Origin of the sequence: Perspicuibacillus lycopersici, from assembly GCF_025660475.1 — a bacterium.
Classification (GTDB): domain Bacteria; phylum Bacillota; class Bacilli; order Bacillales; family Caldibacillaceae; genus Perspicuibacillus; species Perspicuibacillus lycopersici.
The window spans coordinates 1-461,373 of record NZ_JAOUSF010000002.1; the positions used below are offsets into that span (position 1 = coordinate 1).

Here is a 461,373-nt window from a genome sequence, read left to right on the forward strand (position 1 = left end):
ACGTGTTACTCACCCGTCCGCCGCTAATAAATCAGAAGCAAGCTTCTAATTTATTCGCTCGACTTGCATGTATTAGGCACGCCGCCAGCGTTCGTCCTGAGCCAGGATCAAACTCTCCAAAAAGTGTTTGATTAGCTCAAAAATGTTTTAAAAATAGTTTAATTAAACGCTTCGTCTTGTTCAGTTTTCAAGGTTCAATTTACTTTTTTTGTCACAAACGCGACTTTTATAATTTATCACGTTCATCACAAAATGTCAACTACTTTTTCAAAAATATTTTTTCTTTTTTCAATATCTCGTAGCGACATATATTAATATAACAAGATTTTTATTATATGTCAATCATTTTTTAAAACTTTTTTTATATGAGAATTGGTATTACTCATATCTATTTTCAACCTGTCATATAATATATCATTAAGTAAATATGTTTGCAATATAATTTTTAACATTGTTTATGGAATGATTCATACGAATGAATCATTCCATTTAACTTCCCTTTTTTTTATGTATCGAAAAAATGTACAAACCAATTAAAACAACGAATCCACCAAGCAATTGTGTCCAAACTAGTTTTTCCTTTAATAAAATATATGCTAATAAGGATGCACCTACTGGTTCAAATAATATTGCCATCGATATCACATTTGTGCTTACCCATTTTAATGTCCAATTAAACAAGGAATGACCAAGTAAAGTTGGTACGATTGCCAATAACAGAAAGTAAATCCAGTCTTCCAATGGATATGGAAATAATGACTCTTCCTGCATGATGGCATATATAAACAAAGTAATCGAACTAATGGAATAGACTATAAACGTGTACGTTATCGATGATATTCTTTGTCTTACCGATTGTCCAAATAGTAAATATCCAGTAATGAGGGCACAAGCAATTAATGCAAGTAAATCTCCCCATAAGCTTTTTGTATTTAATGCAAAATCCCCCCAACTAATGATGACACTTCCAACTATAGTAATGACTGCACTAATAATTGTTTTTATCGATAGGCTTTCTTTATAAAAATAGTATGTACCTATAAATGCAAAAAGTGGTTGTAGCGTTACTAGTACTGTCGAGCTTGCGACGGAAGTGTAATTTAAAGACTCAAACCATAAAATAAAATGAAACGCTAGAAATACTCCTGCTATAATGGAGTATATCCAATCCTTTATAGTGATTTGTTTTATTTCATGAACATATTTTATAAGAAATATTGGTAACAAGATGAGAACTGAAAAAAACAATCGATAAAAGGCAATTACTCCTGAAGGTGCACTAGATAATTTTACAAATATGGCTGAAGTTGAAACAGAAATAACCCCAATAATAATTAGTAGGTATGGATTAATTTTTGGCTGAGACATTTTGTAACTCCTTAATCATAAAGTTCTTTCCTTTATCTTTAGTGGTTTCAATTAAATCAATTATATATCGATAAGAACTGATTATAAATAAAAAACTATTTTCATATTGATTGTTGCTATTTATAAAATGCAACAGAATGAATACTATTCGCGCTTCTGTTTTTCATAGTCAACGTATACTCATTCTATTAAGCGGTTCATTTCATATTTCATATTTCTTATGTCATGAAATAACAAACATTCTTTTAGAAAATAGCCATAAAAGAGAAATTCCATTTAGAAAGGAATGAATAGAACATTATCAATTATTTAGATTTGGATATTATTATTAAACTCGGTATTACTGCAGCATTAGGATTAATCATTGGATTAGAGAGAGAAATCAAGCGTAAACCGCTCGGATTAAAAACATGTCTTGTCATCTCGATTGTCTCCTGCTTGCTTACCATCATTTCTATTGAAACAGCTTATGATGCAACAGGTTCTGATAAAGGTGTTAATATTACGATGGATCCGCTCCGGCTAACTGCACAAATTGTTTCAGGGATTGGTTTTTTAGGAGCTGGGGTAATTTTAAGAAGAGGGAATGAAAGTATCTCTGGTTTGACAACTGCTGCAATCATTTGGGGCGCTGCAGGAATTGGAATTGCTGTTGGTGCAGGATTTTACTTCGAGGCAATTTTAGTTGTGATTTTTATCATGTTAAGTGTTGAATTGATTCCATTTATTATGAAATATATCGGACCACGTCAACTAAGAGAAAAGGAACTTTCATTAAAGCTATATATAAATGAAAATAATCACATCAAGTCGATAATAGATGTTATTGAAGAAAAGAAAATAACAATTAATCATATGCGGATAAAGGATATGAAGGAAGGTAATCACCTTATTCAATTAAAAGTGTCTGTTACTTCAAAGCAAAATCCTACAGATGTTTATTATTTAATATATTCTTTAGATGGGGTTACTCAAGTGGAAATTGAAAGCCTTGATTAATTATTTTAAAAATAATAACCGAAACAAACACATTACCAATTATATAGAAAAGGAGAAAGCATCTTAAGATCGGGCTTTCTCCTTCTACTAATTGCTATTCTATTAATACAATTGCATCAAAACCTGCATTTTTTGCTCGTCCTGCGAGCGCTGTCGCATTATCTCTTGATGAGAAGGCGCCAATTTGCACCTTATACAAATTACCATCCTTATTTACATAGACAGAAAAACCCGCATTTCTTGCTCGTTCTGCTAATGCATTGGCATTGCCTAAATTACTAAAGGCACCGATTTGTACCTTATATGTTGCGGATCCGCCATCAACCGGTTCCTCGCGTGGAGGATCTGTTGGCTTCTTTTGTAAGTTAAAAGCTTTCGCTAAGCCATTCACATGACCTCTTGCTATACTATTAATAAAGGAGGAATTTTTCAATTTATTTGCATCTGCCACTGTGTCAATAAATCCATTTTCCGTTAAAACGGCATCCATATGCGACTCACGTAATACATGGAAATTCGCTTGCTTCTGCCCTCTGTTTGTTAAATTTACTAATTTTAATATTTCATCATGAATATGATCTTGTATAGTTCTTGTACGCGTTGGAACACTTGTATAAACATAACTTTCAAAGCCTGTTCCGCCACCCGCATTAATATGAACCGAAATATAGAAATCAGCTCCCCAGCTGTTTGCTGCATTCGTACGTTCAGTTAAGCTTACTGTTTGATCTCCTGTTCGTGACATCCGTATGGAAACATTTTCATATTCTTCTAAAAATGTTTTCATTTTTTGCGCGATTTGTAATGTAAGGTTCTTTTCTTGTAGTCCATTTGCTACTGCACCTGCGTCTAAACCACCATGACCAGGATCAATAAAAATTTTAACCATTCTCTTCCACCTCTCTACATTATTTTGAAATATTTATCCAAAACTAGGGCACATGTAATATTTCATAGAAGATGATGATAAGTTTTGGAGAAGGGGCTTCCCTTCTAAAAACTGACGAAGGCTCCCTACTTTATATATATGAAAGTTATTGGAGTTTGGTTAATACACATTTTATAAAAAAAGACAGCCACTTTTTTGGACTATCTTTTATATGTAATATCCTTGATCGACTTTAGTTACGGCTATTCTTTATTTACCCGCAGGAAGTATTTGATAAACCTTCATAGAACTGATAATTCCATTAGCTTAAAAAAGTAATTTTATTCTTGAAATAACGGTTGCTCGATTATATAATATTCTTGTCAATTACCACTACCATGGGGGATTAGCTCAGCTGGGAGAGCGTTTGGCTGGCAGCCAAAAGGTCAGGGGTTCGAGCCCCCTATTCTCCATTACCAGAACCCTTGATAATCAAGGGTTTTTCTTTTTGGAAAATAATAGAAACACCCCTGCAACAATACAGACTTCTACAGGGGTGATTTTATCGTCAATACGACTAAAATTTCTAGAATTTATTTACTTTTACTTACTTCCTCATCCTTTTCTAATAAAACAATTAATCCCGGTAACAAAATTCCTCGAATAAGGAAAGTATCTAGTAAAATTCCGACTGCGACTATAAAACCAAATACAAATAGCAGTTCAACTGGTTGCGTCATCAACACAGCAAAGGTTGCTGCTAAAATAACACCTGCTGAGGAAATGACACCGCCTGTGTTAGCAACTGCAATTTCCACCGCTTCCTTAACCGAGTGAATTCTTCTTTCCTCCTGGAACCTAGAAATAAGCATGATGTTATAGTCAATTCCAAGAGCGACTAAAAATACAAACGCATATAATGGGACACGATCACTGATGGAACGAATATCAAAGAGTAAATCACTGAAAAAAGTACCAAGTCCTAATGCTGCGACAAAGGAAATCAAGATAGTTCCCATCATATAGATTGGCATTTTCCATGATTTCGTCAGGACAATCAGCATGATAAATATTAGGATCGTTTCAAGAACAACAATAACAATGACATCCCGATCATTAATATTTCTATCATCGACTTTTGTAGCTGTCTCACCAGCAAAATAAAGCTTTCCGTCCACATTACTTTCCATTATGATTTCGTTCGATTTCCCGATCATGGATTCCAGCGCATCCATTGTTTCAGTAGCATACGGATTACCTGCAAATGTCAGGCTGAAATTGATTACCTTTTGATCTTCGGTTATACCGTTCACTCGGACATTATTAACTAGTTCCTGATCTGCCAAAGTATTTTTCAATTCTTCCATTTGTTCAGATGTTAATCCCTCTGTTGCTTCAAATAAAACGGAGGTCGGTGCAAGATCACCTTTTTCAAACTTATCCTCTAAAATTTCATATCCTGCTCGGGACGGCATATCTTCTGGAAATGATTTCATCGTATCAAATTCATATTTTAGGTTGAACAAATTGCTGGCGGATACTAATAAAATAATGCTAATAACTGCGACCGAGATGCCCGGTCTTCTCGCAACTAATTGACCAACCTTACCCCAAAACTTCTGCCTATGAACCTTTTGTTCACCGACATTAGGGATTCTTGGCCAAAACGATTTTCTTCCGAATAAAGTAAACAGGGCAGGTATTAGTGTAATCGATGCAATCATAATGATAATCATCGTAGTTGCGAAGGTTGGTGCAAAATTACGATAGTCACCTGACTTAGCAAAAAATAGTACGAGCATAGCAGCTAAAACGGTACCGCCAGAGAAAAAGACTGGCATACCCGTTTCCTTCATTGCGATGCGCATAGCCTCATATTTACTTGTATATATTTTCAGTTCCTCACGATAACGGGAGAAAATAAATAATGAATAATCAATGACAGCGGCAAATAAAAGAATCGACATAATAGAGACTGTCTGACTACTTATCACCAATCCTACCTTGGCCATCATTCCAAGTACTTGTGTCACAACTTCATATACAAATACCGCCCCTAGAAGTGGGATAAGCGCTAATAATGGGGAACGATAGATAATTATTAATAAAACCAAAATGATACCAACCGTTGAAAAGATAAGCACTAAATCGGCACGGGAAAACAATTCCAATGTGTCGGTTGCTATTCCAGCCGGTCCTGTCACATATAATTTTAGGTTGGATGAATCTGCTACAATTTCATGAATTTTATCAATTGATTTTTGCATTTCCTTTGTTTCTAAGGATGCATCAAATGTTAATGGAATTATTGCGGTTGTTTTATCGTCCGAGAAAAATTCTACTGTTGCCTCAGGTGGGAGCTGAGATATTGGTACAATCTGATTCAGTCCATTAATTTCTTTACCTTCAACTAATTCTAAAACATTAGCCAGTTCTGAGGTGGTAACCTCATTTTTATCCGACTGAAATACTAAAATTGCGGGAACACCTTCATTATCCTCAAAATATTTATCTACCTTTACTTGAGCAACAACAGATTTAACATCCTCTGGAAGTGAATCAATTTTCGAAACTTGATAATCACGAACACTAGGGGCAAACATCGCTAATGCCATTGTAATAAGCAACCAAGCTACTAAGGTGATCCACATACCTTTTTTAGTTGTCACCAGATTTGTGATAGATTGTAACAGTGTTTTCATACGTTACTCCTTTCTTACTAACAAAAGTAACACTTATGTCACTTTAGAGAGAATTAATGACACTTGTGCCACTTTTAATTATCTTTCAAAGTAACATAAGTGTCAATTAATCGTTATTTAATATTCCGTGACAAATAACTTCTTTTATCGATTGAATCCATTCTATTGGTGGAATTCCAAAATGGTTCGGAATCATGATGGATTGAAAAATCATCCCTAGTATTAATGAGTCCGGTATGGATTCTTTTAGCTTCGCTTCCTTCCGCCCTTGGTCAATAAAGGATTGGAGAAGTTTGTACATATCAATATGAAGATTTTCTAACTGAACGATACTCTCTTTAACCTTACTGTTACCGCTCGTTGGAATTCGGCGACCGATAGTAATCATTTGTGGAATAGTGGAATTTTTAAAAATGGCATCCAATAAAAATGTTAATTTTTCATTAAAGGTTTGATAGTTTTCAATTGCTTGTAGCTCTTTAAGAAAAAACTTCATTTCATATTGCATATAACTCGTAATTAGTTCTTCGCGATTGTCGAAATATTTATAGATGGCACCTCTAGATATATCTAGTTGTTCTGCCAGAAGACCAAAATTAAATCGTTCATACCCGTGCTGAAGTAAAATTTGTTTAGTTGCATGGTACAATTCATCTGTTGAAAATTTACGTTCACGTGCCATATAATTATACCTCCTATCCACAATTATATAGTAAGGGAATAGACAAGGAAATATTAGATTTGTCCAATTTGAATAGGTAAAACAACTAGATATACAAGCTAAATATTATTAAATAATTTAAAACACCCTGTAATTTAGGTACCTTCCTACCAATTACAGGGCGTTTCTCTATTCGTTTTCTTCTTAATATTCTTTGATCATTAATGTGTTTTGTAATGCTTGTAATTCATGCTGAATGCTTGTATAAGCTTCCATTTCTGGTATCGGCTTTTTCTCTGGAAATCGCCTCCGGTTAACCGCATTCGCCATCGTTTCACAAGCATAAAGAATTTGAGCTAAAGCTTTATCCGTAAAAATTGGCCGTTGGTCATTCTCCGCACAATTTTCTAATAAAAAACCTAAATGTTGAATCGAAAATACTACTGGCCAGTAGTAATCCAACGCTTTGTTATTTACTGGAATTTCACCTGTTGCTGTATCATAGAGTGTTTTTAAGTTAATTAAATTCGTTCGCATTTTCATTCGTTCTCTACTATTTACTGCTTGGAAATTTTTCCCCTGATCAGAAAATAACACAACAATAAATTGCGCTTGGCTGCGAATCGTTTTAGCAATCACATGTGGAAGACGGCTAGATGCCGATTGTCTACCAATCAAAAATACGCCAATTAGCCCGATCGCACTACCAATAAGAACATCTGTCAGTCTAGCAGATGCAAAATAAGCAAAGCTAAATTCCCCAGGGATTGTGCTTTCCGTTATTAACAATGCATTTGGTGTGAAAAACATTGCGGCAAGCCCATAATTTTTCACAATAAATAATTCTGTAATAAAGGTTAAAAGTAGAATAAATAACGCAATAATATATCCAGATGGGTTTAAAGCAAGTATAATGCTTGCAATAAGAATTCCAATAATCGTGCCAAAGCTCCTTTGAATCGAACGATGCAAAGTGGCTACAATAGTCGGACCCGACAATACAGCTACACAAGATAGGGGAACCCAATACGACCTTGTTAAATCTAATTGATAAGCAATAATAGCTGCAATAATTGTAATAATCCCAAACCGAATCGCGGAAATAAATACGATCGAGTTTTTATCAAAGGCTCCCATGAAAATGTTTGTAACGGATGGCTTTGCTATTTGAATCACTTGATTAATTTTAGATTGTGGTTCATTCAATATAGCGTCCGCATCATAGATTTTGGAAAATAGTAGTGCAACGGTTGGTTGGACAGACTCAGGTTGGATTATTTTCTTCCAGGCTTCATTACTTGTTTTTTCTCCTAATGAATTTGCAATATTCCTCAAGGATTCTCCAATTTCAGCAGGTAAATGTTCTGTCGCATTTTTGAAATGCTCCATCACATGTAAAAAGATTCCATTTGCATGTGTTTTTAAAACAAACAGTCTACTAAACTGATTCGTAACTCTCCATGGAATATATCCAGCAGCGAGCGTTTCATCTGCTTCATTTAAAACCGACATCACCCGATGCCTTGCTTGTTGGTAATTATCCGTTCCGACAGAATCAGTAAAGTTTGCCAGTTCGAAATATACTCTTCTTACGATCCCGATTTCTGGACCATGTGGATTTATTAACCAACCTAGCATTGCAATTATCCATGAAAGGCAACCGCCTAGAAAAACGAGCCCGCCACGGACAAATGCTAGCTCGGGAGCAACTGGCATCCCAGTTGTTAACGCAAAAACTAATACAAAAAAGATGGCAGATGGTCCGATGATTTTTAATGCACCAAAAATAAAGAGTGCAATCGCCCCTATTATCCCCATAAAAAAAGCAGTCATCAATGGGTATGGTGCTAACAAAGTACCTAAAATTGTTACTAAGGTAAGACCCAGTATAACAAAAAATAGTTTTTTCGCTCTTTGGGCATAAGGAATATTAAATACGTAAAGATAGGTAAAGCCACCTATCCCTGCTAATAAACCATAGTCAAGATGACCCAATAATATTCCGATGATTATTGGCAGTGATGCTGCTAATCCAGCACAAAATGCCTTCAACCATGGAAATGGTTTCCGATTTACCGTAACTGCTTGCTTAATAATGGAAGGGGGATTTGGAGAGAGCTGCTCTTTGTTTGTTGTATTGTTTTGATTTTCTCTCATATAAAATAGTTCCTTTCCATGCCAAATAAATTTTTCCTCTTGTTAACAATATACCATAATATAGGACATGGAATTAATATAGCACTTATGGTTCGTAAACGTAGGAAGCAGATAGACACTTAGTAATACGATTCATACTATTACTTCGCAAATCTATCTAATTTTGTATCAAACCGCCACCAACAATAACTTAACCATAGCTACTCTTTTCTAAATAAATAAATACCCGTAAGCATTATCAATGCCATAACGAAACCAACGGTAAATGTCGGTATCGGAATTCGTGAAGCAAATAATGTTCCCATTGTCCCTGTGAACGCTGCTATCAAATAGGGTATCGCTGACTTTACTTTGTCTCCGCCAGATTTAGCATAGAACCAAGCATCCCATACACAGTATGCATAGAAGCACGGATAAAATAAGGAATACTGAAAATCAACTGTAGACAGTGCTTCGCGGTGGTAGCCATTTAAATCCAAATAAAGCGCATGATTGATTCTTCCAAAAATATTATCAAAATGCTCAATAACTATAAAAACGATTCCTCTAAAAATGTTGCCATTATAAAACTGTCCACAGCCTGGCATAAAAAGCGAAAAAAAGGCAGCAATTGTTCTCATCATTTCACCTAATAGTTTTTTTATTAGGTTCGACTTATATTGTAAATTTTATTCCAATTAAGGGAATTATTGTATTTTAATTCATTTCTTTCTAGATATTTTTTGTCTTATTTTTTATTATCACCTAAAATCAGGAAAAAAGTCTTCCTCTTTTCACTGTTTTTACCCAAAATCCTCCATGAATGGTTTTCGGTTCAAACGAAATGATAAATGCATTTGGGTCAACCTCTTTAATTAATTGATAAAGTTTAATTTCATATTTTCGTGGGGTTAATATTTGCATTGCCATCCGATTGCCTTCTAAACCATTCGCTTCCCATGTCGTGACCCCGTAGCCTTTTTCTCGCAATGTTTTTGGTAAATTTTTATCATATTCCTTTGTTATTACATTTACAGTAATATAACCAAGTGCCAGCTTATCCTCGATTTTTGTACCGACAATTACACCTATCCCATATCCAAGCGCATAAGCTAGTAAATTTTGAATTTCATTTAAATTATCTAGAACCAACCCAAGACCGACAACATAAATAACGACTTCAATCATGCTAATACATGCAGCCAAATATCGTTGGCCTTTTAACGTTAAAATCATCCGAATCGTAAAAAATGTAACATATACTATATTGATGATAAGGATAATTGCCACCATTACCATACTATTTCCTAACAAAAAAATCCCTCCAATAGTTTACTACTTCATTCTCTGCATTTTCATAACTTTTGTATCATTCCATTATCGGAAAATAACGATGGAAAGTAAAAAATTATGCCTATTTTCTTAATAGGATTACCAAAACAATCGGGGAAAATCATTTAACCACTGCAATCAAAATATTTACTGACCCACTAACAAAAAAAGACGTGGAATTCACGTCTTTTATGCTTTGCTTATTATGTTTATTATAAACAATGCATTTTTTTCTCTGCTTCATCCCATGGAACGGAAAAGCTTTGTCCTTTTGCACAAAACATTGAAGAAGATGTGTAATTAGGATCTGCATCCTTTTGATAACCGATCCTATCTATTACCTCCGCTTCATTATGACAATCAAAATAGCCCGCAAAGCTTAAACGAAGAGTTCCTTTTCCTTGCGTGAAAGAAGCTAGTATCGAATGATAATTTAAAAACGTAGCTACTGGCACAATACCGGTTAATATCGCTTTATTACCATCAATTTTCGGCGAATCATACTTCCCATATGCTGCTTGAATATCGGTTAATACTCGCCCCATTTGCTCTAAATCAACCTTTATTTTATACGAATAATATGGCTCCAATAGTCTATTATTTGCTTTTTCTAACCCTTGGCGTAATGCCCGAAAGGTAGCTTCCCGAAAATCTCCGCCATGTGTATGCTTATTATGTGACCGGCCTGTAAGAAGAGTAAATTTCACATCTGTAAGCGGAGAGCCTGTTAGTAAACCATGATGTGGCCTTTCAAAAATATGCTGACCAATTAAGCTTTGCAGTCCGACCGGTAAATCATCTGTATGGCATTCGCTCGTAAAATGGATTCCACTATTTCGTTTCGCCGGCTCCATTTTCAAATGTACCTCTGCATAATGTCTAAGTGGTTCAAAATGTCCATAGCCAATAACACTAGTATCCATTGTTTCTTTATATAAAATTTTCGGCTGCTCAAACGATATTTGCAATTGGAATCGTTCTTCCACCATTTGCTTTAATACTTCTAGTTGAATAGTTCCCATCACATGTATATGAATTTCTTGTAGCTGCTCATTCCATGTCACATTTAGTGATGGATCCTCTGCATCAAGGATGTTAAATATTCTCAATGCTTCTTTCATAGGAACCGCTGATTCAAATACTACCTTCGAGGTGAGGGTCGGTATCATAGCAAAGGTAGCACTTGTCTCTATACTACCAACGCCATCTCCAACGGTAGCATTTGAAAGTCCTGTCACCGCAAATAATTCCCCTGCTACCACTTCTTCAACAGTCTGATGTTTATTACCATTATATAGGCGGATTTGGGTTACTTTTTCTATCACTTGATTCCCACTACTACCATAGTTCAATTCTTCTCGCACCTTTAATTTACCACTTAATGCTTTTATAAAGGTTACTCTCGTTCCAGATTGATCAAAGCGAATTTTATAGACCTTCCCGGAAAATGACATATCGCTCCGATAAGCAGTTTTTGTTAAGCAATCAAATGAATCTAGAAAGTTTTGAATTCCTTGATTATGGAGGGCTGAGCCTGAAGTAATCGGATAGAGCTGACAGCTAGCAATTAGCTGTTGCATCGCCTGCAACCATTTTTCTTTTTCATATCCATCGGTCAAATAATGCTCCAATAAATCCTCTTGTTGCTCTGCTAGAAATTCGATTAAATCTTCTTTCATCACACCATCAATAAGTGCACCTGTTATATCCATTACATTTTCGGTTAAATTTTCTTTAATCTCTTCTATAACCTTTAATTTATCTGCACCTGTTCGATCCATTTTATTAATAAAGAAAAAAGTAGGAATTTGATGTTTTCGTAAAAGTTCCCAGACAGTTTCCGTATGCCCTTCAATCCCCTCCACTGCACTTATGACAAGAATGGCATAATCCATTACTTGAATAGCTCGTTCCATTTCAGGGGAAAAATCAACATGCCCTGGTGTATCTATTAAAAAATAATTGCTACTCCCGAAAGTAAACATTGCTTGGTCACTAAAAACCGTAATCCCACGCTGCTTTTCAATTGTATGACTATCTAAAAAAGTATTTTGATGGTCCACTCTGCCAACTTGTTTAATCGTATGTGTGTGATATAGTAGTTGCTCGGAAAATGTCGTTTTTCCTGCATCTACATGTGCTAAAATACCAATTGTCTTATTCATTCGTAACTCTCCTAACATACGAAATCTTTAGTTACATTATAACAGAATGAGGCGATCCCAATTAACCTATCAAAATCATTCTTTCCATGTAAAAAAGAACCCTATAAAGTAGCCCTTTTTTCAAAGTGCCTACTCTATAGGGTACATTTTAGAAATCTACAGTCTTTTTTCTAAATCTCTTTCATATTTATTTAAGCTTTTCTTATTCTTCTGATGAAAAGAACACTAATTGCCATAGCTAAAAGAATTACTCCAAGTACGAGCATATTATAGCTATTTGTTGCTGTATCCGGTAACTGATTGTTTGCTTTTGATTCTTCTGCAGCATCATTAGGAGCTAACGTGTCACTATCTTCTGGATCTACTGCATCATCCTCTGGTGCATCTGGTTGCTCAGGTGTTTCAGAATTATCTTCTGGTGTGCTTGGTACTTCAGGCGTTTCTGGTTCTTCACTAGGGGCACCTGGCTCTTCCGGTGTTCCTGGTTCTTCTCCAGGGGTACCTGGCTCTTCGTCATCCCCGGTCACTTCCGATATACGTCCTACTGTATTACTATAATCAATTGGTTCATCTCCAAATGTTCTAACAAAATCTACCGTAGCTTGTAAATCATCGGGACCTTGAACTGGATTTTCTCCAAACTCTAATAAACGATATTTATCTGTACTATGTGGGTACATATAGTTATTCACTGTAACGGTATAAGTAGCATTTGGATCTACTTCACTACCATCTGGTAAAAACATATCTACAACTTCACCAAATTCTCCTAAAGAGCTATCCCAAGTGTAGCTAAATCCACCGATAAGTACATCTGGACCATAACTACTAAACTGTGTATTTAATACTTGTCTTAATTCGTCGCCAGTAAGCTCAATTTTTACTAATGTATTACCAAATGGTTGAACATTAAAAAGCTCACTCCATGTAATATCTCCAGCATTAACGTTATCACGAATTCCTCCACCATTCATTAATGCAAAATCACTATCCATTGCTGCAATCATACCATCTGCAATAAGGTTACCTAACGGATTATCCCCGATTTCACCTTTTTGCGCATAGCCACCGACAAGCTCAGTTGCCGCTACACCAATTTTTTCACTTAATCTAGGTCCTACTAACTCTTTATAGTGGTTAAGTAATGTTTCTACTTCAGGATCAGGTGTTTTATCTTCTTGTACAACATCGACAATTTCAGCAGATTTGCGAACAATATCACCAGTTTCTGGATCAATCTCTAAATCTACATCAGCAAAAGCTTTCCCATACTCCCAAGCTTGGACAATTAGTTTGTTATCTACTACTGCATTAATTTTTACATGATTATGTGCAGCAAAGATTACATCCACTGCGTCATTTATTTCGTAAGCAATATCTGCAATATCACCAGTTGCGGTATCACCGGATTGATTTCCAGGTACGTGGGCTAGCACAACAATTGCTTCTACTCCTTGTTCTTGTAATTCTGGAACATAACGATTAATCGCTTCTGCTTCATCTGTAAATTCAAGATTTTCATTTCCTGCTGCAATAATCATTGATGGTGTTTCAACCGTTGCTACTCCAATAAAGCCGATTTTCACACCAGCAATTTCCTGAATTGCATACGGATCAAGTACTAATTCACCAGTATCTGCATATTCAACGTTTGCAGCTACCATTGGGAAATTTATCCCATCATAATTTTCTGTTCCATTTTCGTGGTCGCCACCTTCGATTAAGCGCATCATTTCATCAACACCTTCATCGAACTCATGGTTCCCTACAGTACCTACGTCAAATCCAATAGCTTCCATAATATCAACGGTTGGCTCATCCTGTAATAATGCAGAAACTGGAGAGCTTCCTCCAACCATGTCACCAACATGTACGATTAACGTATTCGGATTAGTTGCTTCACGTTCTTTTAAATATGCAGCTAAATAATCAATTTTTCCATATGTTAATCCATCAATTTCAGTTGAAACATCAATTTTTCCGTGTAAATCGTTAACACTTAGTAATTGAACATGTATATTACCATTCTCATCAGTTATTTCAGATACAGCTGTTACTTCTTCTGACAACACAGATTCCTGGTCAGAACCACCAATCTCTTGCGCGTTTACAGTAGGTACATAGTTTGCTAGAAAACTAGTTACTACTAAACTTAAAACTAATAATACGGAAAATAGTTTTTTTACTAAGTTAGTCTTCATGTTTCTCCTCCATTGTTATATTTCTCATACTTTTCAAACTTACCTTAATATAAATACTCGGTCAATACATTTTTCGTAAAATAGGACTAATTACTTAAAAAAAATATATATATTTGTAATTTATACATTCAAATACGAACAATTATTTATTTTACCAACAAAATATTAAGATATTGTAAAGAGGCAGTAAAGGATTTATGAAGTTGTTTCGTAGTTTGGAATGAAAAATTTACAATAAAAAACTCCCAAACATACATATTGTTTGAGAGTTTTGTTATCTCGTTACTTTTTTAGAGGGTATAATTTTCCTGTTAATGAGTCTTTTCTTATTTTTCGCTCACTTTCCGGTTGATGAGCTTTGTCTAACGGATTTCCTCTCGTTTTTTTGCTCACTTTCGTGTTGATGAGCTTTGTCTAACGGATTTCCTCTCGTTTTCTTGCTCACTTTCGTGTTGATAAGCTTTATCAACAGGTTTTTCTCTCGTTTTTTTACTCACTTTCCGGTTGACGAGCTCTGTCTAACGGATTTCCTCTTATTTCCTTACTCACTTTCCGGTTGACGAGCTCTGTCTAACGGATTTCCTCTCGTTTTCTTGCTCACTTTCGTGTTGGTGAGCTTTGTCTAACGGATTTCCTCTCGTTTTTTTGCTCACTTTCCGGTTGATGAGCTTTGTCTAACGGATTTCCTCTCGTTTTTTGGCTCACTTTCCGGTTGATGAGCTTTGTCTAACGGATTTCCTCTCGTTTTTTCGCTCACTTTCCGGTTGATGAGTCTTGTCTAACGGATTTTCTCTCGTTTTTTGGCTCACTTTCCGGTTGATGAGCTTTGTCTAACGGATTTCCTCTTATTTCCTTACTCACTTTCCGGTTGATGAGCTTTGTCTAACGGATTTCCTCTCGTTTTCTTGCTCACTTTCGTGCTGGTGCACTTAATCAACAAGATTTTCTTTCATATTCTTGTTATACTCCTTTATTTTGACCCCACAATAAACAAGATCGAGCAATCACCATTAAACAGGACGGTGCTTCATAAAATTATTGTAAGCAAAGCCACGAACTTGCTCTTCTGAATAATATTTTAATAGATGGTTAATTAAATTTTGTGTTTGTGATGCATTCTCTAGATCAATTACTTTTTGCGAGATTCCATCGAAATCAGAGCCTAAGCCAATTTGGTGAATACCACCAAGAGAACATAAATGGTCAATATGGCGTACTAAATCATCGATTAAGGCATCTCCTTTTTCTTTAATAAACGGCGGATTGTAAACAACATGGATGAGTCCACCTTTTTCAAACATTGCCTTTGCTTGTTCATCTTTTAAATTTCTTGGATGATCGCAAAGTGCACGAGCATTCGAATGGCTTGCAATTGGATACTTCGATAATTCCATTACCTCCCAAAAGCCTTTCTCGGAAAGGTGAGATACGTCAGTAAACACTTTGTTTTCATTATTTAGCTTAACGATTTCTTTTCCTAACAACGTTAATCCTCCACCACGTGGTTCTCCAGCACCATCGGCAGCAAGATTTGCATTATTCCATGTTAACCCGACAGACAATACACCTAATTGAAAAAGTGTACGTAATTTCGATAAGTCATTTCCTACTGCATCTACTCCTTCTAACGTAAGAAATGCACCAATCTCCCCATCCTGTAATGTGTCAAAATCAGACCATTGCTTTATTTGCTTCATTTCAGGATTTTTTCCGAGTACCTCTTCATAAAAATAATCTACTTGATCTAGAGCCTCTTGGAATTTTTGATCAGACTTCATTTCTGGCTCAATAAAAATAGCAAATGCCTGTACCTTTACATTACCTTCTTGTAAACGTAATTTATTCGTATCTAATTCTTGGGAATCTGCAAATCGTAAATTTCCCTTTTTATTCGATAGTTTCCATAATGCATCACAGTGTAAATCAATTACATTCATCTCGTCTTACCTCCTAATTTTTTCTTTATGTATTTTAATATTCTAACATTTCTTGAACGTGGATTGTGAAAAATATTGATTTTTCTCATCCTATATACTTGAATTCTATTTTTCAAAGGTCCATTTTATATCCACCAAAAAAATCAGCAAATTTATGTTAATCCAGAATAGAATGGCAAACACTAACAATGAAGAAATACTAGAGTAAATACAGATATGGTTGGTGGCATTCCTTGCGAGTTTTCTTTTTTAAATATTTTGAGCGATATCCATATTTAATTCGATTATTATTCATTGTCATTGGAATATTATTGTTTTTTGGTATGATCATTCATTTCATTGAACCGAAGCAATTCCCTACAATTTTTGACGGCATTTGGTGGGCTATTATTACAACCTCTACCATCGGTTATGGCGATTTTGTACCAAAAACCATTATTGGCAGGCTCGTCGGTATCCTTTTAGTTTTAGTTGGGGTAGGGTTTGTCACTTCCTATTTTGTCACCCTAGCAACCATGACTGTAAAAAAGGAAAATAGTATTCGGAAGGGGACGAAAGAGGTGAATGTAACAGATCATATCGTCATTATCGGTTGGAATGAACGATCAAAGGAAATAATCACAAGCTATCTACAATTAAAGTCGGATCTTCCCATTGTTTTAATTGACTACTCCTTACAGGAAAGTCCTTTTTCTGCCGAAAAGAATATCTTTTTTATAAAGGGAAATGCCTTTTCCGATGATATTTTAAAAAAAGCAAATATAAAAAATGCAGAGTTAGTAGTAGTTACGGCGGATGCTACGAAAAATGAAATAGATGCAGACATGTATACTATTTTAACAATAGTTGCGATTAAAGGGTTTGCTCCAAAAGTTTATTGTGTTGCAGAAATACTTACAGAGGAACAGATAGTGAATGCGAAACGTGCCGGCGCAAATGAAATTATTCCATCTAATAAGCTTGCAAGCTCTATCATGCTCCAAACTATGGTAACCCACGGCGTTTCTAATGCATTACTAGATTTTATGAGCCTCTTAAAAGGGGTAAAAGTGAGGTTCCTGCAAAATCCTAGCTTTACTAATCATACCTTTGAATCCGTCAGTATTATTTTGTTAAAGGAAAATAAAGTATTGTTAGGCGTAAATCGTGACGGAAAAACACATATTGGACCGCCACCAAGCTGGATTATATTAGCAACCGATCAATTGCTAATCATTGATCATTGAAGTTACATAATAGTACAGTTTAGTAGCTATCGAACAAAAAACCAGAACGAATCTCAACTTTTGGATGAGATAAGCTCTGGTTTTTCCATTTACATTATTTCAAGCGTTTTTCTAATTCTGCTTTTTTCTCTTCGAAGCCTGGTTTGCCTAATAGTGCAAACATATTTACTTTATATGCTTCTACTCCTGGTTGGTCAAATGGATTGACACCCATTAAATACCCGCTAATCGCTACAGCTTTTTCAAAGAAATATACTAAATAGCCGAAAGTATAGGCATCCATAGATGGAATGGACACTACTAGGTTCGGAACATTTCCATCAGTATGTGCTAACAATGTACCTTCAAAAGCTTTATTATTTACGAAATCTACTGTTTGTCCAGCTAAGTAGTTTAAGCCATCTAAATCATTTTCTTCTGCTTCAATTGTAATTTCATGACGTGCTTTACCTACTTTAATTACCGTTTCAAAAATATCACGACGACCTTCTTGTACATATTGACCTAATGAATGAAGATCGGTTGAAAAGTTTGCAGAGGAAGGATAAATTCCTTTTTGATCTTTCCCTTCACTTTCTCCAAATAATTGCTTCCACCATTCAGAGAAGTATTGTAATCCTGGCTCATAGTTAATTAGCATTTCAATCGTTTTGCCTTTATTATATAAAATATTCCGTACGGCAGCATATTGATATGCAGCATTTTCTTCTAAATTAGGTGAGCTGAAATCTTCCCGAGCTGCCGCTGCACCTGCCATCATTTGTTCAACGTCTACACCAGTTACTGCAATTGGAAGTAATCCTACTGCTGTAAGAACAGAAAAACGACCACCAACATCATCAGGAATAACAAAGGTTTCGTATCCTTCTTCGGTAGCTAATGTTTTTAATGCACCGCGTGCTTTATCTGTTGTAGCATAAATACGTTTTCTTGCTTCATCCACACCATATTTTTCAGTTAGTAGCTTTCTAAAAATACGGAATGCAAGGGCAGGTTCCGTTGTTGTACCTGATTTTGAAATAACATTAATCGACCAATCTTTTCCTTCTAATAAATCAAGAAGATCTGTCATATATGTAGAACTAATACTATTTCCAACAAAAATCACTTGTGGTGTTTTACGTTTTTCCTTTGGTAATGCATTATAAAAGCTATGGTTTAGCATTTCAATAGCAGCACGTGCTCCTAAGTAGGAACCTCCAATACCGATAACTAATAATACATCAGAATCGTTTTTAATTTTTTCTGCAGCTTTTACAATACGTGCAAATTCTGCTTTATCATAATCTACAGGTAGATCAATCCAGCCTCGGAAGTCACTTCCTGCGCCAGTTCCTTCATGAAGAACCTCATGGCTTATTTTCACTAAACTTTGCATTTGGGTAAGTTCATGTTCTCCAAAGAAAGAAAGTGCTTTTGAATAGTCAAATTGAATATGTGTCATGTAATTACCTCCATTAGCTTTTCCTATCATACACTCTATCGAATGATGTTATCGATAGCAAGTAGCTCTTGAATAGGAAACAAGAACTTTTTTTAACAATTTTATAGGGATGCGATATATATTGCTCTTACATCTTCCGCATTTAATTTTTTGAAGTTACCGAATTCACCATTCTTCATTGCACGGTCCACTAAAACATCTAGCTTGCTATCGTCGATATTATAATCTGCTAGGCGACTTGGTGCACCAATGCTATTCCAAAACGCACGGATTTTTTCAATTCCCTCTAAACCAGCCTCTTCATCTGTTTTACCTGTTGGATCAACGCCAAAGACACGAACTGCTAGTTGTTTAAAGCGTGCAGGATTTACAGATAGATTATGCTTCATCCAATTAGGGAATAGAATTGCTAAACCGCCACCGTGTGGAATATCGTAAACAGCGGAAACTGCATGTTCAATATTATGCGTTGCCCAATCTCCACGGAAGCCCATTTGTACCATGCCATTTAATGCCATTGTTCCGCAGTATAAAATGGTTTCACGATATTCATAGTTTTCTAAATCATTAACAAGTTTTGGTGCTACTTCCATTACCGTTTGTAAAATCGATTCGCATAAACGATCTTGTAATGGAGTATTTGATTCTAAATGGAAATAATGTTCAAATACATGTGACATCATATCGACTATTCCATAAATGGTTTGGTTTTTAGGTACAGTATATGTGTTTACTGGATCTAATATAGAAAACTGCGGAAAGACAAGTGGTGATCCCCAACCATATTTTTCGTTCGTTTCCCAGTTTGTTATAACCGACCCCGAGTTCATCTCTGAACCAGTAGCAGCTAACGTTAAAATAGTGCCAAATGGAAGTGCGTCCGTAGGGAAAACTTTTTTAATTACAATATCCCATGGATCTCCATCATATTTTGCTCCAGCAGCAATTGCTTTTGTGCAATCTATAACACTGCCCCCACCAACCGCAAGAATTAATTCAATACCTTCTTGCTTACAAATATCAACACCTTTACGAACGGTTGAAATTCTTGGATTAGGTTCTACACCAGATAGTTCAAAATACTCCACTTGAAGTTTGTTAAAATGTTCAATTACTTGGTCATAGAGTCCGCTTTTTTTAATACTTCCTCCACCATAAACAAGCAGCACTTTCTTTCCATATTTCGGTATTTCCGTTTGTAATTGCTCGATTTGACCTTTACCAAAAATTAATTTTGTCGGATTATAAAATGTAAAATTTTGCACAACATTCACCCTCCTTAATAGTATTATGATACCATTTTATCCCAGTATGTGAAAACTATTTCATACTATAACACATATTTAAATTCCGTAATCTTATTTCAAAAATTTAATTCCCACTTTGTATAGAATAACAAATATATCCTCATTCTATTACTGAATTAATTTTCTTGTTGGCTGTTTTCTAAAGGATTGTTGTATTTCATGAGATAGGTTTATTAACGCTGAGCAGAATGAATATATGAAGACTCACGCGGAAAAGCGAGAACAGGGAACCCCTGCAGGAGCGTAGCAGCTACAAAGAGGCTCATTGAAAAGCGGAGGCGGCTGTTTAGCTACGTACAAGCTTTAGCCAATCCGTAGGAGAGAAAGAAAACAAGACGCTAGCGAGTCGATGTTGACTTATTGTACGAAGGATTTGCGAAATTTGCTAGTAGCGAGTCAGCCGTAGCTAGCCTGACCGCTCGCCCGTATGGATGCACAGAGTGTATTCAATCTGCGATTTTTAATCTACAATCTATACGAAAACAGCCTTCTTATTAAAGGAGGCAATAGTATGAGTGGTGTACAAAGAATTGCTCTTTTATTAACAATAATTGGAGCAATCAACTGGGGGTTAATTGGTTTTTTTGATTTCAATTTAGTAGCAGCATTGTTCGGCAACTCGGCAATTGCTCGAATTATTTATGGAATTGTAGGCGTAGCAGGTCTTATCAATCTTGGTCTACTATTCAAGCCAAGCGCAGAAGTTGCCCGTACCTCCCCAAAAACCTCTAGAACATAGAAGTATGCTTTGAAGTAAAAGAGCTAAAAAACTAAAAACCTGAAGAAGCGAAAAAATTCTTCAGGTTTTTATTGTCTGTCGTTTATTATCCCCTATCTTGTGAATCATTCGTTCATTTAAAAAATAGTTGCTATCCTTTCAAATGCCCAATCAAGCTCTGCCTCTGTAATAATTAACGGAGGGGCAAAGCGAATAACATTTTCATGAGTTTCTTTACAAAGTAAACCAAGCTCTTTTAATTTTTCACAATAGTCTCTAGCTGGTTCTGTTAACTCAACTCCAACGAATAAGCCTCGGCCACGAATTTCTTTTATTTTTGGAGATTGGATAGTAAAAAGTTTATCCATAAAATATTGACCTAATTGGAACGAACGGTTAGCTAAGTCTTCCTCTATCAATACATCCAATGCAGCCATTGATACACTGCACGCTAAAGGATTTCCACCAAAAGTAGAGCCATGGGAGCCTGGATTAAACACTCCTAATACATCGGCATTAGCTACAACACAGGAAATTGGAAATACACCGCCACCAAGTGCCTTTCCTAAAATATATACATCTGGGACGACCGCTTCCCAATCGCATGCAAATAATTTTCCACTCCGACCTAAGCCAGATTGAATTTCATCTGCAATGAACAAAACATTTTGTTCTTTACAAACGACTGATGCTTCTTTCAAGTAGCCATCTGGTGGGATAATGATTCCCGCTTCTCCTTGAATTGGCTCGACAAGAAATGCTGCAGTATTAGGTGTAATTGCATTTTTTAAAGCTTCTATATCTCCGTAAGGAATTAATCGGATTCCTGGAAGTAATGGTCCAAATCCACGTTTATACTCCGCATCGGAAGATAAAGATACAGCCCCCATTGTTCGCCCGTGAAAATTTCCTACACAAGCAATTATTTCTGCTTGGTTGTCAGCTACCCCTTTTACATCATATGCCCATCTTCTTGCAGCTTTTAATGCGGTTTCTACCGCTTCTGCACCAGTATTCATCGGTAAAACCATATCTTTACCTGTTAAGTTTGCGACTTTTTCATACCATGGTCCTAATTGATCATTGTGAAACGCACGAGAAGTAAGGGTCACCTTATCGGCCTGATCCTTTAACGCTTGGATAATTTTTGGATGACGATGCCCTTGATTGACTGCAGAGTATGCGCTTAACATATCCATGTAACGATTGCCTTCTGGATCATACACCCAAATGCCTTCTGCCCTCGTCACAACGATTGGCAGTGGATGATAATTATTCGCCCCGTATTTTTCTGTCTGCTCGATTACTTGTTTCGTTTCTGTCATACATGCTCTCCCCTTTTTCCGTAACATACTATTGCAAACTTTCTATATTTTTATTGTACATGAGGAAATCATTTGATGAAAGCAATCTCTAATGAAACTGTAGGAAAAACAAAAAAACTCGCCATTAGGCGAGTCTCTTTATTTTTCAATCAACGTTTCGTTTTTCGATTGCTCAATCCATTCCGTTAATTTTGCTTTTAATGTATTGAACCCTTGATTAGAAGCATCTGATAAATGCTCCAGCTTCGATTTATTAATTTCTCGTTTTAATCGCAATTGTTTTTCTCTTTCAAGCTCTTCCACAGCTTTAATAGACAAGCTAATTTTTCCATCAGCCTCATCAATGGCTAAAACTTTAACGGAAACCTCTTCACCGACCTTAATAAAATCATTAATATTTTTTACGTATCCGTTCGTAATTTCTGAAATATGAACTAGTCCTTGCTTGTCGTCATCTAACGAAATAAATGCGCCGTATGGTTGAATACCAGTCACCTTTCCTTTAATAATGCTCCCGACTTCCACGTGATCATTCATGAAAACACTCCTAAAAATTATATATATTTTCGTTTTTTATTTAGCATTAAAATATTATAACATACGCATGGAATCTTATCAAAAAAAGTAATGAAATAATGATAATTTTCTGTAATTAATTTACAATTTACCATTTTATTAGCCGTAATATCCATGCTTTTTATTTATACATGGCTTTACGTCTTATCCACTATTTTCATTTTGGTTTTACGTATCTTTCATCCACGAGATTACTATCCTATCGAAAGCTTTCATTATATTTTCTTACTCCCAGTATACGCAAAGCGAAAACGGAAGCATAGGGGCAATTCTTAATTTCCAATTTTTTATAAAAGATTTTTTTACAACAGTGTATAAAACCGGTAAAGATGAACATAATGAAAATACAAGGCTTTCTAGTATTCCCCCCTTTTTGAAGTGGACAAACGCAACCAATTGTTTGTCCTTTTTTTCATTTTAGGCAATATTTATTACCATCAACATGATTATTGAACTGATAACTAGGAGAGTAAACAATGAAAATCACCGAGACACGCACGCAACAGCTACTAGTTAATAAAAAAACCATCGGACAATCGATAATGGTTAATGGGATTGATGTTTATTTTGAGCATTACCCACACCCTTCTGCGACAAAAACCATTTTATGTATTCATGGTTTTCTTTCATCTACCTTCAGTTTTCGCTCGTTAATTCCGCTTCTTAATAAAGATTATCAGATCCTTTCCGTTGACCTGCCACCGTTTGGAAAAAGTGGAAAGACAATGGATTATTGTTATTCCTATAAAAATTTAGCAGCAACAATTATTGAACTCGTCGATAAACTTCAATTACGATCCGTCATTTTGGCTGGACATTCCTTAGGTGGACAAATTTGTTTAAACATGATTCATCAACAACCAAAAAAATTTGAAAAAGCAATTCTCCTTGCTAGTTCAGGCTATTTACGGAAAGCAAAACAAATCGCTATCGCTTGTAGCTATTTGCCATTCTTCCATTTACTCATTAAACGAAAGCTTGCCCGTTCTGGCGGCGTCGAAGGCAATTTAGCACAAGTAGTTTATGATCCTTCACAAATCACAGAGGAAATGGTCCATGGCTACTTACAGCCATTTATTGAAAACGATGAAATATTTCGCGGATTAACGAAATTGCTTCGTGATCGGGAAGGAGATTTACCTAGCGAAGTATTACAAAACATTCGCGTACCTTGCCTATTAATTTGGGGCGACAGTGACAAAATTGTTCCCCTCTCTGTTGGTAAAAGGTTACATAACGACTTACCAAACTCAGAACTAGTTATTATGAAAAGAACGAGTCACCTTATCCCAGAGGAAAAACCAAAGGAAACTGCCAGCTATATAAAAAGATTTATTGATACAGATTTTTAATTACCCAACCTGTCACATATGGTAAAATAAATCTATTATTGGACAGGAGGGTAATGAAATGACCACTATCTTTCATGATCAAATTAATCGCCTAAATACAAATTCCGTAAAATGGGATGGATTGAAAAATGTTTTTGGTAGCGAGGACCTACTTCCTATGTGGGTCGCAGATATGGATTTTGCTTCACCTTTAGTAATCAAGAATTCCCTTATCAAACGTGCCGAGCATGGTGTTTTTGGCTATGGAATACCTCCAGAAAATGTTCCACTCACGGTAAAAAATTGGGTACTAAAACGTTATCATTGGTCCATTACAGAAGAGTGGTTATTACCAAGCTCTGGGGTAGTAACGGCCATTGCGTTTTCAATTCAAGCATTAACCGAAGAAGGAGATCAAGTATTAGTTCAATCACCTGTGTACCCTCCGTTCTTCCAAATGATTGAAAATAATAATCGAAAAATCGTCAATAATCCACTCGTACTCCGTGATGGAGCGTATGAAATTGATTTTGCTGATTTTGAAGAAAAACTCCAATCAGGCGTCAAATTATTTATCCTTTGTAACCCCCATAATCCTGTCGGTAGGGTTTGGCGAAGAGAAGAATTATTGAAAATTGGCGAGCTTTGTAAAAAGTACAATGTACATATTGTTTCCGATGAAATTCACGCAGATATTATTCATAAGCCTAACATCCATGTTCCTATTGCTTCCTTAAGTAAAGCATTTGAAGAAATAACCATCACTTGTATTGCACCGAGTAAAACGTTTAATATCCCTGGTCTTCAAGCATCCATCATGATTATCCCGAACGAAGAAATTCGCACAAAAGTACAAAATGTCCAAGGGAAAATTGGCTTCCACGGCATTAATATTTTTGGTAGCCTAGCGCTAGAAGCTGCATATTCAGGCGGCGAACAATGGTTGGACGAGTTATTACCATATTTGAAAGAAAATATTTCATATGCTCAAAAATTTATAGAAAACGAACTACCACTGGTTCAATTAATACCAACCGAAGGTACTTACTTACTTTGGATTAATTGTCGAGCAATTGGCTTATCCCATGAGGAGCTAATGGACAAATTGATTAACAAAGGGAAACTTGCACTAGAATCTGGAATAAAATACGGTTTCGGTGGAGATGGATTCGTCCGAATGAACATCGGCTGTCCACGACCTACATTAGAAGAAGGGTTACGCAGATTCAAGCACGCCCTTTCATAAATAGAAAAACACCAGGTAGATTTTTTCTACCTGGTGTTGTTATGCGAGTATATCATTTAAGCAAAACTAGTAAAGCAATCTTTTTTATTTAAATACTTCATCTTGCCGCTTCGAATTTTGAAGTTTTATTTTCTCCTCTAATTCTTTTGTTTTCAACTCTTCCTTCTTGGAGTATTTCACAATCCAAAGAAACGTTACGATACAAGCAATCAGAAAAAGAAAAAAGCTTATCGCAGCTGGTATATACTCTGATTTATCTTCAGGAAAATAAAGGTAGAGCATACCTAAAATAAAAAAATCCATTGGAAACGTCCTTTCTATATGGATAACTAATTACCCTAATTATAGCAAGTATTTTTTTACATTTCCAAAAATTATCTACGTTTATTTTTACGTATTTTGTCAGAAGATTGATTAAGAAATCGAACGAAACCTATCTTTCTCTTATAAACAAAAGCTGTGATAATGGTTATTCTGTAATGATAATTTTTTCAATTACAACATCTTCTTTTGGTTTATCTTGTGGACCTGTTGCAACATTTGCAATCGCGTCAACTACTTCTAACCCTTCCACCACTTGGCCAAATACTGTATGACGGAAATCTAACCACGGTGTTCCACCATTTTCTACATAATAATCAACAATTTCTGCAGGGTATCCAGCTTTAACTAATTGATCCTTAAAGGAAGGATTGAAATCTTTGTTTTGTACAATGAAGAATTGGCTACCATTTGTATTTGGTCCGGCATTTGCCATACTTAATGCACCACGGAAATTAAATAATTGTGGTGAGAATTCATCTTCAAAAGAACCTCCATAAATACTTTCTCCACCCATACCAGTTCCTGTTGGGTCTCCGCCTTGAATCATAAAGTCCTTAATTACTCGATGGAAAATGATTCCTTCATAGTAACCTGCTTTTGCATGCTCTACAAAATTTTCTACTGTTTTCGGTGCATATTCTGGAAATAATTTAATTTTAATGGAACCATGATTTGTTTTCATTTCAGCTAATATTTCATTTTCCTGAACTGTTGCAACAAGTTGTGGATATACATTTTCACTCATAATATTCGCTCCTTTTTCTATAAAAAAATAATGCCGACTTTGATAGCGCTTTGTATTCGATAATCTTCGGCTTGATTTCCTCTTAGATATTAAAGCATTCATGTCCCTATTGCAACTTCTAGCATGTGTTTATGAACATTTCCATTATTATTGCATATGATGTTTTATCGAGTGGGCTAATACACAGTAGTTTTGTTCTTTTTTCATTAGCCACATAGATTTCCTGATGAGTGATTTGGGCTGAATTACCAATCTTATTGATAGAGCATAAATGGAACGAAGTGAAAAACCTTTATCGATACTATTTCGGATAGCCCTCTTTGTTAGCTAATTAACAATCTTAAATGAAAGGATGTTTCATTATATGTGTGGAATTACTGGATGGGTCGATTTTCGTCGGAATTTACTATCGGAAATTGATACATTAAATGCGATGACAAATACATTGTCAAAAAGGGGTCCCGATGATTCAAATGTTTATGTGAAAAACCATATGGCATTTGGTCATAAACGTCTGGTAGTTGTTGATCCTTCTGGCGGAAGACAACCAATGACCAGAAAAATGAATGATAAATCGTATACGATGGTTTATAACGGTGAGCTATATAATACAGAAGACATTCGTAAAGAGCTATTAAAGCGTGGGCATACATTCCAAGGACATTCCGATACGGAAGTATTGTTACGTTCTTATATCGAATGGAAAGAGGACTGCTTAAAGCATCTGAACGGTATTTTTGCCTTTGCGGTGTGGGATGATGACAACGAGAAACTATTTATTGCTAGAGATCGGCTTGGGGTAAAGCCACTTTTTTATAGTAAATTAAATAACGGTATCATTTTTGGGTCTGAAATAAAAGCATTGCTTGCACATCCAGAAGTAAAACCAGAAATTGGCCTTGATGGATTAGCAGAAGTATTTGCGTTAGGACCATCTCGTACTCCTGGCCACGGTGTTTTTAAAAATATTGCAGAGCTTCGTCCTGCACATGCACTTACCTTTTCAAAGGATGGTCTAAACGTATGGCGTTATTGGCAAGTAAAAAGCATGGAGCATACAGATACATTGAATGAAACAACCGAGAAGGTTCGTGATCTCGTTCAAGATGCAATTGTTAGACAGCTTGTTTCCGATGTTCCAGTTTGTACCTTTTTATCAGGTGGTGTTGACTCTAGTGCAATTTCTGCCATCGCTGCAAAGCATTTTGAAGCGGAAGGAAAAGGTCGACTTCATACGTATTCCATAGATTATGAAGATAACGATACTTATTTCAAATCCAATGAATTTCAGCCAAATTCCGATAAAACCTATATCGATCTTATGTCAAAAACATTTAATACCGTTCATCATTCATCCATCATAACAAATGAAGAACTCATTCACTATTTAACAGAGGCAGTACATGTTCGCGACGTACCAGGAATGGCAGATATTGATTCCTCCCTTTTATGGTTCTGTAAAGAAATTAAGAAGGATTTTGTCGTAAGCTTATCTGGAGAGTGTGCAGATGAAATTTTCGGTGGGTATCCATGGTTCCATCGCAAGCATGAGCTTTCCTCTAGCAGTTTTCCTTGGATGCGCTCCCTAGATGCTAGGAATGAATTATTAGCTGATCGTTGGAGGAGCAAATTAAATTTAAACGAATATATTCAAAGTCGTTATGAAGAAACAGTTAAAGAAACCCCGCTTCTTGAAGGAGAATCGAAGGAAGAAAGCGAACGCCGTCAATTATTCTATTTAAATATGATTTGGTTTATGACGACATTATTAGATCGTAAGGACCGGATGAGTATGGGGGCAAGCTTAGAAGTTCGCGTACCGTTCGCAGATCATCGTCTCGTAGAATACGTCTGGAATATACCATGGGAGATGAAAACTGTCGGAAATCAAGAAAAGGGGATATTACGTCGAGCATTAGAAGGAATTTTACCACATGATGTGCTATATCGGAAAAAGAGTCCATATCCTAAAACCCATCATCCTGCATATACAAAAGCAGTAACAGTTTGGTTAGAGAGCCTATTACAGGATAAAAGCTCTCCACTACACGAATTCTTCAATAAGCAAATGCTTCAAGAAATTGTGGAAACAGGTGGCGAGGGCTTCAAAGCACCTTGGTTTGGTCAATTAATGACCGGTCCACAACTTCTTGCCCATTTGGCACAAATCCATGTTTGGTTTACGGACTATAATATTAATGTAGTCGAATAAAACCAATAGCTTATTGTCCAGTCCAGTTTCATACTGGACTGGATTTAGTTTTTACAGGGATAAAGTTTTCTCGGATGGCAATCATTCTGTCTCCCAGTCTTTCATTTTGAAATTTTCCCACAAATGCTTAATAATGAAGGGTAGGATAGGAGGGATTGTTATGAAAGAGAGTATTCCGATTGGTTCGATTGTTCGAGCACATAATAAAACTGGTACTTATATTGGGGAAGTTACAGCAGATAAGGACACTCATTATTTAGTGAAAATACTAGCTGTTGTAAAGCATCCTATGCAAGGTGACCTGCACCACCCGAAACAAGTGGAGGTGCCTTTTTTCCATGAAAGAAAAGCATTAGCATATCGGGAGCAAACTAATGTACCGAAAACGATGGTAAAACCTTTTGAAGGAGAAATTCCCGAATATCAAGCATCGTTACAAGCAGCGGTGAACCAAATGATTGAAGCATTGGAGTCTGATGATTCTCCTTTTGCAAGCCAGAGTTTACAATGTATGCGTTCCTTAGTAAAGGAATACAATCTATAGGAATAGGACAGAAGGGCCCCAATAGGAGCCCTTTTTTCTTCTAAAAAAATTTACGCACAATTTGCTTCCACCATCTTCCTTTTGCCACTTTTCCCCTCTGCCACCATTGATTGGAATATCCTCCATTCATTATTCGAAAATTATTTCGGAAGACTCTTATTTCGTAACCCGAAGGTCTTTTATTTCACTACCTATTGCGTTATAATGTTTAGGAAAACGAAATAATTAGAAGAAGGTGATTACAATCAAAGTGGAAAAGAGGAACTTGCTGATTATGTGGGTTGCTAACTTTTTAGTAGCCTCAAGTACCACGATGATTATGCCGTTTCTTTCTCTCTATATTGAAACGATGGGAACCTATAGTCATGAGTACGTACAACAGTGGGCAGGTTTCGTATTTGGCGTCACATTTATCACTGCTTTTTTATTTTCTCCAATATGGGGGCGAGTTGGTGATAAATATGGCTACAAACCAATTTTATTAATTACCGGTTCCGGAATATCCATTTGTATTTTCTTAATGGGCTTTATGGATTCCGTTATTGAATTATTTATTCTCCGCTTTTTAATGGGGGCAGTTACTGGTTTCATCCCAACATCACTTGCCTTAATATCAGCACAAACACCAAAGAAGAAGGCTGGCCAAGTACTTGGGACATTACAAACAGGGAATGTTACAGGTAGTCTATTTGGTCCGATTATTGGTGGGTTACTTGCTGATACATTTGGATTTCAATACACATTCATCTATACTTCTATTGCTATTTTCATCGCAACTTTATTTGTTTATTTCGGCGTAAAAGAAATAAAACAAGATAAAAAAGAGGCGCAAGAAAAGCAGTTTAATAGAAAAGAAGTGCTTTCTTTTATTTTCCATAAACGTGTGCTACTAACAATCATGATCATATCCTTACTCGTCCAGGTCGCCAATTTTTCTATCCAACCTTTATTAGCCATGTATGTTAATGAATTAACAAACACAGAAAATGTCGCCTTCTTAGCAGGGTTAGCATTTTCTGCCACTGGGTTCGGAAATTTATTGTGCACGCGCAACTGGGGTAAGCTTGGTGATCGGATTGGCCATGAGAAAGTTATAATGATGCTTTTAATTGGTGGAGCATTAATTTTCATCCCACAAGGATTTGTCACCTCACTTTGGCAATTAGTTATTTTACGATTTCTTTTCGGAATGGCAGCCGGGGGTATTATTCCTTGTATGACTGCCTATATTCGACAGGCCGCGCCAATTTCTATTCAAGGAGAAGTGCAGGGCTATAATGTTAGCTTCCGTTTTCTAGGAAATGTCATTGGACCTGCATTAGGTGGAACAATTTCCGGATTTATTGGAATATCCTCTGTGTTTTTTGTCACAAGCGCTATTTTATTTTCCGCCTTTCTTCTCCTTTGGTGGAGTGCTCGCAAAGATTCGCAAACAGTTCGACATTCCCATCTTGGACATATTGCAAAATAATCGGAAACTCTACATGATGGATGTACAATATAACTACTAGCATTTATGCTAGTAGTTTTTTATTTGGAAGGATATTCCACCCATATTAGCGAATAAATATATAGAATTCTAGGATGGAAGAAAAGAAGGAGATGAAGAAACATTGGGTACACAAAACTTATTAGATACATTAGGGATTACTATCCAACAATTAGATAAAGGATATGTACAGGCGACGATGCCTGTGGATGAACGAACAAGACAACCATTTGGCTTCCTCCATGGTGGTGCTTCTGTTGCACTTGCGGAAACAGTCGCAAGTCTTGGTGCTTACGAAATAATTAATAAAGAAAAGGAGATTTGTTTTGGTCTAGAAATAAATGCAAATCACATACGATCGAAACGGGAAGGCATTGTAACGGCAGAAGGAAACGTACTTCATCATGGCCGAACTACCCAAGTTTGGGAAGTAAAAATTAAAGATGAGGAAAATAAACTAATTTCTGTTTCCAGATGTACGATTGCCGTTGTACCGAAAAGAGAAGTGTAATATCATAAAGGAACTAAAAAGACACCCCTAAAGGACCGCATGAATGCACTAATCCTTTCAGAGGTGTTTTACTTTATTTGGATTTTAGAAACGGTAACGTTTCCTCAAAGCAAGGTATCTTTTATTTTGACTTTTCCTTTTAAATCATCACGTGCGCTTTTATCCCAAAGCTTTACTCCCGTGTAATATGCCGCACGATTAATCATATGACCACCTACAGGAGAGGTCATTAATAGAAAGACTATCGCTAAAATAAGCCTTGTATTTTGATGGCCCTCTACATAGAAAAAGAGAAATGTCCCCAGCAGGATGGAAATTACGCCTAATGTCGCACTTTTCGATGCCGCATGATTTCTTGTGTATACATCCGGAAGTCTTACTACTCCTATACTTGCAACTAAGCTAAAAAATGCGCCAATGAGAATTAATGCAATGGAAATAATTTTAATGGTTTCTGTCACGATCGAAAATAACCCCCTTTGCTAAAAACTTAGAGAAGGATGCCGTTCCAATAAAGGATAAAATTCCAAGGAGTAAAATAACATCTAAAAAAGCACTCGTTCGCATAATCATCGAAAATACCGCAATCATACTAATTAAAATCACTCCAATTGCATCTAAAGCAACTACCCGATCAGGAACGGTTGGTCCTTTAATGAGCCGATACAAGAATCCTACCATTGAAATAGAAAGAACAGCCATAACAACGTACAATATCGTATCAAACATTAACGACTCACCTCCATAATTGCTTTTTCAAACGTATTTTTAATCCCATCAATAGCTTCATGTGCATCAGGAACATGAATCGCATGGATATATAAAATTTTCTCTTTTTCATTTTCTAAAACATCCACTACTAATGTACCTGGCGTTAACGTAATTAAATTAGATAATAAGGTAATTTCCCAATCCTTCGTTAAAATTGTTTTGTACTCGAAAATTCCTGGTTGAAAATCTAATTTTGGCTGTAATACAATTTTTAAAACATTAATATTCGATAATATTAGCTCTTTAAAAAACAGAAGAACTAAATAAATAGCTGCCCATACTTTTCCAAGATAAAAGCGAGATCGGAAATAGCGTCGGACAACAAATAGCATCCCAAGCCCCATTAAATAACCAATAATAAATGTTCCAGGATCATAGCTTACCTTTAAAAACATCCAAACAAAGGCAATAAATAAGTTTAATAGTATTTGAAAAGCCATATCATTACTCCTTTAATACCGCTTCGATATAAAGCTCTGGATTCACCAGTGTTTGTACAGCTTGTGAAACATAGGAATAGACATAATCAGAACCAATTCCATAAAGGACAGAAATCGTAATGATTAATACAATTGGAAATAGGAGTGCTCGATAAGAAATACTTTCTTTCTTCGCATATTCCTTTGGCACGCCCCAAAAACCATGAATAAAAATTTTCATTACAGAGTATAAAACCAATAAGCTGGACAATAAGATGATGGTTGCTCCAATATACTCCTCTGCAGTAAATCCACCTTGAATGACTAATAATTTCCCAACAAAGCCACTAAATGGCGGAATTCCTGCTAAAGAAATGGCAGCAATGAAAAATGTCCAAGCAAGACCCGGGTAATGCTTTATTAGCCCACTAAATTGTCGTAAATTGCTCGTCCCTGTAATTTTTATCATAACACCGATTAATAAGAACAATGCTGCCTTAATTAACATGTCATGAATTAAATATAAAATAGAGCCCGTAAAAGACGTTGTGGTTGCTACTGACACACCATACAATATAACTCCAATTGCCGTAATAATATTGTATATGATTATTTTTTTGATATTCCAATACGCAATCGAACCTATGACACCAACAACTACAGTAATAATAGCAAGTATCATCAATAGCTCATACGTATAGTCTTTATCCTGGAAGAAAAACAAAGTGAAGGTCCGAATAATCGAATAAACCCCAACCTTTGTTAGTAATGCACCAAATAAAGCCATCACTGGAATCGGTGGTGCAAAGTAAGAGCCAGGTAACCAGAAATAAAGTGGGAAGATTGCACCTTTCATACCGAAAACAATTAAAAATAAGACAGCAATGACCGTAAGAATACCCGGCATCTCTTCAAGTGAGCCAATCCGCTCTGATATTTGTGCCATATTTAATGTCCCTACAACTGAATACAGATATGCTACGGAAATAACAAACAGCGCAGAAGAGATGACATTAACCGTTAAATATTTCAATGATTCCCGAAGCTGTATTTTTGTCCCACCAATAACTAACAGGACATAAGATGCCATAAGCATTACTTCAAAAAATACAAAAAGGTTAAAAATATCTCCTGTTGTAAATGCCCCAATGACCCCTACAAGTAAAAATTGGACAAGGGCATAGTAGTAATACTTCTCTCTTTCCTTGCCAATAGAAGAAAAAGAGTAAAGAATGACAGCAAATCCTATGATAGTAGTTGTTAAAACAAGCAACGCTGATAGCATATCGGATACTAATGTTATCCCAAATGGTGCTACCCAGCTCCCAACATTTAATATCTGAATTCCATCAACGAATACTTTGCGTACAACCGAAAAAGCAACACCTATATTTAACAGAGCAGAAATAGCGGAAATCCATCGCTGGGTTTTTACCTTACTTGCAAAAAATATTAAAAGTACTGCTGTCAGAAGTGGTATTAAAATGGGTAATACAATTAAATTAATCATTTCCTTCTGTTCCTCTCAATTGGTCCATATTATCTGTTCCTAGCTCCTGGTATGCCCGATAGGCTAGTACTAAAAATAATGCGGTAACTCCAAAGCTAATCACGATTGCCGTTAAGATTAATGCTTGTGGAAGTGGATCAGTAACCGGGATACCTTCCTTATTAACAAGGGGAACTGCTCCTTGTTTCAGCCCACCCATCGTAAGAATCAGTAGATGTGCGCCATGACTTAATAACCCTGACGCAACAATTATTCGTAAAATGCTTTTTGATAAAAATAAGTAGGTTGCACTTGCAAATAAAATTCCGATAATAATTGCCATTAATATTTCCATTATTCACTCTCCCCTATTGTTTGAATAATGGTCATCGTAACTCCAACCACGACCAAATAAACGCCTAAATCAAATAATGCTGCTGTATGAAGCGAGGTCTCTCCAATTAACGGTAAATGAAAATGATCATACGTATGTGTAAAAAACGGAACATTAAATACGATCGAGCCTGCAGCGGTTAGAATCGAGATTAATAACCCTATTGCTGTAACCCATTTGTAATCAAATGGGAGTAAAATGCTTACCGTTTTTATGTCAAAGGCTAATAAAAATAACACAATTGCTCCAGCTGTGACGAGACCACCAACAAATCCTCCACCAGGTCGATAATGACCTTCAAAGAAAAGGTGGATTGCAAACAGCAGGATGACAAAGAAAACGATTTTGGATGTTGTTTGTAATATTACGTCAGATGACTTCATCCCTCTTTCCTCCTTGTCATTCTTAATTTAATCAACCCATATATTCCTAAACCTGCAATTGATAATACCGAGATTTCAAATAATGTATCAAATCCACGGAAATCCACTAATATGACGTTTACCATATTTTCCCCACCAGCCGGATCATAAGTATGTTCCACATAATATTTGGAAATCGAATCAAATAATTTTGTGCTGTATGAGGAAATCGCAATTAACGCCACAATGACACCTACAGCGATAGATATTAAGGCATTGTTTAGCTTAAAGCGACGGGATTCTTCATGTCGGAATTTTTTCGGTAAATGATAGAATGCCAATAAAAATAATGCAACAGAAATAGTTTCAATTACGAGCTGTGTCAATGCTAAATCCGGTGCCCGGAAAATAACAAAGAATAACGAAACAGTATACCCTACAGCGCCTAATGCGATAATCGAGGTAAGTCGAGATTTTGCGAAAATGATGGTGACACAACCAATCACAATTAATAGTGCTAAAACAATTTCATAAATACCAATTTCTGCAGTATTCGCTCTGTTTATTGTAAAAGCATCCTTGCTCCAAATCGTATACCCTAAAATTCCAATGAAAAAGATAAAGATATACGCTAAGTAGGAACGGAGAAAACCAGTCATATGCGAACGAATAAATAAGTTAGAACCTGTTTCTAATGATGGAAGCAATGCATCATACAACTTATTAAAGGTTAACTTCTCAGGGAATAATCTGTATACCCGCTTCCATTTTGCGGCTGTAAGATATAATAAAGCCCCAATTACAATAACTCCAATAGTCATATATAGTTCTGGTGATTTCCAGCCATGCCAATGAGAAATATGAATATCATCAAAAATAAACTGTGGCATAATGGATTGTGCTGCCGGAGCAATAATAGTATCTGATAATAAATTTGGAAATAGCCCAAATATAATAACAAGAGATACTAATATTACTGGCGAAATCAACATACCTAGTGGTGCCTCATGCGCCTTCTTGCTCAATTTATCTGGTTGATATTTCCCTGCAAATGTTTTCCACACAACAATCATGCTATAAACAAAGGTAAATACACTTGCGACCCATGCAATTAACGGGAAAAGAAATCCTAATGTTTCTAAGTGGAAAATATCCATTTGTAAAACTCTAACCATTCCAGTAAAGAACATCTCTTTACTTAGAAAACCATTAAATGGTGGTATTCCTGCCATAGAAAAAGCTCCGATAAAGGCAATCGTAAAGGTTATCGGCATAATCTGCATTAAACCACCTAAACGACGTATATCCCTTGTCCCTGTTTCATGATCAATTATACCAACAACCATAAACAAGCTACCTTTAAATGTTGCATGGTTTATTAAATGAAACACTGCTGCGATAATAGCAACCATGAAGATATTATCATCTAAATAATCATAATGAAGTGCAGCTGCACCAACACCTAATAAACTCATAATTAAACCTAGCTGACTAATTGTTGAGAACGCCAATATTGCCTTTAAATCCGTTTGCTTTATCGCATTAAAGGAACCCCAGAATAGCGTAATGATCCCTATACCGCCAACTAGCCAAATCCATAGCCCACTTTGATCCAAAGCAAAAATTGGACTGACACGTGCTACTAAATAGATCCCTGCTTTTACCATTGTTGCAGAATGTAAATAAGCACTTACCGGTGTTGGTGCCTCCATTGCATCCGGTAACCAAATATGAAATGGAAACTGCGCAGATTTCGTAAATGCACCTAGTAAAATAAAAATCATTGCCGGAATAAACAGTGCATGATTCACTATGGCATCGACATTAGCAAGCATTTCCGAAATACGGAAAGTCCCTGTCATAATGTAAAGTAAAATAATTCCGCCAAGTAAGGATAACCCGCCAAATACAGTTATTAGCATTGATTTTTGTGCGCCATATCGTGACTTCTCACGATCAAACCAATACCCGATTAAGAAGAAAGAAGAGAAACTAGTAAATTCCCAAAATGTATAAAGCACAATTAAGTTATCTGAGAGTACAACCCCTAGCATTGCACCCATGAACAATAATAAATACACATAAAAGGTGTTTAATTGCTCTTTTTCCTTCGATAAGTAATAAATGGAATATAAAGTAACGAGTGATCCTATACCGGTAATTAATAAAGCAAATAGAAGACTTAAACCATCTACTTTTACCGTAAAATCAATATTTAAAGAAGGAATCCAGGAAATGGTCTCAATAACCGAGGAGCCACCGCCAACCTTTGGTAAAAATTGAAGAAAATAAAGAAATAGTACGATTGGAAGAATAAGTGTAAACCATCCCGTATGGATACTTTTAAATCCTTTGTAAAAAAACGGGATGAAAATAGCAAAAATAAATGGCGATAAAATCGCAATATGTAGCAGAGACAAAATTTACCCTCCTTATTATTTGATTTCCCTCATATGTATTGTGTTCCAGAATGATAGAAAAAACCCATAATTTCAAGCGAAGAATCAGAAGCTTTTAGCGGATTTTAACAAAGAGATGTATAAGATGATTGCCTACTTAATCAATACAAGGAAATTTGAATAATCCATAAGAAATTTCGAAATAAACAATCATTTACCCCGTATAGGTTCATTATACCGTATGTCCATTGAAATTTCATGGAAAAAGTCAGGCTACACCTTGATTTGGATTCGTTTATTAAATAAGAAGAAACACGTATTTTTTTTAAGAAAAAATAATTATTCCGAATAAAAGAAAAGAGAATAGGATATAGCTAAGAAAAGTTTATTACATTTCGCTATCACTTGTTTATTCCTTTTTTTTCTAATAAATCAATACTAATTTCTCCAATTACTTGCTAAAAGTGGTGAAAATAATGCTAATAAAAAAAGCAATTGCTTCCTTATTTATCTTTTTTTTACTATTGCTCGGAGCTTGGTTATTAAATAATAATCACGAGGAAGAGCCTACGATAAATTTGGAACAAATGAACAATGGGGAGGCCTCATACTACACCATCCCTTTATCTACAACGCCTGAGGAAGTACATGCAGAAACGATTTCAAAGGATAAAACAACGTTCAAGCCAAGAGAATATATAAAATTTCACAAAAGACTAGCTGAAGAATAGTATTAATTTTCCCCTTCTGTTGTTTTTGTAGAGATTATTGCTATTAGAAAATAGTCCGAAACTGAATACATCCGCTTTCCTGCGTGCTCATTAGTTTATTAATAAATGAAGAACCATTCTTAAAACAACCACATTCCCAATAAAAGAAAAAGGTCTCCGAAAAGGAGACCTTTTGTGTCTTTACCAAAAGAACGGACCACCGTATCCAAATCCTCCGTATGGATAAAATGGTGGATAAAATGGTCTTGGTCCAATTAGTGCACTACCTAATAATCCACCCAATACTCCGCCAACAAATGGACCAGGGCCAAAGAAGAATGGTCTTCTACCCCAAAAAAGTCTTGCGTTATGCATCCAATTACCTCCCTTTTCTCTAATCATCTTACGATTATATTAATTAGTATGCATATTAGCGGAGGTTGGAGTGGGCGATAATCTACTTATTGTCACAATATTTCTTCGTTCTAAGAAAGCTTACTTCTTTCCTAATGAATAATTATTTATAATGAGCTCGATTTCTTTTTGATTAGCTGTATCCATTGGATTCTTCGCTTTCAGCCGGCTTGTTTTCCTTTTGATGAGTTGTTTCAATAGGATTCCTCGCTTCCAATCGGCTTCATTTCCTTTTGATGAGTAATCTCAATAGGGTTCTTCGCTTCCAATCGGCTTCATTTCCTTTTGATAGGCTGTATCTATAGGATTCTTCGCTTCCAATCAACTCATTTTCCTTTTGATTAGCTGTATCTATAGGATTCTTCGCTTCCAATCAACTCCATTTCCTTTTGATTAGCTGTATCTATAGGATTCTTCGCTTCCAATCGGCTACATTTCCTTTTGATAAGCTGTATCAATAGGATTCTTCGCTTCCAATCAACTCATTTTCCTTTTGATTAGCTGTATCAATAGGATTCTTCGCTTCCAATCGGCTCCATTTCCTTTTGATAAGCTGTATCCATTGGATTCTTCGCTTCCAATCGGCTCCATTTCCTTTTGATCGGTTGTATCAATAGGATTTCCCCCTAGATATCTCTCCATTTTCTCTTGATTTAGCTGTAGCAATAGGATATTTTCTCTAAATGTTATTGACTAAATTTCGGTACTAATACAATCAGAATATAACCGACGATTGCAGATACGATTGCACCTAGAACAACCGAAAACCACATTGAGTTATCCTTTTCCATCAGCTCATTATCTTCCAAAACATACGTATTCTTATCCGATTCTTTAAAAAATAATTGTAAATTAGATGCCTTAACAGAAATCGTATTCAGCTGATTAGATGGAGAAGTAAATAACGCTGTTTCGATTTGGTCAAGCTGTGCATTCTCCTTCTGCTCAAAGGTTAGTAGTAATTGCTCCTCCGGTAACCGTGCTTTCCGATTTAAATACGAATTTTCATGAAAATACTCGGTTGGAATCGTAATTTCATTTTCTTCGTAGATATTAGGCTCCACCGGTATATAATCCTCTGCTTTACTTTCTGGAGGACGGAGGAGGATGAATAATATTAGCATCCAAAAAATGCGATTACATTTCTTCTTCAATTTGTTCATCCCCTGCTATCGGACGTTTTTTCCAAAGCAATTGTGTAACAAGCAGTAATATAGTTATTACGAGTAACAACCCGACTATTGGATAATAACTAGACTGATTGCCATCATACTGAACTGCCATGAATAGATTTGCGACAGGATGGTTAAATCCGAAATTCGGTAACACAAGATCGAGTAGTGGGATGACAAAATAAATAATCAAAATTGTACTTACGACCAAACCACTAAACGGTCCAATTCGAAATCCTCCGCGAATAATGCTGGAAATAGCAAACAACAACCCAACGGATAGTGCCGACCACTTAATTGCCTGTGTTTCATCCATTGGATAAATATTTAAACCATATATCCCAATGATTAAGCCGACAGCAATATTAAGTAATATAAACAGTGTTAACTGAACAGCAACTGGTGCATTTGCATAATAATTGCTAAAAAATCCAATTAACGCGCCACTAATCACAATAATAATTAACATGACAACAGGTGGCGTTTGAACTGCCTTCTCTTGTGGAGTTTCTCCAGTCATATTGATTGGATTTGCTAAATAATCAAAAACATAGCCATTATTTTGACCATCGACAATCGCATTATTTAAAAGATCGTATACGTCTCCCTTTACTTCTTCCGTAAAGTCAACATTTTTCGACCAATTTTCATTTAATTCATTTGCCTTATATTGTACGTCACTAACTTTTGTTTGTAATTCTGTCGTATAGCTATTAATGTTGGATTGACGATTGCCAATTGCTGCTACTTGCTCGGAAATGTTTCGAAGATTATTCAATGAATTATCATGAATATTTAGGACAATTTCTCCCTGTAAACTATCTACTAGTGGAGTTTCTTCTACTACTGGCTGATCCTCATTAACGGTACGCAAGTCCTCTGTGACGTCTGTTGTAAGCTCTTCAACTTCATCAAGGGTGGTAACAATATATTCATATTCTGAATCTACATAACCCATGTACGTTGTTAAAACGTATTGGAAAAATACTTGATACGTATTTAAATAATCAGTAGCCTTCGTTTCTGAATCGGAAATAGACGTAGTTAAGTTATCCATTGCTGCTAACTCTTCGTCACTTAATGCTAATATTTCGGAAACCTGTTCCTGTAATTCCTCTAATTCTAAAATTTCATCAATTAGCGGTGCACCGATTTCATCACTTTTTTCTACTAAATTTTTATAGGTCGCAAGATATGAGTAATAATTAATTACACCCACCATATCAGAAGTATCTAACTCCATGTTGAAAATTTCCTCAAGATGCTGCCTGCGATCCTCTGGAATTTTATCATTTGCAAGTAACTCATCCTCGAGAGAATAAACTGTTTGGACAACTGATTCAAGAATTTCCTCAAGTCTAGCTATTTCTTGAAGCTTTTCTTCTAGCTGCTCCTCTAAGTCAATAATTACTTGCTCTTTTTCCTCTACTAAAGCTTCGAGTTGTTCAATTAGTGTATTCTTTTGTTCTAATACTCCTTCTAAATTTTCTAGCTGTGCTTGCAAGTCAATAATTTGTTGATTATACTCCTCAATCTCTGCTTGTAATTCTGCTATTGTTGCTGCATTTTCTGATACAATATTTTCTAATTGTTCAATTAAAGCATTTTGATTTGTGATTTGTTCCTCTTGTGCACTCGACACCGTTTGTACTTCATTTAATAATTGGGTAATTAATGGCCAATCACCGATACTCCCTAAACCAAGGCCTTCCAAAAGGGAAGTAAGCTCCCCAAGTATGGTAGCAACAGAGCGATCATCCCCACCTTCATCCACACACTCTGGATTTTCCTCTGGATTGCATTCCCCTTCTTCATCATCTGATACTTGATTAGAAGCAACCGTCATCGAACTAGCTGTTTCTGTATTTGCTGAATTTGTTTCCGAACTAATCTCGGAATCAGGGCCAGGCTCTGGATTTGGATTCGGATCAGGTTCTGGATCTTGCCCAGGATCTGGATCCGGTCCTGGTGCTACACCATCAGGGATTTTTGCTTCCTGCATGCTTTCCTCTAAATCATCCAGCAGAAGATTATTCGATCTACTATAATAATAATTTAATAAGCAATTATGGAATTCCCCAATTACTTCAAATTGGTTTAAGATTTGTTGATCCATTGTCGTAAATAAATTCTCCGTTTTTTCCCCTGTGTCATCTAGCGCAAGCTGTACAAAATGAAACTTCTCGTCAACAACTTGTTTATCTTCATCAAAATTAGGGTATTCCCTAGTATCCTCTATTTCTCCAATCGTATCTCTGCCTTGATTTAATATATTTTCGTAAGCCTGAATGCCTTCCGCAATCGCAACCTGATTTTCCTCCTGCTTAGTTAAAATGAGTTCTCTTTGCTGTTTTTGATATTCCTTATAGTCATTCAGCATTTCTGTGAAGCTTTGTAAGTTTTCGGCTGCTTGCTCGGCCCCTTCTACACTACTTTCTGATACAGATTCCGTTCCCTGTGTAGTACTTCGTAATTGATCGAGTAAATTTTTTTGTTGTGCAATATCAGAGCCTAAGCTTTCTGAACCAGGTGTGTAAAAGGTATACATAGAATTTTGGAATGCTACTTCCTTATCCACAATTTGGTCAAACTGTTTACGAATTTGTTGTACTTCTTGTGTGACGTAACTCCAATAAATGGTAGATATTTGTGCATTCACATTATTTTTTACTCGTTCCAGTTCTCTTTGTACCTTTTCGCGGTTTTTTGCATCAAGATTGGTTTGAATTTTGTATTGAATATTTGCCTTAACTGGAACCTCTTCATCAAATGTGAGAATGTTTCTTGTGAAGTCAGATGCTATATATACTACTGCGTCATATCGGTTTTGCTGCAAGCCATTTTCAGCTGCACTTCTGTTTACTACCGTCCATTGATATTCGGAGTCATTCCCTAGTACTGTAGATAATTCTTGACCAAAATGGATAGAGCTCCCATTTTGATCATCCCCTAAATCTTCATTCACTAGTGCTATTGCTCTAGTTGCCTGTTCTACCACTCTTGTCGGATTGTCTCCAATTAATAAGAAAAATAGAAAAGGAAATAGCAAAATCGTCATAATTTTTGTTACTAATTTAATACTGCCCTTTTGTTTCGGTTTTTCCTCCAAGCATCTCACCCCGTTTCTTTGCTATATAAATTAGTTAAATCTACATATCTAATATTTTTTCTCTTTTGCCTACTCATATACTAAACTAGTGGAATTTGAATTTTTCTAGCATTCCCATTTACAACGTAATAACCAAATCCCGGCTGAATCTCTCCTTCCTTCCGCTCATATGGGAAGGTAAATAAGCTTTGGTCTGATTTTTTCATTAATAATAAACCGTTTCTTATTTGTTTTAGCTCAATCGACAGTGGATCATATCCTTTAGACACCTCATTTGGACTTCCAGCAACCATGACACTGAATCCTAAATGACTATAGCGTTTCATGATATCTGCCAATTTCCCTTGAATAATACTATCAATCGTTTGATTTAGCCTTGAAATACTATCTACTACAAAAATAATTGGTGTAAATATTAATTGATCTATTGTCTGGTTATTTACCGCTGCTAAATACTGCTTTTCTCTTTCCTCACATACAGCTTTAACTTTTTCTATCCAGGCTGTAATTTGTTCTTTTGAATCAAGATAATCAACGAGATCATTCGTTGCTAGCTGTGATAATGCTCGATCAATTCCATCAAAAATTGCAATGCTATATGGCTTCTGTTTTAACGCACGATCCAAAAGCACCTTTAATACATTTGTTTTTCCTTTTTGTCCTGGACCAAGGATTAACCAATGCTTGTTCTTTTGAATATTCAAGAAAACAGGGGTTACCGTTTCCTCATCCAAGCCAATTGGCAATAAAATATCGGTATTTTGCACTGCCGAAATCCGTTTCAATAGCTCTTTCAAATCTAATCGTTGCGGCAGCATTGGAATCGAAATTGGTGCATTACCTCCTTGATTTTGTTTTTGAAGGAGTAAAACTTTTTTCTTTACATTTTCTAAAACGATAAGATCATCTTCTCCTTTTTCTGGTAAAAATACTTGCATTAAATATGGATCATCCTTTTTCACAATTGCTCTGCCTGGTATTGGTTCAATTTCATACGGAACTCGCCCTAATACAGTATAAACCTCTGCTTTATCCATTAAATAATGAGTGATTTTTGTTTTTAAGTTATTCATTAATGATTGGCGAACAGAATTTACTCTAGTTGCTGTTATTAGTAAATATATTCCTAATGATTGCCCATCTCTTGATAATTGAATAAATTGTGTTTCGAGATCTGGATATTCATCGCGAACGATATCAAAATTATCAATCACGACATAAAACAGTGGCAGCTTTGTTTGATTAATGGAATTATAAAGTTTAATATTACTAATTTCCTTTTGTTCAAATAATTGCTTCCGTCTTTCCATTTCTCCCTTTAAAAAGTTCATAAATTTCTCGATTTTTCGTTGATCCTCCATCCGGAAATAATCACCTGTATGTGGCAATTGACGAATCGGCAATAATGCCCCGTTTCCAAAATCAAATAAATAGTAATGTACCTCTTCTGATGTCAGCTGCTCCGCCATACGTAATAATAAGGTAATAGCTGTGGTAGACTTGCCATAGCCAGATGTTCCGATAATTGCAATACTGCCGTCTTCTATCGGCTGGTAATAATAATTGGATTGTTGTTGTTTTTCTGGTTCATCCTTCAATCCAATTGGTAGCTGGAGTTTCTTATGTTCACGAATTTCTGGAGTGAATATTCGCTCTTTCAATGGCGGTAACCATGGGCTTGGAAGCTTCTCAATGTTTAATTCTTTCTGTACTTCCTCAATTTGTTTTACCACCACTTCAATTTCACTTTTTGTTTCGACACGGTTCTGCAAGGCTGGTGCTCCAACAACAGATAAAGGATTCAAGCCTAAATCCGTCACAATCGCTACTTCATCCTCCGTAGTTACTGCATCATCTAAATATGGAGCTCCACTCCAAGCGGATTGGAATAATTCATACACTTCATTATTCCCTACTTGCAAATAACCTCGACCTGTTACTGTAATATTAGCTGCGTCACTATTTTTTAATATTTCCTTACTATCATTTGCATCCTGCACTTTTAAAGCGACTTTAAAGCGTGCATTACTCCAGATTTGCTCATCAACCACACCACCTGGTTTTTGCGTTGCCAATATTAAATGAACACCTAAGCTACGCCCAATCCGTGCGGCACTTACTAATTCACGAATGAATTCTGGTTCTTCACTTTTTAATTCTGCAAATTCATCGGAAATTAAAAACAGATGTGGTAGTGGATCATTAGCTCTCCCTTTTTGATATAGATTTGTATAATCATGAATATGATTTACTTCATATTGATCAAATAGCCGCTGTCTTCTTTTTAATTCACTTTTAATTGAAGCAAGTGCACGCATACTAAAGTTTTTACTTCCCTCGATATTTGTTATCGTTCCTAATAAATGTGGTAGATTTTTAAATGGCTGTGCCATCCCGCCACCTTTATAATCAATCAATAGAAAAGCTACATCATGTGGATGGAAATGAACTGCTAATGATAAAATATAGGTTTGTAAAAACTCACTCTTCCCAGAACCAGTCGTTCCAGCTAACAGTCCATGGGGGCCATGAGCTTTTTCATGTAAGTTAAGCTCGACAATATCCTCTTTCCCCTTCAAGCCGATTGGTACAGCAAGTGATTTAGAGGATATGTTTTCCTTCCATTTTTTACCTATTGCTAAATCTTTAACATCTTTCGCATGAAAGAGCTCTAAAAATGATACCTTTGTTGGGATGGAATTATTTAATCCGAGCTGATGCTCCAAAGATAGCAATGTGCGAGCAAATCCCTCATTATTCTCTCTTGTATGTTCATCCATAATAAACGGTGTTTGGATTGCTTTTTTCTGCTGAATCAAAATATCTCCTTCACTTTCATTTACGTATCGGACTAATGTATGAATATGCTCCGATAAACTTTCCTTTGATTCCGCAGCGAAAATAGTAGATATTCCTAAACCATCAATTTTGCCTTCCAAATATTCTAATATGACATGTTCACTAATTAGTGTTCGATTCGTTACAATGAAAACAAAATGTGGGACAAAACGCTTTTTATCTTTATCCTCGTTTAGTTCTCTATCCCGCAAAAGCTCATAAATTGAGGATAATAACTGATCCCTCGTTGCTTCGTTATAGACGAAACCTTTGGCGAACATATGTGGTAGTTGAAAATGCGGGAGCCAGCGCATCCATTCCCAATCCTTATATTCCTCCTCATGGAAAATAGCAACAAAACGAACGTCATGATAGCTATGGAAAAATGCCAATTGGCCAATCAACTGATGAATCTCATTTTTTACTATTGCTGGTTTCCCAATTAATCCGACAGCTCCTGTTCGAATTTCAATCGATAATGGAACATTCTCTACTTTTTTATAAACATTTACCAGTGTATGAAAATCCTCAATCAATTCATCAGTTTCACGTGCACCTGAGTCTTCATTACCAACTGCCACATCATAAGTAGCTGGAATATTTGCTCGACCAATACGTACCGTTAGGAAATCAAAGCTATCCAAAGACCGTTCCCAAATTCTTTCACTTATTTGCGCTGTTAAATATTTCATTTGTTCAAAAGATGGATAATGATAATAGAGAATTTTCTTTTGCTCAGATGCTAATTTTTGAAGCTCTTCTCGTTTTCTTTTTAAATATGCTGAGTATAATCGAATTCTTTTTTCATTCTCGCGCTTCCTATTCCCTTGTTCCTTAAAGTATTGAACAGTGGAAGTAACAATTGTTGTCATAAACATAACAACTGATATAATCATAAATAATCCACGCGGTTGAATTAATGCAATTCCTCCCATTACCAATAGCATAATTAATGGGGGTAAAATAATTAATAACAGTCCACGCTGATTTCCTTCTCTCGCCTGATGTGGAAAGGATAGGTTGATTTTCTCATCCGGAAGCTCATACACCATTCGCGGGGTTCTTCGATAATCTGGATATTTTTTTCTCATTTCCGATGTCGGTTTTGCTGCCCTTGGCAAAATTGAAGTGTATTGTTGTGCACTTGTTATCGATAACAAATCATTCTCCATGATATGTATAGTTAAAAACTGCCAAAAAATGATATCACCATTTTCAATAAACGTTGGTTCCTTTACCGACTTTCCATTTACATATAGGCTTCTGGAAATTTCCGGGAATACCAGCCACTGGTCCTTTTCTCGAATAAGCGTAAAGGTTGTGTCCGCATCGCCTGTTATGCTAGAGCCGTTTTGTTGGATATGTGCATGTGAATTACCTTTTGAAAAAATAATCTCATCATTATTTCCGATATAATAGACTTTCTCCTTTTGTTCTGATGCAAAATAATAAAGTGTGACGAATTCCTCAGAACGTACTTTAATATCCATTGGCTCATGATTTTGAAGCTTTCCAAGAAATTGATTCCCATAATAAATAGCAAATGAGTTCGTATTTTCATCTCCGATTGCCTCAATAACACCACTTTCAAATGTAATGGAACGGATTGTAATGGTGTCATTTACTTGATTACCAATGGTTACTGGTCGATGTATACTTTGTATATTTACTTGCTGATAGGTTTCTTTATAAAACACCCAAATCGTACCCATTTGATTCCGCTCCTAATGATAAGTTTATAATTTATATAACGTTAATCCTTGCGACTAAATTTTGATGAAAATATATGGTATAATTTCGTTCTAACAATTATTATTCTTGTAAACCTGCATCTTCCCCGCCTGTTGTATCTGATGATGGCTGTTCAGTTACCGCCTCTTCTGCTTCGGTATTTATTTGTTCTTCTGATTCATTGACATTGGAATCCGATGGTACTTCTGAATCTGGGAGATTTCCACTGTTTTGCTCTTCTTCAAAAGGAGCCTGTGCTTCTTCTTGTAATCTTTTTTGCTCCTCCTCAAACTCATCAATTTCCGTTTGAATAGGTGCTATTTTTTTCTGCTTTTCTTCACCTGTTAGCGAATCATCCATTTTAATTTGTTCTCGAAGTTTTAATAGCCCAAAAATAATCAATTCCTGATCTTCAAACGATCGGGCAATATCAATTGCTTCTTCATACATCCCACGTCCGATATATATCCAATATAAAAAGATTTTCGGATCGGTTTGCAGTGTAATCATATTTAAAACATTTTTCCGCTGCTCTTCTGTTAATGCCTCTTGTCTTACATAAGATAATGCAAGCTCGTACTGAACAATATAGGGCATGCCCTCTGGATTATATCTTTCCAAGCGGTCCATCACATTGCTATACTGCTGCCGTAGAAAATAGTCATTGCTTTTGACATAGGCACTTTGTTTCGGTATTTGGAAAAATATGGCATATAAACTGTACAATAAGCTAGGGACTAAAAGAATCCCTAGTGCCAGCAATACATATCGTTGGAATTTCCATTGCTTTTTCGGAATAGTCACTAACGACTTTTCTTGTTTTTCTAAATCTAGAATCAGCTGTTGCACTATCTGTTCTAAATCAGCCATTGCTTTTGCTTGCATAATTTCATTTGCAAGCTCCGTTAGTTTCAGCGTTTGATGAAAATTTAAATATTCCTCAAATTTATATTGACCATCGATAATGGTAGCTACAATTGCCTTCAGTTGGTTAAACTGAAGCTCTTCATCCTTTTCATATGGAGGTAAGCTTTCCTTTACCCCATAGTGGTAAAAATAAGGTGTCAGACTTGCATCAAATGCAATATTTTCAGGACATATTAGCAAATGTAGCCGCTCATAAGAATGAACTTGTACTTTTTTTATTATTTGATGTGCAAAAAAACGTCTATGGATAGCCTTCTTCTGTTTAATTTTCCGAAAATCATTCATTGTTTTAGGAAAATGAATTATGATTTGGATTTCATCTTCTGTTGCGATGATGTCTTTTTGAAATACAGGATCTATCGTTTGGAGAAACTGAATTTCAAGAATGTCTTGCATTTTTACTTTTGTCCGTTGAAAAACAATGATAATTTCATTTTCTGTTTTGGATACAGTTGCTTCCAACTGCTTTTCTAAATACGATTGTTCCTTTTCCTTCATTTCAGGTGACTCCTTTGTTTTCAAGCTTCACGGACATTGCATCCTGTTATAATATTTCGATCCGGTCCCCGTTTGTAATACCAGCAGATATTAATGTTTTGTCACCGTTTAAGACAAGCTCCTTATTTTGAACTCGAATCCAATACCCTTCCGTTGGTGGGGTCGGAATATATTTAGCTTGCCAAATAATATGAATGAATTTTTTGATGGAGTGGTAGTTTGATAGTCGTAAATCAAACACTTCATTTGTATAGTTTTTTAAATCCACGGTAATTTGAATATACATTTCGTATGCACCTCGACCTAAACTGGAAAAAAGCGCCTCATCCTAGAAGATTCAGCGCTTGAAATTCCAATCACGAATGATAGATTATCCGCGAATTTGACTTGCAATTTGTTGATCTGTATCTTCTAGGATAGATGCAGAATCATGCAATTGTTTCGACACATCCGCTAATAAAACAGCCATTTTTTCAAAGGATGGTTTTAGTTCATAGTATTGCTGAATAAATGCTTCACTAGATGTACCTTCCCATACATCCTGTAAGTGGTTTGCCATTGTATCAAGGCGACCAATTAGTTCTGTCACATTTGAGCTTTCATTATTATACTGTCTCGATACCTCTCTTAGTTCCTCGGGTGTTAAGCGAATAACGCCTGCCATTTCCATTTCCTCCCTTTAATTTCAAATTATATTAATAACTCATTCTCACAATTTTTTATAAGAAATGAGAATTAAACATATTTAAGTAAAATGTTCTTACAAGAAGAGTTTTTACGTAGACTAATCAAAGCTTTTACGAAAGTCTTCCCATTGATTATTAACTTCGCGGATGAATCCTATTAATCTTTCTAGCTCCTCTAAAACAGCATTGCGAAAACTCCCCCCAAGATGAAATAAACATTCCCCAGCAATTGTCTGGATCATTACTTGAATATGATACATTTGCACCTGAACCTCTTGATTAAACTTATCCTTGGCTTCTATATTTCTGCTAAAATCTTTAATTCTATTCTCATAATCTCGAATAACGGTATTTGTTTGAGCTAATACTTTAACAAACTCTTGATAAGAATCATCCATTCCAACAATGGAGTTATAGGACATATCCAATACTCCTTTCTTAAGGAATCATCATAATCATCACATTAAATCGGGCGGAAAAGTTTTGCTAAATAATACTCTTCCTTTTCAAAATTATCTGTAGATTGCAGAATCTTTTCAGCCACTTTGTAAACCTGTTGATTCGTATCATTTAAGGAATGGATAAGTTCGTCTAATTTTCCTGGTTGGTAGCAACGATATTTATGATCGATAAAATATTTATCCTTGAATGTTTCCATTCTCGAAAACCGCGGATCACTATAAGCACCTAATGCATCATAATCAATCTTGATACGGTTTATTTCATCCTCCGCTTGATGAATCAGCTGTTGGATATTCTCATGGATTTCATCCTCTAACTGCTCTAATAATGTGCGTGCGATTTTTAAATTTGTACTAATGGTTTCATTTAACAGCTTTGCAAAACTTGTATACCTTTTTTTATCGAACACAATCTTTTGTGTCCCGGTTATTGAATCGGAAAATTGAATCGGATTCAGATTGAAAATGTCCCATAAGGAACCATCAACACCTTGAAATCCACCTTGAGAATGGCCATCAATAGACCCATTGATTGGACTTGGGATATCCACTTTCATCCCGTTCGGAAATCCAGCCTTTGTTGCATCCATATAATACAGGTTAAATGGTAAATCCCTTTGGAATTGCCATGCCTGTATGTATCGAAACCATCTTTCCAAACCAGCAATATCGTCTTCGTAAACTAACACATTAATATTGTCGAAATGATCCTGTTGTTTTAAATAATGGATATATCGCTTATCAATTGCAGTCGGATTAAAAGCAAAAATCTCAATATCTGGAAAAAGTAGACCGATTTGAATGGCTAACTTGCCACCGAGAGAATGTCCATTAATAACAATTTTAGTGCTGGGATATTTCTTTCTAACTTCTTCCACATATTGTTTTGCTAGCTCGCTATAATCAATCACTCGATGCTCCCCATTATTGGAAATTGTTTGGATAGCATCTGCTGCTTCAGAAAAATTCGTCCCCGTAAGTGTAATTGCAATTTCTCCGTTAGACCTATTAGGGTTTCCTCTTGCGATCGCATTCGCATGAAAACCATTTACCATTTCAGCATCTATAGTAAATCCTTGGATTCTGCCAGATAAGGCTATTTTCTCATTCGTAAACTGTGGGACATCTGGAAGTAAAATAATACTGTCATCATTTAAGTTCTTTCGATACGAATCTTGAATTAATTGACGCAGATTGAGCTGATCATTGATGGTGTGAATATCGGTCTCTCTTACAATTTCCTCTGCCTGATAGCTTAGCTTCATGGCAATGAATTGATGCTCTGCTGGTGTAAATGTCGTGTTAACATGAGCTCCTGAAATATCAAAATCATAATCGTTAACCTTTTGAATATTCATCCTCCCACCTTATTCCACTGTGATAATTTCGAATACACCCGCTTGCTTATCCGTCGAAAAATCCTGGTACCCAACTCCGATATTATAAATTGCGGGGGGTAATGCTTTAACTTTTTCAACTAATTGAGCACTTTCCTCTTCGCTCATATTTTCCTTGAATCCAGTTATGTCAATGGTGCTTGTTAACGAATCAAATGTCTTCCTATTTTCTTTAATATATGCACGAAATTTCTCTTGGTCTCCATTTACTTCCTTATAGGTCTTCCGGATATTCTGATTGATTTCATTTGAAATTCCAACACTCGTACGAAAGTATTTCATTTTTGCATTTGCTAAATTTGCAGGATCCGTTACACCGATTTCCGATAAATAATCAATCACTGGTTTATACTCGTTATATCTCTCCTCCATATAAAGTCTGTTAAACACATTTAGGATAAGCTGTTCCTCTTGATCTACAATCGTTAACGTATCGGGATTCCCTATTAAAACATCGGAGAATGAAGGGGTGCCTTGATATTCTATATAAATTAAAAACTCATAATCACCATTAGGATATTTTTTTGGTTCGCCAATTTTTTCAATGATTAATGCATTCTCATCTAAATGGTACTGATTAAATAATTGCTTTACGTTTCGTTCAATTTCTTCCCGATTTTCTTCTATAAAATTACTATGATTGGCTTCCACTATGCTTCTTCCTGTCCCTGAGCATCCCATCAATGCCACCCCTCCAATCATACACAGAAGTAAAATCGTGATAGCATTCTTCAATTCCTTGCCCTCCTATGAAAATCCCCTACGAAGCAACTCAATACATCCGAAAGCCTTTATTCATCTTTAAACTATTTCTCTATCTTTACCAAGTTCATTACAATGATCGAACGCCGGGACGAAGCTGCTTAACCTGAGAGTAATTAATCTTTCGTTAATTTGACTTTATAATATAATAATTATCCTTATAATCCAATATTAATAACGGAATTTTTCAAAAATGATAAATAGTACCTATATTACATACAACTATAGGGAGTTAGACTTATATTTAATATGGAATTATTTCCCATTTTTTAGTTATACTTACCTAGCACCTTTCGTTTTAATGCTTTTCGTAAGATTAATTCAATAAATTAGGCTGTTTTCTAAAGGATTATTGTTATTTCATGAGAAAAGACCAAGCTAACCGAAAACAGCCATACATTATTACTTTTGTAAGTACTCTCAAGACTACATATAATCTGGTATCGTTGGTTTTTGTGTAATCCACTGTTCAACTGTTCACTGAATTTAATTATTCTTATGTACATTTTTACTACCATCACTCTAATAATTAGTAATAAAATTGCTTAGCCAAACACTGTGTAAAAATAAAATAACTGTATACATTATTGAGACAATAGTAGAAACAGTGAAACTAATTTTTGATACTGGGATATGATGAATAAGGATCATTGTATAAATTAGAACAGATAAAATTAGTTTCATACTGATAAAGACGGATGGATGAACTTGATAAAGAAAAGCCATGATTGGATTAGCTTCCTTAATATATCCATTCTTTAATCCAAAGTACGTAATAACCCCATCTAATAAATTGACAATGGCTAAATAATGAAAGAGTTTTATCAATAGAATCACCTAAGTAGTGGAACGTTTAATTCTCCCTTCATTATTCACCAAAAAATTAGCATTTAACCTTCTAGCTGTGCTTCCTTACTGTCCATGAAAATTTGGCTTGCGTTTTTGGGCAAATGCTTGTAATGCTTCCAGACGATCCTTCGTAGGTATTGTTCTAGCATATGCATTTCCTTCAATTTCGAGGCCAGCCTGTAGTCCTACATTAAGTCCTTCATTTATTGCATATTTTGCTTGCTGTAAGGCAATTGGTCCATTTTGAAGCATTTCATTGGCAAATGCTAAGCAAGTGAACATTAGCTGTTCTTTTTCTGTTACTTTCATTAAGATGCCATACGATAGCGCTTCTTCCGCAGTAATTTTTTTCGCTGTAAAAATCAACTCTTTTGCCTTTGCTTCTCCAATAATTCGCGGGAGTCGCTGTGTCCCTCCCGCTCCCGGGATGATTGCCCAACTTGTTTCTGTCAAACCCATTACCGCATCCTTCTGTGCAATTCGAAAATCGCAAGCAAGCATTAATTCAAAGCCACCGCCAAACGCATAACCATTAACTGCTGCAATGGTTGGTTGTGGTAATTCTGCTATTTTCTGAAATACTGTCCGAATTTTGTTAACTGTGGAATGAACTTCAGCATCCGTCATCATCCCTCTCTCTTTTAAATCAGCTCCAGAGCTAAAGGCTTTACCCCCTGCACCTGTAAAAAGAACAATACGAGTTTCGGAATCCTCGTGAATCTTTTTCACCGTTTTATCTAATTCTAATAACATCTTCCTATTCACTGCATTCAATGCAGTGGGACGATTTAATGTAATAATAGCGATACCATTTTGTTTTTCCACATAAACAGTTTCCATTTTATCAACCCCGTTAACTAAATATTTCATTTTACTATTGAAATTACCCCAAAAAGCGAATATTATAGGAAAGGTGTTTTTAATTGTTCGTTTTTATTTTTAGGAGGCATACAACATGTTTAAGCTTAAAGAACATCAAACAACAGCAAAAACGGAACTATTTGCTGGGATTACAACATTTTTTACAATGGTCTACATTATCATTGTGAATCCTTCCATCCTTTCTGCAGCAGGTGTACCTTTTGAACAAGTATTCGCTGCAACTATCATTGCGACTGCAATTGGTACTCTTTGGATGGGTCTATTTGCAAATTATCCTATTGCAATTGCTCCAGGGATGGGATTGAATGCATATTTTGCCTATTCGGTAGTTGGTACTCATGGTGGGATTACATATGAGACGGCATTTTCTGCTGTGTTTGTTGCGGGGATTATTTTTCTCATTTTATCATTAACTTCATTTCGTAAAATGCTCATTGAAGCCATTCCTGACAATTTAAAATATGCGATTTCTGCTGGAATTGGTTTATTCATTGCATTTATCGGTTTAAAAAATACAAAGATTATCGTTGGAGATGAAGCAAATCTTGTAAAATTAGGTGATCTTCATTCCCCTATGGTTATGCTAGCCTTACTAGGATTAGTAATAACATTGATTTTAATGGCATTAAAAATAAATGGTGCATTATTTATTGGTATGATTGTGACGACCATTGTTGCCTTTGTGACAGGTCAATTATCCTTCGATGCTGGATTCTTTGCTCTACCTTCGTTACCAGATGGTATCATTATTTCGAATCCTTTCCATGCATTCGGAGATGTTATCCAGCACTCCTTATATACAGTTATTTTCTCCTTCTTGTTAGTAACCATTTTTGATACTACTGGAACAATGGTTGGTGTTGGAGAACAAGCTGGATTTATCCGCGGAAAGTCCATGCCAAAAGCAAAAGAAGCATTTTTATCGGATTCAATCGCGACAACAATCGGTGCGATGGTTGGGACAAGTCCCACTACAGCGTATATTGAGTCAACTTCCGGTGTTGCTGCTGGTGGTAAAACTGGATTAACCTCTGTAACGATTGCCTTTCTATTTATTATTGCATCTTTCTTTGGACCATTAGTTAGCTCTGTATCTGCTGTAGCTGCAATTACGGCACCAGCGTTAATTATTGTTGGGAGCTTAATGATCGGACATGTGGCAAAAATAAAATGGAATGAAATCGATGAAGCATTCCCTGCATTTCTCGTTATATTGTTCATGCCACTAACTTCGAGTATATCTACCGGGATTGCTTTAGGCTTTATTTCGTTACCAATCATGAAAATAGCAATGAAAAAATGGCGTGAGATTCACCCAATCGTTTATATTTTCGCGATATTATTCTTTATTCAATTAGTATTTTTACCGCATTAACATTTCATTTGGTTACTATAGCAAGAGGCTGACAAAACAAGTACAATGCCCCTTCACAACGAAACATTGGGAGGGCGGTTATAAGTACTTTAATAGTCAGCCTCTTTTTCTAACAATGAGATGAATAAAAATATTAGAGTACGCTCGATATTTTTAAAATTTAACCTTTTTTCATAGGATTGTTGTAATTTCTTTAAAATAGAAATTTTAAATTTGAACTACCGAGCAGAATGAATACACGTGAAAGCGAATTGTATTCATTCTGCCGGCTATTACAAGTATCAACAAACATATAAAAACAATCTGCTAATTTTTTCAGTTCAATGGATTTTCCATATAAGAAATTCTTGCCTCAATTTTGTTAATTTGTCCTTACCACAATCTATGATTCATTCATAAGAAAGATGATTTTTTTCTTCCGATAAAAAGAGATGCAGTTTGATTTTATACTTTATTCCAATCAATGGAATCCATCGTTTTCTTTAATACACTTACTGAATGATGAAATTTTGCTTTTTCCTCTTCATTAATATCTAATTTCACAATTTCATGAATGCCTCCTCTTGCAACAATTGCCGGAACCCCTATAAATACATCCTTCTGATCATATTCCCCATCTAAATAGGTAGAAACCGTTAATACCGAATGTTCATTATGAAGAATTGCCTTTGTTAAACGAACAAGCCCCATTGCAATTCCATAATATGTGGCACCTTTTCGTTCAATAATGTGGTATGCAGCATCTCTGACATTTAAAAAGATTTCTTCCAAGTCTTCTTTTTTATATTGCTCCTTGTTATTTATCCAATCTCTTATAGAGATTCCCGCAATATTTGCATGACTCCAAACTGGTAACTCTGTATCCCCATGCTCCCCGATTATATAAGCGTGTACATTTCGCGTATCTACATTAAAATAATTTCCTAGTAAATACCTTAGCCGTGCGGTATCCAAAATTGTACCCGAACCAATGACACGTTCTTTTGGAAGACCAGAAAATTTCCAAACAGCGTAAGAGAGAATATCAACCGGATTAGTTGCAATGAGGAAAATTCCATTAAATCCATTTTCCATTACATTTGTGACGATTGTCTGGAATATTTTCGTGTTTTTCTCCACTAAATCCAGTCTCGTTTCTCCAGGCTTTTGATTAGCTCCAGCTGTTAAAACGACAATATCCGCCTTTTTGCAATCCGAATAATCACCAAACCATATTTTTGTTCGAAATGGAGCAAACGGAAGTCCATGGTTTAGATCCATTGCATCTCCTTCTGACTTCTCTACATTTAAATCAATTAATACAAGCTCCTCTGTAACACCTTGATTTAATAAAGCAAACGCATAGCTTGACCCAACAAACCCAGTTCCAATAAGTACTACTCGATTTACGCGGTCACTCATATAATTAAATACCCCCTTGTTTCTTTAGAAAAATCGGATTACCATTGCTTGTTTGAAAATAAGATATACATCTTGCATATGTTGCAATTGTTTATCGTTTCCAATGATTATACGATACATTCATGGTATGATGAAAGAATATTTGCAGTATACGAAAGTAGGGCTTTCTTTGACAGAAATAAGGACAAATAAAATATTCGATTATTTCCAGCAAATTGGGTTAACCATTGAAACGGATTCCAATGAATTTTGGAATAAGATTGAGCAAATACACGGTAAAGACATTAAATACCAGCTTATGGATAGTATGAAAAAAAGAGGGACATCTGATGACAGGAAATTTTCAAAAACAGATAGTATTTATGAACTAAAAAATCGCACGCTCTCTTTGAGCATTGATTTTTCAAGTGCTACCGCGGATTTCACAAAGGGATTTTTAGAATGGTTTATTGAATTTCCCTTACCTGTTTCCCCGAAAAAAATATTAGAAATTGGCTGTGATAACGGGATCACAACTTGTTTTTTAGCATTGCTATTTCCTGAAGCAGCTATTATTGGTATTGATCAAAGCAAAAATGGGATTCTTTGTGCACAACAATTGGCAAATCTGCTTGGACTAACAAACATTACTTTTGTAGCAGAGGATTTCCTAGCATATTCTAAACACTCTTGCATTTGTGATTTCGATTTGATTATTAGCTTAAAAACGATGCATGAAATGATGACTGTGCAAGCTTACCACACCAATTTTTCTACTAATGCATTTATTAACAAGCTCACACTTACGAGTGATCCAATTGTCCATGCAATTAAACAATTATTAAAAAATGAGAAAAGTACGTACATTTCTTGTGAACGATTCCTTACTGTCCAAAGCTATGCTTATTGGTCGGAGTTATTAAGAAAATCACAATTGTTTATTGATTGGGAGCATGCGACAATTAATCATTCCACAGCATGGAATCAAGCGGAAAAAATGCCAATATTTATTGCAAACGGAACAAATCATGAATGCTCTACTTATAATGGATTACTTCAAATGGCCACTAAATATGATGATTCCGTTATTGATTCCTTTGAACGAGTTACCGACATTTTAGCAGAGGAATTTTTAAATAATATAACAAAAAAAGCCTTTCTTGGTGGGACACAAATAAGCTGGCAAAATAGTGGAGAAAAACTTCGATTGGAATGTTGGAAGGATACAACTTCTGCATATCTTCATAAATATAATAATTTAGGAAATAGTGAGCTTAGGAAATTTCCGCTTTCTGAAATCGACGAGATTTTTTATGAAATCGAAGAATATATTGCTGAAATTGCCTCCCCATATGAAACAAATACGGATGATTATGAAACAATAGTTGAAAGAAATTCACTATAACACTTGCATTTATCAAGCAAAAAGGGACGTGCGAATCAATGCACATCCCTTTTCTTTGTTAAACCATTGCTATTTCTATATGCTCATCTGCAACATAGTGTAATAATAAATCATTTTTATGTTTCGCAAAAAAGGACAATTGATGCATCGGTCTTGTCATTGAAACATAGAGAAGTTTTATATCAATTTCATCCAATGTAAATGCTTCATTTAGTGTAGCAATAAGAACGGCATCAAATTCAAGACCTTTCGATAAATAGGAAGGGACAATAACAAGTTTTCCCTTTTGAATTTCCTCATTCTCTTTTAACAGCTGTACCGGATAATCTAGCTTTCGCTTTAATAGCTGCATCATTGCTTTACTTTCCGACTCTGATTTCGTAATAAGTGCAATCGACTGGTATTCAGCGGCTTCCGCCCTATCCAGTGCCAATTTCACTTTTTTGACAAGATCATCTGCATCCGTAAATGAATAATAGGTTGGTAGTTGTCCATGGCGAATAACTGGTTCTACCTTCGGTAATTCCGCCGGCATTCGTCCGAGTATATCATTTGCTACATTCATAATTTCAATCGTTGTTCGATAGCTTTTCTGTAGTGTGACGTAATTAGCTTTTGGGAATATTTCTGTTTGCAATGTATGCCAATTTTCCAATCCCCGATAGGAGTGAATTCCTTGCGCTAAATCTCCAACAATCGTAAACATTTCTGTATCTAAGCCTACTTTTAACGCATACAATTGAAAATTACTATAATCCTGTGCTTCATCAATTACTACATTTTTCGCTCGTAAATCCTTATCAATTCCAAACAATATATGCTGCATGTAAAATAAGGCACCTAAATCCTCCACTTCGACTTGGTTTTTTATGAGTAATTGTTGATTGTAATGAACGAAAAATTGTATTTCAGCTTCCGAAAGTATATCGGCAGCAAAGCTACTAAATCGATCAACATCAAAAAATAATTTCTTATAATAGCCTAATAGAGTCTCCTTTGTCCATCTACTCATATAAGATTTCACTGCTGATTTTGCTTCCTTTTGAATTGCTTCAATTCGCTTTTCTTGTGTGTCCATTAAGTAAACGACACGCTCTTTTCGCTTTTCACTATTACTAATATGAAACAATGCCTGCTCAAGCTGCTCATCATATCTTTTTTCTAGCTTATATAAAATTTGTTTTTTCTTTTGGCGGATTTCCGTTTTTAACACATTTTGAATTTTCTCTAGCCGTTTATAAAATGGCAGGTAACGATAATCGCTTTTAAATAAACGCTCTAAACGTTTCCCGGTAGTAAGCTTAAACTTCTCAAGAAAAAAATCATCCGTAGGACTTAGTTCTTCACGGATTGTTCGTAAGTATCGATCGATTATTTTTTTATATGTCAATGTTCCTTTAAAATGGGACGACCAGCGGACCATCTTTTCATCCTCGTAATCATGATTTACTAGCGAAATTAATTTCTGCTCTGGTTCAACTACCTTTATTTTTTTCCCAATGCATTGTTTTACATAATCGATATAGGTTGTTTGCCGAATTTTATCGACTCCTAATTCAGGAAGCACCTCTGCAATATAACCGATAAACATATTATTCGGAGCAATAATCATCATCTGCTCGGGCTGAAATTTGTCTTTATAGTGATAAATAAAGTAGGAAATTCGGTGCAATGCTATCGTTGTTTTCCCACTACCTGCTGCACCTTGTACGATTATTGGACGATTTAAATCTGCACGGATCACACGATTTTGCTCTGCTTGAATAGTTGTAACAATTTCGGTTAACCGATTATCTGCTTTACCCGATAGTGCCTCGAGTAATAGATCATCATTTGCAGTCAAATCGACATCTACATAGTCTACTAGTTTTCCATTATCGATACGAAATTGTCTTTTCAAGGAAAGATATCCTTCTACCTCTTCTTCATAGGAGCTGTAGGACACGTTTCCTAGTCTACCATCATAATATAAGCTTGCCACCGGGGATCGCCAATCCACAATGATTGGTTCTTGAGAATCTCTTTCATAAAGGGAAGTTTTTCCAAAGTAATACACATCTTCTTGATTCTGGTCATTTTTCTTAAAATCAATCCGAGCAAAGTATGGCTTACTTTTTACTCTTTTCAATGCATCCAGTTCCTTCGTCGCCATTTCTAAAAACTTCGTGTTTGATAAGAGGCTAGTATAACTTAAACTACTGTCCAAATCCTTCAGCTCAGCCAAGGACTGCTGTAATTCCTCCTTTAATTTTTCTTGATTTTGCTCTGCCTCTTGTAAAAGAATTTCCATATATCCTTTCGTATAGGCCAGATGCTCTTCTTCTTTTTGAAACTCGGAATCATGAATCATAGACATGCATACCACCCTTTTGCTATTGGATTTTGTGATGAAATGGAATGGGGATCATAGGAGTTTTTGTTGAAATTTTAGAACACTTTATACAATATAGCATATGGCAATAGCTAGGAGCAATCTAGAACTTGAAAGTAAAGGGAAAAAGCTGGAAGTATCTATTTATTTCTTCATTTGATACTATGAAGGAAATGGAATTACAGTTTATATGGAGGAAATGGAATGCTAAAAGATACTGGGGAACGAATCATTCCTGAGCTAATGAAGCCTACAAATGGGATGCTGCTTGAACATATTGCACGTTATCAATTCGCCATTCATTATTTAAATGGGCGTGTGCTTGATATGGCTTGTGGTAGCGGCTATGGTAGCAATATTATGGCAAAGGCAGCAAAAAATCTCATTAAAGAAATAGTTGCGATTGATCTAAATGAGGAAGCGATTCAATATGCAAAAGGTGCATACTATCACCCCCTCATTTCCTTTCAAACAGGAAATGCAATTGATCCTAATCTACCAAGCAAGCTTGGTAGATTTGATGTAATTGTCTGCTTTGAAACTTTTGAGCATATTGCAGAGGAACAACAACTGATGAATAATATAAGGCAATTATTGAAGCCTGGCGGGAAGCTTATCTTATCCACTCCCTTTGGGCTGGGTAGAGGTATGCCAACAAATGAACGATTCCATATGCACCAGCTGACACAAAATGAATTTGCCAATTTATTTCAAAATTTTTCTCAGTGTGAAATATATTATCAACGTGGAGTTTTAGTGGAGCCTGCACCTGGGCGTCCAGGAAAACATTATCCTATTGGAATAGCAGTCTGTACGAAATAATTTTTTTCTGAAATTGTCGTCATGATTCGTTAGGAATCGGAAGAGCATTGGAAACATGGGAAAAAATGACGAACATATTGCCGGTTATATAGCAAGTCTCGGAAACAGAAAACCTGAATATATCGTTCATACAGAAGGCGGCATATACGAAGTAAAAGCTGTAAAATATCCGCAAAAATAATGGTTGAAAAAAAGGCTATATCCATTGGCTAGGATGCAGCCCTTTTTTCATTTACACCGGTATAAATCCTCTAGTACGTTTTCAAACTATAGAATTAATAATCTTCTATTCTTCTTTAAGCATTTTTCTTTTTTCTTGTCGTAAAAACGATAGATATAATGCCATAGATAATAAAACAGACCCAGCTGCCGTATAATAAATGCTAGTATAGCCAAACCAGTAAGCAATCTGGCCAAATACCATTGCCCCACAGCCTACTCCGATATCGAAGAAGGAGAAGAATGTAGCATTTGCCATTCCGCGGCGATGCTTTGGTGATTGATCAATTGCCCATGCTTGCATTCCCGGTTGGACGGTTCCAAATCCTAGACCATATAGAATGGCTGCTATGTATAACGCAAAGCTATTTGGTAACCAAGCGAGCAATAGCATGGCAATGAAAATGAGCAATGCTCCAGGAAGAAAAATCGCCCGATGTCCTTTTCGATCATATAAATGTCCAGCAAATGTTCTTGTTAGCATGAGTGAGAATGCATAAATAATAAAATAATATTGAATTCCCTCTATCCCTTGCTGTGCTGTATATAATGGCAGAAATGTTGCAATTCCACCGAATGTCACGGTTATAAACAGTAGCAATAATGATGGCTTTAATGCGGACTTCTCATAAAAATCTCCTTTAAGCGGAGCAGTTTTTTGCTGCTTTTCTACCTTTTGATAAGTAATTTGTGAGGATAAAATAAAGGCTGTTACCCCTAAAACAGCACAAATAAGAAATAAATGGCTGAAAGTAATTTTATCCACGAGCAGCAGTCCTAAGGAGGGACCCATCGCAAGCGCTAAATTACCTGACAAGCCATAGTAACCAAGTCCCTCGCCTCTTCGCTTTGGAGGGATAATATCCGAAGCAATCGTACCAGAAGCAGTTGTAGACAATCCCCAGCCAACTCCTTGGACGATTCGCATCGCAAATAAGAAAAATATACTTCCAGCGATACTAAAGGATGCGATAGATAGTGTAAATATCGCCAATCCAATTAAGTAAACTAACCCTCTCCCCTTTGATTCAAGTGCATGCCCTGCATATGGGCGAATTAAAAGAGCAGAAAAGGTAAATATACCTACGACAAATCCAACAAGCTGATCATTTCCCCCAAGATATGCGACAAAGAGTGGGATAGTTGGTAATGTCATTTGAAAGCCTAGGAAAACAAAAAAGTTCGCTAAACAAATGAGGACAAAATCCTTCGTCCATATTTTTTCCTTACCATAAGGAGTTACCTCTACCTTTGATTGATTTGCGTTCACAAAATATCTCCTTTCTCTCTCGATAGTTACCGAGGCTTGCTTTCCTCCGTTTGTTAGCAGCTGGTGGACAAACCATTTTCCCTTTTGTAACGCGATACGTAAAAAAGGAGTATACTATTTTACCAGTATGACTCCCTCCTACATAAAACTTTCGGGTACCGAATGAATCTCACTTTGATTACGATTATACCACGAGCAAAAACAAATGCAATAATATTATGAAAACATTTACACTTCCACCTATTTATTCACCATTTATAATTCCATTCCAAAAACCCCTTATGTTTATCCTTTAACGGAATAACATAAGAGGTATCATTATTTACACCTATATGTTGCTATTAAGCAAATGCTTTTTCTTCATTTTGGAAAAATGATTTCATTGCATGAAAGACATCGGATTTTTGCTTTAAAATAAAATAGCGGAACCGTTCGTCTTTAATATTTTTATAGGCAGACATTAGAGTGGAGTGACGATTATATTGATTTACCTCTCCATAGCAAAACATATTGGATAACTCCATTAATTCCTCCACTAATTTTAAACAGCGGATATTATCTGAGGTTAAATTATCTCCATCTGAAAAATGAAATGGGTAAATATTAAACTGGCTAGGGGAATATTTTGTATCGATAAGCTCTAATGCTTTTCGGTAAGCAGATGAACAAATGGTACCACCACTTTCCCCTTTAGAGAAAAATTCATTTTCTGTAACGACTTTTGCCTCCGTATGATGAGCAATGAATTCAATCTCTACTTTCTCGTATTTTGTTCGGAGAAATCTGGTCATCCAGAAGAAAAAGCTTCGTGCCATATATTTTTCCCAAATTCCCATCGATCCGCTCGTATCCATCATCGCAAGAATGACAGCCTTTGATTCATGCTTGATTTTTTCATTCCACGTTTTAAATTTTAAATCCTCAGGAAAAATTGGGTGAAAGCTTGGTTTTCCTTTCATGGCATTTCGTTTAAATGCTGTCATCATCGTCCGTTTTTTATCAATATTTCCCATTAATCCAGTTTTTCTAATGTCATTAAACTCGATATCTTCAATAATTAAATCATGCTCATCTTTTCTTTGTAAATTAGGTAATTCCAACTCTTTAAATAACGCTTCCTCTAATTCTGAAAAGGATACTTCTGCTTCGTAGAAATCCTCCCCTGGTTGATCTCCTGCTCCTTGACCACTACCTTGCCCCTTTTCCCCGGAGCCATCCCTTGCCACTACATCGCCAACTTGACTGTCTCCATCACCTTGACCAACATGTTTATTTTTATCATAGTTATAGCGAATTTTATATTCATCTAATGAACGAATTGGTATTTTTATGACTTCTTTTCCATTCGATAAAATGATATTTTCTTCCGTTATTAAATCCGGTAAATTCTTTTTTATAGCCTCTTGCACCTTTTCTTTATGCCTTTGCTGGTCGTCATGGCCTTTCCGATGGAGGGACCAATCTTCCTGTGATATTGTAAATTGCTGTTTATCTAATTGACTCATACGCTACACACCCCTCCGCTATATTTTTTTTACTATTTTTTGAACTTTTTTTAACGTATTTGCATACATTGTACTGTGTGCCTGATACAAAAGCAGTGTAGGTTGAAACAATAGGTATTATCACTTACTGTAAAGTACTAAAGAAATATTTTTAGAATCTTTAGATTACTAGTAAATTGAATTACTCTATACTATGCAGGAAAAGAGCAAAAATTTACTATTATTTTTTTGGGACAAGGCTTTTCGTGAAAAATAGGTATATATTGATTAATTGTTTATTATATTACGAACTGATAAGATATTTTGTATTTGTCCTGTCCAAAAGAAATAATCTTATAAAAGCATTTAGTAATAAATATAAGGCTGTCTTCTAAAGGATTGTAGTTATTTCATGTTATAGACGCTGAGCAGAATGTATAGTTAGACTCCAGGAAAACCGTAATCGAAGGTTCAGGGACCGATATATAAAAAAAAGAAATCGACCCTTTTGGTCAATTTCTAGTAATGCACCTTTTGCTCACTTACAAAAAGTCTTATTTTGAAGTTACTTGAAGTACTAAATGTTCTCCGGCTGCTACTGTTTCATGTGCTTGTTTTTCTATTGTCATGTCGTCACTGTTCGTGATAATCATTGGCGTAATAGTACTGGCTGCTTTTTCTTTAATTAAGTCTAAATCGAAGGTTATTAGGACGTCGCCTTGTTTTACTTTTTTCCCTTCTGATGTATGGGCAGTGAAGCCCTCTCCATTCATGGAAACTGTTTCTAAACCGATATGTATTAATATTTCTGCCCCGTTTGCTGCTTTTATACCGACTGCATGCTTAGTTGGGAAAACTTGAATTATTTCTCCATCAACAGGTGCTACTACTTTTCCTTCACTTGGTTCAAAGGCAATCCCATCTCCCATCATTTTCTTTGAAAATACAGGATCTGGTACCTCTTGAATTTCTAAGTATTTGCCACTTACTGGGGCAGCTAATTGGACTGTTTTTGAAACAGGGCTTTTTTTACCAAATAATTTCTTTAACATATGAAATCTCCTCTCCATTACTTACTTAGCTTCTGTAAAAAAATTTCGGTTCAATATTGAAAGCCAATTCCTTCCAAATGAATCTCAGCAAATATACTATAAACCATTTCCCATTATTATATACAGATTTTTTCGCAACAATTAATATCTTGTACATATAAATAATATGAAAGGAGGTTTATCTATGGAAAAACATACTTTATTATTTTTGGCTGCTATTCTTGCAGGGTTTGCATTATATAGAGCGCCAATTGCTGGATCTGTCTTAGCTGGCCTTGAACCAGTTACATCCCTTATTGGTTTACTTGCCATTCTTGTTTTTTCTATCGTCCTAATAATTAAAGCTATTCTTGCATTGCTAGGACGTTAGTTTGGTAAGCAAAAAAAGTGAACTATTCCATTCTATTACTTTAATACTTTATCATGAATTTGTGAATATTTTAATAAGCCCTGCACCAATTATTGGTACAGGGCTTATCTATCTGCCTAGAAAAATAATATTAACGGTTTAGTAAACTACCAACATAGCGTAATAATTCATTAGCTGAAGTTGAATTATAACCGTGCTCATCGATAAGTCTTGCCACTACTTCATTAATTTTTTTCAATTGCTGTTCATCTGGTGTTTTTGTTGATGTTGTTATTTTTACAACATCCTTTAGATCTGCAAATAACTTTTTCTGGATTGCTTCCCGGAGGCGATCATGAGAATTGTAATCAAATCGTTTCCCTTTACGCGCATATGCAGAAATGCGTATTAAAATTTCTTCGCGGAATGCTTTTTTCGCATTTTCTGAAATACCAATCTGCTCTTCAATCGAACGCATGAGTTTTTCATCTGGATTAATTTCCTCGCCTGTTAATGGATCACGAAGCTTCGACTTATTGCAGTAAGCTTCTACATTATCAAGATAATTATCCATTAATGTCTTTGCTGATTCCTCATAGGAATACACAAACGCTTTTTGAACTTCTTTTTTCGCAATATCGTCGTACTCTTTTCGAGCAAGCGAAATAAAGTTTAAATAACGTTCCTTCAGTTCTTCGGTAATCGATGGATGCTGATCCAAGCCTTCTTTTAAGGATCGCAATACATCTAATGCATTAATCGATTTTACTTCTTTTCGAATAATAGTAGAGGAAATTCTGTTAATAACATACCGCGGGTCAATCCCGCTCATTCCTTCATCTTGATATTCCTTTTTAAGCTCCTGTACATCCATGGAACTAAATCCTTCGACACTTTCTCCATCGTATAAACGCATTTTTTTAATTAAGTCAATATCTCCTCGTTTTGGCTCTTTTAATCTCGTTAAAATAGTAAACATCGCAGCAACCCGTAATGTATGTGGTGCGATATGAACATCGCTAACATCGCTTTCCCGTATCATCTTTTCATAGATTTTTTCTTCCTGAGAGACCTTTAAGTTATAAGGAACTGGCATGACAATAATACGTGAATGGAGTGCCTCATTCTTTTTATTCGAAATAAAGGAGCGATACTCGGTTTCATTTGTGTGAGCCACGATCAGCTCATCAGCTGAAATAAGTGCAAACCTTCCAGCTTTAAAATTCCCTTCCTGTGTTAAGGAAAGTAAATGCCAAAGGAATTTTTCATCACATTTTAACATTTCTTGGAATTCCATCATTCCACGATTTGCTTTATTTAGTTCTCCATCGAAGCGATAGGCACGCGGATCAGATTCCGAGCCATATTCAGCAATTGTCGAGAAATCGATACTTCCGGTTAAATCTGCAATATCCTGTGATTTTGGATCTGACGGACTAAAGGTTCCGATACCTACTCTACGATCTTCCGAGAAGAAGATTCTTTCCACCAATACATCTTCCATACGTCCGCCATATTCTTCCTCCAAACGCATGACATTTAACGGCGATAAATTACCTTCAATACGGATTCCATACTCCTGGTAAAAATCTTCACGTAAATGAGGCGGTATTAAATGGAGAGGATCTTCGTGCATTGGACACCCTTTAATTGCAAAAACGGCTCCTCGGTCCGTTCGAGAATATGCCTCTAAACCGCGTTTTAGCATCGTCACCAATGTCGATTTCCCGCCACTCACCGGACCCATTAACAATAGAATCCTTTTTCTAACATCTAAACGTTTAGCTGCCGGATGGAAATATTCCTCCACTAATCGTTCCAATGATTCCTCTAATCCAAACAGCTGATGATTAAAAAATTGATACGATTTTCCTCTTTCTGTTTCCTCTATCCCTGCATCCTTCACCATGTTGTATACTCTTGAATGTGCGGATTGTGCATACCAAGGTTTTTCCTTCAGTAACTCTAAATATTCGGCAAAGGTTCCTTCCCACTTTAGCTTCTCTTCTTCCTCACGATATTTTGCAATTTTATCTAAAATACTCATAAAGAACCTCCCTTTATTCTAAAAAAATTTACCATTCACATTGTCACAGGAAAAATAATAATCCGATAAAACAATCAATCTATACCTATACTTATATGAACAAGTACAAGAAAAAATGATATTGTTTGAAATTTTCTTCGCTTTGTTTCCCATTTTTTAAAATTAGGTTATAATAAAAAAAGTATTGGGAATTGGACATTTTTTCATAAAAAGGGGGCGTTACTGTGGGTACAGTAATTATTATCGGGGTGGCAGTTGCTTTTCTTGTTGCAATTTTCACTGCAGGCTATGAGGATAAACCAGGTACTTTTAAATAAAAACCAATAAAAAAGCGCATCCTGGAAGGGAATGCCAGCGTAGATTTCATTCTACTTAGCGGCAGTTTTTCCTTAGGTGCGCTTTTTTTGTTAATGTTTATTCATTCCTTTTTGCTTTACAAATTCATGCATATACATCCGTGTTCGTCTACTTAAAGTTCTCGCCATTTGCTCCGTCCAAGTCTCTACTCGTTCTCCAGCTGTTCTTGTATCGTAATAGTGTTTAATTGTTTCATTGTAAGTAAGCAATTGTTGTTGATAGCTTTCCTTTTCTGCTTCATAACGGTTTTCGTGATAGAGATGCTCTAATGGTAACCGCGGCTTTTGTTCATTCATTTTTGCAGGATAACCGACCACCATTCCAAATAATGGAATTACTCGCTCTCGTATTTCTAATAGCTCACATACTTTAGGTAAATCATTCCGTAGCCCACCAATATAACAAATACCTAACCCCATCGATTCTGCCGCTAAAGCTGCATTTTGGGCTGCTAATGCTGCATCAATTAAACCTACCATAAATTTTTCAGTTGATTCAATGGTTTGTAGGATATTAGCATCCTCCATTTCTCCTATTACTTCATGTCGATAAAAATCAGCACAAAATACAAATAAATGTCCATTTTTTGCAACATAGCTCTGATTTCCTGCAACAGAAGCTAATTGATCCTTTTTCGCTTGATCGGTAACACCAATGATGGAATATGCTTGGATAAAACTGGATGTAGAGGCTGATTGGGCGCATTTAACAATAGTTTCGATTTGTTCTTTTGTCAGCTTCTTGTCTTCAAAATCACGTACTGAGCGATGTGCAAGTATTGTTTCGATTGTCGCATTCATTTCTAACACCCTTTCAATTTTCAGATCATTACTGTTATTTAATCAACTAATGAAACCAATAGCAAGAAATTCGATTAATACGGTAATTTGATAACGAAAAAAAGCGGGGATATTAATGGAAATCCCCGCTTTCGCTGTCATTTGAATTATTTTAAATGAAGAAAATTTTGCTGCCTTAATGCTTCATACACAAGGATTGCAGCAGTATTTGATAAATTTAATGAACGAATGTTAGTAGTCATTGGAATCCGTAAAAACCGATCTTGGTTTTGCTCCAATAACTCTTTTGGTAATCCTGTTGTTTCCTTACCGAAAATAAAATAATACTCTTTATGAATATCGCTATAATCATAGGAGCTATAATATTTATCTCCATATGTTTCAATATAGAAAAATTCTCCGCCTGCATTTTTTTCAAAAAATTCCTCTAGTGAATCGTAATACGTAATATTGACATACTCCCAATAATCGAGACCTGCTCGCTTTAACATTTTATCGTCCGTTGAAAATCCAAGTGGCCGAATTAAATGTAAATGGGCATCTGTGCCTGCACAAGTTCTTGCGATATTCCCTGTATTTGCTGGGATTTCTGGTTGATATAAAACGACATGTATTGCCACAATCTTCCACCTCAAAAACAATAATTTTATAGACTCTTCTATTATACCGCTCTTTTCCTTCATTGGACTTATTGATCGTCAACAATGGTAAAAAATTTATAGTTAATGTTATCTGTATAGGCACTAGAATCTTCATAGGACCAATAACGCATCCGGCTATTGGTTGTGTGGGCGTTTACTAATGGCATTCCATTTGCATCTTTCGCCGTTACAATAGTCGAATGGTCGAATCTTCCATCCCCTTGAAAATCATAGCAAATAACGTCACCCAATTGCAATTCACGTGGGTCTTGCACCTCATTCGCACGTAGGCCGACCTTTGAAGTTCCTAAATACCAGCGTAAGGAGTGGGCAACCGACCAGCTATAGCTCCAATTATTGTCGCGGTACCACCAGCCTGACCCACGATTTGGATAGCCTCTCATCGGTGCACCACCCGCATGTAAACATTGAGAAATAAAACTAGTACAATCGACAGGAAATTTCTTATATTGGGGATTGTAATCATTCCACCAGCGTTCTGCATATTGAACTGCTTTTAAGCGATCATAATGATAGCTCACTCGTTCCATATCTTGTTGCCATTCCAATGGAAACGTCACTTTTTCTTGACTCTCGATGATTGGTATTTCATCATCGGTCATTAATTCCTCTTTATAAAATGTAGCTTTTCGATGTTCTAATTCTTCTTCAATATAAAATTGATCCCTTTGTTTAATTACATAAGTAAAATGAACATCGTACAAAACATCTGTTGATTGTTCGTCTTTTTCTAATCGGTTAATAATTTTGCCCGTTGCTTTTGCTTTAATTATTTCACCACTTCTTTTATGGAGCATTGTTTTCTTTTTCTCAATTTTTAAGCATCCTGAATCTTGATCAGAAATACAATGGTTTACTCGTCGCTCCAGCAATGATTGTAATTGTTGAATCATTTCCACACACTCCTCTCAAGGTAGTGTATGAAATAGTTTTTTTGCCTGTCACAAACTTACAAATTTATCCTTACTAATCCAAAATAGTGAATCATTAATTGACAGCATCCGATGCAATCGATAACGCTCGCTGGATTTCTTCAAGAACATAGTCATCTGTTTCGGTTTCCAATACTTTTCGTAAAATGGTAAGTGCCTCGCTTCCACCAATCTTTCCTAACGTCCAGGCTGCTGTGCCTCGAATGACGGGACGAGGATCTTTCTCAATAACCATTTTTAAATCTGGAATTGCCGAAGCTTCCTTAAAATGGCCAAGCGCTAAAATAGCATTGCGTTGAATTGGTTTTTTCCCACGCCAAGATCCTGCTGTATGCCCAAATCTTTCCTTAAATTCTCGGTTACTCATACTTAGTAATGGTTGAAGCAATGGTTTTGCCGTTTCTGGATCTGGTTCTAATTCCTCATGGAAATGAAAATCCATCCCTTTGTTGTACGGACAGACCATTTGGCATGTATCACATCCATACAAACGATTTCCGATAACGGAACGGTACTCTTCTGGAAGAGAATCCTTTGTTTGTGTTAAATAGGAAATACACGCCTTCGCATTAATTTGCCCACCTTGAACTAATGCACCGGTTGGACAAGCTTCCACACATTTATTACAACTACCACACATATCCTCTATTGGTGTATCTGGTTCAAAGGGTATATTGGTAATCATTTCTCCTAAATATACATAAGAACCAAATTCTGGTGTAATAATGGAACAATTTTTCCCGCTCCATCCGATACCAGCGCGCTCTGCAACTGCACGATCAGATAATTCGCCAGTATCTACCATCGATTTCACACGAGCTTCCGAATAGTTTACAGTTATGAAATCTGCCAATTTTTGTAATCGATACTTTAAGACGACATGATAATCATTTCCCCAGGAGGATTTACTGAATAATCCACGTCGCTCGCCTTTTTTCCCACGAACATGCTCTGTCATTTTTGATGGATAGGCGACAGCAATCGAAATAATCGAAGCCGGCTCGTGAAATAGGAGAGCTGGATTCGTTCTTTTTTCAATATCTGGCTCTTCAAAACCTGATTGATAATTAAGTTCCTGTTGACGAAGTAATCTGCTTTTTAATGTAAGAAAAGGGGCTGCAGTAGTAAATCCAATTTTATCGATACCGATTGTTTTGCTATAGGCAATTATCTCTTGTTTAAATTGTTGAACATCCATTTCCTATCCTCCTATCTAATGAAAATTTTAGTGTATGGTTCTATTGTATATATCATTAAATTAGGCTGTTTTTTCTAAAGGGGCGTTGTTATTTTATGAGATTGGTTAATTAAATGAAACCCTGAGCAGACTGAATACACGAAGACTCCCGCTCGCACGCAGGTAAACGATGTGTTTTCAGTCTGCTGTCTTTTTAGAAAAGCAACAATCTATACAAAAACAGCCTTGAATTATAATTAAACGTTTGAGGTTATTGTAATTAATACTTGCAAAAAAGGAATATACGATTATTCCCTTTTTATTTAGGAAATATACGTCCGCTACGGACAGCTTTTTAGCTAAAAATGTGCATACATAGTAAAAAACGCAATGCTTCGTTCTTTTTTAAACGAAACACTGCGTTGATCGCATATGTATGGAGCGGGTGATGGGAATCGAACCCACGACAACAGCTTGGAAGGCTGTAGTTTTACCACTAAACTACACCCGCAATTCATTACAATTAATAACGAAATTTACTATACCAGATTTTTTTACAATTGTCTACATTTTTTTCATCCACACCAATGTAAAAATTAATATTTTATGACTGATTTTTGCTGAATATTCCCTATCATTACGGTAATAACTGTTTTTTTCGGAATTTGTTACTATTTTTATTTTTTGTCTACATTTCTGTAACAATTTATAGTAAAATACTAACGTTAATGTTTTTTATTAAAATGCTCTTTAGGAGGGAACAATTTGGAGTTTTGTAAGAATTGTGGATCAAAATTAGAGGAACATGCTGTTTTTTGTTCTGAGTGTGGTCAATCTGTTGAAGGAGAATTACAGCAGCCAAGTGCAACCGTTGAAGGAACAACCGTAAATTCTGCTACAGCCTCTAATAATGTAAGACCAGCATCATCTATTTCTTTTAAAAGTTTTTCGAAAAAACAAAAAATAATAACATCTGTTATTGCAGGAATCGTAATTATTCTACTTATTTCATTTTTTACATTAAAGAATATTACTAATCCAGAAAAGAAACTAGAAAGATTTGAAGAAGCACTGAAAACAGAAGATAAGGATGCTCTAAAGAGCTTGCTTGATTCTGGTGACAGTCGAATTAAATTAGAGGATAAACATGTGGAAGGATTATTGACTTATGTAAAAGACAACCCTTCCGAGTTAGACTATATCATTTCAAATCTTGAAGACCAATTAGATAGCTTGCAATCCTCCAAATCTAAGAAAGCTAGTTCAGAAGACAGCTATTTTCTTAATTTAAAAGAGGACGGAAAAACCTTTTTACTCTTTGATGATTATCAAATCCAGCTAAAACCATACTACATTACTGTATCCACTGACTATGCAAATTCTGATGTATATGTTGATGGAAAAAAGGTTGGAACAACGAATGAAGATGCATATACATTAGAATTTGGTCCATACCTTCCTGCTGATTATAATTTCAAAATTGAATTAGCTAGTGACTATGCTACATTATCCAATGAGCTTGAAGTCGATTTGTATGATTACATTTATGATACAAATGAAGTATATGTCGATTTATATTTAGATGCAACTTCTGTTGATATATATACAGATTATAGTGATGCAGAAATTTTCGTTAATGGAAAAAGTGCAGGAGTAAGTGAAGATGGCTACTTCTATATCGATCCAATCACACTAGATGGTTCATTTACAGTATACGCAGAAAAAGAATTCCCTTGGGGTGTGGTTAAATCAGAAGAAGTGACAATTGAAGATTACTCCTACGATTTAGAATTAAATCCTGTGAACGATGAATTAAAAACACAAGTGTCTACTGCAATTAAAGACTACTTTACAGCTTACAATGCCGCATATAAAGGATTGGATAGCACAAAAATTGCACAAGTAAATGAAAGCTATGCAGATCAATTAATTTCTGATATTGATTATTACAAGGATTCTGAATATCAATATGTAGGAAATGGAATTACAAGTGCTACTGTATATTTAGATTCCATAGGCATTGATCAATATGATGGTGTAACAGAAGCATATGTTGAAGCAAAAGTGACACAAAACGGCGATTTACTATATGGTGATGCTTCTGAGGAAGAACGTTCGGAAGTAGCAGCTACAGACGATGAATATGTTATTAGCCTATATTTAGAATATGATGAAACAGCAAAAAATTGGTTAGTAAGCTATGCCGATGAGTATTACTATTATGATACTGATTATGTTGAAGAAGAAACATTTACTTTTGATAATTAAGGAGGGAACAAAAAATGGTATGTTCCAAATGTGGAAGTGAAAATCAATCTGGTAAATTTTGTACAAAATGTGGTGCACCACTAGCTGAAAGTGAAGTTGCAGCAACTACATTTGCTCAACAAGCAACAACACAAGCAGCACCTTCTGCTAATGCGGAAATTTTAGAAAAAGGGAAACATGTATCCAAACAATATTTTTCCTATTTCGTAAATGCACTAAAGCATCCAGCTAGCTTTAGCAATCAAATCGATAGTCGCTCAATGGTAAACGGAATTATTACTATTGTATTAGCAACTTTATTTTTATCCCTTACTGTATATTCTTTAGCGAAGGAAATTGCAGATGCTTTAATGGAGGCAGTCGGATTTTTTGGTATCGGTGATTTTGATGAACCGTCTTTCGGTAGCATGTTCCTTAAGCCTTTCTTCTTAATTCTTATCTATTTCGTATTTTTAAATGCTGTCATTTTCGGAGCTTTGAAGTTAAATAAAGTTCAAGTTTCCTTCCAAGATGTAATTGCACGCTTTGGTACATATCTTGTTGTACCAACCGTATTATTTTTATTCATTTATTTAAGTGCATTACTGGGTCTAGGCGTTGGCTTTACAGCATTTATTGTCTCTCTTGCAGGAGCTTCGATTTATATAAGTATCGCGCTAACAATTTCTAGCTATAAAGCTGCTGGAAAGATCGATAACTATTTAGTAATTCTATTAGCTTTTGCTGTTATCGTTATCGTTAACTCCTTAATTTTAAACGCATATGTTGATAAAATTGTGGAAGCTCTTGAAGCTTTCGGAAGCTTCTTTTAACAAATAGGGTTATCTAAAAAAGCAGAAATTCCTCGGAATTTCTGCTTTTTCTAATTAATCTTCTATTTTTGTAAAAGATTCCACAAACAATGCTAATGTACGAACCATTACCCCAGTAGCTCCAGCTGGTCCTAAATCATGATTTCCATTAATTACAGAAGATCCTGCAATATCTAAATGCACCCAAGGTGTTTCTTCTGCAAATTCACCGATAAAGGCTCCGCCCATAATCGCATGTCCTTCTCGTGTTGGAGAATTATTTAAATCAGCAATTCTACTATTCCTTACCTTTGCTTTATCTTTTTCTGTGATTGGCAATAACCAAATCATTTCATCTGTTTCCATAGAAGCTTCAAGAACTTGCTCATATAAGGATTCATTATTTGTCATTGCACCGGTTTTATCCGATCCAAGAGCTGTGATTACTCCACCTGTTAATGTTGCAACATCTACCAAATATTCGGCACCATGGTGTTTTGCATAGGTAATTCCGTCCGCTAAAACTAATCTTCCCTCTGCATCTGTATTGGTTACTTCAATCGTTTTTCCACTCATGGAGGTAATGACATCATCTGGTTTAAACGCATTTCCGTTCACCATGTTGTCGGTAGATGGGATTACCGCAACAACATTTTGCTCAGGTTTTAATTGTGCGATAATTTCCATTGCCCCAAGAACCGCAGCAGCACCACCCATATCGGTTTTCATGCCAACCATTCCCGTTTTCGGTTTTAATGAGTACCCACCAGTGTCATAGGTTATTCCTTTCCCAACAAGTCCAACTACATCTGTCCATTCCGGTTTTCCTTGATATTTTAATACAATCATTTTTGGTGGTTCAACAGATCCTTGGTTTACTGCCAGAATCGCCCCCATACCAAGTCTTTCCATGTCCTCTTTTTCTAAAATTTCAATTTCTAAAGAATACTTTTCTGCTAGACCTTTTGCATAGTTTGCCAAATCAGTAGATGTTAATAGATTTGGTGGTGTATTCACTAAAGTCCGTGCAGCGTTTGTAGCTTGTCCATAAATATAGCCTACCGAAAGTGCTTCCTCTAAAGAATTTTCCTCTGTACTACTGTACACAGTTAACGATTCAATAGATACTTCTGGAACATTTGGTTTTTGCTTATATCCATTAAATTCATATAAGGATAATGCAAAAGCTTCACTTAATACTTCGCAAACAACTTCCGGTTCAAAACCTTCCGCTACAAAGGTGTCGAGCATGATTCCAGCAGCAGTTATTCTAGCCTTATTTATTGTTTGAAACGCTTTTCCGAAGGCTTCTCGCAATATTTCCTTTGTTAATCCTTTTTTCTTCCCTAAGCCGACAAACAATAAACGTTTCGGGCCAACCAATCCTAACGTATGGACAACTGCTATTGACTTTTTCTTAGCAGAAATATCACCAGATTTCACTAATTCTTTTAACTGGTTTTGTAAGTTAGGACTCGTCTCCTCCAACCAATCGCCAAACTTGTTTGGATGATCATAGACACCTATCATTAAAAATTCTAAGCTTTCATTCCAATTTACTTTATTTTGTACAGTAAACATTTTAAGCACCCCCCTCCCCATTATAAAGAAATTTCTTTAGTATTTCGAATTAAATTTAAAAATGTAGTGATGAATTACTAAATATATTTCCGCGTCCTTCTTATTTATATACAAAAAAACTTGCTGTGCATATTACACAACAAGTTTAGTATTTACCATACAGTCTAGTATTTACTTTTTATTCTTTTTTATTGGAGACATATTGACTTCGGAACACTTGCATCGACTCATCCTCATTCAAAGCCTCGAGCTCCTCATTTGTAATTTTTCCGTCGCCGACCTCAACCACGAAAACCTCTACTTCTTTTTTACCCCATTGCTCGTACACATCATCTACTGTTTCAAAATACAAATCAATTTTATTACCATTTATAGCAGAACCAGTATCTGCAACTACCCCATATCCATAGCCCGGAATAAATAAAATAGTTCCGATTGGAAATACATCGGTATCTGCTGCTATAGTAGAGTATAAATCTCGTTTTACCTTGACTCCTGAATAGGTAATCCCATAGGAAGGATCTCCTGGATTTTTACCAGTAGATTCATATCCTGCTGTATACCCTGTTGCGACAACGGTAGAGCTTGGATATTCTTCCCAATTAAATGCTTTTTCTAAAGGTGGTACTTCTCCTTCAATTTCCGCACTTGATGATATTTTTGTTTGTGGTGAAAATGCTTCCTTCAAGTTTTTAAATGCTAGTCCAATTGTATTTAATGAATGCTCCCAAAAGTTCGTTCTTGTTGTATACTCATCATTTTCTCCTATAGGTGAGTCAAAAAGCATTTGTGCTTTTACTCCTGTCACCGATTGAAAGGTTGTTAAAAATGCAATCGTAAATAATAGGGTCATTGCAACTCTTTTAGACCAATTTTTTATTTTTACCATAATTTTTCACTCCTCCCGAGTCTATTTCTTTCCCAAACGGAAAAGAAATATTCATAGAAGAAGTGATTTTTTGATATATTTTTATAAAATAATAAAAATTGATAATATTTTGTTACATTAATTGAAATTTATACCAATTTATTCCATATAAAAAAGCTCATGTTTCCATGAGCTTAAAACATACGGTAACCCCTTTGGCGTAGAAGCTTCATCGTTAATCCTGATAAAATCGCCCCGATTAGACCAGATAATAATATCATAATATCTGCTGGTGCTAATGTTGTGAGATTCTCCCATAATGCGGAAAATGATTTACTCGGTTGACGAAAATACTCTACAATTTCTACATCATCAATAACAAAAATAATGACAATTGGATAAATGAATGCCATTATCCACGTCATTCGTAATAACATATTTAAAATAAAGCCAATCCCGAAAAATAATACGAGAAATAATAGTATAGAAATTAATAGATGTAAAATGGTAAAATGCATCCCGCTAGTCTCTCCCCTCTAAACCTACTCAAACTTAGTGTACTGAATGGTTAATAGAGAGTCAATCCAGAGTTTTGCTGGATACAGAATATTTATAACAATTTCCAGATAATAAGAACCGCACCATATAGGATGCGATTCGACTATTTACCAAAACAAGAAAACGCTCTATATTTTTCCTAAGGAATTATGCAGCTTCTTTTGTACCAGTACCATTACAACATGGACAAGTTTCAGATCCACCTAAAAGTAATTGAAAATAGCCCTCGCCTTGACAATATTCACAGCTGTCTGAAGTTTTATACGGAACTTTTCCCATTACATATCCCTCTTTTCCTTTGTTATTGAGCTAAATATAGCAAAAACAAATAAGATAGAAAAGTCTGAAAAAATGAAGGTGTTGTTTGATGAAAGCGTATACAGCTTTATTTTTCTATGTTTTTCTTGCACATTCTTAAAATTTCAGAAATTTTAATTATTTTAATGTTTTTCTGTTTTTTCTATTCATATGATGTGCCCTTTTTTAGCTTTGGTGGTGCATACTGGTTTATGTATGGAGAAACTGAAACAAAGCTGTTTTCTCCTCCTGTACTTTGTCGGTTTCCTTTTGAGTGCTTTTCTCTAACGAATTTTTAATTATTATCATGCTCACTTTCCTATTGATACCCGTTCTCTAACGGATTTCTTCTCCATTTCTTTCTCCCTTTCCTTGTTGATACCCGTTCTCTAACGGATTTCGTCTCCATTTCTTTCTCCCTTTCCTATTGATACTTGTTCTCTAACGGATTTCGTCACTCATTCTTTCTCCCTTTCCTGTTGATACCCGTTCTCTAATGGATTTCTTCTCCATTTCTTTCTCCCTTTCCTATTGATACCCGTTCTCTAACGGATTTCGTCACTCATTCTTTCTCACTTTCCTGTTGATACCCGTTCTCTAATGGATTTCTTCTCCATTACTTTCTCCCTTTCCTGTTGATACCAGTTCTCTAACGGATTTCGTCTCCCGTTCTTTCTCGCTTTCCAATTGATACCCGTTCTCTAACGGATTTTGTCACTCGTTCTTTCTCACTTTCCTATTGATACTTGTTCTCTAACGGATTTCGTCACTCATTCTTTCTCACTTTCCTGTTGATACCCGTTCTCTAACGGATTTCGTCACTAGTTTTTCTCCCTTTCCTATTGATACCCGTTCTCTAACGGATTTCGTCTCCATTTCTTTCTCCCTTTCCTGTTGATACCCGTTCTCTAACGGATTTCGTCTCCATTTCTTTCTCCCTTTCCTATTGATACCCGTTCTCTAACGGATTTCGTCACTCATTCTTTCTCACTTTCCTGTTGATACCCGTTCTCTAATGGATTTCTTATCCATTTCTTTCTCCCTTTCCTGTTGATACCCGTTCTCTAACGGATTTCTTCTCCATTTCTTTCTCCCTTTCCTGTTGATACCCGTTCTCTAACGGATTTCTTCTCCAGTTCTTTCTCCCTTTCCTATTGATACCCGTTCTCTAACGGATTTCGTCTCCATTTCTTTCTCCCTTTCCTATTGATACTTGTTCTCTAACGGATTTCGTCACTCATTCTTTCTCCCTTTCCTGTTGATACCCGTTCTCTAATGGATTTCTTCTCCATTTCTTTCTCCCTTTCCTGTTGATACCAGTTCTCTAACGGATTTCGTCTCCATTTCTTTCTCCCTTTCCTGTTGATACCCGTTCACTAACGGATTTCGTATCCAGTTCTTTCTCCGTTTCCTAATGATAACCGTTCTCTAACGGGTTTCGTCTCCATTTCTTTCTCCCTTTCCTGTTGATACCCGTTCTCTAATGGATTTCTTCTCCATTTCTTTCTCCCTTTCCTGTTGATACCCGTTCACTAACGGATTTCGTCTCCATTTCTTTCTCCCTTTCCTGTTGATACCCGTTCACTAACGGATTTCGTATCCATTTCTTTCTCCCTTTCCTGTTGATACCCGTTCTCTAATGGATTTCTTCTCCATTTCTTTCTCCCTTTCCTGTTGATACCAGTTCTCTAACGGATTTCGTCTCCATTTCTTTCTCCCTTTCCTGTTGATACCCGTTCTCTAACGAAAAACAAAAAAAAAGCAAGCTGCATTAAACAGCTTGCTTTCTTCCTTTTACCTTAAGCATTAAAAAATGTTAAATTTACCTTTTTTCAATACTAATGGAATTCCACCGATCATGAATAGGGCACGATTATCGATTACTTTTTTCATGAAGGATGCGCTAAATCCAGTTAATTTTTTACCGAATACTACACCAATTGCATCATGTTCACCTAAAGAACATACGGTACCTTTATTATCAAAAGTAAATTCTTTAAGATCATTTTTTCCTTGAATTAAGGATGCAATATTTTTCGCAGTAAGTACTGCTTGTTGCATTGCAATTTGCGCAGTTGGTGGGAATGGTCTGTTATTTTCTTCATTAATAACTGCAGAACAGTCACCAAGAATGAAAATATCTTCATGTGCAGGCATTCTTAAGTGGCTATCCACTGTTACACGACCTCTAATATTTTCAAAGCCTGATTTTTCGATTACTTCATTTCCGCGAACTCCAGCAGCCCAAACAACCGTACCTGCTTTAATTAATCTTGGTTCTTCATCACCTTTCGCAACTAACACACCTTCAGGAGTACATTCTTTGATGGCAGTTCCGATGTTAAATTCTACACCTTTTTTCTCTAATAATGCAGTTGCATAGCTTACTAGTCCTGGGTCAAATCCAGGTAAAGCCATAGGTGCAGCCTCTACGCAATAAATATTAACTTTTGATTGTTCAATTTCATATTCTTTACATAGTTGAGGAATACGATTAACAAGCTCTCCAAGGAATTCAATTCCGGTAAATCCAGCACCACCGACAACTATAGATAAACGTTCCTCTTGTTTGTCCGCTTCTGCACTATAAGTAGCAAATTGATATTCAATATGCTCTCTAATTTGGCGAGAACTATCTACACTTGTAATAGTGAATGCATTTTCTTTTAAGCCTTTAATTCCAAATGTTTCTGATTCTCCACCTAAAGCAACTACTAGATAATCATAAGTAACTTCTCCATTACTTAAAATTACTTTCTTTTCATCTGCTTTAATTTCTTCTACAGAATCTTGAACGAAATTTACTTTACTTCTATTAATGACATCTGCGATATTATAACGTACACGATCATGATGTAATGTACCAGCAGAAGCTTCGTGCAACCATGTTGTTTCATAATGGTAATCATTTTTATTTATTAAAGTAATTTCTGCATCATTTACACCAACTAATTTTTGTAAACGAACAGCTGTTAATAGTCCACCGTAACCGGCACCTAATATAACGACTTTTGGTTTATTCACTGTTGTCACCCTTCTAGTTTAAATATTTGTATTTGAAAAGAATACTCTTGTTTTCATTTTCTACAAGTATTCGCAAAAAATGTATGTCACTTTGTTTTGTTAACAAATAAGTTTGTCAAGAAAAACAACAACAACATATAAAACTTTGTGATAATATTCACTAAAGTTTGCAAAAGTTTTCACAATCAAAAGCACTTTTACTATATTATTTTAGCTTTTTTTTGCATTTATTTCAAGGAAAAAATTATCTCAGACGTAAAAACCTCCGAACCCAATTAGCTAATGTAATAAACCCCTTCCGGATAGGTGTATTTCTGTCGTATAAAGTAGATTTATGATAAAATGAAGTGAAAAAATTGTTGGAGGGATACCTTTGAAAGAAGATACGCAAATATATGATATAACTGTTATTGGTGGAGGTCCCACTGGATTATTTACGGCATTTTACGGCGGGTTACGCAAGGCAACCGTTAAAATAATAGAAAGCTTACCACAATTGGGGGGACAATTAACTGCCCTTTACCCAGAAAAATATATTTACGATGTAGCTGGATTTCCAAAAATTCGTGCACAGGAGCTTGTTAACAATTTAACGGAGCAAATTAAATTATTTGATCCTACCATTTGTTTAGAACAATCAGTTGAAAAACTAGAAAAGCTGGAAGATGGTTCATTTAAGTTAATAACGGATCAAGAGGTTCACTATACGAAGGCAATAATTATAACTGCTGGAAATGGTGCATTTCAACCAAGACGATTGGAGCTTGAAGAAGGAAAAAAATATGAAGGAAAAAACCTTCATTACTTTATTAATGATTTATCCTACTTCAAGGATAAAAATGTTGTTGTATTAGGTGGCGGAGATTCTGCAGTTGATTGGTCTTTAATGCTCGAGCCGATTGCGAAAAAAGTATCCATTGTTCATCGTCGGGATAAATTCCGAGCACATGAACATAGTGTTGAAAGATTACACAATTCTAGTATAGATATCAAAACCCCATTGGTTCCCGTTGGTATTGTCGGTAATGAGGAAAAAATTACGCAATTAGTTTTACAAGCACCAAAAGGGGAAGATACGGAAACAATAGATGTTGATGAAGTAGTTGTAAGCTATGGATTTGTTTCCTCCTTAGGACCTATTAAGGAATGGGGATTAGATATTCAGAAAAATTCTATTGTTGTTAACTCGAAAATGGAGACGAATATTCCTGGAATTTATGCGGCAGGAGATATTTGTACATATGACGGAAAAGTGAAGTTAATTGCTACTGGCTTTGGTGAAGGTCCAATTGCGATTAACAATGCGAAAACATTTATTGATCCAAAGGCAAGAGTACAACCATTACATAGTACGTCGATGTTTGAAGATTAATGAAACCGTTAAGAATATAACTATAAAAAAAGGATGACAATAGCCATCCTTTTTTTATGGCATTTAACATCTCTCTGGTGTTCCAGCTGCCTTTGCCGTACGGAATGATGCGCCACAGCCGCATGCTGCAATCGCATTTGGATTATCGATGGTGAATCCGCCGCCAAGTAATGATTGTTTATAGTCAATACTCGTGCCGGATAGAATTGGTGCACTTATTTTATCCACAACTAGTTTCAAGCCATGCTGTTCAAGTAAAATATCGTCCTCTTTTACTTCATGATCTAAACCCATTCCATAGGAAAGGCCAGTACATCCACCGCCTTTAACGGAGACACGTAAAAATGCATCTGTTTCGTTATTTTCCTTCATCATATCTTTAATTTGCAGTGCTGCTGCTTCTGTCAAATGTACGATTTGCTCTGACACTTTGCCAAACCTCCCTTAGTCTAACTATTTATAAATAATACGTTGCTCCTTATGATTTATACATGAGGAAATATGTCGTCATAAATGTGAGTAATGTAATTTTACGGTTCGCCAATAAATTTGTTCGTCTTAATTATAGTATATATTTATTTGAGCACGGACTCAACTATCGTGCAGCCTATTTTCTTACCATAATAACCCTACCCTTAAAGTAGTCGTTATTCCCATTGGTGAATACACTTTACAAGAGCCTATCCGTCATCTTATCTTATATTCGTTTTTTTGCTGAAATATACAATTCCAATTGTTAATTTCTTATAATTTCGATATAATTTTTATATCTGTATGTTTGCGGTTTCATAGTAGTTTAATACTTTTCAAAAATAAGATTCGTAGTGTTATCAAACTATTTATCAGACGACCAAAGGGGAATAATTCATGAGAAAGCTTGTTTTGTTAGGCGGGGGATATGGGGGCATGAAAATTATGCAAAAGCTACTCCCAGATCAACTACCTGAGGATGTTCACATTACGCTAATAGATAAGGTACCTTATCATAGTTTAAAAACAGAATTTTATGCACTAGCAGCTGGAACGTTACCTGATCAGCATGTTCGCGTTACCTTTCCAGAGCATGAGCGATTGACCATTGTGTATGGGGAGATTACACAAATGAATATTGTAGAAAAGCTAGTGAGTGTTAATGGCCAGGGTACCATTCCATTTGATGACTTAGTCATTGGTCTTGGCTGCGAGGATAAGTATCATTCTGTTCCAGGTGCTAATGAATATACCTATGGAATTCAGTCAATTGAAGCTTCCCGAAGAACGTATTCAGCTTTAAATAACTTACCTGGCTATTCAAAGGTAGCAATTGTTGGTGCTGGATTAAGTGGAGTAGAATTAGCTAGTGAATTGCATGAAAGTCGTCCAGACCTCGATATTCGTATTTATGATCGTGGTAAAAATATCCTTTCTGCATTTCCTGAAAAATTAAGTACATTTGTAACTAACTGGTTTCAAGAGCATAATATTCAAGTCATTAATGAATCGAATATTACAAAAGTCGAAGAAGGTATTTTATATAATCACGACGATCCAATTGAAGTAGATGTAATTGTTTGGACAGCAGGGATTCAACCAAACAAGCTTGTTCGTGAATTAGAGGTAGAAAAGGATGCACAGGGTCGAGTATTGCTCACACCTTATCATAATCTTCCAGCAAACGAGCATGTATATGTCGTTGGCGACTGTGCTAGCCTACCATTTGCACCAAGTGCACAGCTAGCAGAAGCACAGGCAGAACAAATCGTGCAAGTTTTATTAAGTAGGTGGAAACAGGAAGAACTACCAGAAAAAATGCCAGAAATGAAATTAAAAGGTGTGCTAGGCTCATTAGGAAGGAAACAAGGCTTTGGTTTAGTCGCCGATCATACCCTTACAGGTAGAGTACCTCGATTATTAAAATCTGGTATTTTATGGCTATATAAATTCCATAATGGATAAGAAAAAGGCTGATGCCAGCAAGCATCAGCCTTTTTCTTATGTCTTATACTGTCGGTGCCTGGTAGCCATACTTTTCCATTTCCACATAAATTGTTTTTAGGCGGGGATTTCCTTCAGCTACAATTTGATCCTCAATTAATACTACTGGATAAAACATATCCTCTTCAATAACACGTTGTGCAAATGCTTGAAGCTTTTCTTCAGCAGGAGGATTCATAATATCCACATAATTCATTGAGAAAGGCTGATTTGGATACTTTCTAGTCAGTGCAGCCTCCAGCCATTCATAGGTTTCTTTCGAGGATGGTAAATTTACACAGCTCGCACAAATTTGTTCTGCCCCATATATTGTAATTTCCACAGGTTTAAAATGGCCCAATTTCATTTCCTCCCACCAAATCATTTTACAAAATTTTAAGTTGCACATAAAATAGAGATAACAAGCAAAGATTTGACAAATAGAATTAACAAATGGATTTTTCCTTATATCCCTATTATAATAAGAATCAGAGAGAAAGGAGTGCTAAAAATGACTGGTTTAGAACTAAAAGATCAAGTACAAGAAGTATTAGATAAATTACGTCCATTCCTTCTTCGTGACGGAGGCGATTGCGAGCTTGTCGATGTGGAAGACGGCGTTGTAAAACTACGTCTACTCGGTGCATGTGGAACATGTCCAAGTTCAACAATCACATTAAAAGCAGGAATCGAACGTGCACTATTTGAAGAAGTTCCAGGTGTAGTAGAAGTAGAACAAGTATTTTAATTTCTAACATTTCATACCTGTAATTTAATATTTGTGCCACAGAACAAATAAAGAAAATGTTTTTTCATTCCTACTTTTTCAACCAATCAACTTATCGATTCGGTAGCTTGAATGTATTTTCATTGATTCAGATGAATGATAGCTTGTTGCGGATTTTCCCTCAACAAGCTTTTTATTTTCCTCCAAGAAATTACTTTTATTAAATTAACATTTAATTTCTTTGTTAACTAAGCTAACAGGCGTTTCCCCTTTTAGTACAGCAGCAATATTTTCACAACAATGTACTATCATAGCACCTCTAGTTTCCACACTCGCACTTCCAATATGCGGCAGTGCCACGACATTAGGAAATTGCAATAATGGATGATTTGGATCGATTGGCTCTTGATGAAACACATCTAACCCTGCACCAGCGATTTCTCCTTCGCGAAGAGCTTCTACTAAATCCTCTTCCACTACAACTGTGCCACGAGAGGCATTGATAAAATATGCTGTATTTTTCATCTTTCGAAAAACTTCCTTGGAAAACATACCTTTTGTTGCATCAGTCAGTGGGGTTAAACAAACTATATAATCACTTTCAACAACTAAGTCCTCAAATGATCGATAGGAGACATCTAGTGCCTTTTCTGTCTCGATTTTCCGATTTCTATTGTGATATATTACGTTCATCTGAAAGCCAAGTGCTCGTTTCGCCACTGCCTCCCCAATGCTTCCCATGCCAACAATACCAATTGTTTTATGATGAACGTCTGCACCAGCCATAAAGAATGGGCTCCAGCTTGTCCAATTACCTGTTTTCACACACTCTACTGCTTCTGCTAAACGTCTTCCGACCATTAATACAAGCGAAAATGCTAAATCTGCAGTTGTATCCGTTAAAATGTCTGGTGTATTACATACTGCTATTCCACGTTTCGTAGCTGCTTGAACATCGATATTATCGAAACCAACTGCTAAATTAGCAACCACTTTTAAATTTGGAGCAGCTTGAAAAAGCTCTTCGTCAATTTGATCAGCTAATACGGTAAATAATCCATCTGCTTTATTTGCTTCCTCCAATAAGATTTCACGAGGTACCGGTGTCTCCTCACTTTCCCACATACCTACTTCTGCTACGCTTTCAAGAATGTTAATCATTTTAGCTGGCATTTTTCTTGTCACATACACATATGGTCTTTTACTCATGAATACTCCTCCTCCAAAAAGTTTCACGACAAGTAATTCCTTGGCTCCCCTTGTCCATTTCCACTTTCTCCTGCCCATCATAAGACAGGAGATTGGTTACTTCCGTTCATTTTATAATATTACAATAATTAGTTTACCATTATAATACAATAATAGAATAAATCCGTCACTTATTTAACCAACTTACAATGGGAATGCTCATATTTCTTGTAGGAACCTCAACAACCTCATAAAATCCATATAAAAATCGCTCATAGTCTTCAGATCTTTCCAAATAACGAGCCAATACATCTGCCATTTCCCGCTTTATTTGTTCTGAATTAGTTGTATAGTATGTTTCAATACATTGTAAATAATGCAGCGGTAACAGTAACCGCGAATAATATAAGCGCCAAGCATATGCGGAAAGTGGTATAACGGATTGATATTGATGAAGAAAATTTCGTAATTGATTGTGATAAACTGGTGATTGCTGTAAATATAACTCCCGTGTCCATTCCGCTAAGTCGCGACTCGGATGATCTACTACCCAATCAAATGGATTTTTCCAAATGACTTCTCCATCCCAAGTTTTTCGAATAAACCGTTCATGGCAGATTGTACCATAATCAATTGGCTGTGGCACTTCATCAATATTAGTATCAACATAATATTGGATAGCATTTTCACAAAGACCATTATAATAGGGAAAAGAATCGACAAACAATTTTTCAAACTCATCTGCTGGGCGATTCAATACAACTGATTGCCATACATTTTCCATTTGATTAAGCCTTGCCTCCCATAATTGCTTCCACTCCCCAACTCGATTTAGTGCATTCACCTGTCTTGTTGTTTGAAAGCCACGACTATGAAATTTTGCTAATCTTCTTCCAAGCTGACGAAAGGATTGTTCCTTCCAATTTGATAATTGTAAGAGCACGAAATATTGATTATCATATTCACTAATATAGCTTTCGGTTTTAGTCGGATAAAAGCTCGGAACATATTTTTCTCCAGCACCTTGTAATTGTCGTGTCAGCTCAAAACGCTCCACAATTTCCCCTTGTTCACTTTCAAAAACCGGAATCATAATATAAATAAACTGCTGATTTCGAAAAGCTTGGTATCGATGAAAAGGAATCGGCTGTAGACCTTCGAGACCATATATGTCTTTAAAAAAATCATTCATGCAAATCACGCTCCCCCTTTTTGATTCCATGATGTATCTTCACAATTTGATTCAGTTATAATTTTTTCTTAATTGAAAAAATACTGCTATAATTAATGTTATGTTTAACCTTTAATTTATATATTCGATTGTTTTCTGTTGATATGACAGAATAAACCTTGCGGAGTAGGAAAAAATAGGAAAGCAAATTGCCATGATCGTTAGTTATTTTTAACAGGATCATTCCGCTAGATGGGCATAATCATCTGAATAAAACTATAGAAGAAAAGGTGATACGTATGACAAAAAAAGAAAGTAGTTTAAACAACTCGGAGAACACTGCAAAAAAGATGTTAATAGAAAGAGGTGTTCGCTTAGAGGATATTGCGGAACTCGTATTATTTTTACAAAAAAATTATCATCCTGGGTTACAATTGGAGGATTGCATAGAAAATGTCGAATCCGTTTTATCTAAACGGGAAGTACAAAATGCTATCCTCACTGGAATCCAATTAGATATTTTAGCAGAAAAGAAAATGCTCGAAGAACCACTCCAAACGATTATTGCAGTAGATGAAGGCTTATATGGAGTAGATGAAATTTTGGCATTCTCGATTGTGAATGTATATGGTTCTATAGGATTTACTAATTACGGGTATATCGATAAATTAAAACCAGGAATTTTAAAGGAATTAAATGATAAATCAACTGGGAAATGCAACACTTTTTTAGATGATATTGTAGGTGCCATTGCAGCTGCCGCTTCCAGTCGTCTGGCACATCGTGCGGCAAATGCTGATTAATAAGCTTATTAGCAAGGATCGGAAATCATGGATATCTCTCCATTGCTAGAGCATCTTCCTATATGCAAAAAAAGCCTTTTCCGCCAAAAATAGTTGGTAGAAAAGGTTTTTCTTTTAGTATTAATTGTAATTAAAGAAACTTCCATTCAGCGAGTGAATCTATCGAATATGTTGGTTGCTTATCATATTCTTTTAATTGCTCTTTTGTTGTAACACCTGTATGTACTAATAGCGTATCAATACCTGCTCGCATTCCGGCTAAAATGTCGGTTTGATAATAATCCCCTACCATGATCGTTTCTTCTTTTTTCGTACCAAGTACTTTCATTGCTTGTTCCGTAATTATCGATTCGGGTTTACCAATAAACACTGGATTTACTTGTGTAGAGGTGCTTACAAGTGCCGTTAATGACCCGTTCCCTGGTAGAAAACCACGCTCTGAAGGCAAGGCAATATCAGCATTCGTAGAAATAAATTTAGCCCCATTCCGAATCGCTAAGCATGCAATCGCAAATTTTTCATAATTAACTTCGCGATCAAGACCAACAATTACATATTCTGCATCTTCTTTTGCAAAGGTGAAGCCTTTTTCCTTTAAGGCATAGGTTAGCCCTTCTTCACCAAAATAATATATTTTTGCATCCGGTTTTTGCTCGTAAATATAGTTTGCAGTTGCCATACTAGTTGTAAATACTTGGTCCTTTGTAGCAGGAATATCGAAATCCATTAGTTTTTCTGCAACCTGCTCTGGGGTTCGAGTCGAATTATTTGTCACAAAAAGATACGGAATTTTTTCCCTCACTAATGTTTGGACAAATTGACTTGCCGCCTCGATTTTTTCAGTTCCTTTATACATTGTTCCATCTAAATCAATTAAATATCCGTTATACCGTCTCATCTTACACTACTCCTAGCAATTGTTGTTTTATTAGTTTCGAAAGGCAGACACTGGGCCTAATTCATTTATTAAATAGTTCCGGATTCTTTCAGGAAATTTTTCTACACTAGTCCATTCCTGTTGAACTGTTTCATAAATCTTCTTATGATCCACAGAAATATAATGCTGTACTAAATCTTTTCTTAATAAAATTATCTTTTTCAGATGGATGGCCATGTCTTCATTTATCACTTTTTCATCCAACAGGATATCAATAATGTCATCATAGCTACCTGGGTCGCGCATTATAAAGCCATCTATCATTGCATTACCCACATCTAGTACCGATTCAATCATTGTATGAACGACTCGCTCTAGTGCAAGTTTTTGAAATTCATCGTGTAAATCAGTAATTGTATGAAATGTCTGCATTTGCATATCCATAAAAGTTAATGTATCTTCAATTTTTTCCCGATCCACAAAATACATACGCCCTTCTCCCTTCAATGCTAATAATTAAATTTTCATGCTTTCAAAAGATATAAAGAAAAGGTTTTCTAAATTCCCTTCCATCTTACCATAAATTAGTCGAGCATGGACGAAATCATTAAGCAATTTATTGTCTCACCTCACTTTAATACGATAATTTTTTCATAGTTTCTCATGCTTTGGAACAAGCTATAGACAGGTAACATTCTCTTGTGGAGGTGTATCAAATGGCAAAGGAAAAATCGAATGGCTATTCAGACTTTACCAATGTGGAAGCAGGAAAAAATTATTTAGTTCCCGAGGAGATGCCAGAAGGAGCATATGGATCTGCTTTTGGAGTGGAGAAACCAGTAGAGAATAAATCAAGTAAATGGCAGGATGGTCAAAGACCCTACAGTTCCTATAATTATGGGTTCAAAGCACTGCATGAAGGAATGCCAAGACAAATGGATGACGCCCATCCTCCACACGATGATGAACAAAAATAAAGAACTCAATTTTTCATTGAGCTCTTATTCTTCGTTCGATTTATTTATCTACTTTTTTTAACACAAAATATGGACAGCCAAAATTGCAGTATTCATATAAATATTCGGTCATTGTACTAATTTTTGTATCAAATGTAGCTTTTTGGTTTTGGTCATCAAAGAATCCCTTTAATCGTAATTGACCATAACCCCAGTCACCAACGATATAGTCATAGCGAATTAATATATCACTGAATCGGTCACGAAATGCTTGCTCGTTGAACCCGCTTCTCCGTTCCTCAACTATTTCATAGCAGACATTTTGTATACAAACCATAATTCAAACCACCTTTCATTCACACATACTTAGAGAAATTATAACGCATTATTGGCAAGAACAGTAACAATTTTACAATTGCAGATAGAAAAACATTAAATATTGAACAACGTATCCTTTCCTTCATCTGTTTACCTAAAGATAAGAAAAAAGGGAGCGCTTATGGAAAACTTCCAAAAAATATCAATTATTATTTTAAGTTATTCTCATAAACTAATGCTAGTAATTGGAAAGGAGGACCAATGTTGCGTTTCACTATTATGAGCATTGCCATAATATTTCTTTTTATCGGGACCTTTCCGCTGCAAAATGCTGCTGCAGTGCAAAAGGATCAAGCAAAGCTATTGGAAGAACGGATGATTATATATAAAAACATTGAAGTAATTACTAATATTCCTTGGTATTATATCGCAGCTGTGGACCAATATGAAAGAAATATCCGCAAGGTTCGTAAAGATTTACCAGATCCTGAGGGAATATTAGGGATATATTTTCCTCCAGAAAAATGGAGTGGACCAATTAATCCGAATCAGGCTGATACCAATCCAAAATCGATTCTAATTTTTAATGGCATAGGTATGGATGGCAATGGCGATGGAAAGGCAGATTCCAATAATCCAGAAGACGCATTATATACCTTTGCCAATTATTTGCATAAATACGGGTCAGATGAAGATAACTTAGAAATCGGTCTATGGGATTATTACAAGCGTGATAAAGCAGTCGGAATAATTACTGGCTTTGCAAAGATGTATAAAGCCTTTGGTACTCTAGATTTATATGAACATCATTTTCCTCTCCCATTACGAGCAAATTACAGTTATCGGGATACTTGGGGAGACGCGAGAGGCTGGGGCGGAAGAAGAATTCATGAAGGTACCGATATTTTTGCAGATTATGGTGTCAATGTTTTTTCCACCTGTTATGGAATTGTGGAGCTGAAAGGATGGAATAAGTACGGAGGCTGGCGTATTGGCATTCGCGATATAAATAATACGTATCATTATTTTGGACATTTAAATGGCTATGCTAAAGATTTAAAGATTGGCGACATTGTCAGACCTGGACAACTTATCGGTAGTGTCGGTAGCTCCGGATATGGTCCACCCGGAACATCTGGTAAATTCCCACCACATCTTCACTATGGAATGTATAAAGATAATGGGAAAACCGAATGGTCCTTCGATCCATATCCTCATTTAAAACTTTGGGAACGACAAACAAGACAAAAAGCACGAGCAAGAAATTAATAAGTATACAATTGTACTGAAATAGAAGGCAAATGATAGCTGAAATTATCATTGCCTTTTTATTTTGGAGAAAAACTTACAATAGGTATTTTTTACATTCTATTGGAATAGCTATAGTTAGGAACAAAAAACTATTTAATCGAATTAATCACATTATTAAAAAAATAAGACTTATTCTATTAATGATTAATTTTTCTGATAAATAATCACTCCAATTCTCTCGCTCTTTTAATCTTACCTATCCTTATCGGAAAAATTAAATAAATATTAAGGAGGATTTATTCATGAGAAAGAGCTTCACCAAAATACTAATAGCATCTAGCCTCGCAGTTGGTATTTTAGCTGGTTGTTCTAGTAGTTCTTCAGGAGATGGGGATACCATTAAGATTGGAGCAAATTTAGAGCTCTCAGGCGATGTCGCATCCTATGGACAATCTATCGCCGAAGGAGTTGATCTGGCAGTGGAAGAAATAAATGCCAACGGTGGAATAGATGGAAAAACAATCGAACTAATCAAATCGGATAATAAATCCGATCCTTCAGAAGCAGCTAGTGTTGCCACTAAACTAACAAGTGAAGAACAGGTTTTAGCAATCATTGGTTCTGCTACGAGCGGAAATACATTAGCTCAGGCGCAAATTGCTAATGATACAAAAACGATTCTATTAACACCATCAGGTACAAGTCCAAATGTGACGGTCACTGAAAATGGCGATGTAAATGATTATGTCTTTCGGACCTCCTATATTGATCCTTTTCAAGGAACTGTTGCCGCAAACTTTGCTACAGGTGACTTAGGGATAAAAACTGCCGCAATATATGCTGACAGTGCCAGTGACTATGCAAAAGGACTTGCCGATGCATTTAAAGAAACATTCGAAGCTGCTGGTGGTACGATTGTCGCAGAGGAATCCTATGTTGCAAAAGATACAGATTTTCGTTCCACATTAACACGCATTCAATCAAAAAATCCAGAATTTGTATTTATTCCTGGATACTATGCAGAGGTTGGGTTAATTATTAAGCAAGCCCGAGAAATGGGAATCGAAGTGCCTTTCATGGGTGCAGACGGTTGGGATTCTCCAACATTAGTAGAGCTTGCAGGTGCTGATACACTCAACAATACCTTTATTACAAATCATTATTCTGCAGAGGATCCAGATACAACTATTCAAGACTTTGTAAAAAAATTCAAGGAAAAATATAACGGGGAATCTCCAGATGCATTTAATGCACTTGGCTATGACTCCATCTATTTCTTAGCGGACGCTATTGAGCGTGCCGGAAGCTTTGAACCTGAGAAAATAAAGGATGCATTAGCAGATACAAAGGATTTATTACTTGTTACCGGATTAATTACAGTCGATGAAAATCATAATCCTGTGAAATCCGCAACAATATTAGAATATCAAGATGGTGTTCAAGTATTTAAATCAAAAATCAACCCGTAAATTGGGCATGAAAAGTGGGAGGCGCAATCCTCCCTTTTTCAAATTTCCTTATCTATTAAAGGAGGAAAACTAGTGGAGTGGATACAACAATTTTTTAACGGGATATCACTCGGAAGTATTTATGCACTTATTGCACTTGGCTATACAATGGTCTATGGAATTATTAAATTAATTAACTTTGCACATGGCGATGTTTTTATGATAGGTGCATTTACAGGTTTTTTTGCGATTTCTGTATTAAACCTAAGCTTCTTACCTGCCCTATTATTAGCGATGATTGTTTGCGCTATTTTAGGCGTAACTATTGAGCGAATCGCCTATAAAAGATTACGAAATTCCACAAGAATCGCTGCTTTAATAACAGCCATTGGGGTCTCACTATTGATTGAATATATCTTTATCTATTTTCGCGGAGCACAGCCTGAGGCATATCCGGAAGTACTTGCAAAAGAAACATACAACATTTTTGGGGCAAAAATTAGTAGTCAATCCGTCTTAATACTTTGTGTAACGGTCATTCTTATGATTCTTTTGCAATTCATTGTGCATCGTTCCAAAATTGGCAAAGCAATGCGAGCTGTAGCATACGATCAAGATGCTGCAAAGCTAATGGGAATTAATGTCGATAATACGATATCTATTACCTTTGCAATTGGCTCCGCATTAGCTGGAGCTGCTGGAGTTATTTTCGGAATCTACTATACAAAGATAGATCCACTTATGGGGATTATCCCTGGATTAAAGGCGTTCATTGCTGCGGTACTTGGAGGAATTGGGATAATTCCTGGTGCAATGGTAGGTGGGTTCCTTTTAGGGATTGTAGAAACGGTTGTTAGTGCCAGTGGTTTTTCCTTATGGCGAGATGCTGCTGCATTTATTATTTTAATCCTCATTTTAATTTTTAGACCTTCCGGTATTTTTGGTAAAAATGCGAAAGAGAAAGTGTAGGTGAACAATAATGAAAATGATTAATAGATTTTGGAAATTTATGCTATTAGCGATTATTATCTACACCATAATTCAATTGCTTATTACGACGGAAGTTTTTAATTTATTTTATACTAATACGTTAATTACAATTGCCATCAACATCATTCTTGCCGTTAGTCTTCATCTTGTCATAGGAATAACCGGACAATTCTCCATTGGACATGCCGGTTTCCTTGCAGTTGGAGCCTATATATCTGCAATTGTTACGATGAAATTAGCTTTACCGTTCCCTCTCGCCCTTTTTGCTGCTGGAGTCATTGCAGCAGTTGCTGGTTTAATTGTTGGTATTCCAACGCTCCGGCTTAGAGGCGATTATTTGGCGATTGCCACATTAGGATTTGCAGAAATCATTAGGATCATCTTCCTTAATATTGATTACGTCGGTGGGGCAGCAGGAATGGTCGTATCGAGAACTACCAATTGGACTATTTCCTATATTTGTCTACTTATTACACTAATTGTCATTATTAATTTTACCAATTCTCGGCATGGGCGCGCCTGTGTGGCAATTCGGGAAAATGAAATTGCAGCAGATGCGATGGGGATTAATACTACTTATTATAAAGTCGTTGCTTTTGTAATTGGTTCTTTTTTTGCAGGCATTGCAGGTGGGTTATATGCCCATAACTTTTATATCATTCAACCAGCAAGTTTCGGTTTCTTAAAATCTTTTGATATATTGATCTTCGTCGTATTAGGTGGACTCGGAAGTTTATCAGGAGCAGTCTTATCGGCAATTTTGCTTACCATTGTCTCTACCTTTCTACAGGATTATGCAGAGACTAGAATGATTATTTATAGCCTTATTCTTATTCTCGTTATGCTGTATCGTCCACAAGGATTAATGGGCACTCGTGAAATAACGGATTTTTTTACATCTCGTAAAAAGAATGCGTTAAAAGGAGGGGAAAACCTTTGAGCACTAACCCTCTCTTACATATACAAAATGTAGGTATTCGATTTGGCGGCTTACGAGCGGTAGCTAATTTTACTTTAAAATTAAATCAAGGAGAGCTGATCGGGCTGATAGGCCCAAATGGAGCTGGCAAAACAACCGTCTTTAATTTATTAACCGGTGTTTACGCCCCAACCGAAGGAGAAATTTTCTTCAACGGGGAACGAATAAATGGACTTCCGCCTTATAAGGTAACACGCAAAGGGATTAGTCGTACGTTCCAAAATATTCGACTCTTTAATGAGCTGTCCGTCTTAGACAATGTGAAAATTGCCTATCATTCTCTTGCAAAGCATTCAATCTTTAGCTCGATTTTCCGCTTTCCAAAACATTTTTCTGGAGAAAAAGAAATGGAGGAAAAATCGATAGAATTTCTTAAAATTTTCCATTTGGATCATGTAAAGGAGGAAAAGGCCAAAAATTTGCCATATGGTCAACAGCGTAGATTAGAGATTGCTCGTGCATTAGCGGCAGGACCAAAGCTGCTACTTCTCGATGAGCCTGCTGCCGGAATGAATCCACAGGAAACAAAAGAACTAATGGAGCTAATTAGCTTTATTCGTAACGAATTTAATTTAACTATTTTGTTAATTGAGCATGATATGAAGCTCGTCATGGGAGTTTGTGAAAAAATCTCTGTATTGGATCATGGACAATTGATTGCACATGGAACCCCCGAGGAAATACGAAAACATCCGAAGGTCATCGAAGCATATTTAGGTGAAGAGGTGGGTGAAGAGCATGCTTAAAGTCGATGAGATCGATGTATATTATGATAATATTCATGCACTAAAGGGTGTTTCATTGGAAGTATTAGCGGGTGAAATTGTTACCTTAATTGGTGCAAATGGCGCTGGCAAGAGTACTTTATTGAAAACCTTATCTGGATTGCTACGGCCGAAAACCGGTAGGATCGATTATTTCGGACAATCAATAACCAACAAGCCTGTTCAATCAATTGTTCAATCAGGTATTTCCCATGTACCCGAGGGCCGGAGGGTTTTCGCTAATATGACGGTTGCAGAAAATCTTGATTTAGGGGCATATATTCGAAAAGATAAAAAGGCAATTGAAGAGGATAAGCAAGCAGTATACGCCCTTTTTCCAAGATTGCTTGAACGAAAAAAGCAATTAGCTGGAACACTATCCGGAGGAGAGCAGCAAATGCTCGCTATTGGTCGTGCTTTAATGGCAAAACCAAAACTACTCCTATTGGATGAGCCATCAATGGGATTGGCGCCACTATTGGTAAAACAAATATTCCAGATTATTCAAGAAATTAATCAAAATGGTACGACAATTCTATTAGTAGAGCAAAATGCAAACATGGCGCTTTCCATCGCAAACCGTGCCTATGTAATTGAAACTGGAAATGTAGTCGCTTCTGGTACAGCAAAGGAGCTTCAATCGAGTGAACGGATTAAACAAGCCTATTTAGGAGGCATGTAAGCTCGATAGTAAAAAAAAGAACTGCAGCACCAAGGCTTCAGCAATAAGCTAACCTTTGGGATGCAGTTCTTTCTCTATTCATAGCAATCACGCTTTACTCCAGCTACTCTTTTTTATCCTCTTGGTCCTCATCATTTGGTACGACAATGGAAGGTGTTAATTGTCCTCCACTACCATAAAATTGTGGAACCTCTCCTTTAATAATACCAGAGGCAAGAATTACATCACGCGGAATTATTTTCATTTCAGAAGTAAAAGGGACAATCATTTGAATACCTACCTCCATATGTAGGCGGATTTCATACCATGTACTATTTATTTCTTGTGGCTCACTAATCGTCTCATAATTATATTGAATATCCCCGATGGCATGAAAACTGACCGGGATATCTGGACCAATACCACCTAATAATACGTTATTTGTAATTCTTCCAAAGGGAACCTTAAATTTCAAGCCTTCTCCTTCCACTACTTCTAATTGATTAATTTCGCCTTCTGTTGCTAGCCCTGTTGAAAATGTGTGGTCATGCTCTAATCCATTAATATGCTTTAACACATTACTCGTAATTTTTGTGGAAATCTCAATAATTTTTTCCGTATCAAATATCGTTTGCGTACCATTTTCATAGGAAATTACTTTTGTAATATTTTCTAGACTTAATCCACCTTTACCAATTTCCTCTTCGATAGCTTTATTCATCACATATGTAGCTAAATTTACCGATTGCGATTCTGCATAGGCAATAAAGGTTGGCTTGATCCCTTTATTCACAATCCATAAGCCAATCGAGGTAGATAGTAAAAAAAAGACAAAGGTTAACAAGCAAACATAGCGAAAGGGTAGCGGTTTATGTGGCTTCATTGGTCTATATTTTCTAAACCGGCTGCGATAGCGACGAAATTTCACCAATAAAAATCCCCCCTTACAAGCTATGTTTATGCTTGAAGGGAGGGAAATAAAGCAAATTATTTAAAATTAATTATGAAAGATCGTTTTCTTAGCTATTTCCTTACATTCGTAATAATGCTTCTTTCCCTATCATTCCAACTTTAATTCCTCGTTGCTCGGCTTCATCTGTCACCGACTCTAACGCAGCATTTAATAAATCTTCCACGCTTCGGACCCCTACTGCTCTTCCTGCGATAATTTTACGATCCTTTAATTTATCATTTAATAGCCCAACATCTAATGCACCACACATAATATAGCCAATATCGCTCATAATCGCAATTAAGGTTGTTTTCGGTAATTCTACAGAAACGGCAAGAAAGGTCCGATTATCAATCACAATAGGTTTGACTTCCATCATCGTTCTCGCCCCTTTCCCTACTATTTTATGAGAAGAAGGGACATTATGTGAATAATCTACTGCTTTTCTCACAGATTACCTAATTCTATTTTAGAAATCATGTTAGTGGGAACATGTTACTTAACTTCCATTTTAATAAATCACGCATAAACTCTGGAACAACAAATTGTTTTTCACTTCGTGTGAGCTCAGGATAAAAACGGGCAAACGCGAAAATATCGATCGTAGCAACGGTATATAATTGTTTGCTGTCTATCGCTTCCCCGTTTATATAAATCTCCATAGCAGCCCCTTTTCCGTTAAATGTGATTTGATCATATATCATTTTCCCAAAAACTTTCCCACGAAAACCAAAGCCCTTTAATTGTAATGAAATATATGGATCATTAAATGTTTGTGCTAACACTTCCTTCAAAACTGCTCCTGGTAAACGGATGATACATGGATTGATTGGATGTGGACAAATTTGATGTATATCATATTCCGTAACAATGCCTTTCTCTAGTCCTGCCACTAATAAACCGGCATTAATAAAGCTACAGTCTGCTTGACACCATTCCGTTAACGCGCTACAAAGCAATTGATTCAATTCTGTATCTTGATACCAATCCGTTTCTAGTGTATAAGGTAAGTCTGCAATCGGCTTGTTTAATAATTGTTTCCCAGATTCCGCTATTGCTTTGAGCTGTTGATTTTCACCGATTGTATTTGGAAGCTGCATCGTTTCCATTAAAATCGCTTTTTTTTCAACCATTTTTCTTTTTTCTACATCATAATGTAGCTCGACCTTCCCTAAAAAATTACCATACTTTCCCGTACAGGCAAGTAAGCAATCCTCTACTAGTTCCCCATTCATTAGTACATGGTGAGTATGGCCACCTAATACTAAATGCACTCCAGGAAACTCTTTTGCGATTCGTTGATCATCCGATAATCCGAGATGGGACAGAATTATCACAATATCTGTTTGCTCCTTCACAATAGGAACCCAATGTTGTAATGCTTCAAATGGATCAGTGACTTTCCAATGAAGTGGTTCATAAAAATATTGAAAATTAATCGTAACGCCAATGAGTCCAATTTTTGTATGATTGTCCGTTTCAAAAACTTGATACGGCTTCGCCCAATTTGGTCTTGTACCATCCTCAGCAAATAGGTTTGCTACTACACAATCAAATTGTGCATTTTCATAAAGCTTGTCTAATGCTTCATGTGGCAGGGTGATTCCTTCGTTATTACCAATCGTTACAGCATCATAGCCTGCAGCATTTAACAAGTCAATATTTCCCTTTCCTAACGTTCCTTCTGTATACGGATGAACGCGATCAATATGATCGCCAATATCAAATACAAACATGCTTTCCTGACGTGCGGCATGTAGCTTCCTCTGTCTCGTAACTTCCTCGTGAATACGTGGCCAATATTGAAAATGGCTATGTACATCATTCGTATGATAAATATAGATTTTTTCAATCATTACCGTACCTCGATTTTAAAATAAGTCTAACTGTCTTGGTGCTAAACCATGATACTCTATCCCTAAAAGCTCTATCATCATTTTTGCATTATCGGCAGCATCTCCGCCTGAATTATTATTAAATAGCATATAAACATCCATGCTATCTTTTTGTAATTGCTGCAAATGATTTTTCCATTCTTCCAGCTCTTGCTCATTATAACGGTATAAATAACGAACCTCTCGCCAATCTTCCTGGCTGCGATTATGATGATTCCAACCATGAATATTTCGTCCGTGCATTCGCACTAATGTTTTTGGATGTGTTGTCTGCAATACTAACGGCACCGATCCTTCGCCCGCCTGTGGTTCATCACACACACTATGAATCCATTTTTCTTTTTTCATAAACGTCATCGTTTCTTTATAATATGCAGGAGAAAACCATGTTTGATTGCGAAATTCTAATGCACAAGGAATATCCTCCATTTGCAATTTACACCAGCGTAAATATAGAACATTTTCCTTCGTACAAGAAAACCAAGGCGGAAATTGAAAGAGTACCATTGCTAATTTATTCGCCTCAATATAGGGCTGTAATGATTGCTTAAACGCTTGAAACATTTCTATTTTTGATTGGAATGGAATACGTCCTCGCGAATGTCCGGTCATTCCTTGATATGCTTTCACTATAAATTGAAAGGTACTCGGTGTTTCACGTACCCACTTTTCGCTATTGCGAATCGGTTGTATCGCATAAAAACTGGTATCTACTTCCACAATTGGGAAGTGAGCGGCATAAACCTGTAATTTATTTCGCTCATTTGGATGATCATATAATCGATCATGATCTCCCCAGCCTGTTAAACCGATATAAATCATATAACAAGTCTCCTATTTCCATTTCTTAAATAATGTGCAAAAGGATTTTTCATCCGATAATTGTTACCAACATCATAACATATTCCGATAAATTCTCTACTATTTTGCAATATTAGAGGAACCGTACCTTTTTCACTCCTGAAATTTTTTTTAGCCGATGGATTACTTCGTTCATGACTTGGTCCGAGATGGCATTATCTATATCAATCATAGTGTATGCCCATACACCTTTACTACGATTGATCATATCTGCTATGTTTAAATGATACACAGCTAAATGCGTTGTAATTTGCCCCACCATATTAGGAATATTACGATGGGTTATTGTTAAACGTCTTTTTCCAGTATATGGCATATTAACATTTGGAAAGTTGATAGAATTACGGATATTTCCAGTCTCTAAAAATTGTTTGAGCACATTAGCTGCCATTTGTGCACAGTTTTCCTCTGCCTCTTTCGTAGAAGCTCCAATATGGGGCAATACAACTGTGTTCTCTAACGATAACAATCGATTGGTTGGGAAATCCGTAATATACTTGCCGATTTTTCTTTCCTTTAAAGCTGCTTCTAAATCATCCTCTAGTACAAGTTCCCCTCTGGAAAAATTCAAAATATGTACACCATCCTTCATTAAAGAAAAGCTCTGGTGATTAAGCATTCCCCTAGTTTCATCTGTAAGTGGAACATGTAAGGTAATATAATCACAGTTCTTGTAAATTTCCTCGATACTCTCTGCGCGTTTCACCTCACTGGATAACTGCCATGCAATATTTACAGAAATAAATGGATCATATGCCATTACCTCCATTCCTAATGCAAGCGCATCGTTTGCTACTAATCCACCAATCGCCCCTAATCCAATAACCCCTAATCGTTTCCCTTGTATTTCCGTACCAACAAATTGCTTTTTTCCTGACTCTATTAATGGCGAAATTTCTTCGCCATTTCCTACTAATTTTTTTGTCCAATTGGCAGCTTCCAGGAAATGACGAGAAGTTGCAATAACACTCATTAATGCTAATTCCTTAACAGCATTAGCATTTGCTCCTGGTGTATTGAATACCACTACTCCTAATTCACTTAGCTTCTCCACAGGGATATTATTCACCCCAGCTCCTGCTCTTGCAACAGCTTTTAATGTAGGAGAAATCGGTACATTATGTAGGGAATAGCTTCTAAGTAAAATAGCATCTGGATCCTCTGCTTCATTCAATTTATAACATTCTGTTGAAAAAACAGCTAAACCTCGTTTTGCAATAGAATTATAGGTTTGAATAAAAAGCATAATGCAGCTCCTCCTCAAGCATATTTTTCTTCAAATTGTTTCATAAACGCTACCAGCTCTAGTACAGCGTCCAATGGCATAGCATTATATAAGCTTGCGCGCATGCCACCTACTGATCGATGACCTTTTAACGCATAAAATCCTTCCTGTTCTGCTATCTGAATAAAAAGCGAATTCAATTCCTTACTTACTGTAGTAAAAGGGATATTCATTAAAGAACGATCCGCTTTTTTTACATTGGATGAAAAAAAGCTGGAGGTGTCGAGAAAATCATAAAATATTTTTGCTTTTTCGATGTTTCGTTTCGCAATTTCAGGAATCCCACCAAGCTCCTTCAACCATTCTAATACAAGCATTGTCATGTAAATGCTAAAGGTTGGTGGGGTATTATATAAGGACTCTGCCTTTGCATATGTTTCATAGTTAAGCATCGTTGGACAATCCACGCCCGTATTCCCGACTAAATCCTCTCGAATAATAACAATCGTAAGACCTGCAATTCCTAAATTCTTTTGCGCACCTGCATAAATCAGACCATATTGGCTGACGTCAAGTTCCTCTGAAAGAATATTGGATGACATATCTGCCACTACTGGGATTCCATTTTTCGGTAACTCTTCTGTACAAGTAAATCTTGTACCTTCAATTGTGTTATTTGTTGTGATATGTAAATAATTGGTGTTTTCGTTTAATTGATGTACTTGGAAGGAAGGAAAATACGTAAATTGTTGCTCCTCTGAGGATGCGATGATGTGTATGTCGCCGAATTTACTTGCTTCGGCAATTGCTTTTTTCGACCAGCTACCGGAATGGACATAGGAAGCATGCTTATTTTCTTTAAATAAATTTAGCGGGACCATTGAAAATTGTAGAGATGCACCACCTTGGATGAATAATACCTTGTAGTTATCCGGTATTTGTAGCAGCTCTCTCATTAACTCTTCTACTCGTTCTATAACCTTTTTAAAATGGATGGAACGGTGACTAATTTCCATAATCGACATACCAATATTTTGATAAGATAACAATTCCTCCTGTGCACGTATTAGTACATCCAATGGTAATTGTGCAGGACCAGCAGAGAAATTAAAGACACGCTTCATTAGACATCGCCTCATTTTTTAGAGTAGGGTAATATTCATAATATTTATAAGTATATCAATAGATAGATATTTCGTTAAGTAGAAGTTTTCCTGAAATCATTTTGGAAGGGGATACATTTTTTTAAATTTCTAAGTCTGGAAGGATATTAGCTGATTTCTAAAAATGGTATCACAAAAAAATTCTTTTCTTCAAAATAATAGAGCAAGGGTTTCCCCTTGCTCTATTTGTTCGTTATGAATTAACCTATAGAACCTTCCATTTCGAACTTAATCAAACGGTTCATTTCAACGGCATATTCCATTGGGAGTTCTTTCGTAAATGGTTCAATGAAGCCCATTACGATCATTTCTGTTGCCTCTTCTTCGGAAATACCTCTACTCATTAAATAGAATAATTGTTCTTCCGAAACTTTTGATACTTTTGCTTCATGCTCTAAAGAAATATTATCGTTAAAGATTTCATTGTAAGGAATTGTATCTGATGTAGAATTGTTATCCATAATTAATGTATCACATTCAATATTGGATCTTGCGCCACTTGCTTTACGTCCGAAGTGAACCATTCCACGATACGTTACTTTTCCGCCTTGTTTAGAAATTGATTTCGAAACAATAGTAGAAGAAGTGTTTGGTGCTAAGTGCATCATTTTCGCACCAGCATCTTGGTGTTGACCTTTACCAGCAATAGCGATGGATAACGTCATTCCACGGGAACCTTCTCCTTTTAAAATTACGGAAGGATATTTCATTGTTAGCTTCGAACCAATATTTCCGTCAATCCATTCCATTGTTGCATTTTCTTCACAAATCGCACGTTTTGTAACTAAGTTATACACGTTATTTGCCCAGTTTTGGATAGTTGTATAACGGCAATATGCATCTTTCTTGATGATGATTTCTACAACCGCACTATGAAGTGAGTTAGTTGTATACACTGGTGCTGTACATCCTTCCACATAATGAACAGATGCACCTTCATCGACAATAATTAATGTCCGTTCGAATTGTCCCATATTCTCGGAATTAATACGGAAGTAGGCTTGAAGTGGGGTATCCACTTTCACACCAGGTGGTACATAGATGAAAGATCCACCTGACCATACTGCTGAATTAAGCGCTGAAAATTTATTGTCAGAATAAGGAATTACCGTTGCCCAATGCTTACGGAAAAGCTCTTCATTTTCTCTTAAAGCTGAATCTGTATCCTTGAAGATAATCCCCATTTTTTCAAGGTCTTCTTTCATGTTGTGATAAACAACCTCAGATTCATATTGTGCAGAAACCCCTGCTAAATATTTTTGTTCTGCTTCAGGAATCCCTAATTTATCAAACGTACGTTTAATTTCTTCTGGAACCTCATCCCATGTACGACCTAATTGCTCGGAAGGCTTAACATAGTAAGTAATTTCGTCAAAATTTAATTCTGATAAATCACCACCCCATTGCGGCATTGGTTTTTTATAAAAATGATCCAATGCTTTCAGACGGAAATCTAACATCCATTGGGGTTCTTCTTTCATTTTTGAAATCTGTTCTACGATTTCTTTTGTAAGTCCACGTTCTGAACGGAAAACAGAGACGTCTTTATCATGGAAACCGTATTTATAATCGCCAATCTCAGGCATATTTTTCGCCATGCTCGATTCCTCCATTCTTTAGAAACTCTATATTAGCTGCATTATAGAGGTTACTTAAACAACTTGTTACATGCTATGCTTGTCGTGAATTCCCTTTTCTAGCCCCTTCCACGCGAGCGTTGCACACTTGATTCTTGCTGGAAATTTAGAAACACCTTGTAGTGCTTCTATATCCCCTAAATCTAAATCAGTAGTATATTCTTTCCCTTGAACGATCTGTGAAAAGGTTTTGGAAAGCTCCATTGCGGTTTTCACATCTTTTCCTTTAACAAGCTGCGTCATCATTGATGCAGAAGCCATAGAAATAGAACAGCCTTCTCCTTCAAACTTTACATCCACAATCTTCCCGTCTTCTTCCTTCATCGTTAAACGGATACGATCCCCACAGGTAGGATTATTCATGTCAATGACTAAATTGCCATCTTCTAATATTCCTTTATTTCGTGGTTTTTTATAATGATCCATGATCACTTGGCGGTATAAAGCATCTAAATTATTAAAAGACATTATGGAAAAACTCCTTTGAAATTACGAGTCCCTCTACAAAACGATCTACATCTTCTTTTGTATTATATAAATAAAAGCTAGCTCTTGCGGTTGCACTGACATTTAACCATTTCATTAATGGTTGTGCACAATGATGTCCTGCACGAACTGCTATTCCTTCTGTATCTAATACTGTTGCAACATCATGTGGATGTACTCCTTCAATATTAAAGGTTAATACACCTGCACGATTTTCTGCACTTGGCCCATAAATAGTTACTCCTTCAATGGAAGAAACTTTTTCCATCGCATAACCAACTAGTTCATGCTCATGCTTATGAATGGCATCAAGACCAATTGTTTCTAGAAAATCAATAGCAGCACCTAGACCAATGGCACCTGCAATAATTGGAGTACCCGCCTCGAATTTCCATGGTAATTCTTTCCATGTTGAGTCATACAAATTAACAAAATCAATCATTTCTCCACCAAATTCGATTGGCTCCATTTGTTCTAACAAATGTTGTTTTCCGTAAAGGACACCCATTCCAGTTGGTCCACACATTTTATGTCCGGAGAATGCATAGAAATCACAATCTAAATCCGTAACATCGACTTTCATATGTGGTGTGCTTTGCGCACCATCGACTACCATAATTGCTCCATGCTCATGGGCAATTTTTGTAATTTCTTTTATTGGATTAATCGTTCCCAATACATTCGAAATATATGTGAGAGAAACTATTTTCGTTTGATTGGTAATTGTATTGCGTACATCCTCTAATGAAATTGTTCCATCCTCTGTCAGCGGTATATATTTTAAGGTTGCCCCTGTATATTTTGCTACCTGTTGCCAAGGAATAATATTACTATGGTGTTCCATATAGGAGATGACGATCTCATCTCCTGCTTTAAGATTCACGCGACCGTAGCTTGCGGCAACAGTATTCAGTGCGGTTGTGGTACCTCTAGTAAAGATTATTTCTTGAGTAGATTTTGCATGAATAAAATTTCGGACTTTTTCTCTTGCAGCTTCATAGGCATCTGTTGCTTTTGTTCCTAGTGTATGAACCCCTCTATGCACATTGGAATTGTATTCCTGATAATACTGATTGACTGTATTAATCACACTAGTCGGCTTTTGCGACGTAGCAGCACTATCTAAGTATACTAAAGGATGATCATTTACCGATTGGTCTAAAATTGGAAATTGGCTACGGATGCTATGGATATCCATTATTTTACTTTCCTTTCGATAACCTCTGATAGCTGCTTCTTAACTCCTTCAATTGGTAATTGGTTTACTACCGGAGCTAGGAAACCATGGATAACTAAACGTTCTGCTTCCACTTTCGGAATACCTCTGCTCATTAAATAATATAATTGAATAGGGTCTACACGTCCGACTGATGCAGCATGCCCTGCCATTACATCATCTTCATCAATTAATAGAATTGGATTCGCATCTCCACGAGCTTTTTCGCTTAACATTAAAACACGGGATTCTTGTTGTGCATTTGCTTTTGTAGCACCGTGTTCGATTTTTCCGATTCCATTGAATACAGATGATGCACTATCTTTCATTACACCATGTTTCAAAATAAAGCCTTCAGAGTTTTTACCGAAATGAACCACTTTCGTCGTGAAGTTTTGTTTTTGATCTCCGCGACCAACTACTACTGATTTTGTATCACCTACGGATCCATCACCAACTAAGTTTGTTACATTTTCAGAGATGGTGTTACCATCATTCATTAGCCCTAAAGCCCATTCAATTCTTGCATCTCTACCAGCATAGCCACGACGATTCACATAAGTAGTTACGCCGTGTGCTAACGTATCAACTGCGCCAAATGTAACTCGTGCATTTGTTAAAGCAAGAACTTCCGTAATGATGTTTGCAATACCCTCTGCTTCATCCTGTAAAGAAATATAGTTTTCCACATAAGTAACCGAGCTATTATCATCTGCAACAATAAGGACATGGTTAATTAGTGGTGCGTCCGCATTAGAATGAATAAAAATCGATTGAATTGGTTCTTTTACTTCCACATTTTTTGGAATATAAAGGAATGCTCCACCATTTACTAATGCCGCATGAAAAGCAGTCAAGCGATGTTCGTCAACTTTTACTCCATCCGTCATGAAGTATTTTTGAACAAGCTCACCATGTTCTTTTACTGCAGTTAAAATATCTGTAAAAATAACACCTTGCTGCTTCAAATCTTCTGTAACAGATAGGAAGCTTGGCGTTTGATTTTGTTGAATGTAAAGATTTTTCAATCCAGCTTCCACATCAATTAGTGCTTTAACTTTCTCAGGTAACGCATCGATAGCTGCGATTGATTGATCTTCTGCTGTATGTTGTTTAAAGCTAATTAAATCCCATTTTTCAATCTTTGTTTTATCTGGATTAGGCATTGGTAGAACTTCAAATTTTTCCAATGCATTTAATCGTAAATTTTTAAACCATTCAGGCTCACCATTACTTACAGCGTAAGATTCGACAAAGCCTTTATCAAATGGATACTGTGTTTGAAGTGTCATTTTTATCCTCCTAACAATTACGCATTATGATGCTTACTCAACTTCAACTGCTTCTTCGTCTTCAATGCCAAGCTCTTGTTTAATCCAGTCATAACCTTCAGCTTCAAGTCTTGTAGCTAATTCAGGACCGCCACTCTTCACAACGCGTCCATTCATCATAACGTGTACGTAATCAGGAGTTATATAATTTAATAAGCGTTGGTAGTGAGTAATGATTAAGCAACCAAAGTCACTATTACGCATGGAGTTAATTCCTTTAGAAACAACCTTTAATGCATCGATATCAAGTCCAGAGTCAATTTCATCAAGGATAGCAATTTTTGGTTCAATCATCATTAATTGAAGAATCTCATTACGTTTTTTCTCTCCACCTGAGAATCCTTCATTTAAATAACGTTGTGCCATATTAATATCCATTTCTAGGAATTCCATTGTTTTATCCATTTTCTTAATGAATTGCATTAGTGGAATTTCATCGCCTTCTTCACGCCGTGCATTGATTGCAGAACGTAAGAAGTCCGCATTTGTTACCCCACTAATTTCACTTGGGTATTGCATTGCTAAAAATAGACCTGCCTGTGCACGTTCGTCTACTTCCATTTCTAAAACGTCTTTACCGTCTAAAAAAATACTTCCTTGCGTCACTTCATATTTTGGATGGCCCATAATTGCAGAAGATAAAGTGGATTTACCAGTTCCATTTGGTCCCATGATTGCATGGAATTCTCCACCTTTTACTTCTAGGTTTACACCTTTTAAAATTTCTTTCCCATCAATTGCAACATGAAGATCTTTAATTGTTAGTGTTGATCCTGCCATTTGAATACCTCCATATTTCCCATGTATATAGTTAATATTTAATCATTCTCAATTTATTATCATTACAATCTTATAACAAATCAAAAGTAATAGCAACAATTTAACCGTGAACGAAAATGGTTTTTCCGTAGACATTTTTCCTGCTTCTATAATGAAGGAAGCGATACCAATTAGCTATTGTTATAAAAGAAAAAACCAGTGGCTATTTTCACTGGTTTTATGCGAATCGAAAAAACTGTTTATTAGTACACATTTCTATTATTACTTTTCATCCTTCACCAGTCTTCTTATGAATTTTGACAAAGCTTGAGACAATCAAGGATAGTATGTAATTTTTCGGCAGTGACTATTCGAAAAACAGAGGTACCTTTATATTTGTGTTTTGCTTTTACGCTTATTTGTTCGGATTTTATTTATTTCTTAACGGTGTTTAGTTATTATATCATTTATCGCTAGTTATAAATTGCCCGCAAACTGAATACATTCCGTTTTCCTTTCTTAAGAAGTAATCAGTAATGTAGAAATGCTTAATTAAAAAGGACTAGGAATCGTTTCCTAGCCCTTGCGGATTATTCATTTACCGGAACGACGGATCCGCCCCATTCATCTAGAATAAATTGTTGAATTTCTTCGGAATGAAGAACATTGATTAATGCTTTAATTTCTTCTCGATCTTCGTCACCTTTTCTCACCGCAATTACATTAACATATGGTGATTCGGAATCTTCAATAGCAATGCTATCTTCTTTTGGATTTAATCCTGCGCTCAATGCATAGTTTGAGTTAATAACTACTGCATCACCTTCGCCTTGATCATAAATTTCTGGTAATAATTCTGGTGCATAATCGTATTCAAATGTTAAGTTTTTCGGATTTTCTGCAATATCATCAAGTGTTGCTGTAGTTTTATCAATACCTTCTTTTAAGGTAATCAATCCTTTTGCTTCGAAAAGTGTTAATATACGACCATGATCTGGTGTATTGCTACTCATTAAAATCGTTGCTCCATCTGGAAGCTCCTCAAGACTGGAATATTTTTTTGAATAAATTCCAATTGGTTCGATATGAATGCCCCCTGCGTTGACAAGTTCATTATCATAGTCCCCATTTGCATTTTCAGCTTCTAAGTATGGGATATGTTGAAAATAGTTAGCATCTAAGTCTTTTGAATCTAATGCCGGATTAAGCAATTCATATTTGCTAAATGTTTTAACCTCTAAATCAATACCTTGTTCTTCTAAGATTGGTTTTGCTTTTTCTAAAATTACTGCATGTGGCTCATCTGTCGCCCCAATTACAAGTGTTTTAGAATCATCCTTATTACATGCAGCTAATGTAAAACTTAAAATAAGAACAGCAAGCAAAAATGTTAATTTTTTCATTTTCTTTCTTCCTCCCTATCGTTTGTCTAATTTTGTTGTAATATAATCTCCAATAAATTGGATGATAAATACAATAAGTAAAATTACGATCGTTGCAAAAATCGTCACATCATTATCTTTTCGAGAAAATCCATCTAAATAGGCATAATCTCCAAGTCCACCTGCTCCAATAACTCCAGCAATTGCGGTATATCCTACTAATGCGATTGCTGTAACAGTAATACCGGAAACTAGTGCTGGTAATGATTCTGGTATAAGTACTTTAAATATAATTGTACTTGTTTTCGCACCCATTGCACGAGCTGCTTCAATTACTCCTTTATTTATTTCTCTTAAGCCAATTTCCACCATCCGTGCGTAAAATGGTGCTGAACCAATAATCAATGCAGGAATCGCAGCTTCTTTGCCAATAATCGATCCAACAATAATTTTTGTCACTGGTAGAAGTAAGACGATTAATAGTACAAATGGGATGGAACGAAAAATATTAACGATCGCTGCAATAATCCAATTTACCCATTGATTTTCCCACATATTTCCTTTTGCAGTAAGAAACAGTAGTAGTCCTAAAATAATTCCAATTAAGAATATCCAAAGCAGGGACAGTCCTGTCATATAAAGCGTTTCAATTGTTTTCTCCCATGCCTTTATTAAATCAACGTTTGGAAAAATGGTCTCAATCATTCGCTACCACCTCCACTCCTACCTGGTGATTACGTAAAAATTGTATCGCTGTCGTTATTTCCTGTTCCGTTCCATCCAAATGGATAAATAACGTACCGTAAGCACCGTCATGTGTTTGTGAGATATTACCTTGTAAAATATTGATTGTTGCATTACTCTCTTTTATTAATCTTGTAATAATCGGTTGTTCTGCTGCTTCTCCAATAAAGGTTAATTTCACTATCTTTCCTTGTGGGAATTTACCCAATAAATTAGCGATGGTTTCCTTTGTCTCTTCAGTTTCAATCACTTGTCCGACAAACCGCTTTGTTATTGATTCTTGCGGATTTTGGAAAATATCAAGAACCGATCCAATTTCAACAATATTTCCCTCCTCCATAACTGCCACACGATGACATATTTTTTGAATTACATGCATTTCATGGGTAATTAAAATAATTGTTAGCCCCAATTTTTTATTTATATCTACAAGTAAATCTAAAATAGCATCTGTCGTTTCGGGATCAAGTGCAGATGTCGCCTCATCACAAAGTAATACTTTTGGATTATTCGCTAGCGCTCTAGCAATACCAACCCGTTGCTTTTGGCCACCGCTTAATTGTGATGGATAACTGTCTTCTCTCCCTTCCAAGCCAACTAATTTAATTAACTCATCAACACGTTGCTTTCGTTTTGACCTTGGAACTTTGGCGATTTCTAACGGAAACGCGATATTTTCTCGAACCGTTCTCGACCAAAGTAAGTTAAAATGCTGAAAAATCATACCGATTTCTTGTCTTGCTTTTCTTAATTCTGCCCCGCGAATTTTTGCGATATCTTTTCCGACAATATTTAAAGAACCAGAGGTAGGTAGCTCTAATCCATTGAACATTCGAATTAACGTACTTTTTCCTGCACCACTATAACCAATAACCCCAAAAATTTCTCCATCGTTTATTTCAAGGTTAACATTATCTACGGCAGTTATTTTTCCAGACTTTGATTGGAAAATCTTTTTGACATTCTGTACGGAGATCATCGAATTCCCTCCTTTACCGATGATTATCTTAAGATGAAAAGCAGATACTGTTAGCTTTCCAATTTAAATAAAAATAATAAATAATAACTAAGAAATAAAAAATGCCTTTCTACACAGACGAGTAGAAAGGCACGCGATTATCTATCGATTGTCTTTCTCTCATCTCCCAAAGCTTTTCGCTTTGTGTGAATTGGCACCATTTCAATGATCACATTGATGGTTGCCGGGTTTCATCGGGCACGTCCCTCCACCTCTCTTGATAAGAGCAAGTTCTATTTAATTTATTATTTTTATCACGATTGCAAGTGTATCACCACTAAAAATAGATGTCAATAAAAATATGTGAGAATAGTATTTTCATTATTCATGTCACTCACTTTTTGACAGGTCTTTTCGGTTTAACCAAAAGATGGATTCTAATAACAGTATAGTGCGAAAGCTACTTTTAACTTGTACTTGCTGCATATAAATCGCATCCTGAAGTTTGATTTCTCCTCGTAATATGCATTGAATTATTTTTTCGTCCCCAGTTAGCAAGCATGTTTCTTTTCCAGGAAATTCTTTTTTCAGTTCCGTATTTTCTTTTGAAATGATTAGAAAAAAGCTATCTGTTCCTGTGTCGATTTTGAGTATTATTGTCTCTTTTAGAAATAGTAAGTTTCTAGATGGATGATTTTTTACGATAGATACCCAGTTTTCTGCTTCGATCAAATAGAGCCCCTCCTACTCTATCAAAATATACATATTCGGAAGTTGCATTTTTTATTCCGGTTCTTATATATAAATCTTTCGCCAACTTTGTTTTGATTTCCTGTTTATTTGAGAATGTTGTTAAATAAAGTGGCCAGCAGATGGAAGCTAAAGAAGGAGAGAGTCTACTATCACAATGTTGTTAGAAAAAAAGATACCAGCCAACATGGCGGTATCTAGTTTTTTAGTTTTTCATAGAGGTATAGGACGGATTGGAAGGCGTAAATTTTCTCTTTTACTTTTTTATCCTCGTAGATCAGTAAGCATGGGACACTTTCAACAAGGAACTCCTCGGCAATTTCTGGTAAATAATTCAAATCTGCTTTACCAAATTCAAACTTTGGTAAAATCTCTTCCACGACACTTAGCATTTTGCTAGCAACTTGACATGTTCCACACATTGGAGTAAATAAATAAAGCGCACCGCTTTCACCGCTATGAAGCCGCTGATAAAATTCAGCTTTCGTCCATTGTTCCATTGAATTCATCCTTCTGATGATTGATTATGAATAAATTCTATCATTCTTAGTGGAAAAAAGGTAGAAATACACATAGTTAGTCCAAAATGAAAAAAGGCTAGAGGAACAAATTTAATAATGTCCCTTTATTAAATCCTTCCCAAATGATAGCCTTCTTCTCCTTTGTATTTTTCCAATTATCCAGTAAGATTTCTATACACATTACATATTTGATTTTTCGATTGGACATAAAGTATTTCCAATCCAATGACTTTATGTCCAGCGAACATTTGATACTTATATCCTTAAAATAAATATTTTGGTTGAACATGAATGTTAGCTTGTACTAAGACTGATGCCACATGATATTCTGGGGCTGTTGCAACTTCCCGATAAGCCTTGTCAATATACAAGTGCTTTGCCTCCGGAAACTCCCTTTTAAATTGCTTCCTCAATTTTTCTCCCGAATCATCTGCATCTACAAGGATATACACCTCTTTGTCGTACAATACATCAATTAGCTCATCTAGCCGACTAATACTGATGGTCCCATTTGTACAAATAATATCAACCGGTTCATTCAATACTTGCAGAACTTTCCTTTTGTCCGATGTACCTTCCACAATAATTACCTTATCAATCATTTGCACCATTTTGATCACCTGTTATTATCATACAAAGAAACGAATTCCTAATTCAATTGATCCGTTTCTATATAGTATGCTAAAAATAATAGAAAATTGATGGAATAATTTTTAAAGAATTGATAAATTTTTTACGATTGTATATTATATCGGAATAAATGCTGTCATAACGGACTTTTTCAGAAAAAAAGCGCCTGCTACAACAGGCGCTTTTAATGATTAAATATTATTCTTCACTAATCGTTGCTTCGTATTGTTCTGCAGTCAATAGCTGCTCAACTTCACTTTGATCAGCTGGTTCTACAACAATCATCCATGCTTTTTCATATGGAGATTCATTAACAAATTCAGGGCTATCATTTAGCTCTTCATTCACTTCCACTACTTTTCCCGAAACAGGTGCATATAGCTCGGAAACTGTTTTTACAGATTCTACACTACCAAATGCTTCATTTACTTTAATGGTATCCCCAACCTCAGGAAGCTCCACAAATACAATATCTCCTAATTCATTTTGGGCATAATCGGTAATTCCAATACGAATGGTATTTCCCTCAACCTTAACCCACTCATGTTCCTCTGTATATCGTAATTCTTTAGGTACTGACATCCTAATCCCTCCATCAATGTACGAATGTATTTTATATGAATCAATTCGCTTTGCTTAAAGCCAATTGTTTTCAAAATCAGCTTCTTTAAATCCAACGGTAACTTTAGAGCCGTCTGTTACGAGTGGTCTTTTTAACAGCATACCATCGGTTGCTAAAATATCCAGTAGTTCCGCTTCGGTAACGGTTTTCATTTTATCCTTAATACCTAGCTCGCGATATTTTTGACCACTTGTGTTAAAAAATTTCTTTAACTCTAAGCCACTAATTTTATATAAATTTTCTAATTGCTCTCGAGTTGGCGGATTTTCTACAATATGCACTGCCTCATATGCTACATTGTGCTCGTCCAACCATTTTTTTGCGTTTCTGCAAGTGCTGCATTTTGGATACCAGTAAAAAGTAATTGCCATATCTGTCACCACCGTAAAAAAATAATACTACGAAATATTTCCTACATTTAATTTATACCATTTTAGACGGTAAGTCATTATAATTTGAGATTTTATATAAAAATCTTCCGTTATCCGCTATATTCTATAATAATTTCCGTAACCGAATAAAACACCTCTTACTTATGGAAATTCATGCAAATGCTAACTACTTTTTCAAAATCACATTAGGTTACGTGCCAAAAGAAAAATAACCACTACCTTCGTAGTGGCTATTTTTTTCTGATTCTTTATACAGTATATTTTTCCGCTTTAATAATCGCTTCTGCTGCTTCACGCTTTTTAGCAATTACGTTTACTGGATTGTGACGAGTTAGTTTACGGAGCGCCGATAGCATCATCATTAACGTATCGCCACTGGAAACCGCTATTAATGTTTCTTTAGCATCCTGCTCAATTTTATTAAAGGCTTCCTGTGTAAAGATTTCTGTATATAATAATTTTTGCTTGCTCTTTTCTAAACCATCGCGTGCGATTGCTTTTTCTGTACGGAGAACAGCAGACTCCATTGCATATACATTAGATACGATATCTGCAATATTTACTAGCACCTCTTGTTCCTGTTCTAGCTCAGTACCATATTTTTGCACTGCTAACCCTGCTGCCATTAGGGCGATCTTCTTCGCATTTTTCACTAAATATTTTTGTAATGCTAATGCTTCCTCCCCAGGTAGCTCTGGCATAAGCAGCATTAACTCTTCTTGTAATTTCTGCGCCTTTTCAAATAGCGGTAGCTCCCCTTTGAACGCTTTCCGTACATAAGTTCCAGGAACTAATAATCGGTTAATTTCATTTGTCCCTTCAAAAATTCGATTAATACGGGAATCACGGTAAGCACGTTCGATTTCATATTCTTGCATAAATCCATAGCCACCATGAATTTGTACACCTTCATCCACAACATGATCCAAAGTTTCAGAGGCAAAAACTTTATTTAATGAGCATTCAATAGCATATTCCGCAATTGATTTAGCGATTTCCTTTCCGTCCTGTGCTTGCGCGTCAGATAGTTTACTCATTCTCTCCTCGAACAAGCCGACCGTCCGATAAACAGAGCTTTCCGTTGCATATAGTTCTGATGCTAAAGTTCCAAATTTTTCTTTAGTTAAATTAAATTGCGAGATTGATTGTTTAAATTGTTTTCGCTGATTCGCATATTTTACCGTTATTTCAAAAGCAGATTTTGCTCCACCAACTGCACCAACACCTAGTTTATAACGGCCAATATTTAAAATATTAAAGGCAATGACATGGCCCCTGCCAATCTCTCCAAGTACATTTTCTACCGGTACTGCTGCATCTTCTAAAATTAATGTTCGGGTAGATGAGCTTTTAATTCCCATTTTCCTTTCCTCTGCACCTACCGAAACACCAGGGAACTCCCTTTCCACAATAAATGCGGTAAATTTATCTCCATCTATTTTGGCATAAACGACAAATACGTCCGCAAATCCTGCATTCGTAATCCATTGTTTTTCTCCATTTAACAAATAATGAGTTCCAGCGTCATTTAGCTTTGCTACCGTTTTTGCTCCTAATGCATCAGAACCTGATCCTGGCTCTGTTAGTGCATAAGCAGCAAGCTTTTCACCAGTTGCCAAAAGCGGTAAGTATTTTTGCTTTTGCTCTTCATTACCGAATAACACGATTGGTAATGATCCGATACCGACATGTGCTCCATGAGAAATCGAAAATCCACCTGCCCGTGCCATCTTTTCTGCAATTAATGCAGAAGTAATTTTATCTAAGCCTAAGCCACCATATTCCTCGGGAACATCTGTACCTAGCAAACCTAGCTCGCCAGCCTGCTTCAGTAGCTTTACAGAGTATTCAAATTCATGGTTTTCTAGTTTATCTAATATTGGCAATACTTCATTGCCAATAAAGTCTTCTGTTGTTTTGGCAATCATCAAATGTTCCTCTGTGAATTCTTCTGGTGTAAACACTTGATCTGCTCGAATGTCCTCAATTAAAAAACTACCACCTTTTACAACACTATCTAATGAATGAGCCAACGTGATTTCCTCCCTTTTTTTCCCTCTATTACGTAATATGATTATTCGTCGTATGAGCTCCTAAATTAATTCAAAAACCCCAGCAGCTCCCATACCGCCACCAATACACATAGTAACAATTCCAAACTGTACGTTTCTGCGTTTCATCTCATGAATTAATGACAGCGTCAATTTCGAGCCAGTACAACCTAACGGATGCCCTAATGCAATAGCGCCACCATTTACATTGACAATTTCTTCATTTAAACCAAGCTCGCGAATAACTTGGATTGATTGAGATGCAAATGCTTCATTTAATTCAAATAAACCAATATCAGACAGCTCCAGTCCTGCAAGCTTTAACGCCTTCGGAATTGCTGCAACAGGTCCAATCCCCATCACTTCTGGTGGTACACCAGCAATCGCAAAGGAGCGAAATTTTGCTAATGGTTGTAATCCTTCGGACGCTGCTTTTTCTCGATCCATAAGTAATACTGCAGCTGCTCCATCACTAGTCTGTGAGGCATTTCCTGCCGTGACCGTTCCACGAACCGAAAATGCCGGCCGTAATTTACTTAACACTTCCATGGTTGTATTTGGACGTACCCCTTCGTCTGTCGTAAACAATAGCTTTTTTTCTACTAATTTATTGTTCTCATTCACATAACGTTGAGTAACCTCTACTGGAACAATTTCCTCTGTAAATTTCCCTCCAGCTATTGCTGCAGCTGCCTTTTGATGACTGTGGACGGCAAATGCATCCTGGTCCTCTCTTGTTACGCCATACTTTTTCGCAACCTCTTCGGCAGTATGCCCCATTCCCATATAATATTCTGGAGCAGATTCTGCAAGCTTGGCATTTGGTCGAATCACGTGCCCCATCATCGGAACAAGGCTCATAGATTCTACCCCACCTGCAAGAATTGCCTCTGCCTGCCCAAGCATAATCCGCTCTGCACCGTAGGCAATCGACTGTAGCCCTGATGAGCAGTAGCGATTAATTGTTATCGCAGGAACTGTATAGGGAATTCCGGCTAATGCACTAATATTTCTAGCCACATTCATTCCTTGCTCCGCTTCCGGCATTGCACAACCAATGATGACATCATCTATTGGCCCGGCATAATTATTTGCCCGTTTTAATGATTCTTTTAGAACAAGTGCACCAAGATCATCTGGACGAGTATTTGCTAATGTTCCTTTTTTCGCACGTCCAACTGGTGTACGTGCCCCAGAAACGATAACCGCTTCTTTCATAGTAATCCCCCTTCGTACCGTTATTTAGCGGAAAATAGAGCGTATTAATCTAGTGGTTTCTTTATCACTTAATCTAGCATATTAATTACGTAATGGTTTACCCTTCAACAGCATGTGCTGCATCCGCATTTGTGTTTTCGGTTCTGCAATTAAACTTAAAAATGCTTCTCTTTCTAAATCTAATAAATATTGCTCATCTACTTCCGTACCAAATGGAACTCCACCACCAGATAAAACATGAGCAAGCTTCTTCGCTATTTTCAAATCATGCTCAGAAATATATCCGGATAGGAATAAATTGTGCGCGCCTAATAATAAGGTTGCATAACCCGTTTCCCCTACTACGGGTACTTTTTTCCGAATTGGAGCTTGATAGCCATTTTCATATAGTTCTAGTACTGTCTGTTTTGCATCATAAATTAAATGATCTGGATTTTTACTAATCCGATCCAGTGCATTTAAGAAGCCATTTTCTCTTCCTTCCGCTGCAGATGTAGACACCTTTGCCATTGCGATCGTTTCAAATACTTTATTGGCAACATCTTGGAGATCATACTTTACGCCTTTCGGTAGGCTATTCAAATGTTTAATATAGAGCTCCTTCGTACCGCCCCCACCTGGAATTAACCCTACGCCTGGCTCCACTAAACCGATATAGGTTTCTGGTGATGCTTGAATTCTCGCAGCAGGTAAACTTACTTCTGCACCTCCACCGAGTGTCATCTGAAAGGGAGCTACGACAACTGGTTTTTTACTATATTTAATTTTCATCATTGCCTGTTGGAATTGACGAATCACCAAATCCAGTTCAAAGAAATTATCATCCTGTGCTTCCATAAGCATTAATGCAATATTAGCTCCTACACAGAAGTTCTTCCCTTGATTACCAATCACAAGCCCTTTATAATTTTTTTCGACTTCATCAATGGATTGATTAATCATTTGAATAATATCCAATCCAATCGCATTATTTGGGGATTGAAACTCCAATAATGCTACGCCATCCCCTAAATCAAGTAAATTTGCGCCACCATTTTTTTTGATTAGCTTTTCTTTCCTTAAGCTTTTTAAATCTATTACCTTTTCGCTTTGGACAATTGGCTTATATTCTCCATTGTCATAGTAAAATTTCTTACCATTTTCCTCTTTATAGAAACTTGTATGACCGTTCGTTAGCATTTCGGCCACCCAATTGGGAACCGCTAAGCCGGATTCCTCCATCCGTTTTACCGATTTTTCTAACCCGATTGCATCCCATGATTCAAAAGGACCAAGCTCCCAGCCAAATCCCCATTTCATTGCATTATCGACTGCTACGAGATTGTCGGCAATTGTTGGAAGAAGCTCTGCCGTATAAATTAATGTTGGTGCAAAAATATTCCATAAAAATGTTCCCGCACGGTCCTCGGAAAATAGTAGCGCTTTCATTTTTGCTTTTGTACCCTTTTGCTGCTTGCTTTGTTCGGTAGCTTGCGTAGTAAGTTTTTTCCTTGGACTATATTGTAATGTTTCTGGATGTAATTCTAAGATGTCCTTTCCTTGCTTTAAATAAAATCCTTGCCCACTCTTACTTCCTAGCCAGCCATTTTCTAGCATTTTTTCGATAAAATTTGGAACGGTAAATACTTCTCGCTCCTCTCCATCCACTTGAGCACGTACATTGTTTGCTACATGAACAAAGGTATCTAACCCTACGACATCAAGTGTACGGAAGGTAGCACTCTTTGGTCTACCAATCATTGGTCCTGTTATTGAATCCACTTCCCCAACGGAATACCCGCCTTTTAGCATTTCGGAAACGGTGATTAACAACCCATATGTTCCAATTCGGTTCGCAATAAAGTTAGGAGTGTCCTTTGCTAATACAAGTCCTTTTCCGAGTACATTTTCACCAAATTCTAATATATAATCGACAATGGCTGGATCAGTTTCCGTTGTCGGTATTACTTCTAGCAATTTCAAATACCGTGGCGGATTAAAAAAATGGGTGCCTAAAAAATGCTTCTTAAAATCACTCGAGCGACCTTCAATCATTGCATTTACTGATATTCCAGAAGTATTGGAGCTCACAATAGATCCTTCTTTACGGTATTGATCCACTTTCTCAAATACTTGTTTCTTTACCGATAGATTTTCTACTACTACTTCAATAATCCAATCGACTTCCTGTAATCGTACAAGATCATCTTCGAGATTTCCAACCTCTATCCGTGCTAGATTATCCTTTGTTGTTAATGGTGCCGGCTTTTGTTTTAAAAGCTTTTGTTTCCCCATTTCAGCGATGCGGTTACGCACTGATTTATCCGCTAATGTTAAGCCCTTTGCTTCTTCTTCAGCAGTTAGCTGTTTCGGAACAATATCCAAAAGTAATGTTGGAATTCCGACATTCGCCAAGTGGGCGGCAATTCCAGATCCCATCACACCAGATCCAATAACTGCTGCCTTTTGAATTTGTTTGACCATTATTTCATCCCCCTTTGACATTTGTTTTGAATGAATACTCATTCATTTTATTGTCAAAAAAAATAGCGCTTATCATTTTGCTTATTTTTACTATATATAAATTTATATAGTTTCGCAATATATAAGTATGCTATTTATTAAATTTTTTCATTCAGCTGTTTCAGGTAGTATGTTGCTATTTGTGAGAACCCGCAGACTGCTTACACTTTGCTTTCTCAAGATTTAGCTTAACGCATAGTGCTAGCGAACTTCCACTTTCCAGGAAGTGCGCATGTATACAGTCTGCTCAGCAGTTCATAAAATATTACTCATCACGATACAAAATAACATGCCAGTTTATTTTTTAAAAATACCTTTTAATACAAAGGCTACATTTGCTGGACGTTCTGCTAATCGACGCATAAAATAACCATACCAATCGGTTCCAAATGGGACATATACTCTCATTTTATATCCTTCATTAACTAATTCGATTGGTCGTTCTGGTCGAATACCATAAAGCATTTGGAATTCAAATTGATCCCTTGAAATTCCCTTTTCCTTTATAAATTGCTTCGTAAACTCGATAATGGCGTCATCATGTGTCGCAATAGCTGTATAATTCCCATTTTCCAAATGCATTGCAATTAGCTTTTTATAATTTTCATCGACATCCTTTTTTAATGGAAAGGCAACCTCAGGAGACTCCTTATAGGCACCTTTTACTAAGCGAAGGTTTGGCTTTAATAGCTTTAGATCATTAATATCCTTTTCAGTACGGTATAAGTATGCTTGTAGTACTGTCCCGATATTTTCATATTTACTCTTTAATTCTTTAAAAATGGTAAGTGTTTTTTCACAACGATTGTAGTCCTCCATATCAATCGTGACAAATACATTATTTTCAGTCGCTTTTTGCAGAATTCGCTCCATATTGTTCATCACAACTTGATCAGATATATCTAATCCCATCGAAGTTAATTTTAATGAAACCTGGGCATCTAATTTCTCGCTACCGATTGCCCCAATAGCATCAATACAGCGATCTGCCATTTCGTTTGCTTCCTGTTCATTATCAACGAATTCCCCTAAATAATCGACTGTTACTGCTAATCCTTTATTGTTTAGTTCTTTAATCTTTTTTACTGCTTGCTCGGTTGTTTCCCCTGCAACAAACCGCGAAGCACCAAAATGTAAGCCATATTTTCTTGCGAGTTTTGTCAAAAATTTATTTTTTGACAAAAATAAAAAAAAGTTTCTCATCAAGTTCTCCATTTTATTTTCCCCCTGCAATATGTATACCTTCTATGTTTTCTGTATTGTATTACTTCCGCTTATCGAAAATAATAAATAAACCAAAAATTCATTTACTAATATATTAACACGATTCCTAGCTTTCTGAATATAAAAAAGTATTTGCTTAGAATAATTTTTCCAATAGATAAGATAGCAATTTAAAAATGGAGAAAAGATTATACATAGGGAGAATAGAATGTGGAAAGATATAGTTGAATAATTGTTATTACTCATGGCTAACAAAATAGGGAGGATTTCTATGCAACAACAGCAAAACATGAATCAAACCAATCAACCAATTATGCCCGAGCCACCGAACATTGTAACCGAAAAGGATTCACTATATTTAACCGATATGCTTTCTTGGAATTTACTTGCGATGAAAAAAGCATATTTTTTTGCAAATCAATGCCAAGACCCCGAAATAAAAGCTGCAATTAATAAAGCGGGGCAGATGCATCAAAAGCATTACCAAAAAATATTATCCCATCTTCATACAGGTGGGCAAAATCAACCTACAAATACGATGAATCACTAACATTACATAACGTTTTTAAGGAGGGTATTCATATGACGCAGCAAAATAAAATTCAAAATCCCGCAATGCAAATTCCAAAATCCCCAGCGATGAATGATCGAGATTTTATCAATGACATGCTAGCGACAGAAAAATATATGACAGCATCCTACAGCACCGCTTTAAATGAGGCTAGCCATCACTCCTTATACGAGGATGTTTTGACGATTTTTAATGAAACACAAAATTGTCAACGTGAGCTTTTTAATACAATGTTTAAAAAAGGCTGGTATGGTTTTGCACCTGCAGAGCAACAAAAATTACAAAAATCGTATCAGCAGTTCCAAGGCTATAGTAATCAATTTCCATATCCAAACGGTCAAATCCAATAATTTTTCCTTAATAAAAAAGCTCCCATTGAAGACTAACGGTAATTCGGAAGTCTGTAATAAAGGGAGCTTTCATTATAGGGCGAATTGCCCGATAAGTGCGGTAAGTAACACTACGATACCGGGTGGAAGTTTCCAAAAAACTAGCATAGCATAGGAAAATAGCGCAATGGAAAATTCTATAGGTCCAATAATTGCCGAGGTGAATACTGGATCATATAATGCAGCTAAAAGTAATCCTACAACCGTAGCATTTACACCAGTTAGCGCCGCCCGAAAAATCATATTATTTCGAATCCCATTCCAAAAGGGCAATACACCAACAACTAATAAAAAGGACGGAAAGAACATAGCAATCGTTGCAACAATACCTCCAGATATTCCTCCTGCGATAGTGCCAATATAGGAGGCAAAGGTGAATAGTGGACCTGGCACTGCTTGTGCCGCTCCATAGCCTGTTATAAATGATTCCGCAGTTATCCAGCCAGTAGATACTACTTCTTTTTCTAGCAGGGGCAATACAACATGTCCACCACCATACACAATCGAGCCAACACGATAAAACACATCTATTAAACCAAGGTGAAAATTCGGGACAAAGCGGTAAATTATTGGTATTCCAATTAATAATAGGAAAAAGAGTATCAAGCTACTTGCTCCTAGCTTTTTCCCAAATACTAATGTAATAGGTTTACTTTCCTCGAGCACCTGTGTGCGAAATAGGCAAAGCCCGATAATTGCACCGATTAAAATGACGACTAATTGAATCCAGGCGAATGGAAATACAAAAATAATAATAGCGGATAAAAAGGCAATCGAAATTCGAATGTGATCTGGTGTCAATGATTTTCCCATATTATATAAGGCATGGGCAACCACTGCCACTGCAACAATTTTTAAGCCTTGAATCCAACCTGGAACATCGGATCCATTAAAGCTTTGTATAATAGTAGCAAATAGTATTAGTGCAATAACAGAAGGCAAAGTAAAACCTAACCAAGAAATGACTCCGCCTAATAAACCACCTCGAAGCATTCCGATAGAAATACCTACTTGACTACTTGCAGGACCTGGTAGGAATTGGCACAATGCGATTAAATCTGCATAAGCACGGTCATCTAACCATTTGCGCTTACGGACATACTCTTGTTGAAAGTAGCCAAGATGTGCTATAGGACCACCAAACGATGTAATCCCTAGCCGCAAAGAAACAATAAATATTTCCAGCAACTGCATTCTTTTAATTTTCTCCTTCATTTATAGCCTCCTTTTTTTATTTTACGATTGGAAAATGGTTTGATTTCTTTTCACAGTATTTTTTTTCAAAAGCCAACGTTTCTACTTGGAATATACTATTATAAATAACTACTTTTACAGACGTATTACTTGATTATAAAGATTTTGTAAATTCGCAATAGATACTAATCACTTTTCACCAACCAATCATTTTTGCTCACATGGGAGACAAAAATATCGCGATAACTGATTTATTACTCACAATTTCCCTCTGCACCATGCTATAATTTTAATTAAAGAACATTCAAAACTTTCCAGGACACAGGCTATAGGGATTCCATCCATTCGTTCATTCCCACTAGTGTCTATATGGTTTTCATAAGGTTATAATAAAACATACATACAAGCCAAGTAGTTATAATCTAGAAAGGGGATTCGCACTTGAAGCAATCAAAATTGCAATATTGGACATTACAAATTTTATTGATAGTAGGAATCATTTTTATTTGCACAAAAATATCCTTTTTATTTGAGCCGGTTTTCATTTTTGCGTCTACATTATTTTTTCCAATCTTGATTTCCGGGTTTCTCTTCTTTATTTTCAATCCAATGGTTACCTTTGCTAGTAAGTATAAAGTTCCTCGCCCACTCGGAATTTTACTGATATACGTTTTATTTATTGGATTAATTATCGTGATTTTTGCTACGGCAGGGCCAGTTATTACGAATCAGGTAACTGAATTAGTGAAAAATATTCCTGGATATATCGATGATGCCGAAGGATTTATTAATGATTTTTCGAAGTCTTCTACATTCGAATGGATACAAAATCAGGACTACGTTGACCTTGAGGAATTAGGTGATTCCATTGCCACCTATTTATCTGACTTACCAAAAGCGATATCTAGTAGTGTATCTAGTATTGTTAGCGTCATTACAAATGTTGCATTAACTGCCGTTACCGTCCCATTTTTATTATTTTATATGTTAAAGGATGGCCATAAAATGCCTGGTGCCATCGTTCGTTTCTTACCTACCTCCTTGCGAGATGAAGGCTTAATTATTTTAAAAGATACGACAAAAACATTATCTGCCTATATTCAAGGACAAATGATTGTATCTTTATGTGTTGGGACATTATCGTTTATCGGATATTTAATTATTGGCTTACCATATGCATTAATTTTGGCCTTAGTTGTAGCAGTAACGAATATTATTCCATATGTCGGTCCATTTTTAGGGGCTGCTCCAGCAGTTATTGTTGCCTTATTCGTATCACCTATGACTGCCTTATTTACGATAATTGTTGCGATCATTGCCCAGCAGGTAGAAAGTAATGTAATTTCACCATTAGTAATTGGTAAATCTTTAGATACCCACCCTGCTACGATTATTATTGTTTTACTTGTTGCAGGAAATTTAGCTGGTGTCATTGGGATGATATTAGCAGTTCCTGTGTATGCCGTAACAAAAACATTCGTTTTAAATATTGTTCGCTTGATTCGCCTGCAAAGAAAGCATAAAAAAGAGAAGCTACCTCCAAGTGTGGTTTAAAAAAAGGTAAGACAAAACTTTCACCGCAAAAAGGGTGAAAGTTATTGTTTTGTCTTTGCATGCTAAAATGGATATGGATGAGCGTCAAAATATCTTTTCTAGCAGAATATTTGTATAATAAAAGAAAGCTGTTTTCGTATAGATTGTTGCTATTTGTAATAAAAACAATATCATGGAATAACAACAATCCTTTAGAAAAGAGCCTTAAAGAAAAATGCGTTTGGGGTGTATTCATCTTGGGCCTTTTTACAAAGAAAAAGCAAACAATAAAAGTGGAGTTTTGTACGAATAATTTTGATCGCTTTTATAATGACGATGCATTGGATGAATTAGAAGAATTTATAGATAAACATAGTATCAAGTTTCGGGAAATGGATTGTTTAAGCTTTTGTGATGAATGCGAGTGTTCCCCCTATGCATTAATTAATCATAAATTTATTGATGCAAACACACCGGAGGAATTACTGAAAAAGCTAAAAGAACAATTATAATCGATAAAAAAGACTTGCCATTTCACTCGGCAAGTCTTTCTATTAATTTTTCAATTCCTTTGGAGCTGCTTGTGCGTGACGTCCCAACCGTTCTTCCTCTTGTAAAAACTTCACGAATTGCTCCATCGCTACCATTGGAGTTATTTTTATCTTATGGATATATTGATTTTTTCTGTCCTCGGGAACGAAACGACTCTTTTTAATTCTACCAACAATATAACGAATTCCTATTTTTTCAATTTCTTTTTTGTTGAGCTTCGTTTCTTTTAATAAAGATAAGCCAATTGCTCCGATAATTGCATAGATCACTAACATGACATAAATATTTGTTGCTCTTTCCGTAAAGAACAACAAATAAATGATATTAAAAATGGAAATCCCAATAAGTGGAAATGTCCAAAACATGTATTTTGATGTTTTCTTCGCCAAAGGTAATATTAAGCGTTGGATGGCTTCCAATTCTTTTTTTATACTTTCTGGAAAACTACCTGTAATAAAGTTATCCATATCAATCATCCTTTACCATTTATTCATTCCCATGAAAGACTGCAACTTGCACTATAATCGTACGCCTTTTTTCTGCTATTTAAACCTGATATTGTTAATTATCTATGAAAGTTGGCAAGAAAATGTTTTTATTAGGTAGTGTGCTTGCTAATTTAAAACAAAAAAGACCTACCTAACATATGCAGGTAAGGTCTGGCTAACAACGTCCGTTGCCACTAAAGCCGAGAGCTACAGCTCTGTAATGACGACTTTAATGTTAAAGCTACTCCCCTTAAGGAATGGCTATTTAATTACTTTCATGATACAAAAAATAGCAGTCAATGTCAAAACATATGCATATAAAACAAAACTATCCTAGTTATCATCATTCTAGGATAGTTTTTACAATACAAACCTTTCCTTCCTAATTCGATCGAATTTCTTGTTTCATAAATAAAAGATAGGCGATGGCAAAGCAAATTAATGTAGCTGCGATTACCCCTGTAAGCTGAGGCCATATTAGTAAAATACTTTGATCTAAAGGTAATGGACTAACGACTGCTCCAGCAGTTTGCTCCGTTGTTAACGGTCCTAAGCTTCGTACCGTTGGAGATAACAATGTTGTAGTCGATTCACTAAATAAATAGTTTGGTGATAATCGATATAAATTTAATACAAATCCTTGGCGACTAATCGCTTGCTCTACACTTGTCATCGCTTCCGGATTCAGAATCGATTTGGAAATCAAGTCAATAATCATGGAATAAAATACACTGAAAAATAGCCATACTGCTATACTAGAAAGAGCAGAGGTTGCTGCTTGCCGAAAGCATACCGAAAACAAAATACCTAAATTCAACCAAAAGGCAATATAGGCAATACATAAAAATAAAAAACAAATAATTCTCGCAAACTCTTCAAAGGTTGGTGGTACACCTAATAGAATGATTCCAAATGCCATCACTAATAACCCGAGTGAAAGGAACATTACAATATTTAGTAATAAAGCAGATACGAATTTTCCATTTATGACATAATCCCTTGGAATTGGTTGTGCCATTAATCGACTTAATGTTCCTTTATTACGCTCCGAATTAATTGCATCAAATCCTAAGGCAATCCCTAATAACGGTCCTAAAAATCCGACAAATGTGATAAAGGATGGCAATGTTCCATCAGAAATCGTAAATAATTGGAGAAATAAATAGGAATCTCTAGCAATTGCCTTTGCTTCATCAGAAGCATCAATGGCATCCTGAATCGATGTAATCGCGGTATATAATGAGCCAACACAGGTTAATAGAATAAGGAACAATAAAATAATGATGCGCCAGCTCGTAATATAATCCGTAAATTCCTTCCGGACAATTGCAAAAAATACTCCTTTAGCGATTTTCTCCTTATTCATTTCTTGTTTTTTTATCGAATGAAGGTTTTCCTTCCATTTATTCTTCCACTTAGCGAGATCCATTTAACTCACGCCCTTCAAAATAACGGTGATAAATTTCGTCAAGCCCAAAATCTTTTCTGCTTATATAAAATAAAGAAGAACCAGATTCTACCACTATTTTGCTAATCGTTGCGGTCACATCCTGATCGCAATAAATATCTAATTCATTATCCACTCTATCCACTTGGTGAACAGCAGGTATGCTGCGGAGCTTATCTACTAGTTCCTTACTGACCGGCGAGGCGGATACATGAATGACAAACGTATCTTCTAAAAATAGTTGTTTCGCAAGGCTCGCTACATTTCCAAGCGCCAATAATTTCCCATCAACAAAAATTCCAACACGATCACAAATTTGCTGCACTTGATGTAAATGATGAGACGATAATAATACGGTAAGCTTCTCCTTTTCATTCAACTCTTTTATTAGTGCTAAAAAATCACGGACACCTTCTGGATCGATACCTAGGGTAGGTTCATCTAAAATAATGACGTCTGGGTTTTTCATTAATACATCTGCTAAACCTAGTCGTTGCCTCATCCCTCTTGAATACTTCCCTGCTTTTTTATGGGCAGCTTCCAGCAAATTTACTTTCCCTAATAATTCATAGGCTCGTTGCTCGGCGTCTTTTCTTGATATCCCATTCAATACCGCTGTATATAGTAGATTCTCCATACCTGTCATATGCTGGTAAAATCCAACATCATCTGGTAAATAACCTACTCTTCGTTTCACCTCGATCGGATTATGGGTGGAATCAATACCACATACACGGACACTACCAGAAGTCGGCTCACTCAGTCCAAGCATCATTAAAATCGTGGTTGTTTTTCCTGCTCCATTTGGCCCGAGTAATCCAAAAATTTCTCCTTTCGATATGGTAAGAGATAGCTGATTTACTGCATCATGCTGATCGTATCGTTTTGATATATTTTCCAGTGCGATAATTGGTTCTCCCAACATTATCTCCTCCCATATTTTCTAAAAATATAATATAGCCCACCAATAACAACTAAAATGATAATAATTGCTACTGCCCCCCATAATGTCGAGGTTTCTACTGAAATACGGAAGGCTGCATCAGATGATGTTTCTGCAGTCGATGCCGTAAATGTTGTCACATAATCTCCTGCAATTGCATCATTATCTGCTTTTATCGTTGCTTTTACCGTTTTCGACTCCCCTGGTGCAATTTCCGCAATCGAGCTATTATCGAATTCAGATTCCCAATTTGGTGGCGTATTAGCACTAATGGAAACATCCTTTAATGGGCTAGTACCTGTATTTTTTACTACTAAATCAATGACCCGATCATCCCCGGCAGTAATATCGGTACTTAAGTTGCCTGATGGAGTCGTGATTTCAATACCGTAGGTTCCAGTAATAACTGCTTCTAATGTTAGATCAGCAGCTGTACTGCTCGTAGCAGCTTTAATTGGGATTTCATACGTACCTGCCTTAATATTTTCTGGTGGTTTCACATCAACCGTAATATCCTTTGATTCATTTGTATCTAATTCAACCGATGTAATCGAATCGGATCCTGATTTGAAGGTAACATTCCAACCTTCACCTGCTGCTGAGCTTAGTGCATAATTTTGCGTATTTGCTGTACGGTTTTTTAAGGAAATCGTATAGGAAAACGAAGAATCGGCATGTCCTTGTAAATTTGTTTGCTCTGATGTTAATTCTGTTTCAAACGATCCTTGTTCAGAAACCGTAACGAGAAATGCTAAACTACTAGAGCTGCTACCATCTGATGCAACTAATTGAAAGCGGTAATCTGCTTTTTTCACTTCCAGTGGTACCGTTAGTTCTAAATTAATCGTTTCTTCACTGTTACCACGTACAGCTAGCTCCCGAATATCTTTACCATTCGCGGTTAGTGAGTAATCCCATCCCTTCGGTAAATTTTCCATAGTAAATGACATATTTTGAATCGTGGATCCACTGTTTATTACATCAATGGAGTAATCCACTGTTTCCCCTGGTGTGACAGACAAACCGGTATATGGCGTGAATAATGAAATATTTCCTGCTGCAAAAGTTTGCTTCACACCTCCTAAAGCGACCGATAAAAATACGATTGATAGAATGATGAACGCCTTCTTAATCATTTGGATAATCCCCCTTTTTATTTTTTCAAAATTGGTACGTAAAAAAAATTTATTTGGATTTGTTTTTTTGAAAAAAAGTTGTAAAATTTACGTGAAAAATCCTGTAATAGGAGGGAATCTTATGGATGACAATGAACGAAGCATTCATTTACTAAAAGAGATTACAAATGGATCTCGTCATGCATTTGACAGCTTTTATCAGCTCTATAGTTCCTTTGTTTATAACATTGCGTTTCATATTGTTAGAGATACTGGAGAGGCAGAGGATATTACACAGGATGTATTTATTGAAATACTACAAAAGTCAAAGCAATACAAGGCGACAAAAGGTAGTGTAAAAGCATGGATTGCCGTGAAGACAAAAAGTCGTGCCATTGATCGCTTACGGAAAAAACAGCCACTTCTTATTAATAGATTAGAAGGATTGCTAACAATGGAGGAAAAGGGTGCGGATTTACAATTTTTAATAGAATTAGAGCAGCATCTTGTTCGCAGTGCGCTAGAGAAAATCCCATTGGAGCAACGAGAAGTCATTATTCGTTCCTATTTTCAAGGAGAAACACATCAACAAATTGCCGCTATAATGGATAAACCGCTAGGCTCGATAAAATCGTTGATTCGCTATGGATTAAATAACCTACGGAAACAAAAAACATTGGTTCATTGGATTGAATCTAGCGGAGGTGAAAAGAAAAATGAAATTTCATAAGCATATCGACGAACCATTCATAATCGATTACTTGCTTGGAAAATTAGATGTAGATCGACAGTCACAGCTCATACTACATATTAAAGAATGTGAGCAATGTGCAAATCGTCTTCAGCAATGGCAATCTATAATAAACGTAGAAAGCAATGTGCAAAAAGTACCTTCGGATCAACTAAAGGAAAAAATATGGATGCAGCTACAGGAAAAAAGTGCACCACGACGAGAAAGTAAAAATCGAAAAATAATATTTACAATCTCGAGTGTAGCAGCAATATTACTACTTTTTTTAGGCTTATATGCAAATAAACAACCACAACATAAATCATATGAAATTGCACATAATGACGAAATTGAAAATATTGATTTTCAGCACTATCCTGACACGAAGCAATGGAATATTGTTCCTGTTTCTAATTCAAATCCTGTACATGGAAATATATGGATTAACCATCATACCCAAGAATTATTAGTAGAAGTTGAGGGGCTTGTCCAGCTATCAAATAAGGATTATCAATTATGGATCATTTATAATGATAACCAAATGATTGGAGAGGTACTTCCAATCGAAGAAGGTTCGACGAGATTATTTTTTAAAGGGGAGGAAGACGTTCCGTTAAAAATAATTAAGGCTAGTATTGAGCCGAAGGGTGGAAGTGTTTCGCCTACTGGTCCAGAAACTTTTATTGTGGAGATGGGGAATAAATAACAAACATGCTCGGAAACCATCCAGTCAAGTATTATCAGCGAAGGAGTACACACTGCTTTTTTATAGGTATGCGGTGTGTATCCTTTCTGATTAGGATTTTATATTAAACAATATAGGTTCCGTATTCCTTTAAAATTTTCAAAGCGACTATTTCGTATAGTTAAGTTCCCATGAAATACCATATTTATCTTTAACAATACCGTGTTTAGCTCCCCAAAAGGTGTCCTGTAAATTCATCATAATTTTCCCATCCTTTGATAGTTCCTCATATATTTTCACGATTTCCTCTTCACTATCAAGATCTGGACCCATTAAAATACTGTTGCCATTAACAATGTTTTCGTCAAAAACATCCGCCATATAAAGAATGACATTTTCATTAATATGTAATTCTGCATGGATGTATTTTCCTTCATGCCCTTTAAACATGTCAATACCATCACTAAGCTGTGTATTCTTTATTTCTCCACCAAAAACCTTTTGATAATATTGTATCGCCTCTTTACAATTTTTTATCCGAAAATGTGGGACAAGCTTTTTCATTTTCATTCCTCCATTCTATTTTTCATTATTTCACATCATTCCATCATTATAATCAAATCATAGCATATATACTGGACCTTTCGTTTCATAAACAGATGGGACACTCTTCTTGCCATCCTCAGCACAAAGAAACGCCTCTCCATTAGGAAAGGCGTTTCAATAAAGCTTATTCATATTCTTTTTCAAAAGTAATCGTACTTCTTACTGTGTTAATTGGACGAACTAGTTTTTCAATTTCTTCACGCTTCGATTCAAAGAACGGTGGTAATGATAATTTTTCTCCGAGTGTTTCGTACGGTTCGTCCCCCATAAATCCTGGGCCGTCTGTTGCTAGTTCAAATAAAATATGTGGAGACACTCTCGTATACAATGACTCAAAATAATAGCGATTAACATATCCAGATGTTTGTAATCCAAAGCTATGCATCCGTTCTTCCCACTCGTCTAGCACAGAGCGATCATTTACTCGGAATGCCGCATGGTGAATCGTACCAAAGCCTTGACGTCCTTGGGGAAGAATCACATTATGCTCAATGATTACCGATCCGCCATTTCCACCGTCACCAACTTCAAATAAATGTAATTGTCCTTCTCGTGCCGTTTCCTTAAAGAGCAATACTTTTTCCATTACTTCTTTAAAATAATCAAAATAGGCTACTCGCACGACAACTGGTCCTAATCCAGTAATCGCATATTCTAGTGGAATTGGTCCTTTTTCCCATGGTGTACCAGATGGAACGCCATGATCATGTTCGTCCGAAATTAATTGATATTGTTGCTCATCAAAATCTATGAAGGACAATGTTTTTCTTCCAAATATTTCTTTAATGCCTGTGTGTGTCACTTTTAATCGGTCAAAACGTTTTACCCAATATTGTAATGCAGCATCACTTGGTACGCGTAGTGAAGTTTTATATATTTCATTCGTTCCATGGGTTCCTTTTGGAATTCCAGGGAAATCAAAGAAGGTCATATCTGTACCAGCGCTGCCCTTATCATCTGCAAAAAATAAATGATACGTTTGAATATCATCCTGATTCACCGTTTTCTTTACTAGGCGCATTCCCAATACATATGTGAAAAATTCATAATTCTTTTCCGCACTACTTGTAATTGCTGTTACATGGTGCATCCCTTTTAAGTGATTCATAATAGCTCCTCCAGTCATATTTTTATCCACACAATAATCTAGATGATCGACAGACTCATTTTGTAATAAAATGCCCTGCCGTTGTTTGCTTATCCAATTGTTCTTAATTAAGATATTTTTAATTCGAGATAAATATAACACTCCCCTCCGTTTCTGTCAAGATGAATTAAGAATGAGAAGCCGCTAATTGACAAATAGTATAAAAAGTAAAAGGGCGCATTACGTTGTATTACCTGAACCTTGTTAATCATTATGTATTTTTTTGAGGAGCACAGCATTTATGAAATTAAAGCATGTACTTAAAAATTTGCCATTCGAATCGAATCTTCCAAAATATCTAGAAAACCTCGAGATTATCGGTATTGCTGATAATTCTATGGAAGTTGCAGACAATTTCTTATTTATCGCAGTAAAAGGGATTCATACAGATGGGCATGATTATATTGAAGAAGCAATTGCTAATGGAGCAGCTATCATCATTGGAGAAAAACCAATGTCATATAAAACAAGCATTCCTTACCTACAAGTAGATAACAGTCGAAAGGCAGTCGGTCAAATTGCAAAAAACTTTTACAACAATCCTGCTGCAAATAAAACAATGGTTGGCATTACCGGTACCAATGGGAAAACTACTACTAGTTATTTAATAAAGCATTTACTAGAAAACAGTGGGAAAACGTGTACCCTAATCGGTACAATTGAGAATATTATCAATGGTGAAGTTTTTCATAGCTATAATACAACACCAAGTGCACTAGTGCTGCAAAAAATATTGGCGGAAAGTAAGGATGAGGTTGTTATAATGGAGGTATCCTCTCACGGTTTATCACAGCATCGTGTCGAGGGGATAGAATTTGATTATTGCTTATTCACGAATCTCGATCATGAGCATTTAGATTATCACGAAACAATGGATAATTATTTTCAGACAAAACTTTTATTATTTGATTATCTAAAAAAGCATGGAAAAGCTATTGTGAATTCGGATAATCCATGGGGAGAAAAACTTGCTAACATTTTAAAAATGCGTCGGATTCCTGTATATTCCATCGGCAAAGCACCAGCTAATCAGATGCAAATTCGTTCCTTTAATAATTCAACCATTGAATTTTCCGATAATAATGATTTAATTCAAATGAAATCCCCTATTGCTGGTGTTCACAATATGTACAATATTTTAATGGCCTACACTTGTGCCACTCTCTTTGGGATTAATAAATCAGCGATTATGTCCTCACTCAGTAAATTCCGAGGAGTGAATGGCCGATTTGAAATGTTCAAGCATACTAATGGGGCAACCATTATTGTAGATTACGCACATACACAAGATGCAGTATTGCATTGTTTAACAACCGCAAAACAATTTAGTGCCAATCATATTACACATATTTTTGGGTTTCGAGGGGACCGGGATATAAGCAAAAGAAAAGAAATGTTGACTGTTTCTTCTATTTTAAGTGACCGATATATTTTAACATTTGATGATTTAAACAGTATGTCAGAATCAGCGATGACGCAACAATTAAATCAATTACAGACAAACTATGGAAATGAAAAAGGGAGAATAATTACCGATCGTACATTAGCCATTCAATGGGCAATGGAAAATAGTCATGCCCAGGATTGGATATTAATTACCGGCAAAGGACATGAAAAATATAAACAATTATTTCAGCTCCCAACAGAATCCGATAAAGAGACGGTATTGTATGTGATGGAACAAAATTATCGTAAACATTTTCAAGATGACGATGCACTTCTTTCCCAAGGTACAATGGAAGATGAAGATTTTGAAATATATCCCAATTAAATTCTCGTATTAGCACAAAAGAGACTAGGACAAAACGAAAAAAGATACTTTACTTGATAAAATTGATTTCCGCAATAGGTGGCGCTTTCCGTTAGCCCGGCTAGACCTCACTGCATTCCTCCGGGGTCTTTTAGCACGGGCTATTCCCGCAGGAGTTGCTTCTTCACTCCAATCAACTTTCAAAAGTATTCAATTCTTATTTTGGTATAAGAAACCTTTTCAAAAAATTACTTATGTCCCATCCTCACTTCCTTTATAAAATTCTTTCGGAATTGGTCCAAATATTCTTCTATGATAAAGAAGTGGTTCCTTATCAAAATTTTGAATAGAAAGCACCTCTCCGATAATAATCGTATGGTCTCCCGCTTCAATTGTTCGATACGTTCTACATTGTAGGACACTAGCTGTTCCTGTCAGAATCGGCAATGGAATATTGGAAAACTCCCATGTACAATGTTTAAAACGGTCAATGCCCTTTGTCGCAAATAATATACAAATATCCCGTTGGTCCTCTGCCAATATATGAATGGCAAAATGCCCTGTTTTCATAAATTCTGGATAGGAAGACACTGATTTATCAATTGACCAAAGAATCAATAATGGATCTATTGACACCGATGCAATAGAATTTACGGTTAATCCAAGAGGAATTCCCGTTTCCGTTACAGTAGTCACAATCGTAACTCCCGTCGGATAATTCCCCATCACTTCCTTAAACAGGAACTCCTTTTTCTCATTATTCAACTGAATAACCGCCCACCTTCCATTGTTTTTAACTTTCAAAGGAAATTATTTAAACTAAACCGATTGGAACATTATATTCTTTTTTTAAATAATTCATGATTACTAAATTTCCTCGGAAAAATAGAAAAAGAATTGTGCAAGCTGATAATAAATTTCTTTTTATATACATACCCTAGTACGGTATATTATTTTATTGAAACCTTTTAAGGGAGAGGTGTCTATGAGGAAGAAATTCTATTTCATTATTTTCGGACTACTAGCTATTTTCTTATTGTCTGCATGTACGGACGATGCAAGTCCAACAGATACAAATAATCATGAACATATGCATCATTCGAGTTCAGGTGAAGTGCCAGAGGGATTAAAAAAGGAGGAAAATCCAACTTATCCTGTTGGAACGAAGGCTATTATCCAAGCTAATCATATGGAGGGAATGAAAGGTGCCGTTTCTATAATCGTTGGCGCCTATCGGACAACGGTCTATACCGTATCCTATACTCCAACAACCGGTGGAGAAAAAGTAAAAAATCATAAATGGGTCATTCATGAAGAAATCAAAGACACAAGAGAAAAACCTTATCATACTGGTGAAGTAGTTATTCTTGAAGCAGATCATATGGAAGGAATGAAAAATGCAACTGCTACTATTGAATCTGCAGAACAAACAACCGTATACATGGTTGATTTCCCACTAACTACCTCTGGAGACGAAGTGAAAAATCATAAATGGGTGACGGAAAACGAGCTTTCACCATTACATTAATAGTAAATAAAAAAATATCCCACGATTTCTGCAAATAGCCTATCGGTGGGATATATTTTTTGTTCCATCGTTTCTTAATTAACACGTTGCAAAAATAATTTTGTCCGTTCATTTTTCGGATGATCAAATAATTCGTTAGGTTTCCCAGTTTCTAGTATTTCTCCTTTGTCCATAAACACAACCTTATTGGCAACCTCTTTCGCAAACCCCATTTCATGTGTGACCACAATCATCGTCATTTGCTCCTCTGCTAAATCCTTCATTACTTGAAGAACTTCTCCGGTTAATTCCGGATCTAGTGCGGAAGTTGGCTCATCAAAAAGTAATATTTCTGGTTCCATCATTAGCGCTCTCGCAATCGCCACTCGCTGTTTTTGCCCACCAGATAATTTAGCAGGATAGGCGGATGCACGATTTTCCAGCCCTACTTTTGCTAAAAGCTCCCTGCTTCGCTTTTCCAAGACCATAGATAATTCCTTCTTCACCATTTTCGGAGCAATTTCCAAATTTTCCTTCACAGTTAAATGAGGAAATAAATTAAAATGCTGAAAAACCATGCCCATTTTTGCCGTTATTTTCTTTATTTCAGGAGGCTTTGCATAAATTCCTTCATTTACTAAATAGTCACCAGCAATCGAAATACTTCCGCCATCGATGTTTTCTAAATGGACAAGGCTTCGAAGTAATGTGCTTTTTCCAGACCCAGAAGGTCCGATCATCGCAACTACATCATTTTTATTAACCCCAAAACTAATTTGTTTTAATACGTCGATATCTCCATAAGCTTTTTTAAGCTTAGCAACCTCGATTAATGACACTCCAATCACTCTTTCTTATTCAAATTTCATTCGTTTTTCTAGTTTTTTCAGTACTATTGTTAAAATGAATGTAATGATTAAATAAATGAGACCTGCAAAGAAATAAGGTACGATGCTGAAGTCACGATTTACCGCTGTTTGTGCAAAATGCAATAATTCCGGGACGGCAACAGCATATAGCAGAGACGTATCCTTTACTAATGTAATCGACTCATTCGATACCGCAGGAAGTGCGACACGGAACATTTGCGGAAGAATAATGCGTGAAAATGATTGCCACTTATTCATTCCAAGTACTTGTGCTGCTTCATATTGTCCCTTATCAATCGCTAAAAGTCCACCGCGGAAAATTTCAGCAAAATAAGCAGCATAATTTAAAACAAATCCGATGCATGCAGCCATAAAACGTGGAAGCACTAAAAATTCTCCAATGCCCGGTAGCATTGGCAGTCCAAAACAAATGACTAATAATTGTAGTAATAGTGGCGTCCCTCTTACGACAAATATATAGGCTTGTGCAATCCAAGCTAGTGGCTTAATACTGCTTCTTACCGCTAATGTTAAAAGAAAACCTAATGGTATGGAAAAAACAATGACAATGAAAAATAACAGTATTGTCACTTGTGCTCCTTCCAACATCGGTCGAAGTATTGTATTCATATAGTCAATTGACATATATTAAGTTCCTCCCAAACAAATCTAAATGAACTTTCGTAGCATTCTAATTATTCCTTGAAAACAACATAAGAGGATGACTCAATTGGGTTTGACCCGTTAGCTTTGAGACATCCTCAGGTTCTACTTTTTATTTCTTACTAGTATCGCCATTATTGTTTAATTTAGTACTTTATCGGTTCCGAACCATTTTTCTGAAATATCGGCAGCTGTTCCGTCCTCTACCATTTCATCCATTGCTTTTTGCACCTTTTCTAATAATGCTTCATTCTTTTTGCTAACACCAACTGCATACTCCTCAGGCGCTAATGATTCATCCACTACTTGGTAGGTGCCTTTTTCTTGCGCCATATAATAGTCGATAACTACTTCATCAATTACAACTGCATCAACACGTCCATTTTTTAAATCGGTTAATGCTAATACATTATCCTTGTACTCTGTAATTTCAACCTCAGAACTAATTGGATTACTATTTAATGCATCACTTGCAGAGGAAAGTCCCTGTAGTCCAACTTTTTTTCCAGCTAAATCGGATAGATTTGTAATATTCGAGTCTGCTAATGTAACAATTACTTGTGCATTTGCTAAATATGGCTTAGTAAATAGTACCTTTTCTTTTCTTTCATCTGTAATGGTATAGCCGTTCCAAATAAGATCAATACGGCCACTATTTAATTCAGTTTCCTTTGTTGACCAATCAATTGGTTGAAACTCGACCTCTACTCCCATTTTTTCTGCAGCAGCTTTCGCAAGGTCGATATCAAATCCAACAATTTCATTGCTTTCATCGCGGAATCCCATTGGTGCAAATGTATCATCAATTCCAATGACAATCTTATCTTCCGCTTGTCCAGAATTAGAGCATGCTGCTAAGAACGATAGCATAAGTACAAATAAAATCATTGCTGTTAAACGTTTCATGTAGAATTCCACCTATCTAATTATATTATTTTTGTTTTTTTGTTTTTTTGGCTTGTCGCTTTAGTTTGCTAATGAATTAAATTGTTAAATTAGTAAACTTATAGTAGCATGATTTCATTATTGTGTCAATTGTGTTTTTTAATTTATTATCACGTTATCACAGTAAAGTGTTTTTTGGTGTAGTTGGTTTTTGGAGTTTATAAACGTACACAAGCATGTTCTAGAGGCGTAATAATTTTTTGGATGGTCGATATTGGGAATTTTCATTTGTTATGTAAGATTGCTAGACTTCGGTGTAATCATCTTTGGCAGATGGATATTGCTTAGCATTATTGTTAGTATTTCGGATAGTATTCCTTTTCAAGCGAATTTTGGGGATTTTTTTGGGGGTTACTTTCCTTTTGATTCTAGCCTTCTAACGGATTTCGGCACTGTTTTGGGCTTACTTTCCTTTTGATAATACCTCTCTAACCGATATGGGCTTTGTTTTGGGCTTACTTTCCTTTTGATTCAATCTATCTAACGGATTTTTGAACCTGTTTTGGCTCACTTTCCTCTTGATAATACCTCTCTAACGGATTTTTCAGCCTATTTGGGCTCACTTTTCTTTTGATTCAATCTCTCTAACGGATTTTTGAACCTGTTTTGGCTCACTTTCCTCTTGATAATACCCCTCTATCGGATTTTTCAGCCTATTTGGGCTCACTTTCCTTTTAATAAGACCTCTCTAACGGATTTCTGCTTTGTTTTGGGCTCACTTTCCTTTTAATAAGACCTCTCTAACGGATTTCTGCTTTGTTTTGGGCTCACTTTCCTTTTGATTCAATCTCTCTAACAGATTTTTGAACCTGTTTTGGCTCACTTTCCTCTTGATAATACCTCTCTATCGGATTTTTCAGCCTATTTGGTTTCACTTTCCTTTTGATTCAATCTCTCTAACGGATTTTTGAACCTGTTTTGGCTCACTTTCCTCTTGATAATACCCCTCTATCGGATTTTTCAGCCTATTTGGTTTCACTTTCCTTTTGATAATACCTCTCTAACCGATTTGGGCTTTATTTTTGGCTCACTTTCCTCTTGATAAAATCTCTCTAACGCATTTTTCAGCCTGTTTTAGCTCACTTTCCTTTTCATAAAACCTCTCTATCGGATTTTTGAACCTGTTTTGGCTCACTTTCCTTTTCATACAATCTCTCCTAATCTCGGATTCATGCCCTATGAAAAGCATGAATCCTCTGTCTCCCATCCAATCCATAAAAGCTAAAATTATATAATCGGATAATAATGTTCATATACTGGGTTTGTGTAAAATGGTGGTCTTGGTCCTATCTTTGGCACAAATAGTAAATTTTTGTTTTCATCATAAAGCATTTGCTCTTTTTCATTCGAATGATTGATTAATAATAATTTTACTTCTGGGCTGTAGTAGTATTGCATTCCAATTCCTCCTAAATGTTCTTTCCTCTTTTTATCGTATTCATTTCCTTGATAAGCGGAGCTTGTTCTTTTTTATCCCGTTATATCCAAGCACGATAGTTGCCTAACTGACATAATGTATGTAGCAAACGTACTGATATAGGAGGTTTCTATAGAAATGTCAAATCATAATGACAACTATCCAATGTATCCTAATTACGGAAAAATTACTCAGTTTGAAGAGGTTGCAATTACGGTTCCAGAGCAAAGACAATATCGCCAGCCTGGCGTCGAGGGGATAATGGTACCTAGACCAATTATTGAAAATCCAAATTATATAGGAAGTGGGAAGCTAAAAGGAAAAGTAGCATTGATTACTGGTGGGGACAGTGGTATGGGAGCTGCTGCGGCCATTGCATTTGCTAAAGAAGGGGCAGATGTTGCAATTTCTTATTTTGACGAGCACGAGGATGCAAATCGAACAAAAAAACGTATTGAAGAATTAGGTCAACGCTGTTTACTATTACCTGGTGATCTTCGAGAAAAACAACATTGCAGTGAAATTGTCGATAAAACAATCGACGCATTTGGAACACTTCATATATTATGTAATCACGTCGGTATCCAATTCCAGCAGTTAAGCTTACTCGACATTACGGATGAACAGTTTGATGATACGTTTAAGGTGAATATCTACTCTCATTTCTATACTACGAGAAGAGCATTAAAATACTTAAAAGCAGGTAGTTCAATCATTAATACTACTTCTGTTGTTGCCTTTGAAGGAAATGATCAATTGATTGATTATACCGCCACTAAAGCAGCAAACCTTGGATTCACACGTGCACTCGCAAGAAATTTAGTAAAAAAAGGAATTCGAGTAAATGCCATTGCTCCTGGTAAAATATGGACGCCACTAATCCCTTCTAGTTTTTCTGCTGATCAAGTCACCATTGCGGGAAATCCAATGGATCGCCAAGGACAGCCATTCGAGGTTGCCCCTGCATTCGTCTATTTAGCTTCTGATGATTCGCGTTTTGTTACAGGACAAACGATTCATGTTAATGGCGGGCAAGTGTTTGCATAACCGTCCAATAATATTGTACCTAGTCTAAAAATACCTGCTGTTGTTTCACTTTCCGCCATTGTACGGTTCTATTCATGTCCAAATGGCGAATTAAGGAAAGAAAATTCATGAAAAATAATTTTATACAATGATAGTTCCCTGCTGGCGAGAAATCACCAGCTTTTTTTATTTTCTCCCTTTTCTCCTTTCCTTTTGTAAAAATTACTACATCAAGCTTCTTCACTATTTTTTCATACCAAGGAGTACATGCTATACTAACAGAGAGATTACTAAACCTGCTAGTAGCTATCTATCTTATATCATTTTCACCACTGGAGGTTTATTCATTGGAGCTACGACAATTAATATATTTTCTTGAGGCAGCAAAGTATAAAAATTTTACGAAAGCATCGGAATCGCTTCACATTTCACAGCCAGCACTTAGTAAAATGATTAAAAGTCTTGAAGAGGAACTTGGTATTACACTTATCAACCGTTCCAATAAAACGAGTGAAGTAACGGATGGCGGATTAATTGTCCTGGAATATGCCGAACGAATCCTTTCCTTAGTAGAAGAAATGCAAACAACATTAGAGGATTTAACGAGTTTAAAAAGAGGGTCGATTAGTATTGGAATTCCGCCAATTATTGGAAGTCTATACTTTCCTAAAGTAATGGCTGAATTTCATAAAGAATATCCGAATATCTCGATTAATATTACCGAATATGGTGGAGCAAAGGTTGTTAAATCGGTGGAAAAGGGAGAATTTGAGGTCGGTGTAGCTGTTCTTCCAGTCGATGAAGAAGTGTTTCATGTCTATCCAATCGTGGAAGATGAAATGAAGCTACTTATAAATATTAATCATCCACTTGCAAAACGAGACCGAATACATTTAAAAGAGTTAAAGAATGAAGAATTTATCTTTTACCACGAGGATTTTGCACTTCACGATATAATGTGGAAAAAATTTATCCAAGAAGGCTTTGAGCCAAAAATATTGTTCAAAAGTTCCCAATGGGATTTAATGTCCGAAATGGTTGGCGCAAATCTCGGAATTACGATACTGCCAGAATCAATTTGTGAACGAGTGGAAAATAAACATGTTAAAATCATTAGCCTTGAACCAGTCACTCCATGGAATTTAGGTGTGATTACGAAAAAAGACAAATACATTTCCTATGCAACAAAACGCTTTATTGAGTTTTTCACGGACTAATCATTATAACTTTTTGTTATTACATCTATAGCATTTATGTATTTTACGAATAACCAAAAGCGTAGTAGTATTTCATTTATAGTTTTACTAACAAGGAGCTATACTTTGCTCCTTCCTTAGAATAGGAAGGGATATAAATGAAATTAATTACTACTATTTTACAAATATTATTGATACATTTATTCTTTTTTATCGGTGTTGGTATTAAAAGCTATGTACCGATTCCGATTCCTGCTTCCATGATTGGTTTACTCGTTCTTTTACTCGCACTTTTTTTAAAGCTTGTGAAAATAGAATGGATCGAAAAGGGTGGAAACTGGTTACTAGCAGAATTGCTTTTATTCTTTATTCCATCCGCAGTAGGTATTGTCGATTATGAAGAGATTCTTGGGATGAAAGGAATGGAAATGATTTTATTAATTGGAATAAGCACGTTTATTGTTTTAGGTACTACTGCTTTTATTGCCGATTCCATACAAAAACATAAAGGAAGTGCTACTAAATGAATCTTATCATTTTCACTATCCTGACCTTTCTTATTTATCGATTCACAAAAAAGGCAAATAAAAAATGGAACTTTCCGCTCCTACATCCGTTATTAATTAGCCCCATGTTAATCATTATTTTAATAAAGTCACTAAATATCTCAACCGACACATATGCACATGCGTCGAAATTACTGACTTTTATGTTAGGACCGGCAACCGTTGCGTTCGCTATTCCTATTTATAAACATTTTCATTTAGTAAAAAAATATATTGCAAATATTATTGTAAGCGTAACGGCTGGAACTTTAGTCGCTATCTTTTCCTCGTTTGCACTTGCCATGGTGCTCGGATTAAATGCCGATTATATCATTAGTGTGCTTCCACGTTCCATTACGACCCCCATTGCAATTGAAGTATCAAAGGAAATCGGTGGATTGCCTACATTAACAACGATTTTTGTCATTATTACGGGAATTATTGGCGGAATTATTGGCCCATATGAGATTAAATGGCTATCGATTAAGTCCCCGATAGCTCGAGGTTTAGCGCTTGGAATGAGTGCACATGGGGTTGGAACATCAAAAGCAATGGAATATGGGGAGCAAGAAGCAACCTTTTCTACCCTTGCAATGATTTTTGCCGCATGGATTACACTTGCTTGGGCAAGCTTGCTCATTCCAGCACTAATGAATATATTCCATCTTCATTAAGGAGTCTGACCAATGCTGAAGCTTTCAATGGATTCAGCAACGATCAGGTTCCTTTTTTTTCATGATTTACTTTCCTTCATCATTCCATCAAAACAATAATTCTTTCCAAATCGAGCTACTCTATTATTCTTTCCTTCCAGCAATTTCCTCCACTAATGGGTTTAACCAGTTATGTAAATTTGTAAAATGGAACCCCTTTTCAGTCGCCTTGTCGTTTGACATATACCAAGACTGGGAAATCGCATATGGGGAATAGATATCATCGGGTCCTTCAAATACAATTTTTGCTGATTTTCCAGTAGCACTTTCCACTAAATGCATTAATTCAGCTAGCGATATTTTTCCATTTGCCGTTGCATTAAACGGACCCTCTACTGCTGTCATCCCCACCCATTTTAAAAATTGGGCAGCTTCGGTTGCATGGATAAATGACATTTCTGCTTCCATATTAACAAATTTGATTGGCTCTTCATTTGCCGTTCGCTCAATGTGAAAATGCAACCGGCGCGTATAATCATCTGTCCCCATTACAATGGGAAACCGGACTGCTACAACAGGGAAGTTCCCTCGTTGAAAGAAAACTGCCTCAGCTTGTCGTTTACCTTCTCCATAGGAAAAGTCAGTGCTGTTCCCCATCCGTATCTCATAATGATATGGATCAAAATCCGTCTCTAATTTTACTTTTCCATCGGAATTATAAGTTGAAAGTGTGGAAGTGCACACAAGCTTCCCTATTTTATCGTTAAATAGTTCGCAAAAGGCAGAAGCTTCATTAGGTGAATAGCAAATATTATCATAGACGATATCAAAGAATCGACCTTCTACTAATTTAGCAAGCGCAGTCTTATCTGTACGATCTGCAATTAAATGTTCGACTTTTTTACCGAATGGATTTCCTAGCTTACCTCTCGTAATAATTGTCACATGATGACCATCTTCCAATAACGTTTCCACTAATTTCCTTCCAAAAAATCGTGTGCCGCCGAGTACTAATATATTTTTCATTTGAGCTTCCCCTTTATAAAATTTTTAAAAAAATATTTATTTTTTAACATTTCTATTATAATGCTTATTCCCTCATGTGAACTACCATTCTAATGAAAAATATTTTATTGACGCACATGAATGAAAGCGTATACACTTAAAGTTGACATTTTTCATTACTAAAAATTCTAAATAATATAGGGTTTGAGAAAGGGAGGGTATGTGATGGACTTTGACGTTATTGTCGTAGGTGCTGGTTTAGCTGGGCTAGTGTCAACTGCTGAAATTGCGGATACGGGCAAAAAAGTACTACTCTTGGATCAAGAGCCAGAAGTGGCATTCGGAGGGCAAGCATGGTGGTCCTTTGGCGGACTGTTTCTCGTCAACTCACCGGAGCAACGACGGCTAGGAATAAAAGACTCTAAAGAGCTTGCATGGCAGGATTGGTTAGGGACCGCGGGTTTTGACCGATTGGATGACGAAGACTATTGGGGACTAAAGTGGGCGGAAGCATATGTTGATTTTGCTGCAGGGGAAAAACGCGCCTGGTTGCATAGCATGGGAGTTCGCTTTTTTCCAGTTGTTGGTTGGGCTGAGCGTGGAGGATATCTTGCCGATGGCCATGGGAACTCGGTTCCTCGATTTCATATTGTTTGGGGAACAGGTCCTGGTATTGTTGCCCCTTTTGAACGAAGAGTAAGGGAACATATGAAGGCAGGATTGGTAAATTTTTTACCAAGACACCGAGTGGAAAACCTCATAAAAACTAACGGGGTAATTACTGGGGTAGAAGGTTCCAATCTAATTCCAAGTACGATTGAAAGGGGAATGGAAAGCAGCAGGGAAATCATTGGCACATTTAACTATCAAGCACAGGCAGTATTAATCACTAGTGGTGGTATTGGCGGTAATCACGATTTAGTTCGGAAAAATTGGCCATCCCGTCTCGGTAAACCTCCAAAGCATATGCTCTCCGGTGTACCTGCCCATGTTGACGGGAAATTACTTGGAATAACAGAAGCAGCGGGCGGACGAATGGTAAATCGCGACCGAATGTGGCATTACACAGAAGGAATTAAAAATTGGAATCCAATATGGTCCAATCATGGCATCCGAATTTTACCTGGACCCTCGTCTATATGGTTAGATGCATTGGGACAGCGCTTTCCAGCACCTAATTTTCCTGGTTTTGATACGTTAGGCACATTAGCCGCCATTCAAAAAACAGGGTATGATTATTCCTGGTTTATCCTAACACATGCAATGATTGAAAAGGAATTTGCACTTTCTGGTTCGGAACAAAACCCTGATCTTACTGGGAAGAGCATAAAAAAGGTGTTAGGAAGAGCACTTTCTGGTGTTCCAGCACCTGTTCAAGCATTTATGGATAATGGAGAGGATTTTATTATAGCCGACAATTTAGCAGATCTTGTTGATGGCATGAATAAATTAACTAAAGAACCTTTACTTCATTTGCAAACTATTGAACGACAAATTAAAGCAAGGGATCGCGAAATGGAGAATACATTTACGAAGGATCTACAGATTACTGCTATCCGTGGCGCTCGTCACTATATTGGTGATAAATTAATCCGTGTCGCCTCCCCACATAAAGTATTGGACCCGAAAAATGGACCTCTTATTGCGGTTCGTTTACATATAGTTAGTCGAAAAACTTTAGGTGGCCTGCAAACCAATCTAAACGGACAAGTACTCAATGGTAATGGTGAACCAATTCCTGGTTTATTTGCTGCAGGAGAAGCCTCTGGATTTGGAGGCGGAGGTGTTCATGGATATCGGGCGTTAGAAGGAACCTTTCTTGGCGGCTGTTTATTTACTGGACGTGTAGCTGGGAGAGCGATAGCTAATAGTTTAATCTAGTTAACTATTTTTTTGTATTTCCATGAAACAACAGTTTTTGATATTTGAATTTTTATAGCCAAATAATTATTAAGGGGTAATTGAAATGAAACAAGCAGATTCTATTCGTAATAGTATAAAAACTAATTCAATTAAAGATAAGGAAGCACAACTTGTTGTTGATGGAGTACGTCACCACGGGAGATTCAAAGCAAGACCACATATCGTCGACCCGCTCGATGCTTCGTCTAGAATTCCAAGAGCTTTACGCAGGCTTCGCCTAAAGGAGTGGGTCGGATTCACTCTTCTTCATCCGGAGCTATCCTCCTCAATGATTCTGCAGGAGGCACATTATCTTGCTAGCTCAGAAATTTATGTACGCGACCGATACGGTATGGTAGAGCATAGTCGCAATGTTAGAGGTGGTTCATTACACTTATCTCCTAAGCTATTTCCAAGTACGCAGACTATTGACTGTAAAGGCTATCAAATTAGTTACAAATGGTCAGACAAACCAGAGGGACAACATCGAATCCAGGTATCTGTCAAATCCACTGTAGACCAAGAAGCAATTATTATGGATCTTGAGCTCAACGGGGCAAGGTCTACTGTACCATTGTCGGTTAGCTCCCCACTGCCAGGAGGAGCAATGTACACGCATAAAGTAGCATACCCAGCGTCTGGTAAAGTAACTGTCGGAAGTCGTAGCTACACATTTGATCCTTCCCGCGATCTAGTAGTGCTTGACGAGCATCGAACCTTCCTTCCCTACCGGACAACTTGGTTGTGGGGTACATTTGCTGTCCTAACACAAGAGGGGATAATCGGTGCGAATTTTGCCAACCGACCAGTAGTACCTGAAACTGATGAGGAATCCTGTTTATGGACACCTGGAGCTTGTGAACCTCTTGCAAATATCACGTTCACACAAATTTCCGAGGATCCCCTTTCTCCATGGCGAATCACCTCTGCCGATGGACGTTTAGACGTTACTTTCACTCCTGAGGATCGTAAAGGTGTTAAGCATCAGCTCGTTGTTGCATCCATTGACTATTGGCAGCTTGTTGGTACTTATACCGGAAATGTCTCTGGAAGAAAAGTGAATAATGTCCGCGGTGTTTGCGAATCGATGCGCGCAAGACTTTGAGCTAATTCTAATTTGGAAACATGACAAGTAATAATAACAAGCCTCCTTACTTTTTGCCTTATATTAGAATAAGAGTAAGCACATTAAATAAGAGAGCTAGAAGGCGATAACTAAAACCCTACTAGCTCTCTTCATTTATTCCTATTATTGAGCAATCTTTTTAATAATTTTCCTAATTAAAAATATATATTAAGCTAGTATCTACTGCTGTACAATATTCTTCTTTTTTAATAGGAGATTCAATTTTTCCGAACTAACTAGCATTGCTGCTACAAAAAACACGATACAAATTGGGAAAATACCAATGGTTGTGTAGGATGCGAAAAAGCCAAGTAGCGGTGGTAGGAATGTACTCCCTGTATAGGCCACAGCCATTTGAAAGCCCATTATTTTCTGAGACTGTTCCTTGCCAAAACGTTCTGGTGTTTCATGCAACATACATGGGAAAATTGGCGCTAGCCCTAATCCGATAATGATAAATCCTGCAAGCGAGAAAACAGATGGCAATGGCAGAATTAACAGGATAGAACCAGCGAATGCAATGGTTTGTCCCATCCGAATTAGTGTACGGTTGGTCATTTTAAACGTAATGAAGCCGGTTATAAATCTACCAATCGTTATTCCTGCATAATAAAAAGATACCCATTGTGCTGCTACCGCTGCTGATAATTCCCTCATATTTACTAGAAAACTACTTCCCCAAAGCCCTACGGTGGATTCTACTCCACAATAAAATAAGAAAGATAGTAATGCGAAATTAACTCCTTTTATTTGCAATGGTTTTATATGCTTAACCGTTTCTTGATTAACTGGTTCACTTGATGCATCTAATTCTTTCGTTAAATTGTTGTTATTATTGTTTTCCCCTTTCCATAAAGGCAAAGACAATAATAAAATAAGCACTAATACAAATTGAATAATCGAAATGGTAAGATACCCATTTCTCCAAGAATTCCCTCCGGAAATATACTGTGCCATGATAATTGGACCTAGAGTAGCTCCAATTCCCCAAAAGCAGTGTAACCAACTCATATGATGCGCCTTATAATGGGTCGCAACATAATTATTTAATCCTGTATCTACAGCTCCAGCACCTAATCCGAGTGGAATCGCTAATAATACTATCCAAAGCAGGGATGGTGCAAAATGGAAGCCTAATAATGCAGCAGCAGTCATAAAGCTACTAATTAATGTAAGATTACCAGTCCCAATTCGTTTCAGTAACGTTCCGCTAACTAAACTCGACACAATGGTACATCCTGCAATGGTCATCGAAAGCAATCCAGCTATTTCTAATGGAGCATGGAAACTTGATTGCATCACTGGCCACGAAGCCCCAAGCAATGAATCTGGTAACCCTAAGCTAATAAACGCTAAATAAATAATGATTAATAATAGTGTTGTCATTGTTAGACTCTCCCGTATTCTCTATTTCTTGTCTTTTTATATTTGACGGATCATAAGTTCTAGTCCAAGACTCTGTAATCCATTTAAATAATCCTGTTTCCATTCACTCAAATGAAGCTCCGGAAGATGTGCGCTAGGAACATATTTTGCACTCGTAATAGCCATTTGATCTAAAATTACCTGATCCACCTCATCTTTACAGAAAATAATCGTATGCGGATTAATAATCGATACGAAAGTTGCTATTAATCTACTAATCGCATCAATCTCATATTGCTCCCGAATGGTTATTTTTTTCGATTCCCTTCCGTTTTCTAGCGCTTCTTGAAAATTTTTGTCATTATATTGCGGAATGAAGGAAACTTCTCCTGAAAAGGATGTACTTCCACGTACTACTTCCCCATTTATTAATATCCCTGCACCTGGACCATTTTGACCAGCATATATGTATACTAATGATTGATTATCTGTTGTCCTACTATTTTTCTGATACCCAAGAACAGCTGCATTCATATCGTTCTCTACAATGACTGGGATAGAAAATCGATCCTCGATAATCCCTTTTAAATTTAAATTTTGAAATTGCTCATATCCAGGGATGTAAATAATTTTCCCCTTATCTACAGACCCTGGGACACCAATTGCGACCGATCCAATCGTTGGGTATTTTTCCACGATGCTCTCTATACACTCTGTTAATAACTGGATATCGCCATTTATTAATACACTCGGTCCATTTCCTTGTTCTTTTACTTCTCCCTTACAATTAAAAATAGCATAATTCGTTTCGGTTCTTTCCAAAAAAATCGCCAAGCCAAGCATGTATTCCGGATTATATGAATATCTTTTCGCCCTTCTCCCCCCAGTTGACTTATCTAAACCTGTTAATAAAACCTCCCCTTCCTTTTCCATCTGTGCAAGGAACTTACTTATTGTCGGAAGACTTATTGTTAATCTCTGGCTAAGTTCCAGCTTTGTAGCACTTCCAAGTTCTAATAGTGTTGTCCGAATCCCACAGAAAATAATATTTTTCATAGATTTCGGCGTTGCTATTAATTCGCTCAAAGGAATCACCACCTGAAAATCTTTTTAAATTACTTTTTAAAGTTATTAAATAAGTTCCGATGCTAATATAACATTTTTATTTTTTGAATACAACGGAAATTGGAATGGTTTTCAATATTGTCTACTATACATTAAATTTAATAAAAATTATTCAAAACCTACATTTTTATAGCCTTTTTTCATACACTTCCTTTAGAGGTGATAAAATGTGGGTAGAGTAAAATACACAGATAGTGATGTTGCCTTAATGGCAAGGATGATGCGAGCAGAGGCTGAAGGGGAAGGACGCCAAGGCATGCTAATGGTAGGAAATGTAATCGTCAATCGGCTAAAAGCCAATTGTGGAGATTTTGAAGGGCTACGATCGATTTCACAAGTAATTTTTCAAGTACAAGGTGGAAATTATTCTTTTGAAGCAGTACAAAAAGGAAATGTCTTTTACCAAGGGGCAAGAGCTGCGGAGAAAAGATTAGCGAAACAAGCATTAGATTACTGGAGAGAGCATCCATCCAAATATGCACTATGGTACTTTAATCCATACGCTCCCTGTCCGCCAACATGGTATGATCAACCATTGGCAGGACAATTTAAGCAACATTGTTATTATGAACCACAAGCAAATACATGCGAAGGTGCCTATGTTTGGTAACGTTGTCGTTTTGTAGACAAAATACTGTAATCTAGATGATTACCTTTAATTCTGATGTCCACAAACCAATTCGTTTGTGGAATATTTTTTTACAAAATCTTAAGTTTACATAATATCGATCTCGGCGTAATATATAGTGGTGAATGAATTTTTAGTAACAAGGAGTTGAATTTTTATGAGTAATCTTAACAACGATAACCCGTTACCCAGTCCCACCATGGAGAAAGTCATAAAGAACCTATTAATGAAAATGTTAAGTACTGCTAAAAGTTCAACTATACATTTTTGGTAGGACATTTTTGACTTTCTCTAACAAACGAGGAGGTTATAAAAATGTTGAAAATTTATTTATCTAATGGAGAGGGATACCTTCAAGAAAGAACAGAAATAACGAATGGTTGCTGGGTAAATTTAATTTCTCCAACGGAAAAAGAAATAACTGATTTAGCGAATAAATTACAGATTCCTATAGAGTTTTTAAAAGACCCTTTAGATGAAGAGGAACGCTCCAGAATAGAAAAAGATGATGAAAATGTGTTAATTATCGTTAATATTCCTTTAGTCTCATTGGATGAACAGAACAATACGATTTATGATACGATTCCATTAGGCATTATTTTTACCAATAACTGCTTTATTACAGTTTGTTTAAAAGATAACCCTATCTTTCATACTTTTATAGAGAACAAGCTTAAAAATTTCTTTACCTTCAAGAAAACTAGATTCGCTTTTCAAATATTATATTTAATGGCTACAACGTATTTAAAATATTTAAAGCAGATTAGTAAACATTCTGATGCAATAGAAAAGGAATTGCATCAATCCATGAAAAACAAAGAACTTTTTTCCTTATTGAATTTAGAAAAGAGCTTAGTATTTTTTAACACCTCTTTAAAGTCAAATAATTTTGTTCTACAGAAAATGTTAAGAGGACATTATTTGAAAATGTACGAGGATGATCAAGAATTATTAGAGGACGTCATTATTGAAAATCAGCAAGCAATGGAAATGGCGGATACCCATACAAATATTTTAAGCAGCATGATGGATGCCTTTGCATCCGTTATATCTAATAATGTTAATAATGTAATGAAGTTATTAACCTCTATCACCATTATCATGTCTATTCCGACAATGGTTGCTAGCTTCTATGGTATGAATGTTTCGATACCATTTCAAAATTATCCACATTCCTTTCTAATCGCAATTAGTCTTTCATTTGTTTTGTCTACCATAACCGCAATAATTTTTTGGAAAAAGAAATTCTTTTGACATACTACAATCGACCGATGTCCTATGTGACAATCGGTCTTTATTCAATATTCACGACGTTCGTAACACCTAGGTAATTGGATTATATTTTTTGCATATATTGGTTTTGATGTACTTCTAAAGTTTAAGGAGGTTGGAAGAATGTGAGTTATTGTGATCCTTTATTACCATTTTCACACCCACCATTAAAAAGTCGCCATGACCCAAATCGTGAGAAACCGATGGAGCAAAATCGTGATGAGTACAAAAGCGAAAACAGCATCCATACTAGCAAATACTCGAAAATTAATTTAACAAAGTTTGCAGATGAACTTCCAATCCCCGCTATTTTATCCCCTCTACAGAAAAATCGTAATTATACTTATTATGAAGTAAAAATGACCGAGTTTAAGCAATCGCTCCATAGTGAACTAAATGACACAACCGTTTGGGGATACGAAAATGGCTATCCTGGACCTACTATAGAGGTGGAGCAAGGAGAAAAAGTGTTTATTAAATGGATTAATGATCTTCCAGATAAACATCTTTTACCTGTTGATTATACGGTTCATGGTGCCCATCGAGACGTACCAGAAGTAAGAACAGTAGTCCATGTACATGGGGCATGTGTGGAATGGGAAAGTGATGGCTATCCAGAAGCATGGTTTACGAAAGGATATCTTCAAGTTGGTCGCTATTTTAGAAAGCCAGTATATCAATATGATAATGGAAATCGACCATCGACTTTATGGTATCATGACCATACCCTCGGTATTACTAGGCTAAATATTTATGCCGGCTTAGCAGGGTTTTATTTTATTAGAAATCAGCAGGAGCGACTACTGAATTTACCTTGTGAAAAATATGATATTCCACTTATGTTACAGGATAAGACATTTAATCCAGATGGTTCACTTTATTATCCGAGACAACCAGATAAACCAGTGTCAGAAATGGAGACCTCCATTGTTCCAGAGTTCATTGGGGAAACGATATTAGTAAATGGGAAAGTATGGCCATATTTAAAGGTAGAACCTCGTAAATATCGGTTTCGCCTATTAAATGCTGCGAACACAAGGTTCTTTCGGATAACATTGGATTCCGATCAACCGCTCTATCAAATCGCAACCGATGGAGGACTTATGGAACACCCGATAGGCGTGAAGGATATCCTGTTAGCACCAGCAGAGAGAGCTGAATGTATTTTTGATTTTTCCAATTTGTACGGAAAAAATATAATTATGAAGAATGGTGCACCTGCTCCATATCCAGGTGGAGAACCAGTCAATGAAAATACAAGTATCATTATGCAATTTAGAGTGATGCTTCCTTTAACTAGTATTGATACAAGTGTGATTCCGGCATATTTACAGCCTTATCCAAAATTAAAGGAACAAAGTGCTTCCAAAATACGATTTCTCACCTTAAACGATATGATGGACTCATTCGGTCGGGAATATATGCTTTTAAATAATAAATCCTGGGATGCCCCGATTACGGAAACACCAACATTAGGCTCCACCGAAATTTGGTATTTGATTAACTTAACAGACGATTCCCATCCTATTCACCTTCACTTAATTGATTTTCAATTATTAGATCGGAGAAATTTTGACGTAGAAAAATTTAATCAGGAGAAAATAATTCACTATACTGGAGCGGTTCAACCACCTGAACTACAGGAACAAGGCTGGAAGGATACCGTTTCTGCAAACCCAAAGCAGGTCACCAGAATCATCATGAAATTTCATTCCTATACTGGTTTATATGTATGGCATTGTCATATTTTAGAACATGAGGATTATGAAATGATGCGACCATATATCGTTATCCGATAGCGTTCTTCAAGCGTTTAGTAAACGATAGATTCGGATAGATAAATAACGAAGCTGGGTCAAAACGAAAAAAATGCTATTTTTCTTGATTGAAAATGATGTTATTACGATATGAATAAAATTGATTTCTGTTTTCGGGGACGTTTTCCGCTGGCCAGGTATGAGCCTCCTTATCAGTGCGTTCCTGCGAGTCTCAAGTCACGGTCTATTCTCGCAGGAGTCGCTCTTTCCCTACAATCAATGGTCAAAAGTACCCCATTCTAATTGTCTGATAAGAAATTTTTTCGATAAATCCATTTATGTCCCAACTTCTTCTCTATTTTTCTATAAAACAATGATAGCATACCTCGATGCTACTCCCTTGTTTCAACTTTATCTTGTTGTTCCAGCAATGGAATATCCATACCTTTTCGCGTATTGGCTAATAGGATAGATAATTGCTGGATTCCTTTATTCAACTTTTTGCAAAATCGGATAAATATAGGGAATGCTCGGTTGTTCTATTTGCTTCCAGTTTTCTGGCTTAATTATAGGAATCTCCACACCATTATATGTGGTAGCTTCTATTATTCCTTCCATTTCTATCCACGTATCCTGTTTTAAATCCTTTGCTTCAGGAAATTCACTTAAAAAGCCGACAATACTTGCATCTGCTATACAATGCGAAATTAAAAATCTAGATATAACTAGCTGATTATCTGCTAGTCCTTCCTCACGATATACAAATCCTACTACTTTAATTTTTCTTCCAATATATTCGCTTAAATTCATATTGATTTCTCCGTAGTATGGTTCATAAATGGTATCTTCCATGACAATAACTTCGCTTTCTTTTAGCTTTTGGATTTCTGAGTCATACTCTTCTGTACTTAGAATATGATAGCGTGGCTGTGCAGTCTCATGGTTTTGAATACTTGGATCGATATATTGATTGTTAGAAATGGTTGGATCATCCACTGCTTTTTCCTTTTCCGCTGCATTATTTGCTTGTGGCAATATCGTCCCCTTATTTTCCGCAATAGAGGAATTCAATACCGTTGGGGCAAATGCAAAACCTGTTAATAACGGAAACACCAAAATGAAATAACTGAGTACTTTTTTTGGTAGGGAAGCCGAATAGCCATGGTCATGTGTACAACCGGGTGGACAATGTTCATGTTGATTTTGCGGATTCTCCCAAATTCGAAATATCTGGATGATAAAAAAGACAATAAAAAGAATGGCGGCGATTTTACTAAAAATATCATATTTAGGATTAATGTATTTCATAATATCTCCACTGTAATGAAGCGAAACAAAAAATATTGCAAAGGCTGCTAATATAACCGCACGGATAAAATGCTGCAGTCTATTCATCACCATCCCTCCTTATAAAAAGTTAATGAATATCGTACTGAGAAACACAACCGAGGTAATTAAGAACAAAAGGACGAAGACAAACTTTGCTTTAAAGGCACTTATTAACATAATCGTATTTTTCAAGTCTATCATTGGACCAAATACTAAAAATGCAAGTATTGCGGAACTTGGAAATAGGTTTCTGAAGGATGCCCCAATAAATGCATCCGCCTCTGAGCACAGTGATAGGAAATAGGCTAGTCCCATCATGATGCCCGTTGAACCAACAATACCATCACCAAACACAAGTAATGATTTGGCGGATACGTAGGTTTGAATAAATGCTGCAAAAAGAGCACCGATAATTAAGTATTTTCCCATATCAAAAAACTCATCAATCGAATGCTTTAACATTCCCATTATTTTTTCCGAAAAAGATATTTTTTTCGTAGTAACACTTGCTATGGATTGAAAATCTTCTACGGAATGCTTTAGTTGGTTTGTTTTAAATAAAAAGCTAGTAATCACTGCAATCACAAATGCAATAATAAAGCCAACTCCCATTCTTAAGCCTGCCATTTTAAAATCATTTCCAAATGCCATATAGGTAGATAAAATAACGATTGGATTAATTAATGGACCTGTTAAAAGGAAGCCCACCGCTGCATAAATGGGCACACCTTTTGAAACTAACCTTCTAACAATTGGTACAATTCCACATTCACAAGCTGGAAATAGTGCACCAACAACACAGCTCATTGCTACCGCTAATATGCGGTTTTTCGGTAGTAACCGACGAATATGATCCTCTGTGACAAATATTTGGATAAATCCAGCAATGAGGACACCGATTAAAACAAATGGAATCGCTTCTATGATGATACTTAGAAATATCGTATTTAATTGCAGGAAAGAATCGGGGACATGAATCGACCAAGTATCTCCTACAATCTGTGTCATGGAAATTATATAAATAACAACAGCAATTGCTACTATACAAGTAAAGTCAATTAGATAGGATTGGATCAGACGGATCATTTGTTCCTCCTTTAGGATACGACCGATTGTATCGTTTAGTAATCTATATTTTTTTATTTCGTGTCTATTTTGTAAAAAGAATTATCTAGTAATTAGACAATCACTGGTTAAATGTTGCACGAAAACTAGTATGCAATTCGGTTATGTCGAGTTGATCCCCGATTAATATAATGGTAGGTTCCATACTACTATCATCGCCCATTTTCTCGAATTGCACTTTACCTGATGCAAACTGTAATTGAAACAGACCCTTTTTTCCTACTAACCGAATAATTCCCTTTCCTCTTAATACATTTTTCGGCAATCTTTTTAGCCATTGCTCCAATTCTTTTTGCACCATTTCGGGAAATTGGGAAATCTTGATTGCATTTATTGTAGAATGATGGTGGTTATGGTCGTGCCCATGCGAATGATCATGTCTGTCTTTCCTATTTTCTACTATTTCATCATCCATTGTTTGTACCCAATAACGCTTTTCTAGTAGTTCCTCTATTGGAATCTCGCCAAAGCTCGTTTGATATATTGGCACTTGTTGCTTTCCCATATCTTCGATTTTTTGTTCTATTTTTCCTAATGTTTTCGTATTCACTAGATCCATTTTATTTAGAACGACCATTGAAGCGGTGGATATTTGTTCTTTTAATAATTGACGAATTTCTGACGTACTAGAAAAAATACTTTGATATTCTAAAAAATGACTCGCATCTACTAAACTGATAATAGAATATAATTCAAAGACATTTAAATATTCAGGGGATAATAATGTTTCTTCTATCTCTAAAGGATTCGCAACACCTGTCCCCTCTATTAATAACACATCAACAGTATTTAATCCCATAAAATAGTTAAGGGTCTCTTTTAAGTCATCCTGAATCGTACAGCATATACAGCCATTTAATAGCTCTTTTACCTCTCGCTTATTAAACAAATGACCTTCCACATTCACTTCCCCAAGCTCGTTTAAAATAATACCTGGCCTTCTATTATTTACTTCAAACTGTTTTATCATATTTAAAAGAACTGTGGTTTTACCACTTCCTAAAAAGCCACTAATAATATAGACTGGAATTTTTCCCATTGATAGTCCTCCCTAAAAAAAATTCACCAAATTGAAATCCGTATCTACTCAGTAATATTATAAATCGTAATTATTCTTATTTACAAGATTTATATGTACTGAAGCGATTAATTATTACCCGTTCTACTTGGAAAATTTTTAACAAACAAATAGATTTCACAATAGTAATGTCCTAAATTTTTTTATAAATCGTAATCATTACTATTTACAAATCGTAATCATTACGATAATATCATATTCGATTAGGTTTTTAAAGGAGGGATAGCTGTTGATTGAAACAAAACAAATAACTTTATAGTGTTAGAGAAATCGAAAATCGGTTGAATGAATCTGTTGATAATACATTTAGGAGGAGAATATTTGATGAAATTGAAAAAATTGTACATGATTGGATTATTATTTGTACTTCTTTTATTAGCTGCCTGTGGTAATTCTGGTAATTCGGAAGGGGCAACTAGCGAGGAAAAGCTAACTATTATGACGAGCATTTATCCTTTATATGACTTTACTTCTAAAATTGCTGGAGATCGTGCGGAGGTTATTAATCTAGTACCTGCAGGAGCAGAGCCACATGACTTCGAACCGACTCCGAAGGATATGACGACATTAAGTAAATCTGATCTTTTTATCTATAATGGCAGTGGCTTTGAAACTTGGATTGATGATGTACTTAGTAGTGTGGATCAAGAAAATATGTCGGTTCTCAATGTTACAGATAATCTTGATTTATTAACATTAGCGGAAACAGGTGGAAGTATTGAGCACCACCATGACCATGGGGAAGAAGCAACTGAGGAGCATGACCATGATGAACATGCCGAGGAGTCTGATGATGATGAGCATGCAGACGAGACTGGCGAGGAGCATAGCCATGATGAACATGAACATGCACATGCGGGCGAATATGATCCCCATGTTTGGCTAGACCCAATGCAAGCAAAAAATATTGCGGAAACGATAAAAGTTGAGCTTGTTAAAGTAGACCCTGATGGTAAAGAAGTATATGAGCAGAACTACACCGCACTTGCAAGTGAATTGGATCAACTAGACGAGGAATATTCCACTGTATTAAGTAATGCCGTGCAAAAAGATCTCATTGTGTCACATGCTGCCTTTGGATACTTGACACACAGATACAATTTAAATCAGATTTCTATTTCTGGTCTTTCTCCATCTGCTGAGCCAAGTCCACAAGAGCTTTTAGAAATTATTAATTTTGCAAAAGAAAATAATGTACAATACATCTTATTTGAAACATTAGTCAATCCGAAGGTTGCTCAAACGGTGCAAGAAAAGGTTGGTGCCGAGGCATTAACACTAAATCCTTTAGAAGGGCTTACCAAGGAAGATCTTGACGCTGGCAAGGACTATTTTTCCGTCATGCGCGAAAACCTAAAAACACTTAAAATTTCTACTGGAAGTGAATCCTAATGAATGCTTGCATTAAACTGAACAGTGTATCTTTTAAATACGATCATTCCATTGTTTTGGAAAATATTAGCCTCTCCCTGCATAAGGGAGAGTTTCTTGGCCTAATTGGTCCAAATGGTTCTGGGAAATCTACATTAATCAAACTAATTTTAGGTATGCAAAAACCAATGGAGGGGGAGATTGAGCTTTTCGATCACCCGATAAAACAATTCAAGGAATGGCCAAAAATTGGCTATGTTTCTCAAAAAGCAAATACTTTTAACGGTGGATTTCCTGCAACCGTTTTTGAGGTCGTTTCCACTGGATTATATGGCAAAATGGGGATATTTAAATGGCTAGGGAAATACGAAAAAGAAAAAATTATGGAAGCAATCCATCTTGTCGGACTATCTGGCTACGAAAAGCGGAATATCGGAAAATTATCTGGTGGACAGCAACAGCGTGTATTTATTGCACGTGCTATCGTAAGTGAACCAGAGCTGTTAATTTTAGATGAACCGACGGTAGGTGTTGACGGTAAATCAGAAAGTGAATTTTATCAAACACTACAAAAATTACAAAGGGAATTACACGTATCCATACTATTAGTTTCTCACGATATTGGCGCAATTACAGCTCATGTAGACTTAGTTGCTTGTTTAAATAGAAAACTATTTTTCTATGGAAAACCAATGGAATTTGAATTGAATCAAACACAGATAATGAGTGAATTGTATGGACAAAACATCCATGTTCTAAAGCATAATCACGGAGGAATTCACTATGTTAAATGATTTCCTTCAATTCGATTTTTTACAGAACGCTCTTCTTTCTGGAATAATAATTGGCATTGTTTGTCCAATCATCGGGGTTTTCCTAGTGATTAGACGTAGTTCCTTAATCGCCGATACTTTATCACATGTAACGTTCGCTGGAGTCGCAACCGGTTTATTTTTACAGAAACAATTTAGCTTCTTCCAGGTAATTTCTCCAGTATCCATCGGTACTGCTTTTTCACTAGTCGGCGGGCTAGTAATCGACCGCTGTAAAAAAATTTTCCGCTCCTATGAGGAATTAGCATTACCAATTATCCTGGCAGTTTCGATTGGTTACTCTGTAGTATTAATAAGCTTAGCAGATGGATTTAATGCAAATGTATATAATTATTTATTTGGAAGTCTAACAGCTGTTTCAGACAAGGATTTGAAGTGGATTTTCGCTATCGCACTTATCGTTCTATTCATCATTCTACTATTATTTAAAGAATTATTTTTTCTTTCGTTTGATGAGGAAGCAGCGAGCTCCTCTGGGATTCGAGTGAAGTTCGTAAATATTGTATTTACTATCCTTGTCGCACTCGTAATAAGCATTTCATTAAATATTGTGGGAATTTTATTAATCTCATCACTTATCACATTGCCTGCCGCTTGCGCTCTACAGCTTTCCAATAGCTTTAAGCAAATGTTCCTTTATTCAATTCTAATATCTCTAGTTGCGATTTTTTCTGGTCTATTTCTCTCCTATTATTTTGATATTGCTACAGGCGGTACGATTGTTTTAGTATTATCCACTATATTACTGATTATTTTACTTATGAAACAAGCTGTAAAAAAACTGATTTCCATTGAAAGAATGAAGGTGATTAAATAATGCTTGAATTTATTTATGAGTTTCGTTACGCCTTCGCTATTAGCCTCATTGTCGGAATCATATGCCCCTTCGTTGGAACATTCATTGTAGTAAGGCGTTTATCTGTAATCGGTGAGGTTCTTTCTAATATGAGTTTATCGGGAGTTGCACTTGGCTCCTTACTAGGTTCCATCATCCCTTTTTCTTTTGTACCTACTCTACAAATTTATGGAACTTTTTTCGCAATTATTGGTGCACTTTTAGTGGAATGGTTAAGAAAAAGGTTTCCATCTTTTTCAGAAATATCGATTCCTATATTACTCGCATTCGGGATGGGGTTAAGTGTTGTATTATTTAGTGCCATGAATGGATTTAATGTAAATATCCAGGCATATTTATTTGGCAATTTACTTGCAGTAAACAAAACAGATCTTATCACAACACTTGTGATTGGGTGTGTCGTGCTGATTATTTTTCTACTATTATATAAGGAATTTTTTGCTGTTACCTTTGATGCGGAATATTCTCGATTAATTGGCATCCCAAGGAGATTAATTCAATTTCTATTGATTATAATCATTGCATTAACTATATCTGTTACGGTTCGTTCGATAGGTTCCATGCTTGTTTCCGGTTTAATGGTTTTACCTGTCGCTACTAGTTTACTTATTTCGAGAGGTTTTAAATCGTTACTATTGTTCTCTATGCTTTTTAGTGTGACTGCTATATTCATCGGGTTATTTTTTTCATATTTATTTAATTTAGCTACTGGTGGAACGATTATCCTCATTTCGGCACTATTATTTCTTTCTGTGCTGTTAATAAAAAAGTGGGGATTTCAAACTAGTATAGCTAATAGCAAATCGTATTAAGAAAAAAAGCATAAAGTTTCCAAATGGATATTATTATGCTTTTTTGTAAATTTATGATAAAAGTACTTACATAGTACTATATCAATAACCAATCGATACTTCACATCAGATTCTAATAATCGTTTGTAGGCTTCATCCATTTGATTTGAACATAAAAAGTTTCAATTACAAGACAGCATTGGAGGCTGGAACAGAAGATATTCATAAGGAAGATAAACTAGAAATTCCTAACACTAAATAAAATAACCCATAAATTTTCCTTAGCGGAAATTTTATGGGTTATGTCTTAATCAGTATTGGTAATCCACCAAATATGTATGGTGGAGACGGTGGGAGTCGAACCCACGTCCAGAAACATCGGCACTTAAGCGTCTACGAGTGTAGTCGATATATTTGTATTTCGCAATTAACTCGGCCTATCGACAGGCTTTGTTAATGCTAGTCTGGTTAATCTCTTCCTTCGCCCTCAGACGGTGAGCAACCGGCGTATCCCACTAGAGTGAGCCCCTGATCCTACCACATGGGCGATGGAGGGAGGAGCAGCTACGCGCTATTAAGCAGCGAAAGCTAAGTTATTGTTAGTTTTGCCAGTTATTATTGGCGTGGCGTTATTTACGAGCTCGCCGACTCGACTCGCAGCCTAAGCTCGACCTGCCCCTGTCGAATCCGTAGCGTCCCCATGATAGGAAGTTACGAAAAGATAGTAACAAGCTTTGCTTAGCTACTATTCAGTTGTAATTGCCGCATATCTTTCGCGACATACTTATTATAACATTTACAAACAAAATATCAAATGAATCATCTGGATGAGTTTACATTTTTTGTCTATCTCGAAATGCTCTTTCAATTTCTCGATTTGCTTCTTTTTTCTTCAAATCTTCTCGTTTATCGTATTTCTTCTTACCTCTTGCAAGAGCCAATTCCACTTTTGCAAAGCCATCCTTTAAATAAAGCTTTGTTGGTACTAATGAATACCCCGTTTCCTTTGTTTCACCAATCAATTTATTAATCTGCATCCGATGTAACAAAAGCTTTCTTGTTCTTAATGGATCATGATTAAATCGATTACCTTGCTCATATGGGCTAACATGCATATTATGTAAAAATACTTCACCTTTGTCGATTCGAGCAAAGGAATCTTTCAAATTTACTCTTCCGGCACGGATTGCTTTAATCTCTGTTCCATGTAGAACAATACCTGCCTCATACGTTTCTTCAATAAAATAATCGTGATACGCTTTTTTATTTTGGGCGACAATCTTTCCTTTACCTTTAGCCATCTATCATTCCCCCAGTAGTACTTCATTTTAGCAAAATTTCCAACAAAAAACAATGAAAGAAGGGGGTAATCCATCCCCTTCCTTACGGTAAAATTATATAATTAATTCGCAACGGATAGCATTAACTCATATATTTTACGAGTGGTATTTACATTTCTTACCGTAACCTGATGATAAATCTTTGAGCCAACAATATTTTTCATTCCGCTTTTAGTCACATTCTCTCTGGACACGGACCATATTATCGCACCTGGCACATATTTTACAGTATCAATTTCCTCTTTTATTGTCAGTTTATCAAGGATAGAATCATCATCAATCTCATCCCATAAAAATAAAACATCACTTTTTTGCTGGCCATCATTTGTCCATGACTCTGGAAGGGAAAGAATTACTTGTTTATATTCCTCGAGACTGCGGACGACTACTTTTATATTCAACCCAAAGTCCTCTGAGATGGCTTGCTCTAACATATTTCCAATTACTTTTTTGGAATTTTCTCCACTAGTAAAAATAATATTTCCTGTATTAATGTACGTTATTACATCTTTCATTTGAACTCGTTCAAATGTTTTCTTCAACAATTTCATATCGATTTTATTTTTACCGCCAACATTAATTCCCCGAAGTAATGCAACATAAACCATGTTCTCTCCCTCCCTTTCCTTTTAGCCTCAATTATCTTCTCTTTTTGCGTTTTGCTTTTGGTGCATTATCATAAAACTTTTTCTTCTTCTTCGGCTTTCTATCCTGACTTCCGTTACCATCTTTACCACGACCGGAATCCTTTCGGCTACCTCTCGTTTCTCCACTGGCAGCACCTTTTCCTGAACCATTTTTGCGAGGATTAGCATGCACTACTTTTGAAGTAGTTCTTCTCTCTACTGGACGTCTAGTACCTTTCATGCCAACTACTTCGAAATCAATCGAGCGCTCATCCTTGTTTACATTGATGACACGAACCGTGATTTCATCGCCAATACGAAATACATTGCCGGTTCGTTCCCCAATCATTGCATATTGTCTTTCATCATAACGGTAGTAGTCATCGGTTAAGTAACTAACATGGATAAGACCTTCAATCGTATTGGAAAGCTCCACAAACATACCAAAGTTTGTAACCGAGCTAATAATCCCTTCAAATTCCTGTCCAATCTTATCTTCCATATATTCCGTTTTCTTCAGCTCATCGGTTTCCCGCTCTGCCTCTACCGCACGTCGTTCCATTTTTGAGGTATGCTGGGCAATTTCAGGTAGCAATGCCTTCCATTTCGCCTGTGTTGCCTCATCAATTTTGCCTTCCACTAAATACGTACGAATCAAGCGATGGACAATCAAATCAGGGTACCGACGAATTGGCGATGTAAAATGTGTATAAAATTCTGTAGACAATCCAAAATGTCCTAAGCTTTCTTGGAAATATTTCGCCTGCTGCATTGAACGAAGCATTACCGTATTGACAACCATTTCTTCTGGTTTTCCACGGACCTCATCGAGTATTTCCTGAAGTGCACGGGGATGAACCGAATTTGCTTTCCCACGTACAATTAATCCAAAGTTAGTTACAAATTCAAAGAATCGTTGCAATTTGTCTTCCTTTGGATCCTCATGTATCCGATAAATAAACGGTAATTCCATCCAATGGAAATGTTCCGCGACGGTTTCGTTTGCAACTAGCATAAATTCTTCAATTAATTTTTCAGCAACCGAGCGTTCCCGAAGCACTACATCTTTCGGACGACCATCTTCGTCGACTAATACTTTTGCTTCTTTGAAATCAAAGTCAATTGCTCCACGATGCATCCGTTTATTCCGTAATACTTGCGCAAGCTCTTCCATTAATTCAAACATCGGAACAATCGGACGATATCTTTCAATTAATTCCTCGTCTTTTTCATTTAAAATTTTATTTACATCGGAATAGGTCATTCTTTCCGTAGTCCGAATTACACTTTGGAAAATCTCATGGTGAACAACTTCTCCACTATTGGTAATTTCCATTTCACAGGATAAGGTTAGACGGTCTACTCGTGGATTAAGGGAACATATCCCATTCGAAAGACGATGTGGGATCATCGGGATAACACGGTCGACTAAGTATACACTTGTTCCTCGTTCAAAGGCTTCCTGGTCAATTGGACTTCCCTCTGTAACATAATGGCTAACATCCGCAATATGAACGCCTAGTTTATAATTGCCGTTCGCTAATTTAGTCACAGTTACCGCATCATCTAAATCTTTCGCATCCGCTCCATCTATCGTTACAATCACTTCATTGCGAAGGTCACGGCGATTTTGTAAATCAGCTTCACTAATTTGATCTGGTGTAGCATGTGCTTGCTCCATTACTTCCTCTGGGAATTCCATTGGAAGTCCATGACTATGGATAATCGATAAAATATCTACTCCTGGATCGTTTTTATGACCAAGAATTTCTACGATTTCTCCTTCGGCACTCTTTCTTCCCTCTGGATATTCCTTTAATTTTACAACGACCTTATGTCCTTCCACTGCACCCATAGAGGCATTTTTCGGAATGAAAATATCCCCATTAAATTTTTTCTCATCTGGGATGACAAATCCAAAGCTTGCACTTTCCACATATGTACCAACGACTTGGGTAATGCCTCTTTCTAAAATTCGAACTATCGTACCTTCTTTACGGGCACCAGATGTTTCATTTGCCACTCTTGCTAGTACGATATCACCATGTAATGCGGTATTTAGTTCCCCAGGTGGGATAAAAATATCATCTAAGCCGGGCTCTTCCGGAATTACAAATGCAAATCCTTTTGCATGTCCAGAAACCCGTCCACGAATTAAACTCATTTTTTCTGGTAACCCATAGCGATTGCTCCGGGTACGTACTACGAGCCCTTTTTCTTCCATATAGACAAGTGTTTTTACGAAATCTTTAAAGTCACTAGAATCACTAATTTGTAATGCTTCTTCTAGCTCACTTACAGTTAATGGCTTATAGGCTTCTTCCTTCATATATGCTAATAACCGATTAACTAATGCTTGTTGTTCCAATTAAAACCCTCCTTTCTATTCTTTCCAACGTTCCTTTTATGTTCTATTCTTTCCAATCCAATTGATTTAAAAACTGGAGAATATCATCGTGCAGCTGTTCTTTCTCTTTATCCATCGTAATAACATGTCCTGATTGTTCATACCATTTTATCGACTTGTTAGTGGATTCCACTTCGTTATAGATAATATTGGCACTATCCGGATTAATCATCCCATCATTTCTCGCTTGGACAACAAAAACAGGTGCATAAATCATATCTATATTATTTCTTACTTCATCAATTAATTTTTGGTTTTGTTGCAGTAAGTGTTTCGGGTTTGATGCTTCGAAGGCTGTCATTTCTGTGTCGATTTGTTCCTTCGTTTTACCTTCTAATTTTTTATACCCTTTTGCGTATTCCAATAATCCTTGATACATAATTTCTTGACTGCGTAAGTACATTGGTGCACACATTGGGACAATTCCTTTTACTGGAACAGAATATCCTAATTTTAAGGAAAAAACACCACCAAGTGATAAGCCGACAGCAGCAATTTCGTCATGACCCATATTTTTTAAAACTTCATATGCATCATTAACATCTTTCCACCAGTCCTCTGGAGTGTACTTTAATAACTCCTCTGGTGCTACGCCATGCCCTCGATAAATAGGTGCATGACAGGTATAGCCATTTTTTTCTAGAAAACGTCCGAGCATTCGTACATCTGCACTATTTCCCGTAAAACCGTGCAACAATAATACTGCACGTTTTCCCCCATGAAACGTAAAGGCTTTAGGTGCAGAAACTTTCATTGTCAATCTTCCTCTCTACTATTAAGCACATCTTGTTATAGTTTGAACTAAAATAAAAAAATTACCCTATTTCAGAGTACAAAAACTGCAGTAAATTGTAAAATACATACACTTATTGCAGGTAGAAACGATAATATTATTTGTAAAGTATGTAACTATACTAATCTCCTCTGACAGAGCACGCTCCGCTTATAAACGGAAGAGTTGTCTTCATCTGTTCCATCCGCACCGCATTCAAAAAGCGTTTTCCGGTAACAAAAAAATCCTGGCCTTTTATGACCAGGATTTTTCACCAAAATTATAGTCCAAAGTACGAAATAAGAATCGTTAAAATGAAAAATAGCGTTACTAATACGATCGTAATACGTTGAAGGATTAAATCTAATCCTCTGGCTTTTTGTTTACCAAATAATTGCTCCGCACCACCTGAAATGGCACCAGATAAGCCTGCGCTTTTACCTGATTGTAATAACACGACAGCAATTAAGCCAATACTTACAATAACCAATAAGACTACTAAAAATGCGTGCATGGTTCTACCTCCTAATACGGTCGTAACAATACTAATAATGTATCATAAAAATATTAAGAAAACAATAACAGTCTTACTGGTAGATTTAATTTTCTTGTTATTTTTAGTCCATTATCCTTGAATATCGCGTTTATTATACGTAACTACCGCAATGATCATAATAGCAATAGAAAGCACGAGCAAAACGATTTCCGCAACAATATTCACATCCTCTATTGGTAGCTGAGAAATATAGCCAAACGGTGAGAGCTTTCCTACCCAATCGGGAAAATGAAATAAACCACCTAAATAAAGAACAATAAAGGAATAAAATACATATAACCACACAAAACTACTAAACCTTGGCAAAAACCCAACGAGAAGTGCAGCAATGCTAATCATACAGACAATTGCTGGAAAATGGGCAATCGCTGCGGTATAAATCATTCCAAAATCCAATCCACCTTCTACTGAAGCCGCACCTGCGGACCAAAAACCTATGGCAGCTAAAGATAACATAATAAATGCATTTACGAATGAAATAATTAAGAAGGTCACCATTAATTTTGGTCGTGAAACAGCCCGTACGATTAAATGCTCGATATGATTTTTCTTTTCCTCTCCGTATAGCTTTAGCATACTTAAAACCGGAGAAATTGTAGCAGTAATTGCAATTACGACCATTAGCATTGGAATAAATTGCTCGATGACTGAAAATTCACCTTCTGCGTCTAAAACCATTTGACTTAACATTTCACTTCCAGAAAAAAAGCTATCTAAATCTCCCATTACTGATCCATAGGATGCCCCTAAAACAAACATCCCGATTGCCCAGCCAATAATCCCATTGCGCATTAGCCGTAGTGCTAAACCTGCCGGTGATTGTAAAAACCAGCTTGCATATTTTCTGCCTGATTTGGCACGGATTAAGCCCGATCCTAAATCACGAATTGCATACAAATAATTTGCAACAACCATCAATATGAAGGATACAACGATCAATAGAAGTAATAGCCACCAATTATTTTCCCCATATACTTGTGCTTTAGTTACCCAGCCAAGCGGAGAAATCCAAGAAAGTGCTTCATTACTCACATCGCCAATGGCCCGAACCAAATAGAGAAGGAGTAAAAATGCAATGGAAAAACCAAAAGTACCGCGCGCATTCTCGGAGATTTGGGCAAAAACTGCAGTAAGTGCAGCAAAAAAGATTCCGGTTCCACCTAATAGTGCACCATATAATAACGATCCTTGCAAATCCATGCTTTCGATTCCTAATGCAAATAATCCAATCGCTGTTACAAATGCCAGAACGATATTTGTTATAGTTAATACAAGTAATGACGCATTCATATTGGATAGGCGCCCAACAGGTAAGGAGCGAAGCATTTCTACACGCCCATCTTCCTCGTCCGAGCGAGTATGACGATTAACTAATAAAATACTCATTAAACCAACAACTAATGCTGTAAATAATAACATTTCGTGAGCTGTCATTACTCCAATCGTATAATGAGAAGTATCTGCTTGCCCCGCCATTGCCACCATCGCAGGGTTCTCCATTGTGATAGCAAATGCATCACGATCTTGTTGGGTAGGATATAATTCTGCTAAGGCAGGTGGTACGATTAATGTAAAAAATACGATACCAATAATCCAAATCAAAATTCGAATACGATCTCTTTTCAAAATGAATAAGGAAAGCTTTCCAATATTATGGAACAGATGGTTACCCATTACGACGACCTCCCGATGGATCGTTTCCTTCATAATGACGCATAAATAAATCTTCCAATGTTGGCGGTGCACTTTCTAATTTCGTAATACCATACGAACTAATATATTTCATCACATCATCTAGTTTTTCTGTATCGACCTGGAACGACCACCGACGATTCTCCCCACTAATTCCATGAATTCCAGCAAACTCATGAATATTTGGCACCGGTTGTTTCGTCTCAATCACTAACTTAGTTCTCGTTAAATGTCTAAGCTCATCTAATGTTCCCGTTTCAATGATTCTACCTTGGCGAATAATTCCGACTCGGTCACAAAGCTTTTCCACTTCGGATAAAATATGACTCGATAGTAATACCGTCTTTCCTTCCGCTTTCACTTCATTTACGCATTGTTGAAAAACATTCTCCATTAATGGATCCAGCCCTGAAGTTGGTTCATCCAAAATATATAAATCTGCTTCCGAAGCAAAAGCTGCAATCAATGCAACCTTTTGACGATTTCCTTTTGAATAAGTTCGACATTTTTTTGAAGGATCTAAGTCGAATCGTTCAATCAATTCCTCTCTTCTCGAGTTTTTCGTTCCCCCCTGCAACTTGACAAACAAATCAATGACTTCGCCACCAGTTAAATTTGGCCATAAATTAACATCCCCTGGTACATATGCTAAACGCTTATGAATTTCAACTGCATCCTTCCAGACGTCTTTCCCGAAAATTTGTGCTTCCCCAGCACTAGCCTTTAACATTCCTAGCAATATACGAATGGTTGTAGATTTACCAGCACCATTTGGTCCAATAAACCCATAAATTTCTCCTTCATTTAACTCCATATTTACTCCATCTAAAGCAGTAAATGCACCAAACCTTTTCGTAATATTTTTTGTTTGAACTACCGCCATATGATCCTCTCCTTTTCGAGAACAAAGCAAAGTTTGTATATAGTTTTGAAATATTTTTAACTATATATTTCATAATATACTTGTAGAATAGGTATTACAACATAGTTTTGAAATGTTTTATTTGTTTTATTACAAAACTTTCGATAAAATGAAGTGGAGGTGGAAATAATGGACGGATTTGAAAGACGGCGGGAACAAAAGAAAAAAAATATATTAGAAGCATCGCTACAACTGTTTAAAACCTTTGGGGTAGCTAAAGTAACGATCCCAGAGATTGCGAAACAGGCGGAAGTTTCCCAAGTAACTATCTATAACTATTTTGGTAGTAAGGATCATTTAGTGCATGAAGTGATTATTTACTATGTCAATCAAATCTGGGTTGATTATGAGCAATTATTTGGTAGTGATTTACCATTTCCGGATAAAATTAAACAAATTATTTTTGAAAAAAAGGAAACAGCCTCCAATATTCATGAAGATTTTTTCCATTATTTTATAAAAGAGTATGCGGATGAGGAAAGCTATGTAGAGAAGTTTTACAGAGAAAAGGCACTCGGACGGTTTATCGAATTATTTGATGAGGGAAAAAAACAAGGGTATATTGATCCGAATTTATCGAATGAGGCAATAATCTTTTATATTCAGATGGTTTCCGAGTATTTTCAGAAGAATGAAGTAGATCCACATTTTTTATCGTTAACAGAGGATTTAACTAAAATATTTTTCTATGGAATAGTCGGTAATCAAGCGAAGAAGCAAGAAGAATGATTCCTATCATTCTTCCTATTCCTAGTAAACGTAATCGATTATTTTATTAATGAAACAAGGTCAAAAAAACGGTCAATACTCGGCACCAATTCATTATTTGCCAGCATTTCTTCATATGTATCACGGTTTACCCATTTCGCATCAACTACTTCTTCTGGTTGCAGTGTAAGATTTTTAATAGATTCATTTGCACGGAAATACCATACATCGAGATGGTGGTTCCCTCTTAGTTCCCTTCGTAAGATCTTGCCATTTTTTTGTTGGAGTACGAGGCCGAGCTCCTCTTCCGTTTCTCTTAATGCTCCTTCCAAGCTCGTCTCCCCAGATAGTACCGATCCACCAGTACATTCCCAAAGGTTTCCATAAGGTTTATTTGGATGGCGTTTTGATAAAAGAATTTCTCCACGATCATTCTGCACCCATACATGAACGACTAAATGATAGCATCCTTCTGGAACTGGAACACCACGGACATGCGTTTTTCCTATTTTGTTGCGATCCTGATCATATAAATCCCAAATTTCCATATTTTATGCTCCCTCCCATTTTTAATCGAAGCATCTCTTCCCACTCTATCTGTTTTCGACAAATTTATATAAAACCCTTTTGAAATAATTTCACAGAAAAAATATTTTCTAATAATCTTGACAATTTTTATATTCTTACATATAATTCATAAAAACATTTAAATCATTTGATTAGCGAAGATAAGGATATGAATCATTCGATACTTTCCTTTTTAGAGAACAGGGTCATCGGCTGAAAGCCCTGTAAGGAAACGTATGATTTACCACCTTGGAGCTATTATGGGGAAAAAGGTTTCCTTTAGTATCCATAATCGGGAGAACCGTTAGCTTTCTTGAGCGTAATGGATGCACCATTCATTGCGGAATTAGGGTGGAACCACGAACCGCACTCGTCCCTGCTTTGGGATAAGTGCGGTTTTTTGTTTACAAAAAAATAATAGAAAATGCGATGAAAAGGACATATGTCAGATTATTACTTTCTTTTCAGAGAATCGGGTCACCGGCTGAAAGCCCGACAAGAAATTGTCTGATTTACCACCTTGGAGCAATTATGGAGAAAAGGGCTTTCTTTAGTATCCATAATCGGGAGAACCGTTAGCTTACTTGAGCGTAATGGATGCACCATTCATTACGGAATTAGGGTGGAACCACGAACCGCACTCGTCCCTGCTTTGGGATGAGTGCGGTTTTTTAGTTTATTTACTATTAGGAGGATAAAAAAATGGCTATGAATATCGAAGCAGAAAAAAGAAATCATCGTAAATTAGGAGAGCAGTTAGAATTATTTATATCTATGGAGGAAGCACCAGGAATGCCTTTCTTCTTACCAAAGGGAATGCAGCTACGTAATGTATTGGAAAGCTTTTGGAGAAAGAAGCATCAATTATCAGGCTATCATGAAATTAAAACACCTATCATGATGAAGCAAGCACTTTGGGAACAATCAGGACATTGGGATCATTACCATGAAAACATGTACTTTTCCAATGTTGATGAACAAAACTATGCCATTAAACCAATGAATTGCCCTGGTGCTGTGTTAATTTTTAATAGTAAACGGAGAAGCTATCGGGAACTACCGATTCGCTATGCTGAACTTGGATTAGTTCATCGCCACGAACTATCTGGTTCACTCAATGGCCTACTACGTGTTCGTGCCTTTACTCAGGACGATGCCCATCTATTTGTCCGTGAAGATCAAATCGAATCGGAAATCGATCAAGTATTAGATTTACTTCACGACATTTATTCTGCATTTGGTTTTTCCTATAAAATTGAACTTTCCACTCGTCCGGAAAATTTCATGGGTGCTATCGAGGTATGGGATAAAGCAGAGGCCTCTTTAGAGACTGTATTAAAAAATAAAGGACTTGCATACCAGGTTAACGAAGGCGACGGTGCATTTTACGGACCTAAAATTGATTTCCATATTCTTGATTCATTAGACAGAAGCTGGCAGTGTGGAACAATCCAACTTGATTTCCAAATGCCGGAAAAATTCCAATGCCAATATATCGGGGAAGACAATCAGCCCCATCCGCCCATTATCATTCATCGTGCCATTTATGGTTCCATCGAGAGATTTATGGCCATTTTACTTGAACATTTCGCTGGGGACTTCCCACTTTGGTTAGCACCAGTTCAAGCAAAAGTTATGCCGATTTCCGACTCCCATGTTGCTTATGCAAATGAAGTAAAACAACAATTAAGTGATGCTGGAATTCGGGTAGAAGTGGATGACCGTGCGGAAAAAATTGGACTAAAAATAAGAGAGGCAGAACTCCAAAAAATCCCGTACATGTTGATTATCGGTGATAAAGAAATGGCAAACAAATCATTAGCCGTTCGGAAAAGAAAAGAAGGAACTAGGGACGAATGGAAGGTTGCAGAAATAGTCGATAATCTGAAAGGCGAGCTACTTCCTTTTAAATAAGGCTGTTTTCTAAAGGATTGTTCTATTTCAGAAAAAATATTATATGAATTGCTGTGCAGACGGAATACAGGTAAAACTTCCGCTCGCCCGCAGGAAAAGCGGAATGTATTCAGTCTGCCAGCTAATATTTTGATTTCCATATACTGTATGGATACCGAAATCAAATAAAAAATTGGCGGACTGTACCTTTGCCATTTTCTACTTCAATTTCTGCAAATGCACCATTAATAAACGTGATTTGAGGTGGTACATGTCCACAGTCAATATCATATACTATTGGAATTTTTAGTTCATCGAAAAGATCCTGATACACATCCTTGGCTATATAATTCTCAACAGGAATATTCGCACTACTGCGCCCGAAGAGTATCCCCGCACAGTTATCAAACCAGCCGGCATATTTCATTTGAACTAAGGAACGACGCAAATCTGCTGTATTCATTTCACAGTTTTCTAAATACCAAACAACCTGCTCACCAGGAATACATTCATTGCGGAACTTTTCTATTTCTCCATACGGTGTACCGATTAAATGGCGGATGACATCCAAGCAGCCACCGAGTAGCCGGCCAGATATGGTAACGTTTTCATCTGCTATCGTTTTCCAATTCGTTGGCTCTGTTAAATGAAATACACATGGCGACGGTTGCTCATGATTCCATGCCTTTTGAAACTTCTCTGAAGAAAATTGAATGTTTTCCTTTCCTTCTTCCGTCGACAGTACTGTTTGCCACTTGGCAGTAGTTTCATCCGAATATTCACCACGTAAATCTACTAGGTTTGTACCGTGGGCAGTAGCAATTCCTGTATTGATTGTAATTGCTAATAGGAGTAGGCTAATGTCTGAATAGCCAAGAACCCATTTACTAGGTAGCTTTGAAAAATCTATATGTTCTAGAATTTCCACAAGCAGCTCGCCACCCCAAGGAGGAATGATGATATCGATATGATCATCTGCCATCATGTTCATGAACTCTTTGGCACGTACCTTTGCAGGTGCCGATTTTGCTTTGTTTTGTGTCCACACCGTGTCACCATATACAACAGGATGCCCTTTTTCTATGAATCTAGCACTCGCCTGTTTCACCAGTTCATGTAATTCTGCTTCTACACCAGAGGATGGTGCTGTCACCCCAATCGTATCACCTTGCTTAAAGGTAGGGTAGATAATCATCTCATTCACTCCATTTCGATTATGACTCGTGTAAATTCAAATAGGAGGCTGGGACAAAATTATTTTTATGTAAGAGAATCCGAACAAAGTTAAGCAGGTAAATTCGCTCCGGAAATATACTTCGCTGTCCGCGGGCATGGCCTTAGCCTCCTCCTCCGCTACGCTTCGTGCGGGGTCTTCGGCTCATGCTTTTCCCGAAGGAGTCTACGTATATTTCCTCCGCTGTCCGAATTATTGTTCCTCTTACATTTAAACATCAATTGTTATGTCCCAGCCTCTTCCTAACTATATTCGACAAAAAACTCAAACCTCCTTTATTTATCCCAATATTTTATGTTAGTACTTTGTAAAAAAGAAACGAAAACTGCCTAGCACCACTTTATCGAAAGATTTTATTTGAATAAACAAGTATGATTGCTCATCCTTCGATAAAATTAGAACTAGGCAGATTACCATTTACATGTATGAAACGTCTAGAACTTTAAGTTACCTTTTAACAATTTTCCCCTGCTCGCAAATAGCCCATGCTTCGGTGAGAACAAAAAGCTGAACAGGAATACTAACCCCGTGGCAAATGCCATCGAGCCAGATATCGATGTATCCATAAATGCAGCAATATAATAACCAGCAATAGCAGCAATTACACCAAAGCTACCACTAAGTAGAAGCATAATGGATAATCGATCCGTCCATAAATAGGCAGATGCTGCTGGTGTTATTAACATCGCCACCACCATAATCGCACCTACCGCATCAAAGGAAGCAACGGTTGTCACAGATACTAGACACATAAACAAATAGTGCATGAACACAACAGGAATTCCTAAGCTAGCTGCAAGTGCAGGATCAAAGGTAGTAATTTTCCATTCCTTGTAAAATGCTACAATACAAAAAGTGACAAACATTACGATTAATGCTAATAATGCTGTTGCTTTCGGAACCTCACCTATTACTGGTAACGCCATTCTTTCCCAAGGAATAAATGTTATTTCTCCCATTAATGCATGCTTTACATCTAGATGTGCATTTCCTACAGATGTAGCTATTAAGATAACTCCAATTGCAAATAGCGTAGTAAATACGATGCCTAATGATGCATGTTCTTGGACCCCTAATGTATGCAGCCACTGTACCATAAAGGCAGTAAGCAATCCTGCGATAATTGCACCGACTAACATATGAATCCCACTTAATTCTTTTGTCACTAAATAGGCAGTTACAATGCCAAGTAATACAGTATGACTAATAGCATCTGCCATCATCGCCATTTTGCGGAGGATAAGAAAAACGCCAATAATTCCGCAAGATAAGCCGACAAGTGATGCAGTCATTATAATCCAGCCGGTATATGTCATTTTACTCCACCTCCTTTGTTTTCAAGCGAATATTATTGGCATGAAAGCCAACCAGTCTTTTATGCCTTTTTCGTTGAATATACTGTATAAGTAGTCCGTGTTCCTTTCCAAATAGGAGAGAAATGATAAATAGTGCAGCAGCAAATAACACAATAAACGGTCCGGTCGGCCAACTACTACCGAGCGCACTAATAAAGGTTCCAAGTGCACCTGAAATTCCACCCATTATGGCAGATAGGAGAATCATCGTTTTAAACGAATGTGTCCAATATCTAGCACTTACTGAAGGAATAATGATTAGAGCGGCAATTAAAATAACTCCTACCGCTTGAATGCCCACGACAATCGTCGTCACAAAGATTGTCATATAAATACCGTTCATCCATTTTAGTGATAGGCCAAGCCCTTTTGCAAAGTTTGGATCAAACAAATATAGCTTCCATTCTTTAAATCCAATGAATACAATTAAAATTACGACACTAGTCAAGCAAAACATGGTGACAACATCTGATTGCACCATTGCTGCTGCCTGCCCAAAAATGAAGCTATCTAAGCCACTTTGATTACCACCAGCGGTTCGATTTACAATGGTTAAAAGCATAATGCCGAATCCAAAAAATACCGATAAAATCATCCCCATCGCAGTATCCTCTTTAATTCTAGTAGAGGATTGAATGAAATGAATGAAATATGCACCTAATAATGCACTAATGCCAGCTCCGATTATCATAATGATTAAATTTTTTTCACCAAGCATCAAATAAGCGATTACCACACCAGGTAATGCCGCATGTGCTAATGAGTCACTTAGTAAGCTCTGCTTTTTCCAATACGCTAAACAGCCAATCGTTCCTGCGGCAATCCCTAAAATTGTGGTACTGAACAACACCCATTGAAGACTGCTATTTAACAGGATAGAGCCCATATCCATTCTCCTCTCCTAACCAACGAATGTCTCCTCCATATGTTTTCGCAATATTATTCCTTGTAAAAACTTCTTTTGTTTTTCCATGGGCAATTACTGTACGATTTAAAAATAATACATGATCATAATAATCCGTCACCGTTTGCAGGTCATGATGGACAACTAGAACGGTTTTACCTATAGACTTTAATTCTTGTAGCGTCTTCATAATGGCTCGTTCTGTTGCGGCATCGACACCTGCTAACGGCTCATCCATGAAATATAGATCGGCTTCTTGAACTAATGCTCTCGCTAAAAAGACGCGTTGCTGCTGTCCTCCAGATAGCTGACTAATTTGGCGGTTTGCATAATCTGCCATTCCCATTTTTTCTAATGCTTCATATGCTTTTCTTTTATGTGCACTGGATGCTCGTTTAAACCAGCCAACTTGACCATATAATCCCATTGTTACAACATCCAATGCATCGGTTGGGAAATCCCAATCAACAGAACCTCTTTGTGGTACATAGCCAATTCTTTTTTTCATTTTTTCTAAGCTCGAATGAAAAAAGCTGACAGTTCCTTGTAAGGAAGGATGGAGATTAAGCATTGTTTTCATTAACGTAGATTTTCCTGCCCCATTTGGGCCAACTATCCCTGTTAATGATCCGGAATTAATTTCAAAGCTAACGTTTTCCAAAACAGTGTTCTTCCGATATGCAGCAGCTAAATTTCCCACCTTTAGTACAATATCAGACATCTTATTCCACTCCTTTTCGTAATGCTTCATAAATAGTGTTTATATTATGGCGATACATTCCAATATAAGTACCTACCTCTGTACCTGCCTCACCCATTGCATCTGAATATAATTCTCCGCCAAGCTCAATATTTAACCCTTCGCTCTTTGCACCTTCCATTACTGCTTGGATTGTTTCTTTGTTTATGCTACTTTCAATAAACACTGCCGGCACCTTATATTGTTTAATTAATTCAATTGTTTCTTGAATATCCGATACGCCGATTTCACTTTCAGTACTTATCCCCTGTAATCCTACAACTTTTATTTGATGCATTCTCCCAAAATAGCCAAACGCATCATGTGCTGTTACTAGCACACGTTGTTCTTCAGGAATTTCTGCTAATTTCTTTGCTTCTTCTTTTAAGGAATCCAGTTCGGCAAAATATTTCTGTTCATTTTCTTCAAAGTAATCGGCATTCTCGGGGGAAAATGCTTTAAGCTCTTCTACCGCTGCATGAAGCGCTTGTTTCCAAAGATCGATATCAAACCAAATATGTGGGTCTACAGCACCTGTTTCATCATATAGTAAAGCTTCCTTTGGAATTGCCTCTCCGAGCGCAGCTACCGGTTTTGTCTTACCGATCTCTTCAAAAATTTCAACCATATTTGCTTCTAAATGGAGACCACTATAGAAAACAATATCAGCATTATCCATTGTTGTAATATCACCATGTGTGGCGTTGTATAAGTGTGGATCAACGGACGGTCCCATTAAGCTTTTCACTTCGACTTTATCGCCACCAATGATTGATATCGGCTCACCGATTTGAGCAATCGTTGTAACTACTTGGATTTTCCCATCTGCTTCACCATTTCCCTCTTGACTACTACATGCCGCTAAAAAAACAATAACCGCCATAATCAGCATTAAAGAAATTCTTTTGAACAACCTCTTCATTTTTTCATCACTCCCTATTTGTTTCCTTTGGGAAACTTTTTGATAATTTTAACTTAATATTTAATCTTGCTAATGTCAATAACTTTTTCTTAAAGTTTAATATTTTTACCAAAGGAAACTTTTTCGTCATCTTTTTTGTTAGGTAGTTTGTGGAAATATGTATGGAATTTAATCGAAGGAAGGATGGGGAAAGGCGGGATAAAAAAAAATCCCAAAGCATAAGCTTCGGGATTTTTCATCAATCAATCTTATTTAGTAAGATTGTAGAAAGTTTTCTTACCTAAGTATTGAGCAGTTTCACCTAATTGATCTTCAATACGTAGTAATTGGTTATATTTCGCTACACGATCAGTACGAGAAGGTGCACCAGTTTTGATTTGACCAGCGTTTGTAGCAACTGCAATATCTGCAATTGTGCTATCTTCAGTTTCACCAGAACGATGAGATACGACTGCTGTATAACCAGCGCGTTTTGCCATTTCGATTGCATCAAATGTTTCAGTTAATGTACCGATTTGGTTTACTTTGATTAAGATAGAGTTACCGATACCTTGTTCGATACCACGTGCTAATTTTTCAGTGTTTGTAACGAATAAATCGTCACCAACTAATTGTACTTTTTTACCAAGACGGTCTGTTAATAATTTGAAACCTTCCCAGTCGTTTTCATCTAAACCATCTTCGATAGATACGATTGGGTATTTACTGCAAAGATCTTCATAGAATGAAACCATTTCTTCAGAAGTACGAACAACACCTTCACCAGGGAAATGGTATTTACCGTCTTCTTTATTGTAAAGTTCAGAAGATGCTACGTCCATTGCAAGCATTACTTCTTCACCTGGTTTGTAACCAGCTTTTTCAATTGCTTCGATAATGATAGCAAGTGCTTCTTCATTAGATTTTAAGCTTGGTGCGAAACCACCTTCATCACCAACAGCTGTGTTGTAGCCTTTTGATTTAAGAACGGAACGTAGGTTATGGAAAATTTCAGCACCCATACGTAATGCTTCACGGAAGTTTGGAGCACCTACTGGCATAACCATGAATTCTTGAATATCTACTGTACTATCTGCATGTGCACCACCGTTTAAGATGTTCATCATTGGTACTGGTAATTGTTTTGTATTGAATCCACCAAGGTATTGGTATAGTTCAACACCTAGTAAATCAGCAGCTGCGCGAGCAACAGCCATAGATACACCTAGGATAGCATTTGCACCTAGTTTACCTTTGTTTTCTGTACCGTCTAATTCGATCATTGCACGGTCAATTGCTACTTGATCCATTACATTGAAACCAATGATTTCTGGAGCGATAATATCATTAACATTTTCAACTGCTTTTAAAACACCTTTACCCATGTAACGGTTTTTGTCTCCGTCACGAAGTTCCACTGCTTCATATTCACCTGTTGAAGCACCACTTGGAACTAGTGCACGACCAAATGCACCTGATTCAGTGTAAACTTCTACTTCTACTGTTGGGTTCCCACGGGAATCTAATACTTCACGAGCATATACTTCTGTAATTAATGGCATATGTTTTTCTCTCCTTTTAATTTTCATCATTTAATATGTGTTTTCGTTTGTTATTTTATTAGCGTTTTTCCAGTCATTTCTTTTGGTTGTTCAACATTTAGTAAATCTAGCATTGTTGGTGCTAAATCGCCTAAAATACCATCTGTTCTTAATTCAACATCTTTTTTCGTTACAATGACAGGGACAGGATTGGTGGTATGTGCAGTCATTGGTTGACCCTCTAATGTTACTACTTCATCAGAATTTCCGTGGTCAGCAGTAATTATTGCATTTCCACCTTTTTCTAAAATAAGGTCAACAATTTTACCTAAGCATTCATCTACTGTTTCAATCGCTTTAATTGTTGGCTCTAATTTACCGGAGTGCCCAACCATATCTGGATTTGCAAAGTTTAAGATAATCGCATCAAACTTATCTTCGTTAATCGCATTTAATAGTGCATCCGTTACTTCATAAGCACTCATTTCTGGTTTAAGATCATAGGTTGCCACTTTTGGAGAGTTAATTAATATCCGTTCCTCTCCAGGGAATGGATCCTCTTTCCCACCATTAAAGAAAAATGTTACATGTGGATATTTTTCCGTTTCAGCAATTCGCAACTGTTTTAAACCATTTTGTGATAATACTTCACCAAGTGTATTATCTAGATTTGTTGGTAGGAATGCCACATATCCATTAACACTTTCACTGAAATGGGTTAAGCATACGAAGTATAAATGTTTCGGATGTTTTGGACCACGATCGAATGAACGAAAATCTTCATTTGTAAAGGTATTGGAAATTTGAATTGCACGGTCTGGTCTAAAGTTATAGAAAATAACCGCATCATTATCTTGAACAGTTGCTACCGGTTCTCCGTTTTCTTGAACGATTACGGAAGGAAGTACGAATTCATCGTAGATTCCATTTTGATAGCTATCTTCTACTAATTCGATCGGATCTTTATAAGTAGGACCTTCACCATAAACCATGGAACGATAAGATTTTTCTACACGATCCCAACGTTTATCACGGTCCATAGAATAGTATCTACCAGAAATCGTTGCAAATTTACCGACACCATATTCGTTCATTTTTTCTAATGTTTCGGAAATATAGGCTTTAGCCGTTTGTGGACCTACATCTCTTCCGTCTAAAAATCCATGTACATAAACATTTTCGACTCCTTGCTCTTTTGCAAGACGAAGAAGTGCATATAAATGTTGAATATGGGAGTGAACACCACCATCAGACAATAACCCCATGATATGCAAATTCGTTCCATTTTGTTTTACATGGTTCATTGCGTTAAGGAATGTTTCATTCTTCGCAAATTCGCCTTCACGAATTGAAAGATTCACTCTTGTTAAGCTTTGGTACACAACTCTTCCTGCACCAATATTTAAATGACCAACCTCGGAGTTACCCATTTGACCATCTGGTAATCCTACAAATTCCCCATCTGCACGTAAAGTAGCATGGGGAAATTCATTCCAGAATCGATCAAAATTAGGTTTTTTTGCTTGGGCAACAGCATTTCCTTTTGTTTCGTCGCGTAATCCAAATCCATCAAGAATGATTAACGCCTTTGGAGATTTTGCCATTATTTACCTTCCTCCAATAGTTGAACAAATGATTGTGGTTCTAAGCTTGCTCCACCAACTAATGCTCCATCAATGTGGGTTTGACCCATATATTCTTTAATATTACTTGGTTTCACACTACCACCGTATTGAATTCTCACTTGTTCAGCAGTTTCATTTGAGAACATACCAGCAACAACTTCACGGATATATCCACAAACTTCATTTGCATCTGCAGCACTGGAAGATTTTCCTGTACCAATTGCCCAAATTGGTTCATAAGCAATAACTACTTTTGCAGCTTGTGCTTCTGTTAAACCTTCAAGTCCTTTTTTCACTTGTGTTTCCACTACTTGTTTCGTTTCGTTTGCTTCTCTTTGTGCTAGTGTTTCTCCAACACATACAATTGGAGTTAGTGCGTGTGCAAATGCAGCATGAACTTTTTTATTTACTGTTTCATCTGTTTCATTGAACATTTCACGTCTTTCAGAGTGGCCAATAATTACATATTGTACCCCAAGATCCGCTAATGCCTTTGGACTGATTTCACCTGTAAATGCACCGGATTCTTCAAAATGCATTGTTTGGGCACCAACACCTAGCTCTGTTCCCTTCACTTGTTGTACTAGTCGATCTAAGAACAAAGCAGGAGAACAAACAACTGATTCTACTTCATTATTTGAAGGGATTTGGCTTTTCACTTCCTCTACAAAGCTAACTGCTTCTTGTAGCGTTTTGTTCATTTTCCAATTCCCAGCGATAATTGGTTTACGCATTGACACCATCCCAACTTCTGTTTTATTTAAATGTGAAAATGGCAATATGCCATTTTCTATTTTTTACATGAGCGTTACGCTTATTTATCGTTTAATGCTGCAACACCTGGTAATACTTTACCTTCCATAAATTCTAAGGAAGCACCACCACCTGTTGAAACATGGCTCATTTTATCTGCTAAATGGAATTTCTCTGCAGCTGCAGCAGAATCGCCTCCACCAATAATGGAGAATGTATCTTTTGCATTAGCAAGTGCTTCAGCTACTGCTTTTGTTCCTTGTGCAAATGTATCTAATTCGAATACTCCCATTGGTCCATTCCAAATAACTAGTTTCGAATTATTTACTACATCTTTATAAATTTCACGAGTTTTTGGTCCAATATCAAGTGCTTCCCAATCAGCAGGTATTTCTTCGATAGAAACAACTTTTGTATTAGCTGTTTCAGAGAAGTCATCTGCTACGATTACATCTACTGGCATGTAGAAATTAACACCTTTATCTTTTGCTTTTTGAATAAATTGTAATGCTAAATCCATTTTATCTTCTTCAAGCAATGATTTACCGATTTCATGGCCTAATGCTTTTACGAAAGTATACGCAAGTCCGCCACCGATAATAAGGTTATCTACTTTATCTAATAGATTTTCGATTACACCAATTTTATCTTTAACTTTAGCTCCACCGATAATTGCAGTGAATGGACGTTCTGGATTAGTTAATGCGCCACCAAGTGCAGCCAATTCTTTTTCCATTAAGAATCCTGAAACAGCAGGTAAATAGTTTGCGATACCTTCTGTGGAAGCGTGTGCTCTATGTGCGGCACCAAACGCATCGTTCACGTAAATATCTGCAAGCTCAGCAAATGCTTTTGCTAGTTCTGGATCATTTTTTGTTTCGCCCGGATAGAAACGAACATTTTCTAATAATAGAACATCTCCATCTTCCATCGTTGCGATTTCTGCTTTCACTGTTTCGCCGTATGCTTCTTGCGCTTTGCGAACATTTTTTCCAAGCAATTCAGCTAGTCGTTCACCTGCAGCTGTCAAACGTAGTTCTTCTACTACTTGACCATTTGGACGACCTAAATGACTTGCTAAAATAACTTTCGCCCCTTGGTCGATTAAATACTGAATAGTTGGTAATGCAGCACGAATTCTAGTATCATCCGTTACTTTACCATCCTTCATTGGCACATTGAAATCTACGCGGACAAATACGCGTTTACCTTTTACATCCACATCTTTAACTGTTTTTTTATTCATTTTCACGCCTCCTTGGTATCTAACTATTCATTGGAGAATTCTTTAATATGTAAAAAAGGGGCTGGGAAGTGAATCCCCGCTCCCCTTTTTATAGGCATACTGAATTACTATTTTATTTATGGATTTTCTTCCAAACAAAATGGTAAAATCGTTTATTTCTTATAGACCTTGTTTTGCAATGTAGTTTACAAGATCTACTACACGGTTAGAATAACCAAATTCATTATCGTACCAAGAAAGAACTTTTACCATGTTTCCTTCCATAACCATAGTAGATAAAGCATCTACAGTTGAAGAAACAGTAGTACCGTTGAAGTCGCTAGATACTAATGGAAGTTCAGTGTAAGCTAAAATACCTTTTAATTCACCTTCAGCTGCTTCTTTAAGTGCTGCATTTACTTCTTCTACAGTTACTTCTTTGTCTAGTTCTGCAACTAAGTCAACTACAGAAACGTTTGGAGTTGGAACACGTACTGCCATACCGTTTAATTTACCTTTTAATTCAGGTAATACTAATGCAACAGCTTTAGCCGCACCAGTTGTAGTTGGGATCATGTTTTGTGCAGCTGCACGAGCACGACGGTAATCTTTATGTGGTAAATCTAAGATTTGTTGGTCATTTGTGTATGAGTGAATAGTAGTCATCATACCACGTTTGATACCGAATTTTTCATTTAATACTTTAGCAAATGGTGCTAAGCAATTTGTAGTACAAGAAGCGTTAGAAATTACATGATGGCTAGCTGCATCATATTTATCTTCGTTAACACCCATAACGATTGTAATATCTTCGTTACTTGCTGGTGCAGAGATAACAACTTTTTTAGCTCCTGCTTCTAAGTGTTTTGCTGCACTGTCACGGTCTGTGAAACGACCAGTAGATTCAATAACAACTTCAACACCTAATTCTGCCCAAGGAAGTTGAGCTGGATCACGTTCAGCAACAACTTTCACTTTTTGACCTGCTACTACAAGGTATTCACCGTCAACAGTAACATCTTGATCTAATGTACCGTGTACGGAATCATATTTAAGTAAGTGTGCAAGCATTTTTGCATCTGTTAAATCGTTAATTGCTACGATTTCAAAATCAGAATGTTTTAACGCTGCGCGGAATACGTTACGTCCGATACGTCCAAATCCATTTATACCAACTTTAACTGCCATGTTTATTTCCTCCTTTAGAACATTTAATAAATATATATAAAAGGGATTAACCCTTTAATATTGATTTAGTAACTACCTCATCGGTAACTAGCACAGTATGCTTTGGAGCAAACTTCATATAAGCTTTAATTGCTTTCACTTTTGTTGCTCCGCCTGCTACAGCGTAAATGTGGGAAATCTTTTCTAAATCCTCTAGCTGTAATCCAACCGTCTGTACACTATGAACAATATCGCCATTTTCATTGAAATAATAACCAAATGCCTCTGCAACAGCTTTTTCCTGAATGATTTTTTGTAAATCCTCTTCGGAAGTATTTCTTCTTTTAGCCATTGTTAACGCATCGCCAATTCCATGAATTAGGATATTTGCGGATTTAATTTTTCCGAGAACTTTCCGGATGGAAGGTTCTTGAATGAAGGAATTATATACTTCCTCACTCACTTGGTCTGGAACATATAGCACCATATGATCTGCTTGGCTCTTTTCCGCCATTTTTTCACATATCGTATTTGCTTGATTTTTTATATCTGTTCCAATTCCGCCTCTTGCAGGTACAAATAGAAGATTTTTCCCACCAAAATCTGGTGTTAGTGCATCAGCGACTGCAGCCATCGTTGTTCCACCAGTGACAGCAATAATATTCTCGTCCTTTAAATGACTTTTAATACTATTGAGGCATGCTCTTCCTAATTCGGATTTAACCCATGCTGATTCTTCACTGTCTCCAGAAACAACAATACATTGAGACACGTCTAGCAAGCTTTCTAAAGCATCTTCTAATTCCGGTAAACCCGAAATATCTCTCATAATATGTTCAAGTTTCCCTAAAATTATTTTTCCCTCTTCTGTCAAACTCATTCCAGAGTTTGCCACAGAAAGAAGATTTTGTTCCTTTAGAAATTGAATTTCACCACGTAAAACTCGTTCAGTGATATTCAAGCTTTGCGATAAGCTTCTCCTACCAACTGGTTGCATTAACTGAATGTAACGAAGAATTTGATATCTCTTTTGCATGATTTTTATGAGATCAGGCAATAATCTTTTTTGAACATCAATTATCGAATTCATCTTTTAGGTGCTCCTTCATGATAACGGCTGGTCATTTTGAGTCCACGTTGTACTTAATATGTCCCACCATCACCAAAAAAATAAACAATAAATTTGTTTATGTAGTGATCTCGTTGGTCGAAAATTGACCCGTGTAGTCATTTTGTGTCCCGCTAAATCATACAACTTCGTTACAAATTAAGTGTAACAGTATTTAGTGGGAAATTCAACCATTATCTCGATTGTTTTTCTCGTTTAAATACATTTTTAAATCACTTTTCACAATATTGCCGTATTGTATGATTTCTCCATTTATCTCTACTACCGGTATACAGAGACCATATTTTTCCGTGAGGACATCACTGCTGTCAATATCTATTTCTTGAATTTGAAATTCGAATAGCTCTTGAATTTCCAGAAGGATTTCTTTTGCATTTTCACATAAATGACAGCCTTGTCTCGTATAAAGAATTACTGCTTCTACCAATATCCTATCTTCCCTTCTACTATATGTTCGAATGATTTGGATTGTTACAAGTATTGCTATAAGTTCTGATTTTATTTTAATGGATATTTTGCTTGAAGGAAAATAATATGGATATTTTTGTACGGTATTATTTGAAAGTAGTGTGTCCTATTTGTATTTCCACTCGGAGTCAATCTCTATACAAAATCGTTATTGCTTTTTATTACCTCATCATTTATAATTAATGTTGTCATTTGTAAATATGCCCTCGTGGTGCAACGGATAGCACGTAAGATTCCGGTTCTTAAAATGGGGGTTCGATTCCCTCCGAGGGCGCTACTAAAATTGTTTCTACTTATATAAGTAGAAACAATTTTTTTGTTTGAGAGTTGTAGCAAAAGGTGATTGCTTATTTATTCTAATTTACCGGTCTATTTTAAACGGGTTTCTCGCTTACTTTTCGTTTAATGCCCTCTATCTAAAGGATTTCTCCCCTGATTCTTGCTCCTTTTCCTTTTGATGCTTGCACTCTAAAGGATTTCTGGCCCTATTCTCACTCACTTTCCTTTTGACGCTCACATTCTAAAGGAATTCTAGCCCTATTCTTGCTCGCTTTCCTTTTGATGCTCACTATCTAAGGGATTTCACCACTAATTATTGCTCGCTTTCCTTTTGATGCCCGCTCTCTATAGGATTTCTCCCCTGATTCTTGCTCCTTTTCCTTTTGATGCTCACTATCTAAGGGATTTCACCCCTAATTATTGCCCACTTTCCTTTTGATGCCCGCTCTCTATAGGATTTCTCCCCTGATTCTTGCTCCTTTTCCTTTTGACGCCAACTATCTAAAGGATTTCTACCTTGATTCCTACTCACTTTCCTTTTGATACCTTCTATCTAAAGGATTTCACCCCTAACTCTCGCTCACTTTCCTTTTGATGCCTACCCTCTAAAGGATTTCAAGCCCTATTCCTGCTCGCTTTCCTTTTGATACTCACTCTCTAAAGGATTTCTACCCTGATTCTCACTCGCTTTCCTTTTGACGCCAACTATCTAAAGGATTTCAAGCCCTATTCTTGCTCCCTTTCCTTTTGATACCTACCCTCTAAAGGATTTCTGGCCCTATTCCTGCTCGCTTTCCTTTTGATGCCTACCCTCTAAAGGATTTCTGGCCCTATTCTCGCTCGCTTTCCTTTTGATGCCCACTCTCTAAAGGATTTCTACCCTGATTCTCACTCGCTTTCCTTTTGATGCTCACTATCTAAAGGATTTCTACCCTTATTATTGCTCACTTTCCTTTCGATACCTTCTATCTAAAGGATTTCAGGCCCTATTCTCGCTCGCTTTCCTTTTGATGCCCACTCTCTAAAGAATTTCACCTCTTATTCTCGCTCCCTTTCCTTTTGACGCCCACTATCTAAAGGATTCCAAGCCCTATTCTTGCTCCCTTTCCTTTTGACGCCAACTATCTAAAGGATTTCTACCCTGATTCCTGCTCCCTTTCCTTTTGATGCCTACCCTCTAAAGGATTTCTGGCCCTATTCTCACTCGCTTTCCTTTTGATACCTACCCTCTAAAAAATTTCAAGCCCTATTCCTGCTCGCTTTCCTTTTGATTCCCGCTCTCTAAAGAATTTCTACCCAAATTCATGCTTACATTTCTATTCATACTCGCTATCATACGGTTTTTCCTGAAATCCCCGTTCACTTCCACCATATATCCTTGTCATTAGCTACTTCCTTTTGTTCCGCCAAGCTTTCTTTTTTAAACCAATGGTAATTATATACGAAACATAGTCATAAGGTTTATAATAAAATAGGAATGGGTATGATGGAAAAGAAGTTTTTTGAATTAATTTCTGTAATTCTTTATGTTTGACCTTTATTGACCATCATTGTAAAATATACATAAAATAAGAAGGCTTATTAGGGGAGCTTCTCCTATCTTGATTATTTTTAAATTAGAGGAGGAAAATACAATGAATTTAATTCCTACAGTTATTGAACAAACAAATCGCGGTGAACGTGCATATGATATTTACTCTCGTTTGTTAAAGGATCGTATTATCATGCTGGGGAGTGCTATTGACGATAATGTGGCGAACTCAATTGTTGCACAATTATTGTTCTTAGATGCAGAAAACCCTGGAAAAGATATCTCTTTATACATCAATAGCCCTGGTGGAAGCATCACAGCTGGTATGGCTATTTATGACACAATGCAATTTATCAAATCAGATGTGCAAACAATCTGTATCGGTATGGCTGCATCAATGGGTGCATTCTTACTATCCGCAGGACAAAAAGGTAAACGTTATGCATTACCAAATGCAGAAGTAATGATTCACCAACCACTTGGTGGTGCACAAGGGCAAGCAACAGAAATCGAAATTGCTGCTAAACGTATTCTTTTCTTACGTGAAAAATTAAATAAAATTCTTTCTGAAAATACTGGTCAACCAATCGATGTAATCAGCAAAGATACAGACCGTGATAACTTTATGACAGCTGAAAAAGCAAAAGAATATGGACTAATTGACCATATTATTACTCGTAACGATCTATCTAAATAAGATGCAATGAAATAACCCCACAGAAATCTGTGGGGTTCATTATTTTAATATGCAAACATTATTATATTCTATCAATCCACATTTTCGATGAATTCTGCAAGGCCAGTTAATGCCTTTTCCTCGTCTGTCCCATCTGCGATTAAGGTAACCTCAGAACCGTTTGCAATCGCCAAGCTCATGATTCCCATAATACTTTTTGCGTTTACTTTTTTATTGTCTTTTTCAATAAACACTTCTGATACGTAACGATTTGCTTCTTGGACAAATAAAGCAGCAGGACGTGCCTGTAAACCTGTTTTTATTTTTACAACCACTTTTTTTTCTACCAAGCTGAACCCCTCCCCTTCATATGTTAAATCTATAATACTTTGAATTTAAATAATTTATGATTCCGCTTTCTTAAATAAATAAAAATTTTTCTTTTAGTTATGTGATGAAACCTGACAATAATTTGTAGGTCTCATCACAATCATATCACAAAAATTGAAATATTTGTTATTATAATTTATTTAATGTTTCTCCATTGCGTAACTTTTCTGCAATTTCGTCAATTTTCCGCAAACGGTGATTGATACCTGATTTGCTAATTCCACCAGTTACCATGTCACCCAATTCCTTTAAAGTAACATCCTGATACTCTACTCGTAGTTGAGCAATTTCCCGTAATTTACCAGGAAGTGCATCCAACCCAATCGTTTGATCAATAAACTTAATATTTTCTACCTGACGTATGGCAGCACCAATTGTTTTATTCAAATTTGCTGTTTCACAATTGACTAATCGATTAACAGAGTTTCGCATATCCCGAACAATCCGGACATCCTCAAAGCGTAGTAATGCACTATGCGCACCGATGATACTTAGAAAATCGGATATTTTTTCTGCCTCTTTTAAATACGTAATCCAGCCTTTTTTTCTTTCTAGCGTTTTACTATTTAATCCATAATTATTAAGCAGTTCACTTAGTGCTTCACAATGTTCCTTATACAAACTGAAGATTTCTAGATGATAGGAGGAGGTCTCCGGATTATTTACTGATCCTCCAGCTAAAAAGGCACCTCTTAAGTACGCACGTTTACAGCATTTCTTTTTTATGAGCTCCGTAGAAATTTGATTATTAAAACCAAACCCTTCTTCTAATATGTGAAGGTCTCGTAAAATTTCTTCGCTCTTTTCCGTAAGCCGTACAATGTATACATTATTTTTCTTCAAACGCATTTTCTTTCGCACTAGTAATTCAACACTGACTTGATAATTACTTTTCAATAGTGAATAAATTCTTCGGGCAATTGCTGCATTTTCTGTTTGAATATCGATTGTTAATCGTTGGTTTGAAAATGAGATAGAACCATTCATTCGAATTAAAGCTGATAATTCTGCTTTACTGCAACAATCTTTTGTTGGTAAAGTGGTTAATTCTTTTTTAATTTCCGAGGCAAATGACAACCCCTTCACCCCCATTTTCTACATTTCATCTACGTTCTTTTCTCATAAAAAGATTCATCTAATACAAGATTATAGATGATTTCTGAAAGTTTTTTTGTATCGTGGCGAATATATCCTTCATCATACGTAACAATTGTGTCAGAGATTACCTCTAAACCTAAATGAAGAAGATTCTCTTTATCAAAAACGACTGGTGAAGCATCTTCGCCTTTGTAACGCATTTTGATAGTTTCTGGAATTTGACCATCATTAATTATGATGCTTTGAAGAAACGGATAGCCAATATGATCATAGAGCGCCTTTACATGATCACTTGCAGTGAATCCGTTCGTTTCCCCTGCTTGGGTCATCAAATTACAGATATATACTTTTTTTGCTTTTGCCAATTGTACTTCTTTGCCAAGATCTGGTACTAATAAATTTGGTAAAATACTAGTATACAAACTTCCTGGCGCAATCACAATTAAATCTGCTTTTCTAATTGCTTTAATGGTATCTGGAAGTGCGCGAATATTTTCTGGTGTTAAAAACACCCGTTTGATTTCTTGCCCATATAATGGTATTTTCGACTCGCCTTCCACTACCGTTCCATCCTTCATTTCTGCATGTAGGACAACGCTTTGATTAGCAGAAGGCAGTACACGACCTTTCACATTAAGCACTCGACTTGTCTCATGTACTGCAAGTGCAAAGTTGCCCGTTATATTAGTCATTGCAGCTAATATTAAATTTCCTAAGGAATGCCCCGAAAGCTCCCCATCTGAATCGAACCGATGCTGGAACATTTCTTCTATTAATGGCTCTACCTCAGAAAGTGCTGCTAATACGTTGCGGATATCACCTGGTGGTGGAATTCGTAGATCTTCCCGTAGCCGACCAGAGCTGCCCCCATCATCTGCTACAGTAACAATCGCTGTTATATCAACTGGATATCGTTTAATCCCGCGCAGTAAAACCGGAAGCCCGGTTCCTCCTCCGATGACAACCACACTTGGTTGATTTTGTTTAGTCATGTTTATGAATCCTTTCCAATGCAATTTCTCGATGAGAAACTTGGACATGGTAATCATTGGCAAACTTTTTCCCGATATATTCTGCTATTGCAACAGAACGGTGCTGTCCACCGGTGCAACCAATCGCGAGAACAAGCTGGCTTTTCCCCTCTCGTTTGTACAATGGAAGCATGAAATGAAGTAAGTCCGTTAGTTTTTCTAAAAACTTTGTCGTGTCATTCCATTTCATTACATAGCTATATACTTCTGCATCTAAACCTGTTTGAGAACGCATATGCTCTATATAAAATGGATTTGGAAGAAAACGAACATCAAATACTAAGTCTGCATCAATTGGGATTCCATGCTTAAATCCAAAGGAAACTACATTCACTCGAAAAAGTTTCGCTTTACTGTTGGAAAATTCACTAGCAATTTTTTCACGAAGCTCCTTCGGTTTAATGTTCGAGGTATTGTAGATGGATTGCGCTCGCCCCTTTAATTCTTCTAACAGTTTCCGCTCCATATGAATACCTTCGAGTGGTAACCCAGAGGTAGCTAACGGATGGGATCGTCTTGTTTCTTTATATCTTCTTACCAATGTCGAATCATCAGCATCGAGGAATAGAATTTGAGGAATTATCCAAGAGGTTTCTTGTAAATCATCCAATACTTGAAAGAGCTGGTCAAAAAATTCTCTGCCACGCAAATCCATTACTAACGCAACTTTATTCATTTTCGTTCCGGATTCTTTCATCAATTCGAGAAATTTAGGTAACAACATTGGCGGTAAATTATCCACACAAAAGAAACCTAAATCTTCAAAGCTATGCATCGCAACCGTTTTTCCTGCACCAGACATCCCCGTAATAATTACCATTTGTAGCTCATTTGAATTTTCCATTATCCCCCACACCCTTCATTGTCTGAATCTTATTCCATTCGCTTTATATGTCAGTCGCTTTTCGTGTTTCGTCTAATTGATAGGATAGAAGTTGGAAATCCTCTGTATAAACAAATGTTCCAAAGGCTACATCTTTTCCTTGAACGGCATGTTCAATAATAAAACGATCGCCTTTTGCCATTGGAAGCTCCGATAAATCGTCCACAGAATGCCATTTTAGTATTCCCTCTTCTGTTATTTCTCGTTGGATTCCTTCGCCTTCTTCTGTTAGAAAAGTAAACATCATCCATTCGGAAATAATTTCGTTGTCTCTTTTTATCAGAAAGGTATAGATTCCTTTTAATTGTGGTTGATTGATATGGAGTCCTGTTTCTTCACGGTATTCACGGATGACAGATTCCTTGACTGTTTCTGTTGGTTCCATTTTCCCACCTGGGATGGCCCACCAGCCACGGCGCGGTTTCTGTAATAATAAAATCTGATTTTCTTTAAGAAAAATACAATTTGTTACGCGTTGCAAGCTAATTCACCTCTGTTTCTTTATCTCTGTCGCTTGCTATAAAATACGATTATTTCATACACTTAGCTGAAAATATCTAATGTAGTTTCTAGAGTTATCGTTTTGTTTCATCACATTGTCTTTCCTCTTAATTATACTATAGGAATATGATATCTCACAATGAGACCCACTTTGTTCTTTTGCCAATTTCAGGAGTTCTTGTCGTAAACAAGTATTTAATGAATTCCTTCGCAATGTGGTAGCCAGCACTTAGTATACTCTAAAAAAAGACGCAGGATAAACGATTCCTGCGTCACCAAAAATTATATATTAAAAGGGGGTCAATTTCTTATTCTTATCATACCCCAACTTTATTTCACTTTTGTTACAGCACGATTAAAGCGAAGTTACTTTTTATTTCTTTTTGTAAACCTTTACATAATTAGAGAATTATTTGTCTATTGTTCTGCAATTGTCAAAGATCAATTGCGCAGAATTTTGCTTACCAACAATGCTGTCTAGCTTTGGTAACTTACTGTAAATTTCACACAAGTTCGCTTTCACCATACGCCACATGTTCAATAAAAAAGCCCATTTTTTCTAAAAGAAAAAATGAGCATTTTATCGAATGCAGCCTGTTAATTTACTTCTGCTGCTTTTAGTTCTTCTATTAATTCTTCGACAAAATGTTGCGCGCTTTGGGCAGCGATGCTACCGTCTCCTGTAGCTGTTACAATTTGACGAAGTGTTTTTTCGCGAATGTCTCCAGCTGCAAAAATACCCGGAACTTTTGTTTCCATTCGATCATTTGTTACAATGTAGCCTGCTTCATTCGTAATTCCTAAGTTTTCAAATGGTTTCGATAGAGGAACCATTCCTACGTATACAAATACGCCGTCAGCCTTCATTTCTTTTTCTGTACCATCTACAGTTGATACAAGTGTAACACTGCTAACTTTTCCATCGGTACCGTTAATTTGTTTTACCGTATGATTCCAAATAAAGTCAATTTTTTCATTTGCAAATGCGCGATCCTGGAGTATTTTTTGCGCACGTAGTTCATCCCGACGATGCACAATTGTTACTTTGCTCGCAAATCTTGTTAAATACGCACCCTCTTCTACAGCAGAATCGCCGCCGCCAACTACGATAAGGTCACGTTCTTTAAAGAATGCACCGTCACAAACGGCACAATAGGAAACTCCGCGGCCACCAAGCTCTGCTTCGCCAGGAACGCCTAGTTTTTTATATTCTGCGCCAGTGGCAATAATAATCGCTCTTGCTTTAAATTCCTTTGAACCTGCTTTAATTACTTTGTATTCTTTACCATCAATAATCTCTTTAATATCGCCATATGCATATTCTGCACCGAATTTCTTCGCATGCTCAAACATTTTATTTGATAAATCCGGTCCAAGAATAGATTCATAACCAGGATAATTTTCCACATCTTCTGTATTTGCCATTTGTCCACCAGGAACACCACGTTCGATCATTAATGTCGAAAGGTTTGCACGAGATGTATATACAGCAGCTGTCATACCAGCTGGACCTGCACCAATGATAACTATATCGTAAATTTTTTCTTCTGCCATCTCTTTCACTCCTCATAACTGTTGGATACTAATTAGTATGCACTTCTAAGTCTTATGCTATAAAAGTTCTGTCCATACGTCTACTGTTATGCTCAGGTAACGTACAATTTATTGAATGGTGGAAGGGGTATGATTTCCTTTCCACGGTTCTTGCCCTTCTTTTTCCGGATGCATTTGCACAAGCTTTTTCCATACTTTTTCGGCTAATGCTTCTTTATTTACATAATAAGCAGCATAGGCAAACCAATAATAAAAGGACGCATCTAGTGTATTCGATAATCCAAGCAGCGTTTTTAACCATTTATATCCTTGCTCGTATTCGCCGATAAGGGCAAAAGTAACACCTAATTTATAGCGGTGATCTATTGAAATCGGGTGTACCTTTTCTAATGTCGTGACGAAAGACTGAATATTTAATCCTTCATAGTAGGAAAATACCGTCAAATTACACATCGCATGTAGGTTTCCTGGGTTCTTTTCTAATACATCTTGGACGATGGATTTTGCCTTTTCTTTAGCACCATTATAATAATACGCCAACGCGAGATTGTTATAAGCTGGCCAAAACTCAGGATAACCCTCCATAATGGTTTGTAGCAAAAGAATCGCTTCTGTGAAATTACCCTCTGCTAATAATTGACGGGCATGATCTTGTTTTTCAATCAGTTCCTCTTCATCCAGCAACGGCTCTTGTGGAAATAAATCATCTTCTAAATCATCATCCTCGAAGGAAATTACTTCCAATAACTCTAATGTATCATTAGCAAAATCTCCGTCAGGTGCGCGGTCTAAATACAATTTTGCTGAATGAATCGCGTCTTTATACTTACCCATATATGCATAATTATTTGCCAAAAAATAGTGACATTCATACATACCTTGGTCTAATTCTTTAATAATTTTATATAAAATCTGATTAGATTCATCATATTCTTCAAGCTCTGATAGCGTTATTGCTAGCTGGCAAGCAATGACTGGCTCACTCGGTTCTAATTGTAATGCTCTATTTAAGTATTTTTTCGCTAATAGAAAATCATTTCTTTGGAAGGCTTTAACACCTTTTGTAAAATAAAATTCACCATTCGGATAAAATGTTAATACATTTCCATGGGAACCATTTTCACTAATATTTTTACTCACATAAAATCCTCCAACTATCTTGTTGTCGATCGTTCAATACCAAATTCTTATTTTATCACAAGATAGTGCTTTAGGAAACAATTCCGAACATACAAAAACGGCGCTACTAAGTAGGCCGCATTGGTTTTCGACTTATAAACCTCATAATGGAAAATATTACTAGTATAATTCGTCTCAATTTTGAATGGCAGCATTTAGCTTTTTTTGATCCATTTCCTCTTTCGTATAAATTAACCGCATCGGATTTCCGCCAACAAAGCTTCCTGCAGGGACATCTTTATGAACAAGTGTACCGGCGGAAACGATCGCACCATCGCCAATTTCAACACCTGGCAAAATAGTAGAATTGGCTCCAATCATTACTTCACTACCAATTTTCACATCCCCGAGTCGATATTCGGTAATCAAATATTCATGAGCTAAAATGGTAGTGTTGTAGCCAATTACTGTATTTTTTCCGACACTAATTTTTTCTGGAAACATAATATCAAGCATGACCATTAACGCAAAAGAGGTTTGTTCCCCTACCTGCATTTTCAATAGCTTGCGATACATCCAATTTTTCACCGACAGTAGTGGTGTATAACGCGCTAATTGAATAACAATGAAGTTTTTTACCACCTTTAAAAATGGCACGGTTTTATACACATGCCATAAGGAATTCGCTCCTTCTACTGGGTACCGTTCTGTCTTTCGCATTTTATTCAACTCCGACAATTGTCAATAACTCTTTCATATTATCGATTAGAAAATCTGGATTATGCTTTTCTATATATTCTTTTCCTTTAATCGACCATGATACACCAACTGATTTCACTCCTGCATTTTTTGCAGCTAATATATCATGATGGGAATCCCCTACCATCATAGCTTTTTCCGGCGTTGAATTTAATAATTCAAGCGCTTTATAAATCGGTTCGGGATCTGGCTTCGCATTCGTAATATCATCAAGTCCCACAATTTCAGAAAAGAACGGCTTCAAATTTGTTACCTCTAAGCCTTTTATTGCCGTATCCTTCATTTTCGTCGTTACAACTGCTAGTTTATAGCCTCTTTCATACAGGTACTTTAATGTTTCATATACTCCGTCAAATTCTTGAATCAATTCATCATGTTTTTCCAAATTATATGTTCGATAATATTCCCGCATTTCTTCTGCCTTTTCCGGTAAAACAGAGTGGAACGTGTCCTCTAATGTTGGTCCAATAAAAGGAATACAATCTTCCCGACGATATTGGTTCGGAGCATATGTATCAAACGTATGAAGAAAGGACTGAATAATTAATTCATAAGTATTTACTAATGTTCCATCTAAATCAAATAATATTGTATCAATATTTTCCTTCAAGTGAGACTTCCTTTCTTCGAATGCTTTCCGATCGATTCCATACGCGGGCAATCACAAATGTTAAAATGATTGCCGTACAAAGACGAATCAGTAATAATGGCAGCACTGGAATGCCTAGCGGAACAAATATTAAAGTATCCTCTACTACGGCATGACAAGCGATTAAAAAGATAAAAGCTAGCGTTGCATCCTTCCGCGTTACACCTTCTTCTTTTACCGCTTGGATTAATACTCCTGCCCCATATGCTAAGCCTAACACAAGACCGACTGTCATTGTTAATGCTGTATTTTCCTTCATTCCTAACATTCTAGTAATTGGATGCATCCACTTCGTAATGAAGTCTAGCCATTTTAAATCTTTTAAAAATTGGATACCGATCATTAATGGAATGACGATAATCGCCAATTGCACGACACCTAATAATGCCCTCTGTAAGCCATCCATAAAAATTGCAACTACCCCAGTCGGTGTTGTGTTACTGGTAGAAATTAATCCATATTGAGCAAGCTCTGCCCCACCATTCCAACACAAATTCACTAGCAATGCCGCAATCATCGCTAATCCGATACGAACAGTCAATATTACCCAAAGTTTCACACCTGATTTCATTGCAACACTTGATTCAATTAATAAATTATGGGAGAAGGATAGCATGATTGCAATGATAAAAACCTCTTTAACTGATAAGTCTAAGGTTAAAATCGCTCCAATCCCAGCATATAAGTTTAATAGATTTCCTAACACCAATGGAATTGCTGCATCTCCAGATAATCCAAACACATTCATTAAAGGAGCAATCTTATCAATGATCCATGGCAATACTGGTGAATGCTGCAATAGTGCAACTATTAATGTCACTGGAAAAATAACTTTTCCTAATGTCCATGTTGTCTTAAGACCAGAGAGTGCACCATTTTTTAATGAATTCATAAACATATATTGCCATCCCTCAGCTTTCCATATTTTGTCATCGGACAGTCTAGTCTAAATAATTCGGAACTTGTTTATTTCTTCTTCGGAAAATAATAAGTAAAATACTTACTAAAATAAGCGTAACGGATACTAATTGTGCAATGCGAATATCAAACAGCATTAAACTGTCCGTACGTAATCCTTCAACAAAAAATCTACCAATTGAATACCAAATCGCATACGAAAGGAAAATTTCCCCTGTCCGTAAGTTTGCTTTTCGAAGCAATAATAGAATGATGAAGCCAACAACATTCCAGATGGATTCATATAAAAATGTCGGATGATAAAAAACTCCATCAATGTACATTTGATTAATTATAAACTCTGGTAAATGAAGATTTTCCAAAAACTGTCTAGAAACTTCGTCACCATGTGCCTCTTGGTTCATAAAGTTTCCCCAACGACCGATTGCCTGCGCAATAATAATACTTGGTGCTGCAATATCTGCTAATTTCCAAAACGAGATATTTCTTTTCCGGCAAAAAATAATCGCTACTACCACGGCTCCAATAAGTGCACCATGGATTGCAATTCCACCTTCCCAAATCGCAAAAATTTTACTTGGATATACGGAATAATATTTCCATTCGAAAAGAACATAATAAATTCTTGCGCAAATAATCGAGATTGGGACTGCCCAAATAAGTAAATCGGCAAATGTTTCATCTGGCAATCCTCTACGCTTCGCCTCCCGAGTAGCTAAAATAAACGCCAACGCTATCCCTAGTGCAATAAATATTCCATACCAGCGAATAGATAGTGGTCCCAGTTCTAATGCTACTGGATTTAACGGCTGAATAGTATATAACATTCCAACGACTCCTTACAATAGTATGTATAAATTTTTTTATAATCAATACCGATAAGCTTAGATAAGCTGTAGTTCTTGCAAGATGATTGTATTTTTTAGGAAAAGGTTTGGCCACTTCTAGAAAAAGTAGTGATTAGTACTGAAATATGTGTGGGTATTTCCTAAAAAAGGAGCAGCGGTTCCGGAAAAGCACTTGATTATTACTAACCACTGCAAAGATCTCCTATTTTAAGCTTTTTCTAACTTAATCATCGTCACCTTCGCGAATTGTTTCTGATAATTTTGTTGTAAATTGTTGTGCTGCGTTTACACCCATTCGTTTTAGACGGAAGTTCATTGCAGCAACCTCGATGATAACTGCTAAGTTTCGGCCCGGACGGACTGGAACTGTTAATCTTGGGATAACGGAATCAAAAATTTTCATTTTCTCTTCATCTAGCCCTAATCGATCATATTGCTTTGCGGCATCCCAAATTTCAAGGTTAATACATAGTGTAATCCGTTTATAGGAACGAACTGCACCCGCTCCAAATAATGTCATCACATTGATAATTCCTAATCCACGAATCTCCAGTAAATGTTCGATTAAATCTGGTGCATTTCCAACTAAAGAATCTTGGTCCTCTTGGCGAATTTCAACACAATCGTCGGCAACTAGACGATGACCTCTTTTTACAAGCTCCAGTGCAGTCTCACTTTTTCCAACACCGCTTTTACCTGTAATTAAAACACCGACACCATACACATCTACAAGCACTCCATGTACTGCTGTTGTTGGTGCAAGCTTTAACTCTAAGTAATTAGTCAGTTGGCTTAATAATTTTGATGTCTTCATAGTAGAGCGCATTACAGGAACTGCTTCTCTTTCCGATGCCTCAATTAATTCTTCAGGCACTGTCATTCCTCTAGTAATGATAATTCCAGGGGTGATATCGGTACATAATCTTTCCATCCGTACCTTTTGGTCTACTTCATTTAACATTCCAAAAAATGTTAATTCTGTTTTTCCTAGCAATTGAAGACGTTCTTCTGGATAATATTCAAAAAAACCAGCCATTTCTAGACCTGGTCTCGAAATATCACTTGTTGTTATTGGACGATCAATTCCTTCTTCCCCACTAATCAACTCTAATTTGAACTTGTTTATAATATCTTTTACGGTTACTTTTGACATGCTAATCCTTACCTCACTCTCAGTCATATACATAGGATGGTTCCGGTAATATTTTTACTAATAATCAAACAATTGTAAGCGAGCTTTCATAAGTCCCATTTTATCATTTTTTCGAATGAAACCAAATAATTAATTTACTACCTTTCCGCGTTTTCATCCTACTTTACAATTTTTTTTCGTAAATATAAAGATTACCTGTCAAAATGGCAAGCATGAAACCAATGGATTTAAAGTTGGATTACTTCAAAAAAGCTTGAGAGAAAATTCCTCAAGCTTAATCTTATTACTACTCTTTATTGTAATGGTTGGACAAAGACAGATCCCGTTTTAGAGTCAGCTAATAAAAATAACCGTTTCTCCGTAGCAGTATGCTTTTCAAATTTTAATAGCTTTTGAATAATATCATTCTTTTCTTCTTTTCTATGAATATCATCCAATTCTACGTGGACATTACCAACAATAGATTTAAGCTCGCCACGAATGGCCAATTCATTGGATATACGGACATAAATACTTCCTGTAGCACTTTGAAGACGGATCGTATCCGGATTTTCGTTTGTTACCGTACTATTAATTGTGCCACCGATTGTTTGAACATGGAGATTTTCATAGGATCCCTCGACAGTTACTTTTCCGTTCAATGTTTCGACTTCTAATGTTTTGAAGATACCATTTGTAACGGTAATTTCTCCATTTGCTGTTTCTACTTCACCTTTGATACCCTCCACACCTTCAAGCTTAATTTTTCCATTTGCTGTTTTTAGGTCTACATCCTTCACTTGAAAATCCTCCACTGTGATGGAGCCATTGAACAGCTTCATTTCTAAATTTTCATATTCATGCTTAGGGACAAATATCTTTGCATTGACATTGATGAATTTATCTTTTGAACGGTAAATAAGTGTATGATTGCTTGTTTGAAAGTCAGTCTCCTTAAGAAATCTTTCCTTTCCTAATCCCGGGTCCTCTTCCCGATACACTTTTGCGTCACATTCTATTCGAACATCCTCATGGTCCCATGTGTATAGCTGCACATTACCGTTTGGAACATCGATAAAAATTTGCTTCATTTCCTCAATATTTTTTTGAAAGACATGGGTAACTTGAACAGAATGATGGAAGTCTAAATCCAAATCTTTTATTTTCTTCATTGCGGTATCAAAAAGGTTCAGTAGTTTATCCTTTGTAGATTGGCTGGAGTAGGAGCTATTGGTGTAGGTTTTCTGCTCTTCTGTATCTGATTCCGATTGCTTTTGTTCAAATTGGACAATTGGTGATAGTTCCTTTTCGATTTGCTTTTCTTTTTGTTCCTTTGCTTCATTAATATTCTCTAGTGCATCAAGTAAGGTTTCTGCTTCATCAATGGTGATTTTTCCATTTTTAACCATTTCTAAAATTCTTGCGCGTTCCTCTTTCAATATCCACACCCCTAATCATTTTTATAAAAGCTGTTTTTCGATAAGTCGCTGTACAGACAAAATCCAAAGAAGCACTGGATTTGACTGCTACTGTAATCGAAATCAGCTATCTTATATTGTAAACACCTTCTAATTTATATGTTACGCTTCATTCTATTTACACAGCTAATTATTAACTTATACGGTTTGCCGGTTCAAAGGTTTCATCGATTGAGGTATATTTTGTTTTTTAAAAAAAGACACACAAGAGTTCTGCTGTTTTCTTGTGTGTCTAGTTCTTCTAATAATTTATGATTGAACGGTTTGTTTTTCTTTTATTAGCTGTTCCATTCGTTGACGATCTCGTTCTAAAATTCGTTTTAAATAATATCCGGTATAGGATTTTTCAGATTTTGCGATTTGCTCAGGAGTACCTTTCGCAATGACGGTACCCCCGCCGACTCCACCTTCTGGTCCTAAATCAACAATGTAATCGGCTGTTTTTATTACATCTAGATTATGTTCGATCACTACTACTGTATCACCACTTTCCACAAGTCGCTGTAATACCTCCAATAGTCTAGCGATATCATCAACATGGAGACCAGTGGTTGGTTCATCTAAAATATAAAGGGTACGTCCATTGGAACGTCTATGTAGCTCAGATGCTAATTTGACACGCTGAGCCTCTCCTCCAGATAATGTCGTTGCTGGCTGCCCCATTTTCATATATCCTAAACCAACATCGTAAATCGTCTGGATTTTCCGTTTAATTTTCGGGATGTTTTCAAAAAATTCTAATGCATCCTCTACGGTCATATCGAGGACATCAGATATATTTTTTCCTTTATATTTTACTTCTAAAGTTTCCCGATTATAACGTTTGCCATGACAAACCTCACATGGAACATACACATCTGGTAGGAAATGCATTTCAATTTTTATAATACCATCGCCACGGCAAGCTTCACATCGCCCGCCTTTTACATTAAAGCTAAATCTACCTTTTTTATATCCACGAATTTTTGCTTCATTTGTTGCAGCAAACACATCGCGAATATCATCAAAAACACCAGTATATGTTGCTGGATTAGATCGAGGTGTTCTGCCAATTGGTGATTGGTCAATATCGATTACCTTTTCTAAGTAATCAATCCCTTTAATATCTTTATGTTCACCTGGCTTTACCTTTGCATGATGCAGCTTCTGTGCCAATGATTTATATAGTATTTCATTTACTAACGTACTTTTCCCTGAACCAGAAACACCTGTTACTGCAATAAAAGTACCAAGTGGAAGCTTTACGTTAATATTTTTTAAATTATTTTCTTTCCCGCCAACTACTTCAAGGAAATTCCCATTCCCTTTTTTCCGTTTTTGTGGTAACGGGATGAATTTTTTCCCCGATAAATATTGACCCGTTAATGAGTTCGGATCTTTCATTACCTCAGCCGGAGTTCCAGCAGACACGATTTGTCCGCCATGGACACCAGCTCCAGGTCCAACATCTATTAAATAATCTGCTTCCATCATCGTATCTTCATCATGCTCTACGACAATTAACGTATTTCCGATATCACGCATATGTTTCATTGTATCTAGCAGCTTATCGTTGTCGCGTTGATGAAGTCCTATCGAAGGCTCATCTAAAATATAGAGTACACCTGTTAGCTGGGAGCCAATTTGCGTTGCTAAGCGAATCCGTTGTGCTTCTCCTCCAGATAATGTTCCAGCAGCACGACTTAATGTTAAATAATCTAGCCCGACATTGACTAAGAAGCCAAGTCTCTCATTAATTTCTCGTAAGATTAGTCTTGCAATATTGATTTCTTTTTCAGTAAGCTCAAGTCCTGCAAAAAACGTTAATGCATCCTTAATTGAACGTTCCGTCACTTCACTAATATGCAGTCCATTTACCTTTACTGCTAAGCTTTCTGGTTTTAAACGATATCCTTTACATGTAGGGCAATCCGTTTGCGTCATATATTTTTCCATTTGTTCCTTCACATAGTCCGAACTGGACTCGTGATAACGTCTAGCTACATTTCGCAATACGCCCTCAAATTCAACATAATTTTCACGAACTTGGCCGAAATCATTTTCATAACGAAAATAAATTTCTTCTCCATCCGATCCGTAAAGAATTTTATCGAGTAAGTGCTTCGGTAAATTTTTCACTGGTACATCCATGTCTATATCATAATGCTTACATACCGATTCCAATAACTGTGGATAGTATTGGGAGCTTACTGGTTCCCAAGGAGCAATTGCATGCTCTCTCAACGTTAAGTCCGGATTTGGGATGACCAAATCGACATCCACTATTTGCTTAGAGCCAATCCCATCACATTCTGGGCATGCACCAAATGGGCTATTAAAGGAAAACATTCTTGGTTCTAATTCGCCAATGGAAAAACCACAATAAGGACATGCATGTAATTCACTAAATAAAAGTTCTGTTTGTCCAATAACATCTATAATAACGCGGCCTTCTCCTAATTTTAGCGCTGCTTCTAACGAATCGGTTAGGCGCGCTGCAATTCCTTCTTTGATAACAACCCGATCGATGACAATATCAAGGGAATGTTTTTTATTTTTATCTAAATCTATTTCATCGGTTAACTCAAACATCTCGCCATCTATTCGAACCCGGACATAGCCTTCTTTTTTAATGTTTTCTAAAATTTTCGTATGTGTTCCCTTTCGACCTGAAACTACTGGTGCCAAAACTTGTAGTCTTGTGCGATCCGGGAGTTCTAAAATCCGGTCCACCATTTGCTCAATCGTTTGCGAGGTAATCTCAATGCCATGATTTGGACAAATCGGTCTACCAATTCGTGCAAAAAGTAAACGTAAATAGTCATAAACCTCTGTCACAGTACCAACCGTTGACCGTGGGTTTTTGCTCGTTGTTTTTTGATCTATCGAAATCGCTGGAGAAAGTCCTTCAATGGAATCGACATCAGGTTTATCCATTTGCCCGAGAAATTGGCGAGCGTAGGCAGATAAAGACTCCACATAGCGACGCTGACCTTCTGCATAAATAGTATCAAAGGCTAATGAAGACTTTCCTGAACCAGATAGTCCAGTAAGTACGACCATTTGATCTCTCGGAATATCAATATCAATATTTTTTAAATTATTTGTTCGTGCACCTCGTACAATTATTCGATCCTTCATCTATCCGTCACCTTTCTGCTTTCAACTCTAATACTAAATCCCTTAGTTCTGCTGCACGTTCAAAATCGAGTGCTTTTGCGGCTTCCTTCATTTCATTTTCTAAATTCATAATGAGTTTTTCGCGTTCCTTCTTCGATAACTTACCATATTTAGCAGTAGTGTCGTATTCGGTTGGTTCCTCAGCTGCTTTTGTTGCCCGAATAACATCGCGTATTTCTTTTTGGATAGTTACTGGTGTTATTCCATGTTCTTCGTTAAATGCTTCTTGAATTGCTCTTCTCCGCTGTGTTTCTTTTATTGCAATTTCCATTGAATTGGTCATTTTATCGGCATACATAATAACTGTTCCATTGGCATTTCTCGCCGCACGTCCAATCGTCTGAATAAGGGAACGTTCCGAACGTAGGAAGCCTTCCTTGTCAGCATCTAATATTGCTACAAGAGAAACTTCTGGAATATCAAGACCTTCGCGGAGTAAGTTAATTCCGATGAGTACATCATATTTTCCTAGGCGTAGATCACGAATAATTTCAATCCGTTCTAATGTCTTTACTTCCGAATGCAAATATTGCACCTTAATCCCAATTTCTTTTAAATAGTCCGTTAAATCCTCGGACATTTTTTTCGTTAAGGTTGTTACTAATACCCGTTCATTCCGTTTGATTCGTTCATTTATTTCACCAATTAAATCATCAATCTGACCTTTAATTGGTCGAACTTCAATTTTTGGATCAAGTAGCCCTGTAGGACGAATAATTTGCTCTACCATCACTGGAGTATGCTCTAACTCATATGGTCCAGGAGTTGCTGACACAAAAATTGCTTGACTTACATGCTGTTCAAATTCCTCAAAGGTAAGCGGTCGGTTATCCATTGCGGATGGTAAACGAAAACCATGATCGACAAGAACTTGCTTACGTGCTCGGTCACCGTTAAACATTCCACGTATTTGTGGTAATGTTACATGTGATTCATCGATTACTAATAGAAAATCCTCTGGAAAGTAGTCTAGCAATGTATACGGTGTTGCACCACTTTCTCTTAATGTTAAATGTCGCGAGTAGTTTTCGATTCCTGAACAGAATCCCATTTCCCGCATCATTTCTAAATCATAATTTGTCCGTTGTTCTAAACGCTGTGCTTCTAGTAGCTTATTATTATCCTTTAATTCTTTTAATCGTTCTTGAAGCTCAGCCTCGATATTTTTAATGGCGATTTGCATTTTTTCTTCTCTTGTTACGAAGTGGGAAGCAGGGAAAATTGCCACATGCTCACGTTCTCCCATAATTTCACCAGTTAATGCATCCACCTCGCGAATCCGTTCAATTTCATCTCCGAAAAATTCGACACGAATACAATGCTCATCCCGTGATGCTGGGAAAATTTCGACGACATCTCCACGAACTCGAAAGGTTCCGCGTTGAAAATCAATATCGTTCCGACTGTATTGAATATCCACTAGTTTTTTCAATAATTGGTTTCGTTCAATTTCCATACCTTCACGTAAGCTTAACACCATTTCCCGATACTCTTCTGGATTACCTAAACCATAAATACAGGAGACACTGGCAATGATAATAACATCCTGCCGCTCAAACAATGAGGATGTCGCAGAGTGACGTAATTTATCAATTTCATCATTAATGCTGGAATCTTTTTCAATGTACGTATCTGTTTGTGGTACATATGCTTCTGGTTGATAATAATCATAGTAACTAACGAAGTATTCCACCGCATTATTCGGGAAAAACTCTTTAAATTCACTATACAATTGTCCAGCCAATGTTTTATTATGTGCAATAATTAATGTCGGCTTATTAACTTCCTTTATCACATTTGAAATTGTAAAGGTTTTACCGGTACCTGTTGCTCCTAATAATGTTTGATGCTTTTTGCCACTATGGATTCCTTCGACTAATTGCCGTATTGCCTCTGGTTGATCTCCCTGTGGCTCATATTTGGAGACTAATTGAAATGTATTTTCCATCCATATCATCCTCTTACTTTCCATCTTTTGGATTCGTCCTACTAATCCTACCTTGTTCAAGACATAATGCTTGAATAGTTGCTATTCCGCTATCGTTTCAATATTCTCATATTACCATAAACCTACAAAGCAATACCACTATTTTACGAACGAATATTCGTTTTTTTATATTTTTGAAACATTCCTCACGGAAAACAGAAAAACGCCTTCTAGTCAAAGGCGTCCGGTTACTTGTGCATACATACTATCTTCATTATTTTCCATAATGGACGATGTATACTTCCTTTATGATTTTTTTGTAAATCTTCGTACCATTCGTTGAGAATACCAAAATCCAATAGTTAGCGATAAGCCATCAATAATAATTAACGGCCAGGAATGAGTGTATCCTTTATATGCAGAAACCGTAATTAAGGCAACGGTTAAAATTAATCCAACATAATAATTATAAGTAACGCGTGTAAATAATACTACCAATAGTCCTGGTAAAAGCAAACCTGCAATTAACTTTCCAATCATTTTTTCCACCTCGGGCTAATCTTTCCATTTTATCCTCCATATCATACCATACTTTTCATCTGTCATACTGTTTTACGATTCGTAAGCCTCTCATTCTAATATAGATAATTTCTTTTACGACTGCTTGTTTTGCTGGCGAAACGTATATGTGTCAAACCATCTACATTTTCAGTGAAGCTATTGTATTTTCTCCTACATGCAGGTATTGTTAAAGTAGATTGTGATATACATCACAATCTAACCTATTTCTTCTAATCTACCGTAAGTGAGGAACGAAAGATGCCAAAAAGTCCGCTTGATTCCGCTATTGACATCGCAGTAAAAAAAGATGTGCTGTTAAAAAATAAACCACTCCAATTTTTAGTAAAAGCAGCTCTTGCTGGAGTTTATATCGGCTTTGCTGTTGTATTTAGCTTTACTGTTGGGGAATATTTTCGAAGTGCAGGCTCTCCAGCTATTAGTTTTATGGCGGGTGTAGCATTCTCATTGGCGTTAATTTTAATTGTCATCGGAAACGGTGAGCTATTTACCGGAAATACGATGTATTTTACGATGAGCACACTTAAACGAAAAACTACGATTAATGGTTTAGTGCAAAATTGGATTGCAACGTATATCGGCAATTTAATCGGTGTCGTGTTTTTTGTCTATTTAGTCATTCAATCTGGTGTATTTTCGCAAATTGGGCTTGATTATTATTTATTGACGACAGCGGTAAAAAAGGTGGATCATTCTACAACAGAATTATTTTTCCGTGGAATTTTATGTAATTGGCTTATTTGCTTAGCCATTTGGATTCCAATGCAAACAAAAGATTACATTGCAAAAGTCATCTTAATTATGTTTATTGTAACTGCCTTTTTCGTTTCTGGATTTGAACATAGCATTGCCAATATGGCGATATTTTCTTTCGCATTATCATTGCCACATGCAGCAGAAGTAACATTACTCAACACACTTCACAATCTCATTCCGGTCACACTTGGCAATGTTGTTGGTGGCGGATTTTTTGTAGGAGCGGTGTATGTTTATATCAATCGTGAAGTGAAAAGTATTAGCGATAATGAAAAGCAAAATGAAGTAGTGAATATGAAACAATCTATATAACTTATGAAATAGCCAACATAAAAAAAGGAATTCTCCCTTTCGCCTTGCATAGGAGAATTCCTTTTTTATTATTTTTTAGAAATTGGTCGTTTCAATATTCCTAATAATAATGCCGTAACAATGGCACCACATAAAATAGCTAATAAGTATAGCCATGGGTTACCTTCGACAAAGGCAATTACAAAAACACCGCCATGTGGGGCCATTAAGCCGATTTTAAAGAACATACTCAACGCTCCAGCAACTGCTGAACCGATAACTGCTGAAGGAATTACTCGAAGTGGATCTGCAGCAGCAAATGGAATTGCTCCTTCTGTAATAAATGAAGCACCCATAAAGATATTCGTCCAACCAGCATCTTTTTCTTTATCAGTAAATTTATTTTTAAATAAGAACGTTGCAATCGCAATACCTAGTGGTGGAACCATACCTCCTGCCATAATTGCAGCATGTGGTAAATATTGACCCGCTTCAATCATTGCAATACCAAATGTGAAGGCAGCTTTATTAATTGGACCTCCCATATCAATGGCCATCATACCACCAAGAAGTAAACCCATTAATACAAGATTTCCCGTTCCAAGACTATTTAACCAATCAATTAAAAATGTATTAAAGTTTTGGACAGGCTCATTAATGACAAAATACATAATTAACCCCGTTATTCCAATACCGAACAACGGATAGAGTAAGACAGGCTTAATTCCTTCTAACGAACGCGGTAAATTTTTAAACGCTCGCTTCAAAGCAATAACAACATATCCTGCTAGGAAACCAGCAATTAATCCACCAAGGAAGCCTGCTCCACCTTGTGCAGCCATAAATCCACCAACCATACCTGGAGCAAAGCCTGGACGATCGGCGATACTCATTGCAATAAAACCAGCCAATACCGGAACCATAAGTCCAATGGCATTTCCGCCACCAATGGTATTTAATGCTGCAGCAAATTCATTAAAAGTAGGATCTTCTGGATCTGCTGAGTGAATACCGAAAATAAAGGAGATTGCAATTAATAATCCGCCTCCAACAACAAACGGAAGCATGTTAGACACGCCATTCATCAAATGCTTATAAAAACCAAAGCCACTCGATTTTTCTTGGCTTTCATTTGTAGAACTACTTTGTTTTCCGCCTTGATAAACAGGAGCATCTTGCTGAATTGCACGTTCAATCAATGCTTGTGGGCGACGAATTCCATCGGTTACTGGAACTTCAATCACATGTTTCCCACTAAAACGCTCCATATCTACCTTTTTACTTGCCGCAACAATAATGGCTGTAGCACGATTAATTTCGTCTTCTGTTAACACATTTTTCGCACCTTCAGACCCATTCGTTTCTACCTTCAAATTAACATTCATTTCTTTTGCTTTATCACTTAAAGCTTCGGCAGCCATAAATGTGTGAGCAATTCCGGTCGGACAAGCCGTAACTGCTAAAATAAGTGGACCATCATTTGTTTTATTCCCATCATTCGTTTCCTCCAAGATGGTTCCCTGTTCCGCTTCATCCTCTTGGTCATGATCATTAATGATCGTTATCACTTCATCCGCTGTTTTTGCTTCCATTAATTGAAAACGAACCTCTTCTTTCATAAGAAGCATCGATAATTTTGCTAATGCTTGTAAATGGGTGTTATTCGCTCCTTCCGTTGCAGCAATCATGAAGAATAAGTAGCTTGGTTGTCCATCAAGTGCTTCATAGTCAATTCCTGCTTTTGAACGGCCAAAGGCAATTGCCGGCATCTTTACTGCGCTTGTTTTAGCATGGGGAATCGCAACTCCTTCGCCAATCCCAGTTGTACTTTGGGACTCACGATTTAAAATCGCTTCCTTATAAGCTACTGCATCCTCGAGCTTTCCTGCACTATTTAGCACATCGACTAGCTCTTGAATAACATCTGCTTTACTTGAGGATTGCAAATCAATATTTATAGTGTCTCTTGTTAACAATTCTGTTATCTTCATACTTCGTCCTCCAAACTTACGAATGACTATCGCTCTTCTATTTTTAGATAGCCCTCGAGCTTTCGCCTATTATTTCCATTCTGTAACGATAACTTGTGGCAATAATGCCTCAACATCCGGAATTTGACATAAATCATCTGAAAATGCAGTTGCACTTCCTGTTGCTACCCCATAGCGGAATGCTTCTTCAAAATTATTAGTTTTCGAGTATTGTGCTAGAAACCCAGCAACTAATGAATCACCCGCACCAACCGAATTTTTTACCGTTCCCTTAGGTACTGTTGCGATTAATACTTTATCTTTACTTAAATAAACAGCTCCATTACCTGCCATTGAAACAACGACATTTTCGACACCATCATCGATCAATTTTTTGCCGTATGTTGCAGCTTCCTCTACTGTATTGATTTCGACCCCATAAAGCTCCCCAATTTCATGATGATTTGGTTTCATGAAAAATGGGCGATAACCAATCATTAATGGTAATGCCGCTCCAGATACATCTGCAACAAGACGTAACTCTTTACGCTGCGCCAACTCTGCAATTTCTTCATAAATGGTTGTAGGTAATGTTGAAGGAATGCTTCCAGCAATTACGAGGATATCTCCTTTTTCTAAGCCATTGATCTTTTGTAGGAACAATTGGAGTTGGGATTGGGAAATGACAGGGCCTCTACCATTAATTTCGGTTTCGTCCGTGCTTTTTAATTTGACATTGATACGGGTGTTCCCATTCGTTTCAACAAAATCGGTTTGCACACCTTCATCATTCAAAATATTTTTTATATAAGAGCCGGTAAAGCCACCAACAAAACCTAGTGCGGTTGTGGGGATATCATACCGGTTTAGAACACGGGAAACATTAATCCCCTTCCCTCCAGGAAATGTCATATCATTTGTTGTGCGATTTAATCCACCTAATTGAACGTCCTCTACTTCCACGATGTAATCGACGGAAGGATTAAGTGTAACGGTATAAATCATTATTTCACTACCTTTACATTGGTTATTTTCATTAACTCTGCTTCTAATGCTGTGTCTAGCTCATCTGTAATGATGGTAGCCTCATCTAATTCTGCAATTTTCGCAAAGGAAATTTCATTAAATTTAGTATGATCAGCTAAAACATATCCTTGCTTTGCTAATCGTAGTGCCTGTTGCTTGATTGAGCTTTCCTCTGTATCCGGTGTCGTATATCCAAATGTAGGATGAATCCCATTAACGCCTAGAAAGCATTTATCAAAACGATATTGTTCCATGCTTTGTACGGCACTAGATCCAATTACAGCACCAGTTGTCGGTTTAACAAGCCCGCCAATAATATACGAACGAATTCCTTTTTTTATTAATGCATCAATCTGGGCAAATCCATTCGTTACTACTACCATATTTTGCCCTTCCTGGAAAAATTCAATCATGGCAAGCGTTGTTGTCCCTGCATCTAAAAAGATACAATCCCCTGGATGAACGAAACTTGCGGCAACCTTTGCAATCGCTAGCTTTTCTTCTCGATTTTTTTCCGTTTTTTCTTGAAGATTAGGCTCTGCTAGCATTCCTCGTAATCTCGCTGCACCACCATGTATCCGTTTTAAATGCTTTGCTTCCTCTAATACTAAAAGGTCTCTTCGGATCGTTGACTCCGATGATGCAGTTAGTTCCACTAATTCTTGAATGGTAACTGCATCCTTTACTTTTAACTGTTCGAGTATTTTATTGTGTCTTTCAACGGTAAGCATTTTATACACCGCTTTCTATAACAATGGAAGGATTCATAATTCTGAGGAAAAAATTTATTATTACTTATCATAGTTTATGCAAATTATATACAAAAATCAATCAAAAATAGTCAAAATCCTCCATAGTCCGTCAAATTAATTTATTTCCATTCATCTGTTTGTAAACATTTCGGTTCTTATTGCAGAAAAAGAAAAAGCAATGTCGATTACATTCTATCGACATTGCTTTTAAAATTTAGAAGACAACCTAAAAAATTTAGTTCTTTATAAATATTTGCCGACCTTCTCAAAAAAGGCTGCAAAGTCATCCAAATAGAAATCTGCTCCTTGTTCATGGTTTTGAAACAGGCATGTTTTGATTCCTAGTTTTTTCCCTGGCAAAATATCCAACAGGCGATCACCTATGACTAAGTTCAGATGATGGCGCTTATGCAAATATTCATAGGATGCAGGATCCGGTTTACGTGGGAAACCGTCATCACCAGATACAATTTCGGTAAAATATTGATTCCAGCCATAGTATCCAAGAATTTTCTCTGTATCTGCACGATGCTTATGGGTCATGATGACATTTTTTCCAACACTTTGGAGAATTTTTTCTACCCCTGGGAATGGCACTAACTTTTCCATCTTCCCCTCCATGATATTACCCTCGCGAATGCGAATTCTTTCCACCTGTTCGGATGTCAAACCGAAGTGGGCGACTGCATGGCGAAAGGATACCTTTAATTGCTGTAAAACCAATTCATCTGGTATCTCTTCTTTTATCTCTTCTTGCAGTAATTCTGTGTACATTGGATAAGTATCAAACAATGTTCCATCAAAATCCCATAATACCGTGATTTTCTTCAAATGCTCCATACTTCCCCCTCCTGCCAATCTATCTATCACGATTTGTTCTACTACTATAGTAAACGAAAAAGTCCATCATGACTATTGTCAGTATGGACTTTGGGTAATATTTTTCCAATAAAATATTTATCAGCCACTCTAGCTTTATATTCCTTTTACTACTCGGAAAAATTCCTCTAGTGTCCAATCGTTTTCATAGATAATGGTTGCTGCTTCTATACCAATATAGCGAAAATGCCATGGCTCATACATATATTTTGTAATGTCTTCCTTTCCTTCAGGGTAACGTAAAATAAATCCAAATCGATGAGCATTGTCGCGTAACCAGATACCTTCCTTTGTTTTTCCAAATTCCTCTACTAGCTGCTGATTCACACTATTGGCAGTAATGTCCATCGTTAAACCCGTTTGATGCTCACTTGTCCCTGGTACAGCTACTGCAAGAATGGCTTGGTCATAACCAACCTCATTAACTTCTCGATTAAATACTGCCTCCTGTGTTTGATAAGAACGAAAGCCAGAGCGAGCGATTAAATTTATTCCTTCTTCTTTTGCTGTTGCAAACATGTCCTCCAGTGCATCTGCTGCTTCCTTCCGCATAAAATTTTGTTCTGCCCCTTGAAATACAAACGGAACATTTGGCTGGACGAGATTATCCGGACGATAATTAGATGGCAGGTAATAGGTTTTATTGGCCAATACAAGTAGATTTGTTGGATTTTGAATCGTGTTCACCCCGTCGACCTTGACAACTTGATTAAAAAATTGTTTATCCATTTGGAATTCGCCATTTGCCATTACAATTTTAATCATCTGATCTGTTTTTGATGATGCCTCCTGCTTCGCTAATTCTTCTTTCCGTCTCGCCTCCTCCGCAGCTTTTTTCTCTGCTTCCTCGGCAGCAATTCGTGCCGCTTCCTCCGCTTGCTGCTTTTCTACAATATACTTCCATTTGGTTATGTTTTCTTTTGTACCGTCTATTTCTCTTGCTCCAGGCTGTTGGATTTTTAATTTTTGTTCAGCATTTAATTGCTGTAATTCATTTGATGAACAGCCAAATTGAACGAACAATAATAGTGCCAATATAGTAACACCAAATGTTCTCATGAAACACACCTACTTTTCTTCTATTAAATTTTGGTTGTTTTCTAAAGGATTATTGTTATTTCATACGATAGGGTTATTAAATGAAGAGCTGAGCAGACTGAATACACGTAGTCCCAACGAAAAGGAGAAGCGTCCATTTCACGATGTACGACTGTAGTAATCCGAAATGAGATAAAGAAAACACGATGAGCTTGCGAATCATTGTTGACCCATCATAACGGAAGGGTGTGCATGTACGCTAGTCCCTATGTTCTGGAGCTAGACAAACTAAAGAGCAAAGTGTATTCAATTTGCGTTCTTTTTACAAATAGCAACAATCTATACAAAAATCAGCCTAATTTTTTCATCATTTACTGTAGCTGTTGCGACCAACTTATTTTATGAGAAATCTTGATTTTTTATCATCTGAATAAAAGCCTAAAGAGCAATCAAAAATTATTCTTACCGTTATTGACGTAGTTACAAAGGCTTTGGTTACAAGGAATTACATTCAAAAAAGACCTACAGAATGTCAATTTTCTGTAGGTCTGAATAACGCATGGAAAACTTAATTATTCTTGATTTTTCTCAATAAATGGCCACCAGTTTGCTTTGCCAAAAATTTTCACCATTACCGGTACAAATAACGGTAAGATGACAAGTGAGTATAGCAATAAGCCTGAGATAACAACAGTTGCTATTTGTAATAGGGAAAGTACGCCACTTGGAATCATTGCTGCAAAGGTCCCGCCTAAAATAATTACAGCTGACATAATAACTGTACCCATATTACTCATTGCGTGTATCATTGCTTGTTTAATTGGTTCGTTTCTGTATTCGTTAAAGCGTCCCATTAAGAAAATACTATAATCTACCCCTAAGGCAATCAAGATTACAAAGGAGAAGAATGGTACCGCCCATGTGATGCCATCATAGCCTAATAGATTGATAAAAATAAATTCCGTAATACCCATCGTTGTAAAATAGGTAAGTAGTAAGGATGCTACTAAATAGATTGGCATTACGAAGGATCGGAATAGAATGATTAAAATAATACCAATCCCTACAAGCATATATACAACAGTTTTCGAAAAATCATGGTCTGACATTGTACTTAAATCGTGATAAGTGCTTGTAACACCATTAATAGCTACTTGTGCATTTTCAAGCTTTGTATCTGCTACAGCCCTCGCTACTGCATCCTCAAGATCATCGACTTTATCGATTGCTGCGATAGAATAAGGATTTTCATCAAATATTACATCAATGGTCATAATTTTTCTGTCGTTGGAGAGATACGTATCCAACACTTGACCGAATTGTTCATTTTCTAAAAGTTCATCTGGAATATAGATTCCAGTGTTCTCGCTAGATGAAGCTAAATCGTCCAGAAAATCACTTGCTGTATTTAGACCATCATGAACTTGTGTTAATCCATCCACACTTGAAGCTAGACCATTTGTTAATGCTCCTAGCTGATCGCCAATACCACTAAAACCAGCTAACAATTGCTCCTGACCATTATTAATTTCACCAAGTCCATTTGTTACTGCTGGTAACTGATTAATAATCGTTTCCTGACCATCAGCAGCACGATTTAACCCTTGTTCTAAACTATCAATACCATCGATAACATTATCCATTCCTGCAATTAAAGCTTCGAGACCACCATTTAATTGTTGGAAGGATGAGGTAATATCTTCTAGTTGACCTACGCTATCCTCTAACCCTTGTATTCCAGCCATTAATCCTTGTAATTGTGGCTGAAGGTTTTCTGTGAATGCTTTCAACTGATAAAAGCTTTCTGTTACGCTAGGATCTGCATCTGCTGTTGCAAAATAATTATCTAAATATTCCAGAGCCTGCTGTAGCTGGGCAAACTTTTCATTATCTGCAAAAGCTGAGATTGATTGATTGATGGTTTGATAGGCACTCTTCATTTCATTAGCGTATTGGGTATATCCCCCCTGTAATTGCTGATACCCTGCTAATAAACTTTCTGCATTTTGTTTAATTTCCTTCAATCCAGCTTTTAACTCACCAGCACCAAGTGATCCGTCGCGGACGCCATTTTCAATTTGCTCTAATCCTGATTGAAGCTCGTTTATGCCAGATTTTAATTCGTCTGTACCGCTAATTAATGAATCGATTCCATCGGTAGCTTCTGCTAATTGAGGGGTGGAGGATGATAATTGCTCACTTGCCTCACTTAAGCCATCGCGAATTTGGGCAATACCATCATTTCCTTCTCCGATTCCTTCTTTCAATTGATCCGCCTGGTTGGCTACAAGTAGATCCTCTAATTTTTCCCCAGTAGGTCTTGTAAGAGAACGAACGGTTTGGATACCATCAACTTTTTCTAAGTTTTGACTAATGGCTTCTACTAAATAAAAATATTCTTTTTGGTCCATTGCTTCATCATTTTTTATAACAATTTTCGTTGGCATTGATTCGCCCGGACCAAAGCTATCCGATATAATTTCAAATCCTTTGACAGAATTGTAATCATCACCAATTTCTTCCATTGAATTATAGGAAAGATCGCCATCCTCGGTAATAATAAATGGTACTGTAATGACTGCTACGATTAATAGAGCAATTATTGGCCTAGCAAAGGAAAAACGCCCTGCAAAATTCCATAGTTTACTAGGTTTATGCTCCAGACTACCTTTCGATGGCCAAAATAATTTTTTCCCTAAAACCGCCATAAAGAATGGTACGATCGTAAATAATGCTGCGAGCAATACCGCAATTCCGACCGCTACTGCAGATGCGGATTGGTATAGCTTAAATTGTGAAAAGCCGATTACTGCAAAACCAATTAAAACAGCGATTCCACTGAAAAATACGGTTTTCCCAGCATGCTTATAGGTTTCCACTATCGCAGCGGTTAAGCTTTCTTGAACCGATAGTTCTTCTTTAAAACGGCTAAGTAGTAATATCGAATAATCCGTTCCAATCCCAAAGAGTACTGCGACTAAAAATATTTGTGTGAAATTGGATATTGGAAAATTAAAGTACTCGATTAAAAAGGCAACAACGGATTGAGCTGCCAAATAACTTATTCCGACCGTAATGAGTGGGATAAACGGCGCTACTACCGATCGGAAAACAAGAATTAACACAACTAAAATAAATACTACCGTTATCACTTCGGTTTGTTTTAAGCCATCCTGTGAAGTTAAAATAACATCCTCATCAATAAAGGAGCTACCAGTATAGTAGTGTTCCAGATTTATATCATCAATGGCAGAATATAAATCATTACTTAAATCATTTGCTGTGCGATTTTGCCAATCAATGGTTAAGGAAACAAGAATGGTTTTTCCATCCTTTGCAAGCAACTGCTCCTCTAATTCCTTTTGATTAAAATGGGTGAGGATATTCGTAATCCCAAGCTCTTCTTTTTGTTGTTCTAGACGATTAACTGCTTGCTTTGCTTCTTCCATATTTGTGGCTGTTAATCCATCTTCATTATGAAAAACAAGTGCGACAGAGGTTGTATTTCCTAGCCCCTCTTGTTCATTTACTTCATTAATGATTTGTTGGGCAACCTTTGAGGAATATCCGTCGGCAACTTCCAATTCCCCTTTTTCCCGAACTAAATCCGCCATGTTCGGCGCAGATAGCATTAATACAACAACAGCGACTAGCCAAGCAACAACGATAAACCATTTTGATTTAATGATGCCCTTCATATTTTTTCCTCCAGTTGTTTCCAATTATTTTTCTTCCATTTTATCCTTCAGTATTTTTGCCAGCTTTTCATAGGATTGCATAAATTGGGTAATTTCCTTTTCGTTAAACTGGGTAATAAAGGACTCTACTAATTTAAAAATTTTCGACTCCATCTTTAAGTAAAGTTCCTTCCCTTCATCGGTTAACGACAGTACAACAATTCTACGATCCTCCTTATCCTGGCTTCTTTCCATTAAGTTTTTTTCCACTAAACGATTCACAATGGCACTTATTGCACTCTTTTGCACAAAAAATACCTCTGCTAATTCAGTGGTTGTGCATTGTTTATGTTGATTTACATAGCGAAGAAGATATAGCTGATCATTCGTTAAATCTGAGCCAATTTCTTCTCGTACTAATACTTCCCCACGTTTCCATACATCATTTGTAAGTGTAATGTATCGATTGATTAATTCTTGAATTAACGTTTTATTCACTTTGTTCACACCTTACCAAATATATTAGTTCAACACGTGAACTATTCACGCTGTTAACTATAATATATATAAATATTTTGTCAATTGGTTTTTTTTATTTTTTTTGACAGTTTTGCGACAGAAATTTGGATTGGGGATTAATGGGGGGCTTGGGGATTAATGGGGGGCTTGGATGATTGCGTGGATGGGGGCGTGGATGGGGGCTTCAAATCTATTAAATGGGTTTTGTTTTGGTGCTTATGGTGTTTTTCTGTTGATACCTTCTTTCTAACGGATTTTGGATCGGTTTCTTGCTCGCTTTCCTTTTGATACTTTCTATCTAACGGATTTCTGGTCGGTTTCTTGCCTACTTTCCTTTTTATGCCTGCTATCTTGCGGATTTCGGGACGATTTCCCGCTCGCTTTCCTTTTGATACCTTCTCTCTTACGGATTTCTGGACCATTTCTTGTCCGCTTTCCTTTTGATACTGTCTATCTAACGGATTTCGGGACGATTTCTTGTCCGCTTTCCTTTTGATACTGTCTATCTAACGGATTTCTGGACCATTTCTTGTCCGCTTTCCTTTTGATACTGTCTATCTAACGGATTTCGGATCGGTTTCTGTCTCACTTTCCTTGTGATACTTTCTATCTAACAGATTTCGGGTCGGTTTCTTGCCTACTTTCCTTTTTATGCCTGCTATCTTACGGATTTCTGGACGATTTCTTGTCCGTTTTTCTTTTGATACCTTCTCTCTTACGGATTTCTGGATCATTTCTTGCTCGCTTTCCTTTTGATACTGTCTATCTAACGGTTTTCTGGACGATTTCTTGCTCGCTTTCCTTTTGATACTGTCTATCTAACAGATTTCGGGTCGGTTTCTGTCTCACTTTCCTTTTTATGCCTGCTATCTTATGGATTTCTGGACCATTTCTTGCTCGCTTTCCTTTTGATACTGTCTATCTAACGGATTTCGGGTCGGTTTCTGTCTCACTTTCCTTGTGATACTGCCTATCTAACGGATTTCGGATCGTTTTCTTGCTCGCTTTCCTTTTGATACCTTCTCTCTTATGGATTTCTGGACGATTTCTTGCTCGCTTTCCTTTTGATACCTTCTCTCTTACGGATTTCTGGACCATTTCTTGCTCGCTTTCCTTTTGATACCTTCTCTCTTACGGATTTCTGGACGATTTCTTGCTCGATTTCCTTTTGATACTGTCTATCTAACGGATTTCGGATCGTTTTCTGTCTCACTTTCCTTGTGATACTTTCTATCTAACGGATTTCTGCACGATTTCTTGTCCGCTTTCCTTTTGATACCTTCTCTCTTACGGATTTTTAGAAGATTTCTTGCTCACTTTCCTTTTGATACTGTCCATATAACGGATTTCGATCCCATTTCCCGCTCACTTTCCTTTTGATACTGCCTATCTAAAGGATTTCGAAATGATTTCCCGCTCACTTTCCTTTGACACCTGCGCTCAACCCAATAGATGCTTGACCATCTCCCCACCTCCTTCATCCACCAACCAATACGTCGCACTATAAAAAATAACACTATAAATCTTATACTTTTCTTACTATAATGGACTAGTAGTTTTATTATTTTTAACAGAAACTAGCAATTCATAAAAATAGGAGCAATGGATATGTATATAGAAATTAATCGTTCGGTTTCTAAAGCCATTTGGTTACAAATTGTTGATCAAATTATCGATTTTATTATGAGTGGGCAACTTTCGCCTGGGGATCCGTTAGTACCGAGTAGGCAATTGGCTAGTATGCTCGGGGTGTCTCGTTCCACTGTTCAGCTTGCCTATGAGGAGCTGCAGTCACGCGGCTATGTTACGACTTCACGGCGTGGGGGAACAAAAGTATGTCAAATAATGCCAGATGAAACAAAAGCAGAAAATCAGAAGACTATTCCGCCAATTCCAGTGCATCCGTTATTGGAGGAAAAGGATCAAGTTCAATATTGGCCAAAGCTTCAAACCGATAAAAAACCGAGCATTGATTTTCGACTTCATGAACCGTATATTGATGCGACATTTAAAAAAGCTTGGCGTAAAGCATTTAATATTGCGGTAAAATCGGAAAATGTTTTGGATTGGGGATACAGCTCTCCGTACGGACTTCCCTCTGTTCGTGAAGAAATTAGCCGATATCTTGCCATTGAGCGAGGGATTTATGTAGAGCCTAATCAAATATTATTAACATTAGGTGCTAGACAAACAATGGACTTAATTGCCCAAGCATTACTTCAGGAAGGTGATACGGTAGCAGTTGAAGACCCTGGTTTTCCTGTAGCCTGGTCATCGATGCGTTATCGAAAGATGGATGTACAGCCAATTCCAGTGGATGATCAAGGCATTTGTGTGGATCAACTCCCTTCAGAAGCTAAGGTGATTTTTACTACACCATCCCATCAATTTCCGAGCGGCGTCTTAATGTCTGCCAATCGGAAACAGGCATTAATTCAATTTGCTACGGAGCAGCGTGCTTGGATAATTGAAGATGACTACGATAGTGAATATCGTTATCGCGGCGGACCAATTCCTAGTCTTTATTCCCAGTTGCCTAGCAATATATTATATTTCATGAGTTTTTCTAAACTACTTGCACCAGGTATTCGTTTAGCAGCCATCATCGGTCCGGAAACAGCCATTGCAAGACTTGCAAAGGTTCAGGAATATGTTTGTCGCCATTTACCGATTATGGAGCAGCTTACATTAGGACAATTTTTTGCTTCAGGAGATTTACTCAAGCATGTTCGTAGAATGCGCGCAATCTATCATAAACGACATCAAGATATCGTGAATATTTTAGCTTCTTCCGCACTCACGAATACGTTCAAAATTCAAGGAAAGGAAACAGGATTGCATATTTTATTAGAGGGTAATGAAGATTTTGATGAACAGCAGGCGGTAAAAGCGGCATTAGAAGCGGGAATTGGTGTTTTTCCATTAAGTCCATATTGTTTAGAAAGTAAGCGAAAGGGACTTCTACTCGGTTTTGCCCACTTGCAATCAGAACAAATTATTGATGGAATTAATCGACTAGCAGATGCATTACAGGAAAAATAGGTTGGAACTAGTATAAAAATCATTGAAAAACCGAGTGGAGCTACTCCACTCGGTACTACTAATCGGGATAAAATTAAGCTTGTACCTTTGTTAAATGATTTTGTACCATCCCGATAAATATTTCTGTCATTCTACTATCCGCTGTTAATTCTGGGTGGAAGGAGCATCCTAGAAACTGTGCTGTTTTTGCTGCAACAATTCTCCCATTATGCTCCGCAAGTACCTCTACATTTTCACCGACTGCGACAATATGTGGTGCTCTGATAAATACTCCGACAAAAGGATCTGCTAATCCTTTAATACGTAATTCAGCTTCGAAGCTATCTTTTTGTCGACCAAAGGAATTGCGTTCCACGGTTACATCAAATACACCAATATGGGAGGTTTCATATCCTTCTAGCTTTTTCGCTAATAAAATTAATCCTGCACATGTTCCAAATATCGGCATTCCTTGTTCGGCAACTTGTTTTAATGGCTCGATAAACCCGTAGCGATCCATTAATTTTCGAATGGCTGTACTTTCTCCACCAGGAATAATTAAGCCATCAATCTCCGCTAATTGCTCGACCCTTTTGACGATTATTCCTTGTACACCAGATGCCTCAAGTGCTTGAATATGCTCGGGAACCGCTCCTTGTAATCCTAAAACACCAATTGTTATCATGCTATTTCCCCTCACTTTACGACTTACCAGCCACGCTCTTGCATACGGTTTTCTTTTGTAAGTGTAGAAATTTCGATGCCTTTCATTGCCGTACCTAAGCCTTTAGATAATTCAGCAATTAATTGATAATCTTGGTAATGGGTTGTTGCTTGAACAATCGCTTTTGCGAATGCCGCTGGATTTTCAGACTTAAAGATTCCAGAGCCAACAAATACTCCGTCAGCACCTAATTGCATCATTAATGCTGCATCTGCTGGTGTTGCAACTCCTCCTGCGGCAAAATTAACAACTGGAAGTTTTCCTAGCTCTTTAATTTGCAGTAAAATTTCGTATGGCGCTCCAAGTTCCTTTGCTTCAGTCATTAGCTCATCTTCACTCATATGCACTACTTTTCTTATTTGCGCATTTACTTTACGCATATGGCGAACTGCTTCGACAATATTTCCTGTACCTGGTTCACCCTTTGTGCGTAACATGGAAGCACCTTCCCCAATTCTTCTAGCAGCTTCGCCAAGATCACGACAGCCACATACAAATGGAACGGTATATTCTCGTTTGTTAATATGGAATTCTTCATCTGCTGGTGTCAGCACTTCACTTTCGTCGATGTAATCAACTCCTAGTGATTCCAATACTCGTGCCTCTACAATATGACCAATTCTCGCTTTTGCCATTACCGGAATGGTTACAGCATTCATTACTTCCTCCACGATGGAAATATCCGCCATCCGTGCAACTCCACCAGCTGCGCGGATATCAGAAGGTACACGTTCTAACGCCATTACTGCAACTGCTCCAGCTTCCTCCGCAATTTTTGCTTGTTCAGCATTAACGACGTCCATAATCACGCCGCCTTTTTGCATTTCTGCCATACCTCGTTTTACTCGATCTGTACCTGTAATCATGTTTATTCCTCCTAATGATGTAGAAATATTATCTATAATTAAAATACCGATAATATGGATGGGTAAAAATATCCATATTTTATTTTTCATTCAGTCCATAAAAAAAAGAGGCTGGGACAAAAGTATTTTTATGTAAGAGAATCCGAACAAAGTTAAGTAGGTAAATTTGCTCCGGAAATATACTTCGCTTTCCTCGGGCATGGCCTTAGCCTCCTCCTTTCGCTACGCTTCGTGCGGGGTCTTCGGCTCATGCTTTTCCCGCAGGAGTCTACGTATATTTCCTCCGCTATCCGAATGATTGTTCGTCTTACATTTAAACATCAATTGTTATGTCCCAGCCTCGTTGAAAGGAATTACTGCATTCCATTCTTCCAATATTCTAATGTATTATTCAAAAGCTTATAGTTTTACTCTTTGCAATCGCAATGCATTCAATACTACCGAGACAGAGCTAAATGCCATTGCTGTTCCTGCTAACCATGGTGCAAGTAAACCAATCGCAGCAAATGGAATTCCTAATGTATTATAGGCAAATGCCCAAAATAAATTTTGTCTAATGTTGCGGATTGTCTTTTTACTCATATAAATAGCATCTGCAATACTCGTTAAATCCCCTCGAATTAACGTAATGTCGGCAGCTTCCATCGCAACATCTGTACCTGTTCCGATTGCCATGCCAATATCTGCTGTTGCTAGCGCAGGGGCATCATTGATACCATCGCCAACCATAGCAACTTTTTTTCCTTGCGCCTGTAATTTTTCAATTACTACCGCTTTCCCTTCTGGCAATACTTCCGCGATTACCTCAGTCACGCCTACTTGTTCACCAATCGCCTGTGCCGTCCGTTCATTGTCTCCTGTCATCATAATGACTTCCAATCCCATTGCCTGTAACCGCTGGATCGCAGACATGGAGGTTGATTTTACCGTATCTGCTACTGCTACTAATCCTGCAAATTTCCCATCAATGGATACTAGCATCGTAGTTTTCCCATTTGCCTCTAATTCCTGCATTTTTAGTATTGCAGTTTCTATCTCGACTTTATTTTTGAGCAATAATTTTCTTGTGCCAATTAAAATTTCATGCCCAGATACATTTGCTTTAATCCCATATCCAGGAATTGCTTCAAAATCGGTGCATTCTAGTAACGAAATACCCTTTTGCACTATTCCTTCCACTATCGCCTCTGCTAGTGGATGCTCCGATTTTTTTTCCGCTGCTCCTACAAGTGCTAAAAAGGTGTCCTCCTGCCATTCATCTACTACTATAACGTCTGTTAAAATCGGCGTGCCATTTGTTACCGTTCCCGTTTTATCTAAAACAATCGTAGTGATGTGATGAGTCTGCTCTAGGTGCTCGCCACCTTTGAATAATATCCCAAACTCAGCCGCGCGTCCCGAACCTGCCATAATCGATGTCGGCGTCGCTAATCCGAGAGCACATGGACAAGCAATGACAAGAACCGCAATTAATTTTTCTAATGCTTCTGCAAAATCACCCGGCGAAACGATGACATACCAAATGATAAAAGTTACAATCGCAATCCCAACTACAATTGGTACAAAAATACCAGATATTTGATCGGCAAGTCGTTGAATTGGTGCTTTTGAGCCTTGCGCTTGTTCTACTACCCGAATAATTTGCGCTAATGCTGTATCTTTTCCTACCTTTGTTGCCTGAACCTGTAGAAAGCCATTTTTATTAATAGTGGAGCCGATTACCGAATCCCCAACTCCTTTATCTACTGGAACACTTTCTCCTGTAATCATCGACTCATCGACTGCCGAAATACCATTAGTAATTAAGCCGTCCACCGGAATTTTTTCCCCTGGTTTAATTTGGATCATATCACCGGTAACTACCTCTTCTAAAGGTATCGTTTGTTCGACACCATTTCGTACAACTGTTGCAGTTTTCGCCTGCAAGCCCATTAATTTTTTTATTGCATCGGAAGACCTGCCTTTTGCTTTTGCTTCAAAATATTTGCCAAGTAAAATAAGGGTAATTAATACAGCACTTGTTTCAAAATACAAGCCTAAGTCATGATAATGCTCCATTCCGATTGTTTGTATCGTTAAGTATAAGCTATAAAAATAAGCTGCTGAGGTACCCATTACGACTAATACATCCATATTGGCACTTTTATTAAGAAGTGCTTTATAGGCACCTACATAAAATTGTTTCCCAATAATAAATTGTACCGGTGTGGCAAAGATTAGCTGTATCCATGGATTCATAAGAAAGTCTGGTACATAAAGAAACGATGTAAATGAAAAATGGGCTACCATTGTCCAAAGTAACGGTAAGGACAAAATAGCGGAAATAATAAATTTACGTTTCTGTTTTTGTATTTCTTTTTGCCGATAATCTACTTCATCTTTTTGTATTTCTTTCTTTTCAATAGCCCCATACCCTATTTGTTTTACCTTCTCCCGAATATCAGGTACGGTAACGATTGATGGGGTATATTGGACAGTAGCAGTCTCTAACGCTAAATTAACGGTCGCATTAGATACCCCTTCTAGCTTATTTAAAACCTTTTCGATTCGATTGGCACATGCTGCACAGGTCATTCCTGTAATCGCAAATTCTGCGGTATCTGTTACAACCTCATAGCCAAGATCCTTAATTTTTTGCTGAAAGTCATCAATAGCTGTTTTTTCAGGGTCATACTTGATTGTTGCTTTTTCTAAGGCAAGATTTACATTTGCCTCGTGAACTCCGTCGATTTTTTTTAGTCCTTTTTCGATCCGGTTCGCACAAGCTGCACAAGTCATCCCGATAATTTTCATATTTGTTTCTTTTCCAGTACTCATTTGGAGATTCCTCCTATACCTATACGGGGTATATTTTTACGAAAAAAGAAGGCAGATGAACCACACATGGTGAAAAAATCTGCAATTTTTTTCTCAACAATTATTTGAATTGTACGAAGTGAATACACTCTGCTTGCTCGTATGTGTCTCCGCGTATTCACGCTTTCTTTTTTTCCATTAGCCTTCTTTAGTAAGCGTTCGCTAGTCCTACATTAAAAAAGAATAATTATAAAACCGTTACGCTACATCATAGCCTTGGTCATCGATCGTTTCTTTGATTGTATCAATGGATACTACTTCCGGATTAAATTCTATTTCTACTTTTCCCTCTGTTAAGTGAACCGTTACAGTATTCACACCATTTAGCGCACCTACACTACCTTCTACTGATTTCACACAATGACCACATGACATTCCACTTACATTTAATGTGATATGTTCCATTTACAAGCATCTCCCTTTTATGAAAAGTATTTTACATTATTTATTTTTTCATTACTCGTTGGATTGTTGTTAAAAATTCATCCAGTACTTCTGTGTCACCCTCTTGAATTCTTTCTACTACACAATGTTTGAGGTGACCCTCGAGAAGGATTTTCGAAACACCATTTAATGCCGATTGAATTGCCGAAATTTGTGTAATCACATCATCACAATAAGTATCCCTTTCAATCAAGCCTTTTACTCCACGTATTTGTCCTTCAATTCGATTTAAACGGGTAATTAAATTCTTTTTCGTTTGCTCGGAATGATGACTCTTCCGTTCATTGGATGAAGTGCAGCACTCTTCTTCCTGTAATTTATCGACATGTTCATTATGTTCCATTAACTTCCCTCCTCAAATACATAATAGCATACCCCCCTACCCTATGTAAAGTATAAGCTAAGAATTTGTTTATTTGTTCTTAGCTTAACCTACCTTATTTAGTATAGGAGGAACTATTTCGGTCTTTCTATATCAAATATATCCCCTATTTTACCATAGCTATTCCCTGCTAAACGACTGACCGCTGATAGCCCTCTAGGATCAATGCGACCGTTGCTATATATTTGCTCATGGACGTGGAAATGAACAATTTTGCCAATAATTAAGTCCGTATTACCAGCTATCTCCATTGATTGCTCCAGTATACATTCCAGCCGCATTTTTGCCTCTTCGACTCCTGGAACGGAAATTTTCACGCTTTGTGTCGGGGTAAGCTTTGCTCGGATTAATTCGCTCTCCTCTGGTAGAAGACTCGCTGCAGTTTCATTTATTTTATCAACATTTTCTTCATCTACAATATGCACTACAAACTCTTTCGTTGCGCTAATATTTCTTGCCGTATCCTTTTGCTTCCCGTTCTTTCGTTGGACTGCTACAGAAATCATTGGTGGGTTGGAAGATACAATAGAAAAATAACTAAATGGTGCACCGTTTATCGTGCCGTCAACAGCCATTGAAGTGACAAATGCAATCGGTCGTGGAATAATTCCGCCAATTAATAGCTTATAATTTTCCCGTTCAGTCTGCATGGTAGGATCGATACTTATCACAAAAACTCCCTCCCAAATCGCGCTATACTAGCTTTTGATACCAACTAGCTGCTGCTTCTACTTCACTTCTAGTTAATTGATGACCGTGATTTTCCCAATGAATTTCTACTGTTGCGTTTGCTTTTTCTAGCAATGCTTTCAATTCCTCGGATTCTTCTGAAGGACAAATTGGATCGTTTGTTCCTGCTGTAATAAATACATTTTTTCCAGATAAATTAGGTAGGGCGATCCCTCTTCTAGGAACCATTGGATGATGTAAAATCGCTGCCTTCAGTGCATTTTCATAATGGAATAGTAAACTACCTGCAATATTCGCGCCATTGGAGTAACCAATTGCTACAATATTATTTCGGTCAAATTCATATTCTTTTGCAGCATCATCTAGAAATTCATTCAATTCCTTTGTTCTCGCGATTAAATCCTCAATATCAAATACACCTTCTGCCAAACGTTTGAAAAAACGTGGCATTCCATATTCTAAAACATTTCCGCGCACACTTAGATAAGAAGCATTACGGTCAATCATTTCTGCTAATGGAATTAAGTCATGCTCATTGCCACCCGTTCCATGCAATAATAGCAAGGTCGGTCGTGTGGAATCTGCACCTTTTTGATAAATATGTTTCATACTTTTTTCCCCTTTCATTTCTTGCTTTTGTTTTTAGCTGCTGTTCCCGCTATAAATATCTATTTCTTACACGTATTTAACCTGTATTTTAATCCAACTCTCGCACTTTAAATGGTAATAACACTCCCTCAATTCTATCACGGATTGGCTCATATTGAGGTGGTAATTTCAATTCATCTCCCATTTTTTCATATGCTTCATCAATGCCAAATCCAGGAGGATCTGTTGCTATTTCAAATAAAATTTCTCCATGCTCTTTGAAATAAATTGAGGTAAAATAATTACGATCCTTAATTTCAGTTACTCCATAGCCATTTTTAGCTAGCAGCTTTTGCCAATTGAGCTGGTCGTTTAAATCTTCTGCACGCCAAGCAATATGATGGACGGTACCTACTCCCATTCTGCCTCTACTACCGGATGGTGTAATTTTTATATCGACAATATTGCCGATTTCACTGTTTGATTGAAAACGAATATAATCGCCATCTTCTCCGACCTTCTCTAGACCCATTAACTCTTCAAGAAGCTGGGATGTTTTTTCTGGATAGGCAGAATATAGTATCGCGCCGCCAAAGCCTTTAATGGCTACCTCTGGTGTTACCTCACCAAATGTCCATTGGTTTGTTGGACCATAGGCGCGCTCCACCAATTCTAAATGTAAGCCATGTGGGTCATCAAATTTGAGGAATTGTTCACCAAAGCGCAATGCTTTTCGAAATGGAATCGCATATTTCGCAAGTCTTTTCTCCCAAAACTCCATACTTCCTACCGGTACTGCATAGGTTGTGACACCAACTTGGCCATCACCGATTCTTCCTTTATAGGCATTTGCCCATGGAAAAAAGGTAATAATTGTTCCTGGGTTTCCAACATCATCTCCAAAGTAAAAATGGTAGGTACCCGGATCATCAAAGTTTACCGTTTGTTTCACTAAGCGCATCCCAAGTACACCTGCATAAAAGTCTACATTTTCTTGAGGATGGCCAACAATTGCAGTTATATGGTGAATTCCTGTTGTTTTCTTCATTATTTTTCGCTCCTTTTCATAATAGAATTTCCTAACAAATGAAGATATTTCTTGTTAAAAATTTCTGTAGTAAAATTTATCTCTATTTCGAGATATATGTTTAAAAAAGGGTGTGTTCATATAGATTGTTGCTATTTGTAAAAAGACCGCAGACTGAATACACTCCGCTTTCCTGCGGGCGAGCGGGAGTTTCCGTGTATTCAGTCTGCTCAGCGCTTCATATAATAATTCTTATCTCATGAAATAATAACAATCCTTTAGAAAACTGCCTTAAAACAATATCAATCTTACTTTTATTTCGACTAAATATATCTTTAATTCGAGATAATTATACTTCTTCCGTTTGTTCTTGTCAATCTCCCACAATTCCAATAAAAATTGGTAAAAAGTATAGGTGTACAGTACTATTTTTTCGAAAATTTGTATATTTTCACTTAGGAGAACATGGTACAGTATAAATGATGCATCCATTACAAATGCTGTTAGAAGGGAGATTACCGGTGGGGATATTCGGTATTGATTATAGTCTTTATTCCTTTAGCCCTTTTTCTTTTAGTCATCTATTTGTCCTATTTCTTTTTCTTATCAGTTGTGCCTGCCTTTATGTTTTTAGAACGAATAATTTCTTTCCTTCGCGAAGGCTGGAATACATGATTGCTTTTTTGTTAATCGGCTTGGAATTATTCTATCAACTTTGGTCCTATGCAAATGGTATATGGCTCCTCAGCCAATCGCTTCCATTAGAACTATGCAGTATCACATTATTTTTAGCCTTGTTATTGATTTTCACCCAGAAAAAAATATTTTATGAACTTGTTTTTTTTACCGCCCTGTTAGGTGCAACCCAAGCACTTATAACACCTGTATTAGCCTTCGATTTTCCACATACTCGATTCTTTCATTTCTTTTTGTCACATATGCTGCTGATCTGGGTTGCGCTTTACTACACGTGGAATAAAGGCTACCGGCCAACCATATGGTCGATTGTAAAGGTGTTTCTCTTTCTAAATCTGCTTTTGCCATTCATAATGTATATCAATACTGTGGTCAACGGTAATTATATGTTTTTGAGCTACAAACCAACAAGTGCAAGCTTATTAGATGTTTTAGGACCGTATCCTTGGTACATTTTATCGTTGGAAGGAATTCTCATTGGATTTAGTATTATTTTATGGTTGCTTTTTCGTAAAAAAAAGAAACATACTGCACATATCGGTTTAAAATATCCAATCGAGAAATAAAACGGAACAATCACTAATATTGATGATTGTTCCGTTTTGTCTAAACATATAATTCCTATAACTAGCTTCTTTCGACATTATTTTAAGACTAATGGCATAACCGGATTTAATATTTGCTGCGGACTTTTTAATTGAAAGCTATGGAGTGAATCGGAATAGTCAATTTTTAGTACTTCATCGAAATATACCTTTTGTGTATTATTGATAAATACTGGGCGATCATTCGTCTTATAAATGGTTGCATTTTCTAAGTTCGGCTCGTTTACATGCCAAAGCACTGGTACTCCACCAGCACAGCCACAATTTTCATCATCAAAATGAATTTTTACCATTCCCTCCTTTTCAGCAATTTGTTTATTTAATTCCTCGATTGCACGATCAGTTATCGTAATTTCCATATTGGACATCCTTTCACCGATTATATTTTTTCACTAAACTATTATAGATTTAGTGTAGCACTTTCTGTTCTTTTAAAGAAATAATACAACTTACTCGCGATAGAGAATCGTCTAAAGATTCCTATAAATATATTGCAAATTTCGACAAGATCTATTATTATATTAAAATAACTTTTAATCATTAAAAACTTTCAGATATTTAACGGAATGATACCGCTTCGGGGGAACTATTATGAATGAAAAATTATCCATAAAATCTTATGTTGTAATTGGCGTCATGTTATTCGCCTTATTTTTCGGTGCTGGTAACTTAATTTTTCCAGCACAGCTTGGTCAACAGGCTGGTAGCAATCTTTGGTTAGGGATTAGCGGCTTCCTGATTACTGGAGTCGGGTTACCATTACTTGGAATCATTGCGATGAGTTTTTCCGGAAGTAATAATTTACAGGATTTAGCGAGTCGTGTCCATCCACTGTATGGAATCTTTTTTACTTCCCTATTATATTTAACTATCGGACCATTCTTCGCAGCACCTCGGACTGGCACGGTTGCATATGAAGTAGGAATTGCACCATTTGTTGAAAAGCAATATGAAGACATTGGACTTTTCATTTTTACGATTGTGTTTTTCGGGATTACACTTTTCCTATCTTTGAAACCTGCAAAAATCGTCGATTATATTGGAAAAATTTTAGCACCTGGTCTCGTCATCCTAATTTTTATATTATTAGCTGTTTCCTTCCTTCATCCGATGGGGGAAATTTCAAGCCCACAGCAATCCTATGAAAACGGATCGTTTGTTAAAGGATTCTTGGAAGGCTATAACACAATGGATGCTCTTGCATCTCTTGTGTTTGGAATCATTGTCATTAATTCGATTAAGGCAATCGGGTTAACAAGCAAAAAAGGGATTATGCAAGCTTCTGCTAAATCTGGTGCAGTTGCTATCGGTCTACTCGCCCTGATTTATATTGGGATCTCTTATTTAGGGGCAACAAGTGTAGAGTCTTTAGGATTATTTGCAACAGGAGGTCCTGTGCTTAGCGGGGCGGCTTCCTATTACTTTGGGAAGCTTGGTTCACTATTATTAGCACTTGTGATTTTTCTAGCTTGTTTAACTACAGCAATCGGTCTAATTACCGCTAATGCGGAATATTTCCATACCATCTTCCCAAAAATCAGCTATAAACTATTGGTAGTATTCTTTTCTGTATCGACCTTTGTTATCGCTAATTTCGGCTTAGCAAATATTATTGTATTCTCTGTTCCAGTGTTGATGTTCCTTTATCCACTTGCAATTGTATTAATGCTTTTAACGTTTTTATCACCACTTTTTTACCATGCTCGAATCGTTTATTTATCGACAATTGCTGTAACTTTTTTGATTAGTATTTTTGACGGACTAAAATCGTTATGCCAATCATTAGCGATTGATTATTTTCATTGGATGCAACCAGTTCTTTCTTTATATGAAGAGTATCTTCCATTTTATGAGCAAGGACTTGGCTGGTTTTTGCCAGCAATCCTAGTAATCTGCATAACAACAGTGATTATTCGTATGCAAACAAGCAAACAGAAACAGTAAACTACTATCGTTTCATAAAAAACCCGCTAGTAGGGTTGATTGACGATTAATTTTGTCAACCGCCGTTAATTAGCGGTTTTTTTTAATACTTCCTGCTCTCATAGTCTAAAGCATATATGCAGGTAATTATCATTATCTTATTGAAATGAAAACCCTTAACATAACATGTTAAGGGATATTTAATACGTATTTACGATTATTTTTCAAAATTAATCGGAATGTAGTGTTGGTATGTCAAGGATAATATGATTAGTTATGTTCATAATTATCCAGAATATAAAAGTTAATACTCTACCAAAATAAAGGATTCTTCATAATTAATCGGAAAAAATTATCAAGAACGGTGTATACTAATTTATCATCTTCTTTAAGTTCATCTGAAACCCAACAAACATACTCTGTTATCAATCCGCTGTCTTTACCCACTAAATAAACATCAAATGGACCGGTTGCCATATCAGGAGCAATTGAGTCAATCCATTATAGGGAACGTTTTCCATTAATTACCTCCTATTAAATAGCGAGAGATAATGATATCTCTCGCTTAAAGTATGGAACGTTTATTCCTGATGTTTATGAAAATTATTCCGATAACTTATGAGAATAATTCCAGTAAATTTTGAACAGTTTCTGATAAATTATGAAAAATAACATTTACCCCACATCCTGCTCCCATTGCTTCTCTTCTGTGACAAAGATAACGCCGAGTTCATGATGCTCTCCTTCGTACAGGGCACGTTGGGCGAAACGGTTTTCGCCATTGATGTCGATTACTTCGAGTTTGCAGTATGCGCGATTTCGTTGCAGCGCACCATAAAACTCTTGTTCATTATTAATCGCGATTCCATTAACGGTTTTAATAACTTCGCCAATTTGTATATGCATTTTCTCTGCAGGGGAATCTGGAATAATATCCAAGACAACGATTCCTGGCTGACTTTTGGAAAAGTAAAATGCTTGTGTGTTGTTGCGAATTCGTTGTGCGATTGATACGAGTATTCGTCCAATTATAGCGACTGCTACTGCTATTACAGAAGCAATTGGGAACCAAAACCCTACTCCCGCGATAATGGTTATTACTGCACCTAATTGGATAACTCGCATTCCAGTATTCCGAACGCCTACAGCTGGAAGCATTGCACGAATCTGTTGGCCGAAACCGAACCAATATGGGATAAATAAAACTGTGAAACTTTCATTATGAATCGGAATGACTGGCCAAAAGTCAAATGGGACAGAAAGTGTACCTTCTGGAATTAAAAATAACAGTGGAACCATCCATAGCCGTTTCGATTCATGAATCCCTACCTTTAACCCACGTTTACTACGAATGATTTTTGGTGAAGTATGCTTCGAGCCGTTGCGATAAATTAAAATACCTTCTATTAATAGTAGTAAACCAGTAAGAAATGCAGCTCCTGGTAATATTGCGGTTGGAACAACTGCAAAAATATCCGTCAAATACGGAACTTTTATTTGCCAATACTGGATAGCCATGATGGCAAAAAAAGTTATACCAGCGGTGTAGGCGGAAGATAGAATACTAGGTTTAAAGCAAAGGGAAAATAACAAAGTCAATATACCAGCTGTGACAATAAATGCAAATGGTACGGTATAGCCGACTAAACAAATAACGATGGAAAAAATCAGCCCCAATAATAGTCCCGTTTTCCAATAGGTCCGCAGCTCAAACCAACCATCCTGTACGCGAATATGAAAGTTTTTTCGTTCCCGCTTAACGCGCAGATAGCCTAAATAAAGAGAATACATTAAGCCAAGATAAAGCAATGGATGAAGAAATAGTTTTCCTATCCCTATTGCTATTTCTAGCAAAATGGTAGTAGCCTCCACGAAACATGCACCTCCTTTGGTGCAGGGCACCAGAAATTATGTTATGTAAATATTCTATTAATTTATTTGAATTGAGTAGAGCTTTCTTTTATTTTACCAAATTTATTGTAAAAAACCTATGGATTAATAAAATATATTCATTTTCTACTACTTCCACTGCTCCGATAAACATAAAAGTGGATAAGGATTTGTCATCTTAGACATCCCTTATCCACTTTCGCTATTGGTCGTATCTTTTTATCTATTATTTTTTCCCATACTGAAAATACTTCAATGCAGTTTGTAATTGTCGATCATTTTTTTGATTATTTAATTCTTCTACCACTTTAGCTTCCATCGCTTCTGCTGTTTGTTTATCAATCGTTCCTGTCACCGGTAAATCATTTTGCTGCTGAAATGCTTTAACGGCAGCCTCGGTTGTTTCACTATAATAGCCATCCAATCTTCCTGGTTCGAATCCAATGCTTTTAAGTAAGGTTTGGGCATTTTTTATTTGTTCATTGTTCATATCCCGTGATAATGTTGTTTCGACTTGAATTGGATGGAGATGGTACAGGTCAGACTGAAGTACATGAATATCTGGGTCAATTCCTTCCTTATGAATCCAATTACCATCCGGTGTTAACCATTTATACATCGTTAGCTTAATATTACTATTATCACCTAAATCTACTTGCTGCTGAACGGTTCCTTTGCCGAAGGTCTTTTCTCCGATGGTTAAATAACCTTCTCCTTCCTTCAATGCAGCTGCTAAAATTTCTGAAGCTGAAGCACTTCCTTTATCCGTTAGCACTACCATTGGATAGTCTTTCTTCTCTTTTAATTTCGAATAAACTTGTTCCCGTTGCCCATCTCTTCCCTCGATTTGAAGCATCGGCTTTTGATCAGTTACTAATGCGCCAGCAATTTCCTCAACACTGGAGAGCAATCCTCCTGGATTACCTCTAACATCGATAATCAATCCTTCAATTTTCTTTTTCTCTAACGCTTTTAGCTGGGCAATAAAATCCTTGCCTGTCTCTCTTGAAAACTGAGTAATCTCGATATAGCCAATATTTGCATTACCACTTTTCATGACAGAGGAATAGACGGTCTCCATTGGAATCGTATCCCGCTTCACTTCGATTGCAATCGGCTCACTTAACCCTTCCCGTTGTACCTCTAACAGGACATTTGTCCCTTTTTTACCACGGATTTTCAATGTTACATCATACAAATCAAAATTCGTTACATCTTCCCCATCTACTTTTAATATTTGATCATATGGTTTCAAACCAGCCTTTTCTGCAGGGGAGTTTTTAAATGGAGCCACAATAATAATTTTCCCGTCTAGCTCACTAATTTCTGCACCGATTCCCTCAAACGATGAATCGAGCGAGCTATTGAATTGGCTTGCTTTTTCCTCATTCATATAAACAGAATAAGGATCATCTAATGTAGCGAGCATCCCTTGTACTGCCCCTTCTACAAGATCCTTTTCCTCTACTTCTTCCACATAAGCATTTTGAATAAGCTCATAGGCTTTTTCTACCTTGGATAAGTCAATAGCCTCTGTTCCCTCTCCAGATGGTTGAAAATACTGTTCTGTATTTTCTTCACTACTCGTTTGATCAAACCATTTCATACTGGCATATGTACCACTAGATGCAACTAGCATCGACCCTATCATTAATCCAATAATCCAAGATTTCTTCATAACTTGTCCTCCTCCTACATGGATGCCCTCTTTCATATTCGAACGACTGAACTATTGGTGCGAAATGAAAGATGCCTACAACTTCCCAAATCTGCTAAAAATGATGTCCTATTTCACTATATGATGACGAAGGACAAGTTATGATTTATATTAGCCACCCGCATATTCACGGTTTTTTTTCCAAGTTCTTAGCAAATAATAGACTTTTTGTTGTATAATATTTGTGTGATTGCACCATTTTTCTCTTTATCTAGAAGAACGGTGTTATTTCTATGCTTTTTACAGTCATTTACTTAATACTTTTTCCGTAGCTTCTTTTTCTTTTGATAAAATTACTTTTGGTAAGTAGATTTTTCTTCGATATAAAATAAAAAGGCAGCACTGAGGCGGTGCTGGCAATAGACATTTCAGTTAAAGGTGAGTGTAAAAAATGGGACGTAAATGGAATAATATTAAAGAAAAGAAAGCATTAAAGGATAAAAATACGAGCCGTGTTTATGCTAAATTCGGTCGTGAAATTTATGTTGTCGCAAAACAAGGCGAACCAGATCCAGAACTAAACCAATCATTACGATTCGTATTGGAACGTGCAAAAACCTATAATGTACCAAGACATATCATTGATCGCGCAATTGAAAAAGCAAAAGGCGGTTCTGATGAAAACTATGATGAGCTTCGCTATGAAGGCTTCGGTCCAAATGGTTCAATGGTAATCGTTGATGCTTTAACAAATAACGTAAACCGTACCGCTTCCGAGGTTCGTGCCGCATTTGGTAAAAATGGCGGAAATATGGGTGTCAGTGGTTCTGTTTCATATATGTTTGATGCAACTGCAGTTATTGGGATGGAAGGAAAATCTGCTGACGAAGTATTAGAAATTTTAATGGAAGCAGATGTAGAAGTACGTGATATTTTGGAAGAAGAAGAAGCTGTTATTGTGTATGCTGAACCAGATCAATTCCATGCCGTTCAATCCGCATTAAAAGCTGCGGGAATCACGGAATTTACTGTCGCTGAATTAACAATGCTACCACAAAGTGAAGTAACATTAGACGAAGAGGCTCAAGCTCAATTTGAAAAATTAATTGATGTACTAGAAGATTTAGATGATGTGCAGCAAGTGTACCATAATGTTGATTTAGGAGAATAATCTATTTGTGAAAAAACTCGCCAGTGATTTATTGGCGAGTTTCTTTATACCAAAATATTGTTGTCTTCATTCCTTTATTTTGTTTGTAAGCAAATAGTCTATTTCTTATCTACCTTTTGTAGAATTCTAGCCACGTAATTATTGTTTTCCATTACCAATAATATTCTTTAACTCATTCCAATGGACAATTCTTGGAAGGGAAACATTTCGATTATATGGCTGATCCTTTACATAAACCTTTGTATTTTCCTTCAATAAAGTATTCAATACTTTCGGTTTGTCATCAAAATAATAATCTAATTGAAGGTTTTTAATGAAATCCACCTTCTCCTCATCTTCCATCCCATAAAAGAAACGATCATCCTCGACTGGAAATCCCCGTGCTTTTACCCATTCCTTTGTCCGTTCTCCATGCTCTTTTGGCCGTGAGGTAATATAATAGATTTCATGCCCTTGTTTTGCCAATGCCTGTAATGTTTCTACTGCATCTGGAAATGGTGGGCAAAATGTATAATAAATATCCTCTAATGTATTATTCCACATCGCATTTCCCTGTTCATCAGTTAAACCAAATGGCTCGTGGATTTCCACACGATCTATCTGATGGAATGTTTCGATTGGAATGTTTTTCCCTAGTTTTTTATTATAAATGTGAAAAGCATGCTCCCGTAAATTGATTAACGTATCATCAATATCAAAACCAAATTTCATTATCATCCTCATCCATTCTTATAAATCGGATAACCAACAAACTTAAAGTCCTTTCCGATTGGTGTAAAACTTCCATCCGCCAATTCAATCGCTTCACTCATTTGTTCTAACCCTGTACCTTCAAGAAAGGTAGGAGCATTTGCACCACCTATTAATTTTGGAGCAAAATAGACTACGACTTTATCTATTAGTTGATTTTCGAAAAACGAGGCATTCACCGTTCCCCCTGCCTCTATCAATAAAGAAGAAATCTGGTTTTCTCCTAAAATGGTGATAACTTCCTGAGTGTTAACGGTTGTTTGACTAGTAGTAGAAAAAATCTTTATCCCTCTGCTGTTCAATACTTTCTCTTTTTCCCTGTCAAATTCGTTACTCGTAAAAATCCATGTTTCTGCTTGTTCATCCGTTACTACATGTGCGTCCAATGGAATGCTCAATTTCGAATCTAATATTATCCGAATCGGATTTCGTCCATTTGGAATCCTTGTAGTTAATTGCGGATTATCTTTTAGTACAGTGTTAATTCCTACAAGAATTGCTTGATTTTCATTTCGTAATTGATGGACATCCTCTCTTGCTAGCTCCGAAGTAATCCATTTACTATGTGCTGTATAGGTTGCGATTTTTCCATCTAATGTTGTCGCAGCTTTTAATGTAACAAATGGTTGCTTTTCCACAATATATTTATTAAAAACTTCATTCATTTTTCGTGATTCTTCCGCACGAACACCAATTTCCACTTCAATTCCCGCTTCTTGAAGAATTTTTACCCCATTACCTGCTACGATCGGATTCGGATCAAGTGTGGCAATAACAACCTTTCTCACACCTGCAGCGACAAGTGCTTCTGCACATGGTCCTGTTCTTCCGTGATGGGAACAAGGCTCGAGCGTTACATAAATAGTGGCTCCTCTTGCTTTATTTCCAGCCATACGAAGTGCGTGTATTTCTGCATGTGGTTCGCCAGCCTTCATATGGGCACCAACGCCAACAATCCGATTATCATTTACAATAACTGCTCCAACTAACGGATTCGGATCTGTTTGCCCTTTCATTGCTTGCGCATTTTTTAATGCTAAATCCATATAGAACTCATGACTAGTCATTATTGCAGTTCCCCTCTTCTTCCTTTAAATGCCCAGCACGCTTCACCTTTGTTTGTAAGTATTTTTCATTATATTGGGAGACATCTCCCCATAATGATTTTCTACCGGAAATTGGCATCCCCGCATTTTTTAATGCATCTAATTTCCTTGGATTATTTGTTATTAATGTAACCGGTTTTTGCCGTAAAGCTTTTAGCACACGAATAGCATCATCATAATTACGTGAATCATCTGCAAATCCAAGCTGTTCGTTTGCCTCAATTGTATCGTAACCATTTTCTTGAAGAATGTAAGCCATCGCTTTACTGAATAAACCAATTCCACGTCCTTCATGATTCGCTAAATAGAAAATCGCTCCTGAACCATTTTCGACTACCATTTTCATGGATTGTTTTAATTGGAAGCCACAATCACATCTCTTACTTCCGAAAATATCCCCAGTATGGCAAATAGAATGCATACGAATTAACGTATTTTCGTCATACTCAAAGTCACCATATACTAACACACTTGATTGCTGATGCTCCGCTAAATTCGCTGAAGATAGCTTCGCAATTATCTTCTCGTAATCCTCTGTCACCTCGTCACAATTCAACCAACAGTACCATTTAAAATTAACCGTTTCCCCATATAAATTAACCGGTAATTTAATCGGACCAACTAAATAAATGCCACCGGAATTCGTATTAATTAATTGAATTTTATTTTCTAAAATACTTAACACTTTAGTGTCAAATTTTGTTGTTGCCATGTATAATCCCTCATTTTATGTTTATTGTATTATATGGATATTCTCCAGAATGGATTTCCCCATGTTTACCTTAATTGGTAAATTACATTTTTTTCCACCTTTATATTTCGGTCAATTAATATTGTACCAACGCACGATGAATTTTATCAAATGATTACTCCTAATCGTTATGTATTAGTGTTATACAAAAATTGTACAGTATGTATTTTGTTGTGGGAGGCATCACTATTTTCGGGAACTGCTTCGCTTTTTTCAGGAACCCCACCATATTTTTTCTCGGAACTACTCCCATTTTTCCGGGAACTGTCTCGCTTTTTTTAGGAATTGCTCATCTATTTTCGCCAACTTTATCACTTTTTCCAGGAACTGCCCTCCATTTCCCAGGAACTACACCTCATTTTTCCAGGAACACCCCATTTTAGGGAAATGACCACTCATTTCCCTAAAACAAAAACGGAGACTGCTTATTACTAGCAATCTCCGTTTCAATAAATACAAATCTTAAAAATATATATTAAAAGTTTAGATATTTTCTAGGGTTAACTGCATTCGATTTGGAGCCGTTCCATTCACCTTCATGGATTTCGAAGTGAAGATGGACACCAGTTGAATCGCCTGTAGTTCCCATTGCACCTATATATTGACCTTTTTGAACAACTTGTCCTTCGGATACACCTCTACTGTCTAGATGTGCATATACGGTTGTGTATAGCTGTCCGTCGATATAATGCGATACAAATACAACATTTCCGTAGGAGCTTGATAAATAGGATCGTGATACTACACCTGCCGCTGCTGCATATATTGGTGTTCCTTTACTGTTGGCAATATCTAGACCGAAGTGAGTTGTGCCCCAACGACCACCAAATTCAGATGATACATATCCTGCAGCCGGACGCATAAAGATGCCACTAGATGTTGGTACAGCTGGTGCTTGGTTTCCACCATCTTGATTTTTTTGTGCTTCTTCCTGTCTGCGCTTTTCTTCTTCAATTCTTTGTTGTTCTAATTCCATTGCTTTTTTAATTGCAGCTTCCTGTGCAGCAATTAGTTCCTGTTGCTCTTGTAAATCCATTGTATGCTCTTCCGCTTCTTTTGCTTGCGCTTGTAGTTCTGCGATAAGATCATTCATTTCTCCCTTTTTACTTTCTAATTGGGATTTATCTTTTTCTATTTCTTCCTTTAAAGATACTAATTTCTCTTTATCTTTTTCTACTGTTTCTTTTTTCTCTTCTACCGTCTTATAATCTTTTTTATGCTCTTCTAAAATTTTCTTATCTGCCTCTATAATAGTTGATACTGCCGAAACGCGGCTGATAAAGTCAGTGAAGCTTTTTGATCCAAGCAATACTTCAAGATAGCTGATGGATCCACCTGTTTCTTGAAGTACACGTGCACGATCCATTAATAAATCCTCACGTTGCTTCATTCGTTTTTCAATTTCTTTTATTTCTACCTTAAGCTGTTCAATTTCTGCATTTTTATCTTCGATTTCTTTATTTTTTGCAGCAATTGCATCTTCTTTTTCTTTAATTTCACCTTCAAGAGTCGCTAGCTGCGATTCTAAAGTTTCCTTTTCAGAATTGATTTTTTCTAGTTCTTCTTGTGCTTCAGATAATTTTGATTCAACATCAGAACTCTTTTCATCTAGCTCTTCTTTTTTGTTTTCAAGGTCTGATAGTTTCGAAGCTTCAGCAATTGAACTGCTCAACGTAGTTGCAAAACCAATAGTCAACATTAACACGATTAAGCCTAATTTACGTTTCAACCTGCTTCCTCCTTTTCCTTTTTATACATGCGTTAGAGAAATTAGCTTATGTAAATGAATAAGCTGGATATTTATTTTATTGGGGCAAGGGAGTACCTGCCCCATGAATGTACGAATGATTTATATCTTTAAAAATTTGTGAACCGACATTAAGCTTCCCCAAACACCGATAACACAGCCAATTAGCAGCAATATACCACTTACTTGGTATGCAAACGGATTAAAGTCTAATATTTGAATAAAGTTCCCTACTAATTTCGGCTCTAAAAATGTACTAATTTCTTTGTAAAGGACGATAATTGCCGTAATTGGAATAATCGAACCTAAAATACCTAGCCATAATCCTTCTAGAAAGAATGGCCAGCGGATAAAACTATTCGTAGCACCTACTAATCTCATAATCTCGATTTCTTTTCTTCTGGCAACAATTGTTATTTTAATTGTGTTTGAGATTAAGAAAATTGCTGTGAATAACAGACCAATGATAAGAACGATACCAACATTTCGACTAACCTTAATAATGTCAAATAGCTTTTCTACATCATTTTGTCCGTAACGCACTTTATAAACAAAATCTAATTTTTCAATTTTTTCGGCTGCTTTCATTGTATCTAACGGGTCTTTTGTTTTTACAATAAAGGCCGCGTTTAGTGGGTTACGTTCTTCATATAATTGTTTAAATAAATCTGCATCCTCACCGAAGCTATCAATCAATGCATCTAATTCCTTTTCCTTTGAGGAAAACGTAACAGAACCTACTTCAGATATATCTTTTATTTGTTGTGTTAACTTCTCTTGATCTGCATCAGTAGCAGTTGTATCAATTAATACTTTAATTTCTACATCCTCTTCGATGGAAGTGGCTACTTGATTTAAGTTCATTAAAATAATAAAGAACACACCAACTAATACTAACGTTACAGTAACAGCACTTACTGAGGCGAAAGTCATCCAGCCATTGCGGACAATATTTTTTAAACTTTCCTTCAGATGACGCCCGATTGTTCTAAATTTCATATCCGTATTCACCTCGTTGCTCGTCGCGAACAATCATGCCTTCTTCAATAGCAATAACACGATGTTTTCTTGTATTTACAATGTCTTTATTATGTGTGGCCATGATTACCGTTGTTCCTCTTGAATTGATTTCCTCAAAGATTTTCATAATATCCCAAGTTGTTTCAGGATCCAGATTCCCTGTCGGTTCATCGGCAATCACTACTCTAGGCGAGTTCACGATTGATCTTGCAATCGAAATCCGTTGTTGCTCCCCACCAGATAATTCATCCGGTAGCATTCTTGCCTTATGCTTTAAATTTACTAAATCTAAAACTGCCATTACGCGTTTCTTTATTAGTTTTGGAGATTCTTCAATAACCTCCAGTGCATATGCAATATTTTCATAGACCGTTAGCTTCGGCAATAGCTTAAAATCTTGGAAGACTACACCGATTCCTCTACGAAAATGGGCAATTTTACTATTTTTTATTTTCGTAATATCAATGCCATTTACTACGATGGTGCCTTTTGTTGGTTTTTCTTCACGATACATCATTTTGATAAACGTGGATTTACCTGCACCGCTTGTCCCAACAACATAAACAAATTCCCCTTGGTCTATTTGAACGTCTATACCATTAGCTGCAACGACACCATTTGGATATCTTTTATAAACGTCTTTCATTACTATCATTTATCAATCACCTTATCTAAATTTTGTCGTATTTCCTCAATTGTTGTTTATTCTTCGGTACATCATTTTACATATTTCCTATTATAACATCAAAAAATGACAAAATGAGATGAAAAAATTTTACATTTATATTTCAAATCAGTTTATCTCGCATAAATTTATTTTGTTTATTGTAAAAAAATAAAGAATTCTGTCGTTTTTGTTACTACTATATCATTATACAAAAAAATTTAAATATGGCTATAGTAGAATAGTGGCAAATTTTATCGATTATTGTCATCTTTACACAGTACTTCTATAGTAAATGAGAAATTTGTGGATTAATAGAAGAAAATAGAGGAAAAAACCATGGTAAACATTGGTAACTGTTTCCAACCAATGGAAATATCGGTCTGTCCCATGGTTTTATAGAAGTAATTATTTCTGTTCTGCTAACCATTGTGCCACTTTTTCGGCATCCTCGCCTTTTAAAACACCACTTGGCATTTTTTTATAGCCATTGATAATAATCCCTTCGATTTCTTCGGCGGTATATTTTGTCCCAATTTGATCAAGATCTGCCGCATATCCTGATTTCAAGTCTGCTCCATGGCAGCTCGCACAGCTTTGCACAAAAAGTTCTTCTCCCGTTAATGGTTCCTTTGATTCATTACCACTGCTACAAGCAGCCAATCCAAATAATCCAATAATAGTTAGCAATACGTACGACCATTTTTTCAGCATGTCTAGCCCCCATTTATCAGTATTTCTACTCCATACTTCCAGCAGTTGTTGATAATACAAGTATAAATTATAATAGAAGGTTTACCAAATTATTTAGGAAGTCCTTCTTTAGCGGCAGTAAATCCTCTTCCTAATACTTCTGATGCATCTACTACAATGACAAATGCATATGGATCAATAGCTTTCACAATTTGTTTTAAATTCGTAAATTGTGTTTGATCGACAACTGCCATTAGCATTGGCCGTTGTGTATTTGTATATCCTCCATATGCTTCGATTCTCGTTAATCCGCGATCAATTTTCGTAAGAATAGTTTGACGAACCTCTTCTTCATCATTCGTAATGATTAATACCATTTTCGAACGGTTCCAACCAATTTGCACAAGATCTATCGTTTTACTTGTTACAAATAATCCAATTAAGGCAAATAATCCTTTTTCTATATCAAATACAACCATTGCCATAAGAACGATAAGACCATCAATTATTGCTACACTTTTACCAAGAGATATATTAGTGTATTTAGACAGTATTTGTGCAGCCAAATCTGTTCCCCCTGTCGATGCATTCCCTCGAAAGACAATCCCCAGGCCAAGCCCTACACCGATTCCGCCAAACAGCGATGCAAGTAAAGGATTCATTGTCCATGGTTCTACATCTTTCGTTAAATAAACGACAAAAGGTAAAAAGACGGTACCAACTAATGTTTTGATTCCAAATTGAAAGCCAAGCACAAGGATGCCTGCGATAAATAAAGGAATATTTAATGCCCATTGAACATAGGCTGGCTCTAAATTCCATACCCCATGTAAAATGGTGCTAATTCCACTAACCCCACCAGATGCGATTTGATTTGGTAATAAAAAGACATTGAAGGCTATGGCAACAATACTTGATCCGATAATTACATACAAATAATTTAGTAATTTTTCAAATGCTTTTACTCCAACATTTTGTTGATTCCTTTTCATTGCGATGTACTCCTTTAATCGCTAATCCAATAAGTAATCATTTTTGAATACTTTCGAATAGCAGAAAAATAAATTGTTTTCTTATATTTATGTAAGCGTTTTAATTTCTTCGATTATAAAAGTTATTGGTAAAGATTCGTTTATTTCCCATTTGTATTATTACATCATTTATTACATTCCAGTAAAAAACGGTGGAAATAAATTCCGCCGTTTTTACCTATAATCAATCATCAAAACATTACTGAATTCTCGAGCGTAAATAGGCATCGATAAATTGATCGATTTCGCCATCCATTACTGCCTGCACATTTCCTGTTTCTGTACTAGTACGATGGTCTTTTACCATCGAATATGGGTGGAATACATAGGAGCGAATTTGGCTACCCCAGCCAATTTCTTTTTGCTCGCCACGAATTTCTGCAAGTTTTGCTTCTTGTTCTTCAATTTTCTTTTGATACAATTTTGCTTTTAACATCTTCATTGCTTGTTCTCTGTTTTGAATTTGCGAGCGTTGTGCCTGACTAGCTACAACAAATCCTGTTGGAATATGGGTAATTCGAACAGCAGAAGATGTTTTATTAATATGCTGTCCACCAGCACCACTTGCACGGAATGTATCGACACGGATTTCATCTGGTGATACTTCGATTTCAATATCATCATTTATTTCCGGCATCACATCACACGATACAAAGGATGTATGGCGACGACCTGATGCGTCAAATGGTGAAATCCGTACGAGGCGGTGTACGCCTTTTTCTGCTTTCAAATATCCGTATGCATTACGGCCTTGAATAAGTAAAGTAACACTCTTAACCCCTGCTTCATCACCTGGTAGATAATCAAGCGTCTCTACTTTGAAGCCTTGTTTTTCAGCCCAGCGTGTATACATTCGTAAAAGCATTGATGCCCAGTCCTGTGACTCGGTACCGCCAGCACCTGGGTGTAATTCTAATATTGCATTGTTTTTATCATATGGACCACTTAATAATAACTGAAGTTCAAATTTATTTAATCGCTCGGTTAGGTCTTCCAATTCAGCTTCTAATTCTGTTTGTAAATCTGCATCTGGTTCTTCCTTCAGAAGCTCATAAGTCAAATCTAAGTTTTCATATGTTTCATTTAACTCATGAAACTCGTTAACTTGTTCTTTTAATCCATTTGCCTCACTAATAACGGTTTGTGCTTTATCCTGATCATTCCAAAAATCTGGCATAGACATTAATTCATCTAATTCTGCAATACGTGCCTCTTTGTTTTCTAAGTCAAAGAGACCCCCTAAAGTCCGCTAATCGTTCAGCTGTTTTTTCTAATTCATTTCTAATTTCTGCTATTTCCATTTTCGTCACCTCTAAAATACTTTCTATAATTCCATTATATTTTTTTACAGTTTGTGTCGAAATTACTAATCAATTGATATTTTTAATCTATTTTCTGGGAAATATTTTGACGAAATATCTAAGCAACCTTCGACAATTGTAGAAATCTGTATATTCTTTGAAAGGAACTTCTTATCGTTAATAGCTTTTACAAAAACAAGCTTTCAACAAATGGATTTTCCACAAAAAAGAGGGAGGAATGTCTTCTCCCTCTTTTGTTTATTCAAATGGATTCACCTTGATTATTGTAAATCTTTTTGTTCTAGTTAATCAAGTTTTTTCATTAAAACGTCCTAATTATGCTTCTTTTCCGTGACAGTGTTTATATTTTTTGCCACTTCCGCAATAGCATGGGTCATTTCTGCCAATGTCGATTTGTTTCTTTAGTGGCTTTTTCTTAGGTTGGTCACCATCAGAGGCTGGTATAACGGCTTGCCCCTTGGCAACTTCCTCACGTTTTAAATTATCGACGATTTCGGCTTTCATAATATATTTTGCAACATCTTCTTCAATGGACTCAACCATTGCTTCAAACATTGCGTACCCGTCTGTTTGATATTCACGTAATGGATCGGTTTGTGCATATGCACGAAGATGGATACCTTGGCGTAATTGATCCATTGCGTCAATATGACTAATCCATTTAGAATCTACTGTTCGTAATGTAATAACCTTTTCGAACTCCCGCATTTTTTCGGAACCAAGCGTTTCCTCTTTTTCATTATATCGTTCCGTTACTTTCGCAAAAATGATTTCAACCATTTCTTCTGGATTTTTGCCTTTAAGATCAGCTGCTTGAATATCATTTTCCGGGAGTAGGTTGGCATTAATATATTTAATTAAGCCAGCGATATTCTTATCTTCATCTGTAGAATCTCCGGAAACATGTAATTGGACATTCCGTTCAATTACGGACTTAATCATTTTTTCAATAATATCACGTAAGTTATCGGAATCAATTACTTCAAATCGTTGACTATAAATAATTTCCCGTTGCTGACGGATTACATCATCATATTGTAGTAATTGTTTACGTGCATCAAAGTTATTTCCTTCCACGCGTTTCTGTGCCGATTCAACAGCTCTTGATACCATTTTACTTTGAATTGGTTGAGAATCATCCATTCCTAAGCGCTGCATCATTGTTTTCATATTGTCGGAACCGAAACGACGCATTAATTCGTCTTCCATCGATAAATAAAATTGTGTAACCCCTGGATCTCCTTGACGACCAGAACGTCCACGGAGCTGATTATCAATCCGACGACTTTCGTGACGCTCTGTACCGATAACGGCTAAACCGCCTAATTCCTTCACGCCTTCACCTAATTTAATATCGGTACCACGACCAGCCATATTTGTCGCAATTGTTACGGAGCCTTTATGGCCAGCTTGGGCAATAATATCGGCTTCACGTGCGTGATTTTTCGCATTTAATACATTGTGTCGGATGCCTTTTTTCGTTAGCAATTGGGAAATTAATTCCGATGTTTCAATGGCAACCGTACCTACAAGAATAGGTTGGCCTTTTTGATTGCGCTCAGCAATATCATCCACAACTGCTTGGAATTTTCCCTTCATTGTTGCATAAATTAAATCTGGACGGTCATCTCTTGTAATCGGACGATTCGTTGGAATAACAATAACATTCATATTATAAATGTTACGGAATTCTTCTTCCTCTGTTTTCGCTGTACCTGTCATCCCAGCCAATTTCTCATACATCCGGAAATAGTTTTGGAATGTAATGGTAGCCATTGTCATGCTTTCATTTTGTATTTCTACGCCTTCTTTTGCTTCAATCGCCTGATGGAGACCGTCACTATAGCGACGTCCCTTCATTAAACGACCGGTAAATTGGTCTACAATGACGATTTCACCGTCTTGGACGACATAGTCAACATCCCGATGCATAACAACCTTTGCACGTAATGCTTGGTTAATATGGTGGTTTAATGTCACATGATTAATATCAAATAGATTTTCGATTCCAAAGCTTTTTTCAGCCTTATTAATTCCTTCTTCTGTTAATAAAACACTTTTCGTTTTTTCATCTAATGTATAATCTACTTCTGCTCTTAATGTATTCACAAATGCATTTGCTTGAATATACAATTGTGTAGATTTTCTTGCAGAACCTGAAATAATCAATGGTGTACGTGCCTCATCAATTAAAATGGAGTCAACCTCATCAATAACAGCAAAGTTCAGTGGTCGTTGAACCATTTGTTCTTTGTAAAGCACCATGTTGTCTCTTAAATAGTCAAATCCAAATTCATTATTTGTTCCATACGTAATATCTGCATTATATGCATCTCGTTTTTCTTCTTTTGTCATTTCATTTAAATTTAGGCCAACAGTTAGACCAAGGAATTCGAATAGTTGTCCCATTTCGGTAGCGTCACGTCTAGCTAAATAATCATTGACGGTAATTACATGAACACCTTTACCGGAAAGGGCATTTAAATAAACTGGCATTGTAGAAGTTAATGTTTTACCTTCCCCAGTTTTCATTTCGGAAATATTACCTTCGTGCAGAACGATACCACCCATTAATTGTACTTTATATGGATATAGTCCTAGTACACGGCGAGCAGCTTCTCGTACAACTGCGAAAGCTTCAACTAATAATTCATCAAGACTTTCCCCTTTTGCTACTCTTTCCTTAAATTCTGTCGTTTTTTCTCGTAATTGATCATCCGTAAGTCGCTCCATGTCAGTAGCTAATGATTCAATTTGATCCGCCATTTTTTCCAAACGCTTGATTTCTCTTTTGTTAAGATCGAAAATTTTATTTAAAATACTTGCCATTTCAGCGTCGCTCCTTTGTATATAAAAACCTTTTAAGCTTTACGGCATGTTTATTTAGGCAAAATTGGTGCCCAAATTTATGAAGAAAAAGCTAGTGATAATTTCTCTACAATAAATGAATTGTAACTACTAGTCAATTGAATTTTTGTGAACAAAATTACTATTCAATCTGATGAAATTAACGTAATTATCGTTTTTATTGTCATATTTTATATTACCATTTACGTCCATAAGTGACAACTTACACTAATTGCGATTTGTCATTAGAAACTGCCAAAAACGTTAGGACAAAAAGAACGCACCATAAACAATTGCACCTGAAATCACATAAACTGGATGTACCTTCCATTTTTCTAAAAGAAGTAAACTAATGAGTGCAATACCAAACGTTTGCCAACCGCCGATATCGTGAAAGGAATCAAAGAAAAAATCATAGGTTAATATCCCCATTAATACAGCAATTGCCGGACGGACATAATTGCTCATCCGTTTTACTTTCGGGGAGTCTTTATGTTTAAGAATTAAACTCAATAGGGCAATCATTAAAATGAGTGAAGGAGCAACAGTAGCAAATAGACCAACAGCAGATCCGAAAATTCCACCTTCCATATAGCCAACATACCCTGCCATTTTCGTCGCAATTGGTCCAGGTAATGCATTGGCAAGTGCAATCATCTCACTAAATTCTTGATGATTCATCCACTGATAACGATCAACCACCTCATTTTCCACTAATGGAATCGATGCAGGGCCACCGCCATAGCCTAATATTCCTGGGATAAAAAATGCGAGAAAAATTTGCCAATAAATCATGAAGTTTTCACCTTTTTATTAAGATTTTCATCCGCTTGTTTTGACTTTTTCAAAAGTGCTGCTGCCAGTAAACCAGCAATTAATATTCCTGGATGAATCGATAATACTTGTAAAACGATTAAGCTAACAATAACTAAAACAGTTGTCATTAGCCAGCCGAAGTAGCCTTTTGATTTCTTAATAAAATCCCATGTTAATACCCCCATCATGACGCCAACCACTGGAACGACTGCTTTTGATATTCCATTTACCCATGCAATATCCTTATAGGCTTGTAATACCGTTAAAAATAAAATCAATAAAACAGCAGTTGGAAGAATCGTAGCAATTAATGCGACGAGCATTCCAACTATCCCTCCGACACGATATCCGATGTATCCTGCCATTTTCGTTGCAATCGGTCCTGGTAAAGTATTTCCGAGTGCTAATACGTCTGAGAAATCTTCGTCGTCCATCCACTTATAACGTTTCACCACCTCGTCATAGACGAGCGGAATGGAACTCGGACCACCTCCATAGCCTAATATTCCTGAACGAAAAAATGCAATAAATATATTTAAATACTTCATGTATTCACCTTCTGATTTGAAATTGTTGAATGAAATTGTTTGGAGTAGTAAAAACGAAGAAATTGATTTGGAAAATTAATTTCTAAAGTATTCTTATCCTTTGTTTATTCTATGTATATTATTTCGTTAATTTTCAAGAGCAGTAGGCTCAGGAAATGGAATTGGCCGCTTCTAAATTTTTTCAAGCGGCCATTTTTCGAATAATTTACGCTCACTTCTATTCACTAAGTTCTTTTACCAAACAGCAATAGAGCCATCGGTGCGCGACTCTGTTCCGCCGACTAAAACCCCAGTTTCTGGATTTCGCAAAATGATTTGCCCCCGTCCGAAAGCACCAGTATCTAATGCAATCTGTACTTGATGTCCCCTTCTAGCTAAGCTTTGTGCAATCGCCGTCGGGAAGTTCGGTTCTACAATAACCTTTTTATCTCCCATCCATTGCCATCGTGGTGCATCTAACGCAGCCTGTGGGTTTAACCCAAAGTTAAGCAAATTCATCACAACTTGCATATGACCTTGTGGTTGCATATACCCACCCATGACTCCAAACGGACCAATTGCTTCTGTTCCCTTTGTTAAAAAGCCAGGAATGATAGTATGATACGTTCTTTTCCCACCTTGTAGGGCATTGACGTGGTTAGGGTCCAAGGAGAAATCCGCTCCACGGTTTTGCATCGCAATCCCCGTTCCCGGGATGACGATTCCTGAACCAAATCCCATATAATTACTTTGGATGTAGGAAACCATATTCCCTTCTCCATCGGCTGTCGCTAAATAAACCGTTCCGCTTTGCTTTGGCTCAAATGATGACGGCTCAATGGCAAGCTCCCCAATTTGCGCACGGCGTTGCATAGCGTATTCCTCCGAAAGCAACTCGCTTATTGTTGTTTCCATCTTGTTCGGATCCGTAATATAGGCTTTTCCATCTGTTAATGCTAATTTCAATGCTTCAATTTGCTTATGATATGTATCGACCTCATCTTTTCCAGTAAAAGAAAATCCTTTCGCAATATTTAAAGCCATTAGTGCAACAATTCCTTGGCCATTTGGTGGAATTTCCCAAACCTTATAGCCATTATATTCAATACTAATTGGATCAACCCATTCTGGCTCGAAGGAGGCTAAATCTTCTTCCGTTAAAAATCCATCGTTCTTTTTAAAAAATGTCGCAATCTTATTAGCAATTGGACCGCGATAGAAGCTTTCCGCATTGGTTTTGGCAATTTCCTCTAATGTTGTTGCATGACCTTCCGATTTCCATACCTCACCTATTTTCGGGGCGTTTCCACTTGGTGCAAAGGTTTCAAACCAATACTGATATTCATCTGTTTTGTAAATTTCTTTATAGCGATTGAATGCAGAGCCCCAATATTTTCCTAACGTTGGACTTAATGGATAGCCTTCCCGTGCATAGGCTATTGCTGGCTGCAATACTTCTGTCAACGGAAGTCGACCAAATCGTTTAGATAGTGTCGCCCAAGCCCCAGGTATTCCTGGTACGGTAACTGGGATTAGCCCATGTACTGGCATTTTTTCATGTCCTCGCGCCTTCACTGCGTCAATCGATAGCGATTTTGGTGCTGGTCCACTACTATTGAGGCCGAACATTTCCCCTTGTAACCAAACGATGGCAAATGCATCTCCGCCAATTCCATTGGAGGTTGGTTCTACAACTGTTAATGCAGCCGCAGTTGCAATCGCTGCATCAACTGCATTCCCACCTTTTTTCAAAATTTCCAATCCCGCTTGCGAGGCTAATGGCTGTGAGGTTGCAACCATTCCTTTATTACTAAAAACAGCAGTACGTAGTGATGCATACGGATAATGTAAAAAATCCAATACGATTCTCCCCTTCCCATTATAAAATGCAAAAAGCAGTAATATGAGCGAAAATTTAAGAAAACAAATATTATCCTATATATTTATATATTAATTGAATCTATGAAAGATTTTTATTTTTCTATTATAATAATGATTGTTTGAAAAATCTAGTTTAATAAAAAGGTAGCGATATGGAGAAACCTTTTTATTAAATACCTGGTCCTCGTATTGAAATTTCCTATTTGTATTCCGTCCGCTGGTTTTTATATTGTTACGGAAGTAATGAAAGCAGCGATCGTAAAAAAGATGGTATGTATGCCATCTTTTTTGAGTAAAAAAATTGTAACCAACATGAAAATTCCCGCAGTCAATGAAGACTGCGGGATATTATTTGTCTTTAAATAGTTTCGATTAAACCGTAGCGACCATCTTTTCTACGGTACACAATATTGGTAGTGTTTGTATCGGCATCTGTATAAATAAAGAAGTTATGTCCTAACAAATTCATTTGTAATACAGCTTCTTCACTATCCATTGGCTTCAGGTCAAAACGTTTCATACGAACAATTTCCATATCGTTTTCTGTTTCTTCCTCTTTGTTAGCAGCTGCACCATTTACAAATAAATCCTTCGTTCCAATTTCACGAGATTTCCGATTTACTTTTGTTTTATGTTTACGGATTTGCCTTTCCAACTTATCAGTAATTAAATCAATACTTGCATACATATCAGTATTTACTTCTTCTGCCCGAAGTACGAAGCTTGGAAGTACAATAGTCACTTCGACTTTCGCTTTTTTGTCATTGTAAACCTTCAAATTCACGTTTACATTTGTATTTGGAGTTTCTGTAAAATACTTTTCTAACTTAGTGATTTTCTTCTCTGCATACTCCCGTAATGCTGGAGTTACCTCAATGTTTTCACCGCGTACGTTAAATTTCATACGTAAACTCCTCCTTTATAAAAGCTATACTTATAATTTCGCCAACAAGTGGACGATTTCCTCCTTTTGTACTAAAAAAATTTGTCGAATAATATTTTTCGACATCATTTTGTCACAAGTTCCTGGTGATTCCTATGTATGTGTAAGTATTCTCCGAGTTTCATTATATGAAGTTTCTATTGAAATTAGAATGCATGAAAAAAGAGTCACCAATTATTTTGGGACTCTTCTACCACGTTATTATTTTCGTTTATCATAAAAATATCCATCTGTTTGTATAGATTGATACGGATTTATATATTGTTTTCCAGATTGCTTACGCTTTTGCAGTTGACGTAAGTCGGTTTGAATTATTTGCTTTTGCTTCGTTAACAGCTGAATTAGTGTTTCGTTTAATGAAAGGATTTGCTTGCCTAATTTTTGCTCTTCTTCGGAAAAAGGAGGAACCATTTGCTTCGCATGCTCATCCCGCTTATTTAGGAGTAATTGAATATCGTGCAGTTGATTATCACGATCTTGTGTATCCTCTTCTAATCGTTGAATTAGCTCTGTCGTTACTAAATAAAAATCATTCAACGAGCTCATTAAATTTGACCACCTTGGCCATATCGCTGTCTACGATTCACTTGAATTACTTCCTTCCATGTATCACGAAATTCTGTCACAATGCCTTCTGCATCGGTTAGTGCATGGATGTCATTTTTAATATTTGCTTCGATTAATTGTCGCCGAACAAAATCATATAGTGCCATCATTTGTTTGGAAATTTCAAAATCCATATTCAAAGTCGCCATAAGCTCACTAATGATATTTTGTGCTTTTTGCAAATTACTATTTTTTTCTGGGATGTTTCCCGCTTGAATAGCATGCTTTGCTAGATTAATAAATTTTAAGCAACCATTATATAACATTAACGTTAATTCCCCTGGACTTGCTGTCGTTACGGAGTTTTGTTTATATGCTTGATATGGATTATTAATTGCCATGTTCAATCCCCTGCCTTATTTACTAGTTGGTTCCTATATTCTACCTGCTACTTGTGACACTATCGTTTAATAAGTGAATAAGGATGATATATATGTTGATTGAGAATTTGCCTGCTGAATTGCTTTTTCCATTGCCGTAAACTGTGCATAATAGCGAGTTTCTAACATTGTTAACCGTTCTTGGAAAGTTTCCATTCGGTCATCTAATGTATCTAACTCTCTACCAATTGCGAAATTGGAATTAGTTGACAAGGTGCTTCCTGCACGATTTTTTAATTGATCCATCGTTTGTGTCACACGATCGGATAGACGGAGCATGATTCCTTTGCTGCTATCCGTTGAACCAGTGCCACTGAATAGTGCCTCAATTGATTCCGGATCCTTTTCGATTGCGGCTTTTAATTTATTTTCATCAATCGTTAGTTTCGCGCTTTTGTAATCAGCTGTTGTTGTTATCCCAATGGAAGACAATGTTCGCATTGCCGGGTCAATCCCGTCTTGGCTTACTGGAGAATAAACGGCTGCACGTACGGAATTAATAAAGCCAGATAAAATCGAATCATTCTTAAGTAAACCACTCTTTGCTTTTTCTTCCCATTGTTCTTGTTGTTTATCTGTAAGCTTTTCACGATCATCGTCCGTCAATGGCAAGTAATCACTATATTTCTCTTCCGAAAGCTTTCCTTGAAGCTTTTCAACAATCTCATTATATTTATCTACAAAGCTCTTAATATTTTCGAATAGTTTATCATTATCTCCACTAACATTTACGGTAATATTTTCACCTGGTGCTGTCGTACTCTTTAAGGTGAGTGTTACCCCATTCATGGTAAATGTATTAGAGGTTCGCTCCGTTTCTAATCCATTGATTGTAAAGGTCGCGTTTTGTCCACCTTGCTCTGTTACACCGGAAAAACCAAGAACATTATTTAGAAAATTACCAGAGGTCGTGATTTCTTCTCCGGTTTCATTAAAATTCCCAGTCTCTTTTCGAGAGATAGTGACCTTATCTGAATAGGAGTCATAAAACATCGTTACCCCTGCATCACTATTGTTGACTTTAGACATAACCGTATTTAATGATGCACTTCCAGAAATCAAGAACTTTTCATCTACCTGTCCAGTCGATGTTTGGGTAGTTAATCCAAAGGAAAAATAATTTTCTTTAGATGCTATTTGAATATCTACTTTTGGTTTTTCATCGCTAGATCCTGAGGCAGCAGCGGCATCCTTTACTAAATTACGGAAAGTATCATTAAACGTAATTTTTCCGGATGCATAATCAATTGTACCAACTGCTGTTCCTGAACTATCCACGAGGTTACTTCCATTGGCAGAATATTGCTGGCCATTCATGGTTAGATTAACACTACCTTCAACCAATGCACCGCCAATCGACAACTCGGTTATATCCTCATTAATCGATTTCGTTTGGATGTTTTGATTTGCGACATAATCTACTTTAATACTGCTATTAATCGCTAAATCATTTTTAAAGGTAAGTTTCCCGGTTGAAGCATCCACCAATACTTGGTTATCTGCTAGCCCCCCAGCAGGTTCGCTAGTTACCACTTCATAGCTAGTTCCATTAACCTTGACTGCCATATTTTCCACGTCGACAATCGAAGTACCTGAAGCAAGTCCAATTGTTTGCTCTTTTCCTGCCTGTGTCACTGAAATCGTAGTTGATTTTACACTGCCTTCCTTCCAATCAAAGCTTGTGCCACCTGCTGCAAAAGAATCCTTAATCGAATAAAGAGCTTTTGTTGGATCAATTTTTTCAGTACTATTAGCTGAAATAGTTCCGTTATTTACTTTCGATGCTGCCGTAGCGAGCTGTGTGACATTAGAAATGGAGTAAGATCCTTGACCTGCACCACTTGTTGCCGTAGAAGTCACTTTATCTTCATTACTGCTTCCAGTGTTTCGCGTTTGGTAAAAGGAACTTAAACTCATATTCGTAAGCTCTGTACGGAAGTTGAGCAATAAGGTGTTCATTTCACGGTAACTATCCCGCTGCCATTCGAGTATTTGTTTATCTTGTTTCATTCGATTTAATGGAATACTTTCGGCTTTCATCATATTTTCTACGATTTCGTCAATGTTCATCCCACTTGCTAATCCGGTAACACGCATGACCATTTGTAGTCACTTCCTCTCCTCTATAGCATGTTTTTTCTTTTAGCTCACGTTTCATACTCTTGTATCAATTTCCAATCCCATGTTTTCTCTCATGGCTGCGTAATAATCGAGCATTTTTTTTGGTGGAATTTCTTTTATCGTTTCTTTCGTTTCATCGTCGATAACTTTTACATAGTACCTATCGAGATCCTCATGAATTTCGAATTTTAAGGATGTGTTATCATGGATTAATTTTTCATTTATTTTTTTTACGATATCCTGTATTTGTTTTTCATGTATTGCTTTATCCTTTTTTTCTTCCGCTTTCGTTAAGCCACTATTTGTTGCTTTTTCCCCATGGTTTATTGTAGCCTGTACATTTGATTGAACTGAATTATCTCCGGTCTTTGTCCCATTTATGCTCGTTGCTATGACATGCTGTCGGGAAGGAATCTTGTCTATCATAGGTTTTCCCCCTACATGTTTTCATTTTGTACATACGAATTTTTTTCTCTACCTTTTATATCGGTTCCCATAATAATTTTTTTAACCTTATAAGACGATAATCTGTAAATTTATAGAAAAAAACACATGAGATTTATTTCCCATGTGTGCTTTCATTCGTTCGAATAATTATATATGATTAAACAAATTTATTTCTTCCGGCACTTGCTCCTAGAGCAGTGACAAGTATGGATACGAAAATTAATGTGCCAACTGGGATCGTCCATGCTTGCGTAATGTCATACAATGTACCAATGAGAATCGGACCGATAGCAGATAATAAATAGCCGATGGATTGCGCCATACCAGATAGTGCAGATGCTTGTTTCGCATCTCTTGCTCGCATCCCTAAATAAGTTAACGATAGTGCAAAGCTACCGCTTAAAGATATTCCTATCAGGACAATGCTTAGCATCATGGCAAAGTAGCTTGTCCCAATAAGTAATCCACCATATCCGATGACTGCTAGTAAGCCCATAATAATTGCTAATGATTTTTGTGATTTCATTTTACCAGCAATAATTGGAACGATGAATCCTGCCGGTAGACCGATAAGCTGTGTAAAGGAAAGCATCCAGCCAGCTTGTGTGCTATTGAGTCCATTATTTTGTAAAATTGCTGGTAGCCAGGCAATCGTGACGTAATATAGTGTTGATTGAAAGCCCATGAATAATGCTACTTGCCAAGCCAATGCAGATTGCCATAGCTTTGTATCCTTTGCTTCCTCATGAATGACTGTGCTATTTGCGGATGGGCTAGTTTTTGCTAAATAAAACCAAATAATCAATGCGATAATAACGGGTATCATCCATACAAGTAATGCAGTTTGCCAGCCATATCCCATTCCTACGGCGATTGGAATACTAATACCAGATGCGATTGCTGCAAAAACATTCATTGCAGTTGTGTAAACACTTGTCATCAGACCGACTTTGTCTGGGAATTTTTCTTTTACAATCCCTGGTAACAATACATTACATATTGCAATTCCGACACCGATTAGGATAGTACCTGTAAATAATAAGGTAATATTGGATATAGAACGTACGGCAATACCGACAATAAGAAAGAATAAGCCTAATAATAGTGTTCGTTCGTTATGTAAGCGACTGGCTAAGCTTGGCACTATCGGTGAGACGGCAGCAAAGGCAAGCAGTGGCAAGCTTGTTAACAATCCTGCACTCCATCCGGATAATCCAACAGCCGATTGAATTTCTCCTACCAATGGCCCGATGGATGTAATTGCTGGCCGCAGATTAAATGCTACCAACACAATACCGGCTATAAAAAACGAGAGATAATAAGATCTATTTTTAATTTCTGACTTCTGTATTTCCACTAAGAAGCTCCTTTCGGTTAACAAGCAATTAAATGATGTTTGTCCTATGGGAAAGTATTCTTTAAAAATTCCTTTAAAACACCTTCAATACTATATCATAATAATAGTTATAGTTTATAGTATCCCTATAATTTCTATTCAATTAGTTATAACAAAAACATCCATCGTAATTGATAGAAATGAAATTATTATTTAAGAAAAATCCTTTAAAATAGTATTATCTCACGGTAAAATGATAGAGTATAATTACAATAATAGTATTTTATCTAAAAAGTCAATAAAAGCAATAGGCAGATAAACTAATTAGAAAAAAGGAGAATTAATATATTTTGAATATTATTATTTTATCATCCTGCAGGTGGAGTGATATGCTCCAAAGGCCACATCATATGGCTCGTGCTTTAGCTAAACTTGGAAATACAGTTACTTTTATTGAGCCGGCATATCGACAAGTATCGATGAATAAATCCGATATAAGTGAAACAGATATTCTGGAAATTAATATTAAAGAAACAAAAAATATTGATGGCGTTTATATTTATTCACCTATTCAAGCCATAAATAATATCCCGGTATCAACAATTAGTTATCAATTAATATGTCAATTTCTACTACCAAAAAATAGTGAAAATGATAATGTGATAATTACCTATCTCCCCGCTTATATTCACGTAATCACAGCCTTAGACTCTGCTAAATATTCTTTAGTCTATGACTGTGTAGATGATCATTCAGATTTAACTTATTCGTATTGGTCATCTAAAAATGATATTGAAAATGAAGCTATATTAATGGATAAAGCTGATATTATTTTAACAACTAGTTCTTCCCTTTTTCTTGATAAATCAATAGGGAGAGATAATGTTTATTTATCTAAAAACGCAGTAAATACCGAAGATTTCATTTTGTCTTCTAAAGATACTGAGCCAGATGATATAAAAAATATTCCTGGACCACGAATTGTTTATATGGGAGCAATTGACAAATGGTTTAATACAGAGCTGTTTTATAAAGTAATTGAATCTAACCCAGATAAATCCTTCATTTTAATTGGGCCACAAAACGGAACTATCATTAATAAAACTTATCAAAATTTATATTTGTTAGGGCCAAAAAAACATGCGGAATTAAAAAATTATCTCAAATATATGGATGTAGGTATTATTCCTTTCCGTGATGATATTGATCTCATAATTAACTGTGACCCAATAAAACTATATGAGTACTTGACATGTGGTTTGCCAGTTGTTTCTACAGGTTTACCAGATCTATGTATAAATAATGGATTCATTGCAACAAGTAATAACCATTTCGAATTTTCTAATAGTATTAACGAATTTTTAAATGTTGAGCTTGACATGCAAGCAATTAATACATTTATAGCAAATAATACATGGTCAAAAAGAGCAAAAGATCTTTTATCCATATTGAATGAGAATAAAACGAACCAAGCTCATAAAAATGAAGTTATAAATGATATGCAACAAAATTGGGGAACATTTTTAGCGGAAAATGAAAACCCAATAATAAAATCTCTCTATAGTCTTACTTATGCAGAATCAAATATTGAAAAATTTCTAGAAGATAGTAAAACTGCTTATGAAGTAAAAGGGGATATGTTCACACTTAAACAATATGTAATAGCTCTTTATTTGAATAACAGAATAGAGGATGCTTGTAATATAGTATTAACTAACCCATTTGTAAATGATGTAAATAAAGCTGAACTAAAATTACAAATGAATAGAGGAATAGATGTACTCATCAATATCCATCTATTTTACTGCATAAGAAAATTAGAACTCGTTTTGGATTTAATAAATTATCTTCCTACAAATTCAGAAATATATCAGTTAGAACTTGCTAATTATTATGTTGAAGTTGGAAGAATAGAAGATGCATTAAATATTTATAATAATTTTAGGGATGTCTCTATGAGTGAAAATAGTCCACTATTTCATACAAACTTAAAGGCAATGCTAACCAGACTAGGTCTGCATAGTGATGCTCAAAAATCCCATTTTATTTCCATACAATTGATAGACAAACTATTAAATAAAGATGATAGATTCACTAATTGGAAAAATTTATTTACAGAGACTCAAGTGTGTGATAACTGTGGTGAGGTAAATAGTACTTTAGTAATCACCCGCCCCGACAATCAAAATATCGTTTCATGTACCAATTGTGGACTAGCTTATTTAGAAAAAATACCAGTAAGTTCCAAACTGCATAAGCTTTATGATTTTGGTTATTATACTCATTCTCAAGTTGCTGGCTATAATAATGATTATTTTAATGAAGATAAAGGGTATATGTTTAAACCTCGTTTAAATTGGATTAATAATACCACCAAAACTAATAAGGAAAAAACTATTTTAGATATAGGCTGTGCAAACGGCGAATTTTTATCTTACGCAAAAGAATCTGGCTGGAAAACGTACGGAATTGAAATTTCCTCGGAAAGTTATTCAATTGCAAAAAAATTAGGAATAGAAGTGTATAATGACGAGCTACAAAATGTTAAGTTTCCAGATAATTACTTTGATTGTATAACTCTATGGGATGTAGTAGAACATTATATTTCTCCAAAAAGAGAGCTAAAGGAGATTTTTAGAATCTTAAAACCTAATGGAAAGCTCTTTATTTCAACTCCAAACCATAGAAAAGGGATTTTTAATGGAGAAAATTGGTTTGGCTACAATGCATCTTATGAACATTTATTTTATTTTGAACCTTCTACTTTAATCGATATGCTAACTTCTATTGGTTTTAAAATAGATGATAGTTTTACACATGATGCAGGGGACTGGAATTTTACAAACGTTCGCTCTGTAGGACATGTATTATTATTATCTGCTAGAAAATAATAATATTAAGATTTGGTTTGAAAGATTGGTCAATAACTTTATCGTGAAATTATCTGAATAAACGATAGAAAAAAGGACATCCACAAAGTCAATTTGGATGTCCCTTTTTAATAGTAATAGCCAATCGGGCCGAGCATATTTTTTATATAAGTTCACAACTACTATACAATTGTTAACCAGCTACTGTCATTGTATTTTATTAACGCAGTATTTACTAAATCCTTTTTCAAATCAATTTGATTATTTTGTATTGCTAATTCAATAGCATATTTGTATAAACGAAAATCATCTCTACCATTATCAATAGCAAATATAGCATATTCTAATGCATCTTTATTTTCATTTTCCCTTATAAATTCTTGTATTACATTCAAAAATGCCTGGTCATCAAATTTTTCTAAACTACCCATTTCCTGATAAAACGATACTGCAATTTCCTTAAATTGGTACCGATATAGCATATGACCAATTGTTAGATTGATAGATTCGTCATAATAATCCTTTAACGGTATCAAAGACTCAAATAAAGCAAATTGTTTATATTGGATAGCTTTTTCCATTAAGTTCAGTAAATAGGCAGGATCCTTCACTGCAACATTTTTTGAATTGCCTCGCAATAAATTCACGTACATTTTTTCCTCTTGATTATCTAAATGCTGATATATTTTTTCAAGAAGATTGGTATCATTCATTTGTAATCCTACTAATATCAAATCTTGAAGATCTAGTTGCTTTTTACTTATCACTGTTTCCAATTCATGCATAGATTTAGATTTTAGTTGATCATATACATATTCCACATGACCATCGACTAATTCAGCTTTTAATCGGAGATTTTCAACATCCTCTAGTAAAGATAAATCATTAATAAACGTTTTCGCAAAATCAGCTTGATTATTATTCAATAAAACAAAAATAATTGTTTGCAGAATAAAACTTTGTTTGTCCCAGCCATGCTTTTTAACAAAGCTTGTAATCTCTTTCGAGTTATGAAATTTTAATAAAATACGAATCATTCTCGCAATCATTTCAAGATTCGTTTGATTGAAAGCAAGCGCCTGTGAATATTGTAAAAATGCAGCCTCATAATCCTCTTGGCTCTCGTAAATATATCCTAGCAATCGATGCGGTATAAATTCTAAACTATCAATACTAATTAAATACTGTTGATACTTATCTTTATTATTTAGTAAGTAAAGCAATTCATTTTTCGCATCTTCGTATCGGTGCTGAAGTACATAAATATTGGATTTTAGACAGATAAATTCAGGTGATCTTGGATATAACTGCCCAGCATCAGCAATAACCGCTAAGCCTTCTGAAAAACGATTGAGTTGTGTTAAACAGTTAATGATTTGAATAATATTATTCGGAACCCAAGAATAGGCAATATTTCCCTTTTTTTGAAAAGCTTTTGTATAGGCGTCTAATGCTTCTTCTAACTTTCCAACTGCTTTATACTCATTGCCTAAATTATAGTAGTCATACCCTGATTCTCCAGATTTGCTTATTTCAACATGAAGAATCTCTGTATTTCTTTTGTTTTTATCTTTCGCTTTTATTGTGGAATTTAAATAGCCTGAGTGGTATATATTCAATGGGGAAATTGCAGATTCTAATTTATCACCATTTGTTTTCCCTAGCTGTTCATGAATGTCCCGATAATATTTGATATGGCCATTATTTTTATAAATTCGCGAATGGTAATGCTGAACTATATTTTCTCCGTAACTGCCTGTGAAATTAATAATTTTTACAGAATAGGACTCAATTGGACTATTAGAAACTTCATTTTCCCTCAATTGTTTAATAGTTTCTTTTAAATTATCTCCATCTACATATTCATCGGCATCAAGAGCCAAAATCCATTGTCCGCTTGCATATTGTTGGGCAAAATTTCGTGCTTCAGAAAAACTTCCAGTCCAAGTGAAATCATAAACGTGATTTGTATATTTTCTGGCAATATCCTTTGATGCATCGGTAGAACCAGTATCAATTATAATTATTTCATCAACGATTCCATTCACCGAATCCAAACATCTAGCCAAAACCTTTTCTTCATTCTTAACAATCATACATAGTGATAAACATTTCTGCATATTCTTTGTCACAATCCTTTAATTTGATAAAAAAGGATATCGTGAATAATCACGATACCTTTTTTTATTATGATTATTGAAGTAATTGTAAAACTCCTTGCGGTTGTTGATTTGCTTGAGCTAGCATTGCTTGAGAAGCTTGAGCAAGAATGGAGTTCTTCGTTTGCTCCATCATTTCTTTCGCCATGTCAACGTCACGAATACGAGATTCTGCAGCTGTTAGGTTTTCAGAAGATGTACTTAAGTTATTGATTGTATGCTCTAAACGATTTTGTACAGCACCTAATTTTGAGCGTTGAGTAGAAACCGTTTCAATAGCAGCGTCTATTGAACCAATTGCTGTTGAACTCGAAATGTCAAGTGTAGCTGAACCTAATATTGTAGAAGCATCCATTGTTCCAATTTGAACAGAAATTGATTGACCAGCATTAGCACCGATTTGAAGTGTTACTGTACCATCACTACCTGCAGAACCATTTAAAAGTTTTCCTTTGTTAAATTCTGTATCAGAAGAGATTCTAGTAATTTCTTCTGCAAGCTGATCTGCTTCTGCTTGAAGTTTTTCCACATCAGTACTTGTATTTGTTTCATTTCCAGCTTGAACGGAAAGTTCACGCATACGTTGTAAAATAGAATGTGTTTCGTTTAAAGCACCTTCAGCTGTTTGAATTAAAGAGATACCGTCTTGAGCATTTTTTGCTCCCATATCTAAACCTTTAATTTGAGAACGCATTTTTTCAGAGATTGCTAGACCAGCTGCATCGTCTGCTGCACGATTAATACGTAAGCCAGAAGATAATTTCTCCATTGATTTTGCTTGTGCATTGTTTGCACCAGTTAAGTTACGGTGTGCACCAAGTGCAGTAATATTGTGATTAATTCTCATTATAAATTTCCTCCTTGAATGTGGTTGTCCACGTCCTTGTGGACCAAAAGTTTATATATCGGTAAAGAAGTCGGCCGCCTTCTTCGCCTTTACATTCCTTATATCGACAAAAAACGAAAGGTGTTTAGCCTTTCGTTAAAATTTTTTTATTTATTTTGTGATTTTTTTAGTAAGTCGATTAAGCTTGGTGCAGTTGTTGCTGCCTCTTTATTAGACTCTTGCATTTGTTCAAAGATTTCCTTCCGATAAATTTCTACATTTTTCGGAGCTTCTATCCCAATTTTCACTTGGTCGCCTTTAACAGAAACAATTTTTATTTCAATTCCATCGCCGATTTGAATCGATTCCCCCGTTTTTCTTGTTAAGACTAACATCGAATCACCCCTTCACCGCTGCAGGATTAGTGAATAACCGATGCTTCGTCGTATATGACGGATTATTTAATATTACCTGCTTCGCCTGTCGATTTTTCGAATGGATGATAATCGGTCCCTGGAGATTTGCGGTTGTATTTTCAAAAGGATCGTGTAAGGTAAGAATTGTCCATACTTTAACATCTGTTGGCTTTTGAATAGCAAGCTGATCCACTGTTGCATCATCCAGCGTAAAATCATAGGACTTAAAAAATACAAAGGGATCTGTAACAATAAATGCAAGTTCTGCTGTACGAACGGATTGCATCACATAATAAATACTACCATCGGTTAAAGGCAAAAAAATAAATTCCTTTTCCTCTAAAAAACCAGGAATACCATTTTCAAAGCATATGATTTCTTTATCTTCAATAGAAATTTCACCAAAATATTTTGTTTGTAATTTCATCGTGCCACCTACTAAGTAAATAATTTTTGTTTATATATATGGATTGAAATTGTTAGCATGAAAATATTTAAATGGTCATTTAAAAAGAAGAGGCTGGGACAAAAGTATTTTTATGTAAGAGAATCCGAACAAAGTTAAGTAGGTAAATTCGCTCCGGAAATATACTTCGCTTTCCGCGGGCATGGCCTTAGCCTCCTCCTTTCGCTACGCTTCGTGCGGGGTCTTCGGCTCATGCTTTTCCTGCAGGAGTCTACGTATATTTCCTCCGCTATCCGAATTATTGTTCGTCTTACATTTAAACATCAATTGTTATGTCCCAGCCTCACTTTAAAAAGTCCATTAACGTAGTTTGGATTAGTTTGGCACCTACAGATAATGATGCTTGATGGACTGTTTGTTGAGTGGTTAAATCGATTAGCACCTTTTCCAAATCGACATCTTCGTTTTTCGAAAGCAAATCAGTTGCCATCACTTCATGGTTTTCTAGTCTATTTTCAAACAAATCCACGCGAAGTTGTTTCGCGCCTATTTTAGATTGTTCCTTAGAAAACTGTTCTAGTATGCCATCAATTTCATCAAGATAATTCCCGATGTCATCTTCTGATTTACTCGGATCATTCAAGTCATTAATTAAATTCGTCAACACACTGGAACTGTCATCTGCTAAAATCGTTCCAAATAATTCTTCACCATTCGTATTCACAGTCACCTGTGTACCTTGGAATATTTCAATATTAATAGAGCCTTCGGAAAATGTTCCGTCTGGTTTGACACTAGTGTTAGAGCCATTAAAAATATATTTCCCATTTACTTGTGCATTTCCTAGGTCTTTTAAATGATTCTTCAATTCGCTCATTTCATTTGCAATAGCTTCTCGATCCGCTCCTAGTGCTGTACCGTTAGCCCCTTCTACTGTAAGCTCACGAATTCGATTTAATACATCGATGCCTTCATTTATCGTTGTTTCCGTAGTAGACAGCCAATTATTAACTTCTCCAATATTACGTTCATATTGCTCTAGCTGATTAATGGAGGAGTTGTAGTTCAGGCTAAGAACAGCTGCCATTGGATTATCGGATGGTCTAGAAAATTGCTTTTGCGAATTTACTGTTTCTTGAAGCTTATTCATTTTGTTATAGCTACTATTTATATTTCTTGTCATATTATTGGAAATCATCGATTGAGTAACGCGCATTAGTATCCCTCCTAAGCGGGTAAGCTTCATTTATCATAAGCGATTGTTTCATGAGTCTATAGAAAGAATATAGTCCGCAGACTGCATACACTCTACATTCCTTCATATTACCTTCCGAGCCCATTAATAATCGTATCAAGCATTTCGTCGATTACGCTGACCATTCTCGCGGATGCGTTGTATGCGTGTTGAAACATTACTAAGTTCGCCATTTCTTCGTCTAATGATACACCATTCACGGATTGACGATTATTATTGGCTAACTCGGTAAGCGTTTGGGCTGTTTGCAGATTACTATTTGCCCCTTGTACTTTAACACCAATATCACCAATAATACTAGAATAATAACTAGAAATATTCCCCTTTTGCATGTTGGCAGGTAAGGAAGCATTGGTAACATACTCGGAAAAATTCTTTGTTTGGAGATTTGTCAGCTTGACTGCATTTTCATTATTACTGAAATCTTCACTACTAGCCGTTCCACTAGCAACTGCTAATAAACTTGGATTATTTAAAATATCACTATTAACTTTTATAACCTTGGCTGCCGGCTGACCTGTTTCCCCAAGCTCAAAAAAGGCCAAGCCAGTTTCCCCGTTTAATCCAAATCCTTGCTCATGAACCGCATTAAATTCATTTGCAAAGGCAGATGCTAGATTGTTCAATTTCTCTAGAATTTCCGGAATCTGTCCACTAACACCATCTGCTGTCTGATAGCCATAGCTTTCGATTAGGCCCCCGAGCTCACCGGAAAAATTCATATTCGTAATTTGGCTTTCTCCTACATTCAAATGTGTTATCGGACTAGTTAAGGAATTCGTTTCCCCGTTCTCTCCAGAAACACTTACAGTATTGGCAATTGAATTCCCCGTCGTACGATCGACTTGAATTAACGTTGCCTGTGGAGAATACGAAGCACCATTGTCCTGGACTATTTCAATTTGGTATAGCCCTTCTGCACCAGTCGTTTTCTTCGCATAATTGTTCGGGACAACACTCGTAACTTTTATATCAACGATGCTAGATAAATTATCTACTAGTACATCACGTTGATCATATAAGTTATTTGGTAACTGTCCTGTTGTTTCTACCTTTGCAATTTGGTCATTTAATTGATCAATTTGAGAAACGAGACTATTTATTTGATCAACCTTACTAGTAATTTGCTTGCCGATATCTTCCTGCACAGTTGAGATCGAATGGTAGTAGTAATTAATCGTCTCGGCCACCATTTGACCATTTGCCGCAACTACTTGGCGTACCCCTAAATTATCTGGATTTGTCGTTAAATCCTGCATGGAGCTCCAAAATTTGTCCATTACACTATTTAAGCCGTTCCCTTGCGTATCATTTAATATATTTTCAACTTGAGAAAGCGAGGAACTAAGTGAATTATAGTAACCAAGCTGCCCATTTTCCTGTCGATACTCGGCATCCAGAAATTGATCACGCACTCGTTGAATGGATTGTACCTCTACTCCTGTTCCAATTTGCGATTGATTCATACCACCAACAGTTAAAGGCTGGGTCTGTACTGTATTTACTTTTTGTCGCGTATATCCGGCAGTATTGGCATTTGCGACATTATTACCATTAGTTGTGAGCGCGGCATTTTGTGCATTCAATCCTCGTTTTGCCGTTTCCAATCCATGAAAAGTTGAGATCATGAGGATGCCTCCAATTCGTTAATGATTTTATCAAGCATATTTCAAACCGTTCAATTATGCTTGAGAATTAAATACAGAAGTTGATCCATTAGCCGGTCTTTGCTGTTGTTTTCCATATGGTGGAGCATACGTCCCTGCGCCTTGTTTTGGTCGTAATAGATTCAAGGAAAAATTTACGAATTTTAACGATTGATAGATTAATTGTTCATTCAAGTCGTTCTGTTTCTTTGTGTTTTCCAATATTGATACTAATTCCTGATGAAGCTCTATCAGTTTTATTTTTTCTTCCCCTTCAGCTAATGCAATACAGTCACGTATGGTTCGATGTTGACTAGAATTTGGAAAAATTACTGCAATGGCTTTGAGCCGTTCTTTTTCCATCATCGTAATCGCTGCCGCATGCGACTGTTCATCTTTCAGCATTTGGTTCAGCGCATGAATATCACCATTTTTAATTATCTCTACTTTTTCTACTGCAAGCTGGTAGAGGCTTGTATGTAGTTGTCGTTGTTTTTCTAAAATCTTGATTAATGCTGCGAATGTCATTGCGCTCACCTTTCTAACGATTGCCTTCCATTACGTTTTGCAAAGATTACTATTGGTAGTAAAAGTTCCTTACTTATTTTTTACATGATAATTGTAAACACTAACGGCAATTTGTTGTGGATTTAGATCATAGCTTCCTTTTTCTACACTTGCCTTAATGGCTGCGATTTTTTCTTGGCGACTTGGCTCAATTGGTTGCTGTTGCTGAAGCTTTATTGCTTCTGAAGAAATTTCAATTTTGTCCGTTGCTTTTCCTGTTTTTGTTTGGAAGCTTTCCATCTTTTGCATTTCACGCTGATATGGATTGACACTCGAGGTTCCAAAATTATTAATTTTCATCTTTCATACCTCACTTTCCAACGTACATTTCCTTACCCTTTATATCGGTCAAATCGAGTAGATGTTTAATTTTTTTTCTCCGGAAAAGTGTCGCTCCATTTGAGGACAAAAAAACAGTGATACTTCTTCGAAAAAAAGTATCACTGTTCAATGCTATTATCCTTTAGAATAGAAGGTTCCTTCTACTTTTTTCTGGTTGCTTACTTTTGCTAGCTCTGCTAGACCTTCTTTCATTTCGGTTAAACATTCTTCACATAATTTACCAGAACGAATTTCTTTTCCACAGTTTTCACACGGATAGGTAATATTTGGGGAATTAAATACTTGAATTCGTCCTTTTCGAATAAACTTGTAGATTAAATCTTCTTCTACACCCGTTCGTTCTGACATTTCGATTAAGGAAGCAGATTTATTATTTTTGTCTGCTAAAAACTCTTTTACTTTTTTGAATGCTTCTTCTTCTTCTTGAAAGCAATTATTACATAATTCGCGAGTTGCAATCTTCACAAAAAGCTCGCCACATTTTTCACAGTTGGCTAAATTCATATTTTCACCTCAATTTGATGTTTGTTTTATCCTTTATGCAAAGCTTTATCATCGATGGTTTATTTTTTCATCATTTTTCGTCAAAATCCTTTATCATTCTTATTATACTAGTTTTCTATTAATATTTGTAAAATTTTTACTTAAATTATGAAATTATTTTTTGCTATCCTCTAGCGACTGTAACGGATTGGACGCGAGCCGCTCCAGCTGCTTTCAATACATAAGCTGCATGGCGAAGTGTGGATCCTGTAGTATAAATATCATCAATTAGTAGAATATATTTTCCGTCGATGGCAGGGCTTTGCGAGGCAATACGGAAAATCTGTTCGAGATCCATTCTTTCTGCTCTTGTTTTCTTAGATTGCTTTTCTGTATGTACCCTCGTTAGTAGATTCGTCGTGTGGAATCCTGCAGCTTTACCGATTGCTTCCGCTTGATTAAATCCCCTCTCATATAGTCGTTCTTTGCTTAACGGAATTGGAACAAGATAATCAAAGGAGTGCTTTACGATTAAAGGTTTAATTTGTTCGGCAATGTATTGAACAAGTAGATAATCACCACGATATTTGAAACGTGCAATCACCTCTGCCATAAAGTCATTATACACAAATAAGGAGCTGTTTTGATTTAGTACATGTTTCCATTTCCTATTTGATTCCCAGCGAAGACAATCATTGCATAAATCATCATGCTGGAATTGTTCCGCTATTTGCTCCATCGGCCGACAGCAGATTCGACAAGTTGCACCATTAATTCTTTCGAAACGATTTTTACATGATTCACAAAGCAGTTTTTTCTCTGGTCCGAGAAAAAAACTTCCCCAATCAATTTGTGGTGCAATTTCTCCATCACAATATAGACAATATTCCTTTATGAATAATTGCATATGTTCCCCCCTGCTCCCTATATTTAGTACTTGCTTAACAAATCAATCAACTAATCCCCTTTTTCTCGCTTCTTTATTCATCCGTAATAGCTGGGCTCGCGCGCGTATCATTGCATTTGTTTTTCCGTAATGAAAAAAGCTGACATCTCCTGTTGGATCGTTTTGGCTTCTACCGACACGGCCAGCAATTTGGACAAGTGCACTTTCCGTAAAGGTGTCGTCTTCTGCTCCTAAGACAGCTACATCGAGATTCGGAATCGTAACCCCCCGTTCTAATATTGTTGTCGTCAGCAACAGCGGAATTTTGCCGTTGCGCATTTGTTGGACTTTTTCTTTTCGGTTAGGATCTTCCGAATGTACTGCCTGTATATCTGGGTGATATTGTTGAAAAAGGGGGAGGGACTGCTCCATTAATTGAATATGTGGAAAAAATACGAAGGATTGCTTACCAGTTTTCAGACGTTGCAATACCCATTGCAGTAATTTCTTTGGAATCCGTCCTTTTTTTAGAGACTTTTTCCAATTACCACACCATACAAATTTCGGAATCGGTAATTCGTGGCGGTGAAATCTTGCGGGTAAAATATAATGATTTCTCTTTCGCTGTGCACACTCCCTTTGCCATTCAATGCTAGGGGTCGCTGTTAAAAAAACTTCCGTTCCGCCTTGCTTTCTAGCTTTGGCAGCTGCGTTTTGAAGCATCCTATCGGCAGTGAATGGAAATGCATCTACTTCATCGATGATCATGACATCGAATGCTTCCTTAAACCGTAATAATTGGTGTGTAGTCGTAATAACAATCGGTGCAAATAGATGGCGTTCTTCACTCCCTCCAAATAAAGAAGCAATCGGAACAGTTGGAAAAACTTGGCGCATCCGCGGTGTTAGTTCCAAAACAACATCGGTACGTGGGGTTGCAATTGCGACACGTTTTCCTAAAGTAAGTGCCGCTTGCATGCCATAGAAAAGCATCTCTGTTTTTCCTGCACCACATACAGCCCAAACAAGGAGATCTCCATTCGATTCCACTGCTTCCCGAATTTTTTCTGCTGCTTCTTTCTGTGCAATAGATAATGTACCTTCCCATGCCAATGCATTTGGAAAACGAAAGGCCGGCTCAGGTCCTGACCATGTCAATAATGGTGTACATTGGCTTACTCGTCCCATCATCAGGCATTTCCGACAATAGGAGCATTGCTTCTGGCATCTCGCACATGCAAAGGAACCAAATAGTCGCTGTTCATCATTTCCGCATCGTTGACACTGATATTTGTTGTCATGAAATACAATGCCAGGCAGATAGCGTACATAGCCATGGAGTACATGCTCATGAATGATCGCTAAAGCAAAAGGGATTTCTTCTAATAATAATTGCCTTCCCGATAAAAATAGTTGGAGCTCTTTTACATACGGATAATGCGAATCGACTGGATAATCTGGAATGCTTGCGATATCCGAAATCCGCTGTAGTTCCACTCCAGCTTTGTCCTCTAGCAACGCACTAGGAGTCAAGCGATTTTCTTTAGCTAAAAATAACAAAATAATACCTCCTTGCTTTGGAATTAATAAAAAAAGGAAAGGTGTAATAGGTAGGACTAACAACGAATTAATGGATAGGATTTTGAAAAGAAATGCTCCCCTTTTAGGGGAAGAGGTATAGGAAAAGAGGCTTAATTATACAATAGAAACTTCTACCGTGATAATCAAGCCCCAAATAAAAAAATAGGAAAAATATAAATAAATAAGTTCGTTTAATAGTATTGCCTTTTCATTATTTCTTCATCCAACCAAGTCCCATCGCACCTTCTCCAAGATGTGTGCCGATTACAGGACCGAAATAACTAATTCGAAACTCAACATTTGGAAACTGTGGCTCCAGTTCCGCCTTCCATTCTAATGCCGCTTCCTCATCGTTTCCACTAATAATGACTGCACGATAAGGAATACCTTTCGCTGCATCCTCCGCTAGAAGTTCGACAATTCGATTCATTGCTCTTTTTCGTGTCCGAATTTTTTCAAACGGAACAATAACCTTATCTGCAAAGTGAAGAAGTGGTTTCACTTGAAGCAAGCCACCAATTAATGCTTGGGCACCAGATAAACGGCCACCACGATGTAAATTTGTTAAGTCATCTACCATGAAATACGCTCTTGTTGTTTCCTTCAGCTCATCTAAGCGCGCAATAATTTCCTTTGGTTCTTTTCCAGCTAAAGCCATTTTTGCTGCCTCTTCTGCATAAAACCCTTGCACCATACAGCTTATTTCTGAATCATAGGCGAACACTTGAATGTCTTCCACCATATTACCAGCAGTAATTGCTCCTTGATAGGTGCCGCTAATTCCACTGGATAAATGGATGCTAATGACTGCATCATATTCCTTCGATAATTTTTCAAATAGCTGTACGAACATACCAATCGATGGTTGGGTTGTCGTTGGTAGCTCTTTACTTTCCTTCATTTTTTCGTAAAAATCACTTGCTGTAATTTCTACTTCTTCTTTATATGTTTCATTATCAAATACGACACTGAGAGGAATCATGTGGATGTTAAGCCTCTCGAGCACCTCTTTCGGGAGATATGCCGTACTATCGGTTACGACCGCAGTTTTCATGTAAAAACCTACCTTCTTTTATTTTTTCTAAAACGTCCTTTTTCCAAATACATGACAACAGGGATACAGAGTTTGTGCTTGTTCGAGAATCTTGTAAGTTTTTTATCCATTCTCCATTTTAGAGAATAGCGAACAGATTGTCTATCGATTCCTTCTCGGTACCATTACTTTGCAGTGGATGACTTTCTTGTCCAATGTAGACTTGCATTCTTGTTGTTACTTTAGTTTACGATTCAGCTAACAAAAATATTTGCAAAAATAAAAAGCTCATTTTAAAAGATATTACAATTTTTAATGATAATCTTTTAAAAAGAGCCTCTATTAATTTTATATATTCTACAAAACAACGAAGAATCCTTGGTATATAACTGATTAACTTACCTCTACCCAGCCTTTTTTAATAGCCTCCACAACCGCCTGTGTACGGTCTATGCAATTCATTTTTTGCAAAATATTACTTACATGGTTTTTCACTGTTTTTTCACTTATGTACAATGTTTCTCCAATTTTTTTATTACTTTTTCCTTCGGCTAATAGTTGGAGTACTTCACATTCTCTTCTTGTTAACAAATGGTATGGTCGACGGATTTCCATTGTTCTCCCATAAATACCATTTTCCTGATTAGAGGCAGATTCAGCCAACCTCCGGAACTCTTGTACAAGATTATGGGTAACTTTTGGATGTAAATAGGATCCTCCATCTGCTACTACTTTAACCGCTTCTATTAATGATTCCACATCCATTTCCTTTAACAAATAGCCACTTGCCCCTGTTTGTAATGCATGGGAAACATAATTTTCGTCATCGTGAATCGATAAAATAATGACCTTTGTACTTGGATATACTTGAATGAGTTGTCTTGTTGCCTCTACCCCATTCATATGAGGCATATTGATATCCATAATAACAACGTCTGGCTTACATTTTTTCACTAAATTTAATGCTTCGCCTCCATCGCTGCCTTCTCCGACTACCTCAAATGATTTTTCAAATTCTAAAATCCGTTTAATACCTTCTCTATATAATTGATGGTCATCAATAATCAATATTTTTGTTTTCATAATATTCCCCTCCTAGTCTCTTTCTCCAACCTTTTGTTCGATTGTAAAGATGCCATTTGAGTACCAGTAAATTGGAACTGGTACTCACCCCTCCTATAATGGTATCGAAATAATTACTGTTGTTCCACGGCCAGGCTTCGAATCAACGGTTAATGCTCCGTCAAGTAATTCTACTCTTTCCTTCATGCCAAGTAATCCGAATGATCCTTCTTTTCGTTGCGATTGATCAAAGCCAATGCCATCATCCTTTATTAAAGCTGTAATCCGATTTTTCATCATTTCTAGCTTTACTTGAATGGTATTCGCATTTGCGTGCTTCATTGCGTTTTGCACAGACTCTTGAATCATACGGAATAATGCAACCTCCATTTTGGAAGCAATCCGCCGATCTTCGCCAATATAAACAAACATAATTTTCGCTGTTTGATAATAATCCTCAATCGTTTGTAAATATTTTTTCAGTGTCGGTACAAGGCCAAGGTCATCTAATGTCATAGGACGCAAATCATAAATTATATGACGGACCTCGTACAGTGCATCACGAACCGATTTTTTTAATTGCCTAATTTCCAAAAGTGCTGCATCGATTCCATCTTGTTCATAAATCTTTTCAATTAAATCGGAGCGCATCATAACATTTGCCAGCATTTGCGCGGGACCATCATGAATTTCACGTGAAATATGCTTTCTCTCTTCTTCTTGGGCTTCAATAATTTTCAAACCAAATTCTTGTTTTTCTTTTGCATCCTTTATAAATTCATAGACATCTTTTAAATCGCCCGTTAAGTAATTTAACACAACAGATACTTGTGTAACGAGCTGATCTGCACGATCAATGGTTTCCTGTAAGCCAATCAACTTCCGTTCCAAATCATCTCGTTTATCCCGGAGCTGCTTCTCAATTTGTCTCGTCATCGTTAGCTTCATTTGTAGGTTATGGGCATTTTCATAGGCATGGCGAACTTCTTCCTCTGTATACCGATTAAAATACATGCTAACCTCAGAAAGCCGCTTTCTTGCAACCCGGACATCAGACTCTAGTCGATCTCCTTCATCTATTATATTGTCCACCATTTCTTTTACTTTATTTAGCTCTTCTATCGTACGCTGAAGATCATTACGACAGCTCTCACTAATTTTATAAATTTCATCTTTGCTTTTGCCAACCGTTGCGACCATATTTTCTAAAATCTCATCAAGGACTTTCACATCAAAAGATTTTATTGCCATAATCTACCTCCAAAAGGTTAAAACACAGAATCGCTCCGCTTACTCTCTACTAAAGAACATAAAATACGGAAATAAAGGTTATATGAGTTCGTTTGTTTTTACATTGATAAGAAAGTAAACAGCTTCTCTTGTCATTCATTTGGTTAGATAGTCCTTGTTTGATTTACAAATAATATTTTAGCTCGAAAAGCACTATTAGACTATCTAATACACAAGAAAAAATTACCAATTGTAAAAAAATCGTTATTTAGTATGAGATATTAAAAGGAAGGTTTGGGTCTTTTTACCTATAAAATTGACATCCAGATTAATCCGTTTGCTCAGCAGTTCATTCTGCGCATTTCAAAAACTAATGATTTTTGGAAAATATCATGGATTACCATTGTTCCGTAGCTTTAGAATTGAGATGAATAGTTACTTATTATAATACCACGTTTATTATTAGGGAAAACATCCTTTTTACAAACTGGTATTATTTTTCTTTCCTTACAGCGAAATGTGGCGACCGTAATATTTTTGGTAATTTTTGTAGATTAATGGAAAACGGAGATGAATCATTGCGATATCTGTCGATTACAATTATAATATGGTGAGTATATTTACTGATTTTGAAGGGAGCGATTTCTGTGCGAACGAACTATAAAACGGTAAAAGGTTTCGGTGAACACGAAATCGTTATTCAAAAATCTCGATTTATTGCTCATATAAAACGAGTGGAATCAGAGCAAGAAGCACAGGAATTTATTCAGCAAATAAAGAAACAACATTATAACGCAACCCATAATTGTTCTGCCTATTTAATTGGCGAGCATGACCAAATTCAAAAAGCGAATGATGATGGGGAACCAAGCGGTACTGCTGGAGTACCTATGCTAGAGGTTTTGAAAAAAAGAAATGTGAAGGATAGTGTAGTTGTCGTTACACGCTATTTCGGCGGCATCAAGCTCGGTGCTGGGGGGTTAATTCGCGCTTACGGAAAAGCAACCTCCGAAGGATTAACCGCTGTTGGACTTGTAGAACGAAAATTAATGCGTGTGATGCATACAACGATTGACTATACATGGCTTGGAAAAGTAGAAAATGAGCTCCGTTCCTCTATTTACCAAGTCAAAGACATTCATTATTTAGAAAAAGTAGAGATCGAAACATATGTTGAATTTAGTAAGGAAAATGCATTTTGCGATTGGCTGACGGAATGTACAAATGGTCAGGCTGACATTCGTGAGGGCGATACGGTTTATTTAGAAATCGATGTAGAAGAATAAGAGTAACTAGAATACTAGTTTTATTCATTTCGTATAAATATAAAAAAAGCAGATTCATTGTTCATAAGTTAGGAAAAAAGGAGATTATATATATGGAAATAAATTCACGTGCCCAAAAGCGCAAGAAACGTAAAAAGCGTAAAAAATGGGTATGGTTTCTCACTCCCATTGCACTATTGCTTGCTGTTGCATTAGTCTTTGGCTTTCATTTAACAAGTAAGATTGCAGATATGACGAATGCAGCCTTTAAACAATTAGACCGTGGCGATAGCTCGGCAAAACGGGTAAATGCTGTTTATCCAGGAAAAGATAATTTTTCTGTATTATTTATTGGTGTTGACGAACGGAAAGGTCAAACAAAGAGTCGTTCAGATGTACTTGTGCTTGCTACTTTTAATAAAAATGATGATTCCATTAAATTAGTAAGTATTCCACGGGACTCTTACGTAAATATTCCAGATCATGGACAAGATAAAATAACCCATGCACATTATTTTGGCGGAGTGGATTTAGCAGTTTCTACTGTGGAAGAATTATTTGATGTTCCAGTCGATTTTTATGTAAAATTAAATTTTGATGCATTTATTGATGTAGTAGACGCACTTGGTGGTGTAACAGTTGACGTTCCATTTACATTCTCTGAGATGGACAGTAATGATACGAAAAATGCCATCACACTTGAAGAAGGTACACAAACATTAAGTGGAGAAGAAGCCCTTGCATTTGTTCGTATGCGCAAACAGGATCCACTAGGTGATATTGGTCGTGGCGAACGACAAAAACAAGTAATTACTGCGATTGTTAAAAAGAGTGCTAGCCTATCATCCATTACAAAATATGATGATGTGTTAGATGGTATTGGCGAGAACATGACAACAAATTTAACATTCCAAAATATAGTTGCCCTTCATCCATATGCAAAATCAATCAGCGCGATTGATTCCTATGCATTAGAAGGCGACAACAGCAGAATTAATGGCATTTATTACTACCAATTAAGAGAAGAATCCGTTAACGAAATTTCGCAAATGTTAAAAGAGCATTTAGAGATTGATTAATATGTCTTTATTAAACACACTGCCACAATGGCGCTCTGTTGAATCCATTTATGATTCACTTGCACATGTAGGCGGTGTGTTTTTTTGTAATGGAGGGAATATTCATTCCTTAAGGTTTTGGTTGGGACTGTATCTTTGATCGAAGTTATGAAGGCGATTCTACTCTTGTTTTTTGGAGATTTCCTTTTGATGGTGGGTATCTAACGGATTTTATCCTTCTTTTTTGGGTGATTTCCTTTTGATGGCGGGTATCTAACCGATTTTGCTCTTCTTTTTTCGGCGATTTCCTTCTGATGGTGGGTATCTAACCGATTTTGCTCTTCTTTTTCGGGCGATTTCCTTTTGATGGTGGGTATCTAACCGATTTTGCTCTTCTTTTTTCGGCGATTTCCTTTTGATGGTGGGTATCTAACGGACTTGGTGCTGGTTTTTCGCGCGATTTCCTTTTGATCATGGTTATCTAACGGTTTTTGCTCTTCTTTTTCGGATGATTTCCTTTTGATCAAGGTCATCTAACGGTTTTTACCCTTTCTTTTTTCGGTGTTTTCCTTTTGATGGTGGGTATCTAACCGATTTTGCTCTTCTTTTTTCGGCGATTTCCTTTTGATGGTGGATATCTAACGGATTTCGTGCTGGTTTTTCGGGCGATTTCCTTTTGATCGTGGTTATCTAACGGTTTTTGCTCTTCTTTTTCGGATGATTTCCTTTTGATCAAGGTTATCTAACGGTTTTTACCCTTCTTTTTTCGGCGATTTCCTTTTGATGGCGGGTATCTAACGGATTTCGTGCTGGTTTTTCGTGCGTTTTCCTTTTGATGATGGTTATCTAACGGTTTTTGCTCTTCTTTTTCGGATGATTTCCTTTTGATGGTGGGTATCTAACGGTTTTTACCCTTCTTTTTCGGGTGTTTTCCTTTTGATGATGGTTATCAAACGGTTTTTGCTCTTCTTCTTTGTACAATTTCCTTGTGATCGTGGGTATCAAACGGTTTTAACATTAGATTTTTTGTTGAAATCCAATAGAATGAAGTAATAGAACAAAAAAACTGTCCTAAATCCATCGGTTCCCCAATGAATTCAGGACAGTTTCTTCATTAACGATTTCTCGTAATACTATAACGGATATTTTCTATTAGCCGTAGGATTGGTTTATATTGTTCCCCAATTAATCCAATCTTTTCAATCATCAATTCGATCAGCAATAGGACGATCGTGATTAACAAAATGGAACCCCATAGGGTAGTCATCGAGAAAATAAACGCAAACATAGCAAACATTGCACTAATGGAATAAATTAAAATAACGGTTTGGCGATGGGAAAATCCTAATTTTAATAAGCAATGATGCAAATGTGCTTTGTCTGGCGCAAAGAATGGTTTCTTGTTAACAATTCGCCGAATAATCGCGAATATCGTATCAGATAACGGTACACCTAAAATTAATATCGGAACAATAAATGAGATAAAGGTAATGTTTTTAAAGCCTAAAAGCGATAAAACCGCAATCATAAAGCCTAAAAATAATGCCCCCGTATCTCCCATAAAGATTTTAGCTGGATGAAAGTTATATGGTAAAAATCCAAGAATACTACCAACTAATAATACGGCAATGGTTAATACATAAATATCATTCATAATAAATGCCATCCCTGCGATTGCAATTAAAGCAATTGCAGATACACCAGCGGATAAGCCATCTAATCCGTCGATTAAATTAATAGCATTTGTGACACCGATAATCCATAGAAAGGTAATTGGAATACTTAAAAATCCAAAATCTAATACGCCACCGAATGGCAAGTTTATGTAGCCTACTTGAACATCTCCGAAGAAAATGACAATCCCTGCGGCAACTAATTGGCCAATAAATTTAGTACTAGCACGAATTTCGTATTTATCATCGATAATGCCGATTACGATAATCACTAAGCTTCCTAATAGAAGCGAATAATGCACTACGTGATCCGGACTAACGGCAAGCACACCAATAAGAAAACTGATAAAAATTGCTAATCCACCAAGTAAAGGAAGATCTCTCGAATGGACTTTCCGTTCATTTGGTTTATCCACGATTCCTAATTTTTTCGATAGTTTTATGATAAATGGCGTTATGATAAATGATACAAGAAAAGTCAATATCACATACACATATAGCATGAGGAGAATCCTCCTTAATATTCTGTTTTAAATATAGCGTCATTAAAATATACAGTTTGAATTTATTGTAGCAAATTTACAAATTAATACAAGCTAAATCCATTAGATCTGTTAGTTTTTTCCCATTGATACACTACATTAGACGAAATGGGCTACATTTAAGTTGCATAGTTATTTTTATTTTTTCAAAAAAACCTGATCTACAACTTTTTGTGCCGATGTTCCATTTTCCCATTGGCAAAACTTCTGATAAAATGCCTCGAAATTTGCTACTGGAAGAAAACCATTATCCTTTATTCGTTTAATTTCCTCGATGACTGCATCGGTTGTTTTCACTAATGGTCCAGGCGCTTTGCTTTCAAAATCGAAATAAAAACCACGTAATCGCTCTCGATAATCATCAATATCATATACGTAAAATATCATAGGTCGTTTTAAATTAGCGTAGTCAAAAAATACAGAGGAATAATCTGTAATTAATAAATCGGATAATAAATATAACTCACGAATATCCTCATGATTAGAAAAATCATAAACAAAGCCTTCGTACTCCTTAAGGTCCAAATTCTCGGCAATTAAATAATGCAAGCGTAAAATAATACAATACTCCTCACCTAATTGTTCCTTCATCCGACCGAAATCAAGCTCTAAATCAAATTTGTACTTCCCTACGGAATAAAACTGATCATCTCGCCATGTTGGTGCATACAGGATAATTTTTTTATCTAATGGCAAGCCATATTGTTTCTTAAAATTAACTACTGTCTTTTCAGTATTTGCATTATATAAAAAATCATTCCGCGGATATCCAGATTCAATCATTTCTTTATTAAATTGAAAGGCACGTCGAAAAATTTCAGTAGAATAAGCATTTGGTGATATTAAATAATCCCAGTTACTTGATTCCTTTAAAAAATTTTCCTTGTACTTATCTGTATCTGTTCCTGGCATATGGACCTCATCCATATCTGCTGCAAGTCTTTTTAATGGTGTTCCATGCCAAGTCTGTAAATAAATCGTATGTCTAGGCTTTGGTATCCACAATGGCATGCGGCTATTAGTTACCCAATATTTCGCCAGTGCCATTAAAAATAACCATTTAATCGAAAAACGAGGAACAATTGTTACATCCTTCTCTTTAAAATTATCTACAAAACGCGGATCAATACTCCAATACATTTTATATTCCGGATGATGCTCCTTTAAGTATTCATAAATAGCCCGTGGGTTGCATGAATATTGCTTGCCAAGGTAGCTTTCAAACATAATAATTTTTGAATTGGCAGGCAAACAGCCTACGATTTGAAATACCCATTTATACAGGATGATTGGCGCTTTTTTTAGCTTTTTTATTATTTTTTTCATTGTATTATTCTCAGCTGAGTTCATAATCGAAAAAACTGCCTCCTAATTCACATATCTCAACATAAAAAAACTGCCCTGCCATTTGAAGAACTGCTACTAACCATTACATTTGGGCACGATACTATCTTATCACAAGTTCTATACATACTTCTGCCCTATTGTATTTCATTTTATTTAAAATCGGGTTACAAAGCATCAAAAGTAAAGGTTAGGATATCCTATTAACAGGGAAACAGACTTCCCTACAGGCAATAAAAAAATGCTGTCAAGTATGTACGGACATAGCCATTACTACCTGACAACATTACATAGAAATATTTTGGCCAACAGGAACTTCTGTTTTGCGTTGTGCATTATTCGCTACAGATAAATATTGAACAAGATTTTGGCTAGAATGGCCATTTGAATATTGGTTCCATTTCACACGGAACTCTTTTACTTTTTCCATATCAAATGCATTGTTTTTAATCGTTGCTGCAATTTCCTTCGTCGTTTGAACGATTGGTCCTGGAACCATTTTTTCATAGCTTTCCCAAAGCCCACGACCTTCATTATATTGGTCCAAATCATATGGAAAGAAAATCATTGGTTTTTCTAGCAACGAAAATTCAAATGGGATTGATGAATAATCGGTTACTAAATAGTCCACAACTAATAACAATTCATTGATACTTGGATATTTCGAAAAATCATATACAAAATCTTGATATTTGCTCATATCTAAATCCATTTGTACAGAAGGATGTAAACGAATCATTAATACATGGTCTTCTTTTAAATTCTCATACATTTCCTCAATATTAATTGCTAAGTTTTGATTCATGCCATCTTCACGATAGGTTGGTGCATAAAGAACAATCTTTTTATCTCGTAATTGTGGATAATTTTTATAAAATGTATCCATAATTTCTACTTGTTTTGTTTTGTCAAAGAAAAAGTCTGTTCTAGGAATACCAATAGGTAAAATATTTTCGGCAGGTAATTGAAATGCCTCTTGAAAAATATCTCCAAATCTATCAGAACCTACTACTACTTTATGAAACTGTGAATATACTTTTGCAAAACGACGATTAGCTCTTTCGGAACGAAATTGAATAGAGTTATCTTTCATACCAAATGTTTTGATTGCACCTGCAGCATGCCAAATTTGAATACATTCTACCGCTTTTTTAAAGCGAATAGCAGCAAGAAATCCATAATAATTATCGACAATGACATTTCGAGAGGTTGCTAAATGGTAGATAGAAAGAATCATATGCCAAACATTCAACGTTTCAAATACATATACAGAACCGTCAACTTTTCCTTTTACAGAAGGATAGCTACGTTTTGTACAAAGGAAAACAATTTTGCTGGAGAAGTTAGCACGTTGCATTTCTTCATAAATAGCCAAATTATTTTCCTTAAAAGATACAACAAATGTTAATTTATTTTGTAGTGGGAGGATCTTGAAAATGGAAAAGAGAATAGAAAAAATGAACAAATAAACTTCGACAGCTAGCTCTCTAACCATTGTTCGCATTACCAATCTCCTCCTTTATTTGTGTAGTTGAAATACCAATTGTTCGTGGTAAATAAATTACTGTACAATATTCCTCTAAGTAATCAAATTTACCCTTCCAATCATCCCCCATGACAAAAATATCGACATCATGGTTTTTAATATCCTCGATTTTTTGATCCCATGAGCACTCTGGAATAACTTCGTCAACATAACGAACCGATTCCAGTACAATTTTCCGGTTTTCAAAGGAATGAAAGGATTTTTTATTTTTTTGTTCATTAAATTCATCAGTTGATAAAGCAACGATTAAATAATCACCTAAGTCTTTTGCGCGCTTCAATAAATTAATATGTCCCCAATGAAGCAAGTCAAATGTTCCGTAAGTAATTACCTTTTTCATGGTATCATCGCTCCTTCATTTATTAATATTAAGTGTTCGTAAAGATTTTGTAAACCGATTTATCTATACAATTGTGGTATTCAATGGAAATGAAATGGTGCAATTAATATTGCTTTAACATGGAATAATTTGGAATTCCATTGGTAGTTTTGAAAGTAATTTAACCTTTAGTATATCCAAAGAAAAAGAACAAGCTAGTATAAAATTTTGGTAAAGGAATGTAAAGAAATAATGAAATTCATTTCTATTGATGTTTACGAATTTACCTAGAAGAAAATAGAAAAGGGTAGGTTTATCCTATAAAATCAAGTATAATAAACAGTGTGGAATATTTAGATATTCCGTTAAATTAGAATATTTATAACTTTTTAATAGAAACCTTAACTAACGGAAAGAAAATATTGTGGAGGTGTATTTTTTTGCAAAAGGTTTTGAAGGTTATCATGATACTTCTCTTTGTTTCCGGTCTAGGACTTGTTGGATATTCGGTTTACCAAATAACCGATGGTGCGAATAAAGTCCAAGAGAAGACTGCTGAGGCTAAAGATTTAATTAATGAAGCTGGATACAATTCCAAAGGGCAGCCGAAAGATGTTGATTGGAGTAAAATTGATGTGGATAGCCTATCCTTTGATAAAGGGGAAACGATGGGTATTCTATATGTTCCTAAGCTAGATAAAGAAATTCCAATCGTAGAAGGAACCGATCCAGACGAATTAGAACTAGGAGTAGGTCATTACACTGGTACTGCTCTTCCATTACAAAAAGATCAAATTGTCCTATCTGGACATCGTGATACCGTATTTCGTAACTTTGACCAATTAAAAATAGGTGATTCATTTGTCGTACAGCTACCTTATGGATCGTTTGAATACAAAATTTATGAGACAGAAATAGTGTCTGCAGATGATACAACGGTTATTCGTTCAACCGCACCCGATGAAATTTTAACCGTTACGACATGTTATCCATTTTATTTTCTTGGGAATGCACCAGACCGATTTATTTTTTACGCAAAACCAGTTTATGAGAACTAAAACATTAGAGGGGCTATCCAATTCTGTTGGATAGTTTTTTTATTTTATTATTTGAAAATATGCGTGTATTTTTCTCTTCCGTCCATCTTACCGCTCTTCCACATTTTCATTATGTTTTCAATTGATACGACCAATCCTACCGATGTTATAGATTTTTTTACGATAAGTTTTCCCTTCGCGACATTTCCCTATAGAATTACAAATATGGTGCAATTTTTTTGTAAAAAAAAGAGGCTAGGAGATCCTAACCTCTTAAAAATCTAACTTAATTCATTGTAGATTTTTTTCTTGTATAAAGGAATACAGATAATGCGACAGCCATTAAGACGAAACCACTCATTAAAATGTTTCCATTATTTGTTGCAGTATCAGGAAGCTCGTTATCTGATGGTTCATCATCAGCAGGTTGATCATCACCTGGTTGATCTCCCGGTTGGTCACCTGGTTGATCTCCTGGGTCAGTTCCTGGATCTGTTCCTGGGTCTGTTCCTGGATCTGTTCCTGGGTCAGTTCCTGGATCTGTTCCTGGGTCAGTTCCTGGGTCAGTTCCTGGGTCAGTTCCTGGATCTTCATCAGACTTCGTAATTGTCACTTCTTGAACTGTTTCATTACCAGCAAAGTCAACTACTTTAAATTCAAAAGTATTTTCCGTTTCTGGTAAGGATAATTCAACACCCTCTACAGTCGTTTCAAAATCACCGAATGTTGGGTATTCTGTTGAATTTGCATAAATTTCATTGTCATTTACGTAAACACGTACTTGATCGAAATTATCTGCAACATCAAGAGATACGGTTACAGAATCAGAATCCGTTGGAACTGTTTCAGGTGCATTCACCACTAATTCAGCTGCAGTTGTATCTACAAACACTGGGCGTACAATTTGTGCATCATTACCACGATCATCTACTGCTTTGATCTTAAGATCATGAGCACCATCTTCTAGCTCAAGTGTTGCGGAATAATAATAAGCATTTTCATATGCATCATAGTATACTTCTGCATCTACACCATTAACCGTAACAGATGTTACTTCAGATTTATCGGTAACATATCCGAATACATCAACAGTGCTTTCTCCAAATACTTGATAAAACTCTGGATATTCAGAGAAGATTTCTGGTGCATCTTCATCAACACCGTCTTGTACTACTACAATTGTAGATGTACCAACATTATCTACAGCAACTACAGAAATACGATTTTCTTCTGTTACATTTGTAGGCAATACATATTCAGTAACATCTGGAGTAAGTACATCATCTCCAAGTACAGAAACTCCATCAACTAATACATCCCAATAGGACACGCCACTACCTGCATCGGCTACATTCGCATGTACAGTATGTGTTGCTGCATCGTAGCTTGCATCTACTGTAGGTCCTACTGTATCAACTTTAACTGGAAGTTCTAAAGTTTGGGACTCAGCGCCTTCATAATCAATGACACCTTCTAATTGAAGATAGTAATTACCATCAGGCACTACTTCTCCATTGACAGTACCATCCCAACCCCAGGCATCATCTAATGTATATGGTGCATAGCGACCACTATCATACCAGTTTTTCGTAACATTGGAGTCCGTTCGAAGTGTGCGTAGGACATTTCCTTCTTCACTAAGTACTCGGACAGTTACTGTTTTTGCATTTCTTAAGAATGACACTAAAGGAACGGCATCATCAAAGATTCCATCACCATTTGGTGAGAAGAAAATATCATCTTCACCAGTTCCAGTAAAGTAATATTCTCCATCAATTGAAGATACTACATCTGTATAGCCGTAATAAGATTCTTCATCCCAACTTGGCGCATCAAAAATTGGTGCAGCATCCCATTCACCTTTAAATCCAGAGAAAGGAACACTTAATGTTGGATGAGCATCTGTTGGATCAACTAATTGAACAAAACCATCTAACCAATAACCATTTGTAAAGATAGAGTTTAACTCATCATTTGCAGCTGGATCAATTTCGATAGTAACAGAAATAGTTGCTGTACTATTTGCAGGTACCTCAACTGATGCAGTTTGTTCCCCATTAACAGAAACTGTTGCAGCACCACTTGCTACTAAATCAGACACACCTAGAAGATTAGGTGAAATTGCCCAAATTCCAGCATCTGCTGGATAATCAGTCGATAAGCTAGCTTCTACATCATAAGTTACTGCTTCATCAGAGTAGTTTTCAGCAGTCAATTCGAAGGAAACAGTGTTAGCTAAAACTTCCTTCAACGCAACTTTTGCTTCATGTGTTGTAGATTCTGTTACCACTACAGGTGTTGTTACCGCTGCATTTAACTGCATTAAACCTGCTCCTTGACGGCGCGGAGAAACTGGATCACCATATTCATCTTCTACGACTCTACCAGTATTCATCAACAGGTTTTTCGCCATATGCACGCGATCAGCACCAGTTAAACCAAATTCTTCATCTACACGTTGTAATACAAGTGCAGCACCACCTGATACATGCGGAGCAGCCATCGATGTACCACTCATTACTCCATATTGATCATCATTCAATGTAGAAAGAATGTTTCCACCAGGAGCTGTAATTTCTGGTTTGAAATCTAAGTTTGGAGTTAATCCCCAAGAAGAGAATGCACTCATTTGTCCTGCTGTTGGATTCGCAATAGTCGTAGTTTCTCCATTAAAGGAAACTGTTACTTCTTGTCCAGCCGCTAATGCCGCAGCTAATGCGTCACCATCTGTTTTCATCATAAATAATTGCGGAATCGTAATTGCTGGGTCTGTAGCCATATTAACAGTACCATCCGTGTTATTATAAACAATAACACCTGCAGCACCCGCATTTTGCGCATTTAATGCCTTCGCAACGAAATCATACGTACCACGTTGAACAAGTGCATATTTACCTGTTAGGTCAAGACCGACGTAATCCTCTTCTCCACCTAAACCTGCATACACTAATTCAAATGTTTTTTGTTCAATGCTATTTGGATGTACTGTGCTCGCAGATAAGAACATTGCAGAACCAGCAACTCCATCAATGCTATATTCAAGTGCATCTGCATCCATAAAGGAGTTTTCATAGGATGCTACTTGAAGAGATTCAGCAGCAACACCTGGTGAACCTGTTACACCATAATCTGGATTGGCAGCAAATAATAAATCACTACCATAGAATCCAGTACCAAAATAATTAGAGTTACCTGCAGAAATGGACATTAACACGCCATTTTCAACAGCTCTTGCAACTGCTTGGTTTTCAGGATCATCTTCAGATACAAATCCTGCAGGAGATCCTAAACTCATATTTAGTACATCTGCGCCTAATTTAATCGCATCATCAATTGCTTTAATGTACACATCACCATAAGTAGATTGGAAATTAGGATCATTACCAAATACTTTTAATGCAAGCAATTGTGCTTCTGGTGCAACACCAGAAATACCGCCGTTTGCATCATCGCCATTAGCCGCAACTGTACCAGCTACGTGCATACCATGCATGGTAGCTGCTGACCCTAGATCTTTCACTTCGTCAGTTTGATCCATATAGTTCCATCCATAAGGAACTTTTTCTGTATAGAAGTGGCCAGGTAGATTATTTTCAGCAACAATATCATTAACTTCTGCTTCTGTTAATTCCGCAGATTCAGAATCGGTTAATACCATGTCTTTATGATCGTAATCGATACCAGTATCGATTATACCAACTACCATGCCTTCCCCTTTGAAACCTGTAACTTCCCATGCTTCTTGGGCCTCTACCAATTCTTTACTATATCTCATATCTGGTTGTTCTTCTGGACGTGCGTATTCATTTGTAACATAAACATTACTTACTTCTGGTAAATTTTTGATTTTCTCAATTTCACCATATTTTACTTCCGCACTAAAACCATTAAATACAGTAGTAAAATCATTTATGTATTCAATGTCAACACCTTCAGAGCTAATATTTGCTTTAACATCTTCTTGTTCCGCTAATAATTGCTCTTCTAGTTGTTTTTTCACTGAATCTTTTAATGCAGCATATTTCACATTTTGCTTTGTTGCCTTTTCAATAGCTGGTTCGCTTGCTAACTCGACAACAACCCGCACATTTTGATTCGGATCAATTTTCTCTGCTTCTTCAGCAGAAATTTTATTTAAATCTTGTACATTAGCTTTTTCTAGCTTTAGCGATTCTGCTAAACTCTCTTTTGAACTAGCAGCTGAAGCAGCTGGTGTTAGTGCAAAAGAAACACTAGAAAAGATTAATAGAAATGCTAGAAACAAACCTGTAAATCTCTTCAACCTTACTCCCCCTAATAAAAAGAATTATGCAAAGCGAAATAATATTACCAATTAACCCTCCTTTGAAAATATTAAAAATAGTTACACTACTAAATTAACACGTTTTTTGATTTGCGTAAATAATATATCAATTAATTTTATGATTTTTTTAATAGATTGTTATTATTTCGACAATTTTCGACGGAATTTTTAATAGTTTTTTGTAATATTTTCTCGAGTTTGGAAATAGCTTTTGACAGTACAAAAAAGCCTGTTTATGAAAGGACAGGGGAAGAAAGTTAGGGAATAATGTTTTAGCGAGATTTAAATAGATATATTATTTACTTGGAGATTGTCTCTTTTGAATTTCATAGATTAGCACGTCTAGCTCTTGGCTTGTCCGAATGACATTTGCTGATATCATTCCTTCATTTTTTACGTAATTTTCTAGCTCTATTCTTTTTGCTTCAATTTCATTTAAAATAGTAGAAATATCTTTTGTACGAATATCGAACATGTAGTTTCATCCACCCTTTTATTTTTTCTCTTAGTTTTTAATAGCAAAAGGAAAGATCTTTTCAAACGGTAGTTATATATTACTAATTTATAGGAAAAAAGTCTAACAATAATTTTTATAATATAGGCTATTTCGACTATTTTTCTCAATTCAATTATAGACTACTCCTATGTTCTAGCGTGTTATGTTGAGAACCCTTATATTATTCTTTAAGTTTATTGTTACTTTATTTAGTTCTTTGTTATAATAATAAATATTTTGTAATAACTATCAATTTTTAGTTATAAATAATTCCATTTGAGAAAATTATCTTGGATAATTGATTTTAGGCTCAACTATTACAGTTGTAAACCCTAAAAAGGCAAACCTATTGAAAAGTAGGGACGCAAAGCTACAGGGACTAACGTGTTAAACACAATGTCAGCCAGCTACTGAAAGGTAACGTAATAATTTCACACAGAAAAATGCCTTTTAAGGGGTGCGCACATATGTACAAAAAATCGGTAAAATGGATAGCAGTTGGAGATCAACTTGCGGAAGATATTTACGAAGGCGATACGCTGCTTTTAAAGAAAGGGACCATTCTTACACTTCATCAAGTCTTTACCTTACAATGTTCCACAATTGAAAAAGTTTGTGTTCATGAATTCCCTTCTACCAATACCCGATGGAAAAACGATACTTCTAAATACAAGTATGATTCTTCGTATAACTTTGAAAAAAAATTATACGAATATGTTATGACAAATCTGCGTAACGGTCGTTACCAGCATTTTTTTCAAGAGGAAGAAAACTACCAATTAATTAAAAATAATTTGTTACATATAATGACAAGCAGCATTATTGATAATGTATTATCTGCTTTAAAAATTTGGGATAAAAATAGCTTTTATCATTCCATTGATGCCTTTATTATTGGGACATTATGGCTGAACAAGCTAGGATTCGATCACTTGCTTGAAGGTTCCACAGGGTTTTTATTACATGATATTGGAAAAATAAAGATTCCACGAGATGTCCTGTTAAAAAAGGAGAAATTAACGGAAAAAGAATATGAAATTGTGAAAATGCATGTGAATTTTGGTGAATATTTGCTTAAAAAATTCGGTTTTTCGGGACGAATTTGCGACATGGCAATGTATCACCATCATACATTGGACGGATCTGGCTATCCGAATACAGTCTGTAATCATCCAGAACCAACATTAGAAATTAAAGCGCTCATGATTGTGGATGTATTCTCTGCTCTAACATTGGACAGGCCATATAGAAAAGCCTATTCAAACGAGGAAGCAATTGCCATTTTAAAGCAAGAGAAACATAAATATGATCCACAATTATTGGAAAGTTTTGTTCAATTTATTTCATAGAATAAAGCTGCAATAGTCAAATGATCCAACAACCTTCTGCACTGGCATATTTGTTGGATCTATTTTTTTATTTCAGTGTTCCACTACATGTCTTTGATAACAATAGAGAAAATGGAGATACTACAGTTAAAATCTTTCAATCTTTAATGGAACGAAAGCTATTTTTATGGAGGGAACAACATTTTGGCTGAAGAACGTAGTCGTAAAAACAAGAAAAAAATGAAAAAGTGGGTAAAAGTCACTTTAATTATTTTGGCGATACTAGTTGTTGCTTTAGGAGCATATATTTTTTCTGTCTATCATTCTTTATCTGACGCTTTACATACGATGCACCAGCCAATTCGAGAAACATCGGATAAACGGACAGAAAAGGTTGCTTTAGAGGAGAAAGATCCATTTTCCGTATTGTTGCTAGGCGTCGATGAACGAAGTGGTGATCGAGGTCGATCCGATACAATGATCGTCATGGCCGTTAATCCTACAAAGGAATCCATTGAAATGATTAGTATCCCTCGGGATACACGGACAGAAATTGTTGGCAAAGGTACAGAGGATAAAATTAATCATGCCTATGCATTTGGTGGTGTGGAAATGTCGATTAATACAGTAGAAAATTTTTTCGATATTCCGATTGATTATTTTATCCAAGTAAATATGGAAGGCTTCCAGGAAATTGTCGATGCTGTCGGTGGTGTAACGGTTACGAATGACTTAGATTTCACCTATGGTGGTGTACACTTTCCAGAAGGAACGTTAACGTTAAACGGTGATGAAGCTCTCTTGTATTCCCGAATGCGTAAGGAGGATCCACGTGGTGATTTTGGAAGGCAATTACGGCAACGAAGCATTATTGAGGCAGTTATAAAAGAAGGTGCTAGCTTAAATACATTAACGAACTACGGGGACATTTTCACCGCACTTGGAAATAACGTAAAAACGAATTTGACCTTTAGTGAAATGATTGATATTCAAAAAAATTATAAGCAAGCCGCAAAAGATATGGAGCAACATCAAATCAATGGTCATGGGTCCACAATTAACGGCATCTATTACTATATTGTTCCAGATGAAGAAAAAGCAAAATTGCAGCAGCTATTAAAAGAGCAGCTTGAAATTACGGAATAACTCCGAATCACCTGAGCCAATTCTATTTCGAGTATTTGCTCGTTTAACATGCTACAGATGCTGGCGACCATTATGGACACTTTTCAACTTGGTGAAGAATATCAATTTGAAGGATTCCTAAAGTAGCCGAAAAAGAATAAGAAAATCCCCCACTCGAGTGAGTAGGGGATTTTCTTATTCTTAAGATTCAAGCAATAGTTTTTCCGGGTCCTCTAATAATTGCTTAATTTTCACTAAAAAGCTTACTGCTTCTTTTCCATCTACAATTCGATGGTCATAGGAAAGTGCTAAATACATCATTGGACGAATTTCAATCGAATCACCAACTGCAACTGGCCGGTTTTGTATGGAATGCATTCCTAAAATACCAACCTGTGGGGCATTTAAAATTGGCGTAGATAATAGCGAGCCGAAGGTACCCCCGTTCGTAATTGTAAAGGTACCACCTTGAAGCTCTGCTAAGGAAAGCTTCGCATCACGTGCTTTTGCTGCAAGATTAGCAATTTCTTTTTCTATTTCTGCAAAATTTAATCGATCGGCATCTCTTACAACTGGAACAACTAATCCTGTATCAGTAGAAACGGCTACCCCGATATCATAATATTTTTTCACAAGTATTTCGTCGCCTTGAATTTCCGCATTTAATAGTGGGTATTGCTTCAATGCACTAACCACTGCTTTCGTAAAGAAGGACATAAATCCTAGTTTTACTTCATTTTCTTTCACGAACCCCTCTTGGCGTTTTTTCCGTAATTTCATAATAGCCGTCATATCTACCTCATTAAATGTCGTCAAAATTGCAGCAGTATGCTGAACAGCAACTAAGTTTTTCGCAATTGTTTGGCGGCGCCTTGTCATTTTCTCACGGTCGGTTGGTTTCGCATCCTGAACCACTGCCACAGGTGCTGGAGCTTTCGCAACGGCTGGTGCCACTGGTTTTGGTTGGTTCATATGATTGACAATATCCTGCCTGCGAACTCTTCCAATAGGATCAAGTGTCGCAACACTATTGAGTTCGATACCATGTTCTCTAGCTAATTTTCTTGCAGCTGGTGAGGCAACAACCGTTACTTGTTCTTGTTTTACCGGTTCGGTAGAAGGTTGAACGGCTGGTTCGGCATGCTCAGCAACTACTTCTTTTACAACTGGAGCTGGATCTGCAGCTCCACTGCTTCCACCTTCTCCGACAAAGGCAACTACTTCACCAACACTTACCGTATCTCCTTCTTCTTTTAAAATTTCTTTTAGCACGCCATCATAATCCGAGATAATATCGACATTCACTTTATCAGTTTCTAATTCTAAAATACTTTCACCTTTTGCAACTGCATCCCCGGATTCCTTTAACCAACGTGCAATTGTGCCTTCTGTAATAGATTCTGCTAATTCTGGTATGATAATTTCTGCCATTAGGATACATCCCCTTTTGTTTTGTATTAGGCTATTTTTCAAAGAGATAGGAAAGTTTGTATGAATTTCTAAAGCAGACCAAATACACATAAAACTCCAGGAGAACGGAGCGTATTCAGTCTGCATGCTATTTACAAATCGGAACAATCTATACGTAAACAACTGGAAATTATGACTTTACCGTCTCCTTATCTATCTTTTTTGCTTGTTTCGTTAATGCCTCACTAATGATTCGTTGTTGTTCTTTTTTATGAATACTTGGATCCCCTTCGGATGGACTAGACATTTCCGGACGACCAATATAGGAAACCTTCAAGCTATCTGGCACAATTTCTTGTAGACGTGGTGCAATGTAGTTCCATGCCCCCATATTTTTAGGCTCCTCTTGTACCCAAATTACTTCTTTCAAATTTTTATATTTAGCTAAAACACTCTGGATTTCCTTTTCAGGGAATGGATATAATTCTTCCACACGGACAACATCTAACCATGGGTAATCCTTTGGCTCGTCAAAGGCTCCACCTATTTCCACTGCCAATCGTCCAGTACAGAAGACGACGCGTTCTACTTTACCTGGTTCGGTTCCCAACCCTGGCTGTTCAATGACCGCTTGGAAGCTACCATTTGTAAACTCTTCTATATAAGAACCGGCAGCTTGATTCCGTAATAAACTTTTTGGTGCCATAATGACTAACGGTCTAATTTCTTTCGTTTTTAACAATGCAGCTTGGCGTCGCAATATATGAAAATATTGGGCAGATGAGCTTAAGTTGGCAACCGTCCAGTTATTCTCGGCAGCCATTTGTAAAAAGCGCTCGAGTCTTGCACTGGAATGCTCTGGACCTTGGCCTTCATAGCCATGTGGCAATAGCATGACAAGACCGGATGTTTGCCCCCATTTTGCTTTACCAGCGGCAATGAATTGGTCGATAATGACTTGTGCACCATTGGCAAAATCACCAAATTGCGCTTCCCAGAATACTAATGTTTCTGGAGCAAATACATTGTAGCCATATTCAAATCCTAAAATGGCTGCCTCCGAAAGGGTACTATTGTGTACAGCAAAGGATGCATTGGATGTACTGATTGTGTGTAATGGACTATATTTCTCTCCTGTTTTTTCATCTGATAACACAATATTCCGGTGGGAGAAGGTACCTCTTTCAGAATCCTCACCAGTAATTCGAATTGGCGTTCCGTCCTTTAAAATCGTGGCAAATGCCAATACTTCACCATGGCCCCAATCGATTTTTCCTTTTTTCTCAAATACATCGAGTCTGCGACCTAAAATCTTTTTCAGCTTACTAAATACGTGAAAGCCTTCCGGGTATTTTAGTAACTCCCGATTGATTTGTTCCAATGTTGCTTTATCCACTGATGTATCTACGGTCGGAAATTCATAATGGCCTTGCTTTTGCATTTCGGCAATAGACGGAACCTCTTCCGCAGTTTTATCAATTTTCCCATATGCTGCTTTAAATGCTTCAGTTGTAGCTTTTTCTAATTGTTGTATTTCTTCTTCTGTGATCGATTTTTCGGCTATTAATTTATTTTTATACACAGCTGTAATTGTCGGATGTTTATCTACTTTTTGGTAGATTAATGGACTTGTTGCTCTCGGCTCATCCATTTCGTTATGTCCTAATCTACGATAGCCAATTAAATCGATTAATACATCTTTATGGAAGGTATTACGATAGTCAAATGCTAATTGCATTGTCGTAATCGCTGCTTCTGGGTCATCGGCATTCACATGAAATACCGGAATATTGTATCCTTTTGCAGGATCACTGGAATATCTTGTCGAACGGGAATCTTCCATTTCGGTTGTAAACCCAATGCAATTATTTGCTATCAAATGGATGGTTCCGCCTGTATAGTATGCTTTTGTTTGCGCATAATTTAATATTTCAAATACGATACCCTGGCCTGCGAAAGCTGCATCCCCGTGAATAAGGACAGGTAATGCTTTTGTTACATCTTGGGAAGGATAACCTTTTTGCGAACGGTCATCTTGTGCCGCACGGGCATAACCTTCTGCAACTGTACCGGAAAATTCCAAATGACTTGGGTTGTTTGCTAACGTTACTGTTACCGTATTGCCATTTATTGTTCTTCTCTTCACGGCGCCAAGATGGTATTTCACGTCTCCTGTGCTGCCAACGGTTTCCGAGTAATCAGAATCATCAATTTCCCATTTAGAATGTTGAAATTGGGAAAATAATGCTTCATATGGCTTCTGTAAAACATGTGCTAGAATATTTAACCGTCCCCGGTGCGCCATTGCAATAACTACATTATCAATTTTTTCTTCTGCAGATAATGCTACCAATTCCTCTACTGCTGGAACCATTGTTTCCAAACCTTCAACAGAGAACCGTTTTTGCCCAATATAGGTTTTATGAATAAATTGCTCAAAGCCCTCTGCTTCATATAATTTTTTTAAAAGCTCTGTCTTTCTGTCTGACGAAAATTTCTGATTATAGTAATCGCTCTCAATCTTGTTACGTAACCATGCTCTTTCCGATAGGTCCACATGCTCGACCTCATATCCAATCGTTCCCGTATAGACTTGTTTCAAATATTCGATTGCTGCTAGACCATCTGCTAATCGACCAGCTCGATCTGGACAAATCAATTCCACTGGAATTTCACGAACATCTGCCTCTGTTAATCCATAGTGTGCTAATGTGAGCAAATTCGTTTGTGCTTGTTCTTCTAGTGGAAAAATATTAGCCTCTAAATGCCCAAAGGAGCGAATATTTTCTGCAAGCGTTAACACTGATGCTAGCTTTTTCATCTTATTTACTATATAGGATGGAGATAACCCTTGTGGTGACGGAGTTGAAACCCCAGTATTTTCATCCGCTTGTGGTGCCCCCCATTTTACAAACAATTCTCGTAAACTTTCGTCCACATCATTCGGATTCATTAAATATAAATCATATTGTTCTAGTAAATACCCTAAGTTTGGCCCATGAAATTCATGCCATGGATTACTTGCATTCATCGTCATTTCCCACCCTCATCATTATGTTTTAAATTTTCTTTATGAAATATTGTTACTATTTTCATAATAAACGTAATCGATAAATTTATATAGTATTTTATTCAATTTTTTTCCTTCACGTTATGACAATCGCGTCAAACAAATGATTTTTATAATATCTTTTTTTGAACAATAAAACAGTTAGTGGTATACTACTATATTTTTTCAAAACATTTCCCTTATCTCCTTACCCAAATTGTGCAGTGGATAACATTTTTTTGCTGTTTTCGTAAAGTTTTTTGAATTAATGGGTAATTTTTATGAACTATGGAGAAGCGTGGAAACTTGGGATGGGTTCAGACTCTGTTTTTTTCAGGGGATTGCTGCTCGATTTTCAAGAACTGCCCCTTTTTTCCGGGAATTTCACCACATTGTTCTCGGAACTGCTCCCTTTTTTTCGGGAATTGGTCCCATTTTTCTGGAACTCCCCCCTCTATTCTGTAACACCTGCTCATTTAACCTGAATTAAATCTTCCAGAAATCCCACACCAAACAATAAAAAAGCAGGAACCCACACCTCAGGTCCCCGCTCCTATCAAACTTTCTAACTACCAATTACACGAGCAATATCCACAACAGCATCGTAAACAAAATCGTCACGATCCCTTGGAGGAGGGTTGCCATTGTTTGTGCTTTATATGCTTGGGTTACGGACATTCCGCTAAATTCTTTTACTACCCAGAAATAGCTATCATTAATATGGGATACGACCATTGCACCGGCACCTATTGCCATGACAACTAATGCGAGTGGGATTGCTCCTGTAATTCCTAATTCTCCTAATAATGGGGCTATCAAAGTTGATGTGATGACAAGTGCTGCTGTTGAGGATCCTTGGGCTGATTTTAGCGCTGCAGCTATTAGGAATGGGATTAATAGAAATAATGCGCCTGTGAAAAAAGCATTATCGCCAAATCCTTGGATGTATTGTGCTACAGGTGTGGTGCTAATAACTTTTCCAAAGGCACCGCCTGCACCGGTTATTAATAAGATTGGGGCTGCCTCTTTCAATGCTATACCGATCCATTTCGTCAATGTTTCTTCATTTAATTTTGGTAATAACAATAATGCGAGTAATACCCCAATAAATAAAGCAACGACTGGGGCACCTAAAAATAAAAAGATTTCAAAAAGCATGCCTTCCCAGCCTACTAAGGAAATAATGGAACTGAAGCCAATTAATAAAATAGGCACGACGATTGGAGCGAATGATTTTATTGCGGATGGCATTTCCCCAAATTGCTGGATGATAGCATCATAGTCTAACGTGTCATTTGCTGCATTTTCTCCTTCTACAGTTATTTTTGTTCCTACCTTTATTGCCCAAAAATAGCCGACAATTATCGCTGGGATTGACACAAGTAAACCGATTAGAATAATGGTTCCTAAATACGCATCTGCTCCAATGTTTCCTGCTGCAGCAATTGGTCCAGGTGTTGGTGGTACTAAAGTATGTGTCGCGAACAAACCAGTGGATAATGCGACTGCCATCGAGGCTACTGCTACCTTTGCTTTTTTAGCAAGCGCTTTTTTCAACGACGATAATATAACATATCCTGAATCACAAAATACCGGAATACTTACGATACCACCAATAATACTCATCGCTAATTGTGGTCGCTTCTCTCCTACAATGCGAAGTACTACCTCTGCCATCCGTAAAGCAGCACCAGATTTCTCCAATATGACCCCAATAATTGTTCCGAACACGATGACAAGTCCAATGCTGCTCATTAACCCGCCAAATCCACCATTTACTGCATTAATCACTTCTGTTAACGGCAGTCCTGCGATAATTCCAAGTGCAAATGCTGCGAAAATTAAAGATAAAAATGGATGTAGCTTCCATTTAGCCGTTGCAAAAACGACAAAAAGTACCGCTAGAATAATTAATAATATAAGACCGAAACCTTCCATTCTTTCCACCCCTTTTTTCCTATTATTGAAGTGCGCTCCTCTTTTTTGATAACGCTTACATAAAAAGAAATGCATTCCTCATTTCAGTATATTAGTCCTCCCTTCAACATATGAAGGCATAAAAAAATAGTGAAATTTTGCTTCCGCAATTTTTCACCATTTACGAAAAAATTATTGATTTGGTAGCTTCCATTCAATTTCTGTTTGCCCTGTATCATGTAAACTATTATTTGCTTTTGAAAATGGCTTACTGCCAAAAAAGCCTTTATATGCAGATAATGGACTAGGATGGGGTGCTTTTAAAATTATATGCTTTGCTGTATCAATGAGCTTTTCTTTACTTTGCGCTGCATTTCCCCACAATAAATAAACAATTGGTTCTCGTCTTCCATTGAGTACCTCAATCACCTTATCCGTAAACTGCTCCCAGCCTTTTCCTTTATGGGAATGAGCATATCCAGCTCTTACGGTTAGTACTGTATTCAATAATAAAACCCCTTGCTTTGCCCAGCTTTCCAAATTGCCATGATTCGGTATTGGTATGCCGATATCATCCTGCAATTCATGGAAAATATTTTTCAAGGATGGTGGTGCTGCAATTCCTTGTTGCACGGAAAAGCTTAAGCCATGTGCCTGATTTTGACCATGATAAGGATCTTGCCCTAAAATGACGACCTTCACTTGTTGAAAAGGTGTGAGTCGTAACGCTTGGAATATATCCTCTACCTTCGGATAGATTGTATACTGCCTGTATTCCTCTGTTAAAAATTGCTGTAATTTTACGTAATAGGGTTTCGAAAACTCCCCCTCTAAAACTTCCGCCCAATCTAATGGTAAGTAATCTTTAAACATTGTCTCATCCTCAATTAAAAAGAATACTATTATCTTACCATGGAAGCGATGGAAGAGAGAATAAAAATCTAATGTATCACAATCCTCGACATAATGGCTAAATGGTCAGATGCTTGCGAGCGAATAACTCTCTGCTGGCTAGCGGTTATGGAAGATGAAATTAAAATATAATCAATTCTTCGATCTGGATCATCAGCAGGGAAGGTTTGGGCATCCTTTACTTTCGCAAAAGTATCAATCCATTTTCCGCCCGTTAATAATATTCGAAATTCCTTTCGAAGTGCTGACGTATTAAAATCTCCTAACAGTACTTTTGGACCTTCGACTTGCTTCGTCAGCTCATTAATTTCCTGGACTTCCATCAATCGACTACGTGTCGACAGCGACAGATGGGTATTAAAAATCGATAGTGCTTTACCATTCACATTGATTTTTGCATACAGAATCCCACGATTTGGTTTTTCCAATGCTGTAAGCTTTGTATGTTTACTTTCGATGATTGGATATTTGCTAAAAATCGCCATACCATATTGTCGATTCTCTACTCTTCCCTTGGCTGGCGGTAGGTTTCCATTTGCACCATACACATAATGATAGCCTAGTATATCCGCCAGCTCCCGGACTTGGTCCTTAAAACCACTTCGTTCTCCATAAAATCGATCGACCTCCTGGAGACCAATAATCTCGGCACCAGACTCCTTTATTACTTTCGCAATACGGGTTAAATTTAATTTTTTGTCGATACCAATGCCGCGATGAATATTGTACGTCATTACCGTTATGCTCATTTTTTGTTCCGTTGCTTGAGCAAAAGCTGGTTTCGAAAGAGGGAATAGTATAGATATGCTTACGATTATACAAAGAAATAGCTTCATTGGACTCGCCTCTTTTTTTCGAATATCTACTTATCATACTTTTGAAGAATTTTTGCCATGATCGGAAAGGCCTCGCTTCTTAACACATACGGGCCACTGGCAACTTTTATGTCCAGCTTTTCTCCTGTTAGTTTTTGATAAAGTCTCCGCAATTCTTGCTCATTCAACAAATCCTCTCCTGCTGTCTCTAATAGATCATGTAATAGCTCTTGTTTCTCCTGATATGTCTTGTAATCGATGTATTTCATCCCATTTGCTATCGTTTTGATGAAGGATGATACTTTCATTGGTTCCTTTGCATGGACATTATTTTCGTAGCCCGCGATGATGAGGCCGTGCTCGATTAAATAGCGTAATGCCGGGTAAAACTTTTCCCCTTTATATGGGAAATCAGGGTTTTGTAATGGCTCTAAATATTGACCTTGTGCTTTTAAACGTGCTTGAATTTCCTGTACCATTTGTTTGTTCTTCGCTAGCTCACGCACCTCTAATTCTTCATCAATTGCTTTAGCCGCAACGACCCCTGCTGCCTGTGCTACTGCCATCCCAGTTGGAATTACCCGTGCACTTCCCGCAGCAAGACTGGAGTAGCCACTTGCTTTACTTGCAACTAAAACCCCATTTATTTGTTTTGGTATAATACTTCGTAATGGAATGCCATATTGATTCGGATTAACAATAATACCACCAATATTTGTTTTCGCTGTTGCTTGAATATCTGTCGGATACGCGCCAATGGCAATATCATCCCAATGATGCTTGTTCTCCCATACGTCACTAATTTTCAGCTGATATTCAGCTAAAATATGGCGTGTTTCTCGAATATACAGCTCCTCCGGAAACATTTTAATGGTTGCATGTTCAAAGCCAGGAAAATGCGATTTTAACCATTCCACAAAGGCAATGCTCTCTTGTTTCCCGATTTCTAATCCAGTCTGGATAGACTCTCGATTTAATCCATCAATCGAAAAAATTTGTAAAGCATTAATAAACACTTCACCCTTCGGTGTTCGCCCAATATTTAATGGTCGGACTGTTGTATTATCGTATTTTTCTTTATAGTCATTATAAATATCGCCGAATCCCCATGCAGCGGTGGCGGTAATCGTCGCATTGCCAAATGTTTTTTGCTCAACAACTGCTTTCACCTTTTTCCAATCAACATTTTCTAAATAAATCACCAATGTGGCAGCCATTAAATCCTCTTTACCGATATCCTCCTGTCCGTTAAAGGCAGGGACTCCGGCTAGTGTGGCAAAATCGGCATCAGCTGTTGCATCAATGATTACCTTCCCGAAGTAATCCTGAATCCCTTTTTCATTTTTTACCGTTAAACCGACCACTTGATTTTCTTCCTTAAGGGCATTTAATACTTCTGATTCAAGCATTAGCTTAATATTTTTCTCCTGTTGAACTAATTGAAAAAAAGCGTTCTTTGCTGTATCGATATCAACGGATATGACATTTTTTCCACCCACTAAATTATGCCATTCTGAAAAGATTCCTTGACTGACAACCTTTCCTTGATAATTAAGCGGGATATCTAAATAATTGAGCATGCCATACGTAATCAGTCCCCCTAAGCCATCCCGTTTCTCTATTAATAAAACCTTCATCCCGTTTCTTGCCGCACTTACTGCTGCAGCCACCCCCTCTGGGTCACCGCCAACAACGATAACATCATAGGACTGCTTCCTTCGATGTTCCTTATTGGAATCTTTATTCGCTGCATCCGTTTGTGTAATGAGGTTACTAGACAAAATTAAGATTAATCCTAACACATATAGGATTGGGACGAGACTAAAATATATTTTTTTCATAGCGGACACCTACCATTTGTCAGGAGAATTATTGTCGTTTTCCACTGTTATAATTTCCAGCTTTCGTTAATAATTTTCCTTATTTTGTATCACACGCGATGTCCTTATACTCACTTTCAAAATAGATTTATGAATGATTTTCATCGGGAATCTTCATTTGAATATTTTCGCCAATCAGGTAGAAGCTAAAGCAGAAAGGAATGAAAAGGTTAAATGCACGTAATGCTAGCTATTTTTCTATTTATCCAAAATGCCCGGAAGCATACTTGGAAAAACATCCGGAAATTTTCAAGAGAAATTTTTTATGTTAGTTTTTTTAATGGTCTTTATTATTTCTTATGTAAGGATTATATGATGTGGGAGTTTACAAGTCGAATATTGTCGAAAAATGCGGTTCGAACCTTCCATCTTTGCATTATTAATCCGCTACTTATTTTGCTATATTTATCGAAGTTGCCGAAAACTAACGGAAAAAGAATTCTCTACGTTTGTCAATGGATCGGGCTTTCTGCTTTTACCGAATGGCTAGGGAATAAATATTTACATATGATTACCTTTCGTAATGGCTGGAATCTCGGTTGGTCCATCTGTATTTACATCAATATGTATACATTAACATTGCTGATGCGAAAAAGATTTCTTCTTGCATGGGTTCTTTCCTTTTTTACTACATGGTGTTATGTGAAGATCTTTCATATTCCTGTGAAAAAGAATATGCAGGAATATAAGCGGGAGCTTTCGGTTGTAAGTGGTCGTATGCGGATAAATTTGCACTTGGTTACGATAGTCTCCACTATCATTGCCATCATTATTGGCGTAAACGTATTAGAAAAAAAGAGAAAGCGGTTATTTTCGTATTGAGTGTAGTTTCCTGTAAACAAAAAAGGACCTAGGTGACCCCCTAAAAGTTAGATTCATACGCTAACTTTTAGGGTGCAATACCATCTAGCCCTTTTTTTCGGTATGTATTACGCTTCTACTTTTAACAGCATTCGCATGCCAAATCGACATGCCCAAGCCCTCCCGTCCGGGTGAAAATAAAAGCGAATCACTTTTTCTTCTGTTTCGATTGGAGCATATTCGTTCAGTTTTACTGGCGTCATTACGAATGTTTCTGCTTCACTTGCATGTAATAGGAACTGCTTGTTTCCAAGCTTCGCCATAAGATTTTCGCCCTCTAGTTCGATTTGAATGGAGCCACCTTCCCTGGATTTGTATGTTCCAACAAATTTTCGCAAACTTGCTTGCGGGATTTCCATTTGTGGTGCTCTTCTCCTTTTTTCCTCTATTGGAAGATTTAATGCTGTATTTACTGCATCGAGCCAAATATCAGCAGCCGGTGCCTCGGAAACATTCGTTAATACAACGACCACTAAATTTTCCTCTGGAATAAAACCAAAATTGGAGGATACGCCAGGCTGACCACCACCATGTTCGATTAATGTAAGCCCATGGTAATTTGGCAGAATTTTTAATGCATAGCCATAAAAGGCATCGCGACTAACCTCTATAGATGGCGTCAGCATTTTTTTCAGCCGTTCACTCGTCAGCAATGGACTGCCATTATTTACATACAATGCACCATAGTTTAGTAAATCAACTACCGTTGACCGTACACCGCCGCCGACCTCATAATTTCCTAATGCCGGCCATTGCTGTTTTACATATTGCTTGTTTTCCTCCTGATAAATATACGGCGTTGATACATTTGTGAATTTTTCCAGTTCTTCGATACTAAATGTGGAACGATACATTTGTAATGGCTCTAGCACCTCTTGTGTTACAAACCTTCTAAATAATCTTCCCGTGACACGTTCTATAATTGCTCCTAATAATAGGAAGCTGTCGTTACAATAACTGAAAAATTCCCCTGGCTTACCGAGTAGATCATGCTTTTCATTTGCTAAATAAGTTAAATGCTCTGAAAATCTATTTAACGCTTCTCTTCTTTTCATCGGTGCTAAGCCTGTCGAGTGTGTAAGTAAATGATTGATTTTAATCGACTCTATTGGCTCGACTCCTTCGAGACGAAATCCTGGTAAATAATCCACGACCGCATCATCGGTGGACAGCTTTCCTTCATCCTCCAATTTCAATATTGCAAGTGCGATAATAGATTTCGTTACGGAAGCAATCCCAAAAATTGTATCCGGTGTTATTGGTTCTTTGCTTTCGACATTACGGACACCAAAGCCCTTTTGATACACTACTTTTCCAGCTTTACTTACTGCCACAGCTACTCCAGGAATATGTGAATGCTTCATCCGTAACTGTAGGCGGTTCTCAAATGATTGCCAGTTCATCCAATCAGCTCCTATTAAACGGTCGATTGTCTCGCTTATTTTCTTAAATAATATAGGGCAAAATCTAGGTCTGCTTGTAAATGCTCTTCAATGAGCCTTTCTGCGCGACTGGCATCTCGATCTTTAATAGCATCAACAATTGCTTTATGCTCATCAATTAATCCTGGTCGCTTATAGTGAAGAACCGTCTTTCGAAATAAATAAATAATCGATTGCATTTGATTAAAATAATCGATCATCACATCATTTTTTGTTGCGGCGACAATTCGCTCATGAAAGGCTTTGTTTGCTTCCATTGTTTCTTCCTTTGTACCGGAATATCCAATCTCTACCAATCGTTCCATTTCCTCCACATCACTATCTGTAAAAAACTGGACTGCCTTCACAATCGCATATTTTTCAATTAAAATTCGCATCTCAAATATATTTTGATAATCCCGATCTGTCGGATTTGCCACCCGATTTTCGGCAATTAATTTTTCTTGCTCTAATCGCTTGATTGCTTCTCTAATCGGGGTTCGACTTACACCTAGCTGCTCGGCAAGCTTCGTTTCGGTAATCTTTTGCCCGTTGCTTAATTCTCCATTAAAAATCATATCTCGAATTTTTTCATAGGTAACTTCAAAAGCTGACATTTTATTATTTTCCACCATACCACTCCATCTACTAGTTGTCATAAACGCATTTTCTAAAAACATGGAACGTTTCTATTTTTCTTTTAGGCTCATGAAATATTATACAATATTTTAGAAATTATAAAAATCTCTTGCAAAATTGTATACGATTTTATTATAATTGTATACATAATCAAAGAAAACGTTTTCTATCAGGAGGTTAACACTATATGCACGTTGGATTTGTTGGATTAGGAATTATGGGAAAACCGATGGCAGCACATATTATTAAAAAAGGATTTGAAACATTTGTCCAAGATTTAAATCGAAATGCTGTCAATGAATTAGTACAATTAGGAGGTCATGCTTGCCATTCCAATAAGGAGGTCGCTGAAAGCGCTGACGTCATTATTACGATGCTTCCGAATGCAAAAATAGTGGAGCAAGTATTATTTGCAGAGGACGGCATTGCAAAAAATGCGAAGCCAAATACAATTGTCATCGATATGAGCTCCGTATCACCAGAGGACGCGAAATCATTTGCTAATAGAATGAAAGACTATCAAATGCATATTTTAGATGCTCCCGTAAGTGGTGGCGAGCCGATGGCCATTGAAGGGAAACTAGCCATTATGGTTGGTGGCGACGAGGAAATTTTCCATAAAGTAGTGCCAATTCTTCAAGCAATGGGAGAAAATATCATCCATGTAGGAGATAATGGAGCTGGTTCTACAGTTAAACTAGCGAATCAAATTATTGTAAACACTAATATTGCTGCTTTATCGGAGGCAGTAGTGTTAGCAAGTAAATCGGGCATTGATTTAAATAAAATGTATCAAGCCATTCGTGGCGGATTAGCGGGAAGTGCGGTTATGGAGGCAAAAATGCCAAAAATTATTAACCGTGACTTTGAGCCAGGCGGAAGAATCGATATTAATTTTAAAGATTTAAATAATGTATTAGCTTCTGCTAATAATATTGGTGTTCCATTACCTCTAACTAGCTTTGTCAAGGAAGTATTTCATTCCGAAATGGTGCAAGGAAATGCTACAAAGGACCATTCATTTATTTTGGATTACTTTGAAAAACTAGCAAACTTCGAAACACCTAAAGGAGGAAAATAATGCCATGCATTCTTCTGTACTACTAGAGTATCCGGCGTATAATATAGCGGAACTTAATGACTTATATGCTCAAGCAATGAAGAGCTTTCATCATAAAATTGTCGTTCTCGACGATGATCCAACAGGCATTCAAAAAGTACACGGAGTTCATGTGTATACGAATTGGGAGGAGGAATCCATTTTAGACGGATTCCAATCCGAACAGCAAATGTTCTTTATTTTAACCAATTCTCGTGCCTTTTCTAAAGAAAAAACAAAACAGGTACATCAGGAAATTACCGAACGTGTAATAAAAGCAGCAAAGCAAACAGATACACCGTTTATCATCATTAGCCGTGGTGATTCTACTTTACGAGGACACTTCCCATTAGAAACAGCGACAATACATGATACACTAAATCATACTGCCGATGGGGAATTGATTATCCCATTCTTTAAAGAAGGCGGAAGATACACGCTGAATAATATTCATTTTGTTGAATCTAATGGAGAACTAATTCCAGCAGGGGAAACAGAATTCGCAAAGGATCGAACATTTGGTTATACGAGCAGTCATTTAGGAGAATATGTCGAGGAAAAATCCAATGGTGCTTTTCTTAAAGAAAACGTTACCTATATTACTTTAGAGGATTTGCGTTCCCTACATATTGAAAAAATTACGGAACAGCTAATAAATGTTACCGATTTTAACAAAGTAGTTGTAAACGCTATATCGGACGACGATTTAAAGGTTCTCTCGATTGCGTTAGTCGCTGCTCTAAATAATGGAAAACAATTTCTTTTCCGAACTGCAGCATCGTTTACAAAAGTAATTGGTCGTGTGCCGGATAAGGAATTACTTTCTAAAGAGGAAATGATTGAGGCAGGTAGTAATGCTGGCGGACTGATTATTGTCGGTTCACATGTAAATAAAACAACACAGCAATTAAATGAGCTCCTTAAGCTAGACTTTGTAGAACCAATTGAATTTAATAGTGATCTTGTCTTACATGCAGAACTATTTGAAAAAGAAATTCAGGCATGTATTCAAAAGCTAGATGAGAATATTCAAAACGGCCAAACGTCAGTAATTTACACAAAAAGAAAGCGGTTAGACCTTGGAGCAGGGATGGCAGAAAAAGAGCTGGAGCTATCCGTGAAAATTTCTGATGGGCTTACGAGAACAATTCAATCCTTATCAAGTAAGCCAAAATATATCATCGCAAAAGGTGGCATCACCTCTTCCGAAATCGGAACAACTGCACTTGGGGTAAAAAAGGCATTAGTATTAGGGCAAGCCTTACCAGGAATACCGGTTTGGAAAACGGATGAAAACAGTAAATACCCAAATATGCCATACGTTATCTTCCCTGGAAACGTCGGGAATGTAACAGATTTATATACGATTGTAAAAAACTTAGAATAGCACTCGTTACAAAACAAAGAAATGAAGAGCAAAAATAAAATAAGGGTAATGATTTACTCGATGGGGGAAATTATATGGTAACTGGAAACGCATTAATTGCTATTTTTATTGGCGCATTGCTGCTATTATTCTTCTTAATTTTAAAAGTAAAACTGGAACCATTCGTTGCTTTAGTAGGGGTTGCTATTTTAACGGCATTAGCCGTCGGATTCCCAATTGCGGAAGTATCCTCTATTGTCGCAGGTGGTTTCGGAAATACACTTGTTAGCGTTGGTATATTAATCGGTTTAGGAGTAATTTTCGGTGAATTACTTGCAGCAAGTGGAGCGGTAGAAAAAATCGCACAGGCTATTTTGAAATTATTTGGGGTAAAAAAATCAGCTGCTGGTATTGCTTTAACTGGTACAGCAGTCTCGATTCCAGTATTTTTTGATGCTGCATTTGTTATTTTAAGTGGATTAATTAAAAGCTTAGCAAACAAAACAAAAATACCTGCGATTACTTTTGTAACCGCATTAGCTGTTGGACTAATTGTATCGCACAGCACCATCATCCCAACACCTGGTCCGATGATTGTTGCTGAAAATACTGGATCAGATGTAGGATTATTTATCATCTACGGATTAATCATTGCAATTCCAGCTACACTTGTTGGCGGATACTTATATGGAATGTTTATTGGCCGTCGCATTAAGCCAACGGAAAGTGTGGAAATGGAAATTGCTGCTACTGATTCGCAAACATACAAAAAAGAAATTTCAACTGGTTTATCGTTCTTTATGTTAGGACTACCGATTTTATTGATAATCGGAAATACAGTAACAGGTATGGTAGCTCCTGACTCGACAATCGCTACAATTTTTAAATTAATTGGTGATAAAAACGTTGCACTGTTTATTAGTGTAATTGCTGCTATTATTCTATTAAAACCATATATCGCAAAGGATTACACAACATTATATAATAATGCGATTAATTCTGCCGGGGTAATTCTATTAATTACAGGTGCAGGTGGAGCGTTTGGTGCTGTTATTAATCAAAGTGGTATCGGTGATCATTTAATTACCGTTATGCAAGGATGGAATATTCATATCTTCCTACTCGCCTTTATCTTTACACAAATTCTTCGGGCATCCCTTGGGTCTGCAACGGTTGCTTTAGTAACAACCTCAAGTATTTTAGGGCCCCAAGTTGCAGAGCTTGGCGTTTCGCCAGTATTACTTGGTCTTGCTATTTGTTCAGGGGCAATTGGCTTATCACTACCAAATGATTCCGGTTTTTGGGTTGTAAACAAATTTGGTAAACTGACAATTCCACAAACAATGAAAGCATGGACAATTGGAGGATTTATCGCAGGTATTACAGCATTAGTGGTCGTCTACGTATTGTTCCTGCTCTCCCCAATTTTACCTGGTATTTAAAACCCAAATACTATTGTATTCATCCTCAGGATGACTGCAATCTAATAAAAGGAAAATCTTGCGGATGGAATAAAGAAAATCTCAAGATTTTCTTTTTTTTGTTTGTAAAATAATAGATAGTTTCGAGTGATTGAGAATGCAGCTTTCAAACTTATTGTTGTTTCATGAGAAAGAATATGGAATAAATGGTACTAAGCAGACTGAAAACACGAAGACTCCCGCGAGGAAGCAAGACTGGTGAGACTTCCCAGGAGCGTAGCGACAAGAGTGCTCAACGCTCTCCCGAATGGATACGCGGAGTGTATTTTAGTCTGCAGACTACTTATAAAACAAATGGAAACAATCAATAATAAAACACCATTGGGAATAAATGACTATTTTTTAATTTTTTTTGCACGGACGATTTATAATGTAGTAAAATAAACAACATTATAATGTAAGAAAATTCAACGTATTAGTACATATAACATGATTATAAGATGGAGAGCTGCTTGCTGAATTTCCATCATTCCTGAGGAGGAGACCAATGAAATTAACAAATGAGGAACTGGAAATACTTGCCATTTTAGAGGAAAATCACCGCGTACCGGTAGAAACAATTGCTATCCAAATACAGCTTTCTGAGGAAAAAGTTCAACAAATTATCAAAAAATTAGAGGATGAAAAAATTATCATTAGCTACCCAGCACTTATTGATTGGACAAAAATCGACGGTAAGGAAAATATTGAAGCAATGATAGATGTCAAAGTGACACCGAAACGTGGCGTAGGCTTTGATGAAGTAGCCGAACGGATTTACCGTTTTCCAGAAGTAACCTCTCTTTATTTAATGAGCGGTACCTATGACTTATCAGTAACAGTGGAAGGAAAAACGATGAAGGAAATTGCGATGTTCGTTTCTGAAAAACTGTCTACTATTGAAAATGTCATCTCCACGACTACTCATTTTATGCTAAAAAAATATAAGCATGACGGGGTAATTATTGAAGGAAAACAAGATAAAGATCGTAGAATGGTGGTATCTCCATGAGTTTGGACTATGAACGTTATTTAGCCAATACGGCAAACCATTTACAGCCGTCTGGTATTCGAAAATTTTTCGATCTAGCTGCTAGTATGAAGGGAGTCATTTCCCTTGGGGTTGGCGAACCAGATTTCACGACACCTTGGAATATTCGGGAAACCGCCATTGCTGCATTAGAGGAAGGCTTTACCTCCTATACAGCAAATGCTGGATTAATCGAATTACGCCAAGAAATCTCTACCTATTTAGAAAAATCATTTCACGTGCAATATCAAGCGGAAAATCAAATTATTGTCACAGTAGGTGCTAGCCAGGCATTGGATTTAGCGTTCCGTGCCATTTTGAATCCAGGTGATGAAGTACTAATTATTGAACCAGCATTTGTTTCCTATGCAGCACTTGTTTCCATTGCAGGTGGCAACCCAATTGCCATCCCTACTTACGCGAGCAATGGCTTTAAGGTTACTGCCAAACAGATTGAAAATGCAATCACTGCCAAAACAAAGGCAATTTTGTTATGTTCACCAAACAATCCAACCGGTACATATTTAAATAAACAGGATTTACTAGAAATTGCAGCGATAATTGAAAAGCATGATTTACTAGTGTTAAGTGACGAAATATATTCTGAATTAACCTATGATGAAAAATATACGAGTATTGTAACGATTCCTGGCATGTACGAGCGAACGATTTTAATTAATGGCTTCTCCAAAGGATTTGCAATGACTGGCTGGCGCTTAGGATTTTTAGCTGCTCCACCTGAACTAACGAGTGTGATGGTTAAAATTTATCAATATACGACGATGTGTGCACCGAATATGCTACAGCACGGGGCAATCGAAGCACTTCGCAATAGTTATGATCAAGTGGAAACCATGCGGCAAAGCTACCGGCGAAGAAGAAATTATATTGTTCATGCCCTAAACAGTATTGGTCTTGATTGCCATATACCAGGTGGCGCATTTTATGTATTTCCATCGATTATAAGAACCGGACTAACCTCTGAGGAATTCGCTGAGCAATTATTAAAGCAACAAAAAGTCGCTGTAGTTCCTGGAAGCGCATTTGGTGAAAGTGGTGAAGGCTATATCCGCTGCTCCTACGCCACCTCTATGCAGCAGCTACAAGAAGCGATTAGTAGAATGAAAGTATTTTTAGAACCACTGTTGGTGCGTGAAGTTTAGAAAATAACGAGCCATTAGAATGAATACACTCCACTTCCTGCTGGCGATGGTGTGTATCCATTCTAATAAAAATTGCTTAATCTTTGAAAATCAAATACATTTTTGCCTTCTATCACAATATTAGTGTTTATTTTTCTTCCCTCGGACGATTTTTCTCCCCAACAAAAATATCCCCGATAGGAAGGCAAACATAAAAAAGAACGCCAAATATCCATATAACCCAACAACCGCATCTTGGAATTCCATGTTCCCGCGATTTGTAATGGCCTGTTGAATTTCTATTGCAAAAACCAATACAACCATAAAGGTAAATGTATATAAAAACGCAAGAATGACAATCCCATAAGGAAGCTTCGCCACAGCATTAGAGACGAATAGCACAAATAAAAACACAACAAACCCTATAATTCCCATAATCCAAAAATGCAAGTCCTTGTCTGTTAATGTTGTATGGAATACTTCACTCATCATATAATTGATCATGTCATGAATATTATTAATTGCATGGACGATTTGGATGATTATCTCTTTCAATTCTCAACCCTCCTTCCCCACTTTAGTATAGCTCTCCATTCTGCTCCATATACTATTATCCGGCTCTAATAAACTACTAAAAAAATAACATAACCTCCTCACTTGAAAAATAGGGAAAGCTATGTTATCGAATTCTGCTCATATTTGTTTTTCTAATTCATATTGGAGTTCTAGTACCCAATCCACCGGCATATCTGCGAACAGTGTAGCTTCTGACGGGAGTTCACGCTTTCCTTCTAGCCCCTCTCTCACATCACATATAATCTCATAATTTGGATTTAACCAAATGTACTGGGAATCTGTATAAATTAAATCCTCCATACCATTTGCTTTTAAAAGCGAACGAAGATGGTTTAAAGAGACACGGAACGCATTTTGAACATTTGCCTTGTTCGAATTTGGCCATAATTTTTCGTACACCTTTTCCTTCGGAGATTTCCCGTAGAAACCGAGGAAAGCAATTAACTCCTTAGCTTTTCGCTGATTCCATTTCCCTTGAATTTCAATTCCATTAACCGTCATACGAAAAATTGATAGAAAATCAATACGAATCTGTAGTTTTGCTGTCCCACGAATTTCTTTATACAACAAGCGTAAATACGGTAGGTCCATATTTACTTTCCCAGAGGATTGAGCTAATTTTTCTCGGATAAAATCCTTTATTCGATTTGCAGTCTGTTCAGGTTCATCTACTTGGACCATATTATTGGAGTTACTAATAAGATGGACTTGATGATTGGAAAAATATTTAGCACTCAACATGGTTAATGACGGAGGAAAGTTAACATCAAATTCTGCATTTAGTAAAAGCGTTGGTGTTTTAATTTTCACAAGCTTTTCTTCAGAAAGTGCATTCGCATTTAACAATAACAAGTCCATGTATATATCTAATCTTGCTTTTTCGTATGCACACTTAATAACCTCATGCTTTGCAGGGTCCTGATTTCTAATAATTTGTGGAATCATCCATTCACCAAATTCAGTTCCACTCAGCTGCTTCATCATATCCTTCCGATACTTAATCGCAGGTTTTACTACATTTGTAGGATAATAGCATGGAGTAGAAAGAATGGTAAAGGTTTGAGGTGTGATGAATCCTCTACTAATTAATTCCACACCCATTTGTACACCAATTCCATGGGAAACGAGATGGAATTCTTCTATTTTTTCATGTTCAATTAATTTCATAAAATCATTGATAAGTGCTTGCCAATTCTCCTCTTCATTAGAATAATAGACCCCATCCGAGTATCCATGCCACCGCAAGTCATAGGTTAGACGGTCAGAGGCGGAAAAATACGGTAAAATATATTTCCATGTTGTTTGATCCAAACCTAATCCATGAAGAAACACAATCGTCCCTTTAGATTTTTTTGAGGTATGTTTCAAACGATCATAATGAATAGTAGAATCTGACAATTTTAATACTTTCATATTGCCCCCTGCAGTGTAATGATATTGTAATGATAAGTTTACTATTATTATAGTGACTTCATTGGTTTTTCACAACTAATACTTTAGTGTGTTAAAGTAGAAAAACTATCATCCTTTTATTTATTTTTCCTCTCAAAAAAATAAATAAACCATTGGCAGAGCTGATTGTAAAGCGGGTTCGTTTTATGGTCGCTCTTTTTTTGTCTTCTCTTGTTTAGGAACATTATAACAAAAAGTTTGGATATTTTTGTAAAAAATGGATAAAGTTTATTATATTTCATTGTGTAATACGAATGTAATATTACCTATCCATTCGTTCACGCCATTCTTCGTCCCATAACAAATTCGATAATTTTACGAATCAACATCGAAATACGGGCATGCTCTTTAACAATATGCGCTAACATTGGAATTATCAACCGTTTTGCTTACTATTTGCGGTTATTTTTGGAGGGAATTAACTACATGTTGCGTAACAAATTTAGGATAGGCAATTGCGGTAGATTATTTATTGTAAAGGCTGTTTTCGTCTAGATTGCTGCTTTTTCTAAAAAGACCGCAGATGGAATATACGGATGCTCTTCTATGAGCAACCGTATATTTGTTTGCGAACGAACGCTTCAGCTATTCTAGCCATCTAGAAATCTGTTTTAATCCTGCATTGATTAGGACAAAAATAAATATCCATGCAGTAATAATTAGGATGATAAATAGGAAATTGAAGATTTGTAGGGAATATAGTGGCATATCCCAAATCGAGTGTAAAATGATCGGGATAATGAATAGTTTTAGAAACTTACGGTCGGTAAAATGGTTGCCCATTAACGGTTGTTCCCCTTTAACAAACACAAGAGCGGCACCGGCAATCGCACTCCAGACGACATGTGTTCCCATCGACAGCCATGCACGATTAAATATTGTTGCGAGCATCGCATCGTCACCATAAATATTCCCTAGATCAAAGGCATATCCAGCCGATTCAAATGCCGCAAAGCCAGAGCCAATTGCAGCACCAATTAATAATCCATTTAAAATAAATTTAACGTTTAAATGCTTGATAAAATACGCAATAATTACTAGCTTCCCAATTTCCTCGACAAAGCCAACAATAATAGCACCAGTGAAGTCGAGCTCATCTACTGGAACAATGGAAAATAACAATAACGTAATTACTAACGCCGAAGCCCCACCTACGAAAAACATTTTTGCAATTTCATAGATACTTATATTTCTCGGTGCATTCATTTCCCAGAAGAAAATTAGTAAGGAAAATGGGGCCGCAAACGAACCAATAACAATAATCCCCGGAACTGCATACACATTTTGAAACGCATAGCTGCAAATATACAATAATACATACGTTAACGCGAAAATAAAAAATACGCGTGAAAATAACCAAGGCTTTGGCCAAGAGGTAGAAATCTCATTTTCCTGTGGTGTTGTAAGGGATGTACCAGAGATAAATAAGGTTTCCGCTTCATCCTTCGTATGTTTTTTTAATACAGATGAAAAAACAGCCCGTAAATTAATATCGAGCTTGCCTTTTTCCCCAACCATTGCACTGATTTTTTCTGTTGTATGATAAAAAGTACCTTTTATTTGTTGGGTAAAATCCTCTACCGCAACGGAAACTTCTTCTCGTCCACTTGCCTCTTCCTGATGGCTAACATGACTATCCTCTAGTAGATAAAGCTTCGTACCACATCGAGCACAAAATTTACTTTGCTCTTTTACTTGTGACCCACAATGGTAGCAATACAAATTACATTTCTCCCTTGCGAAAGATTCATTGTTTCATAGTCTATTCATTTTTCAAAAAATCTGTTAAGACTATTCATTGAAAAAAAATCGGTGGTTGTTCTACAAACAATCCTACATTGCCAACAAATATCTACTAATATCATAATTTATTAACGAAAATCCTACAATATGCTAAAAGGGACCGTCCTCCAATTCGTAAAGCGGAACGGAGAGCAGATCCCTAATGGATAAAGGAAGGAGCTAAGTCAAATATCCCTCAATTTACCAACCCAATATGTTTCATTTTCAAAACGGAATAGGCTTGCCAGTTCAACCATCATATCTTTATCGACATCTGTTCCCGACAGAGTGTAAATAAAAGTATCGGTAACAATAACCAGTTCGTTTTGATTAGGATTATAAACGGCAGGCTTGTCATTAATCGTCAATTCCTCTGCCTCGTATTTTTTAAAAAACTCACTTGTATATTTTTCTCCATTATCTCTATCCATGTTTTCCACATAATACACAGTGATAACTCCATTTGTCGTTTCTGCTCCTTGTTCACCAAAAAGGTAATTAGCATGAATGCTCATACCTGGTTCCCGGTACATTGGCGAAATCTTTGTCTCTCCCTGTAATTCGGGCATCGTCTCCAACACATCGATTGGATAAACTAATTTTTCCATCCCTTCCGCAGTCAAATATATTTCTGGACGTTCATATGGATGGTTTTCGATTAGTTGTAGCAGCTCATCTTCATAAAGTGTTACCGGATCCACCTCTTGTATTTCCATTTGCTCTGTGCTTGGTGGGTTCTCGCGACTATTTTCAACTGGTGCAGGGGATTCAAATGTAAGGATGTGTCCACGGAAAAATTGGTAGCCAATGAATAGTAATCCACCGATAAATAATACAGTCAATGCGCGTGGCACTAAGTGTATGCGCATTTTCTCCAAGCGCTCTTTCCGTTTCAATATGCGCTCTTTTTGCTCCGACCTAGTATGCGGTGTTTTTTCATGAGATACTTCTGCTTTTTTTAGCCTACGCATAGAACAATCCCTCCTTCGTTCCGTTTATATCACTTCAGTATTTTCCATATTTTTGTTTCGTACGTCCTTCTTTAAGTGCAGGTGCCTGTATTTTTCCTTCTAAAAGTACCTCTCCTCATACGATTGTACTATGTAAGACATTTAACTTTTAAAAAAGTCTCATGATTTTTAAAAATATTGTAAAAAATCGTGATGTAAAGGATTTCATTAGCAATTTATGCATAAAAAAACACCTGAATGAAACATTCAAGTACTTATTTCCTACCACGAATAATCATCGCATTTCCTAATACTTTTTTGTTCAATAAAAGCTTTGGCAATATTATTTCACTTCCGTAGAAAATCTGGGCTAATATCATTGTAAAGAGATTTCTTAGTTGACTTTATTAACCAATCACCATCATCCCTAAAAGTACAAAAAAATAAATTTGCAAAAAGTATCGAAAATCGTCTGATTTTTTGTTATTTTGAAAATGTATTACAAAATTTGTAAAAGGTGGTATTATTATGAAATTAGTAAAAGGATTAAAAAAAGTTTTTGCAATTTTATTAGTTTTCCTAATGGTTAGTGGAAATGTTGCCTTCGCTGAAGAGGCAGGAATCAGTAACTCAGAAGTAACTTCACCAATAGAGGTTAAAGTAATTGATATAAGTGAAAAAGAATCATTAAAAGACCTAACAATTACGCCTACTGTAGAGGATAATGGGGTGTCTTTAAATAGTTACCGGGGGTCTAAACCGGCGATGTTACCGCTTGGATACGGGAGCCCTTCGGGATACAAATTAAGTACAAGTCAAGCTAATACAGTTGCGAGACAGGCTGGATATTCAGGTGGTGCAGAAGCGTTCAAGAAGGATATGGTAAAAGGACAGAGAGATACAACTATATCACATTATAATATGTTCCAATCAACTGAATCTGGAGCAAAGAGAGGAAATATCTATCTACATCATACTAGTACAAATGTTTATTATAATACATTTTATAATGCAAACAACGGATATACTCCAATACCAATATAATTTAAAAAAATTAACATTTTCAGCAATTATTACTTATGATAGAATTTGAATCAGTTAGAAATTACCAACTGAATTTCTTCTTTTTACGGAACACTCTTACTTAAGACAAAACTTCGGAGAGGACGATAAAAATTAAAAAAAGACTAAAGAAAAAAATAGGTAGTAGATATGATTTATTAAAGCGAGCAAAAAGGCAAATGCATAAACGAAAGGGAAAAAAATATTTATCTTATGAACTTGTGCCAATGGGTGAAACAGATAGAATAAAACTCTTAAACGCTGGATATAATAAATATTCAAATGCAACACATTGGTTCGTAGAAATTGTTCCATCTTTTCCCCGACGCACGCGACCTTATGGCATTGAAATATACCCTACTACAAATTCAGGTAAAACTGATGTAAATATTGTTCTACAGGTAAACGGTGTAAAAAATCCTGAGGATATAATTCCACTTTTTAATGAAATAGTAGAAGATATGAAAAATGATAGTTTTTGGGGTACTGATTATGCAACATTATATGATTAAAAAACGATATTAAAATAGTCATGGGGAGCAATAGTATACATTGTTCCCCATGATTATGTTACATTTTAATATCTTTTTTCTGGCAGATTTGTTTCAACTGTTTGTAAAATAATTGAATGAATAAAAAAAGAGGAATCTACAATTAAGGACATTCCTTCTTGCCTAAATAGGGTAAGTTACTTTCAAAGGGTACAACTTACTTTCAAAAGCGTACGACTTACTAAACAACTATTCTATCAGTCTACAATTATTCGTAAAATAAATATTATACGAAAAGTACTATTTTACGACGCGGAGCTATTAGATCAACGTCGGAAGAAAAAAGAAGAGTAAATGAAAAAAAAGTATTCTCACTTAAAAAAGTGATGAATACTTTTATCATCGGAAAGCATAGAGCACTTCCATTCCGATACCCCTTGTTCCTTTACGGCCGTCTCAAGCTCTATTTGCCTTCCAAATATTTTTTCATCCATAAATAAATCTAGGAAAACGAAAGTACCACCAGGCTTTAACACCCTTAATGCTTCGTTCATGACGTCTGTTTTATTTTCGCTATCTTTCACTTCATGAAAGGTTAAACAGCTTACAATGACATCAAATGTGGCAGCTTGAAATGGGAGCTCGGATGCACTTGCTTTTTGAAACGTAATCCGTTCCGCCACTCCTTCGATTTCCGCATTTTTTTCACATTGCGCCTTAGAGTACTCCCAATTTCCGCCCCAATAATCAATTCCCGTTAAAGTTGCATTAGGGAACGCCTTTGCAAGCTTAATAATGAGCGAACCACTGCCAGTTCCGATATCAAGAATTTTTCCTGTCCCATTCCAATATATTTTACTAACCATTACCTCATGAATCTTTGATTGATAATTTCCCCCGTATGCTGCAAATTGGTAAATAGGGTACGAGAGAATAAAGGTTATATATAAGAAAGGAAGCGCAAAAATTCTTGACAGTACACGTACATATATAGAAATAGGGAATAGCGTTATTACTAGTAGAAGCAAGGAAATTGCTACAAAATTAGTAATTTATGTACTCGAATCCATGTTTGATATTTCGGCTTTGTATTCATCTGAGCGGACCATCCTAATACGTTTTTTTATTTTTATTATAAGGAAACTACATTATTCTTTGAAGCCTATCCTTTTATCCATCCCTTTATTAATCATTCGGATTGATTATTGCTAGTACTTGATGGTCCTCCCATTTCCCGTTAATGTTTACATTTTTAATCGCCAGTCCTTCTTTATGGAAGCCTGATTTTTCCAGTACGCGAATCGAGCCAATATTATGTGGCATCACGCCTGCCTCAATTCTATGTAAATGCAGTGTCTCAAAGGCATAATCTACCATTAATTGGACCGCCTCTGTTCCAAAGCCTCTCCCATTATAATTTTTGTCAACAAAATACCCGATGAATGCACTTTGAAGCGAACCTCGAAAAACTTGAAATAAACTAATAGTACCAATTAGTTTATGTTCATGAAAAATGCCGAACGAATACTCGACATCATTTTGCATGTTTTGTTCCCACTGCTTAATTAAACTCTGTTGATGCTCCAATGTATAAAAGGAGCTAGGTCGCACCATTGCAAACCTTTGGAAAAATGCTTTGTTTTGACATTGGAGTTGCAGTAAATCTGCCGCATCCTCGTAAGTTAAGGGTCTTAATAATAGATGTCTAGATTGTAGCATCGGATCATTCCTTTAATTGATAGTGTTAAGTCTATTATAATCATTTTTTTCGTAAAATTGTAATTTTACACATTTTAATAACTACTAGCTATTGGCTTGCTTCTATTTTATCGACTTTTTTATCTGCTAAACTTTTCATAACAGCTAGAAGAATCGGTACGGTCAAGCAAAACAGCAAAAGCAGAATCGCAATGGCTACATAAAATAGAAAATCAGCTTGATAATTAAATAGTTGAAAAAGAACAATCGAATAGATTACTAGTCCTAGCAAAAATAATTCAAATACTAGTGCTAGAACGGTAAAAATAGTATACGGAACAATAATCTTCTTTTCGGATACATGCTGAAGCGTCAAGCCCTTCCAGCAATTATCGACTAGCTTACTCATATTTTTCATCGAAAGTCACCTCATTTGGATTTCCTTAGTACACAGTATGTCCAAAATGGAGGAAACTTTACTTGTTTTTTTATATTTCTTTGAAATTGGTAGAATTGGGGGTGGTGGTATGATAGTTTTTGTAGGAGCTTTGCTGGGGTTTTTGGGGAATATTAACTCTTTTTTCGGGAACTTCCCCCATATTTTCTAGAACTTCCACCTGTTTTTCAGGAACTTCACCCATTTTTCTGGAACTTCCTCCTATTTTCCGGGAACACCTCTCATTTTTCCCGGAACATCCACCTATTTTTCTGGATATCCCCCATTTATATTTTTCAACTCCACCCTTCAACCATTCCCCCTCATCCCACAGAAAACAGAAAAAGCACCAAATATACTGGCGCTTTCTCTTCACCAATTATTCCACATACCCAATTCCTAGAAATTGATAGTCTTCGATACTGGCATATACGATGAGATGGGTAGGTTCGATTGTTTTATCTTTCCTTGGGAACTCAATAAGATATACTTCCTTTCCGATATATGATTTATCGTGAATATCGCCCATTCCCTCCTCTAGTTTGATTTTTCCCACTTTTCCATCTTGCCAGCTACCGTCTATATACTGTAAAAAATCTGTTGGTAGTTGGTTCCATACTACTGCTCGAACGTCTAGTGTCTCAGCCGCCTCGCTTGATTCACTTGTTGCTTGGTAGTCATTGCATACCGATGTAATCGTATTGCCCTTGCATGTTAAGCTATTTGTTTCATTATCAAATAGTAAATAGACGGCATGGTTTTCGCCTTGGAATTCATAGTCTGTTCCGAGGTTGCCGATGTTTTTGCTTCGTTCCTTACCACCACCGATCATTTTCATTACTTCCTTATAGTCCATACCAAGTTCGATTTTTTCGTACATTTCATCTGTAATAACTGCTAGCTCTGCTGTCGATTCCGGATTACCCGCAAAATTTATTTCTGTTGTACTTTGGAACAGTTTGTTTAGTGGTCCACTGAAGAGGACAATTGCTAATACACCGACAAATACAAGTGTGGCAAACACTGGTATAATGGGTGTTTTCAATCTGTGACCAGTTACTCGCGATTTTCGTTCGCTCTCTTTATCCAGTTGCTTCACAAATTGATTTCTTGTCCGTTCTTGGTCATTTTCCTTCCATGTAATACCTTCATTCCATTTTTTTAGTGCTTCCTCATGATGCGATTGTTCAGAAAATTTCATTGATTACACCGCCTTTACTGAGCTTTTCGTCAAGCATCTTTAATCCACGCGATAATGTGTATTTCACTTTGTTCTCTGTCCAGTTTAAAATTTGTGCGGTTTCCTGGATCGTAAAGCCTTCTATTTTTCGTAAAATGATAACCTCCCGATAGGAGGTTTTTAATGTTTGTACTACTTCCTGTAATTCCCGTAGCTCCTCCTGAATTTCAACAACTGTCTCGGTTGCTGGTACGGTTTTTTCCTTTGCTGTAAAGAGCTCCTTCACGAGCTGGATTGGTTTTTGCTTTCGTATATGATCAATTGTCAAATTACGGGCTGTCCGATACAAATACGTTTTCGGAAACTGTATTTCTTTTTCCAATCTTAAATAGCGGAATACTCTTAAAAACGTTTCTTGCATTAAGTCCTCTGCTTCCTGCCCGTCATGAATCATTTTGTAAATATATTTGAAAATCGCAACATTGTATTCGTCATACCATTTCATAATTAGCTCGCGTTGTTGTGCTTCCTCCAGCAAAATGTCTTCCCCCTTTAGTAGTGCACTACCTATAAGGACGGATGAGTACAAAATAGGTTGCAGTAATTTTAAATTACGTATCTTTGTTTATTTTAATATGAATAGTAGATTTTAAGGGGGGATTTCCAACAAAAAAACCGAAGAAATAAAGGATCGCTCCCTTCACTTTCTTCGGTTCAATTAATCAAAAATCGTATGCTGCTTCTTTTTCTTTGCGGACGATATCCATTGCTTTGAATGTTTCTACTGTGTCCTCTACTAGCCGTTGGATGCGGAAGTGAACATCATCATTGATAATTTCTTTACGATAATAATCCTTTTCTTCTATAAAAACATAGGTTGGGATTATCGTTGCCTTCATGTAGGCTAAAATAGGCTTTAAATGTTGTTCAACCATTAGGAAATGCTTTGCAGTTCCTGCTGTCGCTACCATGCTGACAATTTTGTCACGAAACGCATCTACTGGTAGTAAATCAAAAATATTTTTCAAGGTTCCTGGAATAGATGCTTGAAAGGTTGGCGTACCAATAATGATTGCATCTGCAGCCATCAACAATTGTGTTACATATCCCGTATCCCCTTCATATTCCATATAATTGCGTCCATCGCTAAAAACGATATCCAGCTCCCCAAGATCTACTAGTGTCGTGTCGGCATCCGGATATTGTTCGTGAATTTTCTTCATCACAGCTTCCATCGCAATTTTTGTTTTCGAGCCGACAATCGAGCCAGCAATTCCAACGATTTTCATGTGTTGTCCTCCTTTTTTCTGTCGTGGATCTGTCCCTTTTGGGGAGCAATCTCCTTTTTCTATAAAATCTAGTGGGGTAAACCCTGGTTATTTAATTGGTGTTAGCTTTGCTTCAATTTCTGCACGTCTTGCCTCCAAAAATGGTGGTAATGCAAGTGTCTCGCCAAGGCTTTCGATTGATTCATCCGCCGGGAATCCTGGACCATCGGTTGCAAGTTCAAATAATATGCCATTACGTTCCCTAAAATAAAAGCTTTGGAAATAATAACGATCAATAATGTCAGAGGTAGCAGTATATCCTTGTTCCTTAATGAAGGATGCCCATTCCTGTAATGCTTGCGGATCTGCTACACGGATTGCTAAATGATGGACGCTTCCACGACCAGGTCTTTCTTTAACTGCTTCCAATTTTTTCACGACAATATCACTATAGGCAGTACCTTCCACGCATTGATAGACAGATAAATCCTCCGTTGCAGAAACTTCCTTATATCCGAATACATTGGTCAGTAATTTCGCTGTTTTCTCGGGATATCGTACCGACAGCTCAATAGCTCCGATACCTAAAATTTGATATTCCATTGGTACTGGGGAGCCTTCCCATTTTTTCCAAAAGCTTGGGGTAGCTGCACTAGCATTGTTTATTAAAAGTAGTGAAAGTCCATCCGGATCCTCAAATGGCAATGCCTTTCGACCAGCATAAATAGTGTAATCCCCATGGACAATTGCTAATTCTTCAAAGCGTTGCTTCCAATAGTTTAGTGCATCTTCACTCTCTACTAACAGACCAATTTTTGATATAGAATTTGTGCCTCGGTACGTTTTTCCTGCGTGTGGTAATTCAAAAAAGGATAGCTCTGTACCAGGGCTTCCGATTATATCTCCATAAAAAAGGTGGTACATAAACGGATTGTCTTGGTTGACTGTTTTTTTCACAAATCGTAAGCCTAACGTATCTCGATAAAAATGAACATTGGTTTGTGCGTCTTTCGTAAACATTGATACATGATGCTGCCCTAATATTTTCCGCATCTATTTCCCACCTCATTTAACATGTAAAATGATTGTTAAAAATTTTTTCTATCTATAGTAAAACATCTTTTTAGGATAATTTCCTTTTAAATGCTTAGGGCTTGTTAAATTGCCACCCCATTACTTTGGTGATACCGTTTTTTCCAAACTAGCTTTATGCAATTTTTTAACGAGGGCATATAATTGCTTCTTCTCTGCCTCATCCAGCACTTCATCAAACATAGAGGCTTGAAAGGCTACTTGCGCTGGGATTGCTTCATTTAAGATGGTACTGCCTTTGTCTGTTAAAGAAATATATTTTATTTTCCATTGCTGCTTGCGAATAATCAGATTTTCTTTTTCTAATCTCGTTAACATCCGCGAGATTCCACCACAGGTTAACGTTAGTTTATCGGCCAGTTCGGTTTGTGTGATTGGTTGATTATGTTGAATTTGTGCCAGTACATCAAATTGTGCTGCGGTTAACCCATATTGCTCTAAAAATTCATTGGATAAATGATTACTACGTTGGACAAATCGTGCCATTCGTAGCCAGATGAGTGAGCTTAATGTATTACGATCCATACGAGAATGCTCCTTTTTGTTTATATTATCATTTTACTAGTCAATTGATAATAAAACAAGGAGAATTATCATTAATTTGAGATAAAAACCTTCCATACCTGTTCTTAAACTAGCTATTACATCCTTCAACTGTAAAAATTTCACAAAAAAAAGACGCCTCCGGTAATAGCTCTCTGTTCAACTAGAGAATGGAGACGTCACATTATATTGTTTTCAAGGAACGTTTATTGCTTGCTCTATTAGTGAAGTTAATGCTTCGATTCCTTTCAGCTGCAAATGAACGCCGTCATTTGTAAAGTATTCCGGATGATTGATAGCTGCGGAATGCCAGTCAATTAATGTTATATGATCATTTTCCTTAGCTTTTGCTTCTAAGGCATTATTTACTTTACCTTCCCATTGGCGAGGAACTCTCGTGTTGACTAAATAAATATGCGTGTTTGAGAACGATTGAAGTAAAGAATCTAACTGTTTATTGGTAAAAAAACCATTCGTACCTAATTCAATAATAACCGCATTTCCCGATTGATTATAGTTTGCATATGATGGGGCAAGCTCCACTGCTTGAGATACTTGCCTTCCTACTTCTCCATCAATCGTCATCTCTGGATATTTTTCATGCAAGTCAGATGCAATATCTAACATGATGGAATCTCCAATGGCAAGAATCCTCGTGTAGGCTTTATTTTCAGCTGTGTCATTCGTGTTCGTTTCCACCGGTTTAGCAGCTTCTTTATTCTGTTCATCAATTGGCGGTAATGCGTCTCCATTCGCTTGATGTGGAGGTTTGCCTTCCGTTGTTTTAGAATTATTTGGAACGACAGGTTCCATCTCACGAGGAAAATACTCTTTCCCGATTATTTGTACTTGCATTGGATAGGCGGCGGTCGTACGTAGCTGTTCCTTCCCTTTTACTACACCTGCCATTCCAACAGTAAAAACTAAAATGACGAGTGGCAAGAGGATCGTTGTCATTTTTTTCGCAAAAGGAAAACCTCGCCAATTTAAACGATTAATGAGTAAATATTGTCTAAAATATGGACGGAAGCCTTTTTTTCGTATCGGCATTTCAATAAAGCGATAGGAAAGCTCCGCTACCAGAAATGTAATAACAACCTGCAAACCTACTCGCCAATAAACCGGGTTCCCAATTTCCTGTATCGGGGTACTAAGCACCATAATTGGATAATGCCAAAGGTAAATTCCGTATGAGCGCGAACCAATCCAATAAAGTGGTTTAAAGGATAGCAATTTCCCTAAAACGCTAGCAGGATGGCTTATACAGGCGATTAAAATAGCGGCATTTATACAAATCAACACCATCCCGCCCCGATAAAGGAACGATTGATACTCATCTATAAATCCAACAGAAAGAATAAGGATTCCAAAAGCGATGAAGCTTGTGATATTTAATAAATTTCCTAATTTCGTAGACAAATTTTTAGAGGAAAGTTTCTTCATTGGCCAAACAAAGGCAAGTAAACAACCAATAAGTAATTCAAAGGAACGAGTATCTGTTCCATAATATACACGGCTTGGATCAGCACCAGGCTGATACAATATCCCCATTAATAAAGCTGAAATAATTATTCCTGATAGCACAATCATTAAAAGGCTGCTTCGTTTTTTAAAAAAGCGAAATCCGGCAATCAGTACAATTGGCCAAATAATATAAAATTGCTCCTCGATTGCAAGTGACCATAAATTTTTTAAAATGGACGGTGCTCCAAAACTATCAAAATAGGAAAGGTTATGGAAAATAAACCACCAATTACTACTGTAAAAGATAGAGGAAATGGCATCGCCTCGTAAGGAATGTAGCATTTCACGCTGAAAAAGCATTACCCATACAAAGGTAGTAATGATTAATACATATGCAGCCGGTAGTAGTCTACGGATACGTTTTAGCCAAAATTCACGTACGTTTAATTCGATTGAATTACCTTGGGCTGGGATGGCGATGGATGTGATTAAATAACCTGATAAAACAAAAAAAATGTCAACTCCTAAAAATCCTCCTTTTGCCCAGCTGAAGCTAAAGTGGTAGGCCATGACGGATAGGACAGCAAACGCCCGAAGCCCATCTAAGCCTGGAATATAGCGATGTTTTTGTTGCATACGTAGAAATCCCCCTCTTGTTTGTCTTTTTTCTAAATGCTGTTTGTAAAAAATCCCCTTTTTTCTATTTTTCTATTGGGGAAAGAAATTTTTCCTTTTGTTTTCTGTTTCTAATTACTAGACGTAGTAAGGTGCAATTTTGTTTTACTAAAAGAGTGTTATGATTAAAAATGTTTTTTTATAGCTAGCCTGCAGAATGAGTTACACCGCTCCAGCAGTTTATACAAAGGATTTCTTAGTAAGTCCAATTTTTTTCCATTTAAAAAACGGTAAGCTGCACTTCCTTTTTATTAAATAGAAGAAAGATGCTTACCGTTTTCTGTATGCTTTTTAGTTAATTAATATACCTGTCTCCGACTAGTATTTCTGAAAGAATGTCGGTTGGTATTTTGAATTCCACCACTCCCATATATCCGGGTGCGACTTCATATTCATCAAATGAGATGACTAATTGATTATCCGTGGTGATGTAGAACTCTTGGTTTGGATCGATTTGCGTAAATGGTTCCACGTCTTGTTTCGTTAGAAAATATGATTTATTTGGGTCTTCGTCCATTTGCTGTTGCATTTGTTGTTTTATGTTCTCACTTATTACCTTCACATACTGGTCATTTTTGAATAAGCTCTTTAACGTGAGGAGTGCTTCGTTTTCTTTATCAATGGTGACATAATGGTGTTGCATATATCCGGAAACCTGTGTCTTTTGGATAGTTTGTCGGATTGATAGAAGAATAGGCGTCTCGGTAACTACCTCATAATCCCCTTCGATTGCTAGTCGGTCATTCTCTCCAGCCGCTTCGAATTCCTCATATAGCTTTTTACTCTCCTCTATATACTTCTCGTTTAAGCTATCTTCCAATACTTTATTTTCCAGTCCGGAAATTGCAGGTGTTCTCACATCAATGCTTGTATTATTTTTTTCCTCTTTGACCTCATGGAAGGTGATTACCTCTACAATTTCTTTTACGAACGGAATTTTCGCCATCGCCTGCGCTGCTTCTGGACTAACATTAACAGCTGTAGTGAAAAGCATCGCTGCAGCGGCTACCCCTAATGGCCATACATACCGATGCTTTTTCTTTTTCGGGAGTGATTTGGCGATGATTTCATCTAGCTCTTTCGGTATCGGAACGTCCTTATATTCTTTTTTTAAAGCCTCTAATTTCTTATTCATTCACTAGCTCCTCCTCAGTGATCGTAATACGTAATAGCTTTAAACCCTTATATAGCCGAGTTTTAACCGTATTGATATTTTCTTCTAAAATTTCCGCAATTTCCTCAAGCTTTAAATCCTCAAAGTAGCGAAGGATAATGACTGTTTTATACATAATGGGAAGTTCATCTAACGCCTTGTGAAGATCTAAATCCTTATAGGTGTCCTCTTTACCTTTACTCAAAAAATCAATTGTCTCGTCATCAGCTAAGGTTAATTTCTTTTGCTTTCTTAGAAAGTCAATCGCGGTCCGAATCACAATCTTATAAAACCAGCTTTTCATTGCGTTTATGTCCTTTATATTAATCAAAGAGGTCAGTGCTTTTCTTATCGATTCTTGAACAATATCTAACGCGTCCTCCTGATTTTTTACATAGCTATACGCTAAACGATAGAAATCATCTTTGTTTTCTGTAATACAGGAGATAAATATTGTATCTACATCATATTTCTTCATTTCCTTTCAAGAGCTCCTTTTTAAATGCATTTCATAACTAGTTACATAGTATAGACGTTTTAGTTTATAAAAAAGTTTTTCGAAAGACTGTTTTCGTGTAGATTGTTACTTTTTCTATAAAGAATGCAGCCTGAATACATCCGTATCCGCTTTTCCGTGGAGTTTTCGGATATTCAGTCTGCTCAACGTTTCATTTTATAAACTTATCCCATGAAATACAACAATCCTAGAAAACAGCCTTCCAAAAAAACATAATATTGTTAAAATTGAGACTACAGCTACTTTTTTTGAATTTTTTCCTTATTTTCCCTTAAAGTGTAATAAGTTTGTAATGGTCAATTTGTTAATATGGTCCTATTATTTCAACATTTCAATTATTGGTAACTTCATGTTTTCTTCAAGGGGGCGATTAACATGAAAGCACTATTAGTCATATTGATTATTCTTTTCTTTCTCTTTGAAATCGTTAATTGGTTTACTTTGCAAGCACTTCGAGTAAAAATTAAATTTCAAAAGGAACACGTCTCCCAAAGTCAAGCCAATCGAATTCTCAAACAGATAAGATATATCTACTTCTGGCTATCTTCTGACTACTATTTCAACCGATTAAGACAACTCTACTTCTTCGTCTACGGCAGCCCAGAAGTATCTATTGAAACAAAAGAACAATTATATAAATCACTAAATCGGCGGTTTGTAAAGGGATTACGGAGGATTTACCGGTAACTATTTTAATAGAAGAAATTGATCGACAAGACTATTGGTTTTGTCGTTTTTTTGTGTTGGATGGTGGTTTGGTGGTACAGATAATTATTTGTAGGAATAGTGAGGGGATTTTGCTTGTTTTTCCGGGAATTAGTGCGCGCTTTTCGGGAATATGTTTTGGAACCGGCGCATCGTTTCGGGAATTCTCATGTTTTTCTGAAGTTCCCGCATTTATCTCATCCCATTTTTTCCTAATTTCCCTCCCTCACTCCTACCTCGTTCTTAAAAAATCAAAACAGAGCACCCGCTATTACGTGCGAATGCCCTGCCTTCATCCCTACCTACAAAGGTAGCTTGATTAACTAACTATTAACCTACTGTTACTGCTGCTTCTTTCCGAGTATCTTTCACTACTTTTCCTTCTTTAATAACCGTTACGATGTTTGTTTTGTCTTCTAAGCTTGTGATATCTTCTAATGGATTTGTTTTCACGATTACTAGGTCTGCAAGCTTGCCTGCTTCGACGGTTCCTAGTTTGTCTTCCCAGCCCATTAGTTCAGCGGCTGTTTTAGTTGTAGCCACTATTGCTTCCATTGGAGTCATGCCACCTTCTACCATTAAGCCTAGTTCACGAAGATTTGTTCCGTGTGCCATTACGCCAGCATCGGTTCCCATCGCGATTTTCACACCTGCCCGGTATGCTTTTGTAAAGCTTTCGCGGTGAATATCGATAACCTCACGAGATTTTCTTGCTGCATGCTCTGGAATCGCTGTGCTATTTTCAAATTGTTCTAGTACGGATACCGGTGCTAATAATGTTGGCACTAAGTAGGTTCCATGCTCTATCATTAATTCGATTGCTTCATCATCTAGGTAAATTCCATGCTCTATAGAAATGATACCTGCGCGAACGGCATTTTTAATTCCTTCTGCTCCTTGTGCATGGGCCATAACCTTCACACCACGACGGAATGCTGCTTCACGAACGATAATTTCTAGTTCTTCTTGGGAGAACTGTGTGAACTCTGGATGGTCAGTTGGGCTCATTACGCCACCAGTTGCATGAACTTTAATAATATCTGCTCCTGCCCGTAACATTTCCCGAACTTTTTGGTGAATAGCATCTGGTCCATCGACAATTCCACTCGGCATCGTAGGGTATGTAGGACTTGTCAAATCAATACCAGATCGAGTCCATGAATCACCGTGACCACCCGTAATCGTTAATGGATTGATACTAACTTGAAGACGTGGCCCAACAAATAATCCTTCTTCTACTGCTTGTTTAACTCCAACATCTGTGAACCCGGCATCCCGTACAGAGGTTATACCGGTCTCAATGGTTCGCTTAAAGTGATCCATTGCCTTGTAAAAATTGTAAGAAAAAGGAGTTTGAAACTTTTTACCGTAATCTTCTTGTTCAAACATCATATGCACATGCGTATCAAAGAGCCCTGGTAAAATATAGCCACCTTGTGCATCCAAAACCTCAACCTCGCCATTAACCTGTGGTACATCATTTGCTGTACCGACTGCTTTAATGACACCATCCTTCAATAGAACAACTGCATCTTGCAGTGGTGCACCACCATTTCCATCAATTAAGGTTGCATTTTTTACTAATGTAAAAGCCATAATTTCCACTCTCCTTATTTTTTTAAAAATATTCAATCAATTTATGGTGTAAAAATTCATACTACCCTTTTCAGCAAATAACTTCAACGCTCGTTTACAATGTACTCATAACAATTCCGGCAATAACAACGGATGCGACGGTAACTGTTGTAAATCCGCCAACTAGCATTGGGGTTAATAATTCATTAAAGACTGCCTTTTGTTCTGCTTCATTTTTACTTACACTACGACTTACTTCCTCACAAAGAATATAATCCCCTGGAAAACCAAATAATGCAGTAATTGCCACTGGCATCCCTTTATTCGGATCCCATTTAACAAGCTTCGAAACAATAAATCCGCCAATTAAAATTCCGACAATCCCAACAACCATAATGAAGGCAACTTCTGGAAGATAGCCAGTAAACATCGATGGGGTAATACTACTCATCGAGCTCATCACTAGTACCATCAATAATGTAATTAAAATACCAAAGGAGTTTGCCCGCTCCATAATACTTCCAACATAAAAACCAAAATAAGATCCAATAAGACCGATTGCTAATGCCCATAAACTATAATTAATATGAGTAACGTTTCCTAACCATGTAGCTAATGCTGCACCAAGAAATACTTGGAAAAGCAAAATAACATGTGTTTGATATTTTTTCGGAAGAAATGATTTCTTGCTTTCCTCTTTCTTTTCAAAAAGATTGGTAGCTTCTACAGTTGCAGCTACTTCTTGTGTTCCATTCTCTCTTAATGATTTTACAATCGCCAATCCACGTTTTCTTAAGAAGAAGTTTGCTAGTGGCATTCCGATTAGCCCTTGAATAGCTAGGATTAAAGCTGGGATTGTAACCATTGCAGTTAACCCTAATTCCGTCAATTTCTCCGAAGTAATAATGTAGGCAATTGTTCCACCAACAAGTGGTCCAATACCAGAAACCGCTTCCGTGTAGCCAAGAATTGGTGCACATACCGCAAAAATTAGTAATGTAGCAACGACAATCCCTGCAAGTGCAATAAATACCGCCTTATACTGCTCCTTCAATTGCTTTATCGGAATCAATGTTCCCATATGAACAATTAACAGTGCAGGAAGTATCGATGCAAAGGCAGTAAAATTCGCTTTATCTACAATATCTTTCGGGAAAATGCCTGTCCATAATAGGATTAAATACCCTATCATCACCACAAATAACATCGGAACTCTTGCTCGAGTGATAATACTAACAAATTCTCCCAAAGCAAATACTGCTAAAATTAACATCCCAGCCACAATCGGAGTGTCAAACATTTCTACTTCCCCCTTTTTATTATCGAAAAATTTTAATCTATAAAAAGATTATTGCTTTTCATTCTAGTATCGTTCTCTAGTCTTTGTCAACAAAATTTTTGTTATTCCTTAAATATTTTGATAAAATAAAAAATACAATTTTTACAAGAGTTGCCACTACAACAATGGTAACGTTTTCAATATTTTCATTACAAAATTATCCATTTTTTATAGAATAATCAAGATTTCCCAATAACGAACGAAAAATAAGAACAATCTGTCATTCAATGAATGTATATTTTTTTCCGAAAAGTGATATTATCCTAAAATAGTATTTTGCTGCCTTCTTCCGATGGAATTCTTTTTGAAAATCTACCAAGTAATCGAAAAATCTTTCAAAATTTTTCCTCCCATTTTTTATCAATCTAGCAATTGCATTGTTTCTCACCATTTTAATCAAACGTTTGTTTTATTTTTACAGCCTTGGCTAATAAAAAAACTCGTAACCGAATGTTAGTTACGAGTTTTGTTTCCATTGTATGCTGTTATTTTTTTACCATCCGGATGACATCATCATAGGAATAACCATCTTCATCCTCTAAATAAAAATACATCGTAGAGCTATTTTTTAATTCGAAATGGCCAGTCGTATATTCATCGATTTCGGTGACGATTTTCTCAGCATTTGTTGATAAAATATTTACCATTTCGATATCATCTGGTTCATACTCTCCTTCGTAATAGGTGGTGATGCGAAGTTTATCATCGCCAACTACATCGATATCCATGTAGCCTTCCCATTCAGGTGAATACCAGGTGCCTTCAATCCGGTTCAGAGGGTCCCGCCAGTGATTGTAAATAAAAATGCCAGCAACGATAAGAATTAAGATAATTGCTATTGCGGTACGATTCGTTTTCTTTGGCTGTACATTTGTTTGTACTGGTCTCGCAGGCTCTGACTCGATTGATGCATGTAATGCATGTCCACATTTTTTACAGAACTTCACTTCATTCTCGATAGCTGTTCCACATTGTGGACAGAACTTTGGTTTCCTCTCACTTGTTGAAACTTGATCCACCATCTCCATTAAGAAACTTCCCTCATTTCTGTCTATTTGTAAATATTATACTATTAGACAGTACGTTAACTAAAGTGCTATTTTATTAAAATAATAAACATGCTAGCATATTTTTCCTGCTTTTTCTTTAAACGTATTTATAGATAAGGAGAACCAGTTGTACATTATTGGCTCTCCTTTCTATCATTATTTTTCTAGTAAAATAGATGTACCTTTTTAATCGAATAACTGTTTTTCTAAATTAGCAAGCAGGTCCCGCTTCCATAGTTTCACAGTAGAATAGCTCACCCCTTGCTCGAAGGCAATTTCCGTTAGTTTCTTTCCTTGTACGTAATGAAGCTCCATAATTTGCCTTTGCCGCGCCGGGAGCATTGCAATCATTTCATTAAGCTGCAGCCGTTGCTCATCACGTAATCCTGTTCGCTTATCTTCTATTCGTTCCCATTGCTGATCTTCTACATACATTTCGTTTTTGTCCTTAATCATGTCTCTTATTAGCTCTGTTAAGATCCGGCCGCGAATCGAATAATAGGCATAGGTCAAAAAAGAACCTTTTTCCGGATTAAACGATTGATATGCCTCCCATAAACCTATTAACCCAATTTGAAAATACTCCTCCTCATTTTTGTAAATGTTCAATTTACGAATAATCGAATGAATGATTGGGGTCATCTCTTTCACTACTTCCGTAAAGTCTTTCATTAAAGTACCTTTCTGAAAGACGCGCCTTTCGCTGTATTCCCGGGTACTTTTAACATAATAAGGACAGTACAATGTGTCTAATCAACAAAATTTTCGATAAATTAACAAAAACGCAATTTTGCTTAAGAAATTTGCTTAATATCGAATGTGTAGCTACTATTTTTTGCGATTTTCGGAATTTTTATCAGAATTTTCTAAAATGTAATTGTTGTTTTGGGAGATATGAAATAGGAATACATTTTGGAATTAAGTATAGCGATTTTACAAGTAGTATGAGCGTTTCCAAATACATGACAGGTTTCGAAAAAAAAACAAAAAAAAACTGACCCCCTTAATGATCAGTTTCTTCCTCGCGTATTGAATTAAATTTATTCGTATTTGCTATAAACAATCTTGTTGTGCTCGTCTGCTCTTTTCGCAACAGTTGTTAAACTAAGCGTAAAAAGCATAGCAATAGAGCCTGTAACGCTACCAGCAATAAATAGTAACATAGTAACCCCTCCAGATTTTTTTATAATTCGTAGAAGGTGTATTCGGTAACTGGCTGACATAGTTTCAAAAACCTTAGCCCCTTTAGTTTTGCGACACCACTTTTCAATGGCTTAGCCCTTTCGTACGAACTATGTATTTATACCCATTATACGCTTTTCCTTATATTTTTAGAAATAGGTCCAAATAACCATATTGTCAAACTTATCCGAATTAATTATTGGAAAAATCTATTTGTTATGATAAATTGATAATTTTTACTATAATTCAACATTTTGACTGCATGATTATCCTGTTTTTACTGTTGTTTATTGCAGGTTTCTGTCGAATGGAATGGGAAGTTGTCGAAAAGTATTTTACAGATTATCGAACAAATAGTAAAATTTAATCATTCAAAACTTTAAAATTAAAAGGATCGTGTGTATGAGAGCTGAGAAAAAGAAAAAGAAGCGAAGCAAATGGAAAATCATCGGATTTAGTGTTTTAGCGTTTTTTGTCATATTGATTGGTGTTGGAGTAGCTGCTTATTTTCAGCTAAAGCCAGAGAATCATTTTAAAGAGGTGCCTGTCCTTTCAGCAGATCCAGTGGATACAGATAATGATGGAAAGACGGATGATACGGTAAAACTTGATGATCCTATCTTTAATGTCCTGCTCATCGGGTCAGACCAACGGAAAGGGAAAAATATTGGTCACTCCGATTCCATGATGGTAGTTAGTGTAAATTTAAAAAACTATGAATATCATATTATGAGCATTCCGCGTGATACACGGGTGTATTTGGACGGTTATGGTTACACGAAATTGACTAGTGTGCAATATATTTTACAGGCGAACAACGGCTCCAAAGAAGGAATTGAAGGTGCTGTGAAGGCGATTAGCCAGTTTACTGGGATTCCTATTAACTATTATGTGGAAACCAATTATTGGGGATTAGAAGGAATCGTAGATACACTTGGTGGTATCGAGATGAATGTACCGTTTGATGTGACATTAACACATCCTTGGTATCCAGAAAACAGTGGAAAAGTAATAACCGCTGGCTCTTATAATTTTGATGGGAAAATGGTCACGGAGCTAGTTCATGAGCGGTATTCGTTAGATAATGGGGAATATGGTCGCCAAGAGTTGCAAAGTGAAGCATTGAAAGGAATTGCAAAGGAAGCATTAAAAACTAGTAATTTGCCGAAACTTCCTGAGCTAGTAAAAGCAGTTCCTGACTTTATTGTCGAAACAAATATGAAACAAGCAGATATGCTAAGCTTTGCATTTGCGGTGAAAAATTTTGATCCAAGTAAGCAAGTACATTATCATCAATTGATAGGTAAAGGACAAACACTGTACGATGACATCTTGCAGGCGAATAATTCTCAAATTGTCATTGACGAAGACGAAATGCAGAAAATTGTCGATGAGTATTTTATTCATAATTAATAGAGGTGAAGTGGAAGTAATGCTCAATGGTGTTACTTCTCTTTTTTTACACAAAAAAAAGAAGCCTCTGTTAGAGTCTCCAGTGATTGAATAATATTATTCTCTATACGTTTGTTAATCGCTGGTCTCAGTTGTTAGCTTGCCCTTTCAAACATTCGTTTTCTAGGTTTGTTCCCTACCTTTACCCAATATTTTCTTTCAGTAGGTTCATAGAATATTCTAATTCTTAAAAATTTCAACGGTGTCCAAATCTCTTTAAATAAATAATAGGCCACACCTATCCTCCTTTCTAATTTCTCCTTATAAAGAATATTTACATAATTTCAACTTTACAGTAATATTATCATTTTCCTATTTCCACTTAAATAGGTCTAATTTCCTACTTCTATTTTTTTATAAAAGTAGGAAAAATCCTTATCTGGCATAGTTCTACAAACTTTTCAGGTGAATGCAATCATTGGAGAAGCCTCTCCTTTTTTGTATTTTTTTGTAAAATTATGATGAAATTTGCACTATTTTGTTGTAAGATATATATAGACGGAATATTGTAATTCGTCTAATTACTCCGACATAAATGTTTTCCCGATGAATAGTATGTTAAATTATAGGAGTTGCAATGATTGGCGCATTCTTTTTATTGAATGTCGCGAAATAAGCAATATGTCGTTCGAATATTTTTCCATTTGGATTGCTTGTCCAAAAAGGTGGCTAAAGGGAGGTATAGAATGATTGAAAAGATGTATTTAATTAATTATAATACATCTGCCATTATTTCTAAGTTTGATGAATATGGCAACGAATATTCGATGATTTTGGAGGGGAAGCAAGTTTTTATTTTCAAACAAAAGCCGCTCGATATTATTAATCATTCGTTTCATAAAGTTGGCAATAATTTGGACGGTGCCATTGAAGCCGCACGAGTCATATTAAACAGAAAGTACAAGGTTCCAGCTGCGTTCGTACCTCATATTGAAATTATTTTAATCCCATGTGATACATTAGATAAGCGAGGATCTGTTTGGCTAGTGAAATCACATATTGAGGATTTTCAAGAAATCGGCAAAAAAAAGACACGTGTATATACGAAGCACGGTCAATCCATCTCTATTGCGATGAGCAAAAGATCCTTACAGGCAAAAATTGCCCAAGCATCGCATTTATATGTGGAATTATCTAAAAATATACAAGCGATAAGAAATACGCTGCAGCCAGTGCAAGTGAGCTATATTTTAGAAAATCCTATCGAATATTTGCCAAAGCAATAAGGCGCATGATTTAATAAAGGTCTTTTTTACATATTATAAACATTTCCAGTGTTTGCCCGGATGGACGAGGAAGCGATCAACAGAGGCACACACTATTTTTTTATCCAAATTAGAAGAGAACCCTTACGCTTGCTTTCCGTAAGGGGATGTTTATTATGATTGTTTTTTTCGCTGTTTTTTTACGATGTAGAAGGTAATTGCTGCGATAGCACCTAAAATGATGAAGATTGGTATGTTCCCGATAAGTAACACAACAAGTCCAGAGAACATATGAAGGAGGAAATTCACACTTTTCTTCAACTGCTCCACCGTTTTTTCCCATGTGTTTAGCTCATCATCCCCGAGGCCACCGATTGTTACATTTTTTTCGTACATATTAATTGTAATGGTCGCTAAATCCGAGCGATTGGCTAAATAATTCATTTGTCCAATGATTGTTTCAATATCCTCCTGAACGGCTGCTAAATCGTCCGATATCGCTAATAAATCCTCCGTCTTTTCCGCCTGTTCCATAAAGGTGAGTAAACGAGCTTCCACGACCCGTTTGGATTTCAGGCGTGATTCTAGGTCAATATATTCTTCGGTTACATCCTGTCCGGTTACCGAGCTTTCGAGCACTTTACTGCTTAACTGCTCCACTTCGTCGATAAATGTCGGATATTTATCTTGTGGGATTCGTACCATTAACTCGCCATTCGTAGCATCTGCTTCCGTATCCTCGTACATGGTGGAACTTACAATATAACCACCTGAGGCAGTTACCTGCTCTGTTATGTCCTCCAATGCTTGTTGATACTCTTTTACCTCGATTTGAAGATTTGCTGTGTAAATAATTTTTCTTTCGGTATTGGCGATCGTTTCAAGCGCTGGTGTGCGATTTCCAGCTTCTGTACCAGCTACTTCTCCGTCTCCGTCTCCAACACTAGTTTCTACTGTTGATTTCCCTTCCTCTGATGCACTGCCCATATCTCTTTCTACTGCATCATTTGCGCTTTTCTCACTACTTTCCGAATGACTGCCACTACAAGCTGTTACGAAAAGGCTAAGCAGCAATACAAGCAATAAATAGCCAATCTTCTTCATTTGACCACCCCGTTATTTTGTCTAAAGGTCATAAAATTTTTTTGATAGTGATGCTGTTCTTTACATTTTTGACGGAAGGATTTGAGAAAAGGTTTCAGGTAGAATTAGTATTTTTGTAATAGGGGTGGATTGCCTTTGAAAAAAGCCAGCAGACTGAAACATAGTTTTTCCTCAAAAAAACAGCTTTTGGAAAAAGGTTTACTTTCAAAAGGAAATATATGTTAATATACATATAAACTGAATTGTTAGATTTTTTAAATAATAATTATTTGAGGTGATAAGATGAAAGGAAAACGACTCTTTTTATACTTAATCGCATTTTTTACAAATTTCGTTCCGTCCTTACAGTATCCGGATACGACTTTGAATATTATTCATTTGCTTGTAACTGCCTGATTTCTTATTGTTTTACTACTATATTTAAAAAAAGCCCCTGAGCGTAGGAAGTTTACAAACGGCACAAAGCTATTTTTCCTTTTCGGTTTTCTATCGGGGATTGTTGTGTATGTGATGAAACTGTTTGAGGATGTGATGACCGATCATGCTTTGTTGGATATGATTGCTTCAATCCAATATCCATTTTATGTAGTATTTAGGACACCGTTGTTCGGCTTGAATTACTTGTTCGCTATTCGTTATGCGACTTTCTCGTTAGTAATGTCTGCGGTATATGTTTTTGCTTTTATTTTTATTTTACGTTTGCAAAAGGTAAATACCCAGAATGGATAAGCGGACCTCTGGAGCTTTTGCTTTCCATCGTGAATATTTACCTTTTAACATTTACTATGCTATTCTGACCATCTTTTCGGGCTCCAGAGCGTACCGTCGATTTCGCCTTCCATTTGATATATGCGCTTCATTTGTTCTTTTATTAATTCTTGGGTTGCTTTGATTAATGTTACTTGATTGTAGTCTTGGCTACTGTGGTATAACCGTTCTAATTCCTGTAATACCCATTCTTCATTTTCCAATGCTATTACCTCCCTGTTAATTTTGATGCATTTGATCGAGCACGATTTTTAATCCGTCTATTGTCATTCGATTTTCTTCGATTAGTGATTTTGCATATTGGAAAATTTCCGCTTCTTGTGTGCCAGCTGCTTTTTCCATCGCTTGTTCTAATTCGGCAGCCAACCATGTTTCCCGTGCTTTGAGACTTACTTCATCCTCCATCGTAAGCTTCTGCCAGTATTGAATAAGCAGATCCATTTTTTGCTCTTCTTCTAAATAAGCAAACTGATAAATCGTTAATGGCTTCAAGTATTTCATACCGGTTTTATGACTCATTGCCTGAAATGGCTTGGTGAGCTCATTAATACTAAATAGTTCTGATCCACCTGCTTGATATTCACGTTCAGGAATGCCAATCATGAGAATTAAGCCAAATTCTTTGCCAGCAAGTGCATTGCCTCTATTTCCATAAGCAAACCCATCCGTTAAAACAACGTCTTGCCAATGCTTTAACAATGGTGGTGAGCTGTACCAATAAAATGGAAATTGAAAGATGATTCGATCATGCTGCTTCAATAATGCTTGCTCTTTTGCTACATCTATCTTTCCATTTGGATAAATCGATTCTAAATGATGAAGCGTTACCGCCACATTCTCCTTTAACGAGCTTAAAAAATATTGCTGACTTCCAGATTCTAATATATCTGGATGTGAAACAATTAACAAAGTTTTCATTCGGCACTTTCCTTCCGTTCATAGATTCTATTGCTAATATATGTCATTTTTATTATTCTATATGCATCTTTTTCATAATGGACAGCTATGTCTACTTTTAGGAACATTAGCCGTTCGGCTACTATTAAAATCTATCATACTATTTTTTCGAAAAAAATACTGATACTATGCATCTTTTTTATTATTTTACCCTAAAAAGTGTTGCTGGATACCTTTGTTTGAGGGGTATTTTTGGCGCAAAAAAGGATCCTACTTGTTTAGCAGGATCCCCTTTTTCATTGTTTTGTATTGTTACGATACATACAATTTTTTATTAATCTCTAATAATACTATTTTCTACTAATTATTCTGCTTTTACTAAAATTTTGATGTGATTTCTTTCTCTTAATAATCCTTCAAATCCCTCATCAATTACTTCATCAAGTGTAATTCGTTTCGTTACTAGCTTGTCTGCAGGGAAATAACCTTGTGCCATTAAGCTAATAACTGCTGGAAATACGTCGCGGTATCCAATGATTCCATTGATTGTGCGTTCTTTCATGACAATATTTTGTGGGTGTAAGGATGCTTCTCTTTCAAAGATACTTACAATCATTGTTTCACCATTGAATTTTGTTGATAAAATTGCTTGGGTTAATACTGGTGGTACGCCTGTTACTTCATATGCAACATCCACGCCGCCATTTGTTAACTGGTGAATTTGTTCAACAACATCCCCTTTGTTTGGATCAATCGCAATTGCACCTAGCTCCTCTGCCTTTGCTCGACGTTGTTCAGATAATTCAACTGCATAGATTTCTCCAGCACCTGCTGCCTTTAATGCTTCAATAACTAATAATCCGATAGGACCTGTTCCGAAAACAGCTGCCTTATCGCCTACTTTTAATTTACTTTGTTTTACAGCGTGTAGTGCAACTGCGGATGGCTCGACAAGTGCACCTTGTTCATAGGATACGGTTTCTGGTAATTTATGCAGCATATGTTCTGGTACAGCAGCAAATTCAGAAAAACCACCGCCGCCTCCACATAGACCATAAAATCCCATTTTTTCACATAAATTATATTTACCTTGTTTACATGCTTCACATTCTCCACAGGAGTAAATCGGTTCAATAGCCACACGGTCTCCTACAGCGACTCTTGTTACACCTTCGCCAACTTCTAAAACTTGTCCGGCAAATTCATGACCCATCACAATTGGAGCCTTTCCTCCACTTAATGGATGTGGAGCTTCTGTTGGAATGAAGATTGGACCAGCGGTGTATTCATGCAAATCACTACCGCAAATTCCACACCATTCCACTTTAATTTTTACTTCATTTTTCTTTGGAGTTGGTTCCTCAATATTATCTAATCGCAAGTCTTTCACACCATACCATCGTAATGCTTTCATACTATCGACCCTTTCATTGTGGAATACCTTACATGTATAGTATACAACTTTGTGAAGAACATCACAAGTAGTATTTTGAAAATTGGTAGTTTGGTGATTTTTTTAGTTTGTGGGAGGGTTTTGTGAATGGATTTTTTAGGGGGGAATTGGAGAGTTGTTTTATTCCTCCGATCCGAAGGTGATAGTTATTAACTTATTTATTATTTTCATAGATTTTGGTTTGGCAAGGTTTCCTGGTAGCTTTCCTTTTGTGATTCGCTATCTCTTGGATTTCGGAGTTTTTGTTCACTTTCCTTTTGAAGCCTTCTGTCATTCGGATTTTGCTTAGGGTTCTTGTTCACTTTCCTTTTGATAGCTTCCGTCAATCGGATTTTGGTTAGGGTTCTTGTTCACTTTCCTTTTGATAGCTTCCGTCAATCGGATTTGGGCGGGTTTTCTTGTTCACTTTCCTTTTGATAGTTTCCGTCAATCGGATTTTGCTTGGGGTTCTTGTTCACTTTCCTGTTGATAGCTTCCGTCAATCGGATTTTGCTTGGGGTTCTCGCTTACTTTCCTTTTGATACCTTCTATCAATCGGATTTTGCTTGGATTTCTCGCTTACTTTCCTTTTGATACCTTCTATCAATCGGATTTTGGTGGGTTTTCTCGCTCACTTTCCTTTTGATAGCTTCCGTCAATCGGATTTTGGCGGGATTTTTCGCTTACTTTCCTTTTGATATCTTCTATCAATCGGGTTTTGGTGGGTTTTCTCGCTCACTTTCCTTTTGATAGCTTCCGTCAATGGGATTTTGCTTGGGGTTCTTGTTCACTTTCCTTTTGATAGCTTCCGTCATTCGGATTTTGCTTGGGGTTCTTGTTCACTTTCATTTTTATAGCTTCCGTCATTCGGATTTTGCTTGGATTTCTTGTTTACTTTTCTTTTGATAGCTTCCGTCAATCGGATTTTGCTTGGGGTTCTTGTTCACTTTCCTTTTGATAGCTTCCGTCAATCGGATTTTGCTTGGGTTTCTTGCTTACTTTCCTTTTGATAGCTTCCGTCAATCGGATTTTGCTTGGGGTTCTCGCTTACTTTCCTTTTGATACCTTCTATCAATCGGATTTACGCTCGATTTCTTGTTTACTTTCCTTTTGATAGCTTCCGTCAATCGGATTTGGGCTCGATTTTTCGCTCACTTTCCTTTTGATAGCTTCGGTCAATCGGATTTACGCTCGATATCTTGTTCACTTTCCTTTTAATAGCTTCTATCAATCGGATTTACGCTCGATTTCTTGTTTACTTTCCTTTTGATAGCTTCCGTCAATCGGATTTGGGTTGGGTTTCTTGCTCACTTTCCTTTTGATAGCTTCCGTCAATGGGATTTGGGCTCGATTTCCAGTTGATACAGCTAAAGATGCTGAATCAACTGGGGAAGCTCCTCTTAAAAACAGGAGATTTTTTAATTGAAATTTTCTAAATATTACCGTATAATCCTGATTGAATAACCTTAGACCCTACCTCATTAATTCTCCAGAACTTCTACCTTTTCTAAAAAAATCTATCCATAACGCACCAAAATATATTTAAGAAAGGAAAGAGTTTATGATTTTGAAAGAAAGAATAGAATCAGTAGAACTTCAAATAATGCGCTATTTAATGAATCGGGTGAACCTTACGGAAAAGGAAAAATATCACTATTTAAATCTGGAAAAAGGATTTGAAGGAGAGATAAAATTTGACCAGCTCATTGAAAATCTTCAGGAAGAAAAGTATATAATAAACGATTTACTCCTTGAGGTTAACAACTCTTTTTTTCAAATAGATACAATAATTATTTTGCAAGGAGTTATTCATTTTTTTGAAATAAAAAATTACGAAGGGGATTATTATTTAGACTCTGAAAAACTTTATAGTGTTAAAACTAGTCGTGAATATAAAAACCCTATTATTCAGCTTAAAAGGACAGAAACACTATTCCGACAACTCCTTCAAAACCTCAATCAAAATTTTCTTGTAGAAGGCCACGTACTCTTTATTAATCCCGAGTTCACTCTTTATCAAGCCCCTATGGATCAACCAATTATTCTACCAACTCAGATAAAAAGATTTTTTCAAGATATAAAAAAGATGCCATCAAAACTCCATGATGGGCACAGAAAATTAGCTCAACAATTGATATCATTACACCAACCAAATTATCCATTTACTTCGATTCCAAGTTTTAATTACGAGCAAGTAAGGAAAGGAATTACCTGTGTAAATTGCAATTCATTTTCACTTCTAACAAAAGGATGGAAATGCATTTGCTCAGAGTGTGGGCAGGAAGAGTTAATTTCTAAAGCCGTAATTAGGAGTGTAGAAGAGTTCAAACTTCTCTTTCCTACTGAAAAAATAACCACTAATGCAATCCATAAATGGTGTAAGATAGTACAATCTAAACAACGAATTGGTTACATTTTGGGAAAACATTTTAAAAAAGTGGGAAATCATCGATGGTCATATTATGAATAACTGGTATCGATCGGAACTGATGATTCATTACATTATAGATGTGGATAGAAATAGTTTAGATGAGGATTACTATAGATTCGTTTTCGGGAGTCTACTTGTCTTCTTTCTAAAATAGATTCCGATTGTTCTCTTTGCTCACTTTCCTGTTGATACTGTCTATCAAACGGTTTTCCAATCGATTCCTTGCTCACTTTCCTATTGATACTGTCTATCAAACGGATTTCCAATCGATTCCTTGCTCACTTTCCTGTTGATCCTACCTATCAAACGGATTTCCAATCGATTCCTTGCTCACTTTCCTATTGATACTGTCTATCAAACGGATTCCCAATCGATTCCTTGCTCACTTTCCTGTTGATACTGTCTATCAAAAAAATTTCCAATCGATTCCTTGCTCACTTTCCTGTTGATACTGTCTATCAAAAAAATTTCCAATCGATTCCTTGCTCACTTTCCTGTTGATACTGTCTATCAAACGAATTTCCAATCGATTCCTTGCTCACTTTCCTTTTGATCCTACCTATCAAGCGGATTTCCAATCGATTCCTTGCTCACTTTCCTGTTGATACTGTCTATCAAGCGGATTCCCAATCGATTCCTTGCTCACTTTCCTATTGATACTGTCTATCAAAAAGATTTCCAATCGATTCCTTGCTCACTTTCCTGTTGATACTGTCTATCAAAAAGATTTCCAATCGATTCCTTGCTCACTTTCCTGTTGATACTGTCTATCAAACGGATTTCCAATCGATTCCTTGCTCACTTTCCTGTTGATACAGTCTATCAAACGGATTACAACTAGTTTACCTTCCCAGTTTCCTTCTGAGACCCTTTAATCAAATGAGTTTCCAACGGACTTCCTTTGGATACCCTCTAATCAAGTCAATTTCCAACGGACTTCCTTTGGATACCCTCTAATCAAATCAATTTCCAACGGATTCCCTTTGGATACCTTCTATCAATGAATTTCATTACAATCGCTTAAATCGCCTTTTCATAACAATAATACCTTTGATGCCCCTCTGGTTTGAACGTAAAGCGGATTTCGCCGCGTTTTTCGTAGCCTTTGCGTTCATAGAATTTCCAGGCGGAAGGGTTTCCAGCAAAGGCGTCGAGGCGAATGCTTGTGTAGCCCCGTGCTTTCGCATGTTCTTCTACTAGGCGGAGGAGAGTGCTGCCGAGGCCTTGGCGTTGAAAATCCGGGTGGATGCAAAATGTATGGACAATTAAACAATCCGATTCTTCAAATTGCCAGGAAATTTCCTGCCACTCTTCAGCTTGCCATTTATTTAAGACGATTGCTCCGGCGATTCTTTCATTTTCCTTTAATACATATAAATGCTCCTCTGCGATGCAATCTGCTAAATATTCACGATTGGGGTAGGTTTCATCCCATTGATATATCTCTTTGCTTAATAAATCCGCTTTGCACAATTCATACATTGCGACAATTTCTTCAAAATCGGATTGTTTTGCGCGTACCATCTCTGTCATTTTTCTCACCCTTATCCTGTTGCTTTCACGCAAATTTCTTTTATTTACTTTACTATCTATACTGAAATCGTGATTGACTGATAGTTTTCCCGAAAATAACTAAAACATGAATACTCCGTTACTAATATTTAAGATAATCACAAGGATTACAATCGCTTGGTAGGCGATTAAGACTGCTTTATCCACTAGAATTTTGCTTAGTTTTGCACCGATTAATGCGCCTAAAATGGCAGCCGGAATAATTGCTAATAAAATGGAAAGGTCAAAGCTGACATAGCCAACGGTGAAGCCAATGGTTAAAAATTTTGATAGCTGGGAAAATAAAATTGTTAATATGGAATAGGCCGTTGCTTTTTTTATCGGAATGCCAAAGAAAAACATTAAGATGGCAACGTTTATTGGACCGCCACCGATTCCTAGTAATGATGCTAAAAAGCCTAAACAAATGCCGATCAAACCGTAGCTAAGTAATCCTGTTAATTGGAGCGATTTCCAGCCTTTCATCGTGTAAAGCAAGGCAAAAATTAGTGAAATGATGGTGAGCAATATTTGAATCCATTGTACAGTAGAATCTTTTGAAAAAATAACGAGTAACTGCTCAAATCCAATATTGCCTAATATTCCACCGAAAATCGAACCGATAATTATCATGATTGCTGGTTTTCCTTTAAACCTTCCTCCGCTTCGCCATTGTCTAATGGTAGATACGAGCGACATCGTTAATACTGCGACACAGGAATAAAAGGATATTGCAACTAGACTGTGGGCACCGATTGCGTCAAAAATTGGTTTGATGATGACCCCGCCACCCATTCCTGTTAATGAGCCAACGGCATTTGCAAAGATGATCACGAAAAAGTAAATAATTCCGATTGTCATGAAAACTCCACTTCCTATGAAATAGTTGTTTGTCTTATAGAATAAGTCTATCATACTATTATTTTGTCATTTAATAGGAAGTTATCTTTTTTCGTAAGCTTTTGTAAAAAATTTTTAAAAATAAAAAATCCCTCCACTTAATGTAGAGGGGATTGATAACTATTTTAGTATAATTTTTATCGATTGGACGTCTCTACTGTTTGGTCCGACGAAAAGTTCGAAGGTTCCTGGATCACTTTGCCATTGAAGGTCAGAGTGATAATAACGTAATTGTTCTTCCGTTAACGTAAAGGTGATTGTTTTTCTTTCACCTGGTTGTAAGCTTACTTTTTCAAAAGCTTTTAGCTCCTTCACAGGGCGAACAATTTCACCTGCAATATCCCGAATATAAAATTGAACGATTTCCTCACCAGCTAGCTCCCCACTGTTTGTCACATCCACTTGGATTTGAATTGGGTTATCCTTTGTTAAAACCGTACTTGTTACTTGCATTTCACTATAGGTAAAAGTTGTATAGCTAAGCCCGAAGCCAAATGGTAGAAGTGGCTCAATTGGGATGTCCAAATATCGCGTACCATATGGTCCACTTTGTGGGCGACCGGTGTTAAAGTGATTATAATACACCGGAATTTGGCCGACCGAATACGGGAATGACATTGTTAGTTTACCGGATGGATTAACATCACCAAATAATACATCACAAATTGCATTACCCCCTTCTGTTCCTGGGAACCAAACATCTAGTATCGCATCACTTTCTTCAAATACGCCATGTAAATCGAGTGGTCGGCCATTAAAAAGGATGGTAACGATCGGTTTATTTAATGCCTTTATTTGTTTCACTAGCTCTAGTTGGACGGCTGGTAATTGAATACTTGCACGGCTATTCGATTCCCCAGACATCCATGCTGCTTCCCCAAGCGCTAATACAATAATATCTGCATTTTTTGCAGTTTCGATCGCTTCCGCGAGCATTTCCGCTGTACTAGTTTCTACCTCGCAGCCTTGGGCAACTACTAGATTCGCTACATCCGTTTTTGCGACGAATCCATCAAAAATGGAAACAGCCTGGTCCTGTGCCCCTAACCATGACCATGAGCCTAAAATGTCTTTGCTTTTCGCGAACGGACCAATTAACGCAAGCTTTTTGTCCCTTTGTAAGGGTAGTGTTTGATTTTGATTTTTTAATAACACAAAGGATTTTGCTGCTACTTCACGGGCAGCCTTGCGATGTTCTGCGCTTAAGACTACTTCTTTTTCCCGAAGCTCATCTGCTCCTCTGTACGGATTTTCAAATAAGCCAAGCTTGTCCTTCAATTGCAAAACGCGCAGGACAGCTTGATCAATTTCTGCTTCCTCGATGCTTCCCTCTTGTACTAATTCCTCTAAATGATGGACATAGCATGGGGACATCATTTCGATATCAACTCCAGCGCGCATCGCTTTATACGCTGCCTCTTTTTCATCCTCAGCGACTCCGTGAGGAATTAATTCCTTCACCGCACCCCAGTCTGAAATGAGAACTCCTTGGAAGCCCCATTCCTCACGCAAAATGTCTTTCATGAGATGCTTGTTTGCGGAGGCTGGAATTCCATCAACGGTATTGAAGGAGGTCATTATTAATTCGGCACCTTCATCCAAGCCAGCTTTATAGGCAGGTAAGTAGTGCTCACGCATTTGTCGCTCACTCATATTGACAGTGTTGTAATCGCGCCCACCCTCTGGGGCACCATATGCGGCAAAATGCTTCACACATGCTGCAACGCGACCGACATCATTTGTCAAATCCTTGCCCTGGAATCCGCGGACAAACGCTCTAGCAAATTCACTATTTAAGAACGGATCCTCACCGGTAGATTCCATCACTCGTCCCCAGCGTGGATCTCTTACTAAATCGACCATTGGTGCAAATGTCACATGAACGCCTGATACTGCTGTCTCGAGTGCCGCAACCTCTGCACTTTTTTCGGCTAAATTCAAATCCCAAGTTGCCCCGATACCAAGCGGGATTGGAAAAATCGTTTTGTAGCCGTGAATAACATCTGCCATAAATAATAATGGAATCCCGTGGCGATTATGCTTTAAATATTCCTTTTGCAGCTTGATAACCTCTGATGCCCCAGATATACCAAGGACTGAGCCTGTATGATGTAATGTATCAAGATCCATATTCATTTCCTCTAGCGGACCTGTAATTTCACTATCTTTTGCATCAAAGGCCACACCGGATAATTGTATTAATTGTGCAATCTTTTCCTTTAACGTTAGCTGGTCAATAATATTCAGCAATTGTTGGTTTTCCATAATGATCCTACTTCCCTCTAGTTTTATTATTTTTGCCTGAACAAGATGCTTGTATCTTATTATTCTATCAAAATAATCAGTCGTTTGTAATCCCTTACATTGTTTATAAGATAAAAAATAGAGGGCTGTTCCATCGTGCTTTTTCGTTTCTAGCACAAAAGCTCAGTCCTCAAAAATATACATATACGCTAGTTTTCTAGTTTGTTACCACTCTGCAATCGTTCCATCCTTATGCCGCCAAACCGGATTTTTCCAGTTATGACCAATTTCTGCTTGCTTTCTAACAAACGCTTCATTAATTACCACACCGAGTCCTGGTCCCTTTGGAATTTCAACAAACCCGTCTTTATATTCAAATACCGTTGGGTCCTCGAGGTAATCGAGTAAATCATTTCCTCGATTATAATGAATGCCAAGACTTTGCTCTTGAATGAACACATTGTGGCTAACTGCATCCACTTGTAAACAAGCAGCGAGCGCAATCGGACCTAATGGACAATGTGGTGCAACTGCAACATCATAAGCCTCTGCCATCGCAAAAATTTTTCGGCATTCGGTTATCCCGCCCGCATGGGAAAGATCTGGCTGAATGATTGCAATCGAACCGCTTGCTAGTGCATCCTTAAAGTCCCAGCGTGAAAACATTCGCTCGCCTGTTGCAATTGGAATTGTCGTTGCTTGGGCGATTTCCTTTAATGCTTCGTTATTTTCCGGTAGGACTGGTTCTTCAATAAACATTGGCCGATATACTTGTAGTTCATGGGCTAATATTTTTGCCATTGGTTTATGTACTCGACCGTGAAAATCGATGCCAATTCCAAAATCATCACCAACCGCTTCCCGAACAGCAGCAACCCTTTCGAGCACCATATCGATTTTTTTATAGGAATCGATATACTGCAATTCCTCTGTTGCATTCATTTTCACTGCTAAAAACCCTGCTGCTTTCCGCTCACTAGCTTCCTCGCCAACTTCACTTGGGCGATCGCCGCCTATCCAGGAGTATACTTTTACAGAATCCCGACATGCACCACCAAGTAATTCATACACCGGTGCATCGTAGTATTTCCCTTTAATATCCCAAAGTGCTTGATCAATTCCAGCAATCGCACTCATTAAAATTGGACCGCCACGATAAAAACCAGATCGGTACATCATTTGCCAATGATCTTCAATTCGTAATGGATTTTTCCCGATTAATTGCTCCCCTAGCTCTTCCACTGCAGCTTTAACGGTTCTTGCCTTTCCTTCCACAATCGGCTCACCCCAGCCAACAATCCCTTCATCGGTTGCAATTTTTACAAACAACCATCTTGGTGGTACGATAAAGCATTCTAAACTCGTTATTTTCAACACTTGTCACCTCATTTGTTTTATCAATCAAATGGATTTGAAATTAACTTTTTGCTTACTTTGCTTGTGAGGAATGCGATCTTACGGATTTTGGCTCGCGTTTTTGTTTGCTTTCCGTTTGATACTAACTGTCTATCGGATTTGGGCTCGCGTTTTTGCTTGCTTTCCTTTTGATAGCCTTTATCTATCGGATTTTGGATCGCGTTTTTGCTCGCTTTCCGTTTGATAGCCTTTATCTAGAGGATTGTGGCTCGCATTTTTGCTCGCTTTCCGTTTGATAGCTTTTATCTTACGGATTTTGGATCGACTTCCTGCTCACTTTCCGTTTGATACTATCTGTCTATCGGATTTGGGATCGACTTTTTGCTTGCTTTCCTTTTGATAGACTTTATCTTACGGATTTTGGATCGCGTTTTTGCTCGCTTTCCTTTTGATAGCCTTTATCTAGAGGATTTTGGATCGACTTCCTGCTCACTTTCCGTTTGATACTATCTGTCTATCGGATTTTGGCTCGCGTTTTTGCTCGCTTTCCGTTTGATAGCCTTTATCTAACGGATTTTAGCTCGCGTTTTTTCTTACTTTCCGTTTGATACTATCTGTCTATCGGATTTGGGATCGACTTCTTGCTTGCTTTCCTTTTGATACTATCTATCTATCGGATTTTGGCTCGCGTTTTTGCTTACTTTCCGTTTGATACTATCTATCTAACGGATTTCCCACCAATCCCTTGCTTGCTTTCCTTTTACTACCCTTTATCTAACGGATTTCCTGCTCACTTACCTGTTATCATTAAATCCCCTATCATTTTCGCACCGATTACAGTCGAGTGCTCGACTTGTTCATCTGTAGCTTCGATTATTTTTCCGGCAAATAGTTCTGAGAATACTGTTGTGAAAGCAGTACGCAAAGGGTTGCCTCCGCCAATGACTAGCCAATCAAACTGGGACAGGTCTACCCTACTTATTAATGCGGCAATATCCGCTCCGATTAATGCTCCGACAAAGTAGTTGGTTCGCTCGGTTTCATCGGCCGGTAAAAATAGGTGCATTAATCGTACATGATAGAGTGCACGGGTAAGTCCATGTACCTGTGCTGCTTTCACTCCCATCAGTAAAAACTTCTTTTCCACTGTTGAGAGCAAGTCTTTGTTAAGGGAATCACGCAAAATCGTGTCCGTTCCTAAAACACTGATTGCTTCGCCACAAAGGGTGGATAAACAGGAGGTGATCGTTCTATCGTCGACCATGACAAATTTCGTATGGGATCCTGGTAGGACCATCATCCCCTTCCCATGCAAACGTAATTGCTCAAGCAGCCCAAATGTTTCCACTTCTTCTCCACGCATCACGTCCAGTTGGTCGATGTTCTCCAGTTGCTCCTCGGCTGTAGCAGTAAGCTTATTTTTCATTCCTGGAATGTATATGCATGGAATGTTCATGAGCTGCGGAGAAATATCTAGTTTCGCACCTTTTGCAAAATCTCCTAGATTAGCAGGTCCACACACATAAGGTACTTCATAGAGTCCGAGATTAGATGTAATCATACCAGAGGCAACGATATATTTTACCTCCTGCTGCTTACAATGGTTGCGTACGAATAATTCCTTCATTCCCTCTCGTAATGCATCGGAAAGCAGTTCTTTTCTGCCATCAATCGCGATATTTTTAATACCGACATTTTTCTTCACAACATCTACTACCCGACTATTCGCATCCACTAGCCGTATTCGTGAATTGGTTGTACCCGAATCGATCATGATAATATACATAGTTTTTTCTCCCAGCTATTGATTGATCTTTCTTTTTCCAGCGGAAACAAATTGTTGCGCTCGTTCCTGGATTTCTTGAAATTTTTTTTGCTGGATTAATGCTTCGCTTACGAGTGAAGAACCAATGCCAATTGCAAAACTGCCACAGACAACAAACTCGTCGATATTAGTCAAATCAACCCCGCCAACTGGAATATATTTCACCTTTGGTAGGGGACCCTTCAAGTCGTTAATGTACTGGGCACCAACAGACCTTATTGGAAAAATTTTTACAGCAGGTGCTCCAAGCGTACAGGCTTTGATAATTTCGGTTGCTGTGAACACGCCAGGAAAAAACGGGACTTGCTGTTCTGTTGCTACTTGCAGAGCTCCTTCATCCAAATTCGGTGATAATAAAAATGCTGCACCTGCTTGTATCGCTTGTTTCGCATCTACGGCATTAACAACAGTGCCTACGCCAACTAGCATGTCAGGGTAGTTTGCTTGAATCCTTTTGATTCCTTTTAGTGCATTCGGCGTATTCATTGTAATTTCGATTAAACGAATACCGCCAGTATAGAGCGCTTCGACAACAGAATCTAAATCTTGGAGCGATTCACTTCGAATAATCGAAATGATTTTCTCCTCCTTTATTCGCTGTAATATTTTCTCCACACGCATCTCCTCGTTTTAAAAAGAATCGGTGTTTCACGTGAGGATGTTAACTTTTCCAAAGCATCTTCGAAAAATATATTCTCACGTGGAACACCTTTATTTTTTATTTACACAAGCTGCGAAGTTTTCGGTTGTTCTAATTCACTTTTGCTTAATGCAACTGGCTCATATTGATTTTTCACATATGGCTTCAGCCGGACGCTAAACGTAAATGGTACTGGTTTTAATTTATATTTTTCTAATACATCTGGTCCACAGCTTGCCGAGCCAAGGCCATGCTGTGCGTAATCTAGATTTACGACAAGATAATCGCGTTTTTCTAATTCATACGTATGGTTCGCCGCTTCAAAATCCGTTGCTTCATAATAATGGGCACTAAAATCAAAGGTTGGTCGTCCTGCTGCAAAAAGTCCGACATTATTTAACGCATGAAATGCAGCCCATTTTACCTCATGGCGATTTCCGTTCTCCTGTGGAAATACATAAGGAGTGTACAATTCAGACACTTTACGATTCCAAATGCCTAGACGTTGGGCTAGCTTACTATCTACATAGGATTCGCCTGGACCTAGTCCATACCAGGAGACGTTTTCCATTGTTTTTGGAAGCTTCAGTTTTAACCCGATTCTAGGAAGTGTATCTGGCAAGTCACCTTTTGGCGTGCCAGCTACCGAAAGTACTACGTCCCCACTGCCATAGACAGTATAGCTATAGGTAGCGTCTATACTCCATGCTAAAATTGGAGGTGCAATACGTGCCTTGACCTGTACCTCGATTTTCTTTTTATCCGTTGAAACCGAATAATTTACGTCCTCGATCCGTTGCTGCAGTGCGTCGACACCAAACTTTTTCCACATGTCACGGGATGCACTTGCATCGGTATATCCGCTCTTTAGACGGTCATTGTCTGTCGGTGCCCGCCAAAAGTGAAGCTTTGGTCCTTCTTCCAAAACGGAAGCACCATCTGCTATCCAGGAGTCTATCGTTCCATAAATTTTATTAAAGGCAAGCTGGAAGTTATGTCCGATAATGGTTAGATTTGTATCATCCTCTTTTGTTTGCATTTCATAGAGTGGTAGATTTTTTCCTGCAGCTGTATTTGCTTGAACTGGCAATACAAATTGTGCCCAAGCTACTTCAAATCCTGCTTTTGACCAACTAGTATCATTTTTTTGCACAAAGCTAATCGTTAATAAATAATCGGTGTTGGCAACTATTTTTTTCGGTAGGGTAAACGGAATTTGTACTTCCTTTTCAGCTCCCGCTTCCACTCCTTCCATTGCAAGCGTACCATTCTCGATTACACGTCCATCACATTCAACCGACCAAGTGAGATGCAGGTGATCAAGTGTAATAAAGTCATATTTGTTAACAATCTTCACCGTTCCTTTTTCCAAATTGACTGCCGTTACTTGAACAGGCTCGATGACCTTCTTGTATTCCAATAAAGCAGGCGATGGGATGCGATCTGGTGAGACTAATCCATCAATGACAAAATTTCCATCATGTGGGTGCTCTCCAAAATCGCCACCATAGGCAAAATATTCGTCACCATTTTCGGCTGTTTGGCGAATGCCGTGATCTAGCCATTCCCATACAAATCCACCTTGTAAGCGGGGATGCTTATAAAACGTTTCCCAATATTCCTTGAAGCCACCTGGACCATTTCCCATCGCATGGGCATATTCACACATAATATGTGGTTTTTGTAAATCTTCCCTTGCACCTAATTGATCCATAATTTCCACCGGTGTATACATTGTTGTATGGACATCTGATACAAATGGATCCTTTGGATGGTTATTGCTTTCCCGCATTAATTCGCGGCATTCTCCCTCATAATGAAGCAAGCGGGTTGGATCCTTTTGCTTTGCCCACTGTCCCATTGCGACATGATTGCGACCAAATCCTGATTCATTTCCGAGTGACCAAAGAATAATCGATGGATGATTTTTATCTCGCTCCACCATCCGTTTCATACGGTCCACATAAGCATCCTCCCATGCTGGGTCGTCACTAATTTGGTGAGGATTGCCGGTAAAAATAAAGCCATGGCACTCTAAGTCTGCCTCATCAATAACATAGAGGCCATATTCATCACAAAGTGCATAAAAGCGCGGATCATTTGGATAGTGAGAGGTGCGCACAGCATTGATATTATGCTCCTTCATTAATTGAACATCCTTCACCATCCACTCATACGGCACCGCTCTTCCGAAATCAGGATGATGATCATGCCGGTTTACCCCTTTAATCATTACCGCAACCCCATTCACTAATAGCTGCCCAGCCTTTAGCTCGACACTACGGAAGCCAACCTTTGTTGGAATCACTTCCAGTACGTGACCATCCGCATTTTTCAAGGTTAACAGCAAGTGATAAAGATATGGATTTTCTGCTGACCATTTTTCTGGATTTGCAATAGGTAAATCGAGATCAACCTTTGTTTCAGCTTCACCTGAAACAAATAGATTCTCTTCAACTTTGAAAGCTACTTCCTCCAATAAATGATTCAATAGCTTCACTTCAAGTTGCAGACTTTCCTTTGCTGCACTGCTACCATTAAAGATTTTTGTTTCCACCTGTAATGTTGCGTCACGATAATTTTCGTCCAAAAGCGTTTTGACAAAATAATCGCGAACCTGTACATTCGGACGTGCTAATAAATACACATCTCGAAAAATTCCGCTTAACCACCACATATCTTGATCTTCTATGTAGCTAAATACTGACCATTGATACACCTGTACCGCAATATGATTTTTCCCCTCTTGAATAAACGGGGTAATATCAAATTCACTCGGTAAACGACTGCCCGCACTATACCCTACTTCCTGCCCATTGACCCAAATTTGAAAGGCGCTATCTACTCCTTCAAAGCGAAGCGTAATTTGTTGATTTCGCCATTCAGCTGGAATATAAAATTCTCTCCGATAAATTGCGGTTGGATTTTCCGTCGGTACATGCGGGGGATCCACTGGAAATGGAAATTTCACATTTGTATAATGTGGTTTTCCGTAACCATTCATTTGCCAGTTAGACGGAACGACAAGTTCATCCCAATCATCGGTTGCACAGTCCTGAAAATCACTCGGTACTGCATACGGATTTTCTGCATAGTAAAACTTCCAAACCCCGTTTAATAGCTGCAAGCCACTGACATTGCTCCGATCATAAGTCAAGGCTGCATCCTCTGTTTTGTATGGTAAAAAATACGCTCGATCCTGTAAGCGATTTTTTTGTAATACGGAAAGATCTTCCCAAATTCGTGTTTCCTTTTGCATACATTGCCCTCCTTTTTTTTATAAAAAAACGATAGTTCCCTGGAAAAAGGGTAGAATTCCTACCCTTTGACCGAGCCGCCAAAAATTCCGGAAACGAAATGCTTTTGGAATAGCAAAAATAAAATTAACATTGGTAGTAAGCCAATGACAGCTGCCACCATTACTTGACCATATTGAACAACTTGACCTGGCTGCACCATCATCGATAGCATCAATGGCAATGTATAGAGTTCCTTTGATGATACGACAACAAGTGGCCAAATAAAGTTACCCCATTGCTGCATAAAGGTAACAATTCCTAATGCGGCACAGGCTGGCTTCATTGTTGGCAACACGATTCGGAAAAAGATGCCGAAATCATTACAGCCATCTATACGTGCCGCTTCAATTAAGTCATCTGGAAAACTAATCATTTGCTGACGCATGAGAAATACACCAAATGGCGTTACTAAATGCGGAATGATCAATGCATAATACGTGTCAATCCAGTCCAAATTCATCATCGTAATGAACATTGGCACAAGCATGACCTGGGTTGGTACCATCATAATTAATAGAACAGAAGAAAATAACAGCTCTCGTCCTTTAAACTTATATTTTGCAAAAGCATATCCTGCCAAAGCAGCAAACAAAATCGTTGTGATTGTCGTTATACCGGAGACGATAATACTATTGAGTAGTGCACGCCAAATCGGCCAATTATCCATTAAATTCGATAGGTTGTTAAATAAATTTCCGTCCGGAATTAGCTTCGGTGGTACTTTAAAAATATCGGACTCCCCTAATGTCGAGGCAGTAAACATCCAATAGAAGGGGAAAACCGAGATGGTAATGCCAATCAGTACAAAAATATACAACAATAATTTGTTAAAGCTCCTGCGACTGTTCATGTTAGATTTCCCCTCCTTTTGATAATTTGATTTGGAAGTACGATAGCACTCCAATAATGGTTGTCACCACATAAGCACCTGCAGAGGCTAAACCAAAATCAAACGAGCCAAATGCTTTATCATACAAATATAAAATAACGGTCGTTGTTTCTCCTCTTGGTCCACCACCAGTTAAATTAAACGGCTCTGCAAATAGCTGTAATGTACCAATTGTCGAGATAATCGCACAAAAGAGAATGACTGGCTTCAGCATTGGAATGGTGATTTTAAAAAATGTCGTAAGCTTGCCTGCGCCGTCAATGCTGGCAGATTCATATAAATCCTTTGGCACGGATTGGAGACCGGAAAGAATAATAATCGCGTTATAACCAGTCCAGCGCCAGGTAACGGCACAAATGATTAAAATTTTTGCCCAAGTACCATCGGAAAACCATTTAATTGGACCAATGCCGATGCCACCTAGTGCTTGATTGATCATGCCGTATGTTTCATTAAATAACAGCGAAAATACTAAGGAATACGTAACTAAATCAATCAATACTGGGAGGAAAAATCCTAAACGAATCGCCCCTTTAAAGCGAAGACTTTTCGAATTAATGACAGTGGCAACTAATGTCGCTAATGTCAGCATGATTGGAACTTGAATACATAAAATCAATGCCGTTGTTCCAAGCGAATCCCAAAAGATGGGATCCGCAAATAATTTTTTATAGTTTTCTAAGCCGACAAATGTGGTTGTACCTGCACGCCATTGGCCGAAGCTCAAGACGAACGAATAGATCATCGGATACAGCATGAATACGGCAAAGATTAAAAAATATGGTGTGATAAAAACGTACGGACTTAAATTAAGTAAGCGAAATTTCTTTTTTTGTTTCGGCTGCTTCGGAGCTAGTTCTGGACTTTTTTCGATTTGCGTTTGCATCACCTTACCACTTCCTTATGACGAATAAATTTGAACCTTACTGTCCACTAATTTCAAGTCCGGTATCTCGAGCTGCTGTCTCTTCTGCTGCTTTAAATGCTTCTACTGTGTCTTTCCCTTCGAGAATATCGTTCATTGCTCCAATTAAAGCGCTATTCACATCTAAGAAATGTGCACCATAATCAATTGGTGGGATATCCGTAGACAATTGGCCGAAAAATTCCGATAGGGCAACACCAAAATAGTCATCCACTGCTTTAAAGTTTTCTGTTTCGTAATACGGCTGCCAGGAAGGGAATAGACCATATTTCATTTGCACATCTTCGCCTTCATTTGTCATTAATGTATATTCCATAAATGCCCAAGCTAGTTCTGGATTTTCTGATTGTGTTGTAATTGCAAGAACAGAACCACCGGAATGGGATTGGTTTGGACCGCCTTCCGTAAATGCTGGCATTGGCATTAATCCCCATTTACCTTTTTGATCTGCCGCTTGGTTTTTAATTGTCCCTGCATACCAAACTGGATAGATCGTTGTCGCTACTTGATTGTTAACAAAAGTCCGGATACGGTCATCCCATGTTGGCGCATCTAACACAATTCCTGCATCGACAATCTTTTTAAACATTTCCGCTGACTGAATCGATTCATCGGAAGCAAATTTTATTTTGCCGTCCTCGTCATAATATTGACCACCTAACTGATTCAGCATCATCCGGTACAATTCCACGACATCGTCAGAATTTAAGCTGAGCGAAACCATGCTGACCCCTTCATTTGCTTCTTGAATCTTCAATCCTGCTTCAATATATTTATCCCAAGTCGTAATGCTTGCTGGATCTACCCCTGCATTTTCAAAAAAGTCTTTGCGGTAATAAACTGCTACTGGCCCTAAATCCCAAGGTAGTGCCATAATTTTTCCATCCGAATCCTTTGTTAAATTTAATGCAACTTCTGCAAACTCATTGGCATGGTCACCAAGGCGATCGGTAAGATCCACAAATTGCCCTTCAAATACTTCCATAAAGTTTGGAAAATCACGTTGTTGCACTTGAACAATATCTGGTGCCCCTTTTCCTGAGGTTAATGGTGGTGTAATACTGTTATAATCACTTGTGACATACTCGATGTTGATTTTTGTATTTGGATATTTTTTCATAAAACCTTCCGCTGTTTCCGTTAAAGCATCTGCCGCTGTATTCCAGCTAGCAACTGTGATTTCTCCTGACAACTCTTCATCTGGAGCTTCTGCAGATAATGCATCAACCCCTGCTGAAGACTTTCCACCGGAGCAAGCGCTTAAAATGAACATCATTGCAGTTAACAAAACAAATGCTTTCCAAAAATGCTTTTTCATTTTTTTATACCCCCAAAATTTTTTATCTTCCATACCTTTGCGTAAACCCATAGATAACAACAGTGAAAACACCCATCACCTCCTTAAAAAAGTAGAATAATAGATTTTTTAAAACGCTTACAATCAATGGTTAGTTATTTTGATAATGTCCTAAGCTGGAAGATATTTGATTAGCACAATAGATGACTTTTTTTGCAATAGGTTCAATCATAGAGGTAGGGAAGCGATAAATAGGTGCTGTAATACTGATACCTGCTATCACTCTGTTTTCGTGGTTGAATATTGGGGCTGCTACACATCGAATACCAAGCTCATGCTCTTGATTATCGATGGAATAACCCCTGAGCTGAATATCCTGCAAATGCTGTTGTAATTCTTCTTTAGATGTTATGGTGTATTCTGTATATTTTTTAAAGCTTTCTTTTTCCATGATTCTATTTTTATCACAATCTGGTAAATAGGCTAAAATGGCTTTCCCCACACCAGTACAATAAAATGGCGCTCTTCTTCCAATTCGTGAATACATTCGAATCGAATGTGGACTTTCCATCTTATCGATATAAACGAGCTCATCATTTTCCACTACAACTAAATGGATGGTTTCCTTTATTTCATGGGCAACTTCATCGAGATATGGCCTTGCTACCGCTCGAATATCCAGGCTATTTAAAATCACATCACTGAACTCGACTAATTTTAGCCCTAATAAGTATTTGCTTGTTTGTACATCCTGCTTCACAAATCCGAATTTCTCTAATGATTGGATTAGGCGATGAACCGTGCTCTTTGAAATTGCTAGGTCACGAGCAATCTCTGTAATACCTAACCCACTTAAATTTTCCTTCAACAGTTCTAGTATGGTTAAAGCCCGTTCAACTGATTGTACGGAGGATTTCTCTTGTTTAATAATGGATCACCTCCCTTTCCCGTTGTTTCGTGTTCCTTATTACGGAATATTGTTCCAATATCGGAATGAATACCTACAGTATAGCAAAAATGTAAGCGCTGTCAATTGTAAAGTCAGAAAAAATAATATTTATTGAAAAATGAGTATTTATTCACATATTTAAGTTTGGAATGATAGAAATGAGTTTGTAGACCTATTTCGATGGAAGCTATTTTGGTAGTAGGGGTAGGTTATGTTCACTCTTGTTTTGGGTTATTGGAGAGATTTTCGTTAGTTTCTTCCATATTTACCAACTAGATAGAAATTTTAAAATAAAACTATATAATTAATTTTGTAAATATTTTCGTGTGCGAGGTGAATTTACTATAAATACTTTACGTTTTTGGAGATTATTAAAAAAAGGCTAATGTAGTCTGTTAGAAAAGGTTGTTAGAATTTTTATAGTTGATATTCTCTTACATACAAAAAAAGAAACAGAAATGATTCGTTTCTTTTTAGCCTTTTATTTTCCTCCCCCGTATTTATACGACTACCTATCATTTCCACCTTTAATTCACGATGTAGTAGTAAAAATGATGTCCTCAAATACGTCAGGTTTTATTGATGTAATTTTCGTTTCGATAACTGGTCCTGTATGAATATGGATAAAGCTAGCTTCCAGTTGTAAAATAATGGAAGTTAAATATTGGCTGTCCCCATTAGTAAATCCGTATCCACTCACATGTTTAATTTCTTGTTTTTGAGGAAAATAGCTTGATCCCGATATAATATGTTTTTGATATGGGGCATCTATCGATTCATATGCAAGCGGTTCGGGAGTCTCTTGCTCCTTCACTATTAGTAAATCGTCTCCTTCCATAGTTTCCAGCCAATCTAGCTTCCAATACTTTATTTCATTTGTTTTGGAGTTCCTAATCTCTAAAACTGGCTCATCTGATATGAGAATTTGTTTATTCTCATATTGGTGTATACTTAATTGTTTGGCATAAATTCCTATTAACAAAGAATCTTTAATAGATTTAAACCTTTCCCATTCTTTTTCCAAATTACTCCCCCCAATCGGTTATTGTTTGTTCTTTATGTATGATAAATATTATTAAAATAACCAAATTTATCTTTTGATAGCCATTAAATACTAAAATCCCTGCCTATCATTTTTTGAATATAGAACTTTACACTGAGATTCTCTATACGTTATATTTTATACTAATTATTCGGAGTTTTAAATAGAAAATATACTAAAAATCCATGTCGTATGATTACTATACGCTTATTCTTGGAAAAAAAGGCATCCGCTTCACTCGTACAAGTAAGCACGAATGGGCAGATACCTTTTTATTTTGACTGTTATCGTTAAGATTTAATTCCGGCTAGCAATTTCTAGTATCTCTAACATCCGATTCGGATCAAATGTAATCGTTACTCCTGTTACTTCCCGAAGTACTGCTTGGTCTAATGTCCAAAGTGGAACAAAGACGTCAAATTCTTTATTTGCTTGGATTCCATATGTTTGATAGAATACGGATCCAATACTATTCCCCTTGATTTCTACATTCACCCCATCTAATACTTCTAAGTCTTTCACTTTCAGTATTAAATAATTTGATTCTGTTAGGTTTATCGCTTTTGCAAAAGTATATTCTACTTTTCCGGCAGTAACCATGCTAAATCCGCCATCGATAACGCCTTGTTCAGAAGCTTCCCGAATACCAAAGCCATTCGTTGTCCCTACTAATCGCTGATGATCTCTCACAAATTCATGATACAGTGGTTTTTCCGTCTTCCGATCCATTCGGAGCATCCCCATTGTTTGGTAAAAACGATTATGATTTACATACCAGTCAAAGGCAGTCCAATAGTCGATTGCGGCAATATAGCCATTTTCGTTGCGCTCGCCTTGTGGGGTGACGGTTGCCTTTTCTATTAATGCCATTTGTACATCGCGATAGATTTCGACTTGTTTTTCTAAGAAACTATCATCCGCATTACTCCAAATGCCGTACTCGGTATTAATAATTGGTTTTTCTGGCCATCTTTCATGTGCCTGTTCAATGAAATTCCGGGTTCCTTCATATGGCGTACTGCCATGGAAAATTCCGAAGTACATTGTCCAGCCTGCCACGTCTAGTGGTTCCATCGATTCATCATAATAACCAGGCTGATCTGCTGCTGCACTTTGCGTAATAAGGCGACCATCATTATACGTCGTTTTTAGCTCTGTTGCTAAATTTTCATTATAGGCTTTCCGTAGCATAACATCGCTTGATTCATTTTGTGTGCTCCACATAATAATCGATGGGCGATTGTAATTAGAAAATACCATTTCTCTCCACATTTGATAAGAAATTTTTCTTTCTTCCTGTGCCTGATAATGACCAGTTTCAAATTGCCATAACGGTATTTCACTCATTGCTGTAAGACCAAGACGATCAAGCATAATAAAAGTATATACATGGTTTGGATAATGCGCGGTACGTACCATGTTTACCGACAAGTCGCGTATTTTCAAGAAATCGCTCTTAATTCGATCCCATGAAGCCGTTCTACCGAAGCCTGGCCACTCTTCATGACGAGCAACACCAGCTAAAAATACTGGTTTCTCGTTTAACAAAATATTTGCATCCTTTGCTTCCAACGTACGAATACCAAATTGAGAAGTAAAGCGATCCAACACTTGTTCCTCTTGAATGAGGGTTGCTTCAAAAACATATAGATTTGGTTCGCGAATGCTCCAAAGCTTTGGATTTGGAATGGTAACAGGAATCGTTAGCACCCGAATCTCCCCTGCTGCTAGCTCGATGTTCTGATCTTCCCAACCTAGCACATCAATTTCTTGCTGACAAATACTCTTCGCAGACGGTTCCGCTAACCAATTGTCGGAAGTAAAATCTGTATCAAAAATACTTCCTTTTAATAAAAAGGATTGTGCAGTACTTGTGCGATTTTCCAATACAACCGAAATAATAACCTCTCCAGTTGTATTTTGCGGAATGATATCTGTCCGAACAACCTGTATTCCATCCGTTGCTTCTAGGAAAATATCATGAATCACACCTGTATAGTTAAAAAAGTCATTATCCTGTGCTGGAACAATGTCATACCTAGATTTCCATGGTGGGTTGTCCACACGAATTACAATCGAGTTATCTCCCGGTTGAAGAAAATCTGTAATATCAAATGCAAATGGCGTATAGCCACCTTCATGGTAACCAACGTATTTGCCATTAATCCAAAAATCCCCTACATAGGACACTGCTAAACATTTTAACGAGATTACTTTTCCTTCCCAATCCGCTCCTAATTGGAAGGTTTTCCGATACCAGACACCATCCTCGTAAGTTTCTGCTCCACCAACTTCTTCTTTCCCATTCAGTTGGTTCTCTGGTAATGGAAGGCTATGTGTATCCCAGTTGCTATCATCAAATCCCGGTGCGGTTATTCCTGCAGCCGCTTTTTCCGTTTCTTGAATCCATTGCTCATCGCGAATAGTTAATGACCAATCATGATCTGCTGCAAAACGTTTTTTCTTCCAAGCACCCGCAAGCGACAATACTTGACGATTTTGCGGTTCAAAAGAGGGATAAGCAATCCCGTTTTGAAAAGGAACAATTTTTCCATCGATTTCTTTTAATTGTAAGGATGATGGCAGACTTCCCACTTTATATTCTCTCGATTGCGTCTTCACTTCTGTCATTATTTAGAAACCACCAATCTTCTAGTTTTATTTTGTGTGATTGAATGCCTTTTTTTCAAAAAAAAGGGATTACTGTGTATTTATAATCATTTATTATGGCTGTTTTCGCATATTGTGCTTTTTTCTAAAAAGACCACAGACTGAAAACACTCCGCTTTCCTGCGGGCGCGCGGGAGTCTTCTTGTTTTCAGTCTGCTCAGCGTTTCGTTTAATAAATATATCTTATGAAATAACAACAATCCTTTAGAAAACAGCCTTTATTATTTATTTGTTTTGTTAGAGAATGTGGTCGGGAGGCTTCTGCCGTGTTATTCTCGAAAAACCCCACCAGCTCCCGAAATCGCTCCTAAGTCAAGCAACAACTGCACAGCCACATACTTATTTCTCTATTTTGACTCCATCCAATCATCCAAGCAGTTATTTTTATCTATTAAACCCTCAAAATGTAGCTAGTTTCCCACTCTATTGGAATTGGAAACTAGCTTTCTATACTTTTTTATAAAGGAAGAATCAAGGCTATTGTCCCTTGATTCTCCTGGTGTGTATATTATTTTAAGCCAAGTTTTTCTTTATTTTGTTCCATTTTTTCGTTACGGATATCAACAATTGCATCAAAATTGTTGTCGTCTAAGAATTTTCTGTAGTCGTCTAGAATTTGATTGAACTGATCATCATTTCCTGCACGTAATAATGTTGCTAGTGTTGTTGCCCATTGTGCATTGATATTTGTTAAGCTACGTGCTTCTGCTGTACCTTGGTCTGGATCAATGTTTTCGATTAAGAATTGTGGTTTCAAGTATGGTGTTCCCCATTCTTTAATTTGATCCACAGATTCTAATGGTTCGGATACGCCATGCTCTACTTTGAATGTGTCATGTCCAAAGAACCAGAACTCGCCCATACGATATTTTGTTTTGTATTCGTCTGGATTTTCTGCTTGTAATTTTGTTACTTCTGGTAAAAGAACTGCTTTTCCATCTTCATTGAATTCGAAAGTTTCGCCTTCTACACCAAATGTTGTTAAATATTGACCTTCATCACTTAGTAAATAAGTGTACAGCTGAATTGCTTTTGCTGGGTCTTTTACATCTTTAGAAATGTACGTTACAGACCAACCAGAAATACCGGATTGAGATAATGTTGGTTCATGTCCAACCGTGCTCTTCGGTCCATCAATTGCTACATATTTTTGTTCAGGTGCTGCTGCTAGATTTTTTTGTAATGCTGTATACAATTGTGCTACTCCGCCTGCCATTACGGTAGCGTATTGACCATTTGCTACTTTTTCTTCAAATAATGTACCATCATCAGAGAACGTATCATCACTTAAATAGCCTAATTTATATGCTTCGTTAAATACTTTTACCCAAGATAAGTAATCTTCATCTAGGTTACGGTCATACCATTTGCCATCTTCTGTCGCAATCGGTACACCAATATGATTTTGGAATGTTCCACCGAGTGAACCTGCATCCCCTTGTGCGGAGAAGCCTTTAAATCCAAATGGAATCACATCTGGGAATTGTTGCTTAATTTTGCCTAATGCACTTAAAAATTCTTCTGGAGTGCTCATGCTTGGCTTGCCAATTGCTTCATAAATATCTTGGCGAATGATGAACGCATCATTTCCAGGAATGGCACCACTGTCATAGTGTTCTTGTGTGTTGGAATAGCTTGGGTAACCATATGTGTTACCGTCTTCTAATTTGTACCAGTCTAATGTTTGTTGCTGTGCTACTTTATAGAAATATGGATCATATTTATCTGCTAGCTCGTTCAATGGAAGTGCCCAAGAATCAGCATCTAATGCTGCTTTTGTATTACCACCAAAAATTGTAATGATATCTGGTAAATCTTTTCCTGCAAAATACGTATTTAGTTTTGTATCGTCACCGGATAAAAATTTAACGTTTAAATTAAGATCTTCTTTTAATTTTCTCGTAATAGTATCGTTACCGTAATCGGTATTCCACCATTCAGCATTTACATACCATGTAAGCTCTGTATCTTCTTTTGTATCAAGTTTCCATGCTGGTGTATTTTCATCCACTGTATAGCGTGCGTCTTCTAATTTTGTCGATGATGATTTGGAAGAATTACATCCTGTTAAAACAAAGGCAATTGCAATTAGAAATACCATACTTTTAATCAGAATTGATTTTCTCATTAAATTTTCCCCCTAAAAGGTTTATTTTCATTTTTATAATTTCGAATAGACTTCCAACGATATATAATAGCGCTTTCATATCACCCCCTTTAATAAGTACTTTTTTTGATAAGTACTTATTAAAGTTTATTAGACTACTCTTTTACTGCGCCGATCATCATTCCAGAAATGAAGTACTTCTGCAAGAATGGATAGACGAGAACAATTGGTACGGTTGCAATGACAATCGTCGCTAATTGAATCGATTCTGAAGTTGTCGGGATGACGACGGATGTTGTTGACTGCATATTGGCTGCTGCTTGTGTTTGGACAATAATTTCGTATAGCTTCATTTGAATCGGATATAATGCTTCGTTACTGATATACAATTTCGCTGTCATGTAATCATTCCATTGGTATACCCCATTGAACAATGCAATCGTTGCAAGTACTGGTGTGGATAACGGAAGAACAATTCTACTAAAGATTGTCCAAACCCCTGCACCATCAATTTTTGCTGATTCCTCCAATGAATTCGGTATCTCACGGAAAAAGTTCATTAAAATTAACATGTCATAATAGCTGAATAACGATGGAATAATATATACCCAAAAGCTATCTAATAATCCAAGGGATCGCATTAATAAATACGTTGGAATCATCCCACCACTAAAGAACATCGTACCGACACCTAAGATGGTGTAAAAATTCCGTCCAATAAGGTTTTGCTTACTCATTCCATAGGCAACCATTGCCGTAAGTAAAACGTGGGTCACCACTCCAACAACGGTTTTTAAAATGGAAATTAAGAAGGAGTTCCAAATGGTTGGATCATTGAAAACTAGTTTATAGTTTACTAGTGAAAATTCCTCTGGCCAAAGTCTTAGTCCAACATGGGATATTGTATCAGGGCTGCTAAATGATTTTACGACGATATTCCAGATTGGATAAATAATAATGATAGTAAATACCGTTAAAAAGATAATATTTACGATGTTAAAGACTCTGTTTTCTTTGATTTTTTTGTTTTTCTTATTCGATAAATTAGTATTAACTTCCGACACATTCGCGATGGTTTTCATGGCAACCTCCTAGAAAACAGACTTATTATCATTCATTTTTTTCGTGAAATGGTTCGTAATGACCACTAGTATTAAGGATACAATCGATACTGCTAGTCCCACTGCTGTTGCATAGGAGAAGTCACCTTGTGCTAAACCAACCTTATACACATAAGAGTTAATGACCTCAGCATGGGAGGAGTTCAATGGATTAATTAATACTAATGTTTGATCTAAGTTGGAGCCTAAAATTCCACCTACTGCTAAAATGAACATTAAGGAAATAATAAATTTCATCAATGGCAAGGTAATATGGAATATTTGTTGAAGCTTCGATGCGCCATCAATTTTTGCTGCTTCGTAATAGGTTGGATCAATACCAGACATTGTCGCTAAGTAGATAATCGTCCCCCAGCCAACTTCCTTCCAAACATCGGATAGTACGGCGATGAACCAGTAGCTTTTTGCTTCAATCATGAAGTTTCGCGGTTGATCTAATATGCCAACACCTACTAAAATATCATTCAAAATACCTGAGGTTGATAGCCAGCTAAGTAGCATCCCACCGACAACGATCCAGGAAAGAAAGTGTGGTAAATAGGAAATGGTTTGTACCACTTTTTTGAACCAGCCATTTTTTAGTTCAAATATGAGAATGGATAGTATAATTGGTGCTGTAAATCCGATTAATAGTTTTAGGAAGCTGATCGCTAGTGTGTTGACTACAGATTCCCAAAAGAATTTGTCCTCGAATGCGATTTTAAAGTTTTCTAAGCCTACCCACGGTGCGGATGCGATTGTATCGGTTACGGAGTAGCTTTTGAATGCGATGACGATTCCATAGATAGGGATATAACAAAATACAATCATAAAGATGATTCCGGGTATGACCATCATTTGTAAAGGTAGTTGTGCGCGAAAGCCTTTACCGAAGTGGTTGTTCTTCATTGAAATACCTCCCTACTTGCCTTTGAGTTTTATTTAATTAAACGCTTTCAAACATTGCATATATAATTAATATAAATTGCTAAATCGGTGCCGCAGACTACATACACTCCGCTTGTCGTGGAGTCTTCGTGTATGCAGTCTGCTTTGCATTTTGTAAAAAGAACCCATCTTACCTTTTATTTTCAATAATTTTTTCTAAATTATCGAATCAAAACGTTTTTATTTAGTGAGCATGAATCTCTTACTACTAGGCTTCCTTGTAGTTTTTCTAGTTTGCCTTCTGTTTTTCCTTGGATGATGCCAAGGAGGCTTTCGACGGTTAATTTTCCTAATCGGATGATGGGATTGTTAACCGTTGTTAATGGCGGAGAGAAGTATTCGCTTAGGTCGATATTGTCAAAGCTGATGATGCTGATATCTTTTGGTACGAGTATGCCTTCGGATTTTAGTGCTTTGATACAGCCGATGGCGCTTAAATCATTGGCTGCGACAATCGCATCTGGTAGCTCTTTACCACTTTTTACAAAAGCTTTCACTGCACTGAAGCTTGCATCCTCTTCGAAATAACCAACTAATAAGTTCTCTTCATTAAACCCGATTCCCGCTTCCTCCAACGTGGCTCTAAAGCCTGCGTAACGTTCGATATCATCATATAGATGATCATAACCGCGTATATAGCCAATGTTTTTATGGCCGAGATTGATGAGATATCTTGCAACATCCTGTCCACCCTTATAGGAATCAAACACTACAGATGCGCTTGTTTTGCTAACTCTCTCCCTGTCGATAAAAACGATTGGAATTTCTGCTTTTTCGAGTGCTAGCACATCCATCTCGTCTATGAATTCATTGGAGATGATGGCACCATCTACTCGTTTCCCCAAAATATTACTCAATGCGGTCCGGTCATTTTTTGTGATGAAAATATTCAACTCATAACCGAATTTCTCGCATTCTTTTGAAATAGCATCTACTAATTGATCATAGTAGGGACCCTTTAAGCTAGTTATAAATAAGCCAATTACTTTTGTTGCACTAGATTTTAAGTTTTTTCCGTTTAAATTCGGAATATAATTTAATCGTTTAGCAACCTTTAATACATGTTCCTTAGTATCGGGATGGAGAACGTCCACCCCATTTAATGCATTGGACACAGTGGAGATGGATACTCCTGCTTCCCTTGCAACGTCTTTTATCGTTACTTTAGAAATTTTCACTCACCTGCCTTAGATTAAAACGTTTTTATTATTTCCAGTTTAATCCAAGAGATTCTATTAAACAACTAGAGATTTCGTATTACTAATAATCTAAATGTTTAAAATTCCAGTATTGATGGAATTGGCTTGTACGGTAAAGTGGCTAACCTGACCATTTAATCGTAAAGAAACTGGTAAATCTTCTTCTGAACGGTTTAATAAAACGATTACTACTGTTCCATCTGGATTTTTCAATGCAGTAATTTCTAATTTATCCGTGTACTTTGTCGCTGCAATTCGTTTAGCACCAGGCTGAATATAGCGGCTAAAGTGGCCAATATAGGTGTAGGATAGATTTTCGAAAATTGTATCGGTTTCGGTATCACACATAATTGGTGCGTTACAGAAATTACTTACATGGTTTGGTCCGCCTTGTTGATCAAGAATAATGTTCCAGTCAATAAACGCGTTCATTCCGGCATTGATGTTGCCAATAATATCATGGGCATACATTTGTGCATACACTAGTTGTCCTGCATCACTAAAACGGCTATATTCCACACAGCCCTCTGTAAAAATCAGCTTTTTATCCGGGAATTTTTCACGAACTAATTGGATGGCATCGAAGTGATCGCCTGTATACCAATGGAAGGCAACGCCATCTACCATATGATCGGTCGCTTCATCAATAATGGCAGCAGCTCTTTCGTACATTCTTTCCTTATTATGGTCCCAAATCAAAACATCGACATCTCCAAGACCATTTTTCTGTAAGGCAGGATATAGGAAGTCACGTAAAAATTCTTTTTCTTCCTGGTCTGTATATTGGCAGGAATCCCATGTTTGAATCGCATTTGGCTCATTTTGAATCGTGAGCATTTTCACTGGGTAGCCCTTCGCGCGGTATTCCTTAATATAGTGTGCGATATACTCAGCCCAAAATGCTCGATATTCTGGTTTTAATTTCCCACCATGTACCCGCTTACCATTTGTTTTCATAAATGCTGGTGGTGACCAAGGAGAAAGCATGATATCCAGTGGTTGATTCGCTGTTTCCTTTGCTCGTTGTAAAAGCGGAAGCACATATTTTTCATCACGTGCTAACGTGAATGATTGGAACTCTGTATCTTCCGGATCACTCATTGCTTCGTATTGCCCAACAGAGAAATCACAGCTGTCAATATGTGTGCGGACAATATTGTAGCGGTTCCCATTTTCCCCGAAATACGCATCTACTAACTTCTGCTGGGAGCCTTCACTCATCAGGGAAAAGGTATAACCAGATGCTTCTGTTATTGCCCCACCAAATCCATCAAATGTTTGATATTCTAAATCAGGATATACATTTACAACTTTCATTTCTACATTGTTATCTTGTGTAAATTCCACTGTGGATTCGGTTGTTTCTTTCTTATTTTCTTTATACGTTGTTGTTACTAATTTTAAGGTCATCGTTGCGTACACTCCTCTTCCAAAGCTGTAATAAAAACGTTTTTATTATGTTAAATAATAATTTCTAGTAGTGCTAGAAATTCCAAGGAAAAATGTATGTTTTAAAGCGTTTTCATCCATGATTCGACCAAAAATTTTCCATTATACGAGTAAATTCGATAAACATTTACAAGTTTGCTTGTTTAGAATAAAAACGTTTTCTTTGGTTATAGAATACCACCGCATGGAAGCAGTTACAATACTTTTTTTATAAAAAATTTTTATTTTTATAAACTATTAAATATATCGTACAATCCTTTGTATTTTTTGATATTTTAGTTTACCAAACGGCCGATTCCATGTAATATAAAAAGAAAGAATAAGTAAAAACGTTTTAGGTAAGCGTTTTCTATTTTATGATTTCTAGAAGAATAATAGCACTATCAAGTGTTCCTATAGGAGGTTTTCTCATGGAGACGAGAGGATTATTTCAACGATTATATGTAGTAACAGAATGGATTACGAGAATTTCCTTGTCGAATGTTATTTGGCTATTGTTTAATTTGCCGATTGTGTATTTAGCGTTTAATGTCTTTGTTAGCACGACACCAGAACAGGTTATTGCAAATGTTCTATTGATTGGGATTTTAGCACCATTCCTCTTCTTTCCTGCAACAACTGCGCTTTTCGGTGTTGCTAGAAAGTGGGTGCAAGGAGAATTAGGCGTAAAGATTGTTCGCTCCTTTTGGAAATATTATCGAGAGAATTATCTTCGCAGCATGCTTGGCGGATTCGTAATTATTGTTCTATGGTTTTTATTAGTAGTTGATTATTATTATTTTTCCACGATGAAATCTCCACTATTTTATTTATTTTTAGTAGTCGGTATGTTTATCATTGTGTTCACGGTAAACTTCTTTGCCATTACGGTTCATTTTGAAGCGAAGCTTTTCCACACATTGAAAAATTCCTTTCTACTCGCATTGGGACGACCGGTTCATACAATCGGGATTGCAGCGATTTGTGTTGCCGTGTATTATGTTAGCTTTAATGTTTTACCATTTTTAATTTTACTAGGAATGGGCTCAATTATTGCATACGGTACGTTTTATATTTTTCAAAAGGCTGTTTTCTAAAGGACTGTTGTGTAGGATTATTTAATGAAACGCTATGCAGACGGAATACACGAAGATTCCCGCGGGAAAGCAAGACACGGGGAGACCCTGCAGGATCGAAAGCGACAAGGAGGCTCGCCGCCCGCCCGAATGGATCGCAGAGTGTGTTCCTTCGCGGTCTTTTGAGAAAACGCAACAACCTATACGAAAACAACCTTTCAAAAAGGACGGGCAGCCTCGTAATGGGGCTGCCCTTATTGTTTAACTTCGAATAAATCCACCTTCAGAATGAATGATTTGTCCAGTTATCCACTCCGCTTCCTCACTTGCAAGAAAACCAATGATTTTCGCTACATCCTCTGGTGTTCCAATACGTCCCATCGGAAATTTAGGGATAAGATAGCTTCGTATCTCATCATTCATCCAAGTAGAATCAGTCGGTCCGGGATTGACCGCATTAACGGTAATTCCTAACGGTGCTAGCTCTTGTGATAATGACTTTGTGAAAGCAGAAATTGCTCCTTTTGTAGCTACATAGGCAAGCTCACCAGGCATTGCTGCAATATCCTGACCAGAAGTCATATTAATGATTCTGCCAGCCTGTAAATTAGACTGTTCAAAAAGTCGGGCAAACTCAACTGCAAGTAAAAATGTTGAACGCATATTTACTGCATAATGGGCATCCAATGTTTTTGCATCAAGCTTTCGAAAGCCGTCCGCTGTTGAATGGGCTGCATTATTAACTAAAATAGCTGGGGCGCCTAATGTTTTTGTTACTTTATCCAAAATAGTTTTCGCTGCATTAGCATCCGCTAAATCGAGTTCCATCTGCTCACACCGAACTCCTGAGGATATAAGCTCCTGTTGGAATGTACGAACCCAATTTCGATCTGCACGCCAATGGGTGAAGAAAATACTTATCCCGCTAGCTGCTAATTTCCTACAAATCGCCGTACCAATATCTCTCGAACTACTTGCCCCAGTCACAATTGCAATCTTATGTTTATTCATTTATATTTCCCCCAATATGATAGGGTGCTTTAGTATGGGTTATGGAGATGTAATTTTTGCTTTGCTGTTTTCTAATTATATTTAATGAGATAATACTTGTTATTTTAAACTACTGCACAGAGTGAATAAACGGAGACTTCGCTCGCCCGAATGGATGCGCGGAGTGTATTCAGTCACTTGAACTATTACTAACAACAAGAAATTATTCCATGACAGCATTTGTATAAAAAAACAAAGCAAACCGTAAATGGTCTGCTCCGTTATTGGAAAAATAACTCCATACCGTGCATCCCTGTAATGAAATAATGGAAATAGACATACTCCTCCCGCTAGTAGGAAATATGTTTTCGTTTTCCTTAAAAATTCATTACAAAATTGGACACATACGGCGAAATTCCCCTTTCGATACATCTCTCCTTCCATCATACGTTTCTCATTCGATAAAAACAACCATTATCCCCACCGCTCCTGCAGTAACGCAATCTCTCGCTCATGGGGGATTTCTTCCCTCGGTGTTTCTAAAATAAAAGGGATATGTTTCAATGCAGGAGTTTGCAACAGCTCGGCAAATGCAGCAACATTAATATGGCCGGCACCAAAAATTGGTGCGTGGCGATCCTTTCCTTCTCGTGTCGGATATTTCGAATTATTTAAATGAACAACTTTTAGCTCGTCAAAATAGCCAAGTGCTGTTGCTTTTTCTACAATTTCTCCCCAATTATTTCCATCCCATAATCCACAGGAAAACGCATGACATGTATCCAAACAGAAGCCAATTTGTTCTGGTGCATGGCAAAGCTTGCGAATTTGGACAAGCTCTTCAAGTGTCGTGCCAATACCTCCTGGCAATCCTGCACTATTTTCCAGTAAAATTTGTACCTCCCCTTCCCATTGATCAAGTACCTCATTAAGTACTTCAATCATTAATTGATAGCTCTCAAGTAATGTTGTATCCGGCAGGTGTTTACCAAAATGAACGACGACTCCGATCGAACCGCATGCTTCGGCAATTTCCAAATCATTCAATAATGATTGGACGACGTGGCTACGAATAGTTTTATCATGTGGCGTGATACTTGTTGGATATGGTGAATGGCTAACAGATAAAATGCCATTTTCCATGCAAAACGCCTTGCAGCGACTAGCATCCTCTTTGTCGAAATCTTTTACATTCAAGCTTCGTGGATTTTTCGGAAAGTATTGAAAGGCCGTTGCCTTCATTTCCATTGCTTTTTTCGCAGCACCATAATACCCGTCTTTTATCGAAAGATGGCAACCAAATCTCATATAAATATCGCTCCCTTTTTCCCTTATGAACCATGATTTACTGTTGGCAATTTGGACAAAAAAATGTTTTACGGGAGGAAATTTCTTCTTTTATAATCTGCGCATGACAACGTGGGCATTGTTCTCCTTCCTTGTCGTGCACGAACATTTGATAATGTCCGGTTTTTCCATCTCCCTTAAAGAGTGGATTTTCCATATAGCCACCTTGCTCAATGCCTTTACGAAGGATAAACTGTATCGACTCGAACACGCGCAAGCTTTGACTTTCATTCAATTCATGGACTTTTTTATTTGGGTGAATTTCGGCATGCCAAAGTATTTCATCGGAATAGCGGTTGCCAATGCCAGCGAGCACTTCCTGATTAATTAAAACTGATTTCATCGTACCTTTTCTTTTTTCTAACCGTTGGTGAAAGGCTTCCAATGTAAACGCTGGAGCTAGTGGCTCTGGACCAATTTTTTCAAGCTCCTCATCAACCATTTCTGGTGATAAAAGATGTAGGTAGCCTAAGCGCAAGCCAATGAAGAACAAATGCTGGTCTCCAAAAGAAAGCTTTACTTGAATCGTTCGCTCTGGCTTATCTTCCTCCTTACCAAAAAACATCCATCCACCAAGCATGAGGTGTAACAGTAGACAGGATCCGTTTTCAAGCTGGAAAACTAAATATTTTGCACGACGTGAAATCTTTTGTATTGTCTGATTCGATACTTCGTTTACAAATCGCTCAACTGCTACATTAATCGATTTTTCCCGCTGTATCGCAACATCGGTAATTTTCCGACCACCAATGAACGAGCGAAGTAATGTTTTATACGTTTCCATTTCTGGTAACTCCGGCATAATGCTTGTCCTCCATACATGTAAGCTGTATTTTTACAGTATTTCCTAATGGTATGGAAACATGAGTGAAAAAGCCGAAAACGCCGACTGATTGTTTCGGAACCAGTCGGCGTACAGGGGAGGTTATTCGATTATAATCTTCGCCTCAGTCGTTTATACAATCGGTACGAATGTCTGACGAAATCAAGTATTTTTAGCGGGACTTTGATTGGATACTTATATAACGTCTTTTTGTAAAACAAATAATATGCCTTTACTAGATCATTCCATTTTTCATCTTTACCTTCTTTATAAAAATCAGACACATCGACAACATAGCCCTTGCCATTTTTCATCATGACATTTTTTCCGTGAACATCATACGGATTGAGCCCTCGTTTTCTAGCATATGCTAACGCCTGATTGACATCTTTAATGACCGTTTCTGGAATTCGAATTCCTTTCGCTACCGCTTCATATAGGGTAATTCCTGCTAATCTTTGTAAAACAAGATAATCGGCGCCTTGATGGAGCAATTTGGAATAGGCTGGGTGATCGCCTAATTGTTTATACACTTGTGCTTCTTTTTCCAAGCCGGCGCGATCTCTTGCGATAACTTTTACTACTAGATCTGGTGCGGATTCATGGACAAAGACTGCAGCATAATTCCCAACCCCAATACATTCCCAGCCTTTTGGAATATCGTCTACTTCAATCGGGTCATGCGGATTTCTGCTTTGCAGTGTAATGCTTTTCATTAATTGATTTTCTATTAGTTTAGAAAAACTCGCCATGTTCATATGAAACACCTACAATTTTATTCTAAAAACATATGAATTCCTGATGTTGCTATCATAACAAAATAATATGTCAGGAACATGGCAAATACATACAACAAATTTTTTCCATCCTATTTCTATCGGAGGATATACATCTCCTTATCGTTATTTACCCTAATTTGCGTTTAAATACTTTGCTTGCGAATAGGTAAGCGCTGGGCATGATTCCGATACACCAAAAATAACGACGACACCAACTTAGTTATCACAGATGATCCATGACCAAAAAAGGTAAGGGCAGGAATATGATAATAACAAAATCTAAAGGTAAGTTCTGTGAGTTCAATTTTATAACTTTAGAGATAAGCTAAGTTATGGTCTAACTAGGATGCAAAGTGTTTTAAACAAAACTCACATTCCACTTTTGATAAACGATTATTTAACTAAACCCGAATATGCTGATATTTCTAATGCATTTCGTGCCTCTTTGATTTTTTCTATCACGGAGTGCCCCCCCATTTTTCCCCCTAAACTTGAGAACCAAATTATCCCTGAAATTAATTGATCATGAAAGTGATAAACAACTATCATTGAAAGAGCTAATCAAATGTTTCAAAAAGTACAAAAGCAAAAGAAGGAAACTATCGAAAACCAATGGTTAAAGATTTTTTTAATCCTTTCACTGAAATTGCTGTATGATTATTCATTCCTTTTCCTCCTTTTTAGAGGTGACTATGCGGAACTAGCGCTATTTCGCTATTCAGTCTTACTAATAATCAGTATTACTTACTACCATGCAAAAAATAACGGAATAGCTATTAGCCATTCCCATCTGAACTAGCTAATCAGCTGGGCTTTTATCCATTATTTTTTATTCCCTAAACGATTCATAATGCTTTTGTTCAAGTTGTTGCGAAACTTATTATCCCATCTTTTCGCCTGTTCCATAAGTCCATCGGCAAATGCTGTCACGTCTTCACCTGTCACTTCCCATACGTTTTTACCAGCTGCCGCACCTTCCTCAAACAAATCAATGAGATCGTACTGAATTCTCAGCATATCCATGCCACTTCCAGAAGAGAAGCTCCACATATAGTTACAGATTTTTTTATAGGTTTCTTCGTAGTCGCTTGGTAAAGCTTCTACACGTGCCATCATTTCTCTATATTCCTTTTTATCTTCCAACATCTTTCGGATAAAATTTACCATCGTATGAAACCTTCCTTCTTATTTTTTATTCGTCCATATTTTCATTTGCTGTTCTACTCGACTCTCTATTTCTTTTTTCCAATCTACTGGCTCTTTCGTACTCGAAGATTCTTCCTCTAGTTTGGAAAGTGCCATCAATTCGTCGGCAAATGCCGCTACATCTTCACCGGTAACATCTAGCACATGCTTTCCTTCTGCTGCACTAGCTTCAAACAGTTCATACAAGTGAATAATTTCTTCACCAAATCCATATCCGAAATTCCACATGTACTTTTGAATTTTTTTAAACACAAAGGCGTAATCTTTCGGTAAGGAATTTACTTTTTTCGTGAATGCTTTGTATTCCTTTTTACTTTCAATATCGCCAATAATTAGTTCAATAAATTTCTTCATCGTATTTCTCCCTTCTTTAGGCTATTAATTTTTGATGATACAAAATCCCATTTTTCCCAAAACAATGCAAGCTCCTGGCGCCCTGCCTCATTAAGGGAATAAAACTTCCGCGGTGGTCCCATGTCGGACGGTTTCTTTTCTATGTTCACCAGCTTCTTTTTTTCTAATCGCACAAGGATCGTATAGACCGTCCCTTCTACCACTTCGGTAAAGCCTAGCTCGTTTAGACGGCGGGTAATCTCATAGCCATAGGTTTCATGGCGGCTAATGATTTCCAGCACACAGCCTTCTAATGAACCTTTCAGCATTTCGGTTAAATTTTCCACGTTTCATTGCCTCCTCTATTTTGTCTGACTTATATTCAGTAATACTTAGTACCGAGGAAAAATTTAAACTTAATAGCCTGTAGGAACTGACGCTATTAAGTATTGCTTATTACAAGTATATTGTAACACTGAGTAGTTGGAGAGTCAACTCGATTTTCAAATTTTTTTCTTGCGGAGAAAAACCATTGGGTGCTACAACTCTACGGAACGTTTGTTGCTTCAATGACCAGAAAACTCTATGATGAAGTAGAGTAGGAGGCGTGTCAAATGGATAATCGTAAAGTTGGAGAATTGATTTACCATTTACGAAAGGAAAAAGGTTTTACACAGAAGCAATTAGCAGATCAAATGAACATTTCCGATCGAACAATTTCTAAGTGGGAGCGTGGATACGGATGTCCAGATGTTACATTGTTAGCGAGTCTTTCGAACCTACTGGGAGTAAATATAGAAAATATTTTAGAAGGTGATTTGTCACCGAATGAATTTATTGGAGGGAATATGAAAAAGTCACATTATTTTGTTTGTCCATCCTGCCATAATATTGGCTTTGCAACAGGAAATGTCACGATATCGTGCTGTGGGAGAAAGCTAGAGCTATTAGAGGCAAAGAAAGCGGCCGATGAAGAAAAGCTATCCATTACAGAAGTGGATAATGAATGGTTTATTTCGAGCGACCATCCGATGACAAAAGCGCATTATATATCATTTATCGCGTTTGCAACGGGGGATCAGGTGCAAATTTTGAAGCAGTATCCGGAATGGGGCTTACAAGTACGCATTCCGAAAAGAAAGCACGGTAAATTAGTATGGTATGATACTCAATTTGGTTTATTATATCAGCTTGTGTAAAGTAGAAAATGTAGGTCATATATAAAAGAAGCAATTTTCAAGAAAATAGTCCAGATAATATGGGGAAAATGTTAAATATCTGCTTTAAATTTATATCAATGGGTAGGCTATTCATTACTTCATGAAAAAGTATGTGGATTCCTATATTATTCAACATTTTTTTCTATGGAAGAGGCTGGGACATAACAATTGATGTTTAAATGTAAGATGAACATTCATTCGGATAGCGGAGGAAATATACGTAGACTCCTGCGGGAAAAGCATGAGACGAAGACCCCGCAAGAAGTGTAGCGGAGGAGGAGGCTTTGGCCATGCCAGCGGAAAGCGAAGTATATTTCCGAAGGGAATTTACCTACTTATCTTTGATTCGGATTCTCTTACATAAAAATACTTTTGTCCCAGCCTCTTTTTGATTTTGCACTATTCATTTGCCTTTATGGGACAAGAATATTTGAAAACAGCGCCTCTTTTTCCTTTGTGATTATCTGTCTTCCGGCATATGCCTCATAAATGGACCCAATACCTTGCAGCCAGTCTCCAATATTGGCTGCCGATGTTGCACTCAGCCTAATTGGATCTGTTCTTGCGAGGAGTTGATTTGTTACACTTATCGCTTCGATAATTTGGCCGATGGTTTGAATCCATACTCCTTCGACTACTTGTCTTTCATTTTGATCTGCACTGGCATCCTCATCTATAAGTAATAGCTTGGTCAAGTAAATTACCTCCATCACCTTGCCGATGGCTTGTATCCAGATTGCCACAGAAACGTCCTTCTCCAGTTGAGCAATCAATTCCTTATTGTCTACATCACTAGTTCTGTTCTTCGAATTGCTTTTCCTGCCGGTTTGAGCATACAATATTTCTCACCCCATTCATTACATTCATATGCAAAAAATGGGTTACTGCCATTGTATGATTTTGATCTGAGTATTTCGATTTAGCCTAATCTCAGTAAAGCGTAATTATTATTGATTTAAATAAGCGTTCTCTGTAAAATGAATATTTGCTTCTGGTAATCCGCACATTTTCAGTGCATTTCCGATTTGTCTTTTAATACCTTCGACAATTTCCTCATATTGCGCACGTTCAATGGCAGATTGCCAGGCAAATTGGTAATGAAAGATAGTAGCTTCCTCCACTTTTTCTAACGGAGTTAGTGCCATCCCTTTATTCGTAATTCGTGCACTTGTTTGTGCACATAGATTAAGAAATAATACTTCAATTATTTTCATTTCCCTTTCCGTTAAATTTTGATCATTCATCATTATGTTCACATCAAACATTGCAATATTAATAGAAATCTCCACCTTTTTAATTGTAATCGCTAGCCTCTTTGTTAGTGGATTTTGTATTCATACGAATTCCCCCTTTTTCCAATATGTACTAATTCGACAAAAGATTAGGAAATCCTACATAATTTTGCAAATATTCAGTTGGACATATTTAATATGATACTAGATTATAAAACATAGAAACTATCTGTTAATCCACATTACTTTTTCCTAATAGAAAGGGGGCGAAGATTAAAATCTTCACCCCATGTCAGACTATCTCTATAAGCTAGCACCATTAGATTCAATAATATCTTTATACCAATAAAAAGATTTTTTCGGTATGCGTTGATAACTTCCTTGACCGAAATCATCAGCATCTACATAAATGAAACCATATCGTTTATCCATTTGGGAAGTAGAAGCACTAATCAAATCAATGCAGCCCCATGGAGTATAGCCCATTAATTCTACACCTTCTTGAATTGCCTCATACATTTGTTCTATATGAGAACGGAAGTAGTCAATTCGATAATCATCCTCTATCGTACCATCCGCTTTCAAATGATCCTTCGCTCCTAGGCCGTTTTCCACGATAAACAACGGAATCTGATAACGATCATATAAGTCTACTAAACCAATTCGTAAGCCGATAGGGTCAATTTGCCAACCCCAGTCAGATGTCTCTAAGTATGGATTTTTTATTCCAGAAGTTAAATTTCCTCCTGTGATTTCTTTTGAATCCATATCAACCGAAACAACTCGAGACATATAGTAGCTTAGAGATAAATAATCAACTGTATTTTTTTTCAAAACTTCTAAATCATTATCTCCAAAATCTACATTTAACCCACGATCCTTAAATTCCTTTAGAATATAAGAAGGGTATTCACCTCGAACTTGAACATCAGAGTAAAAATAATTTTTACGATTGGCTTGTGAGGCTAATAAAACATCTTTCGGGTTGCATGTTTCTGGATATGTTTGGGTCTTAGTAATCATCGCACCCATTTTCGCATCTGGACTGATTTCTCTCAAATATTTAGTTGCTAATGCACTAGCTACAAATTGATTGTGAACTGCTTGGTAAATCGCTTCATCCAACCGATCCTGATTTTCATATTTGTCTTCTACTACACCAATGGTTGTAAATGGATGGCGGAATACACTATCAATCTCATTAAAAGAAATCCAATATTTTACTAAATCCTTATATTCATTGAAGACAACTTTAGAAAATCTTACAAAAAAGTCGATAACATCACGTGAAACCCAACCGTCGTAATGATTAACTAAATAAAGAGGCATTTCGTAATGAGACAAAGTTACTACAGGCTCAATGTGATATTTTTTAAGTGTTTCAAATACACGTCGGTAGAAATTTAAACCAGCCTGATTTGGCTCTGTTTCCACTCCGTTTGGAAAGATTCTCGTCCATGCAATCGAAAGTCGTAATACTTTAAAGCCCATTTCCGCAAATAATTTAATATCTTCCTCATAATGATGGTAGAAATCGATTCCTCTTCTTTTCGGATAATATAAAGGATCAACCGTAGCCATTGCTTCCTTAATATCCTTTGAGCCTACATGCCATTGATTTTTATAATCCGAAACGGCAATGTTTGGTTTCAATTTTGCAACATCAGCAACAGACATTCCTTTTCCATCAACATCCCATGCACCTTCAACCTGGTTAGCTGCGATTGCTCCTCCCCAAAGAAATCCATTTGGAAATACCATTTGTTTTTGCATCTTTTAAAACCTACCTTTTGTTTAAATAGTCGGCCTCCCAATGGTAGGAAGCCTATAGCCAATAATATACTTATATAATAGTTGTTTATAGAATAACTGCTGTTAATAATACTTCTTGTTTAGTAGTCGTTTGTTGATTAGTTTCTATGATATCCGAGTATTGATCAGAATTTGTAATAATGATCGGAGTCGTTACATCGTAGCCTGCAGCTTTAATTTTCTCCATATCAAATTCAACTAGTAATTGACCTTGTTTAACCTTTTCTCCTGGTTTTACGTGAGCTTTAAAATATTTTCCTTCCAATTGTACCGTATCCAACCCGATATGAATCAGCACTTCTATTTGCTCTTCAGAAGTTAAACCTATCGCATGTCCAGTTGGGAACAACGTTGAAACTTCACCAGACACAGGCGCAAACACTTTCCCTTCCTTAGGAAGGATTGCAATCCCTTTCCCCATCGCTTCTGTTGCGAAAACAGGGTCTTTAACTTGTTGTAATGGAACTATGTCACCCGAAATCGGTGATAAAACCGTTAGGCGCTTCACATCCGTCATTTTTTGTGCTTTCTCTTCCTTAATAGGTGATTTTATATCCTCGTCAAAACCGAGAATATAGGTTAATACAGCTGTAACAACAAATGCAACAGTTATACTAATAATGTAATATACAAATGTATTCGTCATAAATGCAGGAAGTGTCGTTAGTGCTGGGAACACATATGCAATAACTGTTGTTTTCATAGCACCTGCAAAGGCACCACCAATCCCACCACCGATTACTGCAGCTATCATTGGACGTTTATATTTTACAGACAATCCATATACTATCGGTTCCGTTATACCCGCAAGAATTGCAGGCATCATACTTGCTAAAGCATCTGATTTTAACTGTTTATCCTTTGCTTTAAGGAATACACCAAATGCAACACCTGCCTGAGCGAACGTAGCGTTAGCAACAGGAGGACGAATCGTATCAAAACCTTTTGTGCTCAAGTTATTCAACATTGCTGGTACGACACCCCAATGAATACCAAACATAACTAAGAAGGTCCATCCAGCACCAATAATTGCACCCGTTAACATTCCACTTTGATTATTTAAAAAGTCTATTCCGTCTGCAATTCCATTCCCTAAATATACGCCGACAGGGCCAATGATACCGGCAGTTAATGGTACCATAATTAGAAGTGACAGCATCGGTACTGCAAAGGATTCAATGACTTTTGGAATCCAACGTTTTAAGAATTTTTCAAGATACGAGAATAACCAAATCGCTAAAATCGCGGGGATAATTTGTCCACTGTATTTAAACATGACGATTGGAATTCCTAAGAAATCAACCACATCTCCTATATCCTTCATCAAGCCAGTAAAATTTGGTTCCAGTAGTGCAGCCATTATTGCAGCCGAAACAAAAAGATTAGTGCCAAATGTTCGTGCAGCGGAAAACGCCAAAAATATTGGGAAAAAGAAGAACACTGCATTGGATGCTGCGGATAGAATTAGATAAGTACTACCAGTAGCAGACATCCCGAAATACGTAGTACAAATAACAAGTAACGCTTTTAACATACCAGAACCAGCTAACAGAGGCACCATTGGAGTGATAATGCTGGACATAATATTAAATAGTCTAGCGATTACATTCCCTTCTTTTTTCTGTTTCTGCTCCCCATTGGATGCACTTTTTATTGCGTATTGTTTCATTATCGCTTGGTATACATCTCCTACGTCATTTCCAATTACCACTTGGTATTGTCCGTTACTTTCTACTGCCTTAACAACACCTCGTATATTCTCCAATTCTTGTTTATTAAATGACTTTCCATCCTTTAATTTAAAACGTAGACGTGTCATACAATGATAAAGACTAGCTACATTCTCTTCTCCGCCAACGTTTTCGATGATTAATTTTGCTAGTTCCATTCGATTAGCCATCATGTTTCCTCCTTCTTTTATAAAAAAAACCTGAAATGAGTGAAGGATTAAAAATAGAATGCATAGTTCTATCTCCTTCAATCATTCCAGGTAATGCCTTAACAGTAACACCCTGTTTATCATCATTTAGTTTTCCTGACGATTTGTGACACGATTGATATGCAGCACAAGATAAACCATTTCTGCCTTAGTAATTTGTGTCCCATATCCGTTTAAAACATATTTTTCAATCTTCTTTACACAATCAAAAGCATTTACATACTTTTGCTGTACTTGCTCAAATAGGTAATCATCCTCATTCTCTATATGATCATTGGATAGGATTCTTTGTGCAAAAAACTTCAAATGAGTAACCAATCTGCCGTAATTCCATGATTCCTCATCAAAAACAAGTCCAAAATGATATTTAATAATTCCTAAAATGTCTTGCGTAAATTTTGTAATCTTAATGGTTTTTTCAATCTCATTCCCATCAAACTGCGTATTTGCTATATGCATTGCGATAAAACCTGCTTCATCCTCATTAAAGCGAATTCCTGTTTTCTCCTCAATGATATCCAATGCTTTAAGTCCAATTTCAAACTCTACTTTATAGAGTTTTTTAGCCTCCCATAACAAAACATTGCGAATTTCTTGTCCATTTTCATAGCGCTTGACGGCAAAATAGATATGGTCGGTAAGCGTTACCAGTAGATAGTCACTTAAAGAAGCATTGAGTTTCCCGCGTGCGTAAGCTACAATCTCTTCTGCTATTTCAAAATACTTAAGTGGCACTTCCTTTAAAAGACTGGCAATTTGACGTGTTAAATCCTCTGTCTGAAGTGTAAAAACTTTACTAATTTTATTTTCATCTATTGGATCACCAGGCTTTAACTTAAAGCCAATTCCATTTCCGAAAACAACCATTTCTTGATGTTGTGCATCTTTGGCTAAAACAACATTATTGTTCAACGCCTTCTTTAATTTCATCCTATCACCCCTTTTCTATATCGCGACAACAGCGTTTCCATTTATTTTGTAACGATAACATTATTTGATTAAACTATTTTTCCCTAATAAACAAAAATTACCTGAACTGATCCATATGCAAACAGGTAAATCCCGTTAGCTATATGAAAATCAATCCAGGTAATGCCTTATACAGTTACACCCTGTAATATTAACTTTAATAAATGTAAAACGCTTTCTAAATATAAGATAATACAGAATTTCCATCTCGTCAATTATTTTTGTAAAAAAATTTTAAATCGAATTTAAAATTTTTTATCGAATTAGTTTTATCCTTTAGATAGAATGCTAGAAATGTCGAAGTTTCAAGTAATCTACTGTGGAGAGCTAGACATCTTGCTTCCTAGCAGGAAGGCAGAATTTACACCATCTACATATTTTTAAAAAAAGCACTTAAAATTCTATATAAAACGGATGCTTACTTTCATCCAAGCAGTACTCGATTCTTTGTCGGAAATTCCCTATCGTTACCATTTCCAATGCTTGTTCAATTGGGAAGTAGCCTACTTCCAAGCTTTCGGATGAGGTTGCGAATTCCCCTCCAATAGGCTTCCCTAAAAACAATGTATTGCAAATCGATTTACTCACATTTTGGAAGATCCCACAAAATTTTATTACCTCAATATCAATACCCGATTCCTCTTTCGTTTCCCTAATGGCTGCGTCCTTCAACGATTCTCCCTCTTCCACTTGGCCACCTGGCATTTCCCAGCCTCGTTTCGGACCCTTAATTAATAAAATTTCCTTTTTTTCATTCAGCACAATTGTTGCTGCTGAAACAATATGTTTAGGTGGGGTGAAAGTAGGTACTATATTTTGTTCCATCATGTTTCCTCCTAGTGACTTATTATTATTGTTGTATTAATATTATCACTATTCTATTAAAATTAAAGTGATTTTCCTAAAAATTCAATTTTCAATTCCGGTAAATGACTTGTCAACATGCAGCTACCTTCCACCTTAAAGGATTGCTTCCCCCTACTACAATTAAAAAATGGTAGACTAACTCGTATGTATCCCTTATCCGGTTGTTATCCTCCTGCAGTTTTTAACACACAAATAACAGAAGCAACAATCCACTCCATTAACATTTTTAGAATTTTTTATATAATCTCATCTTTCTGCATCTAATTATCATATAATGATTTATATATTAGAAACTAGGAGGATGTACATGAAAAAAGCGAAATATGGGATAGATGCTCCCTTTGTCCCTGTGAGCTACTCTATTTTTATACTTGCACTCTTCTTAATAGGATTTCTTTTTGTATCTGCCGGTCATCAGTGGGCGTATAATTTTTTTGGATATGGACTCTTTTGCTGTGTCCTTCTATCTATTTATATGCACACTACATTAAAGGGGAAATATCAAATTTGGAATAAAGTTCTTTCTGAATGGAAGCTAAATCAAAATGCTCACTTTTTAGATTTAGGCTGTGGTCGTGGTGCTATTTTTTATTTAATTGTGAAAACATTAGGAAAAACCGTAAAAGGTACAGGGATAGATTTGTGGAGAAAAGTAGATCAATCGGGAAATGACCGATCCATTGCGATGAATAATGCTGCAATAGAAGGCGTTAGTAATCAAATTCAACTAATTACAGGGGATATGCGTAGCCTTCCTTTTCAAAATAACAGCTTTGATTTCGTTACAAGTAATATGGCCATTCATAATATAAAACAAAAAATGGATAGAAGAAAGGCATTAAAAGAAGCATATAGAGTCCTAAAGAGTGGCGGTATATTAATCATTGTAGATATAAGCTATGGGAAAGAATATAAAGCTGTTGTGGAGGAACTAGGGATGGTTAATGTTACTTTAAAAAATGCTGGATGGCAAGGCTGGTGGAGTGGACCTTTCGTTTCCACCTACATTTTAACGGCAACAAAATGTTAACTATAGAGAACTGAAAAGATGATTAAAATAGAAAATAGATTTTTTTTAATGAATTGCATATCATAATAAATGGATGTGTTGAGGCTGGGACATAGCAATTGATGTTTAAATGTAAGACGTACAATCATTCGGATAGCGGAGGAAATATACGTAGACTCCTGCGGGAAAAGCATGAGCCGAAGCCCCCGCACGAAGTGTAGCGGAGGAGGAGGCTAAGGCCATGCCCGCGGAAAGCGAAGTATATTTCCGGTGCGAATTTATCTACTTAACTTTGTTCGGATTCTCTTACATAAAAATTCTTTTGTCCCAGCCTCATTAAAATTAATCTTTTTTCTTAGCCTTCTTCTTTTTTGAGGTTGCCGCCTCTTCTTTGGAAGAAGGTTTTTCATGTGCTTTTCTATGTAATGAAAGTTTTTTAATTGTTAATTTTAGGATATAAATTCCTAATAATTCTTTCAAAACTCCCAAAAGACGTTTAAGCAATTGTGATACTTCTTGATACTTTTTGATACTTCTGTACCGCTTATGACTTGAGCTATCAGAAGCGAAGAAACAAACTAATTCTGCCACTTGCTCCGGCTTTCCTTCTCCTTCTTCTAATGGACAAAAAGAAGACACTTCTTTTTCAAGCTGCACTTTTTTCCCATTTTTTTCCTCGGTATTGGCGCTATCACCTTTCGTTAATATTGCTTACCTCTATAAAAATGTAGTGCTTCATCAAGAATAACCTGCATCATAACCAATGGACTACAAATATTTTTCTGCCAATCGTGCCAAATATTTGATAATTGTTTAACGGATTGCTATTCTATTACTGTGATTTTTTCACGCATTAAATCAGTGTGATAGGAGTGAAGGAACAATGAATTATGTAACATTAAATAATGGGTTAAAGATGCCTCAGCTTGGGTTTGGTGTTTGGCAGGTTGCGGATGATCAGGCTGCTGTTGCAGTGAAAAAGGCGATCGAAGTTGGCTACCGCTCCATCGATACTGCGATGATTTATCGTAATGAAGTTGGTGTAGGAAAAGCAATCCGTGAAGCTGGTGTTCCTCGGGAAGAGCTATTCATTACGACAAAAGTATGGAACAGTGACCAAGGATACGAAAATACATTACGTGCTTTTGATGAAAGTTTAGAGCGACTTGGCCTTGATTATGTAGATTTATATTTGATTCATTGGCCAACCCCTAAATTTGACCAATATGTGGATACATATAAAGCACTTGAAAAACTATACAAAGATGGCCGTGTAAAAGCTATTGGCGTATGTAACTTTGAAATTGAACATTTAGAACGCCTACTTAATGAGTGCGAAGTAACACCTGTACTTAACCAAGTAGAATGCCATCCATTCCTTTCACAAACTGCCTTAAAGGATTTCTGTGCAAAACATAATATTTTTGTAGAAGCATGGAGTCCATTACAACAAGGTGGAGAAGTGCTAAACCATGAGGTTGTGACAAAAATTGCAAGTGCCCATAATAAAACGGCTGCACAGGTTGTGTTACGTTGGCATATCCAAAATAACACCATTGTCATTCCAAAATCGGTTACACCATCTCGTATTGAAGAAAACTTCAACGTATTTGATTTCGAGCTTTCTGCAAGTGAAATGGAAGCAATCAATGGTTTAAATCGTGATGAGCGTAAAGGTGCACATCCGAACGAAATGCATAACCGTTAATATCAAATGATCCTACCATTCTCATAACGAGAATTTGCTAAAAGAAGCAGTGCCTAATTTGCACTGCTTTTTTAGTGCAAATTTTTTCCGACTTTTTGTATATATTCCAATACATATCGCATACTGATTAGCAATGATCATCAGTTGAAATGCAGTGAAATTTTTATTAATATGTAAGGAATATGTAATAATAAAATGATATGATATATTAGCATTTTATCGCATTAATGGAAGAGAAGAGTGAACGTAATGAGAATAGGTTTTTTTGATTCTGGGATCGGTGGTATGACGGTGCTTCATCAAGCATTGCGATTTTTACCGAAGGATGACTACGTATATTATGCAGACACCTCACATGTTCCTTATGGAGAAAAACCCAAGGAAGAAGTGAAGAAATATATTTTTGAAGCCGTAGATTTCATGGCAAATCAAGGAATTAAAGCATTAGTGATTGCATGTAATACAGCGACAAGTATTGCGGTAGATGACCTTCGAAAACGCTATGATTTCCCGATTTTAGGAATCGAGCCTGCCGTAAAGCCTGCTGTCCAAAACTGCAAAGGAAAAAGAAAAAAAGTATTAGTGCTGGCAACTAGTTTAACACTTCGTGAGGAAAAATTTCATAACCTTGTAAACCGAATCGACCATCACGATATAGTGGAAAGCTTGCCTCTCCCTGGTTTAGTCGAATTCGCGGAAAAATTGGAATTTCGTCCCGAGCTTGTTATCCCATATTTAAAGGAACAGCTAGCTTCATTGAATTTAGATCAATTCGGAACGGTTGTCCTTGGCTGCACCCATTTTCCATTTTTTGAAAATAGCATTAAACAGCTATTTCCAGAAGGCGTGGATATCATTTCAGGAAGTGTCGGAACAGCGAAAAACTTAAAACGAATTTTAGAGGCGAAAGAGCAAACGAACGACGGAACAGGAGATATTATTTTCTTTAAATCTGGCGTGAAGGTGGAAGATAAAGAAACATTAGCAAATTATAAAATGTTGTTAGAGAAGTTAGATGGAATGAGCCCAATTACAACGGGTGTATAAAATAAATGCACAAACATAAACAGGTACTAATTCACACAAGAATTGGTACCCTCTTTTATGTAAAATAGTTTACTAATCGAGCAATCGAATCCATTTCGGCAAATGGCTCTATTTCCGTACCATTTTTGCATCGCTTCGGATTAAACCATATCCCCTTGATGTTTGCATTTTGACATCCACCAATATCCTTTTCTATGTCATCGCCAACAAATAATGCTTCTTCCGGTAGCACCTGTAGCCTTTGTAATGCTAGTTCAAAAATGCGTTTGTCCGGTTTACGAAGCCCTACTTCCTCCGAAATAATAACGGTGTCAAACCAATGATTCAAATGGGTGTTCCGTATTTTTGCGTTTTGTCTTTGCGTTAAGCCGTTTGTGATAATTCCCACTTTCACTTGTAGCTGCTTCATTGTGTCAAGCATGTTTATCGTTGTTTGATCGATAGAAAAGCAATTGGGAAAATACGTATTCCAAAAATTTTGAATCGAGCTGGCGGGCAGTCGATTATTTGGTGGAAATTCAGCAAATAACGATTCCAATACGTTTGTTTTATCGCCATTGCCATAATCTCGCTTATCGTATTCCTTAAATTTCTCGAGCATTTCATTCCTTTGCAAATGATGAACATCTCCATAATACTTATCAACAATAATGCTAAATATTTTTTCTACTGCAAGATCCCGATCAAGTAAAGTATCATCCAAATCAAATAGTAATGCTTTATAGCCACTCAAGGGAAACCCACCGCCTTTCATTGTCCGCTAATTATCTTTTTATAGTGTAGCATAATTTTATGGATGATTTTTGAAATATCCACACAAAAAAAGCGCACGGTGAACAAAATACCGTGCGTTAGTTGTTCCATTTACCTATTAATAAAAATTGTACCTTATTTAAGCATTGCAGGCTTCATGCCCTTTGCAACGATTTTTTTCACTGCTTCTGTTGCCTCTTCGATACTAGAAACACTAATTTTCACTTTCTGCGCTTCTGGATATTGGCTTGCTGTATGATTATACCGTTCGTCGTAATAGTTTTCTAGTAGTAGGCGAACAGCGGATGCGAAATTACTAGAGCGTAAATCCTCTTCAATTTGCTTGGCAATTGGTGTGTGGATGCGCGATTTTATTCGTAAAAAAGCTTCCATGCATTCCGCTTGGTATTCCCATGGGCGGTAATCGTCTAGAATTTCTTGAATCCGTACCTCCATCGGCATGTCAATAATAAGCTGTGTACATGTATCCTTTAGCTCACTTAAAAATGGCGGAATAACTATTTTGCCAATTCGATTGCTTTCCGCTTCAAAAAGAATATATGGTGCGCTTTGTAATTTCCGTAGTTGATGAATCATCAAGGAGTCGAACATTTTTTGATTATGAGGATTTTGTCCAATATGGCCAAAAATCGAGCCTTTATGATTGGCCATTCCCTCTAAATCAATTACTGGATATCCTTCTTTTTGCAATGCCGTTAATATTCTCGTTTTTCCTGTTCCGGTTAAACCATTTAAAACGTAAGCAGTCCGGGGCACCTGAAATGCTTCTAGTTCTTGAACTACCCATTTTCGATAGGCACGGATGCCGCCATCCAAGCGGTGGACATGAATATTCATTAAATCCAATAATGTAGCAGTTGTTCTACTGCGCATGCCACCACGCCAGCAAAATACAGTCTTCTCCCCTTCTATCTGCTGAAACTCGCGAATAAATGCTGGTAATTTTGCCGAAATAATTTCTAATCCCCGCTCTCTTGCAGCGGCTTCACTAATTTGTTTATAAATCGTCCCAATTTCCGCCCGTTCCTCATCGGTAAAAAAAGGAATATTGATGCTTCCAGGGATGGAAAAATCTTTATATTCAGAGGGCGAACGTACATCGATTAACACCATTTTTTGTCCCTCTAGTAATGGAACTAATTTTTCTACCGTAATATCACTAAACATCCTTTTCCCTCCAGTGGCGATCCGTTTTCCATCACCTACATTAATCGACTAGTACATGCCCAGCGTGTTCTGCGATAACTTCACCAATAATACTTGCTTCAAGTCCCGCTTGCTGTAATTCGTGAAGGAGTGTCTCTGCATCACTGCTAGCAACACTGATTAATAGTCCACCAGATGTAACCGCATCACATAAAATATATTGATCGGTTTCGTCGATTGCTTCGGAGAAAGTCACCATATTTTTTACATGGGCATAGTTATTTCTTGATCCGCCCGGAAGCACGCCATTTTCTGCGAATGCTTTTGCCCCTTCTAAAATAGGCACTTGGTTTTTGTTAATTTTTAATCCTACTTGTGCCCCTGCTGCCATTTCTGTAGCATGGCCAAGTAAACCAAATCCTGTAACATCGGTACAAGCATGCACCTCGTAGGATTTTATGATTTCTGCCGCTGATTTATTTAATGTCGTCATGACTTTTGTTACCCGGTCAATTTGTTCTGTTGTTAGCAGTCCTCTTTTTAAAGCAGTCGTTAAAATACCGACTCCGATTGGTTTTGTTAAAATTAGCTTGTCCCCTACTTTTGCGCCTGCATTCGTAAGTACTTTATTTGGATGCACGATTCCTGTAACCGATAGCCCAAATTTCGGTTCTTGATCATCGATGGAATGCCCACCAACAAGTGTGACACCTGCTTCTTGTAGCTTATCGGATGCGCCACGTAAAATTTCCGCTAAAATGCTTTTGTCTAATGTGCTGATTGGGAATGCGACAATATTTAGTGCCGTTAGTGGCTTGCCGCCCATTGCATAAATATCACTCATTGCATTCGTTGCTGCTACTTGTCCAAAATCGTACGGATCATCGACAATTGGTGTGAAGAAATCGAGTGTTTGTACCATCGCCAAGTCATCGGTTAGGCGATAAACCCCCGCATCATCACTTGTGTCTAGTCCTACGAGTAGATTAGGATCCTGTATTTGTGGTGGCAGCATATGCATGACTTCTGCTAAATCGGACGGACCTATTTTACAGCCACACCCCCCTTTTGTTGTAAGTGAGGTTAATTTGATCGTTTGTGTTGTCATTTGGCATCGACCTTTCGTTCATTTTATATTGTCAGTTGAATAGGTAATGTGTGATTGGGTTTCATTTTGTTTCCGGTATGGGAACCGGAACTGTGCTGTGCTTATATTAAATATTATACACCTATTTTTTGGATTAGAGACAGAATAGGAGGCGGATGGTTGGGTGGTGGGGAATTTTTTTGGGGATTGATGTTTGAGGAGTGGGGGGCGGGGCTGAGGGGGGGCGGGTTCGGGACTGGGGGGGCGGGTTCGGGACTGGGGGGGCGGGTTCGGGACTGGGGGGGCGGGTTCGGGACTGGGGGGGCGGGTTCGGGACTGGGGGGGCGGGTTCGGGTGGGGGCTTGACTTGATTAACCTGGTTTGGGATGGAATATTGGGCTCGCTTTCGTGTTGATACCTCTTGTCAAGCAGTTTTTAAGCTGAATTCTCGCTCGCTTTCCTTTTGATTGCTCTTGTCATGCGGATTTCGAACCAATTCCGCGCTCACTTTCCTTTTGATACCCCCTATCAAGCGGATTTCTAGCTAAATTCTTGCTCACTTTCCTTTTGATACCCCCTATCTATCGGATTTCTAGCCGATTTTTTGCTCACTTTCCTTTTGATTGCTCCTATCTATCGGATTTCTAGCCAATTCCTTGCTCACTTTCCTTTTGATACCGCCTATCTATCGGATTTCTAGCTAAATTCTTGCTCACTTTCCTTTTGATTCCTCCTATCTATCGGATTTCGAACCAATTCCGCGCTCACTTTCCTTTTGATACCCCTTCTCAATCGGATTTCTAGCTAAATTCTTGCTCACTTTCCTTTTGAAACCCCCTATCTATCGGATTTCGAACCATATTCGAGCTTGCTTTCCTTTTGATCCCTCTTCTCAATCGGATTTCTAGCTAAATTCTTGCTCACTTTCCTTTTGATTCCTCTTATCTAGCAGATTTTCTAGCTATTTCCGAGCTCACTTTCCTTTTGATACCCCCTATCTATCAGATTTCGAGCCAATTCCTTGCTCACTTTCCTTTTGATACCCCCTATCTATCGGATTTCTAGCTAAATTCTTGCTCACTTTCCTTTTGAGATACCTTCTTTCAGAAATCGGATGCCTTAACAACTGCTATTTCAACAACTGCATATTCGTAATACATGTGTTATCCTCTTCAAACGTGGAGAATCTGGATTCTGCCGTTTTCCCTTTTGCTGAAATTTTGATAGTATATGCTTTATTTCGAGGCAGCCATAAGTCAATAAAGCCCTGGGAATTAGATGTAAGAGAATCATTTACGACAACATTTCCTTCCATATCCTTGATGGTTACGGCAAATTCTTCTTCCACCATTTCCCCTCGACAATTGGTCAAGCTGTGGGTGGCGCAAGGATGGGTTTGTTCGATGAACGGTGCAATGGAAACGAAGAATTCATCTGCTGGCAAATCATACGTATATTGATTTTCTTTGCTATCGGTAACGACTAATTGCGTGGAAGTGATGGAAGCGAATGTATCGTTACCTTTCCCTTGGATATAATCATTTACCAATTGCTTTACATCTGCCCCTTTCGATAGCTGGTGACTATCCGCACTAGTCTCAGCATCTTGATTTATCGCATTCCCACATCCACTTATAGAAAGTAGTATAGCAATACATAAAAATAGTAATTTCTTTTTCATCGGATTTACCCCCTTTTAATGCAATTATATCTTTATTTTATACCCTATTAGGGTATGGATACACAGATAATTATGGCGGTTTTTTAAACAATTTATTGCTCTTTACTAACCATTGCTTTCCCCTTCAGTCAGCATTTTCTTTCTTCACACGCACAATAAAAAAAGGACAAGGTGTCTATCTCCTTGTCCGAGTTGCAGTTTCTATTATCCATAATATTTTATTTTGATCCAGATGAACCAGAATTGATGTTAGCTTCAAACATGTATTTCTGACCAAAGAAGAATACAAGTAACATTGGTACAGTTAATAATAAGGATGCACCCATTACAATGTTCCACGGTGGGACCGCTTGACTACTGAATGTAGAACTTAAGATTTGAACACCAAGTGCTAATGGCATTTTCTCTACATCATTTATATAGATTAGTGGTTCCATAAATAGACCCCAGTTGGCATTGAACGTAAAAATAGCTACTGCGATTAAAATTGGCTTTAACAAAGGTAGCATAATTCTCCAATAAATACCGAAATATCCTAATCCATCAATTTTTGCTGCCTCATCCAATTCTCTTGGTATTCTTGACATAAATTGTCTTAGTAAAAATACATTAAAAGCACTCGCAAAGAAGTTTGGTACGATAATCGGAAGCAATGTGTTCAACCAGCCCAACTCAGAGAAAATGATGAACTGTGGAATCATCGTAATCTGACCGGGTATCATCATTGTACTCAGTAGGACTAAAAATAAGAAGTTCTTCCCTTTACCATTTAAGCGAGAAAATCCAAAGGCAACGAAGGAACTCGACAGTACCTGACCAATGATGGCAAAAATAACTAGTATGATACTATTTTTAAAATAATTAAGAATTTGTGCATTGGAAAATAATTCGACAAAATTATGCCAAGTGAATTCCCTTGGCCAAATCGTAAATTCCATTTTCGCTACTGTCTCACCTGATGCTAGCGATATGGAAATCATATAAATAAAAGGAATAATTAGAGCAACACCGATTCCAGACAACAATGCATAAAGAACTACCTTTTCTACTAATCCCACTTTTTTAAACACTACTTTTTAACCTCACTTTCATAGTAGACCCAGATTGAGGAAGATTTGAAAATGATGAGTGTAAAGACCATGATAATAATAAATAGTACCCATGCAATACTGGAAGCATAGCCCATCTTATAATACTCAAAAGCATTTGAGAATAAGTAAGGTACGATCATATTACTTGAATTATTAGGTCCACCGCCCGTGAGAATATAAATTTGTGTAAAAGCTTGTAAACTACCGATCAATCCCATTACTAAGTTGAAGAAAATAACGGGTGAAATAATTGGAATGGTAATATGGAAGAATTTACGGAATTTACTTGCCCCGTCCATTTCTGCTGATTCATATAATTCTTCTGGTACACCTTGAATCGCAGCGAGTAAAAGTACCATATTTCCACCGACACCCCAAATAGCTAGGAAAATAAAGCTAAACTTTACCCACGTTGGATCTAATAACCAGGCAGGTCCATCCACTCCAAAGATGGAAAGAAATCGGTTGATAACACCAGTGTCAGGGGCTAAAATCCATTTGAAAATCATGGATGATGCAACAACTGGTACTAAAACAGGAAGATAAAAGACCGTTCGAAAAAACTTAATACCTCTTATTTTTTGCGCAAGTAGGTAGGCCATTCCTAACGATAGAATGATAGAAAGCGGTACTGAAATGATCGTGAAGAAGAAGGTGTTGTAAACTACTTTCCAAAACACGTCATCTTGAAAAAGAGTAATATAATTTTCTAGCCCCACAAAGTTAGGAGCAGTGAATAAGTCCCAATCTGTGAAACTAAGAACAAAAGATGCTATCATTGGCCCGAGGGTAAATCCAATAAAACCGATTAACCATGGAGCGATGAAGATATAAAACCACCGCTGTTCTTTTTTCGCAGCTTTCGATATTACCTTTATTGCACGATTTTTTTCTGGAACTGGATTTTCACCATTATTATTTACTACGGAATTAGTCGTTGTGTTCAACTTATAACTCTCCCTCGTAATAAGAAATATCCTCATTTTTGAAAATGATAGACGAGAAACTTTGTTCCTCAAAGATTCTCATCTACCATACTTATTCAGTTTCCTTCCTTAAGGACATTCTTATTTAGATTAGTCTCCAATTAACGCCTCTAAATCTTCTTGTGTTTTATCCAATATTGCTTTTACATCCGCATCTTCATTTAGCCATAAATCTGCAAAGTTATCCTCAAAGACTTTTTGCATTTCATTCCATTCCGGAATATAAGGTACTTTGATCATAGCCTCTGTAGATTTCGCAAATGTATCTACATTAATTTCATGTGCTGCCCAGTCTTTTGTTAAAAATTCATCACTACCAAGTACTTTAACGTTTGCTGGTGCATCTTGTTTATTATCAACGATTGGCATTTGTCCTTCTTCACTTGTTAAAAATTCAATAATTTTATATGCTTCTTCTTTATGCTTCGATTGACTTGATACACCTAAACCACTTCCAAAAGGTACAGTTCCAGGTTCTTTATTTTTCCACATTGGAGCAATATCCCAGTTTAACTCAGCTACAGAATTAGATGTGCTCATTGCCCAGAATCCAGTATAGTTCATCGCTAATTTTCCTTGTGCAAATAAAGTGTCTCCTCCAATATCTCCAAGGTTCGCTAAGTCTTCTCTCGTTGGTGCCACTTTATACTTATAGTATGTGTCTACAACAAATTGCATTGCTTCAACACTTTCAGGAGAGTTAATAATGACGTTTCCGTCTTCATCTAGAACGCCACCACCATTTTGATACATGAAGGACATCCATTGTGGCCACCATTCTCCACCAACAAATCCCCATTGTTTTACTTCGCCATTTTCAACAACTGTTAACTCTTTCGCAGCGTTTAATAAATCATTCCATGTCCAATTTTCATTCGGATACTCTAAACCTGCAGCATCAAATAGATCCTTGTTATAGTAAACGATAAGCGAGCCACCTCTATCTGGTAATGCGTATACATTTCCATCGCGACTGTAGTTCTCATATACCTCGCCATAGTTTTCTTTTAAATTCAATCCAGATTCTTCAATATATTCATTAAGCGGAGCTAACTGATTTTTACTAGAGTACGCATGAACATCTTCCGCTAACTGCATAATATCTGGCGCCTTTTTTCCAGCAATCATCGTTTGAACTTTTTGTGCATATTCACTTGGTATGTAGATCAATTCCACATCGATATCAGGATATTTCTCTTTTGCTAATTTTAACCGTTCTTCATAAACCGCTTTATCTGTTTCCCCACCCCAAATAGAGAAGGTAAGTTTTACTTTTCCATCACTACTTGCTTCATCGTTTCCACAACCAGCTAAAAAAAGACTTGATACAAGAATACCAATAAGAATGAACAATAATGATTTTCTTTTCAATTTAGTTCCCCCCGGAATATTCATATACTAGATTCGTAAACAAAATCTATTTACATCATAATTTATAATTATTCAATAGATGTTAGCGGTTACAAAATTGTGTTAGCAACCGGTAAAAATTCTGTCTCTACTATCGGTTCAAAATGAAATCCATTGATAGTTGTTGCACCTTCTGGATCAACTGCTTCAATAAAAATTGAAATACGATTTTGTCGTTGGTCCAAATAAGAGGCAGGAATAAACAATTGATTTTGCTGTCCTCCCGTAAAGACTGGTCTTGCTGTTAACGATGGTAACCACAAACGACCAATCAATCGATCATTTACAAGTACGGTCACTTTACTGTTATTCCCGTTCACACGGAATGAATAGCTCTCTTCCTCTGTCCCTTTTGCTATTTCACTAAATAACCAACCCGTTTTTCCTGGTTCTAGTGTGAGTGGTAGCTCGTATGGGAGTGCTACTGCTTTACTAGCTGCTTCGATTTGATGAAAACCTTTCTCATTGTCACCTGCTAATATCCAATTTGTAACTGGAATACCTTCCAGTAAATAGATTTCTCCTAATGTTTGTGATTTTTCTTTTTCTGTATAAATGGAGATATCAACATAATCCTTGTCTTTTACATAGGTTGATAGGTTTATATAAGGGTTTTTTGGATGAATTACTCCAAGATCCTTACCATCGATAAACATTCGTAGGGAACTATCAAGCTTAGAAAAACCTAGGATTTTAACACGATTTTTAGCTATATACAAACGTTTTTTGTAAATTCCTTTACTAATTGGTTTAGCAGAAAACCATCCTCCCCAATTGGTTACTGCCCAGCGGTTATTGTTTTCAGCAAGTACAGTGGTATCGGTAAGATTTGGATAATAGGTCCAATTTTCCCTAATTTGCTTTTGATCCACAATTGCGATTATGTTCCCGATTCCTCGCTTCGCATCTAACTTTAATGCCGGCACACTAGAATCATCAAAGTTACTATGACCCCAAATTTCTGTGCGAACACAAAGTTTTATGCTAGCTTTTTCCGTAAAGTCATCAGCAACCGCGATGAACTCGTTCGCTCCACCTGGAGTAAAGGTGCCGATATATTTTTTATCGACGTAAACGGATAATATATCACTACCATTCTGTAGGTATAGCCCTTTAAGTTTGTGAGATTCCAATAAAATATCCCCTGCATACCAGGCATACCCTCGATAAATCCCCGCATCTTCTAGATAACAAGGACTATCTACTAATTCCAACGTTTTTATACCATCTGGAATTTCATGTGCGTTCATTTCTGCATAGGACCAATCTAAATCTAATAAAGTATTACTTTCTTCCGTTACACTCAAATCAGTTGCTAATTGATCCTCGTTAATCCTGCTAGCTAAAGGTACATTATTTGTCAATCGGATAGTAAAACGTTGCCCATCGCATAATAAAATATCAAATTCACGGTCTATCGTGGAAAGGTCTTCTACTGTAATTACAATTCCTCGTTGGTCTGGAAGAATGGATACTACAGATGAAGCTTGTTGAACCTCTGACTCAAAAATCAAACATATTTCCCCATTATGGTTTAAGTGAAATAGCAAATCTAGGTGACGGTCTTTTCGAGTTGCTTGTATTAATTCAGCTGTCGCATAGTGGAGCGTCCCTTCCATTCCCCATGTTGCTAACGGAACATCATATAGAACAAACGGACAAGTTGTAGAGGCAATCCGGATTTCATGTTGTTTCGGAAAATAAGTTTCCCCATTTTTTAATTTCACTTTGATTTCTTCATTTAATACATTCGGTATCCCAATCAGTTGTCCACCATTTTCTAGGTGAAGCACGTTTAGCTTAGTACCCTCGTGATCAGATTCTACTTCAAAAGAGTGATGTTCAGCTACAACTGCATTTGCAAGTGACCGGCCTAACGTTTTACAAATATCTCCTAGTAAAATACCTTCAAAGAACTCTTTTCTCAACTTTCCTGTTGGTGTAATCATGCCATGAAAATCATAATCTGATGTTAAGAAGGATAAAGGGTCCCCCCAGTTATTGACCGCATTCGTAAACCCAAAATTAAAGCCTGAGGCTTGCAAATACGGGCCCAATAGCTTTGTTCCGGAACTAAGCAATCTTCTTAATAGGAAATGACTTCTATTCGTTTCCGTTACGCATAAAGGAAGATTATTATTTTGTAAAAACTGATAGTACGTATGAATTTTTTCTTCAAAATTTGGATCACAATCATTCGGGTAAAAATTTAATGTCGGAATAACATTCTCAGCATTTCCACCTGCTCCAGCTATATCTCCTTGACCAGCACATACAATTAGCGGTACTTCCATCCCATATTCAATGGCTATATCCCGTAGGGCGGAAATATATTCAGTAGGATGTGTGCAATTATAGAAATCTAATTCATTATCTAATTGCATAAGGATAATAGAACCTTCTTTTCCAATTTGATACTTAGATAAAATTGGTATGATCTTCGAATACCACTTGGCAGTACATGATAGGAAGGTAGCATTATCATCTCGTAATTGAATACCAGGTTTTGTCAGTAAATAGGCAGGCAATGCGCCACCATCCCATTCTGAACAAATATAAGGACCTGGTCTAGCAACAACATATAGCCCCTCTTCAGCTGCTAATTTCAAAAAACGCGCGACATCTTTTTCCCCTTTAAAATCCCAAACACCCTCTTCTGTTTCATGGAAATTCCAGGGAAAATATACATCAATACAGTTGTAGCCACCAGCTTTAACCTTTTTCAGACGATCCTTCCAAAGTGACCTAGGTATTCTGAAGTAAAATAAAGACGAGCAAAGGATAATTTCTGACTTATTAAGTATGGACAAACCTTTCGCTGATAGTTTCACATTTTCAGACGCCACTCTACCCCTCCTTTGAAGTTTTCACTTAAGAATAATTTTTTCGTTTTCCTCCTCATACAGCGGAATGAAATCGGTTCCAAAGAGGAGTAAAAAAATTTCATTACTAAAACTTTTAAAAAATTCATCTTCTCATTTAATGAGAACCATTACATATTTTGAAATCGATTTCATTTTTAATATACTACCAGTAAATTTAGGTGTCAAGAATTTTATAAAATATTTTGAAATCTATTTAATTCCTATGAAGTAACAATAATAATTACATATATTTGGAATACACTCCAAAAATTAGTCTCGCATTCTATATTTTTATTGAAATATCAGTAGAACAATAGAATTGACACAAAATTTATTAATCGTTATATTTGACTTATAACGAAATCGGTTTCAATGAGGTGGCTTTTCGATGATTAAACATAAAAAAAACATAACAATCTATGATATTGCAAAAAAGGCTAATGTTTCCCCCACCACCGTGTCTCGTGTGTTAACAGGTAGTCCACTTGTCAAAGAAAGCACCCGGCAGCTTGTTCGTAATATTATGGACGAGGTAGACTTTACTCCTAATGAAGCCGCCAGAAATTTGATAACTAAGCAAACCAATACAATTGGTTTTATTCTACCTGATATTACAAACCCTTTCTTTTCCCAGGTATATATCGAAGTGGAAAGAAAGGCACTAGAGCTTGGCTTTAATATTTTACTTCGTAACTCAATGGGGAGAAGTGAGGTCGAATCACAATATTTAAAAGAATTCACTGAAAAAAGAGTCGCATGCATCGTATTTATGGGGGGAAGAATAAATAAATCTAACCCATCGGATCAGGAAGTAAACGAAATACTCGAGGTTATGAATAAAGTACCGATTATCATGGTAAATGGTAAAATGAAAGGGGTAAATTGCTACCGAATTCGAACGAATGAAGAAATGGGTATCGATTTAATTATCGACCATTTAATTGAACTTGGCCATAAAGAGATTGCTTTAATCGGTGGTATTAAAGGCATAACTTCAACAGATTGTAAGACCGTTGCCTTCAAACGCGCAATGAAGAAATATAATCTAAAATTTATTCAAGATTGGGTTATCCCTACTGGATTTAGTATAGAAGATGGTAAAGCAGCAATGAAGCAACTTTTACAAAACAAACAGTTGCCGACAGCAATCCTTGGGATTAACGACTTAGTAATCTATGGTGCAATAAGAGAATGTAGAGAACAGAAAATTCCCACTAGCACCTTCTCCTTCACCGGATTCGATGATATATTCCCATCAGATATTGTCCATCCAAGTTTAACAACCATTAACCATAATTACGACATTTTAACGAGCGAGATTGTTAAAGTTATTCAGAATTTAAAAGATGGCAAAGTTGGTATAAAGGGTAAAATCATTGATACAAAACTAGTCATTAGAGAATCCACTAGAAAGGTTTAAAATTGCTGCGACTAATCAAGAACGATGTATAAGATGCTATTCAATGAAGAGGCCCTAACCCTCCACGGATCAGGACCTCTTTTTTTCATTCTGCCTTAATGCCGTCATAGTTTTCCAATTTGGATTTGTCCAGTACAGATCTTCTGCAGTTACTTCTTTACTTTATCTTGGTCGATTTCAATTTCTTAACCTGTTTTTTTGGAATGTCAACATTCAACATAACCATCTTTGGATTGGAACATTTCTTTTTTTTTGACAAAGTCTAGTAGGTCGGAACCTTTGTTGTAATCGATGCTGAGTAATTGTTCTTGAATGAAAACATTCGAGCTGCAGACATCGATTTGTAGTGTAACATTATTATTATTTAACGGTTGTATTTTTTTATCAAAACCTCCCTTAATTTTTACCGCATGATTCCTAAAGAACATAAAAAAAAACAAATCCCCCCTCATGCATTTATCACACAATCAGAGGAACCTGCCCTATTACATTAACTCTCTTGCCAACAATCGGTACACATTTAACCTTGCTTCTTGGGAATGTGGAATACTACATATCATTGCTTCATCAAATCCGTAGGTTTCTTGTTCTTTTTCCAGCCTAGCTGCTACTTCTTTTGCGGATCCGACGAAATGTTGTTTTTTGCGGTTTTCTTGTATTTGCATGCGATCCATTTCTGATAGTGGGTAGTCCTTTGCTTCCTCAGGTGTCATATATTGCGTTAGTCTACCTTTCATTAGCATTAGACGGGCGATATCTGCTGGTTTTGCTTGGTATTCTGCTTCTTCAGCGGATTCTGCAGTGGTAACGAAGTAAGTCACCATCACTTCTGGTTTTTCCATAAATGCGGAAGGAACAAAGCTATTTCGATAAGATTCGAATGTTTCCTTATTCATCGTTCCGTTGAAAAATTGCGCATAGGAGTATCCTAATCCCATTCGTCCCGCTTGGAATGCACTGCTTCCGCTTGAACCTAATAACCACGCTTCGGGTAAGGTAACTTCGTACGGTGATGTAATTACATTGCGATAGGTCATGCTTTCTGGTGCTTCATCATTGATTAGTTTTAATGTATTGTCCAATTTTCCATAGAGGTCATCAATATATGGTTGGCGTCCTTCCGATAGGGCATAAATAGCTAAATTATCCCCACCTGGGGCGCGTCCCGCTCCAAAATCGATTCTTCCTGGAGATAGTGCACTTAATGTTTTAAACACCTCTGCCATTTTGTATGGTGAATAATGCATAATCATCGTTCCACCCGTGCCGAGGCGGATTTTTTTCGTTTTTGCTGCAATATGGGCGACCGTGATTTCTGGTGCAGAGCTGGCAAAGCCTTTTGTGTTATGGTGCTCAGCCATCCATAGCCGTTGATAGCCGAGTTCTTCCGCAAGAATAGCTAGCTCTACTGCTTTGTTTAATGCATCAACTGCGGAGTTTCCTTTAGTGACTGGGGCTTGGTCTAGAACACTTAATTTCATGGCGGTTCTTCCTTTCTTTTATCAGCTTATCTATTGGACTGCTTTTATGTTTCTAGTGTGTATGTTCTTGTATTTGGATAGTATACTTTTGCGGTGGGAAATTCAAGGAAATGGACTTTTACTTGTTGGAGCGATAGAGGATTGTTGCTGCCGTTACTGAAATGTTGTTAAGATTTTTTTTTGAGAGGTTGTTGGAAATCCTTGTAGGTCGATTAAATATTTTGATATTAAGAAACTTTCTAATATTTAATTTCGTAATATACTATTAGGGGGGAAATATATGAAAAAATTATTTACCTTATTTTTTCTGATAATCATTTTGGTTGGTTGTTCAGCAGAAAATTTGTCACTGGAAGAACAAATAAGAAAGGTTATGTCAGAAAATAATTTACGCGATAAAGAAATTATTGATTATGACATAAAAGATGATTTTGTTTACGTTATTTTTAAAAACAGTCAAGGAAATGCTAGCACACATTATCCCGATCTCGTTATTTTAAAGAATAATAATGGGACATTAGAATGGGAAGCAGGTCCCAATGACCGTACGACGTCCGTTGATACAGCTATGATATTCGGAAGGGAAAATGGGCCATCGGTTACGCTTATATTAGAACCTTCCAATGCTACTATTAAAGAGATAAAAATATTAGGGGATTCAGCAAAAGCAGTATCATATGTAGAACAAATTACCGATGATTTTTCAAAGGTATATACGTATTGGATTGCTTATACCAATCAACAACCTGCAGCTGATGATATAGAGTATATAATGGAGTAAAAATGACTACATACTTCTTAGTTTATCTTCTTTATAGTTAATGCATGTAGTATTTTTTATTGTCATTTTCCGCATCCTGATTTCCAGAAACCGTAGTATTATCAATGGTTTCTGGCTTTTGTTTTTTCTTTTTTTCTCACCGTACACCTCCGCCAGACACCTTAACACATAAAAAAAGTGCCCCCACAGCGTTAGGGCTCCCCTTCGCTGCGCAGGACACTATACTGCTACCTTATAAATATCTTCCAGCCAATAATGAAACAAACGATTATTACAATACTAGTAAATAGAAACAGTGCTACACCAAACAATATTCCTAGTAATATTCTAATAAGGAATATCCCAATGATAATGACTAATAATAGCTTTAATAAGTTCATCTATTTGTTCCTCTCTATCGTTCAGTTCAAAACTCTCCATTAAAAAAAGCATAACTTATCCCACAATCGAATACAAATTTTATATGGTTGCAAAGGTGGGATTACATATGCGTTTTCGAAAGTACCGTGGATTACTTTACGAAATATCGGTGTTTATTTTCATGTGCATTGTTTGGTCATTTGTGCTCGTTTTGGACATCCCAATCAATTTTACAACATTTGTCATCGTTCTTGGCATTGCCTACACTGTCGATACCATCGCAAAACTAATCGTAAAGCACCGTAGCAAAAAAGAATAATCGGGACTCTACCCGCGCATAGATTGCGGGAGAATTGTCCCGTTGCGCTTACTCTACTGAAAAGGAGACAAAGGAATGTAGTTCTTTTTTCGGGTCAATTAAGACCAATTCTGTTTTGCGATTTAGCTCCTCCGTTTTCGCCATCCATGGTTCCACACAAACAAAATCCTTCCCTGCTTCTGTCCAAACGACCGTATACCGATATTCTGGACTTGTCTCCATCACGATTCGTTTCTCGTCACCCATCTGAAAGGATAACTTTGCCACATCCTCGTCATCTAACACGACCGCTTCCTTCAAACCTTCCATATTCAGTTCACCTGAAAATGGCTTGGCTTCGAACATATTGTAATCAAAATACGTACGAGCTTTAGAATCAATCGCTACTACTTTTGATTTTGCAGAAAAATAAGGATGCAACCCCGCATAGATTGGCATATATTTATCAGAATCATTGCGGAATACTTGGTTGATTTGTAATTGATTTTCCCGAAGTGTATAAGTAAATTCCACGGTAAAAGCAAATGGGTACACCTCTTTCATCTGCTCATTACTCGTTAGGCGAATGGTAATCGCTGCTTCATTCTCATCTGCATTCGTCTCGACAACCTCCCACGGATTAATCCTTGCAACGCCATGGTTTGGCATCTGATAGGTTGTCCCTTCCCATTCATAGCTACCATTTTCCAGCTGGCCAGAAATCGGGAACAAAATCGGAATACCACCGCGGACATTTTTTTCAAAATCAAACAATGTTTCTTTGTTCAAATACAGCATTTGCTCGCCAGCAACTGCAAATTCCGTAATAATGCCCCCACGTTCCGGACAAACCGTAAACCACGTTGTCTTTTCCGGATTACTTACTTGATAAAATTTCAATGATTGTTCGTCATAGGAGTTAATCGAATACATTTCAGGTCACCTTTTCCTTAATTTGTTATTACTATTCTTCCCGTAAAATCCCATATACATAAACGTCTTCGTATTTATTTAGTAGAAAACGGTGTTGTCGCAACAGACCTTCCCGCTTCAACCCTGCCTTCTCTAAAACCTTCACAGAACCGAGGTTTCTTGTCAAAACAATTGCCGTTATTTTATGTAATTGGAGTGCTTGAAAACCAAATTGGACCATTCGCTTCACGGCTTCCGTCATAAAACCAGCTCCCCAATACGCGCGTCCCATCCAATAGCCCAGCTCTGCTTTATTATTTTTCTTATCGATACGAAGGGTAATGGTTCCGATAATCTTATTTGTTTGCTTATGGAGAATTGCCAGCGGGTACTCATCGCCACTAGCAATTAATGCTGGCATTGCTGCAACCCAATTCTCTGCAAACTGTAACGTATACGGATATGGCAAGCCGAGTATAGATGCGAGTTCTTCATTATTCGCTAGCTCTTGAATTTTTGGGGCATCGTTTTTCTCAAACGGCTTGATTATTAGACGTGCAGATTCTAAAACTAGCAAAATAAAAACCTCCCGATAGGCTTTATTGATCGACCATATCCATTATGTACCATTTTCTATCCTGTTTTTCTAAGTAAATCGTACAAGCTTGTTCCTCGGTATTGCCATTTTCATCGGTGAATTGTACATTTGCCTCAACGGTTGCTTCTGTTCGTAATAGATTCATATCTGTATGAAGGAATTCAAAATCAAGTTTCGGCATACTGCCATCGGAATTCTCATCCACATACCCAACTAGCGAAGGTAACAGTGGCACGATTGTATCCACTACATTCACACCAGAAATCGCCTCCGAAACAGTCCCCAACAAATTCGAAACTGCTCGCACCTGTTTTGTCTCCTCCGGATTTAACGTCTCAAGGATTCCATCCAAATCTAAGCTATTCACCGAATCCCCAAACTTCGCTACAGTATCCTCTGGCTTATCAAAATAACCAAAATACCAAAGCCCCACAAGGCACAGCAGCACCACTATTGCTGAATTTCTAAAGATAGCCATAAAAAAATTTCCCCCTATTTATTCTTTTTACCAAAAAATGTGAAAAATGCCCTATTATTATACCAAAAATTGCAATAATAATTGGGGGATTTTTTTTCTGGGGGAGTAGGCACTTAATTTTTGGAAAATAGTGCGTGGGTTTTCGGGAACTTCCTTCAATTTTTCGGGAACTTCCTTCAATTTTTCGGGAACTTCCTCCAGTTTTTCGGGAACTTCCTCCAGTTTTTCGGGAATATCACCTCATTTTTCGGGAACTTCCTCCAGTTTTTCGGGAATATCACCTGTTTTTTCGGGAACTTCCCCTAGTTTTTCTGGAATAGTACCTCGGTTTTCGGGAACTTCCTTCAATTTTTTGGGAATATTACCTCGGTTTTCGGGAACTTCCTCCAGTTTTTCTGGAATATTACCCTTATTTTCGGGAACTTCCTCCAATTTTTTGGGAACAGGACCTCGGTTTTCGGGAACTTCCTCCAATTTTTTGGGAATATTACCTCGGTTTTCGGGAACTTCCTCCAGTTTTTCGAGAACAGTACCTCGGTTTTCAGGAACTTCCTTCAATTTTTCGGGAATAGTACCTCGGTTTTCGGGAACTTCCTTCAATTTTTCGGGAACAGGACCTCGGTTTTCGGGAACTTCCTCCAATTTTTCTGGGAATATCACCTGATTTTTCGGGAACTTCCTCCAGTTTTTCGGGAATAGTATCCTTATTTTCGGGAACTTCCTCCAGTTTTTCGGGAACAGGACCTCGGTTTTCGGGAACTTCCTCCAATTTTTCGGGAACAGGACCTCGGTTTTCGGGAACTTCCTCCAATTTTTTGGGAATATTACCTCGGTTTTCGGGAACTTCCTCCAATTTTTCGGGAACTTCCTCCAATTTTTCGGGAACAGGACCTCGGTTTTCGGGAACTTCCTCCAATTTTTCGCGAACCCCCTCCAGTTTTTCTCGTAATATTACCTAGTTTCCTGGAACTCCCCTCACCTTTCCCAGAAATTTTCTCAACATCAACTACTATCCTATATAACTTTCTCTACTAAAAGAAAAAGCTATTACCTCAATAGCAATAGCCTTCCTAGTCTTATAGTTTTCCTCCGCAGTTTGTACAAAACTTCGCATCCGCTTCTTTCCGATGCCCACAGGTTACGCAGTGTTCTTCCTCTTTTTCTGGAACCTCTTCATCAAACCCTTGCCCGCAATTTGTACAGAATTTCGCGTCTTCCGCCCTTACATGACCACAGTTGTTACAGTAGCTATCTGCTTCTTTTTCCTCAACAGCCTTTTGTAAATCGATTCCACAACTTGTACAAAATTTTGCATCATTTGCAATATGTGCGTGACAGCTTGGACATTGTTTATCGGTTACAGGTGCCATCGTTGTAGCTGCAGGCACTTGCTGATATATAGGACTTGTTATAGCTTCTTTTTCTTTATAAAAAATAGAAAAAATCAATAATAGTAAACCGAATCCTCCAATGTATGCTGCTTCTTCCAATGTATGTTCCCAACCAAAATTATTACCTCTAATGTAATAATAAGTATAGGATATAAATACTCCTAAGGAAAAAATAAGCGAAATCCATTGCATTACTTTGTATCTTTTGTTTAACAGAAGTAAAAGGAGCGTAATACCACTAAAAACAGGCATTAAAATGGATGCTAATGAAAGTCCTTGAACCGTATTTAGTAAAATGGTTACCCAAACCCCTCTATCAAAATTAGAAATGAACGGATTGATGTCCTCCTCCAAAAAATATTTATTAATTACTTTAAAATCTGCAAACAAAGAAAACGTCCCTGATTCGGTCGTTATCCACGGGACAAAATACGAAACTATTAACAAAGCTAATGCGAAAAATACTAATCCTTTCTTCATCCTGTTTCTCTCCTCTATGTATCTATCATTTTCTATGTAGTAAAAACGAGGCTGCCCCCTTTTGGAAAAGGGGCTACCCTCTCATGGATCATTCGTCGTTTATTTCTCCGTCACCGATTTCATCTTCTTCTTCCACATCTTCAATACCCTCATCATCCTCTGGTCGCTCGTCATTGCCACAGGCGGTCAACGAAAACAGAGAGAAGACTAGGAAAAGCGCTAAAAGGTACTTTTTCATTTAGAAAACCTCCTTTTTTGATACTCTTCCCTATGTGGGTAGCAAATATGTATGAAGGATTTTGTTGCTGACCTTTTCGAAATATGTGTATTGGGGAAATTTGGTGGTAGGACATTGGAAGAGGTTAGCAGCGATAATTATCGGAAATTGCTAACTATTTTCTAGAAAAGCAAATGTAGATTTCGGAAAAAACGGGCTAATTTCAAGAAAAATGCTCGGCGATTCCCGAAATTCGCTCGCCTTTTCAAGAAAAATTGCCTTCCATTTTGAGAAAAAACTAGCCTTTTCCCGAAATATCTCTCCTCATTTCGAGATAAAACTCGCCAGTTTCCAGAAAAAACTTACCATATTCCCGAAAAACTCTCACCTTTTCCCGAAAAACTCTCACCTTTTCCCGAAAAACTCTCGCCTTTTCCCGAAAAATCGTCCCCCATTTCGAGAAAAATCTCGCCAGTTTCCAGAAAAAACTTATCATATTCCCGAAAAACTCTCACCTTTTCCCGAAAAAACTTGCTTCATTCCCCAAATTTGCGTGTCTATCCCAGAAAAATTCCGCCACAATCTCGAAATATACTTGCTTTTCCTAAAAAATTCTCACCTTCCCGATAAACACTCACCTATCCCCCACACACATCCTGAAAAATGCCCCTACAAAAGGGGCATTGTTACTTCATTATTCCACTGAAAAATTACCTTCTGCGATTAGTTCTGAATCGTTGCGGAACATGCGCAGTTTATAGTTACCTACTTCCAACTCACCGTCAATTAATGGTTCGTGGTATACACCAAATAATGTATCCCATGTTGGGTCGACATTTTGTGTCCATGTTTCATAAATTTCTTCGCTACCATTTAGTTGCAATAGAATATACGTAATTTCCGTTGTGCCTAGTGCATCTGGCAATTCCGCTTGTAATAAAATATCATCCGATTGAACGAATGTTGTTGTTTCATTAAAGATTTCCTCGTCAAAAGATCCTGTACCAAACACGATTGTGCCTACGGAGCTTACCGCTTCTGTATCTGTATCCGTTTCACTTTCTGTATCTGTTTCCGCTTCCGTAGCCGTTTCGCTTTCGTTTTCACGGTCACTGCTATACAATGGACCATCATTTGAGCTTGAGCTACAAGCAGTCATGAATGCTGCTAGTGCAAGTAGACCTAGAATCATCCATAATTTTTGGGTCGTTTGATTAACCTTCTTCATTGTTGAAATTGCTCCCCTCGCCTATTTGGCTTCTTTTTCTATTATAAGGAATCTTTTCTCGGTAAATTATTTGAGTTTTTCAAAATCTTTAACCAAAATTTTCCTCTTCGAGACGAAATTCCCAGAAGATTATACCATATTCCATTGGCCCTTCGATACATTTTTTTGCTAGAAATAGAGCTTTTCCTACTGGTAAAACCTGTTACAAAATAACTATACCAATAAACTAATTTTCTCTGTGCAAATTGTAGTTTTTCAAAACGAATGAGGATGAGGATTCGGCAAACGAAATACACACTGCTATCCTTAGCATTCAGGGTACCCACTGTAAAAATAGAATGTCATTCCGAAACAATTTCGTAATATAGTTTTAATGTTATTACATAGCAAAAACGGGAAAAGGATAACGAGGCGAGTTTTGCCGGAAATAGGAGAAATTTTAAACGGAGATGATATTCGTGAACGGAGAGCGTGTGCATTCACTTGATTTCATTAAATTTTTCGCGATAATTTTCGTGGTTTGCATTCATTCGAACCCGTTAGAAAATGTCGACGTATACAAAAGCTATAACCTACTTTTCTTTATCGAAACCTTCGGGAGGTTTGCTGTACCATTCTTTTTTGTCACCTCTGGTTTCCTAATTGGTCAAAAAATGCTTGCGGGTACAAACGCTAATCAGTATTTCAAGAAAAGTATTGGCCGCATTGTTGGGATTTTCCTTACATGGACTGCGGTCTATTTTGTCTATGATGTCATTACAAGAATGTATACCTATTTTTCATCAGGTAACAAAACAGATTTGGAAAACTATTTACATCAATTTTTTCAACTCGACACAATTCTCTACGGACCGAATGGGACACCATATCACCTTTGGTATTTAGTTGCATTTATTTGGTCGCTTGTGATTTTGTTTGTGTTTATTAAGTTAAATAAAGTTCATCTATTATTACTCGGAAGCTTTGTAATCCATCTAATTGGTAATTTCGGTCAGTCCTATGCAGTTGTGATTGATCTTGAGGAAAATACACGAAACGCGGTATTTTTTGCCTCGTTTTATCTCACACTCGGTTATTGTATCGGCTTCCATTTACAATGGATTCGGGCACGACTTCTTGCAAAAATCAACCCGTGGATATACTGCGGACTATTTTTTACCTTTTCCATCGCCCAAGCCGTTGAACGGATATACTTACAAGAAAGCTTCGGACGCAGTAATGGCGATTACTATTTATCGACCGCACTTCTCGTATTATCGTTATTTTTCTTCGTATTAAGTATGCCGAACCTTGGTAAAAATACGCGAATGGCAAGCGTTGGAAAAAATTCACTAGGTATTTATGTCATTCACCTTTTATTCTTAGATTTAACAAAACGATTCGTCTTACAGGAATGGCCAATGCTTCCCGATTCCCTAATTTGGCAAATTTTCTTTACACCAGCGCTTATCGTTGTTTCGTATTTTTCCTATCAATATCTGCAATATTTGAAAAAGAAACCAATCATTACGCAAACAACTAGAAAAGTAGTTTTTTCCAAGCTTGCCGAGAAATAACGGATTCCGGCAGGCATTTTTTATTTTACAGCTTGCCGCCTATTCCCCTCACTTTTCAACCAATGACGAATCCCTTTCCCTGCATATGGCTCGTCAGCAAATCTCGGAATGATATGTAAATGTGCATGCATAATATGCTGTCCACCGGTCGGCTGACAATTCCAACCGATAGTATATCCCTCTGGATGATAGGCTTCATCTAATAGTTCCTTTACCTCTTGTAACAATGAATAAGTCGCATTCCATTCTGCTTCCGTTAAATCAAAAACCGTTTGGCGATGCTGAATCGGTACTATCAAACCAGAGCCTATTAATACTTCCTGTGGTGTTTGCAGAAACCTACAATGTCCGTTTTCCGCGACAACCTTTTGTTCTGCTACAATTTCCAAATGACAAAATGGACAATCCTTCAAACCAATACCCCCTTAATGATTCTATTTTTATCGTGGCATTTTTTCTCGAGGATGGCAATAGAAAAAGAATCCCCATATAGCCAGCAATCTATTTGAATTTTCGTACAGTAAAATGATACTCTTAAACTATCATAGAAGGGAGTGGTTTTTATGGCAACATTCATTCCAGAGGTTACACTCAACGATGGACTTACGATACCAGTAGTCGGGTTAGGAACGTATAAATTAAAGGGAAATGAAGGCGTCCATGCGATTACGAACGCAATTGATTTAGGCTATCGGTTAATCGACTCTGCCTATAATTACGAAAATGAAGGTACTGTTGGGGAGGCCGTACGCCGAAGCTCCGTTCCACGGCAAGAGCTGTTGATTACGTCAAAATTACCAGGTCGCTATCATACATATGATCAAGCGGTGACGACGATACAGGAATCATTATACCGGGCGAATCTTGATTATTATGATCTTTACTTAATTCACTGGCCAAATCCGAAGCAGGATCACTATGTCGAGGCTTGGCAAGCATTAATTGATGCGAAAAAATGGGGATTGATTCGTTCGATTGGGGTTTGTAATTTCTTGCCAGAGCATCTCGAACGTTTGAAAAAGGAAACCGGTGTGCTTCCGAGCATGAACCAAATTGAATTACATCCTTTCTTCAATCAAGAAGCGCAAAGAAAATGGCATGCGGAAAATAATATTGTGACCGAATCTTGGAGCCCACTAGGTCGTGCAAATGCGGTTTTGCAAAATGAAACGATACAAGAAATTGCCGATAAGCATGAGAAGACGATTTCACAGGTAATTTTACGTTGGCATTACCAGCTTGGTGCCGTTTCAATTCCAAAATCCGCTTCACCAAAACGCCAGCTCGAAAATATTTCGATCTTTGATTTCTTCTTAAGTGATAGTGAAATGCGGACTATTTCGGCGCTTACTCGGGCAGATGGTAGATTGCAAAACCAGGACCCTGCGGTGTATGAGGAATTTTAATTAGCATGAGCAAAATGGTCGGTCCCCTTTCTCGGGGCATCGATATTTATGCATTGTACTTTTTTACGATTTCAAAGGGGATATGTAGTGAAATATAAAAAATTTAACAAAACATTTCAATTGGTAGCAATAAAAGGTACTAGTGATTTTGCTAGTTTTGGTTCTGTTGTTCCAAAGGCTGCCCAACAGTTTCTCGTTCGGGTAGATGAGATTGATCATCGTTCTGGGACAGAAATTGCAATCTTTGAACCGAAATTAGGCGAGTATCATTTAGAAGGTAGCTTTTATGTAGGCATGACGGTTAACGAAACAATGACGGAAACACCACCTGGCATGGATTATATCGAGTTACATCATGAGTATGTTACAACTAGGGGCAATATAAGGAATATCGCGAGTCTTCATCAGCAATTATTAAATTGGTCGATCGAGCAAGGATATAAACGAAATTTAGACACTTATATCGTAGAAACGTACCACCCATTGGAAAATGGTACAGAAGAAGTGGAAATTTACTTACCAATCCATTCTCAATAGCATACATTTTGTTGGTAGGATAACCAAATTTAGATCTGCAGCCGTTCATTTACTAGAATGGCTGTTTTTTATTCCAACAGAGAAATTTTCACTACCTTTACCATACTTCATTAAAAATCCACGATTATCCGAGTAATAAATTCCCCTCTCGCAAATATAATGTGTAAAGTATGATGGAAATGAGAAAAGGAGTGAGTGAACATGTTAGTAAAAACATTCCTTCTAAATAATAAAGTTGGTCTGTATACGAAACCATCGACTGTATTATCGGAAACTGCTAGTCGTTATGTTTCTGATATCCAAATTGAGTACAACGGACGGAGTGTCGATGCAAAATCGATTATGGGCGTCTTATCACTTGCCGTTCCTAGTGGCAAGGAAGTCATCGTTCGAATTGCCGGGGAGGATGATCGAATGGCAATGGAGGAAATCAAAAAATTATTTGAAACCGAATTTGTGGAAATAACCGAATCAGCGCTTTGCGAGTCGTAAAAATAATTTTCAAAAAAATGTTTACGCCCTATCAACAAGTGGTATACAAACAACGGGTATAAGACGTGTCTAGGTTACCATTATCTAAGGTTACCCATGGGGATGGGGGCTTAGAGATAGGGCCGCTCCTTTGGAGTTGGCCCTTATATTTTTTTGCAAAAATCACCCAACTAGTTCCTTGTCGAATCACGCGTCAACATTTTCTACGAAACGCCCGATTCCCAACACATTCCTTCCATTTTAAACAAACGTTTGTTTAAACTATTTTGTAGAAAAATAGATTATCCCTTTCCCTTTCCCTTATACATTCTAATGAACACCATCCTACTCTCTGTCGAATCATGCGATTACTATTTCTTCCATATCCAACATTTCCAATACATCCTTCAAAGAGGCTGGGACAAAAGTATTTTTATGTAAGAGAATCCGAACAAAGTTAAGTAGGTAAATTCGCTCCGGAAATATACTTCGCTTTCCGCGGGCATGGCCTTAGCCTCCTCCTCCGCTACGCTTCGTGCGGGGTCTTCGGCTCATGCTTTTCCCGCAGGAGTCTACGTATATTTCCTCCGCTGTCCGAATTATTGTTCGTCTTACATTTAAACATCAATTGTTATGTCCCAGCCTCTTTTTGCAGAAATATGTATTTACTCATTACGAAACAAGCTGTTTGCCTGATAAGCAATAAACTTTCCATTCTGATTTTTTAATCAAAAAAGTATTGACATTTCCTCGAATAGACTGTAAAGTACATATTATGTTAAAATAGTAAAAATTACTTCTTATCAAGAGAGGTGGAGGGACTGGCCCTATGATACCTCGGCAGCGGACATTTGTACCGTGCCAATTCCAGCAAGGTTACTTGAGAGATAGGAAGAGGATAATGAACGGGAACGTTTTAACCTCTTCTTATGGAAGAGGTTTTTTAATTTCATACAATAACATTCTTATCTAGAGAGGCGGAGGGACTGGCCCTATGATACCTCGGCAACGGACATTTGTACCGTGCCAATTCCAGCAAGCGTAACGCTTGGGAGATAAGAAGAGAATCACGATATTGTCGTGCTCCCTTCTTCTGTCCCGAAGAAGGTTTTTTTTTGCCAATATGCGCAAAACAACAAGAATTCCATGCAAAGGAGATGTCTATATGATTGAGTTTCAGAATCTTGTAAAGATTTATAACAGCGGCGGAAAAGAAGTTCATGCCTTAAATAATGTCAATCTAAAAGTAAACAAAGGAGAAATCTACGGAGTTGTTGGATACAGTGGTGCCGGAAAAAGCTCCCTCATCCGCTGTGTCAATTATTTAGAACGGCCAACATCCGGAAAAGTCATTGTCGATGGACATGATTTATCAAAGCTATCGGAAAAAGCCATTCGTGACGTGAAGAAAAATATCGGGATGGTGTTCCAGCATTTTAATCTATTAAACTCGAAAACTGTTTTTGCCAATGTTGCGATGCCATTAGTTCTCGCAAAGACACCAAAGGATAAAGTAATAAAACGGGTAACCGAATTACTTGAATTTGTCGGCTTAGCAGACAAAGCGGATGTCTACCCTGACCAATTATCTGGTGGGCAAAAGCAACGGATCGGTATTGCGCGTGCATTAGCAACTCAACCATCGATATTACTGTGTGATGAGGCAACGTCTGCACTCGACCCACAAACAACAAGCTCCATTCTCGAGCTTTTGAAAAAAATTAACGAAGAATATAAGATTACGATTTTAATGATTACCCATGAAATGTCCGTTATCCGCCAAGTTTGTGACCGAGTAGCAGTAATGGAAGATGGAAAAGTCATTGAAGAAGGATCCGTATTTGACGTCTTTTCTGCGCCAAAAACAAAAACGGCACAAAACTTCGTTAGTACCGTCATGCATGATCAGCTGCCAGAGTCAATTTTAAACATGATAAAGGAAAATGGTACGAAGAACGTTATTCGTATTCATTTTATCGGTCAATCCACTGGCAAGCCACTTTTATCTCAGCTGGCGAAGAAATTTGATATTGATACAAATGTCCTATTCGGTAATATTACCGAGCTGCAAGGAATTCCATACGGAAACATCATCGTCGAGCTGCAAGGCCCAGATACTGAGGTGCAACGTGCTCTACAATATATGACAACTAATGAAATCAGCTATAAGGAAGTGAATACATATGTTAGTTAACTCCGATCAAATCATCGAAGCACTAATAGAAACAATCGAAATGGTTGGCTTATCGCTCCTTTTCTCGGCAATTCTTGGTCTACCACTAGGAATTTTGCTTTATGCTACACGCAAAGGACAAATACTAGAAAACCTGCCATTATTCAATGTACTAAATGTGATTATTAATATTTTCCGGTCCGTTCCATTCATTATTTTACTGGTTGCAATCATCCCAATTACCCGACTAATTGTTGGTTCATCCATCGGAACGGCCGCAGCAATTGTGCCGCTTGTGTTTTATGCAGGACCATATATTGCAAGATTAGTAGAAAGCTCGCTCTTGGAAGTTGACCACGGCGTTCTTGAAGCAGCGGAAGCGATGGGTGCTACCCCCTTCCAAACGATTTTCCGATTTGTTTTACCAGAGGCATTAAGCTCATTAGTTCTGAATTTCACGATTGCCACAATCGGTCTTGTCGGTGCATCCGCCATGGCAGGTACGGTTGGTGGCGGCGGTATCGGGGATCTTGCCATTACCTATGGTTACCAACGCTTTGACACCGTTACAATGCTAATCACGGTTGTCATTCTTATCATCTTAGTCCAAGGACTACAATCCCTTGGCAATCTTTTATCAAAAAAAATCAGAAGAAGATAATTCAGGAGGAAAAACATCATGAAAAAAATTGTATTAGCATTATTGGTTTTAGCATTAGCAGTATTTACAACGGCTTGTTCCGATTCAGACACGAAAAAAATTAAGCTTGCTATTAGCGGTACAGATACTCGTATGTGGGATTATGTTGCTGAAAAAGCGAAAAAAGAAGGCATTGATATTGAAATTGTTTCCTTTAATGACTATGTATTACCAAACACTGCCCTTGCAGAAGGGGAAGTAAATGTAAATGCCTTCCAAACGGTGGCATATTTTGACCAATTCATTAAAGAACATGATTTAGACTTAGTACCACTTGCAACAACTGTTATTGCACCAATGGCGATTTTCTCAGATAAAGTAGAGGATGTAGCCGACATTCCAGAAGGTGGCGAAATTGCGATTCCAAACGATCCATCCAATGGCGGTAGAGCCCTTCTTTTACTTCAAGAAGCAGGCTTAATCACATTAGCAGATGATTATACAAACCAATTACGTAATGTGGAAACAGATATTGTTGACAATCCAAAAAATCTTAAAATCACACCTGTAGTTGCAGCACAAACACCAAGAGTATTACCAGACGTTGCTGCATCTGTAATCAATAATGGTATTGCAAATGATGCTGGATTGAATCCATTAAATGATTCCATTTTCCATGAAGATGACACAGCAACAGACTACATTAACATCATTGCAGTACGCGCAGAAGACAAAGACGACGAAACATTAAAACGCATTGGCGAATTATTCCAAGAAGACGACACAGCAGAATTTATCGAAAAAGAATATGACGGTACATTAATCCCAACTTTTGTACCACTTGAGAACATCGGTTGGTAATAAGAAAGGCTTGGAAAGCACCATCCTAAAATTTATAAAACAAGGCTTTTCATGCATAGATTTTTTAAGTGGCCTGCAGACTGAATACACTCCGCGCATCCATTTAGGTGAGCGGTTAGTCTAGCTGCGACTCAGCAACCGTTATAACATACATCCAAAAAAATTAACAAAAAAGAAGGAAGCTGCTTGCTCCTTCTTTTTTCAAAGGAGGAACTATCAAATGACAAATTGGAAAGAAACGATTATCGCAAATGTGGAAGGAAATAAAGAACGTTACCTTGATGCAAGCCATCAAATTCACGCTAATCCGGAAATTGGCAACGAGGAATTTTTTGCTTCTGGTTTACTAACAGAAATACTTGTGAATGAAGGATTTGAGGTAGAAAAGGCGGTGGCTGGTCACGAGACATCTTTTGTCGCACGGAAAAAATCAGCGAAGCCTGGTCCAGCGATTGCATTTCTTGCAGAATATGACGCCCTCCCTGGTCTTGGCCATGCATGTGGACATAATATTATCGGGACGATGAGTGTTGCTGCGGCAATTGCGTTAAGTAAAGTGATTGACGAAACCGGTGGCGAGGCGGTTGTATTTGGTACCCCTGCAGAAGAAGGCGGTCCAAATGGCAGTGCGAAAGGAAGCTTTGTTAAACACGGACTAGTCGAAGGAATTGATGCCGCAATGATGATTCATCCGATGGGCTCAACTGGATTGACAACGAATTCCTTAGCCGTTGATCCCCTTGATTTTGAGTACATTGGAAAATCTGCACACGCAGCATCCGCTCCCCATATGGGCATCAATGCGCTAGACGCGGTTATCCAATTGTTCAACGGAATTAATGCACTAAGACAACAGCTAACAGACGATGTTCGTATTCACGGAATCATTACCCATGGTGGCGATGCACCAAACATCATTCCGGAATATGCAAAAGCAAGATTTTACATCCGCGCGGCAACTAGAACTCGCCTCAATGAAGTTACCGAGAAAGTAAAAGCAGTTGCAGAAGGTGCTGCCCTTGCAACAGGAGCAAAATTAAATGTTATCGCATTCCAAAACGGTGTTGATAATCTACTATTAAATGATCGCTACAATGCATTATTTAAAGATATTATCGAGGAGCTTGGAGAGGTAGTTGAGTCTAGAGACGGTGGCATTGGTTCTACAGATGCAGGCAACATTAGCCAAGTCGTACCAACGATTCATCCTTACATTAAAATTGGTTCCGATGAGCTAATCGCACATACTGTTCCGTTCCGGGAAGCAGCTGCTTCTGAACGTGGTGATCAAGCATTGATTACGGGAGCGAAGGCACTAGCATTAACTGCATTGAAGCTAATTACAGAGCCTGAAACATTAGAGGAAATTAAAACAGAGTTTAAGCAAAGAAAAGCGTTAGAGGAGCAAGGGAAATAAGTATTTATTTCTTATTTTCCAATTAACAAAACACTACACCCTGATTGTAAATAACAACGGACAATTAGGGTGTAGTTTTTTTAAGCTATTATCATCTAAATTTTCTATGCTCCCAATAGAAAATGCACAATAAATATAGATGAAAATTTTTGCCAGTTAATACATTTCCTTACTTAAATCGTCAAATCGAATGATAAAAACTTAGGCAATTCCTTTTCCCGTTTATCAAGCATCATCTGTTCTGGCGTAATACCTTGTGCACGCAATATTTCAATGTTTTGCAGTAGGAACTCGTCACTACCAACAATATAGAAAAGGCCATCCTTATCTGCAGCAAGGTTTTTCACTTCTGCATAGTAGTCCTCACGATTGTCGACGAACTGTGCGGTGAAATTCTTTTCAGGTGTGGTTTTAAAAATATCCGTGAACAAGAAATCTTTTGATGAATCGATGTTTAAGGAATGAATTTGGTTGACGTTGTCCGTACGGTCCAAATATGATAGCACAAGCGGCCGAAATGTTGCCAAACCAACACCTGCTGACAGTAGGTAAATATTTTTCCCTTCTCGTTTAAGTGGTACATTCGAATGGGTTTTAAAAATCGCAACTTCCTTTCCCACTTCCAAATTATTTAAAATCGATTTAAACTCAGAACACTGCTCTTTAATGCGTGTTGTAATCCCGATTGCGTTCTCGTGCGGTAAAGTGGAGATCGACATGTGGCGAATCAGACTGCGGTTAGGTGTATCTCCTGCATTGAAGCCTTCTAGTGCGAAATGGGTGTGGGAACCTTCTTCCCATGTAAAGTCTTCCGGACGATCAAGCAAGTATGTTTTCACCTCAGGTGTTTCCTCTATTATCCTCTTTATTTTCGGCCAATATATTTGCATGGTATATTCTCCTTACTCATTTAGTATCGTTACTATTTAATATACACTAATTGATAACAATTCTCAATTAAAAAATTTCCTGTTTCGGATAATTTGTGTGGTTTTAAATTTACTGATAACTTATGGAATATTTTTCTAGCTAGGTCATATCTTCTTTGCATATAAAAGTCACGAATACATCTTTCCCAATGGCATCATAATAGGATAAAAAGGATGTGAGCATATGGAAAATGAAATCGTTATGGAGGAGCTAAATACATTATTAAGAGGTACTTATATGGGAATACGTTCATTGGAACATTATATCCAAAAGGTAAACAATCCAGATTTAAAGCGTAATTTCCAACAAATGCAGCAGGAGCAAAAACAAAATGCTCAAAAAATCGCCGAAACAATTCAAAACCTAGGAGGCATTCCAGCGGATGATGAAGGCTTCTCTGGATCAATGCATAGCTTTATGCACAAATTCATGATTTCTGATAACGACGATAGAGCTATCATTGAAGATGCTTTAAAGGGTTTTGACAAATATGGAGTCGATTATTCGGAAGAACTTGTAAAAGGTGATTTAGATCCAGGAAGTAAACAAATAGTAGAGGAAGTAATTAATGATAGTAGAAGACATGCTGAGCAATTAAGGAATTTACTTCATTAACTACAAAATAGACCACCATCATCTGTATTAATGGTGGTTTTGTAGTTGCCCTAGCACCTTCATACCACCCGTTAACCCATTACCTACACGCTTTTCCGAAAAATCTTCCGAGTATAGCTGCCCCAATCCTCGTTTAGCTCGGTAAGGTCAACAATTTTCCACATATTAAAGAAGGTTTGGCCATTCTTATTAAAGGGATGGCTTTTTCTTAAAATTGAATCAAACTCGTATCAACGGGGGTTACACTTTTAATAAAACGAACCTCTTCTTCCAACAGATTTGGTAAAAAAAATTCTGTAGCCCAATGTCCCGAATGAAATATAGCTACTTGATCTTTGATTAAGTTTACCGTGAACCATTTAAAGTTCCCATTTTCATCCCGAAAATTTTTCAGCAAATACTTTGATAAGCTGGGGGTTTTACTGCCTTTGAAAATAGTGAGATTATCTTCCTTAATAATGTGAAACGCTTGTTTAGGAAGGGACGTCACTGCTTCCATAATTCCACGTTCATCATTCCAACAGTGTATTTCAATCGTGTTCGATTTTGCCAAAAAGGGGGCAACTAACGCTACCCAATAATCGTAATTGCCATTTAAAGGTTTCGGAAACGTTTCTTTATCGATTGTATAGGTTGGTATGTTGAAAGCGATATTCACTTTTTTTCACCCCTTACAACAGATTAGATTTTGTTCATCGCAGCCTATCTTATTGCTGTTTCAAGGATCAGTGATGGTGAAAAAATTTCCTTACGTCATTTTGCTACTGCCTTTGGAATTCCTCAAACGCTACTTGTTTATCACGCGTGTATGTGCATCCCAATCGATAAATTAGCTCCGTTTCCACGCATCAATAATTAACGAAGGAAAAACTAGGTTGTCTCCTTGATTTCTTGGATCAAATTTCTTTGAACGAAAAATAACACCATCCGCTCCATCCCAATTATTTTGATGAAAATCTCCCTCTTCATCACAGTATTCAAGAAATTCCACTTCAAATCCAGCACTCTCAAACATATTTTTCAGCGTTTGATAATTGTGCACGATTTTATGGCTTGCTGCCGGGTGATCCTTTGGCCCTGGACCGCCAACCTGGACAATCGTTTGGTAAGATTCATTTTGGAAAAATCCATCAGGGACTGCACAGCGAATATAACCACCCGGTTTTAAATAGGTGTAACATATTTTAGCTGCCATAACACCTTCGTCATAGGAAAGATGCTCCCAAACATGCTCTGCTAAAATAGCAGTCACTGAGTTTGTTTCAAACTTATTTCGCCAAGTTTTTTCCTCTAATAAATTTAATTCATCCTCCTGTGTATGTAACCAACCCGGGTTATTCACATATTCCCCTGCACCAATAACTACTTTAATATCCTCTATTGTTTTTTTCATGTCTCTACCCATTCTCCCCCATGCGCTCGAATAAACTTTATATCCTGTTGGTAATGCTCCAGATGCCCTTCTTCAATCATCTTTTGAAAAGCGATATCTCCTTCGTTTGCTTTTTTCACCATATATTTACATAATGCCTCTAAACGCAGCAACACCATTTCTAAATAACCCGTTTCCATTCCATCCAGCCCATATGCATTAAAAAACAGCTGGATTCTCTTGTTGATTCGCGCGGCATCCTGTGTGGAATCATAATAAATTGTCTCCCCTGTTTCCAAATGATACAGTCGACTTAACGGAACACATGTATAAAGCGTGTAGGCGATATCCCAAAGTCTTGGACCAGGTGCTGCAACATCAAAATCAATTATTCCAACCGGTTTTCGGTTGTTAAAAATTATGTTATATATTGCAAAATCATTATGACAAACAACCTCTCGTTTGTCTGGCGTATGTTCCATTCGTTCCCATTCATTTAGTAATGGAAAATCAGAGACCGCATCATGATAAAGCCGTAGCATTTTGGCGATGTCTCTTAAACTATCATTCGACCACATATAGTTCTTTAAAGGGTAATTCCCTGCTTCTCCATCTATAAATGTCAATACTTCTCTACCTTTTTCATCGATGCCTAAAAACTTAGGTGCATATTGAAAGCCTTTCTTCTCTAAATGCTTTAATAGCTCATGGATTCGATCACTGTTAGGCTTTACATCTCGTCGAACGGTGTTTCCTGCACGGTATACATCGGAGAGATTTCCACCTTGTAGCTTTTGTTCGAATTTGTCACTTGGCATAAGATGTGCCCCTTTTTTTACCATATTTTATTTGACTAATAGGATAAACAATGTATTTTTACCGGATAATCGAATAAAAACAAGTATCTGTCAGTCTACTGCCATCTGCAGATAGGTCATCGTTTCGTAGCGTTCCTTCCAATAGGAACCCTAATTTTTCCGGAATCGCGCGGCTTTTCCAATTGGTAGATTCGCAGCGAATTTCTATTCTTCTAAATCCAATCGTCTGTAATCCTAAATCGACAAGCTCCTGTACCGCTTCGGTCATATAGCCATTCCCACTGAATGTTGTATCGATCCAATAACCAATTTCACATTTTGGGATATCCCAATCAATACTTTGAAGACTTGCGACGCCAACGAATTCATTATGTTCTTTAGCAAAAATTAAATAACGGAAGCTATCTCTTTTTAAAAAGTTTATATGGGCAAGTCGTAAATTTTTTTCGGTTTCTTCCACCGCAGGAATTTCTTGTGCAAACGGCAACCATTCTTTTAATTCACGATGCGAATCTCGAATCGCTTTGTTTACAATTTTGCCATCTCCTGTAGGATGCGGTGCTCGTAAAATTAGTCTTTCTGTTTCTAATTGAATCGGTATGTCTAACAATATTGGTTCCATGGAATTCCCCTCTTTCAACTTTTTTAGCAAAATAAAAAACTCCCACCCCCAAGAAATCATTCTTGAGGACGAGAGTTGTCACTTCGTGGTACCACCTCAGTTTGTTGATACGTCACCATATCAATCTCTTCGGGTATGTTCATACCCTATCTCTTTAACGGAAGAGACCGTCTTACAATCCCTAATCGGTTATTAGCTTAGTAAGAAGCTCCGAGGCTTTTTTCATTAAGACGAATAGTACTCCTTTTCAGCAAATCGGAGTTCTCTGTAACTATTCCCTTCTTAACTACTTCTCTCATCGACGCTATCACTATAGATTTTTTCAAATTATATCCGTTATCATTCCAATTGTCAAAAAATTTTAAGTTATGTTATATTACTATAATTCATGCCGCACATGTCTATACCTTGTAAATAAAATTTTCATGTATTAATAATAAGATAAAAACACATTGCTTGCTTTTTTGTTATAAAAAAGAATCGTATAGAAATGACCATAATAGTATGACTATCTAGGAGTATATAGGGAGAAGCAACTATGGAACTTACTCTGTATATAGTAGGAACATAGTTAGGATACAACTGAACGGGCAATCATTGCCCACCAACATCTTCTTCAAAAAAGCTACCGAATAAATTTCATTTTCCGATTAATACTACCGTTAGTGTTATCTATTCTATAACACTAAACTACAATTGGGGGGATATACTTTGAATAACCTATTTAGCTTAATCACTATCTTGATGAGTACGATTTTTAGAGTTGGATTCTTTATTAGTAATATCTCCAATAAATTTAAATCATTGGTAAAAATCCCATCTCTAACCTAAGCTATTGTGTATTCATAAGTACATCAAATACCCATTGTTGTATAAAGGTAAGCATAAAAAAATGCTTACCTTTTAAAAAAAACATCCCATACTTATGGCACAATTTTTTAGGAAAAATAAAGTATTTGCAGCACCTTTTAGTTATTTTCTCCACATTATGAATACTATTATTATGTACATAGTCCTTATTCCCTTGGAAAATACTATCATGGAGGTGACTATATGGACTAGAATAAATTGAAACTTACTTCCTCCGAAATTGGAACATTGTGGGGAGAGTATGTGAACGGAACAATGACAGATGTTGTCAATAAATATATGGTATCAATAATTGAGGACGAGCAGATTAAGGCAATTTTTGAGGAAGCGATTCAAACATTCCATAAACAAAAACAACAAATAGTAGCTTTTCTAGAAAACGAAGAGTTTCCAATCCCCATTGGATTTACTGAGTCAGATCTCTTTAAAGGCAAGCAAAGATTGTTCACTGATATATTTTGCCTAAATTATCTCCATATTATGACGTTGCATGGTTTACTAGGACATAGTACTTCATTAGCTGTTTCGGTTCGAAAAGATTTAAGGGATTTTTACGATGCATGCGACAACGATGCGAAAAGGATGTACCATCAGACGGTAGAATTACTTCTAGAGAAAGGAAATTTTCAAAGAGATCCTTTTTTCTATCCTGCAAAAAACCCTGAATATATTTCAACCCAAGATTTCATCGATGGTTTTTTTGGAAAGGGTAGAAAACTAGCAGCGACAGAAATTATTAGTATATCATTGAACCTGAAAAAAAGCATTATGGCAAAAACCCTTTCGATAGCATTCAGCCAGGTTGCACAAACAAAAGAAGTAAGAAAGTTCTTAATCGATTCGGAAAAAACGGCGGACCAACAAATAAAAACCTTTGCAAAAATTATGCAGGCGGATAACTTACCTGTTCCGAAATCTTGGGAGACAGAGGTAACAACTTCCACAGACTCCCCATTTTCCGATAAACTAATGTTGTACCATATGGGATTCTTATACCAAGCTGCTCAAAACTACCATGGCGCAGGTCTGGCTTCTGCTATGCGTACAGATCTTGTAACCGCTTATGAGAGCACCATTTTAAAAAACATAATGATAACGAAAAAATGGTTTACTCTCATGGTTGAAAATAAATGGTTAGAACAGCCACCACTTGCCCCAAATCGAAACGAACTTGCAAAAGAAATCTAGGATTTTAACGAATAATTTTCAATCCACATAGAGAAGAAAATTCATTCGATTAGATGGATCTTCTTCTCCACTTTATTTTCTACTGAAATTTTCCACCCACAAAATTTTATCAATCCTCCACTGAAATCACTCTTTTTTTAAACTAGTCCAAATAGTTATGGTATCATAATTTCAAACGAAAAAAATGGAGGAAGTCACATGGCAATTATCGATATTACCGTTATTCCAGTTGGAACAGAAACACCAAGCGTTAGCAAATATGTTGCAGAAATACATAAGCTGCTTGCTGATTACGAAGGAAACATTAACTACCAATTAACACCAATGAGTACATTAATCGAGGGAGATTTACCAGAGCTACTGAAATTAGTGCAAATGATTCATGAAGTGCCATTCCAGCACGGATTGCAACGCGTCTGCACGAATATCCGGATTGATGATCGACGGGATAAGGTGAGTACAATGGATGGGAAAGTGCAGGCTGTGCGGAGTAAGTTATAAAAGATTGTTTCAAAGAAAGAATGAAATACAATTTGATACATTATGTAATTTTTATTGGCTACCTAAAATTTAGTTGTAGTATTGACATTTCTAATATCTATTAATTGATATATTTTTTAAGCAAATCCATAACACGAAATGGTAAAATATAATTTTTATGGAATATTTTAGTATTTACTGATGTAAGTTATGTTATAATGAAAAATGTATTTACATTTAACTGAATAGAGGTGTCCGACATGTTAAAATTTATTTTAAACTGTGAAATTAGCGTAACTGACGCTTTGATCATTGTCTTACTTCTATTGAATTAAGGCAAATACAACAACGAGTTTCGTTGTTGTATAAGTTTAAAAATAAAATAATTTAATGTCGGCATCTTTTTAGGATATTTCATTTCTTATGTCTCATTGTTTCAAATCCAAATATAGTGATTCCCCTTGTTGAATTGATCTATTTCAATTTTTACAAGGGGTTTTTACTATTAAAAATATATGTATACTTATTATCTCCTATACTTAATTTCACTGGAAAATAAATCGAAGTATTGACTAAAAAGTTTCTGCCTCTCCCCTTAGATGCTTCATTAAATGCAGAAAATACAACTACCCGATATGCTAAAGTTTATTTTAAACTTCTAAATACATTTGCTTTGGTTTTTGCCATACTGCTTTTGTACTATAGCAATATAACAATGTGTTCGTGTTTTATAAGTTTAAAAATAAAATAATTAAATATCGGCATTTCTTTCGGTATTTCCATTGGTTCAAACTTATATTTGTTTAATTTAAAAATTAATTTTAATTAGTGAAACTGATGCTTTTATTTTCGCTATACTTCTATTGAAGCAAGGCAATATAACTATGAGTTTCCTCCTGTATAAGTTTAAAAATAAAATAATTAAATATCGGCATCTCTTTCGGTATTTCCATTAATTCAAACTTATATATTTGTTTAATGTTAAAATTAATTTTAACTTCGTAATCAGTGAAACTGATGCTTTTATTTTCGCTATACTTCTATTGAAGCAAGGCAATATAACTATGAGTTTCCTCCTCTATAAGTTTAAAAATAAAATAATTAAATATCGATATCTTTTTTAAGATACATTTCCTACTACACCTGTTGAATTGACCTTTTTATAAGGATTGGTGTTATTACGCTAGATGATAAATAGCAATATTCCATAAAAAAGGATTCCATTCTTTTGAACCCTCAAATAAATTAGAAAAAATCACTGTCTCCAAATAAAACCAGTGAATTTTTTCATCTCTCGTATAATTCAATTGGTAAATCATCAGGATCATTGAAAAATGTATATTTTTTTCCTGTAGTTGGATCTATACGAATATCTTCTACAAGTATTCCTTTTTGAATAAGCTCGTCGACAGCCTCTTGAAGAGATGAAACTTCAAATGCAATATGTCTTAATCCAGTTGCTTCTGGGAAATTAATTCTTTTTGGAGGAGATGGGAAGGAGAAAAGTTCAATAATGTAATTCTCTCCTAATGCTAAATCTAGTTTATAGGAATTCCTTTCCTCCCTATATGTTTCTTTAATTATAGTAAGTCCTATAATTTCTGTATAAAATCTTCTAGATATTTCAATATTTGAACAGATAATAGCAACGTGGTGAATTCCATGAATATTCATTACAAACCCCCTATATTATTATCTTATTTATACTTTTAAATGCAGCTCTATAGAAAAAGCTTCCCCCTTATAATAGTTGGATTCTGAATTAATCTTTCTACTATAGGGGTAAGCATTTGAATTTAGTACTAAGTATTAAAATGATAATTATTTGCTTTCCGTTTATATTAAACTCTTCACTAATCTTTCTAATCGTAATTTGCTCTCCAATAATGCCCTACCTGTATGATATACTGCTTTCCATGGATTTCCCAAATCACTCACTAGTATATTCCCATTTTTATCTAGTAGTTGATACCATTCCCCAACTTCGTGGTTAATAAAATTCTCCTTGCAGAAATCCCATAGATTTTCAAAAGTATTTAAGTATTTTTCATCACCCGATTGTTGGAAAGCATTAAGGAAACCTACTAGCGACTCACAATTCTGCCACCATTCTTTATCTTTAACTAATGGCTCACCTACGTGCGGTCCATCCCGATAAACGCCACCAATTTCTAAATCTACACCATAGCGAAGGGCATGATCGACTAGTTTTTTAGTTATTTCCAAATACTCTTCCTTATTATTTAGGACTTCCCCTGCATAGGATAACAGCCATGCAAGTTCAACATTATGTCCATATGAAGTAGTATCCATTGGCTCATCAATCACTTCACCGGTTTCTCTTTCTGCATTCCAAGTTCTTCGAATATTGATAGCTGGGATTGGTTTAAAATCTAGATCAAATTGATTTAACCCACATCCAATTTCTGCATTTACCATATATCTTAAAATAATTTCAATAGATTCTTTAAGTTTCCTTCTATGAATCTCTTTTTTAGACACCAGTGCTAATGTAGTAAATGCCTCCATTATATGCATATGAATATCAAGTGATTTTCTATCACCTGCATGGAAACCTGGGGAAGATACTTGCCAATCTCGTTCTAGATTTTCATAATACCCACCTCGAACAGTATCCGTGCAGTATTTTTGCATTAAATCAAATGTCTTTTCAGCATATTCTTGGCCAATAGGATCTCCTGTTGCATGGGTATATTCAGCAAGTGCATAGATAGAAAAGGATTGCCCATACGTTACTTTACCATCATCAAGTAATTCTCCCTTTCTATTAGTCTTCCAAAACCAACCTCCATATTCCGTATCCCAGAAATGTTTAATATAGAATTCGACTCCTTGGCGAGCAGCTAATAGCAACTCTTTGTTCTCCGGATACTCTCTGTAAAATCTCGACATTCCCCATATCATTCTTGTTTGCGTGACAATATATTTATCCGTATCCTCTGTAGGAACACCATTCTCATCAAAACATGTTAGATAGCCCCCATATTCCGTATCTATTCCCTTTAACCAAAAAGGAATCACACCATCTTCTAAATGCCTTGTTATTTCTTGTTTTACTGCTTCCATTCTTTGCATAAGTGAGCGAGTTTCTACTTCTGATTTATTCGTCATTCTAGTACTCCTCCCTAGTTTAATTCAACAGCTGATTTCGGTTTCTTTTTGGTAAGAAAATTTGATAGTAATTGAGCGTTTTTGTCGAATCCAACAGCTATTGCTAAAACAAGTCCTCTAACAACCCATTGCCAGTATTCCTGCACACCCATAATAATCAAACCATTGGATAAAATTCCCATAATTAATACACCTAGTACTACGCCCCGAAGTTTCCCTGAACCACCTGTAATACTTACTCCACCTAAAATAACAGCAGTAATAACATCTAGTTCAAAGGCATTACCAGTAGACGGAAGTCCTGTATTTATTCTGGAAAGAAGTATAACACCAGCTAATCCAGCTAAAGTTCCACCTAAAATATAAACAAGCATTTTCACTTTATTTGATTTAATTCCAGATAGCGTTGCAGCTTCTTCATTTCCTCCAATAGCGTATACATGTCTACCAAATGCTAATTTGTTTAATATAAACGAACCAATTAAGAAAACAAGGATCATAACAATTACCGGAACTGGAATAATCCAAATATAACCTTGACCAATAAAGTTAAATGACTCTGGAAAACCATAAATCGGTCTAGCATCTGTAATGATATAGGCAATACCTCTAGCAGCAGTCATCGTTGCAAGTGTAGCCACAAAAGGTGGTATAGAGATTTTAGTAATCATAAATCCATTAATTAACCCAATAACACTACCTAGTAATATACCCATTAACGAAGCAGTGACAGGGTCTATTCCAGCGTTTACCATCATATATGCCGAAAGACAACCAGATGCTGCGAGAATTGATCCTACAGATAAGTCTATTCCACCAGTAATAATAATTAATGTCATCCCTACAGCTACAATCCCCATAACCGATACTTGTCTCGTAACATTTATTAAGTTATCAACTGATAAAAAGCCATTCGCAAATATTGATAAGAAAATAAAGAGAACAATAAAGAATATCAGAATCCCGTATTCTCTTATATCTATATTTTTATTTTTCATCCTGTTAATCCCCTTTCTAGTTAATAGCCTTCATAGCAGGATTTGTATAGTTTGAAGCTAATTCTAATATTTTTTCTTGATTTATGTCTTCGCCCATTATATGACCGCTCATCTGTCCTTCACACATTACATAAATTCGGTCAGACATTCCTATAAGCTCAGGCATATCAGAAGATACCATAATGATTGATTTACCTTCGTTCTTTAATTTATTCATTAAACTATAAATTTCATATTTTGCACCTACATCAATGCCTCTTGTAGGTTCATCAAACATAAGTATGTCTGCTTGTGATAATAGCCATTTTGCTATAACAACTTTTTGTTGATTTCCACCACTTAAATTTTTGGAAATCTGATTCATTGATGGAGTTTTTATACTTAAACTTTTGATTAATTCCTTTACTTCCACTTGAATTTTACGTTGATTAATGACTAAACCTTTCTTTAAGTCTTTTAATGAAGGTAAAGAAATATTATCTTTAATATTCATTTCAAGTAATAGGCCTTGTTGCTTCCTATCTTCTGGTACAAGTACAATTCCTAAATGGATGGCTTCACTTGGATGTTTAATATGCAAGTCAATGTTGTCTTTTTGAATCGTTCCAGAATATATTTTGTCTACACCATATATAGCTCGTAGTAATTCCGTTCTACCCGCACCTACAAGACCACCAATGCCTACGATTTCACCCTTTTTTACATCTATTGAAACATTTTTTAATTTTTCATTTGTTAGATTTCTAACTTTCAATGCAACTTTTGTATTGCTTGTTACCTCTATTCTTGGTGGATATTGATTAGTAATGTCTCTTCCAACCATCAATCGAATTAATTCATCTTTATTTGTTTTACTAATTTCTTTAGTTTCTACATATTGACCATCTCTAAGTACAGTTACCCGATCACATAGTCTAAAGATTTCATCCATTCTGTGTGATATGTAAATAATAGAAACACCATCTGCCTTTAATTTTTCAACTAATACAAACAGCAATTCAACCTCATCGTTTGTTAGTGGTGCTGTGGGCTCATCCATAACTAGTACTTTAACATTCTTAGAAACTGCTTTTACTATCTCTACAATTTGCTGAAGTGCAATATTAAGGTTTTTCACAGTAACAGTTGGGTCAATCTCAACTCCAAGTCGTTGAAAAAGTTGTTTAGCCTCTGCATTCATTTTTCGTTTATCAATAGTAAATTTTTTCTTAAGTTCTCGTGCAAGAAATATATTTTCTGCTATTGTTAAGTAAGGGATTAAATTCAACTCTTGATATATCATGCTTATCCCTAACTTTTCGGACTGAATTATATCAAAAGACTTATATTCCTGGTTTTCAAATTTGATTAAACCAGCGTCTGGTTTATTAACTCCTGTTAAAACTTTCATTAGAGTAGACTTCCCAGCTCCGTTTTCTCCCATAAGAGCATGCACTTCACCTTTTCTTAAAGTAAAGTTAACGTTAGATAATGCCTTTACACCCGGAAAGGATTTGTTAATATTGTGAAGTTCTAAAATTGTGTTTTTCATTTTCACCCTACCCTTCAAAAATAGGATTAATTTATATGGCTACAGATACTTGATACTTTGTTACTGTAGCCATATAATTAAAATGTATGTTTTTTGTTTTCGTTATCCTAGCTTCTTAGGATAACCTTTTTAATATTCATCTATATTATCCCAACTTACTACTTTTGCTGGAATGATTATCTTGTCTTCTACTTCTTCACCATTTAGTAATTTTTCAGCAGTTTCTACAGCTATTTCTCCTGTTTTAAACGGAGTAATATCAACTGTTCCTCTGTATGCACCTTCACCAGCTGCTTTTTCACTCTTTATTAAATCAATTGCTTGTGAAACAGCGTCTATACCACCAAAGTACATTTTTGTTAAATCTAAATTAGCTGATTTTGCTACTTCATAGGATCCCATAATACCTGCATCATTACATCCAACAACAATATTGATATCAGGATGCGCTTGAATTAGTCCTTCCATATTCGCCATCCCGTCTTCTGGAGTTAACGCACTCATACTAGCTACAAATTCAACATCCGGAACAAACTCTTTAATTCCGTCCCTCATACCTTCTTCTCTAGTTAGAGTAGCTGGATGTTCTTTTACATTATAGGTAACCGCTTTAACTGGTCCCTCCAGATTTTCTGCAGCCCATTGACCAGCTGCTTTCCCAATTGCATAACCCATATCATATTCATCTGGAGTAATAAATACATCTGATCCATCTACAGGTGAATTTAAGTTAATTACTTTAATACCTGCATCAGTAGCTTTTTCAATTAAACTTTTTGCTGCATTTTCCTCAAGAGGAGAAATTAGAATAGCATCTACACCTTGTGCAATAAAGTTTTCAAGTCCCGAAATTTGTTGACTAACATCTCCCTTTGCATCATGAACTTGAAAATTCCAACCTAATTCTTTCGCCTTTTCTTCTACTCCATTCGCTACCTCTACAAAATATGGGGATCCTAAATCCATTGTAAGGTAAACTATATCTACACTTGAATCGTCCCCATTTTTACTATTATTAGATCCTGTTGCATTCGAACAAGCAGATATAAATACCGAGACTAAAAGAGCAATAACTAAGTACATGAATTTTTTCAAAATAATAACCTCCTTCAAATTAAAAGCGCTTTCTTTTTTAATAAAAACCACAGATTTGTAGATGGGTTCTTGTAGAAGCATCACCTCCCTTATTATTTTGAATTCTATTAATCTATTTAGTAGATTCCCGAATAATTAATTCAGATGGATATAGATGTACATTAAATTCTTTATCGTAACCTTGTAGTCTCTTGATTAAAATATCAACAGTTTCTTTACACATCTCTTCTATTGGCTGCTTGACTGTTGTTAAAGGTGGATCAAACATTGAAGAAAATAAGAGATCATCATATCCAGCGACTGACACATCTTCTGGTACTTTAATTCCATTATCCTTCAAACATTTTATTACGCCCATTGCCATGACATCATTAATTGTCATGATTGCATCAGGAATCTGATTATTAATTATCCCTTCAGTAGTCTTATAAGCGCTTTCAAAGTTTGGGAGGGTTTCAATAATCCAATTTTCTTTATATGTGATACCTCTTTCCATATAGGCCATCCTATAGCCATCAATTCTTTTGCTAGATAATAAAAGCTCTTTTGAATCAGTTAAGAAATATATTTCTTTATTTTCATTATCTAGTAAATGGGAGGTTAGTTGATATGACCCCTTCGTAAAGTCACTCATAACACAATCTGCTCTAATACCTAAATATTGACTTGTAATAAATACAAAAGGAATCTTTTGCTGTCTCAATTTATAGATGTGTTCTAATTCATGTTCCCCGTCTCTAGTAGGGACGATTATTAAACCATCCACGTGACGACTAACAAAATTTTCAATTGTAACTTTCTCTTCTGAAGATTGATCTCTAGAGATACCTAATAATAAATTGTACCCTTTTTGTTCTAAGTCCTCTTTAATATGAGAGACAATTTCCCCAAAAAATGGGTTTGTAATATTCGTTACTATTAGTCCAATAGTATAGGACTTATTGGTAATCAGACTTCTAGCATGTTGATTTGGCTTATAATTTAGTTCATGAATCGTTTCAATAACTTTGCTTCTAATTTTTTCTGATACGGGTTTTCCGTTAATCACCTTGGAGACTGTACCCACTGAAACGCCTGATATACGTGCAACATCCTTAATTGTAATTTTCACTTAGTTCACCTCAATCAATAAACCAACAAAAATGAAACGTTTCATTTTTGGTCTGAATTTATTATAATTCGAGAAAATAAAAATGTAAATGAATATTTTATTATTTTTAATAAATTATATATTTTAATTTAGTCATAGTGACAATACAATAAATAGTACAATGGTAAATCAATCTATTTATTTCTATAGCTTTCATATATTTCTGCCTTCATACTGTATAGCGTAATCAATCTAAATCTTCATATAACTTATCTTACCTCCCCCCCTTTCAACCCAATTTTGTTCTGCCAATTGACAAATTTCAGTTTAAATGTAAGCGCTTTATTTAATTATTTTATAATACACTATTACTAGAGGAGGGCGAATGTTTTGATATTAACAGAGCGGGCCGCCAATGTTTTGCAAACAATTTTGTCCAACCGAATCATCACCATTGATCAGCTATCAAGCAAATTAGGCTATACGAAACGGCAAATTAGCTATGATTTACAAAAAATTAATGACTGGTTAGAAAGTAACCGTATTCCGCCGATTCAAAATCGGAAGGAGCTCGGACTGACAGTTCCTGAGGGAGTTCGTAATCAAGTATTTAATATCGTCTCAAAGATTGATCTGTATCACTATATCGCCTCCCCATCGGATCGCCAGAAAATCATGTACCTCCAGCTATTCATGAAACGGGGGTATCTTTCTGTTAATCATTTAACTGACCAAATTAATATGAGCAGAAATACCGTACTATCGTACATCCAATTATTAAAAGAGGAATTGGAGAACCGGGGGATTTCGCTTGTCTATAATCGTCAGGATGGGTATGGGCTTATCGGGGAGGAATTCACGATTCGCTCACTAGCCTTTGAATATTTATCGTATGTGCTAAAACTTCCGAACGGCTGGCAGCTTTTAGAAAATATTTATCGAAACCAAGAAGGAAAAGACCAATTTCTAACAGCCTATCAACTGCTCTTCCATAAAATGACGGAAATGGAACAGCAATTACACATCTCCTTTGTCGAAGAACAGCTGAAGGAGTTAACGATCTTTTTCTTATTCCTGAAGCTACGAATACTTGCTGGCTTTCAATGTCCGCCAATCAAACAAGAAATGAAAAGTATTATCCAAGCATCGAACATTCTTAACTTTTCAAAGGAAATGTTAGAGACATTGGCCATCGGTGACCATCCCGATGAAGCAGCATACATTACGATGCACCTACTCGGGCTAAATACTATCTATGAAACCGAACTTTTTCAACGAAAAGAAACCGATGAACTACTAAATGTGGTCGATCAAATACTTACCGAGTTTGAGAAAAATGCTTGTATCCTTTTCAATAATCGGGAAAATATTCTCAACTCCTTGTATCTTCATATTCGTCCCGTTTACTATCGCAGCCTGTTTCAAATTTCGGTTTCGAATCCATATGTAGAGGACATCAAACGCGAATATTACGACCTTTTTATTCTCGTGAAAAAATCAATCAAACCGCTAGAGCTTTACTTAAATAAACGAATGGCAGATGAAGAGGTTGGCTATATTACCCTTCATTTTGGCGGCTATGTCAAAAGAGAAGAACTAACCTATCGGAGGAAGCGATGTTTCATCATTTGTCCGAATGGAATCGCGACCTCGAACATGCTGAAAAATCAACTAGAGCAGCTAATTCCCGAAGTAGAGGTTGTAAAAGTGATGTCTCCAAGACAATTCCATGGCGACAAACATGGAGATGTTGACTTTATCATTGCAACCATTCCGATTCAAACAATGCTACCAGTCATTATTGTCTCACCAATTTTAACCTCCATAGATAAAGCAAAAATTTTAATGGAAGTAAATTTTCTACTATACAACCAAAATACCGGACTACCAAAAATCAACGAAATGATGCATATCATCAAAGAATATGCAACCATCCATGACGAACCGACACTTATCAAAGCATTAACGAATTTATTAACCGTCAGCTCGGTAAAAGAATTAGGGAGGGTTAAACCAGTGTTAAATCAATTGCTAACGAAAGAGATGATTACTATTACAGACAATGTTTCCGATTGGAAAGCAGCAATCCGCATCGCAGCTGCACCATTATTGGAACAGAAAAAAATCGAAGCAACTTATATAGAAGCAATGATTGCTAATGTGGAGAAAATCGGTCCCTATATCGTATTAACACCAAAGGTTGCCATCCCCCATGCAAGACCAGAGGATGGTGTGAAGGAACTGAGCATGAGTCTATTAAAAATCGATCACCCGGTATCCTTTGCGGCAGATGACCCAGAAAAGGATGTCCAATTAATTTTTATCATTGCAGCGATTGATAATGACCTCCATTTAAAAGCATTAAGCCAGCTATCCAATATGCTTGAGGAGGATATGACGGTCGATCAATTAATCCAAGCAAAAACAGTCGAGGAAATTCAACAATTCGTGAATCATTATAGTAAAAAATAAACAAATGGAAAGGAGGTGAAGTCCGTTGCTAAATATAATTACCGTTTGTGGAAATGGCATCGGCAGTAGTCTCATGTTAAAAATGAAAATCGAGGAAATTTGTAAGGAACATGGTATACCTGTATCGGTTAACTCTAGTGATTTTAATGCGGCATTAAGTCAAAAATGCGATTTAATCGTCACCGTTAAGGAGCTTGCATCACAATTTAGCAAGGATCAGAAAGTTGCAGTCATTCGCAGTTATATTAATAAGAAAAAAATTCAAGAGGATATTTTAGAAACGATTCAAGCACTTCACAATAACAGCTAATTTAAGGGAGGTAAAAATAATGGAAATCATCACAGCGATATTAGAGTTTTTACGAGATGTCTTTTCAGAACCTGCTTTACTCATTGGGCTAGTAGCATTTGTCGGGTTAATTGCCTTAAAAAGTCCTGGTCACAAAATTTTAACCGGGACACTTGGTCCGATCCTCGGATATTTAATGCTCAGCGCTGGTGCTGACTTTATCACAGCCAATCTCGATCCACTCGGAAAAATGATTGAGCACGGCTTCCATATTACTGGGGTTATTCCAAATAATGAAGCAGTCGTCGCTGTCGCACAAGAAATTTTAGGCGTTGAAACCATGTCAATTTTAGTTCTTGGTTTAGTTTTAAATATTGTTATTGCACGCTTTACGAAATATAAATATGTATTTTTAACTGGGCATCATAGTTTTTTTATGGCATGTTTGCTTTCCGCAGTACTTGGTGCATCTGGATTAGATGGTGTTGTACTTGTCATCATTGGTGGATTTCTACTAGGCGCATGGAGCTCCATCTCCCCTGCTATCGGGCAAAAATATACACTCAAAGTAACCGATGGGGATGAAGTAGCAATGGGACATTTCGGTAGCTTAGGCTATTACTTATCGGCATGGGTTGGTTCAAAGGTTGGGAAACCAGAGGATAGCACAGAAAACATTCAAGTTCCGGAAAAATGGGGATTTCTACGCAACACAACAATGGCAACTGCCATCACAATGGTATTTTTCTATTTATTATCAGCAATTGTTGCGGGACCTGAATTTGTCTCTACCCTCTCGAACGGAAAATCACCATTTCTGTTTGCAGTACTTGCCGGCTTGAAATTTGCCGTCGGTGTTGCGATCGTGTATGCAGGCGTACGAATGATTTTAGCAGACTTAATTCCAGCATTCCAAGGAATCGCAACGAAAATTATTCCAAATGCAGTACCTGCTGTTGACTGTGCCGTCTTCTTCCCATACGCACAAACAGCAGTAATTATCGGCTTTGTCTTTAGTTTTATTGGCGGCGTTATCGGAATGGTCGTTCTCGGATTTGCAGGTGGCGTATTAATCATCCCTGGTCTTGTTCCACACTTCTTCTGTGGTGCTACTGCTGGAATATACGGAAATGCGACAGGTGGCAGACGCGGTGCGATGGTTGGTTCTTTTGTAAACGGTTTAGCGATTACCTTCCTACCCGCACTATTACTACCAGTGCTTGGAGAATTAGGCTTTGCCAATACAACCTTTGGTGATTTCGACTTCGCCTTACTCGGAATTATTATCGGCCAAGTAGGAAATGTATTAAACATGACTGGTATTCTTGCAATTGTGCTTGCATTCCTAATCATTTTAATTGTACCAAGCTTTTTCAAAACAAAATCAGCTGCATTAAATAATTACGAATCTAGCAGCTCTGAAACTAGAGGTATGTAAAATGAAAGCATTCAAAATTAAAATCTATGCAGATGGTGCCGTTCTCGAGGATATGCTTACCGCTTATCAAAAAGGTGTTGTTTCTGGATTTACTACAAATCCAAGCTTAATGAAAAAAGCTGGTGTCACGAATTACGTTGCCTTTGCGAAAGAGGTACTGGCAGCAATTCCAGATTTACCAATTTCCTTTGAAGTATTTTCAGATGATTTTGCTATCATGCAAAGGGAAGCTGAGGAAATCGCCTCTTGGGGAAACAATGTGTATGTCAAAATCCCGATCACTAATGCCTTTGGCGACTCATCGATTCCATTAATCCAAGAGCTATCCAAAAAAGGCATTAAACTAAATGTCACCGCCATTTTTACACTTGAACAGGTTCGCGCAACCGTCGACGCTTTTGCACCAGATACAGAAAACATCGTTTCCGTTTTTGCCGGAAGAATTGCCGATACCGGAGTTGACCCAATCCCAACAATGAAAGCAGCTGCAGAAATATGTCGGGAAAAACCCGGAACCGAACTACTTTGGGCAAGCTCTAGGGAACTACTAAATATATTCCAAGCAGAAGCAAGCAACTGTGACATCATCACCTGCACACCAGAAATTCTAAATAAACTAAGCAATGTAGGCAAAGATTTAGAACAACTATCGCTTGAAACGGTACAGATGTTTAGTAAGGATAGTGCGGCGTTGGGGTTTACTGTCTTGCGTTAAATTTAGATTAAATTTGCTTATATGCGATGAGGCATCCAGCGGTTGGATGCCTTTTATTGTAGAATCGAGAGGTAGCATTCGCTTCCTTAATTTTAATCTTTTACATGTTAATATAACGAATGGCAGAATCATGCGATACAGGACTCGCTTATCTATTATAAACGGACACCCTTCTTTTTTACTCCCATGATAATAAAATAGTTAATCCATGTAATAATCGGGATAAAAAATACAAGCACCAATACTCCTAAACTCGCAAACAATCCTTCCATCTGCTTATGAAACATCTGGCTGTCTGTTTTATAAAGGAACATTGTCGCTATTGATAAAATAAGCGAATTCACAATAAAGGCAACTGCTAATGCCGACCATTTGTTTTCTTTCCTTTTTAATATCCATAAAGAACTGATCGTTGAAGCGAAAAAAGAAACGAGGATAATACAAAAAAATACTATATTCAAAAGGCATGCCCCCTCTAATATGTATTATCAATCTAACAAAAGAAAGCAGGGAATAGGAGGTAATCACATGGACGTACATTAGCTTATCCTACTTTCAGCAAAATTCACCTTCCCCTTTCCTATTCTTTCATTCTATCTATCTTTTCACTAATAGCATCCAATCGCTTTACAATAGTATCCAGCTGCTTTTGCCGTCTGGATTGCGAGCGAACGATCCCGACGATGAGCATGATAATCGCGAAAAAAATAAGAAATACTACAATTTGATATAAAGAATCCGCGAAACGAAAGCCGCCATCCATTCCTTTTCCTCCTAATAATATGTTCTCATCATTATAAAATAAAATTCTGATTTATCATATAATTTTCGCCGAATAAACAAAAAAACGGTCAATTTTTTACGTAATACCCAGCAACAGCCGGAAACTCCTCATACTCCCGTCGCAGCTCCCAGAAGGATATCGTTCCCTTCCCTCTGACAAACTCAAAATCTAGCGGATACTCGATACAATTCATTGGCCTGCTACGAAAGGTTTGAATAAAATAGTGAATCGCATCTTTCTCACTGTAGGCAAAAATAAAGACAAAGCATTTCTTACTCTTTTTTAGTGAATAGACACGAACCCGATGAATCCCTAAAACATTCCGTTCAATCATTTCTGCTACTTTTTCATGATTCGCCTGCTCCAAATTAATCGCTGCAATATCATCCTCTAGTGATAGCTTTCCTTCCTGTAGAAGATGATGAATGTAATGGGCTAGGATGGCTTCTTCCGTAATTAAGCAATCATAATATAATTCCTTTACTTGCAAAAGACTCACTCCTATATTTTGTATATATTATGGGCATTCCGCTCATTTTCCCGTTGTTTCCTCCCAAATCCGCCCGGTATATTCGTTGTATTCCACATCAATCTTGCCGGTTGGACCGTTCCTATTTTTTGCCACAATGAATTCTATCGAGGAATCCTTGCTTGCTTTGTCATAATACTTTTCCCGATACAGGAAGATAATCACATCCGCATCCTGCTCAACACTACCCGATTCTCGGATATCAGACATGACCGGACGTTTATTTGCTCTTGCTTCCACACTACGATTCAGCTGTGCTAAGCATATCACCGGGCATTCGAAATCCTTCGCTACTGTTTTTAGATTTTGGGAAATCTCTGAAACTTGATGATGCGAATTCACATAATGTAATTGCTGTGGCCGGATCAATGTTAAATAATCGATAAAAATTACCGGCTGACGATTTGGATATTGGTGCATGAGTTTGCGAATTTTTGCACGCATTTGTGCAATAGTTTGTCCTGCTTGGTCAAATATTTGAATATAGGTTTCGTTAAGCTTTCCAATCACACTAGCCCACCGTGCCTTATGGCTTTCACTTAACAGCTTCTGCGGATTCCGCAATTTGATTCGATTGTATTTGCCAGTGGATGCGATAAGCCTAGTGGTCAGTAATTTTTCTGGCATCTCTAATGAAAAAATAATCGGTAAATAGCCTGCCCATCCCACTTCTTTGGCAAAATGGAGCATCACATCGGTTTTCCCCATCGAGGGTCTCGCTGCGAGTATTGTCAATTCTCCATTCTGAAAACCACCAGTTATTTTATCGAGCTCTCGTAATCCAGAGGTGGCAATTTTCTCCTCTTCCTTTTCGATCCAAGGCGCCTCATACATTCGGTGTAATGCTTCCGTAATCGAGCTATGATCATTCATTTTCACGTGATTAATTTTATCCAAGTGGGTGATTACCTTGCTAATTTCCCAATTGTCCTTCGCAGCAATCGTTAAAATATTACGCTTTTCCCGTTCCTTCCACTCTTCTAAAATTAAATCCTCGATTTCTCCAAATTTATCGATATCCGCATGGGCTAGCAATTCATTCAAATAACTAATTCCTCCAAAATAGGCAAGATTCGGCAAGGTGGAGAGCGTGATTAAATCCACGCCCTTCCCTGATTGATGGAGCTCCAACATCTGCATCATCAGCTGTTGATGACGTACCTCTACTAGCTGATTTGGTGTGATGATGGTATCCTTCATTAAATAGTTTTCCTTCATCAGGCTGCCTAAAAATGCCTTTTCCACTAGACTCATTCCTCATCCTCTCCTGCATTCATGTCATAAACAAAATACCGTGTTTTTTCCTGCTTTTCAGGGGGAGTCTCGCGTTTTACCTGTTTCATTTTCCATTCACGATACGCCTGCTCGGCTGCATGTACCTCGTCCACTGAGGAATATCCTTTATCCACCCAGCTAAGTAAAATAGCTTCCACATACCGCCAATTTTTATTCCCATTTTCAACCGCCTGTTTCATCGCTTCCACCACCATATCCTCGGACAAATCATGACTCCACGCATTAATTTTTTCAAAAATATAGCCGTTCAGCGTACCAAAGCCACAGTTCTCAAAAAATCGAAAAGGATTGTCTACAGGCGCGTGCGCATTGTTGGTGGTGGTGGTGATTAAAAAATTCTCTTGGGTTTTCTCTGAAGTAGTCTCTGGTATTGGTGTAGGCAAACTGGTCACTGCGTGGGACGTTTTTCTCCCCTCCGCAAGACGTTGCTTATCTGTGGAGCTTGCACTTGATAGATTTTCCATACGCGAATGGTCATTTATCGATGGCTTGTTTCTATCCTCTAGACATAATGAATCACATTCATCGACAAGAATAGGCTCGTCCATCGATTGCACATCGTCCGGTTCTGCTAACACAGTCTCACTCGACTCTATTTCACATAGCCGATCCAACATCTCATAATTAATCGTATACCATTTCGTTTTGTCGAACTTCGAACGATTGTAGTTCCCAGTAACAATGACATTCATATGCTCCAGCTTTGTAATCAAACGCTTAATTGTCGACTTTGACCAAAAATCAAATTGCCCTTGCCAATCTTCATAGGTGTTATACACCCATTTCTGCCCTTCATGAACATGCTTACTTTCCCCTAGCCAATAGTGAAGCTGCTGAACAAATATCGCCGCTTCCACCCCAAGTCTTCTCGCCAACGTCGGCAACACAAAAAACGGCCGCTCATTCACTAAAAACTTACTCATAATAACCATCCCTCTCCCCGGTAAAATTATTTTCATTATCGTTATATAGAGTTTGGCGAAAAATGGACAATCGAATGGGGAAGTTTTTTGTATTTTTGGGGAAGGGGGTGGATGAGAATAGGTGATTACAAGTTTATTAGGGGATTTTGGGAGTATTGATCACTTTTTTTGGGAAGTTCACCATAAATTTCGGGAATCTTCCTGTTTTTTTCGGGAACTTCACCTTAAATTTCGGGAATCTCCCTACTTTTTTCGGGAAGTTCTCCTTAATTTTCGGGAACCTCCCTGTTTTTTTCGGGAACTTCACCATAAATTTCGGGAACCTCCCTACTTTTTTCGGGAACTTGCCCTTAATTTTCGGGAACCTCCCTGGGTTTTTCGGGAACTTGACCTTAAATTTCGGGAACCTCACTGTTTTTTTCGGGAACTTCACCATAAATTTCGGGAATCTCCTTACTTTTTTCGGGAACTTGCCCTTAATTTTCGGGAACCTCCCTACTTTTTTCGGGAAGTTCTCCTTAAATTTCGGGAATCTCCCTACTTTTTTCGGGAACTTCTCCTTAAATTTCGGGAACCTCCCTACTTTTTTCGGGAACTTCTCCTTAATTTTCAGGAACCTCCCTACTTTTTTCGGGAACTTCTCCTTAAATTTCGGGAATCTTCCTGTTTTTTTCGGGAACTTCACCATAAATTTCGGGAATCTCCCTACTTTTTTCGGGAAGTTCTCCTTAAATTTCGGGAATCTCCCTAGTTTTTTCGGGAACTTCTCCTTAAATTCCGGGAACCTCCCTACTTTTTTCGGGAACTTCTCCTTAAATTTCGGGAACCTCCCTATTTTTTTCGGGAACTTCACCATAAATTTGGGGAACCTCCCTACTTTTTTCGGGAACTTCTCCTTAAATTCTGGGAATCCCCCAGTTCTTTTTCAGTACCTTCAACAAAAAAGCAGCCACCCTATAAACCACATGGTTTGGCTGCTCTCTTTCAAAAGCTATCCTACTAATCTAATTTTCAGATCCTTGCTCATTTTCTTCTGTTGTTCCAAATGGGTTCGATCCGCCTTGGCCGAATGGATTTCCATTCATCATTCCTTGGGAGTTACCTTCTGTTACACCATTTTCGTCTAAATATGTCATTACACTAGACATTGTAAATTCTACTGTTAACTCGCCTTCCTCATAACTAGCTTCGTGATAAACGCCATCGCTATTTTCACCTGTTAGTACTCCGCCTGAGTGTAATGTATAGTTTTGATTCAATTTCAAGTCTGGTGTACTAATAACAATCGTTTGGAATTCTTTTTCAGGGGTAATAGCAAAAATTTCCTCTCCGTTTTCATCGGTTACATAGACGCTCGTATTCGCTTCTTGGTATTCAGAGAAGGTCATCATGATAGCATTTTGACTAGATTCCTCTGATACTCCTTGTGCCATCCCACTGCTTCCGGAAGCTACAAGAATCCCGCCTTCGATGTCAAAAGTATTTCCGTAATCAAGTGGACCATTACCGTTATCGGTTGGACCATAGACAATAGCGGTACCACCGGTCATTTTTATGGAAGTATTGGAATCTAGTCCATCACCATTCGCATCGACAACTAAATAGCCATCTTCAATTAGCAATAATCCTTCCTCTGCTGTTTCTTCCTCGGGTTGACTAGTAGCCGCTGCCGTATCTTGATTTTCCGTTGGTGGTGCAGTCATTCCAAACTCATCACTTCCACCATTTGCATTGACTCCATCATCCTCTGCATGAACATGATACGTTCCACCCGCAAAGGTTATATTTACACCTTCAATTCCCTCTAAGCTTTTCTCAATCGAAACTTCGCCGCCATTCAAGAGCACATCTGCGTCGCCATGAATGCCATCATCACCGGTGGTAATCATAATTTCCCCACCAGAAATGGTGACATCTTGATTACTATGGAGGGCATCGTCTAGGGAATCAATTATTATTGTTCCTCCAGCTACATAAAGCTCGGCTCCAGCTTTAATACCCTTTGTACTTACCGTTTCTTCTTCTGTAGTTTGTTCATCACTAGCTTCACTCATATTGCCTTGAGCTTCACTAGGTTGTCCATTTTCAGAATCCCCCCCATTATCAGGTGGCTGGAATCCTTGACCATCAGATGGCGGAGTAAAATTAGCACCTTCCTCCATTCCTTCTGGCGGTGTACCATTCATTCCACCAGGACTACGCATATTTCCGTTTTCCTGGATTTGCTCGAGCACCTCTGGATTGTCTTGTAAAATTGTTTGAACCTCTTCCATTGTTTCGGCAGCTTCCAGTTTTTCCTTCAGCTCATCCGAAACATCGATTCCATCTAATAATCGATCAATATATGATGCGATGTCTGCTGAATTAAAATTAGTAGGACCTCCACCTCCACGTTCCATACCGCCACCCATTCCCATGCCGGCTTCTTGGTTCGTGATAGTTTCTGGGCTACCACCACCTGCTGTAATCGTATACTCCCCGTCAACAATTGCAACGATTTGCTCCGCTTGTATCCCGTCACCATCGGCTTTAATGGTAAATGAACCATCTTCCAATATTACATTACCTTTTGATTCCTCTTCGTCATTAGAAGCCTTTAGACCATCGCCACCTGCCGTTACCGTAATTGCGGCGTCTTTTACAGCTAGCACATCTCGACCAACTATCCCATCATCAGTAGAAGTAACTTGGATAGTTCCACCAGTAATTTTTAAATCATCATTACTTTTTATGGCGTCATTAAAATTACCTTGAACAGTCAAAGCACCAGTCCCATTTATTGTTAAATCATCTTTACTAAAAATGGTCGCCGTTGGCTCATCCGTTGTGTTGTTTTCATATACATATTCTGTTGCATCTGATAGTACATTTTCTGTACCTTTTTCCAATGAAACAATTGTTTTATCTGCTTGTTTAACATCAATCGGTGCACTCGTTGTAGAATGGATTGTCACGCCATTTAACACTAAGCGAACATTCCCTGTGTCCTCGGAATCAACAACAATTTGTCCATCCGTAAGCGTTCCATCAAGGACATATGTTCCACTTGTGCGTATCAAAATTTGGCTATCCTCCACTACTGCACCGCCATCACCATCAACGGTTGCTGTCGTACCTTCTAAATGGATGAAAGTAAAATTATCTGCCTGCCAATCCGTATAGTAATCACTATCCTCATATTCTACTAGATTAATCACAACACCATCCTCATCCTCGGTGGCTGAATCAGAATTCCCATCACAGCCACTAACGAGAAGTGAGGTGCCGAGTAATAAAGGAAAGAGGATCTTTTGTAGTTTCTTATCCATTTGATTCAGTCCTTTTATCATCTCTATTATTTATGCGGTAAAATTGCCATCATAGCTTAACATGACTGCAGAATGAATACCCTTTAGCTCGGATATTTCTGCAACAATTTTCGAATCATTGTCTTTTACACGAATTTCATAGGTAACTTCTGTTTCATAGCCCTTCATAACAGATTTCGATTTTAGTGAAAATTTCTTTGTGTTTTCTTTAATCATCCGTTCAATTTCCTCGTTTGTAATTTCGTTATCAAATTTCACAACTAATAAATACGGATTTTCCACTTTTATTTTGCCTGCGAATAAAACAATAACTAGTCCAATGACAATAGAACCTACTACTGCGAGTAAAATAAAGCCGGCACCACATAAAATCCCGATAATCAAAGACCAAAAAATATACACTAAATCCATCGGATCCTTAATTGGTGTACGGAACCGCACAATCGACAAAGCACCAACCATCCCAAGCGATAACAAGACATTTTGACTAATCCCCATAATCACAAGTGACGTCGCCATTGTCATAATAATCAGCGAGATATTAAAAGAATGCGAGTAAATCACACCATTAAAGGTTTTCTTATAGACAATGTAAATAAAAAGTCCAAGTATTAATGCAAAGCCTAGGCTAAGCAAGGAATCCGTTAAGGAAAAGGAAGCAGTTTTCTCTAAAAAGCTCGATTTAAAAATATCTGTAAACGTTGTTGAATTCATTTTTTTCTCTCCTCATTTGTTTTTTAATATAAAAATCGGTTATCCATACATTCGACTCAATTGATATTTCGAGTATGCCTCTTGTCTAGTGTCGGACAATTGAAGTAATAGCTTAATCACTTCCGGAAGATACTCATCATATTTAACCTCCAAAATGACTAAATTCGGATCTAACACATCGACCATCGGTAGCTGTTTGTTAAACATATCAATATTTTGTAAACTCGACTGTACCTTGCAATCAAACGTAATCCGAACATTGCCATACGGATAAATCAATGCTTCCCGCTCATAGTCGACAACGGTTTGCGGTTTTATCAAATGATAGATCATCTCACGATATAAATCGCGAATCAATTCGCGCTCGTCAGTCTCCATCCATTGAATATCCCCGACGCATATCCTTTCGTATTCCGACCGGGTAATAGTGCACTTCGATTTGAATGTTACATTATTCCGTTTACTTTTCCTCTCGAGATTAACTACTCGATCACACTTTTCGTAAATCCGAACCCGATATTTATCCCGGTTCAAAAAGCCTTCTTTCTTTTCGGTCAAAACTTTATTATCAAAGTTATCAAAGTACGTAGAACGGATATGATATTTCCCATCTCGTCCAGCATTTGGATCACTGTGCATAAAATGAAGTAACTTGTTACGAAGCACATAATATTCCGCATTGGAAATCGCATGCTTCAATTCTTGTCGTCCATTTGGATTAAATGAGGTTGAACTTGGCATTGTAGGAACCTCCTTTTATTTTTTTGATTCTTTCTACATTGCCAAGTATAGGGGCGGAATATGTCAGTGGGATGTCAAAGTTAACTTATTGTAAATACTGTAAAGATTAAGCTATTTTGGGCAAAAAAATAATCCCAGTATATACCGGGATAGGCTTTTGCTAGCTTTATTTTAATCAAAATAAACAGGTTCCTGCGGATTATGTAAATGTTTAAATGCTAATTGAATTTGTGATTCCGTGTTTCTCTCAACAGATAATGGTGGCAGCTCGTTTTCCGCAAAAAATGCAACCGCATTTGTTTCCATGCCCTCTGTTGCTTGTCCGCCGATAATTTCACATTGGATAAACAGTTTATAGACGTGGTACGGAGATGGGGGATGCGGGTGGCGGATTTTATCAAAGACTGCGATTATTTTCGTCGCTTTCACGTCGAATCCGGACTCTTCTTTTACTTCCTTCACCGCAACTTCACTCGGGGTAAGTCCAATATCCCCCCATCCACCAGGCAAAGACCACTGCCCGTCCGCTTTTTCCTTTACCATTAAGATTTTATTCTCCCGAAATATCACGGCACGAATATCGACTTTCGGTGTTGCATAGCCTGTCTCATTCGTAAATAAATCTTTTATCATTTGCTTATCAACCATTGTATGCTCGTGCATAATTTCCACACTTAGCTCTCTAATTTGTTCAAATCTCTCCAAGTCATACACATCTTTGGAATACGTTAATCCAGCCTGTGCAATTGCTTGGAGTTCTTTTGCCCATTCTAGCCATTTTGGTTGCATGTTTTTCACCTTCTGTCTATATTCTATAGTCACCTTCCGCTCGTTATTCTACTTCGGTGGTGAATGCGACAACTAGTAGTTTTTATTGTACAAAAATTGCAAACAACTTAAACCAACTATACAAAATATCATTTCATTACTTTTTTAACTTTTTGCCGTTCTCTCATAAATTCAATGTATTTAGGTTTGAGAACTCTCGTTAACATTGCCTCAATTGCTTGCCTTTCAAAAATATCCGCTATTTTATACCATCTGACATTTACAATACCTTTATGCTCTTTAAAAAACGGCAGCTGATGAGGATCCCGGTTTGTCCCTTTACTTACCTCTACCCAAGCTGCTTTGTAATGTCCATATATTCTACCACTTAGGTCATTTGCCATACCGATATATAAACATTCCCCGTCCTGATTAAAATAACCATATACCCCACTATCTGTTGTACATTTTTGTTTTAATAGATTTCTAATCTTAGCATTTCCTTTACCCGGAACGTATTCCTTTGTATGGTCTACGATGCAAGAGTCCCATTTATCCACTGGCAGTAACTGTAGCGCTTCCAAAAATCTAGTAAATTCTTTGTTCATTTTACCCACATCATCTCAAAATTTTTTATGATGAATTACCATTCCACTAACTTATATTAGGTTACATTCTAGAAAAACGTGTCAATTCCTTCTAAATTTACAAAGTAATCGTTCCTTTATACATTTCAAAAATCCCGCGTATGTATCAAATAAAACTGCTTCGCCAAAAACTCCGGTGTATACGGCATATCATTTTGCAGCCAGGATACGATTGTCCCGATAAATGCGGAGGAATCATACCATAACAAAATATCCTTCTTCACCTTCAAAGGCGCAGTTTCTCCCCTTTTTTCTTCCACACCGGATACAATCCGATCCCGTATCAAAAACGTTAGTCGCTCGCGAAAGATGCCGATACCGTTCGAACCAAGTACCGTTTTGTAAAACTTCGCATTTTCCGCGATATATTCTAGTAGGTTGACAAAGCCGACTGGCCAATCACCGCTTTCTACTGGGTTTTGCCTTGTCGCGCTTTTTTCCAAAACTTCTGTAATGTCCGCGATCATTTCCTCTGTAAGCTTTTCGATCATGTCCGGAATATCCTTATAGTGCAAATAAAAGGTTACACGATTAATCGTGGCACGCTCGGTTAAGCGGTTTACTGATATTTTTTCTACATCCATTTCCTGCAATAAATCGACAAAAGCATCGCGCAGCAACTTACGCGTACGTAAAACACGTAAATCGGTATGCGTTTTTTTATCCATTTCATCCACCTCTTTAACAATCTCACCAATTCTGTCGCAAATTGCAAAAATAAACAACAGAAATATACAATATGTAAACTATTTTACAGATTCACCAAAATTGTAAATTGTAATCATTCGGCATTCTAAATATAATTTAATTTATATCTTGTTAATTATACAACAATGTGTAAATAAAATATGTACTATTTTTTATGAAAGGATGAAAAAATTGAGCTTAGAAAGCAATTCGATAAAAAAGGGGTCCATTCTCACCATTATGATTATTGGTGCATTCCTAACGACCTTTAATCAAACGATCATGACGGTTGCCCTTCCTACGTTAATGGAGGAGTTTAAAATTGAACCTTCCACAGCACAATGGCTAACGACGGGATACATGTTGGTCAATGGAATACTCATTCCGATTACCGGATTTCTAATGAAACGATTTACTACTCGGCAATTATTTCAAAGTTCAATGGTTATCTTTCTGATTGGATCAATCGTAGCTGCCATCGCTCCTAGCTTTCCAGTCCTCTTAACTGGACGTTTAATTCAAGCAGCTGGTGCAGGAATTATGATGCCGCTATTGATGAACGTTGTATTATCACTTTTCCCACCAGAAAAACGTGGAATGATGATGGGATTTGTAGGACTTGCAATTATTTTTGCCCCAGCTGTCGGTCCGACAATCGCTGGTTACGTTCTGGAAGAGTTCCCTTGGCAAGCATTGTTTTATGGCATGGTGCCATTTACTGTAATTATTATTATTTGTGGATTTATCTATTTAAAAAATATATCAGAAGCCACGAAAATAAAAATCGATGTTCTTAGTTTAGTGTTATCAACGATTGGTTTTGGGGTGTTATTGTATGGATTTAGTGAAGCATCTGGTTCGGAAGGATGGTCTAGTCTCGAAGTAATTCTTTCCCTTATCATCGGCATCGTGACACTTCTCCTCTTTACATGGAGACAATTAGTTTCAGAAAATCCATTTTTGGATCTTCGAGCGTTTAAATATAACATGTTCACGTTAACCACGATTATTAATATTGGCGTGACAATTATGATGTATGCCGATATGATTTTACTTCCACTATACTTGCAAAATGCACGTGGATATACGGCTTTGGAATCCGGAGTAATGATGTTACCTGGTGCACTTTTAATGGGATTATTAAATCCAATCACGGGTAAACTATTTGATCGCTTCGGAGCAAAATGGTTAACCATCACAGGAGTCGCGATCATTATTGGATTTACGTTAGGATTTACGAATTTAACAGACGCGACTTCCTATACTTTTCTAATCTTAATGTACACCGGCAGACGAATCGGAATGGCATTCGTAACGATGCCATTACAAACCGCCGGATTAAACCAATTACCATCCAGTCTACACGCACACGGCACCGCGATCTCCAACACCGTCCGCCAAGTAGCCGGCGCCATTGGAACATCGCTAATCGTAACAATCATGACAAACAGAACCGCCACCCACCTAACCGAGATGATGTCACCAGCTACGGAAAAAGCATCCCTCGGCCACTGGAAAATGGAAGCTTCCATTCAAGGAATCGGTGATGCATATTTAACGATTCTAATCTTTGGCGTCATTAGCTTGGTGCTTGCATTCTTTATTAAACGGGTGGAGCAAGCGAAGGAGAAAAAAGTAACCGTTGATTTGAAAAGAACAGCGGATGCAGGAAATTAAGTTTTAAATATCATTTCCAAATGTGCGCACCTTAATTGGCAATTTAGGGTGCGTTTTTTATCGTTTGATTAATGGGGGTATGGTTGTTTATTGGGAAGTGGCGCGGGGACATGCTTTTTTTGGGGAAGTCCCCCGTGTTTTTTGGGAACCTGCCCGTGTTTTTCGGGAATTTCGCCACGTTTTTCGGGAACTTGCCCGCGGTTTTCGGGAACTACCCCGTGTTTTTCGGGAACTTCCCCGTGTTTTTCGGGAACTTGACCCGCGTTTTTCGGGAACTTGCCCCTGTTTTTCGGGAACTTGACCTCTTTTTTCGGGAATATCCTCTGCGTTTTTCGGGAACTGGCTCGTGTTTTTCGGGAACTTCTCCTCGTTTTTCGGGAACTTGCCCCTGTTTTTCGGGAACTTCCCCTCGTTTTTCGGGAATCTCCCCTCTTTTTTCGGGAACTTCTCCATATTTTTCGGGAATCTCGTCCATTTTTTCGGGAACATCACTCGCTTTTTCGGGAACTTCCCCACATTTTTCGGGAATCTCGCCTATTTTTTCGGGAATCTCGCCTATTTTTTCGGGAACATCCACTCGCTTTTTCTGGAACTTCTCCGTGTTTTTCGGGAACTTGCCCTCGTTTTTCTGGAATATCCACACATTTTTCGGGAATCTCCCCGCGTTTTTCGGGAACCTGCCCCCCATTTTCGGGAACTTCCCCACATTTTTCGGGAACCTGCCCCCCGTTTTTCGGGAACTTCCCCACATTTTTCGGGAACCTGCCCCCCGTTTTTCGGGAACTTCCCCACATTTTTCGGGAACTCCCTCCAAAAACAATTTGTACAATTAACACTTTTCTAACATAATAGAAATAAATACTATCAGAAAGGAACATGTGGATGGGTTCTTTGGAGATTAGAAATTTTCAGCAAGCGGATATGCCGATGCTTGGTGCTTTTTATCAGGCGGTTACAAGTAATCGAAAAGTTGTGTTTTGGTGGATTGGGCCGGAGGAAAATTGGGGGAATGTGTTTTGTGCTTATGAGGATGGGCAAATGGTGGCAAAAGGACAGGTTGAAGTAATAAATGAAATGAAAGATGGGCAGTCACCAACTAGTAAACATTCTATCTATTTAAATCTGAAAACATTACCGGAGCGCGAAACAGATAGTACACTACTTCGGGCAGTTTACGAAAAATTATATTCCCGGGCGTTAGAAATAAAGCAAAATTTATCCCCTACGCATCAAACGAACTTCTGTGTCGGGAATTTTGCCACCGAGGTTCATAACAATGATTTTTTCACAAAGGAATTGGGTTTCCTTCCGTTGAATACGCTATATACAATGAGGCGGGATTTGCAGCAGCCAATTATACAAGTACAGCTCCCCGCTTCTAACATGCAGGGTAGCTTTTGGAAGATGGCTAGCACGGAGGAAGAGGAAGAATATTTAGCAGTGGAGGATGAAATTTGGCCAGAAGCGACACTTGGTCTGCGACGATTACACGAATACAAGGCAAATGAATGGTGGAGCGCAATCACGGTGAGAATGAATGACGAATTAATTGGTAGTGCAATGGCTTGGAAGGAAGAGGAAATTGGCATTATCGAGGATGTATTTGTCCGCAGTAATTGGCGCAAGCGAGGAATTGCTACATACTTGCTTACCACCGCTCTAATATACTTAAAGGAACGCGGACTAACAACCGCACAATTAATGGTGGATACAGTAAACGAAACAGCATTGCGACTATATCAGTCTGTTGGTTTTGAAGTGGTGGAGAAAGAAAGAAGATATTATATTGATTTATAGATTTTAATACAAGCAGTTTTTAAAATTAATGAAAAAACAGGTGCCCTCGTGAAAAAAGTTCTCATGTATTTTTATCTAATCCTTCTTTTCATCGTATTGTTATACGCTATCTATTATTGGAGTTATTTTATCGAAAAACCGTTTACTAGTATTGATTTCGTAGCCCTTTGCGCCACTTTTCTTCTGTTGCCGATAATTCAATCCGTATTTCGTTTGTATAAACGGTTTGGACCAGAGAGAAAAGCGTATCGAATCATTAGCTACATAACTGCATGTATGCTCGCGATTGTGGCTGTTAGCTTTATCGAACAGGACATTTACATGTTTATGAGGGAATAATGATACAAATGGAGGTGTTGTGTGATGTTAATAAAATTTTTCCATCAAATGAATCGCCCTACTCAAATCACAATGTTAACAGGATCTATAGTATTATTGGCCGCTGGGATTGTCGCACTTGTGCTTTAGGCTATACGTCAAATCGTACAATTGGCTGTTTTCGTATAGATTGTTGCCATTTGTAAAAAGACCTTAGACTGAGCTGCATTAGAATAAAAAAAACGAACGGGGCAGGATTGAGAAAAAAGTTTTTAAGTATGAAAGGTGATAAAAATGAAACATTTTAAAGTAACGCTTGTTATAATCTCCATTACGATCCTTTGCTACCATATTTTTAAGTTAGTCTACCTTTGGGCAGATATTCCCGAACGTATCGCAATACACTTTACTAACGACACTCCAGATAACTGGGGTCCGAAATACATCCTGTATATAATGCCTATTTTGGGTATTTTCATTTGGTTCCTTATTGGTTTATTAGTTAAAAAGCCAGAAAAATTGAACTATATCAATTTAACTGAAGCAAATAAAGAAATTCAGTTTTCAAGAACTGGAAAAGTAATGATACTAATTCAAAATCTTAGTTTTATATCCTTTATACTGGCTAACGAAGCATTGCTAAGGTTTTCAGTCGGAACCGATTCTAGTCTGCCTTTTATAATCTCGCTTACGCTCTTGGCTATTTGTTTTATTGCTCCCATTTATCTTTTCATTTGGGCATCAACATTGAAATACTAACTATTATCTAAATCAATTCAATATATTATTGTACTAACGGCTACAATAGTGAAATTAGTGCCAGTGCGTTAGAAGGGCAAATCTCAAAAAGGAAGGAATAAGAATGGTTTATTTCGTTTAAGTATCACTCTAATATTTTGTGCTATTGGTTGCGTTGATCCAATAAGGATTAATGCTTCTTTTTTTGCTCTAGTACTAACGGGTGAGGATGGTGGAAAAATAGTTCCGTTTAAAATGTAACATATATATTGAATTATGTAATATATATGTTACAATTAGTTTTAAGGAGGGATTTAACATTTGGAGAATAAAGTTAAGATTGCTCGTACTCAAGTTAATTTGACACAACAACAATTAGCAGAAAAGATAGGTGTCACTCGCCAAACTATTAGTTTGATTGAGAAGGGAAAATATAATCCAACCCTAAAATTGTGTCTGGATATTTGTTATGCAGTTAACAGGACATTAGATGAAGTATTTTGGGTAGAAAGGGAGAATAGTTGAAAATGAAAAAAATTACAGATGAACGTTTAGTATTACAAAATTTAAAAAACATCCGTATTGCATATATCATTCAAACTGTTGGTATTCTTGGGATTTTAGGATATGACTTAGTTACAAAAGGTTTAGATGGGATGAGAGAAAATCCCCTATGGCTTGTATTTTTGATAGCCACTATTATTTCTGCATATTTATCAATGAGTATAAGCGCAGATCATGAAAGTAATAAAATTCACCCGCAAAAGAATCTAACTATTTCACTGGTGGTGCTTATTTTAATTTCAATTGTTGTTGGATTTTTTGTTTCACTTACTGATGGCTTCACAATAATAAATGGTGTAATTATGGGTAGTATACTATTTATTTGCGGACTTATTCCAATAGTCTATATTTATAATCTACGAAAAAAAAGACAAGATGATAATGAAGAATAATACGGGAGTTTTTCACTAACGGGGGATTAAAATAAATGACCAACATAATCAATTCAAAAAGCTTGAGGTTAAAATTTCCTCAAGTTTTTTTATGTGCTATTTGAATTGGTTGGATTATGCATATTGCTATTTAACCTGTGAATGTGGATTTTTCCACGTTAGCTGAATTTTTTAATTAAAAATGGCTTCGTTTTTTGTAAAATGTTTATCGCCCTGGTTAACGACACTCCAATTTTTTTGCATGTAAATAATCCATGTACTTTTTGCTAATTATATAAACATTATCCAAAAAGTGAGGGTATATTGGTGAATAACACTCAACATATCGTGAAAATCATTGATGAAAATGTAAACGAAATTGAAGCGCTTATTCAGCAAAAAGTTGATATATGGTTCGACTATATTGTCTTTTCCCCACTTTGGTGGTTCGGCGTTGCTTTTTCGATTATTCCATGGATTATTTGGATTTTTTTTCATAAAAAGGAAAGTAGAGATCGCCTGCTATATTCAGGGTTCGTCGTCATGGTGATATCAATAGTCCTTGACGTTCTTGGGGATCAATGGGCTTTGTGGCATTACCGGTTTAATGTTGTACCGGTACTTCCCACTTATTTACCGTGGGATTTAACGCTAATGCCGGTAACCATCCTGTATATATTGCAATTTAAACCAAATGCGAGCCCATTTCTAAAAGCTATTTTTTTCGCCTTGCTTACTTCCTACATTGGTGAACCATTCTTTCAATGGATGAAGGTCTATCATGCGGCAAACTGGAAATTTACCTATTCCGTGCCAATTCAGATGATTATTTACTTCATCGCGCATTTTGTTAGTACTAGAAAAAATTTTTCGGAATTGAAGTAGATGTGTTTCCAAAAAAAATATGGGTATTGTATTAGGTTTTTTAGTATTCGTAGCAAAAATTTCTTACCGATATTCTAGAAAATTTTGCGGTGATTCCCGAAAAATAGTGATAGATTCCAAAACTTTTTGTTACAGTTCCCGAATTTTCTACCGGTATTTCGGAACTTTTCGACGTAATTTCCAAAAAGCACTCGCCAATTCCAGAAATCCTTGCTGCAATTCCCGAATTTTCAATTGATATTCCAGAACTTTCGGGGACCGTTCCGGAAAAACGTTTACTTATTCCCGAAATTTTCTCGGCAATTCCGGAATTTTTGTCGGTATTCCGGAAATTTTCAACCAATCTTCCGGAAATTCCCGACACATTTCTCAAAATTTTATTCACAGTTCTCGAAAAATAGCTCACCTACTTCCAATTTTTTTTGCACCACTCACACAGAAAAATCATCCATCCTCCACATCGTTAAAAATCTGAATAAAGCAAAAACTAATGAAACTTTTTCCCCTCTTCATCCGTATATATAGTAGACAATCCTTCAAGGAGGAACAGCAAATGTATGAATACAAATTCGTAAAAGTAGACCTTAGTAAATGGAATAGCGCTCCAAAAGATGATTATCAAGAAATTATCAACCAGCATGCCAATGAAGGTTGGCGATTGGTACAAATTTTTGCGCCTAGCACGAAAGGATACGGTTCCGCTGCCTATTTTGAAATCATTTTTGAAAGACAGCGAAACTAAACGGGGACAATGACAGAAATTACATTTTTGGCTCACTCACGACCATTTCAAATCCCAAAGGAAATAGAAGATTACAATAATCGAATGGTTTTTGAACGGGAAGAGGATGCAATTTCTTTTACTGTTCAAGAAATTGATGATTATTGGAAGGATAAAATAGCTGGATTGTTTACGATGCCGTATGTTTACGAGGCGCATGGTGTCGGAAATCAATTGTTTCTCACCTATATTGAAAAGCATATGGAACTAGGGGATGTGTTAGAGATCTTCCATGTGCCAAATCAGCATGCATTTGAGGAATATAGACAAAAGCTAGAAGAACATCCAGAACCTATTGAAATAAATGTCCGCAATCATACGTACCAAACGATTTATGGCATGTATCAACTTCAGCATAAAAACTGGCTAGATGAACTAAGCCATCGCAACTATCATACTCCCTACGGAGTAACAACATTTGTAAATTATTAATAGAAAACGATATTTGTTTACGATTTGGACATACTCCTGACATATCTACCTGATACGATAAACCTATCAAACTGAAAGGAGGAAAAAGAGATGGTGAAAAAACCGATAAATTTGAAAGAGCTAATCGACAAAAATAAAGAACAGCTTTTAAAAGACTACGAGCTACTAGAGAAGATTAATGAAAAAGTAGATAAGAAAATAATGGAAAAAAATCGCAGTTATTCTTATTGATAGCTGCGATTCTTTTTTTGGTGAAATGGTACGCTAGAAAATCCTGGGTAGGTACCGGGAAATCTTCATGCTGTTCCGGAAAAGTCACTTAACTTCAGGGGAAATTTGGATCACTTTCTAGAAAAATCCGCACGACTTCCAGAAAAGTCTGCCCTCTTTCCAGAAAAATTCGCGCCGATTCCCGAAAAATCTGCTCACTTTCCAGAAAAATCTGCGCCACTTCCCGAAAAATCTGCTCACTTTCCAGAAAAATTCGCGCTACTTCCCGAAAAATCTGCCCTCTTTCCAGAAAAATCCGCCCCGATTCCCGAAAAATCTGCCATCTTTCCAGAAAAATCCGCGCCACTTCCCGAAAAATCTGCCATCTTTCCAGAAAAATTCGCGCCACTTCCCGAAAAATCTGCCATCTTTCCAGAAAAATTCGCGCCGATTCCCGAAAAATCTGCCCTCTTTCCAGAAAAATCCGCGCCGTTTCCCGAAAAAATAGAACCTCTTTCCGACGAACGTCCAATTATATTAATATAATAAAAGAATTACGAACACTCTCATCCTAGCACTCGTTTCCCAAACACCTTGCCCATCACCACACGCTACCGCTCCCCTGTCGAAATACGCACAACCTCCTTCCCAAAAACAAAGCAATACCAAGACCAAGTACCATTTTCAATCAAACGTTTGTTTTATTTTTTTGCCGAACAATGGCGAAGATATACAATCCGTTAACCATTTTCAGGCACGTATTTTCTGCCTATTAGCATTAGTCTACCATTTGGAAATTACTGGTTTTTCATCTAAACAACTATAAACTTTTTTGCATTTAAATTATACTAGAATAAAATGCACATAGAATATATCCAACTAAAGGATTTACTATCATGAGAAAATTAATCATTCGGAAATATAAGCTTTCTACTCTATTAACCTTCCTCGTATCCGGATCGGTGATATTGACGATTTTGATTTTAATCGGGGCTTCGTATCAGTCTGAGAAAGAGTCTCTCTACAACACTTACCTAACCTTAAATCGTTCGAAGGCGAATAAGATTAGCCAATCAGTGAATTCTTTGTTCGAAGCAATGCGAATGAGTTTGCAGGATACGACCACTTTTCTTGAGGAAAATAACGGGATGAGTGATGAAGAAATTCAGCAGCAATTACAGCTTGTACGCAAAAGCTCGAGATATTTTAATTCCTTGTTTTGGATTGATGAAAAGAATCGGATGCAAAACATTTCTCCTCTCTCTGTTGGTATTAAAGGAGACAAAATTACCAATGATGTGATACAACAGGCAGTGGCAAGTAAAAGACCCGCATTGACTATACCGTTCTATTCCAGTACTGGGCGGTTTATGATATTAATGAGTGAGCCGTTTTATGATAAGGAAGGGAATTACCGAGGAATCATTGGGGGAACGATCTACCTGCAAGAAAAAAATGTCCTATATGAGATTCTTGGTAATGATATTTCAGATAAAAATGGATCCTACTATTATGTCGTTGAACAAAGAGGAAACATACTGTTCCATCCAGACATCAACCTTGTTGGCGAGAAAACAAAAGAAAATCCTTTTGTCGATGATGTTCTACAAGAAAAAAGCGGTGCCCAGGTAATCACCAATTCAGCAGGAATTCGAATGCTTGCAGCCTATAGCACCATCCCCGAAACCGGTTGGAGGATTATTCAACAAACGCCCGTTTCCTATGTCCAGAAGCTACTTAGGGAGCATGTCGAGAAACTTATTTTCTATATAGTGCCACCATTTCTCGCTCTTTTGTTACTATCCCTATTTATTACCCGGTTGCTAGCGAAACCATTTGTACAGCTCGCCGATATGGTGCGTCAGTTTGGGGATGGGCAGAAAGTGAACACACCTGTAAAACCTACTCGTTGGAATCGGGAAGCACATCTGTTAACAGATAGTCTATTAACAGCCATTGATTCCGTTCAAAAACATAATACAAAGCTAACCGTAGAGGCTATGACAGACCCGCTAACCAAATTACCAAATCGACGAAGCTTAAATACTGTAATGGATAGGTTAGTAAACGATAAGCAATTATTTACGTTAATCTCGATTGATATTGATCATTTTAAATCGATTAATGACACCTATGGCCATCAGGCGGGAGATGAAGTACTAAGAGACTTTGCACAAACCGTTCAATCTGTTATTCGGAAAACAAATCGATTATTTCGCTATGGTGGCGAGGAATTTGTTCTCATTCTGCCAAATACGAAAACCGAAAAAGCATATTACCTCGCAGAGATGATTCGGATCACAATTGCCAATAGCATGAGTCCGATTGGCAAACCAATTACCATATCGATCGGAATTTCTGAATTTCCAGCACACGCGGAATCGTATGAAAAAATATTCCGAAACGCTGATATTGCGTTGTATCAATCAAAAATAGAAGGCAGAAATCGTACAACCATTTGGTCCAAAGATAAAGAATAACATATGATAACTACACTTAAATTCTATCCATTTGGTTGGCTAGAATTTTTTTTATAAAAAAATGACCATCGGTTAAATCAAAAGAAGGCACCCATTAGTCAAACGAAATGGATGCCTCCCGATTGATTTCACTATTATTTTATAAAACGGATAAACCGCTTTTTCCCAATTTTTAATACATCCTCGTGCATTAACACATTGGCTAGATCTGCTTCTTGTAATTTTTCTTTATTTAGTTGCACTCCATTTTGTCTAATTAGCCGTAAAAATTCACTTTTACTTTTTACAAAGCCTTTTTCTATCAACTGCGGAATGATGGCTTCTACTGTATCTTTACCCGCCTCTATTAATAATTCTGGAATATCGTCTGGTATTTCTTTTTTCCGAAAAGCCGTATCAAAATATTCGATTGCACGATTCGTTTCTGCTTCTCCCCAGTATAAATTCGTAATAATGCTCGCCAATGTCCGTTTAATATCTCTTGGATTAACCCCTTCTTCAAGGAGGCGTTTCATTTTTTCTATTTTATCTGGGTGTTCGTCGGTTGCTAGCTCAAAGTATTTAATGATGAGGTGATCTGGTATTTCCATTACTTTTTTAAACATAACTTCTGCTGGTTCATTCACCCCAATGTAATTGCCAAGACTTTTACTCATTTTCTCGACACCATCAAGACCTTCCAGTAATGGCATAAACAAGGCAATTTGCTTTTCAAGTCCAAAATGTTTTTGCAAGGTGCGCCCCATTAAAATGTTAAAGGTTTGGTCTGTACCGCCTAACTCAATATCGGCTTCGATCTCCACCGAATCGTACGCTTGCATGAGTGGGTAAAAAAATTCGTGAATACCGATTGGTACTTGATTTTGATATCTTTTTTGGAAATCATCACGTTCTAATATTCTTGCGACAGATGTGGAAGCAGCTAATTTGATGACTTCCTCAAAGGTTAATTTTGCTAGCCATTCACTGTTATAACGGACAACCGTTTTTTCGGAATCTAACACTTTAAAAATTTGTTCAAAGTAGGTTTTGGCATTTTCCTTCACTTGTTCGTCCGTTAACGCTACTCGTCCTTTTGCTTTCCCGGTTGGGTCGCCAATACGACCCGTAAAATCACCGATAATAATGACTACTTTATGACCTAAATCTTGCATTTGTTTAATTTTTCGCAATACAACCGCGTGACCTAAATGGATATCTGGTGCAGAAGGATCCAGTCCGAGTTTAATCGTAAGCGGGGTTTGTTGCTTGTAGGATTTCTCTAGCTTAGTCAATAATTCTTCCTCGTTAACGATTTCCTGAACACCTTTGCGAATAATTTTTAATTGCTCCTCTGGTTTTACAAACATACAATCATCTCCTTGAAATATTATTTCTAATATTGCAAGTTCTATAAGAAACAAAGGATAAAAAAAAATCGCCCCTTTGGATGAACCAAAAGGACGATTTATCTCGTGTTACCACCTTTATTCATAGACAATTCACATTGCCTATCTTCGTAAGTACGGTCATTGGGACGATACTTTCGCACATGATTACGGGTGCTTAACCGGCGTAGCCTACTAAGGAATCTCCCATTCGGTACACAGCTCCAAGATGTATTCACAATCGTTCGACATGCACCTCTCATCAACCGGTAACTTTCTGTCTGTCTACGTGATTGCTACTCTTTCTTTTCATAGCCTTTGTTCTTATACTCCGAAATGTTGAAAAACAAATCTTCGTTATGCACATATTAATTATTATTAATTGTATTTCATTTTCTTCATTTGTCAATGCATTGCTACCATTTATGATGGAATCGATAAGTCCTTTTTCAAATAATAATGCTCAAATTCTCTGCCGACATTGTCTATACTGCCATACACTTGATAGCCATTTTTTTGATAAAAATCTAAAGCTTGAAAGCTCAACGTATCGACTTTGATAAAGTCACATCTTTTTCGCGCGCAATTTTTTCTACTGCTTCTAATAATTTCGTTCCATATCCTGCCTGGCGTATATCCTCATCTCAAATTAACGGATAAATCGTATCGGTTTCCTCCGTCGTTCAATCCTTGTCCACAGAAACTATTTTTAGAATGATTGGATTAATCATTTGATACGTTGCAGCAGTCAGCCCACTAGATTTCCTTTATAATAAATAAAAAAGGAGGGAAAATAGCATGCTGTATATCGTTTTAGCTTTCATTGCGTTATGGATTTTGTCGGCATTTTTTTCCTACTATTTATTTTATCTAATTGTTGTATCCGTTTGCTCGATAGGAATTTTGACGATATTTTTCTGGAAGATTGTTTGGGACGGCTTGTATACGCAATACCGGTTACGGACAGACCCCGACTTCCAAAAGAATATGGAAAAAAGAAACGAACGAAAACGGAGGGAGAAAGAGAAAAAGCTCCGGAAACTGTCTCCATTCCAACAATGGAAAACGAAGGTTAGCGAAAAGCTTGGTTCCTTTTTCTCGCTAGTGCTTCTCCTCGGTATCTTTTTAGGAATTCCAGCAGGAGCATTAGCCATCGGTGGAAGCTTTTTACTCGATTTCCCCTCCTATCTGTTCGGAAAGACAAATACGATAACGGGCTACGTAACGGATTACGAAAATGTTTCCGGCAACAAATCACTGTCCTACGTATTAGTGGAAATCGAAAATACCGACTATGTACTAACAAAGCCAGCAGAATTTTATTTAGGAGATAAGGTAACCATCGATTATTTGCCACATACGAAAATCATTCGAGATTTTGAAATCGTGGAAGATCGGATTACCGAGACCACAATCGCACCAGTAGACCCGTCAGTAATTGACAACCCGCTCGCCGGCTCATGGGAATTTTCCGATGAAAATGTGTACATATCCCTCCTCCTTTCCGAAAGCGGTTCCGCCAATTGGTCGAAAATAACCGGTGACGATAGTGAAGGCACATTTTATTATGGCAATTGGAAATACGATGAAACGAATAAAAGCATTACGATAAACGTAACATCAGCAGAAGACCATTCGTGGCAGCCTGTCGAGTATCCAGAGGAAATTGACATACAAGTGGCCACCTTTACGGAGGATACATTGGAAGTGGAAATTGACGGGGAGAAGTTTTCCTTAACAAGAATGTGGTAGAGGTGACGAGCAGAACAGTTTGGCAGCTGTCTGCTCTTTTTTCCAAGAGACTGTAATAAAGAAGGGGATATGAATCCTCTCTGCTTACCATTTATAATAAAACAGAAGCGTATGTTCGATACCGAAAGAGGAGGACATAGCGTTTAACAAGTGTATGAAAACAAGGGATAAATTAATCTATACAAAAAAGAGCAAGAGCTGTTTCGGGAGGTACTTTTATGATAAATAGAGACGAAATTTTTGCCTATGTAAAAGAAACATTTGATACAGAGCCAGACTATCCTTGGTCTAAGTTTCCAAACTATGCAGTATTAAGACATCGCGGGAGCCGCAAATGGTACGGGCTAATAATGAACATACCAAGAATCAAATTAGGTTTATCAGGGGAAGGTAGTCTCGACATCATAGACTTGAAGTGCGATCCGGGATTTATTCGCTTACTTAGGAATGAACAAGGGATTTTACCCGCTTACCATATGAATAAGGAGCATTGGATTACAGTTGTTTTGGATAGTCCTTTTCCTAAAGAGGAAATTTACCACTTAATTGATTCGAGTTATTATTTAACAAAATAAAATATGGTAACGAGCCATCTTTTTTATACCTATCGATAAACCAATTAACAAAAAACTGTAAATATTGCCTTTGACCGCATAATCCTTTTGTATTTTAAATGGGAATTAACAACTATTGGTATTGTCGGCTTACAAAGCCTATCAGCTCTACTTATCTTTTCATAATTTCATTCGGTAATTGGAATAATAAAAGATAATTTCACCCCTTGTTATTAGCAAGGCGTGGCTGACATTGGAGGTTTGAAATATGGATGGGCAATATGACAATCACCAGTACCCGCAATATCGGCCAACAAGTGGGAACGCTATTGCAGCATTAGTATTAGGAATTTTATCGCTGATAATTCCATATATCGGACTAGTTTTAGGTATTATTGGCATCGTGCTCGCAAGAAAAGCCCTTCGAGAAATCCAACAACAAAATTTAAATGGGAAAGGTATGGCAGTAGCAGGATTAACGACTAGTATAATCGGATGTGCCATCTACGGCTTTATTATCGTAGTGTTTACCATATTAGGTGGGATTGCTGCTTCTTTTTCCACTTATTAAGTTTTTGTCGATTGTTCTGCTTTCCATAAGCAGAACAATCTCTACATACCATCCACTATTGTCTTTATTAGCTTATCTCTTTTATAAACGACAAGCTTATATTCCGTTCCGTTTTTTAACACGATGGATATCCCATTTGGTACTAGCCCTAGTGTGTTCCGCTTAACTACAGCGGCAATATCGGAAATAAGAATTTCCGTCGCTCCGCTTTGAATATTGATTTTATGTGACTGGAACAGAACCCTTTTATTCGTAATCGTTAATCTCCCACCTACACTCTCGATTCCTCGAAAAAGATTGGCAGGTACTTTATTAACTAATACCGTTTCCCCTGTCATTTCCGTAGACTGAACCGCTTTTGTTTGATCGACTGTTGCAGCAACTTCATTTCCGCATGATGTACAAAATTTATAGTTTTCGCCTAGTAATTGGCCGCAATATGCACAATACATTCTTTTATCCCCTATCTTGTAAACTACTTCCTATACTTAACAAATATGTAGTACTACTGTATACGGCTTTTCTATACGGAATGTTTCAATAAACATGATTCTTCTAGTTATCAGTTGATTGGAAAAGGACCCACTTGTTCTGTTTAGTTAATGGTTCTTGTCGATTTATGCGTTTAAATAAAATGGAATTCCTTGTATTCCCAATAGATGAAGTCAATTTCAATCAAACGTTTGTTTAAATTTTTCTGTTGGATTTTGTCATAAGACATGTGTATGTGCACTAGGAGAAATGCTATAAAATATACGGCTGTTTTCGTATAGTAAGTAGTTCAGATAACATGGAGAAAATTCAAATTCACTGGTTAAATAGCAATATGAATGATCCAGGCAATTAACCATTCAAAAAACACAAAAAAAGCTTGAGGAAAATTTCCACCTCAAGCTTTTTGAGTTTTATGGTAGTATGTTGGCGCTTTTATTAAAGCACTCGTTACCTCAATAACTTCGCTTATTTTGTTACTGCTGTAATCAATTCATCCATGGGTCCAATACATTTTTCAATTTCAGATAAATGGTAAAACGTACTGGTTGTTTCAAATTTATTTATTTCATCATTTGGTGAGTACAGATAAATTCTTTTTCCTTGTCCAAGTGCAATTCCAAACTCAATATGACTTCCTTTACCTGCTGGTAATAAAACAATAATAAAATCTGCTTCCAATACAGCATTTCTTTCCTGCTGTCCTATTTCTTTTAACTCCTCAACCGTTGAAGCTCTTTCATTTTGTGTCCAATCATATGTTTGAATGTAACCTTTACTTATTAACTCATTACTAACGTAACGAACTTTATCTATGTTTTTAAAGCTCGATGCAACATAAAACTTTTTCATCATTATCAAATCTCCCTTAACACAGAAACTCTACCACAAAAACCCATTCTTCATTTTTCTATATAGTTCATAACGACGTACCAATTAGCACCCTAAACCTATCTCATGAATAACAACAACCCTTTAGAAAACGGCCAAAAAACAACAACTCGTGATTTGGACAAACACCAATTATTTCGTTTTCTTAAAATCTATTAATGGCAAAACTCCCGCTACTATACATGCCAATACAACCCCAATCGCATCCACAACGAACACATCGATCAACTGCCCCGTCCGACCGGAGACAAATGTTTGATGCCATTCGTCTAGTGCGGCATAGCCGAGCGAAAAAATGGCAGGTACTATGTATTTAATGCCTATCCCTTTATAATAAGGTACATAGCTTAATGTTTTGAACCAAAATACGGTTAAAATGAAATATTCGAGGATATGTGCGGATTTTCTGAGCAGAAATTCCAAAAATGCATAAGGATCCTGTGTGGTGATCTGGTGGTCATTATAGTGGAATTCAACCGTCGGTAGTGTGGTTTCGGTGATTTTTACCTTTTCTTGTAGGAACGGTTTGATGTCTTGTTTGTCATAGGACATATTGGAGAAAGTGAACATGACAAGCATGATGGCTATTGTCCTGACTAGCCATATCCAAAATTTTTGATGGAATCTCATTACTTGCCACTCACTTTCCGCCAACATGTAGTGGATACTCCATCCGTATGTATTTTTTTCGTATTCTTTCATAGACTCCGACAATTCTACAAAAGAACGATACATACAAACGTCACGCTATGGTTTTTCACCTATTTTTTCGGAGTTGCTTCCTACGATAGTTTCCATTTGACTGATTGTTACAGTCAAGGTAGCTTTCCTTTTCAAATTTTTTCAGATTAATTTTACCAAAAGTGCAGTAGTTCCACTCCCATAGGAGTTGTCTACTTTTGATGAACCGCATGCTGCAGCCCATTCGAAAAATACATCATCAGTTAAGCTTCCTTGTAATAGATTATTAGTAACTAATATCCACTAGCCACCAAAATCAACAAGTGATCATGGTAATTATTAAACAATCAAAGTGGATATTTCTCGCTATCCCCCCTCTGACTTTTAAATTAATTCCTTGACCCCCGATGATATGAAGATCGATCTTCGAGTTATATTATATCATAATTGTAAATTTTAGACAATTAAAATTTTAAATTATTTAGAATAAATTATAATAATAAAAATAAATAGATAACTAAAATGATATTACTACCTTTCACTAACAATTCTTATTTTAATTTTGCTAATCTATCATTATACATTTGAAAGCTTTTTATTAGTTCATTAAGTTTCAATTGATTTGTCCTCTCAACGGTCATATCCGCCTTTTTCCGTAATGCTTCATTTGTTCCAACAGCAACGGCAAACATTCCTGCTGCTTTTATCGATTCGATCCCCGCTTCCGCATCTTCAATACCGATACAAGCCTCTGCTGTGACATTCATTTGTTCTGCAGCTTTTAAAAATACTTCTGGGTCTGGTTTGCTTCTTTTTACAGTTGCGGCATCAACAATGGTATCAAAGAAATTACCAATTTGTAATTTCTCGATTACCGCTGGTGCATTTTTGCTTGCGGAGGCTAATCCAATTTTATAGTGATTGGATTTTATATTTGCCAATAAGGAATGTATCCCAGGTAACAAATCATTTGGGGTTACTTGTTGGATTAGTTCTTTGTAATGTTCATTTTTCTTTGTAGCCAAAAATTCCTTTTCTTCTAGAGAAAAGTTAGTTTCCCTATTATTGAGTGCAAGTATTCGATTTAATGATTCTAGTCTGCTAACGCCTTTTAATCTTTCGTTAAATTCCCGATCAATTTTTATCCCTAATTCTTCGCCGAGTTGTTTCCAAGCAAGAAAATGATATTCCGCCGTATCTGTTATGACACCATCCAGGTCAAAAATAAACGCTTGTAATTCAGCCATTTTTAGTAACCTCCCTTTTTCCGATTCTTTTCAAATAAAAAATACAACGGAAGCACCC

The 461,373-nt window shown here is 36.9% G+C and carries 419 protein-coding genes, 3 tRNA genes, 1 rRNA gene, 1 other RNA gene, 4 pseudogenes, 5 riboswitches and 4 other annotated features; of the genes and pseudogenes, 118 read left to right on the forward strand and 310 right to left on the reverse strand.

Going from position 1 to position 461,373, the window contains the following annotated elements:
- Positions 1-123 (reverse strand): 16S ribosomal RNA (locus OEV98_RS04195); the annotation flags it as partial.
- Between the two features lie 366 nt (positions 124-489).
- A complete protein-coding gene (locus tag OEV98_RS04200) occupies positions 490-1,368 on the reverse strand; it encodes a DMT family transporter (RefSeq protein ID WP_263071960.1) in 879 nt (292 codons plus the stop codon).
- Positions 1,369-1,668: 300 nt separating this feature from the next.
- Between OEV98_RS04200 and OEV98_RS04205 the strand changes: the two genes are divergently transcribed.
- The gene (locus OEV98_RS04205) at positions 1,669-2,367 is read left to right on the forward strand and encodes an MgtC/SapB family protein (RefSeq protein ID WP_263072701.1); all 699 of its coding nucleotides are present in this window, start codon (positions 1,669-1,671) and stop codon (positions 2,365-2,367) included.
- Positions 2,368-2,461: 94 nt separating this feature from the next.
- Here OEV98_RS04205 and OEV98_RS04210 read toward each other — a convergent pair whose 3' ends face one another.
- The gene (locus OEV98_RS04210) at positions 2,462-3,256 is read right to left on the reverse strand and encodes an N-acetylmuramoyl-L-alanine amidase (protein ID WP_263071961.1); all 795 of its coding nucleotides are present in this window, start codon (positions 3,254-3,256) and stop codon (positions 2,462-2,464) included.
- 379 nt (positions 3,257-3,635) lie between these two features.
- On the opposite strand from OEV98_RS04210, the gene OEV98_RS04215 reads away from it, so the two are divergent.
- A tRNA-Ala gene (locus tag OEV98_RS04215) sits at positions 3,636-3,708 on the forward strand.
- 120 nt (positions 3,709-3,828) lie between these two features.
- Here the strand turns inward: OEV98_RS04215 and OEV98_RS04220 are convergent.
- From OEV98_RS04220 to OEV98_RS04255, 8 genes are all read right to left on the reverse strand, one after another.
- Positions 3,829-5,937 (reverse strand): MMPL family transporter, encoded by a 2,109-nt coding sequence (locus OEV98_RS04220; protein WP_263071962.1) that lies wholly within the window; start codon positions 5,935-5,937, stop codon positions 3,829-3,831.
- A 106-nt stretch (positions 5,938-6,043) separates the two neighbouring features.
- Positions 6,044-6,619 (reverse strand): TetR/AcrR family transcriptional regulator, encoded by a 576-nt coding sequence (locus OEV98_RS04225; protein WP_263071963.1) that lies wholly within the window; start codon positions 6,617-6,619, stop codon positions 6,044-6,046.
- A 183-nt stretch (positions 6,620-6,802) separates the two neighbouring features.
- The gene (locus OEV98_RS04230; protein WP_263071964.1) at positions 6,803-8,755 is read right to left on the reverse strand and encodes an FUSC family protein; all 1,953 of its coding nucleotides are present in this window, start codon (positions 8,753-8,755) and stop codon (positions 6,803-6,805) included.
- Between the two features lie 200 nt (positions 8,756-8,955).
- Positions 8,956-9,375, reverse strand: coding sequence for a hypothetical protein (locus OEV98_RS04235; RefSeq protein ID WP_263071965.1), 420 nt, complete (start codon positions 9,373-9,375; stop codon positions 8,956-8,958).
- 130 nt (positions 9,376-9,505) lie between these two features.
- The gene (locus OEV98_RS04240; protein ID WP_263071966.1) at positions 9,506-10,048 is read right to left on the reverse strand and encodes a DUF2179 domain-containing protein; all 543 of its coding nucleotides are present in this window, start codon (positions 10,046-10,048) and stop codon (positions 9,506-9,508) included.
- 230 nt (positions 10,049-10,278) lie between these two features.
- Positions 10,279-12,231, reverse strand: a complete 1,953-nt coding sequence (locus OEV98_RS04245; RefSeq protein ID WP_263071967.1) for a GTP-binding protein — start codon at positions 12,229-12,231, stop codon at positions 10,279-10,281.
- A 191-nt stretch (positions 12,232-12,422) separates the two neighbouring features.
- Positions 12,423-14,432 carry a 5'-nucleotidase C-terminal domain-containing protein gene (locus OEV98_RS04250; RefSeq protein WP_263071968.1) on the reverse strand — a complete coding sequence of 670 codons (2,010 nt, stop codon included), beginning with the start codon at positions 14,430-14,432 and terminating at the stop codon, positions 12,423-12,425.
- Between the two features lie 1,010 nt (positions 14,433-15,442).
- Entirely contained in the window at positions 15,443-16,369 is a 927-nt protein-coding gene (locus OEV98_RS04255) for a dipeptidase (protein ID WP_263071969.1), read from the reverse strand.
- A gap of 233 nt (positions 16,370-16,602) precedes the next feature.
- Between OEV98_RS04255 and OEV98_RS04260 the strand changes: the two genes are divergently transcribed.
- On the forward strand, positions 16,603-17,595 hold the full coding sequence (locus tag OEV98_RS04260) for a potassium channel family protein (RefSeq protein WP_263071970.1): 993 nt from the start codon (positions 16,603-16,605) through the stop codon (positions 17,593-17,595).
- A gap of 94 nt (positions 17,596-17,689) precedes the next feature.
- Here OEV98_RS04260 and OEV98_RS04265 read toward each other — a convergent pair whose 3' ends face one another.
- Positions 17,690-19,039, reverse strand: a complete 1,350-nt coding sequence (locus OEV98_RS04265) for a glucose-6-phosphate isomerase (RefSeq protein ID WP_263071971.1) — start codon at positions 19,037-19,039, stop codon at positions 17,690-17,692.
- A 101-nt stretch (positions 19,040-19,140) separates the two neighbouring features.
- Positions 19,141-20,304: an iron-containing alcohol dehydrogenase gene (locus OEV98_RS04270; RefSeq protein ID WP_263071972.1), complete on the reverse strand. Its 1,164-nt coding sequence runs from the start codon at positions 20,302-20,304 to the stop codon at positions 19,141-19,143.
- 553 nt (positions 20,305-20,857) lie between these two features.
- Between OEV98_RS04270 and OEV98_RS04275 the strand changes: the two genes are divergently transcribed.
- Entirely contained in the window at positions 20,858-21,085 is a 228-nt protein-coding gene (locus tag OEV98_RS04275) for a DUF378 domain-containing protein (protein WP_263071973.1), read from the forward strand.
- A 116-nt stretch (positions 21,086-21,201) separates the two neighbouring features.
- Here the strand turns inward: OEV98_RS04275 and OEV98_RS04280 are convergent, their stop codons facing one another.
- Entirely contained in the window at positions 21,202-22,389 is a 1,188-nt protein-coding gene (locus tag OEV98_RS04280; RefSeq protein WP_263071974.1) for an ornithine--oxo-acid transaminase, read from the reverse strand.
- Positions 22,390-22,527: 138 nt separating this feature from the next.
- Positions 22,528-22,926, reverse strand: a complete 399-nt coding sequence (gene yugI, locus OEV98_RS04285; RefSeq protein WP_263071975.1) for a S1 domain-containing post-transcriptional regulator GSP13 — start codon at positions 22,924-22,926, stop codon at positions 22,528-22,530.
- Between the two features lie 515 nt (positions 22,927-23,441).
- Here yugI and OEV98_RS04290 point away from each other — a divergent pair.
- Positions 23,442-24,317, forward strand: coding sequence for an alpha/beta fold hydrolase (locus OEV98_RS04290; protein WP_263071976.1), 876 nt, complete (start codon positions 23,442-23,444; stop codon positions 24,315-24,317).
- 58 nt (positions 24,318-24,375) lie between these two features.
- Complete coding sequence (locus OEV98_RS04295) at positions 24,376-25,542, forward strand: MalY/PatB family protein (protein ID WP_263071977.1); 1,167 nt, start codon at positions 24,376-24,378, stop codon at positions 25,540-25,542.
- 84 nt (positions 25,543-25,626) lie between these two features.
- Here OEV98_RS04295 and OEV98_RS04300 read toward each other — a convergent pair whose 3' ends face one another.
- The gene (locus tag OEV98_RS04300; protein WP_263071978.1) at positions 25,627-25,845 is read right to left on the reverse strand and encodes a hypothetical protein; all 219 of its coding nucleotides are present in this window, start codon (positions 25,843-25,845) and stop codon (positions 25,627-25,629) included.
- Between the two features lie 166 nt (positions 25,846-26,011).
- Positions 26,012-26,611 carry a peptidylprolyl isomerase gene (locus OEV98_RS04305; RefSeq protein WP_263071979.1) on the reverse strand — a complete coding sequence of 200 codons (600 nt, stop codon included), beginning with the start codon at positions 26,609-26,611 and terminating at the stop codon, positions 26,012-26,014.
- Positions 26,612-26,975: 364 nt separating this feature from the next.
- Between OEV98_RS04305 and asnB the strand changes: the two genes are divergently transcribed.
- The 4 genes from asnB to OEV98_RS04325 all read left to right on the forward strand — a co-directional run bounded on the left by asnB (position 26,976) and on the right by OEV98_RS04325 (position 31,367).
- Positions 26,976-28,823 (forward strand): asparagine synthase (glutamine-hydrolyzing), encoded by a 1,848-nt coding sequence (gene asnB, locus OEV98_RS04310; RefSeq protein WP_263071980.1) that lies wholly within the window; start codon positions 26,976-26,978, stop codon positions 28,821-28,823.
- 160 nt (positions 28,824-28,983) lie between these two features.
- Positions 28,984-29,367, forward strand: a complete 384-nt coding sequence (locus tag OEV98_RS04315; RefSeq protein WP_263071981.1) for a kinase-associated lipoprotein B — start codon at positions 28,984-28,986, stop codon at positions 29,365-29,367.
- Between the two features lie 274 nt (positions 29,368-29,641).
- Positions 29,642-30,838 (forward strand): MFS transporter, encoded by a 1,197-nt coding sequence (locus OEV98_RS04320; RefSeq protein WP_263072702.1) that lies wholly within the window; start codon positions 29,642-29,644, stop codon positions 30,836-30,838.
- Between the two features lie 142 nt (positions 30,839-30,980).
- Complete coding sequence (locus OEV98_RS04325; RefSeq protein WP_263071983.1) at positions 30,981-31,367, forward strand: hotdog fold thioesterase; 387 nt, start codon at positions 30,981-30,983, stop codon at positions 31,365-31,367.
- Between the two features lie 104 nt (positions 31,368-31,471).
- On the opposite strand, the gene mnhG is transcribed toward OEV98_RS04325, so the two are convergent.
- From mnhG to OEV98_RS04360, 7 genes are read right to left on the reverse strand one after another with little or no spacing between them, the layout of a single operon-like run.
- Complete coding sequence (mnhG, locus tag OEV98_RS04330) at positions 31,472-31,828, reverse strand: monovalent cation/H(+) antiporter subunit G (RefSeq protein WP_263071984.1); 357 nt, start codon at positions 31,826-31,828, stop codon at positions 31,472-31,474.
- The gene (locus tag OEV98_RS04335; RefSeq protein WP_263071985.1) at positions 31,812-32,096 is read right to left on the reverse strand and encodes a Na(+)/H(+) antiporter subunit F1; all 285 of its coding nucleotides are present in this window, start codon (positions 32,094-32,096) and stop codon (positions 31,812-31,814) included. Before OEV98_RS04335 ends, mnhG begins: the two co-directional genes overlap by 17 nt.
- Complete coding sequence (locus tag OEV98_RS04340) at positions 32,096-32,578, reverse strand: Na+/H+ antiporter subunit E (RefSeq protein ID WP_263071986.1); 483 nt, start codon at positions 32,576-32,578, stop codon at positions 32,096-32,098. The genes OEV98_RS04335 and OEV98_RS04340 overlap by 1 nt, the downstream gene beginning before the upstream one ends.
- A gap of 4 nt (positions 32,579-32,582) precedes the next feature.
- Entirely contained in the window at positions 32,583-34,067 is a 1,485-nt protein-coding gene (locus tag OEV98_RS04345) for a Na+/H+ antiporter subunit D (protein ID WP_263071987.1), read from the reverse strand.
- The gene (locus tag OEV98_RS04350; RefSeq protein WP_263071988.1) at positions 34,060-34,401 is read right to left on the reverse strand and encodes a Na(+)/H(+) antiporter subunit C; all 342 of its coding nucleotides are present in this window, start codon (positions 34,399-34,401) and stop codon (positions 34,060-34,062) included. The genes OEV98_RS04345 and OEV98_RS04350 overlap by 8 nt, the downstream gene beginning before the upstream one ends.
- Positions 34,401-34,823 (reverse strand): Na(+)/H(+) antiporter subunit B, encoded by a 423-nt coding sequence (locus OEV98_RS04355; protein ID WP_263071990.1) that lies wholly within the window; start codon positions 34,821-34,823, stop codon positions 34,401-34,403. Before OEV98_RS04355 ends, OEV98_RS04350 begins: the two co-directional genes overlap by 1 nt.
- On the reverse strand, positions 34,820-37,222 hold the full coding sequence (locus OEV98_RS04360) for a Na+/H+ antiporter subunit A (protein WP_263071991.1): 2,403 nt from the start codon (positions 37,220-37,222) through the stop codon (positions 34,820-34,822). Before OEV98_RS04360 ends, OEV98_RS04355 begins: the two co-directional genes overlap by 4 nt.
- 455 nt (positions 37,223-37,677) lie before the next feature.
- On the opposite strand from OEV98_RS04360, the gene OEV98_RS04365 reads away from it, so the two are divergent.
- Entirely contained in the window at positions 37,678-37,932 is a 255-nt protein-coding gene (locus OEV98_RS04365; RefSeq protein ID WP_263071992.1) for a hypothetical protein, read from the forward strand.
- A 180-nt stretch (positions 37,933-38,112) separates the two neighbouring features.
- Here the strand turns inward: OEV98_RS04365 and OEV98_RS04370 are convergent, their stop codons facing one another.
- The 12 genes from OEV98_RS04370 to OEV98_RS04425 all read right to left on the reverse strand — a co-directional run bounded on the left by OEV98_RS04370 (position 38,113) and on the right by OEV98_RS04425 (position 53,595).
- Positions 38,113-38,286 carry a hypothetical protein gene (locus OEV98_RS04370; protein WP_263071993.1) on the reverse strand — a complete coding sequence of 58 codons (174 nt, stop codon included), beginning with the start codon at positions 38,284-38,286 and terminating at the stop codon, positions 38,113-38,115.
- Between the two features lie 725 nt (positions 38,287-39,011).
- Positions 39,012-39,479 carry a type VII secretion protein EssA gene (gene essA, locus OEV98_RS04375; protein ID WP_263071994.1) on the reverse strand — a complete coding sequence of 156 codons (468 nt, stop codon included), beginning with the start codon at positions 39,477-39,479 and terminating at the stop codon, positions 39,012-39,014.
- Complete coding sequence (gene esaA, locus OEV98_RS04380) at positions 39,463-42,606, reverse strand: type VII secretion protein EsaA (protein ID WP_263071995.1); 3,144 nt, start codon at positions 42,604-42,606, stop codon at positions 39,463-39,465. The genes essA and esaA overlap by 17 nt, the downstream gene beginning before the upstream one ends.
- An 80-nt stretch (positions 42,607-42,686) precedes the next feature.
- Positions 42,687-47,156, reverse strand: a complete 4,470-nt coding sequence (gene essC / locus OEV98_RS04385; RefSeq protein WP_263071996.1) for a type VII secretion protein EssC — start codon at positions 47,154-47,156, stop codon at positions 42,687-42,689.
- A gap of 100 nt (positions 47,157-47,256) precedes the next feature.
- A complete protein-coding gene (gene essB / locus OEV98_RS04390) occupies positions 47,257-48,600 on the reverse strand; it encodes a type VII secretion protein EssB (protein WP_263071997.1) in 1,344 nt (447 codons plus the stop codon).
- A 46-nt stretch (positions 48,601-48,646) separates the two neighbouring features.
- Positions 48,647-48,886: an EsaB/YukD family protein gene (locus OEV98_RS04395; RefSeq protein ID WP_263071998.1), complete on the reverse strand. Its 240-nt coding sequence runs from the start codon at positions 48,884-48,886 to the stop codon at positions 48,647-48,649.
- An 84-nt stretch (positions 48,887-48,970) separates the two neighbouring features.
- Positions 48,971-49,264, reverse strand: coding sequence for a WXG100 family type VII secretion target (locus OEV98_RS04400; RefSeq protein WP_263071999.1), 294 nt, complete (start codon positions 49,262-49,264; stop codon positions 48,971-48,973).
- Positions 49,265-49,384: 120 nt separating this feature from the next.
- Positions 49,385-49,708, reverse strand: a complete 324-nt coding sequence (locus OEV98_RS04405) for a hypothetical protein (protein WP_263072000.1) — start codon at positions 49,706-49,708, stop codon at positions 49,385-49,387.
- Between the two features lie 41 nt (positions 49,709-49,749).
- Entirely contained in the window at positions 49,750-51,105 is a 1,356-nt protein-coding gene (locus OEV98_RS04410) for a lipase family protein (protein WP_263072001.1), read from the reverse strand.
- 9 nt (positions 51,106-51,114) lie between these two features.
- Positions 51,115-51,879: a hypothetical protein gene (locus OEV98_RS04415; RefSeq protein ID WP_263072002.1), complete on the reverse strand. Its 765-nt coding sequence runs from the start codon at positions 51,877-51,879 to the stop codon at positions 51,115-51,117.
- Between the two features lie 549 nt (positions 51,880-52,428).
- Entirely contained in the window at positions 52,429-52,734 is a 306-nt protein-coding gene (locus OEV98_RS04420; protein WP_263072003.1) for a DUF5658 family protein, read from the reverse strand.
- 84 nt (positions 52,735-52,818) lie between these two features.
- On the reverse strand, positions 52,819-53,595 hold the full coding sequence (locus tag OEV98_RS04425; RefSeq protein WP_263072004.1) for an enoyl-CoA hydratase-related protein: 777 nt from the start codon (positions 53,593-53,595) through the stop codon (positions 52,819-52,821).
- A gap of 115 nt (positions 53,596-53,710) precedes the next feature.
- Between OEV98_RS04425 and OEV98_RS04430 the strand changes: the two genes are divergently transcribed.
- Positions 53,711-55,012, forward strand: a complete 1,302-nt coding sequence (locus OEV98_RS04430) for an NCS2 family permease (RefSeq protein ID WP_263072005.1) — start codon at positions 53,711-53,713, stop codon at positions 55,010-55,012.
- Between the two features lie 444 nt (positions 55,013-55,456).
- On the opposite strand, the gene OEV98_RS04435 is transcribed toward OEV98_RS04430, so the two are convergent.
- On the reverse strand, positions 55,457-56,413 hold the full coding sequence (locus OEV98_RS04435; protein WP_263072006.1) for an L-lactate dehydrogenase: 957 nt from the start codon (positions 56,411-56,413) through the stop codon (positions 55,457-55,459).
- Positions 56,414-56,582: 169 nt separating this feature from the next.
- Between OEV98_RS04435 and OEV98_RS04440 the strand changes: the two genes are divergently transcribed.
- Positions 56,583-57,797, forward strand: a complete 1,215-nt coding sequence (locus OEV98_RS04440) for a methyltransferase domain-containing protein (protein WP_263072007.1) — start codon at positions 56,583-56,585, stop codon at positions 57,795-57,797.
- A 58-nt stretch (positions 57,798-57,855) separates the two neighbouring features.
- Here OEV98_RS04440 and helD read toward each other — a convergent pair whose 3' ends face one another.
- Positions 57,856-60,153 (reverse strand): RNA polymerase recycling motor HelD, encoded by a 2,298-nt coding sequence (gene helD / locus OEV98_RS04445; protein ID WP_263072008.1) that lies wholly within the window; start codon positions 60,151-60,153, stop codon positions 57,856-57,858.
- A 219-nt stretch (positions 60,154-60,372) separates the two neighbouring features.
- Here helD and OEV98_RS04450 point away from each other — a divergent pair, with 219 nt between their 5' ends.
- Entirely contained in the window at positions 60,373-60,990 is a 618-nt protein-coding gene (locus tag OEV98_RS04450; RefSeq protein WP_263072009.1) for a class I SAM-dependent methyltransferase, read from the forward strand.
- 55 nt (positions 60,991-61,045) lie between these two features.
- Positions 61,046-61,171, forward strand: coding sequence for a hypothetical protein (locus OEV98_RS04455; RefSeq protein ID WP_263072010.1), 126 nt, complete (start codon positions 61,046-61,048; stop codon positions 61,169-61,171).
- A gap of 105 nt (positions 61,172-61,276) precedes the next feature.
- Here OEV98_RS04455 and OEV98_RS04460 read toward each other — a convergent pair whose 3' ends face one another.
- The 3 genes from OEV98_RS04460 to OEV98_RS04470 all read right to left on the reverse strand — a co-directional run bounded on the left by OEV98_RS04460 (position 61,277) and on the right by OEV98_RS04470 (position 65,015).
- Complete coding sequence (locus OEV98_RS04460; RefSeq protein ID WP_263072011.1) at positions 61,277-62,479, reverse strand: MFS transporter; 1,203 nt, start codon at positions 62,477-62,479, stop codon at positions 61,277-61,279.
- Positions 62,480-62,820: 341 nt separating this feature from the next.
- Positions 62,821-63,984: a sporulation protein YhbH gene (gene yhbH / locus OEV98_RS04465; RefSeq protein ID WP_263072012.1), complete on the reverse strand. Its 1,164-nt coding sequence runs from the start codon at positions 63,982-63,984 to the stop codon at positions 62,821-62,823.
- Positions 63,985-64,517: 533 nt separating this feature from the next.
- Complete coding sequence (locus OEV98_RS04470) at positions 64,518-65,015, reverse strand: PTS sugar transporter subunit IIA (protein ID WP_263072013.1); 498 nt, start codon at positions 65,013-65,015, stop codon at positions 64,518-64,520.
- A gap of 184 nt (positions 65,016-65,199) precedes the next feature.
- On the opposite strand from OEV98_RS04470, the gene OEV98_RS04475 reads away from it, so the two are divergent.
- Positions 65,200-65,385 carry a hypothetical protein gene (locus tag OEV98_RS04475; protein WP_263072014.1) on the forward strand — a complete coding sequence of 62 codons (186 nt, stop codon included), beginning with the start codon at positions 65,200-65,202 and terminating at the stop codon, positions 65,383-65,385.
- A 130-nt stretch (positions 65,386-65,515) separates the two neighbouring features.
- Here OEV98_RS04475 and OEV98_RS04480 read toward each other — a convergent pair whose 3' ends face one another.
- From OEV98_RS04480 to OEV98_RS04505, 6 genes are all read right to left on the reverse strand, one after another.
- On the reverse strand, positions 65,516-67,411 hold the full coding sequence (locus tag OEV98_RS04480) for a PrkA family serine protein kinase (protein ID WP_263072015.1): 1,896 nt from the start codon (positions 67,409-67,411) through the stop codon (positions 65,516-65,518).
- A 407-nt stretch (positions 67,412-67,818) separates the two neighbouring features.
- Positions 67,819-68,568 carry an oxygen-insensitive NADPH nitroreductase gene (gene nfsA / locus OEV98_RS04485; RefSeq protein ID WP_263072016.1) on the reverse strand — a complete coding sequence of 250 codons (750 nt, stop codon included), beginning with the start codon at positions 68,566-68,568 and terminating at the stop codon, positions 67,819-67,821.
- Between the two features lie 146 nt (positions 68,569-68,714).
- Positions 68,715-69,188: a tRNA (uridine(34)/cytosine(34)/5-carboxymethylaminomethyluridine(34)-2'-O)-methyltransferase TrmL gene (gene trmL, locus OEV98_RS04490; RefSeq protein ID WP_263072017.1), complete on the reverse strand. Its 474-nt coding sequence runs from the start codon at positions 69,186-69,188 to the stop codon at positions 68,715-68,717.
- Between the two features lie 68 nt (positions 69,189-69,256).
- Positions 69,257-70,123, reverse strand: coding sequence for an amidase domain-containing protein (locus OEV98_RS04495; RefSeq protein WP_263072018.1), 867 nt, complete (start codon positions 70,121-70,123; stop codon positions 69,257-69,259).
- 94 nt (positions 70,124-70,217) lie between these two features.
- Entirely contained in the window at positions 70,218-71,360 is a 1,143-nt protein-coding gene (gene queG / locus OEV98_RS04500; RefSeq protein WP_263072019.1) for a tRNA epoxyqueuosine(34) reductase QueG, read from the reverse strand.
- 416 nt (positions 71,361-71,776) lie between these two features.
- Positions 71,777-71,850 (reverse strand) — tRNA-Gly (locus OEV98_RS04505).
- 254 nt (positions 71,851-72,104) lie between these two features.
- On the opposite strand from OEV98_RS04505, the gene OEV98_RS04510 reads away from it, so the two are divergent.
- Both OEV98_RS04510 and OEV98_RS04515 read left to right on the forward strand, forming a co-directional pair.
- Entirely contained in the window at positions 72,105-73,607 is a 1,503-nt protein-coding gene (locus OEV98_RS04510) for a zinc ribbon domain-containing protein (RefSeq protein WP_263072020.1), read from the forward strand.
- 14 nt (positions 73,608-73,621) lie between these two features.
- On the forward strand, positions 73,622-74,419 hold the full coding sequence (locus OEV98_RS04515) for a zinc ribbon domain-containing protein (protein WP_263072021.1): 798 nt from the start codon (positions 73,622-73,624) through the stop codon (positions 74,417-74,419).
- Between the two features lie 54 nt (positions 74,420-74,473).
- On the opposite strand, the gene OEV98_RS04520 is transcribed toward OEV98_RS04515, so the two are convergent.
- From OEV98_RS04520 to OEV98_RS04540, 5 genes are all read right to left on the reverse strand, one after another.
- A complete protein-coding gene (locus OEV98_RS04520; RefSeq protein WP_263072022.1) occupies positions 74,474-75,979 on the reverse strand; it encodes a leucyl aminopeptidase in 1,506 nt (501 codons plus the stop codon).
- Positions 75,980-76,157: 178 nt separating this feature from the next.
- Complete coding sequence (locus tag OEV98_RS04525) at positions 76,158-76,868, reverse strand: 3D domain-containing protein (protein ID WP_263072023.1); 711 nt, start codon at positions 76,866-76,868, stop codon at positions 76,158-76,160.
- Positions 76,869-77,041: 173 nt separating this feature from the next.
- Entirely contained in the window at positions 77,042-77,365 is a 324-nt protein-coding gene (locus tag OEV98_RS04530) for a YuiB family protein (protein ID WP_263072024.1), read from the reverse strand.
- A gap of 187 nt (positions 77,366-77,552) precedes the next feature.
- Positions 77,553-77,684: a YuiA family protein gene (locus OEV98_RS04535; RefSeq protein ID WP_263072025.1), complete on the reverse strand. Its 132-nt coding sequence runs from the start codon at positions 77,682-77,684 to the stop codon at positions 77,553-77,555.
- A gap of 1,824 nt (positions 77,685-79,508) precedes the next feature.
- Positions 79,509-80,735, reverse strand: a complete 1,227-nt coding sequence (locus OEV98_RS04540; RefSeq protein WP_263072026.1) for an NAD(P)/FAD-dependent oxidoreductase — start codon at positions 80,733-80,735, stop codon at positions 79,509-79,511.
- 364 nt (positions 80,736-81,099) lie between these two features.
- On the opposite strand from OEV98_RS04540, the gene OEV98_RS04545 reads away from it, so the two are divergent.
- Positions 81,100-82,098 carry an NAD(P)/FAD-dependent oxidoreductase gene (locus OEV98_RS04545; RefSeq protein ID WP_263072027.1) on the forward strand — a complete coding sequence of 333 codons (999 nt, stop codon included), beginning with the start codon at positions 81,100-81,102 and terminating at the stop codon, positions 82,096-82,098.
- A 63-nt stretch (positions 82,099-82,161) separates the two neighbouring features.
- Here OEV98_RS04545 and erpA read toward each other — a convergent pair whose 3' ends face one another.
- On the reverse strand, positions 82,162-82,527 hold the full coding sequence (gene erpA / locus OEV98_RS04550) for an iron-sulfur cluster insertion protein ErpA (RefSeq protein WP_263072028.1): 366 nt from the start codon (positions 82,525-82,527) through the stop codon (positions 82,162-82,164).
- Positions 82,528-82,965: 438 nt separating this feature from the next.
- Here erpA and OEV98_RS04555 point away from each other — a divergent pair, with 438 nt between their 5' ends.
- Positions 82,966-84,033, forward strand: coding sequence for an NAD(P)/FAD-dependent oxidoreductase (locus OEV98_RS04555; protein ID WP_263072029.1), 1,068 nt, complete (start codon positions 82,966-82,968; stop codon positions 84,031-84,033).
- A gap of 43 nt (positions 84,034-84,076) precedes the next feature.
- Here OEV98_RS04555 and OEV98_RS04560 read toward each other — a convergent pair whose 3' ends face one another.
- Positions 84,077-84,412 carry a YuzD family protein gene (locus tag OEV98_RS04560; RefSeq protein ID WP_407676489.1) on the reverse strand — a complete coding sequence of 112 codons (336 nt, stop codon included), beginning with the start codon at positions 84,410-84,412 and terminating at the stop codon, positions 84,077-84,079.
- A gap of 92 nt (positions 84,413-84,504) precedes the next feature.
- On the opposite strand from OEV98_RS04560, the pseudogene OEV98_RS04565 reads away from it, so the two are divergent.
- Positions 84,505-84,799: pseudogene (locus OEV98_RS04565) on the forward strand (NifU family protein).
- Positions 84,800-85,003: 204 nt separating this feature from the next.
- Here the strand turns inward: OEV98_RS04565 and OEV98_RS04570 are convergent.
- A complete protein-coding gene (locus tag OEV98_RS04570; RefSeq protein WP_263072032.1) occupies positions 85,004-85,987 on the reverse strand; it encodes a 2-hydroxyacid dehydrogenase in 984 nt (327 codons plus the stop codon).
- 166 nt (positions 85,988-86,153) lie between these two features.
- Entirely contained in the window at positions 86,154-87,158 is a 1,005-nt protein-coding gene (gene yutH / locus OEV98_RS04575) for a spore coat putative kinase YutH (protein ID WP_263072033.1), read from the reverse strand.
- Positions 87,159-87,436: 278 nt separating this feature from the next.
- On the opposite strand from yutH, the gene OEV98_RS04580 reads away from it, so the two are divergent.
- Positions 87,437-87,940, forward strand: a complete 504-nt coding sequence (locus OEV98_RS04580; RefSeq protein ID WP_263072034.1) for a phosphatidylglycerophosphatase A family protein — start codon at positions 87,437-87,439, stop codon at positions 87,938-87,940.
- 130 nt (positions 87,941-88,070) lie between these two features.
- On the opposite strand, the gene OEV98_RS04585 is transcribed toward OEV98_RS04580, so the two are convergent.
- Positions 88,071-88,838 carry a TIGR01457 family HAD-type hydrolase gene (locus tag OEV98_RS04585; RefSeq protein ID WP_263072035.1) on the reverse strand — a complete coding sequence of 256 codons (768 nt, stop codon included), beginning with the start codon at positions 88,836-88,838 and terminating at the stop codon, positions 88,071-88,073.
- Between the two features lie 30 nt (positions 88,839-88,868).
- Positions 88,869-89,306: a DUF86 domain-containing protein gene (locus OEV98_RS04590; RefSeq protein WP_263072036.1), complete on the reverse strand. Its 438-nt coding sequence runs from the start codon at positions 89,304-89,306 to the stop codon at positions 88,869-88,871.
- A gap of 227 nt (positions 89,307-89,533) precedes the next feature.
- On the opposite strand from OEV98_RS04590, the gene OEV98_RS04595 reads away from it, so the two are divergent.
- A complete protein-coding gene (locus OEV98_RS04595; protein WP_263072037.1) occupies positions 89,534-89,794 on the forward strand; it encodes a cytosolic protein in 261 nt (86 codons plus the stop codon).
- A gap of 40 nt (positions 89,795-89,834) precedes the next feature.
- Here the strand turns inward: OEV98_RS04595 and OEV98_RS04600 are convergent, their stop codons facing one another.
- A complete protein-coding gene (locus OEV98_RS04600) occupies positions 89,835-90,110 on the reverse strand; it encodes a YutD family protein (RefSeq protein ID WP_263072038.1) in 276 nt (91 codons plus the stop codon).
- A 242-nt stretch (positions 90,111-90,352) separates the two neighbouring features.
- Between OEV98_RS04600 and OEV98_RS04605 the strand changes: the two genes are divergently transcribed.
- The 6 genes from OEV98_RS04605 to OEV98_RS04630 all read left to right on the forward strand — a co-directional run bounded on the left by OEV98_RS04605 (position 90,353) and on the right by OEV98_RS04630 (position 96,205).
- Positions 90,353-91,360, forward strand: coding sequence for a M23 family metallopeptidase (locus tag OEV98_RS04605; protein WP_317633784.1), 1,008 nt, complete (start codon positions 90,353-90,355; stop codon positions 91,358-91,360).
- A gap of 284 nt (positions 91,361-91,644) precedes the next feature.
- Positions 91,645-92,811, forward strand: a complete 1,167-nt coding sequence (locus tag OEV98_RS04610) for an ABC transporter substrate-binding protein (protein ID WP_263072039.1) — start codon at positions 91,645-91,647, stop codon at positions 92,809-92,811.
- A 72-nt stretch (positions 92,812-92,883) separates the two neighbouring features.
- Entirely contained in the window at positions 92,884-93,759 is an 876-nt protein-coding gene (locus tag OEV98_RS04615; RefSeq protein WP_263072040.1) for a branched-chain amino acid ABC transporter permease, read from the forward strand.
- A gap of 10 nt (positions 93,760-93,769) precedes the next feature.
- Positions 93,770-94,720, forward strand: a complete 951-nt coding sequence (locus OEV98_RS04620) for a branched-chain amino acid ABC transporter permease (RefSeq protein ID WP_263072041.1) — start codon at positions 93,770-93,772, stop codon at positions 94,718-94,720.
- Positions 94,717-95,505, forward strand: coding sequence for an ABC transporter ATP-binding protein (locus tag OEV98_RS04625; RefSeq protein WP_263072042.1), 789 nt, complete (start codon positions 94,717-94,719; stop codon positions 95,503-95,505). The genes OEV98_RS04620 and OEV98_RS04625 overlap by 4 nt, the downstream gene beginning before the upstream one ends.
- Positions 95,498-96,205 carry an ABC transporter ATP-binding protein gene (locus tag OEV98_RS04630; RefSeq protein WP_263072043.1) on the forward strand — a complete coding sequence of 236 codons (708 nt, stop codon included), beginning with the start codon at positions 95,498-95,500 and terminating at the stop codon, positions 96,203-96,205. The genes OEV98_RS04625 and OEV98_RS04630 overlap by 8 nt, the downstream gene beginning before the upstream one ends.
- Before the next feature lie 103 nt (positions 96,206-96,308).
- Here the strand turns inward: OEV98_RS04630 and yunB are convergent, their stop codons facing one another.
- The 23 genes from yunB to OEV98_RS04745 all read right to left on the reverse strand — a co-directional run bounded on the left by yunB (position 96,309) and on the right by OEV98_RS04745 (position 120,694).
- Positions 96,309-97,112 (reverse strand): sporulation protein YunB, encoded by an 804-nt coding sequence (gene yunB / locus OEV98_RS04635; RefSeq protein ID WP_263072704.1) that lies wholly within the window; start codon positions 97,110-97,112, stop codon positions 96,309-96,311.
- A gap of 103 nt (positions 97,113-97,215) precedes the next feature.
- A complete protein-coding gene (locus tag OEV98_RS04640; RefSeq protein WP_263072044.1) occupies positions 97,216-97,515 on the reverse strand; it encodes a YunC family protein in 300 nt (99 codons plus the stop codon).
- Between the two features lie 97 nt (positions 97,516-97,612).
- The gene (locus OEV98_RS04645; protein ID WP_263072045.1) at positions 97,613-98,992 is read right to left on the reverse strand and encodes a bifunctional metallophosphatase/5'-nucleotidase; all 1,380 of its coding nucleotides are present in this window, start codon (positions 98,990-98,992) and stop codon (positions 97,613-97,615) included.
- Positions 98,993-99,007: 15 nt separating this feature from the next.
- On the reverse strand, positions 99,008-99,853 hold the full coding sequence (locus OEV98_RS04650; protein ID WP_263072046.1) for a DUF72 domain-containing protein: 846 nt from the start codon (positions 99,851-99,853) through the stop codon (positions 99,008-99,010).
- Positions 99,854-99,965: 112 nt separating this feature from the next.
- A complete protein-coding gene (locus tag OEV98_RS04655) occupies positions 99,966-101,138 on the reverse strand; it encodes a phosphoglycerate dehydrogenase (protein ID WP_263072047.1) in 1,173 nt (390 codons plus the stop codon).
- Between the two features lie 14 nt (positions 101,139-101,152).
- Positions 101,153-102,241 carry a 3-phosphoserine/phosphohydroxythreonine transaminase gene (gene serC / locus OEV98_RS04660; RefSeq protein WP_263072048.1) on the reverse strand — a complete coding sequence of 363 codons (1,089 nt, stop codon included), beginning with the start codon at positions 102,239-102,241 and terminating at the stop codon, positions 101,153-101,155.
- A 239-nt stretch (positions 102,242-102,480) separates the two neighbouring features.
- Positions 102,481-103,878 carry a Fe-S cluster assembly protein SufB gene (gene sufB, locus OEV98_RS04665; RefSeq protein ID WP_263072049.1) on the reverse strand — a complete coding sequence of 466 codons (1,398 nt, stop codon included), beginning with the start codon at positions 103,876-103,878 and terminating at the stop codon, positions 102,481-102,483.
- Positions 103,879-103,944: 66 nt separating this feature from the next.
- Positions 103,945-104,385, reverse strand: a complete 441-nt coding sequence (gene sufU, locus OEV98_RS04670) for a Fe-S cluster assembly sulfur transfer protein SufU (RefSeq protein WP_263072050.1) — start codon at positions 104,383-104,385, stop codon at positions 103,945-103,947.
- On the reverse strand, positions 104,375-105,601 hold the full coding sequence (locus OEV98_RS04675) for a cysteine desulfurase (RefSeq protein ID WP_263072051.1): 1,227 nt from the start codon (positions 105,599-105,601) through the stop codon (positions 104,375-104,377). Before OEV98_RS04675 ends, sufU begins: the two co-directional genes overlap by 11 nt.
- Positions 105,601-106,911: a Fe-S cluster assembly protein SufD gene (gene sufD, locus OEV98_RS04680; RefSeq protein ID WP_263072052.1), complete on the reverse strand. Its 1,311-nt coding sequence runs from the start codon at positions 106,909-106,911 to the stop codon at positions 105,601-105,603. The genes OEV98_RS04675 and sufD overlap by 1 nt, the downstream gene beginning before the upstream one ends.
- A gap of 33 nt (positions 106,912-106,944) precedes the next feature.
- Entirely contained in the window at positions 106,945-107,730 is a 786-nt protein-coding gene (sufC, locus tag OEV98_RS04685) for a Fe-S cluster assembly ATPase SufC (protein ID WP_263072053.1), read from the reverse strand.
- 569 nt (positions 107,731-108,299) lie between these two features.
- The gene (locus tag OEV98_RS04690) at positions 108,300-109,112 is read right to left on the reverse strand and encodes a MetQ/NlpA family ABC transporter substrate-binding protein (RefSeq protein ID WP_263072054.1); all 813 of its coding nucleotides are present in this window, start codon (positions 109,110-109,112) and stop codon (positions 108,300-108,302) included.
- Between the two features lie 15 nt (positions 109,113-109,127).
- Complete coding sequence (locus OEV98_RS04695) at positions 109,128-109,796, reverse strand: methionine ABC transporter permease (RefSeq protein ID WP_263072055.1); 669 nt, start codon at positions 109,794-109,796, stop codon at positions 109,128-109,130.
- Positions 109,789-110,814 carry a methionine ABC transporter ATP-binding protein gene (locus OEV98_RS04700; protein ID WP_263072057.1) on the reverse strand — a complete coding sequence of 342 codons (1,026 nt, stop codon included), beginning with the start codon at positions 110,812-110,814 and terminating at the stop codon, positions 109,789-109,791. The genes OEV98_RS04695 and OEV98_RS04700 overlap by 8 nt, the downstream gene beginning before the upstream one ends.
- 156 nt (positions 110,815-110,970) lie before the next feature.
- Positions 110,971-111,080: riboswitch (SAM riboswitch) on the reverse strand.
- Positions 111,081-111,183: 103 nt separating this feature from the next.
- Positions 111,184-111,525: a hypothetical protein gene (locus tag OEV98_RS04705; RefSeq protein ID WP_263072058.1), complete on the reverse strand. Its 342-nt coding sequence runs from the start codon at positions 111,523-111,525 to the stop codon at positions 111,184-111,186.
- A gap of 215 nt (positions 111,526-111,740) precedes the next feature.
- Entirely contained in the window at positions 111,741-112,043 is a 303-nt protein-coding gene (locus OEV98_RS04710; RefSeq protein WP_263072059.1) for a thioredoxin family protein, read from the reverse strand.
- A 284-nt stretch (positions 112,044-112,327) separates the two neighbouring features.
- Positions 112,328-112,675 (reverse strand): toprim domain-containing protein, encoded by a 348-nt coding sequence (locus tag OEV98_RS04715; protein ID WP_263072060.1) that lies wholly within the window; start codon positions 112,673-112,675, stop codon positions 112,328-112,330.
- A 217-nt stretch (positions 112,676-112,892) separates the two neighbouring features.
- Positions 112,893-113,276, reverse strand: coding sequence for a glycine cleavage system protein GcvH (gene gcvH, locus OEV98_RS04720; protein WP_263072061.1), 384 nt, complete (start codon positions 113,274-113,276; stop codon positions 112,893-112,895).
- Positions 113,277-113,330: 54 nt separating this feature from the next.
- Positions 113,331-113,687, reverse strand: a complete 357-nt coding sequence (locus tag OEV98_RS04725) for an arsenate reductase family protein (RefSeq protein ID WP_263072063.1) — start codon at positions 113,685-113,687, stop codon at positions 113,331-113,333.
- A 269-nt stretch (positions 113,688-113,956) separates the two neighbouring features.
- Entirely contained in the window at positions 113,957-115,741 is a 1,785-nt protein-coding gene (locus tag OEV98_RS04730; protein ID WP_263072064.1) for an acyl-CoA dehydrogenase family protein, read from the reverse strand.
- A 60-nt stretch (positions 115,742-115,801) separates the two neighbouring features.
- On the reverse strand, positions 115,802-116,977 hold the full coding sequence (locus OEV98_RS04735; RefSeq protein WP_263072065.1) for an acetyl-CoA C-acetyltransferase: 1,176 nt from the start codon (positions 116,975-116,977) through the stop codon (positions 115,802-115,804).
- A gap of 81 nt (positions 116,978-117,058) precedes the next feature.
- A complete protein-coding gene (locus OEV98_RS04740; protein ID WP_263072066.1) occupies positions 117,059-119,440 on the reverse strand; it encodes a 3-hydroxyacyl-CoA dehydrogenase/enoyl-CoA hydratase family protein in 2,382 nt (793 codons plus the stop codon).
- 336 nt (positions 119,441-119,776) lie between these two features.
- Positions 119,777-120,694 carry a proline dehydrogenase gene (locus OEV98_RS04745; protein WP_263072067.1) on the reverse strand — a complete coding sequence of 306 codons (918 nt, stop codon included), beginning with the start codon at positions 120,692-120,694 and terminating at the stop codon, positions 119,777-119,779.
- A gap of 280 nt (positions 120,695-120,974) precedes the next feature.
- Between OEV98_RS04745 and OEV98_RS04750 the strand changes: the two genes are divergently transcribed.
- Together OEV98_RS04750 and OEV98_RS04755 are read left to right on the forward strand one after the other, a co-directional pair.
- Positions 120,975-121,253 (forward strand): hypothetical protein, encoded by a 279-nt coding sequence (locus tag OEV98_RS04750; RefSeq protein WP_263072068.1) that lies wholly within the window; start codon positions 120,975-120,977, stop codon positions 121,251-121,253.
- Positions 121,254-121,285: 32 nt separating this feature from the next.
- The gene (locus OEV98_RS04755) at positions 121,286-121,624 is read left to right on the forward strand and encodes a spore coat protein (protein WP_263072069.1); all 339 of its coding nucleotides are present in this window, start codon (positions 121,286-121,288) and stop codon (positions 121,622-121,624) included.
- Positions 121,625-121,696: 72 nt separating this feature from the next.
- Here the strand turns inward: OEV98_RS04755 and chrA are convergent, their stop codons facing one another.
- On the reverse strand, positions 121,697-122,878 hold the full coding sequence (chrA, locus tag OEV98_RS04760) for a chromate efflux transporter (protein WP_263072070.1): 1,182 nt from the start codon (positions 122,876-122,878) through the stop codon (positions 121,697-121,699).
- A 420-nt stretch (positions 122,879-123,298) separates the two neighbouring features.
- Here chrA and OEV98_RS04765 point away from each other — a divergent pair, with 420 nt between their 5' ends.
- Both OEV98_RS04765 and OEV98_RS04770 read left to right on the forward strand, forming a co-directional pair.
- Positions 123,299-124,411 (forward strand): AI-2E family transporter, encoded by a 1,113-nt coding sequence (locus OEV98_RS04765; protein WP_263072071.1) that lies wholly within the window; start codon positions 123,299-123,301, stop codon positions 124,409-124,411.
- A 236-nt stretch (positions 124,412-124,647) separates the two neighbouring features.
- A complete protein-coding gene (locus OEV98_RS04770; protein ID WP_263072072.1) occupies positions 124,648-124,902 on the forward strand; it encodes a YuzB family protein in 255 nt (84 codons plus the stop codon).
- 42 nt (positions 124,903-124,944) lie between these two features.
- Here the strand turns inward: OEV98_RS04770 and OEV98_RS04775 are convergent, their stop codons facing one another.
- The 4 genes from OEV98_RS04775 to OEV98_RS04790 all read right to left on the reverse strand — a co-directional run bounded on the left by OEV98_RS04775 (position 124,945) and on the right by OEV98_RS04790 (position 128,956).
- Entirely contained in the window at positions 124,945-125,409 is a 465-nt protein-coding gene (locus OEV98_RS04775; protein ID WP_263072073.1) for a YwnF family protein, read from the reverse strand.
- A gap of 403 nt (positions 125,410-125,812) precedes the next feature.
- Entirely contained in the window at positions 125,813-126,796 is a 984-nt protein-coding gene (locus OEV98_RS04780; RefSeq protein ID WP_263072705.1) for an ABC transporter permease, read from the reverse strand.
- Positions 126,797-126,845: 49 nt separating this feature from the next.
- A complete protein-coding gene (locus tag OEV98_RS04785; RefSeq protein ID WP_407676490.1) occupies positions 126,846-127,802 on the reverse strand; it encodes an ABC transporter ATP-binding protein in 957 nt (318 codons plus the stop codon).
- Positions 127,802-128,956 (reverse strand): COG1470 family protein, encoded by a 1,155-nt coding sequence (locus tag OEV98_RS04790; RefSeq protein WP_263072075.1) that lies wholly within the window; start codon positions 128,954-128,956, stop codon positions 127,802-127,804. Before OEV98_RS04790 ends, OEV98_RS04785 begins: the two co-directional genes overlap by 1 nt.
- A gap of 121 nt (positions 128,957-129,077) precedes the next feature.
- Here OEV98_RS04790 and OEV98_RS04795 point away from each other — a divergent pair, with 121 nt between their 5' ends.
- Both OEV98_RS04795 and OEV98_RS04800 read left to right on the forward strand, forming a co-directional pair.
- Positions 129,078-129,665, forward strand: coding sequence for an RNA polymerase sigma factor (locus OEV98_RS04795; protein WP_263072076.1), 588 nt, complete (start codon positions 129,078-129,080; stop codon positions 129,663-129,665).
- Positions 129,652-130,371: an anti-sigma factor gene (locus tag OEV98_RS04800; RefSeq protein WP_263072077.1), complete on the forward strand. Its 720-nt coding sequence runs from the start codon at positions 129,652-129,654 to the stop codon at positions 130,369-130,371. The genes OEV98_RS04795 and OEV98_RS04800 overlap by 14 nt, the downstream gene beginning before the upstream one ends.
- Positions 130,372-130,518: 147 nt before the next feature.
- Here the strand turns inward: OEV98_RS04800 and OEV98_RS04805 are convergent, their stop codons facing one another.
- Together OEV98_RS04805 and OEV98_RS04810 are read right to left on the reverse strand one after the other, a co-directional pair.
- Positions 130,519-130,914, reverse strand: a complete 396-nt coding sequence (locus tag OEV98_RS04805) for a VOC family protein (RefSeq protein ID WP_263072078.1) — start codon at positions 130,912-130,914, stop codon at positions 130,519-130,521.
- A 166-nt stretch (positions 130,915-131,080) separates the two neighbouring features.
- On the reverse strand, positions 131,081-132,064 hold the full coding sequence (locus tag OEV98_RS04810; protein WP_263072079.1) for a ring-cleaving dioxygenase: 984 nt from the start codon (positions 132,062-132,064) through the stop codon (positions 131,081-131,083).
- Positions 132,065-132,344: 280 nt separating this feature from the next.
- Here OEV98_RS04810 and OEV98_RS04815 point away from each other — a divergent pair, with 280 nt between their 5' ends.
- Positions 132,345-133,874 (forward strand): UDP-N-acetylmuramoyl-L-alanyl-D-glutamate--2,6-diaminopimelate ligase, encoded by a 1,530-nt coding sequence (locus OEV98_RS04815; RefSeq protein WP_263072080.1) that lies wholly within the window; start codon positions 132,345-132,347, stop codon positions 133,872-133,874.
- Between the two features lie 231 nt (positions 133,875-134,105).
- Here OEV98_RS04815 and OEV98_RS04820 read toward each other — a convergent pair whose 3' ends face one another.
- Positions 134,106-134,579 carry a flavin reductase family protein gene (locus OEV98_RS04820; protein ID WP_407676493.1) on the reverse strand — a complete coding sequence of 158 codons (474 nt, stop codon included), beginning with the start codon at positions 134,577-134,579 and terminating at the stop codon, positions 134,106-134,108.
- Between the two features lie 259 nt (positions 134,580-134,838).
- Between OEV98_RS04820 and OEV98_RS04825 the strand changes: the two genes are divergently transcribed.
- Positions 134,839-135,381 carry a YdhK family protein gene (locus tag OEV98_RS04825; protein WP_263072082.1) on the forward strand — a complete coding sequence of 181 codons (543 nt, stop codon included), beginning with the start codon at positions 134,839-134,841 and terminating at the stop codon, positions 135,379-135,381.
- A 74-nt stretch (positions 135,382-135,455) separates the two neighbouring features.
- On the opposite strand, the gene OEV98_RS04830 is transcribed toward OEV98_RS04825, so the two are convergent.
- The 4 genes from OEV98_RS04830 to OEV98_RS04845 all read right to left on the reverse strand — a co-directional run bounded on the left by OEV98_RS04830 (position 135,456) and on the right by OEV98_RS04845 (position 139,235).
- Positions 135,456-136,199 carry an amino acid ABC transporter ATP-binding protein gene (locus tag OEV98_RS04830; protein WP_263072083.1) on the reverse strand — a complete coding sequence of 248 codons (744 nt, stop codon included), beginning with the start codon at positions 136,197-136,199 and terminating at the stop codon, positions 135,456-135,458.
- Positions 136,200-136,214: 15 nt separating this feature from the next.
- Positions 136,215-136,874, reverse strand: coding sequence for an amino acid ABC transporter permease (locus tag OEV98_RS04835; RefSeq protein ID WP_263072084.1), 660 nt, complete (start codon positions 136,872-136,874; stop codon positions 136,215-136,217).
- Between the two features lie 159 nt (positions 136,875-137,033).
- Positions 137,034-137,798 carry an amino acid ABC transporter substrate-binding protein gene (locus OEV98_RS04840; protein ID WP_263072085.1) on the reverse strand — a complete coding sequence of 255 codons (765 nt, stop codon included), beginning with the start codon at positions 137,796-137,798 and terminating at the stop codon, positions 137,034-137,036.
- A gap of 1,266 nt (positions 137,799-139,064) precedes the next feature.
- A complete protein-coding gene (locus OEV98_RS04845; RefSeq protein WP_263072086.1) occupies positions 139,065-139,235 on the reverse strand; it encodes a hypothetical protein in 171 nt (56 codons plus the stop codon).
- Between the two features lie 157 nt (positions 139,236-139,392).
- Here OEV98_RS04845 and OEV98_RS04850 point away from each other — a divergent pair, with 157 nt between their 5' ends.
- The 4 genes from OEV98_RS04850 (at position 139,393) to OEV98_RS04865 (ending at position 142,695) form a co-directional block, all read left to right on the forward strand.
- Positions 139,393-140,301 (forward strand): SDR family oxidoreductase, encoded by a 909-nt coding sequence (locus OEV98_RS04850; RefSeq protein WP_263072087.1) that lies wholly within the window; start codon positions 139,393-139,395, stop codon positions 140,299-140,301.
- A 326-nt stretch (positions 140,302-140,627) separates the two neighbouring features.
- Positions 140,628-141,497 (forward strand): LysR family transcriptional regulator, encoded by an 870-nt coding sequence (locus OEV98_RS04855; RefSeq protein ID WP_263072088.1) that lies wholly within the window; start codon positions 140,628-140,630, stop codon positions 141,495-141,497.
- Positions 141,498-141,634: 137 nt separating this feature from the next.
- Entirely contained in the window at positions 141,635-142,003 is a 369-nt protein-coding gene (locus tag OEV98_RS04860) for a CidA/LrgA family protein (protein WP_263072090.1), read from the forward strand.
- Positions 142,000-142,695: an LrgB family protein gene (locus tag OEV98_RS04865; protein ID WP_263072091.1), complete on the forward strand. Its 696-nt coding sequence runs from the start codon at positions 142,000-142,002 to the stop codon at positions 142,693-142,695. The genes OEV98_RS04860 and OEV98_RS04865 overlap by 4 nt, the downstream gene beginning before the upstream one ends.
- 123 nt (positions 142,696-142,818) lie before the next feature.
- Here OEV98_RS04865 and OEV98_RS04870 read toward each other — a convergent pair whose 3' ends face one another.
- The gene (locus OEV98_RS04870; RefSeq protein ID WP_263072092.1) at positions 142,819-143,700 is read right to left on the reverse strand and encodes an NAD-dependent epimerase/dehydratase family protein; all 882 of its coding nucleotides are present in this window, start codon (positions 143,698-143,700) and stop codon (positions 142,819-142,821) included.
- A 204-nt stretch (positions 143,701-143,904) separates the two neighbouring features.
- Here OEV98_RS04870 and OEV98_RS04875 point away from each other — a divergent pair, with 204 nt between their 5' ends.
- Both OEV98_RS04875 and OEV98_RS04880 read left to right on the forward strand, forming a co-directional pair.
- Complete coding sequence (locus OEV98_RS04875) at positions 143,905-145,560, forward strand: FAD-binding dehydrogenase (RefSeq protein ID WP_263072093.1); 1,656 nt, start codon at positions 143,905-143,907, stop codon at positions 145,558-145,560.
- Positions 145,561-145,645: 85 nt separating this feature from the next.
- Positions 145,646-146,686: a DUF2804 domain-containing protein gene (locus tag OEV98_RS04880; RefSeq protein WP_263072095.1), complete on the forward strand. Its 1,041-nt coding sequence runs from the start codon at positions 145,646-145,648 to the stop codon at positions 146,684-146,686.
- A gap of 201 nt (positions 146,687-146,887) precedes the next feature.
- On the opposite strand, the gene OEV98_RS04885 is transcribed toward OEV98_RS04880, so the two are convergent.
- A complete protein-coding gene (locus OEV98_RS04885) occupies positions 146,888-148,093 on the reverse strand; it encodes an MFS transporter (RefSeq protein ID WP_263072096.1) in 1,206 nt (401 codons plus the stop codon).
- 36 nt (positions 148,094-148,129) lie between these two features.
- Positions 148,130-149,158 carry an ROK family transcriptional regulator gene (locus OEV98_RS04890; RefSeq protein WP_263072097.1) on the reverse strand — a complete coding sequence of 343 codons (1,029 nt, stop codon included), beginning with the start codon at positions 149,156-149,158 and terminating at the stop codon, positions 148,130-148,132.
- A gap of 208 nt (positions 149,159-149,366) precedes the next feature.
- Here OEV98_RS04890 and OEV98_RS04895 point away from each other — a divergent pair, with 208 nt between their 5' ends.
- The 3 genes from OEV98_RS04895 (at position 149,367) to OEV98_RS04905 (ending at position 152,896) form a co-directional block, all read left to right on the forward strand.
- Positions 149,367-149,807: a cell wall hydrolase gene (locus OEV98_RS04895; protein WP_263072098.1), complete on the forward strand. Its 441-nt coding sequence runs from the start codon at positions 149,367-149,369 to the stop codon at positions 149,805-149,807.
- 333 nt (positions 149,808-150,140) lie between these two features.
- Complete coding sequence (locus tag OEV98_RS04900) at positions 150,141-151,079, forward strand: magnesium transporter CorA family protein (RefSeq protein WP_263072099.1); 939 nt, start codon at positions 150,141-150,143, stop codon at positions 151,077-151,079.
- A gap of 284 nt (positions 151,080-151,363) precedes the next feature.
- Complete coding sequence (locus tag OEV98_RS04905; protein WP_263072706.1) at positions 151,364-152,896, forward strand: multicopper oxidase family protein; 1,533 nt, start codon at positions 151,364-151,366, stop codon at positions 152,894-152,896.
- A 447-nt stretch (positions 152,897-153,343) separates the two neighbouring features.
- Here the strand turns inward: OEV98_RS04905 and OEV98_RS04910 are convergent, their stop codons facing one another.
- The 3 genes from OEV98_RS04910 to OEV98_RS04920 form a co-directional block, all read right to left on the reverse strand.
- Positions 153,344-154,249 (reverse strand): TIGR03943 family putative permease subunit, encoded by a 906-nt coding sequence (locus tag OEV98_RS04910; RefSeq protein ID WP_263072100.1) that lies wholly within the window; start codon positions 154,247-154,249, stop codon positions 153,344-153,346.
- Positions 154,250-154,261: 12 nt separating this feature from the next.
- Entirely contained in the window at positions 154,262-155,269 is a 1,008-nt protein-coding gene (locus OEV98_RS04915; protein WP_263072101.1) for a permease, read from the reverse strand.
- A gap of 100 nt (positions 155,270-155,369) precedes the next feature.
- Positions 155,370-156,347, reverse strand: a complete 978-nt coding sequence (locus OEV98_RS04920) for a CobW family GTP-binding protein (protein WP_263072102.1) — start codon at positions 156,345-156,347, stop codon at positions 155,370-155,372.
- 363 nt (positions 156,348-156,710) lie between these two features.
- On the opposite strand from OEV98_RS04920, the gene OEV98_RS04925 reads away from it, so the two are divergent.
- From OEV98_RS04925 to OEV98_RS04940, 4 genes are read left to right on the forward strand one after another with little or no spacing between them, the layout of a single operon-like run.
- Positions 156,711-157,778, forward strand: a complete 1,068-nt coding sequence (locus OEV98_RS04925; protein ID WP_263072103.1) for a metal ABC transporter substrate-binding protein — start codon at positions 156,711-156,713, stop codon at positions 157,776-157,778.
- Positions 157,778-158,551, forward strand: coding sequence for a metal ABC transporter ATP-binding protein (locus tag OEV98_RS04930; RefSeq protein ID WP_263072104.1), 774 nt, complete (start codon positions 157,778-157,780; stop codon positions 158,549-158,551). Before OEV98_RS04925 ends, OEV98_RS04930 begins: the two co-directional genes overlap by 1 nt.
- Entirely contained in the window at positions 158,541-159,407 is an 867-nt protein-coding gene (locus OEV98_RS04935) for a metal ABC transporter permease (protein WP_263072105.1), read from the forward strand. The genes OEV98_RS04930 and OEV98_RS04935 overlap by 11 nt, the downstream gene beginning before the upstream one ends.
- Complete coding sequence (locus OEV98_RS04940; RefSeq protein ID WP_263072106.1) at positions 159,407-160,258, forward strand: metal ABC transporter permease; 852 nt, start codon at positions 159,407-159,409, stop codon at positions 160,256-160,258. Before OEV98_RS04935 ends, OEV98_RS04940 begins: the two co-directional genes overlap by 1 nt.
- 318 nt (positions 160,259-160,576) lie before the next feature.
- Here OEV98_RS04940 and ssrA read toward each other — a convergent pair.
- From ssrA to OEV98_RS04980, 8 genes are all read right to left on the reverse strand, one after another.
- Positions 160,577-160,937: a transfer-messenger RNA gene (gene ssrA / locus OEV98_RS04945) on the reverse strand.
- Positions 160,938-161,070: 133 nt separating this feature from the next.
- Positions 161,071-161,538, reverse strand: coding sequence for an SsrA-binding protein SmpB (smpB, locus tag OEV98_RS04950; RefSeq protein WP_263072107.1), 468 nt, complete (start codon positions 161,536-161,538; stop codon positions 161,071-161,073).
- Positions 161,539-161,639: 101 nt separating this feature from the next.
- Positions 161,640-162,185 carry a DUF1697 domain-containing protein gene (locus tag OEV98_RS04955; protein ID WP_263072108.1) on the reverse strand — a complete coding sequence of 182 codons (546 nt, stop codon included), beginning with the start codon at positions 162,183-162,185 and terminating at the stop codon, positions 161,640-161,642.
- 31 nt (positions 162,186-162,216) lie between these two features.
- Positions 162,217-164,532 (reverse strand): ribonuclease R, encoded by a 2,316-nt coding sequence (rnr, locus tag OEV98_RS04960; protein ID WP_407676494.1) that lies wholly within the window; start codon positions 164,530-164,532, stop codon positions 162,217-162,219.
- 82 nt (positions 164,533-164,614) lie between these two features.
- Positions 164,615-165,364 carry an alpha/beta hydrolase gene (locus tag OEV98_RS04965; RefSeq protein ID WP_263072110.1) on the reverse strand — a complete coding sequence of 250 codons (750 nt, stop codon included), beginning with the start codon at positions 165,362-165,364 and terminating at the stop codon, positions 164,615-164,617.
- Between the two features lie 298 nt (positions 165,365-165,662).
- Positions 165,663-165,896, reverse strand: coding sequence for a preprotein translocase subunit SecG (gene secG, locus OEV98_RS04970; RefSeq protein ID WP_263072111.1), 234 nt, complete (start codon positions 165,894-165,896; stop codon positions 165,663-165,665).
- 111 nt (positions 165,897-166,007) lie between these two features.
- Complete coding sequence (locus tag OEV98_RS04975) at positions 166,008-167,612, reverse strand: ABC transporter permease (RefSeq protein WP_263072112.1); 1,605 nt, start codon at positions 167,610-167,612, stop codon at positions 166,008-166,010.
- Positions 167,605-168,513, reverse strand: a complete 909-nt coding sequence (locus OEV98_RS04980) for an ABC transporter ATP-binding protein (protein ID WP_263072113.1) — start codon at positions 168,511-168,513, stop codon at positions 167,605-167,607. Before OEV98_RS04980 ends, OEV98_RS04975 begins: the two co-directional genes overlap by 8 nt.
- 168 nt (positions 168,514-168,681) lie before the next feature.
- Between OEV98_RS04980 and OEV98_RS04985 the strand changes: the two genes are divergently transcribed.
- Entirely contained in the window at positions 168,682-169,281 is a 600-nt protein-coding gene (locus tag OEV98_RS04985) for a TetR/AcrR family transcriptional regulator (protein WP_263072114.1), read from the forward strand.
- 38 nt (positions 169,282-169,319) lie between these two features.
- Here the strand turns inward: OEV98_RS04985 and OEV98_RS04990 are convergent, their stop codons facing one another.
- Positions 169,320-169,808, reverse strand: coding sequence for an NUDIX hydrolase (locus OEV98_RS04990; RefSeq protein ID WP_263072115.1), 489 nt, complete (start codon positions 169,806-169,808; stop codon positions 169,320-169,322).
- A gap of 168 nt (positions 169,809-169,976) precedes the next feature.
- Positions 169,977-170,208, forward strand: a binding site (T-box leader).
- 39 nt (positions 170,209-170,247) lie between these two features.
- Positions 170,248-170,479: a binding site (T-box leader), on the forward strand.
- Between the two features lie 50 nt (positions 170,480-170,529).
- Between OEV98_RS04990 and thrS the strand changes: the two genes are divergently transcribed.
- Complete coding sequence (thrS, locus tag OEV98_RS04995) at positions 170,530-171,741, forward strand: threonine--tRNA ligase (protein ID WP_263072116.1); 1,212 nt, start codon at positions 170,530-170,532, stop codon at positions 171,739-171,741.
- Between the two features lie 160 nt (positions 171,742-171,901).
- On the opposite strand, the gene OEV98_RS05000 is transcribed toward thrS, so the two are convergent.
- The 12 genes from OEV98_RS05000 to OEV98_RS05055 form a co-directional block, all read right to left on the reverse strand.
- Positions 171,902-172,915: a S66 family peptidase gene (locus OEV98_RS05000; RefSeq protein ID WP_263072117.1), complete on the reverse strand. Its 1,014-nt coding sequence runs from the start codon at positions 172,913-172,915 to the stop codon at positions 171,902-171,904.
- A 473-nt stretch (positions 172,916-173,388) separates the two neighbouring features.
- A complete protein-coding gene (locus tag OEV98_RS05005; protein WP_263072118.1) occupies positions 173,389-174,270 on the reverse strand; it encodes a metal ABC transporter permease in 882 nt (293 codons plus the stop codon).
- A 1-nt stretch (position 174,271) separates the two neighbouring features.
- Entirely contained in the window at positions 174,272-175,195 is a 924-nt protein-coding gene (locus tag OEV98_RS05010; protein WP_263072707.1) for a metal ABC transporter permease, read from the reverse strand.
- Complete coding sequence (locus OEV98_RS05015; protein ID WP_263072119.1) at positions 175,173-175,934, reverse strand: metal ABC transporter ATP-binding protein; 762 nt, start codon at positions 175,932-175,934, stop codon at positions 175,173-175,175. The genes OEV98_RS05010 and OEV98_RS05015 overlap by 23 nt, the downstream gene beginning before the upstream one ends.
- Position 175,935: 1 nt before the next feature.
- A complete protein-coding gene (locus OEV98_RS05020; protein ID WP_263072120.1) occupies positions 175,936-176,874 on the reverse strand; it encodes a metal ABC transporter solute-binding protein, Zn/Mn family in 939 nt (312 codons plus the stop codon).
- 248 nt (positions 176,875-177,122) lie between these two features.
- Positions 177,123-178,415 carry a phosphopyruvate hydratase gene (eno, locus tag OEV98_RS05025; protein WP_263072121.1) on the reverse strand — a complete coding sequence of 431 codons (1,293 nt, stop codon included), beginning with the start codon at positions 178,413-178,415 and terminating at the stop codon, positions 177,123-177,125.
- Between the two features lie 50 nt (positions 178,416-178,465).
- Positions 178,466-179,998 (reverse strand): 2,3-bisphosphoglycerate-independent phosphoglycerate mutase, encoded by a 1,533-nt coding sequence (gene gpmI, locus OEV98_RS05030; protein WP_263072122.1) that lies wholly within the window; start codon positions 179,996-179,998, stop codon positions 178,466-178,468.
- The gene (tpiA, locus tag OEV98_RS05035) at positions 179,998-180,753 is read right to left on the reverse strand and encodes a triose-phosphate isomerase (RefSeq protein WP_263072123.1); all 756 of its coding nucleotides are present in this window, start codon (positions 180,751-180,753) and stop codon (positions 179,998-180,000) included. Before tpiA ends, gpmI begins: the two co-directional genes overlap by 1 nt.
- 80 nt (positions 180,754-180,833) lie before the next feature.
- Positions 180,834-182,018, reverse strand: coding sequence for a phosphoglycerate kinase (locus OEV98_RS05040; RefSeq protein WP_263072124.1), 1,185 nt, complete (start codon positions 182,016-182,018; stop codon positions 180,834-180,836).
- A gap of 159 nt (positions 182,019-182,177) precedes the next feature.
- Entirely contained in the window at positions 182,178-183,185 is a 1,008-nt protein-coding gene (gap, locus tag OEV98_RS05045; RefSeq protein WP_263072125.1) for a type I glyceraldehyde-3-phosphate dehydrogenase, read from the reverse strand.
- A gap of 46 nt (positions 183,186-183,231) precedes the next feature.
- Positions 183,232-184,254, reverse strand: a complete 1,023-nt coding sequence (locus OEV98_RS05050; RefSeq protein WP_263072126.1) for a sugar-binding transcriptional regulator — start codon at positions 184,252-184,254, stop codon at positions 183,232-183,234.
- Between the two features lie 205 nt (positions 184,255-184,459).
- Complete coding sequence (locus tag OEV98_RS05055) at positions 184,460-184,720, reverse strand: glutaredoxin family protein (RefSeq protein ID WP_263072127.1); 261 nt, start codon at positions 184,718-184,720, stop codon at positions 184,460-184,462.
- 243 nt (positions 184,721-184,963) lie between these two features.
- Between OEV98_RS05055 and OEV98_RS05060 the strand changes: the two genes are divergently transcribed.
- Together OEV98_RS05060 and clpP are read left to right on the forward strand one after the other, a co-directional pair.
- Positions 184,964-185,035: transfer RNA gene (locus OEV98_RS05060), tRNA-Arg, on the forward strand.
- 1,612 nt (positions 185,036-186,647) lie between these two features.
- Positions 186,648-187,268 (forward strand): ATP-dependent Clp endopeptidase proteolytic subunit ClpP, encoded by a 621-nt coding sequence (clpP, locus tag OEV98_RS05065; protein ID WP_263072708.1) that lies wholly within the window; start codon positions 186,648-186,650, stop codon positions 187,266-187,268.
- 71 nt (positions 187,269-187,339) lie between these two features.
- Here the strand turns inward: clpP and OEV98_RS05070 are convergent, their stop codons facing one another.
- The 16 genes from OEV98_RS05070 to OEV98_RS05145 form a co-directional block, all read right to left on the reverse strand.
- Positions 187,340-187,597 carry an HPr family phosphocarrier protein gene (locus tag OEV98_RS05070; RefSeq protein WP_263072128.1) on the reverse strand — a complete coding sequence of 86 codons (258 nt, stop codon included), beginning with the start codon at positions 187,595-187,597 and terminating at the stop codon, positions 187,340-187,342.
- Positions 187,598-187,766: 169 nt separating this feature from the next.
- Positions 187,767-188,714, reverse strand: a complete 948-nt coding sequence (whiA, locus tag OEV98_RS05075) for a DNA-binding protein WhiA (RefSeq protein ID WP_263072129.1) — start codon at positions 188,712-188,714, stop codon at positions 187,767-187,769.
- A gap of 29 nt (positions 188,715-188,743) precedes the next feature.
- Positions 188,744-189,727 carry a gluconeogenesis factor YvcK family protein gene (locus tag OEV98_RS05080; RefSeq protein WP_263072130.1) on the reverse strand — a complete coding sequence of 328 codons (984 nt, stop codon included), beginning with the start codon at positions 189,725-189,727 and terminating at the stop codon, positions 188,744-188,746.
- Positions 189,720-190,610: an RNase adapter RapZ gene (rapZ, locus tag OEV98_RS05085; protein ID WP_263072131.1), complete on the reverse strand. Its 891-nt coding sequence runs from the start codon at positions 190,608-190,610 to the stop codon at positions 189,720-189,722. The genes OEV98_RS05080 and rapZ overlap by 8 nt, the downstream gene beginning before the upstream one ends.
- 43 nt (positions 190,611-190,653) lie before the next feature.
- The gene (locus tag OEV98_RS05090; RefSeq protein WP_263072132.1) at positions 190,654-191,130 is read right to left on the reverse strand and encodes an NUDIX hydrolase; all 477 of its coding nucleotides are present in this window, start codon (positions 191,128-191,130) and stop codon (positions 190,654-190,656) included.
- Positions 191,131-191,747: 617 nt separating this feature from the next.
- Complete coding sequence (trxB, locus tag OEV98_RS05095) at positions 191,748-192,704, reverse strand: thioredoxin-disulfide reductase (protein ID WP_263072133.1); 957 nt, start codon at positions 192,702-192,704, stop codon at positions 191,748-191,750.
- A 108-nt stretch (positions 192,705-192,812) separates the two neighbouring features.
- Entirely contained in the window at positions 192,813-193,844 is a 1,032-nt protein-coding gene (locus OEV98_RS05100) for a tetratricopeptide repeat protein (RefSeq protein WP_263072134.1), read from the reverse strand.
- Between the two features lie 174 nt (positions 193,845-194,018).
- Entirely contained in the window at positions 194,019-194,543 is a 525-nt protein-coding gene (locus tag OEV98_RS05105; RefSeq protein WP_263072136.1) for an acyltransferase, read from the reverse strand.
- 1 nt (position 194,544) lies between these two features.
- Positions 194,545-195,192: a pyrophosphatase PpaX gene (gene ppaX, locus OEV98_RS05110; protein WP_263072137.1), complete on the reverse strand. Its 648-nt coding sequence runs from the start codon at positions 195,190-195,192 to the stop codon at positions 194,545-194,547.
- On the reverse strand, positions 195,176-196,129 hold the full coding sequence (locus tag OEV98_RS05115) for a nucleoside recognition domain-containing protein (protein WP_263072138.1): 954 nt from the start codon (positions 196,127-196,129) through the stop codon (positions 195,176-195,178). The genes ppaX and OEV98_RS05115 overlap by 17 nt, the downstream gene beginning before the upstream one ends.
- Before the next feature lie 43 nt (positions 196,130-196,172).
- The gene (gene lgt, locus OEV98_RS05120; protein WP_263072139.1) at positions 196,173-196,976 is read right to left on the reverse strand and encodes a prolipoprotein diacylglyceryl transferase; all 804 of its coding nucleotides are present in this window, start codon (positions 196,974-196,976) and stop codon (positions 196,173-196,175) included.
- Positions 196,977-197,220: 244 nt separating this feature from the next.
- Positions 197,221-198,150, reverse strand: a complete 930-nt coding sequence (gene hprK, locus OEV98_RS05125; protein WP_263072140.1) for an HPr(Ser) kinase/phosphatase — start codon at positions 198,148-198,150, stop codon at positions 197,221-197,223.
- 293 nt (positions 198,151-198,443) lie between these two features.
- Positions 198,444-199,568 carry a DUF4097 family beta strand repeat-containing protein gene (locus OEV98_RS05130; protein ID WP_263072141.1) on the reverse strand — a complete coding sequence of 375 codons (1,125 nt, stop codon included), beginning with the start codon at positions 199,566-199,568 and terminating at the stop codon, positions 198,444-198,446.
- Positions 199,569-199,856: 288 nt separating this feature from the next.
- A complete protein-coding gene (gene uvrA / locus OEV98_RS05135) occupies positions 199,857-202,727 on the reverse strand; it encodes an excinuclease ABC subunit UvrA (RefSeq protein WP_263072142.1) in 2,871 nt (956 codons plus the stop codon).
- A gap of 7 nt (positions 202,728-202,734) precedes the next feature.
- Entirely contained in the window at positions 202,735-204,714 is a 1,980-nt protein-coding gene (gene uvrB, locus OEV98_RS05140) for an excinuclease ABC subunit UvrB (protein ID WP_263072143.1), read from the reverse strand.
- 285 nt (positions 204,715-204,999) lie between these two features.
- The gene (locus OEV98_RS05145; RefSeq protein WP_263072144.1) at positions 205,000-205,233 is read right to left on the reverse strand and encodes a CsbA family protein; all 234 of its coding nucleotides are present in this window, start codon (positions 205,231-205,233) and stop codon (positions 205,000-205,002) included.
- A 279-nt stretch (positions 205,234-205,512) separates the two neighbouring features.
- On the opposite strand from OEV98_RS05145, the gene OEV98_RS05150 reads away from it, so the two are divergent.
- Positions 205,513-206,340, forward strand: a complete 828-nt coding sequence (locus OEV98_RS05150; RefSeq protein WP_263072145.1) for a formate/nitrite transporter family protein — start codon at positions 205,513-205,515, stop codon at positions 206,338-206,340.
- Positions 206,341-206,408: 68 nt separating this feature from the next.
- On the opposite strand, the gene OEV98_RS05155 is transcribed toward OEV98_RS05150, so the two are convergent.
- The 9 genes from OEV98_RS05155 to OEV98_RS05195 all read right to left on the reverse strand — a co-directional run bounded on the left by OEV98_RS05155 (position 206,409) and on the right by OEV98_RS05195 (position 217,278).
- Positions 206,409-208,310, reverse strand: a complete 1,902-nt coding sequence (locus OEV98_RS05155) for a PTS fructose transporter subunit IIABC (RefSeq protein ID WP_263072146.1) — start codon at positions 208,308-208,310, stop codon at positions 206,409-206,411.
- A gap of 69 nt (positions 208,311-208,379) precedes the next feature.
- Complete coding sequence (pfkB, locus tag OEV98_RS05160) at positions 208,380-209,294, reverse strand: 1-phosphofructokinase (RefSeq protein WP_263072147.1); 915 nt, start codon at positions 209,292-209,294, stop codon at positions 208,380-208,382.
- The gene (locus OEV98_RS05165) at positions 209,294-210,046 is read right to left on the reverse strand and encodes a DeoR/GlpR family DNA-binding transcription regulator (RefSeq protein WP_263072148.1); all 753 of its coding nucleotides are present in this window, start codon (positions 210,044-210,046) and stop codon (positions 209,294-209,296) included. The genes pfkB and OEV98_RS05165 overlap by 1 nt, the downstream gene beginning before the upstream one ends.
- Positions 210,047-210,310: 264 nt before the next feature.
- A complete protein-coding gene (locus OEV98_RS05170) occupies positions 210,311-210,889 on the reverse strand; it encodes an HAD-IA family hydrolase (protein WP_263072709.1) in 579 nt (192 codons plus the stop codon).
- A gap of 153 nt (positions 210,890-211,042) precedes the next feature.
- The gene (locus OEV98_RS05175) at positions 211,043-212,005 is read right to left on the reverse strand and encodes a M15 family metallopeptidase (RefSeq protein WP_263072149.1); all 963 of its coding nucleotides are present in this window, start codon (positions 212,003-212,005) and stop codon (positions 211,043-211,045) included.
- A gap of 551 nt (positions 212,006-212,556) precedes the next feature.
- Complete coding sequence (locus tag OEV98_RS05180) at positions 212,557-215,682, reverse strand: MMPL family transporter (protein WP_263072150.1); 3,126 nt, start codon at positions 215,680-215,682, stop codon at positions 212,557-212,559.
- Between the two features lie 24 nt (positions 215,683-215,706).
- A complete protein-coding gene (locus tag OEV98_RS05185) occupies positions 215,707-216,159 on the reverse strand; it encodes a MarR family winged helix-turn-helix transcriptional regulator (protein WP_263072151.1) in 453 nt (150 codons plus the stop codon).
- Positions 216,160-216,734: 575 nt separating this feature from the next.
- A complete protein-coding gene (locus tag OEV98_RS05190) occupies positions 216,735-216,914 on the reverse strand; it encodes a hypothetical protein (RefSeq protein WP_263072152.1) in 180 nt (59 codons plus the stop codon).
- 184 nt (positions 216,915-217,098) lie between these two features.
- Positions 217,099-217,278: a hypothetical protein gene (locus OEV98_RS05195; RefSeq protein WP_263072153.1), complete on the reverse strand. Its 180-nt coding sequence runs from the start codon at positions 217,276-217,278 to the stop codon at positions 217,099-217,101.
- 510 nt (positions 217,279-217,788) lie between these two features.
- Here OEV98_RS05195 and pdxR point away from each other — a divergent pair.
- Positions 217,789-219,222 (forward strand): MocR-like pyridoxine biosynthesis transcription factor PdxR, encoded by a 1,434-nt coding sequence (gene pdxR / locus OEV98_RS05200; RefSeq protein WP_263072154.1) that lies wholly within the window; start codon positions 217,789-217,791, stop codon positions 219,220-219,222.
- A 73-nt stretch (positions 219,223-219,295) separates the two neighbouring features.
- On the opposite strand, the gene pdxT is transcribed toward pdxR, so the two are convergent.
- The 8 genes from pdxT to OEV98_RS05240 all read right to left on the reverse strand — a co-directional run bounded on the left by pdxT (position 219,296) and on the right by OEV98_RS05240 (position 226,802).
- Positions 219,296-219,886 (reverse strand): pyridoxal 5'-phosphate synthase glutaminase subunit PdxT, encoded by a 591-nt coding sequence (gene pdxT, locus OEV98_RS05205; protein ID WP_263072155.1) that lies wholly within the window; start codon positions 219,884-219,886, stop codon positions 219,296-219,298.
- Positions 219,887-219,909: 23 nt separating this feature from the next.
- A complete protein-coding gene (pdxS, locus tag OEV98_RS05210) occupies positions 219,910-220,791 on the reverse strand; it encodes a pyridoxal 5'-phosphate synthase lyase subunit PdxS (protein ID WP_263072156.1) in 882 nt (293 codons plus the stop codon).
- Between the two features lie 399 nt (positions 220,792-221,190).
- The gene (locus OEV98_RS05215) at positions 221,191-223,608 is read right to left on the reverse strand and encodes a heavy metal translocating P-type ATPase (RefSeq protein WP_263072157.1); all 2,418 of its coding nucleotides are present in this window, start codon (positions 223,606-223,608) and stop codon (positions 221,191-221,193) included.
- Positions 223,609-223,845: 237 nt separating this feature from the next.
- Entirely contained in the window at positions 223,846-224,052 is a 207-nt protein-coding gene (copZ, locus tag OEV98_RS05220) for a copper chaperone CopZ (protein WP_263072158.1), read from the reverse strand.
- 40 nt (positions 224,053-224,092) lie between these two features.
- Positions 224,093-224,434 (reverse strand): metal-sensitive transcriptional regulator, encoded by a 342-nt coding sequence (locus tag OEV98_RS05225; protein WP_263072159.1) that lies wholly within the window; start codon positions 224,432-224,434, stop codon positions 224,093-224,095.
- A 113-nt stretch (positions 224,435-224,547) separates the two neighbouring features.
- Positions 224,548-225,144 carry a flavin reductase family protein gene (locus OEV98_RS05230; RefSeq protein ID WP_263072160.1) on the reverse strand — a complete coding sequence of 199 codons (597 nt, stop codon included), beginning with the start codon at positions 225,142-225,144 and terminating at the stop codon, positions 224,548-224,550.
- A 22-nt stretch (positions 225,145-225,166) separates the two neighbouring features.
- Positions 225,167-225,772 carry an alpha/beta hydrolase gene (locus tag OEV98_RS05235; protein WP_263072162.1) on the reverse strand — a complete coding sequence of 202 codons (606 nt, stop codon included), beginning with the start codon at positions 225,770-225,772 and terminating at the stop codon, positions 225,167-225,169.
- An 88-nt stretch (positions 225,773-225,860) separates the two neighbouring features.
- Positions 225,861-226,802: a ring-cleaving dioxygenase gene (locus OEV98_RS05240; protein WP_263072710.1), complete on the reverse strand. Its 942-nt coding sequence runs from the start codon at positions 226,800-226,802 to the stop codon at positions 225,861-225,863.
- Between the two features lie 473 nt (positions 226,803-227,275).
- Here OEV98_RS05240 and OEV98_RS05245 point away from each other — a divergent pair, with 473 nt between their 5' ends.
- Positions 227,276-228,040 carry a YwaF family protein gene (locus tag OEV98_RS05245; RefSeq protein WP_263072711.1) on the forward strand — a complete coding sequence of 255 codons (765 nt, stop codon included), beginning with the start codon at positions 227,276-227,278 and terminating at the stop codon, positions 228,038-228,040.
- Between the two features lie 77 nt (positions 228,041-228,117).
- Here the strand turns inward: OEV98_RS05245 and OEV98_RS05250 are convergent, their stop codons facing one another.
- Positions 228,118-228,438: an iron-sulfur cluster biosynthesis family protein gene (locus OEV98_RS05250; protein ID WP_263072163.1), complete on the reverse strand. Its 321-nt coding sequence runs from the start codon at positions 228,436-228,438 to the stop codon at positions 228,118-228,120.
- A gap of 232 nt (positions 228,439-228,670) precedes the next feature.
- On the opposite strand from OEV98_RS05250, the gene brnQ reads away from it, so the two are divergent.
- Entirely contained in the window at positions 228,671-230,023 is a 1,353-nt protein-coding gene (gene brnQ, locus OEV98_RS05255; RefSeq protein WP_263072164.1) for a branched-chain amino acid transport system II carrier protein, read from the forward strand.
- Positions 230,024-230,677: 654 nt separating this feature from the next.
- Here brnQ and OEV98_RS05260 read toward each other — a convergent pair.
- Complete coding sequence (locus tag OEV98_RS05260) at positions 230,678-231,874, reverse strand: PDZ domain-containing protein (protein ID WP_263072165.1); 1,197 nt, start codon at positions 231,872-231,874, stop codon at positions 230,678-230,680.
- Between the two features lie 244 nt (positions 231,875-232,118).
- On the reverse strand, positions 232,119-233,570 hold the full coding sequence (locus OEV98_RS05265; RefSeq protein WP_263072167.1) for a S41 family peptidase: 1,452 nt from the start codon (positions 233,568-233,570) through the stop codon (positions 232,119-232,121).
- 430 nt (positions 233,571-234,000) lie between these two features.
- Here OEV98_RS05265 and OEV98_RS05270 point away from each other — a divergent pair, with 430 nt between their 5' ends.
- Positions 234,001-234,720 (forward strand): YebC/PmpR family DNA-binding transcriptional regulator, encoded by a 720-nt coding sequence (locus OEV98_RS05270; RefSeq protein WP_263072168.1) that lies wholly within the window; start codon positions 234,001-234,003, stop codon positions 234,718-234,720.
- 138 nt (positions 234,721-234,858) lie between these two features.
- On the opposite strand, the gene OEV98_RS05275 is transcribed toward OEV98_RS05270, so the two are convergent.
- From OEV98_RS05275 to OEV98_RS05365, 19 genes are all read right to left on the reverse strand, one after another.
- Entirely contained in the window at positions 234,859-235,431 is a 573-nt protein-coding gene (locus tag OEV98_RS05275; RefSeq protein WP_263072169.1) for a 5' nucleotidase, NT5C type, read from the reverse strand.
- An 8-nt stretch (positions 235,432-235,439) separates the two neighbouring features.
- Entirely contained in the window at positions 235,440-236,537 is a 1,098-nt protein-coding gene (ribD, locus tag OEV98_RS05280) for a bifunctional diaminohydroxyphosphoribosylaminopyrimidine deaminase/5-amino-6-(5-phosphoribosylamino)uracil reductase RibD (RefSeq protein WP_263072170.1), read from the reverse strand.
- Positions 236,530-237,288, reverse strand: a complete 759-nt coding sequence (locus tag OEV98_RS05285; RefSeq protein WP_263072171.1) for a GTP cyclohydrolase II — start codon at positions 237,286-237,288, stop codon at positions 236,530-236,532. Before OEV98_RS05285 ends, ribD begins: the two co-directional genes overlap by 8 nt.
- Before the next feature lie 514 nt (positions 237,289-237,802).
- The gene (locus tag OEV98_RS05290) at positions 237,803-239,056 is read right to left on the reverse strand and encodes a murein hydrolase activator EnvC family protein (RefSeq protein ID WP_263072172.1); all 1,254 of its coding nucleotides are present in this window, start codon (positions 239,054-239,056) and stop codon (positions 237,803-237,805) included.
- A 120-nt stretch (positions 239,057-239,176) separates the two neighbouring features.
- Positions 239,177-240,073 (reverse strand): permease-like cell division protein FtsX, encoded by an 897-nt coding sequence (gene ftsX / locus OEV98_RS05295; RefSeq protein WP_263072173.1) that lies wholly within the window; start codon positions 240,071-240,073, stop codon positions 239,177-239,179.
- On the reverse strand, positions 240,063-240,749 hold the full coding sequence (gene ftsE, locus OEV98_RS05300; RefSeq protein WP_263072174.1) for a cell division ATP-binding protein FtsE: 687 nt from the start codon (positions 240,747-240,749) through the stop codon (positions 240,063-240,065). Before ftsE ends, ftsX begins: the two co-directional genes overlap by 11 nt.
- Before the next feature lie 417 nt (positions 240,750-241,166).
- A complete protein-coding gene (locus OEV98_RS05305; RefSeq protein WP_263072175.1) occupies positions 241,167-241,472 on the reverse strand; it encodes a c-type cytochrome in 306 nt (101 codons plus the stop codon).
- 89 nt (positions 241,473-241,561) lie between these two features.
- Positions 241,562-242,443 (reverse strand): YitT family protein, encoded by an 882-nt coding sequence (locus OEV98_RS05310; protein ID WP_263072176.1) that lies wholly within the window; start codon positions 242,441-242,443, stop codon positions 241,562-241,564.
- Between the two features lie 238 nt (positions 242,444-242,681).
- Positions 242,682-243,783, reverse strand: a protein-coding gene (gene prfB / locus OEV98_RS05315; RefSeq protein WP_263072177.1) for a peptide chain release factor 2 whose coding sequence is annotated in 2 segments (ribosomal slippage) — positions 242,682-243,710 and positions 243,712-243,783 — 1,101 coding nt in all. Because the reading frame shifts where the segments join, the coding sequence is not laid out codon by codon here.
- A 336-nt stretch (positions 243,784-244,119) separates the two neighbouring features.
- Entirely contained in the window at positions 244,120-246,633 is a 2,514-nt protein-coding gene (secA, locus tag OEV98_RS05320; protein ID WP_263072178.1) for a preprotein translocase subunit SecA, read from the reverse strand.
- 282 nt (positions 246,634-246,915) lie between these two features.
- On the reverse strand, positions 246,916-247,446 hold the full coding sequence (locus tag OEV98_RS05325) for a chromate transporter (protein WP_263072179.1): 531 nt from the start codon (positions 247,444-247,446) through the stop codon (positions 246,916-246,918).
- Positions 247,443-248,015, reverse strand: a complete 573-nt coding sequence (locus OEV98_RS05330; protein WP_263072180.1) for a chromate transporter — start codon at positions 248,013-248,015, stop codon at positions 247,443-247,445. The genes OEV98_RS05325 and OEV98_RS05330 overlap by 4 nt, the downstream gene beginning before the upstream one ends.
- 234 nt (positions 248,016-248,249) lie before the next feature.
- Positions 248,250-249,860 carry a gamma-glutamyltransferase family protein gene (locus OEV98_RS05335; protein WP_263072712.1) on the reverse strand — a complete coding sequence of 537 codons (1,611 nt, stop codon included), beginning with the start codon at positions 249,858-249,860 and terminating at the stop codon, positions 248,250-248,252.
- 373 nt (positions 249,861-250,233) lie between these two features.
- Positions 250,234-250,779 (reverse strand): ribosome hibernation-promoting factor, HPF/YfiA family, encoded by a 546-nt coding sequence (gene hpf / locus OEV98_RS05340; protein ID WP_263072181.1) that lies wholly within the window; start codon positions 250,777-250,779, stop codon positions 250,234-250,236.
- 240 nt (positions 250,780-251,019) lie between these two features.
- On the reverse strand, positions 251,020-251,364 hold the full coding sequence (locus OEV98_RS05345; protein ID WP_263072182.1) for a flagellar protein FliT: 345 nt from the start codon (positions 251,362-251,364) through the stop codon (positions 251,020-251,022).
- On the reverse strand, positions 251,364-251,765 hold the full coding sequence (fliS, locus tag OEV98_RS05350; protein ID WP_263072183.1) for a flagellar export chaperone FliS: 402 nt from the start codon (positions 251,763-251,765) through the stop codon (positions 251,364-251,366). Before fliS ends, OEV98_RS05345 begins: the two co-directional genes overlap by 1 nt.
- A gap of 66 nt (positions 251,766-251,831) precedes the next feature.
- Positions 251,832-253,907, reverse strand: a complete 2,076-nt coding sequence (gene fliD / locus OEV98_RS05355) for a flagellar filament capping protein FliD (RefSeq protein WP_263072184.1) — start codon at positions 253,905-253,907, stop codon at positions 251,832-251,834.
- A gap of 51 nt (positions 253,908-253,958) precedes the next feature.
- On the reverse strand, positions 253,959-254,351 hold the full coding sequence (flaG, locus tag OEV98_RS05360; RefSeq protein ID WP_263072185.1) for a flagellar protein FlaG: 393 nt from the start codon (positions 254,349-254,351) through the stop codon (positions 253,959-253,961).
- A gap of 178 nt (positions 254,352-254,529) precedes the next feature.
- Entirely contained in the window at positions 254,530-255,729 is a 1,200-nt protein-coding gene (locus OEV98_RS05365; protein WP_263072186.1) for a CynX/NimT family MFS transporter, read from the reverse strand.
- Between the two features lie 329 nt (positions 255,730-256,058).
- Here OEV98_RS05365 and OEV98_RS05370 point away from each other — a divergent pair, with 329 nt between their 5' ends.
- Positions 256,059-258,599, forward strand: a complete 2,541-nt coding sequence (locus OEV98_RS05370; RefSeq protein ID WP_263072187.1) for a methyltransferase domain-containing protein — start codon at positions 256,059-256,061, stop codon at positions 258,597-258,599.
- 161 nt (positions 258,600-258,760) lie between these two features.
- Here the strand turns inward: OEV98_RS05370 and OEV98_RS05375 are convergent, their stop codons facing one another.
- The 14 genes from OEV98_RS05375 to OEV98_RS05440 all read right to left on the reverse strand — a co-directional run bounded on the left by OEV98_RS05375 (position 258,761) and on the right by OEV98_RS05440 (position 272,491).
- A complete protein-coding gene (locus OEV98_RS05375) occupies positions 258,761-260,698 on the reverse strand; it encodes a tetratricopeptide repeat-containing glycosyltransferase family 2 protein (protein ID WP_317633785.1) in 1,938 nt (645 codons plus the stop codon).
- A 73-nt stretch (positions 260,699-260,771) separates the two neighbouring features.
- Positions 260,772-261,584, reverse strand: a complete 813-nt coding sequence (locus OEV98_RS05380) for a flagellin N-terminal helical domain-containing protein (RefSeq protein WP_263072188.1) — start codon at positions 261,582-261,584, stop codon at positions 260,772-260,774.
- A gap of 146 nt (positions 261,585-261,730) precedes the next feature.
- Positions 261,731-261,958, reverse strand: a complete 228-nt coding sequence (csrA, locus tag OEV98_RS05385) for a carbon storage regulator CsrA (RefSeq protein WP_263072189.1) — start codon at positions 261,956-261,958, stop codon at positions 261,731-261,733.
- 4 nt (positions 261,959-261,962) lie between these two features.
- Positions 261,963-262,406: a flagellar assembly protein FliW gene (gene fliW / locus OEV98_RS05390; RefSeq protein ID WP_263072190.1), complete on the reverse strand. Its 444-nt coding sequence runs from the start codon at positions 262,404-262,406 to the stop codon at positions 261,963-261,965.
- Positions 262,407-262,728: 322 nt separating this feature from the next.
- Positions 262,729-263,601 carry a flagellar hook-associated protein FlgL gene (flgL, locus tag OEV98_RS05395; RefSeq protein ID WP_263072191.1) on the reverse strand — a complete coding sequence of 291 codons (873 nt, stop codon included), beginning with the start codon at positions 263,599-263,601 and terminating at the stop codon, positions 262,729-262,731.
- A gap of 107 nt (positions 263,602-263,708) precedes the next feature.
- Entirely contained in the window at positions 263,709-265,268 is a 1,560-nt protein-coding gene (gene flgK / locus OEV98_RS05400; protein WP_263072192.1) for a flagellar hook-associated protein FlgK, read from the reverse strand.
- Positions 265,269-265,322: 54 nt separating this feature from the next.
- A complete protein-coding gene (locus OEV98_RS05405) occupies positions 265,323-265,814 on the reverse strand; it encodes a flagellar protein FlgN (protein WP_263072193.1) in 492 nt (163 codons plus the stop codon).
- Between the two features lie 69 nt (positions 265,815-265,883).
- Positions 265,884-266,153, reverse strand: coding sequence for a flagellar biosynthesis anti-sigma factor FlgM (gene flgM / locus OEV98_RS05410; RefSeq protein WP_263072194.1), 270 nt, complete (start codon positions 266,151-266,153; stop codon positions 265,884-265,886).
- A 156-nt stretch (positions 266,154-266,309) separates the two neighbouring features.
- On the reverse strand, positions 266,310-266,699 hold the full coding sequence (locus OEV98_RS05415) for a TIGR03826 family flagellar region protein (protein WP_263072195.1): 390 nt from the start codon (positions 266,697-266,699) through the stop codon (positions 266,310-266,312).
- A 163-nt stretch (positions 266,700-266,862) separates the two neighbouring features.
- The gene (locus OEV98_RS05420) at positions 266,863-267,585 is read right to left on the reverse strand and encodes a ComF family protein (protein WP_263072196.1); all 723 of its coding nucleotides are present in this window, start codon (positions 267,583-267,585) and stop codon (positions 266,863-266,865) included.
- Positions 267,586-267,627: 42 nt separating this feature from the next.
- Complete coding sequence (locus OEV98_RS05425) at positions 267,628-269,124, reverse strand: DEAD/DEAH box helicase (RefSeq protein WP_317633786.1); 1,497 nt, start codon at positions 269,122-269,124, stop codon at positions 267,628-267,630.
- Between the two features lie 232 nt (positions 269,125-269,356).
- Entirely contained in the window at positions 269,357-270,199 is an 843-nt protein-coding gene (locus OEV98_RS05430) for a DegV family protein (RefSeq protein WP_263072197.1), read from the reverse strand.
- A 372-nt stretch (positions 270,200-270,571) separates the two neighbouring features.
- Positions 270,572-271,261 carry a response regulator gene (locus OEV98_RS05435; RefSeq protein WP_263072198.1) on the reverse strand — a complete coding sequence of 230 codons (690 nt, stop codon included), beginning with the start codon at positions 271,259-271,261 and terminating at the stop codon, positions 270,572-270,574.
- Between the two features lie 93 nt (positions 271,262-271,354).
- Entirely contained in the window at positions 271,355-272,491 is a 1,137-nt protein-coding gene (locus OEV98_RS05440; protein WP_263072199.1) for a sensor histidine kinase, read from the reverse strand.
- A 626-nt stretch (positions 272,492-273,117) separates the two neighbouring features.
- On the opposite strand from OEV98_RS05440, the gene OEV98_RS05445 reads away from it, so the two are divergent.
- Both OEV98_RS05445 and OEV98_RS05450 read left to right on the forward strand, forming a co-directional pair.
- On the forward strand, positions 273,118-273,756 hold the full coding sequence (locus OEV98_RS05445) for a YigZ family protein (RefSeq protein ID WP_263072200.1): 639 nt from the start codon (positions 273,118-273,120) through the stop codon (positions 273,754-273,756).
- A 92-nt stretch (positions 273,757-273,848) separates the two neighbouring features.
- Entirely contained in the window at positions 273,849-274,814 is a 966-nt protein-coding gene (locus tag OEV98_RS05450; RefSeq protein WP_263072201.1) for an LCP family protein, read from the forward strand.
- Between the two features lie 1,093 nt (positions 274,815-275,907).
- Here OEV98_RS05450 and OEV98_RS05455 read toward each other — a convergent pair.
- The 4 genes and pseudogenes from OEV98_RS05455 to tagD form a co-directional block, all read right to left on the reverse strand.
- Entirely contained in the window at positions 275,908-276,969 is a 1,062-nt protein-coding gene (locus tag OEV98_RS05455; RefSeq protein ID WP_263072202.1) for a glycosyltransferase family 4 protein, read from the reverse strand.
- A 177-nt stretch (positions 276,970-277,146) separates the two neighbouring features.
- Positions 277,147-278,334, reverse strand: a pseudogene (locus OEV98_RS05460) (CDP-glycerol glycerophosphotransferase family protein); the annotation flags it as partial.
- Between the two features lie 304 nt (positions 278,335-278,638).
- Positions 278,639-279,856 carry a CDP-glycerol glycerophosphotransferase family protein gene (locus tag OEV98_RS05465; RefSeq protein WP_317633787.1) on the reverse strand — a complete coding sequence of 406 codons (1,218 nt, stop codon included), beginning with the start codon at positions 279,854-279,856 and terminating at the stop codon, positions 278,639-278,641.
- On the reverse strand, positions 279,840-280,238 hold the full coding sequence (gene tagD, locus OEV98_RS05470) for a glycerol-3-phosphate cytidylyltransferase (RefSeq protein WP_263072203.1): 399 nt from the start codon (positions 280,236-280,238) through the stop codon (positions 279,840-279,842). The genes OEV98_RS05465 and tagD overlap by 17 nt, the downstream gene beginning before the upstream one ends.
- A gap of 419 nt (positions 280,239-280,657) precedes the next feature.
- On the opposite strand from tagD, the gene OEV98_RS05475 reads away from it, so the two are divergent.
- Complete coding sequence (locus OEV98_RS05475; protein ID WP_263072204.1) at positions 280,658-281,275, forward strand: class D sortase; 618 nt, start codon at positions 280,658-280,660, stop codon at positions 281,273-281,275.
- A 265-nt stretch (positions 281,276-281,540) separates the two neighbouring features.
- Here the strand turns inward: OEV98_RS05475 and OEV98_RS05480 are convergent, their stop codons facing one another.
- Both OEV98_RS05480 and OEV98_RS05485 read right to left on the reverse strand, forming a co-directional pair.
- A complete protein-coding gene (locus OEV98_RS05480; RefSeq protein WP_263072205.1) occupies positions 281,541-285,536 on the reverse strand; it encodes a S8 family serine peptidase in 3,996 nt (1,331 codons plus the stop codon).
- A gap of 316 nt (positions 285,537-285,852) precedes the next feature.
- Complete coding sequence (locus tag OEV98_RS05485) at positions 285,853-286,032, reverse strand: aspartyl-phosphate phosphatase Spo0E family protein (RefSeq protein WP_263072207.1); 180 nt, start codon at positions 286,030-286,032, stop codon at positions 285,853-285,855.
- A gap of 350 nt (positions 286,033-286,382) precedes the next feature.
- A riboswitch (cyclic di-GMP riboswitch) is annotated at positions 286,383-286,468 on the forward strand.
- Positions 286,469-286,520: 52 nt separating this feature from the next.
- Here OEV98_RS05485 and OEV98_RS05490 point away from each other — a divergent pair.
- Positions 286,521-287,402, forward strand: a complete 882-nt coding sequence (locus OEV98_RS05490; protein ID WP_263072208.1) for an HD-GYP domain-containing protein — start codon at positions 286,521-286,523, stop codon at positions 287,400-287,402.
- A 219-nt stretch (positions 287,403-287,621) separates the two neighbouring features.
- The gene (gene tagU / locus OEV98_RS05495) at positions 287,622-288,527 is read left to right on the forward strand and encodes a polyisoprenyl-teichoic acid--peptidoglycan teichoic acid transferase TagU (RefSeq protein WP_456107218.1); all 906 of its coding nucleotides are present in this window, start codon (positions 287,622-287,624) and stop codon (positions 288,525-288,527) included.
- A gap of 180 nt (positions 288,528-288,707) precedes the next feature.
- On the opposite strand, the gene odhB is transcribed toward tagU, so the two are convergent.
- The 6 genes from odhB to OEV98_RS05525 form a co-directional block, all read right to left on the reverse strand.
- Positions 288,708-289,937 carry a 2-oxoglutarate dehydrogenase complex dihydrolipoyllysine-residue succinyltransferase gene (gene odhB, locus OEV98_RS05500; protein WP_263072210.1) on the reverse strand — a complete coding sequence of 410 codons (1,230 nt, stop codon included), beginning with the start codon at positions 289,935-289,937 and terminating at the stop codon, positions 288,708-288,710.
- Between the two features lie 169 nt (positions 289,938-290,106).
- Positions 290,107-292,953, reverse strand: a complete 2,847-nt coding sequence (locus OEV98_RS05505; protein WP_263072211.1) for a 2-oxoglutarate dehydrogenase E1 component — start codon at positions 292,951-292,953, stop codon at positions 290,107-290,109.
- A 588-nt stretch (positions 292,954-293,541) separates the two neighbouring features.
- On the reverse strand, positions 293,542-294,903 hold the full coding sequence (locus tag OEV98_RS05510; RefSeq protein WP_263072212.1) for a GntP family permease: 1,362 nt from the start codon (positions 294,901-294,903) through the stop codon (positions 293,542-293,544).
- A gap of 171 nt (positions 294,904-295,074) precedes the next feature.
- Positions 295,075-295,755: a uracil-DNA glycosylase gene (locus OEV98_RS05515; RefSeq protein ID WP_263072213.1), complete on the reverse strand. Its 681-nt coding sequence runs from the start codon at positions 295,753-295,755 to the stop codon at positions 295,075-295,077.
- 68 nt (positions 295,756-295,823) lie between these two features.
- On the reverse strand, positions 295,824-296,630 hold the full coding sequence (locus tag OEV98_RS05520) for an endonuclease/exonuclease/phosphatase family protein (RefSeq protein WP_263072214.1): 807 nt from the start codon (positions 296,628-296,630) through the stop codon (positions 295,824-295,826).
- Positions 296,631-296,656: 26 nt separating this feature from the next.
- The gene (locus OEV98_RS05525) at positions 296,657-298,450 is read right to left on the reverse strand and encodes an FAD-dependent oxidoreductase (protein WP_263072215.1); all 1,794 of its coding nucleotides are present in this window, start codon (positions 298,448-298,450) and stop codon (positions 296,657-296,659) included.
- Positions 298,451-298,663: 213 nt separating this feature from the next.
- On the opposite strand from OEV98_RS05525, the gene OEV98_RS05530 reads away from it, so the two are divergent.
- Positions 298,664-299,311 (forward strand): CBO0543 family protein, encoded by a 648-nt coding sequence (locus OEV98_RS05530; protein ID WP_263072216.1) that lies wholly within the window; start codon positions 298,664-298,666, stop codon positions 299,309-299,311.
- Positions 299,312-299,418: 107 nt separating this feature from the next.
- Here the strand turns inward: OEV98_RS05530 and OEV98_RS05535 are convergent, their stop codons facing one another.
- Both OEV98_RS05535 and OEV98_RS05540 read right to left on the reverse strand, forming a co-directional pair.
- Positions 299,419-300,753 carry a serine hydrolase gene (locus OEV98_RS05535; RefSeq protein ID WP_263072217.1) on the reverse strand — a complete coding sequence of 445 codons (1,335 nt, stop codon included), beginning with the start codon at positions 300,751-300,753 and terminating at the stop codon, positions 299,419-299,421.
- Positions 300,754-300,788: 35 nt separating this feature from the next.
- Positions 300,789-301,406 (reverse strand): GntR family transcriptional regulator, encoded by a 618-nt coding sequence (locus OEV98_RS05540; RefSeq protein ID WP_263072716.1) that lies wholly within the window; start codon positions 301,404-301,406, stop codon positions 300,789-300,791.
- 191 nt (positions 301,407-301,597) lie between these two features.
- Between OEV98_RS05540 and garR the strand changes: the two genes are divergently transcribed.
- The 5 genes from garR (at position 301,598) to OEV98_RS05565 (ending at position 307,528) form a co-directional block, all read left to right on the forward strand.
- Positions 301,598-302,491: a 2-hydroxy-3-oxopropionate reductase gene (gene garR, locus OEV98_RS05545; protein WP_263072218.1), complete on the forward strand. Its 894-nt coding sequence runs from the start codon at positions 301,598-301,600 to the stop codon at positions 302,489-302,491.
- A gap of 4 nt (positions 302,492-302,495) precedes the next feature.
- Entirely contained in the window at positions 302,496-303,896 is a 1,401-nt protein-coding gene (locus OEV98_RS05550; RefSeq protein ID WP_263072219.1) for a four-carbon acid sugar kinase family protein, read from the forward strand.
- A 74-nt stretch (positions 303,897-303,970) separates the two neighbouring features.
- On the forward strand, positions 303,971-305,317 hold the full coding sequence (locus OEV98_RS05555) for a GntP family permease (RefSeq protein ID WP_263072220.1): 1,347 nt from the start codon (positions 303,971-303,973) through the stop codon (positions 305,315-305,317).
- Between the two features lie 526 nt (positions 305,318-305,843).
- A complete protein-coding gene (locus OEV98_RS05560; RefSeq protein WP_263072221.1) occupies positions 305,844-306,347 on the forward strand; it encodes an Lrp/AsnC family transcriptional regulator in 504 nt (167 codons plus the stop codon).
- Entirely contained in the window at positions 306,344-307,528 is a 1,185-nt protein-coding gene (locus tag OEV98_RS05565; protein ID WP_263072222.1) for an aminotransferase, read from the forward strand. The genes OEV98_RS05560 and OEV98_RS05565 overlap by 4 nt, the downstream gene beginning before the upstream one ends.
- 120 nt (positions 307,529-307,648) lie before the next feature.
- On the opposite strand, the gene OEV98_RS05570 is transcribed toward OEV98_RS05565, so the two are convergent.
- The 4 genes from OEV98_RS05570 to OEV98_RS05585 form a co-directional block, all read right to left on the reverse strand.
- Positions 307,649-308,062 carry a hypothetical protein gene (locus tag OEV98_RS05570; RefSeq protein ID WP_263072223.1) on the reverse strand — a complete coding sequence of 138 codons (414 nt, stop codon included), beginning with the start codon at positions 308,060-308,062 and terminating at the stop codon, positions 307,649-307,651.
- 138 nt (positions 308,063-308,200) lie between these two features.
- Positions 308,201-309,496: an alpha/beta fold hydrolase gene (locus OEV98_RS05575; protein ID WP_263072224.1), complete on the reverse strand. Its 1,296-nt coding sequence runs from the start codon at positions 309,494-309,496 to the stop codon at positions 308,201-308,203.
- A 624-nt stretch (positions 309,497-310,120) separates the two neighbouring features.
- Positions 310,121-311,257: a PrsW family glutamic-type intramembrane protease gene (locus OEV98_RS05580; RefSeq protein ID WP_263072226.1), complete on the reverse strand. Its 1,137-nt coding sequence runs from the start codon at positions 311,255-311,257 to the stop codon at positions 310,121-310,123.
- Positions 311,258-311,502: 245 nt separating this feature from the next.
- Positions 311,503-312,288, reverse strand: coding sequence for a hypothetical protein (locus OEV98_RS05585; protein WP_263072227.1), 786 nt, complete (start codon positions 312,286-312,288; stop codon positions 311,503-311,505).
- Positions 312,289-312,795: 507 nt separating this feature from the next.
- Here OEV98_RS05585 and OEV98_RS05590 point away from each other — a divergent pair.
- Together OEV98_RS05590 and OEV98_RS05595 are read left to right on the forward strand one after the other, a co-directional pair.
- Positions 312,796-313,311, forward strand: coding sequence for a hypothetical protein (locus tag OEV98_RS05590; protein ID WP_263072228.1), 516 nt, complete (start codon positions 312,796-312,798; stop codon positions 313,309-313,311).
- A gap of 197 nt (positions 313,312-313,508) precedes the next feature.
- Complete coding sequence (locus OEV98_RS05595) at positions 313,509-313,841, forward strand: hypothetical protein (protein WP_263072229.1); 333 nt, start codon at positions 313,509-313,511, stop codon at positions 313,839-313,841.
- Between the two features lie 350 nt (positions 313,842-314,191).
- Here the strand turns inward: OEV98_RS05595 and OEV98_RS05600 are convergent.
- The 12 genes and pseudogenes from OEV98_RS05600 to OEV98_RS05655 all read right to left on the reverse strand — a co-directional run bounded on the left by OEV98_RS05600 (position 314,192) and on the right by OEV98_RS05655 (position 323,807).
- Positions 314,192-314,916: pseudogene (locus tag OEV98_RS05600) on the reverse strand (class I SAM-dependent methyltransferase).
- Between the two features lie 89 nt (positions 314,917-315,005).
- Positions 315,006-315,539, reverse strand: a complete 534-nt coding sequence (locus OEV98_RS05605; protein WP_263072230.1) for a GNAT family N-acetyltransferase — start codon at positions 315,537-315,539, stop codon at positions 315,006-315,008.
- Between the two features lie 88 nt (positions 315,540-315,627).
- A complete protein-coding gene (locus OEV98_RS05610; protein ID WP_263072231.1) occupies positions 315,628-315,936 on the reverse strand; it encodes a hypothetical protein in 309 nt (102 codons plus the stop codon).
- Between the two features lie 70 nt (positions 315,937-316,006).
- Positions 316,007-316,267: a hypothetical protein gene (locus OEV98_RS05615; RefSeq protein ID WP_263072232.1), complete on the reverse strand. Its 261-nt coding sequence runs from the start codon at positions 316,265-316,267 to the stop codon at positions 316,007-316,009.
- A 66-nt stretch (positions 316,268-316,333) separates the two neighbouring features.
- Positions 316,334-317,155: a hypothetical protein gene (locus OEV98_RS05620; protein WP_263072233.1), complete on the reverse strand. Its 822-nt coding sequence runs from the start codon at positions 317,153-317,155 to the stop codon at positions 316,334-316,336.
- Positions 317,142-317,672 carry an RNA polymerase sigma factor gene (locus tag OEV98_RS05625; protein ID WP_263072234.1) on the reverse strand — a complete coding sequence of 177 codons (531 nt, stop codon included), beginning with the start codon at positions 317,670-317,672 and terminating at the stop codon, positions 317,142-317,144. Before OEV98_RS05625 ends, OEV98_RS05620 begins: the two co-directional genes overlap by 14 nt.
- A gap of 184 nt (positions 317,673-317,856) precedes the next feature.
- Positions 317,857-318,423 carry an NADPH-dependent FMN reductase gene (locus OEV98_RS05630; RefSeq protein ID WP_263072235.1) on the reverse strand — a complete coding sequence of 189 codons (567 nt, stop codon included), beginning with the start codon at positions 318,421-318,423 and terminating at the stop codon, positions 317,857-317,859.
- An 87-nt stretch (positions 318,424-318,510) separates the two neighbouring features.
- The gene (locus OEV98_RS05635) at positions 318,511-319,455 is read right to left on the reverse strand and encodes a ring-cleaving dioxygenase (protein WP_263072236.1); all 945 of its coding nucleotides are present in this window, start codon (positions 319,453-319,455) and stop codon (positions 318,511-318,513) included.
- A 120-nt stretch (positions 319,456-319,575) separates the two neighbouring features.
- Entirely contained in the window at positions 319,576-320,019 is a 444-nt protein-coding gene (locus OEV98_RS05640) for a MarR family winged helix-turn-helix transcriptional regulator (RefSeq protein WP_263072237.1), read from the reverse strand.
- A 213-nt stretch (positions 320,020-320,232) separates the two neighbouring features.
- Positions 320,233-322,137, reverse strand: coding sequence for an acyltransferase family protein (locus tag OEV98_RS05645; protein WP_263072238.1), 1,905 nt, complete (start codon positions 322,135-322,137; stop codon positions 320,233-320,235).
- A gap of 334 nt (positions 322,138-322,471) precedes the next feature.
- Entirely contained in the window at positions 322,472-323,311 is an 840-nt protein-coding gene (locus OEV98_RS05650) for a DUF3298 and DUF4163 domain-containing protein (RefSeq protein ID WP_263072239.1), read from the reverse strand.
- Entirely contained in the window at positions 323,304-323,807 is a 504-nt protein-coding gene (locus OEV98_RS05655; RefSeq protein WP_263072240.1) for a sigma-70 family RNA polymerase sigma factor, read from the reverse strand. The genes OEV98_RS05650 and OEV98_RS05655 overlap by 8 nt, the downstream gene beginning before the upstream one ends.
- Positions 323,808-324,221: 414 nt before the next feature.
- Here OEV98_RS05655 and OEV98_RS05660 point away from each other — a divergent pair, with 414 nt between their 5' ends.
- A complete protein-coding gene (locus OEV98_RS05660) occupies positions 324,222-324,533 on the forward strand; it encodes a hypothetical protein (RefSeq protein ID WP_263072241.1) in 312 nt (103 codons plus the stop codon).
- Positions 324,534-324,881: 348 nt separating this feature from the next.
- On the opposite strand, the gene OEV98_RS05665 is transcribed toward OEV98_RS05660, so the two are convergent.
- The 5 genes from OEV98_RS05665 to OEV98_RS05685 all read right to left on the reverse strand — a co-directional run bounded on the left by OEV98_RS05665 (position 324,882) and on the right by OEV98_RS05685 (position 329,677).
- Positions 324,882-326,147, reverse strand: a complete 1,266-nt coding sequence (locus tag OEV98_RS05665; RefSeq protein ID WP_263072242.1) for a metal-dependent hydrolase family protein — start codon at positions 326,145-326,147, stop codon at positions 324,882-324,884.
- A 94-nt stretch (positions 326,148-326,241) separates the two neighbouring features.
- Positions 326,242-327,426, reverse strand: coding sequence for a hypothetical protein (locus OEV98_RS05670; protein WP_263072245.1), 1,185 nt, complete (start codon positions 327,424-327,426; stop codon positions 326,242-326,244).
- Between the two features lie 524 nt (positions 327,427-327,950).
- Entirely contained in the window at positions 327,951-328,493 is a 543-nt protein-coding gene (locus OEV98_RS05675; RefSeq protein WP_263072246.1) for a zinc ribbon domain-containing protein, read from the reverse strand.
- A 207-nt stretch (positions 328,494-328,700) separates the two neighbouring features.
- Positions 328,701-329,186 (reverse strand): sigma-70 family RNA polymerase sigma factor, encoded by a 486-nt coding sequence (locus OEV98_RS05680; protein WP_263072247.1) that lies wholly within the window; start codon positions 329,184-329,186, stop codon positions 328,701-328,703.
- Positions 329,187-329,554: 368 nt separating this feature from the next.
- Complete coding sequence (locus OEV98_RS05685) at positions 329,555-329,677, reverse strand: hypothetical protein (RefSeq protein WP_263072248.1); 123 nt, start codon at positions 329,675-329,677, stop codon at positions 329,555-329,557.
- Between the two features lie 41 nt (positions 329,678-329,718).
- Positions 329,719-329,804: riboswitch (cyclic di-GMP riboswitch) on the reverse strand.
- Positions 329,805-330,098: 294 nt separating this feature from the next.
- On the opposite strand from OEV98_RS05685, the gene OEV98_RS05690 reads away from it, so the two are divergent.
- Both OEV98_RS05690 and OEV98_RS05695 read left to right on the forward strand, forming a co-directional pair.
- On the forward strand, positions 330,099-331,109 hold the full coding sequence (locus OEV98_RS05690; protein WP_263072249.1) for an LCP family protein: 1,011 nt from the start codon (positions 330,099-330,101) through the stop codon (positions 331,107-331,109).
- Positions 331,110-331,834: 725 nt separating this feature from the next.
- Positions 331,835-332,374: a competence protein ComK gene (locus tag OEV98_RS05695; protein ID WP_263072250.1), complete on the forward strand. Its 540-nt coding sequence runs from the start codon at positions 331,835-331,837 to the stop codon at positions 332,372-332,374.
- Positions 332,375-332,527: 153 nt separating this feature from the next.
- Here OEV98_RS05695 and OEV98_RS05700 read toward each other — a convergent pair whose 3' ends face one another.
- Positions 332,528-333,457 carry a DUF4349 domain-containing protein gene (locus OEV98_RS05700; protein WP_263072251.1) on the reverse strand — a complete coding sequence of 310 codons (930 nt, stop codon included), beginning with the start codon at positions 333,455-333,457 and terminating at the stop codon, positions 332,528-332,530.
- 507 nt (positions 333,458-333,964) lie between these two features.
- Between OEV98_RS05700 and OEV98_RS05705 the strand changes: the two genes are divergently transcribed.
- Positions 333,965-334,186 carry a hypothetical protein gene (locus OEV98_RS05705; RefSeq protein WP_263072252.1) on the forward strand — a complete coding sequence of 74 codons (222 nt, stop codon included), beginning with the start codon at positions 333,965-333,967 and terminating at the stop codon, positions 334,184-334,186.
- A gap of 59 nt (positions 334,187-334,245) precedes the next feature.
- On the opposite strand, the gene OEV98_RS05710 is transcribed toward OEV98_RS05705, so the two are convergent.
- The 3 genes from OEV98_RS05710 to OEV98_RS05720 all read right to left on the reverse strand — a co-directional run bounded on the left by OEV98_RS05710 (position 334,246) and on the right by OEV98_RS05720 (position 336,536).
- Positions 334,246-334,428 carry a hypothetical protein gene (locus tag OEV98_RS05710; RefSeq protein WP_263072253.1) on the reverse strand — a complete coding sequence of 61 codons (183 nt, stop codon included), beginning with the start codon at positions 334,426-334,428 and terminating at the stop codon, positions 334,246-334,248.
- Positions 334,429-334,444: 16 nt separating this feature from the next.
- Complete coding sequence (locus OEV98_RS05715; RefSeq protein WP_263072254.1) at positions 334,445-335,143, reverse strand: NAD(P)H-dependent oxidoreductase; 699 nt, start codon at positions 335,141-335,143, stop codon at positions 334,445-334,447.
- A 343-nt stretch (positions 335,144-335,486) separates the two neighbouring features.
- Positions 335,487-336,536, reverse strand: a complete 1,050-nt coding sequence (locus OEV98_RS05720; protein ID WP_263072255.1) for a 2,3-butanediol dehydrogenase — start codon at positions 336,534-336,536, stop codon at positions 335,487-335,489.
- Between the two features lie 1,579 nt (positions 336,537-338,115).
- Between OEV98_RS05720 and OEV98_RS05725 the strand changes: the two genes are divergently transcribed.
- A complete protein-coding gene (locus tag OEV98_RS05725) occupies positions 338,116-339,024 on the forward strand; it encodes a nuclease-related domain-containing protein (RefSeq protein ID WP_263072256.1) in 909 nt (302 codons plus the stop codon).
- A gap of 32 nt (positions 339,025-339,056) precedes the next feature.
- On the opposite strand, the gene OEV98_RS05730 is transcribed toward OEV98_RS05725, so the two are convergent.
- The 19 genes from OEV98_RS05730 to OEV98_RS05820 form a co-directional block, all read right to left on the reverse strand.
- On the reverse strand, positions 339,057-339,239 hold the full coding sequence (locus OEV98_RS05730; RefSeq protein ID WP_263072257.1) for a hypothetical protein: 183 nt from the start codon (positions 339,237-339,239) through the stop codon (positions 339,057-339,059).
- Between the two features lie 766 nt (positions 339,240-340,005).
- Positions 340,006-340,518 (reverse strand): GNAT family N-acetyltransferase, encoded by a 513-nt coding sequence (locus tag OEV98_RS05735; RefSeq protein WP_263072258.1) that lies wholly within the window; start codon positions 340,516-340,518, stop codon positions 340,006-340,008.
- Between the two features lie 99 nt (positions 340,519-340,617).
- Complete coding sequence (locus tag OEV98_RS05740) at positions 340,618-341,397, reverse strand: sulfite exporter TauE/SafE family protein (RefSeq protein ID WP_263072259.1); 780 nt, start codon at positions 341,395-341,397, stop codon at positions 340,618-340,620.
- A gap of 159 nt (positions 341,398-341,556) precedes the next feature.
- Entirely contained in the window at positions 341,557-343,701 is a 2,145-nt protein-coding gene (locus tag OEV98_RS05745; protein ID WP_263072260.1) for a glycoside hydrolase family 3 N-terminal domain-containing protein, read from the reverse strand.
- A gap of 204 nt (positions 343,702-343,905) precedes the next feature.
- Complete coding sequence (gene dgoD / locus OEV98_RS05750) at positions 343,906-345,054, reverse strand: galactonate dehydratase (RefSeq protein WP_263072261.1); 1,149 nt, start codon at positions 345,052-345,054, stop codon at positions 343,906-343,908.
- A gap of 772 nt (positions 345,055-345,826) precedes the next feature.
- On the reverse strand, positions 345,827-346,822 hold the full coding sequence (locus tag OEV98_RS05755; RefSeq protein ID WP_263072262.1) for a 2-dehydro-3-deoxygalactonokinase: 996 nt from the start codon (positions 346,820-346,822) through the stop codon (positions 345,827-345,829).
- Between the two features lie 15 nt (positions 346,823-346,837).
- Positions 346,838-347,476: a bifunctional 4-hydroxy-2-oxoglutarate aldolase/2-dehydro-3-deoxy-phosphogluconate aldolase gene (locus OEV98_RS05760; protein ID WP_263072263.1), complete on the reverse strand. Its 639-nt coding sequence runs from the start codon at positions 347,474-347,476 to the stop codon at positions 346,838-346,840.
- A 107-nt stretch (positions 347,477-347,583) separates the two neighbouring features.
- The gene (locus tag OEV98_RS05765; RefSeq protein WP_263072264.1) at positions 347,584-350,760 is read right to left on the reverse strand and encodes a glycoside hydrolase family 2 TIM barrel-domain containing protein; all 3,177 of its coding nucleotides are present in this window, start codon (positions 350,758-350,760) and stop codon (positions 347,584-347,586) included.
- 59 nt (positions 350,761-350,819) lie between these two features.
- Positions 350,820-351,650 carry a carbohydrate ABC transporter permease gene (locus OEV98_RS05770; protein ID WP_263072265.1) on the reverse strand — a complete coding sequence of 277 codons (831 nt, stop codon included), beginning with the start codon at positions 351,648-351,650 and terminating at the stop codon, positions 350,820-350,822.
- Position 351,651: 1 nt separating this feature from the next.
- Positions 351,652-352,575 carry a carbohydrate ABC transporter permease gene (locus OEV98_RS05775; RefSeq protein WP_263072266.1) on the reverse strand — a complete coding sequence of 308 codons (924 nt, stop codon included), beginning with the start codon at positions 352,573-352,575 and terminating at the stop codon, positions 351,652-351,654.
- A gap of 37 nt (positions 352,576-352,612) precedes the next feature.
- Positions 352,613-353,932 (reverse strand): ABC transporter substrate-binding protein, encoded by a 1,320-nt coding sequence (locus OEV98_RS05780; protein ID WP_263072267.1) that lies wholly within the window; start codon positions 353,930-353,932, stop codon positions 352,613-352,615.
- Between the two features lie 130 nt (positions 353,933-354,062).
- Entirely contained in the window at positions 354,063-354,842 is a 780-nt protein-coding gene (locus OEV98_RS05785; RefSeq protein WP_317633795.1) for an IclR family transcriptional regulator, read from the reverse strand.
- 550 nt (positions 354,843-355,392) lie between these two features.
- Complete coding sequence (locus OEV98_RS05790) at positions 355,393-355,884, reverse strand: hypothetical protein (protein ID WP_263072268.1); 492 nt, start codon at positions 355,882-355,884, stop codon at positions 355,393-355,395.
- A 315-nt stretch (positions 355,885-356,199) separates the two neighbouring features.
- Entirely contained in the window at positions 356,200-358,533 is a 2,334-nt protein-coding gene (locus tag OEV98_RS05795) for a glycoside hydrolase family 2 protein (protein ID WP_263072269.1), read from the reverse strand.
- A gap of 547 nt (positions 358,534-359,080) precedes the next feature.
- Positions 359,081-360,700, reverse strand: a complete 1,620-nt coding sequence (locus OEV98_RS05800; RefSeq protein ID WP_263072271.1) for a type 2 periplasmic-binding domain-containing protein — start codon at positions 360,698-360,700, stop codon at positions 359,081-359,083.
- A gap of 134 nt (positions 360,701-360,834) precedes the next feature.
- On the reverse strand, positions 360,835-361,761 hold the full coding sequence (locus OEV98_RS05805) for a carbohydrate ABC transporter permease (RefSeq protein WP_263072272.1): 927 nt from the start codon (positions 361,759-361,761) through the stop codon (positions 360,835-360,837).
- A gap of 9 nt (positions 361,762-361,770) precedes the next feature.
- Entirely contained in the window at positions 361,771-362,688 is a 918-nt protein-coding gene (locus tag OEV98_RS05810) for an ABC transporter permease (protein WP_263072273.1), read from the reverse strand.
- 200 nt (positions 362,689-362,888) lie between these two features.
- Positions 362,889-363,905 carry a LacI family DNA-binding transcriptional regulator gene (locus OEV98_RS05815; protein WP_317633788.1) on the reverse strand — a complete coding sequence of 339 codons (1,017 nt, stop codon included), beginning with the start codon at positions 363,903-363,905 and terminating at the stop codon, positions 362,889-362,891.
- Positions 363,906-363,995: 90 nt separating this feature from the next.
- The gene (locus tag OEV98_RS05820) at positions 363,996-365,336 is read right to left on the reverse strand and encodes a glycoside hydrolase family 30 protein (RefSeq protein WP_263072274.1); all 1,341 of its coding nucleotides are present in this window, start codon (positions 365,334-365,336) and stop codon (positions 363,996-363,998) included.
- A 449-nt stretch (positions 365,337-365,785) separates the two neighbouring features.
- On the opposite strand from OEV98_RS05820, the gene OEV98_RS05825 reads away from it, so the two are divergent.
- Positions 365,786-366,451 (forward strand): YesL family protein, encoded by a 666-nt coding sequence (locus OEV98_RS05825; protein ID WP_263072275.1) that lies wholly within the window; start codon positions 365,786-365,788, stop codon positions 366,449-366,451.
- A 240-nt stretch (positions 366,452-366,691) separates the two neighbouring features.
- On the opposite strand, the gene OEV98_RS05830 is transcribed toward OEV98_RS05825, so the two are convergent.
- The 7 genes from OEV98_RS05830 to OEV98_RS05860 form a co-directional block, all read right to left on the reverse strand.
- On the reverse strand, positions 366,692-367,441 hold the full coding sequence (locus OEV98_RS05830) for an SDR family oxidoreductase (protein ID WP_263072277.1): 750 nt from the start codon (positions 367,439-367,441) through the stop codon (positions 366,692-366,694).
- A gap of 453 nt (positions 367,442-367,894) precedes the next feature.
- A complete protein-coding gene (locus tag OEV98_RS05835) occupies positions 367,895-368,728 on the reverse strand; it encodes a deoxyribonuclease IV (RefSeq protein ID WP_263072278.1) in 834 nt (277 codons plus the stop codon).
- Between the two features lie 37 nt (positions 368,729-368,765).
- Positions 368,766-369,569, reverse strand: coding sequence for a bifunctional DNA-formamidopyrimidine glycosylase/DNA-(apurinic or apyrimidinic site) lyase (gene mutM / locus OEV98_RS05840; protein WP_263072279.1), 804 nt, complete (start codon positions 369,567-369,569; stop codon positions 368,766-368,768).
- A gap of 131 nt (positions 369,570-369,700) precedes the next feature.
- Positions 369,701-370,348 (reverse strand): serine/threonine protein kinase, encoded by a 648-nt coding sequence (locus OEV98_RS05845; RefSeq protein WP_263072280.1) that lies wholly within the window; start codon positions 370,346-370,348, stop codon positions 369,701-369,703.
- Between the two features lie 843 nt (positions 370,349-371,191).
- Positions 371,192-371,536: a DUF1048 domain-containing protein gene (locus OEV98_RS05850; RefSeq protein WP_263072281.1), complete on the reverse strand. Its 345-nt coding sequence runs from the start codon at positions 371,534-371,536 to the stop codon at positions 371,192-371,194.
- Between the two features lie 18 nt (positions 371,537-371,554).
- A complete protein-coding gene (locus OEV98_RS05855) occupies positions 371,555-371,929 on the reverse strand; it encodes a DUF1048 domain-containing protein (RefSeq protein WP_317633789.1) in 375 nt (124 codons plus the stop codon).
- Entirely contained in the window at positions 371,926-372,255 is a 330-nt protein-coding gene (locus tag OEV98_RS05860; protein ID WP_263072282.1) for a PadR family transcriptional regulator, read from the reverse strand. Before OEV98_RS05860 ends, OEV98_RS05855 begins: the two co-directional genes overlap by 4 nt.
- A gap of 267 nt (positions 372,256-372,522) precedes the next feature.
- On the opposite strand from OEV98_RS05860, the gene OEV98_RS05865 reads away from it, so the two are divergent.
- Positions 372,523-373,107: a helix-turn-helix domain-containing protein gene (locus tag OEV98_RS05865; protein ID WP_263072283.1), complete on the forward strand. Its 585-nt coding sequence runs from the start codon at positions 372,523-372,525 to the stop codon at positions 373,105-373,107.
- Between the two features lie 434 nt (positions 373,108-373,541).
- On the opposite strand, the gene OEV98_RS05870 is transcribed toward OEV98_RS05865, so the two are convergent.
- The 6 genes from OEV98_RS05870 to OEV98_RS05895 form a co-directional block, all read right to left on the reverse strand.
- Positions 373,542-373,967, reverse strand: coding sequence for a hypothetical protein (locus OEV98_RS05870; protein ID WP_263072284.1), 426 nt, complete (start codon positions 373,965-373,967; stop codon positions 373,542-373,544).
- A gap of 108 nt (positions 373,968-374,075) precedes the next feature.
- Entirely contained in the window at positions 374,076-374,375 is a 300-nt protein-coding gene (locus OEV98_RS05875) for a hypothetical protein (RefSeq protein ID WP_263072286.1), read from the reverse strand.
- A 288-nt stretch (positions 374,376-374,663) separates the two neighbouring features.
- Positions 374,664-376,133, reverse strand: a complete 1,470-nt coding sequence (locus tag OEV98_RS05880) for a glycoside hydrolase family 1 protein (protein ID WP_263072287.1) — start codon at positions 376,131-376,133, stop codon at positions 374,664-374,666.
- Positions 376,134-376,218: 85 nt separating this feature from the next.
- Entirely contained in the window at positions 376,219-378,072 is a 1,854-nt protein-coding gene (locus OEV98_RS05885; protein ID WP_263072288.1) for a beta-glucoside-specific PTS transporter subunit IIABC, read from the reverse strand.
- 126 nt (positions 378,073-378,198) lie between these two features.
- Complete coding sequence (licT, locus tag OEV98_RS05890; RefSeq protein ID WP_263072289.1) at positions 378,199-379,041, reverse strand: BglG family transcription antiterminator LicT; 843 nt, start codon at positions 379,039-379,041, stop codon at positions 378,199-378,201.
- Positions 379,042-379,473: 432 nt separating this feature from the next.
- Entirely contained in the window at positions 379,474-379,905 is a 432-nt protein-coding gene (locus OEV98_RS05895) for an NUDIX hydrolase (protein WP_263072290.1), read from the reverse strand.
- Between the two features lie 349 nt (positions 379,906-380,254).
- Between OEV98_RS05895 and OEV98_RS05900 the strand changes: the two genes are divergently transcribed.
- On the forward strand, positions 380,255-380,977 hold the full coding sequence (locus OEV98_RS05900) for a class I SAM-dependent methyltransferase (RefSeq protein ID WP_263072291.1): 723 nt from the start codon (positions 380,255-380,257) through the stop codon (positions 380,975-380,977).
- Positions 380,978-381,298: 321 nt separating this feature from the next.
- Here OEV98_RS05900 and OEV98_RS05905 read toward each other — a convergent pair whose 3' ends face one another.
- Entirely contained in the window at positions 381,299-381,613 is a 315-nt protein-coding gene (locus OEV98_RS05905; protein WP_263072292.1) for a hypothetical protein, read from the reverse strand.
- A 226-nt stretch (positions 381,614-381,839) separates the two neighbouring features.
- On the opposite strand from OEV98_RS05905, the gene OEV98_RS05910 reads away from it, so the two are divergent.
- Positions 381,840-382,664, forward strand: a complete 825-nt coding sequence (locus OEV98_RS05910) for an aldo/keto reductase (protein ID WP_263072293.1) — start codon at positions 381,840-381,842, stop codon at positions 382,662-382,664.
- A gap of 249 nt (positions 382,665-382,913) precedes the next feature.
- The gene (gene murI, locus OEV98_RS05915; protein WP_263072294.1) at positions 382,914-383,711 is read left to right on the forward strand and encodes a glutamate racemase; all 798 of its coding nucleotides are present in this window, start codon (positions 382,914-382,916) and stop codon (positions 383,709-383,711) included.
- A 55-nt stretch (positions 383,712-383,766) separates the two neighbouring features.
- Here murI and OEV98_RS05920 read toward each other — a convergent pair whose 3' ends face one another.
- The 8 genes from OEV98_RS05920 to OEV98_RS05955 all read right to left on the reverse strand — a co-directional run bounded on the left by OEV98_RS05920 (position 383,767) and on the right by OEV98_RS05955 (position 394,732).
- Positions 383,767-384,465 (reverse strand): HAD family hydrolase, encoded by a 699-nt coding sequence (locus OEV98_RS05920; protein WP_263072295.1) that lies wholly within the window; start codon positions 384,463-384,465, stop codon positions 383,767-383,769.
- 134 nt (positions 384,466-384,599) lie between these two features.
- Positions 384,600-385,652, reverse strand: coding sequence for a tRNA 2-selenouridine(34) synthase MnmH (gene mnmH / locus OEV98_RS05925; RefSeq protein WP_263072296.1), 1,053 nt, complete (start codon positions 385,650-385,652; stop codon positions 384,600-384,602).
- Between the two features lie 40 nt (positions 385,653-385,692).
- A complete protein-coding gene (selD, locus tag OEV98_RS05930; RefSeq protein WP_263072297.1) occupies positions 385,693-386,739 on the reverse strand; it encodes a selenide, water dikinase SelD in 1,047 nt (348 codons plus the stop codon).
- A 1,108-nt stretch (positions 386,740-387,847) separates the two neighbouring features.
- Positions 387,848-388,399 (reverse strand): CueP family metal-binding protein, encoded by a 552-nt coding sequence (locus OEV98_RS05935; protein WP_263072298.1) that lies wholly within the window; start codon positions 388,397-388,399, stop codon positions 387,848-387,850.
- Positions 388,400-388,617: 218 nt separating this feature from the next.
- A complete protein-coding gene (locus OEV98_RS05940) occupies positions 388,618-389,469 on the reverse strand; it encodes a carbohydrate ABC transporter permease (RefSeq protein ID WP_263072299.1) in 852 nt (283 codons plus the stop codon).
- Entirely contained in the window at positions 389,469-390,437 is a 969-nt protein-coding gene (locus OEV98_RS05945) for a carbohydrate ABC transporter permease (RefSeq protein WP_317633790.1), read from the reverse strand. Before OEV98_RS05945 ends, OEV98_RS05940 begins: the two co-directional genes overlap by 1 nt.
- A gap of 129 nt (positions 390,438-390,566) precedes the next feature.
- A complete protein-coding gene (locus OEV98_RS05950; protein ID WP_263072300.1) occupies positions 390,567-391,847 on the reverse strand; it encodes an ABC transporter substrate-binding protein in 1,281 nt (426 codons plus the stop codon).
- Between the two features lie 89 nt (positions 391,848-391,936).
- Positions 391,937-394,732 (reverse strand): beta-galactosidase, encoded by a 2,796-nt coding sequence (locus tag OEV98_RS05955; protein ID WP_263072301.1) that lies wholly within the window; start codon positions 394,730-394,732, stop codon positions 391,937-391,939.
- A gap of 406 nt (positions 394,733-395,138) precedes the next feature.
- On the opposite strand from OEV98_RS05955, the gene OEV98_RS05960 reads away from it, so the two are divergent.
- Positions 395,139-396,170, forward strand: coding sequence for a LacI family DNA-binding transcriptional regulator (locus tag OEV98_RS05960; RefSeq protein WP_263072302.1), 1,032 nt, complete (start codon positions 395,139-395,141; stop codon positions 396,168-396,170).
- Positions 396,171-396,376: 206 nt separating this feature from the next.
- Here OEV98_RS05960 and OEV98_RS05965 read toward each other — a convergent pair whose 3' ends face one another.
- Positions 396,377-396,598 (reverse strand): hypothetical protein, encoded by a 222-nt coding sequence (locus tag OEV98_RS05965; RefSeq protein ID WP_263072303.1) that lies wholly within the window; start codon positions 396,596-396,598, stop codon positions 396,377-396,379.
- A 57-nt stretch (positions 396,599-396,655) separates the two neighbouring features.
- On the reverse strand, positions 396,656-397,651 hold the full coding sequence (locus OEV98_RS05970; RefSeq protein ID WP_263072304.1) for an LLM class flavin-dependent oxidoreductase: 996 nt from the start codon (positions 397,649-397,651) through the stop codon (positions 396,656-396,658).
- 280 nt (positions 397,652-397,931) lie between these two features.
- Between OEV98_RS05970 and OEV98_RS05975 the strand changes: the two genes are divergently transcribed.
- Positions 397,932-398,432 (forward strand): hypothetical protein, encoded by a 501-nt coding sequence (locus OEV98_RS05975; protein ID WP_263072305.1) that lies wholly within the window; start codon positions 397,932-397,934, stop codon positions 398,430-398,432.
- Positions 398,433-398,659: 227 nt separating this feature from the next.
- On the opposite strand, the gene OEV98_RS05980 is transcribed toward OEV98_RS05975, so the two are convergent.
- Entirely contained in the window at positions 398,660-398,812 is a 153-nt protein-coding gene (locus tag OEV98_RS05980; protein WP_263072306.1) for a hypothetical protein, read from the reverse strand.
- Positions 398,813-398,919: 107 nt separating this feature from the next.
- Here OEV98_RS05980 and OEV98_RS05985 point away from each other — a divergent pair, with 107 nt between their 5' ends.
- Positions 398,920-399,111, forward strand: a complete 192-nt coding sequence (locus tag OEV98_RS05985; RefSeq protein WP_263072307.1) for a hypothetical protein — start codon at positions 398,920-398,922, stop codon at positions 399,109-399,111.
- A gap of 48 nt (positions 399,112-399,159) precedes the next feature.
- On the opposite strand, the gene OEV98_RS05990 is transcribed toward OEV98_RS05985, so the two are convergent.
- From OEV98_RS05990 to OEV98_RS06000, 3 genes are read right to left on the reverse strand one after another with little or no spacing between them, the layout of a single operon-like run.
- A complete protein-coding gene (locus OEV98_RS05990) occupies positions 399,160-400,023 on the reverse strand; it encodes an aldose epimerase family protein (RefSeq protein WP_263072308.1) in 864 nt (287 codons plus the stop codon).
- 31 nt (positions 400,024-400,054) lie between these two features.
- On the reverse strand, positions 400,055-400,579 hold the full coding sequence (locus tag OEV98_RS05995) for a GNAT family N-acetyltransferase (protein ID WP_263072309.1): 525 nt from the start codon (positions 400,577-400,579) through the stop codon (positions 400,055-400,057).
- Positions 400,580-400,601: 22 nt separating this feature from the next.
- Positions 400,602-401,078 carry a hypothetical protein gene (locus OEV98_RS06000; RefSeq protein WP_263072310.1) on the reverse strand — a complete coding sequence of 159 codons (477 nt, stop codon included), beginning with the start codon at positions 401,076-401,078 and terminating at the stop codon, positions 400,602-400,604.
- Between the two features lie 360 nt (positions 401,079-401,438).
- On the opposite strand from OEV98_RS06000, the gene OEV98_RS17805 reads away from it, so the two are divergent.
- Positions 401,439-401,777, forward strand: coding sequence for a hypothetical protein (locus OEV98_RS17805; RefSeq protein ID WP_407676495.1), 339 nt, complete (start codon positions 401,439-401,441; stop codon positions 401,775-401,777).
- Between the two features lie 7 nt (positions 401,778-401,784).
- Positions 401,785-402,027, forward strand: coding sequence for a hypothetical protein (locus OEV98_RS17810; protein ID WP_407676496.1), 243 nt, complete (start codon positions 401,785-401,787; stop codon positions 402,025-402,027).
- A 127-nt stretch (positions 402,028-402,154) separates the two neighbouring features.
- On the opposite strand, the gene OEV98_RS06015 is transcribed toward OEV98_RS17810, so the two are convergent.
- The 3 genes from OEV98_RS06015 to OEV98_RS06025 form a co-directional block, all read right to left on the reverse strand.
- The gene (locus OEV98_RS06015; RefSeq protein WP_263072315.1) at positions 402,155-402,949 is read right to left on the reverse strand and encodes a zinc ribbon domain-containing protein; all 795 of its coding nucleotides are present in this window, start codon (positions 402,947-402,949) and stop codon (positions 402,155-402,157) included.
- Positions 402,950-403,037: 88 nt separating this feature from the next.
- Entirely contained in the window at positions 403,038-403,187 is a 150-nt protein-coding gene (locus OEV98_RS06020) for a YgdI/YgdR family lipoprotein (RefSeq protein WP_263072316.1), read from the reverse strand.
- Positions 403,188-403,860: 673 nt separating this feature from the next.
- Complete coding sequence (locus OEV98_RS06025) at positions 403,861-404,394, reverse strand: hypothetical protein (protein WP_263072317.1); 534 nt, start codon at positions 404,392-404,394, stop codon at positions 403,861-403,863.
- Positions 404,395-404,852: 458 nt separating this feature from the next.
- Between OEV98_RS06025 and OEV98_RS06030 the strand changes: the two genes are divergently transcribed.
- Positions 404,853-405,950 (forward strand): acyltransferase, encoded by a 1,098-nt coding sequence (locus OEV98_RS06030; RefSeq protein ID WP_263072318.1) that lies wholly within the window; start codon positions 404,853-404,855, stop codon positions 405,948-405,950.
- Positions 405,951-405,970: 20 nt separating this feature from the next.
- On the opposite strand, the gene OEV98_RS06035 is transcribed toward OEV98_RS06030, so the two are convergent.
- Positions 405,971-406,363, reverse strand: coding sequence for an HIT family protein (locus OEV98_RS06035; protein WP_263072319.1), 393 nt, complete (start codon positions 406,361-406,363; stop codon positions 405,971-405,973).
- A 150-nt stretch (positions 406,364-406,513) separates the two neighbouring features.
- Here OEV98_RS06035 and OEV98_RS06040 point away from each other — a divergent pair, with 150 nt between their 5' ends.
- The 7 genes from OEV98_RS06040 (at position 406,514) to OEV98_RS06070 (ending at position 413,455) form a co-directional block, all read left to right on the forward strand.
- Positions 406,514-407,356, forward strand: coding sequence for an aldo/keto reductase (locus tag OEV98_RS06040; RefSeq protein ID WP_263072321.1), 843 nt, complete (start codon positions 406,514-406,516; stop codon positions 407,354-407,356).
- An 87-nt stretch (positions 407,357-407,443) separates the two neighbouring features.
- Entirely contained in the window at positions 407,444-407,893 is a 450-nt protein-coding gene (locus tag OEV98_RS06045) for an AraC family transcriptional regulator (protein ID WP_263072322.1), read from the forward strand.
- 201 nt (positions 407,894-408,094) lie between these two features.
- Positions 408,095-408,385, forward strand: coding sequence for an HPr family phosphocarrier protein (locus OEV98_RS06050; RefSeq protein WP_263072323.1), 291 nt, complete (start codon positions 408,095-408,097; stop codon positions 408,383-408,385).
- 776 nt (positions 408,386-409,161) lie between these two features.
- A riboswitch (SAM riboswitch) is annotated at positions 409,162-409,258 on the forward strand.
- 68 nt (positions 409,259-409,326) lie between these two features.
- A riboswitch (SAM riboswitch) is annotated at positions 409,327-409,426 on the forward strand.
- Positions 409,427-409,529: 103 nt separating this feature from the next.
- Positions 409,530-410,558: a methionine ABC transporter ATP-binding protein gene (locus OEV98_RS06055; RefSeq protein ID WP_263072325.1), complete on the forward strand. Its 1,029-nt coding sequence runs from the start codon at positions 409,530-409,532 to the stop codon at positions 410,556-410,558.
- Positions 410,548-411,198, forward strand: a complete 651-nt coding sequence (locus OEV98_RS06060) for a methionine ABC transporter permease (RefSeq protein ID WP_263072326.1) — start codon at positions 410,548-410,550, stop codon at positions 411,196-411,198. The genes OEV98_RS06055 and OEV98_RS06060 overlap by 11 nt, the downstream gene beginning before the upstream one ends.
- A gap of 18 nt (positions 411,199-411,216) precedes the next feature.
- A complete protein-coding gene (locus OEV98_RS06065; protein WP_263072327.1) occupies positions 411,217-412,038 on the forward strand; it encodes a MetQ/NlpA family ABC transporter substrate-binding protein in 822 nt (273 codons plus the stop codon).
- Positions 412,039-412,258: 220 nt separating this feature from the next.
- Positions 412,259-413,455, forward strand: a complete 1,197-nt coding sequence (locus OEV98_RS06070; RefSeq protein ID WP_263072328.1) for a M20 family metallopeptidase — start codon at positions 412,259-412,261, stop codon at positions 413,453-413,455.
- Positions 413,456-413,628: 173 nt separating this feature from the next.
- Here the strand turns inward: OEV98_RS06070 and OEV98_RS06075 are convergent, their stop codons facing one another.
- Positions 413,629-414,345 carry a ferredoxin reductase domain-containing protein gene (locus OEV98_RS06075; RefSeq protein WP_263072329.1) on the reverse strand — a complete coding sequence of 239 codons (717 nt, stop codon included), beginning with the start codon at positions 414,343-414,345 and terminating at the stop codon, positions 413,629-413,631.
- 223 nt (positions 414,346-414,568) lie between these two features.
- Between OEV98_RS06075 and OEV98_RS06080 the strand changes: the two genes are divergently transcribed.
- Entirely contained in the window at positions 414,569-415,000 is a 432-nt protein-coding gene (locus OEV98_RS06080) for a PA2169 family four-helix-bundle protein (protein ID WP_263072330.1), read from the forward strand.
- A gap of 208 nt (positions 415,001-415,208) precedes the next feature.
- On the opposite strand, the gene OEV98_RS06085 is transcribed toward OEV98_RS06080, so the two are convergent.
- The 4 genes from OEV98_RS06085 to OEV98_RS06100 form a co-directional block, all read right to left on the reverse strand.
- Positions 415,209-415,658 carry a hypothetical protein gene (locus OEV98_RS06085; protein ID WP_263072331.1) on the reverse strand — a complete coding sequence of 150 codons (450 nt, stop codon included), beginning with the start codon at positions 415,656-415,658 and terminating at the stop codon, positions 415,209-415,211.
- Positions 415,659-415,829: 171 nt separating this feature from the next.
- The gene (locus OEV98_RS06090) at positions 415,830-416,393 is read right to left on the reverse strand and encodes a class I SAM-dependent methyltransferase (RefSeq protein ID WP_263072332.1); all 564 of its coding nucleotides are present in this window, start codon (positions 416,391-416,393) and stop codon (positions 415,830-415,832) included.
- Entirely contained in the window at positions 416,390-417,190 is an 801-nt protein-coding gene (locus tag OEV98_RS06095) for a phosphotransferase (RefSeq protein WP_263072333.1), read from the reverse strand. The genes OEV98_RS06090 and OEV98_RS06095 overlap by 4 nt, the downstream gene beginning before the upstream one ends.
- Positions 417,191-417,248: 58 nt before the next feature.
- Complete coding sequence (locus OEV98_RS06100; protein ID WP_263072334.1) at positions 417,249-417,812, reverse strand: GNAT family N-acetyltransferase; 564 nt, start codon at positions 417,810-417,812, stop codon at positions 417,249-417,251.
- A 61-nt stretch (positions 417,813-417,873) separates the two neighbouring features.
- Positions 417,874-418,123: a binding site (T-box leader), on the reverse strand.
- Positions 418,124-418,880: 757 nt separating this feature from the next.
- Here OEV98_RS06100 and OEV98_RS06105 point away from each other — a divergent pair.
- Positions 418,881-419,870, forward strand: a complete 990-nt coding sequence (locus OEV98_RS06105; protein ID WP_263072335.1) for a DUF3231 family protein — start codon at positions 418,881-418,883, stop codon at positions 419,868-419,870.
- A 198-nt stretch (positions 419,871-420,068) separates the two neighbouring features.
- Entirely contained in the window at positions 420,069-420,371 is a 303-nt protein-coding gene (locus OEV98_RS06110) for an MTH1187 family thiamine-binding protein (RefSeq protein WP_263072336.1), read from the forward strand.
- A gap of 1,266 nt (positions 420,372-421,637) precedes the next feature.
- Here the strand turns inward: OEV98_RS06110 and gloA2 are convergent.
- The 6 genes from gloA2 to OEV98_RS06140 form a co-directional block, all read right to left on the reverse strand.
- Entirely contained in the window at positions 421,638-422,024 is a 387-nt protein-coding gene (gloA2, locus tag OEV98_RS06115) for an SMU1112c/YaeR family gloxylase I-like metalloprotein (protein ID WP_263072337.1), read from the reverse strand.
- Between the two features lie 162 nt (positions 422,025-422,186).
- Complete coding sequence (locus OEV98_RS06120) at positions 422,187-423,482, reverse strand: AGE family epimerase/isomerase (protein ID WP_263072338.1); 1,296 nt, start codon at positions 423,480-423,482, stop codon at positions 422,187-422,189.
- Positions 423,483-423,496: 14 nt separating this feature from the next.
- Positions 423,497-424,480 (reverse strand): ABC transporter permease, encoded by a 984-nt coding sequence (locus OEV98_RS06125; protein ID WP_263072339.1) that lies wholly within the window; start codon positions 424,478-424,480, stop codon positions 423,497-423,499.
- 16 nt (positions 424,481-424,496) lie between these two features.
- Positions 424,497-426,011 (reverse strand): sugar ABC transporter ATP-binding protein, encoded by a 1,515-nt coding sequence (locus OEV98_RS06130; protein ID WP_263072340.1) that lies wholly within the window; start codon positions 426,009-426,011, stop codon positions 424,497-424,499.
- A gap of 129 nt (positions 426,012-426,140) precedes the next feature.
- The gene (locus OEV98_RS06135; RefSeq protein WP_263072341.1) at positions 426,141-427,106 is read right to left on the reverse strand and encodes a sugar ABC transporter substrate-binding protein; all 966 of its coding nucleotides are present in this window, start codon (positions 427,104-427,106) and stop codon (positions 426,141-426,143) included.
- A 112-nt stretch (positions 427,107-427,218) separates the two neighbouring features.
- Positions 427,219-428,217 carry a LacI family DNA-binding transcriptional regulator gene (locus tag OEV98_RS06140; protein WP_263072342.1) on the reverse strand — a complete coding sequence of 333 codons (999 nt, stop codon included), beginning with the start codon at positions 428,215-428,217 and terminating at the stop codon, positions 427,219-427,221.
- A 369-nt stretch (positions 428,218-428,586) separates the two neighbouring features.
- Between OEV98_RS06140 and OEV98_RS06145 the strand changes: the two genes are divergently transcribed.
- From OEV98_RS06145 to OEV98_RS06160, 4 genes are read left to right on the forward strand one after another with little or no spacing between them, the layout of a single operon-like run.
- Complete coding sequence (locus OEV98_RS06145; RefSeq protein WP_263072343.1) at positions 428,587-430,668, forward strand: BglG family transcription antiterminator; 2,082 nt, start codon at positions 428,587-428,589, stop codon at positions 430,666-430,668.
- Positions 430,669-430,693: 25 nt separating this feature from the next.
- Complete coding sequence (locus OEV98_RS06150; RefSeq protein WP_263072344.1) at positions 430,694-430,978, forward strand: PTS sugar transporter subunit IIB; 285 nt, start codon at positions 430,694-430,696, stop codon at positions 430,976-430,978.
- A gap of 19 nt (positions 430,979-430,997) precedes the next feature.
- Entirely contained in the window at positions 430,998-432,395 is a 1,398-nt protein-coding gene (locus tag OEV98_RS06155; protein WP_263072345.1) for a PTS ascorbate transporter subunit IIC, read from the forward strand.
- Position 432,396: 1 nt separating this feature from the next.
- Positions 432,397-433,110, forward strand: coding sequence for a transaldolase (locus OEV98_RS06160; protein WP_263072346.1), 714 nt, complete (start codon positions 432,397-432,399; stop codon positions 433,108-433,110).
- A gap of 155 nt (positions 433,111-433,265) precedes the next feature.
- On the opposite strand, the gene OEV98_RS06165 is transcribed toward OEV98_RS06160, so the two are convergent.
- From OEV98_RS06165 to OEV98_RS06220, 12 genes are all read right to left on the reverse strand, one after another.
- The gene (locus tag OEV98_RS06165; RefSeq protein ID WP_263072347.1) at positions 433,266-433,571 is read right to left on the reverse strand and encodes a hypothetical protein; all 306 of its coding nucleotides are present in this window, start codon (positions 433,569-433,571) and stop codon (positions 433,266-433,268) included.
- Positions 433,572-433,690: 119 nt separating this feature from the next.
- Positions 433,691-433,873 carry a hypothetical protein gene (locus tag OEV98_RS06170; RefSeq protein ID WP_263072348.1) on the reverse strand — a complete coding sequence of 61 codons (183 nt, stop codon included), beginning with the start codon at positions 433,871-433,873 and terminating at the stop codon, positions 433,691-433,693.
- 88 nt (positions 433,874-433,961) lie between these two features.
- The gene (locus tag OEV98_RS06175) at positions 433,962-434,384 is read right to left on the reverse strand and encodes a hypothetical protein (RefSeq protein ID WP_263072349.1); all 423 of its coding nucleotides are present in this window, start codon (positions 434,382-434,384) and stop codon (positions 433,962-433,964) included.
- A 42-nt stretch (positions 434,385-434,426) separates the two neighbouring features.
- Positions 434,427-435,677 carry a replicative DNA helicase gene (locus OEV98_RS06180; RefSeq protein ID WP_263072350.1) on the reverse strand — a complete coding sequence of 417 codons (1,251 nt, stop codon included), beginning with the start codon at positions 435,675-435,677 and terminating at the stop codon, positions 434,427-434,429.
- Positions 435,674-436,642 carry a DnaD domain-containing protein gene (locus OEV98_RS06185; protein ID WP_263072351.1) on the reverse strand — a complete coding sequence of 323 codons (969 nt, stop codon included), beginning with the start codon at positions 436,640-436,642 and terminating at the stop codon, positions 435,674-435,676. The genes OEV98_RS06180 and OEV98_RS06185 overlap by 4 nt, the downstream gene beginning before the upstream one ends.
- Before the next feature lie 136 nt (positions 436,643-436,778).
- The gene (locus OEV98_RS06190) at positions 436,779-437,498 is read right to left on the reverse strand and encodes a hypothetical protein (RefSeq protein ID WP_263072352.1); all 720 of its coding nucleotides are present in this window, start codon (positions 437,496-437,498) and stop codon (positions 436,779-436,781) included.
- 148 nt (positions 437,499-437,646) lie between these two features.
- On the reverse strand, positions 437,647-439,950 hold the full coding sequence (locus OEV98_RS06195; RefSeq protein WP_263072353.1) for a carbohydrate-binding domain-containing protein: 2,304 nt from the start codon (positions 439,948-439,950) through the stop codon (positions 437,647-437,649).
- Positions 439,951-439,980: 30 nt separating this feature from the next.
- On the reverse strand, positions 439,981-440,664 hold the full coding sequence (locus OEV98_RS06200) for a DUF4956 domain-containing protein (RefSeq protein WP_263072354.1): 684 nt from the start codon (positions 440,662-440,664) through the stop codon (positions 439,981-439,983).
- Between the two features lie 39 nt (positions 440,665-440,703).
- Positions 440,704-441,405, reverse strand: a complete 702-nt coding sequence (locus OEV98_RS06205) for a polyphosphate polymerase domain-containing protein (RefSeq protein WP_263072355.1) — start codon at positions 441,403-441,405, stop codon at positions 440,704-440,706.
- 171 nt (positions 441,406-441,576) lie between these two features.
- Positions 441,577-442,194: an NUDIX hydrolase gene (locus tag OEV98_RS06210; protein ID WP_263072356.1), complete on the reverse strand. Its 618-nt coding sequence runs from the start codon at positions 442,192-442,194 to the stop codon at positions 441,577-441,579.
- A gap of 128 nt (positions 442,195-442,322) precedes the next feature.
- Positions 442,323-442,781 (reverse strand): GIY-YIG nuclease family protein, encoded by a 459-nt coding sequence (locus OEV98_RS06215; protein WP_263072357.1) that lies wholly within the window; start codon positions 442,779-442,781, stop codon positions 442,323-442,325.
- A 125-nt stretch (positions 442,782-442,906) separates the two neighbouring features.
- Complete coding sequence (locus OEV98_RS06220) at positions 442,907-443,488, reverse strand: TetR/AcrR family transcriptional regulator (protein WP_263072358.1); 582 nt, start codon at positions 443,486-443,488, stop codon at positions 442,907-442,909.
- Between the two features lie 202 nt (positions 443,489-443,690).
- Here OEV98_RS06220 and OEV98_RS06225 point away from each other — a divergent pair, with 202 nt between their 5' ends.
- Positions 443,691-445,184, forward strand: a complete 1,494-nt coding sequence (locus OEV98_RS06225) for a DHA2 family efflux MFS transporter permease subunit (RefSeq protein ID WP_263072359.1) — start codon at positions 443,691-443,693, stop codon at positions 445,182-445,184.
- A 211-nt stretch (positions 445,185-445,395) separates the two neighbouring features.
- Here OEV98_RS06225 and OEV98_RS06230 read toward each other — a convergent pair whose 3' ends face one another.
- Entirely contained in the window at positions 445,396-446,013 is a 618-nt protein-coding gene (locus tag OEV98_RS06230; protein WP_263072361.1) for a ribosomal eL19 family protein, read from the reverse strand.
- A 62-nt stretch (positions 446,014-446,075) separates the two neighbouring features.
- Here OEV98_RS06230 and OEV98_RS06235 point away from each other — a divergent pair, with 62 nt between their 5' ends.
- The 11 genes from OEV98_RS06235 to OEV98_RS06285 all read left to right on the forward strand — a co-directional run bounded on the left by OEV98_RS06235 (position 446,076) and on the right by OEV98_RS06285 (position 453,760).
- Positions 446,076-446,981 carry a GNAT family N-acetyltransferase gene (locus OEV98_RS06235; RefSeq protein WP_407676491.1) on the forward strand — a complete coding sequence of 302 codons (906 nt, stop codon included), beginning with the start codon at positions 446,076-446,078 and terminating at the stop codon, positions 446,979-446,981.
- A 48-nt stretch (positions 446,982-447,029) separates the two neighbouring features.
- The gene (locus tag OEV98_RS06240) at positions 447,030-447,320 is read left to right on the forward strand and encodes a hypothetical protein (RefSeq protein WP_263072363.1); all 291 of its coding nucleotides are present in this window, start codon (positions 447,030-447,032) and stop codon (positions 447,318-447,320) included.
- Positions 447,321-447,593: 273 nt separating this feature from the next.
- Entirely contained in the window at positions 447,594-448,058 is a 465-nt protein-coding gene (locus OEV98_RS06245; RefSeq protein ID WP_263072364.1) for a DUF1648 domain-containing protein, read from the forward strand.
- Between the two features lie 300 nt (positions 448,059-448,358).
- A complete protein-coding gene (locus tag OEV98_RS06250; RefSeq protein ID WP_263072365.1) occupies positions 448,359-448,562 on the forward strand; it encodes a helix-turn-helix transcriptional regulator in 204 nt (67 codons plus the stop codon).
- Between the two features lie 2 nt (positions 448,563-448,564).
- On the forward strand, positions 448,565-448,993 hold the full coding sequence (locus OEV98_RS06255) for a hypothetical protein (RefSeq protein WP_263072366.1): 429 nt from the start codon (positions 448,565-448,567) through the stop codon (positions 448,991-448,993).
- 306 nt (positions 448,994-449,299) lie between these two features.
- Complete coding sequence (locus OEV98_RS06260; protein ID WP_263072367.1) at positions 449,300-449,857, forward strand: CBO0543 family protein; 558 nt, start codon at positions 449,300-449,302, stop codon at positions 449,855-449,857.
- 553 nt (positions 449,858-450,410) lie between these two features.
- A complete protein-coding gene (locus OEV98_RS06265) occupies positions 450,411-450,599 on the forward strand; it encodes a DUF4177 domain-containing protein (RefSeq protein WP_263072368.1) in 189 nt (62 codons plus the stop codon).
- Between the two features lie 9 nt (positions 450,600-450,608).
- The gene (locus OEV98_RS06270; RefSeq protein WP_263072369.1) at positions 450,609-451,070 is read left to right on the forward strand and encodes a hypothetical protein; all 462 of its coding nucleotides are present in this window, start codon (positions 450,609-450,611) and stop codon (positions 451,068-451,070) included.
- Between the two features lie 90 nt (positions 451,071-451,160).
- Positions 451,161-451,301 (forward strand): FbpB family small basic protein, encoded by a 141-nt coding sequence (locus OEV98_RS06275; RefSeq protein ID WP_263072370.1) that lies wholly within the window; start codon positions 451,161-451,163, stop codon positions 451,299-451,301.
- A 105-nt stretch (positions 451,302-451,406) separates the two neighbouring features.
- Positions 451,407-451,826 (forward strand): ribosomal eL19 family protein, encoded by a 420-nt coding sequence (locus OEV98_RS06280; protein ID WP_263072371.1) that lies wholly within the window; start codon positions 451,407-451,409, stop codon positions 451,824-451,826.
- Positions 451,827-452,176: 350 nt separating this feature from the next.
- Positions 452,177-453,760, forward strand: a complete 1,584-nt coding sequence (locus tag OEV98_RS06285; protein WP_263072372.1) for a sensor domain-containing diguanylate cyclase — start codon at positions 452,177-452,179, stop codon at positions 453,758-453,760.
- A gap of 134 nt (positions 453,761-453,894) precedes the next feature.
- Here the strand turns inward: OEV98_RS06285 and tyrS are convergent, their stop codons facing one another.
- Both tyrS and OEV98_RS06295 read right to left on the reverse strand, forming a co-directional pair.
- Entirely contained in the window at positions 453,895-455,109 is a 1,215-nt protein-coding gene (gene tyrS / locus OEV98_RS06290; protein ID WP_263072373.1) for a tyrosine--tRNA ligase, read from the reverse strand.
- A gap of 86 nt (positions 455,110-455,195) precedes the next feature.
- Positions 455,196-455,449: a binding site (T-box leader), on the reverse strand.
- A gap of 101 nt (positions 455,450-455,550) precedes the next feature.
- Positions 455,551-455,771 (reverse strand): annotated as a pseudogene (locus OEV98_RS06295) (GNAT family N-acetyltransferase); the annotation flags it as partial.
- Between the two features lie 154 nt (positions 455,772-455,925).
- Between OEV98_RS06295 and OEV98_RS06300 the strand changes: the two are divergent.
- From OEV98_RS06300 to OEV98_RS06310, 3 genes are all read left to right on the forward strand, one after another.
- Positions 455,926-456,879, forward strand: a complete 954-nt coding sequence (locus tag OEV98_RS06300; RefSeq protein WP_263072374.1) for a hypothetical protein — start codon at positions 455,926-455,928, stop codon at positions 456,877-456,879.
- Between the two features lie 218 nt (positions 456,880-457,097).
- Entirely contained in the window at positions 457,098-457,454 is a 357-nt protein-coding gene (locus tag OEV98_RS06305; RefSeq protein WP_263072375.1) for an MmcQ/YjbR family DNA-binding protein, read from the forward strand.
- Positions 457,455-457,701: 247 nt separating this feature from the next.
- A complete protein-coding gene (locus tag OEV98_RS06310; RefSeq protein ID WP_263072376.1) occupies positions 457,702-458,004 on the forward strand; it encodes a DUF4190 domain-containing protein in 303 nt (100 codons plus the stop codon).
- 41 nt (positions 458,005-458,045) lie between these two features.
- Here the strand turns inward: OEV98_RS06310 and OEV98_RS06315 are convergent, their stop codons facing one another.
- The 4 genes from OEV98_RS06315 to pgmB form a co-directional block, all read right to left on the reverse strand.
- Entirely contained in the window at positions 458,046-458,456 is a 411-nt protein-coding gene (locus OEV98_RS06315; protein ID WP_263072377.1) for a GRAM domain-containing protein, read from the reverse strand.
- A 508-nt stretch (positions 458,457-458,964) separates the two neighbouring features.
- The gene (locus OEV98_RS06320; protein WP_263072720.1) at positions 458,965-459,348 is read right to left on the reverse strand and encodes a group-specific protein; all 384 of its coding nucleotides are present in this window, start codon (positions 459,346-459,348) and stop codon (positions 458,965-458,967) included.
- Between the two features lie 171 nt (positions 459,349-459,519).
- The gene (locus OEV98_RS06325) at positions 459,520-460,041 is read right to left on the reverse strand and encodes a VanZ family protein (protein WP_263072378.1); all 522 of its coding nucleotides are present in this window, start codon (positions 460,039-460,041) and stop codon (positions 459,520-459,522) included.
- Between the two features lie 578 nt (positions 460,042-460,619).
- Complete coding sequence (gene pgmB / locus OEV98_RS06330) at positions 460,620-461,315, reverse strand: beta-phosphoglucomutase (protein WP_263072379.1); 696 nt, start codon at positions 461,313-461,315, stop codon at positions 460,620-460,622.
- Positions 461,316-461,373 lie beyond the last annotated feature (58 nt).

Excerpts from the sequence above, each read along its gene's own strand:
- OEV98_RS04200 (WP_263071960.1), bottom strand. The coding sequence starts at position 1,368 with ATGTCTCAGCCAAAAATTAATCCATACCTACTAATTATTATTGGGGTT.
- OEV98_RS04210 (WP_263071961.1), bottom strand. The coding sequence starts at position 3,256 with ATGGTTAAAATTTTTATTGATCCTGGTCATGGTGGTTTAGACGCAGGT.
- OEV98_RS04220 (WP_263071962.1), bottom strand. The coding sequence starts at position 5,937 with ATGAAAACACTGTTACAATCTATCACAAATCTGGTGACAACTAAAAAA.
- OEV98_RS04225 (WP_263071963.1), bottom strand. The coding sequence starts at position 6,619 with ATGGCACGTGAACGTAAATTTTCAACAGATGAATTGTACCATGCAACT.
- OEV98_RS04230 (WP_263071964.1), bottom strand. The coding sequence starts at position 8,755 with ATGAGAGAAAATCAAAACAATACAACAAACAAAGAGCAGCTCTCTCCA.
- OEV98_RS04235 (WP_263071965.1), bottom strand. The coding sequence starts at position 9,375 with ATGAGAACAATTGCTGCCTTTTTTTCGCTTTTTATGCCAGGCTGTGGA.
- OEV98_RS04245 (WP_263071967.1), bottom strand. The coding sequence starts at position 12,231 with ATGAATAAGACAATTGGTATTTTAGCACATGTAGATGCAGGAAAAACG.
- OEV98_RS04250 (WP_263071968.1), bottom strand. The coding sequence starts at position 14,432 with ATGAAGACTAACTTAGTAAAAAAACTATTTTCCGTATTATTAGTTTTA.
- OEV98_RS04255 (WP_263071969.1), bottom strand. The coding sequence starts at position 16,369 with ATGAATGTAATTGATTTACACTGTGATGCATTATGGAAACTATCGAAT.
- OEV98_RS04265 (WP_263071971.1), bottom strand. The coding sequence starts at position 19,039 with ATGACACATATTCAATTTGACTATTCAAAAGCACTTTCTTTCTTTGGA.
- OEV98_RS04275 (WP_263071973.1), top strand. The coding sequence starts at position 20,858 with ATGAGTGGTGTACAAAGAATTGCTCTTTTATTAACAATAATTGGAGCA.
- OEV98_RS04280 (WP_263071974.1), bottom strand. The coding sequence starts at position 22,389 with ATGACAGAAACGAAACAAGTAATCGAGCAGACAGAAAAATACGGGGCG.
- yugI (WP_263071975.1), bottom strand. The coding sequence starts at position 22,926 with ATGAATGATCACGTGGAAGTCGGGAGCATTATTAAAGGAAAGGTGACT.
- OEV98_RS04290 (WP_263071976.1), top strand. The coding sequence starts at position 23,442 with ATGAAAATCACCGAGACACGCACGCAACAGCTACTAGTTAATAAAAAA.
- OEV98_RS04295 (WP_263071977.1), top strand. The coding sequence starts at position 24,376 with ATGACCACTATCTTTCATGATCAAATTAATCGCCTAAATACAAATTCC.
- OEV98_RS04300 (WP_263071978.1), bottom strand. The coding sequence starts at position 25,845 with ATGGATTTTTTTATTTTAGGTATGCTCTACCTTTATTTTCCTGAAGAT.
- OEV98_RS04305 (WP_263071979.1), bottom strand. The coding sequence starts at position 26,611 with ATGAGTGAAAATGTATATCCACAACTTGTTGCAACAGTTCAGGAAAAT.
- asnB (WP_263071980.1), top strand. The coding sequence starts at position 26,976 with ATGTGTGGAATTACTGGATGGGTCGATTTTCGTCGGAATTTACTATCG.
- OEV98_RS04315 (WP_263071981.1), top strand. The coding sequence starts at position 28,984 with ATGAAAGAGAGTATTCCGATTGGTTCGATTGTTCGAGCACATAATAAA.
- OEV98_RS04320 (WP_263072702.1), top strand. The coding sequence starts at position 29,642 with ATGTGGGTTGCTAACTTTTTAGTAGCCTCAAGTACCACGATGATTATG.
- OEV98_RS04335 (WP_263071985.1), bottom strand. The coding sequence starts at position 32,096 with ATGTTTGATACGATATTGTACGTTGTTATGGCTGTTCTTTCTATTTCA.
- OEV98_RS04340 (WP_263071986.1), bottom strand. The coding sequence starts at position 32,578 with ATGGCTTTTCAAATACTATTAAACTTATTTATTGCCTTTGTTTGGATG.
- OEV98_RS04345 (WP_263071987.1), bottom strand. The coding sequence starts at position 34,067 with ATGATTAATTTAATTGTATTACCCATTTTAATACCACTTCTGACAGCA.
- OEV98_RS04350 (WP_263071988.1), bottom strand. The coding sequence starts at position 34,401 with ATGGAAATATTAATGGCAATTATTATCGGAATTTTATTTGCAAGTGCA.
- OEV98_RS04355 (WP_263071990.1), bottom strand. The coding sequence starts at position 34,823 with ATGAAGTCATCTGACGTAATATTACAAACAACATCCAAAATCGTTTTC.
- OEV98_RS04365 (WP_263071992.1), top strand. The coding sequence starts at position 37,678 with ATGCTAATAAAAAAAGCAATTGCTTCCTTATTTATCTTTTTTTTACTA.
- OEV98_RS04370 (WP_263071993.1), bottom strand. The coding sequence starts at position 38,286 with ATGCATAACGCAAGACTTTTTTGGGGTAGAAGACCATTCTTCTTTGGC.
- essC (WP_263071996.1), bottom strand. The coding sequence starts at position 47,156 with ATGGGTACGATTTGGGTGTTTTATAAAGAAACCTATCAGCAAGTAAAT.
- essB (WP_263071997.1), bottom strand. The coding sequence starts at position 48,600 with ATGAAGGAAAAGGAACAATCGTATTTAGAAAAGCAGTTGGAAGCAACT.
- OEV98_RS04395 (WP_263071998.1), bottom strand. The coding sequence starts at position 48,886 with ATGTATATTCAAATTACCGTGGATTTAAAAAACTATACAAATGAAGTG.
- OEV98_RS04400 (WP_263071999.1), bottom strand. The coding sequence starts at position 49,264 with ATGGCAGGCGTTATTCGCTTAACACCCGAGGAACTAAGAGAGGTATCG.
- OEV98_RS04405 (WP_263072000.1), bottom strand. The coding sequence starts at position 49,708 with ATGTCCTATAACTCCATTGTTGGAATGGATGATTCTTATCAAGAGTTT.
- OEV98_RS04410 (WP_263072001.1), bottom strand. The coding sequence starts at position 51,105 with ATGAATATTCAAAAGGTTAACGATTATGATTTTGATATTTCAGGAGCT.
- OEV98_RS04425 (WP_263072004.1), bottom strand. The coding sequence starts at position 53,595 with ATGGAAACTGTTTATGTGGAAAAACAAAATGGTATCGCTATTATTACA.
- OEV98_RS04430 (WP_263072005.1), top strand. The coding sequence starts at position 53,711 with ATGTTTAAGCTTAAAGAACATCAAACAACAGCAAAAACGGAACTATTT.
- OEV98_RS04435 (WP_263072006.1), bottom strand. The coding sequence starts at position 56,413 with ATGAGTGACCGCGTAAATCGAGTAGTACTTATTGGAACTGGGTTTGTT.
- helD (WP_263072008.1), bottom strand. The coding sequence starts at position 60,153 with ATGTCTATGATTCATGATTCCGAGTTTCAAAAAGAAGAAGAGCATCTG.
- OEV98_RS04450 (WP_263072009.1), top strand. The coding sequence starts at position 60,373 with ATGCTAAAAGATACTGGGGAACGAATCATTCCTGAGCTAATGAAGCCT.
- OEV98_RS04455 (WP_263072010.1), top strand. The coding sequence starts at position 61,046 with ATGGGAAAAAATGACGAACATATTGCCGGTTATATAGCAAGTCTCGGA.
- yhbH (WP_263072012.1), bottom strand. The coding sequence starts at position 63,984 with ATGAGTCAATTAGATAAACAGCAATTTACAATATCACAGGAAGATTGG.
- OEV98_RS04470 (WP_263072013.1), bottom strand. The coding sequence starts at position 65,015 with ATGTTAAAGAAATTATTTGGTAAAAAAAGCCCTGTTTCAAAAACAGTC.
- OEV98_RS04475 (WP_263072014.1), top strand. The coding sequence starts at position 65,200 with ATGGAAAAACATACTTTATTATTTTTGGCTGCTATTCTTGCAGGGTTT.
- OEV98_RS04480 (WP_263072015.1), bottom strand. The coding sequence starts at position 67,411 with ATGAGTATTTTAGATAAAATTGCAAAATATCGTGAGGAAGAAGAGAAG.
- nfsA (WP_263072016.1), bottom strand. The coding sequence starts at position 68,568 with ATGAATGCGACAATCGAAACAATACTTGCACATCGCTCAGTACGTGAT.
- OEV98_RS04495 (WP_263072018.1), bottom strand. The coding sequence starts at position 70,123 with ATGATTCAACAATTACAATCATTGCTGGAGCGACGAGTAAACCATTGT.
- queG (WP_263072019.1), bottom strand. The coding sequence starts at position 71,360 with ATGGATGTTCAACAATTTAAACAAGAGATAATTGCCTATAGCAAAACA.
- OEV98_RS04515 (WP_263072021.1), top strand. The coding sequence starts at position 73,622 with ATGGTATGTTCCAAATGTGGAAGTGAAAATCAATCTGGTAAATTTTGT.
- OEV98_RS04520 (WP_263072022.1), bottom strand. The coding sequence starts at position 75,979 with ATGTTTACTGTACAAAATAAAGTAAATTGGAATGAAAGCTTAGAATTT.
- OEV98_RS04525 (WP_263072023.1), bottom strand. The coding sequence starts at position 76,868 with ATGGTAAAAATAAAAAATTGGTCTAAAAGAGTTGCAATGACCCTATTA.
- OEV98_RS04530 (WP_263072024.1), bottom strand. The coding sequence starts at position 77,365 with ATGCATTTTACCATTTTACATCTATTAATTTCTATACTATTATTTCTC.
- OEV98_RS04535 (WP_263072025.1), bottom strand. The coding sequence starts at position 77,684 with ATGGGAAAAGTTCCGTATAAAACTTCAGACAGCTGTGAATATTGTCAA.
- OEV98_RS04555 (WP_263072029.1), top strand. The coding sequence starts at position 82,966 with ATGAGAAAGCTTGTTTTGTTAGGCGGGGGATATGGGGGCATGAAAATT.
- OEV98_RS04570 (WP_263072032.1), bottom strand. The coding sequence starts at position 85,987 with ATGAGTAAAAGACCATATGTGTATGTGACAAGAAAAATGCCAGCTAAA.
- yutH (WP_263072033.1), bottom strand. The coding sequence starts at position 87,158 with ATGAATGATTTTTTTAAAGACATATATGGTCTCGAAGGTCTACAGCCG.
- OEV98_RS04580 (WP_263072034.1), top strand. The coding sequence starts at position 87,437 with ATGACAAAAAAAGAAAGTAGTTTAAACAACTCGGAGAACACTGCAAAA.
- OEV98_RS04585 (WP_263072035.1), bottom strand. The coding sequence starts at position 88,838 with ATGAGACGGTATAACGGATATTTAATTGATTTAGATGGAACAATGTAT.
- OEV98_RS04590 (WP_263072036.1), bottom strand. The coding sequence starts at position 89,306 with ATGTATTTTGTGGATCGGGAAAAAATTGAAGATACATTAACTTTTATG.
- OEV98_RS04595 (WP_263072037.1), top strand. The coding sequence starts at position 89,534 with ATGGCAAAGGAAAAATCGAATGGCTATTCAGACTTTACCAATGTGGAA.
- OEV98_RS04600 (WP_263072038.1), bottom strand. The coding sequence starts at position 90,110 with ATGGTTTGTATACAAAATGTCTGCTATGAAATAGTTGAGGAACGGAGA.
- OEV98_RS04605 (WP_317633784.1), top strand. The coding sequence starts at position 90,353 with ATGTTGCGTTTCACTATTATGAGCATTGCCATAATATTTCTTTTTATC.
- OEV98_RS04610 (WP_263072039.1), top strand. The coding sequence starts at position 91,645 with ATGAGAAAGAGCTTCACCAAAATACTAATAGCATCTAGCCTCGCAGTT.
- OEV98_RS04620 (WP_263072041.1), top strand. The coding sequence starts at position 93,770 with ATGAAAATGATTAATAGATTTTGGAAATTTATGCTATTAGCGATTATT.
- OEV98_RS04630 (WP_263072043.1), top strand. The coding sequence starts at position 95,498 with ATGCTTAAAGTCGATGAGATCGATGTATATTATGATAATATTCATGCA.
- OEV98_RS04640 (WP_263072044.1), bottom strand. The coding sequence starts at position 97,515 with ATGATGGAAGTCAAACCTATTGTGATTGATAATCGGACCTTTCTTGCC.
- OEV98_RS04645 (WP_263072045.1), bottom strand. The coding sequence starts at position 98,992 with ATGATTGAAAAAATCTATATTTATCATACGAATGATGTACATAGCCAT.
- OEV98_RS04650 (WP_263072046.1), bottom strand. The coding sequence starts at position 99,853 with ATGATTTATATCGGTTTAACAGGCTGGGGAGATCATGATCGATTATAT.
- OEV98_RS04655 (WP_263072047.1), bottom strand. The coding sequence starts at position 101,138 with ATGCTTTTTATTCAAACCTATAATTCTATTGCAAAACGAGGTTTAGCT.
- serC (WP_263072048.1), bottom strand. The coding sequence starts at position 102,241 with ATGAAGCGTGTCTTTAATTTCTCTGCTGGTCCTGCACAATTACCATTG.
- sufB (WP_263072049.1), bottom strand. The coding sequence starts at position 103,878 with ATGGCGAAAAATATGCCTGAGATTGGCGATTATAAATACGGTTTCCAT.
- sufU (WP_263072050.1), bottom strand. The coding sequence starts at position 104,385 with ATGTCTTTTAATAATTTAGATGCTTTATACCGCCAAGTGATCATGGAT.
- OEV98_RS04675 (WP_263072051.1), bottom strand. The coding sequence starts at position 105,601 with ATGGATATCCATAGCATCCGTAGCCAATTTCCAATTTTAGACCAATCG.
- sufD (WP_263072052.1), bottom strand. The coding sequence starts at position 106,911 with ATGACACTTCAAACACAGTATCCATTTGATAAAGGCTTTGTCGAATCT.
- sufC (WP_263072053.1), bottom strand. The coding sequence starts at position 107,730 with ATGGCAGGATCAACACTAACAATTAAAGATCTTCATGTTGCAATTGAT.
- OEV98_RS04690 (WP_263072054.1), bottom strand. The coding sequence starts at position 109,112 with ATGAAAAAATTAACATTTTTGCTTGCTGTTCTTATTTTAAGTTTTACA.
- OEV98_RS04695 (WP_263072055.1), bottom strand. The coding sequence starts at position 109,796 with ATGATTGAGACCATTTTTCCAAACGTTGATTTAATAAAGGCATGGGAG.
- OEV98_RS04700 (WP_263072057.1), bottom strand. The coding sequence starts at position 110,814 with ATGATCTCCGTACAGAATGTCAAAAAGATTTTCCAATCAAAGTCTGGA.
- OEV98_RS04710 (WP_263072059.1), bottom strand. The coding sequence starts at position 112,043 with ATGGAACAATGGACGAAAGCTGAATTTTATCAGCGGCTTCATAGCGGT.
- OEV98_RS04715 (WP_263072060.1), bottom strand. The coding sequence starts at position 112,675 with ATGGTGCAAATGATTGATAAGGTAATTATTGTGGAAGGTACATCGGAC.
- gcvH (WP_263072061.1), bottom strand. The coding sequence starts at position 113,276 with ATGTCAGTACCTAAAGAATTACGATATACAGAGGAACATGAGTGGGTT.
- OEV98_RS04725 (WP_263072063.1), bottom strand. The coding sequence starts at position 113,687 with ATGGCAATTACTTTTTACTGGTATCCAAAATGCAGCACTTGCAGAAAC.
- OEV98_RS04735 (WP_263072065.1), bottom strand. The coding sequence starts at position 116,977 with ATGAAAGAAGCGGTTATCGTTTCTGGGGCACGTACACCAGTTGGACGT.
- OEV98_RS04740 (WP_263072066.1), bottom strand. The coding sequence starts at position 119,440 with ATGGTCAAACAAATTCAAAAGGCAGCAGTTATTGGATCTGGTGTGATG.
- OEV98_RS04745 (WP_263072067.1), bottom strand. The coding sequence starts at position 120,694 with ATGGAGAACTTGATGAGAAACTTTTTTTTATTTTTGTCAAAAAATAAA.
- OEV98_RS04750 (WP_263072068.1), top strand. The coding sequence starts at position 120,975 with ATGCAACAACAGCAAAACATGAATCAAACCAATCAACCAATTATGCCC.
- OEV98_RS04755 (WP_263072069.1), top strand. The coding sequence starts at position 121,286 with ATGACGCAGCAAAATAAAATTCAAAATCCCGCAATGCAAATTCCAAAA.
- chrA (WP_263072070.1), bottom strand. The coding sequence starts at position 122,878 with ATGAAGGAGAAAATTAAAAGAATGCAGTTGCTGGAAATATTTATTGTT.
- OEV98_RS04775 (WP_263072073.1), bottom strand. The coding sequence starts at position 125,409 with ATGGATAACTTTATTACAGGTAGTTTTCCAGAAAGTATAAAAAAAGAA.
- OEV98_RS04780 (WP_263072705.1), bottom strand. The coding sequence starts at position 126,796 with ATGAATAAGGAGAAAATCGCTAAAGGAGTATTTTTTGCAATTGTCCGG.
- OEV98_RS04785 (WP_407676490.1), bottom strand. The coding sequence starts at position 127,802 with ATGTTGGGAGAACCAATTATCGCACTGGAAAATATATCAAAACGATAC.
- OEV98_RS04790 (WP_263072075.1), bottom strand. The coding sequence starts at position 128,956 with ATGATTAAGAAGGCGTTCATCATTCTATCAATCGTATTTTTATCGGTC.
- OEV98_RS04795 (WP_263072076.1), top strand. The coding sequence starts at position 129,078 with ATGGATGACAATGAACGAAGCATTCATTTACTAAAAGAGATTACAAAT.
- OEV98_RS04800 (WP_263072077.1), top strand. The coding sequence starts at position 129,652 with ATGAAATTTCATAAGCATATCGACGAACCATTCATAATCGATTACTTG.
- OEV98_RS04805 (WP_263072078.1), bottom strand. The coding sequence starts at position 130,914 with ATGAAAAAGCTTGTCCCACATTTTCGGATAAAAAATTGTAAAGAGGCG.
- OEV98_RS04810 (WP_263072079.1), bottom strand. The coding sequence starts at position 132,064 with ATGAATCACTTAAAAGGGATGCACCATGTAACAGCAATTACAAGTAGT.
- OEV98_RS04815 (WP_263072080.1), top strand. The coding sequence starts at position 132,345 with ATGAAATTAAAGCATGTACTTAAAAATTTGCCATTCGAATCGAATCTT.
- OEV98_RS04820 (WP_407676493.1), bottom strand. The coding sequence starts at position 134,579 with ATGGGGAATTATCCGACGGGAGTTACGATTGTGACTACTGTAACGGAA.
- OEV98_RS04825 (WP_263072082.1), top strand. The coding sequence starts at position 134,839 with ATGAGGAAGAAATTCTATTTCATTATTTTCGGACTACTAGCTATTTTC.
- OEV98_RS04835 (WP_263072084.1), bottom strand. The coding sequence starts at position 136,874 with ATGTCAATTGACTATATGAATACAATACTTCGACCGATGTTGGAAGGA.
- OEV98_RS04840 (WP_263072085.1), bottom strand. The coding sequence starts at position 137,798 with ATGAAACGTTTAACAGCAATGATTTTATTTGTACTTATGCTATCGTTC.
- OEV98_RS04845 (WP_263072086.1), bottom strand. The coding sequence starts at position 139,235 with ATGCAATACTACTACAGCCCAGAAGTAAAATTATTATTAATCAATCAT.
- OEV98_RS04850 (WP_263072087.1), top strand. The coding sequence starts at position 139,393 with ATGTCAAATCATAATGACAACTATCCAATGTATCCTAATTACGGAAAA.
- OEV98_RS04860 (WP_263072090.1), top strand. The coding sequence starts at position 141,635 with ATGAAATTAATTACTACTATTTTACAAATATTATTGATACATTTATTC.
- OEV98_RS04865 (WP_263072091.1), top strand. The coding sequence starts at position 142,000 with ATGAATCTTATCATTTTCACTATCCTGACCTTTCTTATTTATCGATTC.
- OEV98_RS04870 (WP_263072092.1), bottom strand. The coding sequence starts at position 143,700 with ATGAAAAATATATTAGTACTCGGCGGCACACGATTTTTTGGAAGGAAA.
- OEV98_RS04875 (WP_263072093.1), top strand. The coding sequence starts at position 143,905 with ATGGACTTTGACGTTATTGTCGTAGGTGCTGGTTTAGCTGGGCTAGTG.
- OEV98_RS04880 (WP_263072095.1), top strand. The coding sequence starts at position 145,646 with ATGAAACAAGCAGATTCTATTCGTAATAGTATAAAAACTAATTCAATT.
- OEV98_RS04885 (WP_263072096.1), bottom strand. The coding sequence starts at position 148,093 with ATGACAACACTATTATTAATCATTATTTATTTAGCGTTTATTAGCTTA.
- OEV98_RS04900 (WP_263072099.1), top strand. The coding sequence starts at position 150,141 with ATGTTGAAAATTTATTTATCTAATGGAGAGGGATACCTTCAAGAAAGA.
- OEV98_RS04910 (WP_263072100.1), bottom strand. The coding sequence starts at position 154,249 with ATGAATAGACTGCAGCATTTTATCCGTGCGGTTATATTAGCAGCCTTT.
- OEV98_RS04915 (WP_263072101.1), bottom strand. The coding sequence starts at position 155,269 with ATGATCCGTCTGATCCAATCCTATCTAATTGACTTTACTTGTATAGTA.
- OEV98_RS04920 (WP_263072102.1), bottom strand. The coding sequence starts at position 156,347 with ATGGGAAAAATTCCAGTCTATATTATTAGTGGCTTTTTAGGAAGTGGT.
- OEV98_RS04925 (WP_263072103.1), top strand. The coding sequence starts at position 156,711 with ATGAAATTGAAAAAATTGTACATGATTGGATTATTATTTGTACTTCTT.
- OEV98_RS04930 (WP_263072104.1), top strand. The coding sequence starts at position 157,778 with ATGAATGCTTGCATTAAACTGAACAGTGTATCTTTTAAATACGATCAT.
- OEV98_RS04935 (WP_263072105.1), top strand. The coding sequence starts at position 158,541 with ATGTTAAATGATTTCCTTCAATTCGATTTTTTACAGAACGCTCTTCTT.
- OEV98_RS04940 (WP_263072106.1), top strand. The coding sequence starts at position 159,407 with ATGCTTGAATTTATTTATGAGTTTCGTTACGCCTTCGCTATTAGCCTC.
- smpB (WP_263072107.1), bottom strand. The coding sequence starts at position 161,538 with ATGGCTAAAGGTAAAGGAAAGATTGTCGCCCAAAATAAAAAAGCGTAT.
- OEV98_RS04955 (WP_263072108.1), bottom strand. The coding sequence starts at position 162,185 with ATGGTTTATGTTGCATTACTTCGGGGAATTAATGTTGGCGGTAAAAAT.
- rnr (WP_407676494.1), bottom strand. The coding sequence starts at position 164,532 with ATGAAGGAAGAAGCCTATAAGCCATTAACTGTAAGTGAGCTAGAAGAA.
- OEV98_RS04965 (WP_263072110.1), bottom strand. The coding sequence starts at position 165,364 with ATGAAAGTTTCTGCACCTAAAGCCTTTACGTTTCATGGGGGAAAACGT.
- secG (WP_263072111.1), bottom strand. The coding sequence starts at position 165,896 with ATGCACGCATTTTTAGTAGTCTTATTGGTTATTGTAAGTATTGGCTTA.
- OEV98_RS04975 (WP_263072112.1), bottom strand. The coding sequence starts at position 167,612 with ATGGGTAACCATCTGTTCCATAATATTGGAAAGCTTTCCTTATTCATT.
- OEV98_RS04980 (WP_263072113.1), bottom strand. The coding sequence starts at position 168,513 with ATGGCGGTAGTTCAAACAAAAAATATTACGAAAAGGTTTGGTGCATTT.
- OEV98_RS04985 (WP_263072114.1), top strand. The coding sequence starts at position 168,682 with ATGGACGGATTTGAAAGACGGCGGGAACAAAAGAAAAAAAATATATTA.
- OEV98_RS04990 (WP_263072115.1), bottom strand. The coding sequence starts at position 169,808 with ATGGAAATTTGGGATTTATATGATCAGGATCGCAACAAAATAGGAAAA.
- thrS (WP_263072116.1), top strand. The coding sequence starts at position 170,530 with ATGGCTATGAATATCGAAGCAGAAAAAAGAAATCATCGTAAATTAGGA.
- OEV98_RS05000 (WP_263072117.1), bottom strand. The coding sequence starts at position 172,915 with ATGATTATCTACCCTACCTTTAAGCAAGGTGATACGATTGGGGTGACA.
- OEV98_RS05005 (WP_263072118.1), bottom strand. The coding sequence starts at position 174,270 with ATGACATATACCGGCTGGATTATAATGACTGCATCACTTGTCGGCTTA.
- OEV98_RS05010 (WP_263072707.1), bottom strand. The coding sequence starts at position 175,195 with ATGGGCTCTATCCTGTTAAATAGCAGTCTTCAATGGGTGTTGTTCAGT.
- OEV98_RS05015 (WP_263072119.1), bottom strand. The coding sequence starts at position 175,934 with ATGTCTGATATTGTACTAAAGGTGGGAAATTTAGCTGCTGCATATCGG.
- OEV98_RS05020 (WP_263072120.1), bottom strand. The coding sequence starts at position 176,874 with ATGAAGAGGTTGTTCAAAAGAATTTCTTTAATGCTGATTATGGCGGTT.
- eno (WP_263072121.1), bottom strand. The coding sequence starts at position 178,415 with ATGCCATTAATTACAGAAGTATATGCTCGTGAAGTATTAGATTCCCGT.
- gpmI (WP_263072122.1), bottom strand. The coding sequence starts at position 179,998 with ATGGCAAAATCTCCAAAGGCGTTAATCATTCTTGATGGATTTGGATTA.
- tpiA (WP_263072123.1), bottom strand. The coding sequence starts at position 180,753 with ATGCGTAAACCAATTATCGCTGGGAATTGGAAAATGAACAAAACGCTA.
- OEV98_RS05040 (WP_263072124.1), bottom strand. The coding sequence starts at position 182,018 with ATGAATAAAAAAACAGTTAAAGATGTGGATGTAAAAGGTAAACGCGTA.
- gap (WP_263072125.1), bottom strand. The coding sequence starts at position 183,185 with ATGGCAGTTAAAGTTGGTATAAATGGATTTGGACGTATCGGACGTAAC.
- OEV98_RS05050 (WP_263072126.1), bottom strand. The coding sequence starts at position 184,254 with ATGAATTCGATAATTGATGTTCAAAAAAGATTATTGCCTGATCTCATA.
- OEV98_RS05080 (WP_263072130.1), bottom strand. The coding sequence starts at position 189,727 with ATGACTAAACAAAATCAACCAAGTGTGGTTGTCATCGGAGGAGGAACC.
- rapZ (WP_263072131.1), bottom strand. The coding sequence starts at position 190,610 with ATGGAAAATTCAAATGAGCTACAAATGGTAATTATTACGGGGATGTCT.
- trxB (WP_263072133.1), bottom strand. The coding sequence starts at position 192,704 with ATGGCAGAAGAAAAAATTTACGATATAGTTATCATTGGTGCAGGTCCA.
- OEV98_RS05105 (WP_263072136.1), bottom strand. The coding sequence starts at position 194,543 with ATGCGAAAGACAGAACGGTACCCAGTAGAAGGAGCGAATTCCTTATGG.
- OEV98_RS05115 (WP_263072138.1), bottom strand. The coding sequence starts at position 196,129 with ATGTTTATGAATTCATTAAAAAATGGTGCACTCTCTGGTCTTAAGACA.
- lgt (WP_263072139.1), bottom strand. The coding sequence starts at position 196,976 with ATGTTATATACTATTCAGCCGTTAAATCCAGTAGCATTAGAACTGGGA.
- hprK (WP_263072140.1), bottom strand. The coding sequence starts at position 198,150 with ATGTCAAAAGTAACCGTAAAAGATATTATAAACAAGTTCAAATTAGAG.
- uvrA (WP_263072142.1), bottom strand. The coding sequence starts at position 202,727 with ATGAAGGATCGAATAATTGTACGAGGTGCACGAACAAATAATTTAAAA.
- uvrB (WP_263072143.1), bottom strand. The coding sequence starts at position 204,714 with ATGGAAAATACATTTCAATTAGTCTCCAAATATGAGCCACAGGGAGAT.
- OEV98_RS05145 (WP_263072144.1), bottom strand. The coding sequence starts at position 205,233 with ATGATTGGAAAGTTAATTGCAGGTTTGCTTTTACCAGGACTATTGGTA.
- OEV98_RS05150 (WP_263072145.1), top strand. The coding sequence starts at position 205,513 with ATGCCAAAAAGTCCGCTTGATTCCGCTATTGACATCGCAGTAAAAAAA.
- OEV98_RS05155 (WP_263072146.1), bottom strand. The coding sequence starts at position 208,310 with ATGAAGATAACAGAATTGTTAACAAGAGACACTATAAATATTGATTTG.
- pfkB (WP_263072147.1), bottom strand. The coding sequence starts at position 209,294 with ATGATTTATACCGTTACACTTAATCCTTCCGTCGATTACATCGTGGAA.
- OEV98_RS05165 (WP_263072148.1), bottom strand. The coding sequence starts at position 210,046 with ATGCTTACCGTTGAAAGACACAATAAAATACTCGAACAGTTAAAAGTA.
- OEV98_RS05175 (WP_263072149.1), bottom strand. The coding sequence starts at position 212,005 with ATGAGAACATTTGGTGTTACTATATTGGCACTATTATTGTTCGTTCAA.
- OEV98_RS05180 (WP_263072150.1), bottom strand. The coding sequence starts at position 215,682 with ATGAAGGGCATCATTAAATCAAAATGGTTTATCGTTGTTGCTTGGCTA.
- OEV98_RS05190 (WP_263072152.1), bottom strand. The coding sequence starts at position 216,914 with ATGATCCAGAAATCCGTAAGAGAGAAGGTATCAAAAGAAAAACGGACA.
- OEV98_RS05195 (WP_263072153.1), bottom strand. The coding sequence starts at position 217,278 with ATGGTCCAGAAATCCGTAAGAGAGAAGGTATCAAAAGGAAAGCGAGCA.
- pdxR (WP_263072154.1), top strand. The coding sequence starts at position 217,789 with ATGTATATAGAAATTAATCGTTCGGTTTCTAAAGCCATTTGGTTACAA.
- pdxT (WP_263072155.1), bottom strand. The coding sequence starts at position 219,886 with ATGATAACAATTGGTGTTTTAGGATTACAAGGAGCGGTTCCCGAGCAT.
- pdxS (WP_263072156.1), bottom strand. The coding sequence starts at position 220,791 with ATGATTACAGGTACAGATCGAGTAAAACGAGGTATGGCAGAAATGCAA.
- OEV98_RS05215 (WP_263072157.1), bottom strand. The coding sequence starts at position 223,608 with ATGAGTACTGGAAAAGAAACAAATATGAAAATTATCGGGATGACTTGT.
- copZ (WP_263072158.1), bottom strand. The coding sequence starts at position 224,052 with ATGGAACATATCACATTAAATGTAAGTGGAATGTCATGTGGTCATTGT.
- OEV98_RS05225 (WP_263072159.1), bottom strand. The coding sequence starts at position 224,434 with ATGGAACATAATGAACATGTCGATAAATTACAGGAAGAAGAGTGCTGC.
- OEV98_RS05235 (WP_263072162.1), bottom strand. The coding sequence starts at position 225,772 with ATGAAACATATTTATCAAAAAGGTGCAGATTCCACACGACCGACCTTG.
- OEV98_RS05245 (WP_263072711.1), top strand. The coding sequence starts at position 227,276 with ATGCTGTTAGAAGGGAGATTACCGGTGGGGATATTCGGTATTGATTAT.
- OEV98_RS05250 (WP_263072163.1), bottom strand. The coding sequence starts at position 228,438 with ATGGAAATTACGATAACTGATCGTGCAATCGAGGAATTAAATAAACAA.
- brnQ (WP_263072164.1), top strand. The coding sequence starts at position 228,671 with ATGAATGAAAAATTATCCATAAAATCTTATGTTGTAATTGGCGTCATG.
- OEV98_RS05265 (WP_263072167.1), bottom strand. The coding sequence starts at position 233,570 with ATGAAGAAATCTTGGATTATTGGATTAATGATAGGGTCGATGCTAGTT.
- OEV98_RS05270 (WP_263072168.1), top strand. The coding sequence starts at position 234,001 with ATGGGACGTAAATGGAATAATATTAAAGAAAAGAAAGCATTAAAGGAT.
- OEV98_RS05275 (WP_263072169.1), bottom strand. The coding sequence starts at position 235,431 with ATGAAATTTGGTTTTGATATTGATGATACGTTAATCAATTTACGGGAG.
- ribD (WP_263072170.1), bottom strand. The coding sequence starts at position 236,537 with ATGACTAGTCATGAGTTCTATATGGATTTAGCATTAAAAAATGCGCAA.
- OEV98_RS05285 (WP_263072171.1), bottom strand. The coding sequence starts at position 237,288 with ATGGCAACAACAAAATTTGACACTAAAGTGTTAAGTATTTTAGAAAAT.
- ftsX (WP_263072173.1), bottom strand. The coding sequence starts at position 240,073 with ATGAAATTTAGAACAATCGGGCGTCATCTGAAGGAAAGTTTAAAAAAT.
- ftsE (WP_263072174.1), bottom strand. The coding sequence starts at position 240,749 with ATGATAGTAATGAAAGACGTTTATAAAAGATATCCAAATGGTGTCGTT.
- OEV98_RS05305 (WP_263072175.1), bottom strand. The coding sequence starts at position 241,472 with ATGCTGAAAAAATGGTCGTACGTATTGCTAACTATTATTGGATTATTT.
- OEV98_RS05310 (WP_263072176.1), bottom strand. The coding sequence starts at position 242,443 with ATGAAAAGGAATCAACAAAATGTTGGAGTAAAAGCATTTGAAAAATTA.
- secA (WP_263072178.1), bottom strand. The coding sequence starts at position 246,633 with ATGGCAAGTATTTTAAATAAAATTTTCGATCTTAACAAAAGAGAAATC.
- OEV98_RS05325 (WP_263072179.1), bottom strand. The coding sequence starts at position 247,446 with ATGATTTATTGGCAAATTTTTCTCGCATTTTTTATCCCAGGAATATTA.
- OEV98_RS05330 (WP_263072180.1), bottom strand. The coding sequence starts at position 248,015 with ATGAAGTATTTAAATATATTTATTGCATTTTTTCGTTCAGGAATATTA.
- hpf (WP_263072181.1), bottom strand. The coding sequence starts at position 250,779 with ATGAAATTTAACGTACGCGGTGAAAACATTGAGGTAACTCCAGCATTA.
- OEV98_RS05345 (WP_263072182.1), bottom strand. The coding sequence starts at position 251,364 with ATGAGCTCGTTGAATGATTTTTATTTAGTAACGACAGAGCTAATTCAA.
- fliS (WP_263072183.1), bottom strand. The coding sequence starts at position 251,765 with ATGGCAATTAATAATCCATATCAAGCATATAAACAAAACTCCGTAACG.
- fliD (WP_263072184.1), bottom strand. The coding sequence starts at position 253,907 with ATGGTCATGCGTGTTACCGGATTAGCAAGTGGGATGAACATTGACGAA.
- flaG (WP_263072185.1), bottom strand. The coding sequence starts at position 254,351 with ATGATAGACAAGATTCCTTCCCGACAGCATGTCATAGCAACGAGCATA.
- OEV98_RS05375 (WP_317633785.1), bottom strand. The coding sequence starts at position 260,698 with ATGCAGAAATGTTTATCACTATGTATGATTGTTAAGAATGAAGAAAAG.
- OEV98_RS05380 (WP_263072188.1), bottom strand. The coding sequence starts at position 261,584 with ATGAGAATTAATCACAATATTACTGCACTTGGTGCACACCGTAACTTA.
- csrA (WP_263072189.1), bottom strand. The coding sequence starts at position 261,958 with ATGTTAGTCTTAACAAGAAAAACGGGGGAATCGATTCAAATCGGCGAT.
- fliW (WP_263072190.1), bottom strand. The coding sequence starts at position 262,406 with ATGAAATTACAAACAAAATATTTTGGTGAAATTTCTATTGAAGATAAA.
- flgL (WP_263072191.1), bottom strand. The coding sequence starts at position 263,601 with ATGCGCGTTACTCAATCGATGATTTCCAATAATATGACAAGAAATATA.
- flgK (WP_263072192.1), bottom strand. The coding sequence starts at position 265,268 with ATGATCTCAACTTTTCATGGATTGGAAACGGCAAAACGAGGATTGAAT.
- OEV98_RS05405 (WP_263072193.1), bottom strand. The coding sequence starts at position 265,814 with ATGACATTCGCAGCATTAATCAAGATTTTAGAAAAACAACGACAACTA.
- flgM (WP_263072194.1), bottom strand. The coding sequence starts at position 266,153 with ATGAAAATTAATAATTTTGGAACCTCGAGTGTCAATCCATATCAGCGT.
- OEV98_RS05415 (WP_263072195.1), bottom strand. The coding sequence starts at position 266,699 with ATGAATTTAGCCAACTGTGAAAAATGTGGCGAGCTTTTTGTGAAGATT.
- OEV98_RS05420 (WP_263072196.1), bottom strand. The coding sequence starts at position 267,585 with ATGCAATTATTCATAAAGGAATATTGTCTATATTGTGATGGAGAAATT.
- OEV98_RS05430 (WP_263072197.1), bottom strand. The coding sequence starts at position 270,199 with ATGAAAACTGCGGTCGTAACCGATAGTACGGCATATCTCCCGAAAGAG.
- OEV98_RS05435 (WP_263072198.1), bottom strand. The coding sequence starts at position 271,261 with ATGAAAACAAAAATATTGATTATTGATGACCATCAATTATATAGAGAA.
- OEV98_RS05440 (WP_263072199.1), bottom strand. The coding sequence starts at position 272,491 with ATGGCAATAAAATCTTTTGATGTGAAAGTCCTTGATGAGATTTTAGAA.
- OEV98_RS05450 (WP_263072201.1), top strand. The coding sequence starts at position 273,849 with ATGGAAATAAATTCACGTGCCCAAAAGCGCAAGAAACGTAAAAAGCGT.
- OEV98_RS05455 (WP_263072202.1), bottom strand. The coding sequence starts at position 276,969 with ATGCTATATGTGTATGTGATATTGACTTTTCTTGTATCATTTATCATA.
- OEV98_RS05465 (WP_317633787.1), bottom strand. The coding sequence starts at position 279,856 with ATGCGAACAATGGTTAGAGAGCTAGCTGTCGAAGTTTATTTGTTCATT.
- tagD (WP_263072203.1), bottom strand. The coding sequence starts at position 280,238 with ATGAAAAAGGTAATTACTTACGGAACATTTGACTTGCTTCATTGGGGA.
- OEV98_RS05485 (WP_263072207.1), bottom strand. The coding sequence starts at position 286,032 with ATGTTCGATATTCGTACAAAAGATATTTCTACTATTTTAAATGAAATT.
- OEV98_RS05490 (WP_263072208.1), top strand. The coding sequence starts at position 286,521 with ATGTACAAAAAATCGGTAAAATGGATAGCAGTTGGAGATCAACTTGCG.
- tagU (WP_456107218.1), top strand. The coding sequence starts at position 287,622 with ATGAAAAAGTGGGTAAAAGTCACTTTAATTATTTTGGCGATACTAGTT.
- odhB (WP_263072210.1), bottom strand. The coding sequence starts at position 289,937 with ATGGCAGAAATTATCATACCAGAATTAGCAGAATCTATTACAGAAGGC.
- OEV98_RS05505 (WP_263072211.1), bottom strand. The coding sequence starts at position 292,953 with ATGACGATGAATGCAAGTAATCCATGGCATGAATTTCATGGGCCAAAC.
- OEV98_RS05510 (WP_263072212.1), bottom strand. The coding sequence starts at position 294,903 with ATGGAAGGTTTCGGTCTTATATTATTAATTATTCTAGCGGTACTTTTT.
- OEV98_RS05515 (WP_263072213.1), bottom strand. The coding sequence starts at position 295,755 with ATGTTTAAAGATTACTTACCATTAGATTGGGCGGAAGTTTTAGAGGGG.
- OEV98_RS05520 (WP_263072214.1), bottom strand. The coding sequence starts at position 296,630 with ATGAAGCTATTTCTTTGTATAATCGTAAGCATATCTATACTATTCCCT.
- OEV98_RS05525 (WP_263072215.1), bottom strand. The coding sequence starts at position 298,450 with ATGAAAAAAATATATTTTAGTCTCGTCCCAATCCTATATGTGTTAGGA.
- OEV98_RS05530 (WP_263072216.1), top strand. The coding sequence starts at position 298,664 with ATGCACGTAATGCTAGCTATTTTTCTATTTATCCAAAATGCCCGGAAG.
- OEV98_RS05535 (WP_263072217.1), bottom strand. The coding sequence starts at position 300,753 with ATGAACTGGCAATCATTTGAGAACCGCCTACAGTTACGGATGAAGCAT.
- OEV98_RS05540 (WP_263072716.1), bottom strand. The coding sequence starts at position 301,406 with ATGGTGGAAAATAATAAAATGTCAGCTTTTGAAGTTACCTATGAAAAA.
- garR (WP_263072218.1), top strand. The coding sequence starts at position 301,598 with ATGCACGTTGGATTTGTTGGATTAGGAATTATGGGAAAACCGATGGCA.
- OEV98_RS05550 (WP_263072219.1), top strand. The coding sequence starts at position 302,496 with ATGCATTCTTCTGTACTACTAGAGTATCCGGCGTATAATATAGCGGAA.
- OEV98_RS05555 (WP_263072220.1), top strand. The coding sequence starts at position 303,971 with ATGGTAACTGGAAACGCATTAATTGCTATTTTTATTGGCGCATTGCTG.
- OEV98_RS05560 (WP_263072221.1), top strand. The coding sequence starts at position 305,844 with ATGAAATTAACAAATGAGGAACTGGAAATACTTGCCATTTTAGAGGAA.
- OEV98_RS05565 (WP_263072222.1), top strand. The coding sequence starts at position 306,344 with ATGAGTTTGGACTATGAACGTTATTTAGCCAATACGGCAAACCATTTA.
- OEV98_RS05575 (WP_263072224.1), bottom strand. The coding sequence starts at position 309,496 with ATGAAAGTATTAAAATTGTCAGATTCTACTATTCATTATGATCGTTTG.
- OEV98_RS05585 (WP_263072227.1), bottom strand. The coding sequence starts at position 312,288 with ATGCGTAGGCTAAAAAAAGCAGAAGTATCTCATGAAAAAACACCGCAT.
- OEV98_RS05590 (WP_263072228.1), top strand. The coding sequence starts at position 312,796 with ATGAAATTAGTAAAAGGATTAAAAAAAGTTTTTGCAATTTTATTAGTT.
- OEV98_RS05595 (WP_263072229.1), top strand. The coding sequence starts at position 313,509 with ATGCATAAACGAAAGGGAAAAAAATATTTATCTTATGAACTTGTGCCA.
- OEV98_RS05605 (WP_263072230.1), bottom strand. The coding sequence starts at position 315,539 with ATGCTACAATCTAGACATCTATTATTAAGACCCTTAACTTACGAGGAT.
- OEV98_RS05610 (WP_263072231.1), bottom strand. The coding sequence starts at position 315,936 with ATGAAAAATATGAGTAAGCTAGTCGATAATTGCTGGAAGGGCTTGACG.
- OEV98_RS05620 (WP_263072233.1), bottom strand. The coding sequence starts at position 317,155 with ATGAAATTTTCTGAACAATCGCATCATGAGGAAGCACTAAAAAAATGG.
- OEV98_RS05630 (WP_263072235.1), bottom strand. The coding sequence starts at position 318,423 with ATGAAAATCGTTGGAATTGCTGGCTCGATTGTCGGCTCGAAAACAAAA.
- OEV98_RS05635 (WP_263072236.1), bottom strand. The coding sequence starts at position 319,455 with ATGCGGAAAATATTAGGGCAGCATCATGTATCAATGTTTACGAAAGAC.
- OEV98_RS05640 (WP_263072237.1), bottom strand. The coding sequence starts at position 320,019 with ATGGATCGTAATACATTAAGCTCACTCATCTGGCTACGAATGGCACGA.
- OEV98_RS05645 (WP_263072238.1), bottom strand. The coding sequence starts at position 322,137 with ATGCAACAAAAACATCGCTATATTCCAGGCTTAGATGGGCTTCGGGCG.
- OEV98_RS05650 (WP_263072239.1), bottom strand. The coding sequence starts at position 323,311 with ATGAATAAGAAATTAGAGGCTTTAAAAAAAGAATATAAGGACGTTCCG.
- OEV98_RS05655 (WP_263072240.1), bottom strand. The coding sequence starts at position 323,807 with ATGAAGAAATATGATGTAGATACAATATTTATCTCCTGTATTACAGAA.
- OEV98_RS05660 (WP_263072241.1), top strand. The coding sequence starts at position 324,222 with ATGAAAGCACTATTAGTCATATTGATTATTCTTTTCTTTCTCTTTGAA.
- OEV98_RS05665 (WP_263072242.1), bottom strand. The coding sequence starts at position 326,147 with ATGGCTTTTACATTAGTAAAAAATGCAACCTTAATTGATGGAAATGGT.
- OEV98_RS05670 (WP_263072245.1), bottom strand. The coding sequence starts at position 327,426 with ATGTTTGACACTCCGATTGTGGCTGGGATGTTAATTTTAGCAGTATTT.
- OEV98_RS05675 (WP_263072246.1), bottom strand. The coding sequence starts at position 328,493 with ATGGAGATGGTGGATCAAGTTTCAACAAGTGAGAGGAAACCAAAGTTC.
- OEV98_RS05680 (WP_263072247.1), bottom strand. The coding sequence starts at position 329,186 with ATGAAAGACTTTACGGAAGTAGTGAAAGAGATGACCCCAATCATTCAT.
- OEV98_RS05685 (WP_263072248.1), bottom strand. The coding sequence starts at position 329,677 with ATGTTACTATTTATTGCTGGTAGCGTTACAGGCTCTATTGCTATGCTT.
- OEV98_RS05690 (WP_263072249.1), top strand. The coding sequence starts at position 330,099 with ATGAGAGCTGAGAAAAAGAAAAAGAAGCGAAGCAAATGGAAAATCATC.
- OEV98_RS05695 (WP_263072250.1), top strand. The coding sequence starts at position 331,835 with ATGATTGAAAAGATGTATTTAATTAATTATAATACATCTGCCATTATT.
- OEV98_RS05700 (WP_263072251.1), bottom strand. The coding sequence starts at position 333,457 with ATGAAGAAGATTGGCTATTTATTGCTTGTATTGCTGCTTAGCCTTTTC.
- OEV98_RS05715 (WP_263072254.1), bottom strand. The coding sequence starts at position 335,143 with ATGAAAACTTTGTTAATTGTTTCACATCCAGATATATTAGAATCTGGA.
- OEV98_RS05720 (WP_263072255.1), bottom strand. The coding sequence starts at position 336,536 with ATGAAAGCATTACGATGGTATGGTGTGAAAGACTTGCGATTAGATAAT.
- OEV98_RS05725 (WP_263072256.1), top strand. The coding sequence starts at position 338,116 with ATGATTTTGAAAGAAAGAATAGAATCAGTAGAACTTCAAATAATGCGC.
- OEV98_RS05735 (WP_263072258.1), bottom strand. The coding sequence starts at position 340,518 with ATGACAGAGATGGTACGCGCAAAACAATCCGATTTTGAAGAAATTGTC.
- OEV98_RS05740 (WP_263072259.1), bottom strand. The coding sequence starts at position 341,397 with ATGACAATCGGAATTATTTACTTTTTCGTGATCATCTTTGCAAATGCC.
- OEV98_RS05745 (WP_263072260.1), bottom strand. The coding sequence starts at position 343,701 with ATGGAAAACCAACAATTGCTGAATATTATTGACCAGCTAACGTTAAAG.
- OEV98_RS05755 (WP_263072262.1), bottom strand. The coding sequence starts at position 346,822 with ATGTATATTATCATGATCGATTCGGGTACAACCAATTCACGAATACGG.
- OEV98_RS05765 (WP_263072264.1), bottom strand. The coding sequence starts at position 350,760 with ATGCAAAAGGAAACACGAATTTGGGAAGATCTTTCCGTATTACAAAAA.
- OEV98_RS05770 (WP_263072265.1), bottom strand. The coding sequence starts at position 351,650 with ATGAACAGTCGCAGGAGCTTTAACAAATTATTGTTGTATATTTTTGTA.
- OEV98_RS05775 (WP_263072266.1), bottom strand. The coding sequence starts at position 352,575 with ATGCAAACGCAAATCGAAAAAAGTCCAGAACTAGCTCCGAAGCAGCCG.
- OEV98_RS05780 (WP_263072267.1), bottom strand. The coding sequence starts at position 353,932 with ATGAAAAAGCATTTTTGGAAAGCATTTGTTTTGTTAACTGCAATGATG.
- OEV98_RS05795 (WP_263072269.1), bottom strand. The coding sequence starts at position 358,533 with ATGACAGAAGTGAAGACGCAATCGAGAGAATATAAAGTGGGAAGTCTG.
- OEV98_RS05800 (WP_263072271.1), bottom strand. The coding sequence starts at position 360,700 with ATGAGAAAATCAATTCTGATTAAAAGTATGGTATTTCTAATTGCAATT.
- OEV98_RS05805 (WP_263072272.1), bottom strand. The coding sequence starts at position 361,761 with ATGAAAACCATCGCGAATGTGTCGGAAGTTAATACTAATTTATCGAAT.
- OEV98_RS05810 (WP_263072273.1), bottom strand. The coding sequence starts at position 362,688 with ATGAAGAACAACCACTTCGGTAAAGGCTTTCGCGCACAACTACCTTTA.
- OEV98_RS05820 (WP_263072274.1), bottom strand. The coding sequence starts at position 365,336 with ATGACCTTAAAATTAGTAACAACAACGTATAAAGAAAATAAGAAAGAA.
- OEV98_RS05825 (WP_263072275.1), top strand. The coding sequence starts at position 365,786 with ATGGAGACGAGAGGATTATTTCAACGATTATATGTAGTAACAGAATGG.
- OEV98_RS05830 (WP_263072277.1), bottom strand. The coding sequence starts at position 367,441 with ATGAATAAACATAAGATTGCAATTGTGACTGGGGCAAGTAGTTCGAGA.
- OEV98_RS05835 (WP_263072278.1), bottom strand. The coding sequence starts at position 368,728 with ATGAGATTTGGTTGCCATCTTTCGATAAAAGACGGGTATTATGGTGCT.
- mutM (WP_263072279.1), bottom strand. The coding sequence starts at position 369,569 with ATGCCGGAGTTACCAGAAATGGAAACGTATAAAACATTACTTCGCTCG.
- OEV98_RS05845 (WP_263072280.1), bottom strand. The coding sequence starts at position 370,348 with ATGAACATGGCGAGTTTTTCTAAACTAATAGAAAATCAATTAATGAAA.
- OEV98_RS05850 (WP_263072281.1), bottom strand. The coding sequence starts at position 371,536 with ATGGTAAATTTTATCCGAAAGATGTTGGAAGATAAAAAGGAATATAGA.
- OEV98_RS05855 (WP_317633789.1), bottom strand. The coding sequence starts at position 371,929 with ATGAAGAAATTTATTGAACTAATTATTGGCGATATTGAAAGTAAAAAG.
- OEV98_RS05865 (WP_263072283.1), top strand. The coding sequence starts at position 372,523 with ATGGATAATCGTAAAGTTGGAGAATTGATTTACCATTTACGAAAGGAA.
- OEV98_RS05875 (WP_263072286.1), bottom strand. The coding sequence starts at position 374,375 with ATGATGAATGATCAAAATTTAACGGAAAGGGAAATGAAAATAATTGAA.
- OEV98_RS05880 (WP_263072287.1), bottom strand. The coding sequence starts at position 376,133 with ATGCAAAAACAAATGGTATTTCCAAATGGATTTCTTTGGGGAGGAGCA.
- OEV98_RS05885 (WP_263072288.1), bottom strand. The coding sequence starts at position 378,072 with ATGGCTAATCGAATGGAACTAGCAAAATTAATCATCGAAAACGTTGGC.
- licT (WP_263072289.1), bottom strand. The coding sequence starts at position 379,041 with ATGAAATTAAAGAAGGCGTTGAACAATAATGTTGTTTTAGCCAAAGAT.
- OEV98_RS05895 (WP_263072290.1), bottom strand. The coding sequence starts at position 379,905 with ATGGAACAAAATATAGTACCTACTTTCACCCCACCTAAACATATTGTT.
- OEV98_RS05900 (WP_263072291.1), top strand. The coding sequence starts at position 380,255 with ATGAAAAAAGCGAAATATGGGATAGATGCTCCCTTTGTCCCTGTGAGC.
- OEV98_RS05910 (WP_263072293.1), top strand. The coding sequence starts at position 381,840 with ATGAATTATGTAACATTAAATAATGGGTTAAAGATGCCTCAGCTTGGG.
- murI (WP_263072294.1), top strand. The coding sequence starts at position 382,914 with ATGAGAATAGGTTTTTTTGATTCTGGGATCGGTGGTATGACGGTGCTT.
- OEV98_RS05920 (WP_263072295.1), bottom strand. The coding sequence starts at position 384,465 with ATGAAAGGCGGTGGGTTTCCCTTGAGTGGCTATAAAGCATTACTATTT.
- mnmH (WP_263072296.1), bottom strand. The coding sequence starts at position 385,652 with ATGTTTAGTGATATTACGGTAGAAAAATTAGTTCCATTACTAGAGGGA.
- selD (WP_263072297.1), bottom strand. The coding sequence starts at position 386,739 with ATGACAACACAAACGATCAAATTAACCTCACTTACAACAAAAGGGGGG.
- OEV98_RS05935 (WP_263072298.1), bottom strand. The coding sequence starts at position 388,399 with ATGAAAAAGAAATTACTATTTTTATGTATTGCTATACTACTTTCTATA.
- OEV98_RS05960 (WP_263072302.1), top strand. The coding sequence starts at position 395,139 with ATGATTAAACATAAAAAAAACATAACAATCTATGATATTGCAAAAAAG.
- OEV98_RS05965 (WP_263072303.1), bottom strand. The coding sequence starts at position 396,598 with ATGTTCTTTAGGAATCATGCGGTAAAAATTAAGGGAGGTTTTGATAAA.
- OEV98_RS05970 (WP_263072304.1), bottom strand. The coding sequence starts at position 397,651 with ATGAAATTAAGTGTTCTAGACCAAGCCCCAGTCACTAAAGGAAACTCC.
- OEV98_RS05975 (WP_263072305.1), top strand. The coding sequence starts at position 397,932 with ATGAAAAAATTATTTACCTTATTTTTTCTGATAATCATTTTGGTTGGT.
- OEV98_RS05980 (WP_263072306.1), bottom strand. The coding sequence starts at position 398,812 with ATGAACTTATTAAAGCTATTATTAGTCATTATCATTGGGATATTCCTT.
- OEV98_RS05985 (WP_263072307.1), top strand. The coding sequence starts at position 398,920 with ATGCGTTTTCGAAAGTACCGTGGATTACTTTACGAAATATCGGTGTTT.
- OEV98_RS05990 (WP_263072308.1), bottom strand. The coding sequence starts at position 400,023 with ATGTATTCGATTAACTCCTATGACGAACAATCATTGAAATTTTATCAA.
- OEV98_RS06000 (WP_263072310.1), bottom strand. The coding sequence starts at position 401,078 with ATGGCTATCTTTAGAAATTCAGCAATAGTGGTGCTGCTGTGCCTTGTG.
- OEV98_RS06015 (WP_263072315.1), bottom strand. The coding sequence starts at position 402,949 with ATGAAGAAAGGATTAGTATTTTTCGCATTAGCTTTGTTAATAGTTTCG.
- OEV98_RS06020 (WP_263072316.1), bottom strand. The coding sequence starts at position 403,187 with ATGAAAAAGTACCTTTTAGCGCTTTTCCTAGTCTTCTCTCTGTTTTCG.
- OEV98_RS06025 (WP_263072317.1), bottom strand. The coding sequence starts at position 404,394 with ATGAAGAAGGTTAATCAAACGACCCAAAAATTATGGATGATTCTAGGT.
- OEV98_RS06040 (WP_263072321.1), top strand. The coding sequence starts at position 406,514 with ATGGCAACATTCATTCCAGAGGTTACACTCAACGATGGACTTACGATA.
- OEV98_RS06050 (WP_263072323.1), top strand. The coding sequence starts at position 408,095 with ATGTTAGTAAAAACATTCCTTCTAAATAATAAAGTTGGTCTGTATACG.
- OEV98_RS06055 (WP_263072325.1), top strand. The coding sequence starts at position 409,530 with ATGATTGAGTTTCAGAATCTTGTAAAGATTTATAACAGCGGCGGAAAA.
- OEV98_RS06060 (WP_263072326.1), top strand. The coding sequence starts at position 410,548 with ATGTTAGTTAACTCCGATCAAATCATCGAAGCACTAATAGAAACAATC.
- OEV98_RS06065 (WP_263072327.1), top strand. The coding sequence starts at position 411,217 with ATGAAAAAAATTGTATTAGCATTATTGGTTTTAGCATTAGCAGTATTT.
- OEV98_RS06070 (WP_263072328.1), top strand. The coding sequence starts at position 412,259 with ATGACAAATTGGAAAGAAACGATTATCGCAAATGTGGAAGGAAATAAA.
- OEV98_RS06075 (WP_263072329.1), bottom strand. The coding sequence starts at position 414,345 with ATGCAAATATATTGGCCGAAAATAAAGAGGATAATAGAGGAAACACCT.
- OEV98_RS06080 (WP_263072330.1), top strand. The coding sequence starts at position 414,569 with ATGGAAAATGAAATCGTTATGGAGGAGCTAAATACATTATTAAGAGGT.
- OEV98_RS06090 (WP_263072332.1), bottom strand. The coding sequence starts at position 416,393 with ATGAAAAAAACAATAGAGGATATTAAAGTAGTTATTGGTGCAGGGGAA.
- OEV98_RS06095 (WP_263072333.1), bottom strand. The coding sequence starts at position 417,190 with ATGCCAAGTGACAAATTCGAACAAAAGCTACAAGGTGGAAATCTCTCC.
- OEV98_RS06100 (WP_263072334.1), bottom strand. The coding sequence starts at position 417,812 with ATGGAACCAATATTGTTAGACATACCGATTCAATTAGAAACAGAAAGA.
- OEV98_RS06110 (WP_263072336.1), top strand. The coding sequence starts at position 420,069 with ATGGCAATTATCGATATTACCGTTATTCCAGTTGGAACAGAAACACCA.
- gloA2 (WP_263072337.1), bottom strand. The coding sequence starts at position 422,024 with ATGAATATTCATGGAATTCACCACGTTGCTATTATCTGTTCAAATATT.
- OEV98_RS06120 (WP_263072338.1), bottom strand. The coding sequence starts at position 423,482 with ATGACGAATAAATCAGAAGTAGAAACTCGCTCACTTATGCAAAGAATG.
- OEV98_RS06125 (WP_263072339.1), bottom strand. The coding sequence starts at position 424,480 with ATGAAAAATAAAAATATAGATATAAGAGAATACGGGATTCTGATATTC.
- OEV98_RS06130 (WP_263072340.1), bottom strand. The coding sequence starts at position 426,011 with ATGAAAAACACAATTTTAGAACTTCACAATATTAACAAATCCTTTCCG.
- OEV98_RS06155 (WP_263072345.1), top strand. The coding sequence starts at position 430,998 with ATGGAAATCATCACAGCGATATTAGAGTTTTTACGAGATGTCTTTTCA.
- OEV98_RS06160 (WP_263072346.1), top strand. The coding sequence starts at position 432,397 with ATGAAAGCATTCAAAATTAAAATCTATGCAGATGGTGCCGTTCTCGAG.
- OEV98_RS06170 (WP_263072348.1), bottom strand. The coding sequence starts at position 433,873 with ATGGATGGCGGCTTTCGTTTCGCGGATTCTTTATATCAAATTGTAGTA.
- OEV98_RS06180 (WP_263072350.1), bottom strand. The coding sequence starts at position 435,677 with ATGAGTCTAGTGGAAAAGGCATTTTTAGGCAGCCTGATGAAGGAAAAC.
- OEV98_RS06185 (WP_263072351.1), bottom strand. The coding sequence starts at position 436,642 with ATGAGTAAGTTTTTAGTGAATGAGCGGCCGTTTTTTGTGTTGCCGACG.
- OEV98_RS06190 (WP_263072352.1), bottom strand. The coding sequence starts at position 437,498 with ATGGTGAAGTTCCCGAAAAAAATAGGGAGGTTCCCGAAATTTAAGGAG.
- OEV98_RS06195 (WP_263072353.1), bottom strand. The coding sequence starts at position 439,950 with ATGGATAAGAAACTACAAAAGATCCTCTTTCCTTTATTACTCGGCACC.
- OEV98_RS06200 (WP_263072354.1), bottom strand. The coding sequence starts at position 440,664 with ATGAATTCAACAACGTTTACAGATATTTTTAAATCGAGCTTTTTAGAG.
- OEV98_RS06205 (WP_263072355.1), bottom strand. The coding sequence starts at position 441,405 with ATGCCAAGTTCAACCTCATTTAATCCAAATGGACGACAAGAATTGAAG.
- OEV98_RS06210 (WP_263072356.1), bottom strand. The coding sequence starts at position 442,194 with ATGCAACCAAAATGGCTAGAATGGGCAAAAGAACTCCAAGCAATTGCA.
- OEV98_RS06215 (WP_263072357.1), bottom strand. The coding sequence starts at position 442,781 with ATGAACAAAGAATTTACTAGATTTTTGGAAGCGCTACAGTTACTGCCA.
- OEV98_RS06220 (WP_263072358.1), bottom strand. The coding sequence starts at position 443,488 with ATGGATAAAAAAACGCATACCGATTTACGTGTTTTACGTACGCGTAAG.
- OEV98_RS06225 (WP_263072359.1), top strand. The coding sequence starts at position 443,691 with ATGAAAAAATTGAGCTTAGAAAGCAATTCGATAAAAAAGGGGTCCATT.
- OEV98_RS06245 (WP_263072364.1), top strand. The coding sequence starts at position 447,594 with ATGAAACATTTTAAAGTAACGCTTGTTATAATCTCCATTACGATCCTT.
- OEV98_RS06255 (WP_263072366.1), top strand. The coding sequence starts at position 448,565 with ATGAAAAAAATTACAGATGAACGTTTAGTATTACAAAATTTAAAAAAC.
- OEV98_RS06265 (WP_263072368.1), top strand. The coding sequence starts at position 450,411 with ATGTATGAATACAAATTCGTAAAAGTAGACCTTAGTAAATGGAATAGC.
- OEV98_RS06270 (WP_263072369.1), top strand. The coding sequence starts at position 450,609 with ATGACAGAAATTACATTTTTGGCTCACTCACGACCATTTCAAATCCCA.
- OEV98_RS06275 (WP_263072370.1), top strand. The coding sequence starts at position 451,161 with ATGGTGAAAAAACCGATAAATTTGAAAGAGCTAATCGACAAAAATAAA.
- OEV98_RS06285 (WP_263072372.1), top strand. The coding sequence starts at position 452,177 with ATGAGAAAATTAATCATTCGGAAATATAAGCTTTCTACTCTATTAACC.
- tyrS (WP_263072373.1), bottom strand. The coding sequence starts at position 455,109 with ATGTTTGTAAAACCAGAGGAGCAATTAAAAATTATTCGCAAAGGTGTT.
- OEV98_RS06300 (WP_263072374.1), top strand. The coding sequence starts at position 455,926 with ATGCTGTATATCGTTTTAGCTTTCATTGCGTTATGGATTTTGTCGGCA.
- OEV98_RS06305 (WP_263072375.1), top strand. The coding sequence starts at position 457,098 with ATGATAAATAGAGACGAAATTTTTGCCTATGTAAAAGAAACATTTGAT.
- OEV98_RS06310 (WP_263072376.1), top strand. The coding sequence starts at position 457,702 with ATGGATGGGCAATATGACAATCACCAGTACCCGCAATATCGGCCAACA.
- OEV98_RS06315 (WP_263072377.1), bottom strand. The coding sequence starts at position 458,456 with ATGTATTGTGCATATTGCGGCCAATTACTAGGCGAAAACTATAAATTT.
- OEV98_RS06320 (WP_263072720.1), bottom strand. The coding sequence starts at position 459,348 with ATGAAAAAGTTTTATGTTGCATCGAGCTTTAAAAACATAGATAAAGTT.
- pgmB (WP_263072379.1), bottom strand. The coding sequence starts at position 461,315 with ATGGCTGAATTACAAGCGTTTATTTTTGACCTGGATGGTGTCATAACA.